At 35.2% G+C, this 384,411-nt stretch carries 284 protein-coding genes and 1 riboswitch (1 of these 285 running past the window's edge); of the genes, 106 read left to right on the top strand and 178 right to left on the bottom strand.

The features are described 5' to 3' along the window. From U6A24_RS10555 to U6A24_RS10525, 7 genes are all read right to left on the bottom strand, one after another. Nucleotides 1-5,322: beta strand repeat-containing protein (locus U6A24_RS10555; RefSeq protein WP_407654025.1), on the bottom strand; the 5,322-nt coding region annotated here is incomplete at its 3' end. Then, complete coding sequence (locus U6A24_RS10550) at nucleotides 5,319-5,813, bottom strand: hypothetical protein (protein ID WP_324179934.1); 495 nt, start codon at nucleotides 5,811-5,813, stop codon at nucleotides 5,319-5,321. The genes U6A24_RS10555 and U6A24_RS10550, both read right to left, overlap by 4 nt. A 610-nt stretch (nucleotides 5,814-6,423) precedes the next feature. After that, on the bottom strand, nucleotides 6,424-7,095 hold the full coding sequence (locus U6A24_RS10545; protein ID WP_324179933.1) for a response regulator: 672 nt from the start codon (nucleotides 7,093-7,095) through the stop codon (nucleotides 6,424-6,426). Between the two features lie 114 nt (nucleotides 7,096-7,209). After that, nucleotides 7,210-9,195 carry a tetratricopeptide repeat-containing sensor histidine kinase gene (locus U6A24_RS10540; RefSeq protein WP_324179932.1) on the bottom strand — a complete coding sequence of 662 codons (1,986 nt, stop codon included), beginning with the start codon at nucleotides 9,193-9,195 and terminating at the stop codon, nucleotides 7,210-7,212. A 148-nt stretch (nucleotides 9,196-9,343) separates the two neighbouring features. After that, the gene (locus U6A24_RS10535; protein WP_324179931.1) at nucleotides 9,344-9,466 is read right to left on the bottom strand and encodes a hypothetical protein; all 123 of its coding nucleotides are present in this window, start codon (nucleotides 9,464-9,466) and stop codon (nucleotides 9,344-9,346) included. Between the two features lie 94 nt (nucleotides 9,467-9,560). Continuing rightward, nucleotides 9,561-9,731 (bottom strand): hypothetical protein, encoded by a 171-nt coding sequence (locus U6A24_RS10530; protein ID WP_324179930.1) that lies wholly within the window; start codon nucleotides 9,729-9,731, stop codon nucleotides 9,561-9,563. Nucleotides 9,732-10,125: 394 nt separating this feature from the next. After that, a complete protein-coding gene (locus tag U6A24_RS10525) occupies nucleotides 10,126-10,863 on the bottom strand; it encodes a LytR/AlgR family response regulator transcription factor (protein WP_324179929.1) in 738 nt (245 codons plus the stop codon). Nucleotides 10,864-11,257: 394 nt separating this feature from the next. On the opposite strand from U6A24_RS10525, the gene U6A24_RS10520 reads away from it, so the two are divergent. After that, nucleotides 11,258-11,938, top strand: coding sequence for an SIR2 family NAD-dependent protein deacylase (locus tag U6A24_RS10520; RefSeq protein ID WP_324179928.1), 681 nt, complete (start codon nucleotides 11,258-11,260; stop codon nucleotides 11,936-11,938). Here the strand turns inward: U6A24_RS10520 and U6A24_RS10515 are convergent. Next, nucleotides 11,924-12,463, bottom strand: a complete 540-nt coding sequence (locus U6A24_RS10515) for a heme-binding domain-containing protein (RefSeq protein WP_324179927.1) — start codon at nucleotides 12,461-12,463, stop codon at nucleotides 11,924-11,926. The genes U6A24_RS10520 and U6A24_RS10515 overlap by 15 nt on opposite strands. A 155-nt stretch (nucleotides 12,464-12,618) precedes the next feature. Between U6A24_RS10515 and U6A24_RS10510 the strand changes: the two genes are divergently transcribed. Both U6A24_RS10510 and purB read left to right on the top strand, forming a co-directional pair. Further along, on the top strand, nucleotides 12,619-13,173 hold the full coding sequence (locus U6A24_RS10510; RefSeq protein WP_324179926.1) for an adenylosuccinate lyase: 555 nt from the start codon (nucleotides 12,619-12,621) through the stop codon (nucleotides 13,171-13,173). Between the two features lie 146 nt (nucleotides 13,174-13,319). Further along, the gene (purB, locus tag U6A24_RS10505) at nucleotides 13,320-14,663 is read left to right on the top strand and encodes an adenylosuccinate lyase (RefSeq protein ID WP_324179925.1); all 1,344 of its coding nucleotides are present in this window, start codon (nucleotides 13,320-13,322) and stop codon (nucleotides 14,661-14,663) included. Between the two features lie 101 nt (nucleotides 14,664-14,764). Here purB and U6A24_RS10500 read toward each other — a convergent pair whose 3' ends face one another. From U6A24_RS10500 to U6A24_RS10485, 4 genes are all read right to left on the bottom strand, one after another. Next, on the bottom strand, nucleotides 14,765-15,307 hold the full coding sequence (locus tag U6A24_RS10500; RefSeq protein ID WP_324179924.1) for a DUF4252 domain-containing protein: 543 nt from the start codon (nucleotides 15,305-15,307) through the stop codon (nucleotides 14,765-14,767). 162 nt (nucleotides 15,308-15,469) lie between these two features. Then, complete coding sequence (locus U6A24_RS10495) at nucleotides 15,470-16,009, bottom strand: DUF4252 domain-containing protein (protein WP_324179923.1); 540 nt, start codon at nucleotides 16,007-16,009, stop codon at nucleotides 15,470-15,472. 46 nt (nucleotides 16,010-16,055) lie between these two features. Beyond that, nucleotides 16,056-16,487, bottom strand: a complete 432-nt coding sequence (locus U6A24_RS10490) for a hypothetical protein (RefSeq protein WP_324179922.1) — start codon at nucleotides 16,485-16,487, stop codon at nucleotides 16,056-16,058. Then, nucleotides 16,474-16,983, bottom strand: coding sequence for an RNA polymerase sigma factor (locus tag U6A24_RS10485; RefSeq protein ID WP_324179921.1), 510 nt, complete (start codon nucleotides 16,981-16,983; stop codon nucleotides 16,474-16,476). The genes U6A24_RS10490 and U6A24_RS10485 overlap by 14 nt, the downstream gene beginning before the upstream one ends. Before the next feature lie 151 nt (nucleotides 16,984-17,134). Here U6A24_RS10485 and U6A24_RS10480 point away from each other — a divergent pair, with 151 nt between their 5' ends. After that, nucleotides 17,135-18,535: a S41 family peptidase gene (locus tag U6A24_RS10480; protein ID WP_324179920.1), complete on the top strand. Its 1,401-nt coding sequence runs from the start codon at nucleotides 17,135-17,137 to the stop codon at nucleotides 18,533-18,535. Between the two features lie 95 nt (nucleotides 18,536-18,630). Continuing rightward, on the top strand, nucleotides 18,631-20,157 hold the full coding sequence (locus U6A24_RS10475) for a S41 family peptidase (RefSeq protein ID WP_324179919.1): 1,527 nt from the start codon (nucleotides 18,631-18,633) through the stop codon (nucleotides 20,155-20,157). Between the two features lie 80 nt (nucleotides 20,158-20,237). Here the strand turns inward: U6A24_RS10475 and U6A24_RS10470 are convergent, their stop codons facing one another. Further along, nucleotides 20,238-21,314, bottom strand: a complete 1,077-nt coding sequence (locus U6A24_RS10470; protein ID WP_324179918.1) for a YncE family protein — start codon at nucleotides 21,312-21,314, stop codon at nucleotides 20,238-20,240. 3 nt (nucleotides 21,315-21,317) lie between these two features. Beyond that, a complete protein-coding gene (locus U6A24_RS10465) occupies nucleotides 21,318-23,180 on the bottom strand; it encodes a TonB-dependent receptor plug domain-containing protein (RefSeq protein WP_324179917.1) in 1,863 nt (620 codons plus the stop codon). A gap of 31 nt (nucleotides 23,181-23,211) precedes the next feature. Continuing rightward, nucleotides 23,212-23,532: riboswitch (cobalamin riboswitch) on the bottom strand. An 86-nt stretch (nucleotides 23,533-23,618) separates the two neighbouring features. Between U6A24_RS10465 and U6A24_RS10460 the strand changes: the two genes are divergently transcribed. The 8 genes from U6A24_RS10460 to dnaN all read left to right on the top strand — a co-directional run bounded on the left by U6A24_RS10460 (nucleotide 23,619) and on the right by dnaN (nucleotide 30,611). Beyond that, nucleotides 23,619-24,125 (top strand): bifunctional adenosylcobinamide kinase/adenosylcobinamide-phosphate guanylyltransferase, encoded by a 507-nt coding sequence (locus U6A24_RS10460; protein WP_324179916.1) that lies wholly within the window; start codon nucleotides 23,619-23,621, stop codon nucleotides 24,123-24,125. Between the two features lie 11 nt (nucleotides 24,126-24,136). After that, complete coding sequence (gene cobT / locus U6A24_RS10455; RefSeq protein WP_324179915.1) at nucleotides 24,137-25,177, top strand: nicotinate-nucleotide--dimethylbenzimidazole phosphoribosyltransferase; 1,041 nt, start codon at nucleotides 24,137-24,139, stop codon at nucleotides 25,175-25,177. Further along, nucleotides 25,174-25,938, top strand: coding sequence for an adenosylcobinamide-GDP ribazoletransferase (locus tag U6A24_RS10450; RefSeq protein WP_324179914.1), 765 nt, complete (start codon nucleotides 25,174-25,176; stop codon nucleotides 25,936-25,938). The genes cobT and U6A24_RS10450 overlap by 4 nt, the downstream gene beginning before the upstream one ends. Further along, nucleotides 25,920-26,486, top strand: a complete 567-nt coding sequence (cobC, locus tag U6A24_RS10445) for an alpha-ribazole phosphatase (RefSeq protein ID WP_324179913.1) — start codon at nucleotides 25,920-25,922, stop codon at nucleotides 26,484-26,486. The genes U6A24_RS10450 and cobC overlap by 19 nt, the downstream gene beginning before the upstream one ends. A 30-nt stretch (nucleotides 26,487-26,516) precedes the next feature. After that, complete coding sequence (locus U6A24_RS10440; protein ID WP_324179912.1) at nucleotides 26,517-27,656, top strand: ABC transporter substrate-binding protein; 1,140 nt, start codon at nucleotides 26,517-26,519, stop codon at nucleotides 27,654-27,656. Continuing rightward, nucleotides 27,657-28,688, top strand: coding sequence for a FecCD family ABC transporter permease (locus U6A24_RS10435; protein WP_324179911.1), 1,032 nt, complete (start codon nucleotides 27,657-27,659; stop codon nucleotides 28,686-28,688). A 74-nt stretch (nucleotides 28,689-28,762) separates the two neighbouring features. Continuing rightward, complete coding sequence (locus U6A24_RS10430) at nucleotides 28,763-29,341, top strand: DUF1572 domain-containing protein (protein WP_324179910.1); 579 nt, start codon at nucleotides 28,763-28,765, stop codon at nucleotides 29,339-29,341. Nucleotides 29,342-29,492: 151 nt separating this feature from the next. Beyond that, on the top strand, nucleotides 29,493-30,611 hold the full coding sequence (gene dnaN / locus U6A24_RS10425) for a DNA polymerase III subunit beta (protein WP_324179909.1): 1,119 nt from the start codon (nucleotides 29,493-29,495) through the stop codon (nucleotides 30,609-30,611). Between the two features lie 125 nt (nucleotides 30,612-30,736). Here the strand turns inward: dnaN and U6A24_RS10420 are convergent, their stop codons facing one another. Then, nucleotides 30,737-31,669: a tetratricopeptide repeat protein gene (locus tag U6A24_RS10420; protein WP_324179908.1), complete on the bottom strand. Its 933-nt coding sequence runs from the start codon at nucleotides 31,667-31,669 to the stop codon at nucleotides 30,737-30,739. A gap of 175 nt (nucleotides 31,670-31,844) precedes the next feature. Between U6A24_RS10420 and U6A24_RS10415 the strand changes: the two genes are divergently transcribed. The 9 genes from U6A24_RS10415 to U6A24_RS10375 all read left to right on the top strand — a co-directional run bounded on the left by U6A24_RS10415 (nucleotide 31,845) and on the right by U6A24_RS10375 (nucleotide 43,360). Continuing rightward, nucleotides 31,845-32,693, top strand: a complete 849-nt coding sequence (locus U6A24_RS10415) for an alpha/beta hydrolase family protein (protein WP_324179907.1) — start codon at nucleotides 31,845-31,847, stop codon at nucleotides 32,691-32,693. A 196-nt stretch (nucleotides 32,694-32,889) separates the two neighbouring features. Then, nucleotides 32,890-34,767 carry a CBS domain-containing protein gene (locus tag U6A24_RS10410; RefSeq protein WP_324179906.1) on the top strand — a complete coding sequence of 626 codons (1,878 nt, stop codon included), beginning with the start codon at nucleotides 32,890-32,892 and terminating at the stop codon, nucleotides 34,765-34,767. Continuing rightward, entirely contained in the window at nucleotides 34,751-35,956 is a 1,206-nt protein-coding gene (locus U6A24_RS10405; protein WP_324179905.1) for a succinylglutamate desuccinylase/aspartoacylase family protein, read from the top strand. Before U6A24_RS10410 ends, U6A24_RS10405 begins: the two co-directional genes overlap by 17 nt. Nucleotides 35,957-36,020: 64 nt before the next feature. After that, entirely contained in the window at nucleotides 36,021-36,662 is a 642-nt protein-coding gene (locus tag U6A24_RS10400) for a spermidine synthase (protein WP_324179904.1), read from the top strand. A 54-nt stretch (nucleotides 36,663-36,716) separates the two neighbouring features. Beyond that, nucleotides 36,717-37,661: a threonine ammonia-lyase gene (locus tag U6A24_RS10395; RefSeq protein WP_324179903.1), complete on the top strand. Its 945-nt coding sequence runs from the start codon at nucleotides 36,717-36,719 to the stop codon at nucleotides 37,659-37,661. Nucleotides 37,662-37,737: 76 nt separating this feature from the next. Beyond that, entirely contained in the window at nucleotides 37,738-38,451 is a 714-nt protein-coding gene (locus tag U6A24_RS10390; protein WP_324179902.1) for an OmpW/AlkL family protein, read from the top strand. 162 nt (nucleotides 38,452-38,613) lie between these two features. Then, the gene (locus tag U6A24_RS10385; protein WP_324179901.1) at nucleotides 38,614-38,973 is read left to right on the top strand and encodes a BlaI/MecI/CopY family transcriptional regulator; all 360 of its coding nucleotides are present in this window, start codon (nucleotides 38,614-38,616) and stop codon (nucleotides 38,971-38,973) included. Continuing rightward, the gene (locus tag U6A24_RS10380) at nucleotides 38,973-41,705 is read left to right on the top strand and encodes a M56 family metallopeptidase (protein WP_324179900.1); all 2,733 of its coding nucleotides are present in this window, start codon (nucleotides 38,973-38,975) and stop codon (nucleotides 41,703-41,705) included. The genes U6A24_RS10385 and U6A24_RS10380 overlap by 1 nt, the downstream gene beginning before the upstream one ends. Before the next feature lie 68 nt (nucleotides 41,706-41,773). Further along, nucleotides 41,774-43,360: a serine hydrolase domain-containing protein gene (locus U6A24_RS10375; protein WP_324179899.1), complete on the top strand. Its 1,587-nt coding sequence runs from the start codon at nucleotides 41,774-41,776 to the stop codon at nucleotides 43,358-43,360. Nucleotides 43,361-43,466: 106 nt separating this feature from the next. Here U6A24_RS10375 and U6A24_RS10370 read toward each other — a convergent pair whose 3' ends face one another. The 3 genes from U6A24_RS10370 to gltB all read right to left on the bottom strand — a co-directional run bounded on the left by U6A24_RS10370 (nucleotide 43,467) and on the right by gltB (nucleotide 50,579). Beyond that, a complete protein-coding gene (locus tag U6A24_RS10370; protein ID WP_324179898.1) occupies nucleotides 43,467-44,300 on the bottom strand; it encodes a M57 family metalloprotease in 834 nt (277 codons plus the stop codon). Between the two features lie 302 nt (nucleotides 44,301-44,602). Beyond that, entirely contained in the window at nucleotides 44,603-46,066 is a 1,464-nt protein-coding gene (locus U6A24_RS10365) for a glutamate synthase subunit beta (RefSeq protein WP_324179897.1), read from the bottom strand. A 13-nt stretch (nucleotides 46,067-46,079) separates the two neighbouring features. Further along, nucleotides 46,080-50,579 carry a glutamate synthase large subunit gene (gene gltB, locus U6A24_RS10360; RefSeq protein WP_324179896.1) on the bottom strand — a complete coding sequence of 1,500 codons (4,500 nt, stop codon included), beginning with the start codon at nucleotides 50,577-50,579 and terminating at the stop codon, nucleotides 46,080-46,082. Between the two features lie 448 nt (nucleotides 50,580-51,027). On the opposite strand from gltB, the gene U6A24_RS10355 reads away from it, so the two are divergent. Then, nucleotides 51,028-51,366 (top strand): P-II family nitrogen regulator, encoded by a 339-nt coding sequence (locus tag U6A24_RS10355; protein ID WP_324179895.1) that lies wholly within the window; start codon nucleotides 51,028-51,030, stop codon nucleotides 51,364-51,366. A gap of 65 nt (nucleotides 51,367-51,431) precedes the next feature. Continuing rightward, nucleotides 51,432-52,682: an ammonium transporter gene (locus U6A24_RS10350; protein ID WP_324179894.1), complete on the top strand. Its 1,251-nt coding sequence runs from the start codon at nucleotides 51,432-51,434 to the stop codon at nucleotides 52,680-52,682. A 59-nt stretch (nucleotides 52,683-52,741) separates the two neighbouring features. Here the strand turns inward: U6A24_RS10350 and U6A24_RS10345 are convergent, their stop codons facing one another. Both U6A24_RS10345 and U6A24_RS10340 read right to left on the bottom strand, forming a co-directional pair. After that, on the bottom strand, nucleotides 52,742-53,080 hold the full coding sequence (locus tag U6A24_RS10345; protein ID WP_324179893.1) for a DUF4870 domain-containing protein: 339 nt from the start codon (nucleotides 53,078-53,080) through the stop codon (nucleotides 52,742-52,744). Nucleotides 53,081-53,252: 172 nt separating this feature from the next. Further along, complete coding sequence (locus tag U6A24_RS10340) at nucleotides 53,253-55,613, bottom strand: trypsin-like peptidase domain-containing protein (protein WP_324179892.1); 2,361 nt, start codon at nucleotides 55,611-55,613, stop codon at nucleotides 53,253-53,255. A gap of 378 nt (nucleotides 55,614-55,991) precedes the next feature. On the opposite strand from U6A24_RS10340, the gene mnmE reads away from it, so the two are divergent. From mnmE to tnpA, 6 genes are all read left to right on the top strand, one after another. After that, the gene (gene mnmE, locus U6A24_RS10335) at nucleotides 55,992-57,383 is read left to right on the top strand and encodes a tRNA uridine-5-carboxymethylaminomethyl(34) synthesis GTPase MnmE (RefSeq protein WP_324179891.1); all 1,392 of its coding nucleotides are present in this window, start codon (nucleotides 55,992-55,994) and stop codon (nucleotides 57,381-57,383) included. A 144-nt stretch (nucleotides 57,384-57,527) separates the two neighbouring features. Then, entirely contained in the window at nucleotides 57,528-60,506 is a 2,979-nt protein-coding gene (locus U6A24_RS10330) for a TOTE conflict system archaeo-eukaryotic primase domain-containing protein (RefSeq protein WP_324179890.1), read from the top strand. A 46-nt stretch (nucleotides 60,507-60,552) separates the two neighbouring features. Then, complete coding sequence (locus tag U6A24_RS10325; RefSeq protein WP_324179889.1) at nucleotides 60,553-60,840, top strand: DUF6922 domain-containing protein; 288 nt, start codon at nucleotides 60,553-60,555, stop codon at nucleotides 60,838-60,840. After that, nucleotides 60,837-61,595, top strand: a complete 759-nt coding sequence (locus U6A24_RS10320; RefSeq protein ID WP_324179888.1) for a nucleotidyl transferase AbiEii/AbiGii toxin family protein — start codon at nucleotides 60,837-60,839, stop codon at nucleotides 61,593-61,595. Before U6A24_RS10325 ends, U6A24_RS10320 begins: the two co-directional genes overlap by 4 nt. After that, nucleotides 61,592-62,197 carry a hypothetical protein gene (locus U6A24_RS10315; protein WP_324179887.1) on the top strand — a complete coding sequence of 202 codons (606 nt, stop codon included), beginning with the start codon at nucleotides 61,592-61,594 and terminating at the stop codon, nucleotides 62,195-62,197. Before U6A24_RS10320 ends, U6A24_RS10315 begins: the two co-directional genes overlap by 4 nt. Before the next feature lie 328 nt (nucleotides 62,198-62,525). Further along, nucleotides 62,526-62,960 carry an IS200/IS605 family transposase gene (gene tnpA / locus U6A24_RS10310; RefSeq protein ID WP_324179886.1) on the top strand — a complete coding sequence of 145 codons (435 nt, stop codon included), beginning with the start codon at nucleotides 62,526-62,528 and terminating at the stop codon, nucleotides 62,958-62,960. Between the two features lie 108 nt (nucleotides 62,961-63,068). Here tnpA and U6A24_RS10305 read toward each other — a convergent pair whose 3' ends face one another. The 11 genes from U6A24_RS10305 to U6A24_RS10255 all read right to left on the bottom strand — a co-directional run bounded on the left by U6A24_RS10305 (nucleotide 63,069) and on the right by U6A24_RS10255 (nucleotide 90,792). After that, nucleotides 63,069-67,247: a leucine-rich repeat protein gene (locus U6A24_RS10305; RefSeq protein WP_324179885.1), complete on the bottom strand. Its 4,179-nt coding sequence runs from the start codon at nucleotides 67,245-67,247 to the stop codon at nucleotides 63,069-63,071. Between the two features lie 7 nt (nucleotides 67,248-67,254). After that, entirely contained in the window at nucleotides 67,255-72,027 is a 4,773-nt protein-coding gene (locus U6A24_RS10300) for a leucine-rich repeat protein (protein WP_324179884.1), read from the bottom strand. A 345-nt stretch (nucleotides 72,028-72,372) separates the two neighbouring features. After that, on the bottom strand, nucleotides 72,373-75,375 hold the full coding sequence (locus U6A24_RS10295; RefSeq protein ID WP_324179883.1) for a leucine-rich repeat protein: 3,003 nt from the start codon (nucleotides 75,373-75,375) through the stop codon (nucleotides 72,373-72,375). Nucleotides 75,376-76,100: 725 nt separating this feature from the next. Beyond that, nucleotides 76,101-76,493 (bottom strand): hypothetical protein, encoded by a 393-nt coding sequence (locus tag U6A24_RS10290; protein ID WP_324179882.1) that lies wholly within the window; start codon nucleotides 76,491-76,493, stop codon nucleotides 76,101-76,103. 130 nt (nucleotides 76,494-76,623) lie between these two features. Then, nucleotides 76,624-76,845, bottom strand: coding sequence for a hypothetical protein (locus U6A24_RS10285; protein WP_324179881.1), 222 nt, complete (start codon nucleotides 76,843-76,845; stop codon nucleotides 76,624-76,626). 320 nt (nucleotides 76,846-77,165) lie between these two features. After that, complete coding sequence (locus U6A24_RS10280; protein WP_324179880.1) at nucleotides 77,166-78,149, bottom strand: lipocalin-like domain-containing protein; 984 nt, start codon at nucleotides 78,147-78,149, stop codon at nucleotides 77,166-77,168. A 196-nt stretch (nucleotides 78,150-78,345) separates the two neighbouring features. Next, nucleotides 78,346-79,242, bottom strand: coding sequence for a YybH family protein (locus U6A24_RS10275; protein WP_324179879.1), 897 nt, complete (start codon nucleotides 79,240-79,242; stop codon nucleotides 78,346-78,348). 85 nt (nucleotides 79,243-79,327) lie between these two features. Then, nucleotides 79,328-79,942: a Crp/Fnr family transcriptional regulator gene (locus U6A24_RS10270; protein ID WP_324179878.1), complete on the bottom strand. Its 615-nt coding sequence runs from the start codon at nucleotides 79,940-79,942 to the stop codon at nucleotides 79,328-79,330. Between the two features lie 465 nt (nucleotides 79,943-80,407). Next, nucleotides 80,408-85,315 carry an Ig-like domain-containing protein gene (locus U6A24_RS10265; protein WP_324179877.1) on the bottom strand — a complete coding sequence of 1,636 codons (4,908 nt, stop codon included), beginning with the start codon at nucleotides 85,313-85,315 and terminating at the stop codon, nucleotides 80,408-80,410. 930 nt (nucleotides 85,316-86,245) lie between these two features. Continuing rightward, nucleotides 86,246-86,554, bottom strand: a complete 309-nt coding sequence (locus tag U6A24_RS10260; RefSeq protein WP_324179876.1) for a hypothetical protein — start codon at nucleotides 86,552-86,554, stop codon at nucleotides 86,246-86,248. A 35-nt stretch (nucleotides 86,555-86,589) separates the two neighbouring features. After that, complete coding sequence (locus U6A24_RS10255) at nucleotides 86,590-90,792, bottom strand: fibronectin type III domain-containing protein (RefSeq protein ID WP_324179875.1); 4,203 nt, start codon at nucleotides 90,790-90,792, stop codon at nucleotides 86,590-86,592. Nucleotides 90,793-91,043: 251 nt separating this feature from the next. Between U6A24_RS10255 and U6A24_RS10250 the strand changes: the two genes are divergently transcribed. Further along, nucleotides 91,044-91,388: a hypothetical protein gene (locus U6A24_RS10250; protein WP_324179874.1), complete on the top strand. Its 345-nt coding sequence runs from the start codon at nucleotides 91,044-91,046 to the stop codon at nucleotides 91,386-91,388. 223 nt (nucleotides 91,389-91,611) lie between these two features. Here the strand turns inward: U6A24_RS10250 and U6A24_RS10245 are convergent, their stop codons facing one another. Together U6A24_RS10245 and U6A24_RS10240 are read right to left on the bottom strand one after the other, a co-directional pair. After that, nucleotides 91,612-92,355, bottom strand: coding sequence for a hypothetical protein (locus U6A24_RS10245; protein ID WP_324179873.1), 744 nt, complete (start codon nucleotides 92,353-92,355; stop codon nucleotides 91,612-91,614). Nucleotides 92,356-92,511: 156 nt separating this feature from the next. Beyond that, complete coding sequence (locus tag U6A24_RS10240; RefSeq protein ID WP_324179872.1) at nucleotides 92,512-93,033, bottom strand: terpene synthase family protein; 522 nt, start codon at nucleotides 93,031-93,033, stop codon at nucleotides 92,512-92,514. Nucleotides 93,034-93,881: 848 nt separating this feature from the next. On the opposite strand from U6A24_RS10240, the gene U6A24_RS10235 reads away from it, so the two are divergent. Further along, nucleotides 93,882-94,598: a hypothetical protein gene (locus U6A24_RS10235; RefSeq protein ID WP_324179871.1), complete on the top strand. Its 717-nt coding sequence runs from the start codon at nucleotides 93,882-93,884 to the stop codon at nucleotides 94,596-94,598. A 271-nt stretch (nucleotides 94,599-94,869) separates the two neighbouring features. Here U6A24_RS10235 and U6A24_RS10230 read toward each other — a convergent pair whose 3' ends face one another. The 5 genes from U6A24_RS10230 to U6A24_RS10210 form a co-directional block, all read right to left on the bottom strand. After that, on the bottom strand, nucleotides 94,870-95,664 hold the full coding sequence (locus tag U6A24_RS10230) for an alpha/beta fold hydrolase (protein ID WP_324179870.1): 795 nt from the start codon (nucleotides 95,662-95,664) through the stop codon (nucleotides 94,870-94,872). A gap of 106 nt (nucleotides 95,665-95,770) precedes the next feature. Then, nucleotides 95,771-96,679 carry a helix-turn-helix domain-containing protein gene (locus tag U6A24_RS10225; protein WP_324179869.1) on the bottom strand — a complete coding sequence of 303 codons (909 nt, stop codon included), beginning with the start codon at nucleotides 96,677-96,679 and terminating at the stop codon, nucleotides 95,771-95,773. A 19-nt stretch (nucleotides 96,680-96,698) separates the two neighbouring features. Then, nucleotides 96,699-97,538, bottom strand: coding sequence for an SDR family oxidoreductase (locus U6A24_RS10220; RefSeq protein WP_324179868.1), 840 nt, complete (start codon nucleotides 97,536-97,538; stop codon nucleotides 96,699-96,701). Nucleotides 97,539-97,785: 247 nt separating this feature from the next. Next, on the bottom strand, nucleotides 97,786-98,763 hold the full coding sequence (locus U6A24_RS10215; RefSeq protein ID WP_324179867.1) for an NAD(P)H-dependent flavin oxidoreductase: 978 nt from the start codon (nucleotides 98,761-98,763) through the stop codon (nucleotides 97,786-97,788). Between the two features lie 199 nt (nucleotides 98,764-98,962). Further along, nucleotides 98,963-99,472, bottom strand: a complete 510-nt coding sequence (locus U6A24_RS10210) for a hypothetical protein (RefSeq protein WP_324179866.1) — start codon at nucleotides 99,470-99,472, stop codon at nucleotides 98,963-98,965. Nucleotides 99,473-99,715: 243 nt separating this feature from the next. Here U6A24_RS10210 and U6A24_RS10205 point away from each other — a divergent pair, with 243 nt between their 5' ends. After that, nucleotides 99,716-100,102 carry a Fur family transcriptional regulator gene (locus tag U6A24_RS10205; RefSeq protein ID WP_324179865.1) on the top strand — a complete coding sequence of 129 codons (387 nt, stop codon included), beginning with the start codon at nucleotides 99,716-99,718 and terminating at the stop codon, nucleotides 100,100-100,102. Between the two features lie 73 nt (nucleotides 100,103-100,175). On the opposite strand, the gene U6A24_RS10200 is transcribed toward U6A24_RS10205, so the two are convergent. The 6 genes from U6A24_RS10200 to U6A24_RS10175 form a co-directional block, all read right to left on the bottom strand. Next, nucleotides 100,176-101,444, bottom strand: coding sequence for a S8 family serine peptidase (locus tag U6A24_RS10200; RefSeq protein ID WP_324179864.1), 1,269 nt, complete (start codon nucleotides 101,442-101,444; stop codon nucleotides 100,176-100,178). A gap of 443 nt (nucleotides 101,445-101,887) precedes the next feature. Beyond that, nucleotides 101,888-102,802, bottom strand: a complete 915-nt coding sequence (locus U6A24_RS10195) for a bifunctional metallophosphatase/5'-nucleotidase (RefSeq protein WP_324179863.1) — start codon at nucleotides 102,800-102,802, stop codon at nucleotides 101,888-101,890. A gap of 12 nt (nucleotides 102,803-102,814) precedes the next feature. Continuing rightward, complete coding sequence (locus U6A24_RS10190) at nucleotides 102,815-103,579, bottom strand: 5'-nucleotidase (RefSeq protein WP_324179862.1); 765 nt, start codon at nucleotides 103,577-103,579, stop codon at nucleotides 102,815-102,817. Nucleotides 103,580-103,713: 134 nt separating this feature from the next. Continuing rightward, nucleotides 103,714-104,157, bottom strand: coding sequence for a hypothetical protein (locus tag U6A24_RS10185; RefSeq protein WP_324179861.1), 444 nt, complete (start codon nucleotides 104,155-104,157; stop codon nucleotides 103,714-103,716). Then, nucleotides 104,150-105,451, bottom strand: coding sequence for an ABC transporter permease (locus tag U6A24_RS10180; RefSeq protein ID WP_324179860.1), 1,302 nt, complete (start codon nucleotides 105,449-105,451; stop codon nucleotides 104,150-104,152). The genes U6A24_RS10185 and U6A24_RS10180 overlap by 8 nt, the downstream gene beginning before the upstream one ends. Before the next feature lie 41 nt (nucleotides 105,452-105,492). Continuing rightward, on the bottom strand, nucleotides 105,493-106,125 hold the full coding sequence (locus tag U6A24_RS10175) for an ABC transporter ATP-binding protein (protein WP_324179859.1): 633 nt from the start codon (nucleotides 106,123-106,125) through the stop codon (nucleotides 105,493-105,495). A gap of 100 nt (nucleotides 106,126-106,225) precedes the next feature. Here U6A24_RS10175 and U6A24_RS10170 point away from each other — a divergent pair, with 100 nt between their 5' ends. The 7 genes from U6A24_RS10170 (at nucleotide 106,226) to U6A24_RS10140 (ending at nucleotide 114,017) form a co-directional block, all read left to right on the top strand. Next, on the top strand, nucleotides 106,226-106,627 hold the full coding sequence (locus U6A24_RS10170; RefSeq protein WP_324179858.1) for a MerC domain-containing protein: 402 nt from the start codon (nucleotides 106,226-106,228) through the stop codon (nucleotides 106,625-106,627). Between the two features lie 14 nt (nucleotides 106,628-106,641). Continuing rightward, nucleotides 106,642-107,304, top strand: coding sequence for a GTP cyclohydrolase I FolE (folE, locus tag U6A24_RS10165; RefSeq protein ID WP_324179938.1), 663 nt, complete (start codon nucleotides 106,642-106,644; stop codon nucleotides 107,302-107,304). A 123-nt stretch (nucleotides 107,305-107,427) separates the two neighbouring features. Beyond that, nucleotides 107,428-107,733, top strand: coding sequence for a hypothetical protein (locus U6A24_RS10160; protein ID WP_324179857.1), 306 nt, complete (start codon nucleotides 107,428-107,430; stop codon nucleotides 107,731-107,733). Nucleotides 107,734-107,988: 255 nt separating this feature from the next. Next, nucleotides 107,989-108,684, top strand: a complete 696-nt coding sequence (locus tag U6A24_RS10155; RefSeq protein WP_324179856.1) for an ABC transporter ATP-binding protein — start codon at nucleotides 107,989-107,991, stop codon at nucleotides 108,682-108,684. Between the two features lie 23 nt (nucleotides 108,685-108,707). Further along, the gene (locus U6A24_RS10150) at nucleotides 108,708-111,206 is read left to right on the top strand and encodes a TonB-dependent receptor domain-containing protein (protein ID WP_324179855.1); all 2,499 of its coding nucleotides are present in this window, start codon (nucleotides 108,708-108,710) and stop codon (nucleotides 111,204-111,206) included. A gap of 16 nt (nucleotides 111,207-111,222) precedes the next feature. Further along, on the top strand, nucleotides 111,223-112,674 hold the full coding sequence (locus tag U6A24_RS10145; protein ID WP_324179854.1) for a DUF3526 domain-containing protein: 1,452 nt from the start codon (nucleotides 111,223-111,225) through the stop codon (nucleotides 112,672-112,674). Next, nucleotides 112,671-114,017: a DUF3526 domain-containing protein gene (locus tag U6A24_RS10140; protein ID WP_324179853.1), complete on the top strand. Its 1,347-nt coding sequence runs from the start codon at nucleotides 112,671-112,673 to the stop codon at nucleotides 114,015-114,017. The genes U6A24_RS10145 and U6A24_RS10140 overlap by 4 nt, the downstream gene beginning before the upstream one ends. 78 nt (nucleotides 114,018-114,095) lie before the next feature. Here the strand turns inward: U6A24_RS10140 and U6A24_RS10135 are convergent, their stop codons facing one another. Further along, nucleotides 114,096-115,070 carry a M14 family metallopeptidase gene (locus U6A24_RS10135; protein WP_324179852.1) on the bottom strand — a complete coding sequence of 325 codons (975 nt, stop codon included), beginning with the start codon at nucleotides 115,068-115,070 and terminating at the stop codon, nucleotides 114,096-114,098. 285 nt (nucleotides 115,071-115,355) lie between these two features. Between U6A24_RS10135 and U6A24_RS10130 the strand changes: the two genes are divergently transcribed. The 8 genes from U6A24_RS10130 (at nucleotide 115,356) to U6A24_RS10095 (ending at nucleotide 124,485) form a co-directional block, all read left to right on the top strand. Continuing rightward, entirely contained in the window at nucleotides 115,356-115,802 is a 447-nt protein-coding gene (locus tag U6A24_RS10130) for a hypothetical protein (protein WP_324179851.1), read from the top strand. Between the two features lie 48 nt (nucleotides 115,803-115,850). Then, nucleotides 115,851-118,196 (top strand): TolC family protein, encoded by a 2,346-nt coding sequence (locus U6A24_RS10125; protein ID WP_324179850.1) that lies wholly within the window; start codon nucleotides 115,851-115,853, stop codon nucleotides 118,194-118,196. A gap of 28 nt (nucleotides 118,197-118,224) precedes the next feature. Next, nucleotides 118,225-119,310 carry an efflux RND transporter periplasmic adaptor subunit gene (locus tag U6A24_RS10120; RefSeq protein WP_324179849.1) on the top strand — a complete coding sequence of 362 codons (1,086 nt, stop codon included), beginning with the start codon at nucleotides 118,225-118,227 and terminating at the stop codon, nucleotides 119,308-119,310. 16 nt (nucleotides 119,311-119,326) lie between these two features. Further along, complete coding sequence (locus U6A24_RS10115) at nucleotides 119,327-122,443, top strand: efflux RND transporter permease subunit (RefSeq protein WP_324179848.1); 3,117 nt, start codon at nucleotides 119,327-119,329, stop codon at nucleotides 122,441-122,443. Then, nucleotides 122,443-123,114, top strand: a complete 672-nt coding sequence (locus U6A24_RS10110; RefSeq protein ID WP_324179847.1) for an ion channel — start codon at nucleotides 122,443-122,445, stop codon at nucleotides 123,112-123,114. Before U6A24_RS10115 ends, U6A24_RS10110 begins: the two co-directional genes overlap by 1 nt. A 181-nt stretch (nucleotides 123,115-123,295) precedes the next feature. Next, complete coding sequence (locus U6A24_RS10105) at nucleotides 123,296-123,517, top strand: hypothetical protein (RefSeq protein ID WP_324179846.1); 222 nt, start codon at nucleotides 123,296-123,298, stop codon at nucleotides 123,515-123,517. A gap of 139 nt (nucleotides 123,518-123,656) precedes the next feature. Continuing rightward, entirely contained in the window at nucleotides 123,657-124,088 is a 432-nt protein-coding gene (locus U6A24_RS10100; RefSeq protein ID WP_324179845.1) for a hypothetical protein, read from the top strand. Between the two features lie 19 nt (nucleotides 124,089-124,107). Then, nucleotides 124,108-124,485 (top strand): DUF2237 family protein, encoded by a 378-nt coding sequence (locus U6A24_RS10095; protein WP_324179844.1) that lies wholly within the window; start codon nucleotides 124,108-124,110, stop codon nucleotides 124,483-124,485. 89 nt (nucleotides 124,486-124,574) lie between these two features. On the opposite strand, the gene U6A24_RS10090 is transcribed toward U6A24_RS10095, so the two are convergent. The 5 genes from U6A24_RS10090 to U6A24_RS10070 form a co-directional block, all read right to left on the bottom strand. Next, nucleotides 124,575-124,826: a hypothetical protein gene (locus U6A24_RS10090; protein ID WP_324179843.1), complete on the bottom strand. Its 252-nt coding sequence runs from the start codon at nucleotides 124,824-124,826 to the stop codon at nucleotides 124,575-124,577. 290 nt (nucleotides 124,827-125,116) lie between these two features. Continuing rightward, complete coding sequence (locus U6A24_RS10085) at nucleotides 125,117-129,316, bottom strand: G8 domain-containing protein (protein WP_324179842.1); 4,200 nt, start codon at nucleotides 129,314-129,316, stop codon at nucleotides 125,117-125,119. 147 nt (nucleotides 129,317-129,463) lie between these two features. Continuing rightward, entirely contained in the window at nucleotides 129,464-134,338 is a 4,875-nt protein-coding gene (locus U6A24_RS10080; protein ID WP_324179841.1) for an Ig-like domain-containing protein, read from the bottom strand. A gap of 68 nt (nucleotides 134,339-134,406) precedes the next feature. Continuing rightward, the gene (locus tag U6A24_RS10075; protein WP_324179840.1) at nucleotides 134,407-136,245 is read right to left on the bottom strand and encodes a T9SS type A sorting domain-containing protein; all 1,839 of its coding nucleotides are present in this window, start codon (nucleotides 136,243-136,245) and stop codon (nucleotides 134,407-134,409) included. An 83-nt stretch (nucleotides 136,246-136,328) separates the two neighbouring features. Continuing rightward, entirely contained in the window at nucleotides 136,329-139,703 is a 3,375-nt protein-coding gene (locus U6A24_RS10070; protein WP_324179839.1) for a cellulase family glycosylhydrolase, read from the bottom strand. A gap of 598 nt (nucleotides 139,704-140,301) precedes the next feature. Here U6A24_RS10070 and U6A24_RS10065 point away from each other — a divergent pair. The 3 genes from U6A24_RS10065 to U6A24_RS10055 all read left to right on the top strand — a co-directional run bounded on the left by U6A24_RS10065 (nucleotide 140,302) and on the right by U6A24_RS10055 (nucleotide 147,635). Beyond that, entirely contained in the window at nucleotides 140,302-144,348 is a 4,047-nt protein-coding gene (locus U6A24_RS10065) for a hybrid sensor histidine kinase/response regulator transcription factor (RefSeq protein WP_324179838.1), read from the top strand. Nucleotides 144,349-144,644: 296 nt separating this feature from the next. Then, nucleotides 144,645-146,783, top strand: a complete 2,139-nt coding sequence (locus U6A24_RS10060) for a hypothetical protein (RefSeq protein WP_324179837.1) — start codon at nucleotides 144,645-144,647, stop codon at nucleotides 146,781-146,783. 216 nt (nucleotides 146,784-146,999) lie between these two features. Continuing rightward, complete coding sequence (locus U6A24_RS10055) at nucleotides 147,000-147,635, top strand: acetyltransferase (protein ID WP_324179836.1); 636 nt, start codon at nucleotides 147,000-147,002, stop codon at nucleotides 147,633-147,635. A gap of 36 nt (nucleotides 147,636-147,671) precedes the next feature. Here the strand turns inward: U6A24_RS10055 and U6A24_RS10050 are convergent, their stop codons facing one another. The 9 genes from U6A24_RS10050 to U6A24_RS10010 all read right to left on the bottom strand — a co-directional run bounded on the left by U6A24_RS10050 (nucleotide 147,672) and on the right by U6A24_RS10010 (nucleotide 159,227). Next, nucleotides 147,672-148,130, bottom strand: a complete 459-nt coding sequence (locus tag U6A24_RS10050) for a COG2426 family protein (RefSeq protein ID WP_324179835.1) — start codon at nucleotides 148,128-148,130, stop codon at nucleotides 147,672-147,674. A gap of 170 nt (nucleotides 148,131-148,300) precedes the next feature. After that, nucleotides 148,301-150,052, bottom strand: a complete 1,752-nt coding sequence (locus tag U6A24_RS10045; RefSeq protein ID WP_324179834.1) for a hypothetical protein — start codon at nucleotides 150,050-150,052, stop codon at nucleotides 148,301-148,303. After that, nucleotides 150,045-152,264: a tryptophan-rich sensory protein gene (locus U6A24_RS10040; protein ID WP_324179833.1), complete on the bottom strand. Its 2,220-nt coding sequence runs from the start codon at nucleotides 152,262-152,264 to the stop codon at nucleotides 150,045-150,047. Before U6A24_RS10040 ends, U6A24_RS10045 begins: the two co-directional genes overlap by 8 nt. Further along, nucleotides 152,261-153,559, bottom strand: a complete 1,299-nt coding sequence (locus tag U6A24_RS10035; protein WP_324179832.1) for a BatA domain-containing protein — start codon at nucleotides 153,557-153,559, stop codon at nucleotides 152,261-152,263. The genes U6A24_RS10040 and U6A24_RS10035 overlap by 4 nt, the downstream gene beginning before the upstream one ends. Before the next feature lie 2 nt (nucleotides 153,560-153,561). Next, nucleotides 153,562-154,461 (bottom strand): DUF58 domain-containing protein, encoded by a 900-nt coding sequence (locus tag U6A24_RS10030; RefSeq protein WP_324179831.1) that lies wholly within the window; start codon nucleotides 154,459-154,461, stop codon nucleotides 153,562-153,564. Nucleotides 154,462-154,481: 20 nt separating this feature from the next. Beyond that, nucleotides 154,482-155,474, bottom strand: coding sequence for an AAA family ATPase (locus tag U6A24_RS10025; protein WP_324179830.1), 993 nt, complete (start codon nucleotides 155,472-155,474; stop codon nucleotides 154,482-154,484). Between the two features lie 10 nt (nucleotides 155,475-155,484). Continuing rightward, on the bottom strand, nucleotides 155,485-156,105 hold the full coding sequence (locus U6A24_RS10020; RefSeq protein WP_324179829.1) for a DUF4159 domain-containing protein: 621 nt from the start codon (nucleotides 156,103-156,105) through the stop codon (nucleotides 155,485-155,487). A gap of 131 nt (nucleotides 156,106-156,236) precedes the next feature. Continuing rightward, entirely contained in the window at nucleotides 156,237-157,553 is a 1,317-nt protein-coding gene (locus U6A24_RS10015) for a TldD/PmbA family protein (RefSeq protein ID WP_324179828.1), read from the bottom strand. A gap of 33 nt (nucleotides 157,554-157,586) precedes the next feature. Further along, entirely contained in the window at nucleotides 157,587-159,227 is a 1,641-nt protein-coding gene (locus U6A24_RS10010) for a TldD/PmbA family protein (protein ID WP_324179827.1), read from the bottom strand. A 664-nt stretch (nucleotides 159,228-159,891) separates the two neighbouring features. Between U6A24_RS10010 and U6A24_RS10005 the strand changes: the two genes are divergently transcribed. Together U6A24_RS10005 and U6A24_RS10000 are read left to right on the top strand one after the other, a co-directional pair. Further along, a complete protein-coding gene (locus U6A24_RS10005; protein ID WP_324179826.1) occupies nucleotides 159,892-160,185 on the top strand; it encodes a hypothetical protein in 294 nt (97 codons plus the stop codon). Nucleotides 160,186-160,232: 47 nt separating this feature from the next. Continuing rightward, a complete protein-coding gene (locus U6A24_RS10000; RefSeq protein WP_324179825.1) occupies nucleotides 160,233-161,195 on the top strand; it encodes a sodium-dependent bicarbonate transport family permease in 963 nt (320 codons plus the stop codon). 435 nt (nucleotides 161,196-161,630) lie between these two features. Here the strand turns inward: U6A24_RS10000 and U6A24_RS09995 are convergent, their stop codons facing one another. After that, nucleotides 161,631-162,551 (bottom strand): LysR family transcriptional regulator, encoded by a 921-nt coding sequence (locus tag U6A24_RS09995; protein WP_324179824.1) that lies wholly within the window; start codon nucleotides 162,549-162,551, stop codon nucleotides 161,631-161,633. A gap of 102 nt (nucleotides 162,552-162,653) precedes the next feature. Between U6A24_RS09995 and U6A24_RS09990 the strand changes: the two genes are divergently transcribed. The 11 genes from U6A24_RS09990 (at nucleotide 162,654) to U6A24_RS09940 (ending at nucleotide 172,554) form a co-directional block, all read left to right on the top strand. After that, nucleotides 162,654-163,433 (top strand): prohibitin family protein, encoded by a 780-nt coding sequence (locus U6A24_RS09990; protein WP_324179823.1) that lies wholly within the window; start codon nucleotides 162,654-162,656, stop codon nucleotides 163,431-163,433. 28 nt (nucleotides 163,434-163,461) lie between these two features. Next, nucleotides 163,462-163,689 carry a hypothetical protein gene (locus tag U6A24_RS09985; RefSeq protein WP_324179822.1) on the top strand — a complete coding sequence of 76 codons (228 nt, stop codon included), beginning with the start codon at nucleotides 163,462-163,464 and terminating at the stop codon, nucleotides 163,687-163,689. A gap of 93 nt (nucleotides 163,690-163,782) precedes the next feature. Continuing rightward, nucleotides 163,783-164,109: an HPF/RaiA family ribosome-associated protein gene (locus U6A24_RS09980; RefSeq protein ID WP_324179821.1), complete on the top strand. Its 327-nt coding sequence runs from the start codon at nucleotides 163,783-163,785 to the stop codon at nucleotides 164,107-164,109. A gap of 303 nt (nucleotides 164,110-164,412) precedes the next feature. Continuing rightward, on the top strand, nucleotides 164,413-164,904 hold the full coding sequence (locus tag U6A24_RS09975; RefSeq protein WP_324179820.1) for a c-type cytochrome: 492 nt from the start codon (nucleotides 164,413-164,415) through the stop codon (nucleotides 164,902-164,904). Between the two features lie 28 nt (nucleotides 164,905-164,932). Beyond that, nucleotides 164,933-166,624: a GMC family oxidoreductase gene (locus U6A24_RS09970; RefSeq protein ID WP_324179819.1), complete on the top strand. Its 1,692-nt coding sequence runs from the start codon at nucleotides 164,933-164,935 to the stop codon at nucleotides 166,622-166,624. Next, entirely contained in the window at nucleotides 166,617-167,273 is a 657-nt protein-coding gene (locus tag U6A24_RS09965) for a gluconate 2-dehydrogenase subunit 3 family protein (RefSeq protein ID WP_324179818.1), read from the top strand. The genes U6A24_RS09970 and U6A24_RS09965 overlap by 8 nt, the downstream gene beginning before the upstream one ends. Nucleotides 167,274-167,288: 15 nt before the next feature. Next, a complete protein-coding gene (locus U6A24_RS09960; protein WP_324179817.1) occupies nucleotides 167,289-168,281 on the top strand; it encodes a sugar phosphate isomerase/epimerase family protein in 993 nt (330 codons plus the stop codon). A gap of 14 nt (nucleotides 168,282-168,295) precedes the next feature. Then, nucleotides 168,296-169,525, top strand: coding sequence for a nucleoside permease (locus U6A24_RS09955; RefSeq protein ID WP_324179816.1), 1,230 nt, complete (start codon nucleotides 168,296-168,298; stop codon nucleotides 169,523-169,525). 5 nt (nucleotides 169,526-169,530) lie between these two features. Next, on the top strand, nucleotides 169,531-170,676 hold the full coding sequence (locus U6A24_RS09950; protein ID WP_324179815.1) for a Gfo/Idh/MocA family protein: 1,146 nt from the start codon (nucleotides 169,531-169,533) through the stop codon (nucleotides 170,674-170,676). Between the two features lie 4 nt (nucleotides 170,677-170,680). Beyond that, on the top strand, nucleotides 170,681-171,733 hold the full coding sequence (locus U6A24_RS09945) for a sugar phosphate isomerase/epimerase family protein (protein WP_324179814.1): 1,053 nt from the start codon (nucleotides 170,681-170,683) through the stop codon (nucleotides 171,731-171,733). Nucleotides 171,734-171,753: 20 nt separating this feature from the next. After that, a complete protein-coding gene (locus U6A24_RS09940; protein WP_324179813.1) occupies nucleotides 171,754-172,554 on the top strand; it encodes a 3-keto-disaccharide hydrolase in 801 nt (266 codons plus the stop codon). Nucleotides 172,555-172,822: 268 nt separating this feature from the next. Here the strand turns inward: U6A24_RS09940 and U6A24_RS09935 are convergent, their stop codons facing one another. The 12 genes from U6A24_RS09935 to U6A24_RS09880 all read right to left on the bottom strand — a co-directional run bounded on the left by U6A24_RS09935 (nucleotide 172,823) and on the right by U6A24_RS09880 (nucleotide 202,540). Then, nucleotides 172,823-179,494 (bottom strand): T9SS type A sorting domain-containing protein, encoded by a 6,672-nt coding sequence (locus U6A24_RS09935; RefSeq protein ID WP_324179812.1) that lies wholly within the window; start codon nucleotides 179,492-179,494, stop codon nucleotides 172,823-172,825. Between the two features lie 9 nt (nucleotides 179,495-179,503). Next, nucleotides 179,504-181,600, bottom strand: coding sequence for a fibronectin type III domain-containing protein (locus tag U6A24_RS09930; protein WP_324179811.1), 2,097 nt, complete (start codon nucleotides 181,598-181,600; stop codon nucleotides 179,504-179,506). A 4-nt stretch (nucleotides 181,601-181,604) separates the two neighbouring features. Beyond that, nucleotides 181,605-186,308 (bottom strand): hypothetical protein, encoded by a 4,704-nt coding sequence (locus tag U6A24_RS09925; RefSeq protein WP_324179810.1) that lies wholly within the window; start codon nucleotides 186,306-186,308, stop codon nucleotides 181,605-181,607. A gap of 59 nt (nucleotides 186,309-186,367) precedes the next feature. Further along, complete coding sequence (locus tag U6A24_RS09920) at nucleotides 186,368-187,123, bottom strand: hypothetical protein (protein ID WP_324179809.1); 756 nt, start codon at nucleotides 187,121-187,123, stop codon at nucleotides 186,368-186,370. 296 nt (nucleotides 187,124-187,419) lie between these two features. Then, on the bottom strand, nucleotides 187,420-188,001 hold the full coding sequence (locus U6A24_RS09915) for a hypothetical protein (protein ID WP_324179808.1): 582 nt from the start codon (nucleotides 187,999-188,001) through the stop codon (nucleotides 187,420-187,422). Nucleotides 188,002-188,157: 156 nt separating this feature from the next. Continuing rightward, nucleotides 188,158-188,823: a hypothetical protein gene (locus tag U6A24_RS09910; RefSeq protein ID WP_324179807.1), complete on the bottom strand. Its 666-nt coding sequence runs from the start codon at nucleotides 188,821-188,823 to the stop codon at nucleotides 188,158-188,160. Nucleotides 188,824-188,829: 6 nt separating this feature from the next. After that, nucleotides 188,830-194,370 (bottom strand): fibronectin type III domain-containing protein, encoded by a 5,541-nt coding sequence (locus U6A24_RS09905; protein WP_324179806.1) that lies wholly within the window; start codon nucleotides 194,368-194,370, stop codon nucleotides 188,830-188,832. 3 nt (nucleotides 194,371-194,373) lie between these two features. Beyond that, nucleotides 194,374-196,872, bottom strand: a complete 2,499-nt coding sequence (locus U6A24_RS09900; RefSeq protein WP_324179805.1) for a TonB-dependent receptor — start codon at nucleotides 196,870-196,872, stop codon at nucleotides 194,374-194,376. Between the two features lie 124 nt (nucleotides 196,873-196,996). Next, on the bottom strand, nucleotides 196,997-198,850 hold the full coding sequence (locus U6A24_RS09895; protein WP_324179804.1) for a YfiR/HmsC family protein: 1,854 nt from the start codon (nucleotides 198,848-198,850) through the stop codon (nucleotides 196,997-196,999). Beyond that, on the bottom strand, nucleotides 198,847-201,537 hold the full coding sequence (locus tag U6A24_RS09890) for a TonB-dependent receptor (RefSeq protein ID WP_407654027.1): 2,691 nt from the start codon (nucleotides 201,535-201,537) through the stop codon (nucleotides 198,847-198,849). Before U6A24_RS09890 ends, U6A24_RS09895 begins: the two co-directional genes overlap by 4 nt. A gap of 162 nt (nucleotides 201,538-201,699) precedes the next feature. Then, complete coding sequence (locus U6A24_RS09885; protein ID WP_324179803.1) at nucleotides 201,700-202,134, bottom strand: response regulator; 435 nt, start codon at nucleotides 202,132-202,134, stop codon at nucleotides 201,700-201,702. A 1-nt stretch (nucleotide 202,135) separates the two neighbouring features. After that, a complete protein-coding gene (locus tag U6A24_RS09880; protein ID WP_324179802.1) occupies nucleotides 202,136-202,540 on the bottom strand; it encodes a response regulator in 405 nt (134 codons plus the stop codon). A 278-nt stretch (nucleotides 202,541-202,818) separates the two neighbouring features. Between U6A24_RS09880 and U6A24_RS09875 the strand changes: the two genes are divergently transcribed. Both U6A24_RS09875 and U6A24_RS09870 read left to right on the top strand, forming a co-directional pair. Further along, entirely contained in the window at nucleotides 202,819-204,009 is a 1,191-nt protein-coding gene (locus tag U6A24_RS09875; protein ID WP_324179801.1) for a hypothetical protein, read from the top strand. A 9-nt stretch (nucleotides 204,010-204,018) separates the two neighbouring features. Continuing rightward, nucleotides 204,019-205,032, top strand: a complete 1,014-nt coding sequence (locus U6A24_RS09870) for a metal-dependent hydrolase (RefSeq protein ID WP_324179800.1) — start codon at nucleotides 204,019-204,021, stop codon at nucleotides 205,030-205,032. A gap of 48 nt (nucleotides 205,033-205,080) precedes the next feature. Here the strand turns inward: U6A24_RS09870 and U6A24_RS09865 are convergent, their stop codons facing one another. Together U6A24_RS09865 and U6A24_RS09860 are read right to left on the bottom strand one after the other, a co-directional pair. Next, entirely contained in the window at nucleotides 205,081-205,581 is a 501-nt protein-coding gene (locus U6A24_RS09865; RefSeq protein WP_324179799.1) for a DUF1761 domain-containing protein, read from the bottom strand. 58 nt (nucleotides 205,582-205,639) lie between these two features. Further along, the gene (locus U6A24_RS09860) at nucleotides 205,640-206,239 is read right to left on the bottom strand and encodes a LysE family translocator (protein ID WP_324179798.1); all 600 of its coding nucleotides are present in this window, start codon (nucleotides 206,237-206,239) and stop codon (nucleotides 205,640-205,642) included. Nucleotides 206,240-206,335: 96 nt separating this feature from the next. Here U6A24_RS09860 and U6A24_RS09855 point away from each other — a divergent pair, with 96 nt between their 5' ends. The 5 genes from U6A24_RS09855 to U6A24_RS09835 all read left to right on the top strand — a co-directional run bounded on the left by U6A24_RS09855 (nucleotide 206,336) and on the right by U6A24_RS09835 (nucleotide 212,567). Continuing rightward, entirely contained in the window at nucleotides 206,336-208,249 is a 1,914-nt protein-coding gene (locus U6A24_RS09855) for a DUF294 nucleotidyltransferase-like domain-containing protein (RefSeq protein ID WP_324179797.1), read from the top strand. A gap of 1 nt (nucleotide 208,250) precedes the next feature. Continuing rightward, nucleotides 208,251-208,919: a 3'-5' exonuclease gene (locus U6A24_RS09850; protein ID WP_324179796.1), complete on the top strand. Its 669-nt coding sequence runs from the start codon at nucleotides 208,251-208,253 to the stop codon at nucleotides 208,917-208,919. A gap of 90 nt (nucleotides 208,920-209,009) precedes the next feature. Continuing rightward, nucleotides 209,010-209,495 carry a biotin/lipoyl-containing protein gene (locus U6A24_RS09845; protein ID WP_324179795.1) on the top strand — a complete coding sequence of 162 codons (486 nt, stop codon included), beginning with the start codon at nucleotides 209,010-209,012 and terminating at the stop codon, nucleotides 209,493-209,495. Between the two features lie 84 nt (nucleotides 209,496-209,579). After that, nucleotides 209,580-211,022 carry an acetyl-CoA carboxylase biotin carboxylase subunit gene (gene accC / locus U6A24_RS09840; protein WP_324179794.1) on the top strand — a complete coding sequence of 481 codons (1,443 nt, stop codon included), beginning with the start codon at nucleotides 209,580-209,582 and terminating at the stop codon, nucleotides 211,020-211,022. Nucleotides 211,023-211,025: 3 nt separating this feature from the next. Then, complete coding sequence (locus U6A24_RS09835; RefSeq protein ID WP_324179793.1) at nucleotides 211,026-212,567, top strand: acyl-CoA carboxylase subunit beta; 1,542 nt, start codon at nucleotides 211,026-211,028, stop codon at nucleotides 212,565-212,567. A 71-nt stretch (nucleotides 212,568-212,638) separates the two neighbouring features. On the opposite strand, the gene U6A24_RS09830 is transcribed toward U6A24_RS09835, so the two are convergent. The 33 genes from U6A24_RS09830 to U6A24_RS09670 all read right to left on the bottom strand — a co-directional run bounded on the left by U6A24_RS09830 (nucleotide 212,639) and on the right by U6A24_RS09670 (nucleotide 245,263). Next, complete coding sequence (locus U6A24_RS09830; protein ID WP_324179792.1) at nucleotides 212,639-213,208, bottom strand: SRPBCC family protein; 570 nt, start codon at nucleotides 213,206-213,208, stop codon at nucleotides 212,639-212,641. A gap of 60 nt (nucleotides 213,209-213,268) precedes the next feature. After that, complete coding sequence (locus tag U6A24_RS09825; protein WP_324179791.1) at nucleotides 213,269-215,419, bottom strand: molybdopterin-dependent oxidoreductase; 2,151 nt, start codon at nucleotides 215,417-215,419, stop codon at nucleotides 213,269-213,271. Between the two features lie 370 nt (nucleotides 215,420-215,789). Further along, nucleotides 215,790-217,229: an MAC/perforin domain-containing protein gene (locus U6A24_RS09820; protein WP_324179790.1), complete on the bottom strand. Its 1,440-nt coding sequence runs from the start codon at nucleotides 217,227-217,229 to the stop codon at nucleotides 215,790-215,792. Between the two features lie 629 nt (nucleotides 217,230-217,858). Further along, nucleotides 217,859-218,863 carry a C45 family peptidase gene (locus U6A24_RS09815; protein WP_324179789.1) on the bottom strand — a complete coding sequence of 335 codons (1,005 nt, stop codon included), beginning with the start codon at nucleotides 218,861-218,863 and terminating at the stop codon, nucleotides 217,859-217,861. Between the two features lie 142 nt (nucleotides 218,864-219,005). After that, the gene (locus tag U6A24_RS09810; RefSeq protein ID WP_324179936.1) at nucleotides 219,006-219,344 is read right to left on the bottom strand and encodes an acyloxyacyl hydrolase; all 339 of its coding nucleotides are present in this window, start codon (nucleotides 219,342-219,344) and stop codon (nucleotides 219,006-219,008) included. A gap of 42 nt (nucleotides 219,345-219,386) precedes the next feature. Then, entirely contained in the window at nucleotides 219,387-219,740 is a 354-nt protein-coding gene (locus U6A24_RS09805) for a hypothetical protein (RefSeq protein WP_324179788.1), read from the bottom strand. A gap of 42 nt (nucleotides 219,741-219,782) precedes the next feature. Continuing rightward, a complete protein-coding gene (locus U6A24_RS09800; RefSeq protein ID WP_324179787.1) occupies nucleotides 219,783-220,583 on the bottom strand; it encodes a hypothetical protein in 801 nt (266 codons plus the stop codon). Between the two features lie 33 nt (nucleotides 220,584-220,616). Next, on the bottom strand, nucleotides 220,617-221,681 hold the full coding sequence (locus U6A24_RS09795) for a serine hydrolase domain-containing protein (protein WP_324179786.1): 1,065 nt from the start codon (nucleotides 221,679-221,681) through the stop codon (nucleotides 220,617-220,619). A gap of 148 nt (nucleotides 221,682-221,829) precedes the next feature. After that, the gene (locus tag U6A24_RS09790; protein ID WP_324179785.1) at nucleotides 221,830-222,225 is read right to left on the bottom strand and encodes an antibiotic biosynthesis monooxygenase family protein; all 396 of its coding nucleotides are present in this window, start codon (nucleotides 222,223-222,225) and stop codon (nucleotides 221,830-221,832) included. Next, complete coding sequence (locus U6A24_RS09785; RefSeq protein ID WP_324179784.1) at nucleotides 222,222-222,641, bottom strand: hypothetical protein; 420 nt, start codon at nucleotides 222,639-222,641, stop codon at nucleotides 222,222-222,224. The genes U6A24_RS09790 and U6A24_RS09785 overlap by 4 nt, the downstream gene beginning before the upstream one ends. A 110-nt stretch (nucleotides 222,642-222,751) precedes the next feature. Beyond that, nucleotides 222,752-223,222, bottom strand: a complete 471-nt coding sequence (locus U6A24_RS09780) for a hypothetical protein (RefSeq protein ID WP_324179783.1) — start codon at nucleotides 223,220-223,222, stop codon at nucleotides 222,752-222,754. Between the two features lie 75 nt (nucleotides 223,223-223,297). Next, on the bottom strand, nucleotides 223,298-223,726 hold the full coding sequence (locus U6A24_RS09775) for a hypothetical protein (protein ID WP_324179782.1): 429 nt from the start codon (nucleotides 223,724-223,726) through the stop codon (nucleotides 223,298-223,300). Nucleotides 223,727-223,953: 227 nt separating this feature from the next. Beyond that, complete coding sequence (locus U6A24_RS09770; protein ID WP_324179781.1) at nucleotides 223,954-224,661, bottom strand: hypothetical protein; 708 nt, start codon at nucleotides 224,659-224,661, stop codon at nucleotides 223,954-223,956. 237 nt (nucleotides 224,662-224,898) lie between these two features. Next, nucleotides 224,899-225,459: a dihydrofolate reductase family protein gene (locus tag U6A24_RS09765; protein ID WP_324179780.1), complete on the bottom strand. Its 561-nt coding sequence runs from the start codon at nucleotides 225,457-225,459 to the stop codon at nucleotides 224,899-224,901. A 228-nt stretch (nucleotides 225,460-225,687) separates the two neighbouring features. Next, complete coding sequence (locus U6A24_RS09760; protein WP_407654026.1) at nucleotides 225,688-226,272, bottom strand: zeta toxin family protein; 585 nt, start codon at nucleotides 226,270-226,272, stop codon at nucleotides 225,688-225,690. A 171-nt stretch (nucleotides 226,273-226,443) separates the two neighbouring features. Beyond that, nucleotides 226,444-226,911, bottom strand: a complete 468-nt coding sequence (locus tag U6A24_RS09755) for a hypothetical protein (RefSeq protein WP_324179778.1) — start codon at nucleotides 226,909-226,911, stop codon at nucleotides 226,444-226,446. 89 nt (nucleotides 226,912-227,000) lie between these two features. Then, nucleotides 227,001-228,629: a glycoside hydrolase family protein gene (locus tag U6A24_RS09750; protein WP_324179777.1), complete on the bottom strand. Its 1,629-nt coding sequence runs from the start codon at nucleotides 228,627-228,629 to the stop codon at nucleotides 227,001-227,003. A gap of 924 nt (nucleotides 228,630-229,553) precedes the next feature. After that, on the bottom strand, nucleotides 229,554-230,096 hold the full coding sequence (locus U6A24_RS09745) for a DUF4287 domain-containing protein (RefSeq protein ID WP_324179776.1): 543 nt from the start codon (nucleotides 230,094-230,096) through the stop codon (nucleotides 229,554-229,556). A gap of 2 nt (nucleotides 230,097-230,098) precedes the next feature. After that, the gene (locus tag U6A24_RS09740) at nucleotides 230,099-230,683 is read right to left on the bottom strand and encodes a hypothetical protein (RefSeq protein WP_324179775.1); all 585 of its coding nucleotides are present in this window, start codon (nucleotides 230,681-230,683) and stop codon (nucleotides 230,099-230,101) included. A 72-nt stretch (nucleotides 230,684-230,755) separates the two neighbouring features. Then, a complete protein-coding gene (locus U6A24_RS09735) occupies nucleotides 230,756-231,565 on the bottom strand; it encodes a helix-turn-helix domain-containing protein (protein WP_324179774.1) in 810 nt (269 codons plus the stop codon). Nucleotides 231,566-231,677: 112 nt separating this feature from the next. Further along, the gene (locus tag U6A24_RS09730; protein ID WP_324179773.1) at nucleotides 231,678-232,355 is read right to left on the bottom strand and encodes a hypothetical protein; all 678 of its coding nucleotides are present in this window, start codon (nucleotides 232,353-232,355) and stop codon (nucleotides 231,678-231,680) included. Between the two features lie 112 nt (nucleotides 232,356-232,467). Then, a complete protein-coding gene (locus tag U6A24_RS09725; protein WP_324179772.1) occupies nucleotides 232,468-232,884 on the bottom strand; it encodes a hypothetical protein in 417 nt (138 codons plus the stop codon). Between the two features lie 254 nt (nucleotides 232,885-233,138). Beyond that, nucleotides 233,139-234,362 carry a S8 family serine peptidase gene (locus U6A24_RS09720; protein ID WP_324179771.1) on the bottom strand — a complete coding sequence of 408 codons (1,224 nt, stop codon included), beginning with the start codon at nucleotides 234,360-234,362 and terminating at the stop codon, nucleotides 233,139-233,141. 547 nt (nucleotides 234,363-234,909) lie between these two features. After that, nucleotides 234,910-235,287: a DUF7079 family protein gene (locus U6A24_RS09715; protein ID WP_324179770.1), complete on the bottom strand. Its 378-nt coding sequence runs from the start codon at nucleotides 235,285-235,287 to the stop codon at nucleotides 234,910-234,912. A 45-nt stretch (nucleotides 235,288-235,332) separates the two neighbouring features. Further along, nucleotides 235,333-235,830, bottom strand: coding sequence for a DinB family protein (locus tag U6A24_RS09710; RefSeq protein WP_324179769.1), 498 nt, complete (start codon nucleotides 235,828-235,830; stop codon nucleotides 235,333-235,335). A gap of 9 nt (nucleotides 235,831-235,839) precedes the next feature. Continuing rightward, complete coding sequence (gene acs, locus U6A24_RS09705) at nucleotides 235,840-237,747, bottom strand: acetate--CoA ligase (RefSeq protein ID WP_324179768.1); 1,908 nt, start codon at nucleotides 237,745-237,747, stop codon at nucleotides 235,840-235,842. A 313-nt stretch (nucleotides 237,748-238,060) separates the two neighbouring features. Continuing rightward, nucleotides 238,061-238,423 (bottom strand): response regulator transcription factor, encoded by a 363-nt coding sequence (locus tag U6A24_RS09700; protein ID WP_324179767.1) that lies wholly within the window; start codon nucleotides 238,421-238,423, stop codon nucleotides 238,061-238,063. A 36-nt stretch (nucleotides 238,424-238,459) separates the two neighbouring features. Further along, the gene (locus tag U6A24_RS09695; protein WP_324179766.1) at nucleotides 238,460-241,144 is read right to left on the bottom strand and encodes an ATP-binding protein; all 2,685 of its coding nucleotides are present in this window, start codon (nucleotides 241,142-241,144) and stop codon (nucleotides 238,460-238,462) included. Continuing rightward, a complete protein-coding gene (locus U6A24_RS09690) occupies nucleotides 241,137-241,331 on the bottom strand; it encodes a hypothetical protein (RefSeq protein WP_324179765.1) in 195 nt (64 codons plus the stop codon). The genes U6A24_RS09695 and U6A24_RS09690 overlap by 8 nt, the downstream gene beginning before the upstream one ends. Nucleotides 241,332-241,411: 80 nt before the next feature. After that, nucleotides 241,412-243,184 carry a sodium:solute symporter family protein gene (locus U6A24_RS09685; protein WP_324179764.1) on the bottom strand — a complete coding sequence of 591 codons (1,773 nt, stop codon included), beginning with the start codon at nucleotides 243,182-243,184 and terminating at the stop codon, nucleotides 241,412-241,414. 30 nt (nucleotides 243,185-243,214) lie between these two features. Further along, complete coding sequence (locus U6A24_RS09680; RefSeq protein WP_324179763.1) at nucleotides 243,215-243,472, bottom strand: DUF4212 domain-containing protein; 258 nt, start codon at nucleotides 243,470-243,472, stop codon at nucleotides 243,215-243,217. Nucleotides 243,473-243,483: 11 nt separating this feature from the next. Beyond that, nucleotides 243,484-244,731: a hypothetical protein gene (locus U6A24_RS09675; protein WP_324179762.1), complete on the bottom strand. Its 1,248-nt coding sequence runs from the start codon at nucleotides 244,729-244,731 to the stop codon at nucleotides 243,484-243,486. Between the two features lie 112 nt (nucleotides 244,732-244,843). Then, on the bottom strand, nucleotides 244,844-245,263 hold the full coding sequence (locus U6A24_RS09670) for a transposase-like zinc-binding domain-containing protein (RefSeq protein WP_324179761.1): 420 nt from the start codon (nucleotides 245,261-245,263) through the stop codon (nucleotides 244,844-244,846). A gap of 215 nt (nucleotides 245,264-245,478) precedes the next feature. On the opposite strand from U6A24_RS09670, the gene U6A24_RS09665 reads away from it, so the two are divergent. After that, complete coding sequence (locus tag U6A24_RS09665; protein ID WP_324179760.1) at nucleotides 245,479-245,838, top strand: hypothetical protein; 360 nt, start codon at nucleotides 245,479-245,481, stop codon at nucleotides 245,836-245,838. A gap of 3 nt (nucleotides 245,839-245,841) precedes the next feature. On the opposite strand, the gene U6A24_RS09660 is transcribed toward U6A24_RS09665, so the two are convergent. The 13 genes from U6A24_RS09660 to U6A24_RS09600 all read right to left on the bottom strand — a co-directional run bounded on the left by U6A24_RS09660 (nucleotide 245,842) and on the right by U6A24_RS09600 (nucleotide 258,789). Beyond that, entirely contained in the window at nucleotides 245,842-246,747 is a 906-nt protein-coding gene (locus U6A24_RS09660; protein WP_324179759.1) for a hydroxypyruvate isomerase family protein, read from the bottom strand. 60 nt (nucleotides 246,748-246,807) lie between these two features. Further along, complete coding sequence (locus U6A24_RS09655) at nucleotides 246,808-247,692, bottom strand: carbohydrate kinase family protein (protein ID WP_324179758.1); 885 nt, start codon at nucleotides 247,690-247,692, stop codon at nucleotides 246,808-246,810. Between the two features lie 129 nt (nucleotides 247,693-247,821). Next, nucleotides 247,822-249,099 carry an argininosuccinate lyase gene (gene argH / locus U6A24_RS09650; protein ID WP_324179757.1) on the bottom strand — a complete coding sequence of 426 codons (1,278 nt, stop codon included), beginning with the start codon at nucleotides 249,097-249,099 and terminating at the stop codon, nucleotides 247,822-247,824. Nucleotides 249,100-249,115: 16 nt separating this feature from the next. Beyond that, nucleotides 249,116-250,180 carry a M20 family metallo-hydrolase gene (locus U6A24_RS09645; protein WP_324179756.1) on the bottom strand — a complete coding sequence of 355 codons (1,065 nt, stop codon included), beginning with the start codon at nucleotides 250,178-250,180 and terminating at the stop codon, nucleotides 249,116-249,118. 3 nt (nucleotides 250,181-250,183) lie between these two features. Then, nucleotides 250,184-250,960, bottom strand: coding sequence for an acetylglutamate kinase (gene argB, locus U6A24_RS09640; protein WP_324179755.1), 777 nt, complete (start codon nucleotides 250,958-250,960; stop codon nucleotides 250,184-250,186). A gap of 1 nt (nucleotide 250,961) precedes the next feature. Further along, entirely contained in the window at nucleotides 250,962-251,906 is a 945-nt protein-coding gene (locus U6A24_RS09635) for an N-acetylornithine carbamoyltransferase (protein ID WP_324179754.1), read from the bottom strand. Further along, nucleotides 251,903-252,712 carry a glutamate 5-kinase gene (proB, locus tag U6A24_RS09630; protein ID WP_324179753.1) on the bottom strand — a complete coding sequence of 270 codons (810 nt, stop codon included), beginning with the start codon at nucleotides 252,710-252,712 and terminating at the stop codon, nucleotides 251,903-251,905. Before proB ends, U6A24_RS09635 begins: the two co-directional genes overlap by 4 nt. After that, the gene (locus U6A24_RS09625) at nucleotides 252,690-253,886 is read right to left on the bottom strand and encodes a glutamate-5-semialdehyde dehydrogenase (RefSeq protein WP_324179752.1); all 1,197 of its coding nucleotides are present in this window, start codon (nucleotides 253,884-253,886) and stop codon (nucleotides 252,690-252,692) included. The genes proB and U6A24_RS09625 overlap by 23 nt, the downstream gene beginning before the upstream one ends. Nucleotides 253,887-253,889: 3 nt before the next feature. Then, nucleotides 253,890-255,029, bottom strand: coding sequence for an aspartate aminotransferase family protein (locus tag U6A24_RS09620; RefSeq protein ID WP_324179751.1), 1,140 nt, complete (start codon nucleotides 255,027-255,029; stop codon nucleotides 253,890-253,892). 169 nt (nucleotides 255,030-255,198) lie between these two features. Then, nucleotides 255,199-255,993 carry a pyrroline-5-carboxylate reductase gene (gene proC, locus U6A24_RS09615; protein ID WP_324179750.1) on the bottom strand — a complete coding sequence of 265 codons (795 nt, stop codon included), beginning with the start codon at nucleotides 255,991-255,993 and terminating at the stop codon, nucleotides 255,199-255,201. 2 nt (nucleotides 255,994-255,995) lie between these two features. Beyond that, nucleotides 255,996-256,973, bottom strand: a complete 978-nt coding sequence (argC, locus tag U6A24_RS09610; RefSeq protein WP_324179749.1) for an N-acetyl-gamma-glutamyl-phosphate reductase — start codon at nucleotides 256,971-256,973, stop codon at nucleotides 255,996-255,998. Further along, on the bottom strand, nucleotides 256,970-258,160 hold the full coding sequence (gene argG, locus U6A24_RS09605) for an argininosuccinate synthase (protein WP_324179748.1): 1,191 nt from the start codon (nucleotides 258,158-258,160) through the stop codon (nucleotides 256,970-256,972). The genes argC and argG overlap by 4 nt, the downstream gene beginning before the upstream one ends. Beyond that, a complete protein-coding gene (locus U6A24_RS09600; protein WP_324179747.1) occupies nucleotides 258,148-258,789 on the bottom strand; it encodes a GNAT family N-acetyltransferase in 642 nt (213 codons plus the stop codon). The genes argG and U6A24_RS09600 overlap by 13 nt, the downstream gene beginning before the upstream one ends. A gap of 706 nt (nucleotides 258,790-259,495) precedes the next feature. Here U6A24_RS09600 and U6A24_RS09595 point away from each other — a divergent pair. The 15 genes from U6A24_RS09595 (at nucleotide 259,496) to U6A24_RS09525 (ending at nucleotide 280,065) form a co-directional block, all read left to right on the top strand. Continuing rightward, nucleotides 259,496-260,476: a polysaccharide lyase family 7 protein gene (locus U6A24_RS09595; RefSeq protein WP_324179746.1), complete on the top strand. Its 981-nt coding sequence runs from the start codon at nucleotides 259,496-259,498 to the stop codon at nucleotides 260,474-260,476. Nucleotides 260,477-260,663: 187 nt separating this feature from the next. Beyond that, entirely contained in the window at nucleotides 260,664-261,938 is a 1,275-nt protein-coding gene (locus U6A24_RS09590) for a polysaccharide lyase family 7 protein (RefSeq protein WP_324179745.1), read from the top strand. Nucleotides 261,939-262,215: 277 nt separating this feature from the next. Beyond that, the gene (locus U6A24_RS09585; protein WP_324179744.1) at nucleotides 262,216-262,914 is read left to right on the top strand and encodes a FadR/GntR family transcriptional regulator; all 699 of its coding nucleotides are present in this window, start codon (nucleotides 262,216-262,218) and stop codon (nucleotides 262,912-262,914) included. Between the two features lie 172 nt (nucleotides 262,915-263,086). Continuing rightward, a complete protein-coding gene (locus U6A24_RS09580; RefSeq protein WP_324179743.1) occupies nucleotides 263,087-265,423 on the top strand; it encodes a polysaccharide lyase 6 family protein in 2,337 nt (778 codons plus the stop codon). Nucleotides 265,424-265,430: 7 nt separating this feature from the next. Continuing rightward, nucleotides 265,431-267,698: an alginate lyase family protein gene (locus U6A24_RS09575; protein ID WP_324179742.1), complete on the top strand. Its 2,268-nt coding sequence runs from the start codon at nucleotides 265,431-265,433 to the stop codon at nucleotides 267,696-267,698. A gap of 25 nt (nucleotides 267,699-267,723) precedes the next feature. Continuing rightward, complete coding sequence (locus U6A24_RS09570; RefSeq protein WP_324179741.1) at nucleotides 267,724-268,068, top strand: cupin domain-containing protein; 345 nt, start codon at nucleotides 267,724-267,726, stop codon at nucleotides 268,066-268,068. Nucleotides 268,069-268,540: 472 nt separating this feature from the next. Then, entirely contained in the window at nucleotides 268,541-271,738 is a 3,198-nt protein-coding gene (locus tag U6A24_RS09565; protein WP_324179740.1) for a carboxypeptidase-like regulatory domain-containing protein, read from the top strand. A gap of 12 nt (nucleotides 271,739-271,750) precedes the next feature. Next, nucleotides 271,751-273,193 carry a RagB/SusD family nutrient uptake outer membrane protein gene (locus U6A24_RS09560; RefSeq protein WP_324179739.1) on the top strand — a complete coding sequence of 481 codons (1,443 nt, stop codon included), beginning with the start codon at nucleotides 271,751-271,753 and terminating at the stop codon, nucleotides 273,191-273,193. 47 nt (nucleotides 273,194-273,240) lie between these two features. Then, nucleotides 273,241-274,281: a PKD domain-containing protein gene (locus U6A24_RS09555; protein WP_324179738.1), complete on the top strand. Its 1,041-nt coding sequence runs from the start codon at nucleotides 273,241-273,243 to the stop codon at nucleotides 274,279-274,281. A gap of 1 nt (nucleotide 274,282) precedes the next feature. Further along, nucleotides 274,283-275,161: a polysaccharide lyase family 7 protein gene (locus U6A24_RS09550; RefSeq protein WP_324179737.1), complete on the top strand. Its 879-nt coding sequence runs from the start codon at nucleotides 274,283-274,285 to the stop codon at nucleotides 275,159-275,161. A 150-nt stretch (nucleotides 275,162-275,311) separates the two neighbouring features. Further along, nucleotides 275,312-276,016: a FadR/GntR family transcriptional regulator gene (locus U6A24_RS09545; protein WP_324179736.1), complete on the top strand. Its 705-nt coding sequence runs from the start codon at nucleotides 275,312-275,314 to the stop codon at nucleotides 276,014-276,016. 204 nt (nucleotides 276,017-276,220) lie between these two features. After that, nucleotides 276,221-277,489: an MFS transporter gene (locus tag U6A24_RS09540; protein ID WP_324179735.1), complete on the top strand. Its 1,269-nt coding sequence runs from the start codon at nucleotides 276,221-276,223 to the stop codon at nucleotides 277,487-277,489. Nucleotides 277,490-277,518: 29 nt separating this feature from the next. Next, entirely contained in the window at nucleotides 277,519-278,280 is a 762-nt protein-coding gene (locus tag U6A24_RS09535; protein ID WP_324179734.1) for an SDR family NAD(P)-dependent oxidoreductase, read from the top strand. 99 nt (nucleotides 278,281-278,379) lie between these two features. Next, nucleotides 278,380-279,384: a sugar kinase gene (locus tag U6A24_RS09530; RefSeq protein ID WP_324179733.1), complete on the top strand. Its 1,005-nt coding sequence runs from the start codon at nucleotides 278,380-278,382 to the stop codon at nucleotides 279,382-279,384. Then, nucleotides 279,385-280,065 carry a bifunctional 4-hydroxy-2-oxoglutarate aldolase/2-dehydro-3-deoxy-phosphogluconate aldolase gene (locus U6A24_RS09525; RefSeq protein ID WP_324179732.1) on the top strand — a complete coding sequence of 227 codons (681 nt, stop codon included), beginning with the start codon at nucleotides 279,385-279,387 and terminating at the stop codon, nucleotides 280,063-280,065. A gap of 123 nt (nucleotides 280,066-280,188) precedes the next feature. On the opposite strand, the gene ilvA is transcribed toward U6A24_RS09525, so the two are convergent. From ilvA to U6A24_RS09455, 14 genes are all read right to left on the bottom strand, one after another. Continuing rightward, complete coding sequence (gene ilvA, locus U6A24_RS09520; RefSeq protein ID WP_324179731.1) at nucleotides 280,189-281,454, bottom strand: threonine ammonia-lyase IlvA; 1,266 nt, start codon at nucleotides 281,452-281,454, stop codon at nucleotides 280,189-280,191. 106 nt (nucleotides 281,455-281,560) lie between these two features. Further along, nucleotides 281,561-283,036 (bottom strand): ketol-acid reductoisomerase, encoded by a 1,476-nt coding sequence (gene ilvC, locus U6A24_RS09515; protein WP_324179730.1) that lies wholly within the window; start codon nucleotides 283,034-283,036, stop codon nucleotides 281,561-281,563. Nucleotides 283,037-283,164: 128 nt separating this feature from the next. After that, nucleotides 283,165-283,698 (bottom strand): acetolactate synthase small subunit, encoded by a 534-nt coding sequence (gene ilvN / locus U6A24_RS09510; protein WP_324179729.1) that lies wholly within the window; start codon nucleotides 283,696-283,698, stop codon nucleotides 283,165-283,167. Between the two features lie 2 nt (nucleotides 283,699-283,700). Then, nucleotides 283,701-285,431, bottom strand: coding sequence for a biosynthetic-type acetolactate synthase large subunit (gene ilvB, locus U6A24_RS09505; RefSeq protein WP_324179728.1), 1,731 nt, complete (start codon nucleotides 285,429-285,431; stop codon nucleotides 283,701-283,703). A gap of 39 nt (nucleotides 285,432-285,470) precedes the next feature. Beyond that, complete coding sequence (gene ilvD, locus U6A24_RS09500; protein ID WP_324179727.1) at nucleotides 285,471-287,147, bottom strand: dihydroxy-acid dehydratase; 1,677 nt, start codon at nucleotides 287,145-287,147, stop codon at nucleotides 285,471-285,473. A gap of 650 nt (nucleotides 287,148-287,797) precedes the next feature. Then, nucleotides 287,798-288,448 (bottom strand): response regulator transcription factor, encoded by a 651-nt coding sequence (locus U6A24_RS09495; RefSeq protein WP_324179726.1) that lies wholly within the window; start codon nucleotides 288,446-288,448, stop codon nucleotides 287,798-287,800. A 16-nt stretch (nucleotides 288,449-288,464) separates the two neighbouring features. Continuing rightward, nucleotides 288,465-289,247 carry a sensor histidine kinase gene (locus U6A24_RS09490; protein WP_324179725.1) on the bottom strand — a complete coding sequence of 261 codons (783 nt, stop codon included), beginning with the start codon at nucleotides 289,245-289,247 and terminating at the stop codon, nucleotides 288,465-288,467. Nucleotides 289,248-289,914: 667 nt separating this feature from the next. After that, complete coding sequence (locus tag U6A24_RS09485; RefSeq protein WP_324179724.1) at nucleotides 289,915-290,310, bottom strand: hypothetical protein; 396 nt, start codon at nucleotides 290,308-290,310, stop codon at nucleotides 289,915-289,917. Nucleotides 290,311-290,556: 246 nt separating this feature from the next. Continuing rightward, nucleotides 290,557-291,414, bottom strand: a complete 858-nt coding sequence (locus U6A24_RS09480) for a 5-oxoprolinase subunit C family protein (RefSeq protein ID WP_324179723.1) — start codon at nucleotides 291,412-291,414, stop codon at nucleotides 290,557-290,559. Then, nucleotides 291,411-292,136 (bottom strand): 5-oxoprolinase subunit PxpB, encoded by a 726-nt coding sequence (pxpB, locus tag U6A24_RS09475; protein WP_324179722.1) that lies wholly within the window; start codon nucleotides 292,134-292,136, stop codon nucleotides 291,411-291,413. Before pxpB ends, U6A24_RS09480 begins: the two co-directional genes overlap by 4 nt. 4 nt (nucleotides 292,137-292,140) lie before the next feature. Then, nucleotides 292,141-292,872, bottom strand: coding sequence for a 5-oxoprolinase subunit PxpA (gene pxpA, locus U6A24_RS09470; protein WP_324179721.1), 732 nt, complete (start codon nucleotides 292,870-292,872; stop codon nucleotides 292,141-292,143). Nucleotides 292,873-292,897: 25 nt separating this feature from the next. Next, complete coding sequence (locus tag U6A24_RS09465; RefSeq protein WP_324179720.1) at nucleotides 292,898-294,118, bottom strand: Nramp family divalent metal transporter; 1,221 nt, start codon at nucleotides 294,116-294,118, stop codon at nucleotides 292,898-292,900. Between the two features lie 88 nt (nucleotides 294,119-294,206). Then, complete coding sequence (locus U6A24_RS09460; RefSeq protein WP_324179719.1) at nucleotides 294,207-295,745, bottom strand: YifB family Mg chelatase-like AAA ATPase; 1,539 nt, start codon at nucleotides 295,743-295,745, stop codon at nucleotides 294,207-294,209. A gap of 218 nt (nucleotides 295,746-295,963) precedes the next feature. Next, nucleotides 295,964-297,298: an aspartate kinase gene (locus tag U6A24_RS09455; protein ID WP_324179718.1), complete on the bottom strand. Its 1,335-nt coding sequence runs from the start codon at nucleotides 297,296-297,298 to the stop codon at nucleotides 295,964-295,966. Between the two features lie 112 nt (nucleotides 297,299-297,410). Between U6A24_RS09455 and U6A24_RS09450 the strand changes: the two genes are divergently transcribed. Next, on the top strand, nucleotides 297,411-298,055 hold the full coding sequence (locus tag U6A24_RS09450) for a hypothetical protein (RefSeq protein WP_324179717.1): 645 nt from the start codon (nucleotides 297,411-297,413) through the stop codon (nucleotides 298,053-298,055). Between the two features lie 71 nt (nucleotides 298,056-298,126). Here U6A24_RS09450 and U6A24_RS09445 read toward each other — a convergent pair whose 3' ends face one another. Next, a complete protein-coding gene (locus U6A24_RS09445) occupies nucleotides 298,127-300,184 on the bottom strand; it encodes a M13 family metallopeptidase (protein ID WP_324179716.1) in 2,058 nt (685 codons plus the stop codon). Between the two features lie 601 nt (nucleotides 300,185-300,785). Between U6A24_RS09445 and U6A24_RS09440 the strand changes: the two genes are divergently transcribed. The 4 genes from U6A24_RS09440 to U6A24_RS09425 all read left to right on the top strand — a co-directional run bounded on the left by U6A24_RS09440 (nucleotide 300,786) and on the right by U6A24_RS09425 (nucleotide 305,962). Continuing rightward, the gene (locus tag U6A24_RS09440; RefSeq protein ID WP_324179715.1) at nucleotides 300,786-301,319 is read left to right on the top strand and encodes a hypothetical protein; all 534 of its coding nucleotides are present in this window, start codon (nucleotides 300,786-300,788) and stop codon (nucleotides 301,317-301,319) included. Between the two features lie 200 nt (nucleotides 301,320-301,519). Then, the gene (locus tag U6A24_RS09435) at nucleotides 301,520-302,914 is read left to right on the top strand and encodes an ATP-binding protein (RefSeq protein ID WP_324179714.1); all 1,395 of its coding nucleotides are present in this window, start codon (nucleotides 301,520-301,522) and stop codon (nucleotides 302,912-302,914) included. Between the two features lie 124 nt (nucleotides 302,915-303,038). Next, nucleotides 303,039-304,349 (top strand): carboxypeptidase-like regulatory domain-containing protein, encoded by a 1,311-nt coding sequence (locus tag U6A24_RS09430; RefSeq protein ID WP_324179713.1) that lies wholly within the window; start codon nucleotides 303,039-303,041, stop codon nucleotides 304,347-304,349. 161 nt (nucleotides 304,350-304,510) lie between these two features. Then, nucleotides 304,511-305,962, top strand: coding sequence for a S41 family peptidase (locus tag U6A24_RS09425; protein ID WP_324179712.1), 1,452 nt, complete (start codon nucleotides 304,511-304,513; stop codon nucleotides 305,960-305,962). Between the two features lie 13 nt (nucleotides 305,963-305,975). Here the strand turns inward: U6A24_RS09425 and U6A24_RS09420 are convergent, their stop codons facing one another. Next, nucleotides 305,976-306,164 carry a hypothetical protein gene (locus U6A24_RS09420; protein ID WP_324179711.1) on the bottom strand — a complete coding sequence of 63 codons (189 nt, stop codon included), beginning with the start codon at nucleotides 306,162-306,164 and terminating at the stop codon, nucleotides 305,976-305,978. A 199-nt stretch (nucleotides 306,165-306,363) separates the two neighbouring features. Here U6A24_RS09420 and U6A24_RS09415 point away from each other — a divergent pair, with 199 nt between their 5' ends. Further along, complete coding sequence (locus U6A24_RS09415; protein WP_324179710.1) at nucleotides 306,364-306,861, top strand: hypothetical protein; 498 nt, start codon at nucleotides 306,364-306,366, stop codon at nucleotides 306,859-306,861. A 140-nt stretch (nucleotides 306,862-307,001) separates the two neighbouring features. Here U6A24_RS09415 and U6A24_RS09410 read toward each other — a convergent pair whose 3' ends face one another. The 7 genes from U6A24_RS09410 to U6A24_RS09380 all read right to left on the bottom strand — a co-directional run bounded on the left by U6A24_RS09410 (nucleotide 307,002) and on the right by U6A24_RS09380 (nucleotide 317,485). After that, nucleotides 307,002-307,331, bottom strand: a complete 330-nt coding sequence (locus tag U6A24_RS09410; RefSeq protein WP_324179709.1) for a hypothetical protein — start codon at nucleotides 307,329-307,331, stop codon at nucleotides 307,002-307,004. Nucleotides 307,332-307,719: 388 nt separating this feature from the next. Continuing rightward, nucleotides 307,720-309,162 (bottom strand): rubredoxin, encoded by a 1,443-nt coding sequence (locus U6A24_RS09405; RefSeq protein WP_324179708.1) that lies wholly within the window; start codon nucleotides 309,160-309,162, stop codon nucleotides 307,720-307,722. Nucleotides 309,163-309,164: 2 nt separating this feature from the next. After that, a complete protein-coding gene (locus tag U6A24_RS09400; RefSeq protein WP_324179707.1) occupies nucleotides 309,165-312,686 on the bottom strand; it encodes a molybdopterin-dependent oxidoreductase in 3,522 nt (1,173 codons plus the stop codon). Nucleotides 312,687-313,187: 501 nt separating this feature from the next. After that, nucleotides 313,188-314,009 carry an ABC transporter ATP-binding protein gene (locus U6A24_RS09395; protein ID WP_324179706.1) on the bottom strand — a complete coding sequence of 274 codons (822 nt, stop codon included), beginning with the start codon at nucleotides 314,007-314,009 and terminating at the stop codon, nucleotides 313,188-313,190. 12 nt (nucleotides 314,010-314,021) lie between these two features. Beyond that, nucleotides 314,022-314,885, bottom strand: coding sequence for an ABC transporter ATP-binding protein (locus U6A24_RS09390; protein WP_324179705.1), 864 nt, complete (start codon nucleotides 314,883-314,885; stop codon nucleotides 314,022-314,024). 11 nt (nucleotides 314,886-314,896) lie between these two features. After that, the gene (locus tag U6A24_RS09385; RefSeq protein ID WP_324179704.1) at nucleotides 314,897-315,994 is read right to left on the bottom strand and encodes an ABC transporter permease; all 1,098 of its coding nucleotides are present in this window, start codon (nucleotides 315,992-315,994) and stop codon (nucleotides 314,897-314,899) included. A 90-nt stretch (nucleotides 315,995-316,084) separates the two neighbouring features. Beyond that, nucleotides 316,085-317,485: a CmpA/NrtA family ABC transporter substrate-binding protein gene (locus U6A24_RS09380; RefSeq protein ID WP_324179703.1), complete on the bottom strand. Its 1,401-nt coding sequence runs from the start codon at nucleotides 317,483-317,485 to the stop codon at nucleotides 316,085-316,087. Between the two features lie 383 nt (nucleotides 317,486-317,868). Here U6A24_RS09380 and U6A24_RS09375 point away from each other — a divergent pair, with 383 nt between their 5' ends. Continuing rightward, nucleotides 317,869-318,699 carry a type IV pili methyl-accepting chemotaxis transducer N-terminal domain-containing protein gene (locus U6A24_RS09375; RefSeq protein ID WP_324179702.1) on the top strand — a complete coding sequence of 277 codons (831 nt, stop codon included), beginning with the start codon at nucleotides 317,869-317,871 and terminating at the stop codon, nucleotides 318,697-318,699. 14 nt (nucleotides 318,700-318,713) lie between these two features. On the opposite strand, the gene U6A24_RS09370 is transcribed toward U6A24_RS09375, so the two are convergent. After that, complete coding sequence (locus tag U6A24_RS09370) at nucleotides 318,714-319,394, bottom strand: response regulator transcription factor (protein ID WP_324179701.1); 681 nt, start codon at nucleotides 319,392-319,394, stop codon at nucleotides 318,714-318,716. A gap of 253 nt (nucleotides 319,395-319,647) precedes the next feature. On the opposite strand from U6A24_RS09370, the gene U6A24_RS09365 reads away from it, so the two are divergent. The 5 genes from U6A24_RS09365 (at nucleotide 319,648) to U6A24_RS09345 (ending at nucleotide 326,530) form a co-directional block, all read left to right on the top strand. Then, the gene (locus tag U6A24_RS09365) at nucleotides 319,648-320,967 is read left to right on the top strand and encodes an alginate export family protein (RefSeq protein ID WP_324179700.1); all 1,320 of its coding nucleotides are present in this window, start codon (nucleotides 319,648-319,650) and stop codon (nucleotides 320,965-320,967) included. Between the two features lie 158 nt (nucleotides 320,968-321,125). Further along, a complete protein-coding gene (gene nirB, locus U6A24_RS09360; protein ID WP_324179699.1) occupies nucleotides 321,126-323,639 on the top strand; it encodes a nitrite reductase large subunit NirB in 2,514 nt (837 codons plus the stop codon). 46 nt (nucleotides 323,640-323,685) lie between these two features. Next, nucleotides 323,686-324,063 carry a nitrite reductase small subunit NirD gene (nirD, locus tag U6A24_RS09355; RefSeq protein WP_324179698.1) on the top strand — a complete coding sequence of 126 codons (378 nt, stop codon included), beginning with the start codon at nucleotides 323,686-323,688 and terminating at the stop codon, nucleotides 324,061-324,063. 63 nt (nucleotides 324,064-324,126) lie between these two features. Beyond that, entirely contained in the window at nucleotides 324,127-324,714 is a 588-nt protein-coding gene (locus U6A24_RS09350; protein ID WP_324179697.1) for a DUF4202 domain-containing protein, read from the top strand. A 7-nt stretch (nucleotides 324,715-324,721) separates the two neighbouring features. After that, the gene (locus U6A24_RS09345; RefSeq protein WP_324179696.1) at nucleotides 324,722-326,530 is read left to right on the top strand and encodes a PAS domain-containing sensor histidine kinase; all 1,809 of its coding nucleotides are present in this window, start codon (nucleotides 324,722-324,724) and stop codon (nucleotides 326,528-326,530) included. A 13-nt stretch (nucleotides 326,531-326,543) separates the two neighbouring features. Here U6A24_RS09345 and U6A24_RS09340 read toward each other — a convergent pair whose 3' ends face one another. The 9 genes from U6A24_RS09340 to U6A24_RS09300 form a co-directional block, all read right to left on the bottom strand. Further along, nucleotides 326,544-327,413: a BadF/BadG/BcrA/BcrD ATPase family protein gene (locus U6A24_RS09340; RefSeq protein WP_324179695.1), complete on the bottom strand. Its 870-nt coding sequence runs from the start codon at nucleotides 327,411-327,413 to the stop codon at nucleotides 326,544-326,546. A 67-nt stretch (nucleotides 327,414-327,480) separates the two neighbouring features. Next, entirely contained in the window at nucleotides 327,481-328,482 is a 1,002-nt protein-coding gene (gap, locus tag U6A24_RS09335; protein WP_324179694.1) for a type I glyceraldehyde-3-phosphate dehydrogenase, read from the bottom strand. 52 nt (nucleotides 328,483-328,534) lie between these two features. Further along, entirely contained in the window at nucleotides 328,535-329,521 is a 987-nt protein-coding gene (pfkA, locus tag U6A24_RS09330) for a 6-phosphofructokinase (protein WP_324179693.1), read from the bottom strand. Between the two features lie 251 nt (nucleotides 329,522-329,772). Continuing rightward, nucleotides 329,773-331,158 (bottom strand): alpha-amylase family glycosyl hydrolase, encoded by a 1,386-nt coding sequence (locus tag U6A24_RS09325; protein WP_324179692.1) that lies wholly within the window; start codon nucleotides 331,156-331,158, stop codon nucleotides 329,773-329,775. A 12-nt stretch (nucleotides 331,159-331,170) separates the two neighbouring features. Then, nucleotides 331,171-333,027: a glycoside hydrolase family 13 protein gene (locus tag U6A24_RS09320; RefSeq protein WP_324179691.1), complete on the bottom strand. Its 1,857-nt coding sequence runs from the start codon at nucleotides 333,025-333,027 to the stop codon at nucleotides 331,171-331,173. Between the two features lie 97 nt (nucleotides 333,028-333,124). Beyond that, on the bottom strand, nucleotides 333,125-335,431 hold the full coding sequence (locus tag U6A24_RS09315; RefSeq protein WP_324179690.1) for a glycoside hydrolase family 65 protein: 2,307 nt from the start codon (nucleotides 335,429-335,431) through the stop codon (nucleotides 333,125-333,127). A gap of 6 nt (nucleotides 335,432-335,437) precedes the next feature. Beyond that, nucleotides 335,438-336,103, bottom strand: coding sequence for a beta-phosphoglucomutase (gene pgmB / locus U6A24_RS09310; RefSeq protein WP_324179935.1), 666 nt, complete (start codon nucleotides 336,101-336,103; stop codon nucleotides 335,438-335,440). Then, entirely contained in the window at nucleotides 336,100-337,482 is a 1,383-nt protein-coding gene (locus U6A24_RS09305; protein ID WP_324179689.1) for an MFS transporter, read from the bottom strand. Before U6A24_RS09305 ends, pgmB begins: the two co-directional genes overlap by 4 nt. 123 nt (nucleotides 337,483-337,605) lie before the next feature. Continuing rightward, on the bottom strand, nucleotides 337,606-338,637 hold the full coding sequence (locus U6A24_RS09300) for a LacI family DNA-binding transcriptional regulator (RefSeq protein WP_324179688.1): 1,032 nt from the start codon (nucleotides 338,635-338,637) through the stop codon (nucleotides 337,606-337,608). 332 nt (nucleotides 338,638-338,969) lie between these two features. Between U6A24_RS09300 and U6A24_RS09295 the strand changes: the two genes are divergently transcribed. The 5 genes from U6A24_RS09295 to U6A24_RS09275 all read left to right on the top strand — a co-directional run bounded on the left by U6A24_RS09295 (nucleotide 338,970) and on the right by U6A24_RS09275 (nucleotide 349,297). Further along, nucleotides 338,970-341,897 (top strand): SusC/RagA family TonB-linked outer membrane protein, encoded by a 2,928-nt coding sequence (locus U6A24_RS09295; RefSeq protein ID WP_324179687.1) that lies wholly within the window; start codon nucleotides 338,970-338,972, stop codon nucleotides 341,895-341,897. A 12-nt stretch (nucleotides 341,898-341,909) separates the two neighbouring features. Then, nucleotides 341,910-343,577 (top strand): RagB/SusD family nutrient uptake outer membrane protein, encoded by a 1,668-nt coding sequence (locus U6A24_RS09290; RefSeq protein WP_324179686.1) that lies wholly within the window; start codon nucleotides 341,910-341,912, stop codon nucleotides 343,575-343,577. Nucleotides 343,578-343,602: 25 nt separating this feature from the next. Beyond that, nucleotides 343,603-344,754, top strand: coding sequence for a SusE domain-containing protein (locus U6A24_RS09285; RefSeq protein ID WP_324179685.1), 1,152 nt, complete (start codon nucleotides 343,603-343,605; stop codon nucleotides 344,752-344,754). Nucleotides 344,755-344,780: 26 nt separating this feature from the next. Next, entirely contained in the window at nucleotides 344,781-346,229 is a 1,449-nt protein-coding gene (locus tag U6A24_RS09280) for an alpha-amylase (RefSeq protein ID WP_324179684.1), read from the top strand. 302 nt (nucleotides 346,230-346,531) lie between these two features. Beyond that, nucleotides 346,532-349,297, top strand: a complete 2,766-nt coding sequence (locus U6A24_RS09275; protein WP_324179683.1) for an alpha-amylase family glycosyl hydrolase — start codon at nucleotides 346,532-346,534, stop codon at nucleotides 349,295-349,297. Nucleotides 349,298-349,389: 92 nt separating this feature from the next. Here the strand turns inward: U6A24_RS09275 and U6A24_RS09270 are convergent, their stop codons facing one another. From U6A24_RS09270 to nusG, 17 genes are all read right to left on the bottom strand, one after another. Next, nucleotides 349,390-350,538: an ABC transporter permease gene (locus U6A24_RS09270; RefSeq protein ID WP_324179682.1), complete on the bottom strand. Its 1,149-nt coding sequence runs from the start codon at nucleotides 350,536-350,538 to the stop codon at nucleotides 349,390-349,392. Nucleotides 350,539-350,550: 12 nt separating this feature from the next. After that, the gene (locus U6A24_RS09265) at nucleotides 350,551-351,795 is read right to left on the bottom strand and encodes an ABC transporter permease (RefSeq protein WP_324179681.1); all 1,245 of its coding nucleotides are present in this window, start codon (nucleotides 351,793-351,795) and stop codon (nucleotides 350,551-350,553) included. 18 nt (nucleotides 351,796-351,813) lie between these two features. Next, nucleotides 351,814-352,476 (bottom strand): ABC transporter ATP-binding protein, encoded by a 663-nt coding sequence (locus U6A24_RS09260; protein WP_324179680.1) that lies wholly within the window; start codon nucleotides 352,474-352,476, stop codon nucleotides 351,814-351,816. A gap of 15 nt (nucleotides 352,477-352,491) precedes the next feature. Beyond that, a complete protein-coding gene (locus U6A24_RS09255) occupies nucleotides 352,492-353,955 on the bottom strand; it encodes a TolC family protein (protein WP_324179679.1) in 1,464 nt (487 codons plus the stop codon). Nucleotides 353,956-353,959: 4 nt separating this feature from the next. Next, entirely contained in the window at nucleotides 353,960-355,213 is a 1,254-nt protein-coding gene (locus tag U6A24_RS09250) for an efflux RND transporter periplasmic adaptor subunit (protein WP_324179678.1), read from the bottom strand. Between the two features lie 11 nt (nucleotides 355,214-355,224). Further along, a complete protein-coding gene (locus U6A24_RS09245; RefSeq protein ID WP_324179677.1) occupies nucleotides 355,225-355,554 on the bottom strand; it encodes a hypothetical protein in 330 nt (109 codons plus the stop codon). Further along, complete coding sequence (locus U6A24_RS09240) at nucleotides 355,551-356,102, bottom strand: RNA polymerase sigma factor (RefSeq protein WP_324179676.1); 552 nt, start codon at nucleotides 356,100-356,102, stop codon at nucleotides 355,551-355,553. The genes U6A24_RS09245 and U6A24_RS09240 overlap by 4 nt, the downstream gene beginning before the upstream one ends. Nucleotides 356,103-356,111: 9 nt before the next feature. Next, complete coding sequence (locus U6A24_RS09235) at nucleotides 356,112-356,450, bottom strand: DUF6249 domain-containing protein (protein ID WP_324179675.1); 339 nt, start codon at nucleotides 356,448-356,450, stop codon at nucleotides 356,112-356,114. 74 nt (nucleotides 356,451-356,524) lie between these two features. Continuing rightward, the gene (locus U6A24_RS09230; RefSeq protein WP_324179674.1) at nucleotides 356,525-358,135 is read right to left on the bottom strand and encodes a tryptophan halogenase family protein; all 1,611 of its coding nucleotides are present in this window, start codon (nucleotides 358,133-358,135) and stop codon (nucleotides 356,525-356,527) included. A gap of 5 nt (nucleotides 358,136-358,140) precedes the next feature. Beyond that, nucleotides 358,141-359,778, bottom strand: a complete 1,638-nt coding sequence (locus U6A24_RS09225) for a DUF6734 family protein (protein ID WP_324179673.1) — start codon at nucleotides 359,776-359,778, stop codon at nucleotides 358,141-358,143. Between the two features lie 41 nt (nucleotides 359,779-359,819). Then, a complete protein-coding gene (locus tag U6A24_RS09220) occupies nucleotides 359,820-361,586 on the bottom strand; it encodes an ABC transporter ATP-binding protein (RefSeq protein WP_324179672.1) in 1,767 nt (588 codons plus the stop codon). Between the two features lie 38 nt (nucleotides 361,587-361,624). Next, nucleotides 361,625-363,406 carry a S8 family serine peptidase gene (locus U6A24_RS09215; protein WP_324179671.1) on the bottom strand — a complete coding sequence of 594 codons (1,782 nt, stop codon included), beginning with the start codon at nucleotides 363,404-363,406 and terminating at the stop codon, nucleotides 361,625-361,627. Next, nucleotides 363,400-364,854, bottom strand: coding sequence for a radical SAM/SPASM domain-containing protein (locus U6A24_RS09210; RefSeq protein ID WP_324179670.1), 1,455 nt, complete (start codon nucleotides 364,852-364,854; stop codon nucleotides 363,400-363,402). Before U6A24_RS09210 ends, U6A24_RS09215 begins: the two co-directional genes overlap by 7 nt. A gap of 189 nt (nucleotides 364,855-365,043) precedes the next feature. Further along, nucleotides 365,044-365,238: a hypothetical protein gene (locus U6A24_RS09205; protein WP_324179669.1), complete on the bottom strand. Its 195-nt coding sequence runs from the start codon at nucleotides 365,236-365,238 to the stop codon at nucleotides 365,044-365,046. A gap of 50 nt (nucleotides 365,239-365,288) precedes the next feature. Then, complete coding sequence (locus U6A24_RS09200; protein WP_324179668.1) at nucleotides 365,289-365,486, bottom strand: hypothetical protein; 198 nt, start codon at nucleotides 365,484-365,486, stop codon at nucleotides 365,289-365,291. Nucleotides 365,487-365,615: 129 nt separating this feature from the next. Further along, nucleotides 365,616-367,550 (bottom strand): S41 family peptidase, encoded by a 1,935-nt coding sequence (locus tag U6A24_RS09195; protein ID WP_324179667.1) that lies wholly within the window; start codon nucleotides 367,548-367,550, stop codon nucleotides 365,616-365,618. A gap of 44 nt (nucleotides 367,551-367,594) precedes the next feature. Further along, entirely contained in the window at nucleotides 367,595-368,113 is a 519-nt protein-coding gene (nusG, locus tag U6A24_RS09190) for a transcription termination/antitermination protein NusG (RefSeq protein WP_324179666.1), read from the bottom strand. A gap of 650 nt (nucleotides 368,114-368,763) precedes the next feature. Here nusG and U6A24_RS09185 point away from each other — a divergent pair. Further along, entirely contained in the window at nucleotides 368,764-370,968 is a 2,205-nt protein-coding gene (locus U6A24_RS09185) for a peptidase domain-containing ABC transporter (protein WP_324179665.1), read from the top strand. A 39-nt stretch (nucleotides 370,969-371,007) separates the two neighbouring features. Next, nucleotides 371,008-372,300, top strand: coding sequence for an HlyD family secretion protein (locus tag U6A24_RS09180; protein WP_324179664.1), 1,293 nt, complete (start codon nucleotides 371,008-371,010; stop codon nucleotides 372,298-372,300). 24 nt (nucleotides 372,301-372,324) lie between these two features. On the opposite strand, the gene U6A24_RS09175 is transcribed toward U6A24_RS09180, so the two are convergent. From U6A24_RS09175 to U6A24_RS09140, 8 genes are all read right to left on the bottom strand, one after another. Next, entirely contained in the window at nucleotides 372,325-374,301 is a 1,977-nt protein-coding gene (locus tag U6A24_RS09175) for a tetratricopeptide repeat-containing sensor histidine kinase (RefSeq protein ID WP_324179663.1), read from the bottom strand. A 132-nt stretch (nucleotides 374,302-374,433) separates the two neighbouring features. After that, nucleotides 374,434-376,302, bottom strand: a complete 1,869-nt coding sequence (locus U6A24_RS09170; RefSeq protein WP_324179662.1) for a DUF885 domain-containing protein — start codon at nucleotides 376,300-376,302, stop codon at nucleotides 374,434-374,436. A 19-nt stretch (nucleotides 376,303-376,321) separates the two neighbouring features. Beyond that, nucleotides 376,322-378,175 carry a CocE/NonD family hydrolase gene (locus tag U6A24_RS09165; protein ID WP_324179661.1) on the bottom strand — a complete coding sequence of 618 codons (1,854 nt, stop codon included), beginning with the start codon at nucleotides 378,173-378,175 and terminating at the stop codon, nucleotides 376,322-376,324. A 155-nt stretch (nucleotides 378,176-378,330) separates the two neighbouring features. Beyond that, complete coding sequence (locus tag U6A24_RS09160; RefSeq protein WP_324179660.1) at nucleotides 378,331-379,113, bottom strand: SDR family NAD(P)-dependent oxidoreductase; 783 nt, start codon at nucleotides 379,111-379,113, stop codon at nucleotides 378,331-378,333. A 49-nt stretch (nucleotides 379,114-379,162) separates the two neighbouring features. Then, nucleotides 379,163-379,738, bottom strand: coding sequence for a TetR/AcrR family transcriptional regulator (locus tag U6A24_RS09155; protein WP_324179659.1), 576 nt, complete (start codon nucleotides 379,736-379,738; stop codon nucleotides 379,163-379,165). Between the two features lie 204 nt (nucleotides 379,739-379,942). Then, nucleotides 379,943-382,315: a spondin domain-containing protein gene (locus tag U6A24_RS09150; protein WP_324179658.1), complete on the bottom strand. Its 2,373-nt coding sequence runs from the start codon at nucleotides 382,313-382,315 to the stop codon at nucleotides 379,943-379,945. Between the two features lie 198 nt (nucleotides 382,316-382,513). Then, complete coding sequence (locus U6A24_RS09145) at nucleotides 382,514-383,158, bottom strand: Crp/Fnr family transcriptional regulator (RefSeq protein WP_324179657.1); 645 nt, start codon at nucleotides 383,156-383,158, stop codon at nucleotides 382,514-382,516. Nucleotides 383,159-383,235: 77 nt separating this feature from the next. Next, nucleotides 383,236-384,411: the 3' portion of a protein-disulfide reductase DsbD family protein gene (locus tag U6A24_RS09140; RefSeq protein WP_324179656.1), read on the bottom strand. It continues 825 nt past the right edge of the window; only the last 1,176 of its 2,001 coding nucleotides appear in the window; its start codon lies beyond the right edge, outside the window; it ends in the stop codon at nucleotides 383,236-383,238.

The following is a 384,411-nucleotide window of genomic DNA, read 5'->3' as shown; positions in this document are numbered from 1 at the left end:
CCCTACTACCAAATCAATCGTTGGTAGTGTAGCTGTGATCGTAGCATCCATATCACTCACACTGATACCCGTTAGGTCTACATTACCCGTATTGGTCACTTCAAACACATAGTCGATTCGATCTCCAGCATTGATAATCCCATTACTATCTACATCTACATAGGTATCTGTCTTGGTGATATCCAATAACGGTTGACGTAAATCGGTCACCGTAGCATCGTCTGGATTTCCATCGTTATCATCATCTGTAGCATCTGAAGGGTCATCTGGGTCATCAGATAAACTGGAAATTGTATTTCCATTAGGATCCTCTGCGCTAACCGTAGCTGTATTACTAAAACTACCTGCCGTAATATCCCCAGCTTGTATAGTATAACTTCCTGTAAATGTTGAATTATCACTAGTGGTTGCAGCCAATGTTGCTATAGGTCCTCCTGCTACTGTAACAGTAGGATCACTTACATTTATATTTGTTAAAGTAGCTGTACCATTATTAGTTATAACAAATACATAATTGATTGTATCTCCAACATCAATAATACCATTGGTATTTGTATCTACATAGGTGTCTACTTTTGTAATTTCAAGGTCATTCACAACAGGATCCCTCCAATCGGGTTCTCCTCCTGGACTATCGGTATCCGGGAATGGATTCCCGGCAGTTTGTCCTCCATTTGTTACCCCACCAGCATCAGTTGTACTCGTTCCATCTACATCAAAATTATCATCCAATCCATCTCCATCTGAATCATTATTTGCCAGAATTGTATCTGCTACTCCATCATCATTCGTGTCATACCCTTCAATCGTATCATTCTCTCCATCATCATCTGAATCTAAGTCTATGTAATCAGCTCCATCACCTAAACCATCAGTATTTGTAGGTACAATAGGAGTCCCAGCTATGCCACAGGTGCCAAAGGAGCAATCTACATCATATCGATCATCAATACCATCATTGTCGGTATCATTACCAAAAGGAGGAAGATAAGCTGCTGTTGCCTGTGCTTCAATATTATCAACAATTCCATCATCATCTGCATCAATATCTAAAAAGTTAGCATTTCCGGTACCGTCTGTATTTGTTAAAGGAAGAGGTGCTCCGGCTATCGTATCATCGAGGCCATCATTATTTCCATCACTAAAACCATCAATTATCCCATCGAAATCTGTATCTACCCCTCCTGCTTCAATAATATCTGTAATCCCATCGTTATCGGAATCTAAATCAAAATGATTAGGAACTCCATCACCATCGAAATCAAATACAGGATCTAAGGTATCGCAAATGCCATTGGCATCCGCATCTGTACAATCCGGAGCTGTTAAGCTTCCATTATCAGTAAAATCCTGATAATTTGGAATACCATCTGCATCTGTATCTGCAGAAGGATCAACACCCAAACTATTTTCGGCCGTATCTGGGATACCATCGTTATCATCGTCAAGGTCTAAATTGTCTCCTACGGTATCACCATCGTTATTATCAAAAGTTAAGTCACAGGCATCAGAAATACCATCATTATCAGCATCGGGACCTCCTACTTGTTGGTAATCTGCAATAGTATCGGTATCTGCATCTACTGGAGTTGTATACCCATCGATACCAGAGGTTACTACACCATTACCATCAACCGTTAATCCTATGCCAAATGTTCCTGATCCCAGAAGTCCATTATCATCCCCATCTGTAAAGCCTGCTTCGATAACGTCATCACAACCATCACCATCACTATCTAATACCAAATAATCTGCATCGCCTGAACTATCAGAGTTGGTTGGGGTAGAAATTCCAGTTCCTCCATTGGCCGAATCTGGAATCCCATTATCATTGGTAGCATCTCCATCAAAATCGTCTGCTCTACCATCGTTGTCGCCATCTGTGCCTCCGGTTTCTATTACGTCATAAATACCATCATTATCACTATCTAAGTCATAATGATTAGGAACTCCATCCTGATCGTTATCAAACACAGGGTCCAATGTATCACAAATACCATTAAGATCACCATCCAGGCACACAGGTGCTGTGGCAGTACCATTATTATCAAAATCCTGATAGTTCGGAATTCCATCCATATCGGCATCTGCAGAAGGATCAACTCCTAAACTATTCTCTGCAGTATCTAAAATCCCATCATTATCATCATCAAAATCAACTGCATCTCCAACACCATCCATATCTGTATCTACAGCACTGAAAATTACTGTAATGGCAGACATTGCTGTTGTACAATTGGTTAGTGTATATTGAAATATATATGTCCCTCCTGCAAGTCCTGAGCTATCCAAGGTACCTAAACCTTGATCAAAGTTCGCTCCCGGATCATCCCCACCTGTATCTAAACTCCAGGTTCCTCCAGTCTCTGGGGTGCCTAATAATTCACTAAATAAATTTATTACCCCAGATGCACCATTGGCATTAACTGTATTATTAATTCCCGTATTTGGAGCAGCTTGTACAGAAACGGTAACCGATGTTACTGCATTAATTGTACAAGGTGCTGTAGCATTTACGGTATAATCAAAAACATATACTCCACCTGTAGTTGGATCATAGGTTCCTGCACCTGCATTAAAATCTCCTCCAGGAGCATCAGGAGAAGTAACCGAAACACTCCATATTCCACCCATATCTGCATCAGTAATCAAAGTGTTAAGGTCTACTAAAGCATCACCTGCACAGGCAAACTCATCTGTTCCTGTACCAGAATTTGGTGAATCGGTAACGGTAATTTGTACTACATCTTCACCCGAACAAGTGGATCCATTATCCGCTCGCAGTCTAAACCATGTAGTTTCGTTTACTACAACAGCAGGTGTTAGTGTAGCGTTTTCAAAAGGAGCGCTAAATGGCCCTGTTGGACCTACTGTACTATAAGACCATTCATATCCTCCTGATGAATCTGTACCTATACCATCTTGAATACCTATTTCTTCTATGGCCGAAGTAGATCCCGAAAAAGGTACTTCATAAATCGATGCAGTAAGAGGGTCACAAGAATTATCATTGATTTGAGCTTCTGCAGTTCCGTTTGGAATAGTACCACTATCAAAAATCTGTGTGGTTCCAGCACCATCGTCAAAAGTGATAATTATCTGGTCAATTTCTCCTGTATCAGCTGGCTCACAATCATATACCTGAACTTTCCAACCACCTTGTCTGGCATCATAACCTGCTAATGCAGACATATCTATTGCCGTTGGTCCTGAAGCGGGGGCAAAAAAAGTACAAGTAAAAGCATTACTATTAGACGGGTCTGTATAGTATGAATTATATGTACCTGAAAGAGAAACATTTGCACAAGCATTATTTCTATTAAATTCACAAATATCAAAATTTGGTAGTGTAGTAACGGCTGCAGGATCATTTGTAAACACAAGACCTACTGCATTTGCCGAAGCATTACAAGCAACTCCAGGTTCATTAAGTCCCAGGGGTATCGTTACTGCTCCATCTGGTGATACCAAATAATATGCTACATCTGATATATATGTATGTGTAATATTAAACTCTACGGAGATAATTGTCGAAGCCGTAATAACAAAAGGCCTTGGTACTGGATTATAATATGTATAGTCCGAATTATTTGCAGCCACACCACTCAATATAACTGTATCTCCTATACATGCGGTTGCATTTGTTCCTGCATCTGTATCTATTGTATTATTCCAAACCCAAGCACGTCCTTCTTCTATTGTACCTCCATCATTTCGTACTACCAAGTACCCACCATCATCTAACCCTGTTTGAATACGGGTAGAACCGATTGCAAAATCGTCATAAGAATTTGTAAGAGGATTAAAAATGTACCAATCATAAGTCGTTCCTGCCCCACCTGCTGGGCATTCCAGTTCTCCAGACGAAGGTCCTCCATCAAAAATGTGTATGGGATCATCAGAATTTGCAGAAAACGTGGGATCACTATAATTTGTTGTCAAAGTTCCACAATTAGAAGATGTCACCGGAGCGGTAATTGATAACTCACTTCCGTCCAAATTCAAAACCACAACAGTAGTCGTCTCATCACTACAAGGAGTTGTTCCCGTAACTGTATAATTAAATCTAGAAGGACCTAAAGGTAGAGCAGCAATAGTTACAGTATTACCTACAAGACTACCTGTAGCATCTACATCAACCCATGTCCCTCCCGTGTCTTCTGAACCATCCAATCCAGTAAACAAATCAACCGTCGAACCTGTTGTAAATACAATTAACGGTCCAGCTGTACTTCCCGAGCTTGACGCATTTGATAGTGAAACTGTTGTTGTTGCCGTAGCAGAAGTATTGCCAAAAGGGTCTGTAACCGTAACTTCTACGATCCTTGGAGTTGCTATTTCTGGTATAGCTGCAGAATTTTTATATACTAAATCATCTAATGTATTTCTTAATGTGTTTACATCTGAACTCACATTGGTAATAGTGAGTGATGTGGTTCCATTTCCTGAAACCGTAATTCCATCAAATGTACCTGCTATACTTAATTCCTCCTGACCCACATCTTGAGGGTTTACAAGAGTTACTGTCATAAAATCTAGGCCATGCGGAGCATTAAATTCTGATGTTGCTCCTGTATTAGAATTATCTAATATCTCGTAACTTTTTGCGCATCCGGTTACATTGATATCTATACCTCCCGCCCCAGTTATATTTGTATCATCCAAACGTATGTACGGTACTGGAGCCAAATCCAAAGTAAAGGGTTCGCCAGAGGCTGCTTCTGCAGGATCAGTTACATAGTATTCTACGGTTAAGGTAGTAATAGCAATATTACTTTGGACCGTCCAATAGGTTCCTGCTGCAGTAATTGAAGCATTTGAACCAATATGAATTTCTGATGTATTATTATTGTTTATAAAATGACCTGTTTGTGCTCCTGTTAAACTCCCTGTAAAAACTACTCCAGCATCGGGACTAGATACTTTAATGTTTTCAGTTCGAACCAAATCACTATGTTCCTGAGAACTCAAAATAACATGAACGGGTTCACTAAACACATAGGTATACGTATTACCTGAAACTCCAACCGTAGCCCTGGTATTGTTAAAACTATTTGCAAGTATCAAACTTGGTGGCACGGCATTTTCTACACCTCCAACTGTGGCTGATGGTGACCTGGTAATATCTACGTTTACAAAGGTTACACCATCCCCAATAGCCGATAAACTGCTTGTTGGATAATTATTCTCTGGAAGTACCCCCGAAAGACCTCCCCATGTAGTAACTACCTGAGCATGGTTTTTTGATGATATTATTATTAAAATAGATAATACTGCTAATATCTTTATATTATTCAAAGTGGAATGAGTAAAAAATTTCATAAGCTATTTATGATAATTGGGTTTTGTAAATCATTTGAGGAGAATCCGTAGGAATCGTATTCATTACTATAAAGAGTAACCTGAATCCGATTTTTCCAAAAAGTACCAGTACTATAAATTTTAGCCATCTGAGAGCATACCGCCACTATTTCTTCCTGGTAACTAGGAATTATATTTGGAAGGAAAATAATAGAAATAGAATTCAGGTTACCTATATATTTTTTATAGGAAAATGGGACGACATTGTTGTCCTTATATTTAGAATGTATACTTGTGTTTTTATAGCTATCTAGGTGTTTAAAGCTAGAAACATAAGATCCAATAAAAAATTGGAAGATGCTACTTAATATCAGTCGACAACCAACCCGAGAGGTAATTGCCATGTAAATCAAAAGCAGAGAAACACCAAGTTTAATATCGGATCGCGCAAGTGTATTTTTTGATATATCTTTTGGAATAAAAGAACATAACCGCATAATGATGATTTTCATATATATTAATCGTTATTCAAATCCAGTTTTTGCCGGCTCGCCAAAGTTTGCAATCACTAGAGTGTTTGTATAATGCAGCATCCCGAATTTAATTCAAGAAGCTCATACTTGTTTGTTTTTATTCTACGTCATAATTAATGTATTATGTATCATGTTCAACTTATGATAATAATGTATAATAAAAGATCCCAAAGTATATTTACATACTCTGGTAAGAAAACTTACATAAGGTTTTAAGAAAAAAATTAAGACACCATCAATCATAAGTGTAACTCATAAATTTAAGTTCAATCTTAATCATTAACAGTATAGGGCATATACCATAATGATACACTATGACGATAAAGTTTATTAGTATGTCCTACTTAAAACTACACCCATTTATATGGACAAAGGGGTAAGTATATAATGTATAGAAGCGTAATTTTTTATATAAGCGATACTCTTTTAACCTAATATTTACTTTTAGTTTTTTTTAACATTATAAATGTAAATATAATCTTTGGATCCTAAATACGTTCTTTTATCAAAATTTTTACGGTATAACCGTAAAAATAAATAAGGATGACAATCGCCATCCTTATTATATATCTCAATATTTGGTTCTGTACTATATAAACCCTCTTCTACGTGCTTCTTCTAGCAATTTTTGATCATCTGCTTTAGCTATAGAAAACATTTCTTTAATCTGATTCTTTCTTTTTTCTATGGCACTTAATGATAAGCTCACGTAATTAGGAAGGTTTTTGGTTTTAACACCGCGAGATAAGTGATATAGTATTTTAAGGTTTTTCTCATCTAGCGAGAATTTGTTGGTCATCATTTTTCTGAAATGATCGTTTACCGTAGCACTATAATAGGCTTTACCTTTTACTATATTGTTAAAAGCCAAAAGCAACTCGCTAGAGGTAAGATCGCTCTTTATCAAGAACCCGGCAGGGTTGATATTTTTAAGAATGTTGTGAATTCTATGATCTTCTCGATGCATTGTTAATATAATAATCTTTGCCTTAGGTAGCAGTTCTTTGGCATGCTTTGCCAAATCCTCTCCAGACGTGATCGTTCCGTCTGATGATGGCGGGAGTTTAATATCCACAAATAGCATATCATAGGGGGTAGATTCTGATGCTTTTACGATTTTTTCGTAAGCATCATCACAATTGGATGCAATGTCGATTTTGATCTGGTACTCTTTTTGGTTTTCACCTAGTAAGGTATTCTTATACCCCTCGATAATCATAGGATGATCATCAATCATAAGAACTTTTAGCTTTTTCTTCATTTTTTAATTCGTAGTTTTTAGTTCTCAAAAACAGGACTATCATTTATCTAACTTCGATCCTAGCAAAATATTATGACAAATACTGTACTTATAAAACTATTTTAAACATTTTTTTTAAACCGGCACGCTTACAGATACTTGAGTACCCGCGTCTTTATTACTTAAAAACTGTACCACACCACTCATCTGACTAACCCTTGATGTAATATTTTTTAGACCAATTCCTTTTTTAACCTTTGTGCTGTTAAACCCGATTCCATCATCCAAGATAGTAAGATTTATTTTATCTTCGATATAATCAAAATTAATTTTTATACTTTTTGCACTAGCGTGTTTAAAAATATTTTGCAGAGATTCTTGTAAAATCCTGAATAGATTTACCTTTTTCTCGTCATCGATATGCTCCCAATCGATTTCTTCGTCATTATTAAACTCAAATCTTATATTATTTATCTCACACAAATCACTAATCAGATTTTCTACCGCATCGATATAGGCCACGTCACTTGGCAGGGTTTCAGAACTTAGGTCGTGCGAGATTAATCGTATTTCTTTTTCGATATCTTTTAACTCGTCGATGTATTTGTTTCTGGCCTCGGTAAAACCATCGTTGGCTCGCTGGTTGATCCCATCGAGACTTAATCGCACTCCAAACAAACGGCCCAATACTCCATCGTGCAGCTCCTCGGACATGCGTTGCTGTTCTAATTTACGACCTTCTTCCAGCTTAATTTGTTGGTTAAGTAGTAATCGATAAATCTCCTGGTTGGCTTCTTGCTGGGTTTGTGCAAACAATAACTCTTTATTGCTTTGTTGCTGCCTAAAAATGATATAGCCCAATAAAAACAATGCAGTTAACCCCAGTATGGCGATGATCAAAATTTCATTTTCACGGCTTATTTGTAGATTTTGCTCGGCGATTTCGTCGGTTTCGAATCGTATGCGTGCGAATTTGTCGCGGTTAAGTCTTTCTTGATTCTGTAAACTATCATTTAACCTTATATAGTGATTAGCGTAAGCCAAACCTTTCTCTTCTGATGAAACTTCTTTAAGTAACAATAGGGATTTAAGAAGATCTTTTTTAGAATCTACAGATTCTGCAATCTCCTTAGCTTTTATGGCATAACCATTTGCAACGCTATCAACATTAAGAGAATTATAATATTCCGCTATATGTAAATTACATGTTATCAAACCGCTTTTATCACTTAAACTATCTCTAATTTGTAAAGATTTTTTAAAAGAATCTATTACTCCTTCCGAGTCTCCTGATAAAAATCTAGCATAAGCTATATTATCTAATAAACGCGCATAAAATTTAGGATACTTCTCAGCTATTCCTACATAATTTAAAGCGTCTTCATAATATCCTATAGCTTCTTTATATCTTCCCTGATCCTTAAAAACAACACCTATATTATTTAGTGTATTCAGTTCAATAAATTTACCATTGTCTATTTTCCTAGCATAGTCCAAAGCATTCTGATAGTTTTTAATCGCCTCATCGTATCTTCCAACGTCTGTAGAAAGTACTCCAAGATAAGTATAGCAATAATATATATAAAGATTGTTTTTTGATTCTTTAAACTTTTCAATAGCATTAATCATACTTGCTTCGCTCCCAACATAATCTTTAAAACTTCTTTGTATTACACCCTTATTAAATAAAGGAATACCATGATCTTCAGGAAATTTTTGACTAAACTTATTGAAAGCTTTTTCGGCATTAACATAGTAATAAAATGCACTATCTTTAACATTACTAACTTCATAATATGCCCCAATATTGCTGAGAGATTTAGCTATTCCAAATGAATCTCTAATTCTTCTAGAAAGGTTTAGTGCTTTTTGATTTACGTTTTTGTATTGATCATACTCCTTTAAACCATAATAAAGGTAAGCTATTTCAGATTGTTTAACTCTTCTTTCTGCATCCTCGGGTAATTTTGCAGACCAGAACAATGCATTACTCAAAGCGGAAATCTTATCTTCTTTGGAAATTGACTTATCTTTAGCTTTATCGATATAACTATCCAACATTTTTTTAACGTCAGTTCCTTCTTCCGAATCATTATTCAAATTGGTACAAGAAAGAATCATGAATAAAAAAAGTAGTAGTAGATATTTAAAAGGACAATATTTCATTAAACTAAGATAAGAATAGATTCTAAAAATTGATTACATAAAATTATAAAAAAAGCCTTATTAATTCGTAATAAGGCTTTTATATTATATCTGTTAGTTTTTATCAACCACCAGCTCCAGCGTTACCATTATTTAATGGACCATCGGGAAGCTCCTGCTCATTACCGAAGATCTCCATATCTTCTAATGCAACTTCTTCATTGACTGAATCAGCCTCACATGCCATAAAAAGAGTAGTTAAGAATAATATCGCGAATAAAGTTTTTATAGTTTTCATAATAATATATTTTACTGTTTGAATTAGTTGCTATTGACGAATTTTAAATTGTACCTGGATTTTCATTCCCTATAGGTCCCTCGGGTAATTGTTGTTCATCACTAAATGTCTCTAAATTATCTATTCCAATTTCTTCATTTACTGAATCCGCTTCACAAGCGATAAACATTGTACTTACTACTACTACTGCAAATAAAGTCTTAATCGTTTTCATAACTCTCTTAGTTTTTTTGTTAATTCAAAGACTATAAAATGTCTTTGTGGGGTAAATTAATTTATTAGTTTATACTTATTTTGGGGATCGTAGCGCTTTACGATTTTGTAGGAAAAAAAGTTAAATTTTTGTTGCTGTTTTTCCTTTTGTACACTACAAATGTAGGCCTAATCCTCGCGCGCGCCCAACATATTAAGGTGTGTTTAGTGAATTGACCTCATTTAAGGGTAAATGAACGGATTATGAGGGTAGATGAACCGATTTTAATTTTTAGATTTTTCTTGTAGGAATTTGCGCACCCAAAATACCTACATATATAGCCCCACCCTTTTAATAAAAAAAACCGATAGATGAAGTCATCTACCGGTTACTTTATACTTATTTTTATAGTATTCTAGATCTGAATCAAGCTTTTTTGGGCAAGATGATCTTTTAATTCTTCCACCTTATTCTTATATGATTTTGAAAACGGAATCATATCATTGGTGTTCTTGATGGCACATTTTGCTTTACCGAAATGAATCCTTGAGATATAATGTGTATTAATGATATAGCTGTTGTGAATTCTTACAAAATGATCTGGTAGCAGATCCTGGAAATGTTTTAATGATTTAAAAGCCTCTACTTTATTACCATTACTCATTATGAAATCGGTAGTATTATTATCTGCTTTAAGATACAGCACTTCATCTACATCTATAAAGCGATAATCTCCATACGATTTAAAGCATAATGTAGTATCTTCTACTTCATCAAAATCTTTTTCAAACCGCATTAACGTCCTCAATATCTGCCCTCTACCCAAAGGTTTTAATATGTAATCCAATATCCTATTACGTATCCCTTCGATGGCATATTCAGTAGTTTTTGTAATCACAATAAACTCGGGTAACCGGGTCATATATTTTGCCAACTCAACCATTAACGAATACTGCGTTGTGGCGCAATTTGTTCCCGGGACCTCGGGCTCTAAAAATACTAATCGGGGCTTTCTCTCTAAAATTAAATCTAATGCCGTTTGCTCGTCTTTTGCAATTCCAGTACATATATAATCAGTCTGCTCTTCTAAAGCAATCTGGATAGAATCTGCAATCTTTTGGTCATTATCAATAATTACATAGGGATATTTCATAGGGTAAGGATTAATAAATTAGTGTTGGTTGCTAAACATTATAAAATTCTATTTACAAGATAGGATTTTTACTTGTTTTTTTTAATACGGTAAAACCGTAATATAACTACGGAACACCTTTAGAATCAATTTGTTACAAAATGTTTTTCGTCGTTATTTTAGCACACTTTGTCGATAAATTGGATTAAGCATTTCAAAACGCAAAAAGATCCATTTAAGTATGCGTTTTCATAAAAAATTGAATACTAATACTATAATATGCCAAAAACGGCCGCAAAAATATAAACTGCACATAAAAAATAGCTAGTAAAATGCTAAAATCTTGACGGTCACAGCGCAAAAACTCAACAATTTTGAATAGCTTTATTAAAAATTTTGAGTTAATCGCCACCGTATGGAAAAAGTAGTAGTGCTTACAGGAGCAGGAATTAGTGCCGAAAGCGGTATCAATACCTTTAGGGATGCCAATGGTTTATGGGAAGGTCATGATATTATGGAAGTAGCTTCTCCTATAGGATGGGATAATAACCCAGAGCTTGTACTGGATTTTTATAACAAAAGACGTCAGCAGTTACTTACAGTGGCTCCCAATAAGGGACATGAAGCTCTCGTAACGTTGGAAGAACAATTCGATGTTACCATTATTACTCAAAATGTTGATGATTTGCATGAAAGAGCTGGCAGTCGCAACATTATTCATCTGCATGGTGAACTATTAAAAGTACGTAGTCAATTTGATGAAAACCTGGTGCTGGATTGGAAAAAAGATCTTAATCTGGGAGATTTATGCGAACACAAATCTCAACTTAGGCCTCATATTGTTTGGTTTGGCGAAATGGTTCCTATGATGGATACTGCGATTACAATTACCGAACAGGCCGATATTCTTATTATTGTCGGCACATCTATGCAGGTATATCCTGCGGCCGGATTGTTACAATATACCAAACCACAGATTCCGGTTTATTTTGTTGATCCGAACCCGGCAATTGCTCCATCAAGACATTTAACGATCTTATCTGAAAAAGCTACTGTTGGTGTCCCGAAAGTTGTCGAGCAATTAATAAACAGCTGATACTCGCTGTTTTTGCAAGCTATCTACCACCGTCGAATCGGGATTTTGCACGTTTATAGAGTCTACTGGCGGATTCTTTGCTTTTTCGCGAAGTTCTTTTACCCAACCAATAAGGGTTTTTGCGTCGCTCCCAGAAAGTTCACCATGAATCCAGGTATATGGTTTTAAAGGCATTTTTTTGTATTCAATTTCGCCAATAAGCTCTTCGAGCTTGTGATCTTTTTCCGTATCGGTATAAGATTCCCACGCAGATATATTAAAATGTTTTTTACCGTCTTCAATTTGATACGCCATATAATGAGTAACCGGACTTACTTCCATAAACCAAGGATAGCGTGTGGTATTACTATGACAATCATAACAGTTGTTTTGCAGGATGGTCTTCACCTCTTCGGGCATAGCCGTTGCTTCTTCAAAACTGGCAATAGTATCATAACTGCCCCGATTCTTCTCGGGCCTTAAAAACTGTGTTACTATTAACACCAAAAGTAACACTATAAAAATGTTTTTAATTTTCGTAAGCATTGTGTGAGTTATTTAGTAGGATAACATCCAAAAATGATAATTCCCTGTTACTGAAGAAATAACGTTTTTAACAAGTAATTATTATTAATTTCATTTTTTACATATATCCATACTTCTATATTCTTTACTTTTGAACGTGTTTTTATAAATATGCTATGATATCCCTGGAAGAAGTCTTGACTACCATAAATGCGACTCGCGAAAGAAGAAGTTATTTTGCGAATTTGGTTCTTGAAAACCCCGAGACAATTCCAGAACTTTTAACACTATGCAATAGAATCGATGATGACATTTCATGTAAAGCATCTTGGGGGTTAGAATTTTTATGCAAGAAAAACCTTAAGGCTATCCTACCCTATTTGGACCAAGTGATAGCTATTGCTTCAAGAACTTATAAACATTCGGCCGTACGGCCAATGGCAAAAATATTCGAAATTCTGATTCTAGGATATTACAAACAGAAATCGCAGGAGATCATAAACGCTTTAACTCAAACCCATCGTGAGAAAATTACCGAGATTTGTTTTGACTGGCTCATTACCGATCAAAAGGTGGCCCCAAAGGCATATGCTATGACCACATTATATTTATTGGGTACCGAATTTGACTGGGTTCATCCTGAGCTCAAAATTACGCTAGAAAATAATTATGCCACTGGTAGTGCTGCGTATAAGGCCCGATCAAGAATGGTGCTAAAAAAGATTAGTTGATGGATTTCCACCCGCTTTGTCTTTTGAAAATCTTTTCCTAACAAGAGAAAGAAGCACAAATTATTTTTCAAATTCAAAAATCGTAACTCGTAACTCGTAAATCAAAACATAAACTTTATCTTTGCAGCTTTCAAAAAAAGAAAATTATGTCATTATTTCCTTTGCAGGCTATCTCTCCTATCGATGGTCGTTACGCATCAAAAACACAATCGCTTAGTGCATATTTTAGTGAAGAAGCCTTAATCAAGTACCGCGTTTTGGTAGAAATTGAATATTTTATTGCATTATGCGAAATTCCATTGCCTCAATTACAGGGTTTTGACACTTCATTATTTGATGCTTTAAGAGAGATTTACACTTCTTTTTCAAGTGATGATGCGTTGGCAATAAAAGACATAGAAAAAGTTACCAATCATGATGTTAAAGCGGTTGAATACTTTATTAAAGAAAAGTTTGACGCTCTTGGACTTCAAAAATATAAGGAATTTATCCACTTTGGATTAACCTCGCAAGATATAAATAACACAGCCATTCCTTTAAGTATTAAAGAAGCTATTGGTAATGTGTATATTCCGCAATACAATGAAGTTATAGTAAAATTAAAATCACTTGTATCTGAGTGGGCCGAAGTTTCGATGCTTGCCCGCACCCATGGGCAACCTGCCTCTCCTACCCGGTTAGGAAAAGAATTTCAGGTATATGTTACTCGTTTGGAGGCACAATTTGATCTGCTTAAAGATATTCCTAGTGCAGCCAAGTTTGGCGGCGCTACAGGAAACTACAATGCACATAAGGTAGCATACCCAACTATCGATTGGAAAGAATTTGGGACACATTTTGTGCAGGAAAAGCTTGGGCTACATCATTCGTTCCCAACTACGCAAATTGAACATTATGATCATATGGCCGCTCTTTTTGACGGTTTAAAACGTATTAATACCATTTTACTAGATCTAGACAGAGATGTATGGACCTATGTATCTATGGACTATTTCAAACAAAAAATCAAAAAAGGAGAAGTAGGTTCTTCGGCAATGCCGCATAAAGTAAATCCTATAGATTTTGAAAATAGTGAAGGTAACCTTGGTATTGCCAATGCTTTATTTGAGCATCTTGCCGCCAAATTACCCATAAGCCGTTTACAAAGAGATCTTACCGATAGTACGGTGCTAAGAAACATCGGTGTGCCGTTTGGACATACACTAATTGCTTTTCAGGCAACATTAAAAGGATTAAACAAACTTTTATTGAATGAAGAAAAGTTTGCAGAAGATCTTGAAAACAATTGGGCCGTAGTTGCTGAAGCGATACAAACCATATTAAGAAGAGAAGGATATCCTAATCCCTATGAAGCGCTAAAAGTACTTACGCGAACCAACACCACTATAAACCAGGAAAGTATTACAACCTTTATAGAAACCTTAGACGTTTCTGAAGTTATCAAATCCGAATTAAAGCAGGTGACTCCTTCTAATTATACTGGGATATAAAAGTTTTTGATACTTTATCCTTTTATTTCATAAGAGAAAAAACACTCGAACTGACGGGCAAAAAAAAGCTTTGATTGAACATCAAAGCTTTTTTTGTTCGATTAATCTATATCTATGGTCTCTCCGATTTTTCTAAAAGCCTCAAAATCAAGTCTCCCTTTTTCAACAGATTGCGCCAATTTTGCCATTTTTTCGGGTCTCATATTATCTCCCAATACTCTTATCAAAGCGAGTCCCTTTTTTTGATCTGTTGCAAAAATAATGACTTCATCGATATCGTCATCGGCTCCTGTATATTTTAATACTGCATTGGTACCGTTGGATCCAAACTTCATTAAAGTCTCGTACTTTTCATTATTTAGGATTTTTGCAATATCTTCACTTTCTTTTTCAAAACGAGATTTATTTTTTTCATTTAAGGGTAACGCGAGAAAGTTTACTTTCTTAACGCTCTCCAGAGCTTCTTTTTCTTCGTTGTTAAGTTCGATACTATCTTTATTCAAAAGACTCGAAGGTATATCTACTGCAACAAAATCGACATCTCCTTGATGATCTACAAAATACTCTTGTAATGACGGACCACTATTGCAACTAGCAAAAAGCAATACCGTCACAAGGCCTAAAATTTTAAATATATTTTTCATTTTTGATTGATTTTGTATCCTATTAATAAAGGATGGGTTGATTGTTTTTGATTGATGTTTTATATAAATATTCTGTCATCTCGAGCGGAGTCGAAAGATGCTAAAGTTTACATTTCGACTCCGCTCAATGTGACGGGTTATTTTATAATATACTAAAACGTACTAGTTTCTTTTCTCTACGTTTTTAAGTTCTTTACCTCCAGGGATATTAAGATCATTGGCCAATTTTGAGACCTGCTTCAAATCTATATTTCCTGTTATTGTAAGTATAACCGTTTCAGGTTTTCCTTCTTTGGATTCGTTACCAACCAGATACATGAATAACTCTCTTACATGATCATCATCTTTACCAGGTTTCACATAAAACTTGATATTCTCACCATCATCGGTTTTAATTCGCATTAACTCATCTAGAGACGAACCTTTTAAATATTGGTTCACATCCCCACTCATTTTTTGAGCAACTTCTTTATTTTCGGTAACAAATACTTTAATATTATTAATGTTTTCTACCAGGTTTAAATATTCTTGTGTCTCGGCGTCTGTACTTTCAAGATCTATTTTGCTTAATAGTTTAAACATTTTGTTTGTTATAACCATAGAGGTTACATCATTCATGTTTTCATATTTATCAAAATAGCTTTGTGCATTAGACACGTATGGTAAAACTGCCATTATCAATACAATTGCTAACTTTTTCATAATTACATAATTTTAAATCTCGCTATACTAGAGCGTTAATTAATTTTTACTTTATAAACTTGTTTTTAGTGTTTTCAAATTCGTGCAAGTACACTAATCCTTGCTTGCCCTCGTTCATATATTGCGAAACCATATTGAGGACCTTCTTGGTTTCCTGTAAAGCTAATTCTGGATCATCAAAAGTATCAACTGGCTCTACAGGGCTGGTTCTCGTAAGAAATATTCCTGCAATCAATGCCACAGATGCTGCTATACCCACCCAAGCGTATCTAAAGGTTTTTCTTGGTGCTATAGTAAGATCCTTTGTAGCTGTTATGTTGCTCTCTTCAGAAAAGTACTGAAATAAATCTTTGTATCTCTCGAGATGTGACGGCACAGTTTCTCTGGTAAAATAAACCTTTAATTTTTTTTCTTCAGAAATGGTCGTTTCGCCTTCGAAATACTTTTCAAGTAACTTTTCAATGTTAGACAACTCCATAATTATGTTTTTTTAATAATTCTTCTCTAATTTTTTTTCTTCCTCTTGATAGTGCAACTCTTACTGCTGTTTCATTAAGCCCAAGCATTTCTGCTATTTCTGCATTATCATATTGTTCTATATCTCTAAGCTGGATGATCATTCGTTGTTGTTCTGGTAAGCTGTTCATAATTTTCCCTACCCAATCCAGACTATCCTTTGCTTCTACTTGTCTTTGTAATGACGGACGCTCATCTTTATAATTACTATGTACGATCTTTAGATTTCCTGTTTCCTTGGCTTTCAACTTATCATAACAGTAATTTTTGGTCATCGTCATTGCAAATGCCTCTACATTTTTATACTCGGCCATTTTGCTTTTATTTTTCCATAACTTTAGCAATACTTCCTGAGTAGCATCTTCTGCCTCTTCATTACTTATAAGCAAACGCTTTGCCAATCTAAACAGCTTGTCCTTAAATCCATTCGTAAGCGTGATAAATGCTCTTTCTTTCATTTTTTGATTGATTGGTTTATAAAACTATCTATAACATGTTTGTTTGTTAGCTTTATACAAGGGAGACGACTATACTTATAATTTGTTACATTCTTTTTTTAGAATTATAATAAAGTAATTACATTTAACGCTTAACTTATAAAAAGATTTTATGAGATTCTTGAAGCTTTTTTTACCATTTATGGTACTTGGAAGCCTTTTTACAGGGTGCTTTGATGATAATGATGATGTGCCACAAGTTGCAAGCACACTGGACATTAATGATTTCATTTGGAAAGGAATGAATGTTTTTTATCTATATAAAGCCGATGTACCTGATCTTGCAAACAATCGTTTTTCATCGGATCAAGAATATACAGATTATTTAAGAGGGTTTACTTCTCCCGAACAGATTTTTGGCGATTTACAATCTAATATTGACGAATTCAGCTTCTTAGTTGATGACTATATCGCTCTAGAACAAGCTTTTGATGGAGTAACGATGAATAATGGCATGGAATACGGTTTGGTTCGCTACCCTAATAATCCTTCGAATGTATTTGGATATGTGCGTTATGTTTTGCCTAATACAGATGCAGAAGCAAAGGGTATTAAAAGAGGATACGTATTTAGTACCGTCGACGGTACACAGATTACCGATCAAAATTTTAGAGAATTACTAGCGGCAGACTCTTATACTATTGGTTTAGCAACCTTTGATGGCACTAACGTTACCCCAACCAACACCGAGGTTTCTCTTACCAAAGTGCAGTATACAGAAAACCCCGTTTTTATGACTAAAACTATAGATGTTGGTGGTAATCCTGTGGGCTACATCGTGTATAATAGTTTTACAGCAGATTTTGACGCACAACTTAATGCGGCATTTGCCCAATTTACCGCTCCAAAGGTTACAGATTTGATTTTAGATTTGAGATACAACGGAGGTGGGTCTGTTACTTCTGCAATTGATCTGGCTAGCATGATCACGGGGCAATTTGACAATGAAGTATTTACTACCGAAGAGTGGAATGCCGATTTACAAGATCAATTTGGAAGTATTAATCGCTTTGATAGCCAAATACGAACAGGGGAAGCTATTAATAGTCTTAATTTATCGAGGGTATACATTCTTACAACTCGTAGTTCTGCTTCTGCCAGTGAATTAGTAATTAACGGGTTGGATCCATATATACAAACTATTAAAGTTGGAGATACTACTCGAGGAAAGTTTCAAGCATCGATAACCGTATATGATTCTGAAAATTATGGCAGACAGGGCGCAGATCCAGGTCATACATATGCTATGCAACCATTAGTACTTAAATCTATTAATTCTGTTGGTTTTACAGATTACTTTGACGGTTTTGCTCCAGATGTCCTTATAGAAGAAGATTTTTCTAACCTTGGAGAACTTGGTAATGAAGAGGAGCCTTTATTAAAAGCCGCAATTGATCATATTTCTGGCACTCGACAAGCTAAAAACTACAATGTAAAGGGGTTAGAAAACATTGGAAATAGTAAAATGTTTTCCCCGAACTATGAGAAAATGTATGTCGAAATAAAAGAATGAAATAGTATCATAAACAATCCCTTGGACTAACTTTTGTTAGTTTTTCAAAAAAAAACGTATTTTAGCGAAAAAATTAACAAATTTTAACAATCCCCATGAAAAAGGAAACAGTAAGGTTAGGAATACTATTATTTTCATTTTTATTTATTATTGCTTGTTCTAGCGAAGATGACACTCCAGAAACAGATTCTGGAACCAATGGCGATGGAACCACAGATCCTATTGAAATAGACAACCCAGATCAAGGCATTGACACCTTTATTTGGAGTGGTATGAATGCTGCATATTTATACAAATCAGACATTTCAAGTCTTGCAAATGATAGATTTAGTGATGATCAAGAATTATTCGAGTATTTAAGTAAGTTTGGTTCTCCAGAAAGTTTATTTGATGCACTTACATCATCTCAAGATAGATTTAGTTTTATCGTAGATGATTATGTTGCACTTGAACAATCTTTTAGCGGAGTATCTAAAAGTAATGGAATGAGCTTTTCTTTATTTGCAGTATCAAGCTCTTCTAATAATGTATTAGGATTTGTACGTTATGTATTACCAAGTACAGATGCAGCAACAAAAGGATTAGAAAGAGGTATGTTTTTTAATTCTGTCGATGGTGTAAAAATGACAAGAAGTAGTGATTTTAATGCAATGTTTAGTCCTGATTCTTATACTATTAATCTTGTAGATTTTGATGGAGTAAATGTTACTGCTACAGGACAAGAAGTTACCTTAACACAGGTAGAATATACAGAGAACCCCATTTTTATTGCAAAAACATTGGATCACAACGGTAAAAAGATAGGGTATCTAATGTATAATAGTTTTGTTGGAGATTTTGACGAACAGCTTAACGATGCATTCGGGAAATTTAAGACAGATGGTATCGAGGACCTTATTTTGGACTTAAGATATAATGGTGGAGGATTAGTGCGTTCTGCAATTGATTTGGCAAGTATGATCACTGGGCAATTTAATGGTGAGATTTTCTTGAAAGAGATTTGGAATGATGAATTACAAGCGCAATTTTCTTCAGGACCAGATGGTGAGGAAGCATTAATCAATAGATTTAGAAATAAAATTTACACAGATGCGCCTATAAACTCATTAAATCTTCCTAGATTATTTGTACTTACTACAAGTAGAACAGCATCGGCAAGTGAACTAATCATAAATGGTTTGGATCCTTATATAGACGTTATTCAAATTGGTGGAACAACCACGGGTAAATTTCAGGCATCTGTTACTCTTTATGATGGCGAAGGTTTTTCAAGAGATAATGCTAGCCCTGATCATACATATGCTATCCAACCTTTAGTATTCAAATCTGCAAACAGAGATAATGTTTCAGATTATGTTGATGGATTAACTCCAGAGGTATCGGTACAAGAGGATCTTCAAAACCTAGGTACTTTAGGAAAGCCAACAGAAACATTCTTAAAGGCAGCTTTAGATTATATTGATGGTCAAACTACAGCTACGGCAAGTTCAAAAAGCAGTAGTGCTGATGTAGATTTAATCAATTGGGAGTCTACGGCTTTACTTCCTAATTATCAAAAAATGTATATTGACAACATCAAGGTTCCTTTACTAAAAAGAACTCTTGAGGAAGCGAAGAAATAGAATAACAAGTATTTTAATAAATAAAAACTCCCAAGCTTCATACACTTGGGAGTTTTTGTATTCTAAAAAAACTTATTCTCTTAATTAAAATAAATCTTAGCAGGAACAATCCCTACTGTCATCGAATTGGTTTCTTGATTGTTTGAGAGATCAAAAACTTTCATAATACCACTACTTGCAAAATCCCCGGCATCTACTGCATATAGCTTATTTTCATTGACCTGCATGCCATAAAAATCAAAATCTCCTGAAATTATAGATGCGGTAGGTAAAGTGGTACTCGTCTCACTCATGCTATAAACCGCTGAGTTAAGATAAAAATAAATTGTTCCGTTACTATATGTCATCAAACTTGGCTGATTTGTTCCTTCAAAATTGATAGTAGTATCCACGACATTGGTAGTTGTATTAATTTTCACCAACGTCCCCGGAGTTTGATCTATGATATTGAAATCGGCATCAAAAGTAGTTCTTCCTTCACATAAAACCCATAAATCCCCTGCTGTATCGAAAGCTAATTCATCTGGCTTATCACCTACTATCAGTTCTTGTGTTTGGTTATTGCTGGTATTTATAACCGTTACAACATTATTAAAACCAAAACCTCCTTTATGGGACACATAGAGGTTCCCATTTCTTTCCAATATTTGTTCAGGTCCTTCAGAAACGGGTATAGTAGTACTCTCTACCGTGTAATCTGTTAGGTTAACAACAGCAATAAAATCGTCGGTAGAAGAAGCCGTATCTCCCCAATTGGTTACATATCCTTTATTATTGAAAAAAGTAATATACCTAGGTGTACTTAATCCAGTTGTAATCGTACTTACTTTTTCGAAAGTATATCTATTCACCACAGTAATCGTATTTGCATTGTCTACAACAATAAAAGCAAGATCTCCATTAAAACCGATAGATTGCTGAAATACACCAAGATCTTCACCGTTGGTTGCATTATATATATCATTCTGAATAGTACTGAAATCATTAGGAATAAAAGAAACGGATCCTGTTACTCCGCCAAAAGTCCCTTCATGCGAAATTAAAATACCGTTATCGAAATCTCCTTTTGGTAGTTCCATCCCATCATCATCACTACTACAGCTTACTAGCAATATACCTAAGGTAAAGATTGATAAAAATAATGTATTGAGTTTCATTGTTTAAAGTTTAAATATTAATTGAATTTGATAATTTCTATTTGGCATCGGTCTAAAACCGACATTTTGATAATTTCTGTTATAGATATTGTTAACACGAAAATCAACCGTAAACTCCTTATTGTCTTTTTTAAAATAGGTAAATCCTAATCCCAAATTGGATACATCATATCCATCTATTTCTCTGGTATTATCTGTAGTAATAAAAACCGCATCATTATAAAGCAATTGATAAAACATAGAAAACCTATTATAACTATAAGAAATAGAAGATGTAAGTTTATGAAAAGGAACATATATCAATTGTTTGCCCAGTTCCTTATCTTCAGAAACTGTGTAAGCGTAGTTGCTTTGCCAGAGTACTTCATGGTTATGCCACTTCTTTTGGTATGTTACGCCTATTTCAGCTCCGTAACTTTCAACCTCATCAATATTTACCGGTGACCAAACGGTTCCAGAAACAGGAATCCATCGAATTAAATCTTGTGCGTTGATGTAATATCCATTAATTGATAAAGCAATACTTTTATAACTTATCTCATGCCCTATTTCTGCCTGAAGGGACGTTTCTGGTTTAAGATCAGGATTACCCAACCCTCCTGGACCAACCCAATAGAGATCATTATATGTTGGTATGCGGTAATTGCGTGAACCATTAAATTTTATAGCATAAAATTTTGAAAACTTATATTTTGCATCTAATGCAAATAATAATGGACTATCATAGTCTCCTGTAATTTCTTGTCGAAGATTCACCCCATAATTAAGTTTTTCACTCAGTTTATGTTTAAATAGTAAAACTCCAGAGAAAATATTCCGGTCTTCAGAATTTCCAAAATTTGTACCTTCCCCCTGAATAAAAGAGTAATCAGCTATGGCATTAAGTTGTATATCGTCATTAAGGTGGTACAAGAATTCATATTTGGTGTACAGGTTATTCGATTTACCGAAATCATATTCCTCACTATCCTTATCATCAAAGAAACGATACATTTCATGTAAATGAGCAACGCTTAACTTTGAGATATAAGAATCATTAAAATGTTTCCAGGTAATTAAACTTCTAGAATTAATATCCTCATAAGCATCATTTGATGGAGAAATTGCGGTTCCCGAAAGGATTCCCGAAAAATTTCGGTCACTCAAAAATGTATTATGATATGCTTTTAATACGTTGTTATCCGACAAAAACACTCCAAAACTAGCATTAAGATTTAAGTTTTTAAAACCTCCGTTCTGATTCCTAAATTCAGTTCCCAGGTACTTGTAATCATTATCAGAATTTATGGCATCAATCCCCACATCGGCATATATCTTTTTTGTTCCGTATTTGGATTTATAATTTACTTTGGTAGTATTGAAACTTCCGTAAGAAGTTCTAAGTGTATTTGTAAAATGATTCGAAAACCTGAATTCGTTATTTAAGTGTATGCTCCCTCCTATGGCTCCACTTCCGTATTGTACGCTTCCTCCTCCGCTGCGTACATCGATATTATCATAATTATTTACACTTACCGTATTAAAATCGGTTTGACCGTTAAGCTGGGAGTTAATATTGATCCCATTCCAGATAACTGCTGTTTGTGAAGCACTTGTACCTCTAAATGAGGCAGAAGAAATCCCTCCTATTCCGTTTTCTCTGAAAAAGATAGTAGAGTTATACCTCAAAAGAGAGGTTAGAGAAATGTCATTACGCTTGATCACAGAATCTGAAAGAGTTTGCACCTTATAACCCTCAGAAAACTTCTTGAGTTTAATATCACTAACAATGACTTCTTCTAATTGTGTTATAGAGTCATTCTGAGCGAAAACGGATACTGCCGAAAAAGCAATAAAAAGTAATATGTAATGCGTTTTTTTCTTCATAATCCATTAATCTTTTACCCGAAGATTATTGATTTATTAAAGAATTAAGGCAGGTCTCCTGGCTTGCGTCTTGTTATATACCTTCCCGCATCTTTCGAAGCAGTGGTTTTTGAAGAATTTATAACAAGCACCCGATAAATTAATAATGTTTTTATCATTAATAGACGGACAAAGCTTACAGTTGCGGGAACAGCTCAGGAATATTTATTTACAATTTTAGATTTTAGATTCACGATTCAGAAAGTAACAAATCGTATTTCGTAACTCGTTATTCGTAATTTATTTCACCTGATTCCCTTTTAATCTTCAACACCATACAATGTGTTTCAGAACCAAAATTCAGCGCGAATGTATTATAATTTAATGAATTTGATATTACTTTAACGAATAAATAATGTATTAAGTTACCTTTGCCATCGTTAAAAACACATTTTTCTGATGTTATATTACATTACCGGGGGCGAACGATCAGGCAAAAGTAGCTACGCACAAAATTTGGCATTAGAGTTATCTGATGCTCCCTTTTACCTTGCAACATCACGCATTTGGGATGATGACCATCGTAAACGAGTGGATCGTCATATCGCAGATCGTGATCAACGATGGACTTCTATTGAAGAAGAAAAACAACTCTCCAAAGTTATTAAAGACCATAGTGTTGTAGTTATAGATTGTGTTACCCTTTGGCTTACCAATTATTTTGTGGATACCAAAAACAATGTCGATGAATCATTGGCTCTGGCAAAAGAAGAATTTAATAGACTTCTTCAGAAAAAGGCAACTATCATAATCATTTCAAATGAGATTGGGATGGGTGTTCATGCAAGTACAAAGGTTGGTCGTAAATTTACAGAATTGCAAGGCTGGATGAATCAACATATTGCAAAACACGCAGATAAAGCCATATTCATGGTATCTGGTATTGCAATAGAAATTAAAAGTTAAAAAAGAGAAACATGAAATTTGATATAGAATCTCTTTCAAATAGAAAAGTTAAAGATATACTTCAGTATAAAATCAACACAAAGACCAAACCTTTAGGAGCACTTGGAACCCTCGAAGAAATTGCTATGCAAATAGGTGCAATTCAAAATTCTGAAAGCCCTAAACTTAAAAACCCAACGATATTGGTCTTCGCAGGAGATCACGGAATTGCCAAAAAGGGTGAAGTGAATCCCTATCCTCAAGAAGTTACGGCACAAATGATTTACAACTTCATACAAGGAGGCGCAGCAATAAACGTATTTTGTCAACAAAATAATATCGATTTAAAAGTTATCGATGCGGGAGTGAATCATAAGTTTGACGCAATCCCAGGGTTGATAAATGCAAAAATAGCTTTTGGAACAAAAAATTATCAGGATCAACCGGCAATGACAGCACAAGAATGTGATGCCGCTATTCATAAAGGAGCAGAAATAGTTGCCAAAACTTATAATAATGGTTGTAACATAATTGGTTTCGGTGAAATGGGAATTGGAAATACTTCATCGGCATCTTTATTAATGTCTCATTATACGGGAATCGAAATTTCTGAATGTGTGGGAGCCGGAACAGGATTAAATTCTGAAGCTATTAAGCAAAAGCAGAAAGTGCTAACCGAAGTTTACAAAAAATACAAATCGGCCAAACAAGTTAATACACTTGCCTATTTTGGTGGTTTTGAAATTGCAATGATCACAGGCGCAATTCTAAAAGCTGCAGAATTAAAGATGACTATTATAATTGATGGATTTATAGTTACATCAGCATTATTGGCCGCCCATGAAAAATATCCCGAGGTACTCGAATATTGTATTTTTGCACATACTTCTGGCGAACAGGGGCATAAAAAAATGCTCGATTTCTTTAAAAAGGAACCTCTTATAAACTTGGGAATGCGCTTAGGAGAAGGAACAGGGGTTGCAGTGGCCTATCCAATTATTGTTTCTGCAGTTAACTTTTTGAATAATATGGCTAGTTTTGAAAGTGCTGGTGTATCTAATACTACAACATGAGAAAAGAAATTCATATCTTCTTTACCGCGCTTATGTTTTTTACCCGAATTCCTTGTCCAAAATGGGTAAATCATGATCCTGGCTATTTGAGATTAAGTTCCAAGTACTTTCCGCTAGTTGGTATCATTGTGGGATCGATTGGTGCACTTGTTTTTTATGGTGCTTCTTTTCTTTTTTCGATTGAAATTTCAATACTCCTATCTATGATAGTCACAATATATACAACTGGTGCTTTTCATGAAGACGGTTTTGCCGATGTTTGCGATGGTTTTGGAGGAGGGTGGACCAAAGAAAAGATTCTTTTAATCATGAAAGACTCAAGATTGGGCACGTATGGCACTATTGGTCTGGTGTCAATTCTGGCGGTAAAATTTATTGCATTGAGAGAGGTAGAGACGTATGTTATCCCTTTTGTTATCATTTCGGGACATAGTCTTAGTCGATTTATAGCTACTACATTAATTTTTACGCACCCGTATGTAAGAGATACCGAAGATAGTAAAGCAAAACCTGCGGCAAAAAGCATGAACTTTGCAATGCTTGTTATAAGTGCGTTTTTTGGAATCATTCCATTGTTGTTGTTTAAGAACCCATGGATATTCCTTACCTTAATTCCCATGTACCTCTCAAAAATATACCTAGGTCATAAATTCAGGAAATGGATTGGCGGACAAACTGGTGATTGTGCTGGGGCAGTACAACAACTAAGTGAAGTGGTGTTTTATCTTACAATTATTGCTCTATGGAAATATATTTGGTAAGACATACTACCCCGAATATTGAAAAAGGCATTTGCTATGGGCAAAGTGATCTGGGTGTTACAAGTACTTTCCCTTCAGAAGTAAAAGAAATACATCAGCAAATCCCGTTGCAAGAAGTATCCAAAGTATATTCTAGCCCTCTGCAACGATGTAAGTTATTGGCAAAGACATTTTCAGAAAAAATCACTTTTGATGACCGTCTTAAAGAGTTAAACTTTGGTGATTGGGAATTACGCCCATGGGATGAGATTCATAGTAAAGTATTAGATCCCTGGATGAATGATTTTGTAAATGTTCAGGTTCCAAATGGTGAATCTTATATCATGTTACAAAAACGAGCTTTAGAATTCTTTTTTTCTTTAGATCATGCGTCAAATGAGAAAAATATAATCGTTTCTCATGCCGGTATAATACGATCAATCGTTTCACATATTCAAAATATTGATCTTAAAAATTCGTTTACCATTAAACTCGAATATGGCCACGTAATAACTATAAAAACGACAAAAGATCAATTTACAATAACAACGGGATTAAACTTATCCTGAATTACTATTTTTACACAAACAAATGTGATTATGTATAGGAGTTTTATTATAGCATCTATTCTTTTTTTATTCTATTCCTGTAAAAAAGAAAACAAACAATCTGAGCAACTTACGGTAATGTATTTGGCCCCACAGAATATTGAGTATGCAAAGGGACTTACTATTGAAAATCGTGGCACCTACAAAGAGATTAAAGTTACTACGCCATGGCCAGATGCAAATGAAGAGCTAATCTATATTCTACATCCCAAAGGAACAGAAAAACCATTTAAATCAAATAAAGTTACGTTTATAGAAGTTCCTATCGAGCGCGTTGTGGTCACTTCGACTACCGATATTCCTATGTTGGAATACCTGAACCTTGAACAAAAACTGGTTGGATTTCCGTATACTGATTATATCTCTTCAGAGAAAACCCGGACATTAATTGACAACGGCTCTATAAAAGAACTAGGAAAAGAATATAATCTTAATACCGAAATAGTACTTGAACTTGATCCCGAATTGGTTGTTGGATTTTCTGCTAGCGGAGACACAAAATCATATGACTTGATTCAAAAAACTGGAATCCCTGTTGTAATTAACGGATCCTGGATGGAGGAGCATCCGTTGGGGAGAGCCGAGTGGATAAAGTTTATAGCTGCTTTTTTCGGTAAAGAGAGTTTGGCCGAAGAAGTTTTTCAGAATATTAAAAAGGATTATAATGAAGCTATAACACTTACCCAAAGTGTAAAAGATACCCCAACTGTATTATCGGGTAATATGTTTAAAGATGTATGGCACGTACCAGGTGGTAACAGTTATGTAGCCAAATTTTTGAAAGATGCCAATACAAAATACCTTTGGGAAGAAACCAAAAAAACTGGAAGTATCGCTTTAAGTTTTGAAAGTGTTTTGGAAAAAGCTCAAAAGGCAGATTTATGGATTGGTTCTGGGAATTCGCGATCATTATCAGAGCTTAAAGAGAAAAATCATCAATATGCCTTATTTGAAGCATTTAAAAATAAAGCCGTATATTCTTCAACGTTAAAAATGGGTACCAAGGGCGGATTAATCTATTATGAGCTAGGGCCAATGCGTCCCGACCTCGTTCTAAAAGATATTATCCAAATAGCACACCCTAACCTTTTAACCGATTACGAACCTTATTTTTTTGAAAAGCTTAATTAATTGACCCCAAATAAATCATACAAAAAGGTATTTATAGGTATAACTGTCCTTTTGATTATTTGCTTTATTGCAAATATAAGTCTGGGTTCGGTTTACATTCCTTGGTTAGATACCATAAGTAGTTTGGTTGGTGGCGCAGTAGAAAAGGATTCCTGGAGACATATCATTGTGAATTACAGGTTGCCAAAAGCGATAACCGCCATAATTGTTGGTAGTGGATTAGGTATCTCGGGATTATTAATGCAAACCTTATTTAGAAATCCTTTGGCGGGGCCTTTTGTTTTAGGGATCAGTTCTGGAGCTAGCCTGGGAGTTGCGTTGCTTATACTTGGTAGTACTTTTGCCGGGGTTGCGTTTTCAGGTTTTCTAATTTCAAAATGGGGATTAGTGATTGCGGCAAGCCTTGGTAGTATAATTGTTTTGTTTGCTGTTATGCTGGTATCCATAAGAGTACGGGATACGATGGCAATTCTAATTATTGGATTAATGTTTGGCAGTATTACTGCAGCTATAGTAAGCGTACTTTCTTACTTTGCTCCCGCAGACCAGTTACAACAATATATCTTTTGGGGGTTTGGAAGCCTGGGTAACCTTTCCTGGAATGATGTTTTAATCTTTTTTGGTGTTTGTATTTTGGGTGTACTCCTATCAGTAGCTTCTATCAAATCTCTCAATACACTACTTTTGGGAGAAAACTATGCTCGTAGCCTTGGACTTAATATCAAAACAAGTCGTTTTTTAATTATAATGGCAACTGGATTATTGGCAGGAAGCATAACTGCCTTCGCAGGACCAATCGCTTTTATTGGTTTAGCTGTTCCCCACCTAACAAGACAATTGTTTCATACATCAGATCATAAAACCTTAATACCAGCCGTAGTTTTAATTGGTAGTATTATCATGTTGGTATGCGACAGTATTGCGCAACTTCCCTCAAGTGCTTATATACTACCCATAAATGCCATAACCTCATTAATTGGTGCCCCAATGGTTATATGGTTATTAGTACGCAAACGTAAAATGCTATTCTAAGCATCCGCTTCATTAAGTTTTTATTAAGTAAAACCTGTTAAAAAAGAGGTATATTTAAAGGAAAACCTATACCTATGAATGCAACAGATTATCTAGAAGGAATAATAAAACAATTCAAATATTATAAATCTTTGGGAGAAAAAACCATAGCGCAACTTCCAGAAGAAAAGTTATTTTGGCAATATAATGATGACAGTAATAGCATCGCAATCATTATAAAGCACCTATGGGGTAACATGAAATCCAGGTGGACAGATTTTTTAACATCAGACGGAGAAAAAGAATGGAGAGAACGCGATGCAGAATTTGAAGATGACATTACCACAAAGCAAGAACTATTGTCAAAATGGAATGATGGCTGGCAATGTCTTTTCAAAGCTTTAGAAAGTATAAATGAAAGTAATTTTATGCAGCCTATATATATCAGAAACATTGAACATAGTATTGTTGAAGCAATCAATAGACAATTAGCTCATTATTCTTATCATATTGGACAAATTGTGTTTTTAGGGAAAATGATTGCTGGTTCAAATTGGAAAAGCTTATCAATTCCTAAAGGTCAATCAATAGCATACAACAAAGAACGCTTTTCTTCCCCTAAACATAAGGCACACTATACCGATAAACTAATCGATGACACTCCCGATTCTTAAACTCGAATCTGAAATCTTTGATCCTGTTTTTATTTACGATAGTCAATAACTCCTGTTGGTTTGTTAATAACTATGGTTTTTTGAATACCGAAATCCTTATAGATTACAATTATATTTGCGTAAAACTGAATATAACTAGTCACACACACATATGAAATTTATAGTATCAAGTTCATATTTATTAAAACAACTACAAGTATTAGGTGGTGTAATAAGCAACAGCAATACACTGCCTATTTTAGATAATTTTTTATTCGAATTAGATAACAACGCTCTAACCGTTTCTGCTTCAGATCTTGAAACCACAATGTCTGCAAAATTAGAAGTAGAATCTTCTGATCAGGGAACTATTGCGGTACCTGCAAAATTATTATTAGAAACGCTTAAAACTTTTCCTGAGCAACCTTTAACTTTTGTTGCTGCAGATAACAATACGGTAGAGATTAGCTCCAATCACGGTAAATATGCATTGGCTTATGCTGATGGAGAGGAATTTCCAAAAGCCGTAGAGTTAGAAGACCCGAGTGCTACCACCTTATTGGGAGATATATTGGCTACAGCCGTAAGCAAAACAATTTTTGCTACTGGTAACGATGATTTGCGACCAGTAATGAGCGGAGTGTTCTTTCAGTTCTCTACTGAAGGGTTAACTTTTGTAGCTACCGATGCTCATAAATTAGTAAAATATACCAGAGAAGACATTCAAGCTTCACAATCGGCAGAGTTCATTATGCCAAAAAAACCTCTTAATCTTCTTAAAGGTATTCTTGCAGGAAGTGATAGTGAAGTATTGATCGAGTATAATGATTCTAACGCCAAATTCACTTTTGACGAAACGCAATTGATCTGTAGATTAATCGATGGAAAATATCCAAATTATGAAGCTGTGATCCCTAAAGAGAATCCTAATAAATTGACTATTGCACGTACACAGTTTTTAAATTCGGTACGTAGGGTTTCTATTTTCTCTAATAAAACTACACATCAAATACGCTTAAAGATAGCAGGTGCCGAATTAAATATCTCTGCAGAAGATATCGACTATTCTAATAAAGCTGAAGAACGGCTTACTTGTGATTATCAAGGAGATGATATGCAAATCGGATTTAACTCTCGTTTCCTAAGCGAAATGCTAAATAACCTTAACGCAGACGATGTACAACTAGAAATGTCATTACCAAACAGAGCAGGAATTCTTACCCCGGTTGATGGGTTAGATGAAGGTGAACATGTTACTATGCTTGTAATGCCGGTGATGTTAAATAATTAATCCTAAAACATATATTCCAAAAAATCCAATCGTCTTGGGGCGATTGGATTTTTTTGTTTCTATTTTAAAGGGTATTAAACGGTTTCCTTATAACTAATTCAAAACTCTAATTAAATACTTCCCTTTTACTCTTCAAAATATCTTAGATAATCACTTTCTGCAGCTATATACCCAAAAGAGTTCCATGATTTTCTTTCAAGGATCTCGTTCATTATTCTCTTTGCTTCTTTTTTCTTTTCATTATAAAAATACCAATTCGCTAATCCATACCTAACAGCATCATTTTGAGCTGCACCTTCTACATTTTGTAAAGAATCTATGGGTAGTAAACCTTTATAAAACTTACACAGGTTATAATAGCTCGTATTTTCAATGATGTTCATGGTATCAGTAATAGGTTCTAAAACTTTTTTTGCTTCCTGTTCTTTCTCCATCCGTCTTAAAATCATATACAACCAATGCGTACTGGATACCATATTATCATCATTTGATTTAAGATTTCTACAGTTTAGATAAGCATTGTAAGCTTTTTCCATTTCTCCTTTCAAATAATAGGCAAGCCCAAGATGATACCAAATATTTCCGTGAAGTGTACTAATTGGAATATTCTGGGCATTTGGCATACCATCGGGTTCAATTTTATCTTCTCTATTTTTTATTAGAGTTGTAGCATATTCTAGATCGGTTATTGCTTTATCAAATTCTCGTATCGAGATATAACGATGTCCCCTATGCCTATATAATCTGGCGTCATTTGGCTTTTTTTTAATTCCATCGGTATAAATTTGTATGGCTTCTACATATTTTCCCAGATATGCGGTTCTTCTTCCGTACCAAATAATATGTTCTATATTATCTGGGTCTGATTCAAAATCTTGTCGCGCTTCTTCATATTGATTTATCGCCTTTTGAGAAGCTTGTACTATCACTATTTTCTTACCCAATGGTGTAGTAAATGTTTTGGACTCACTTTTTTTTTCTAAGGTCTTTTGATTTTTGCAGGAGACACAGGTAACTGCAAAACATACAAAGACGATTATAAGTAATTTAGAATACATAACTCAATAAAATAAAAACTAGAAAACATGTTAAGGGTATTGAAAATGAAAAAAATCTTTGATCTTTTATATACATTTACAATATACCTTGCTTTAAAGGTATAGAAAAGAATAATACAATTGTGAACTAATATATGGGTAAACCCATAAACCTAATTTTAATCCGAAAATAAAAATGATCTCTATTCGGGCTACCGATGGCTATATGCTTTCGGGAACGTTATACACTTCATCTGGCAACAACAATAAGCACAAAGTGCTCATTCTTAATTCTGCAACTGCTGTAGATAAAAAATTATACCATCATTATGCATTGTTTATGTCCAAAAATGGGTATCAGGTCATTACCTATGATTACCGCGGTATCGCGGCATCCCGTCCAAAAAAACTTAGAGGCTTTGAAGCTTCATTTACAGATTGGGGCAAAAAAGACTTTTCGGGTGTGATCGATTTTGCAAAAAGTAAATTCCCAAATTTTAAAATCCTAACTCTGGGACATAGCATTGGAGGTACAATTATAGGAATGACAGAGAGAAATAAAGATATATGTGGGATTATTAATATTGGCGCACAAACCGCATATTATAAAGATTGGTCAAAAAAGGAAAAAAACAAAATATATTTTCTTTGGCACATTTTTTTTCCTCTCATTACTAAATTATATGGTTACTTTCCTGGTAAAAAGCTGGGGATGCTAGAAGACATACCAAAGGGGGTTATAGACCAATGGCATCAACGTCGAAAACTAACCGATATGAAAACTCAAATGGAGTCCAGGGGAATAGCATTTTACTATGACCGTTACGACGCCAAGTTATTGACTTTGGGTATAGAAGATGATCCTATTGGTACAGAAAAAGCAATTAGAAGAATACATGATTTGTTTTCAACATCAAACAAAGAAATACAAATCGTTAAACTCGCTACAGTTCAAGCTAAAAAAATTGGCCATTTCGGTTTTTTTAGCCGAAAATTTAAAGATCCCTTATGGCAACAAACACTAACTTGGTTTGACAATATCTAATACCATTAAATTCTTGCCTATTTAATTCTCTGGCCGATTAAAAACTATAAAAAATTGAATAACTATGACAAATAGCATATTTTTTCGTGTTTTGAATATATAGTTTTAGGCCATAGTGCATAATATGGCTTTATAAGTTATAATCAAAACTTTACCTAGCCACAAGTATTCTTGCACTATTATAACACCTAAAATTATGGGAGAACATAATGTACATAGTAGTATTGATCAAAAAAATAGAGCAGAATTCTTAAGACATTTGCTTGATGATATCAAAGCACTCGAAATTATGCAAGAGCGACATTTAATCGAAGATGATATCATACGTATTGGTGCCGAACAAGAATTCTGTCTGGTTAATAGTAAATGGAGACCTGCCAATAATGCCTTAGAAATCTTAAAAACTCTTAATGATAATCATTTTACTACAGAGCTGGCAAAATACAACCTTGAAATTAACCTCGATCCCATTGAACTTAAAGGCAATTGTTTTTCTAAATTAGAGACTGAGTTAAAGCGATTATTAAACAAGGTAAAGGTCGTTGGAGGCACTTCCGATACCAAAGTTTTACTTACAGGGATATTACCAACAATAAGAAAACATCACCTGGAGTTGGAATACATGACCCCTAACCCAAGGTATTGGGCTCTTAATGAGATCCTAAGATCGCAAAGAGGTGAGGATTTCGAACTTCACATTCGTGGTGTAGATGAGTTAAACATTCATCACGAATCAGTGCTTTTTGAAGCTTGTAATACCAGTTTTCAAATGCATTTGCAAATACCTCCTCTTGATTTTGTCCCAAGCTATAATTGGGCACAAACCATATCGGGCCCCATATTAGGAATATGTACCAACTCCCCTCTATTGTTTGGAAGAGAATTATGGAATGAGACCCGAATCGCATTATTTAGACAAAGTATGGATATACGGGGAACTTCACATGTTTTAAAAGATAGACAAGCCAGAGTGAATTTTAGCAATCATTGGGCTTATGGTAACATTACCGACATATTCAAAAACGACATTGCACAACATAAAGTAGTGCTATCCAGAGATATTGTTACAAACTCACTTTCTGAACTGGAGGAAGGAAAAATACCTAAACTAAAGGCACTTAATCTACACAATGGTACTGTATATCGTTGGAACAGACCTTGCTATGGTGTAGGAGCCGGCAAACCTCACGTTAGGATAGAAAATCGTTATATCCCTGCTGGGCCAACGATAATAGATGAAGTAGCCAATTTTGCACTATGGGCCGGAGTAATGATAGGTCGCCCATCAAAATTTAACAATATGCCCAATTGCATGGATTTTAGGGATGTAAAAGCCAATTTTATTAAAGCTGCACGCACGGGACAAGATGCTATTTTAGAATGGATGGGAAACTCAATATCTGTGCGAGATTTAATAATAAAAGAACTTCTTCCTATAGCGTATAATGGATTAGAAAAAGCCAATGTGAATAAAGAAGATAGGGAACGATTATTAAAAATCATTGAAAGTCGAGCCAAAGGAATTACACCTTCAAAGTGGAATATTAAGAACTATCGATTTCTACGAAAAAACTTAAAAGAAGATGATGCATTAAGAATGCTTACCAAAACCATTTATAACAATCAACAAAACGGTTCTCCTGCTCATCAATGGAAAATGCTAAAAAAAACACCTACAACACACCAAAATGCTTCTATAGTAGATCATATTATGTCAACCCAACTTTTTACAGTCGATGAATACGACTTGGCTAATCTGGCCACCAACATTATGAAATGGAAAAACATACACCATGTTCCGGTCGAAAGTAAACCAGGTACTTTATGTGGATTATTAACCTGGACACATGTTCAAAAGGCCCAGAATGAAAGAGAATATGATGATGAAATCATAGTTTCAGACATTATGGTGAAAGATGTAATTACCGTTTCCCCAAGAACTTCTATTCATGAAGCTGTACAAATTATGAAACAAAATGAAATAGGATGTCTACCCGTGATACAAAAAGAAGAACTCGTAGGAATCATCACTATCAAAGATGTAATTGCTTTTGACAATGGTAAAAATCTATAGTAAGGCATTGGATCAATCCATCGATGTAAAACGAATAATAAAGCACATAAAGGGTTCTAAACCAGGACCAACACTTATTTTTATTGGAGGAATACATGGCAATGAGCCTTCTGGCGTATTTGCTCTACAAAAGGTTATGGAGAAACTACAGGAACAGGAAATCCCTATTTGCGGAAGTATTTATGCGCTAAGCGGAAATCTTTGGGCTTTGAAGAATAACCAACGATATCATAAACAAGACCTTAATCGATTATGGAAAGCTGAAACCATTAAAGACATATTAAAGGAAAAACATAAGGTTACAAATGAAGACGTTTCTCAACAAATAGAAATCTGTAAACTAATACATAAAATATTAAAAACTGAAAGTGGACCATTTTATTTCATGGATCTACATACAACTTCTAGTGAAACTGTTCCTTTTTTAACCGTAAATGATAGTTTGTTAAACCGAAAATTCACAAAACAGTATCCTCTTCCTATCATTTTGGGAATCGAAGAATATCTAGAAGGTCCTTTACTAAGCTATATCAATGAATTGGGATATGTAGCTTTTGGTTTTGAAGCGGGGCAACATGACGATCCTATATCCATAACCAATCATATAGCCTTTATCTATCTTAGTCTGGTTTTTGCAGGTTCTATAGAAAAAAAGCATATTGACTATCAATACTATTATCAAATGTTGTCTAATAACTCAAAGGAGTTCAAGCATTTTTATGAGATCTATTGGCGTCATGAAATTAGCAATGGAGATACTTTTAAGATGAAATCTGGATTCATTAATTTTCAGAAAATAAGAAAGGGACAAGAATTGGCGCAAAGCAATGGAAAGATAATACGATCCAAAAAAAACGGGAAGATTTTTATGCCGCTCTACCAAAGTTTGGGAGATGATGGTTTCTTTGCCATAAAACGAACTAGAAAAGTATTCCTGAAACTGTCTGCTATTTTACGAAAAATCCGTTTTGATTATGTACTCCCCATGTTGCCAGGGGTGCGATGGAGTGCCGATCAAAAAAACACACTCACGGTAAATCTAAAAGTGGCCCCCTTTTTTACCAAACAATTCTTTCATCTATTAGGATATCGAAGTAGAGAGATTGACAGCACTCATCTTAAACTAAAAAATAGAGAGCTCGTATCTAAAACAAAAGAATACAAAACCTCGAGATGGATAAATAAATGAAATCTATATGAGAATAGTGTTGTAAAACTCATATCTTTCAAAACATGAAAAGGGTTTCATCAAGATGAAAAGATTGCTAAGTTATTTATGGCCATTCACCAAGGAAGTTCAGTCTGCCATCAACGGTACTCTTGAGCTAACATTGATGAATGGAAAAAAAGTATTGGACAGTCAAAATGCAAACTATTCCTATGGTACATTGCAAAGATTACTTTGCTATGGATTATCCAAGCTGCAGATTAATGAAACAAGTGAAATTTTGGTGCTTGGCCTGGGAGGAGGAAGTATCATAAAATCCCTAAGAAATACTTTTAATCACAAAGGGAAAATTACAGCCGTCGAGATTGATCAGGTAATAATTGATATTGCAAAAAATGAATTTGGCATTTCTTCTATTCCGAATCTGGAGATCATTTGCGATGATGCTTTTTCATTCATAAATAATTGCGACAAAGAGTTTGAAATTGTAATCGTAGATATTTTTATTGATGATGAGGTCCCCGAGCAATTTTATAGCATAGCGTTTTGGAAAAAAACGAGTTCTATTATTAAATCTGGTGGATCCATGGTATTTAATGCTGGTATTAATTTAAAAAATCATGACAAAATTAATCATATCAAATCTTCGGTTGGCACAACTATGCAATTTGACCAATATGATCATGTACAAAGAGTAAATACCTTGTTAGTTGGGAATAAAATTTAAACCTTTGCAAACCCGGTAAATTATGTAATTTTGAGTTTCTCTTAAATTACACACATGACTCCTCAAGAATTAAAAGATTGCCACGCACGTATCGCTCCATATATTCATAGAACTCCGGTACTTACTTCTCGATTACTCAATAAGATTTCTGGTGCAGAATTATACTTTAAATGTGAAAACTTTCAGCGAATGGGAGCTTTTAAGATGAGAGGTGCCACAAATGCAATTTTACAGTTATCAGAAGAGCAAAAAAGTAACGGTGTAGTAACCCACTCTTCTGGCAATTTTGCTCAAGCTTTGTCGCTTGCTGCAAAAAGTCTGGGAATTAAAGCATATATCGTGATGCCATCTAATGCACCCAAAGTAAAAAAAGATGGGGTAAAAGAATACGATGGAGAAATTATAGAGTGTGAACCTACTCAACATGACAGAGAAAAAACTGCAAAAGCGATTGAAGAACAGAAAGGAGCAACTTTTTTGCATCCTTACAATATGAAAGACGTTATCCTAGGACAAGGTACTGCTGCCATAGAATTGCTAGAAGACCATCCTGATTTAGAATATCTTTTTGCTCCTGTTGGCGGTGGTGGATTAATAGCCGGTACTGCATTGGCTGCATCATTTTTTGGCACCAATTGCCAAGTGATAGGCGGGGAACCTTTTGAAGTAGATGATGCCTATCGCTCTATAAAATCTGGGAAGCTAGAAGTAAATAAAACTACCAACACTATTGCTGATGGATTAAAAATGTCGATTGGAGATCAAACATTTCCAATAATAAAAGAACACGTAAAAGAAATCATCCGAGTAACCGAAGACGAGATTATCGCTTCAATGAAATTGATCTGGGAACGAATGAAAATTATTGTTGAACCTTCCTGTTCAGTTCCGCTCGCTGCTTTATTAAAAGAGAAAAATAGCTTTAAAGGACATAAAATTGGAATCATCCTTTCGGGGGGAAATGTAGATTTAAACAATTTACCTTTTCGAACTATTTAAATTTTTTAGTTCGATTTTTATTGTTAAATCAAAATATTAGTACTAAGTTTAGCTACTGAACAAACTCACCATTCGCATGAATTTATCGCTTAGAAAGGCTCTCTTTCTTGGTTTCGTATTGGCAATCGCTACGGTTTTAGGCCAAGAAACTTCAAATAACAAAATACATAAAAATCTTATTAAACTTGGCGCAGGTAAACTTATCAATAACACCTCGACTACCGATCTAGAAGGTCCATTAACTCCAACAGGATATCGAATAGACGTAAATAATCCCACTGGATTTGTTGGTTCCTATACGCGATTCTTTGGTAAACATATGGGGATTGAAGTTTTACTGGGGCTACCACTTACCTTAAAAATAGAAGGTGCCGGAGAAGCTTCTTTTGTCGAATCTGTGGGTGATGTAAAGGTACTCCCTCCTACTGTGCTTTTCAATTATTATTTTACCCCTATAGAAAAAGACTTTCGCCCATATTTGGGAATAGCTCTAAATCACACTATTTTCTATAATGCAGAATCGAGTCAACAATTAGAAGAAACCCTTTTCGGGGAAACAGAAATAGACCTTTCGTCATCAACAAATATTGGTGGCTTCGCAGGTCTCAATTATAGAATTTACGATCAATATTTTGCATCTTTTATAGCGGGATATGTAGCCGTGTCTACCAAAGCTACTACCACTACCGATACTCGTGTTATCGGTATTCCAATAGGTATTATAGAAAGGGAAATAGAAGTAGATTTAAACCCTTTTGTATTCCTTTTTACCTTGGGTATGTCATTCTAAATCTAAACAATACGAATTTTAAAACAACTTTAACAGTGCTTTACAACCTCAATAAAATTAGGGTTTTTGCTATTGAATTACTAATTTTTTAGTTGAATTACTAATTAATTAGTTGTGAAACTAAAAAATTAGTATTACGTTTGTTTCATAAAATCAAATCCTATGCAAAAGTTAGCCAAAAGAGAAGAGCAAATAATGCACAGCTTATGGAAGCTTGAGAAAGCTTTTATAAAAGAAATCATTGAAGAACTACCAGACCCAAAACCTCATTATAACACTACAGCTACTATAGTTAAAATTCTTGAAGAAAAAGGATTTATCAGTCATGTGAAATATGGTAATACATTTCAATATTACCCATTGATTACAAAAGAGGTTTACCAGAAAGAAATTGTTGGTGAAGTAGTTAACAATTACTTTGACAGCTCTCCTTTGGCTCTTGTAAAGTTTTTTGCAAAGGAAGAAAAAATCAATACTCAAGAATTAGAAGAAATCATTCAATTAATAAAAAATAAAAAGTAATGGATTACATTATTCACAGCTCGGCATTAATAGGTCTATCATATCTTATTTATAGACTATTCCTTTCTAGAGAGACTTTTTATCATTTAAACCGATGGGTACTTTTATCATTAATTGTGATATCCTTTACTTTACCTTTTATAACGGTTCCCGAAAATCTTTCTTTCAAAAAAATAGCGGTTAAAGAAACTACCGAGGCATCATTACCTATTTCTGAAACGTATCAAGAAGATACTGCGCAAAATGTCGTAATATCAAGTGCGTCTTCGGCCGTTGATCAAACTTCAGCAATTTCCGCATCTCCAGATACCTCGATGGATTGGAAAACTATTCTTGTATACATTTATATACTCGGGATTTTGGTTTTTGCCATTCATTTCCTGATACAACTTGGGGTTTTGTTATATCGCATTATAAAGTATCCTACTGTAGAAGTAGATGATTATAAAATCATTGAAACGAATAAAAAACATGCACCCTACTCTTTTTGGAACCGCATTTTTATGAATCCCAGTCAATATAATCCAGAAACATATCTACAGATTCTTAAACACGAACAAATGCATATCAAAGGCAAGCATAGCATGGATATGCTACTTGTAGAATTGCTCGTAATGCTACAATGGTTCAATCCTTTTGCCTGGTTATATCGAAAAGCTATTGATAACAACCTTGAATATCTTACCGACGACGGAATGCTAACCATTGGTGAAGATAAAGAAGTTTATCAAATGAATCTATTAAAAGTCTCTACTCCAAATATGCCTACAGGTTTGGCAACAAGTTACAATCAATCATTTCTCAAAAAACGAATACTTATGATGAATTCTAAAAAATCGACAGCAAAATCAGGATGGAAATACCTAATCATTATTCCATTACTGACACTTACCGTATTTTCTTTCAACCCTGTAAAACCAAGCACACTAACCATTGCACATGACGAAGAAACCTCGGATATGATTTTGGAGAAGCAAAATTCAAAAACTACCTCCGAAGCTTCAAATGATTATACACGAGGCGTTTGGGACGCCGAAGTTGGTGGTGAAAAATTGTGCATCATGTTTAGAAGTGCCGAACCTTTGAAAAGAAATTATTGGTCGACGACACGATGTTATGAACCTTCCTTTTTCGCCAATTTTCCAAAAGGAAACAAACAAAAGCTAGAAATTACAAGAGACTCTGGAACGATGACTTTTGTAGGTGAATTTGACGGTAAAATTGGCGACGGTCGTTATACATTCGCCCCTAATACTACCTTTATTGGAGCTCTAAAAAGTTATGGTTTAAATGCTCAAAAAAACGACTTGGCCCATTGCTTTTTGACCGACTTTGACAAGAACTATTTGGATTACCTAAAGAAAGAAAAACTTTCTATTAATCAGGATGATTTTGAAGATATTATTCATAAATCTCTATCCCTGGACAAGTTAAAGATGTACCGTAAAGAACTTGCCAGATTAGGATATCAAAACTATACTATAGAAGAAGTCGCCAAGCTTAATTTGTTTGATGCAGATCCCAATTACATTTCTTTCATTAATAAAGTAAATGGTTCTAGAGCCACTTTAAAAGAAATTACCAAGGCAAAAATTCATAATCTCTCTCCAGAATTTATTGATTCTTACAAGAAAAATGGATACGGAAATATGTCTTTGAATGATTATGTAAAACTTAAAATTCATAATGTAACTCCAGAGTTTATTGGAACCTTTAAAAAAGAAGGATACGCAGACATCTCGGTAAAAGAAGCAAAAAACTTAAAAATTCATAATGTGACTCCTGCATATATCGATTCTTATAAAAAGATTGGATATAAAAACATCACATTAAGACAAGCAAAAGAATTAAAAATTCATAGTGTATCTCCAGAGTTTATTACCAGTTTTAAAAAGATTGGGTATCCTAACATCTCTCTGGATGAGGCTAAAAAATTAAAAATTCACAACGTGACACCAAAACTCATTCAGTCCTTTAAAAAGGCAGGACAAAAAAATCTTTCTTTGAAAGAAGCTATTAAATTAAAAATTCACAATGTTACCCCAGGACAAGTACAAATCACCAAAGGTTATTCGTCTAGCGCTACCAGTAATCCAGGAAGAGGAAACAATGATGAGCAACAAAATCCTAATGATTTTATTCAAGCTTTTGCCGATCTGGGATATACAAATGTTCCGGTTGATGATATTATTTCTTTGAAGATTCATAATGTGACTCCAGAATTTATTAAACAATATAATGCTGCAGGATACAATAACATTCCTTTAGACGACGTGATTGCTCTGAAGATTCATAACGTAACCCCCGAGTTCATTGATTCCTTTAAAAAAGCAGGATATAAAAATATCTCTTTGGACGATGCGACAAGCCTAAAAATTCACAATGTTACCCCAGATACGGCACAGGCTTATACAAAATTAGGATACAACAATATTTCAATTGATGATTTACTGTCATTAAAAATCCACAATGTCACCCCAGAGTACATTCAAGAATTTAAAAAATCTCGCTTTGGAAATCTTCCGCTGGATGAAATTGTCTCTTTTAAAATCCATAATGTTACTCCTGAATTTGTAAAACAATTTGAAGATCTTGGTTACAATAGCATTACTGCTGACCAGGCACAAAGTTTAAAAATTCATAATGTAACTCCAGAATTTGTAAAGTCGTTAAAGGAGAAGGATAAAGATATTTCTTTAAATCAAGCAATAAGAATTAAAATACATTTTTAGTTTGTAAAATTAGTCAATCAAAAAACGAAAAGGCTGCATATACATGTAGCCTTTTTAACTAAAGAATTATGAAGAAATACATCATACCCTTATTACTTGTAGTATTACTAATTTCCTGTAATTCTCAAAATCCAACTTCCGATTTCCGAGGAACTAACACTACAATTAACTCTTTTTCAAAGAATTATAAGCCTTTCCAATTTGAAAATGATCAAAGGGTTCAATTAATAGAAAAGGTAACTCTAGAAATTCAAAAATCGATAGAAAACCATGCAGATTCAAAGAAAATACCTGGGTTTGCATATGGTATTGTAGTAGATGACAATTTAATTTTGGCCAAGGCCAAAGGGCTTATTAATATCGACAACCAACTTCCGGCTACTATAAAATCTTCTTTTCGTATTGCTTCTATGACTAAAAGTTTTACTGCAATGGCGATTTTAAAGTTAAGAGATGAAGGCAAACTTAGACTTGATGATCCGGTTGCTAATTATATTCCTGAAATGGCTAATCTGGAATATTTAACAAGCGATAGCCCCAAAGTTACTATAGAAAACCTATTAACCATGACCGCCGGATTTCCAGAAGATAATCCTTGGGGAGATCGACAACTTGAAGAAACAGATAAAATGCTTATTGATTTAATAAAAGATGGGCTTTCTTTTTCTAATGTATCTTCGTTCAGATACGAATATAGCAACACAGGATACGCGCTCTTAGGAAAAATCATCTCTAGGATTACAGGAATTTCATACCAAGATTATATTCAAGAGCATATTTTATTACCGTTGGGTATGAAAAACACGTATTGGGAATACACCAACATACCCGAAAATCAATTCGTACTTGGGTATCGATGGGATGAAGAAGATAAACAATTGAAAAAAGAACCTATATTACATGATGGTTCTTATGCAGCTATGGGAGGGTTAATAACCTCGATAGATGATTTTAGTAAGTATGTAAGTTTTCATCTTTCGGCATGGCCTGCTCGTAGTGATGAAGACAATGGCCCGATTAAACGTAGCACACTTCGAGAAATGCATAATCCTCAATACCCTTTTTTAGTGGCAAAAGCAAAAGATTATAACAATGATCCTTGCGCCTATACTATAGGATATGGCTACGGATTGGGTATCTCTAAAGATTGCCACAGGATTACAAAAGTTAAACATTCTGGTGCTTTACCGGGGTATGCAAGTAATTATGTTTTTTATCCAGATTATGGAGTGGGTATTATGGCTTTTGGAAATCTTACCTATACCAGCCCTTTACCTACAAAAGAAATAGAAAAATTATTATTTGAAACTGCAAAGATTCAACCTCGCATACTTCCCGTTTCTGATATCCTCAAGAAAAGACAAAAACAAATTGTAGAACTAATTCAGCATTGGGACCAAACACTAGCGACAGATATTTTGGCTGAAAACTTTTTTTTAGATGCATCTAAAGAAAATCGCGAATCTAAAACTAAGGATATATTTAAAAAAGCAGGGGTCATAATAAAAATACATGAGATTAGGCCTAGAAATCAATTAAGAGGGAGTTTTGATATTCAAACTGAAAAAGGAATAATAAGTGTGTTTTTTACTTTAACTCCAGAGAAAAATCCAAAGGTTCAACGACTTGATTTAAAGTTTGAATCTATTGAATAATTATAACCTATTTACTTACTTTTTAGATTTAATCATCAAAAAAAAAGAAAAGGCAGTCAACTCCCATATTGACTGCCTTTTAATTTAACCTAATACAATCATCAAGCTAGTATAAATCATAAGCCCAGTCGATAGCTATTCGATCATCACTAGACCAGCCTGGTGTCGAACTTATTCTCCAATTGCAAACATAAACACTGCTTTTCATCACAGATCCACAGTTATTTGCAGCATGATATGCCGGGCCTCTTGTTCCTGGGATAAGTCCTCCTTCTGTTTGATCTGAATGTAAATACCCCAAATTATGTCCCAGTTCATGTATTAGTAAAGCCATTGTAGATTCTGAAGAAGCCCCTTCATGATCTTTAGCGGTATTAATATTTAACCAAGAACCTACATTCCCATTACCACTAGGTAGTGCAGCTCTGGCCCAAGCACCATCACTAGTGCTATACCAAGTTCCAACAAGTATATCTGCCTGCGATCTTGTATAGGTTCTTCTTATATTTATATTAGGACTTATTCGACTCCAATGATAAGCCGCCCATGAAAATTCATATTCTAAACTTCTCGGAAAATTTCTTTCAATGTAGTAAGTAATATTCCTCGAGTTCTCATAATAAACTCCATTCCCTACAAAATACCATTGATTTTTTTCAACACTACTTTCTTCTATAATTCGATTTTTTTTCAAGTTTTTAATGAGATCAAAAGAAAACTCCATATCACCGGCATAGATAAACGTTTTATTCTGAAAATTTGGAATGAGGTCATTTGAAGAATACCCTTGATCTATTAAAAAATCCATAGTAGCTCTTGCATCTTTGGTTAAGGTCTGCTCTACAGAATCTAAATCATCCTGCAAGCTCTCATTTTGACAACTAGCAAATAATAAAATCGTTATCAAAAATAAATTAAGTTTGAATTTGTGTAGTATCATAACATTAAAATTTTAGTTATCAACAAGTTAACCAATCAACTAGCATTTATATAATACTATCCTAACTAGAATTAATACGAAATAAGCTAAAACTAATGAGCTGCAGGAAAAGAATAATAAATAGACATGTTTAAAAGTTAAATACGTAAATATTAGACACTTCAACTTATATAAATCAGAAATGAATAATTACAAACTAATTACTCATTTTTTAGATTTAATCATCGAAAAAAGAAAGGCAGTCAACTCCCATATTGACTGCCTTTTTCTTAACACTAATAATTAAAATATATCGCGCACGATTAAATCCTTGGTAAATCTCCTTCTCCCTTTAGAGGAAGATTTGAACTCCCCATCAAATAGGTATCTACGTGATGTGCTGCTTGTCTTCCTTCGGCAATTGCCCAAACAATTAGCGATTGACCTCTACGCGTATCTCCCGCTGCAAAAACACCTTTTACATTGGTCGCATAGTTATCTTCGGCAGCTTTAATGTTTGTTCTTGCATCCATGTCAATTCCTAATTGTTCGGCAATGGTAGGTTCTGATCCTGTAAATCCAAGAGCCAATAATGCCAACTCACATTTCCATTCTTTTTCGGTACCAGGAACTTCCTTTAAAGTAAAACGACCGTTTTCTTTAATCCATTCTACTTGAGTTGTAACTAACCCTTTCAAATTCCCATTTTCATCTCCCAAAAATTCTTTGGTAGAAATACTCCAATGGCGATCTACTCCTTCTTGATGCGATGTACTTGTTCGCAAACGCATTGGCCAGAATGGCCAAGGCTGATGTGCAGGGCGTTCTGTGGTCGCCTTACCCATAATTTCAAAATTGGTTACAGATGTTGCTCCATGTCTAACTGATGTTCCAATACAGTCCGATCCAGTATCTCCTCCTCCAATAACAACCACATCTTTGTTTGTAGCCAAAATTTCTTCTCCCAGGTCTTTGATTCCGTCTACTCTTCTATTATTTTGTGGTAGGAAATCCATCGCTTGCACTACTCCTTTTAGATCAGCTCCTTTGATGGGTAGTTTACGTCTCACCGTAGCCCCGGTACATAGTACTACCGCATCATAATCTTCTTTGATTTGATCTGCTTTAAGGTCCTTACCTATATGGACATTGGTTTTAAAAACTATTCCTTCTTCTTCCAAAACAGCCACACGACGATCAATTACATGTTTTTCCATTTTAAAATCGGGAATACCATAACGTAGTAATCCACCAACTTTTTCATCTCTTTCAAATACCGTTACCAAATGTCCTGCACGATTCAATTGCTGTGCAGTGGCAAGGCCAGCTGGACCAGAACCGATTACAGCAACTGTTTTACCGGTTCTCTCTCTTGGTGGATTTGCTTTCACCCATCCATTTTTAAAAGCTTCTTCGACAATGTTTTTTTCAATGTTTTCGATCGTTACAGGGTCTTCATTGATTCCAAGAACACAAGCTTCTTCACAAGGTGCAGGACACAATCTACCTGTAAATTCAGGAAAATTATTGGTAGCATGCAAAATACTTGCTGCCTTTTCCCATTTACCACGATATACCGCATCGTTAAAATCAGGAATAAGATTCCCTAGTGGGCAACCACTATGGCAAAACGGAATCCCGCAATCCATACATCGTGCTCCCTGGTCTTTGAGTTTTTTCTCGGGCATCGCCACAGTAAACTCCTTATAGTCTTTTATACGATCTTTAACAGGTTGGTACTGTTCTGTTTCTCTTTCAAATTCTAAAAATCCAGTGATCTTTCCCATGTTTAATCTCGTTTTATGCTTGTGCTAGTTTTTCTTCTTCTAATCGTTTTAAGGCTTGCTTATACTCCTCTGGGAATATTTTGATGAATTTTGGAAGTTCATTTTCCCAATGTTCAAGAATTCTTTGCGCCAACGGACTTAAAGTAGCGTTGTAATGATTTTCAATTAATCCTTTTAACTCATCTATATCCTTCTGCTCTACTACCGGATCAAGGTTTAATGCTTCTTTGTTACAGTGTGCTTCAAAAGTTTTTTTATCATCGTAGATGTATGCAATACCACCAGACATTCCTGCTCCAAAGTTTCTACCCACTTCTCCAAGAATTACGGCAACACCACCAGTCATGTATTCACAACCGTGATCTCCGATTCCTTCTACTACTGCCTTGGCTCCAGAATTACGTACACAGAATCGTTCTCCGGCTTTACCATTAATGTATACATCACCTGCAGTTGCCCCATATAATGTAACATTACCGGTAATGATATTTTCTTCAGGAACTATTGTGGCTTCGTCTGGAACTTTAATAATTAATTTTGCTCCAGACAGGCCTTTTCCTAAATAATCATTGGTATTTCCATTAACTACCATAGTAAGTCCTTTGGTAGCAAAGGCACCAAAACTTTGTCCTGCTGCACCTGTAAAGTTCAATTTCAGTGTATTATCCGGCAATCCCTGAGCGCCATATATTTTAGAGATTTCATTACTAAGTATTGCTCCAACAGCTCTATCTGTATTGGTAATATCAAAGTCCAAAGTAGTTTTCTCTTTACGGAACAATGCTGGGTGCGCCTGTTCTATAATGTCAAAATCTATAGATTTACCCAGACCATGATCTTGCGTTTCGGTATTATAGATATCTACTCCTTCTGGAGCATCTACTTGATGCAGAATTGGCGTAAGATCAACTCCAGCTGCTTTATAGTGCTCTATCGCTTTTTTGTGATCTAGTTTATTTACTTGCCCAACCATTTCATCAACGGTACGGAAACCAAGCTTTGCCATAATCTCACGTAGTTCTTGAGCTACGAAATACATATAATTTACTACATGCTCTGGCTTTCCTTTGAATTTTTTACGTAATTCAGGGTTTTGCGTTGCGATTCCTACCGGACAAGTATTTAAATGACAAACTCGCATCATTATACATCCTGAAGCTACCAATGGTGCAGTGGCAAACCCAAACTCTTCAGCACCCAATAAGCACGCAATAGCAACATCACGTCCGGTTTTTAACTGTCCATCACACTCTACTACTACGCGACTTCTCAAGTTGTTTCCAACCAAAGTTTGCTGGGCTTCGGCAATACCAAGTTCCCACGGTAATCCTGCATGTTTCAGTGAGGTTAATGGTGATGCTCCTGTTCCTCCATCAAATCCAGAAATCAGAATTACATCGGCTTTTGCTTTGGCAACTCCTGCTGCTACTGTACCAACACCAACTTCAGAAACTAGTTTTACATTGATTCTTGCACTTCTGTTAGCCGATTTTAAATCATAGATCAACTGTGATAAATCTTCAATCGAGTAAATATCGTGATGTGGTGGCGGAGATATTAATCCCACGTAAGGAGTCGAATTTCTAGTTTTAGCAATTTCTGGATTTACTTTTGGTCCAGGCAACTGTCCTCCTTCTCCTGGCTTGGCTCCTTGTGCCATTTTAATCTGAATCTCTGCAGCGCTCGTAAGATAATTCGAAGACACTCCAAATCGTCCTGAAGCCACCTGTTTGATTGCACTATTTTTCCAATCTCCATTTACGTCTTTATAAAATCGTAATGGATTCTCTCCACCTTCACCAGAATTACTTTTACCTCCAATACGATTCATGGCAATAGCAAGATTCTCATGTGCTTCCTGGCTAATCGATCCATAAGACATTGCTCCTGTTTTGAAGCGCTTTACAATCTCGGTCCAAGGTTCTACCTCATCAATCGAAATTGGATCATAATTAGAAAATTCTAATAATCCGCGAATGGTCATCAAAGCTTTGGATTGCTCATTAATTAATTCGGCATATTCCTTATACGTTTTTGGATCATTGTCACGAACAGATTTCTGTAATTTGGCCACAGACAATGGGTTAAACTGATGTTTCTCTCCATTACGTCTCCATCTATATTGTCCACCAATCTCTAAATCTAAATTGGCATCAACTTCTCTTTCTACATAAGCTCTTCTATGTCTTTTCGAAATTTCTTTCTCAATTTCATATAGCCCAATTCCTTCTATACGAGTTGCAGTATTTGGAAAATACTGATCAACAACTTTGGTATTAATACCAATACACTCAAAGAGTTGCGAACTTCTATAAGAATTCAAAGTAGAGATTCCTATTTTATTCATTACTTTAAGTACCCCCTTACCAACAGCTTTATTATAGTTATAGATAGCATCTTCAAAAGTAAGATCGGTAATATTATTATCTTCAATTTGTTCGCCTATAATCTCATTAACCATATATGGATTTATGGCACTTGCTCCGTATCCAAACAATAAGGCAAAATGATGTACCTCTCTTGGTTCGGCAGATTCGATAATGATACTTACTTTAGAGCGCTTGCCTAATTTTTGTAAGCCACTATTCACATATGAACATGCTAATAGTGCCGGAATTGGAGCTCTATGTTTACTAACATTTCTATCCGATAGTATGATAATATTAGTTCCATCATCAATTGCTGCAGAAGCATTTTTTAGCAGTTTTTCTAAGGCGTCTTCTAATCCATTAAGCCCTCTGTTAACATTATATAACATAGAGACCGATGTAGCCTTAAATCCTTTATCTGAATACGTTTTGATTTTATCCAGATCTTCCTTGGAAATTACAGGATTCTGAATTTTTAATTTATTGCAATGTTTCTCTTCAACATCAAAAATATTATGATCTGCTCCCAATGTTAAACTAATATCACAAATCAATTCTTCTCGAATACCATCTAATGGTGGGTTGGTTACCTGGGCAAACAATTGCTTGAAGTAATTATAAATTAATTGCGGCCGTTCTGATAACACGGCAATTGGAGTATCTGATCCCATTGATCCGATAGGCTCTTTACCTAGTTGCCCCATTGGAGCAATAATCGTATCGATATCCTCCTGGGTGTACCCAAATACTTCTTTACGTTTGGTCATCGTTTCTTCACCCAAAAATAAAGGGCAATCGTTATAAGGAATATCTTTAAGGTGTACCAAGTTATTATCTAACCATGCTCTATATGGATGCTTGGATGCAATTTCTTCCTTAATCTCCTCGTCATTTACTATTCTTCCTTCATCCATATTCACCAAAAACATTTTTCCCGGTTCTAATCTACCGTGATATTCAATATTTTCGGGAGCTATATCTACGACCCCAGTTTCTGAAGACATAATTACATAACCGTCTTTTGTCACCGTGTATCTGGATGGACGAAGTCCATTTCTATCTAAGACTGCTCCTATATAGTTACCATCGGTAAAAGGAATTGATGCAGGACCGTCCCAGGGCTCCATTGCACAAGAATTATACTCGTAGAAGGCTTTTTTGGCTTCAGACATCTCTGGATTTTTCTCCCAGGCTTCTGGTACCATCATCATCATTACTTCGGGTAGTGATCTTCCTGTCATTAATAGCAATTCAACCACCATATCCATAGAAGCCGAGTCGGATTTACCTTTTAATACTACCGGCAATATCTTCTTGATATCTTCTCCAAACCAATTGCTTTCCAGCAGTTCCTCTCTAGAGCGCATTCTGGTTACATTCCCTCTTAAGGTATTTATCTCTCCATTATGACACATATATCGGAAAGGTTGTGCCAAATCCCATGTTGGAAATGTATTGGTAGAGAATCGTTGGTGTACCAAAGCCAATCTTGTAACAACCATGGGATCCAATAAATCCTTATAGTATAACTTAATATCCTCTGGCATTAAAAGCCCTTTGAAAATTAATGTTTTGGTAGAAAGACTGGGTAAGTAGAAAAACTTACTTTCAGAAAGTTTAGAATTATATATGGTATGCTCTGTTACTTTTCTAGCCGTGAACAATTTTAAGTTGAAATCAAAATAGCTTTGTTCCTTATCCCCTTTACCTATAAATATTTGTTTAATAAATGGTTCTGTTGTTGCCGCGATCTCTCCTATATGTATATGATCAACAGGAACATCTCTCCAGCCCAATAAAACCAGCCCTTGATCCTGAATATTCTTCTCGAATGTATCTATACAATATTGTCTTTGATTATCCTTTTTGGGTAAGAAAACATTACTTACTGCATACTCTCCCGGTTCTGGAAGCTTAAAATCGCAATGCTCTACAAAAAAATCATGGGGAATATCTATTAATATTCCGGCACCATCTCCTGTTTTGCCATCGGCACTTACCGCTCCCCGATGTTCTAACTTCTCTAGAATTTCTAGTGCCTTATGAATGATGTCATTTGACTTTTTTCCTTCTAAGCTACATATAAATCCGGCACCACAGGCGTCGTGCTCGAATTCTGGTAGATACATTCCTTGTTTCTTCATAATGTTTCCGATCTAAATAGAATTTCAAGTTCATGAAATTAACAAATCATTAAGGAACCAAAAAGAAAATGAAAGTATTCAACATCACTTTTCTGAGCTCGATAAAAAAAGACCGGAATGGATAAAATAATCACAAAATAAGGTCTTCTAATTACGAATTTGATAATGCGATTTTCTCAAAAAAACTCAATAAAAATGCCGTTTCACGTAAAATCGGATCCTATTAATAATCCATAAATTCTAATGAAAACGTTTTCGTAAAAAACTTGAATTTTGAGAGTGCGAAATTGTCATTTTTTTATCAAAAAAATATATACCCCCAATTTTTTAGGGGGTAAATATCAAAAAATGATAAAAATTACGTGTTTACCCCACAAAATTTGGATACAAAAAACAAATTCACATATTTTTGAGCTGAATTTAACATTAATTTTAACTTTTATTCTTTATGAAGAAAATAGAAGCAATTATTAGGAGATCAAAATACCGAGCTGTAAAGGAAGCTTTACATGACAAGGGAGTAATGTTTTTCTCTTATTGGGATGTAACCGGTGTCGGACACGAAAAAAAGGGAAGTGTATATAGAGGAATTTCTTATAGTACTACAGATATTCAAAGACGCTATTTATCTATCGTTGTAAACGATGAATTTGAAGAGGTTACTATATCTACCATATTAGAAGCTGCAAAAACAGGAGAAGTAGGAGATGGAAAAATATTTGTTTCTGATATTAAAGAGGCATATAGAATTCGTACTGCCGAAAAAGGAGGTGAAACATTGAATTAATGTTTCATTAATCACACAACAATTACCAACTGAAAACAAAAAATAATTTTAATAGTCATTAAACAATGGAACTTTTAACTACGAACAATGTATGGATGATGGTGTGTACAGCACTTGTATTTTTCATGCACTTAGGGTTTTCTTTTTTAGAGATTGGATTAACTCGACAAAAAAACACAATTAACATATTATTTAAAAACGTATTTATTATCTGTGTAGGCTTATTAATGTACTACATTGGTGGATTTAACCTTATGTACCCAGGATTTGAAGATGGGGATTTTGGATTCTTAAAATTTGCAGGATTCGGTATTGCGGCTCCTGAAAATGGGATGACTCCAGAATACGCAGATGGAGGATATACCTGGTGGACAGACTTCTTGTTCCAGGGAATGTTTGCTGCTACAGCCGCTACTATTGTATCTGGTGCTGTTGCCGAGCGTATTAAACTTGGAGCTTTTATGATCTTTACTCTTGTATATGTAGGTCTGGTTTATCCTATCGTAGGATCATGGCAATGGGGAGGTGGATTCTTATCTACTTTAAGCATTGGTGAAGCCGAAGGATTTTATGATTTTGCAGGTTCTACCCTGGTACACTCTGTTGGTGGATGGGCAGCATTAGTAGCCGTTGCTTTATTAGGATCCAGAATTGGAAAATTCAGTTCTGAAGGAAAACCACAAGCGATTCCTGGTCATAACATCCCACTTGCAGCAGCGGGAGTATTAATTCTTTGGTTAGGATGGTTTGGATTTAACGGTGGATCTGTACTTTCTGCAGACCCTGCAGGTACTTCACTTGTATTGGTAACTACTTGTCTTGCAGCCGCTGCTGGTGGTGTAGGAGCTTTTGTCCTTTCTACAATTCTATATAAAAATTATGATCTTACTATGTTTTTAAACGGAATCTTAGGAGGATTGGTAGGTATTACTGCCGGGGCAGATTTAATGTCTCCAAACGAAGCCGTAATTATTGGTCTTCTTGCCGGTATCATTATCGTTCTTGGAGTTGCCCTTATAGATAAATTAAAACTTGATGATCCTGTAGGTGCTATTGCGGTTCATTTAATTTGCGGTATCTGGGGAACGCTAGCCGTAGGAATCTTTGGTTCTAAGGCAGGTCTTGATCAATTTTTGGTTCAAGGAATAAGCGTATTAATCGTTGGAGGATTCTGCTTACTAACAGCATTTATAATCATCTTTACTCTTAAGAAAACTGTTGGAATCAGAGTTTCAGAAAAAGAAGAGATTGATGGACTGGATGGTCATGAACATGGAATGGATGCTTATCCGGATTTTAGACTTAACCAACACTAGAACTTAAATAGTGTTTAACTATAAAAGCGGGAGATTTGTTTAAATCTCCCGCTTTTTTATTATTTGATTATATGTAATGACAGCGGATATGAAGGTGCTTCGCCGTTACTGGCTTTAATTGCATTAAGTATAGGAAATATAAACATCAATATGGCGATTCCTATTAACCCCAAAGCTCCCAAGCCAAACAATAAGGTTAAAGGGATACAAATTATAGCATAGATAAACATACTTATCTGAAAATTCATTATAGATTTTCCGTGCTCATCCATAGCCATAACCCTTTCTCTTTGTGTTAACCAAAGAATTAGAGGCACTATAAATCCTCCAAAACCTGTGATAAGATCCAATAATTGTGATAAATGTGTAACGACTAATACCGATTTGTCTTCTCTCATGATATGTTCTTTTTTGGTTGATTGATGAAATTGCTAATATTTTTAGCAACTATACTTATATGACGAAAATAATTGCATTTTGTTACAGTATAAATTAAAGTTTCACGCAAAAAAAACATCCCGAAAAACTCGGGATGTTCTATTATAAATTTAATGTCTTTACAATGTTGTTTTAGTTTATAATTAACTTTTGAGTGCTCAAAACATTTCCTTGATGCTCAATTTTCACAAGATAGATTCCTGTTCCTAAAGCAAAATTGCGTGTTGACACTCTATTATCACCCGATGTAAGCTTAATTTGAGCTTTTCTTCGTCCCAAAATAGTGTAAACAACAGCATTTACATCTCCTTTTAAAGCATTACTAATATATATAGAAAAAGAGTCTCTTGCAGGGTTCGGAGCGATTCTAGAACTGAATGCACTAAACTCATCATCTGTACCTAATACAGGAGTAACTGCTTCACGTTCTACTATACTTTCTGCAAGAGCAGACTGTCCGCAGGATCCCTCATAAATCTTAACATTAGAAAATGTAGAGTTATTACCAGAACCGCCGTCATTATCGTTGATAAATACTAATCTATCCATAGATCCTGTATAGAAATTACCAACAGGAATTGTATAGGTTGTTGAACCTCCTGCATAATTATCATAGTTTGTAACTCCGTAATTTTGAGTACCATGTACCTTGAAGTATCTCGATGAAGTTAACGAATCATCATCTTCAAAACCAACACCGTGAATTTCACCCTGACCCGAACTACTAAAAGTAAACTCGATAACAGTATTCGCAGTTACAGTATAATTAAGTGCAATGTATTTCCATGTGTTATTAGTCAATGATAAAGCTTCTCCTCCACTTTCTACAGAGTAGTTTCCTGCTGCATCCTGGTTAGAGAACCCAATAATACTGAAGTCATTAAAGTTGATAGCATCACATGTAGGGCCAGGACCGGTAGATCCATTCTGAATACTTACATCATCTATGGCTATATCACTTTGCCAACCGCTTCCGCCAGAACCAGTCACTACATTGAATCGCAACTGCACGCTAGATTCTCCAGCATATGCAGACAAATCTACATCTGCAGCATTCCAGTTACTACCTTGTTCTCCAGATCTGCTAAAAACGCTTGTCCAGTTACCAGAATTGTTTGTTCTGGCTTCAACATTAAGGCTATTGATAGCACTACCGAGCATATGGTATTGAAAAGACAGGCTGGGTTCGGTTAATCCACTAAAATCTAAACAAGGCGAATTTAGGATCGCTCTTTTATTAGGGTACCCTGTTCCATTACCTGAAGCCTCTACATAAACATATGAACTACCATCTGCGGCACTACCTGGTCCAGTTCCGTTTGATGGCGTTCCTCCTGAATTAACTGTCCAATTTATATCATCCTCAGAGGATTGTTTCCAGGCACCCAAAGATCCTTCAAAGCTTTCGCTATAAGGAAAAGAAGCAACATCTCCTGTACACTCTTCTGGCCCTGGGCCAGGTCCTCCGCCTAATCCCATAGCATCCCAAAATGCTGGAATCGTTGCTCTTTCACCAAAATTAGAACCTCCAGATCCCGAACAACCACCATAAGCATGAACTCCTACAGCATTTCCTGTAGCCGTATCTATGATTGGACTACCAGAATTCCCTCCAGTAGTATCTGTACGATAACGCACAAAAGTATTATCCACCGATGATAAAGGCCCAGTATGTGTTTGTTGTGTTTGATTATCTATTCCTGTGTCGGTACCAAATCCAGTAATGGTAATATTGCTCCCCGGCGAACTTTGCACTACATTAAATGATTTTCCCTGCGCCTGTATAGGTGTTAATCCTGTTTGCGTATTTGCACCAGCTTCAAAAACTGCCCAGTCTGTCTCGGGCCTACCACTAACATATTGAGTTACAAAACTACCAATGGGATACTGATCTTCTGGTCCAGGATGATTAATAGTTCGATCAGGATTTGATTTTGGCACATTAAACTCTACGATTTGTGCTCTACTTCCTCCGCAGTGACCTGCTGTAACCAATTTACCATTGGTAATGATCCATCCTGTACATCCGATAGGCACAATTCTACCAATGGCATCATCTGTAGAGTCTACCCTGTCATCATTTGATCCGCACTGAGATTTTATCGTAGGATCCAACTCCCCTACACCTAATTCTCTAATATGCACTCCAATGGCACTTTCACCTGAAGCTACCGTTAATTTTACAGTTACTTTATCACCATTAAAATAAGCACTGGAATTACTCCATTTTTTAATGGTTTCTGAAGTTAGAGTTTGAGTTGCTCCATCTAGATCAGAAGTAATGGTTAATGTACTGTTTTTACCTAGATTAACATTTTCAAAGAATAGTCTCAACCAGGTAGCTCCTTTTTCCGAAACGGTTTCAGTAACCACTTGCTGGCTGCTTTTTGCCTGGTTACTTGGTGACATGATACTCTTATTATACTTGGTATAATGGCGTTTTAGTTCTTTTGTTTGTGCTTGATTTAGCAAAGGAAACAACAAAAATGCCATACAAATGAGTATGGACAACCTTCGTATCAAGTATTTCCCGTTAAAATTTGTTGAGTTTGTGTTGTGTAAATTCATACGAATAAGAATTAGTTATTATTGGTTAGACATTAAATTTAAACTACATGCTAGTTGTTACAGCCAAAGTCGTAACAATTTGTGTCCCAATCAACCAAAAATTAAGTGGTCAACTTAATCCAATAAATCTCTTATTCTTTTTGTTTTCCTTTGCGGGGTAAAAGGTAATTGTATATAAAGTAATTTTCAACTTCTTGCGATCACAAGATAACAAAAGAAAAACAACTGCTCAAAAAAAGTTTGATGGTGCGTATTTAAAGTGAGTATATTAATCTCTATTTTTGCCACTTAGTTAGAAAGATTATGATTCCACAAGATACTATAGTAGCCTTAGCAACACCATCGGGTGCTGGAGCGATTGCGGTAATTCGTGTGTCTGGAAAAGATGCTATAACCATTTGTTCTCCCCTGTTTCGATCTATCAGTGGAAAAAAACTTGAGAAGCAAAACACCCACACCATCCATTTGGGTCATATTATAGATGGAAACCGTGTTTTGGACGAAGTGTTAGTATCTATTTTTAAAGGAACAAATTCGTACACCGGTGAACCAACGATTGAAATTTCCTGTCATGGTTCTACTTATATTCAACAAGAAATCATTCAACTTTTGCTTCGTAAAGGATGTCGAATGGCAGATGCTGGAGAGTTTACATTGCGTGCTTTCTTAAATGGAAAATTGGATCTTTCTCAAGCTGAAGCAGTGGCCGATTTGATTGCTTCAGACTCTGAAGCATCGCACCAAATTGCAATGCAGCAAATGCGTGGTGGATTTTCTAACGAAATCAAAAAACTGAGAGACGAGCTGCTTAATTTTGCTTCATTAATTGAATTAGAGCTCGATTTTGCCGAAGAAGATGTAGAGTTTGCCGACCGTACACAGTTTAAGGATTTAATTGCCAGAATCACTCAAGTCCTAAAACGCTTGATCGACTCTTTTGCTGTTGGAAATGTGATCAAAAATGGAATCCCGGTTGCTATTGTAGGTGAACCCAATGTTGGTAAATCTACGTTGCTTAACGCATTGCTTAATGAAGAAAGAGCAATAGTATCAGATATAGCAGGAACCACCAGAGATACTATTGAAGATGAAATTACTATCGGGGGAATTGGTTTCAGGTTTATCGATACCGCAGGGATACGAGATACCAAAGATGTAGTCGAAAGTATTGGGATTCAAAAGACCTTTGAAAAAATCGAACAGGCACAAGTTGTAATTTATTTAGTTGATAGTTCATTGTTGACAGTTGATAGTATCGCAGAACTCAAAACCGAAATTGGAAAAATAAAAAACAAATACCCACAAAAACCTTTGATCATTGTTGCGAATAAAATTGATAAATTACAACAAGATCAAATCGATCATCTTATTTCAGAAATAGACCATATCCATTTGCTTTCTGCAAAAAGTGGTCTAGGAGTCGAAGAATTACAAAACAAGCTTTTAGAATTTGTAAATACTGGCGCTTTACGTAATAACGAGACCATTGTAACGAATACACGGCATTATGATGCTTTATTAAAAGCACTAGAAGAAATACAAAAAGTGCAATTTGGCCTGGACACTGGCTTATCGGGTGACTTAATGGCTATCGATATTCGCCAGGCATTATATCACTTTGGTGAAATTACCGGGGAGATATCTAGTGATGATCTTCTGGGGAATATCTTTGCTAATTTCTGCATCGGCAAATAGGCTTTCTTTTGGTACACTTTTGTTTTCCTTTGTTTGATCTTTGATAAAAAAACAACATTTGTTTTTGCTTTTTATGGGTCTTTTCTTTCCTTTATTACTACTAAATTTTAAGCTTTTTTACCTTAATTTCTCATTAATTAAAAAATGGGCTCAGTCACTAATACCGAAGAACACATTATTCTATTTAGATCATTGTTCAATGGTCGTAATGATGTTTTTGCCAAACGATGGGAAAAAGGAAACAAAAATGGATATATGCCTGCTTATTTTTATGACCCATATCGATACAAAGCCCATCAGATGAGAGGTGGAAGTTTTAAGGATTTTAAAGAAAAGAAATATTTGGAGTTAAACGATGAACAAATCCTAAAACATCTTAAAGGTGAACAATTAATCGGTATTTATCCATTACTTAAGGATAACACATCTTGGTTTATTGTTGCTGATTTTGACAAATCTGGTTGGAAAAAAGAGTGCACAGATTTTATTACTATATGCCATAAACAAAATATACCGGTTTATTTAGAGCGATCTCGATCAGGAAACGGAGGTCATATTTGGATTTTTTTTGAAAAACCATATCCCGCTATAAAAAGTAGAACAATTTTTAAATCCTTATTAGAAGAAAGTGGTTCTTTCTCTATTTTTGATAAAACAGCAAGTTTTGACAGATTATTTCCAAATCAAGACTATCTCTCTGGGAAAGGTTTGGGAAATCTAATCGCATTACCATTACATAAAACTAATGTAGAAAAAGGAAATAGTTGCTTCATTAATCCTGATAATTTTGAACCTTATGATGATCAATGGACTTTTTTACGCCAAATACAAAGAATAGAAACTGATCGACTAGATCACCTGTACAGTTCGATTCAACAAGAGGTGATTCCTTTAACATCTTCTGCAAATAATGGTAAATTGATCATTGTTCTTGACAGATCAATAAGAATAAACAGGATAGGTTTGACTCTATTATTAATAAACTTCCTTAAATCAACATATAACCTTCCGAATTCTGAATACTTTGTCAAAAAGAAAATGAATCGAAATACCTGGAATACTGACAAGTATTTTAATCTAATAAAGGAAACTGATACCGAAATTATACTTCCAAGAGGGGCAATAGGAAAACTAATTCGATTTTGCAGACAACAAAAAATAGAATTCGATTTTCAGGATAATCGCAAAAAAGCAGAAATTATCAATTTCGAATTTAATGCTTCTTTGCTTAAACATCAACAAGAAATCATAGCTTCGATTCAGAAAAAAGATTATGGAGTTATTGTGGCTCCTCCTGGTTCCGGCAAAACTATTATTGGTCTAAAAATCATTGCAGATAAACAACAACCTTCACTAATAATTGTTCATAGAAAACAATTGTTGGATCAATGGATCGAACGAATTGAGAATTTTTTAAAAATCCCTAAAACTGAAATTGGAAAAATAGGTAACGGAAAAGTGAAAATTGGTAAAAAGATCACCATTGCTATGATTCAAAGTTTAGCAAAAAGAATAGATGATAATGATATATCAAAAATGTTCAAAACAATAATTATTGATGAGTGTCACCATATTCCTGCAGCTTCATATATAAATACAGTCTCAAAACTCTTCCCCTATTATCAGTATGGTCTTACGGCTACTCCCTTTAGAAAATACAATGATGGAAAGCTTATTTTCGCCTATTTAGGCGATCCTATAATCGAAATCAAACCAAAAGATATCGAAACTTTCAAAAGAGCACAAGTTGTTATTAGAAATACCAGTTTAGATGTTCCTTTCAATTCAAAGACAGATGTTTTTGAAACTTTATCCAAAATATTAATCCATGATTCTATTAGAAATAAACTTATTCTAACTGATATCTGTAGAGAAACAGATAATGGAAAAAAAGTAGTAGTAATTACAGAAAGGAAGGAGCATATTATTACTTTATATCAATTTCTGAAACAAACTTATGAAGTAATCACCTTAAGTGGTGAAGATTCGGAAAGTGATAGAAATTTAAAATGGAAATCCTTAAAAGAAGGTAATTATCAGATTTTGATCACTACTGGTCAATTTTTTGGAGAAGGTACGGATCTTCAAAATGCAACTTGCCTGTTTTTGGTATATCCTTTTTCATTTAAAGGTAAGCTAATTCAATATGTAGGAAGAGTTCAACGATCAGAAATAACTCCTATTATTTATGATTATCGAGATCATAAAATTGAATATCTAGACAGATTATTTCTAAAAAGAAACACCTTTTATAGAAACCTTTATAAACAAGCTACATTATTTGATGACACTTCGGAATCCACAAAAGTATCTCAAAAAGGTTCAATCATAAATAAACAGATAAAGGTACCTATAGACCAACTTGATTTCAGATATGGAGCCATTGCTTTTAAATATAAAGACATCTCCTTTTCTGATGAATTTGAGTTTGAAATTGAGAATGATTATATAAGACCAGAATTTGATGTTTTGAAACCTTATTTTTCAAAAATATTAGGTAGTAAAAAAGTAGAAATCCATATCCATGTCGAAATTGAAAATAATGCTTTAATCTCTCAATTAGCCACTTCCAATGATTTAGAAAATATTAATAGAGAGATTATTGAAACTGTCCGATTTACATTCGTAGAAAAAACTCTTTTTGGAAATAAATCCTTTGAAAATCCAGATTTAACAGCAGAGGAAAATCAAGAAAGTAATGATAGTCTATATCAATCAACAGAAGAATTGTTAGAAGACATTCTTAAAAACAAAAATGTAAAGCACTATCGACAATTACAATATTTAGCAGCTAATCATATGAATACGATCTTAAAACTCAGATATGTTTTAAATCCATTTTCGTTTGTCTTTTTACTATCGGGAGAAAATCAATTTCATCTTATTTTGGAAACTTTGGATACAGAAGAAGCTACCTATGTATGGCATATTGAAAAAGATACCGCTACTCTAAAAAATAACCTTGAAAAGGTTAACAAAGAACTAAATATCATCAAAAATGAGGGAAGACAAATTTATCTTGAAAGCCAACCGGTTAATTTTAGTCGAATAATTCATGATTATTCAAAAGATAAGAAAGGTTTTATTCTTTGGAGAGATCAATTAGAAGAAAAACTGTTTTAATAATCCCTTATCTTGAACCCTAAAAAATATTAATTACCTTTGTACTATGGCAAAAACAAAAAGCATATCAAGTTTTTTCCCAAAACATTTATTCTGGGATATGGATATGGATAGACTTGACTTTCAAAGAGACAAGGATATTATTATCCCTAGAGCTTTATTTGCCACAACCGAACAAACCTTTCTTAAAGACATTACTACACTGGAAAAACTCTATAATAAAGAGCAGATACTTTTTCACCTTCAACATACTAAAGAAAGGATTAGTAATATGGTTTGTGATTTAATTACCAGAAGATATAACGCTAAACCATTCAAGCGTTTTAGTCTATGAATGCTGTTTCTGCTGAAATTCTAGAATCTATTTGCGAATTACAGAACCTTAATAGCCTCAACAATTTCTTATTAGGTGGAGGAACAAATATCGCTCTTAGGTATAATCATAGAAAGTCTATTGATATAGATTTATTCTGTCCGGATATCATTGGTAAAAAAGGGTTTTACGCCATAGAACAAGAACTAAGTCAATTTTATGGTGAACGAATAACCGGACTTAGTTATCCATGTAATATTGATGATCAATTTTGCTTTATGCGATTTTTTCTACAAAAGAATGATGAAATGATTAAGGTAGAATTACTTCAAAATTTTAAAAACCTAGAAACATCAGAACAATTAGACAATATTAGATTATTATCAATAAATGATATTGGTTTATATAAACTTAGTAGTGCTGCAAATAGAGCTTCAAAAAAAGATATTTATGATCTGGATTTCATTACAAATACTACTAACCTGATTAAACTATATAAGTTGCTAAAAAGCAAGATAGAGAAATTCAATTTACCCGAACATCGTACCATATTTGATTTGGATAATGAAGTAAGCCCAATAGATAAACCCGAACTATTATTGTCCTTTGATGATTCAAGATCAAACAATAGATCTCGACCTTTTCATTTGCAAGATAGGATTGATATTATTCCAAATTCTAAATCCTGGCAAGCGGCAAGGATTAGTTGGCGTTCTAAAGTAAGACAACTTTTTAATCATTTAGACATAAAATTCCCTGGAGCAGAAATAAAATGAATTCAGATAAACTAACACTACTCAAAAAAGTAATTGAACATAAACTATCTAGTTTTGATTTTGATGGAGAAATTGAAGATCATCAAAGTCGTTTAGACAAAGTACTGCAGACTCCAGCTGATGAATATTCACTTTCAGGAAATATAGAATTTGGGATTAGAAATATTCTAGATGTGGCTACCGGATTAAGCCACCCTATTGGTTATTTGGTTTCGCAAAAAGTTGCCTATAGACAAATTCTGGATTTATTAGAAAAGGAAGAAAACGAATTACAAGAAATACTTTCTCCAAAACCCGAGAGTGATAATGGCAAAAAAGAAAGTATTATTGATAAAATATTTTCTGAAGTGGAAAAAAGCACCTCTCCAAAAAAACACTTCTTTGATTGTGAACTTACAGATGAAGATTGGGGTGTTGAAGGTTGTATTTGCCCTGGAGCATATATTTACAGAAAATACTTATCTGTTGGACTAAGTAGGAAAGATGCCAAATTAGTATCAAACTATTGCGAGTTTGGAGATGTTATGGAAGAACAAGACAGAATCAAAGCAAAAGAATTATATGAAAAGCATAAGTTTCTAAATATAAATCCACTAAAATAGTAAACAACATCCCACCAAAAGCAAACAAAAGCTCCCACCTTGAGTACACCTCCTACTCTGCCACCCCTTTATTTACAAGGGCTTATTACATATTGTATCGGGAAGTAAATGCATTTTCCTTTGGTACACTTTTGTTTTCCTTTGTTTGACATTTTGCAAAAAAACAACATTTGTTTTTGCTTTTTATGGGTCTTTTCTTTCCTTTATTATTACTAAATTTCAACAAATTTCAAGCTTTTTTATCTTTATTGGTCTCAAATTAGGATGAAAACCCTGCAATTTCATTGCAGCACTTTAGTAATGCGAAAAAATCTATATTTTAGGTGTGATGGATTCGTATTTAAGAAAAGGTTCTCATACCACAAGTCGTTTGACATGTCATATAGTTTGGTGTAGCAAGTATCGTTATAAGGTTTTGAAGGGTGATATTCAGGTTCGTTGTAGGGAGTTGTTGATCCAAATTTGCGAAGCTGAGGATATTGAGATTTTGAAAGGAGTTGTGAGCTCTGACCATGTGCATATGCACATAGAATATGCTCCTACGTTGAGTGTAAGTTATATCGTAAAGCAATTGAAAGGAAGGACATCTAGGAAGTTGCAACAAGAGTTTACACAATTGAGTTATCGCTATTGGGGCAAGCATTTTTGGGCAAGTGGTTATGGAGTATGGAGTACGGGTAATATTACTGACAAGATGGTCAATGAATATTTGGAGCACCATAGAAAAGATGATAGTGATAATTCCAATTTCATATTGGAATGAGGCATAGGGACTTTAGTCCCTAGTAAAACCAACCCTCTGCACTTTCAGTGCAGAGTGGTTTAGTTATGATTATTCTAATGACAAGAAAGGGTTTGTTCGTTGGAGAGATCAATAATTGACATAGATCATCTTTGTTTCGTGGCCCAGTTCTGGTTCGTTATAGTCTATGATACATACATAGGAACCCACGGGCACCCGACTGCCTTTATGGGTGCCATCCCAGGCATCACCGGGTCCGCCATAATGGGCGCTGAACAGCAAGCGTTGGCTCAGGTTGTATATCTTGACTACGTTATTCTTATATTGTTCAAGGCCCTCTATCACCAGATTATCTGCTATGCCATCACCGTTGGGAGAAAACCCGCTATTGAAATCCGCAAGTGTCGAACCCGAATCAGACCCACAATTGCCGAACACGGTCACCATGGCAGTTGCCGTTGCGGTTTGGTCGCCTTGCGCAGCGGTAAGAGTGACCGTTACCGGGGTACCCACATCGTCACAATCAAAACTATCTATATCCAGGCTTAAATTCGGGGAACCGCCACAGCCATAAGAACCATTGTTGATATCTTCTGGAGATATGGTTGCCCCCCCGTTGGCATCCAACTGTACCATAATATTCCGGGCAATGACCACAAAATCGTTCGAATCCGTTTCCACAGCGACCCTTGCACTTGCTGGTAGATTGGTGGAATCGGGCATATTCACTGCATTCACGGGGAGATCAATGGTAATGGTACCATCACAGGATGTTGGGGTTGGGGTGATCTCTACGGTATATATGGAACCACTACCCATAAAATGGTTTGCAGTGGCATTGCCAAAATCAATGTCATCTACCGTAAAACCTGTCACATCCTGATCAAACCGAAAGGTGACCGTAAAGGCTGATAAATCAGCTGTTTCTGTAGGTGCGTCTATCGAAACGCCGATCTCTTCTTTAATGGACCTGAACCCTGTCCACCCGACATCTTCATAGTTGGCCCTAATTCTTCCGGGAGGGGTAGCCGAGGGAACCATCAAATCTATTTGGCCACGGTCTGCGTTTGTAAAGGTGCTTGCTTCGATCGATGGAGGGACGAAGGCCCTGGACACCACTGTGGTAAGGCCTGGGTTGTTGGTAAAAGCATTGGCGCCGATACCAGTAACGTTTTCGGGAATGGTTACGCTGGTCAATTGGTTGTCTTGAAAAGCACCATCCCCAATGCTGGTCACACCGTTCGGGATGTTGACCTGGGTCAAACTGTTGCCTGCAAAAGCCCGATGACCAATGGTCTCAATACTTTCAGGCATGTCTACATTGCTCAAGACGTTCTCGGAAAAAGCACCTTCCCCGATACGGGTTACGTTGTTGGGTATGGTAATACTGCTCAAGGCGTTGTTTGAAAAAGCATAAGCCTCGATGCTTTCCACACCATCGGGTAGGGTTACATTAGTCAATTGGTTGCCCGAAAAAGCGGATTCTCCGATACCGGTAACGCTTTCCGGTAGGGTCGCACTGGTCAATTGGTTGTTCTGAAAAGCACTTTCTTCGATACTTTCCACACCATCCGGTATGGTAAGAGCGCCGATTATATTTCGGTCAGCAAAAGCATGCTCGCCAATTTTGGTAACTTTAAACGCATGCCCCACATGTGCTACGGGGTCAAATATTTCCAAAAGTCTACGATCGTCATCTTCATTATTGATGACCGTAACTGTGTTAGTAGGGCCGAATGCGGTTACTTCATATTTGATAACGGCGGTGTTGGCATCACGCTCGACCGTAAAGGTATCACCTACATTTACTTTGGCTTTGATAGATCTAAACGTAAAATCGTTCCAGGCCGGTACATAATTATCGAATGCGCCATTGGGAACGATCACATCTATTTGGTCACGGTCTGCAAAGGTGCTTTCTTCGATTGATGGGGGATCTGTTCCCTCCAATTCTACTGTAGCAAGGCCTGGGTTGCCAGCAAAAGCATTGGCGCCGATACTGGCAAGGCTGTCGGGAATGATCACACGGGTCAATTGGTTGTCCTGAAAAGCACCGGCCTCAATATCGGTAATCGTATATTCAACTAGTCTTTCCTCAGAAATTGCAAAGGGTCCTTTCTCGAGTCTTTCTACCTTCATTGGTATGGTAAGGTCTCCTGTATTTTCATTGTCTATTATGGTGACCGTGTTGGGGTTGAATTCTGTTATTTTATAGGTGATACCTGCCTTTTCAAAGGTTTCTCCGATGTCACCTTCTTCCTTGATGGATTTAAAACCATGGTCCCCCCAACCTCTACTGGTTAAGTATTCGTGTTTGTTTCTACCGGGAGGGTCACTTCTGGGAACGATCACATCTATTAGGGGACGACGATCTTCAGTGGAAATGAAATCCTCACCAAATATTATAAAATCAAAGGCTTCACTACTGAGATCTATAGGACCAGGGTTCTTCATCACAAGCGTAACAAGCTCCAGGTTGTTGGAAAAAGAACCTTTAGCAATAAATTCCACATTTGCGGGAATGGTAACCTCGGTCAATAGGTTATCCTGAAAAATACCGATATCAAGCTTGGTAAAGTCGGGGTTATCAGGGATGGTCACACTGGTCAATTTGTTCCTCGAAAAAGCACCACCCCGGATCTCGGTCACACTGTTGGGAATTTCGAGATGTCCTGTTAATCCGCTGTTCCTGAAAGCACTTGCTCCAATGGTGGTCACACTATTCGGTATGACGACCTCAGTGAATTGGTTGTTATCAAAAGCAAACTTCCCAATACTGGTAACGGTTTCGGGAATCTCTACACTAGTTAATTGGTTGTTCTCAAAAGCAAAATCCCCAATAGCGGTAACAGTATAGGGAACCCCATGAAACACCTTCTCGGGTATGATCACATCGAGTGGGCCGTTGGCGACTCTTCCGGTCACCCTCACCGTTCTATCCAAATCCGAAATTACTTGATAATGCATACTTCTTTTTTTCACGAGGGGAACATCCGAATAGGTAAAGGAGCCTTCAAAGTGCAGTTCTTCTATAATGTTTAAGTCTTTCCAATGGTCTTCGGTTAGATATGCACCCCTGGCACCCCTGGGAACGATCACGGTGAATGAGCCGTTTTCTTCGCATCTATCTTTAAAGACACGATTACAATCACCGTTGGAAATATCAAGAACAGGGGGATCAGAACTGCTTAGCCCTACTATAACCATATAATTCTTACTCATAAAAGCGGTTTGCCCAATTTTGGTCACATTACTTGGTATGTGCACACGACTAAGTTTGTTGGCATTAAAAGCACTTCTCTGTATTTCGGTAACGCTTTCGGGAATGGTAACCTCGTTCAAGCTATTGTTAACAAAAACACCCATCTCAAGAACCTGTAATTTGTCCGGTAGGGTCACACTTTTTAAGCGGTTGCCTGCAAAAGCCCTCTGCCCAATACGGGTTACACTGTTCGGTATGGTCACACTGGTCAAACCGGCATCGACATCTCTTGAATTAAAAGCGTCATTCTCAATACTGGTCACGCTGTTGGGAATTTCAAGATGTCCTTGTAGTTGACTGCGATTAAAAGCACTATTCCCAATACTGGTCACACTGTTCGGTATGGTCACACTGGTCAAGGCTTTGTTATTAAAAGGAGGTAAAGGATTAAAAGCATTATCCCCAATACGGGTAACGGTATAGTCAGTGGTCCCAATAGTTACGGTTTCGGGGATGTTTACGTCGGTGGCGGTCCCCTGATAACCTATGACCTCTGCCGTGTTGGGATTAGTATTAGTTACATTATATTCGAGACCCTCGGTCACGTCGCTTACTTCTCCCGTGATAGATTTGAAACCTGTCCATCCAAAAGCAACATTTTCATAAATTGATATGCTAACATCGGGAACTATCAGGGCTATATCGCTTCTGTCACCAAATGCACTTGGATCAAGACGTGGAGGATTAGTGCTCTTTGACACCACTCTTTTAAGATCTGGGTTGTCGGTAAAAGCATTGGCAGTAATTTGGATCACACTACTCGGTATGGTCACATTGGTTAAGCCGTTGTCCCCAAAAGCACCAGCCCCGATAACGGTAACCGTAAAGTCATTACCACTATAGGTGACGTTCTCGGGGATAGTAAAGTCTTCCCTATTTTCATTGCTCGTCTCAGTTATCGTCACCATGTTGGGATTACCTAGTGACGTTACTTCGTATGTGATACCATCAACTGTAAATATGTCACCTACATTCTGCCCATAGCCGGTAAGGCCCGTTAACACCATAAAAACGGTGTATATTGTTAATTGAAATTGCTTTTTCATGTCTTTTTTATTTTATGACTATTTTTTTAACTGCTTTGGCCCCTGTTTGGGTTGTTATTTCCAGTATATACATACCGCCGGGTACATGGCTTACATCTATTTGTAAGGCGCGTGCAGAATGCACATGGGCACCCTGGGTAGTGTATAGGTTTACCTGTTGTAAGGCTTCGCCATCACCCAATGCAATGTTGATATAATCTTGTACGGGGTTGGGATACACCGTGACATCATTTATAGAGGCGGATACCGTCTTGGCACTGGTAGACTGTCCCGCGACCGCTGCTTCTGTAATGGATTTAAAGTCCGTCCACCCGGCAGCCAAATAAGCATTTGTCCTGCCTGCAGGGACTATCAGGTCTATTTGGTGGCGTATACCCAAAATAACGACCCCAACAGCTATTTCGTGGCGTTCACCAAAAGCCTCTTCATCAAGCCATGGTGGAACGGCTCCCTTTGCCTCCACTGTGGCAAGGTTTGGGTTGCCCGAAAAAGCGAATTCTCCGATACTGGTAACGCTTTCAGGAATGGTCACACTGGTCAATTGGTTGCCCTCAAAAGCATAACCCCCAATACTGGTCACACCATCCGGTATGGTCACACTGGTCAATTGGTTGTCCCGAAAAGCACTTTCCTCGATACTGGTCACACCATCCGGTATGGTCACACTGGTCAAGGCATTGCCTTCAAAAGCACTATATCCAATACTGCTAACGCCTTCGGGAATGGTCACGCTGCTCAATTGGTTATCCTTAAAAGCACCGTTACCAATACCGGTCACACTACTGGGTATGGTCACCTCGGTTAAAGAGTTATAGGCAAAAGCACTTTGTCCAACACTGGTCACACTATTCGGTATGGTTACACTGGTCAATTGGTTGCCCAAAAAAGCATAACCCCCAATACTGGTCACACTGTTCCCTATGGTTACACTGGTCAATCGGTTGGTGTCAAAAGCACCTTCTCCAATACTGGTCACACTGCTGGGTATGGTAACCTCGGTTAAAGAGTTATGATAAAAAGCCCAATTCCCAATACTGGTCACACTGTTGGGTATGGTCACACTGCCCAATGGCAATTGGGAGAAGTTTTGCTCAAAAGCCCGATCCCCGATACTGGTCACCTCAAAGTCATTGCCCCCATTATTGGTTACGGTTTTGGGGATGTTTACATCAGTGGCCGTACCTGTATAGTCTATGGCCATTACGGTGTAGGGCAGCAATGATGTGATTTCGTATTTGATGCCACCATCGGTAAAGGTATCTCCTACTTCGGCACTTGAGATGGATTTAAAGCCTGCCCACCCTGCGGCCAAATAAGTATCTTTAGCACCTACACGAACTATTAAGTCTATTTGGTCACGGTCTGCATTAAAAAAAGCATCTTCATGAAGTGATGGCGGAACGATGGCCTTTGTCGCCACTGTAACAAGGGTTTGGTTATTGGCAAAAGCAAAAACCCCGATACTGGTCACACTGTTCGGCAGGGTCACACTGGTCAAGTTGTTGTTTTTAAAAGCCCGCCCTCCGATATTGGTCACACTGTTTGGCAGGGTCACACCGGTTAAGGCATTACCTTCAAAAGCACTATTTCCAATACTGGTCACACTGTTTGGAATGGTCACGCTAATCAAGTTGTTGTCTTTAAAAGTCGAATCGTCAATACCAGTTACACTGTTCGGTAGGGTCACACTGGTCAAGGCATTGCCTTCAAAAGCACCATCGCCAATACTGCTAACGCCTTCGGGAATGGTCACGCTGCTCAATTGGTTGTTCAGAAAAGCCCGTTCCCCAATAGTGGCCACACTATTCGGTATGGTCACACTGGTCAAGTCGCTGTTTTCAAAAGCACCATCGCCAATACTGATAACCTCAAAGTCATTAGGCCCATAGGTTATGGTTTGGAGGATGTTTATACTGGTAGCCGTACCCTCGTAACCTTCAATCCTCACGGTGTTGAGACTACCAAGTGCCGTTATTTTATAGGTAATGCCTTGAACTGTAAAGCTGTCGTTAATCTCCAGTTCTTCCGTGATGGATTTAAAATCCGTGCCCCAATCGGTTTCATAAGCGGTCTTGATGCTACCGGCTGGAGTACCCCTGGGCACTACCACATCTATTTGGTTGCGGTTACCAAAGGTATTGTCCTCTATTGAAGGAGGAACTGTGCCCTCTGGGACCACTATGCCAAGGTCTGGATTGCCATTAAAAGCATTGGCACCAATACTGGCAACGCCATCGGGAATGGTCACATGGGTCAATTGATTAAAGACAAAAGCTTCATCCCCGATACCGGTAACGCTAAAGTCATTGCCCCCTCTGGTTATGGTCCCGGGTATGGTAAGATTCCCTGTATTTGTATTGTTCGTTATGGTGACCGTCTTGGTGGAACCCAGCCCCGTTACTTTATAGGTGATCCCTTCAACTGTAAAGGTATCGTTAATCTCCAGTACTTCTGTGATGGATTTAAAATCCATGCCCCAGTTGGTTTCATAAGCGGTTTTGGTACTACCGGCAGGGGTACCCTTGGGCACTACCACATCTATTAGGTTTCGGTTTCCAAAGGAGCTTGTTTGAATTGATGGGGGATCTGTGCGCTCTAGCACTACTGTGGCCAATGGGTTGTTGGCAAAAGCACTATTCCCAATACTGGTCACACTACTTGGTATGGTCACACTAGTCAATTGGTTGTTCTCAAAAATACCACCCCCAATACTGGTCACACTGTTCGGTAGGGTTACACTCGTCAATTGATTATGACTAAAAGCATTATCCCCAATATGGGTTACACTGTTAGGTAGGGTTACAATCGTTAATTGGTTATGCATAAAAGCATTATCCCCAATACGGGTTACACTGTTCGGTAGGGTCACACTACTTAATTGATTCTTAAAAAAAGCATAATCCCCAATATGGGTTACACTATTCGGCAGGATTACACTCGTCAATTGATTACTATCAAAAGCGTCATCACCAATACGGGTAACCTCAAAGCCATTAGGCCCATAGTTTACGGATCCGGGTATGGTAAGGTCCCCTGTATTTGTATTGTCTATTATGGTGACCGTGTTGGGGCCCAGCGCCGTTACTTTATAGGTAATGCCTTGAACTGTAAAGGTGTCGTTAATCTCTAGTACTTCTGTAATGGATTTGAACCCTGTCCACTCGGCATGGTTCTGATAACTGCCTAGGGCACCCCTGGGCACCACCACATCTATTTGGTTACGGTTTCCAAAGGTGTTTTCTTCTATTGATGGGGGATCTATGCTTTCTGGCACCACTATAGCAAGATCCGGATTGCCGTTAAAAGTATTGGCCCCAATACTGGTAACGCCAACGGGAATGGTGACACGGGTCAATTGATTAAAGGCAAAAGCTTCATCCTCGATACCCGTAACATTAAAGTCATTGCCCCCTCTGGTTATGGTCCCGGGTATGGTGAGGTCCCCAGTATTTGTATTGTCCGTTATGGTGACGGTGTTGGTGGAACCCAGCCCCGTTACTTTATAGGTGATGCCTTCAACCGTAAAACTGTCGTTAATCCCCAGTACTTCTGTAATGGATTTGAACGCTGTCCACTCGGCATGGTTCTGATAACTGCCTAGGGCACCCCTGGGAACAAACACATCTATTTGATTACGGTTTCCAAAGGTGTTTGTTTGAATTGATGGGGGATCTATGCGCTCCAGCACCACTGTGGTCAATGGGTTGTTGGCAAAAGCATTTTCCTCAATATTGGTAACGCCTTCGGGGATGATTACACTGGTCAAGGCATTATCCTCAAAAGCACCACTCCCAATAGTGGTCACACTGTTCGGTATGGTCACACTGGTCAAGTTGTTATACCTAAAAGCATTACTCCCAATACTGGTCACACTGTTGGGAATCTCGACACTGGTCAATTGATTGTTACTAAAAGTACTTTGCGCAATACTGGTTACACCATCGGGTATGGTCACCTCGGTCAATTGATTGTTCCTAAAAGCACTACTCCCAATACTGGTCACACTGTTGGGTAGGGTCACACTGGTCAATTGGTTGTTTTCAAAAGCACTGTTACCAATACTGGTCACAGCACAGTCCTGCCCATAAAACACCGTACCGGGTATGGTTATATCGGTATCCGTTGAGCCGCTGTTCCTTCCGGTCACCGCCACTTTTCCAGGGTTTACGGACGTTATTCGATAACCAATACCGTTGCCCGTAAAGGCTGTTCCTACCCCAAATTGCGTGATGTCCTTAAAAGCATACCTATTGCCCCAAGCAGGATTACTTTCATAAGTGGTTTTGTTACCAACGGGTACCACTACTTCTATTATACCCGGATTTGAAAAAGTATCATTTGCGGGAAGGCTTGGAGGTACATTGGCCAATACCAGTACGCTGGTCAAGGGGTTGTCCTTAAAAGCACCCGTCGCAATAAGGGTAACGTTTTCGGGAATGGTCACACTCTCCAAGGTGGTGTTCCTAAATGCATCGGTCCCAATAATTTTAATACTGTTGGGGATTCTCACACTGGTCAAGGCCTTGTCCTTAAAAGCATAGGGACCAATAACGGTAACGCTAAAATTATTACCCTGATAGGTTACGGTTTCGGGCATTGTCAGGGCTCCTCCTGTATTTGTACTGCTTTGTATGGTCACTTCTTTGTTGAGGACAAGTTTCGTTACTCGATATGTGACATTGTCATAAGTAAACACGTCACCAACTTGTTGCCCATAGCCGATAAGGCCAAATGACACCATAAGAATGGTAGATGCTATTAATTGTAGTTGTTTTTTCATGTTGGAAGGTTTTTATTGTTAGTTTTTTTAATATTAGTTCATAACAAAGAATAACAACACTAAGCAAATACCCAAAATTTGGTGTCGAACTCCGTTAAAAATGGGATGTTATATGGTTTTTTGGGGATTATATGAATCCAGCAATCTCCTTTGATAGTTTGTTCATTTTAATGTTGATAGGATACGAAGTGTGAGTTTCATTTTTTAGAACTGGCACTTCGGACAAGCTCAATGCAAAACTTACCCTTCGAGAGCACTTCGGCAAGCTCAGTATGGCACCTCAGGCTTCGATTATATCGAGGGCTGAGCGTAGCCGAAGCCCCGGTTATTTGAGAAACGAAAAGATCAATAATTGACATAGATCATTTTTGCCTTCTGGCCTAGTCCTGGGTCGTTAAAGTCTATCACACATAGATAAGAACCCACGGGTACCAGACTGCCTTTATGGGTGCAGTCCCAAGCATTGCCGAGCCCACCATAATGGGCGCTGAACAGCAAGCGTTGGCTCAAGTTGTATATCTTGACTACATTGTTCTCATATTTCTCAAGGCCTTTGATTACCAAAGTATCAGCTATACCATCACCGTTGGGTGAAATCCCTCTATTGAAATCTGCGACGGGCTTAAGTTCATCACTCCCCGCCGCTTCCACGGTCACCCGCCATACTTGTTGGGTGGTTCCATCCTCTGCGGTTACCGTGTAGTTTACCGTATTGGTGAAGTCTTGTGCCACACCACTTTCTGGATTAGCACTGGCTCCATCTGACAGGGCGATCGTTGGAGTCAACCCGCTTAAATCTGTACCCAGTTCGACCTCAATAACCACCGTATGGTTGTCATAATCAATCACAGTCTCACCGCTCTGTCCGGGTATTGTGAAGCTGAGAATATCTGTGGCGGTATTAATCACCGTTACGATCAGGTCTTTGCTGGCTGCATTGCCATAGGGATCACTCACGAACAAGGTCACGGTTTGTCCCCCCCGATCGTCAAGACCAAATTCCCTGGTCGTCACATTGCTGTTTGGGGCATCAAAACTGTAAACCAACTCACTCTCTTCGCTACAGTTGTCCTCTGCGCTATATGCTAATTGATCTAAACTAAGAGTGGCCATATCCATATCCAGGTATAGGCGCAGCTGTTGAGTGGTTAAGTTGAGCACAGGAGCTTGGTCGTCTCCTTTAGCATCTCCAGCAAACTCCCAGCCATAGGTATCCATCAGTGTTTGTCTGTGTGCTTCTTCATCACAGTCATATACCAAATCATGCGCACCCAGCGTAATCCCTGTGGGGGTATTGTCCAAGTCCGCCCAGTACTTTAATGTGGCCCCATAATAGCCCCTGGACAAACCGCTATAGCTCAACATAAAACTCATATTGGTGACATTGCTTACGTTCCAACCGCTTATGTCTTGATTAAAGTTAGTGGCTCCATTGAACATATCTCTCATATTGGTGACATTGCTTACGTTCCAATTGCCTATATCCCCGTTGAAGTTAGTGGCTCTATCGAACATAGCTGCCGTAGTAGTAACATTGCTTACGTCCCAACTGTTAAGGTCGGTGCTTTGCCCGATGACACCAGATACACTGAACATCCCTCGCATATCCGTTACGTTTTGCAGATTGGGGGCATCTGTGGCGGTGATATTATTCAGGTTGCTACATCCAAAAAAGGCATTTGCCATACTTTTCCATTGGATATCGCCCCACTGCTGTACGGCCAGGATCTTGTTCTTGTCCCCTGTATTGTTAAAATAGATCCTGGGGAAATCGCCGTAGATCTTTATGGTTTTCTCTCCCGGGACCCCATAGGTATGCTCAGCGTCTCCGGTCTGGTTATACTCGATGGTTTCATCACCCCAGTTTATGGTGTAGTTGTAACCACCGCCCGTGGTGGGAATGGTGATGGATAGGTCTGTGGCTCCTACCTTCCAGGTGGTGATGAAGGGAGCACTTGATGAATAGGCATCTTCGGTGATGGATTTAAAACCCGTCCATCCAGCAGCTAAATAAGCAGTTCTGGTATTACCGGAAGGGGTACCCTTGGGAACGATTACATCTATTTGGTTACGGTTGGCATTTGTAAAAGTGAATTCTTCAATTGATGGAGGATTGGTTCCCTTTGACACCACCGTGGCAAGCTCCGGGTTGTCGTTAAAAGCCTCATGCCCTATACTGGTCACACTTTCCGGAATGACAACACTTGTCAATTGGTTGTTTTGAAAAGCTCTCTGCCCAATATTGGTCACACCGTTCGGTATGGTCACACTGGTCAAGTTGTTGTGGGTAAAAGTCCATTGACTTATACTGGTCACACTGTTCGGTATGGTCACACTCGTCAAGTTGTTGTGGGAAAAAGCCCAGGGTCCAATATTGGTGACACTGTCGGGTATGGTCACCTGGGTCAATTGGTTGCCGGTAAAAGCACTAGCCCCAATACTGGTCACACTATTGGGTATAACAACACTGATCAATTGATCGGACCTAAAAGCATTGGATACAAGGGCGGTCACCTGGTAATCGATATCCTGGTAGTTGGCCGTTTGGGGGATGGTCACTTCGGCACCTCCGGCAGGGTCATAGTCTATTGCCGATACCTGCCTATTGGTGGGGGTTATTTCAGTGATTCGGTAAGTGATATGGCCGGCAGTGAACTCGGTATTGACCTGCGCTTCTCCGGTGATAGATGCGAAGTCCTCCCAGTCATCATGGTCCTCATAAGCGGTTTTGATACTACCGGCAGGGGTGCCCCCGGGAGCGATTACATCTATTTGGGAACGATTTGAAAAAGCAGCACCAAGATTGGGTGGGGTATTGCCCAGCATTATCATAAGGTTCAATGTTGAAGGCGAATGTGGATGCATAATAAAAGCATTATCTCCAATACTGGTCACACTTTCCGGAATGACAACACTTGTCAATTGGTTGCCATGAAAAACAGCGTTCCCGATATGGGTCACACTGTTGGGTATGGTCACACTGTTCAATTGATTCCCCGAAAAAGCATGATTCCCGATGCTGGTCACACTGTTGGGAATCTCGACACTGGTCAGGCCTTTGTTACTAAAGGCATTGTCCCCGATACGGGTTACAGCATAACCGCCGTCGACAGGGGCCGATGCAGGGATTGTCACATTTTTATTAAAACCCCCGTTATTATCCCCCACGTATTCGATGAGCGTAACGGTCCTTGGGTTTACCGAAGTAACTTGATATCGGGCCAATGAAGTGTACCCCCCACTGGTAAAGGATATGAATTTATCTTCTATAGCCCTTTGTCCATAAGTGGTGAGGCTTGTCAATATCATAAGGAGGGTAGATAGTATTACTTGGACTTGCTTTTTCATTTTATAAAGTTTTATTTATACTTTTTATATATACATTACATAAACAAAAGAAATCATCAAAAAAGATACACTCAATAATAAGTGCCTAACTCTTATAAAAATGGGATATTATACGTTGTTTAAGGGATAATAGAAATCGAGAAATCCCCTTTGATGGTTTGTTTGTCCCAGTTTTGACCGATATAGACACTTTTTATCTTGGGGTCTTGTACTAAAACCTAATCTTTGTTGACAACAAAGGGTCGACAGAAGGTATGCGCAATGCAGAGACGGCGTGGAGCCAGATCGAGCATTGGTTTTATAAGAGTAAAGTGTTTTTTGGTTTTTGAATATGTTAATAACCGCGGCGGGGATTTATAACAACGGTCCCCGTCGTTTTTTTGTAAGACAAGGCCAGAATATCAGGGATGCTTGTAATGCGTTGGGCCAAAAAGATCTTCTGTCGGGCCAAAAAGGCCTTCTATTAGGCTCAATACGATTAAATTTGGACCCCGGGCGTTAAAAATTAAGTCGTAAAGGCCCAACATTAGACCTAAGCAGTTAAAATTTAGACAAGATGGTCTCAATTTTGTGCTATCATAGCCTAACACTTCGTAAAAATGGCCCTCGAGAAGGTTAAAACGGCCCATAGCATCCTCGAGGCGTGCTAAGTTTTAACCCGGCACCGTCAATTTTTGATAAAGCCTTTCTAAATTTTAAAAAACAATCAGAAACACCTATAATCATCATATTTGAATACGTACCGGTTGCTTTGCCATAAAATCCCAAGAATTTCGATAGCCACATGCAATGAGTCCAATATTGTTGTCATAAATTCTGTTGTCTTTAAATTTGATGATTTCATTGGTAATGAAAAACGCATTGATAGCTTCATTTTTGGCCTTATAATGCTTTTCCCAATCATCGGTGATATCAATGGGATCAAAATCCAGTATGGCAAAACAATAGTTGCTGTCAAACTTGAGTTGCACGCCACTTTTTCCATAGGTATTTCGTAAAAAGCTGGCAATAGAAAAACTTTTTCCCTCCTCATAAGACCCTAAATTTGGGAAATGGTTTTTAAAAAGTTTTGTAAAGTGCTCGAAGACTTTCGGGGTGCTTATTACAGATAAACCCACTGTTCTTTTTATGGGATAGAGATAAGAAATATTCTTTTTGGCATACCAGTGCCCAGTACGCCAAATAACGCTGCCCTGGTAATATTCATTTTTTAGTGCCTGGCCAAAATGTACAACCCAAATTTTTTTGTTATAAAAAGGGGGTTTTTAACTTGTCTAGTTTGAAATAGCTGGCTCCCAGTACAATGTCATGATATTTTAATAGCACAATATCAAAACCATATGTATTAGACAATCTGGCGTTTATATATTCTTCATTAGCTGTAGGATAGTATCGTTTTAACAAGCTTTTTAATTGATTTTTTTCTTTATTGGATAGTTCATGGGGTTTTCTATAGATAACTTGTGGCATGATTGAAAGTAGGTTTAGATTTGGTCAACCTAAGTTACTCTAAATACCTATTCAAGTCCATGGACAATTTACCAAAAAGCAAAAAGGATGGGTCAACGGGTTTGTCATTTTTCCGGACTGTATAATGAATATGAATTCCCTTCTTTCGAACCTGGATACGTTATTTGGTACATCTTTTTGCTTCTGTTGTCCACTACTGCAACATCGTATTCTTCACCATCATTAAAAGGACAACCTTTTTAGAACATCAAATACTAAAAAATGGAGGTAAAAACGCTCCATTTTTTAATATTATCAATTATTTTATGAAATAAACTGTTTTATAGCTTGTTGTAAATAAATTCTCTAACCTGTTCATTGTTATCACTATCAGTAAAGGTATAGATAAGCTTAATCGTAGTATCATCTTCCAACAAAAGCTGCACCCCTGATATGTTTTTAAGTACTATGGTCTTCTCATCTTTTACAATATATTCCAAAGTACTCGTTTTGATAAATTGACATGCCGCACTGGTATCAAAAACAACCATATCATTTCCTTTGAAAATTGTTGCATTAATACTTTCTGGCAAAGGATAACTAACGCTTACGTTATAATTTAACAGATCCCTACGAGTAAAGGTTTCCTTATGTTGAATGAATTCAAAAACACTTTGAGGTTTAAATTCTATCGTGTTTTCTTGAAGGCACTCTTGGTTAGAGTCGATTTGCCACTTACCCAATATCTTTTGAATCACCGCGGTTCCATCAAAAGTATTGTCACCATTATCCTCATCGGTCTCATCTGTTTCTACATTATCCGTTTCTTCATCTGGATTTTCCTCTAATTCTGAATTGTCACTTCTAATAAAAATATCCACTTGTTCTTGTTCTTCATTATCATTAGTAACTTTGGAAGTAATCTGTAAAGTATCGTCAATCAACTCGATCTCAGAATCAAAATTGAAAAAAGTAACCCTGTTCAAACCAATGACTGTATAGGTTCCAGATTGCGTAACTGTCCTATTACAAAGCGTTGTAGAATTACTCCCTAGTTTTATAAAGGTTAATTCATAAGTGTCATCTTGATTAAACGTAGCGGTTGAATTTTTTAAGCATTCAAATTCTTCAGGTGAAGCATTTTTATTGTCAATAGTGCTGCTTACCAATTGCCATTCTCCAACTAATTTTTCTTTGGTGGCCCTTATTTCTTCACTATTTTCTGGGTTAGGATTAGGATTAGCATCGTCATCAGAATTACACGATAAAAATGCTAGAGTAAGTAGCATAAAAAGTAATGCCTTACAGGTTTTAATACGTACCATTTTTTATTGATTTTAATTATTGATTTACTTGATTTCAATAAGGTTTTGGTTGGTACGATTCAAACTGATGCCTCTTTTGAAATGTTTCAAATTCTACCTTATTTTTATTTAAGAATCATTTAACAAATATTTGCACATAGGAGACGATCTCCTATCTCTTGATTAGCGAAGTCATCTAGTTGCTTGCATACTGTTCTTAATATTGCCTCAACACTTCAAATTCATCATAGGTTAACATCCATTTACCTTCAACATTTTCCCATTTTTCCTGATAAATTTTACCTTCACCAATATTCATACTCCACATAGATGATAGTATACCGCTATTATTTGTTAAAGCCTTGAATGTAGGATTGTGATAGGTTAAATTTTTAGCCCCATCTGCTATTAATTTTTCCCAAAACCCTTCGATACCTTCTTGTCCGTTTATAGAAGCAAATGGCATGGCATTCATTGTTGCATTTTTTGAATAGCCTTGACCGCAGACCGTTCCTTTTCCCGAGTTAAAACTGTTGGTCCATGCTATAGAAGCTTTGATAATGTTTTCTAAAACAATATGACTTGCCACAGGGTTTGTTTTGTTTTCTTTTGGTGTTTTATACTGCTCTAAAACTTGAAAGTTGTCATAAGTCAATAGCCATTGCCCTTTTTTCTTCTCCCATTTCTCCTGATAAATCACTCCCTTACCCACATTCATACTCCAATTAGCAGACAAAAAAGCTGTGGTTTCATTAACAACTTCTACACTTACATTTGTGTAAATTAAGTTCGTGGCTCCAGATGCTATAAACGGTGTCCAAAATTCAGAAATTTCTTTTGTTCCTTTTTTAACTCCAAAAGGTATAGCACTCATTGTTGCATTTGCGTCATAACCTTTTACACAAGCTTCGACGTTCCCTTTATTAAATGCTTCAATCCATTTTTCACTAGCATCCAATACTTCCAGAGCCGTTTGATGATGCCTTGTTGGCGAATGTTTTTGGTAAGATTGTTGTGCTTTTTCTGATGGTTTATTGTCTTCCGCTTTTTGCGCACAAGAGATATAACCTATCACTAATGCCAATCCCGTTATTATTCCTTTCATACGTTTCATATCCTTGTATGTTATTAAGTTATTGATACAAAGATCGAAGGAATAAAAGAGAGAAAGTTGTGACTTTTGTCACAACAGCTATTTTTTATACAATTTCTATCTGTTTTTGTCCCAGATGAATTTTTTTATTCTTTTCCAATGTTTTTAAAAGCCTGGAGATAACCTCTCGTGTAGTACCTAATTCTTTGGCCAATTCTTGATGTGATTTTTTAACAACACCACCATTTGCTTTTGATACTAAATAATCAAAGAGACGATCTTTAAGTGGCTGAAATGCCAAATTTGAATACTGATCAATGAGGTGCAAATAACTCTCTCTAAATATGTTGATGGTAAAACGATTCCAAGATTTATATTTGAAATTCCAATCTCTTACGAATCGAACCGGAATATTAAGGATAATAGTACAATCATCTTCTGCAATGGCATTTACGGTGCTTTTGCAATCTTCGAAACAAGCAGATAAAGATAGTGTACAGGTTTCCATTGTATTGAGGTAGTAAATCAAAATTTCTCTGTCTTCATTTTCTTGATACACCCTTACTTTACCTTCTAAAACAATTTTTAAAACTTTTATATATTGATTGCTTTTAATTATAAAATCACCCTTTTTGTGCGTTGTGATAGTAGCATTTTTGTGCAGCTCTTCTTTAAGCGCTTCTTCAGTAATTTTAATACCCTTTATAAAAGTTTCTAACATTTTTAAATCATATTTATATGACTATGAACTCTTTGACTTTATTCATAAAACAAAAGTAAGGCAAAGCTTACTTTTGTTCAAAATTTCAATTGAACTTTGTTGATATTGGATCAACCGAATATGCTGTGCTGCCAAGGTGCGTTACTCTCTTGCTTTTTTTCCCGCCGGTCAAAATTCTGAGCCACGATTTATGAAGAAACCTCTTTACTCGATAATCCTGCCTCGGCAGGCACGGCGAGATTTAAATGCTCTAGGGATTGCCTTTATTTTTTAAGTCTTTTCCTAACGAATGCCTAGTACTACTTACCCTTTGCTTCCCGGTTCCTGAGCTGTCACACTGTGCCGAAGTACTCTCGAAACCCGGGATAATGCTTAGTACTACTTACCCTTCGAGTCACTTCAGGGTGCGAACACCATCGTGAGCCGATCGTAGTCGAAGCCCCGGCCATTACAGAAGTGTAAAAATTAATAATTGACATAGATCATTTTTGCCTCTTGATCCAGCCCCGGTTCGTTGTAGTCGATCACACATAAATAGGAACCCACAGGTACCAGTCTGCCTTTATAGGTACCGTCCCAGGCATCGCCGGGGCCCCTGTAATGAGCAGTGAACAGCAGGTGTTGGCTTAGGTTATAGATCCTCACCACGTTGTTCTTATAGTGTTCAAGACCTTCGATCACCAAGGTATCGGCAATGCCATCACCGTTGGGAGAAAACCCTATATTGAAATCCACAAGGGGTCCAAGTTCACAATTCCCGTTCGCTTCCACGGTCACTGTGGCGGTTGCCGTGGCGGTTTGGTTGCCTTGTGTTGCAGTAAGAGTCACCGTTACCGGGGTACCTACATCATCACAATCAAAACTATCTATATCCAGGCTTACGTTCGGGGTACTACCACAACCATAACTGGAACCATCGTCAACATCCTCAGGTGCGATGGTCAGCTGCCCGCTGGCATCCAACTGTACAGCTATATCTTTGGCAATGGCCACAAGATTGTCCAAATGCGCTTCCACAGTCACCACAGCGGTCGCCGTATCCCAATTGTTGCCCTGTGCAGCGGTAAGGGTTACCTTTACTGGGGTGCCTACATCATCACAATCAAAACTATCTATATCCAGGCTTACGTTCGGGGTACTACCACAGCCATAACTGGAACCATCGTCAACATCCTCAGGTGCGATGGTCACCTGCCCACTGGCATCCAGTTGCACGGTAATGTTCTGGGCAATAGCGGTTAATGGACCATCCTGAACGGCTACCGTAGCTGTTCCCGTTAGCGGCATACTACAGTTTCCATTGCTTATCCCTGTTAAGTTTATCGTGGCACTCGAGCTTACCCTGTTTACGGTTACATCTACAGTTCCACTAGCTTCTATGGTTACTGTTCCTTTTAAGGCCCCGTCAATAGTTACATTATCACCGGGGGTTCCCGCAATGGTAAACACGGCATCTTCACCAGAGCATATAGGACTGTTCGTATGTATTATCGGGGCTACTGGCAGAGCGTTGACCCTTACCACAATCACTGCACGTTCACTCTCACAACCGTTTCCGTTTGTTTGACTGACGTAATAGGAGGTTTCCCCGGCAGTTGCTGTATTGGGTGTCGGTGCCTGAGTAGTTCCTGAACCTCCTGTTGCTTTGGTATACCATAACAGGTTATCTCCTGTGGCAGTCAATACTACAGCATTATCATCTATACAGTATTCGACGAGCGAATTGACCGATGGGGCTACTGGTAGAGCTTTGACCCTTACCACAATCACTGCACGTTTACTCTCACAACCATCGATGGTTTGACTGACATAATAGGAGGTTTCCCCAGCAGTTGCTGTATTGGGTGTCGGTGCCTGAGTAGTTCCTGAACCTCCTGTTGCTTCAGTATACCATAACAGGTTATCTCCTATAGGCGTTAATGCAACAGCCGTCTCGCCCACACAGTATTCGATAAACGAATCGACCGATGGGGCTACTGGTAGAGCGTTGACCCTTACCACAATCACTGCTCGTTCACTCTCACAACCGTTGATGGTTTGACTGACGTAATAGGAGGTTTCCCCGGCAGTTGCTGTATTGGGTGTCGGTGCCTGAGTAGTTCCTGAACCTCCTGTTGCTTCAGTATACCATAACAGGTTATCTCCTGTGGCAGTCAATGCTACAGCATTATCATCTATACAGTATTCGATGAGCGAATTTACCGATGGCGCTGACAGGGCATTGACCCTTACCACAATCACTGCACGTTCACTCTCACAACCATCGATGGTTTGACTGACATAATAGGAGGTTTCCCCGGCAGTTGCTGTATTGGGTGTCGGTGCCTGAGTAGTTCCTGAACCTCCTGTTGCTTTGGTATACCATAACAGGTTATCTCCTGTGGCAGTCAATGCTACAGCATTATCATCTATACAGTATTCGATGAGCGAATTGACCGATGGCGCTGACAGGGCATTGACCCTTACCACAATCACTGCTCGTTCACTCTCACAACCATCGATGGTTTGACTGACATAATAGGAGGTTTCCCCGGCAGTTGCTGTATTGGGTGTCGGTGCCTGAGTAGTTCCTGAACCTCCTGTTGCTTCGGTATACCATAACAAGTTATCTCCTGTGGCAGTCAATGCTACAGCATTATCATCTATACAGTATTCGACGAACGAATTGACCGATGGTGCTGACAGGGCATTGACCCTTACCTCGATCACTTCGCGTTTACTCTCACAACCGTTGATGGTTTGACTGACGTAATAGGAGGTTTCCCCGGCAGTTGCTGTATTGGGTGTCGGTGCCTGAGTAGTTCCTGAACCTCCTGTTGCTTCGGTATACCATAACAAGTTATCTCCTGTGGCAGTCAATGCTACAGCATTATCATCTATACAGTATTCGACGAGCGAATTGACCGATGGCGCGGATGGGATGGCGTTGACCGTGACCGTTGTGCTTGATGCCAAATTGGGAAAACTGGGCGCATGTTCCGCTACATTTTCAGGGACATTAATGGTAATGGTACCCTCACAAGATGTTGGTGTCATTTCAATGGTATATATGGAACCGTCGACCTTGGAAAAACTGCCATCGACCACAGTGGCATTGACTACTTTAATATCTTCCTGCGTAAAACCGGTTACGTTTTGATTAAAGGAGATGGTAACCAAAAATGGTGTTAAATTATCTATCTGTGCCGGTGCGTTTATTGAAACCTGAATCCCTTCCGTGATGGATTTAAAGCCTGTCCATCCAGCATCTTTATAAGCGGTTTTGATACTACCGACAGAACTACCTTTGGGAACGATCACATCTATTTCGTTATTGTTTGAAAAGGTATTACGGATCACAATGGTGGGCACGGGAGCAACACCCTGTGCCACTACTGTTTTGATTGGATTGCTGGCAAAGGCATTGCTCCAAATATCAGTAACACCATCGGGTATGGTAACTTCGGTCAATTGATTATGGGAAAAAACCGCAGCTTCAATACGGGTCAAACTGTTGGGTATGACCACACTCTCCAATTTGTTGACAACAAAAGCACCCATCCCAATATTGGTGACACTGCCCGGAATGTCCACACGGGTCAATTCGTTGCCTTGGAAAGCATTGTTCCCAATACTGATCACGTTGCTTGGCGTGATGAAAGTAACCTCGACCAATTGCTTTTCCTTAAAAGCTTTATTGCCAATAGCGGTCACTGTATAGGTGTTTGGACCATAATCTACTGTTTGGGGAATGGTCACTATGCTACCTCCCGAAGTATTATAACCTGTTGCCTTTACCGTATTGGGATTGGGGGCCAGAGATGTAATTCTATATGTTATATTATCGGCAATGAACGTGCGTCCAACTTCTGCTGGTTCTGTGATGGATTTGAAGTCTGTCCAGCCATTATCTAAATAAGTTTGTACTTTGCCTGGAGGCACTACCAGGTCTATTTGGTGACGATTTGAAAAGGTATGAGCGGTAACAATAGTGGGCACGGTAGCAACACCCCGTGCGGTTACTTTTGTGATTGGATTGTTGGCAAAGGCTTCTCCGCCAATACTGGCAACACCATTGGGAATAACAACATTGGTCAATTGGTTAAACTTAAAAGCGCCATAGCCAATAGCGGTAACATTGGTTCCCAACGTTATACTGCTCAATTGATTTTTCCTAAAGGCAAAGGTACCTATCGTTGTAACATTATTGGGTATAACAACACTCTCCAATCGGTTGGCCCTGAAAGCATCTTGACCTATACTGATCACACCATCAGGGATGGTCACACGGGTCAATCCATTTCCCTTAAAAGCACTGTTTCCAATAGCGTTTACCGTATAGTCTCCCACCTTTTCGGGGATGGTCACAACGCTATTTTTACCGATATATTCCACTGCCATTACTGTTTTAGGGTTTGAGGACGTAATTTGAAACCTAATGCCGTTAGCGGAAAAGGATCCGTTCTCATAGATGGTCCATCCCAAATCGGCAAAAAGTCCCAGGGTGATAGTACCCGGCTTATGTATTGCCTCATTTAGTCCGGTTTGGGGCGTCATCAAAGAATTTGAATTTCCTGAAGGAAAACTCCTTTCGTCCCAATGCGCGATACTGGAACCACCCCCATAAGGAGATGGGGAATAGATACGTGGACGCCTTCCACCAAAACGGTATACAGTGTTGGGGCCATCTATAAAAAGGTTGTTACTCGTGTAAAAATCGGCCAGATTATTTGACGGGGTCGAAATATCCGTTACGTTGGTGCCCGAGCCATTTTCTAAAAAATCATCATATCTAAATGGTGTGTTCGAACGGCTTCCCAGACCAGAATTTTGATCAACGTTTTGGGATGTTGTGAATCCCAGTCCATGACCGATTTCATGTAACATAATGGTAACAAGATCATATTGCAATGGCCAGGGATCGCCATCCGTGCCATAATATAAAAAATAAAAAATACTCCAATGAGAATTGACCGTTACACGTATATCCGGTTGATTTGGTGCTAAATCCCTTTCGAGTAGTGCATTGGCTAAAGCAACCGGGAAAATTCTCCCATCTGGGTATGCGTCATCGGTTAATCTGAAATTTCTTGTTGGTCCGGCTCTTGCCAATGTATTACGACCCAAATTCTCAAATCTTATTTCTATAACGATCGGCACCGGGCTTACAATATAGCGTTCCCAAATATTGGCAGCATACCTACAGGCATTTCTAAAACCCTGATCTCTTGCCTCATCACCACCAAAGATAAGCCGAATCTCCGAAGTGGATGGTGTGGTTGATGTAGCCCTTTTTTGGGCCATAAGTCCATTCTTCCCAGATGTGCCCACACGCGAATGCACATGCTCATGTCCGGCAGGGCATGTTATTGTTGTACCGGGAGAGCTGCCCATCACCCTATACTTTTGCCCAAAAGAAGCGATAACGCCCAGAAAAAATATTGCGAAAAATATAAGTAGTATGTTTTTTCTAATTAACATTATCAATTACAACATTACACTAATCAATCGGTTATTTGCAAAAACGTTTCTACCAATAGTGGTCATACTGTTTGTTATAGTTACAAAGGTAAAACGGTGGCAGTATCCTATTCGGTTAATTCATTTGGGAGGTATTTTTTATAAGTTTTTAAACCTTAAATCAAACAAAGAATGAGCATATTGAGGAAATATCCAAAAATTGGTGCCAAACCCTTTTAAACATGGGATATTATGCGATGTTTTGGGGATAATAGGAATCCAGTAATCCCCTTTGATGGTTTGTTTGTCCCGGTTCTGGCTGATATGGGCACTTTTTATCTTGGGGTCTTGTACTAAAACCTCATATTTGTTGACAACAAAGGGTCGACAGAAGGTATGCGCAATGCAGAGACGACGTGGAGCCAGATCGAGCATTGGTTTTATAAGAGTAAAGTGATTTTTGGTTTATTGAGTTAATAGCTACGGCGGGGATTTGAAACAATGGTTCCCGTCGTTTTTTTGTAAGACAAGGCCAGAATATCAGGGATGCTTGTAATGCGTTGGGCCAAAAAGATCTTCTGTCGGGCCAAAAAGGCCTTCTATTAGGCTTAATACGATTAAATTTGGACCCCGGGCGTTAAAAATTAAGTCGTAAAGGCCCAACATTAGACCTAAGCAGTTAAAATTTAGACAAGATGGTCTCAATTTTGTGCTATCATAGCCTAACACTTCGTAAAAATGGCCCTCGAGAAGGTTAAAACGGCCCATAGCATCCTCGCGACGTGCTAAGTTTTAACCCGGCAGCGTCAATTTTTGATAAAGCCTTTCTAAATTTTAAAAAACAATCAGAAACACCTATAATCATCATATTTGAATACGTACCGGTTGCTTTGCCATAAAATCCCAAGAATTTCGATAGCCACATGCAACAAGTGCAATATTGTTGTCATAAATTCTGTTGTCTTTAAATTTGATGATTTCATTGGTAATGAAAAACTCATTGATAGCTTTATTTTTGGCCTTATAATGCCTTTCCCAATCATCGGTGATATCAATGGGATCAAAATCCAGTATGGCAAAACAATAGTTGCTGTCAAACTTGAGTTGCACGCCTCTTTTTCCATAGGTATTTCGTAAAAAGGTGGTAATAGAAAAACTTTTTTTCCACCTCATAAGATCCTAAATTTGGGAAATGGTTTTTAAAAAGTTTATTCCTGTATAAATCGAATAGTGGTTGTTTTTCCACCGTCAGTAATGTTTAAAATATACATACCTGAAGATAATTGACTTGTGTTGATCGATTTCTGGACTAATTTACCCTTCATAAGAATGTTTCCTAGTAAATTAACAATTTCGTATTGTGTGTCTTTTTTAGAAAAAACTACATTTAATATTCTATCTTTCTTCACCGGATTAGGGAATACCCTAATCGAGAATTGTTCTGTAGTCACTATATCTTCGATAGTGAAAGATCCTGATGCGTTACTAATAGTAAATATGGTAGATTCAGAGCTTCCGAAAGATCCGCCAGAAGCAATTGTGCTTCCTTGTGATGTAAGTGAATATGAACCGTTTCCGTATCTACAACACATGCCATCGCCGTAACTATCAAGAAGGGTAAGCGTATATGTTCCAGGCTCTAAACATTCTGTTAGAGTTAATGTAGATCCATCTGGTTGTAAGGCATAAGTACCCCCAGAAGCAATAACCTGGTTATTAGTATCCGTAATTTGCCAACTGGTTTCTTGGGGGGAGTCGTCAAAAGTAAGTATCAAAGCAACATCGGTACAAGTTGAAGGTCCTCCTGCCTGAGATAGATTAATATCGTCGATTGCCATGTCTCCTTGCCAGGTGTCTCCAGTAACACCATTAAACCTTAGTAGTAGTAAGTCTCCGACATAAGTAATTAAATCTACACTGGTAGATTGCCATGCGTTTCCTTGATTTCCAGATCTTGACCAAATAGTGTTCCACGTTGCTCCACTGTCATTACTAGCCTCAAGAGCCAGACTTCCCATACGCGATGCGCCATACATATGGTATTGAAATGAAAAGGTTGCAGCGGTAGAACCACTTAAGTCAAAACATGGTGAGTTTAGAATTGCTCGTTTGGTAGGGTTATTGGGCCTTGATGACTCCATATACATATAATATGCTCCTTTTGCCGCATTAGAAGGTCCTGTATTTCTCGATAGTGTTCCATTGGTATTAACTGACCATTCAAAATCGTCTCCAGCACCTTGTGTCCAATCCCCAAACGTATTTTCAAAGCTCTCATTATAAGGGAAAGTGACTATTCTTTCTGTACACGCCGATCCTCCAGACAACGTTGTCACATTTACGATGTTACTGGCATTAGACGTATTGCCCACAGCATCTCTTGCCTTAATACTAAAGCCATATGAAGTATTAGCCGATAATCCGGTTACTTGATATGATGTTGTAGTAGCATTTGCTATCACTGTGTTTCCCTCGTGCACATCATATCCTGCTACACCTATATTATCTGTTGATGCATTCCAAGAAAGATCTACAGTGGTTTGTGTACTATTTGAAGTGATTAGGTTGGTTGGTGCCGTAGGTGCTTCGGTGTCTACCGGCAAGGTTGTAGCATTTGCAGTGTTGCTAAAACCAGATACGTTATCCATTGCGTCCTTTGCTTTTACTCTAAAGGAATATGTTGTATTTTCGGTTAACCCTGTTACCTGGTAAGAGGTCGTAGTTACAGAAGCAATAATGGTATTGCCTTGATAGACGTGGTATGCTGTTACACCGATATTATCTGTTGACGCATTCCAAGAAAGATCTACAGTGGTTTGTGTACTATTTGAAGCGATTAGGTTGGTTGGTGCCGTAGGTGCTTCGGTGTCTACCGGCAAGGTTGTGGCATTTGCAGTGTTGCTAAAACCAGATACATTATCCATTGCGTCCTTTGCTTTTACTCTAAAGGAATATGTTGTATTTTCGGTTAACCCTGTTACCTGGTAAGAGGTCGCAGTTACAGAAGCAATAATGGTATTGCCTCGATAAACGTCGTATGCCGTTACACCGATATTATCTGTTGACGCATTCCATGAAAGATCTACAGTGGTTTGTGTACTATTTGAAGCGGTTAGGTTGGTTGGTGCTGTAGGTGCTTCGGTGTCTACTGGCAAGGTTGTGGCATTTGCAGTATTACTAAAACCAGATACATTACTAAGTGCATCTTTTGCTCTTACTCTAAAAGAATATGCGGTATTTCCGGTTAACCCTGTTACCTGGTAAGAGGTCGTAGTTATAGAAGCAATAATGGTATTGCCTCGATAAACGTCGTATGCCGTTACACCGATATTATCTGTTGACGCATTCCAAGAAAGATCTACAGTGGTTTGTGTACTATTTGAAGCGGTTAGGTTGGTTGGTACCGTGGGTGCTTCGGTGTCTACTCCGTTACCGGGAGTGATTTCAAAATTTGCATTAGAAATATCGTAGAAAATATGTCCAGACCCCCTAACCATAATTCGGTTTTGTGTTCCTACAGCATTTGGTACCGTGATATTTTGAGAACCATCATTTGCCGCTGCAGTGCCTATCATAATGGGGTATGTGTTACCTCCATCGGTAGATAATAGAATGTCTACATTAGCAGCATTAATTCCATTTCCTGTAGTCCCTGCTACATCCCAAGTAACAGTTTGTATTGATCCTGCAGACCAACTTACATTGGTATTGGGTGCACTTACTACAAAAGGCCCAGCGGCTCCGGCAACAGTAATTCTTGTGTTGTCGCTAGCTAAACCCCCACCGCCTGGTGCATTATCTCTAACGGTAAGTCTAAAATTCATAGTTCTGGTTATGGCAGGAAGTATTTCTCCCATGGTTGCGGTATTATTTAAAATATCTGAAAGTTGTGGGAATGTTCTGGATGGAGACATCACAGGAGGGAAAGATCGAAACAGGGGACCAGAACTGTTTGGATCGTTAGGTGGGGATGCCGGACCCAGATCAAATTGTTCCCAACAATAGGTGAGTGCGTCACCATCATCATCGGTAGCGGAGCCTGTCAGCACAAAAGGAGTGCTAACGGGTATAAAGTAATCGCCACCGGCATCAACCGAAGGTGAGGTATTGCCGGTAACTGTAACATTGGCACAACTTCCACCACCATTGGTAACAAATTCAATGATCTGGTCATAGCTGGCAGTATGAAAATAATCACTGCTATTATTTTGAATATTTTGCGGTGAGCAAATCCCGGCATAAGCCATGATGGTAGTGCCGCTCCCCGGTTCGTAGGAAGTGATGTCTGACCTATTTAGATTATCACAATTGCCGGTGGTGCCATTAAAAGTGTGGGTAGCTCCAAACTGATGGCCGATTTCGTGCGCTACAAAATCAACATCAAAAGGATCACCGATCGGTGTGGCAATGCCGGTAGTGCCCCTGGCCTTAACATCGTAGTCACACACACTCTCCAGTCTCGCCAACCCCCCTGAGGCCGTGCTGAAAACGTGACCAATATCATAATTACTGTCTCCAATAAACTGATCACAAACTGTTTGACTCTCATTAAGTAGGGCGTCGGTGTTATTGTTACTAAAGTTGTCTGTATTAGGATCCAAGAAGATGATATCTGTATTGTTGTTAACAATTACCATAGTAATGGCCAGGTCTCTTTCAAAAATACCATTGACTCTGGTCATTGTAGTATTTACTGCAGCAAGGACAGTTTCTTTTTTTAGTTGATCTGAAGCGCCAGAAGGTATTCCTTGATTATTAAGATGAAATTGTGAGTATTCTCCGGTACATGCCACTGCAAGTCTAAATGTTCTTAACCTTCCATCATTTGCATTTTTAGTGATTGGAATTTGTTGTTCAGAAAAATTTGTTTTGAAATTGTCTTCAACCAAACATTCAAAAGTGTCTGGATTAGCAGGTAGATCTTTTTTAGAATAGGTGATATAACTTCTCTTATCCTTGGTATACGGATCAATGTAGATGGTTTTATGATTTCCTGAAGTAATCATGGCGTGTAGCCCGATTTTTGAATAACTGAATCTTGCAATCGATGTAGGGTCATCAATCCCATAGCCTACAAACGACTTGATGCTCGGAAATTTCTTTTGAAGTCCATTATCCAGTATAGAAGCTTCAAGAATTCTAAATTTTTTCATCATCCCATTGACCGGAAGTTCTAAAATGGCGTTAGCGCTTTTTTGTTGTGTTCTTGATGGAGCTTTTTTTAATGTAGAAGTTAACACCTTGGTATTGAGGTCGAATAATTGGAACGTAGTTGGAGTAGTTTTTCTAAGTTCTTTGGCTTTTGAACTTGTTTTGCTTGCCGATGTGGGAGTCCACAATTGTGCATGTATACTTGTGTTTACCCATACAAAAGAGATTACAAGTATCGTCTTAAAAATACTTGTTTCCATAGTCATTTTTCCCATTATGTTTTTACCTTTTATTATTGTAACCCGTAGCGCATTAAAAAAAGAATACTCATATTAACTGTAACCACACTTGTTTTTTCATGTTGGAAGATTTTACTTATTTTACATTAATTGATAAACAAAGTATTACTATACAAGGGAAGTATTCAACAATTAGTGCCCATCTTCTTTAAAAATGGGATGTTATATGATGTTTTTGGGATAATAGAAATCCAGAAATCCCTTTTGATGGTTTGTTCGTGCTCGTTCTGGCAGATATGGGCACTTTTTATCTTGAGCCTTGTAGTAACATCCCATCTTTGTTTCCAACAAAGGACTATACAACAGAAAGTATGCGCATTGGAGTGATGGCACGTGGCCAGATCGACCCTTGGTTTTATAGGAGTACCATTTTTTCATTTACGGTTAAGTTTTATAGCAGCGGTGGGGATCGGAAACAACGGTCCCCGTCGTTTTTTGTGGAGCAAAGCCAGAATATCAAGGATGCCTGTAATGCGTTGGGCCAAAAAGATCTTCTGTCGGGCCAAAAAGGCCTTCTATTAGGCTTAATACGATTAAATTTGGACCCCGGGCGTTAAAAATTAAGTCGTAAAGGCCCAACATTAGACCTAAGCAGTTAAAATTTAGACAAGATGGTCTCAATTTTGTACTATCATAGCCTAACACTTCGTAAAAATGGCCCTCGAGAAGGTTAAAACGGCCCATAGCATCCTCGCGACGTGCTAAGTTTTAACCCGGCAGCGTCAATTTTTGATAAAGCCTTTCTAAATTTTAAAAAACAATCAGAAACACCTATAATCATCATATTTGAATACGTACCGGTTGCTTTGCCATAAAATCCCAAGAATTTCGATAGCCACATGCAACAAGTGCAATATTGTTGTCATAAATTCTGTTGTCTTTAAATTTGATGATTTCATTGGTAATGAAAAACTCATTGATAGCTTTATTTTTGGCCTTATAATGCCTTTCCCAATCATCGGTGATATCAATGGGGTCAAAATCCAGTATGGCAAAACAATAGTTGCTGTCAAACTTGAGTTGCACGCCTCTTTTTCCATAGGTATTTCGTAAAAAGGCGGTAATAGAAAAACTTTTTTCCACCTCATAAGATCCTAAATTTGGGAAATGGTTTTTAAAAAGTTTTGTAAAGTGCTCGAAGACTTTTGGGGTGCTTATTACAGATAAACCCACTGTTCTTTTTATGGGATAGAGATAAGAAATATTCTTTTTGGCATACCAGTGCCCAGTACGCCAAATAATGCTGCCCTGGTAATATTCATTTTTTAGTGCCTGGCCAAAATGTACAACCCAAATTTTTTTGTTATAAAAAGGGGTTTTTAACTTGTCTGTTTTGAAATAGCTGGCTCCCAGCACAATGTCATGATATTTTAACAGCACAATATCAAAACCATATTCATTTGACAATCTGGCGTTTATATATTCTTCATTAGCTGTAGGATAATATCGTTTTAGTAAGCTTTTTAATTGATTTTTTTCTTTATTGGAAAGCGCATGGGGTTTTCTTTGAATAACTTGTGACATGATTTATAGTGATTTATAGGGTTATATTGTTTTATAATAAAATCCAATAGCAGAAACTTTAGGTGTAACAAAAGAGAGTAAATGACGCCGTAGAAAAATCACAAAGAAAAAGTAAGTGAAGTGTTCTCTTCTGGACTTGCCAAAAAAGCTCTAGGTCTAATCCTTGACAATGTAACGCTCGGTATCGGAATACCAATCTATATGACCTTGTACCAAAGGTTCTAAACCAGCCGTGTATTGTTGCAACGACTTTTGCTCTTCAAACTTTGGCAACCGTTTTTTAAACTCAAAAAAATCTTCCATTTCTATATCGCACATCTTTTGTGCTTTTTTAATAGCTTCTTCAATTGAAATATTATATTCATGCTGCAAACAAGTAATAAGATTTATTGTCCCCTCTTTCAATTCTTTGGCCACACCACAAATATCATCATGACAAAATAACCAGGTAAACCATTGAGTTGCAAAACAAAGCTCTTCTTTTGTTGCACATGGGTAGGCTCGCGCAGTCAACATCCAAATCTTGGAAATTTCCAAGCGTTGGTAATTTCTATCATTTTTTTTAACAAATTTAAACTTTAAAGCCCGGTCAAGACAATGTTGGCGAGCATACTGAAAATTTGGATTTATAGAAGACTTTATAAACCAGGTTTGGGGTTTTGGTTCTGAATAAGGCATGGGTTGTGGGGATTAGGGACATGGATACAAATTGACAATACAACTTAAAAAACCATGATGATTTTTTTACGGTTTCCCGTAAAGTTACATGTCCTTGATATTCTAAACCATGGACAATTTCCCATTTAACAAAACAATGGGATTTTTTAAAGAAATAAAATTTATGACCATACAATAATTTTGTATTGATACTACATTTGCTTATGGAAATAATTTTTCCCGATGGTTAAAATTCTGCGTCCCCGGACTAAAAAAGTCAGTTGTTTTTTTTTTGGAATTTATATTCTGCCCTATAAATGATTATACCCAAATACTCTTTATGCCGGTTGTATTGTTCCTGTCACCCAACTTCAAGAAGGTATTTAAGAGTTCCATTATAAGGTACAAACCAAAATATAATTAAATGCAAACTTGTTTAAGGGGGAGTTCTGCCCAATAAATTAATTGATTTCCAATTGTTTATAAAAGAATGATACTTATTAATTATAAAATAAATAAAAAGTGATAACAAAACCCTACCAAAAGCAAACAAAAGCTCCCACCATAAGTACACCTTCTACTCTCCTGCCCCTTTATTTACAAGAGTTTGTTACATATTGTATCGGGAAATAGATCTATCCTTTGGTATACTCTTGTTTTCCCGTGTTTGACCGATAGCAGCTACTCAATATTAAAAAGCCTATAATTTTATTACCATGTTATTGTCAATTGAAAGAATTCCTAAATTCTGAGGGTGTAAAACTGGTTTTGGACTTAAAAAACTTACTAAATGTCCTGTTTAGGAATTAGGTAAAATTCTCCTGGGGTTTTTGTTAAATTAGATCCTACGAATTAAAAGTCTAATTTTTATGAAAACAAACTTTGAAATCATTTTGAATAGGCATAGAGGAAAATTCAGTTTTATGAACCTTAATTTCCCTAAAAGCAAGGTAAGACAAATTAACAAGTTATTGGGTCGTGGAACGCTTATTATAGCCTTAGCATTAATTCTACCTTCATTGTTTATTGCAGTATATACCAATAATCCATTTTGGATTTTTTCAGTAGGATTCTGGTATTTATTTTTCTTTTATGTAGTATGGTTTCACGAAAACCCTTATGGAATCAATAAGTATTCTAACTCAAAAGTCAAGTTTTCGATAAAGTCTTGGATAGATGAAGCCAGGATTAAACATCGTGTAAAAAAAATGAATGAATACTATAATGTAGCTGAAGTAACAGCACTTAGAAATGTTTCGATAAGTAGGTTAGAACAAATGAAAGGGGTGAATTTTAAAAAGTTTGAAGTTATTTTGTTGGCGATTATCGGTTTATTCATTACAAGGTACTTAAAAATCGATATACTTTATAGATATGCCGAGCGTAATTTTAATAATTGCATTCCCTATACTATTGAAGAAAAAGATATTTTTCTATTTCAACTTCTTCTTTTATTAGTCGTAGTAATTATATTATACCAACTAACAAAGTTTATTGTTAACCAGAAATGGATTGATAAAAAAAAACAAATTGAAATTTTTATAAAAGATTTAGATGACATACTCATAGAAAAATCGAAAAAGTAGTTTGAACTACATAACATTATACTGTGTAAACAGAATTTAGTCGGATTTTAAAGTTTAACTATTTTTTAAATCAACAATCCGAGAATCCAATCTTTCTTGTCTTTTAGCAATTGTATGTAACTAAAGATAGGTGGCAAAGCATTATTTATTAATAAAGCAACCGCAGTTTTCGGTATGGCAGCTGGTATTTTATTTATTTTTTTAACGTTCTACAAAGTTCAATAAAGACAAAAAGCTTTATGTGTTGAAATCTATTTTTATTGTTCAAATGCTAGTTTTGCCCAATTTCAGCAATTATTTTTTCAAGAATTTTATTAAATATCTTAGGATGTTCCAACATTGGATAATGGCAAGTTCCTTCTATTTTGTGCAACTTATAATTATCACCTAGAGACTTCTTGAGGCTATTTTCATTGGTAGGGGTGTAATCCACATGTATAAGATTTAACTTAAGCTTTAGCTTTGTTAAAAGCTGTTTTTCCCGGCTGGGATAGCCGAAACTGTTTTCAAGCAAAGGGACACCCACCTCTGGGGACATTTCTTTATAATTCTTCAATAATCTAGAAACAATTTTTGGATTAGTTGCATCTGTTAACAAAGCTTGTTTTGCATATTGCTCACAAGTAGTCGCAAAATCGGTGTTTAAACTTTTAACCAATTGTTCAACTGTTTTTTTCGGCAGTTCCATTCCAACATTTTTCATATGATCTACCTCAATCAATCCAATGATGGCGGCTTCATCAAGGGTTACAGCCTCAAGCATCACATCCGAACCGAAAGAGTGACCAATTAATATGACACTTTTAAGCGAAAGCTTCTTTATGAATGCAGCAACATCTTTCCCAAAACTCTGGACGGTCCATTCTATACGATTTTGTGAAGAACTACCATGTCCGGCCAAATCGAGTGCAATAACCCTATAGATCGGTGAAAAATAGGATAACTCCTCTTTCCAGTATTCTTTGTTGATGAATGCACCGTGAATAAATAAAAGTGTAGTTTCTCCCTTTTTACTATCAAAATAGGTCAGGCTTTCACCATTGATGTTACTATTGTATGTTTTCATAGATTGCGAATTTGCTTGTACAATTCAAAATGAGTGTCTTTCATGAAAATTGTAAACTCTGGGATTGTGTAAGTTGTATTGGCTAATTATGGAATGAATTTTCATCTCAGTTAAACGACTGCCTAAATGCCAAAGGCGAGATATTTGTCTTACTCTTGAACAATTTGGAAAATGATGTAGGGTGTTCGAAACCCAACTCAAATGCAATTTCGCTTATACTAAGTTCTGTAGTAGATAGTTTTTCTTTGGCAATTTCAATCACTTTATTGTGTATATGTTGTTGGGTAGTTTGCCCGCTAACGGCTTTTAACATACTGCTCAAATAGTTTGGAGAAAGGTTCAGGTCTTCTGCAACCCTTGAAACGGTTGGAATTCCTTTAAAAAGTGTGTTTTCCTTATTAAAATAGTGATTCAGGTTTTCCTCAAGCTTTTCAAGCACTTTGTGATTTGATTTTTTTCGGGTAATGAACTGACGCTCATAATACCTTTCTGCATAATTAAGAAGGAGTTCTATTTGGGCGGTGATGATGTTTTCGCTGAATTTGTCGATATTAGATTTGTACTCTCGTTGCACGTTCTTTACTATATCCTCTATTATGTTCTCTTCTTTTTCAGACAGAAAAAGAGCTTCATTCACGGCATAACCAAAAAAATCGTACTTCTTTATAGAATTGGCCAACGATGTATTCCAGATAAAATCTGGATGAATAAGCAATAGCCATCCCGAGGCATCAGATGCATCTGCATTCTGATTTATTTCAATGGAAAGTATTTGTTGTGGTGCAACGAATGATAACACACCTTCGTCAAAATCATATTTTTGCTGTCCGTAATTAAACTTTCTACTAACATTTTTCTTCAAACCGATTGAATAAAAATCCTGTACCCACTTTATTTCCCCAGAGTCTAATGGATAGCTTACCTTACTATAATCAATCAAACTGATTAATGGGTGTTCTGGTTTGGGAAGATTACTATACTTATGAAATTCACTTATAGTTTTAAAACGATACATGTTAATTTCTTTAAAATTATTAAAATCCCGTTGATACACCCAAAGTTGAATATTCTTTCATTGCCTTTTGAATAGTTCTTATTTTAAGATTGGCATAATGATGAGCATCTTCCCCCATAAAGAAATGTACCGGTGGATTGTCTTGCTCACTTAGAGCAATAAGAACCTCGGCAGCTTTTTCAGGATCATTGGGTTGATTTCCGTCGATTTCATTCAAATGATCACGTTCCATTTTACGTGCAGTCTCGTATTCGATTAATGGTTTTTTCGGTGTCTTCACAGAGCCTTTGGATAAAAAATTAGTCCTAAAATAGCCGGGATAAACTAAGGTTGTATGTACATTGAATGGCTTCATTTCTTCAGCAAGTGCTTCAGTAAATCCAGCTACAGCAAACTTTGTAGAACAATAAACTCCAAACCCCGCAAAATTACCAACATAACCCCCTATGGAAGATATGTTAAAGATATGTCCAGAGTTTTGTTGGCGAAGGTATTGTGCTGCGTTTCGAATTACATTTAATGAACCAAATACATTTACATCAAAGTTGCCTTTTACTTCTTCTTCTGTTAGCTCTTCTAACGTTCCTATTTGACTATATCCTGCATTATTAACTATAACATCAATATTTCCAAAATGAATGATTGTTGCTTCTATAGCCTTTTTAACACTTTGGTTTTGGGTCAAATCCATTGTAATTGGAAGGAAATCTTTATTTCTCTTGCCAATACTATCAATTAAGATTTGTTTATTTCTTGAAGTAGCTGCAACCTTATGTCCATTCGCTAACAATCTTCTTACTAATATTAATCCAAGGCCTTTGGATGTTCCGGTGACAAACCATACTTTACTTTTTTTCATTTTTTTGGTGTTTAAAGTTTACACCACAAAGTTGCTTATAACCATTCATCAAAACATTTCCAAATCAATGTAATGGATAGCCAAATCAACTTTATTAGTTTTTGGTCCCTCCTCAAAAACTGTTTTAAGACTGAAAGGGTTCGATACACACGCCTCGAAAAATAGCTTTTCTTTACCTCTAAAAAAATAATATCGTATTAGTAATACAAAATTGTGTATTGACTATAATTTAATACCGCATTACGTATTATTTATACATTTCTAATAGTTTATACTGCTCTTGAATCGCTATTTTAAATTCGGTTTTTAAATCTGAAACCAAATCTTTTACGGGAAGTGAATTGTGAATTGTTGCTACACCTTGACCGGCAGACCAAATAGTGGCCCAGGCTTTTGCTTCATTTTCATCGACCGTTAATTCTTCTCCAAAATCAACTTTTTTCTTCCTGGCGAGCATTTCTTCGGTGATGCCCATCGCGTTCAAACTGGGTCCTAAAAAATTGGCAGAAACACCAGAAATAGCTGCCGTATATACAATATCGCTAGCTCCACAATCTATTATCATATCTCTATAGGCTTTTGGCGCCTTACTTTCTTCGGTATTGATAAAACGGGTTCCCATATAGGCTAAATCTGCACCCATTTGCATGGCAGAAGCAATATCTTTTCCTGTACTAATACAACCGGAAAGCAGTATGGTTTTCTTAAAGAATTTTCGAATTTCTGAAACGAATGGCATAGGATTTAAGGTGCCTGCATGACCACCGGCTCCAGCTGCAACAAGAATTAATCCATCTACTCCTGCCTCATTAGCTTTTTCGGCGTGACGTTTTTTGATGACATCATGAAACACTAATCCACCATAATTATGAACGGTATCCACCAATTCTGAAACGGCACCCAGTGATGTGATAATTAATGGAACTTCATGTTTAACGCACAAGGCTAAATCGGCTTTTAATCTCGGATTTGAATGATGAACAATAAGATTGACACCAAATGGTGCTGCTTTTTTACCTGTTTCTTTTTCAAAATCTGCAAGCGCGGTTTTTATTTCGATAAGCCACTCTTCAAAGCCTTCAGAAGTTCGTTGATTTAATGCCGGAAATGTTCCCACAATTCCATTCTTACAACATTCAATAACTAATTGAGGTCCTGATATCAAAAACATTGGTGCAGCTACAGCAGGTAAGGTTAATTCTTTAATAAAGGGTGCTTTACTCATTCTATGATTTATATTTTAAAAGATGGTTGCTAATTTCTTTGTGTAATATAACACTATAATTTGTATCTCATAAAAATCTTATTAATTCAAACAAGCAAATAATTTTTGCAGGTAGTTGCCCTATAGCGCATAAAAAAACAGTAGATAGAAAAGAGATCTTTCTATCTACTGTTTTCGAAATAACTATATCAATTATTGTTTACTTTTGATCAGATTCAGCTTCTTTAGCTTTCTCTTGATGTTCTTTCATCATTTTTTGATCTTCTTCAGTAATACGTTGATGTTCTGCTGCAATTTGTTGATGCTCTTTTTCCATGTTTTCATGCTCCTCTTTCATCGTTTCATGTTCTGAAGTCATTTGCTCAAGCGTAATCTCTCCAGAAGCATGTTTTATTTCTAATTCGGCATGCTTTTCTATTAATGCTTTGTGAGCCGATATCAGTTCACCATGTTTTGCCAATAAAGCAGTGTGATTTTTTTCAGTAACTAAATGAATAGAGTCATTCTCTACAGCTTTATGTGCTCCTACCATTTGCTGATGATCATCTTTCATATCATTATGTTCTTTTGCCATTGCTTCATGAGAAGATTCCATTTCTTTATGTTTTTCTACCATGGCTTTATGCTCTGGCGCTTCAGCAGGATTTTGTTTACAAGAGACAAAGAAAAAAGCTGCTGTAATCAATGTTAATTTACAAAGTGTTTTCATGATTTTTGGTTAATATGTTTAATACGATTAATATAAAACTATTTTTTTAATAAATTATTTCCTAGACTGTTTTAAGAATTCTCATAAATATTGAATAATTTCTATCAATTCAATTTAATAGTGTTTGATGAGTTTAAGAACTTTTACCACTAAAACCAGAAAATGATTTTGTTGGAAAAATATGCTTAATGATAAAAAAATTACTATTTTCAATTGGATTATTAGATTTTAGTTGATTGCACCATGGAAACCAAAAAAACAAGAAATACCGAAAAACAAAATCTTGTCAAGGAAATTTTATCTAAAACAGAACGTACCCTGTCTGCCGAAGATATTATGGATGCCATGCCTATAAAAGTAAACAAAACGACTATTTATAGGATATTGGATCGGTTTGCAGAAAAAGGAGAGGTTCATTTTGTAACAGGTAAAAATGGAAAAGCGTACTATGCGCTTTGTGATAGTTGTGGTGTATCCCATAACATTCATAATCATATCCATTTTGAGTGTCAGGTATGCCAAGAAGTGACTTGTCAACCAAATACTTTACACATTCCAAACCTGGAAGGGTTTACCGTTCAAGAGACTCAATTTTTGGTTATTGGGATCTGCAACAAGTGTAAAAAATAAGTGAAACCACCTGTTCTCCAACAAGTGGTTTCGTAACTACACGTTCCCAACGTAAGTAAAATGATATATCTTTTTATCTTACAGCTATGGGATAATTTTCTCCTCGATTGCTTACTGAACCTGAAGTTCTTGGGCCACTTTGTCTCGCATGCATAATACCCGCAACATGTGGAGAGGCCATAGAAGTACCACTTAATGTGGCATATCCACCATTCAAATAGGTACTGGTTACACTGCTACCCGTTGCAATAACATCAATTGGATTCATGTTGTAATTTGAAAAAGACGAAAATCCACGGTTACAAGTCATAGAAGCTACTGTATATATGTTATTACCATTAACACACGCGGGTTGATAACTAGCAGCATTAGCACTACTGTTACCAGCAGCAATTGCGATGCGTGTTCCTCCATTTGCTAAGTTTAATAATGCAGTACGGTAAGACGAATTACTAGAACAACCAGACCCAAAGAATCCTCCTAAACTCAAATTAGCTACGTCACCTGCAATATCATTGGCGGCTACGTGATTAATTCCATTTAGTATCGTAGAAGTACTACTACCTCCACTACATCCAAAAACTCTTACGGGCACAACACTTGCTCCAGCTGAAACACCCACAACACCGATACTGTTATTAATAGCACCAGCGGTACCTGCAACGTGAGTACCGTGTCCGTTACAGTCATTAGCCGAACCGCCTACGAAAGACCTTGCATACCTAGAATCTGTAACTACATCTAGATCTGGATGATCTAAATCTATTCCACTATCGATTACCCAAATCCATTGATTTCTTCCTGATCCATTTGCTGCTCCACCAGCTCTTGAAATCCCACAAGGTGTTTGTTGTGACATTTTTGAAGAAGCGTCGCCTGGGATTATTTCTTCAATCTCAAACTTTGGCAAATTTACAACTCTATCATATTCAATAGCTGCAACGTTAGGATCTTTTGACAACTTTTGAAGTTCGTCATCACCCAACTTTAATGCCATCCCAGAAATAGCAGTCGTATAATAGCTTAAGACTTTAGATTGATCCACGTCATAATCCAATAAAATTCTATTCATTTTTTGGATTGAAACTTCAGAAATTTCTCTAACCGATTTGGCCTTTGCATCTCTGCTGGTAAAGGAAGATTTGTCAAGAATTTTTGAAGTTGGTTGTATCTTTGAATCTTTGAAGACCACAATGTATTGTCCTGGAATTATTTTTCCTTCCATACTTGTTGGTTCGGCAAACGATTCTACTACCTCATCAGAAACTTTTTCATTCTGACATGACGTAATTACCAGTGCCGTGAGTAAAGTACCCAAGGCGAGTTTACTAAAATTTTTCATATGAGTTAAAAGTTTGTGTTAGTCCTCAAAAGTATAAATTCAAAGAAAAAATACATTGTGGTAAAACCGTAAGCTAAGTTCTTGATTGACAAAAATTAAGAAGAAATAAGAGCGTAAAAAAATAAATTATTGCAACATTGTTGCTTTAGTAAATACAGTACATTAAAAAGTATTTAACAAGAAAAATCTGTCAAATAAGACTTGTAAGAAAACCGCAATTTATGCCATAAAATAATTAACAAATTTTAACTTTAATTAACTTATTTTTAACTTAAATGTTTTATTTATTCATCTCGTAATGTTTAACGACTTGATATCTGCTTTAAACAAAAAAAAGAATTCTTATAAAATTGAAAAAATTGTATTGCTAAATGATAATCCGGTTGGTCTGTAAACTAACCGGATTTATTTATTCTGAAATTACAGTACTGCAAATACTATTCTTAAACAATAATGGTGTGACCCTCTGAGGTTTTATTTTTTTGACTGTCAAAATAAAAATCTATTCTTCCTAAGTATAAACCATAGCATCCAACCTGGTTCACAAGTACATTTTTGTCATCCCTATTCTTTACAATAGTTGGTTTTTTAAGAAAAGTATGCGTGTGGCCACCAATGATAAGATCGATGTCTTCTGTAGCTTTGGCAAGGCTAAGATCATTAACTTTATTGGGTTCGTTTTTGTAGTTATATCCTAAATGCGACAAACAGATAACAAGATCACACTTTTCTTCTTTTTTTAATATTCGGCTCATATCTTGAGCAATTTCTATTGGATTGAGATATTTAGTTTCCTTGAATAAATCTTTATTCACAAGTCCTTCCAGTTCTATTCCTAAACCAAATATTCCAATCTTAATACCATCCTTAATTAAGATCTCATAAGGCTTTACAAAGGTATCCATTACCGTATTGATAAAATCATAATTGGCAGAAACAAATTTAAATTTGGCGTGCGGAAGCTGCGCATATAACCCTTCAATACCATTGTCAAAATCATGATTTCCAATTGTTACTACATCATACTTCAGCATACTCATAAGCTTAAATTCCAATTCTCCTCCATAAAAATTAAAATATGGAGTACCCTGAAAAATATCCCCTGCATCCAGCAATAGAGTGTTTGGATTCTCTTGCCTTATTTTTTCAATAATTGTTGCTCTTCTTGCAACACCTCCTTTGTTTGCATTTCTACCATCTTCTGGGCCAAAAGGATCTATATGACTATGTACGTCGTTGGTATGTAAAATTGTTATTTTTTTTGGTTTGCCTGCCGAAAAGGATGATAATCCTACCCCTCCAAAAGTGGCCAATGCTGTCGATATTGCGGTTTGTTTTATAAATACTCTTCTTTTCATTTCAATATTTGATTAGTTAATTTGCACAAATCGATCGTCTACTATTGGCGCAATAGTATCAACCTTTTTAAAATAATCAATCATCGCATTTCGGATTTTGTAATTTAATGTATATAATTTACCACTTTGCTTAAAAAAATACATTTCACTACCACCATTATATAAATAATCATTGGTCGCCACAAAATAGGTCTCTTCATCTTCAATCTCTTTGTCATTGATTAAAGCTTTTACTACCTCAAAATTAGTATCGACAGTAAGTTTTAATCCTGAGATGGGATGTGCTTGTTGAGCTTTCTGCAAATACTCAATCAGTTTCTTGATATGGTTGCCTTTCATTTCAATCACTACGATACTGTTTTCAAAAGGCATAACCTGATAGGCGGTACGTGAAGTAACATTCCCTTTTGGGATGGGTGCACGTATTCCCCCATAGTTCAATAAAACCATACTAATAGTTTTTCCCGTTCTTGATTTAAAAACAGGATTGGCTTGTTCTAAAACAATATCGGCCATTAAATTACCAATAGCTGTATTTAATTTCCCATCCCCTTTGGAATACGTTTTTGGAGCATAGGCCAAAACACTGTCTAAATTCTTCTTTACATTTTCTCTATACGGTTTGATAAAATTTTCAATATCAGGATTATCAGAAATACTATCGTTTATTTCGATTCTCGCCCCTTCAATTTTTATAAGGTGATTCTCTTTCTTGCAGGATGAAAGAAGTATTAGAAATATAAGTGAATAGAAAACTCTACAAATTATGTTTTTCATTAAGTGCTGATTTAATAAGCTATTTGTTTGGTACAAACATGCATTATAAAAAATGATTATCAAATATTTAATACCAATTTAAGAATTTAATTAATTTCCTTTCGAGAAGCTTGATAACAATTTTAATAAGAAGCTTACTTAACCAGTCTGCCTGTAGCCTCTTTTAGTATATAATTACAATGGTCTACATCATCTGCATTAAGTTGAAGAATACCGGTAACCTCTACAATCTGGTCCATTTTAAAATTTGGTCTTTGTTTAAAAATGACCTCTACAACACTTTCTGGACCGGCCCCACCACAAAAAAAACAAGAAGCTCTTGGATTTTGAGAAAGTAAATAAAATTGATCCTCTTCGATAGAAAAATCCAAAAAATAACCTTTAATACGAATTTTGGCACCTTCGTAGGTCTGTATCATAGGGCCAAATTTAGGTTTTAGAAAGAAATCATCATACGCCGCACTGTAAACACGAGAAAATTTCACATCGGCAAAATCATCCCAATTTAATTTTTCTTGAGAAAGCAGATTGAATTTGGTCAATATTAAAAATAGGGCTAGGAAGACTATCTTATGCATCGGATATTGTTTTTGAAACGTTTAATTTAAATAAAGACAATGAGGCCAAAATTACTGCCGGCAGGGTCGTTAGAATCACTAGCGCTACGATAAGCAACTCTTTGTTTGTAGGAAAACTAAATACCAAACTGTGTCCATACATGTTTTCTGTAAAAACTGAGAACAACCAGATACTTATTCTTCCTAAAAACCATCCCAAAACAGAACCTAATAGCGATAGAAAAAGTGCCTCAAGAAAAACCAATTTTATCAACTGAAATGTATTGGCTCCATAGGTGCGCAATAGGGCCAACTCCTGTTTTCTTTCTCTTACCGTTTTGATTAAGTTTATAAATATGCTTAGTCCTGCCACTAGCAGTATTGTAATGGCGATACCATGAATTGCTCGAAAACCAATTCCTAAAAATCCCATTAATCGCTCAATTTCAAATTTGGGAATCGCTGCTTGCATAGTAGTATTTTCATTAATAAATCTGGACAATTGCAAAGCTCCCAAAGGATTTCTAAATTTAACTAACAAAGAAGTAATTTCTCTTTCTTCTTCGTGTTCTTTATGATGTCTCTCTTCATGCTCTCCGTGATCTTCTTCATAATGTTCCACTGCATGCTCTTCTTCGTGTTCTTTGTGATGTTTTTCTTCGTGCCCTCTGGGATGCCCATCTTTATTCTCTACTTCATGTTCTCTGTAATGTTTCCCTTCATATTGACCGTGTTCATCTTCATGTTTATGTACTTCCCAAATACTTTCCAGATTCGTGATGATAAGTTGATCAATAACCGTTCCTGTTGGTTTTAATATTCCGGTAACTACAAAAGGTTTCTCATCGTGGGTTTCTAATCCGTTTTCGGCTAAGCCGTGGGAGCTTACAAAGGTATCCCCTATTTGTAGGTTGTCTTTTTTTGCTACACCACTTCCAATAACTACTTCGAATGGTTTTTCATATAACCTTCCTTCTTGTAAACTTGCTTGGTATTTAGTCAAATACTCATGGGGTGTACCCAAAATCCTAATGCCTTTATAATTATCTCCATAAGAAACAGGGATCATATCTTTAACCATAGGGTTTCTACCAATTTTTAAGGCCTCTTCTAATAGTATATTACCCGTAGGATTATCAATATGTAAAACAGAAGATAATACAAGCTGTAATGGGCTTCCTTTGGCACCGATAACCATATCAAATGGTTTGATATTTTTTTCTAAATGTTGACTAAGTTGATTTCTTATTTGCAAGACAAAAGTTGCTAATGAAATACTGAGCAATAATAGTAAAACACTTAAAACAGTATTCAAGGGCTTAGATATCAAATTTTTGTAAGCGAGGTATAACAATTTTATAAAATTAAATGATTATCAAAATGTGCTTTAACTCTTTGATCATGGGTGATAATCACCAAATTACTTTTGCAGATCTGAGCCTCTTTTTTCAGTAGGAAAATGACCTTTTCGCAATTGGTATCATCCAAATTTGATGTGGGTTCATCTGCTAATATAACTTTAGGTCTATGTATAACTCCCAAGGCGATAGAAAGCCGCTGTTGTTGTCCTTCGCTTAATTGATATACTCTTTTGTTTTGAAAATCTGAGAGCCCTAACTGCATAATTAATTCTTCTCTTCGATAACGATCACTTTTCTTTTTAGAAAGTCGCTCGCGTAGGGTCAGATTTTCAAGTAAGGATAAAGATCGGATAAAGTAAGCCCGTTGAAAGATGAGTCCAATATTTTGACCTCTAAAATTGTCTAATTGCTTCCGCGTAAGTTTATTCAAATACGTATTTGCTATAAAAACATCTCCTTCATTTGGAGGTAAAAGCCCTGCCAAAAGATGTAACAACGTTGTTTTACCCACGCCCGAAGGTCCCAAAATTAAAAGATCTTCATTAGGAGGCAGATCAATGTCTGGAAAACAAAAAACATGATTTTTTGAGTTCTGATAGGTAAACCGTAGCGATGTCGTTTGGATCATAAAAATTATTTTGTCAAAAATAAATAAATATTATTAACGCAACAAAGTTGCATTTATAAAATAATAGTATATTTGCAGACTTAAATAAATACATTTTATTGTGAATATATTACACGTACGTAATAACTCGGATACTTTAGGAATTGTAGCAAGTGGTTTATGTTTAGTGCATTGCTTGGCTACTCCTTTTCTTTTTATGGCTCATACTGGATCTATACTCTTTCAAGATGAACATCCTGTTTGGTGGAAATCTTTAGACATTATTTTTTTAGGACTTTCTTTTATAGCGATTAAAAGATCTTCTAAAATCTCCTCAAAACCAAAAATGAAATACGCTTTTGGTATAAGTTGGTTATTATTATTTGTTATTGTAATCAATGAAAAGTTGTCTATGTTTCCTTTAGCTGAAGAAGCCATATATTTTGCATCTTCATTACTGGTGGTTTTACATGTTTACAATTTAAAGTATTGCCGATGTGAACAAAAATGTTGTAAAAAATAAATTGGATGATGAAAATGACAAAAGAAGAAATAGAATCAATAGGAGATGCTCATATTTCTAGTACAGTAGAAACTCCTTTACGTAGTGATGCTTTTAAAAAATCGGATGATGATAAAATCGAAAGTATAAAGTATCACTTTTCAGAGATCATGAAAGAACTAGGGCTTGATTTGACAGATGATAGTCTGTCGGGAACACCCCACAGAGTGGCCAAGATGTATGTAAAAGAGTTATTTTACGGTTTAAACCCAAAAAATCGTCCCAAAATTTCAACTTTCGATAATAAGTATGGGTATCAAAAAATGTTGATAGAACAAAATATAAATATTGACTCTGCCTGTGAACATCATTTTTTACCCATTGTCGGCACTGCCCATGTTGGGTATATCCCTAAGGATAAAGTGGTAGGTCTGTCAAAGATTAATAGATTGGTAGACTATTATTCGCATCGCCCTCAGGTACAAGAAAGACTTTGTTTACAAATACTAAAAGACCTGCAACAGACTCTGGAAACAGAAGACGTCATTGTAGTAGTAAATGCAAAACATTTATGTGTTTCTTCTCGGGGAATTAAAGATAAAAGTAGCTTTACCACAACAGTTGAATATGGAGGTAAATTTAATGAGTCCGCTTTTCGTAATGAGTTTTTGAGAATTATTGAAAAAAACGCAGGGTAATCCTTTCTTCATGCACGAAACACCGATACAATATTGACAATCAAAATCTTAAAATTCAGCATAAAAGATCTAAACTTCTGTTAAATTAAGAAATTACTAATCATTATTTGCGAAATTCGTTTAATGTACCAACGTGTACTCCCACATATCATCACTGTATTGTTTGCAACTTTTTTCCTTGTTCCTAGGATTGTAAACTTACATGTATTGGACCATCTTACAGATGATAAGACTTCTGTTTCTTGCGAACTTTGTGATATTCTTGTTTATTCTTATCAACTTGATTTAATTACAGAAGACAATTCTTATTTGGAAAATGAACTACAACATACACCTAGTTCATATGTTGTATTGGCTCAATATAATATTCCGCAGGAAAAAATTGTTTCTCCTACATGCTTTTACAACAAACCTCCTCCTCTTTCATAAAGGAAATACCTCTTATTAAAGAATGTAATGTCTAACAAAGACTCATATTCCTATAGCCGTTTTGCCTATTCTAATTTGTGAAGGCCACTTACATCTTTTAAATTCTCAAAAAAGAAAAACCCTGGCAATGAGGTGTTTGTAATTCATTGCAAAGCACTACATAGTTAAATTAAGGTATTCCTTCAATTCTATTTAATCATGGATTCTTAATCGAATCTAGAACACTAATCGTCAAATCAATTTTAAAGTACATCTATGCTTAAAGCAATAAATCTTACCAAAACATATGGGAAGCACCAGGCTCTTAGCCAATTAAATTTATCGGTTGACAAGGGAGAAATTTTTTGTTTACTCGGTCAAAATGGTGCCGGTAAAACAACCACTATCAATCTTTTTTTAGGTCTTATTGAACCTACAAGCGGAGAAGCTTTGGTAAATGGAGTTACCGTAAGACCAAATAGAAATAAAACTACCAAAATGATTGCATATATCCCCGAGGTTGTTCAACTATACGGTAATCTTTCGGGTATTGAGAACCTTAATTTCTTTAGTAGACTGGCCGGTTTTAAATACTCCCCTACCCAATTGTCAAATTTTTTATCGAAAGCAGGGCTTCAAGAGGCAGCGCATCAAAACAAATTATCGTCATATTCGAAAGGGATGCGGCAAAAAGTAGGCATCGCCATTGCACTCTCAAAAAATGCCGATTACATTTTCATGGACGAGCCTATCTCAGGCCTAGATCCTAAAGCAACACTAGAATTCACAAAAATCTGTAAGGAATTAAGTAGCGAAGGCAAAGCTATTTTTATGGCTACCCATGACATTTTTAATGCAGTTAATGTGGGAACCAAAATCGGTATTATGAAGGAAGGGAAATTGGTACACACTTCAGATACCAATACCATTAACGCAACCGAACTACAAAATCTCTATTTAAAAACCATATAGACTTAAAATAAACAATTCACACAATGAACATTTTTAAATCATTAATCATTATTGCATTAGTATTCATTGGCAATATTTCTTTTGCACAGGTGCAAATAACCGGTACCATCGTTGATCATAAAAATATTCCGATAACGGGTGCTACGGTTTCAATAAAGAATGCAGAAAACACCTTCGGCAAACTCACCGATGGTTATGGAAAATTCGAAATAAATGCCCCTTCAGGAAGCTATAACATAGAAGTACGATATTTGGGATTTCAGGCATACAAAAACACTATAGAAATTAGTGAAGGTACTCCATTTGATACAGGTACTATCCAATTAGAAGAAGGCACTGAGCAATTACAGACTGTCGAAATTGTAGGCCGTGTAAGGAAAGATTATAATAGTGATTATTCGTTTTCTGCAACCAAAGTAGCTATAAAAAATAAAGAGTTACCGCAAGTAGTAGCAGCAGTAACCAAAGAGCTTATTGCAGACCGATTAGCATTTCAGTTACCAGATGCCGTAAAAACAGTAAGTAATGTTGCCATTACAGGTTTGTATAACCATTACAATATACGTGGTATTACGCAAGCAGATGATGGACAAGTACTTAATGGTATGCGTACACGACAGTACTATTTTTTACAACCCATTACCTCACACCTTGAGCGTGTAGAAGTCATTAAAGGCCCTTCATCGGTAACATTTTCTAGTGCTGATCCCGGTGGAACCGTAAATATGGTCACTAAAAAACCATTAACCGAAAAGCGCAATGAAATTTCAGTCGCTGCAGGTAGTTTCGGAACATTAAGAGCAACAGCAGATTTTACAGGCCCTTTAAACGATTCTAAAACTTTGTTATATCGTTTTAATGCGGCAATTCAAGAAGCAGATTCTTTTAGGGATGTCGTAAATAACAATGCTATTTTGGTTTCGCCGTCTTTAAGTTATATCCCTAACGAAAATACATCATTAAATGTAGAAATGATTTACAATAATGCTGACGGCAATATAGATAGAGGTCAGCCAATTTTTGATGCTGTTGATGATAATTATGATCCCAACAGCACACCAATTACTCTGAATCCAGGTGCAATAAACGACTTTTACAAAACTAAAGAATTCATATTTATGGCAAGCTTTAGTAAAAAGTTTACCGAAAACTTTGGTTTCAATGCCCAGTATATGAAACAAACTTGGGATGAAGATCTACAAGAGCATAGAGCCGACGCATTCCGTCAAGCTTATGATGCCGATGGTAATATCGTTCCTAATCTCGTAGCCATGAGATATGCCCAAAGACAACAAAATTGGAATACAGACAATGTAAGCGCATTTTTTAATTACGACATAAAAAAAGAGAATTTTACCAATAAAACATTAGTCGGATATGATGCAACACGTTGGGAAAGAAATATAGGTGGCGCAAATAGCTCAAGAGATTATCTGTTAAATGATGGCTCTACTGCAAGATTTAGACCCGGAACGAGTGATCCAAATGACTTTCGGCAAACAGCCGATGGATTATTAGTTCCTGCTGTACCACATTTAGATTTAACCGATCCTTTTAACGGCATTAGAAATACCAACGATTATGTCTTTTCAAGACTTGAAATTCCCGCAAATTTAACAACCTCTAGTGGTGTCTATCTTCAAAATCAATTTAAGATTGGAAAATTTTCGGCTTTAGTAAACTTAAGATATGAGTGGTTTACAGATATTTTTGATTATGAAGGAGATGAAGAAGAGTTTGAAACTAATGCTTTTGTACCTAGAGTAGGTGTAACTTATGAAGTTACGAAGGATATTAGTGCATATGCAACCTATCTAGAAGGTTTTCAGCCACATACAAATACGCTTTCATTGTCACCATCTGCTGAAGGTTTCTTTTGGGAGGCTTCACCAGGTAGATTTGATCCATTAGAAAGTAGCTTAATAGAAATAGGTGCCAAAGGAGAATTTTTAAATGGAAAAATATTTGCCAACATAGCAGTTTTTAACATTACTCAAAAAAACATCTTACTTGGTGATACTTTTGACTTGGATAACTTAACAACGATAGGTGAACAACGTAGTAGAGGTTTTGAAATGGATATTTCTGGTTATGTATTACCTAACTTACAAATAATAGCTTCTTATGGTTATACAGATGCTACTATTGAAGAAGATGCTATTGAAGAGTTTGTAGGAGAACGAATAGGAGGAGCTCCAGAGCATAATGCAAATATTTGGGGGAGATACGACTTTAGTTCGAACTCCTTATTAAAAGGAATTGGAATTGGTTTAGGCGCTCAGTATGTGGATGAGAGATATACTTGGTACAACCCTACATACCTTCCTGACAGAGTACTATTACCAGACTACACAGTATTTGATGGGGCAGTTTACTATAAGCCAAATTCTGTAAATATGCAGTTGACACTAAAAATAAATAACATATTTGATGATACATATTGGTTGGGAGGTCTTAATCCTAATAGGTTAGGACCAGGAGCTCCAAGAAACTTTTTGTTGAATGCTACTTATACATTTTAACACTAAATAGTAACAAATGAAATGGACTAACATTAGGGTATTCGCAATTCACTTTTGGCGTAATGCGACTACTCCCAAAACTTTTTATCTCTTATACTTGGTTTTTATACTACTAACAGCTTATTCGGCTGTTAGTGGTATAAAAAATCATAGTACTCAAAATGATATTCGAAGAGAACACCAAACTAAAGCCAGACAAAGCTGGGAAGCAAATCCTGATAAGCATCCACACCGTATGGCACATTTTGGGACATTTGCATTTCGAATACATCCAACTTTAGGAATATTTGACTACGGATTAGAAAGTTTTACAGGCAACACCGTTTTTTTGGAAGCTCACCGTCAAAACAGTGTTAACTTTTCTGAAGCTACATTTTCTACAGGAATGTTGAGATTTGGAGAATTGAGTTTAGCATTATTGCTACAGCTAGTATTACCACTAATCCTAATTTTCGTAGGCTTTTCTAGTGTTGCGGCAGATCGACAAAATGGAACGTTAAAAATGCTTTTATCCCAAGGTGCCACCTGGAAGGAAATGTTATTTGGAAAATCAATAGGTCTTTTTGCCATTTCTATGCTATTTTTTATTCCTGTTTACTTAGTAGTAATTATCGCGATTTTGGTATTTGGAGATTATGCAGAAAACGATCTTAGGTGGTTTCGTTTATTAGTATTAGGGTTCAGTTATTTGGCATTCTTGTTTATTGTTTCTTCTGGTACTATTGTAGTATCGACAAGTAGTAGCACTTCAAAAAATGCTTTGTTACGATTATTAGGAATTTGGTTACTCCTAGTAGTACTATTGCCCAAATCTGCTCAAGCTATGGGAAATTATTGGTTCCCTACACCCAGTAAATTAGCTTTTCAATCTGCCATTGAAAAAGAAGTGATTCAAAAAGGTGACAGTCATAACCCTAATGATCCGCACTACAATAATTTAAGAGACTCTGTTTTAACCGTTCATAGCGTAAGTAAGGTTACCGATTTACCTTTTAACTATTCTGGTTTCGTGATGCGTGAAGGTGAAAAAATCACGTCTGTTTTATATAGAAAACACCATACAAAATTGCTAAACATATATAAAAGTCAAAATGATGTGACCCGGTTTTCATCCTTTATCAACCCGTTTACTGCCATCAAACTAGTATCGATGACGATGTCGGGAACAGATTTTTCATCCTATATCGATTTTCAATACCAGGCAGATAACTATCGTTATCAACTAGCGCAGACCATGAACGAATTGCAAATGGAATATATCAGTCCGAAAAAAGAAAGCGGTTCTGAAGGAAAAACCCATGTGGTAGGCCACGAACACTGGGAGGAATTCGAAGATTTCAAGCACGAACCTATGGCATTTAACAATTCTCTTAAAGAAGCCTTTCCTGCATTACTATCCATACTATTATGGATTATTGCAGCTTTAGGCTTATTGATATTCACTTCAAAAAGAGCAAAAGCGATATGATACTATATAAGTTATTTTTGAAACAATGCATTAGATCCAAAGAAGTTTGGATAAGCTTATTATTAATTACATTGTTAGGTATTGTTGGAATTATTATTGGAAGTAAACACCTGAAAAGACAACAAAATGCTATTACCGAAGTAAACACTTATCAAGAACAGCATTTTGATCGACAAATATCACTTCATAATGAAGATTTAGGTTTGTTATTGTATTATGTAAAATTTGCTTACATCAATACCTTAAATCCGCTAGCAGGATTATCAATAGGCCAAGCAGATGTTAACCCAACGGTAAAACGGATTACGATAAAAACCTTTGAAGCACAAAAGTACGATACCGATTTGGTGAATCCAATGAATTTACAATCCGGCAACCTTGATCTTTCTTTTGTGATTATTTATTTATTCCCTTTATTGGTTATTGTTTTGACGTTTAACGTGGTTTCAGAAGAGACTGAAGCAGGAACTTGGCGTTTAGTAGCTATTCAGGCAAGATCTAAACTACGATTTATTATTTCCAAACTTTTGATACGTTTGGTGTTGTTGTATATCATATTGATCATTCTTTTTTTTATTGCAAAGCTAGTACTCAATTTATCTTTGGATTCTAACTTTTTTTGGATGTTAGGATTGTCTATGTTTTATACGCTATTTTGGTTTACACTCACTTTTTTTATCATTAGCTTTAAAAAATCTTCGGGTTTTAATGCGTTATTGCTTCTATCAGTTTGGCTAGTATTAATCGTCCTTTTACCTGCTGGGATCAATGCTTACGTTTCATCAAAATATCCCGTTCCTGAGGCTTTAAGTACAGCAATTGCTCAACGGGATGGATATCATGTAAAATGGGACACTGATAAATTGGCTACTATAGAGAAGTTTTATAAGCATTATCCGCAATTCAAAAAATATGGCTATCCCACAGATGGATTCAACTGGTTATGGTATTATGCTATGCAACAGATGGGAGACGATGACTCAAAAAAACAACAGGAAGCTCTAAATGACAAAATCAAGTTACGCGAACAGACGAGCAGACAAATCGCAACTGTAATTCCTAATATGCATTTACAACTTGTTTTTAATCAATTGGCCGGAACCAGTATGAATCAACAAATGGAGTATTTGGAAGCTACTGATGCTTTTCACGAAAAATTAAGGTTATTTTTCTACCCAAAAATATTCGAAGGTCAACATGCCGATACTATTGATTGGAATCAATTCAAACCTGAATATTATGAAACAGAGCATAATCTAAAACCAATATGGAGCATAATGCCAATTGTAATGGCCTCTATAGGCATGTTATTAATTTCTATACCAATGATAAGACGTTTATGATATGAATTTAAGGCACGATGCCGACATTCATAATAGTTTCACCCTTATTAATAGGGGGAGTACCAATCATATATAGGATCATTCCATTTTGTGATGCTTTAATCTCTTGTAATGTATTGCCAAAAAAATCGGTAATATAGCCAACAAACTCCCCCTTTTTAATAAAGTCACCCGCTTTTTTTCAGTATAAAAAAGTCCGGTTGATTTACTTTTTATGGTAAATCGTTGAGCAATTATTGTTGGTTTTGTTAGAACAGATTGTTTATTTAAATCTATCATTTTCAAATGTGCCAATAATAAGAACATGCCCTTTACAATTCGATCCGTTTCTGTTTTGCCAGGAACACCAAGTCGTCCACATTCTATATCCACTGATGGGATTTTACGATGAAAAGCCTCTTGAGAACAATACAAACTAGGTTTTTTAAGTCTTTCTTCAGGAATATTGAAAATAATAGAATAATCAAACTCCATAGCCAATGCCATTTCTCTTCCTTTTTTTGAAACTTCGGGGAGTGCTTTGCTTTGATACCAAGCGTTATACGATCGCAGATCTTCTGGTGCATCTCCTGCATGCATATCAACAAAATAATCAGATTTAGCAATCACCTCTGAGGTGATAATATATGCCATACGTTGGGTTATCGAACCTTTGCTATTACCAGGGAATGAGCGATTTAAATTTTTACCATCTAATGGGTTTATAAATGGACTCCTACTTAAAAAAGCAGGTACATTGGCTATTTGAACAAGAATAATTGTACCCGATAGTTGTTTTGGGTCAATTTTTTGATTCAATTGTTGCGCGGCCAAAATGGGAGGATATTCATAACCATGAATTCCGGCAGTGATCCCCAAAACAGGTCCCGGTTTTGTACCACGAAATATAGTAACAGGAATAAAAGTACTGTCTGTTTTACTAATTACGGGTATTTCAAATTGACTTTTAGTTCCTGGTTCGATAAATTGATTTTGGAAAGTAAAAGATTTTTGAGCTAGCGTATAGGTAGAAGTTAATGTAAAAATGTATAAAAAGATTCTTTTCTCGAGCATATAATATAAAAGTAATTATACTTAAAGAAATAATACTTTCTTTTTTGGTAAAGCGTATTAAAAAGGCACATACCCATAAGCTAATTGATAATGTTTGTTCCCAAAAGTGAACAAAAGCTTTTTCTTGATATGCTTATCAAAAAATAATCTCTGAATAAACCTCAAAACCGCCAATTAAATTTTAACTTTATCTTATTGAAAATGTGAAAGTTATCATAAAAACTATATTTTAGTTTCCATTAATGGAAACTAAAATATACATTTGCTTCAAAATTCTGATGAAGCATGGAAAATATGATCGAGCGCTATGCTATTGCATTCAAAGAAGAGAATTATCCCCCAATTGCCGGTAAAATATTAGGATTGTTTTTGATTTCTAATCAGGAACATTTCACTTTTGAAGAATTAATGGAAGGGGTCTCAGCCAGTAAAAGTGCTACTAGTAAAGCGTTAAAATTCTTAATTGAAAAAGGTGAAGTTAATTATAACGTCTTTAAAGGAAGTAAAAGAAAAAGACACTTTCATTTAGATATTCAGGGAGGTATTGATCGCATAAAAAGGTTAATTGATGGATATAAAATGCAAAACCAACTGTGGAAAGAAACCCTGGCTTTACGTAATCAAGATAATATACAACTAAATAATTTTTTGATTGACAATATTAATTTTAGTGACGAACATATACAGTATATAGATAAAACCATTAAAAAATACTTCGACAAATCAATCTAAAATTGTGGCAATTCTTTAAGAGTCATAATTTAAAACTACAAACAAATAATGAAAAGATCTTTAGTATTACTATTCCTTTTCTCCATCTTTAGCGGTGTTTCTCAAGTAAAGCAAAACTATACCATCGGTATCTTGGTAGATTACACAACTTCAGAAGTAGAACCTTTACTTACAAAACTTCAATCAGAAATAAGAGCCGTTGTAGGGGAAGACGCCGTGATTCATATTCCGGAGTCCAATATTCTGGCAAATAACTACAATCTTGAAAAGGCACAACAAAATTATGATCAACTTTTAAACAATAAAACCGACATCATACTGGCATTTGGAGTCATCAATAACCAGATCATAAGTACTCAAAAAGTACATAAGAAACCAACGATCCTCTTTGGGGCTATTAATCGAGACCTCAACAGTGATATTGATCTTACCAAAGAAACATCGGGGGTCGAAAATTTCACATACCTCATAGAATCAGAATCTTTTAAAGTTGATTTTAAAATTTTTAAAGAGTTAACCGGTTTTAAGAACCTGGGAATTGCCATTGATGCTCCTTTTGTAGATATTTTGCCGTTAAAGGAAACCTTTGACAGAGAAATAGGGGCTTTAGAAGCAAACTACAAGCTTATTCCTTTCAATAATCCCAATGATATCATTAATAACCTAGAAGGTATTGATGCTATCTATATTGCAGGTGGCTTCTTTCTAACGACAGAAGAAAACAGAAAACTTGCAAAAGCATTTATTGATAAGAAATTACCATCATTTACGACCAACGGGCCCAATGATGTATCTGCCGGAATTATGGCTACCAATCAATCTGATGATAATCTTGAGCAATTTTTTAGGAGAATTGCACTAAGTGTTGAAGCTTATATTAACGGCGAATCCCTTTCAGAGTTACCAGTATTTATTGAGTACACACCTCGTCTTACCATTAATTTCAACACAGCCGAACGCATAGGATTTCCTTTGAAGTATAGCCTTATCGCACAAACTGATTTTGTCGGTGAATTCAGAAATATACTCTCTGAAAAAAAGTATTCTTTATTAACCGCTATAGACGAAGGGCTCAAAAACAACTTATCGCTACAAGCCAGTCAAAAAAATGTTGAACTTAGCCAGCAAGATGTAAAAACGGCAAAAAGCAACTATCTTCCCTTACTCACCGCAGCCGGAACTGCGACCTACGTCGATCCAGATGCTGCCGAAATTAGTAATGGTCAAAGTCCTGAATTTTCAACATCAGGAAACCTCACGGTTCAGCAAACATTATTTTCTGAAGCGGTAAATGCAAATATTACAATTCAAAAAAAATTACAAAAAGCACAAGAAGCATCATTCAATGCAGATCAACTAGATCTTATTTTTAATGTATCCAATGCATATTTTAATACACTAATACTCAAAACCAATGTTCAGATTCAAGTGCAAAACCTAGAACTCACCAAAAGAAACTTACAGATAGCCGAACAGAATTTTGAAGCCGGACAATCAGGAAAATCCGACCTGCTACGTTTTAGGAGTCAAATGGCACAAAACACGCAAGCTATGGTAGAAGCCATTAATCAACTGGAACAAGGTTTTATAACTCTTAATCAGACATTAAATAATCCAATTAATCTAGAGATAGATATTGACGATGCCGCACTTAGTGAAGGAGTTTTTAAAGAATATAACTATGAAGAAATTGCCAATTTATTAGATGATCCTACATTAAGGGAGCCTTTTATAGATTTCCTGGTAGACGAAGCTAAAACCAATGCTCCTGAGCTTAAATCCTTGCAATATAATCTCGAGGCCACCACACGTAACCTTAAACTAAATAGTTCTGGTAGATTTTTACCTACAATTGCACTTCAAGGGCAATATAACCGGACCTTTGATAGAAGTGGAAAAGGAAGCACAGCTCCTCCTGGTTTTGGATTGATTGATGATAATTATAATGTTGGCCTTAATGTTTCGATCCCAATTTTTAATCAAAACGTAACTAATATTAATCGACAAACGGCTATCATTCAAAAAGATCAATTAGAAATCAATAAGCAAAGTACAGAATTAGGAATAGCCGCCAATATAAGAACTGGTGTATTGAACCTGGTAAACCAAATATCGAATATTGAACTTTCCAAAATATCTGAAGAAACGGCTATAGAATCTTTGGAACTCACCCAGGTATCCTATTCATCTGGTTCTGTAAACATTGTGCAACTTTTAGACGCCCAGAATAACTTATTAAGCGCCCGTGTGGCCAGAGCCAATGCTACTTACAATTATTTAATCAACTCTTTGCAATTAGAACGTTTTCTGGGTTATTATTTTCTGCTAAACTCTGATCAAGAAAATGAAGCTTTCAGACAGCGTTTTTTTGAGTTTCTAAGTACACGAAATTAACCTTCCACAACTATAAAACACCAACAACATGAAATATCTCAACACATATTTTATCATACTTGTACTATCATCTTTGATATGGTCTTGTGGTAAAGAAGAAAAGAAAGAAGAAAAAATATTACGTCCGGTTAAGTACCAACAAGTTGGTTTCTTAGGAGGACAAAAAGTGAGAACTTTCAGTGGTACGGCACAAACTGATAAGATTATCAATCTAAGTTTTAGAAATTCTGGAATTATAACAGAGTTTAACATTAAACTAGGCCAAAAGGTAAAAAAAGGAGATTTGCTAGCGAAGTTAGACAATGTACAATCCAGATTGGCATACGAGCAATCGATAACTCAATTAAATAGTGCTGCATCTCAAATGAATACTACTAAATTAAGTTTAAACAGGGTTCGTTCTTTGTATGAAAAAGGGAGTTCACCTTTAAGTGACTTTGAAGCTGCCAAAAACTCTTACAAAACAGCTCAAGAAAGCCATGAGTCTGCAAAACGTGGTGTCGAGATCCAACAGGAACAAATACAATATGGATACATTTATGCTCCAGAAGATGGAATTATTGCTGCAGTTACGTCAGAAATTGATGAAAATGTAAGTCCCGGGCAAACTGTAGCCACGCTCAATGCTGGTACCGATATGGAAATTGATTTGGGAATTCCAGAAAGTGTTATTAACGGAGTCAAAGAAAACATGGAAGTTCAGGTTGGTTTTACTTCATTACAAAACAAAACATTCAAAGGAAAAGTTACAGAAGTGTCCCCGGCGGTTGATGCAAATACCTCAACATATCCAATAAGAGTGACTGTCACCAGCCCAAGTAATGATATAAAAAGCGGTATGGCCGCCAATGTTACATTTGATTTTGGAAATGGAAAATCTAGTACTGAAACTATTGTAATTCCTGCACACGCAGTAGGAGAAGATAGCAATGGAAGATTCGTGTTTTTAATAGAAGAAGAAGGAGATTTTATTAAGGTTAAAAAACAACAAGTTTCTATTGGCAATTTGACTACTGAAGGATTTGAAATCATAAAAGGGCTTTCTGCAGGTCAAAAAATTGCAACAGCCGGATTACAAACTCTTTTAGACGGTCAGGAAGTAAGGTTACAGTAATTCTAAAATATCACGCATGAATTTAGCACAGTTTTCTATAGATAAAAACAGAATCACTTTTATGGTGTTAATCACCATTATTTTAATGGGTGTTGTTATGTATTTTAGTTTGTCTAGAGACAGTATGCCTCCTTATACGGTAAGAGTAGCTTCTGTTGTTTCCCAATTTCCAGGTGCAGGTCCAGAGCGTGTTGAACAATTGGTAACCGATAAAATTGAAAAAGTAGCACAGGAATTGCCCGAGTTAAAAGAGATATCCAGTACTTCAAGATCAGGATTATCGGTAGTACAAGTAACTCTTAAAGATGAAGTAACGCCCGAAAAAATGCAATCGGTTTGGGACAGACTTCGTAGAAAACTAAATGCCTTACAAGGTTTACCTCAAGGTGTTCAACCTTTTTTAAGAGACGACGGTATTGGTGATGTATATGGTATTGTGGTTGGACTTACATCAGATGGTTTTTCTTATACTGAAATGAAAGAATATGCAGATGATATCAAAGATGCACTTATCAAACTACCTGACGCTGCCAAAGTTGAAATGGGAGGAGAACAAGAAGAACGTATTTTTGTTGAGTTTGACAATACGCGATTAAAAGAATATGGCTTATCAGCTTCAAAGTTGCAACAAACAATATCTGTAACCAATATTCTTAACTCAGGAGGACAAATCAATTTAGGAGACGAACGTATTATATTAGAGCCTACCGGAAACTTTAACTCTGTCGAAGATATTGAAAACATGCTTATTTCTGTTGGTAACAACAGCTCACAATTAGTAAAATTAGGGGATATCACCACGGTATCAAAAGGATATATAGATCCACCTACACAAAAAATACGGATCAGTGGTAAAAACGCCATTTCGTTGCACGTAAATTTAAAAGAGAATGCTAATATTATAGCCTTAGGTGAAGAAGTAGATCAAACCGTAGCAGCGTGGCAGAAACGATTACCCATAGGACTAGAGTTGACTCGTGTATCTTCTTTAGATACATATATAGATTTTAAGGTAGGTGATTTTATCGTTAATCTCATGCAGTCTATTGGGATTGTACTTGCCGTAATGCTTATTTTCTTAGGCATCAGAACAGGTTTTGTCATTGCTAGCCTGATTCCGATTGTAACGATTATGACCTTGATGATTATGGGTGTGATCAGTATGGGACTCAATCAGGTAACATTAGCCGCACTAATTATGGCATTAGGGATGCTGGTCGATAATGCTATCGTAGTGGCCGAAACAATTATGGTCAAAATGGAGCAAGGTATCGAAAAAAAACAATCCGCTGTCGAAGCTTTTTCAGAGCTATGGATGCCTTTGTTAATTTCAACATTAACTACATCTGCAGCATTTTTGGCCTTTTACCTCTCTCCTACTACTATGGGAGATATTGTAGGCCCTATTTTCGTGGTTATTACTATTGCACTACTCTCTTCATGGATTATAGCATTGACGGTGATCACTATGTTCTGTTACTTGTTTTTGAAGATTACCCCAAAAGGGGAAAAGAAACCAAGTTTTATTGATCGAATTATAAATTCATTAAAAAAATATTACAAGAATTTAATTCTTTGGGCATTAGGTAATAAATGGAAAGTGATCATCGGTATTTTTATCGCCTTCTTTATTTCCATCTATGGATTTACTAAAATACCTTTTATCTTTTTTCCTGATAGTGACCGAAATATGATCACTATCGACATTAATCTTCCCGAAGGCAACAAGATTGAACGCACCTCTGAAGTTGTAAAGCAAATCGAAGATTATATGGCTTCATCTCTGCTGGTAAATGAATCAAGATCTACCGGTATATCTGATTGGTCGTCCTATATTGGAGAAGGACCAGAGTCATATGATTTAGGATATTCGCCAGACGAAGCTAATTCGAATTATGCTCATATTCTTGTAAATACCTCATCGTTTAATGAGAATACCAAGATGATAAAAAAGATTGATGAATTTACTTTCAACAACTTCCCAAATGCTGATATCAAGGTAGGTGCATTGGGTTCTGGTGGTAGTGGTACTCCTATTGAAATAAAAATATCCGGTCAAAATCCTGATAAGTTATCCTCAATCGCCGAGGTGATCAAACTAAGGCTCTCTGGCATATCTGGTACCAAAAACGTAAAAGATGATTGGGGTCCTAAAAGCAAGAAGTTCCTGGTAGAGATTGATCAAAACAGAGCTCAGTCTGCCGGAGTGACAAGTCAGGATATTGCTACTTCCTTGCAAACCGTCCTCGATGGTTTCCAAACAGGAGAATATCGGGAAGAAGATAAGTCCATCCCGATTATGATGCGCAGTGATAACAATCAACAGCAATCATTGGCTTCGCTTGAGACGTTGAATATATACTCACAAAATAGTGGAAGAAGTGTACCTTTATTGCAAGTGGCTACCATTATACCGCAATGGCAATATTCCAAAATCAGGCGATTTGATCTTAAACGAACAGTAAATATTAGTTCAGAATTGAGAGAAGGAGGTAATGCTTCTGCTATCACTGCAGAAATTACTCCTTGGTTAGACGAGCAGAAAAAAAGTTGGCCCATTGGATATGATTATGAATTTGGTGGGGATGCTAAGCAAACTGCAGAAAGTATGGGGTCAGTAATAGGCTATTTGCCCATATCTGCATTTATTATTGTATTACTTCTAATTATTCAATTTAATTCATTCAGAAAAATGGGAATGGTAGTACTAACAATTCCTTTGGGGATCATTGGCGTAGTGATTGGATTATTAGTTTTTAGAGAAGCTTTTGGGTTTATGCCATTTTTGGGGGTCATCTCTCTTGCAGGTATCGTTATTAATAATGCAATTGTACTCATAGACAGAATGGAAATCGAACAAAAAGATCTTGGTCGCTCTGAGCAAGATGCTGTCATTGCAGCTTGTTTACAACGATTTAGACCTATACTTTTGGCTACATTTACAACAGTCCTGGGATTGATTCCGCTATACATTTCAGGTGGAGAAATGTGGGAGGGTATGGCCGTAAGTATTATGATCGGGCTTTTGTTTGGTACCGTTATTACATTATTATTCGTCCCATCATTATACAGTGCTTTATTTAAGGTGAGTTATAAAGATTATGAGTTTAATGATAAATTATTAGATGAATAATGATAGTAGATAGACTATACAAACACAGATTCGAAATATTTCTAGGCACACAGATTACAATTTTGTTTGGATCTTTATTTTTTCCTTTAGATTTTTACGAATTTGTGTTACTGCCTATTTTGTACCTTTTAAGTATTGCCGCTGGAATTTTGATGATTTCAAAGCGTAAAAAACTCACTTGGTTCTTTATTGGATTATTCGTCATTGCAGCTTTTATGTTTGGATCTAGCATGATTTCTCGAAATGAGAATATGGATAATATCTTTATACGATTAACCATCTATTTTGTCTTTCACATAATCGTTACCTGGAATATCATTCAACAGGTGTGGGGTGCCAGTTTTGTAAACAAAAATGTAATTATGGGACTCATGAGTGGATATATCTCATTAGGTTTTTTGGCTTTCTTTCTTTTTATGACTATCGAGTTACTCAACCCAGGATCATTTACTTGTACATTATTACAATCAGAAGATCCCCTAGTACGCTTTGATAGCATTTTGTATTATGCCTACATTACTTTATTAACAATAGGTTATGGTGAAATTGTACCCACTACCGCGGTTGCTCAAAAAGCTGCAATATTAGTGGGTCTAGTAGGTCAATTTTATATGGTAATCATCACAGCGGTTATTGTGGAAAAATACATAGTACATTCAAAAAAATTATGATTACGTTATATAATTTTTAATTAAAAGCCTGAAAATAAGTTAATTTTTGTTTAATTATTTTTATAAACATTTAAACAACTCTTATCTTTACAGATAAATAAGTACAATACAGATTTTAAACTTTCAATTTTTTCAGAAACATTGATATTTTTACAATCTGCACCCCAAAAAAAGAGAAGTTATGAAACTGATAAAAGAAGCATTAGAATTTGAAAGTCGTAAGATGAGTAATATGTCTACTAGTGACAGAGTAGCTGCTTCGCGCGAAGCAAAAGCTCTTATATTAAACATTAATGAAATCTATAAAGAATCTAAAGACGCTGCACTTATGGATTTAATGAAACGACTTACCGAAAAAAAGAAAAAAATAGAAAAACGACTTAAAGGTACGCCTACAATTTGATTTAAAACATTTATAAATCGCTTTTTGGACTAATGAAACTTGTGAAGTAAGGCAATGTTGATGGATTGGTTTCAGGTAAAGAATACCTTGTGTTTTATAATTTCATGCAGGGTATTCTTTTTATTATACGAATATAGAAATGATTCTAGAGACAACATACAGTAGTAAGGAAAACAAAAAAATTATCAATGATTTGGTTGGAAAGCCGTTTTCATTTGTTAAGGCTTTTAAAATGAATGGTATTGGTTCCAAAAGAATGATTATTGACGATGTAAGTCCAAATTTAAGGAAATATTTAAATACCGTCTCAGATTTAAGTTATGGGAGTATTGAACTTAGACCAAAAGGAATTTTGTTGGCAATTAATAAAGGATTAAGGAACTTTACATGGATTATCCCCTACTACCAATTCTATATGTACAAAACTAATGGGGTAAGTATACATGCCCAAGGGAAGTTTGTTCATTTTAAGAATAATCGAACACACAAGGAAAACAAATCATTCTTTCTAAAACTCTCTAAATTGAAAGTAGAATATGATGAGAGATTTCCACATATAGATACACTTTAGTTATTATACTATTTATAGAATGAACTCAGAACTAAATGTTTTAGGCACTCCTTTGAAATCGTGTTGTCAAAATCCATTAACAGGATATTTCAGAGATGGTTTTTGCAGAACTATACAACAAGATACGGGTACCCACGTAATATGCGCGATAGTCAAAGAAGAATTTTTATCCTATACTAAATCTAAAGGGAATGATCTCTCTACTCCTATACCCTATTACAATTTTCCTGGACTCAAACCAGGTGATAAATGGTGTTTGTGTGTATCGAGATGGTTAGAATCAGAAAGAGAAGGAAAAGCACCGTATGTGGTATTAGAGTCAACACATCAAAAAGTCTTGAGATATACTTCTCTAGAAGTTCTTAAAAAATATGAGTACCATAATCAGGTAGATTAGAAAATCTTAAAAGGATCAAAATAGGCTAGCTCAACTGGCTTGTATATTGATAACCACTGTGGGACTAAATTTGCAGCGGTTTTCTCTTGCTAATTCATTCTTGAATTAAAATCAAGTACTTCGCGTAAACGTTTTTTATATTTATTTGGGCATTCTTTTATTAACTTGGACTTGATACTATTACTTATAGTTTGTGATGTTGTCCATTCTTCTTTGTTATAACTCAAAATACTCTCGTCATACAAATGTTTAATCACTCCACTTTGATAAAAGGTATAAGCATTTTGTCTATAATCCTGTCCGATATCAATCGTGCAAATTTCTTTAATTTCTCCTCTCATGATAAAATTGTTTAACATTTTATTTGTTTTGTTAAACAAAAATACTAATTCTATAACAAACCTAAAAGTAATGATACTAAAAGTAATTACTACTTTACACAAAGACGGTCTAAATCTTTTTAGACTCGTATTTTAATATTATTTGATTTCGTTGTTTAGTAAATTAAAGGTTTTTAATATTACCACTACAATTTATAAGCATATGAAATTAAAAAAATATTGGCTAGGAGCTTTGTATAAACTTCCCATCTTCAAATAAAAAAGATAGGAAGTTTAATTATTCAAACTATCTACTCTTTCAGTAATCGAGTTGTGATGATAGCCTCCTCTTCAGAGTACACCTTGACAAAATATATTCCTGTAGGTAGTCCATTAAGGTTAATTTCTGTTGTAGAACCTTTCTTATTGACAAGTTGAGTGACCACTTCGTAACCATTAAAACTATAAACGCTAACACGATATGCTGAAGAAGGTAAATTTCTTAAGAATACTACATCTCTGGCAGGATTTGGGTGCATAGAAATTTTTGTTTTTTCCTCTTCTTTAGCGGTTAAGGTTTCAGCCTTACTACTGCCACCGGTTGTAATAACAAGTTCAGGTTTTTTGCTTCCTTCTTTTGACCAGAAACTCACATCATTTCCTGAGGTGTGCTCTACTATTAGACTCACTTTATCTCCAACAGTAATACCGTTAAGATTCCAAATGTAAGTTCCATTGGTGCTGTATGATGTATTTTTGGAAGCCAATAAGTTTCCTTTACTTGCTTTATTAGTGTTAGAAAGATTGGTTTCTGTCCAACTAGTACCATTACCAAGATATACGTTAATATTACCATTACCAGGATCAGAACCTACCGAAAGCTTAAGTTCTGCACTGTTTACAGTTCCTGTAATTGCGCTTAGGTCAAACATGAAATAGCTCATCCTATTTCCTGATTCTACTCTGAGATCTGAATTATTGAATCTTGTGCTGCCTTGTAGATAGGCATCATGAATAGGAGTAAAAGTCGTCGTAATAGATTGATTGCTTTGAACGGTTATAGTGATAGAAACCTCTCCGGTATTACCGTCATTATCTGTTGCCACTGCCTTTAAAGTATAGGTTCCGGCTGCAAGGTCTAACAATGCAGCATCATTTTGACCCGGGTTTGCTGTGCCCCATTCATATGGCGCTATACCTTCTTGACGCACTAATACATTATTCAAATATAGTTTAATGTTGGATATACTTCCGTTATTGACAGCAATAACAACTCCTAGATCGTCACCTTCTTGTAATTGCCTATTCGCTGGACTGGTGAACACAATTTCAGGTGTATTGTCACAAGGATCGTCTGATGCAGCAGAACCGTGAATATAATCAATCCAAGTATGTCGCGGTGCCGATGTATCTGGTGGGAAGTCCAGTCGAATTTTAGTAATTGTTTTTCCCATCCAGGTATTAAGGTTACTCATATCGAACACAAGTTCTTCAAAGACATTGGTAGTTTGCGGAGCAACTGTTACAGATCGATCTGCTGCAAAACCAGGTTGATCAGTGGTCGTCCAGAATAACTGGAAAGTTCCTGCAGCTTCAGATTTAGCTCTTATCTTTAATTGTGGAACTTGGTTACCTTGAAATTTCAGCCCGCTTCTAACAATATAAGGATCATTAGAGTTATCTGCTCTTATTAACCAGTGCTGATCGCTACTCGTATTTGCCGCAGCGGTATTAAATCGCTGAAAATTTTCTGAAGTTCTATTGAATCCGAAATTCAAATCAGAAGCATTGTTAGGGTTTCCGCAAGTTTCTGTTTCGACGGTATCTGGTCTTCCATCGCCGTCACTATCAAGGGCTGTAACGCCATCAAGATCATTTGAAGTACAAGGTAATGCCGCCGGTTGAAAACTTCCATTATTATCCCAGTTAAAAAAAATGTTTACTCTGGTATCTCCTCCAATGGCTCTAAACTTAACGTAAACATCTCCATTTCCTGCAATAAAATAGGCATTATCTGTAGCATTTCGGATCGCCGTTATCGAATTTAGGCGAGGAAGATTAAAATTATGTCCTCGTACCCTAAAATTACCTAGTTTTCCTAAGCCTTTAAAACTAGCAAATCCTAAATCTCCTGCATCTCCTCTGTTCCAGATAAGATGTATACTTTTATTTGATGGGGCTCTATTGAAGTAATAGGTGTACATAAATCCTTCATTCACAATTGTGGGGAATTTATAGGTTCCTGATGCTTTGTTTCCTGACTCGTAAAAACAAACATCATCAGTACCTGGTTTAGATCGAACTACTGATATGTGAGTCCCACTTGCATTGATTCCAGCAAACCATAGCCCTGCAAAGTAATAATCAGATCTAGCGGCATTTCTCCAAGAAGGGTGTCTATATTCGTGCCCATCTCTAAGAAATGCAATATCTCTTATCAATGTAGTATGTGCCTTACCTGTTAATCCTCCATCGTAATCTTTGAAAAACTGACCAATCTTTCTGGCACGTGTATCATCAGTGTTAGGTAAAGGGAAAAATCTAAATGGAAACGGCTCAGAAAAACCTTTGGTAGTCCCTCTAAAGGTTGGATTGAAATTTTCCGTAGCTCCTCCTCCGGTAATCTGCTTGATCATTTCTGAATTTGATCGATCCCATCCTTCAAAATGACAGTCGTGGTGTCGACCGGGTCCATCATAAAATCTAAAAAATTCTCTCACTCCGTTAAAAACCCCTAAATCGGAATCTGCATTAAAGAGACTATTTTCTATGGTTAAGTCACCAGCCAACATAGAACCTGTTTTGTTATCACTGAAAACACAATTATAAAAAACAGTATTCTTATTAGTCCCCCCTACACCTAATCCACAATATAAAGCTTGATCATTCCCATAAAACAATCCATCTTTAATTAGTTGTCTAGTGCCAATATTCCATCCAAAATTCTTTTTTAAGGAATGGTCAGGGTTTAATCGATCAAAAACATCCCAACCTGTCATACAAGTATGTGCTACAAAACCTTCAAAACTTCCTAAGGGTTCTTTTGACGGGTTTAGTCCTTGATAGTAAGGTAAATTTCCAGAGTCAAACATTGGTTTTTCAGGAAAAGCAAACCAAAATCCTGTTCCTTCAGTTCCTGCGGCTACATTGTTTTCAAAATAATTGTTTGGATTAGTGATCCAGTAAGAAGCAGGCGTTCTATTTTGAGGTTCATTAGCTTCATTATCGGAAGGCGTAAGTTGTTCTCCGGGTTTTGGTCTTCTTGTTACAAATACAACATTATTCTTAATGGTATTAAAACGTTCTGCTCCGTCTTCTAAAAAAATACCATGACCTATATGATCATATGCAAATACACCATCTACTGTAACATAATCGGTGCCATGAATCGTTACCGCTCTATTAAATGATTTGTGCACACTACTGTTTCTTAAATAACTGCCTTGCGCTTTATCTTCATTTAAATGCCAATGAAACGGATAACGTCCTAAAATTCCTTTTTGTCCCATTTTGTATAATTCTACTTGTTCTACATGAGAAGTAGAATTCTTCATAAGCATGATATGGCCTCCAAAACCTGTTTGTTCGTTATTTCCATCCATTTTACCTTGAATCTTGATATAATGGGATAATAGGCCTACCTCTCCTTGGATATTCACATTCCAGGTTTTTCCATCTCTGGCTCTTGTGTAAGACTTTGATCCTCCTATATGTTTATACTTTAGAGGATCTTTTAATGTAAGTGTTTTTTTATCACCACTAATGGCCGTGATTTCCGCTTCATCAACATTGTTCCAGGCTTTGGACTGACCACTAGCTAATCCCGTGGCGGTTAAGGCAATTTTATCTCCAACTTCCCAATCAACAGCTTTTTTTAAGGTAATTTGTGTAGCTCCGGCATTGGCAGTTGTAGCTAGGTTTGTCCAACTCAATCTTTTTTTCCCGTGTAACTCTAAAGTACCTCCGCCCATCACCATAATCGCTTTATAGGAAGCTGGGGCATTATTCTGTTTACCACCTGTTAACGTTATTGAGCATTTTTCTATGGCTGCATACGGCTGTGATGCTGTCCCAATTTCCATAAGACCACCATTGGCTACCATAATGCTTTGAGTTTCTAAATTAATCCAAGCACCAGTATTCTGCCAATTTACAGCATTTAAGGTACCATCGACCCTAATTGTTTTTGCGCGACAGGTTCCAACAAGGGTAACTGTTCTACCCGCAGGTATCGTTACATCATCATTTGCTGTAGGTAATTTATTTCCTGGCCAAATACTAGGTTGAGACCATAACCCATTAGCAATAGGCTGTATAGCTGCCAAATTAGCCGGTGGTGCGCAGTCAATAGATGATGTGACTTTGGATGGAGGATTGGTATATGGCCCATCCATAGCAATGGATGAAACTATCCAAAAGAATAAAAAGGGGAAAAGTAACGTAATTAAAATTTGCAATCCTTTTTGGATGTTTATAGTAAAATAAATTTGGTTTTTTAAGAGTTGTTCCATGATTTCTGTGTGTTTACGTCTTGATCTTCTAACATGAATTCTTTGTGCAGTAAAACTGATCCACGTATTTGTTAAATCATTAAAAAAATTAGACAACTCCATCAGGGAACTTTATTATTCCCTGATAGAATTTATCTAAAGTCATTTTTATTCTTTGATGAAGTGAAAGGATTTATTAATCCCATTGGCTTGTATATTCAAAATATAACTCCCTGTTTCTAAAGATTCTAATGGTATTTTATACACATTTACTCCTTTAGATTTTTTGAATAGAACTCTACGCCCAATTAAGCTGAATACTTGTATCGATACATCTTGATTTTCTAATCCATTTATAGACAACTCATTACTCTTAACTGGATTAGGATAGATCGTTATGTTTCTTAAATTATCCTTTGTAATAGCAATTTTACTCTGTCTATTCGCACAAGAAGGCGCTTGAGTAGAATTACTAAAGTAAATTGTAAAGTCTTTATCTTTAGAAACCAAAGCAATGTTGTTGGCATCCAAAGCAACCCAATAACTACCATCAAGTCCATCAAATCCAGTATTTGATAAGGTAACTTCGGGATTAGTCTTTTGTAACTGATACGTCATGGTATCAGAAAAATCTACATACCAACTTGGAGCCCCATTATTTGTATTCATTGCGAACTGATAAAGTCCATTATATGCTGGATCCCAGTTGATAGAAAACTCTCTGAAGTTATCTAAGTTTGGTCCGCCTGTTCCTAAAACGTAGACATGATTATAAGACACTTTATCCATTGCAGGAATTCCGTTTGCAATTGGCGTTCCAAAGGAACAATTGTTGGTATCGCCTCCGCCGGTACCTTCTTGTACAGTCAAAATAAAGGTGTCCTCGGCAGTATTACCATCATTATCGGTTGCTACTGCTTTAAAAGTGTGTGTCCCCGCAGTCAAACCATTTACTTCCAAAGGATTGGGTGAACCATCATGCCCCCACTCATACGGCGCTATATTTTCCTGGCGCACTAAAGCATTATTGATATATAATTTCACATTATCAATACTCCCATCGGGATCCGCTGCATCAACAATTACGGTAAGATCATACCCCTGATCTACTGTTAGATTACCAGGAGGGTTGGCAAATGAGACTTGTGGTGCTTGAGTAATGGTTTCTTCCTTAATAATAACTGTTCTGGATACTTCTGTGGAAAGCCCTTCCTGTCCATCTTCAAAAGCTCTAGCTCCAATGGTATACGTTCCTGCAGCCGTTGGTGTCCAGGTTACACTATACGGAGCAGATCGATCCTGTTTAAAATAGGAACCATTAACTTTAAAGTTTACTTTTTCAATACTCCCCTCGGCATCCGATGCATTGGCGCTTAAGGAAATAGTTTCTCCAAGCAGATATTCCTGATTGTTTTGGGAAGGATTAGTCAATGACACCGTTGGAGGTGTATTTTCTGTTGGATCCGTACCATTTTTAGTAATTAAAATCACCCAATCCTGATTACCATTATTTGGAGCATTTCCTAAAGATCTATTTCCACCTCCATTAACACTAGTTACAGAACCATTCTTTAAATTTCCTCCGTTACGCGGGTCGTACCACTTGACTGTAAATTGACCACTTTGTCCATTCAAGTTAAGATTAGTAGAACCTCCATTTTTTAGGTATACTACATAGGCTTCTCCTTGTTTTGCGTAGCAATAATCATTATTATTTGAAGATAATGAATTGTTATTTCGCATTTGTGTTAAGGGAAGATCCGTAATATCAAAGAACCGAATAGCATGACGCGCGTAGTCCCACCATTTATCTCTACTTCTGAAATCTTGAAGTGAAAGGTCTGAATGGGCATTCTGATATCCGAAATACCATTCATTACCCCATCCCCCTGCAAGTAAGGTTCCCCACATAGCATTTTTTCTCCCATCTCTATGAGAATTTGCCGCATTATTATCCGGTCGAATAGCATGTTGCGCATCCCCGGGTTCATCACAAGCTACAGCCCATTTTTTTCCTGCATTTCTGGACTTATCAATTCCTTCTTTTACTTTGCCAAAAACATTCGTAAAATCGGATTTATTAGTTTGTAAAGAAAATCCTGTAAGTCTTGACTGATTGCCTGTTAAATAATCCGGAAAATCATTTGGATGTTTATGGATAACAACATGATGACGGTATGGATCATTTTTATAGAAATACTCTGCCATAGCTCTTTCTTGAGCAGGCGATTGATCAACCGCTTGAGGTCCACCGCCATTCTCCTCACCAAGGTTCCAATTTAATGCTAAATTATGACCAAATCGGGCAATTAATTCTCGATAATATAATTTACGCTGGTTACCTGTATTCCCGTTATCCAGAAGGGTTTCATTTTCGGTCTCTTGTGTTTTGAAATGAGCAAAAATTCCATTTTTCTGCATATGTTCAATAACTATAGCCCATTGTGCCAGTTTAGAAACGTCCATTCGAGTACGTTGATTACTTCCTGTATACGGATACACATTTTCATCATCACCATTAATATTCATTGTAAGGAAAGACATAGAGTTTAACCCTTCACTAGCTATGTAATTTACAGCGCCAATCAACCCTTTTCCTTTGCCACTTTTCCATGTAGGGTCTCCAGAATTCCAGTCTCCAACATGTGGAGCATAATTTTTTCTTCGGTTACCTGCATTGGGTGTATTGTCAAAATCGGTATACGCCAATAAATTTTCAGGAGAATCTGGACCTTGTTTGATCATATACTCTCCAGTCTCGGCAAACTTCAAATAATGTTCACCCACATACTGTAAACGTCCTTTTGCTCTAAAATCTCTACCCGTTTTATCTGAAGCACTGATATTAAATGAGCCTGTTAGACCGTTCATAAATCCAGCTGCGGTTCCTGCTGTATTACTTTCATTTACTGCCACATTACTTCCTTTTCTAAAAGAGACACTATAATTCCACTGCCCTATTTTATCGGGAGCAAAATGTACTCTCCATTTATTACCACTACTAGCCGAAGTTTGCGCTGCATTACCATCTGCAGCAAAATATCCGGGTACTACGTATGAAGGACTTCCACTTTGATGCGTAAATGTTACATTTAATCGGTAATTCAAAAATGGATTATCCGATGCACCTTCTGAAGTATTTGGTCCATTAAATGTTAAGGTTACTTTATGCCATTTTTTTCGTTCACCTGTAATTGTAGCGGTACTATCTCCTCCACCATTACCAGGATCATCACAAGTTGTTTCTTCTAGAGATAAATCTGTAGCATTAGCACTTGTACGATTTAATGTTACACGATCTATAAGGTGATGTTTTGAACGCCCGGATAATAACATGGTATAGGTTCCTGGGCTGTCAAACTCTACAAATATATCACTTGAGTTTTCGGCTCCATCTGAAGTTTTTGTAGACCAGGTCCAATTTGTTGTTCCTGCAGAATATACCTTAAGATATCCTTCTCCACTTGCTCCTTCTGGATGTGGTGTCTTTCCTGATCCTTTAGGATACACTCTTAAGCTACCTCTTTGACCATAAAAATCATCGGCATCTGGGAATTTTAGCCACACATCATTTGCCTCAGTAGTATTAGTACCTTCACCAACCTTGGTTCGTGATAAAAATTTATAACGCCCTGCAGTATTTATTTTAATTTTGGTTGTTATAACACCATTTCCGGGATCATTAAAAAAGTCAGCTCCAATCCATTCTATATATCCGTTTCCTGTAAAACCAGAAACATTAGATTTTTTAGGCCAATTACCCGGGGTATTCAGATTTTCGGCTTCTATAACCACCAAGCCGTTTTGCTCTTCATATGCATCGCAATTATCACCATCTCCGCCATTTCCACCTCCATTGTTACCAGACACAGTAAAAGATGTTGTATCTTCTGCAGTTGCTCCATCATTATCGGTAACGACAACTTTGATGGTATAATTTCCAGCTCGAATATTGGGTAAAGGATGCGGAGTATAATCGGCTCCATCGGTATCTACAAGATTTCCGTTTACAAAGACCTCGTGCTTAGTAATACTGCCATCGGGATCATTAGCATTTACATTTACAGAAAGATCTGTCCCCGCAGTATAATTGTTAGAATTTGGACTGGTAATCGAAACTGTAGGATTTTGGTTAGTACCTCCGCCATTTCCAGAACAATTGGTCCAAACTTTAAAGTCATCAAAAAATGTATAATCATTTTGAGGAGAATGCCACACTGGATCAGTACGATTACCTCCTCTATAGGTATGCATTACAATAGAATTAATTTTAACGCTTCCTTTTCCTGATAATCGAAACATGACATCATTTTGATCAACTAATTTTTGACCATCGATATACATTTTTAAAACACCATTTTTTTGACCCGGTGTGTTTAGCTTTAAATATTGTTTTACGGTATACCATCTGTTTCTTTGAAGTTTCAAATTACCTAGTCTGGTATTACCCCCACATCTTGTTTCTCTATTCGGTAAGTAATCATAAACAATAAGATATGGTTGTTGTGTGTGTTCTCTATTAGATCTCCACATCAAACGGCAAGAGAATGCGTTATTTATGGTACTCTGATTTTGGGTACAGCCAGCAGGTTGAGCGCCATTTGGTGTTGAAGCTCCTCCCAATCCAGGGAGTTTTCCTCCCGTAGCCCAAACAAAGTCATTGGCAAATCTTACACGGTATTCGAGAGTAGCTTCTTCGACACCATCAAAACTACTGTCAAATACAAAACCACCACTTCTTCCACTCGCATCGTTTTTGGTATATTCTGCACGTAGTTCACCATTAATTACACGTGTTCTTTGTGGAAAATCATTACTTAACCCGCGAACATTACCGCCAGAGGTTCGGCCTGCGACTCTTGGAAAATCATTGTTGGCCATACTTCGAGTGTACAGCTTATTTTGTCCATTGTATTGACTAAAATTTTGATCAAAAATCAATCTATTATTGCCACAATTCTGGGCTTGAGCTCCTGAAATTATGAATAGCATAAATACTATCATAATTTGCCATTTATCTATTATGAGGCTTGTTGTTTTCATTAGGTTTAATTATGAGTTAGACATTAAGTGTTTCTTGTGTGTTTTTAGTTTGTGTTACATTGTTTTTATCATTGTTTAATAAATCTGGATTTAAGTGTTTTTTGAGTAGAAGATTTAACTTCTACGAAATACAATCCGGCTGGCAACTTTTCTACAGAAAGCTTAATTGTAGATTGCTTTGAATACACCGGTAGAGATAATATTATACCTCCGTTAAGATCAAGTATATTTATATGATTAGAAGTTGATGGTAGATCTTCAATATAGATCGACTCGTTTGCAGGATTAGGGTAAGGTCTAATTTTTTGTGAATTCTGAATAGAAACCACATTTTGACTTTTTCCTTGCATACAGGCAGGAGGCTGTACAGAGTTACTGAAGCAAATTAATGTTGATGAGTTTTTTGATTTCAAAATCAATTCGCCGTTCTGTAGCGTAACCCAATAACTGTTATCTAAACCAGCAACTCCTGTATTTCTTAAGGTGATCTCTGGATTTGGATTTTTAAGTTGAAATTGGGCCTCATCACTAAAGTCAACATACCAATTTGGAAATCCATCATTGGTAATTAATGCGAACTTTGATAATTGATCATAAACAGGATTCCACTTTACTGAAAAGTTTACAAAATTGTTTAGAAATCCCGGGGCTCTATCTCCCATAATATGCACATTATCATAATATACATTATCAAGCCCGGGAACACCTTTGTTATCTGGTAAAGTGAAGTTACAAGCGCTGTTGTTTTCTACAGTTAGTGTAATAGAAGTTTCTTTCGTTTCACCTTCAGCATTTGTCGCGATTGCTTTTAACAGATAAACACCTTCAGCCAAACCATTAACTTCTTCGGGATTTGGAGAACGATCATGACCCCAGGTGTATGGAAAAAAGCGTTCTCTGCGTATGAAGTTATTATCAATGAATAGCTGGACTTCTCTTATACTATTTTCTTCGTCGGTAGCATTAACCTCAACTTCGAGATCATATCCTTCTTGCACTGTGATATCTGAAGAAGGAGTTTTGAATGAAACTGATAATGATTCATCAGTTTCATTACCCGAACCATCATATCCTATTCTGGATTTAGAAACTATAAAATCATCAAAATAGGCGTATTGATCTTTTGTAGGTTTAAAAGCATCACTACTTCCACCAAAGAATGTAGAAAGGTAGATGCTATTGAGTTTGATATCTTCTTGTCCATTTTGTCGATAGTCTCCATTATCAATAATGTCAATAGCCAATTCTCCATTTAACCACCCACGCATGATTCCATTATTTTGACCAGGTGTATTAAGTTTGTGATATACTTCAATATGGTTCCAGGCTCCTTTTTTTAATTTTACCTGATCCGGTTGTGGTCCTCCGGGTTCATCATAAGGATCCAACAAACTCCAGTTGACCGAAGCCGTCCAATCGTCCCATGTTGGTCGGGTTTCAAAATGGTTATAAAACTCTAACAAACCATCATATCGCCACATTAATCGAAGCGACATATTCCTTTCACTGGTTTGGTAAGAAAGTCCAGGTAACTTAGCGCCGGCCCTGAATTCGAAATCTGCAGGGATATATACTTTGTAACTAAAATACAATTCTTCAAAAGCGTCATAGTGATTCCAAAACAACTTGGTATGCATCCCACTATCATTGGTCTTCACTTTACCTTTTGGGTATTTTACTTTTAAAACATTCCCACTGCCTTGAAATTCTGAGATAAATACTCGGCCCTCATCAGCGCCTTTACAAAAACTAACTCCCAAAGCCGATTCAATTTCTTCTTCATTATATTGTCCCGTTGAAAGTTGATCAAAATTGTTGTGATAAATGATGTTTTGCTGAGAAAACATGCAGCTCGCAAATAGAAATAGCGATCCACTCAACCATTTTTTTAGTGTTGAATATTCCATGATTTTTAAAGTTTAAGATTAAAATAGTCCCCCGGGTGACCCCTAAAGCACCCGGTGTGGCCTATTTATTGACATTGCATCTACTAATGCTTCGTAAATAACGTTGAGTTTCTATATCTTATTCCTTTGACCAGAAGGATATACATTCCTGATTCTAATTCGGATACATCTACCTGAGATTGATTATCGTCTATTTTTTGAGTAAGTAGAATTTTACCCTGTAAATCGATCACTTGCAGCATTGACGCTTTTTCAGAAATATTGTCAAGATAAATTCTTGTATCCTTTACGGGGTTTGGAAATACCTTAATTGGTACTTCTTCTGAAGTAATACTATTAGGAGATTTATTACTACAAGATGGTGCAGTCCCTGAGTTGCTAAAATAGATTGAGAAATCTTTGTCTTTTGAAACCATGACGAAGTTATCTCCATCTTTGGTTACCCAATAAGATCCATCCCATCCTGGTAATCCCGAATTTGATAACGTTAATTCTGGGCTAGCTCCATTAAAACTATAATCCATATAATTTCTAAGGTCTACATACCAATTTGGCACTCCGTTATTTGTATTTACTGCAAATTGGTACAATCCATTATATTGAGGGTTCCAGTTAATTCTGAAACGCCTGATATTAGCTACATCTGGTCCCCCTGTACCGAGAACATGAACATTGGAAAATGATGCCTGGTCAAAGGCTGGTAGAGCACTTGAAAGTGGAGCACCAAACGCGCAATTATCTCCCCCTCCTGTATCTTCATTTTGTACCGTTAGTGTAAAGGTAGTTTCTGAGGTAGCTCCATCATTATCTGTTGCTACCGCTTTAAATGTATAGGTTCCTGCAGCTAAATTATTAACCTCTTCAGGGTTTGGTGATGTTGCATGCCCCCATTCGTAAGGATCGAAATTCTCTTGTCGTATAAAATTATTATCGATAAAAAGTTTTACGTTACTAATACTACCATCATCGTCTGAAGCATTTACTTTTACATAAAGACTATATCCTTGATCTACAGTAAGGTCACTTGACGGAGATGAAAAAGATACGTTTGGAGATTGATTAACCGGGCTACTTCCTATTACTGTAACCAAAATCGTTGCACTGTTCACCGCATTATCATTATCTGTAGCTTCTGCTTTGATGGTATGTTGACCAACAGACAACCCTAAAAGCTCGTTGGCATTATCTCCTTGTCCCCAGGTATATGGCGCAACACCTTCCTCACGAACCAAATTACCATCAACATATAGCTTTACACCACTAATAGATCCGTCGGCATCACTGGCATTTACTGTTACTTCAAAATTAGTGTATCCTTCGTTTAAAGAGGTATTTCCAGAAGGCGAAGCAAATGATACTGAAGGAACTTGATTTTCTCCGCCGCCATCACAAGGAACAATATTCCAACTTGGACAGGTTTCTGTAACAAAATTTGTGGTTCCATCGCTAATAGGGAAATCAGGAGAATTAGGGTTACGAGCATTATTCCATACATGAATTTCTGATGGATTTCCTTGTTTTTTACGAGCGGTTGGAATTTCACTGGCTCTACTTCCCAAATTGAACGTATTACCAAAAATAGCATTTCTAAATCCTGTGTTAAATCCAGTTCCTCGATCCAAGAAATCTACTCCGGCGTTAAGAATAGTTGATCCGTCTCGGTTAAACGTATTGTTGTATACGAATGCGTAGGCACCTTTAAGGTCTATAAACGCGTCTGCGCTGTTTTCTCCAGATAAACCTTCTGCAGAAAAAGTACAATTTCTTATGATTGTATTTTTTGTCCCTTCCTTGATATCAGCCCCCTCGGCAGTAACGTTAGGACCAATAATACAACCTTCTATGGTATTATTATCACATCTTGGATTGTATTTGTTATCAAAAATATCCCCTGCCTGGCCAGCACTTTCATGCTGTCCTTTATCTGATCCTACATACAAACCTTCGCCAATACCTGGTTTCTTTATTCCTACGTTATATACGCGGCAGTTTTTTACCAAATTATTACTAGATCCATCTCTAAGGTGAATTCCTTCTTCACCCAGTTCTCGAACCACAACATTTTCAATTAGACCGTGGTTGGCGTTGTCAAAAACAATTCCTTTGGATCCCTCTTCTAGTACTAAATCTTTCAGAATCCAATAATCTCCAAGAATGAACATCACATATCCATCGTATGTTCCATTAACCCCTTTAAGAATTGGTGGATTTGATGGATTTTTGGCTCGCAATGTTATAGGCTTTGATGCTGTACCATTTTTATCTGAACCAAATCTTGTGGCTTTATTACCGAAATTAAATTTATCTGGTGCTGTATACGTTCCTGAGGTTATTATAATTTCGTCTCCAGGTTGTGCGTTTTTCATAGCTTCTATAATACAGTCTACATCACTACATTCAATAGTACCTGAAGGTGGATTTGGATTACCACTGTCTTCTGACCAGTTTTTGATAATATCTTTTATAAATACTCCGTATTCTGTAAGTTGATTGTTTTGCAATCCTGTTACCCCTTTAAGAAGCTGTACTACTGAAGACCCTTCTGTTCTGGTTGGATCATTATTACTAGGTTTATCACTTATCGACCAATTAACGTGGCTGATATCATTATCTTTAAAAAACTGCATCCATTTCTCAGTTTCTGCTTCATCGATAGCTCCATCTCCACTTGCATCTACAGCTCCCCATTCGGTAGCGAAAAGAGCTATTCCATTATTCATGGCAGTCTGAGCTTTATCTCTTAAAAACTGGGTATGTGTTCCTGAATAGAAATGCAATGTATACGCTGTATTAACGTCATTAATAGGATCATTTGAAGCGACATCTACATCCTGTGACCATGTTGGAGAACCAACGATAATAAGATTATCTGGATCTTCAGATCGTATTGCTGCTATAACCGTATTGGCATAGCTTTTCACTTGTGACCATGATTGGTTTATTGGCTCATTATAGATTTCATAAATAACATTGGGTTTGTCGCCATATAGCTGAGCCATTTCTTTAAAGAAATCTGCTGCTTCTTGAGTGTACTTTTCAGCTTCATGTGTGTGCCAGTCTATAATAACATAAATGCCTTTATCAATAGCCGCATCAATTACTTTTCTAATTTTTGCTTTTTGAGCAGTAGGGCTATCGATATATCCATTTCCTGCATCCCAGGTTTCTTTGATTCCCATGGCTGCTCTAATAATAGAACTATTCCAATCACTAGCTAAATGATTTACTGTTTCGGCATTATAAAAATCTGAAGTGTCTCCTGCATTACTCCAAAATAAGCTATTCCCTGCCAGACTGGTAGGAACATTGTCTTTATTTACTATTTTATTTCCATTTACTCTAAGTCTTCCGTATTTTTCTACCGGTGTTTGAGCGAACATAGTAAAAGCAACAAGTAAAAATAGAAGAACTAAATTTTGTGAATTTGGTTTGAAACCATAACGGTAATTTACTCTCATTTTCATGATGTTTTGAGTTTGTGATTTGTGATAAATTATTATTCAAGACTACATCGATTCTAATACACCGATTTTTGCAGAACTTAAATATCCAGATAACAACAAGCAATACAAAAACAAAGATTGCTAGACGTATCCATACGTAAAAAAATTAAAGTGATTGTCCTAGATCATGAAAGAGGAAACTGGATCTCCTGGACAAGCAGCAAATTACATTTGTGCTATAAATACAATATTACAGACTTTGGGATTCTAATAGTTTTCATAGTTTAGATTTTGGTTTGTGTTTTACGTTACTACTTATTATTTCCCAACTGTTCTGTTTAGTACTATCAATATAATCTCAAATTACAAGGGGTAGTTGCAATTAATATTACGTTACAATGTTACCCAATTACAACATTTTAAAAGTTCGATTATAGGGGTAAAATAGTACAAACCATTGTTTTACAATTCGTTAAAAACAAAAAAAACATTAAAAATGTCTAATCGTTTTCATCTTTTCATAAACACTTTTCTTTAATAACTACATCGTTTGAGGTTATAATAATCTAAGAAATAAACGTTATATTTATAAATGAACTAACCTGCCCGACCTATGAAAAAAGTAAATTTCTTGTTAACACTAGTTATACATTTTTTTGCTTTTTCACAAGAATCCAACTTCAATAACTTTATTCATTTTTCGGTATCCGAGGGATTATCTCAAAGTACCGTTGTTGCCATAGAACAGGACCAATTTAAACAAATGTGGATTGGAACTCGTGATGGAATTAATAAATATGATGGTGAAGAAATCACTATTTATAGAAATATTGCTTCAGATTCTATTTCTTTAAGCAATAATGATATCCTATCAATAAAGGAAGACAACAAAGGGTTTATTTGGATAGGAACTCATAACGGATTAAATCGTTTTGACCCAAGAACCGAAACATTTACCAGGTTTTTGTACTCTTCGGATAAAAATACCATATCTCACTGCTCGATTAGAACTATAAAACAAATTAATGATCAATCATTATGGTTTGCTTCTTCAGATGGGTTATATATCTATGATCAAAAGAAAGAGAAATTAATTGGATACAGGAAAAACGATATTAACCCTTCTGGTTTGGTAAATAATTTTATTATTGAAATTTTTCAAGATAAAAATGACGACATCTGGATAGGAACTTCTACTGGTATACATAAAGTAATAGGAAAAGATATCTACAACTTAAAGTTTGAAAATTATACAGCCTCCTCTCCACTATTTATTCAAGCGATCAATGAGAATAAAGAGGGTGATCTATGGATAGGCACAAAACATAATGGGCTGTTCGCGTTTGATAAAAGTAAAAAAACCTTTAGGCCACTTAATAAAGTAGGTAAGGATAAGTTACAAAGTACAGATATACGAAGGCTTGAATATGATAATAACCATAACTTATGGATAGGAACCTATAACGGGTTGTATATTAAGAAGAAGGATCAAGCCATAATTAAGATCGCTCATCAACCAGGTAATCCAAAAAGTCTAAGTAAAAATAGCATCAAAGAAATCTTTGTTGACAAGAATGGATCTGTATGGATTGGCACCTATTATGGTGGTGTAAATCTATGGGATCTTTATAATAACAATTTCCATATACTATACAAAACAAAAGGAGATCAAGCTTATCAACTTGGTGTGGTAAGCTCGTTGGTTGAAGATAAAAATGGGATGCTTTTTATTGGAACCGAAGGAAATGGAGTCACCGTTATTCATAATAATGGTAAAACTTGTCATGAATTAACAGAAGCGTTAAACTCAAAATTATCAGACACCAATATAAAATCATTGCTATTGGATGGATCAAACCTATGGATTGGAACGTTAAAAAATGGAGTAGAATATTTCAATATTGAGACCAAATCATTTGATTCAAAACTTCATAAAAAATTAAATACTTCATTATCGGATCTTGGTGTTTATTCTATGACTAAAATCAATGATTACCTTGTTATGGGTACATTTGGAAAGGGGGTAATTATATATGACACCACATCGCAAAAAATTAAGCAAATTACTCACCAATCATCGGGTGACAAATCTTTAACTAATGATAGAGTGCGTTGTGTATTTTCAGATAATAAAAAAAACTTATGGATAGGCACAGATAAAGGTTTAAATAAAATTGAGAGTAATCATATTCCCTTGGATACACCACACATAAAACGTTTTCTATTTAATAACTATAAGGCTTATGGGCAAAATATAATATGCATTTATCAAGATAGTAAAAATCAGATTTTTGTGGGTACCAAAGAAAAAGGTGTTCTAAAATTAAACGGTGATACTTTTGAAGAAGTTGATTTAAATCTTTTGAACGCAAGTGTTATAACGGCTTATAGTATAGTAGAGGATAACCAAGATAATTTATGGATAAGTAGTAATCTAGGAATGGTAAAGTATAATCCCATTGCCAAAACATCAATAATCTACAATCAAACAGAAGGTTTCCTGGGAAATGAATTTATCAATAATTCTTATCTAAAAGGAAATAATGGAAATTTATACTTTGGCGGTGTCAAAGGAGTTTCCTTTTTCAATCCTGTCGAACTTCAAAAGAAAAACTATGCATCAAATGTTATTTTAACCGGGTTAAAAATCAATGGAGAAAATATTGATAAAAGCATCTCTTTTATGGATAACATTGTATTAGAACATGATGAATCCTCTTTTTCTTTAAATTTTGCTATTCCCAATTATATAAACACAGCCAATAATAGATACGCCTACCGTCTTGTTGGATTAAATAATGACTGGAAATTCACCAAAAATCATGAAGCAAGTTATACGCTTCAAAAACCAGGTTCTTATACGTTCGAGGTTAAAGATGCCAATGATACTGAAGCTTGGGGTGAAAAACCAACTACATTAACTATAACCGTAAAAGCTGCCTTGTGGAAAACACCATTGGCCTATCTTATTTACTTTTTGATAGTCTCTGCAATACTATACCAAATATTTACAAATATCAAAGCAAAAATAGTGCTCGCCGGTAAGCTTAAATCCGAACGTATTGCAAAAAGCAAACAAGAGGAAATAAATAGATCTAAATTAGATTTTTTTACTAATATATCTCATGATTTCCGAACCCCTCTTACATTAATTTTAGCACCTCTACAGCAACTCATCGAAAATTATACGGGTACTAAAGAAACTTATAAGAAATTGTTAGTTATAGAACGAAATGCTAGCCAGTTATTGAAGCTTACAAATCAATTACTAGATTTCAGGACATTCGAGAACAAACATTCTAAATTACAGGCGAAAAAGGAAAATTTAATTCCTTTTTTGAAAGGAGTACATGATTCTTTTGATGAATTTGCTTCGATCGGAAATTATACCTATACCTTTAGACCCCACGTCAATGAAATCCAGGTATTTTATGACCGTAATAAACTTGAAAAAGTTTTCTATAATATTTTGTCCAATGCCTTTAAATACACTCCAAAAGGAGGTAAAATAAACACAAAAGTTTATACAAAAGATAAAAATGTAATCATCGATATCTCTGATAATGGCAAAGGAATCGATCCAGAATTCATGGATAAAATATTTGATCGCTACTATGAAACTGCTAGTAAGATTGAATACCAAAAACACTTTAATCAAGGAAGCGGCATTGGATTATTCATTGCAAAAAAAGCAATAGAGTTACATAAGGGAGAAATTTCGGTATCCAGTACAAAGGGCGGAGGAACGAAATTTACCATTATTTTAAGGCTTGGGAAAAATCATTTGGCAGATCATGAAATCGTTCAAGAAAAATTTAATCATAATGAACGCTTAACTTATAAAGATCAATCTAATCGACTCAAATATTTTGAAAGAGGTGAAATTAACAGTATAACAAAAAAAGAAGGCAAACCCACAATACTTATAGTAGAAGACAACGATGAGTTTAGGGATTTCGTAGTAGAGTTTCTTAAAGAAAATTATTCAATCATACAGGCCAATAATGGAAAAGTTGGACTACAAAAGGCACTTAGAATCCAACCAGATCTAATTGTAAGCGATGTCATAATGCCCATTATGGAAGGTACAATTCTTTGTTCTAAACTTAAAAGTGACGAACGTACAAGCCATATACCTATAATTTTACTTACCTCTAAGTCATCATTGCCACATAAGTTCGAAGGACTTGAATCGGGTGCAGATGCTTATATCGAAAAACCATTCAACATAAAAGAGTTTCTTCTGCTTATAAACAACTTAATAAGTACTACCGCTAGATTAAAACAAAAAGTAAGAAATGCTGATCTTGAATCTAGCGACAATCTATCTGTAGAGGAAAAATTATTAGAAAAAGCCATCAAAATTGTTGAAAGCAACATTGATAATATCGATTTTGACATTCCATATTTTTGTTCAGAATTAGGATTGAGCAGGACCATGCTTTTTCTGAAAATAAAAGAATGGACCAATCTTACTCCAAAAGAGTTCATAAACTCTATAAGAATGAAAAAAGCTACACAATTTCTGGAACTTGGTGAGTTAAGTGTATCTGAAGTTGGCTACAAAGTTGGTTTTAAGGACCCCAAATATTTTTCGAAGTCTTTCAAAAAGTATTATAACAAAACACCATCCCAATACGCCGAACAGTTTTATTCCTGAGCAATCTTAACAATTTGTTGCTTTTAATCAAATCTATTTTTTGTAAATTAAAGAACTTAGATACAAGTAAGTTACTTAAGCGTATGAGAGTAAAATTGATATTCTTCATTCTTTTTTTTATAGCATTTTCAACTTACCCGCAGAATTTTTCTTCTCAATTAACAAACACATATAAAGAGTACTTTAAGTTACCTAGAGAAAGTGTTTTCTTGCATCTTAATAAAAAAGTTTATTTAAAAGGAGAAAATATTTGGTTTTCTGGATATATAGTTAATAGAAAAACAGGACTGCCATTTATGGAAACTACCAATCTTTATTGTGGAATATATGATGCCAAAGGAAAGCTTTTAACTAAAAAATTATTTCATGTCGAAAATGGCATTACTAGTGGAACACTAATATTGAATCCGAGTTTTGGTTCTGGGGAATTTATTATAAAAGCACATACCAATTGGATGAATAATTTTAAAGAAGATGATGCTTTTGTAGAAAGGATTTATGTTTTAAATAAGCATATTACATCTGTAGATCACACTCAAAACCAATATTCAATTCATATCTCCCCCGAAGGAGGTCAATTGATTACTAATGTAATTAACACAATCGGATTCAAAATAGAAAGTACTATTCTGACAACTAAGAAAGTAAAACAAGGAACTTTAATAAATGATAAAGGCGAGATTATTCTTAAAAATATTAAAAGTAATAATGACGGGATTGGTAAGTTTGTAATGACACCCAAGCCAAATCATAGCTATTTTTTGAAAATTGAATTAGATAATGGTGAGGTTTTAAAAAAAAATCTTCCAAAACCAAAAGAAATTGGGATCAACATCTCTGTAAATAACCTGTTCAACGACAAAGTTTTTATTACTTTACGAACCAATGCCAACACTTTTGAAAAAATAAAATATGAAACATTATACCTTGCAAATCATCGAGATGGAATGATTGGGGTTCAACGTCTTTTGTTTGATAAACCTGAAAAGACGATTTTTATTCCAAAAGAAACATTACTCCCAGGCATTAATATTATTACACTTTTTGACGAAAAATCAAATCCTATATTAGAAAGACTAATTTTTAATCAATATCAATTTGATTCTATACGAATAGATCCTAAAATTCAGGTTATCAATAAAACAAAAGATTCGGTAGAAATTGAAATTGGACTTAAATCTAAAAATGCAGAGTTGGGTTCCTTAAGTATTTCTATATTACCCGAAGATTCAAAGGCATATACAGACGACAAATCAATAATTTCAAATTTTCTTTTACTTCCCTATTTAAAAACACCAACGAACAATCTTTCTACGTTTTTAAAGAATATTGGTCATTATAAGCTAAATGAATTGGATGTAATATTACTTGCTCACGGTTGGAGTAGATATAAATGGGAACACATTTTTAAAGAACCGCCAATGAAAAAATTTGATTTCGAAAGAGGTATTGATATTAAAGGAACAGTTTTAAACGATATAGACCCATTAAACGATCAGATAGTTATATACCAACCAAGTTCAGGAAATTTTATAACAACGAATATAACAGCCGATAAAAAATTTGAATTAAAAAACCAGTATCTATTAAAAAAAGAAGTATTAAACATTGGGATTATTGATGGAAAATCTTTAAAAAACAAACCTAGCATACAATTAGACTTTTTCCCAAAGGTTCAGAAAGACTCTATAATATTAGCCGCTTTTAACCCCAATCATTTTCATTTCAGAAACACATCACCAGAAGATAGTTCTGCTTTTGAAATAATAGACAATGAAAACATAATAAATCTGGAAAGTGTAATAATCAGTCAACGAAAAAAAGTTGCAAAACTCACAAGAAACCCGAAATTAATATCTAGTATTTTTGAGGGCAAAAAAATTGATACCACCGATATAAAAAAGTATGTTAGATTGTCAAACTTAATAAGACGATTGGGATTTAGAATTAGTTCGAATGCAGTAAATGGTACTTTTTCTATTTTACCTAAAACTACTGGCCATTATCCTCCAATTGTAATTATCGATGATTTTAGGGTAGAAAGCTACAATGTAAATGATATGCTCCTCAATAGTTTAGATGAAATATATTATGAAAACTTTGGTATGTACGGAAGTAATGGAGGAACTATTTATATCTACCAAAAACATGGTAGGAGTATGACTCGAGATCAAAAAAAAATGGTCAAAAAGATTTCACTTGAAGGATATGAAAAACCTGAAATCTATTTCAATCCAAAATTAAATTCCAATATAGATAAAACCTTCACAAACTTTGGCCATATTCACTGGGTGCCAAACATCACACTCGGCAATGGAAAAAACAAATACATTACTTTCCCTCATTATAATTTGAAAAGTGCAAAAATATTGATTGAAGGGTTTACACAAGATGGGAAACTTATCTCTACAACTAAACTCATAGAATTCAATTAAAAATATACTTCATTTCCAAGATGTGTATCTTTAAAACCTGCAAATTGTTATCAAATTATGTATTTCTCAACGAATTGTTCCTGTAATCCCCTCAATGTGATAATTATCATTCTTTTAAAATGACTCATGAAATACTTTTGAGTTTTTGTCTAAATGGGTAATAGTTAATGAAGCATATTATTCATATTATTATTGAAATTAAAAAAAAGCGCCTAGATGAAGGGATTTGATAAAATACGATTATACGGTGCCGGCGGACATTCACAAATTATCCAAGCAGTTTCTAATCAAAATGGAGTCACTGTCACTGCGGTATTTGACGATAACACTTCGGGAAGCCATCCCGCCTTTAAAAATATCATTTCGGGAGCTCGAAAAAACCCAGATAAGTTCCCACATACTGGAGATCCATTTATCATTGCCGTGGGTGATAACTCGCATCGGGTAGAAATTTCAAAATTCTTAAAAAGTGAATTTGCAACCGTAATACATAAATCGGCCATTATCGATCCTAATGTCAGCATAGGAAAAGGTACGGTCATATACGCCGGAGCCGCTGTACAACCTAACACAATAATAGGAGAGCATGTTATTATCAATACATTGGCAAGTGTTGATCATGATAATATTATAGAAGATTTTGTACATGTATCCCCTAATGCTACTCTTTGCGGGCTTGTACATGTTGGAGAAGGCACTCATATTGGAGCAGGTGCCGTTATCATACCAAAAATCAAAATAGGTAAATGGTGTACTATAGGAGCAGGTGCTGTAATAATAAGAGATGTCCCAGATTATTCGGTAGTTGTTGGTAATCCAGGGAAAGTAATTAAGACAAAATCCTTACTATAAAAATAAATATTCTATGTTTTGGTGAAATAACTGTTATTATGAAACTCCTTGCATAGTAAGCAAAGTCGTAGACCAAACGATTACAGAGGACAAAAATATTCCTACTGTATTAGCCACAAAAGCCTTTCTTTTTTTAATTTTAAACAGGTAAGTAGCAATACTTCCCGCATATACTCCGGTCCCCGGGAGAGGAATCATAACAAAAAACAAAAGTCCCCAAAAACCATATTTTTTTATTTTGTCACCAGAACCTGTTTTTGCTCTTCTGGCTACAAAAATAGCAGCTTTTTTATACCAGTTCCAGCGGAGTAAATAACTATTGATTTTTTCCAAAAAGAAAATCATGATGGGAAACACAAGCAAATTGGCAAAAAAACAGACCACAAATACCAAATAGATGTTTAGTCCATTAAATAAACCATACGGTATTCCAACTTTGGCTTCACCAAAAGGGGATAGACTCCATAAAATGGCAATTACAATTTCCTTAATCACTAACTTACTTTTTTTTGAGCTGCAAAGATAATGTTCTGAGTGATTTAGACCGCATTTTAAATCATAAAAAACAATTAAAACGAATTTTAGAATTTGAAAATCAGATTACTACTACTTCCTAAAGCTATGAGTATATCCAAATCTTTTAGGAAATAAAATCATACTTCATTTTAATCCTTTATCATTTTCGGTTCTAGCCAAAGAAAACCAGAGCACATTAAAAATAAAAGATAGAACCATAATGTATTTATGGGTTGTAAAGGCTGGTTAACTTGCGCTTTGATAGAAGACGTGTTGAAGTATCTAATATTCTCTTCAATATTTTTGTAATGCTTTTGAGATTTCCAGTACAAAGAATCCGTCACCAAATAATTAAAAGTGGCTGTAGAATCTTGTTCTACCCAAAGCTTATGCCATCCCTGTTCTATTGGGTATGTTGTCCCATACCATACATTCTTTAGATTGATATCTTGACGTAATGAAATTGAATATTCATTCGATGTTTTCACAATAGGCTTTTCTATAGAGGTTCTTAGGCTAAAATCAAATGGTCGATCTACCTGAACCACTGCGCCATTAGATTGCCACTGTGAAGTTTTAATTTCTCTATTACCTAATTTCTCTATTACCCCAGACCAAAGTTGTTTATACATAACAGAATCTCCTTGTAACAAAAGTTCATAGGTATTTTCCAAAATGGTTGCACCTACCCTACCATTTCCAACGCGTCTATAAGCAGATATGATTTCTTTATCTATATTTTTGTGAATTGGTAAAATCTCAAATTCATTTTTAAATAAGAATGTGTTTTTAGTTACTTTTTTCTTAGGGAGGTCTTTTAAGGTGACTTCATTATTTTTATCTCTTACAAAAACAAAATCACCTATATTATTTGAGGTGCTGAAAAAATTATTATCAGGTTGAATCAAAACACCCAACCCATTTACTTTAACTGAATTTTCAAGAGCTAAAAAAGATTTTCTACCTAAATTTCTTAACGAAAAAGCATCAATAACTACAAGATCAAAATCCTTAAGTTTCTTTTCTGTAAGCGCTCCTATTCTACTTTTTTCAGTATTAAAATATTCGAATTTGTATCTGCCTTTGGTTAATTTGCTCTTAACAATAATTTCATGCCCCAGCGAAGTTAAATAGTTTTTTAAATACTTGGTTTCAAATGTGGGGAAGTTATTTAACATCAATATTTTCAGAAATTTGGCCTCTTCTACCACAACGGGAACGGGATCCTTGGATAAAACCTCACCCAAAGAATCTTTCTCTATGATATAAAAAGTGTGATTTCCTTTGATGTTAAGTTTAGCCTTCAACAAAAACTCCCGTCTTACTTCCGAAGTTAAAACCAAAGAATCTACTGTTACCCCTCCGGGATCCTCTAATAGCAACCTATTCCCCTTCTTTGGATTGCTGTAAACTCCATGAAACATTATGCTTTTTCCCACGAAGTTCTGATGATTATAGTCAAACTGAACAATCCCCGATGGTAGATTTTCTGGAATATAATACCCAGATTGGTTCTTAAAATGTTCAAAATCGAATGGTTCTACACCATAACCCAATAAAAATATTGAATCGACTTCATTTTCAAAACTTAGATTGTTTACTTCGTAGGTAAGTACCTTTATTTTTTTATGAACTTTTTTTAAGCTATCCAATTGACTTTTGTTGTAACCATTGGTAAGTAAAATTGCTTTGGTGGACTTTCTCGAAGAAGAAATTGCAGGTTGCAATACAATCGCCATTAAAGAGACTATTGCAAGCAATGATACAATTACCTTAATCCAAAACCTATAACTCCCATATTCAGAGCTTTCTTTCCATATAAAAACTCCCCATAATAGCAATCCTATACTACCAACCTTCCATATTAACTCATCATTCAAAAAAGTAAAGGTATCAGTCATTAATCTCTAATTCTTTTAATAACAATTGGTTAATATCACTATTTACTTTTTCTATCTTAACTGGGTTGGGATATGCTTGGGGTAATACAGGATATAAACCTTTTTGTACATCTATCAAAATTGACTCTGGTGTTTCTTTAATTTCGGTAATTTGCTTTAATTTCTGAAGAGTTTCCAGATATTTTCCTGGGTTTTCTATTGCTATTTCTGCTAGTTCATTCCCTGCTTGTTTAAAAAGCACTTTGTCTATATCTGTAATTGAGTCTTCACGTTGAATTAGGGTTTCAAGCCTTAAAATTGTTTTACGAATATTTGGGTGCAATACAGGTACCGATACTTCTTCTCTTTTTTGATATCCCTTGACCTCATTAATTTTACCTGTCAATCTTTTATCTGCTTTAATTGGTGGAGGGTCAAAGCCTATTCGATGCACATAAATACGGGCACTGTTTTTAATTTTTTGAATGAGTTTCAAGGCTCTGTATTGATACGGCAAGGATTTTTCGGGTTGGTACAGACGCAAATGCAATTCTGCATCCCACATTTCGTTTAATGCTTGCCTGAGCATACTTTTAAGGGATTTAGTGAAAAGAGTTGATTCTTCAGGATCATCATGATTATGAAGGTATTCCTCCAAGGGGTCTTCTTTTTTACCATCCTCCTCTACAAGATTATGCTCATTTTCACTGTCGTGTTTATGGGTATAAGCTGCCAATGGATCTTCTTCCTCATGATCATGGTCATGATCTTCTTCATGATCATGTGTTTCTTCACTTTCTCCAGGAGTATGGGTAAACTCAGATTCATCTCCCATAAACTCGGCATACTTAAGGCGTAACACTTTTTGATCAAAACCAAGTTCGTTACTCTTAAATTTGAACTCTTGTGAAAGTAGTTTGGGTTTATCCTTTAATAATTTTTCGGTATCAATAATTAACTGACGTTGACTTCTAAAATAGTCTGGCATAAGATCAACTCCCATAGTTCCTTCTACTGCAAAACGATCTGTAATTGTATCTTTTATTACCGCAAAAAATGTCTCACTTCTTGATATATTTGGTTTGGGGTGTTTTTGATCCAAGGCTTCTACATAAAAGTAAAGTTCGTCACCTGGTTCCATTTTTAGAAGGTTAAGATTTATATTTTTGAAAAGGTTTTGCTTCTTTCCTCCAATAACAACTCCAGTATCAAAACCTAGTCTTTCTTCTCTAAATTTTACTGATTCCCCAGAACCTTTACTTACCGTTGCTATGATATATGCATTGGCCACGCCAAAATCATCTTTGATCAATGTATTAAATGCAAGATTTTTGTTCGCATCAAAAGAAAATGAAGTAAACTGTTTTAATCCTTTAATTTCTAATACAGGTTTTTGATCTTTTTGGACCTCGATAGCATACAATTTTGAGACATAAGCCACCCCATACTCATCAATAAATCTAAAACTATAAAATCCTGAAGAAGTTGCTGTAGAGGTTCGAGTATACTTCCCTTTTATAAATTTCATGGGATAACTATTACCCATACTTTCCATGGTAACACTTTCAATCTCTCTATCAAATTTAATTTGCCAGGTCAATTTGGACCCTTCGAGGGCTTTAACTTCCATATCAGAGGTTTGAAAAGAGGCTGTTCTAGTATACTTTGGATATTCAATAGTTAAAAGTTGACTTTTTAATATAGGCGGCGGTGTTTTAATTGCAGATGAATCTGTTGGAGTAAAAATAATCCGTTCTTCAGGTACTTTGATCTGCCTAGATGGGTTTAAATCATCAACCAAATTAAACTGATGTACCACAAATCCGATAAAAGTCAACACCCCTAATACAATAGCACCTCTAATTAAACGATCCGGCGGTTTTATTGTTTTGAGATTTTGGTTTAACTCGTTTTCTACTTTATATCGTTGTAATCTTGCTATACTTGATAAATGTTCTTGAGGCATCAATAGGAGACCCGTACTGTTTTCTGCAGAAACAAGTTGTTTATCAATATACCTAATTACAATTTGTAAATTAATGTTTTGTGGTTTAAAAAAAATAAAAACTAGAATACATACAACAGAAAACACACCTATGCAATAAATCAGGTTTTGAGACAAAAAATATGCAAGAATTGAAGCCCCTAATGCATAAAGAATAATTTCTATCCATACTTTTAGTTGCCAGTGCCTCTTAAATCGACGTAATATTTTGCTTCCTGATTCTGTCATTGTTTCCTCAATTTTGCCAGAAAACGTTCTGCTAGGGTTCCTATTACAAATAATAGCCAAAACCACTGTGAAATATCAAAAAAAGAAGAGGTTTGAGCTTTGACTTTTTGCTTTCCTGTTTTAGGCAATAATTCTTTCAGAGCAACAGTTCTGATATCACTTTTTTCAATTTCTTTTTCTAAACCACTATAAAGGTCAAATAATCCTAAAAGTTGTTCTGAAAAATGTTGTTCGATTATACTTTCTGAAGTCAACCACTTTGTAAGGTAAAAAAGACTTCTATTAGGCCCTGGTACTATGATATCATTAGACAAGTAATCTGTTTTAGGCACCAATAATCTTGCTGAAGTATTCGGAATAGAATCGTTATGCAACCAAATCACTAAATCGAAACGGTCAATATTCGAAGTATCAAGGGGTTTTCTTTTCTCGATTACAATAGGCTTTTGTGTATATCTTGATATTGCCTTAAGAGATGCATCTATATATTTAGCTTGATTAGATAAGCTGTCCTCAAAACTCAAAAGAACTTCGATATCTTCCTCTGTATTCAACTCCAATGTTTTTTGTTGATTATTCAACAAAAAAGACACGCTGTCTTTTGTCTTATTATATGTCAAAAAATCATTATCCGAAGCATATAACTCTTTTTCAAAAAATGTATGTTCATGTGTATTTGACATTGAAAGCAATTCTATTTCTTTTTCTTTTTTTACTGCCTGGAGTACCTTGCCTTTTTCTTCTTCAGAATTGAGAATTATCCAGGAATTTTTTTTATTCATTTTGGGTCTTATTCCCTTTAATCCCGTGGCATGGGCTTTTGTAAAAACGACAATACTATCGGTCTTCAAGGTTTCCATATTTCTGGCCAATTGCCAATAGTTTGGCGTTTCTATATTCCCAAAATCCAACTCTTGTTCTTGAAACTCCGGAAAGTTGGGTTTTAAGAGCCTCAAAGAAGTCCCTATTTCTAAGGTATCGAGTATCGACCGTATCTTATCTTCTTTTAGTAAACTTGGTTCTACGATGTAGGTAACCGGTACAATATCTATCTTTTTTATTATTCGAGGTCCAGCTAGTATACTAACCAATAAAGTGATCAACAACATTCTTAAAAGCAATAAAACCCACTCATTAAGTTGAATGCTACTGGATTTTTTGGAATCTGTTTCATTAAAAAGTTTAGTACTTCCTACCTTTATTGTTTTTCCTTCTTTTTCACTCCAAAGATGTATGGCAACAGGAATTAGCAACCCAAATAACGCCCATAGATATGCTGGATTAAGAAAAGACATACTTAAATAAGTTTATTTCGTTTTTTAAGGAAAAATTGAATTGCCTCACCAATATGCTCATCCAACCTGAACAAATGATATCCGATATCATTTGCCAATAATGAGTTTTTTACCCTTTTCATCATTTCATCAAGAGCCAAAAAGTATTCTTTTTTTGCAGCTTTTGCATCTACCTGAAGTCTGGAACCTGTTTCTAAATCCTCAAAAGTCAAAGTTCCCTTGTAGTCAAATTCTAATTCTTTCTTTCCCATTATGTGAAGCACTACAACTTCATTTCTTGGCGTCTTCAATCTCTTTACAAAAGAGGTAATCTCTTCTTCCTGTTCATAAAAATCGGTGATAAAGAAAATCAACTCTTTATGGCTTCGGTCGTGTAATTGTCTTGTTGCATTCAAGTCTTTGGGCCATTTCCCCTTATTTTCAATATCTATCAATCCTTGTAATAAACGATTAAAATACTGTTTTTGTACTTTGGGATACATGCTAAACAGCTGTTGATCGTTAAGTGCAAAAAGTCCAACTGCATCACCTTGGTTTTTGGATAAATACCCTAAGGAAGCAATTAAAACTCGGGCGAAATCCATTTTGGATAAATCATCTTCTTTATGAAGCATTGATTTACTAGAATCTAAAATAAATTTTACCGCTATATTGGTTTCAATTTCAGATTGTTTAACATAATACCTCCCTGATCGTGCCAACATTTTCCAATCCAACAATCTAAGGTCGTCTCCCGGTTCATAGGTTCTATATTGATTAAACTCCATTCCTGCTCCAACACTATTGCTGTGCTGAACTCCAGATAAATACCCATCAACAATTACTCGGGCGATAAACGATAGTCCCGATACTGTTTTAATTAGTTCTGGTTTTATTAATTGATGATATTCTTCTCGTTTCACTTGTATTGTATGAGATGTAACTAAAGAATTGTCTTTAAGAGCTGATGCGTAACGTCATCAGCAGTAATACCTTCAGATTCTGCCCTGAAGTTAACGATAATACGATGTCTTAATACAGGTAGGGCCACATGTTTTATATCCTCGGGAGTTACAGATAGACGACCCTTTATTAATGCTCTTGCCTTGGCGGTCAAAATCATTGCCTGCCCTGCCCTTGGACCGGCTCCCCAGTTTACCCATTCTTTCACATAAGAATCTGTTGTTGATTCTGGCCTGGTTGCACGAATCAGTTTACTTACCTGCGCAATGAGCTCATCACTAATTGGCACTTCGCGTACTAATCCTTGTAATCGCAAAACATCTGACCCTGAAATAACCTTCTCTAATCGAACATTTCTTGTTCCTGTTGTGCTTTTTAGTACTGCATTTTCTTCAGATTCATTGGGATATCCAATTTTTATATATAACAAAAAACGATCTTGCTGTGCTTCAGGTAAAACAAAGGTACCAGACTGCTCAATAGGATTTTGGGTAGCCAAAATAAAAAAAGGTCTATCCAACTCATATGTTTTTCCCGAATAGGTAACTTCAAACTCCTGCATGGCTTCTAGTAACGCTGCCTGTGTTTTGGGAGGTGTTCTATTTATTTCATCAGCCAAAACAATATTGGCGAAAATGGGTCCCTTATTAAATTTAAAAAATTTTTTCCCTGTACTATGATCTTCTTCTAATACTTCAGTACCAATAATATCTGAAGGCATCAGATCTGGTGTAAATTGTATTCTTTTAAATTTCAAATCAATAGCTTCGGCCAATGTTCTGATCATCAATGTTTTTGCCAAACCCGGAACTCCTTCCAATAACGCATGCCCTCCTGCAAGAAATGTGATCAACAACTGTTCGATTGTTTCTTCCTGCCCAATAATTACTTTACCTATTTCTTTTTTTAGCCCGGTAAGTTTCTCGGTAAGTGTATGTATCTCTTGTTCTATATCTGCTAAATCTTTATTCATATTCTTCAATTTATGATGTCAATGCATACATCACTATATTTACTCCAAAGCGTGTATTATCAATTTTGTACCATCGCTTATTTCTGAAATCATAATCCCACTCGCACCCATAATCTTTATTACTGAATAAAACTCCAATCCTACCCTTTATTTCGATAGCTTTCAAATAATCATGTACAATATCATCTCCCCATCCATTAAGTTCTTGTGAGGTGGTGGGCGGACCATCTTCGAACTCAAAGAAAACATTATAAATCTCGTGGTTGTTTGGTATTTTTTTTAATTCTCCTGTTCCAAAAATTTCTTCCATTTGGCGCACAAAAGACTTCGAAAATAACCCATCTATATCGTGATTACAGTCATCTGCGAAGACAAAACCTCCATTTTTTACATATTTTTCAAAGTTTTCTCTTTCCTTTTTGGTGAATTGTACCAATTTATGACCCGATATATAACAAAAAGGGCTTTTGAAAATCTCATCACTACTCAAAGGGATTATTTTCTCTCGAGTATCCACTTGCAATGTGGTATATTCTACTAGAGAGTTTAGAAGATTAGATGGCATTCTTTGATCTACATCCCAATCACCAGATTCATATTGTAATCTTGTAAAGAAAAACTTATTCGCCAATGCATTTTATTATTTTGTCCCGCAACAATTAGACATATAATCTAATTTTAAAATCACTCATATAGATAAAGAAAAACTGGTCAAAATGAACAAACCAAAATAACCAGTTTTTCGAATATCATCTAAAATATTTAAACGGCATCTGATAAACTGGTAAAGGTGAAGTCCCTTACTTTCATATAAGGTACCAAATTACCATTTATGCGCACTTGTTTACCGAGTGTCTCAAGATTATTAAGCATAATAATTGGACTCTCGTTAAATCTGAAGTTTTTAACCGGGTGTTTTATTTTTCCGTTTTCGATATAAAAAGTTCCATCCCGGGTTAGACCTGTATAAAGTAATGTCTGTGGATCAACAGTTCTAATGTACCATAGTCTAGTAACCAAGATTCCTTTTTTAGTATCCTTGATTAAATCGTCTAGTGAAGCATCTCCTCCTTGCATAATAAATCCGTTTGGGAAAGGCACTGGATCTTTGCCTTTTTGCTCTGCCCAATAGCGACTATACGCTAGGTTTTTTACCACTCCATTTTCTATCCATGTCGTCTTTTTCAAAGGTTGCCCCTGACCATTCCAGGTACTTGTTGGAACATCTTGATTTAATGGATCAGACCAGATGTTTACGCGTTCATCTACTATCTTTTCTCCAAGTTTAGTTCCCCCGCCTTCTTTAGACATAAAACTTCGACCTTCGTCGGCCGTTCTTGCATTAAAAGCAAAAGCCATGTTGCCCAATAATCCAACGGAAGCGGCAGGTTCTAAAATAACAGTATACTTTCCTGGTTCGATTGCTTTGGCCTCTTTAGACATAATAGCTTTATCTATAGCTATTTTTGAAGCTTCGGCCGCATCAAATTTGCTTATATCATTAAAATCTCTAGATACCCAACCAGAACCTGTACCATCATTGCTTCGCATGGTAACTGTAAAGTTTATATCTGTAGATCTATTATACGCAAATAGGCCGTTAGAGTTGAGCATTGCGCTGAACCCTGATGAATCATCAAAAAACCCTGCCGCTGTTACATCTTTAGCTACTGCAGGTTCTATACTACTGCTAGCTACAGTAGCTCGATATTCTGGATTAATTTCTGCAGTTGCTTTATTAAAAGTAATTGATTCATCATACTCCTGTGGTCCCAATGGTGGCATAAACTCTGGGTTCTCTGGAGATAGTTTTGCCAATTCTTCGGCCCTTTTAACTACTTTTTTTAACGATTCATCATCAAACTCATCTATAGTAGCCGTACCTGATTTTTTTCCAAAATTAGATTGAACTACCAAGGTTTGATTAGATCTGTGTCCGGCAGTAGACACCGTATTTCTAGCATAGCGGATGTTACCACTTTCGCTTCCACTCAAATTTATCTCGCAAGCATCGGCCGTAGAAAAGCTAAGCGCTTTTTCCATGATTTGCCTTGCTTCTTCTTTTGAATATATTGCCATGATATTTTTTATATTTTCTAGTGAAACAGTATTTTAAATGGTTCTACCTGTGTTAATAACATTTACATTGTTAAATCTGGTTGTAGAACTTCCGTGAGACACAGCACTTATTTGAGAAGGCTGTCCTTTTCCGTCAAAGAATGATCCGAACATTCGATAATCGCTCTCGTCACATATCTTTGTACAAGAATTCCAAAATTCTTGTGTGTTAGATTGGTAAGCAACATCATCCAACATTCCTACTATCTTACCATTCTTAATCTCATAAAATACAGTTCCTCCGAACTGGAAATTGTATCGTTGCTGATCAATAGAATACGAACCTCTACCGGCTATATAAATTCCTTTTTCAACATCTTTAATCATATCATCAATAGAGTACTTTTCCTTACCTGGTTCAAGAGAAACATTAGGCATACGCTGAAACTGTACATCATTCCAACTTTGAGAATAGCAACATCCATGCGATTCATTTTGATCGATCATATGTACTTGATCTCTTATTGCCTGATAGTTCGTCAAAATTCCATTTCGAACAAGGTCCCACTTTTTCGTTTTTACTCCTTCATCATCATATCCTACCGCTCCCAGGGACCCTACCTGAGTTTTATCGGCTACAAGATTTACTATATCACTTCCGTACTTGAAGTTTTTGGACTTCCATTTATCTAAGGTCGCAAAACTAGTCCCTGCATAATTGGCTTCGTATCCTAATACCCTATCTAATTCTAATGGGTGTCCTACAGATTCATGAATAGTTAATCCTAAATGATTTGGTTCTAGGACCAGGTCATATTTACCTGCCTCTACTGATTTGGCGGTAAGACGTTCTTTAGCTTGTTTTGCAGCCATAGTGGCATCCTCAACCATATCATAGCTATTTCTGTATAGCTTTAATCCCTCTGGACCTTGTAACTTTTCTGAAGCCAAACCATCCATATATTCATACCCCATACCCATTGGAGCACTCATGGCTTGTCTCGATTTAAATTTATTAGATGCTCTGTCAATTGCAGTTACATTAAAAGTAGGCCAAATACGATGAACATCCTGATCGATATACGAACCGTCTGTAGATGCAAAATACTTTTGTTCATTTACCATAAATAGAGCAGAATTCACAAAATTCGCTCCATTCTTTAAAGCAGCAGCATTTGCTGAAAGTAATAGATCAACTTTTTCAGAAACAGGTACTTCTTTAAAATCCTTTTTTATTGGAGTTTTCCAAGTAACTTCTCCATGCGACTGCACCGGGGCCAATTTCACAGGAACTTTCTGAATTTTTGAATTAGCCTTGGCTATAGCAACAGCTTGATCGGTTGCTTTTTTTATACCTTTTTCGGTAACATCATTGGTAGAAGCGAATCCCCAAGTACCATTAGCAACCACTCTTATCCCAATACCAAAAGACTCGGTATTAACTACATTTTGAACTTTATCTTCTCTGGTAAATACATACTGATTTAAATACCTACCAATTCGTGCATCGGCATAGGATGCACCCAAAGATTTTGCGGTATTAAGTGCAATATCCGCCAGTTTCTTTTTGATTGCTATATCCATACCAGGATTTAGCAAAGCTTCTGCAGAAATGTCATTTCCCACTAATAGGGAAGGCATCATTAATGCTCCAGACCCAAGTCCTGCATATTTAACAAAATCTCTTCGTTTCATATAAGCCTCCTTTTTGATTGAATGAATATTAATTTGTTTGTGTTATACTTTAATCCCTTATAACCAGTACGGTCAAAATAGTGCCAACTGTAATTGATTATAATTTTGACTAGCTCTAAAAATAGAAAATTTATAGCAATTGACAATAAATTGCCGATGGGTACAAAAAGTAAAATATTAAACAAGATACAAGTAGTTTAAGTAGTTAAAAAATAATAATAAATAGCTGATTATAAACATATTACAACCTCTTAAGAAAATGAATTCAGTCAAAAAAATCACGATATTACATGTTTAAACGAACCTAATACATTCACCATCAATAGCACTAAAGTTTTGTTAAACTTTCAGGGTATCGACCCATAAATCAAAGCGTAGAGTAAGACAAAAACACAAAACCTTTATTGTTTGTTTCGTTTCCTTTTTATGATTGATTCTTTAAGCTGATCGTCTCGAAATCCTATGCTACAATACATTTTTCGAATATTCTTACCGGTTTAACAAAGCCGATTTTCAGACAAAGAGAAACAATTTGGAGATGTCATCTTCTTTTTAAAATAAAAAAAATTTATGCTTTACATAATTTATATAAATAAAAATAAATTGAAAAGTCTTCTCAATTTTGTATCGATTAAATACAAATCATAATTAAACAAATAAGAAAATGGAAACAATGACAAAAAAAGAACAAAACGTTAAACTTATCGAAGGTACCTTTACTCCTTCTGAAGCAGCTGATATACTAATCTCTATGATTAGTAAGAAAATTAACTTTCACAAACTACAACGCCTTAGCGCCCTAGAGCAATATTGTGATGACAACACATTACATCTAGACGATCGTATAGAGCAACTCAAAAAGGCAGAAGAAGATGTTAAATCTCTTATTGTGTTGGCAAGAAATCAAGGAAATAAATTTAAGATTAAAGGAACCGTGGAAATTGAATTAATCAAGTAATAACCATTACTTATTTTTCCCTACAATTACATTCCTTCTAATCATATATGGATTTACATTTACTGATTGACAATCTTACTAATCCTGCTCTTCTTTTCTTCTTTCTCGGAATTATTTCGGTTAGATTAAAAAGTGATTTAGAAATTCCTCCTAATTCCTCTAAATTTATATCACTTTATCTTCTACTCTCGATAGGTTTTAAAGGAGGGCAGGAATTAGCCCATAGCAACCTTGACTTTGAAATTATTTGGTCACTCCTATTCGGTATTATATTGGCCTTGGTAGTACCCATATATTCTTATTACATCTTAAGAAGAAAATTTAGTGTTCATAACGCTGGAGCAATAGCTGCGGCTTATGGATCTGTAAGTGCTGTAACATTTGTTACTGCAATCTCTTTTCTTGAACTTGAGCAAATACCCTTTGGCGGACATATGGTTGCCGTTATGGCTCTAATGGAAGCACCATCCATTATTGTAGGAGTGCTCTTGATGTCTATATACAACAAAGATAAAAACGATCAAATTCCTATTAATAAAGTCATAAAACATTCTTTTACCAATGGGAGTGTACTTTTAATTTTAGGAAGTTTATTAGTAGGGTTTTGGGCAAATGAAGAACAAGCCCAAGGAATAAAACCGTTTACCACCGATATCTTTAAAGGTTTTCTTGCTGTTTTTCTTTTAGATATGGGTATTACTAGCGGAAGAAAATTATCGGCCTTTCTTAAAAAAGGATGGTTTGCATTTTTGTTTGCTATTATAATGCCAATTGTAAACGGTTCTTTAGTTGCAGTTATTAGCGCTACATTTACAAGTAGTGAGGGTAACCGGTTTTTGTTTGCAATTTTGGCCGCAAGTGCATCATATATAGCAGTTCCCGCAGCAATGCGAATGGCTGTTCCAAAAGCAAATCCCGGTTTGTATATACCTATGGCATTAGCCATAACATTCCCTTTCAATATTACTCTGGGTATGCCGCTTTACTTATGTCTTATAAGAATCTTTTAAAAAATAAATAGTATAAAAAGGAAGCAAAAAATACCCATCTATAAATCAAAAGAAATTCTGTTACCAATAATAAGATAGGTTTTATATGAATTTTAATATATAGAAGAACGTTTAGGAATGATATTTGAAGATATAAAAGATATGAAAATGAATATAATGTAGCATGAAACACCTACTCAAATCTAAATCAAAAATGTACCTTTTTAGAAAACATCCCTCAAGGCTCCTAATAAAAATTGATGCCTTATATAGAAGTGTGATCTCAAAACTTCCTTTGTCTAATCGTATAAACTATTGCGAATCTTTAATATACCGAACCAACAAAGACCTTTTACAAACGAATTGTCGCCTGAAAAAGCGAAGATTAAAAAGATTATTAAAAGCAGCACAAATAGAAATAAAAGAACTTAGATGATGATGGCGTTAACATATTTATTAACTGTTAAACTCCTCAAAGTTATTCTTTATAATTGCATCTTTTTCAACCTTAACATGTTCTAGAAATGCATTGGCCACAAGAGAAAATTTCTTATTCTTTAACCAAATCATATTCCAATTTGATTTAATCGGAAAGCCTTTTACAGGTATAATTTGTAATCGACCAGCACTTAATTCGTTGCGTATACCTATCAAAGGCATTATTGAATAACCCAACCCAGCCAGGACTGCTTGTTTTACAGCTTCGTTTGAGGTTAGTTCCATTTTCTTTCTTACTGGTAGGTTATTTTTTTCAATAAACTTTTCCATAGTATGTCTGGTTCCCGAACCAGGTTCCCTATAAATCAAAGGTAACTTGGTGAAAATTGATTTATCATATATCTTATTTTCGAACTTTTGCTCAGTGTTACCTACCAGGTACAATTGATTTTCCATTAATTCAGTCTTTTCGATCTGTAAATTTGTAGGTAGTACAGAAACCAAAGAGAAATCAACAGTATTCAACTCTAAGCTTTCCAAAACTTGCGCCTTATTAGTAACATCTAGTACGAGATCTATTCCTTCATGTTTTTTTATAAAATCAGACAAAAAATAGGGCATTACATACTTTCCTGTAGAAACTACCGAAATCTTTAACACACCCGATAACTGGCCCTGATATGCCATTGTTTTATAACTAATCTCCCTTACCTCTTCCAGAATTCGTTCGGCGGCAACTGCTATTTCTTTTCCAAAATCTGTAATGTATAATTTTCGGCCAATTACCTCGGTGAGCGGTAATGGAAATTGATCTTGGAAATTCCTCAATTGTATCGAAACCGCAGGCTGGGTAAGATGTAACTCTTCAGAAGCTTTAGTTATACTCTGTTTCTCTGCTATTTTCAAAAATATTTGTAATTGGTGGAGTGTATAATTCATAATATATTTTAATATAAATCATAATAAATATAAATAAAAATATATGAATATTGTTTAATAACTTTATGAAAATTCATTTTGTTCAACTTAAATAACATATGTATGAAAACAAAGATTTTTTTGCTGATTGGAACTCTATTGTTATTTACAAATTGTGCAGTCATTAGGCCTGGTGAAGCAGGGGTAAAACAAACTTTAGGTAAGTTTTCTAACAAAGTTTCTACCCAAGGCACCATCTTTTACAACCCCTTTATAAGTAAAGTTATTAAAGAATCTACACAAACTAACAACATTAAACTTATTCTTAGTTTACCAAGTAAAGAGGGGCTTAGTGTTAATTCTGAAATTTCAATTCTTTATCGTCTGGAACTAGATAAAATACCTTCGGTTTTAGAAAACCTAGGACAAGATTATGAATCTATAATTACTAGTGTCTTTAGGTCAGCTTCATCAGATGTATGTGCAAAGTTTTTTGCCAAAGACATGCATTCTGGAATGAGAGCAAAAATTGAAGAAGAAATAAAAACGAAAATGAAAGGGAATCTTGAAAAACAAGCCGACGGTATAGATCTTATCGCGGTATTAATGAAAAGTATACAACTACCTCGAGGGCTTGCAAATTCTATAGAACGAAAATTACAAGCCGAACAAGATGCCATGCGCATGGAATTTGTAATACAACAAGCCAAACTTGAAGCAGACAGGAAGATAATTGATGCTGAAGGGGCACGAGATGCCCAAAAAATATTATCTGAAGGTTTGACCGAAGAAATTATAAAAATAAGAAGTATCGAGGCTTTTAATGAATTATCAAGATCTACAAACAGCAAAGTAATTATTACCGATGGAAAAACTCCATTCCTTATAGAAACCAAAGACTAATATTTATCAATCTTAAATTTTTAAAATTATGGAATTACTACTTGAACAAGCACTAGAATTCGAAAGAAAAAAAATAACACATATGACTACCAGCGATAGAGTATCTGCATCTCGAGAAGCTAAGAATCTTGTGCTAAATATTAATAAAATTTATAAAAAAACCAGAGATCCTAGGCTCATGGAGATCATGAAAAAAATAACAGTTAAGAAAAGAAAAATTGAAAAACGACTGAGAGGTTTAGTCGATACAATTTGATTTCCAATCTTCATTTCTGCGTAATATAGTCCGGGCAACCCCTATGAAGAGACCCGGACTATATTTAATATGTATAATACACTAATAAAAAAAATGAAAACCATATTTGAATATACCAATGTTAGCGCCAGCACTCGACTAGAATCCTTTACTATCAAAAAACTTGAAAAAATTTTTAAACAATATCCATTTGTAATACGGAGTGATATATTTTTCAGAAAGGAAAACAAAAGTGATCAAAAAGGTCATATCTGTGGGATACAATTAAGTGCGCCCGGACCTCGAATTTATGCTTCATCAGATGAAAAAACTTTTGAAGGCGCCATAAGTAATACCATCGACGATTTAATTGATCAACTACAAAAAAGAAAGATGAAGCTTTATAAATCTTCACAAATCAAAGCCTTCAATAAAGATTAAGTTCCTAGTTATCAAAAACTTCTCAAGCACAAGAAGTACTTCTTGCTCATTTAACAATTATCATCATAAAAATATTTTGTCTAAGGAATAGTTAAATCTTTTGTTAAAACATAAATAAACTTCTTATATTTAGCCCTAACTATTCAAAAACTAACATTTCACATAATTAAAGTCATGTGTAAAATATGACTTTACGGTTGAGCCACACAACCGAAGAGTACCGAAATGACTCATAGCACCACACTATGGGGATTTTCAAAGGATTAGTAGTACGGTAAAATGTTAAAAACAAACCAATTTTAGATGAAAACAAACGCTATTTATTTAGGCGTAATGTCCCTTTTGCTATGCTTCAGTTGCGCCGATGAAAAAAAATCGAAAAAGGAGTCCATTACTATTGGAACAAAAAAAGAAAAAACAACCGAAGTAAAAAAGAAATCTTCTGCTCCAGTTATTTTGGACAACAAAGGTGTAGGACCAATTACATCGATCACGTTTGACAATGAAATTGATCAGAAACTAGCAAATCAGGGTGAACAATTGTTCAAATCCAAATGTCTTGCTTGCCATAAAGCAAAACAAAAGTTTATTGGCCCTGCTATGGCGGGTATATACAAAATACGTAGTCCAGAATGGGTAATGAATATGATTATGAATCCCACAGAAATGTTAGAAAAGGACCCTGTGGCAAAAGCGTTATTAAAAGAATACAATAACACTATAATGATCAATCAAAATATACCAGAGACCGAAGCCAGAGCAATGGCAGAATGGTTTAGAACTTTAGAAGAATAAAATCACTCAAATAATTTAAAAAAGATATATGAAAAATGAACCTCAATACGATGCTATAGTCGTAGGAACCGGGATAAGCGGTGGCTGGGCTGCCAAGGAGCTTTGTGAGAAAGGATTAAAGACTTTGGTGTTAGAACGTGGTCGCATGGTTCGACATATCGAAGATTATACAACCATGAACGATGACCCTTGGGACTCCGAATTTAAAGGTGAGCCAACCAGAGCCCAAATTGCAGAACAAGAAAAACAACATCGAACAGGATATGTTACCGACCAGGAACATCGGCACTTCTTTGTAAATGACCTTAAACACCCGTATAATGAAACAAAAAGGTTCGACTGGATTCGAGGATACCACGTTGGTGGAAGATCACTCATGTGGGGCCGTCAAAGTTATAGATTAAGCGATATCGATTTTGAAGCCAACAAGAAAGAAGGAATTGCCATAGATTGGCCAGTACGTTATGATGATATTGCACCTTGGTATGATAAAGTCGAGGAGTTTATCGGCGTAAGTGGAGAGAAATTAGGATTGGAGCAATTACCAGATGGACAATTTCTGCCCCCTATGGAATTAAATTGTGTTGAGGATCACTTAAAATCGAACATTGCTCAAAATTATAATGATAGATTACTTACCATTGGTAGAACAGCACATATCACCGGTACAAAAACTTTTGAGGGGCGTATGAACTGCCAATATCGCAATCGCTGTATGCGAGGGTGTCCTTTTGGAGCATATTTCAGCAGTAATTCCTCTACGCTTCCTGCAGCAGAACGGACGGGTAACATGACACTGCGTCCTAACTCTATTGTTCATCAAGTAATATATGATGACAAAACAGGAAAAGCCACGGGCGTTAAGGTTATAGATGCAGAAACTAAAGAGACTTTTGAATATACTGCCAAAGTAATTTTCTTGTGCGCTTCTGCCATTGCTTCTGCAAGTATTCTTATGCAATCCAAATCAGAACGATTTCCAAATGGTATGGGGAACGATTCTGGAGAATTAGGTCATAACATCATGGATCATCATTTTAAAGCCGGTGCTATCGCTTCTTTTGATGGTTTTGAAGATAAATATTATAAAGGCCGAAGACCTAATGGAATTTATATCCCCAGGTTTAGAAATATTGGTGGAGAAACCGATCAAAAAACATTCAAACGTGGATATGGATATCAAGGAGGAGCAAGTCGTGAAGATTGGCGCGAAACCATCTCAGAACTTGGATATGGCGCCGAACTTAAAGAAAATATTCTTAAGCCCGGTAAATGGAGAATCGGATTGATGGGCTTTGGTGAATGTTTACCCTATCACGAAAATAAAATGACAATGGATTATGAAAAGCTCGATGAATGGGGGCTTCCTACGGTTACTTTTGACGCCGAATTCAAAGAGAACGAATTAGAAATGCGTAAAGATATGGTTAGCCAAGCTATGACAATGCTCAAAAAAGCTGGTTTCAAAGATATTGAACCCTGGGATGACATAGGAGCTCCCGGATTAGGAATCCATGAAATGGGAACTGCAAGAATGGGTAATGATCCTAAGACTTCGGTTCTTAATAAGCACAACCAAATTCATGCCGTACCCAATGTATATGTTACCGACGGTTCTTTCATGACCTCTGCCAGTTGCGTAAATCCATCTCTTTCATATATGGCATTTACCGCCCGAGCGGCAGAACATGCCGCAAAACAAATTCAAAAAAATGCTTAATTCTATACTTATGATGAACAGAAGACAAGCCATAAAAAACATAGGATTATCAGCTGGATATATAGCTGCTACTCCTGCAATTCTAAGTGTTCTGCAAAGTTGTACTGCAGAGATTCAGTTAAATTGGATTCCCGAATTGCTATCCCAAGACGAAGCAAAGGTTCTAGATCAACTCGTAGATCTAATTATTCCTGAAACCGATATTCCTGGAGCAAAATCTTTAAACGTAGGTATGTTTGTAGATAGATATATGAATCAGGTGGCCCAAGAAGAGGAAGCGGGTATGTTCAAACAAACTGCAGGCATCGTTCTTTCCGAACTTGGAATCAGCGAAGAAAAACCAGTCAAAAAAGTGAAGATTGAAGAATATGACGCTCTTTTAAGCAAGTATCTCAGATCTTCTAAAGAGCAACAAGAAACATATGAAGAAGAAATGGAACAAATAAAAAGTCCGGCAGATTTTGAAAAAATATCAAAAGACGCAAAGGTATTCTTATTCCTATCTGCAGTTCGTGGGCTTTCCATATGGGGTTTTAAAACCAGTGAAGAAATTGGTGAAAATGTACTGGCATATGCGCCTGTTCCAGGAGAACAAATTGGATGTGATTCTGTAGAAAAATTAACTGGCGGAAAAGCCTGGTCACTATAAACTTTATTTTAAATCATGCAAAAAACCATCATCACAGGGCTTATTCTAATTGTATTTTTAGGGTCCTGTAAAAAAAATACTTCCCAAAGTTCTGAAAATCAAAACGAAGAATCTACCGGAGAAATCGTTCAAGAAGAAACCGAGCCATTTTTTAAACTTTCATTGGCACAATGGTCACTTCATAAAGCCATTCAATCGGGAGAAATGAATCCCATGGATTTTGCTCAAAAAGCTAAAGAATTAGGTTTTGATGGCCTCGAATATGTAAGTCAATTATATACAGAAGAACTAAAAAAAGATCCAGATCCAGAGAAGGCCCTGCAAATGCTTTTGGAATCTTTGAAAGCCAAAAGCAAGGAATATAATGTTCAGAATCTTATCATTATGGTTGATGGCGAAGGAGATCTTGCTGTTGTTGATGAAAAAGAACGAAATGATGCTGTAGAAAAACATAAGAAATGGGTTGATGCCGCACAATTTTTAGGTTGCCATTCTATAAGAGTAAATCTTTTTGGAACCAACGACCCCAAAAAATGGGTTGAAGCTTCTATTGATGGACTAAGAAAACTATCAGACTATGCCGCTACCAAAAATGTTAACGTAATTGTCGAAAATCATGGGTATCTTTCATCAAATGCTTCGCTATTGATAGAAGTTATGCAAAAAGTAAACAAACCAAACTGCGGCACCTTACCCGATTTTGGCAATTTTTGCCTGGAACGCGAAGGTGGCGCCCGATGGGGAGCAAAATGTGTCAAAGAATACCCAAAGTATCAAGGTGTTCAGGAAATGATGCCTTATGCCAAAGCAGTAAGTGCAAAATCGTATGATTTTGATGCCGCAGGAAACGAAACCACAATTGACTATAAAAAAATGCTTGAAATTATTAAAAAATCAGGCTACAACGGTTTTATCGGTGTAGAATTTGAAGGTGAAAGACTTAGCGAAATAAAAGGAATTACCGCCACCCGAGATTTATTAATAAATGCCGCAAAACAGCTTAACTAACCAAACAACTTTATATGAAGACAACAACTCAGATCCAACTTTCCCTGATGATGTTTTTAGAATTCTTTATCTGGGGAGGCTGGTTTGTAACCATGGGTATATATTTACCCAATACATTAAAAACTAGTGGTGGTGAAATCGCCATGGCCTACTCTACACAATCGTGGGGTGCTATCATTGCCCCTTTTATTATTGGTTTGATAGCCGATCGTTTTTTTAATGCCGAAAGAATCTTGGGAATCCTACATCTCATAGGAGCTTTTTTAATGTATCAAATGGCCAATACAACCGACTTTGGTGCGTTCTACCCTTATGTTTTGGGATACATGATCGCTTATATGCCTACTTTGGCATTGGTAAATTCAGTTTCATTCAACCAAATGAATGATCCAGCTAAGCAATTTTCATTTGTTAGGGTATTTGGAACTATAGGATGGATTGTTGCCGGTTTAGTAATTAGTTATATATTTCATTGGGATTCAGAAGAAGGAGTTGCCAACGGATTGCTTAAAAACACGTTCTTGATGACAGCGATTGCTTCTGCAGTTTTGGGCGTTTTTAGTTTCACACTTCCAAAAACACCCCCTAAAGTAAGTAAAGATCAAAAAATAAGCGTTTCAGATATCTTGGGACTAGATGCTTTGAAACTTCTAAAAGATAGAAATTTCCTGTTCTTTTTTCTGGCTTCTATTCTTATTTGTATTCCTTTGGCATTTTATTACCAACATGCCGGGCAGTTTTTAGGTGAAATCGGAGTTGCAAACCCAGCGGCAAAAATGACAATTGGTCAAGCATCAGAAGTAATTTTTATGTTACTTCTCCCCTTCTTCTTTAAGAAATTTGGTTTCAAAAAGACGCTTTTGGTAGGAATGCTTGCTTGGACCTTAAGATATTTGTTATTTGCCTATGGAAATGCAGGTGAATTAGCTTTTATGCTCATTACAGGAATTGCATTGCACGGAATCTGTTATGACTTTTTCTTTGTATCTGGTCAAATATACACCGATAGCAAAGCCGGAGAAAAATTTAAAAGTGCCGCGCAAGGGTTGATTACTTTGGCAACCTATGGCCTTGGAATGTTAATTGGGTTTTATGTGGCAGGAAAAATAACCGATAGCAATATTATTTCTGAAGGACAGCACGACTGGAACAGCATATGGGTATTCCCAGCCATATTTGCAGCTGTTGTAATGCTATTATTTGCCGTATTTTTCAAAAATGAAAATGTAGAATATAAAGAATAACTCTTATGACCAGACTAAAAATGGGAATGGTTGGTGGTGGTATTGGCTCATTTATTGGAGATGTACACCGAAAAGCAGCCAGTATTGATGGATTGATCGATTTGGTGTGTGGAGCCTTTTCTAGTAACGAAGAAAAAAGCATTGCTTCTGCAGAAGCATTGGGGATTCCTCAAAAAAGAGCGTATGGTAGTTTTGAACAAATGATCCTTGAAGAAGCTAAACTTCCTGAAGACGAACGCATGGATTTTGTGGCTATTGTGACCCCAAATCACGTGCACTTTCCTCCTGCAAAAATGGCCCTTGAACATGGTTTCCATGTAATCTGTGATAAGCCTTTAACCTTGACTTTGGATGAAGCCATCGAGTTGGAAAAAATTGTAAATTCCTCTGGAAAAGTTTTTGCACTTACGCATAATTATACAGGATATCCAATGGTCAAACAGGCTAGAGCAATGATTGCCAAGGGAGATCTTGGAGTTATTAGAAAAATCAATGTACAATATTTACAAGGATGGTTGGCAACTGCAGTAGAAAAAACAGGTCAAAAACAAGCGGCTTGGCGAGTTGATCCAAAAAAATCTGGGATTGGTGGCGCTCTTGGAGATATCGGTACTCATGCCGAAAATTTGGCAGAATATATTACTGGTATTCAAATTGAAGAACTCGCCGCAGATGTTACTGCATTTGGAGAAGGAAGAGTTCTTGATGATGATGGCAACATTTTGCTACGTTTTGAAAATGGTGCAAAAGGAACAATGACCTTTTCTCAAATAGCAACAGGAGAAGAAAACAATTTGGGTATTGCGGTTTATGGAACAAAAGGAAGTATTGAATGGTACCAGGAAAATCCAAACGAATTGATAGCTCGTTGGCTCGACAAACCTAAACAAATATTTACACCTGGAGGAAATGGTAGTTACCCCGAGGCATCCGATTATGTTCGTATCCCAGCAGGTCATCCCGAAGGGTATCTGGAAGGGTTTGCAACCATTTATAGAAGTTTTGCAAAAGAGTTACAACAGATTAACTCGGGAGATACAGCTTCTACTCTACCCGATTTTCCTACTGTAAAAGACGGAGTAAGAGGGATGAAATTTATTTATGCAGCTGTTGAGAGCAGCAATAACAACGCTACTTGGACAAAAATTTAATCGCATGAAAACAATTAAAGGACCCGCAGTATTCTTGGCCCAATTTATGGATGATAAAGAACCGTTTAATTCTTTGGACGGATTATGCAAGTGGGCTTCAGATCTTGGATATAAAGGTATACAAATCCCCACTTGGGAAACACGCTTAATAGACTTGGACAAGGCCGCAGAAAGTCAAACATATTGTGACGAACTTAAAGGTAAAATAGCAGATTATGGCTTAAAAATTACAGAATTGTCTACTCATTTGCAGGGGCAATTAGTTGCCGTACATCCGGCTTATGATATTATGTTTGACAATTTTGCGCCTGATAATCTAAAAAATAATCCTGGTGATCGAACAAAATGGGCGATACAACAAGTAAAAAATGCTGCTACTGCAAGTCGTAGACTTGGAATAAAAGCACATGCTACATTTTCTGGAGCGCTACTTTGGCATACTATGCACCCATGGCCCCAACGACCGGCAGGTCTTGTCGAAATGGGCTTTGAAGAATTGGCCAAACGATGGTTACCCATTCTTAATCATTTTGACAAAGAAGATGTAGATGTTTGTTATGAAATTCATCCTGGCGAGGATCTTCATGATGGAGTAACTTTCGAGCGGTTTCTGGAAGCCACGGGAAATCACAAGCGCGTGAACATCTTATATGATCCTAGTCATTTTGTTCTTCAACAATTGGATTATCTCGAGTATATTGATCATTATCATGAATTTATTAAAGCCTTTCATGTTAAAGATTCAGAATTTAATCCTACAGGAAAAAAAGGAGCTTTTGGAGGATATAGTGATTGGATCGATAGAGCCGGCAGGTATCGTTCTCCCGGTGACGGGCAGGTAGACTTTAAAACCATCTTTTCAAAACTTACACAGTACGGTTGCGATGTTTGGGCAGTGATGGAATGGGAATGTTGCATAAAATCACCTGAGCAAGGAGCCAGAGAAGGAGCACCATTTATTAAAAATCATATAATCGAAGCTACACAAAAAGCTTTTGATGATTTTGCTGGTGCCACTATTGATAAAGAACAGTTAAAAAAGATCTTAGGCTTATAACCAACTAAAAAACCAATGAAATGAAAAGAATTATTTATTCTATATCAATACTTACAATTTTTATCTCATGCAATGAAAAAACCACAACTACAGTAGTTGAGGAAGAAAAAGAAGAGATTAAAACTACTACTCCATCAAAAAAAGAAATTACCGATCCAAAAGAAACTGAAGTTTGGGAGCCCGAACCAAAGGCAATATCTTTTAATGAAAATAATGTTCCATCAGACGCAGTGGTTCTGTTCGATGGATCCAATTTGGAAGCATGGGTTTCTGCAAAAGATTCAGTATCTGCGGCAGGATGGATCATAAACCCCGATAAAACCATGACGGTCAAACCGGGTACCGGAGATATTCAGACCAAGCAAAATTTTGGAAGTATTCAATTACATTTAGAGTGGAGTGCACCAGATGTGATTGAAGGTAATGGACAAGGTCGTGGTAACAGCGGTGTGTTTTTTCAGAATAAATACGAAGTACAGATTTTAGATAGCTATCAAAATAAAACATACGCCAATGGTCAAGCAACTTCGGTATACAAACAACATATACCATTGGTAAATGCAACAAAGGCGCCCGATCAATGGCAGGCGTATGATATTATTTTTCACGCTCCTGAGTTTGATAATGACGGAAACAAAACAAAATCGGGAACTTTTACTGTGATTCACAATGGAGTTTTGGTACAAGATCATGTTGAGATTCTTGGAACTACAGAATATATTGGCCCGCCAAAAAATCCTGTACATGGCAAAGGTCCAATAAAATTGCAAGATCATAGCAACCCTGTACAATATAGAAATATTTGGGTAAGAGCATTGTGATGAAGAAATCAAATACTACAATGATATGGGTTATGGTGATTGCCGCGGCAATCACCATAATTGGTTTAATAACCGGATGGTATTTATTTATCTTGATTGTATTTCCTTTGGGATTTCTTTTTAAGAAAAGGAATTAGTGATCATTTCGTCAAACTGCCTACCCGCTATAAAAGTAAAAACCTATTGAAGTTCGTATAGGTTTTATATAAAACAAGGAAAGAAAAATGATTTTCTTTCCTTGTTTTATTTATATATTATTTCTGATGATTTATTCTATAATTAACTTTCTAACTTGGCTTCCAGAAGAAGTTTCTAAAAGAATAAAATAGATACCTGAACTTAAATAGGTCATCTCATATTCAAACAGATAAGTATCTTTTCCGTTATCCTCGCGTTCATCAACCAAAGTGTTGTTGACCATATTGAACACTTTAACGTTTATTGGTAGCGCTTTTGATAAAATGACATCCACTGTAAATTTACCGTTAGTTGGGTTCGGATAAACTTTATATTCAATAGAAGAACTTATCGTAGCAGGTTTATCTTCTTCTCTAACCTGATCTTCGTTGAATTCTTTATCAATTACAATAACTTTTTTTGTTTGGACTGCTTTACACAAACCTCTAAACGTAGTTACTGTTATCTCATATTCACCAGGAGTATCAAAGATTAATTCTGCATAGTTATCGTCTGCCAAAACCACTTCGGCTTCCTCTGGGAATTCCCACTCTAATAGATCTGGTATTGGATTACTTACATTTACCATCACAAAACTCTCTCCAACAAATACTTGAGTTGAAGCGATAAACTCTGCAGATACGGTATCTGTGGTTCTATCTACAAAGATTTCATCTGTTGCTACACATCCTTTCGAATCTGTAATCTCGACAGTATAAATTCCTACTTCATCAACTTCAATAATCGGCTCTTTGCTAGAAAAGTCATTTTCAGATGTCCATGAATATACAGCTCCTGCATCAGATATAGTTGCATCAATAGTTGCTGTTTGGTCTTTACACAAAGTAATATCTTCTCCTAAATTCACTATAAATTCTTCAGGATTATCCACTACAATATTCTTTATTATCTGACATCCTTTCGAATCTGTTATGGTAACCGTGTAATTACCGGCACAAATATCTATCTGATCTTCTTGGTTACTTCGATTATTCCAGGAATAGGAATATGGTGGAGTCCCTCCTGTAGTTTCCAAGAATATGCTTCCGTCACACCCTTTATAACACGTTGGTATATTTACAGAATATTTGGATTCTAATACTGCCGGAGCTGTTACAGTTATACTTCCTGAAGTAGTACATCCCCTAGAATCGGTAATCTGAACTTGATATGTACCCTGGACAACATTTGTTAATTGATTAGTATTGGCACCAGTATTCCAATCATATTGGAATGGAGGTGTTCCGCCGGTAATCTTAGGAGTAATTACCCAATCATTTTGATCTCCACAATTTTTGTAATCGGATCTCATTTCAACAGCCAATAATCCGGGTTCTTTTAGTTCAAAAATATCACTTGTTTTTGATTGTGAAATCGCATCGGTAACTATAATATAATAATTACCAGCTCCTATATTTTCTAATAAATAATTATCGGTTCCGACTTTTGTGTTTGTATCTGCATTGAACCATTCATACACATATTGTTTTGAAGAACTAAATGGAACTCCTCCTTCTACAATAGCACTTATACTTCCTGATACCATGTCTCCAAAACATGAAATTACGTTAATCGGAGCAATATTGACCGCTAACACCGGAGGCTCAAACAGATCCACGTCCTCAATTTCCAAAACACAATTGTTTGCATCAGTCACTTTGAAACTATATTTTTCTGCTCCAATATTACTAAGGAAATTGTTTGTAGAAGCTTGTTTAACTCCATTGATATCGAACCATTCATATGTATACGGTAATGTTCCTCCATCGATATTAATAGTAATGCCTCCATTTCTCAGACCTGGAGCGGTAGGGTATACTCTTTCAATGACTCCATCTACAACAAATAAGGCACCTGGTTGTTCGACCTCAATTTCTTTCTGGATAACACACTTATTTTTATCCGTGATTGTAACAGTGTATTTACCGGCAATAAGTTCTGAAAGGTCTTCTGTGGCTTTTCCATTACTCCAGCTATAGGTATATGGTTCAACTCCCCCCGTAACAGTAATATCAATAACACCATTAGTATCTCCATTACATTGTAGATGTGTAACAGCTTCTACTATTTTGAGTTCTCCTGGCTGTTCTACTAAGTATACATCTGTATCCCGATTTCCATTTTCATCTACTACTAAAACCGTATATTCGCCAGCTGGTAAACGCGCTATCGTACTAGGTGTTGTGAATAGGACTTCAGCACCCTGAGACTTTTCGAACCAACTATACGTATATTCTCCAAAACCTCCTGTTGTAATCGTTGTTAAAGGCACCGCCGTTTTTTCACCAAAGCACTGTATTTCTTCAGACGTTAATAATGGCTGTATGGTTACTATCAGTTCTTCTGGTTCGGTAACTTCTCTAGTAATCTTTGCCGTACAATCATTACGGTCTGTAACAATCAGCTCATAGTTTCCTTTACTAAGGTTTTTTATATCTTCTGTGGAAGCTGTAAATGATGGATCATCAAGATTTTTCCATGAAAATGTATATGGCCGTGTTCCCCCAGAAACTTGAAGCGATATGTTACCATTATCTGTTTGAAAACCAGTTAAATTTGTAACATTCACATTTGAAATCTGTAATGCCTCTGCCGGTTCTAAGATGGTTACACTACCTGGTAAGGATGTTGTACATAAGTTATCGTCAATAACAACTACTTCATAGACCCCTGCTTTTATTCCAACCAAGTCTTCAGTTGTGGCTTCAAAATCAGGGTCTCCTACCTTACTCCATCTAAATGAATAAGGGAGGTATTCTCCGGTTGTTTCATCTTTTGGACCTCCAGTTACAGTGATATCAATTGCTCCTGTTGCTTCTCCGTTACATTTTACATGGGTTGGACTACTTGCCAGAGAAACGATAAGATCATCAGGCTGTTTTAACTCGAAAATATCAAAGTTGTTTGCTCCTTTTGCATCTTTCACTACCACTTTATAAGTTCCTGTGCCAAGATCTGTTATTTTATCTAAAGAAAAATCTGTGTTAATGGCATTTTCGTTTCCTCCAACAATTCTATACCATCTATACTCAAAATCGGCCGGAGTAGATTCTATAGGGAATCCACCTGTTACTGTAGCCAACAGCTCTCCAAATTGGTCATCATGACACAATATTGGGTTTTCTGAGGTTATTTCCACCTTTATTGGAAGTGGTTCCTTAATTTCAAAAACTTTTTCTACAAGACACATGTTTCCATCGGTAACCGAAGCCTTATAAAATCCAAAAGATAAATTGTTTATTGTATTAGTATTCGCACTGAAGGTTGGGTCTCCTTCTTTACTCCAACTTAACTGAAGCGCTCCTGTACCCCCTTCAATACTCACTGTTAGGTTTCCATCTGTACCCCCGACTGTTGTTGCGTTTTCAAACGAAGTACGTGTTATAAGTATTTCATTTGCTTGACCAACTGTTATAACCTCAGGTGTATCTATTTCACATCCATTAGCATCTTTAAGCCAAACTTCATATCTCCCCTCACGTAACCCTTCATAAGTTAAACTAGTCAGATCATTCTCTGAGACATAGGTCATTCTATTATCTATTGAGAAATAATAGGGTCTGGTTCCGCCTTGAGGATCAAATATAATTTTACCTGTAGCTTCTCCAAAACAAGGAGCATCTCTTTTATCCAAACCTAAAGAAAGAGGTTCTGGATCTTCAAATAAAACTGTAGCTTCTGTAGATGTATAGTTATCTCTAAGTACTACTTTATAAGTTCCTCTTGGACGATCGACTAACTTTATCTGTTCTTCGCCGTTTATTTTTATCGTACTCGCTCCTTCTATTCTAAACCATTCGTAGCGATATGTACCTAGACCTCCTTCAGGTTTGGCAATAAGGGTTCCTACTCCTCCATCACATGGTATAGAAATATCTTCATCTATAGAAACCAATAACTCATCTGGTTCGGTTACTTCAATTACTTCTGATCGTACTGTACAATGTTGATCTTCTACTATAGCCACATATTCACCCGCTTCTAGATTTTCTATGGTTAGGCCCTTATCGGGTATCCCTGATCCATCTTTTTCCCAAGAAACCTCATAAGGATCACCAGTTGTTCTAGGTGTTCCACCAATAACACTTATGGTAATTTCACCTTTATTATCACCAAAAATATTATTATTTATTGGTTCGTCTGGTGTAATTTCGATTTCATCTGGTTCATCGATCCTCTTATATTCTGACGGGTCTGAGGCACAAGAATTCACCCCACTTGCTCTTACGACAAAACGATATCCAGGTGCTGTATTAGAAAGCACATTGAATACATTTTCGGATTGCCAGGCCGTGTTGGCTCCTGCAAAAATTGCGTATTCATAATCTCCCTTTCCTCCTGCAGCTGTAATAGTAACTTTTGCTCTATCTCTGGTACATTTAATTTCTTCTATCTCAATATTAGATATTGTAACAGGTTGTGGGATATTTTCAAACTCTATATTTTCTTGTTCTTTTGAAACATTTCGGTCATCGGTTACTACAACTTTATATGTCCCAACACCAACAGTTATGCTTGACGTAGTTTCTGTAAGCTTATCTGCGCCTTTATACCACTCAAATGTATAATCGGGATATCCTCCTTTTAGATCGATTACTTCAATTTTACCATCGTCTCCATCGGGGCAGCTTGGATCTATTTTATTAATCTTGAAAGTTATTGGTTCGGGATCCTTTATTTCGGGTAGTGTAATGATTTTTTCACATGTATTTTTATCGACATATTTAATTTCATGAATTCCTCTAGGAAGTCCCAGAATAGTAAAACCTGTGATATCTGCACGTCCACCAAAATTGTCTGAATCCATCGGGTCTCCATTAAGATGAATTGTATAATCCATATACTTAAATCCTGAACCTTCTAATGGAACACCTCCTTGTATCCAATTGACCTCAATCTCACCATCTTTTGCATTTGGTTGGCTAGGATTAGTAACATTTTCCGTGAGAATATTATGAACAATATCTTCTGCTTTCTCTATGACAACAGGTGCATGTGTACTTACTCGATCTTCGCAATCTTGAAAGTCTGTAACTTTAATGGTATACCTACCATCCGGCAAGTTTTCTATTTTATGAGGCGATGCAGTAAATGTACCTTCAGTATAAAACGCTCCATCTTTATTAATCGTATATTTATATTTGGCTCTTCTAGAAGGTGGATTAGTACCTCCTGAAGCTGTAATTTCTATTTGACCATCCTTTCTGTTAAAACAAGTTTCATCTTGAAGATGCTTATACGAATACACCACAGGGTCTGGAGCTTTAATCTCAAAAAAGTAAAAGAATTCTTCACATAATGGGGTTACGTTATTATATGAAGTCCCAGAATCCAGTTTATATCCCGATACAATTAAAACGTATTCTCCTTCAGCAACACCCCCGCTCCATCGATAACTTCTTTCAGTTGTATTGAATCTTGGGTGGTTATTAGTAATATCAGTATTGTTCCCCGCTGGAATTCCGTAGCGTGAATTCACTAAATTAAGATATTGAGCCCTGGTCATAGCTAATTGATCAGGGGTCCTAATATTAGGCAAAGCATTTTTACCTTCTTCTAATTTTTTAAGCCGAATATTAAGTTCTTCATTGTCATATAACAAACGGTCAAAAAACACTTTAAAACTACCATCGGAATCATAGGAGCAAGTTGGTTGTTCTATACTAGGATCTCTGGATATACCAGGAGGTTCTGGCAAAAATTGAACAAGAACAGTATTAGATTCCTTATCACTACTACCGCAGTTGGGTTTGACACGTATTCTAATAGGTTTATTTACCCTACTATTAAAACCAGCAGTTCCTTCGGCATATAAATCTGTTAATTTTAGATTGATTTGAGGATCTCCATTAAATTTGGGAATCGATCTCCAGGTGTATACCGGGGTATATTGGCCTCCTCTATCAATTATTCGTTGCACATCTTCTTGTGCTCGTTGCCAGATTTCACAATAAATATCGCAAGGTCCAGGAGGGCAATTCGGAACAAGGATAGGCGACATCCTTATACCGATTGGTGGGTCTTCTTCTACCTTCGCAACTGGTGTAACGGAGGCACTTTTGATAGCCAATGGTGCTGGCCCAATAGGACCGCCACCACCACCGCTACTACTTTGGCATCGTCTATAATCATCATAAGCCCTATTAGCTCTATCTACAGCTCTAAGATATTCTTGAGATAGTGTCTGTGTAGTTCGCTCTACAAATTCCCACCTGTATATATTGTTCCATTGGGGAAAATCTGTAGAGGCTTGAATTCCTATACCTTCAGAAACACATGCAATGGGAGTTCGACTAGTTGGTGTCCCATCAGAAAACCTAAGCTTAACAATTGGTTCTACAAATAGTTTTATACTGGCTCCCCCGATTGCTTCTCCATAACCGCTTAAGTCATAACTAAATGTTCTACAATATGAATGTGTTGCATTAGCCTCACCTCGTCTACGTTGTCTTCTTCCACATCTTCTTCCAATACTTCGTTGAGCAAGGAAATAGAATTTTTCAATTCTTCTACCCGGATCAATATTATTTAACTCTCCCCTTAATGTCCCGTTTCGATTCCCGGACCACGCCCCACTACCAATAGTTGTAAAATCCGGTTCTCCAACAAACTTTACTTTTACTTCATAATATGTACAATGATATTGTCTTCCAAAATCAGAATATTTCCATTCGTACCTAATTTTATACTTTCCATCTTGCGCATGGAGTTCTTGCCCGTAAAACGACAAAAAGATACTAAGTAATACAATTAATCTTTTCATATTTCCCCTTTAGTATTCCACTACTATTTTTTTGATGGGAGACTTAGCTCCCGAACTAAATACTGCCTGTAACAAATAGGTATATTTAGAGTTAATTCTTAGGTTTTTATCTGTAAAGCTTTCCTGTTTTACTTCAAAAACTTTATACAGTGTAGGTTTACCTTCTTCTTCTGCCTTATATAAGGAGTACTCTACCACTCCTTCAGCTTTGTAGCGCCAGCTTAAATCAATCTTTTTCTCTTCTCGATTTACCAGAGCACTAAATTTATCTATTTCTGGTTTTGGTTGATTATCCGGTAAGGTTATTGTTAAAGGAGTAACAGGCTCTGACTCAAGACCAGACTCATCCATGGTGACCATGGTATACAAATATTTAACCGTTGGTTTTGCAGAAAAATCCTTAAAACTATTCTCTGGCAAGTTTACATCTGCTATAAGCTCCCACGGTAGTTCTCCTCCTTTTTCTTTACGATATATCAATGTTTTTACGGCATCCTCACTACTACTGGTAATCCATTCCAGAGCAACAACCCCTTTATCCGCTTTAAATGACTTAAATACGGGCTGTGTAGGCGGTATGATATCCGGTTTTTTCAGCACCAAAACTTCAGAAAAATCAGAAGGGTTGAAACGCTTATCAAATGATTGTACCTTATAATATACTTTACTATTCAAGGTCTTGATTTTGACCGTGTCTACAATTTTACTTTGGGGAATCGTTCGAAACGTAATCTGTGTAAACTCTTCGTTTTCGAGATTAGCCCTAAATACGCGATATCCCAAGAAGTCAGCTTCGGTATTCATTTGCCAGTTTAACTGTACGACTCCTGTAGAATCAATTGTTCCAGTTAACCCAATGGGAACAGCCGGAGGAATGTCATCTTCGGGTTGTACCATTTGTGGAAAAGAAGCTCTTTTTGCTCCATTAACTCCAACAGCTGTAATAGTAAAATAGTTAATTGGCTCCAGGTCTGAGTATTGAATACTGCGCGTATTCTTTGAAATATTGGGAATAACTACCTGGTAATTGTTTTTAACCTGATTAGATCTATTTAACTGAAAGTATGCTATAGACTCTAAACCTTCTTCTGGAAATTCCCAAGTAATCATTGCACTTGAGTTATCGGACATTAACTTGGCTTCAGTAATAGCAGGATTGTATATCAAGGCCTTGGTACCAGAACCTGAAATTGTTTTTGAAGCAGGTCCGACTTCTCCAAAAGGAGAAATTCCCTTAATTCTATAAAAGTATTCTTTATTGTTACTAGGTAAACTGTCTACATAAAACATTCGATCCGAAGGGTTCTTTTCGCGCTCACCCATATTAGCAATGGGAATATCTTCAAGAGCTTTAAATGTTTTCCCACTATCATCGGATCTTTCTATGATATAATTATTATACTGTTTTCTAAGTAAGGCAAAATTCCAACTTAGCATTACATTTTTGTCATTAAAAATACCTACAAAATCTTTTGGTTCTGGAAGGGGTTGAAAATCATCCAACCCTAAATACACTCCTCCAAATTTTACTTGAATTTTTTCTGGTGGTATTGCAGTATATACCCTGTACAAGTACTTTTCACCGGCTTTAACATCTTTATCTATAAAGGCCAATCCAGAGAATTTTGCTACTTCAAAATTTTGATCGGCGGCAAACAATGCAAAAGAAAATCGCTGTTCGAGTGCTTCTGCTTTATTGATAATACTAACAATATCATCACCACCTTGTTCTAAATCTACATTAAAACTTTCTCCGTAAATAGCTTGTGCTGCTATGGCTGCATTATTATCTTGATTAGTAAAAGACTCCCATTCCATCATTGGTTTAGGCAATATTGGGCTAGTAGTCATTTTTTTTACTTCGGGAGTTGTAAGCAAAGCGCCATCTCGTACAATTGTTTTTCGTTCAATTGTAAAACCATATTGATTGGCATACTTCCAAGCCAACGGAGTAGTAACACCCCAGCGTAACATAATAGCGTCTTTGGTTACCTTACCAATTACTTTTACTTCGGGTTTTTCATTTCCAATAGGTTTTTGAGCCATTACCCCAGGAGAGCAAAATAGCACCATTAGAATGATTACTACACCTTTTATATTTTGCATGACCTTAATCATATAAAGGATTTGTATATTTTACAGTATGCATTTTACCAGATTTTACCTGACCTGGTAATACATATTTTAATTCGGTTTTATATTTACCTTTTCGCATCACAGGGAAAGGTTCTGTAACAAGTTTAAGATACTTATTTGACGCCCCTTGAGACTCTGAGTTTACCAACTGATAGCGTAAATCTTCGAAATCCTGATGATAATAATGTGTTAGGTTATATCTAAATGGATTATGTACGTTGATATCACTAGTATATCCATTCTCTAAATATGTTAAGTACCAAGATTGTGGCTCTACACCTTCTAGTGGAGGAACACCAACTTTATCGGTATCTCGACTAACCGTAATTGTACCTTCAAATGGATAATGTTGATACAAGAGTGGGTATATTTCATTTTTGTAATAATTATCTTCAGGTACTGCCTTTATAATTACAAGAGGCACATTTGCGGTATAATCATTACCTACCAATTCTGGAAGATCGAAAGGTTCGATCGGATCAATTCCTAAAGACAATGTAAGTCCATATGGATATGTGAAATAATCATAGTAGGTTTCACTTTCTCTCATCGCTCGCATTTTACGATCAAATGTAGTATACTGACTTGTTCTGAATTCAAAAGCAAGCAATTCTCGCTCTTCACCTTGTACAAGTACTCCTTCTACTTTTCTGTTTTTCACTTCTACATCAGATCCAGTAACGTCTTGTCCTGATTGTCCTTCAAAAGATCCTGTTTTATCATCTTCGGAATCCGTATCACCTCCTAATTTTTTATTAGAATACGTATCTGTAACATTTGCTCCAATTTCTCCATCAGAAGGAGGTATCAATAAAACTTGAACTGCATAATCTGTTTGTGTGCTTATTTCTTGTGGCATACTGAATGTTAGCTGTTTTTTTCCAGAATTATATCCAAAATTCTTGGTAATCGTATTACCCGAAGAAGAAGTCATAGCCATTGACTTTCTCCAGCCAGGTACCGCATCAAACAAGTATGATTGTCCTCTTTTTAAATTAATATATCCAGTATTATATTCTTTGGTAAAGAAATTCTTTTGCCCAATTATTGGATACATATAAGCAATGTTATGCTCGGGTATTGTTTTGGGTGCCTCTCCTGTCGTGAAATTAACTTCTTTACTTTCAATAGCAACCTTACCCTCATCCAAAATCTTTTGCCAATTTCCATTTACAAATTCTTCAAAATGAACTTGGATATAGCCTTTTAAACTTGAATTTGGAGGTAAAATTTCATGCGAATAGAAGGCAGCAACGTCATTTTTGTCGCCCCACTTAATTTCACCTTTAATGGGGTTACCATCTTTGGTAACCTCAAATTTGTCTAATAGTATTTTGTACTTTCTATCTCCAGATTCATCTGGAATCTCAAACACCTTGTTTATTTGAAGATTAAATGCAACTTGTGGCGCTGCAAATACATCTACATCAGCAGATCCTTCTTTTGGAGTCATATCGCCAATAACCACGATACCATCTAATACACTTCCTCCAACAATTTCACATTTTTCTCCTAATTCAATTTTGAACCTGAAACGTCCTTTAATAAGTCCTCCCAAAAGATTGTAATGCCCTCCTAAGTACCCTTGGAACCAAGCAGGGTTTGGCAGTCTAGCTTGTAAGATTACTGCTCCTCCTCCTTTAATTATTGGTATTTTCTTTTTAGCTCCAAACAACTTGAAGTTTAATCCCAACTCTCCTTGTAAATAAGCATATGATTGCCCATTGGCATACCAACCATTAAGCCCTATTTGTTCTGTACTTCCTTTACAACGGGCGTCTCCATAATCTTTAATCATGATATCAAAACCGATACCTGCATCAAAACGTGCATAGAAAATTAAGAACCTTAAATCCCCGGTAGTCACACTTAAATGCGCCCCAAAAGCCAATCCTTTACCCGCTTCTAATGCATTTAAATCCCTAGTATAATCTAATTCTGAAGCATCTATTCCTAAAATTTCTGCAACTATAGCTGGAGGTGGTGGGCTACCGGGCAAGCCATCTCCCGCCATAAAATAACTCTTGGTTTCAAGCTTTAGAATACCCAAATTAAGGGCAATACCGATAGGATCATCAGGTGTCCCTATTAAAATATGCCATTCGTCGGGTGCAACATATAGATCCATCCATCCGGCTCTTCCCGAAGGGCCAACTCCTTTTAGAATTCCAAAATTGATATAGATCTCTGAAGTTGAGTGTAAAATATCATTAACAAAATCGTATCCAATAAATACATCAACACTCATTGCTCCACTTGGTGGGGATGCAGGTAATGCTATTGTTCCTCCTACACTTGCTATATCACCAAGATTATCTTTGAGTGTTTCGAAAAAGCCGCTTGGTAAAGCAGCGACTAATTCACCATGTCCTTTAAAATAAATATCTCGTAGTCCTCCGGATTTTCTAAATGTCATCCCAAATTCTACTGTGGCATGAAATAATTCTTCAGAGTTTTGTGTAATGATACCTACAGAAGCTTTTAAACCAAGTCCACTATTTTGATCGGGTTCATAGATCACCCCAGAAGTAGATGCACCTATTTGAGTAAATGCAGCATTGGGGTTATTGTTCACCCCTGCCATTTTCATTCTGTTAGAGGCACCTCCTCCAAAAGAATTGAGGGCAAACCCAGTAAATATAGGTATCCCCGATGGTATGGTCACACTAGCATCGGCAAACCAATATCTAAATTCTGATGTTCGGCCAAATAAAGCTTTGGCTTCAACATCTAATTGAACCCCTTTTGTGAATTTTGCTGCAACAGATCCCGCAAAACCTTTCCCATAAGTGGGGTCATCATCAAAAATAAAAATAGCACCTTTAAGTTCCATCCCTGCTACTTCCATCTGGATGAATACTCGCTCAAGCTTCACGCCATCGAATTTCCATTTATCTCGACCTCCAGTATCATCCAACTTGGCTTGAATTAGTAAGGTAGAGCCTCCTCCATTACCTCCATCTTGCGTGGAAGTAAGGTTAATGTTAAAATTAAAAAGTAATTCTGCCGTTTTCCCTCCAGGTGGGGTTCTTAGTCCAATTTCATTTACCGTAAGTGGAAAATTGGCGATTTTCATTTCTCCTCTATATCCAAAATAGGTTACCGAAAACTTTGGTGACTCTGTCTGTAGCAGTAAGTTTTCGAAAACTATCCCTTTAAAATCAACTGTTTTATCTTTTGACTGTGCTGCACCACCAGAATCATTTTTCCCAAGTCCCGAAGCTATATTTACAGTTCCGTGAAGGTTGGCTTTGGGTCTAAATTTACCTTCTTTGACCTTCATTTCGATGTAGGACTCTTTGGTAAGGACTACCTGTGCGTTCCAAACATCAAACTCGATGTCCTTTGTACTCGATACTTGAAGGGTATATTCGTCTGGTTGAATAATAGCAGCATATTCTAAGCGGTCTATTTTGGAGACTGGTAATATAATTTCACCATTAAACTCACCAGCTTTTATAGAGTTCGTTTCTATTTCGATCAAAAACCTGTCTAGCGAAAATTGCCATTTTGAAGCAGATCCTTCATCAATATTAATTATATTTTCTGCATAAAACCTACCTGTTATTCCTTGCGAGTCAATTATTAAATTAGTCGCACCAAAAGCCGTACGTTTGTTACTATTCTTTTTACTAAATTCTTTAGGTAATACGACCTCTAGTGTATTAATATATACGCCACGCCACAAATCGGGATTCTCATTATAGTACTTGCTCAAGTAGTTGGACGGCATGGCAGGGTCATTACGCAAGTCACTAAAATCAAATACTGCAGTATTTAATCTAAACGTGGTTCCTTTAAGCCCTCGTATTCCAAATTCTGGTAAAGAAATATTAACTACAATATCATTCCAGTCTCCCACTACTGTCCTGAAGCCTGACTCTACATAGCCTAATCGTTCCTTTCCTTCTTTATCAACGGGGTACAAGAAAGAGTTTGCAAACTTGATATTCGCATCTATACCCAGTTCTTTAAAACCAGAACAATCGATTAATGCGTATGTTGCAGGATCTTCAAAACTACCTTTTAATGTTACCAAGACTTTTCCGCTATCAAAATTAAAGGTGAATTGTGAAATCAAAGCTAATTTGGCGTCCCCTACTATCCCGCCTTCGTGCGAAAGTTTGATATCATTTCCTCCAAGTATTAAGGTACCTTTGGGAGTATCAATTTTAAGGAATACTGTAAGTTCGGTATAAGCGGGTTTAAAAACAGCTTTAGCAACTCCAACCGTATAGGTAATATTGCTTATGGTTTGTGGTCTTATGGCCACCGGTAATTCTCCCAAACCGTCCTCGTCAAGAAGATCTACATAATTTCCGGTCTCATCGATAGTGGCAAAGGTATTGTTTGCCATATCTAACCACTTTTTGTTTTTTAGAGAATCCTGAGTATTAAAAGCATATCCTTCTTCTTCAAATTTCCTGGTTACTGCTTTTGAAACCACTTCAGGAACATCAAACTTGTCCAGAGATTTAAAACTTCGAAAAGCCCTTACGGGTAGGGCTGTTTTTTTTATTGCAGTTATAGAAGGATCTTCTTCTATGCTTTTTTCAACTTCTTTGGTACTTTCTGAGTTTGAGTCTATGGTATTTTTTTCAATAGTGCCTTTGGCTGTAACTGTTAACACCAATAGAAAAAAACATAATAATGTAAAAAAATGTAATTGTTTTGCCATAGGCTAAAGGGCCGGTTAATTTGTATTCTAATTTAGTATTCTTTTTTTGTCTTATTTTTTTATTCTCCCAAAACATATTCAATGGGTCTGAATCCTCTTGTGAAATCTGGACCACCAAAACTAAACCCACTATCGGTTGATCCAAACCAATCCTGATCTTTAAAAATAAAATCTCCATTTGAAAGCACCAATAAAGAGCTTTCTACCAAACGCTCTACTTCTTCTTTTTTATAAAGTCTAGTGGTAATTGTTTTATCAACTCCATTTTCATTATCGGTAATTATCACTGTAAAATCTCTTTTTACTTCTATGGTAACCGGTAAAATCCCTTCCCATAAAGCTAGAATATTATCTTCTGGTAAAGGCTCATAAAAACTCTTAAATTTATAGAGTCCAGGAAATGGTTTTGCTACTTTCTTAAACAATTGTATGCTATGATATTGAGAAGGTTTGGACTCTGTAAAAGCACTTTCATAAATAAATTCTATTTGATCGGGGTTCCAATTTGAGTATTCTCCATTATTACTTTCTACTTCCATGTAATACGTTTGATCGCTTCTTATGATTCCTGCTGGAAACTCAACAGTCTCATCATTCGAAATTGTTGAAGTATATACAGCATCTTTTTGAGCTAACCAATCTTCTTGTGATTCGTAGATATCTAATTTATAAGTCAAGGTTGACGCTTGCACATCTGGTGTAAATATTGCAAATTGGATATCGATTCCATTATCAAAAGAGTTTTGAAAATCGGGGTCGTCTCCTCCACATGAGAATAGAGTAACGGATAATAAAATTAATAATGATTTTTTCATGATAAGGTTTTTAAGAGAATGTACCCCACACGTTACAGGAATGATCAATACCAATAAGAAGGAAAGTATACGTATATTCATAGTTTTCTGGGGCGAAAATTAGAACGGCGAATATACAAAAATTAACGAGATATTAACAGAATTTTTCGCTTTTTTCGATGTAAGTCATAGTTACTCAATTTTTTACAAAAAAACAGATTAAGAAATCTGATTTCTACTGTTTAAAAAATAAAAACACCTTAGCTTCCCGAATACTATCCTCTAACTCCTTTTCCAAAGGCCCAAAGTTTGTGTCTTTATTTCAAAAACCTTAAAAACACAAATAAAAACAAACAACCTGTGGATAATGATAAAACACCCCACCATAAAGAACTTTGATAAGAAACTATTTTTTGATTATTTATATAAAGTTCTTTTACTGTATTGTTACTATACTTCAATCGAACACTATTTATATGGTTTTGCACTCTATATAAACGATTATATTTTTCTTCCTTAATAGCCATTTCTCTTAATAGCATATTATGATCTGAAGGTTTTGCAGATAAACTGTCCAATTTTTTATTCAATTCTTCATCAGAAAATGAAATTAATCCTAAATAACTTTCAACTTCTTTATCTGATAATAGTGCCCTAATAGTATCGTTGTTAATCAAAACTTGTAAACAGTTGTTGTACTTAATAACGTCTCCACATTCTTTTTGATATCCTACATACTTAGGTAAACCAGAATAAGAATCTATTTTTTTTGTAAAATGTGTATACAATCCTAAAATTCCTAAAAGTATAGGAATTCCAACGAAGATAAACATTACTAGAAATAAAGAAAATACATTTCTTTCTGTAAGATTAGATAAGTCTTTTTGTTTATTTGACAATTGAAAAATTAATTTAAATTACACTTAGTAACACCAAAATACAAATAACTTCCTTTGTTTGATAAGACCTTTTAAGACCATTTTTGATATGCTGTACTAGTTTTTGTTACCAAAAGTACTTTACTTTTTTCTCACACTACTTTTGGTATCAATAATTTATACAAGATCTTCTTCGGTTATCCCTGCAATCTCTATCAGATCATCTCGAGTATGTGTTTTTAGAAATTCAACTACTTTATAAAAGTCTTCTTTGTATTGTTCTACTTCCCAAGTATCAACTATTTCACAATACTTATATAGCAATTCATGATAATAATCCTTATCTAAAAGTTTTGCTAGCACCAAACCGTTTGATTTGTTGTTCTGATTATGAGGTAATTCTAAATTGATATGTTCCTCAAGAAGACTTAAAGTACTTTTTTCTTCCAATATGGTAAAGCCTCGTTTTTCCATAAATCCCATCACTACATGCACCATATTTTCAATATGACTTTCATTATAGATTGTAAAATCTGGTCTGTCAAAAATTTTATTGTCATATAGACCCTCTTGAGATATATTAAAATGAGAAGGTTTAAAAACATTTGGATTATCTATCTGTCCATTTATTTCCATCATTACTCGAGATAGTGGAATCAATCCAATACTAAAAATAAAAGACGCTTGTTGATAATCCCGATAATCAAAAACGGATATACCGCATCTATAATATTTATTATTTACGGTTCTCTCAAAACCATATTTAAACTTTTTATAACCGTATTTGGCTAACTCTCCTTTAAAGGCATTATTTAATAGCCTCTTCGTTTCACTATATTTCATAGTAACTTAATGAATAATCTTATATATATCATACGTATCATTTATTACCTTAGTATTAACAAAAAAGTCAATATTTTTTTCAAATGGAATAGAATTTGGTAATGCATTGTTCTCCAGTCTGTCAATTCTTCCAAAGAAATCCTTTGCCCTTTGTCCTCTTGGTGAAATCTCAATAGTATTACTACTTTCTTTTAAAGCTTTATAAAACCACTCTTGATTTGGGGTACTAGTTTTTGTTGCCAGATCGTTGGATGTAAAAGTACTTAATTCTTTCCTTACACTACTTTTGGCATCTATAATTTTAAAAGGCTTACCTTCTCCAACATTTACCAAATTATCGAAACGTAATTGTTTCGTAATTTTTGTACCATTTGCCTGGGTAATTGTAATATCTACCGTAATCTGTCTACCTACATTTTTGGCACCATTGTATTTATTGACAAGATGATTAAAAACATTTTCCTCGTGATTTTGCCAAAACTTTCTGGTAGCATCCATTATCGTTTGATCAGTTTCGACAATTTCGTCTACTACCTTAAACTCATCTATTTGCTTGGTACTATTGGAAGCTGCTTTTAGTGCCTCGTCGATCTCATTATCTAAGGCTTTTTGTGATTGCGCAATAAGCTCTCCTAAATGATCTTTCCTTTTTACCAAAGCAGCCATTCTTTTTTCAGCCGCCTCAACAGCCTCATCAAGTTGTTTCCTTGTTACTTTACCGGCTTTGATCAATTCTTGTTCAGCTTTTTTGAAACCTTCTATAGTTTCTTCTGCCAGTTTTTTCTCCTTGGCCAGAAATCTGGCTGCATCTATCTCATTTCCAATTTTTTTAACCAAAGCTTTATATGTTGCTATGGCCTCTATATGTTTTGACGGTGTAGCTACATCTTTTGCTGTTGCCAATGTAAATCCAGTGGAGGTGACCGTCCAGACAATCTGCATTCCTTTTGCAAGTTCGTCTGCTGTTTTTTGATCTACATCAAATGTAGCCTGCAAAGCTGTAGAGGCATGTCGAGCAAAATCTGGTCCTGAAAAATAAGGATTGAACATTGTCACAAAAAGATCTGCATATGCAGGAAGAGTCTTCAGAGTAAGTGCTCCTCTTGCCGAAATTATGGTCCCACCGGAAAAATAAAAGGAAGCAATAGTTAACGTATTTGTTATCACATTAGTTGTAATCGCGTTGCTTCTTTTTGTAGCCAAATATTCCATAAAAATAGCTGGAACCAATGTTCCCTGACCTTGAGGCACTACAGATGCATCATCGGGGTTAAACGCTAAATCCTTAATAATATTCAAAGAAACAAAATCAAAAGGTTTGAAATCATCATCTACTTCATATTTATTACAGTATCTTCTATTTCTCCCTTTACCGCGATCAATACAGTTATATTTTATATGAATAGATTTTTGATCATCATTAACCTCAACATCAACATTGGTTTTGTCCTCTACCACATTGAAAATCCACAAAAATTGTTTATTTTCTACATCCCAAAGAATTTTTGCTTTCGAGTTTGTTTCTATTTGTTCAGCCGTGAGATCTCCATTAGTACTTAACCCTTTGTTCTGCAAACTCAATTCAGTAAGCTTAATTATCAAAGCTGTAAAATTACTCTTGCCAAAAAAGTCATCTATACGATCAAATAATGCCACATATAAGAGATCCTCATCATTAACCTTATAGGTATCAGAAGATAGGCCTTCAAGAAATTTATTTACTTGGTCTTTTTCATCTTTTTCGTCATTTATTGAATTGATTATTTTCAATGCCAAATATTCTTCATTGTAGTTTATCCCTGTAAGAAAACCTCCCATTGATTCACTTGCGATAATCTGAAGCATCTTAAGTTTTTCTGCCGATGAAAGGGTCTTCAATTGATTTAAGGAAAGATTATAAGCAATACGTAAAAGGGCTTCTCTATCTTTGCTTGTCTTAATTATAGATTTCACCTTGAGATAATATTTTACGTATTTTTCATAAGAATCATAGAATTTTTTATACGCCTCATAATCATTAGGCCAATTACCTTGATTATAGAAATTTTTCTGCCACTCTAGTAAATTGTTATATCCTTTTTCGCTAAACTCGTCAAAAAAAGATGTTTCAATTTTCGGATCACAAATTAAGGTCGATATTTTAAATACTATATCTCGAACTTTCGCATCTGCAATATTCTCCCCATGAACTTCATAGAATTCCTTACCTTTATCACAAGATAAAGTACAAGCTTCAGGTGAATCAACAGTACGATTAAATTCTAACTTATTGCCATAAACGGTCTCCGAATCAGTATTGAAACTACTCTTAAGCTTAGAAAGTATAGTACTAACACTCACCATTGGTAGCTTCTCTCCACCAGAATTCCAAGGTGGAGTAATATCACTTTTATCATAGCTTGCGTTAAATACTTTTATACCACATTCTGATCCATTTCTTGACAAGAATCCTAAGTATACTGATGCAGAATTTCCATTAATACCCTTGGTCGAGTAATCTTTATGCATTCTATTTTGTCTGGTACTAGTTGTACCAGATTCTTTGAGATAACCTGCAAATCTTTTCTCCGAAGTTGCTTTATCAGTGTATTGCAAAGCAATATACCTTTCTAAACCTCCATTTTCTGGTATTGTAAATGCATATAACACTCCATTTTCTCCAAATGTTACATCGGTAGCCGTAGAAGGAATTGAAAAGATTTTACCTGCATACGAAACAAAGGATAAAAAATCAGAGCCTTGATGCCCTATCTTTTCTGAAAATAACCCAGGAACCACAGTATATCCGATAATATGCTGATAACTTGCATATTCCCCATCCTCATCATCTTGGAACATATACAATTGAATCCCTGGAGCATGCATTTTTTTCCAATCCATGTGGTTTAACACAGTACCATTATCCTTGTTATCCATTAACCAATTGGTACTCTCTGGAGTAAATCCGTAGGTATCCCAAGGGTGTTCTAAACCAAATATACCATGACCAAGTTCGTGAGCAATCGTTTTGGCAAGGTTATTAGGATCAAAAACAAAGCCATATTGGCGGTTCAGTGGCATAAACCCTTGCACATTAGTTTTAGAAGGAGGAATACCGTTTCCTAATACAAAAACATAGTAGCGTTTTTTGTCGTATGACCTTTTGGATTTATAGTATTTGTAAATGGCACGTTCTTCTTCGGTATATTGCGCTAATAGACTACTATCTCCAATATCTAACTGATTGTTGCCATCCAAGTCCCAATCACCTTTATTAATGTCTAGAGGTTCTTCGATAGTAATATTAAAATTAACGCCTGCTTTGTTATAGATTTCGTTGATCTGCGCTTTTAAACTCTCATCTAAGCCCACCCTTTGTATAGGAACCAGCGTGATATTGATATCAGTTACTTCTTGGGAAGCAAGATGTACCATATTAAATACCCCTGCCACAGAATATTGATCACTCGTATCTTTTGGTTTTACAGTCGCCAAGACTTCTTCTATAGCATAATCAAATTTTCTTACCAAGGTAAGTGTTGCCACATCACCACTCCAACTTGCATCAACTTTTACCCCATCTTTGGTTTTAAAAATAATATCATCTTTGGTAATTTCGCTATCGGTAAATGTAGCTCGTGCGGTAAGAATATCCTGAGCATGTCCTGCAATATTAGAAACTGCTTTATGCGGTACAGTATACTCACCACCATCGGATATAGTAATCGTTTTATATTCTTCAGTTAATTTACTAGCAACACTACTGGGGACCTCATCAAAGTAATAGTATCCAGAGTTTTCAAAATCTACGCGAACTCCTTTGGCCGATATTTGAGAGGCTCCATTTTCATCAATACCTGTAGTATTGCCCGCCGTAGCGGCACCTCCTTCGGCTCCTTCTCCTTTGGTGATGGTTCCATCTTCTCCTACGGTCCAAGGAGTCCCTTCGCTATCGGTAATGGTAATATCTCTTCCTCCAGGAATAATTGCCTCTTCTCCATTTTCACCTTTGATCACAATGGCACCGTTACTATCAATCTCTACACTAGAAATTACAAAGTCTACTTTCTGATCATCAGTTCCTCCTTGATCACCTGTAACAGCTTCTCCGATATTGGTATCTATATCCACAGTCATTTGGGCATCCGCTCCAAACTTAGGATCATAAAGCGTTACGATTTCACCTTCGGCCAATTGATAGTCGGTATTGATTAAAATACCATTAAATCTTACTGCAAATCGTGCCAATTCGAAATATGGCACTCGAACATACCCTACACCTGTAATTCTTCCATTAGATTCACTCTCGATATCGGTTATGGTAATTACAAAGTCTCCCGCGGTAATACGGTCTCCTACTAATATATTTGCAACTGGCTCTCTATTGGTAATCGCAATCTCGTCGGGTACAATTCCACAATTATAATTTGCGGTTTCGTCCTGTGCGGTTTCTGTAGTTATTGTTTGTGGTTGTGTGTATTCGCTATATTGGTATTTACATTTTCCCTTTACCTTATATTCATAGGTAGTTCCAGGTTTTAAATCCCAAACAGTGGCCCAACCACTATTGGTACGCATGGTAAACCATCTTGCATTTTCTCTATCCGCTTCACGATAGGCAATAGTATATTCGGTATAAATTGTTGGATCTTCGTCCCAGTACACGTTCATTTTAGAAATCCCTTTTGGCTCTGCCGAAACATTAAATGGTGTTTCGCAGGGTTCTACTTTAGAGAACCAAAAGATTTCACTTTTACCTTCATTTTTAAAGAGCCCTATTTCTTCTGCACCCTGGAGTGCTTTTGCCTGGACCTGCCATGCATAACGTTTATCATTAAGCAACTGCGGTTGTGCTGGTCCATATACAAATGAATTGGCTCTTGTAGTAGTTTGAAATATAGGTGGAGAAGATAAAAAAGCCGTTTGTGGATCCACACCATCATCCCAAATCTCTACAATGCTTAGTTCATACTCTACATTGCTTACATTGATATGCCTCGGAGTCCACTGAAATACAATATTATCGACCGCCTGTGGTTCCATATTGATACCATCAAGAGGTAAATTAAGTATTGGAGGTTCATTTTTAAAGATATACGTTGTAGCACAAGTTTTTGAAGAAAGGCGATTACCCGTAACAAACTCAAATACTTCAAAACAGAATTGGTAACTTCCTTCGGGTATTGTTTGACCATATAAATTGGCATTAATCCCTTGAAGATTTTGAAACTCGAAGTACGGCCCCAAGTCTGTGTTTCTTAATGTCAATGGTGACCCTCCATCGATAAATAAAGGTTGCGCACCAACAACAAGATCACGACTTTCAAAAGAAATACCGTTTCCTTCAAAAGAGACCTTTAATCGTACCTGAAGATTACTTACCGAAATATCACTAAGCAACAGTTGTACCTGCAACGGACTGTTAATTGTAGTAGCATCAGCGTAGTTATGAAAATTTACCGGTGCCGGTGGATTTACCTGTGGCACAACAGTTACTGGAAATCTTTGCGCCAGGGATAGTTGTACACTACAAACAACAAGAACAAGGGTAAGTAAAAATTTCTTCATAGGTTAGTTCTTTTCTATATACTTTAATACAAACTTGTCGGGATCTGTATGTTTAACAGATTCCTTCATATAAAAATCGATGATCTGGGAAATCAAATATAATTCAATTTCCTGATCTGTCTCTCCTTTATCTTTTAATCGGAATATATTCTCCTTCTCCTGCTCCATCAACTTGCTCAAATATTCGTCTGGTTTTTCAATTTTTTCAATAGTTTTATATTTAGAGATAATAGGTAACATCCAACGATGACCAATTAATCTTGCTAGCGCTATTTCGCTATTCTTTTCTAAACGGGCATATGTCTCCTGAAGTTCCTTATGCGCTTGTAATCGCTCTTCTGGAGTCCTTTTGTGTAATTGGTGATTATCTACAGCTACTTTTGCTTTAACAAAGGCTTTTTCGAAAGCATAATCTAATCGCATCATATCGCGTCGTAGTTCTACAATAATATCAAATACCATGTTATGATACCCTTCAAGATAGTCTTCATAACTATAGAGTTCTTTTAAGAAATCTATTGCCTTTACTTTATAATCACTTATATTTTTTTGATCGGCCACGATTTGGCGCAGCATAGTAAGTTCGCCCTTCTTATATTCAGGAATATGATCAAAATGTGGATCATCTTGCAATGCTGTCAATTTATAGTTGATTTCAGACATTGTGCCATTATACACAGAATCTCTGTACCTAAAATTAAGCAGCTCATCTTTTTTGGACCTCTTTTTCTTCTTTTTGTCTTTGTCCTTATCCTTGTTTTTATCTTTTTCTTTTTTCTTGGGCCATTTAAACTTAGGTGCCTTAAACTTATCAAACGTATAATTATAAGCAAAAGTGGCCGTAAAATTCTGATTGGATGCAGTAGTTGTACTTCGTAACTGTGATAATAGATTAAGACTAAAATTATGTTTCTTTTTAAAGGTATAATTACCGCTTAACCTAATATTGGTGACATCACTTTGTTTTTCTCCGTTACTGCTGCTTTGATTATAGCTTACAGAACCCGTGGTACGCAACTTCTTTTCAAAAAACTGTTTATTAACTGATACAGTAGGGCCAAAAGTGAGGCTGTTATCTACCCCAATAGTACTATAACTTACATTTACTGCCGTAGCAATATTTAAACTTCTTTCAGGATATCCCATTGTATAGGCCGCAGTACCGTTATAAAATTTGGAGTCTCCATTTTCTGCTACCTCTCCTCCTTGTTTATTCACCGCATTCTGAAAAGATAGCGCCACGTTTAGGTTTCGCTTTTTATCTTCGGAATCTTTAAGAATATAATTAGCATTTAGGTTTGCGTTTTGGGATATCTGCTGAAAATCTAAGGTATCTAAATTATCTGTTTGTGAAACTTCATTGATGAAATCAAATTGATCCTTAATATTGGTGAAAGATTGAAAGTTTGAATACCCACCTGACAAGTTAAATTTTTCTGAAGCGGTATATGTTACATTTACTGCACTTACTACGCGTTGTAGTTGAGAGCTTTTGGTGTTATCCAAATCATCTTTTTGAAGTCCCCCATTGAAAGAGATATTTACTTTATCTGCAAATACACTTTGGGTAGCGTTTAGAGTAATATTTTCTAGATCGTTATTAAAAAAATACGCCCCAAATGTGCGATACTCGGGATCAATATACTCATAACCAACTCCAATTGAACCCTTTGCCACCTGATAGCTAAGGTTTGCATTATAAGCCTTATAATGTTGTGTAGTAACGTTGTTGTTGAGAAAAGATGATAGAATAAAAGGATCTGCTTCTTCTCCTGCAGCATTTATATCCTCGGTAATGGCAGAAGACGCTGCCTCAATACGTAATTCTCCTCTATCAAAAAATTTAAGCCCCCCTTCTAAACTGGCTACTATGTTTTCTTTGGGCTGTAATTCTAATTCTAATGGAACTGGAGTTTCTAGTGAATTTTCATCATCAGAAGCTTTAAAAAAAGTTAACCCTATAGAAAATTTATCTTCAGTATATAATGTTTTTAATCCGTAACCTATTCGTTTATAAGCTGGTTCGGATTGCGGATCGTCTTCTACATATTCCGATTCCTTAAGCAGCCGCCCATACATAGCACTAATTTTAAACTTGCTACCAGGGGTTAAATCTACTCCCAGGCCCGTAAATTGATGCCCACTCAAAGTATAAGGAGAAAAGGTCATGCTCACGTCTCCAACATGTGCCGTTGCCCATTTGTAAGAAGGGTGAATACTTAATCTATTAAATGAAAACGGATTGCTATTCTGGAATTTTTGATTAGTATATGAAAATGAAAAAGGAATGTTATATACTCCGCTAATATTTAAGTTTACATTACCCGTTATAAAATAAGTAAATGGATCTCTATTAGCCTCTCCTTCATAAAAAACGGTATTAGCCGCTACACCCCCGGTTAATTTAAACAGTTTTGCTTTACCAATTTGCCCCAGGTTTTGACAAAAGGCAAAAACGGAAAAGAATAAGAAAAAAATGTAACAGAGTAATTTTGGGACCAAATGTTAATGTTTTCTTAATAATGAAGCGCGAAAATATTCTTTTTTAATGAGGTTACCAAAAAACCTAAGTCCTTTTTAATGAAAACTTTGCATTACAAAAAGGGCAAGAAGTTTTTTGTTTGTGTTATCCCGGAATTGTAAAATAAAAAGTACTTCCTTTACCTTTTTCTGAAGATAACCAAATTTTGCCTCCATGTGATTCGACTATTTTTTTGCAATGTGCCAAACCGATACCAGTTCCCTTGTATTCTTCTCGTGTATGTAATCTTTGAAAAATAGCAAATATTCGATCTTTATGCTCTTCGGGAATACCTATGCCGTTATCTTTTACCGAAAATTTCCAGAAATCAGAACCATCATCACTCAAGTCTGTTACTTTTACGCTAGAAATTTCAATTTCTGGAACCTTATTTGGTTCCCTAAATTTAATCGCGTTGCTAATTAGGTTTTGAAGAACCAAACGAAGTTCAATTTCAGATCCTTTTACTCTTGGTAATTTACCTACGTCGATCCTTGCCCCGGTTTTTTCGATAATTGTTCCTAAGTCTTTTTTCAATTCCCCAAAAACCTTATTAAGATCGACTTCGACATACTCCTTATTTCTTCCTAACCTCGAGTACTCAAGTAATGAATCTATTAGCTTTTTCATTCGCACACTGGCATCTTTAATAAATGCAAGGCTTTCCTTTCCTACATCGTCAAAACTGTCACCATAATCCTCAGAAATTAAACCTATAAAACTAGAAATTGTGTTTAAAGGTTCTTGCAGGTCGTGACTTGCGATATAGGCAAATTGCTCTAACTCTTTATTCTTGGCTTCCAACTGCACAGATTGTTCATGAATGGCAAGATTTTTTTCTTGTAATTCTTTATTGAACTTTTTCTTATTCAGATAACCTCGATAAACAAAAAATGCAACCCCAAGAAAAAGCATAACCAAACAAATCAAAAGAAAATTCACCTTTTTTTGAGCACTAATCTCTGAGGCCTGTTGATCCAAAACTTCTTCTTGCTTGATAATTTTCTCTCTTTGTTCCTCTAGATACTTGTTCTGTTCGTCTATTTCAAAATTACTATTTTCTATCTTCTCTCCCTGAGATTTTATATACCCTACCTGTTCTTGAATTTTTTTCTCGAGTTCCTGTTCTATCAATATTTTTTCTTCAAATTTTTTCTGTTGTAATTGACTTTTTGTGTACAGACTTTCAATTCTTCTGTTTTTAGCACTAATTTCTTCCTCTCTATGATCAATCTCTTTTTGTTGATGCCCTATTTTTTCGAGTTGATTAGTAATCTTGTCTTTTTGATTTTGAAGTTCCTTATCTCTATCTTTTATAATAGAATCTTGTTCCTGGTTTGTTTCTTGAACAAGGTTTAATGATCTCTCTGTTTTACGGTATAATCTTTTCCATTTTTCTGCAGAGCTTATTGCATGTCTTGGCAAGGTGGGCGCAATAACAAAGCCCTCATTTTTTAATCGGTCTGAATTAATTTCATATACAAAGGAATCCTCTACATTGACCATATTAATCATCGAGGAATTAAAATTGTAATCTTCACTAACCAAGAGGATATTTTTTCCAGAAATTTTACCAAGGATATAGTGAATCCCATAGTTAAACTTATGATTTACATAAAGTAGCTGAACATCTTTTACTTCTTTTACCCTATGAAAACGCACTATCTCTACAGGTTTATTGTAAATTTTACGTTTAAGTGCCATTGCTTGCAGATCCAACACCGTTCTATCTGGCCCCAAAACACCAATTTTGAAGCTTTCCTGAGTTTCAAAATCTGGCCACCCTCCAACCTGTTGAGCAAAATTAAAAACAAAAATTGCCCGTTGAAGTCTTTTTACCTGTTCATTACTGGTGTCCTGACCATAGCATTTTAAAGAAAAAAGAGAAGCTATTACAAGGCTAATAATTAGTATTAGATTATTTTTTATAGCGAATATTTTTCTGTAAGTATTCATCATAATCTAAGTAATACCCTTACATAATAATTAGATCCATTAAGCCCAAATTGCTGAACTCTTCTACTGTAGATGAAGTTTCCATCTTCAGTATTTGCCGAATGTTTATGTTTGTCTGGAAATACATTAAAAATGTTATTTCCTCCTATTGTACATTTTAGATAATCATTAAACTGATATGAGATGGCCGTATCTGTTACTAACCTTGGAGAAAATGTCTGGTCTCTTGTTTCCACGTTTCCAGTAAATTCATTTAGTACCCAGTTTGTTTGGTCTCCATCCATGGGATGAATGAACTTAACTTCTCCAAAAAGGGTATTTACCATTTGAAATCTAAATTTGTTAATGTCATAGGACAATAAAGAATTTAACTTGTAATTGGGTTGCCCATTTTCTACACGAGCAATTTCCTCTCTATTAAAAAGCACTTCTTCCTGTCCTTCTAGGGCAGCAGAAACTTTTATAGGTCCTTTTACTTCGGTATTTGTAATGTTGGCCCCAAGAGACGCATTAAACTCTCCTCTATTAATTGGCGCTTTAAAAAACATCACCAAATCTGCTCCAGTTGTTTTAGAATCTATAGCGTTCGTAAAAAATTGTGCAGCACCTACATTAAAGGGTTCCAGTATAGTTTCATATCCTTCTGCAAATCTTCCTGAAAGTACTATTCTATCTTCAATATCGATTTGATAATAATCAAAGGTAAAAGTAAAATTATCATTAAACTTACCGCTAAACCCAGCACTAAAATGGGTAGATAACTCTGGTTTTAATTTTCCTATTTGAAAAGCCTCGGTTACTATTGCGCTTTCATTATTAAAGGTTCCGACTTGCAAACTTTCTCCGTTAACAAATTGTGTGCTTATATTTTGAAAAAACACCTGATGTAGTGATGGTGCTCTAAATCCGGTCGAGAACCCTGCTCTTAAACTTAAATCGTCATTGATTCTATACCTCCCTGATAACTTTCCTATGGTTTGCCCTCCAAAATCGTTATAATCTTCATATCTAATTGCTCCTCTAATCAATAACTGATCTGAAAGATTTGCCTCTATATCAAGATATCCTGAACTATTGGTTCTAAAACGATTTAATTCACTTTCTGGTTGGAAACCAGGGAATACCTGTGCACCCGGTGTGCGAGGTAATTCTACCCCTTGATCGTTGGTAAATGTACTTCCCCCATCAATGTAAGATGCCTCCTCGCCTGCAATAATTTGATAGTTTTCAACCCGAAGTTCGGCTCCAAAAGCAATGTTTACCCCATTGAGCCAATCAAACGTTCTTGAAAGATCCAGGTTGGTCGTATTTTGTTTATAAATAAACCCTCCGGCATAGAATGTTCTTGGAGAAGCACTACCCAGAGAAGCATTATTTGAGTTATTTACTGTATAATCCAGCCTATTAATACCAATCGAGTGACTAAAATCAACATCCCAATTATTTTTAATCCCTTTTACCCCGATTGCTATTGCATCATCCTGAATATCGGTTAATATCTCTGGTGAAAAACCATTAGGAAAAAGCTCTTGCACCACGCGATCCTCGTCTTTAGGAAAACGATAAAACCCTTTTGAATTACCTTCTCTATAATTACGCCCTCCTTGCATATAGAATGTTGCATATTCTGACATTTTCATTTCACCATTAAAAGTAAGTGCCAGATTTTGAGTCTTTGCACTTCCTATTTCCATCACTCTTCTATCGGAGTATCCCGTTTGTGCAAAAAAATTATTCTGTTGTATTAAGGTCTGATCCAGAGCTTGATCATCGGTATATACGCTACCTGTATAATCTCCGGCTCTATTAATCTCTTCTCTATCTCTGTATTCGGCGGTAACATTAATATATCCTTCTCTTCCAATTTTTAGTCCAAAATTTGCCGAAGAGTATAAACTAAATCCATCACCTTCGGTTGTAATTCCGGCTCGATTATCTACCTGAATTACTTCGGTCTGTTTTTTCAGAATTATATTAATAACTCCTGCAATAGCATCAGAACCATACTGAGAAGTAGCCCCGTCACGTAACACCTCTATTCTTTCAATAGCCGCAATTGGAATTGCATTAAAATCTGTACCCACAGATCCTCTGCCTATTGTCCCGTTTACATTTAATAAAGAACTGCTGTGTCTTCTTTTACCATTTACCAGTACCAAAACCTGATCAGGCCCTAATCCTCGAAGTGTGGCAGGATCGATATGATCTGTTCCATCTGCAATAGTTTGATTTGTCGAATGAAATGAAGGTATTAGATAATGTAATATATGACTTAATTCAATTTGAGAAGAATTGGTCAATTGCTGGGGAGAAACAATATCTACAGCCGACGTATTTTTGAGCAATGATGTGGGTTTTGCTCTAGATCCCAAAGAAACAGGTTGATCCATAGAAAAACCGGTTTCCAAAACAAAATCCAATTGTATTGTATCTCCTACCTTAACAATCGCAGTTTTTGAAACTGGCGTGTACATTATAAATGCCGCCTGTAGAACGTATTCTCCTTCATCAACGTCAAAAGAGTAATTACCGTTCACATCTGTTGTTGCACTTAGATCAGTTCCTTCAATACTGATTCGTGCTCCAGGTAAATTACCAAATTGATCGGAGACATTCCCGGATATAGTAGCTCGGGATTGAGAAAAGGTGTTGAAACCAAAGCAAAATATAAAGATTAAGGTATAATAAATTTTATACCTTTTATGAACAAGACGAAGTGTGTGTGTAATAGATGTTTTGATTTGTTTACTTTTTTTAATGGAAAATCTCCATATAGGGGTAAAACTAAAACATTAAGATACGTTAATGCAAATGTAATTTACAAATATTTTTGTAGAGAATTATCAAAGTGATTAAGACACAAGTTTATTTTCTTGTACACATGCTTCCGGATTTATTCCGTCAAAATGTTTATCAATAATATCGCATACCATTCGTTTGGTTAGCATTTTGTCACTATACGCTTTAATTTCGGGAATGCTTTTTGCCAGACGTTGTTCTTCATCATTAAGTTGCGCTCCCAACATCAAAACAATTATTGAATTGTGATATGCATTGTCAAATTTTTGAAATTCAGAAAGAAACTCCCACCCATTCATTACCGGCATGTTAATATCCAAAAAAATAATTTCGGGTACAATTCCGGATTGTAAACGATCCAATGCTTCTTTACCGTTTTCTGCTACACTAACTTCTTCTACACAATCCACTTTTTGAATAATGGTTTTGTTGAAAAAGTTGGTCGCCTTACTATCATCTATTAAAAGAAAATGTTTTAATTTCCCCATATCAGAAATGATTTTTTAATACACTATCCAATAAATCTAGCGACAAAGGTTTATTTATAAAATCGTCGACAGAATGATTTTTTGCTGATTCTCTTACATCATCTGGATTGGATGAAGTAGAGAGAAGAATCACTTTAATTCCAGTAGTTAATTTCTGGTCGAGTTTAGAAAATTCAATCAAAAACTCCCATCCATTCATTGCCGGCATATTAATATCCAAAAAAATTAGGTCTGGCTTTATGGCTTGATTATTTTCTACTGCATTCAGATATTCCAAAGCAGCAATGCCACTTTGTACAGTATTTACCTTATGAAAGTTTTCGTGTTTGGTAACAACCCGTTCGTTAAAAAAATTTGTAGCCTTATCATCATCGATTAATAAGACACAATTCACAGATTTTCCCATAAATTTTTCCAATTACACTCTAAAGAAAATAAACTTATTTCAATTTTCCATAACAAAACTAAACTTTATTAAATAGTTTTCGTTTAAAAATTTAATTTTAACGATTAAATGACACTTAATTCACTTATTTACCGGTGCAATGAGTACGTTTTGATCTAAAATCAAAAAATTGAAAAGCTAATATTTTTAAAAGTTGTTAAGAGATTAGAGTCAAAATAAATGTAACTTTGAAAAAAAACAGGCGACACATATACTACGTAAACGTCTGAAAGGGATACATGTTAGAAAAAATAAAAAATAGATGTAAAGCCAAAGCGCTTCGATATGATTATTATTCTCATATCAAAGATATACCCATCAAGGATTGGAATTCAGTAAATTCTGATAACAATGTTTTTTTGTCACTGAAATATTTAAAAACTCTTGAGAATACACTTTTTGAAAGTATTAAGTTTAGATACATTATATTTTATGACAAAAATATACCCGTGGCCCTTGCTGCTGCACAATTAATAAAATTTAATCCTGAACAATTGAAACTTCAGGAATTTCCCTGTAAAATAAACGAAACCATACGAAATACGTTGTTTAAAAATATTGAGATACGTGTTTTGGTATGCGGTAATTTATTTTCGTGCGGAGAGCATGGTTTTATTTACGACTCGACCAAAATAGCTGCCAAGGAAGCTTTTGAGAGTTTATCGAATGCCTTAAAAGAAATAAGAAAATCTGAAAACCCAGAAAAACCTTCGTTTATTTTGTTAAAAGAGTTTTGGCCAGAATCTTTTAACAGTAGTGACTATATTAAAGATCACGATTTTAGAGAATTCAGGATCGATGTAAACATGGTACTTCAGATACATCAAAGCTGGACCAGTTTTGATGATTACTTGGCCAGCATGCGAACAAAGTTTAGAACAAGAGCAAAAAAAGTCTTTAAAAAATCTGAAAAAATCATCGTGAAATACTTTGAAGCTTCCGATATTACTAATTTTAAAGATGATATTGACAGATTATATCTTTCTGTAATTGATAAAGCTGATTTCAAAATTGGCAAACTTAATTCGTATACTTTTACACACTTAAAACAAACTCTTGGAGATTCTTTTGTTTTCAAAGGGTATTTTCTTGATGAAAAATTGGTTGGATTCACGACTTCATTTATACTTGGCAATGCTGTAGACGCAAATCATATTGGAATCGATTATGCCTACAACAAAGAATATGATGTTTATCAGAGAATGTTATACGATTATGTAGATCTGGCTATTGAAAAAAGAGCAAAAGAACTTAGACTTGGAAGGACAGCGGAAATCATAAAAAGTTGTGTTGGGGCCAAACCAGTCGAAATGAAATTATATGCAAGACATGGAAACTCTATTTCGAATGCGCTCTTAAAACCTTTGGTTGAATTAATTTCGCCCAACGAATATGAGATTAGAAACCCCTTTAAGCTTCAGTTTGATTAGAATAATTTTATGGATTCGTTAACCCAAATCGTACTAGGCGCGGCCGTAGGAGAAGCAACTTTAGGAAAAAAAGTTGGCAACAAAGCTATGCTTTGGGGTGCAATTGCAGGAACGATTCCGGATCTGGATGTATTATCAAAGCTTTTTGTTGATAATGTAACGGCCAATGAGCTACATCGCGGTTTTTCGCATTCTATTTTGTTTAGCATTTTGGCTGCTCCCATATTTGGATGGCTGATAGCAAAAATTTATAAAAACAAAGAAGCCGATTGGAAAGATTGGACAAGACTCATGTTTTTAGGGTTATTTACTCATCCTATTTTGGACGCTTTTACTACTTGGGGAACCCAATTGTTCTGGCCTTTGGATTATAAAGTGGCTATTAACAATATTTTTGTTGCCGACCCCTTGTATACAGTTCCGTTTTTAATTTTTGTAATTCTGGCCATGTTTTACAAAAGAACTCATCCAAAAAGGCGAAAATACAATACCCTCGGCTTATGTATAAGTAGTTCGTATTTACTTATCACATTAGTATTACAACAAAGTGCTCTAGCAAATTTCTCTAATAACCTGGAAAACCAACACATTCAATACAATGAGATTCAAACTCGTCCGACTCCATTAAACAGTATTTTATGGACAGCCAATATTGAGACTAATGATTCATTTCTTATTGGATATTATTCGCTGCTGGATAATGATGATTGTATTGATTTCTCTGAATTTCCTAAAAATCATCACTTATTAGGAAATATGAAAAAAGACCCTCTAATTTCAAGACTAATTAAACTTACTGAAGGTTGGTATACGATAGAAAGATCAGGAAATAAAGTTTTCCTTAATGATTTAAGGTTTGGAACCTTGGGTATTGGAAATGATGCTAAGCGTTTTGTTTTTAGCTACGAACTATATTATAATAAAAATGGATACTTAATGGCAAAAGAGAGAGAACGTGAAATGAATGAAGCATCTCCCCTTCTCAAAAAACTTTTTAATAGAGCATTGGGGAACAAATCATAACAAAAAAGGGGCGAATAAATTCGTCCCTTTTTTGTTTTTTCAATATAATTATGCAAAGTGGCAAATCACTCCGCCCATTAATGCAAGACAAACGGTCCAGTATCCAACATTAACAGCGATATATTTAAATCCCTTTCTCTCGAACATTGCATTGGTACCTAATACTGGTAATACAAAAAACAATCCTACGATAGCTCCATGCAATACGCCGTGTCCAAAACTTCTATGGTTTTGCCCATAAATTTCCATGTATTTTTGAGAGAACTGGTATGTTTCAGAACCAGCTTCATTCCACGCTGGATCTGCCATAATACTAGAGAAAAATCCATACTGATGAATTACCATTCCGGTAAGCATAGCGGCCATAAAAAAGCTAAAAATATAGCTTAAAATAAAAATCAATGCCATATTACCTCCTTTAAGATCTTCTTCAGTAAATCCACACGCATTCATCCATGCGGTCCCAAAAACCCTGGGTTTGTACCAAATAAATCCTAAAATCATAGGGATTAATGCGGCAAGTGCTGTAATCAAAAAATTGAATTCCATATTGATTAGTATTAAAAGTTGTTATACTCAAATATATGGAAAACATAATTGGTCAATTCTACCACACCAAATACACCAATCTGAAAGAAAACAAAATCAATATAATCCCGGCTATCCTAAAAAAGATAGTAAGTCGTTTTAAGGATATAAATTTCTTTAGTTTTTTAGACAAAAAAACCTTGAACAAATCGGTTGTGAAAATACCCGATAATACAGCAGTCAAAAAGACCAAAAGCAATTCCTGATCATAATATTTTGATTTCCCATATTGAACAATACTTATCCAAACTGCAAAGACAAACGGATTAAAAAAATTAACACTAAACCCCTTGATAAAAAATGTTTGTATCCCCTTGATATTTAAAGAAGTATCGGTTTCGATGCTAGCCTTCTTAAGAAGATAATTCATTCCCAAAATAAATAATATTAATCCACCAACAATCCCAATCCAAAACCTATTGCCTTCAACATTTATAAAAGAGGAAAGTCCATAGTAACACAAAGCTACACAAACTATATCGCTAACAATAATTCCTAATGCCACAGCTACGCCGGCTTTAGCTCCCCATTGAAAACTACTATTAAGTAACAAGAAAAATACTGGGCCAATAAAGATGATCATGCCCAATCCAATTACAAAACCTTCCAAAAATGACATTATAAACTACTATTTATAGTAGTAAATATATGTGAATAAAATACAAACCTGATAATTCTCATACAAAAACACATCATATTTATATAAATTCATATCATGAAAAATACCATTGCCGAAAGAATTTTTGATTTTCTAAAAAACTTCCCTCCTTTTCATGTACTTTCAGAAGAAGAACTCTACACGATATCAAGAAATGTAAAGGTAATTTATCTTCAGAAAGATCAACATGTATTTAAAACCAAAGAGAAAATCCATGATCATTTTTATGTAGTAAAAGATGGGGCTGTTGGTATTTTCAGAGAAGAAGATCAAACTTTGGTCGATGAATGTGATGAAGGGGATCTTTTTGGTTTGCGAGCCTTGATAAGAAAAGGTCATTACATTTTAAGTGCCAAAGCAATTGAAGAAAGTATCTTGTATAGTATTTCTTCAGAATTATTAGAAAAAATAATTAACACCAATGCTCGAGCCAACAAATATTTATTGGCAAGTTTTGTTACCAATATTCGAAACCCTTATTCAAATGAAAATAAGGATTCACTGTTCGCACAGGTAGAAAGTCTGCAAAAAAGAGAATCTAACTTTACCGAGGTTCAATCTGCACAATATTCTAAAAATCCAATTACTTGTTTACCAAATACTACTATAAAACTAGCCGCAAAAATTATGAGTTCAGAACGTGTTGGATCAATAATTATAACCGAAAACGAAAAACCTTTGGGTATCATAACCGATAAAGACTTACGTACCAAAATAGCAACGGGCCAGTTTTCTATTGGAGATACAGTAAAAAAGATTATGTCCTCTCCTGTAATTACTTACCCTAGGAATATTACAGTAGCCGAAGCACAAATTGCTATGCTACAACACAAAATATCTCATTTGTGTATTACCAAAGACGGCACCTCAAATTCCAAACTTATTGGGATATTATCAGAACATGATATTCTGGTAATACATGGCAACAACCCTTCTGTTCTTATAAAAGAAATTAAGCGAGCCAAAAATTCTAAAGATTTAAAATATATACGAACAAAGGCGCAGCAATTGTTAAAAGGATATATAGAACAAAATATACCTGTTTTTTTTATATCGAAGATTATATCTTCAATCAACAGTAGTATTACCCAAAAAGTAATAACCTTGTCTATAAATGAAATGACTACTCCTCCTCCAACATCATTTGGTTGGTTATCCTTAGGTAGTCAAGGTAGAAAAGAGCAATTATTACTTACCGATCAAGACAATGCATTAGTATTTGAGGATGTCCCAAAAGAAGCTCATGTACAAACCAAAAATTACTTTCTTTCCCTTTCAGACAAAATTACCCAGAAACTTAACACTATAGGTTTCGAATATTGCCCTGCAAAGATGATGGCCAGCAATCCTAAATGGTGTTTATCTTTAAAAGAATGGAAACAACAGTTTAACGATTGGATAACTAAGCCTGACCAAGATAAAATTATGTTGTGTACCATTTTCTTTGATTATGATTTGGAATATGGTAACAAAAGCCTTATCAATGATATGTCTAACAGCATTTTTGATGCTATTGATTCTTATGAGATTTTTCTCAATTTTTTAGGGTTAAATGCCTTAAAGAACCCTCCTCCACTTAGTTTTTTTCGTCAATTTTTGGTTGAACACAGCGGCGAACACAAGGATCAGTTTGATATAAAAGCCCGGGCAATTATGCCCTTGGTTGATGCTGCTCGTTTGCTAGTACTATCTCATAACCTAAAAGATTATAACAATACTGTTCTGCGATATGAAAAATTGGCAGAGATAGAACCTCAAAACAAAGATTTGTTTTTATCATGTAGCAATGCCTTCAAAATATTACTTCGTTTCAGGACCTTACAAGGTATGCTTCATAACAACTCAGGTAGGTTTATAGAACTAAAATCACTTTCAAAAGCAGATCGACTAAAGCTTAAAGGATGTTTTAAACCTATAAAAGACGTACAAGAGTTAATTCGTGTACGTTTTAATCTTTCTCAAATGTTGTAGCATGTTTGTATGGCAAGGAAATAAGAATTATCCCAATTTTTGGAAAGACTATCAAAATCATTTTAAGGATAAAAAGAAATATGATTTAACCAACGCCCGTTTTGTGATTTTGGATACCGAAACTACGGGGCTTAATATAAAAAATGATCGAATTTTATCGATAGGCACGATTTCGGTTACAGGAAATACTATGGATGTGGCCGATAGTCTTGAATTATATTTAAAACAAGACACATTTAATTGGGAAACGGTTAAAATACATGGAATCCTAAATGAAGGGAACATCTTGAAATTTCAAGAACACGAAGCTTTAACGCTGTTCCTGGATCATATCAAAGATGCTATTCTTGTGGCTCATCATGCTGCTTTTGATATACAAATGATCAACGCATGTTTAGCCAGACAAAAGTTACCCAAGCTAAAAAACAAAGTATTGGATACAGGAATATTATTCAAAAAAACCGATCTATGTGTGAATAAGGACAAACTCTATTCATTAGATGAGCTATGTACTATATTCAACATCAAAAAACATGATCGACATACAGCATCAGGAGATGCTTACATTACCGGGATAATATTTTTAAAAATTATAGGGCAATTATCCAAAACAAGAAAAACCACACTTAAAAGCTTATTTTTCAATCCAAACCGAAGAGGATTATTGTAAAATTGTCAATGAACTCATAATTAATTTGCATTTACCGCAAGAAATTATTCTCTTTAACCCACATTTTTATAAAGTAAATAAATTGCTATTATGAGTGACACATATAAGGTTAAAGTAAACAAAGCCTTTGAGTTTGATCTTGCTTCTGAAGGTGTTTCCAAAGTTGATACATTATCTACATCAAAAACAGAATATCACGTTATCAATGATCACACATCTTACCACGCCGAGGTTTTAGAATCTGATTTTAATAACAAGCAATATACCGTCAAGGTTAACAACACACAGTATACGGTTACTATTGCCGATGCTCTGGACAAGCAAATTGCCGAAATGGGATTTTCACTTGGATCTTCAAAACAGGTTAATGCTATCAAAGCTCCCATGCCAGGGTTACTTTTGGACATTCATGTCGAATCTGGACAAGAAGTAAAAGAAGACGATCCGTTGCTGATTCTTGAAGCCATGAAAATGGAAAATGTTATCCTATCACCTAGAGATGGTGTCATCAAAACTGTTTCTGTAACCAAAGGAAATGCAGTTGATAAAGGTCAATTATTAGTAGAATTTGAATAGTTAAAAGATATAAAAGACCCCAAGGGTTTTCAAAACCCTTAAGGTTTACAATCAATAGAAATATCTATCCTGATATCATTTAATATGAAAAAAATATTAGTTGCCAATCGCGGAGAAATTGCCATACGAGTGATGAAAACCGCAAAAAAAATGGGGATTAAAACCGTAGCGGTGTATTCTACAATAGATCGAAATGCACCCCATGTAAAATTTGCAGATGAAGCAGTTTGCATTGGTGAAGCTCCCTCGAACCAATCCTATTTATTAGGTTCAAAAATCATAGAAGTTGCTAAAGACTTAAATGTAGATGCCATTCATCCTGGATATGGTTTTTTAAGTGAAAATGCAGATTTTGCTGAAGAAGTAGAAAAGAATAACCTCATCTTTATAGGTCCAAAATCAAAGGCGATACAGGTAATGGGTAGTAAACTAGCTGCCAAAGATGCTGTAAAAGCTTATGATATACCAATGGTACCCGGTATAGATGAGGCAATCACCAACACCGATAAAGCCAAAGCTATTGCAAAAGATATTGGCTTTCCGATTTTAATCAAAGCCTCTGCTGGTGGGGGTGGAAAAGGAATGCGTGTCGTAGAAAAAGAAGAAGATCTAGAGTCTCAAATGCAACGTGCGATTAGCGAAGCCACATCTGCCTTTGGAGATGGATCTGTATTTATCGAAAAATATGTGGCCTCTCCTCGTCACATAGAGATTCAGGTAATGGCAGATAGTCATGGTAATGTAATTCACCTCTTTGAGCGTGAGTGTAGTGTACAGCGACGACACCAAAAGGTAGTTGAAGAAGCGCCTTCGGCAGTACTTACTCCAGAGCTACGCGCTAAAATGGGGGAAGCAGCCGTAAAAGTGGCAAAAGCTTGTGATTATTTGGGTGCAGGAACCGTAGAATTTCTTCTTGACGAGAACCACAACTTCTACTTTCTCGAAATGAACACTCGATTGCAAGTAGAGCACCCAGTAACCGAACTAATTACTGGGATCGATTTGGTAGAACTACAAATTAAAGTTGCCCGAGGTGAAAAATTGCCTGTTTCGCAAGAGGATTTAACTATTAACGGGCATGCTTTGGAGTTACGTGTTTATGCCGAAGACCCTTTAAATGATTTTTTACCCAGCGTAGGTCATTTGGATGTATATAAAATCCCAGAAGGTGATGGAATTCGTGTAGACAATGGCTTTGAAGAAGGTATGGATATTCCTATCTATTATGATCCCATGCTTGCCAAGTTGATCACCTATGGCAATACAAGAGAAGAGGCTATTCAACTTATGATTAAAGCAATTAGTGAATATAAAGTTGAAGGCGTGCAAACTACACTTCCATTTGGTAAGTTTGTATGTGAGCATGAAGCCTTTACTTCTGGTAATTTTGACACACATTTTGTAAAGAAATACTATTCTGCAGAAAAAATACACGCAAATACTGCTAAAGAAGCCAAAATTGCGGCTATTGTCGCTATGAAACAATATTTAAAAGATCAACAAACGTTACGTATATCAACACATTAGATTATGGATGCCAAGATTAAAACACTACAAGAAAAAGTTGCCCAGGCCAAATTAGGTGGTGGTGAACAACGTATCGAAAAACAACATGCAAAGAAAAAACTAACCGCTCGTGAACGTGTAGAATATCTACTTGATGAAGGTTCTTTTGAAGAAATCGGAATTTTGGTTACACATCGTACCACCGATTTTGGAATGGAAAAAGAAATCTATCATGGTGATGGTGTCGTTACTGGGTATGGGACCGTAAATGGTCGATTGGTGTATGTTTTTGCCCAGGATTTTACTGTTTTTGGAGGAGCACTATCAGAAACGCATGCCGAAAAAATCTGTAAAGTCATGGATATGGCTGTAAAAATGGGAGCTCCTATTATTGGTCTCAACGACTCTGGTGGTGCACGTATACAAGAAGGAGTGCGATCTCTTGGTGGATATGCCGATATTTTTCACAGAAACGTTCAGGCATCTGGAGTAATTCCACAAATTTCGGCAATAATGGGCCCTTGTGCCGGGGGTGCGGTATATTCTCCTGCTATGACCGATTTTACCTTGATGGTTGAGGATACCAGTTATATGTTTGTAACTGGCCCCAATGTTGTAAAAACAGTAACCAATGAAGAGGTAACTTCTGAAGAGCTTGGAGGAGCCAGTACGCACTCCACAAAATCGGGTGTTGCTCATGTCACTGCAGGGAACGATATCGAGTGCCTCGAAGATGTAAAAAAATTACTTAGTTATCTTCCACAAAGCAATAAAGAAACCACAAAAAAAATACCATTCACTTTGGAAGATGAAGTGCGCGATACGCTTTCAGATATTGTTCCGGATAATCCAAATAAACCTTACGACATGCATGAGGTAATTAGCGGAATTATTGATGAAGACTCTTTTTATGAAATTCATAAGGACTATGCCGAGAATATCATTGTTGGTTTTGCCCGTCTAGGCGGAAGAAGTATTGGAATTGTAGCCAATCAACCTATGTTTTTAGCTGGAGTACTGGATGTGAATAGTTCGAAAAAAGCAGCTCGCTTTACTCGTTTTTGTGACTGCTTCAACATTCCTCTTTTGGTATTAGTAGATGTTCCCGGATTCTTACCAGGTACAGATCAGGAATGGAACGGAATTATTATTCACGGGGCCAAATTACTATATGCACTTAGCGAAGCTACAGTCCCAAAAGTAACGGTTATCACTAGAAAAGCATATGGAGGCGCTTATGATGTAATGAATTCCAAACATATTGGTGCCGATCTTAATTATGCCTGGCCAACCGCAGAAATTGCTGTGATGGGAGCCAAAGGAGCTAGTGAAATTATCTTTAGACGAGAGATACAAGCTGCAGATGATCCTGCGGCCAAACTCGCCGAAAAAGAAGCAGAATATGCAGATAAATTTGCAAACCCCTACAGAGCCGCGCAACGTGGATTTATAGACGAAGTAATTCTACCAAAAAACACAAGGCGCAAACTCATCAAAGGATTCAGCATGCTTGAAAACAAAAAGGCCGAACACCCAGATCGTAAACATGGTAATATTCCATTGTAAATATTAGAAACAAAAAAACCCTAAAGATTTGAAATCTTTGGGGTTTTATTTGCTTTACTCTGATATTATTTTTAGTTTTTTTCCTCTTCGGTTCCAACCGTTTTTGGATTTTGGAAATAATCGGTTGTATTTTCTTCAATTACTTTCTTTAAACTTTGTAAATTTTCATCCTCTTGAGATTTCATAGAACCCCGCATAAATGATACTATTGATTTTGCAAACAATCCGTTTCCCACTGTCGTTGATTTAGAATTGATCGTTGTTTTTCCATTGTTTTCTTTCATATGCATTTCATAATCCATATCCATAAAATCCATTGTAAACTTCATTGACATAAGGGCATTAGGTTTAATTTCTTTTATCGTTTCTTGCATGGTCATTTCCTGACCATTATCATCAATATAAATTTTAGAAACCGCTCCTACAGAATTTTTGGTTCCACTAATTAGTTCTGTTTTCTTAAACCCTTTTATCCATTGTGGTAATTTAGACTCATCAGACATAACCGCCCATGATTCTTTAGCAGATTTATTTACAATTATTTCACTTTCATAATAAACAGACGGAGTTAACAATCCACTTCCAAAAAAAATTAGAATTAACAATACAATAAAACCTAACAGGTATTTTACATATTTCATGACTTATATTTATTGGTTATTAAAATTTACGATTTCCAATTAAAAAAAAATGCGCTATTATTAAGAGATTCCAACTTTTCTGATCGCCACCGGATGACCATTAAATGCCATATTATAAGACAATGGATCTAATCGGTCATGGTTCATTAACTGATTAATATTTGCTCCCGCATTGCTTTGTGCCCTTTCCATTTCGAGCCCCTCACCGTAATGCCCCCACCCATGTGGAATGCTAATCGTACCTGGAATAATATCTTTAGTGATCTCGGCTTCAATAAGAATTGAGCCAAACTCTGAGTATACCTCGACCGTTTCTTTGGATTGAATATCACAAGCTAAAGCATCCTCTTGATGAATCATCATAGTACATCTTCGAGAACCTCCTTCTAAAACAGGTAAATTATGCATCCAAGAGTTATTACTGCGTAAGTGTCTTCTTCCTATTAATTTTAGAGGATAAACGTTATCCGTTTGAGGTGCTAATAATTCTTGAACCTTTTGCATTTCTCTTACAAAAAGTTTGGGCATAAGTTCTATCCGTTTATTTTTTGTAAACAGGCGCCTGGGTAACACTGGAGTTAAAGGAGATAACTCTACGCCTTCCTTGTTTTTTTCTAAACGTTTTAAGCTCAACCCATTTTTCCGTAAAAAACGACCTCCCCAGATACCGTAAGGCCCTGTTTTCAATGCGAGGTCCAATTTTGTCTTAGGATGTATGCGGGACATTAAGCTACTTTTTATACGTTGTAAAAAGTTTCCATTAAATAAACGCCGCTGCAGCTCCCCCATAATTTGCCAGTCATATCGTTGCTCCTTGGATATAGGCAAAGGTGCCGGACTAAACTTGGCCGTATTACGTGTAGCGATCATGTGAAGTACAAATGAGTAATGCATCGTTTCAAGGCCCACAGCTGGTGGCATTATAATATCGGCATATTGAGTTGTTTCATTAATATACATATCGATAGCCAGCATAAACTCAAGATCTGCCAATGCCTCTTCCATAAGTTTAGAATTGGGGGCAGATCGAGCCGGGTTTCCAGCAATTGTAATAAAACCTCGTATTTGATCTTTTCCTTTGGTTAGTATCTCATCGGGTATGGTAGCCGTAGGGAACTCCCCAACAATTTCTTTGTATGACTTGACTCTACTGCTATATCGAAACATTTTGGATTCATGGGCCATTAAGGTTACATAATCTATTGCCGGCAAGGTAAACATCAGTCCTCCTTTTTCATCCAATTGCCCAAGCAAAATATTGATACTCGTAATAAGCCATTGGCATAAGGTACCATATGACTGAGTATTTACCCCAAGTCTTCCATATACTATACTATGCGGGTGCTTTGTTAGATCATCTACAATGTGAGCTATTTGTTTTTCGCTCATTCCGGTAATCGGTGCCACTTTTCTTATGGTATAAGGTCTTACCATTACCTTTAGTTCCTCAAAATGGTCTGAAAGAGAAAGTGCTTTGGATGTAGCAACGGCATTACGTTTAACTAGTTCATTTATAATTGACAACAGTAACAACACATCTTTTTCGGGATGAATAAAGTAGTGTTCACTTGCTTTATCCGCTGTTTCGGTTTTACGTGGGTCAATCACCACTACTTTTCCTCCTTTTTGTTGAATATTTTTGATTTTTCCTTTAATATCTGGAGTAGACATGAAGCTTCCATTTGATGCGAGCGGATTTGCACCTATGATAAGCATATAATCCAGACGATCAATATCGGGGATTGGAGCCATCATGGCGTGGCCAAACATCATTTGATTGACCAAAAATACAGGCACAGAGTCTAAACTATGCGATGCATAACGATTTTTGGTGTTTAATGCATTTATTGTATCATACAACGTTATGGCAGTCCCCGTGTTATGTACAGTAGGGTTGCCTGTATACGTTCCTATGGCATTGTTACCGTACTTTTTACGAATTTTTTTAAACTCCCGTTCTACCGTATCAAAAGCTTCTTCCCAAGATATGGTTTGCCAGCCATCAGGAGTTTTTTTTACTGGTTGTTTTAATCGATTAGGATCATTGTGTAAGTCTTTGAGTGCGACCCCTTTCGGACATATATGCCCCTTGCTATAAATATCTTCTTTATGCCCTTCTATAGAAATTACTTGATTGTCTTTAATCTTGATCTCCAAACCGCACATCGCTTCACAAAGGTGACAGGTACGGTATTTTATAGTACTCGACATAATTACTCGATTTGTGTAAATACTTGAAAATGTTTTGGGTAGTGCCACAAACAAGATACAAAAAATAATACCTGTATTGCAAATTTCAATATAAGCGCTAATCAAATTGACTGTAAACCGAGCTTCAACAAATCGATATGAAACAGCTATCTTTTCTACTCTATGTTAACTTTATAAATGAATCAGCCCAAGCAGTTCATATAAAAACAAGCCATACCATAATCTCATGGCTTCCAAAAACTGTACTTACTTGAGATGATTTTCAAGAAAAAATTGACCCCTATATTTTTGTCAACGCTTTTGGTTCAAGTTTTAGTTTTTTTATTCAGGCAAATTATGCCTTAGTTATACATATCTCCTTCTTATCAATTTATGATATATAACGTTTGTTTATTGGAAATAGAACAAATTGATTATTGCTATTAAGGCCTAATCTAGCCTCCAGAACAAGGATTCTTTTATGTTTTCCGTCTTTTGTGAAACGATCTTGACCCAATTTACCTTCTTTTCCCGCCATAACATATCTGAAATAGGAGCCTTTGCTTCTTGACCAAGAATCTATGTATGCTGTACTTTCAAGCAAACCTCCCATCCAGGTAAGGTCGGGCCTCATCTCTTTATCAGACCATTGAGAAGTGGCAAAGAAAAAGAATCCCGAAGAAGTAGCATTTTGTGCCGCTATTGCCTTGCTCCAATAATCATTTTCTCTTGAATGGCTATGGTTTACTATCAATTTAAGTCCATCTTGAACCGCTGTTAGATAAACATACCCTTTTTGCTTCAATTGATGAGATTTTTGCTCACCCTCTGGTCCATGTAACATAATTTTGGCATTTACAGCGCCTGTAGTTGGACCACTTGTGATTTCTACAAGGCGCCATTGCATACTTAGGTAGTAATTGTAAATGCGCTGTAAATGTTCTCTTTGAGCTTTGTCGAAATGTGGGAGATCATATAAAGGCATGAAATCATAATAATTCTCAACTGCATGATCGCGTAGTTCATGTAACCATTGATCAAACTGTTTTTGTTTTGCTTCTCCATAAGAACCTTCTTCCCCAAGAAGCTTAAGCATGTCATTATAATTTATAGGGCATTCTTTGTTGCAATGAGTTTCTATAGTGAATTGAATTTCTACCTCATTTAACATTGTTCTAATTTTGGCTGCCACCGATCCCGAAGTCATGGAAGTAAAAACCCCATTTTCTATTCCTTTTTTTATCTCTGCTTTCAAACTTGCGGACATTTCAGAATTCTGTGAGGAAAATTTACTCCAAAGAAAAAATGAAGCCTCTTTATAGATCACCTTTGTATAATGAGTGCCCCATCTATGAAAAAAGTAATGCGCCGTGTCTTTTGTTAAGTTATTACAATCCTCTATAAATTGTGGTTCTAAATCATCTATAGAATATGAATCCAGGGCCACATAAGGAGTCTTATGAATGATTTGATACCTATGCATCAAATACTTATTAGACTTATGTATGTCTAAACCAATTTGAGCACTTATATAATCCCGAAAAGCACCGCCATTTTTCCCAATGCTTTTATCAACCTCGTAAAAAGCTGACAATTCTGCTGTCATATCACTAATGCTACAAATGTTTGTACCATGTTGATTCTCTCTCCAGCTTATGGGTAATTCATATGACGGAGCTTGTTGTTTGAATATTGAATTGTAATCTCCTTCCTTAAAAGGGTTACTAATTAGTAAGTTAATTCCATTACCTAATCTATTTCTTGTATAAAAGATAGCTTGGTTAAATTTGGTTGTCTCATTGGTACTCTGTGCATATGAATTATCTTCCATGACGTGTGTAATTTGATTTTCCTACTCTATTTAAAAATGGGTTTTTCGGATTCCACCTTTATTACACCAATTAGCACCAGGAATTGCTCTAGTACTTTTTAAAACATTATAAAGTTAAGTACTCAAATTATTTTAGGAAAGACTGAAAATACCTGTTTAACAATACAGGTAGAACTACCTAGATATCTGGAAAGAAATGGAGTAATATGGGATCCCGTAACATAGATAAAAAATATTGCTTTAGTTTAGCCCCCAGAATACTAACACTAACTCAATTTATTGTTACTTAATGCCTCATTTCTCCTCTCTGTTTTTAGAGAGGAGTTGAATGAGGAAAACTATTTTTGCGTACTTTCATTAAAACCTACCATCTAATTGATACCAAATTTACCAGTAAACATTCCAAAATAGGCGCTCCAAAAAGTGGTTTCAATAGGCATTGTGATTTTTCCTACTTCAGACAATCAAAAAACAATTTATAAAAATCGAAAGCTGCTTTACAGTTACCATTAAAAGTAAGGTATATGTTTACAGTTGGCATGATGCTGTTGTTTAATTCTATTACAATTTAATTAAAAAGAAGGAATGAAACATTTAGCCATGGTAGATCTTCACTTTATGTTGTAACGCTATTTCTTCTTCTTTTTTAACCACCAATCAAGTCTTGTTTCAGGTTTATAATTGGTGATTTTTGGCTTTGTTTCTGCTCTTTCGATTCTCAGTTCATTCAAATTCGCAACAACCGACCAAATGGTTCCGAACTTTTCTTTCTTCAAATTCAAACATACGCACCTATCAGACAGTATCTCTTTGGCTTTTTGTAAATCCATACGTTCAATAGATTCCAGATGGTCTTTTAACCCGTTGTATCGCTCAGCACTTTTACTCCACTCGACACCTCCACGATCAAAAGGTTTCATCTCTTTTGTTACAAACTGATTTGTAATGTATATAAAGTTTTCATTTTTTTCTGGTCGTCTAATGACGCATTTTTGGGGAGCAGATTCGACCACTGCAATGTTGCCCGATTTGTCCGCGATAAGAAAATTATTTGCCGATGCTACTTTTGTTTCTTGCACTAACTTTATTGCTTGTTCGGTATTACTGCAATTTTCCAGCACTTTTCTTATGATAAAATGAAAGCCTATTCCGGGTTGAACCTGGGTACCATTCACAAAAGACATTGCTATCGACAACCCTTGCTCATTAATTCCATCAGAGCGTCCTATAAAAACATCTGATTGACTTATGTATGAATATTTTTCTTTGGGAGCGATCAAGCTGCTTTCTGTAAATTTTTTAAAGTCGAATAGCATATCGTAATTCCTACCAACAATTACAGAATCGTTATTCCTAAAAGCAAATACACTACATTGTCCTATGGTATCATAAATCCCAAGACTTAGTAGAAATGCCCCCAGGTTTTCAGGTTTATCTTTAATTCCTTTAGAAAAACCTTTAATTTCTTCTACAACTTCAGGATAAAATCTCTGCAATTCTTTATAAGATTCTAATCCAAATTCAGTTTTTTGATCGCTTATTTTTGGGAGCACAAAATTTGCTTTTTCGTAAAGTAATTTTCCATACTTCAATCCCATGTCATAAAATTCTCCGTATAGTCTTGGATGATACATTTCTTATTATAATCCTTTATTATATTATACAATGTTTATTATAAGTATCGTAGCAGCGTGAAATGTTACTTCGCTTTGTGACTTTTTCTTTCATAATAGTTATCGTAATAGACACGCATCAAGAGGTTCTAAATAATAAAACTTATAATTCCTGTGTTCCTTCCCTTCCTCCTATCACAAATCCAAAGGAAAGCCCTAAATAGCTATTATCCACTGTTCCGATTATCTCACCGTTTGGTATTTCAATATCTGCTTTTGTAATAAAATTGTATTCCAATCCAAGTCTTGTATTACCCAATTCAAGCCCTCCTCTTACTAGAAAACCCAATTGATTATTGACACTTCCTTCTAATCCATTTGAAGAACCATTTTGATCGGAAACATCTATATTATTGAATATATAGTATCCTAAACCTATCCCTGCATAGGGTCGATAATAACTTTCGTTGAAATAATAATCAAAGGTAGGTACAAATGAAATGATACCATTATCATCTAAATCGTCTATAAAAAACTGAGAATCCTAGTCAATTTCAAATTTTTGAGGGTTTATGGCAATCCCCAATCTCAATCCAATAACCACATTTTCTGAAGCCTTAACTTTAGGCTCAATATTGAGCAATAACCCTAAATTTTCGGAATCGGTATCCAGGAGAACTCCAGGCTCTATTCTTAGTTTAACTTGCGCATTTAGGCTTAATAGGCAAAATGATATTATTAATAGAAGTAATAACTTTTCCTTTACTAAAATTTCTATGTGATCGGAAAAGTTAGGTTGAAAAACCTTCATGGACATTTGTCGTTTACGTGCTGCTTCAAGAACGTTGGTTTTTCTTTTTAATTGTTGTTGATGCCCCTTGTATAATACGTTCGACATTTGAAAACAGCATATGTAATACCCAAATTTCGGTGCCTTGGTTTATTTTAATTGTACATGAATATGATCATCGTGCCTTACCGCTTTACAACCGTGATACCGTATTTTGTTATGTTCTAAATTCATTCTTGTCTTCAAGTGCGGTTCAATAAACAGTTTTCCCAGATTTCTATTTCTTAAAATGCTATGTATAAGTTTTTTGGTTCCTTTTCTTGAGAAAACTAATTCTTTATTAATCTTCCCAAACGTTACATATTTTGGGTAATCATATTGAAAATAACCATTTTTTAAGCATGTATTTATTTGATTGTATTCATTCGATTTGGGGTCTTCAAATACACCGTATCCACTTATAGATTTTTGCTTATTTGTTATTGCTCCGTTTCTCGTTTCATAAATCAAGCTAATATCAATTTTTTTTCCATCATTATGACTCAAATGCGGAAGAAGAGGAAATTTATTGATAAAAGGAAAGTTGGCGTCCAAATAATGAATTCGAACACCAGACCCCGCCAATTCTTTTGCAGTTTGCAATAATAAATCGTTTAGCTCTGGTCTAACATAATTTCTATTCAGGAGCGTAGTCATGTAGTTCGCCGGCTTTATTCGGTCGGTATGTTTTACTTTTTCTCGTCCGAAAGTGGGAGCAATTATCGGTACAATAAGTAATGTCGAAATGAGATAAAATCCAATAAAAACTAAAAGAGGTTTATATTGTGAACTCCATTGTATTCTTTTTGTAATTACACGACTTAGCAAATAAACTATTCCCCCGATCTGACTAACTATAGTCAGAAAAACAAACAGGATTGTGTGTACTACTATTTTCAGTATGGTTTTCAAATATAATTCTGATTTTAAGCACCTTGTTATCTACTATTCTTTAGGAGATTCTAATATTGGGATGATGTACTTTAACATTATATCAAAAGGTAGTTTTCCTTTCCAGTTTCCATAATTACTTCCAGTAAAGGCAATTGCCGTGTCATAATCCTCGAGTACAATCATATACTGTCCGCCATTTCCAGAAGCGAATAGCGCTTCAGTCCTAATATTGTTGTATTGGAGCAATTCGCGATACCATAAATAACCATACTTGGCTGTTGTATATTTTGCATTATTTGTTCTAGCAAAACGAACAAAGGACATCTCTACATCGGTTCCACAATTTGTTGATTCGTTTATCCATTTTTCACTCACAATTTGTTGGTTTTTCCAATTTCCTTTCTTCAAAACCAATTGAGCAATTTTCAACATATCGATTGGTTTCATATAAAAAGACCCTGCCGCATATCCTCTACCATTTGGGGTTATGTACCATTGGTATTTTTTTATATTTAATGGATCGAACAAATATTTTTTGGCGAACTCCATCAAGTTCATACCACTGGTGCGTGCAATAATTATACCTACAAGTTCAGGTTCTATCGAAGTATAGGCCCAATTCAATCCCGGATCATGTCGCAATGGAATGTTGAAAATATATTTCTGCCAATCTTTGGTTTCCCACATTTCCGATTCACAATCGGGTCCGATCCCGAAAAAGCCTTCACATGCTAAACCAGATCTCATCTCTAATACGTTTTTGATGGTAATTTTCCCTCTGGGATCATCTTTCCATTCGGGTAAGAAGTTTTGTACCTCATCCTCTACTTCAAATAGACCTTGGTCGATTGCTATTCCGGCTAGTAAACTTGTTACCGATTTAAATGAGGAACGCATATCGTGCAAACTGTCCTTTGCAAAACCATTAAAATATTCTTCAACAATTATTTTTTCATTTTTTGAAACAACGATAGCATCAATATTCGGATACTTCTTTGAAGTAATGGTATTTTTTAATTCTATTATTTTTTTGTTAGTCGACTGTTGCCCTTTACAACTTATACTTAATAGCAGTAAAACGATAAGAGGATACGGTATTTTTATAGCTCTTTTCATAATGACAGATAACGACATGTTTATGATTTGGTTGCAGAATGCTCCTGCTGATTATTGCGCTAACGAAATATACGAAGATTCTTAAGAGGTACAGGTCATTTAAAAAAACAACACTAAACTATACACTTCTTAAGTTTAATATCATTTCTTATTTTAAATCTATCTGTTGATAATGATCTACAGAACAACTATAAATGTATTTTTCCATCCCTTTGGGAATATGGACTTCATTCCATTTTTTTTCCGCAAAATTTATTAAATCATCTTCCTTATTCCAACAGGAGATCATAATAAACTCATTAGGATTCCACTTTGTGGGTTTGGCGATTTCTAAAGATATTAAGCCCTTGTAATTTTTAACAATTGGAACTGAAATTCCTTTAAATTTTAATTCAAATTCTTCATGAAGTTCTTCTGGAATTATTGCTTTAAATATTCTAATTATCATTTTTTTGAATATTAAATCTAACGGTAAGTGTTGAATTGTTGTGGCAAAGCCACTATGTTTTATATTATGTGAGCTACTGGTCTCATTAGTATTCATTTTAGTTTACTTTCTATTTGCTTTTTTGCAACACGTAATTCAATAATAGCAAGTATACCTATTAACACAATTTCACTTACAATATAAATCCACCCTAAATTTGTAATCACTTCCTTATGATAAATAGCTAAACCAATTGATAGAGAACAGTATATTAGATTCGAAAAGGCAATTCCTTTTAAAAATATGCCTAAATTCTTATCAATTTGGAAGTAACAATAAAAATCGTAAATAGCGAAAAGGCAGGGTAATGAGGCAAGGAAATATAGAGTAGACTTTGGAATTCCAAAAAGCCCTTGCAATTTAACCAAAACGATCCCCAACAGCATTGCAGAAAAGATTGCCCCAACCCCATCAATTTGAAACAGCCTTTTTGGATTATCTTTCCCCCATTCTATAATTTGTTCAATTATCATATTAAGTATTTGGAGTTCTTTCTTACTTCGCTCGTGGTTAACCCCCCTTATATATTGCGTTTACCAGTCGAAGGCAGCATATACAAAATACAAACTGTTGCGTATTGGCTTTATTCAGTTTCATGCATTATTTCTTCCTCAACATCCTCAACTATTTCTTTAGGTTGTTTTTCATCCCAATATTTATTTTCCTCAAATAAGTCAATTACACGAATTGCTTTTGGTTTTTTATTATAATCTTTAACTACAAAATCAAAATACATAAAACAATCACAAAGTGTCATTGGATATTCTCCATTATCAGAACGAGGTCTATCCAATTTGACAATCAATGTATCATTCTGTTCAGTAATATTTTTTAAATACCCTTTTTTCCAAGAACAGTTTACGATATAACCTAACTTTACTTTTAAACCATCATTTTTAGTCTGGCTCATCCGAACTCCAATAGAATCAATTCCACAATCTGTTCTACATTCAGAAACTTGAAATTTCTCAACCTTTTGATGTAAAAGCAATTCCTTTTGTTTACCACATCCAGATATTAGAAATATAAGTGATATTGTTAACAGGTTTTTCATTCAGATATTTGTCATTTACTTGAATTACACACAACGTTACGTGTAAACTGCGTTTTAATGCATTTTTATACAGTGTTAGCGATTCATTTTGTTCTTATTCCGTAGATCCTTAGGATGTTGGGAGCGATGTTTTGCACGCCTAAAAGCCTCAGAAGTAAATATGTCTGACATAATTGCTCCATCAGATGCAGGCATGACCACTCCGGTACGTAAGTTTTGAATTTCAGAATTATACGTTTTGCAAAATCTTATAAACCAATTTTTTCCTTCGAAACTCATAGTTTTTTGGGAGGCATCAATAAGAAAATTCAAATGAAACTTAACAAATACTTTTCCTTTGATAGCACTTTGCTGTAAAATGAGGAATGAGTAGTCCTTACAAAGATAAGATTCATTTTTTGAATCCTCCATTTGATTATTTATGTAAACACTAAAATAATCCAACACTTCTCGTTTGTCGATTGCTATTGTAGTGCCTAGTTTATGTTTTAGAGCAGTATCCATATTAAATTCCCAAAATTACAGGTTTCCATGATCGTTAATGTTTTTATATATGCACCATAGCAGGTAGAAATATTACCTTGCTTTTCGGTTTTCCTGCAGGTAGGCAGGTCTGCGCATTGGTTGCTAACTTTTCCTTTCAGCAAGCAATGCCGCCTTTATAAATATACAAGAACCTTTCGATTGAGTACGAAGTTGCTATGATTACATAGGTGTTGTTGCAGGTAGTTTTATTTCAAATTTTCTTTAATATATTTTCTTATTTCTCCGATCTTAGATTTATTCCCTTTTATGGCACTTTCACGGTCAAGTCTATTAATTTGTAATTTCCACAAATAACTCTTTATCAGGTTTTTTTCTTTTTTATTTAAGTTTAATGGTTGCTCTATTCCAATTATATTACCGCGATTATCGTAAATAAAGTTAGGTGAAATCGAGTTGTTAATTTTCTCAAAATAATTCCTCATGTATTTGTTTTCATCATATTCTTCGGTAAATTTTTTATGTAATTTGTACCTCACCTCATATAAATCAATTATTGTTCTTCTCAATGAGTCATTTTTTATTATTTCTAAACCTATAGATTTTAAAGTTTCATAGCCTGAGGTATTTTGTATAGTTACAAAATCTCTAGTCAAATAAAAATAATATGTTGCCAAAGAATCATTATCAACCTCCACATTGTTAACAATTTTTCTAAAATAATCTACAGCTTTGATATTATATTTTATTGATTTTTCATCATTGTCTAAATCAATACTATCTCTAGCTAAACCATTATAAATTTCGGTCAGAATTGTTTTTTCAGTAAATCTTTCCTTTCTATTTTCATTCCATCTGTCTAGCAAAAAAGCAAAAGTAACAGCGAAAAAAACTGATAGAAATTCAAACAAATATTTTCTCCAATTTTTAAATCGTAATCTGTTTTTTAGTTTCAAGTTTAGTGTCTTTTAATTACCTACAACATTTGGGCTATGGCAAATAGGGCAGCAAGGAAACCTTTTCGTATCCGTCTGCACTCGTAGTCAAAGCGTTGTATTTTGTTTTTATCTTATTCATTTTAAAAGCCAAATCAACGATCTGGCGGTATTGGGAAATAGCATTGAACTTTCGTAAATCACCGAATGCCTTATTTGCTATATACCGTGTTGTATGCCGTTTTACTTTTCAATTCCTCATTCGTAGTTTAATGAATATTTTACTTGAACAAAATCATTGGGAAAAGCACCTGCCTCGGCTTTTTCAAGTTTGATATTCTTAAACGTTTTTCCAAATAAAGGAATACCCTCTCCTAACAATATAGGTATTCTAGTAAGGATTATTTCATCTATCAATTGAAGATTGATGAACGACTGAATAGTTTTTCCTCCGTCTATGTAAGCATGTTTAAAACCTTCTTTTTCTAATGTATCAACTAAGTTACTTACATCTCCAGAATACATTTCAACTTTTCCTTTAAGATTATCGGGGGCTTCTGATAGGGTATTGCTTAAAACAACAATGCGCATATCACCATAAAACCACTGGTCTGGAGTCAGGTTCATACTGGAAATCATTTCCATACACTTCCGCCCCATAACCATACAGTCTACAGAATCCATGAACGCTTTAAATCCCATATCCTCTGTACCCATATCAGCTTCCAAATTACCAGCTGTATGCAACCAGTCAACATTTCCGTCTGGTTTTGCAATAAAGCCATCCACACTTGTGGCTATATAAACTGAACATTTCATATTTCGGATTTCATTTTGTCTAATGGATCACAACGGTTTGTGTATGAGTAGTACGAAGTGAAACGTAGTATTACTTATACACCTTGTTGTTTGTAGTTATTTTTTCCGGAGATATTTCTAAAATTTCGCCGTTCTTCACTACAATCAATGGAGTCTTTTTATATTTTTTAAACTCAATTAGTTTTAGGTACGCACGCTCTAAACCTTCTTTTATTTTATCGCTATTTTTCATCCTTTATATTTTTCAAGTAATTCATCCCATTTAGATGAATTATGTATTATTTCGTTATTTGGTAAATCTTTTTGAGCAATTATTTCATAGGGTTCTCCTGAATTGTCAATAAAAATCCATTCATCTACAATTGATTTAAATATGTTAAAGAAATTTTTAAGTTCATTGTCATACCTTCTTCTAATTACTGGTTCGGGAATATTATGACCTCCTTCTTGAATTCGGGTTTCCACTCTTTTAACCGCTAATTCAGGTGTTCTTAACCAAAAAAACAAAAGAGTTATTTGATAATTTTCGTGCTTTGCTTTAAGAACTAAGTTTTTATAACTTCTTGTAGATAAAGTTGTTTCAAAAGCAAAATCCTCTTCTTTTTTGATCAAATCATTTATTCGATTCAACATTAATCTGCCAGATTGAATAGCTGCAGAGTCAGGGTTGAATGGAGAAATTCCTTTGGCTATTTCATCAGCATTTACAAATTCATCACAGTCAAGTAATTCTGGAAGTATTGTATAAGAAGCAGTAGTTTTTCCTGCTCCATTATAACCTGAAATAATAAATAATCTTTTCAACTTACTTATATTTTATACAAATGTACTTTAATATTCTTCTTTAATTATACACAACGGTTAATGTATAGTTTCGTAGCGGGTAAATTCGCATGTAATACTTCGCACTGACTCGAAGATAGCAAAAGCACGTGAAATTCCGATAGGAATTTCCGCCGCTATGAATTATACATGTTGTTGACATTAGTTTTTTTTCAGTCGTTTCAACTTTTTTATTAAAATAACTAATCCGTTCCAATTATTTTCTTTAGTTAGTTTATAGGTAAACTCCGTTTTGATTCCATTTATCGTGAGCTCTATAATATAACAATGGTCTCCTTCTCTTCCATAACATATGGGTTTTTCTTTTTTTGATTTAGTTTCAAAATCAATAAAATAGTCGATAATATTATCGTTAATTCCAATAAAATATTCCGATTTTAAAATCTCACTGTTTGTTACATTTCTATATGTGAAATAACCATCTTTAACTTTCGTATCAATTCTGCCAACAAAATGACCAAAAAAGTAACGTTCTTTATAAATCAATTTAATATATAATGAGTCAGCATTTTTAAATTTTGAGCTTATAATTTCATTATCCATATTTTGAGAAAATAACCAAAACGGAAACAATAAAAGAAGTAATGTTTTTAAAATATTATAGTTCATTTCAAATTAATGTCAACGTCTATTGTATGGTGCGTTTGCTTTCCAGAGGAAGTAAATGCAACATACAAGTTGTTATCTGTTTTTTTTCCTTATTTTATTTTTAAATCGTCCCCGTCTCTCCAGACCTCTCCACTTTGTAGACCGTCAGGATTTGTGGGTATACCCGATAAGTCTAGTGAACTAATTTCTACTTTTCCGGCATGTGGATTTAATCTTAATCTATGTGATGTTCCTGAACCAAAAGATTGTAACATAGGTACTCCAGAAATAGTGCCTATTGCTAAATAACCTGCTCCTTGTTTGCCAACCACCAAAGGACTTTGTGATAAACCATTGTTAGCACCTGTCAAATCTTTACCTGTAAAAACTGTTGGTCTACTGGGGTAAGAGAAATGTATAAATCCTGAAGAATCGTTCGTTATCACGTTTGTATTACCATGTGCATTATTAGCAGAGCAACCAGATTCGACATCTGAACCAATCCAAACACCATTTGTTTGTGATTGAGTTGCATTCCCAATAAATGAAAAGTTCTTTACATTATTTATATAAAACGCAGCTTTGCCATCCAATCCACTACTACCTTTATTTATATAGTTTCCAGTTATATGAAAATTACTTTTGTTATCTCCTTCTATATGAAGATAAGCATAATCCGTATTTCCATCCTGACATAGTGCTTCAATGAAATTATTAACTATGTTAGCGTTTTTTATGTTTTTCATAACAATACCACCCTGTTGGGATGCTTGAAAAGCTCCCTCACAGATAGTTAAGTTTTCTGTTTGCATTGTTGTAATACTGGCTGGATCAGTATCATAATGAACATACAAGGCGTGTCTTCCAGCTAAATCAAATCGTCCTCCTTGAATTTTGCCATTTGTTGCACCGTCCCAATTTATGTTATCACGCCTTGCGTTTTGACCTTGACATTGTAAAATTTCAAAAGTCCAACATCGTTCTAAATGAAAATTATCTTCGAATCCATCAATAAGAACATTTTTTATATGACATAATCTTATAAGATGATAACCATAGAAACCGTAATTGGAATTAACGCCATCACCTATGATTGTCAGATCTTCTACTTTCGTTCCAGTATAAAAAAGTGTATCATTTGGAGCCCCCGCTTTTATAGCATTTCCTGATCCAGAGTGTTGAATAATAGTGTTATGCATTCCTGAGCCTTTTAATATTACACCTGATTTTAAATCTATCTCAGAGGTGATATTATATTGACCAGATGCCAAACTTACTTTTGAAAGAACAATATCTACAGTTGTAATTGTTGTTGATTTTTTTATTAAAGCACAAAGATCAATTGCTTTTTGAATTTCTTGCCTGTCGTCGACACCGTTTCTGGCACCAAACCATTCGGGATAAACACTATCTATAATGAATGTTCCATTAAAAAAAATGTTTGTATTGAATATTCTTTCCCTTCCAGCTTCTATTGCAGTATTATTACCATTAATAGTTCCATTTTCAATTTTACCGCCATTAAAGAACAATTTTACACCCAAAGGTAAATTCACGGTACCACCTTGTAAGTCATGCACATTTCTTATTTCCAAAATATCTCCTTGATAGCTAGAGTCTATAGATGTAAAGTCAAAGTTGGATTTTATAAATTTGTAATTAGATCTATCTTTTAGTTGTAATTTATTATTTACACTTTCTAAATCTACATTGTCTGGATTGTTTATTATTGTCGTCATAATATTATTTTATTAAGTTATAGCTGTACTCCTTTTAATATTTTATAGATTCATTTAACTTTCTTAATACTACTTTTTTCAAAAACCTTTATCCTTATAAGATGACACATATCACTTTTAGTTTTTGTACGATCAATATAATATTTATTGGTAAGCAAGCTTGTTATTACAGATAACAATTGTATATATGTAAAAGTACATATATATTCTTTATATATTTCCGTTTGTAAATGATTGTAAACATTTATACTCATTTGCAAACGTTTATGATGTCTTAGAACAATACTAAAAATTACGTTTTAGTTCCCTATTTCTAATATTCTGATATATTTTCATCTCTTCCCAACACTTTTTATTACCTCCTGGATGTGAACTTGATCTTCCCGGTACATGTAGCGTGCTTCCCAGAGGTTACAATAAGGGGTCATGTATACCAAACACTTGTCCCTGTGCGTTGCAAAGCTTCTCCCGCAGCGTTTTATAGTCTTCACAGATATAAAAATCATGCTTCCGTCTACCGGGAAGAACTTGTATATTGCCGGGACAGCTTTTACATCTTACAGGAAAAAGAAATATACTCCCGGGGAGGATATGTATATCCACAGGAAACAGTTGTAACCCTACAGGAACACTAAAATACCAAACGGGGATTGCTTTTTAATCAACAGGGAGGCTTTATATATTGCCGGGACAGCTTTTACATCTTACAGGAAAAAGAAATATACTCCCGGGGAGGATATGTATATCCACAGGGAACAGTTGTAACCCTACGGGAACACTAAAATACCAAACGGGGATTGCTTTTTAATCAACAGGGAGGGTTTGTATATTGCCAGGAAGGGTAATGTATCTTACGGGAGCACATAAAAACGTAACGGGGCCAGTAATTACATTACATTGAACAGATATTATTTCTCTTTAAACTCAATTCGCTTTACTATAGGCTTCTTGTAACCATGCTATAAGCTCATTATCAATATCGCTGATTGAAGTAATTTGTACACGATGTGTACACATGGTACCAAACGGGCCAGAATTACCCAAACGATCTGTTACAGGTTTATCTTTAAGTTTTAGTCCAAGATCTATTCGGGTTTTGGTAGCCGGTTTGATCAATGCAAACTGTTTCTTTCTAATAATACTTACACTTGTCTTTTTGGGTGTCTTTACCACATCGGTACCAAATGTATCCACTATTTCAAGAAGTTTTTTATAGATGGGCAACAATGCTTCTTTTCCTTTGTATTGATTGGTGACCAAATCTTCGGGGGTATCGTTGTTTTCTTTGGATAGGGCTACAATGGTATTGGCAAATCCATGAGTAACCCCATGTTCTTCTTTCAAAAATTTCACTGCTTCTCCATGTTTTGCAAAAGCTTTAGTGATCAAAATTTGTTTCCATTCCTGCAATGATTTGCCTGTTTTTTCGGGCATATTGTCGATCATTGTTTGTAATGCTTTATCCATAACTAAAATTTTGTTGATTGCCCTGTCTCCAAATAAGAAATAAGTTGCATATACCCTTTTTCATTGGCAGAGATAAAATATTTCATAAGTTGCAGGTACTTTGGATTATTTTTATAACCTATCCCATATGAAGTAATCCTGGTTAAACCTTTATCCAATTCTTCAAAATGAACAATATTAAACAGATCCTTGGCATCTTTCTTCATAAATTCTGGGAAATTATTGCTTAATTCCGCCTGAAGTGTAATCATCTTCTTTGGAATATAATTAATGACATGAAGACGTATGGTTGAAGGGTCTTCTATAGAACCATTTTTACTGTAGTTGGTTTTTATAAGTCCATTAATTTTAAAATTCACTTCTGCCAAAGGTGCAACCCAACTTTGCCAGCCTTTTTTTGTTGAATAGGCATCCCAACATTTATCCAAACTTGCGTTAACTTCAAAAGATTGAATCAAAACAAGATTTTGAGATTGGGTAGAATCTATTTTTGAATGCACTCTTTTTTCCATTTCATCATTCGCACCTTGAGAATAGACAGACAATTGAAAGAGTGATGCCACCAAGAAAAATACTATTTTTTTCATACGGCCAAATACTTAGTTAAATTTTAATTTTTACAAATTAAAGAAATGAGTATTAGTCAAGATAGTAAAAAATTAACCTTGTCTATCTAGTGGAAAAAAATTAGGTTCACTATTATGATGATCTGCTTCAATAAATTCCTGTGGATTGAACCCCGAAAATTCATTAAACTCCTTAATGAAATGAGATTGATCGGTATATCCAAATTGATATGCTATTTGCGACCATGTTATTTTCTGTTGTGCCTGTATTTGCTGTAACATTTGATTAAATCTAAAAATACGATGTAGTACTTTTGGTGTTAATCCACAATATTTTTTAAACTGACTGATTAAATGCTTTTGAGTTTTTGAATACGTCTTCACTATAGTAGTATGTGTAGATAAAGAGTTCTCCTGCAGTTGTTTTAGTATTAAAATAAGAGCCGCTTCAGGTATTTTAGTAGTATCAAACCTGTCTAAAAGCCATTGTGTAGCAATATCGAACTTGGTGACAACTGTTTCAGATTTCAGAATCTGTTTTCGTAGTGTTACTATCTCATCTCCAAAAATCTCTTGTGCCAAAATTACTGTGTTATTGAGCCGATGAATCGGAATATGAAAAAATGGAAATGCTCCTGCAGGTTTAAACTGTATAACAAACATCTCAGAATCCTGATGAGCAGAGATAGAGAGATAATTTTTATGCATTCCAGAAACCCAAACATTCCTGAAGGTTTCATTAACTGCTAAAGTTTGGTTATCAAACGTATTTCTCTCTATACCGTCCAATTCAAAAATAATAAAAAGGTGTCCCGTAGGAACAACACGCTCTATAGAGTGATCGGGTTGAAAGCCTTTAAAATAGAAAATGGATTCTACATAATCTTCTAGTGAAGTTGGCAATGTATGCGTTTCAAATATCAATACTAAATGTTTGTTGGGTTATATAAGAACCTTTAAGATAATTATTAATTTGATATTTAATGAATTAAATTGAATAACATATTATCTGGTTTTAATTCTTTGACAATAATAACATTCTAATACTTGCCAATTGCGATAACAAAACAATGGGTACAATAACGGTAGGCAACCAAACAAATGGGAAATAAGTGACTCCCACATTAGGTTGTTCAAAAGCCAATTGCTGAAAGGGAGTTTGAGCGCTTAAAACGGCAATAGTAAGTATGTTAAGTAGCAGCGCCAGGCATACAAAGTTCCAAAATAACAAGAAACGATTACCCAATACATTTTTAACAAAAACCAGATAGTATACAAGCGGAGCGGTTATCCCTGAAATAATATCAAAGTTATACCCCTCGTATGTCATATATACGGGAATCAAACCACTTAAAAAGATAGCATGTAATACGACCTCGACGGGAAGTCTCACCACATGAAGTAATGTTAACCATTTTAAATCCAATGAATCTATAAATCGTCTTCCTTTTTTGGTCATAAACAGCAACAAAACAAACAATGTAACCGGTCCCAATAAAAAGACAAACCGTGGTGGTATTGCATCTACTACCTTATAAAACCCTAAAACGCCCAAAACACCTACAAAGGCCGCCCATATTAAAATTGAAAGTACTACTTTTTTGTTTTCATGACTAGCCACATAAAACAACCAAAGTGTAGCTATTGTCGTTAATATAAACATGATCATAATAAACATAGAAACACTCTCCATAGATATGAATTTTGGACTAACATTAATAAAGGATATGTGGTATGAAGATACCTATTTTGAATAAAGAGGGAATATAACGTAATGTTAAAGAAATTACAGATGCCTAAAAACATCATTCAGTATTCCTAAAGCGAGGTTTTATCTTAATTAATAGAATGTATCCTATTATCAACCCAATAATCGAGAATACTACATCATATGGATCAAACACATTATTACCTCCTAAATTATGAATCCTAAATTCTTGTAAAAGGACATATACTGCAGATAGTAGGGTTGCTATTATATAAATATAGTTTTCTGATATAGATATTTTTGAAGAGCCCAACTTATGATGTATGACCAAACTTATCATGGTTACTGTCATAACACCTATAATCCCTTCGCAAAAGTTGGGGAATGATAATACAAAGATGTTAGCAAATTCGGGATAATCATTTTTTAAAACATATGGTCTAACGGCTTTAAAAAAAATGAAAGGGACCAGTGTAATTAATTGTACTCTTGCCAATTTAATTAAATCCCTCATACTACTTTTGTTCTTCTTTTAAAACAGTTTGGTACTGCTCTCCTAGTTACTTTAAGATCACCTCTTTTGAAGTTAAATCAAAAATGGGTGGTGTTTTAACATCCAGCATGCCCAAATACATATACAATTGCCCTTTATGATGTGGTTCATTCCTAATTATATATGTAAAGATATGTTTTCTCTAATTTCTAGTGACAATACAAAAAGAGGCTGGGATGAATCCAGCCTCTAGCAATAAATATAAGATTATTTGTTTAATTTAAGGTAGCTATAGGAGCGGTATATCCACCTTTACTTACCGATCCATCTGTTCCTGTACTGTTACCTCTTAACAATAATATTCCCGCTACATGCGGTGATGCCATAGAAGTACCAGAAATCCTATTAAATTGGCCATTTAACCAAGTGGACCATACTGCGGTACCCGGAGCCCAACGATCTACACTTCTTCCAAAGTTTGAACCGCTTGCAGGAGCATCGCCACGTACCATATTACCAACACACCAAGAGTTACCTGTACGTAATCTTTGGGGTGAATAAAATTGTGTGTCGTCATTACTATTCCCCGCTGCCATAGCGCCAATTGCTCTACTTTCCAGGTTTCTAAATGCATCATCAATGGCCTGAGAAGTAAATCGGTTACGGAATCCTACACTATAGTTCCAGGTATCTCCGTTTCCTGCATTACTTGCTACATAGTCTACACCAGAAAGAATACCTGACGTAGCACCACTTCCTTGAGCATTTAATACCCTAACAGAAATTACGGTCGCCCCATAAGCCACGCCAATAACTCCCGAGCCATTATTTCTTGCAGCAACGGTTCCTGCTACGTGAGTTCCATGTCCGTTTTGATCTTGCCAGGATCCGCCTACAAAGCTTCTGCTTCGATTACTATCTATACTTAGATCACTATGTGGCGCTATACCACTATCAATAATCCAGCAGGTTCTACCGCTACCGTTAGCTCTTCCTACTCGTTCTATACCCCAAGGTAAAAATTCTCCATTAGGAAGCTGAGAGTCCTTGGTAGCGTCTTTATTTTGTACCGTCGCAGGAAGCGCACTTACCGGTTTACCCATCTCTATATCCAACTTGTGGATATAGTTTGGTTCTATAAATGCTACTTCGGGATCGTTTCCAAGCAGTTCTGCTTGTTTTTCAGTCAGGTTCGAAACTGCAAAACCTTGAATAGCATTACTATAAATTTGTTTTATATTACTTTTTGCGATTGAATATTTTGATAATGTTTGTTGGGATTTCGCCTGCATTTTGGCACTTTCCCCGGACATAGATCTATTTTCGTTATAAATTACTATATACTCTCCAGGTATAGCCTGATCTGCACCTATATTTCCTGAAGCCTCTATTTCAAGTCCGGTTTCTACATCTGTGAATTCATCAGTATCTTTTTCACAACTATAAAAGAGAAAAGAAAAGACTGTGATTGTACTTAAAATCCTAAGTTGAGTTTTCATTGTTTTTGATTTTTGTGTTAAACAATTAATTTAAGTTGGAATTACTATTATTGAGATCTCATAAAACTAATTCCTCAAAAGTATAGATTAATTCTAACAAAGAAATACGGTAAAAACATAGTTTACAGAGGGTTACACTTATATTACTCACCCCTAAACTAGATAAAACACGCTCTGATATTCAATAATGCAATGGTGTTGCATTATTGAATATCAGAGCGTTAAACAAATAATGAAGGTATTAGGGTACGGGGAAATTATAGTTGATTAATCAAAATTAAAGATTAACTTTTTATTAACTGTTAATTAACTTAAATCAAGTTTGAATTTTAGAGAGCCTATGAGAAAATCTTTAATTTTTATTCTACAAAATCATTTTATCAGGCCTATTTTGCACTTATAAAAAAGGTAAAAGCTATGCAAACTATCTAACAAAAATATCATTTAGAGTGCATTTATGATACTGTATGATTTGGTTTAAGATTTTGCCCGTCTGTTGGCGTATTATAACTTCCCGTTAATTTTAGTACGATACGTTTGGAAACCTCTAGTTTTTTGTTTGATCATAAACCGCTTTCAAAATCTCCCAATCCTTTTTATACATTTTATGATATAAAAAATAGGCGGCCTTATCATTAAGCGTAGTCCATAGATTTTTTTTGTTAAATCTATTTGTTATAGTCCTGATCAACCATTGTTCTTCGAAGCCTGCCCACTCCCCGGCTACACTTAACAGGTTACGATACAACACCGGAAATACTTCATATCTATTGATGTATTTAATTTCGTTGAAATCGTATGGACTCTTCACAAACTTAGCCACCATATAGCTATACGTAGAATCCTGGAGTTCATTATCCAGGTACAACTCAGATAATGCCTTCCATACTGGTTTTCTCTCAGAAATATTAATGTTCGATTTCATGAAATAAATTAAAACCTTTGTTATATAATTAGAAATAGCCTTAAATCATTTACTATTTGAAGCTACTTCTTCTGAAGTTAACCCAAAAATAGGTGGTGTCTTAACATCCAGCATCCCTAAATACATATACAATTGCCCTCGATGATGTACCTCGTGCTCTACCATAGCGCGTAACCATTTCCAAATCGTAATTTCTATTCCGGCCGGTGTATTGCACTTTTTTTGAAGGTCCTTTGTAGAAAGCCGAGCGAATATCTGCATAGATTCTTCATGCATTCGATTGTAATAAGCCTTTACTTCTTCAAATCCTTTTGCAAATTCGATTCCGCAACCCTTGTATTTACTTGGTTTAAACTGAACAGTCTCTGCATACATATATCGCTCTATATTTGCCAAATGCCTTATGATATCACCAATAGTGAACTTTCCTTGAAGATAGGTCCATTCTAGTTTATCGGGCGGAATGTAATCAAAAAGCCTTTGGGTTCTATTCTTAATTTTAGAATAGTACCCAAGAAAGCTTTCTATGTTATTAATTTGCATAGTAAAGAATTATAAAGCTTCATCCATTATCTTCTCTACTACTTCGGGGTTGAGAAGTGTACTTGTATCTCCTAAATTGCTCGTATCTTTTGAAGCAATTTTACGTAAAATTCTTCGCATGATCTTACCGCTACGAGTTTTAGGCAACCCTGGTACAAATTGAATCTTATCCAGTTTGGCAATTGGCCCTATACGTTCTGTGATTTGTTGATTTACTTCTTTACTTAAGTTATTTCGATCACGATACTCTCCGGTCTCTTTCAAAATAACATAACCATAGAGTGCATTTCCTTTAATATCATGCGGAAAACCTACTATAGCAGATTCTGCAACGGCCGGGTGCTCATTAATAGCATCTTCGATGGGTGCTGTACCCAGGTTATGGCCAGAAACGATGATCACATCATCTACTCTACCTGTAATTCGATAATACCCTACCTCATCACGCAAAGCACCATCGCCGGTAAAATATTTATTTTCGAAGGCCGAGAAATATGTGTCTTTGTAACGTTGATGATTTCCCCAAATGGTCCTCGCCATTGATGGCCAGGGGAATTTCACACATAATCGTCCATCGACCTGATTCCCCTTAATTTCTAAACCATTTTCATCCATTAAAGCGGGTTGTATTCCTGGCATTGGCAAAGTGGCATAGGTTGGTTTGGTTGGTGTAGAATATGGTATAGGCGAGATCATGACTCCTCCTGTTTCGGTTTGCCACCAGGTATCTACAATAGGCGATTTTTTACGTCCAACATGATCGTTATACCAGTGCCAGGCTTCTTCATTAATAGGTTCTCCTACAGTTCCTAATACCTTAAGGCTTGATAAATCGTGGTTGGTAACATAATCCAGGTTTTCTTTGGCCAAAGCTCTAATGGCTGTAGGTGCCGTATAAAATTGTGTTACCTTATGTTTCTGTACGATATCCCAGAAACGTCCAAAATCTGGGTATGAAGGTACTCCCTCGAACATTACGGTGGTTGCTCCATTGGCCAGCGGGCCATAAACAATATATGAATGTCCGGTAATCCATCCAATATCGGCCGTGCACCAATAAATATCATCCTCGCGGTATTGAAAAACGTTTTTAAACGTATAAGCCGTATATACCATATATCCCGCTGTAGTATGAAGCATTCCTTTTGGCATTCCGGTAGAACCCGATGTATATAAGATGAATAGAGGATCCTCGGCATCCATTACTTCGGGCACGCAATCTTTATAAGCTTCATCGAGTAAAGGTTGTAACCAATGATCTCTACCACTTTTCATATTAATATCCGATCCAATGCGCTTTGCAACCAATACTGTTTTCACTCCGTTACAGTCTTCCAACGCTTCATCTACAATACCTTTGAGATCTATCGTTTTTGCGCCACGATAAGATCCATCTGATGTGATTACCATTTTGGCATCACAGTCATTGATTCGTGTCGAAAGTGCCGTTGCAGAAAAACCTGCAAAAACGACCGAGTGTATCGCCCCTATTCGTGCACAAGCCAATACCGAAATTGCCAATTCGGGAATCATTGGCAGGTATATGCATACTCTATCTCCTTTTTTGATTCCTTGTTCCTTCAATACATTGGCAAATTTACACACACGTTCATGCAATTGTTTATAGGTTATATGCTGCGCATCTTCAGCAGGGTCATTGGGTTCAAAAAGAATTGCAGTTTTATGTCCTCGATTACGCAAATGGCGATCGATGCAGTTTTCGGTAATGTTTAATTGTGCCCCTTCAAACCATTTAATTTCTGGTTTGGTAAAATCCCAGCTCAATACATTATCCCACTTTTTGCGCCACATGAAGTGTTCTTCGGCTACTTCTGCCCAAAAGGTCTCTGGGTCCCGAACCGATTTTCGATATACTTGATAATATTCTTCAAGATGTTTTATGTGATAGTTGCTCATTTTTGTTGGTTTTAATTTATTTTTATTCTGTATTCAAATTATCTATATTCTATTTCTTTTTAAAAAGACCAAACCAATTGGGGTTTAGAAATTTTAATTTGATCAATACCCATAAAATCACCACAAAACAAAATCCAATAACAATAGAGTTTATAGGACTTATATGGGTCTGATTCTCTAGCGTAAACCTAAGGTATAAAGAGATTATCGCATACACACTTATAAAGATGTCTGATGCCAAGGGTTTTAATCGTAGTTTCATTTTTATATACTTAAATTAAACATGGGTTGTTTGCGCACAACTTCAAAAAAGTTAATTCAACAATTCGTTTATTTCTGCCACCAATTTCTTTACCGAAAAAGGTTTGGTCAAATACTTATCGGCACCCATTTGTAAGCCTTTTTCTATATCTGCTGCTTTATTCTTTGCAGAAAGAAATACAACTTTGGTGTCTTTGAGATCTTTATTGTTTTTTATTTGCCTCAGCGTTTCATATCCATCCACATTGGGCATCATAATATCCAGCAGCACCACATCGGGTATCATATCTTTTGCAATTTGTAATGCTTCTCCTCCATCGCGAGCTATAAATACTTCGTAATTCTTTTTCTTGAAAGTATATTCCAAGGACATTACAATATTTGGCTCATCATCTACAATTAATATCTTCTTCATATAATAATTTCTTTGTTCATTGGTATTTGAGGCTATTTATTTTGGTATTGTAAAGAGGAAACGTGCTCCTTTATTGTATTTTTTATCGACCCATATTTTACCATTATGGCTCTCTATGATTTTTTTACTAATGGCCAATCCCAAACCGCTGCCTACCGGTTTTTTTACATTTTGATGTTTTGATTGGTAAAATTTATCAAAAATATAGTTAATATCTTCCTTAGGTATTCCTTTTCCATTATCCTCTACGGCTATTTCTATTTTATTCTTTTTTTGATGAGCAAGAACCTTAATTTTTCCCTTTTCGGGCTCAGAAAACTTAAGTGCATTGGACAATAAATTGGTTAATACCTGAAGCATGCGATCTTCATCATAACTAGCAATCAAATCTTTACCATTTTTATGAATAATTTCAACCTTTTTATTGCTTGCAATTTGCGACACCCCGTTAATAGCTTTATCAATGGTTTTATCGATTTGATTTGTTTGAATTTCTAATTGATCCCGACCATTGGAAAGCTTCTCGAGATCGAGAATATTGTGAATTAATCTTGCCAAGCGATCAGAATCTGTTACAATATTTTCTAAGAATTTATTTTGCAATTCTTGAGGCATTTCGTCTCCGTCGGTTAATACTTCTGATGCCGCCTTTATTGATGTAATGGGCGTCTTTAATTCATGAGCTATCGTGTCCAAAAACTCATCTTTTATGCGATCTTGTTCCAAGAGTTCTGTGTTGGCCATTTTCAACTGTTCGGTAAGTTTCGTGAGTTCGTCTGATTTTTCCTTTAAAGCTTTATTGATGGCTATAGTCTCTTTGGATTCTTCCAGTATTTTTAATACTTCAAGAAGGCTTACGGGTTCTTCTTTGGCAACACTACCTATCAAAATTCTGGCAGATGCACTACCAATGCTTCCCGTAAGAAGCTTTTCAGAAAAATTAATCAACCTTGCATCGGCCATTTCTTCTTCTTTAGAAATCCCGTATTTTACATTAAACAGGTGCAATGCTCTTTCTGTGCGCTCTTCTCCTAGAAACCGGTTTAACATATTTCTTATATCAGAAACATAAGCTTCTCCCTTCCAAACAAATGCTCCATCTTGTAAATTGGTATAATTACTACTGTTTACAAACATTTCGGCATAATTGCGCTCTCTATAATTTCCTTTTGAAAGTAATGAAATTGTGAGAAAGCTAAACGTATTTAAAAACATGCTCCAGAAAAAAGAATGTGCCTCGGGACCAAGAAAATCTATTCCTAACAGTGCATACGGTTTTAATAGCTCTATACCCAATGGGCCTTTTTCTACAAACAAGTTATTTCCTGTAAGTACATTAACAATAAAAGGAAGAATTAAGGTATATCCCACAGTTAAAACACCGATAACCATCCCTATTTTTGCTGCTTTGGCAGAACCCCGATTCCAGAATAACCCTATAAAAAACGAAGGAGCCAGTTGTGCAATAATAGCAAAAGAGATAAGCCCAATTGAAAACAATGACAATTCATAAGAGAAATTAATGTAAAAGAAGTAAGCAATGATAATTAATGAAAATATCGAAATCCGTCTAATACTCTTGATATAACTAGCATTCTTTTCTGGGTTTCCCTGTATGAACTTATCTAAAAATCCATAAGGAATAATCAGATTATTGCTCACCATTGTTGATAGTGCTAATGTAGAAACCACAACCATTGAGATGACCGCAGAAAACCCTCCTAAAAACACCAGCATTGCCAGTACTATGTTATTATTCTGCAACGGTAAAAGAAGGGTATAATAATCTTGATTTACGTTACCGGTAATGGTAAGGTTTCCTCCCCATGCAATAAAAATAACGAATATATTGAACAGAAGTAAGTACAACGGAAACATCCATATTGCTTTTTTTAAATACCGTTCTCTATCATTTTCTACAATAGCAACATGAAACTGTCTTGGTAATAAAAAAATCGCAAAGAACGAAAGCATGATGGTAAACATCCAATTAAAACCAGATTCGAGTCCATTGAATGAGGTTATTTTTTCAAAGTTTTCTAATTGTGATGCTTGTTGGTAGATATCTGATGTTCCGTCAAACAAATAAAATGTAACATATACACCGGCGACCAGGAAAAAAACGAGTTTCAAGATTGATTCTACAGCTACAGTCGTCATTATACCTTTTCTACGCTGAGATGCATCGGTCGCCTGGGTCCCAAAAAAAGCTACAAAAATGGCTAACATTACAGCAATGTAAAACGTAGAATCGTCTAATACTGTGGTAGAAATATAACTAGTTTCGTCTGTAATGATTTCAAAGGTCTCAGAAATTGCTTTCAACTGTAAAGAAATATAAGGTACAATAGCAAATACACAAATTACAGTCACCAAAGCACCAAGAAAGCGATTGTTACCATAGCGTAAGGATATAAAATCTGCGATACTCGAAATTTTATGTTGTTTGGATATACGTATTATTTTACGCATTACAAGTATCCATAATGGCAATGAAATTACGGGTCCCAGATAAATTGTCAAAAAACTAATTCCAGATTGTGAAGCAATACCTACACTTCCATAATAAGTCCAGGCAGAACAATAAACCGCCAAAGACAGCACATAAATATATGGGTTATTTACCCATTTGCTTTTTGAGTTTTTTTCTGCCCAGAAGGCAATTAAAAATAAAAAAACCAAATAGACAATAATGATTGATATCAATAGATAATTATTCATAATGCCTATATAAAATGAAGAATGAAATGATAATAGCCAATATCCAAATTAGAAAAATAAAGAAATAGATCATCGGAAATCCAAAAATTTCGCCGGACTGATCAAAAATCAATACCAACGGTACATTCCATAGTAAAAACAACACTACAGAAATTAGAATAAGCTTTTGTTGATGTCTTTTCTTCATTGTACCTTATTACCTTATAAATTTAGGAAAAAAACGGTGCTATACCGATCGTATAACACCGTATTCTTCTAAATTAAAAATTAATGTGAAGCTGCTTCTCCTGCTCCACTTGGGATCCTTATGTTTTCTACAATATCCTGAACTTCTTCTGGCGGTTCTGAAGTCATTCTAGATATCACCACCGATACGACTACATTTACAATCATAGCAATAGTTCCGAAACCTTCGGGTGATGTACCAAACCACCATTCTTCTTTGGGCCTTGGTTCCATAACTCCGATTAATCCGGTTTTATAAACGATCATATAAATTAACATCAATGTAATTCCAACGATCATTCCAGAGACGGCACCCTGTCTATTCATTCGTTTATCAAAAATACCAAGGATAATAGCCGGAAAGAAGGATGCTGCAGCCAACCCAAAGGCCAATGCAACTACAGCAGCTACAAAACCTGGCGGATAGATGCCAAACAATCCTGCTACGATAATAGCAAACAAGATGCTGATGCGTGCTGCCCATAACTCTCCTTTTTCTGAGATATTAGGCTTGATTTGTTTTTTGATCAAATCATGAGAAATTGATGTAGAGATCACTAACAATAAACCTGCTGCTGTAGATAAAGCAGCTGCAAGACCTCCCGCTGCCACAAGTGCCACTACCCAGTTAGGTAATTTGGCGATTTCTGGATTGGCGAGTACCATTATATCTCTGTCTACATACAATTCGTTGGCAGTACCATTGGCATTAGAGACTAACCTTTCTCCAAACTGTCCCCGCTCTCCTGTATATTTTGGTTTTCCATCTGTAGCAGCGCCATTTACATATTGGATTTTACCATCTCCATTTTTATCAGACCAGGCAATCAAACCCGTATTTTCCCAATTCTTGAACCACTCTGGAACTTGTTCATATTCATTATTACTCACAGTTTCAATCAAATTGGTTCGCGCAAAAACTGCAATAGCCGGAGCTGTTGTATATAATATAGCAATAAATAATAAGGCCAATCCTGCAGATTTACGCGCATCTTTTACTTTGGGAACTGTAAAGAAACGTACAATTACGTGTGGTAAACCTGCGGTACCCACCATAAGAGCCAAAGTGATTGCAAAAACGTCCCAGGTGGATTTTGAACCATTGGTATATTCATTAAATCCTAATTGTGTGTGAAGTGTATCTAATTTTTCTAAAAGATAGGTTCCATCTTCAACGGTTCCTCCCATTCCTATTTGCGGAATGATGTTTCCGGTCATCTGCATTGAGATAAAAAAAGCAGGAACCATAAATGCAAATATCAATACACAATATTGTGCTACCTGCGTATATGTAATTCCTTTCATTCCTCCTAAAAAGGCAAACACCAATACGACAGCCATCCCAATGATAACACCAAGGTTGATGTCTACTTGAAGGAACTGTGAAAATACAATCCCTACCCCTCGCATTTGACCTGCAACATAGGTAAAGGATACAATCAAAGCACATATCACAGCTACCGTTCTCGCCGTATTTGAATAGTATCGATCTCCAATAAAATCGGGAACCGTGAACTTACCAAACTTTCTAAGGTATGGTGCCAATAAGAGGGCCAGTAGCACATATCCGCCTGTCCAACCCATCAAAAACACCGAACCGTCATATCCCATAAAAGAAATCAAACCTGCCATTGAGATAAAGGAAGCGGCACTCATCCAATCTGCCGCAGTAGCCATACCATTTGCCAAAGGAGAAACTCCTCCTCCGGCAACATAAAATTCTTTTGTAGAACCTGCCCTAGCCCATATGGCTATCCCAAAATAAAGGGTAAAAGTAATCCCTACTAAAATCCATGTCCATACTTGAACGCTCATAATATTGTATTTTTTTGGTTAGTACTAAGATTACTCATCGTAACCATATTTTTTATCTAGTTTATTCATCAATCGTACGTACACAAAAATGAGTATAACGAAAGTGTAAATAGAACCTTGCTGCGCAAACCAGAACCCCAGTTTGAAGCCACCAAGTCTAATATTGTTTAATGCATCTTTGAAAAGTATTCCTGCACAGTAGGAAACCAAAAACCAAATTGTCAATAAAATGACCAAATATCTAAGGTTTTCTTTCCAATACGCGACTGCTTTTTGTTTATCTGTCATAAGTTTAAATTTTATAAATAAATCATTGCCTGAAGTGTAACAAAGCTTTGTGCATCGTTATCCCCATATTTTGTATTAAGATACTCTAAAGTAATCTTTGAGTGATGACCACTAAAATAGGCATTAGCTCCAACCCCAAACGTCGTAGCATTATCATCAATGGCATCTATAGATCTGGTATTGAAAGAAGCATACGGTTGAAACTTGGTTTTCTTATTATCGTTAGGTATTACATATCCCACATGACCATAAACCATAGAACCGGTTTCATAAGTCTGTCCCAAAGTAAAGTTTTCTCCATAATCATTGTTTTGATAGGTTGCATAGGCCGTTATTGCCGACCCATTTTCTCCTATGGGAGCGTCATAAAATGCATCAACCGCAAAAATAGCTACATCTTGTCCTTCTAATGTAAGGTCATTGTTTACTATTACACTACCATCAGGATGATAAAAGAATCCTGCTCCGACGTTGAATACTTTTTTACCTCCTAGATAAGAACCTACTTTGTATGGTAAAAAATTTGATTCTTGATCAAGGAAATTATAGTCAAAATACCCTGCAAAGTTTTTTCCTGCATCTTTAGAACCAAGAAGATCTCTCCCGGCATAGTAGGTATCTCCGGCTACAAAGGTGTCTGGATCTCCCAAATCAATGGCAGAATCCAAAGTATTTCTTCCAGATTCATTAACCGAGATACGATACTGTAATTTTCCAAAAGATCCTTTTAGATACACTCCTATATGTCGAGCAAACTGATCTGAAAGTCCTATGGTTGCCCAAGACTGACGATTGTTATCAAGAGTCATAATATTAAGAGTACTTTGATTATTCAGTCTAGAGATACCGTTCCAATAGTGTAATCCCCCACCAATAGCATGTTTCTCGCCAAGGTTATATTGCATCCAAAAATCATGAAAAAATAATTGTGATCTTTCTCCTGTTCCAACCGGACTTTGATTATCTCCATTTAGGCTATTTAAACCAAAATGTGTAAGTATTAAAAAATCCTTATTGATTTGCGAATAGGTTAGTATACGTGCTCTACGAATACTAAAATTAGTATTACTAACATCATCGGGAGCATCGTCTTGATATTGAGCCCAAAATTGCCCCCAGGAAATTATTCTAAAATATTTGGATCCATCTTCGTTAAGTTTCACTTTGATTCCTCCGTTATAATCTGGAGACCCCTGTGAATACATAAACTGGAAGGTAAAAAAACTAACACCTAACAGTATTAATAGTCGTTTTCTCATAGAGTTTAAAAGATTAGATTAGTACTTAAATTTGATTTTGTGCGCAGTACTAATCTCCAAAAAAGTATGAGTTAACAAAAAATTAATATAGTTATCTGTTAATTACATATAGCTAATCCCTAAAACGTTCCCATTTTATAAGCATAAACTTATCTCCAAGCTCTGTCACCACTACCCCTGCTCCAGATAAATTATTAACATTTTGAAAGTAAGATGATAACTCTGAAGCGTTCAGTATTTTGTATGTTGGATGATAATTAGAATTATACGGCCGTTTAATGTTGTATTTTTTAACCCAATTCATAATGCTTACATGAGAAATCCCAAGAATGCGTTCAATTTCTCGATAGGTTAACCCTTCTAAATATAGTTGCAATGCTTTATTTACATAATAATCATCAATCTTCTTCCCTATCTTATTTACTGAAAAAAAATAATTACATGATTTACATTTAAAACGTTGTCTATTGTTAACAACACCACTTTTTATATATTCCCCAGAACCACAATTTGGACATGTTTCAATTCTCATATATATTTATTTAGCATAAATATATCAATTTAGCGTTAAAATCATCAAACATTAATGTGTTTTTATTAAAAAACCGCAGTAATATTCTTAAAAAACAACTCTTTTATTACTACAAGTCCATACTAAAACAAAAGTAAAAACGTTTAATTTCCATCAATTTTTGATTTAATCTGATAGATTTATTAGATTTTCCATCTAAAAAATAATCCGGCCCCATGAACAATAAAAAACTTACTCAATACGCTATTTATGCTGTTGCAGTTCTTTGTGCAGCTTTAATCAATGAACATATCATAAAGTATGTCAAAAAGCATATTGAACAAGACGGATACTTATTAGTAATCATTGACATGGCTATTGTAGTGCTTATTTTTGCCCCTGCATTTGCATTGGTAACCAAATACACCAAAAAACTTTCTCAAGCTTACCTTAAAACGTCTAAAAAGTTCTCTACAAGTAATAAAAACGGAACCCTTTTTGGTTTTACGATTGCTATTTTTATCCTTTTTATTCTTTATGCCAGCTTACGACATAATATCAATGTAATTGATGATTTGAAAAGATTAGTTCCCTAGAAATTAAACATCACAAATAGTAATTCCTTCTTTCAGTGCTTCTAATTTATTTTCATATGTGGGAATGAATTCTTGCGCTACATATCCTTTAAAACCAGTAGCAAGAACAGCTTTCATAATGGCCGGATAATAAAGCTCTTGATTGTTATTAATTTCATTTCTTCCGGGCACACCTCCTGTATGATAATGATTAATGTAATCTTTATACTTTGTAATTGTAGCGATGATATCTCCCTCCATAATCTGCATATGGTAGATATCGTATAAAAGCTTAAAGCTTGAAGACCCTATTTTATCAACCAAGTTTACTCCCCATGGTGTACGGTCACATTGATAATCTTTATGATCTACTTTGCTATTAAGCAATTCTATTATTAAAGTTACCTTATTTCTTTCTGCGTGTTTTACCAAGGGATCAAGTCCTACAGCACAATTTTCGATCCCAACCTCATCAGAGATCCCATTTCTATTTCCCGAAAAAACAATCACCTGTTTTATTCCGGCATGCGAAGCTTTAGAAATAAGTTCGACATATTGTTTTTGTAGTTTTTGATGATTAGCAGGATCATTAAACCCGTGTGTTATACTTGCAAAAGTATCAGTAGCCAGAGAACACTTCAATCCTGCATCCTGAACAATTTTCCATTCTTCCGGTTTTAGCAAATCGATTGCTTTAAGGCCAATATCTTTTCCTTTTTGTGCAAATTCTTGTAACGGAATTTTTTGATAACACCACCTACATACAGAGTGGTTAATATTTCCTTCTAAGGAAACAGGGAGATTATTAACACTTTTCTTTGTGGCGCCTTTTGATTTACTTGCAAAAATAGATTCTCCAATGCCAATAGCACCAACCCCAAGCGATATATTTTTTATGGCTTTTCTACGACTAATTTTTATTTTAGACATGTCAAGAAGATTGTGTGATTACTTATTAAAGATACTATTTTGGTAGCATACTGTCATTGACTAGCCCTGGCTTCTTATGAAATTTTCTATTTCTATTTCTGAAAATATTTCATTTGCTCCTTTACTTCCTGCTACCATTGCTCCTACAGCACAAGCACGATCAATAGCCTTTTGGGGGTGATGTTCTTTAAGAATTTCTGAAATCAACGTTGCTAAAAACGAATCTCCGGCCCCTACTGTGTCTACTACTTTTACTTTATATCCCGAATTATGATAGAAAACATTATCATAAAACAGTGTAGCTCCCTTTCCCCCTTTAGTCATACAAATTTGATCTGTATTTGTATATTCTGCAATCGCTTTTACTTGATCCTCAAGAGTATTTTCCGGTATTTTAAAATAAGTACAGATTTCTTCTAGTTCTTCATCATTTAGTTTTATAAAATCGGCTTTTTGCATTAATTCTAAAAGTAATTCGGTATTATAATGCGGGGGTCTGAGGTTAACATCCAGAATCTTAAATTTCGCATGATCCAATAATTGAAGTAATGTATCTCTCGAAATCCTATTTCTGCTAGCCAGGCTACCAAATATTACAGCATCAGATGTTTTTATTTTTTCGGCAGCATTTTTAGAATATTCTATAAAATCCCAAGCAACGGGTCTACTTATTTCGTATGAAGCTGTATTTTCATGATCCAGAGTCACCAAAACTTCACCAGTTCTATGCTGTTCATCGATTTGAAATGTGTTTACAGGCAGCCCTCGTTCTAATGCATACCTTATAATTTCTTTCCCCAGCGCATCATTCCCTACCTTGGTAATAATTGAAGAATTTACTCCCATACTTTTAAGACGTAAAGCCACATTAAGCGGAGCTCCTCCAATTTTTTTATGTTCTGGAAATATATCCCAAAGTACTTCTCCGAAACAAGTGATCTTCATAGTTTAAATTTTAATTCTAAGATACTATTCCATAAACAATTCTGCAAAAACAACCCCCAGTGGTTAACTACTCCTCTGGGGGTCTAGACTGAAGCTAAAAAAAATTAAACTAACTCAACTTACACTCAATTAAACTTGCTTCAGTTTCTCTTCAATATTTTTAAGACACAGATTATTTATACTACCTATATGAGTATGTTTTGTGTTTTTTTCAGGTTTATACATATCGCTTTCAATATCTTTTCCGATTTTGACATAAGCATCTCTAAACGACATTCCGTTCATAACTAATGCATTTAAGGTATCTACACTAAAGAGATAGTCGTATTTGGTATCTTCTAATATGCTCTTATTAACTTTTATATTTTTTAAAGCATACATTGCCATTTCCAACGAAGCTTTCAAGTCCTGAATAGCCGGTACTATTCCTTCTTTAAGTAACTGAAATTCTCTATGATAGCCACTAGGTAAATTATTGGTCAATACTGTTAATTCATATGGTACTGCCTGAACCTTATTACATTTTCCTCTTATCAACTCGAAAACGTCGGGGTTTTTCTTGTGAGGCATTATACTTGACCCTGTTGTAAACTCTGATGGAATACTCATAAAGTCGAAATTTTGACTCATGTACAAGCACACATCCATTGCTAGTTTTGAAAGTGTCCCCGCTATACTACTCAAAGCAAATGCGGCTGTCTTTTCAGATTTTCCTCTACTCATTTGAGCAGCCACAACATTATACTTTAGCGTTTCAAACCCAAGTTCTTTAGTTGTAAATTCTCTATCTATCGGAAATGAACTACCATAACCCGCTGCACTACCTAATGGATTTTGATCAACCACTTTTAATGCTGCATTAACGAGATATAGATCATCTACAAAACTTTCTGCATATCCCGAAAACCAAAGACCAAAAGATGACGGCATGGCTATTTGTAAATGGGTATATCCTGGCAGTAGAACTTCTTTGTACTTTTTTGCAGCTACCAATAAATCTTGTGATAATTCTTTAACCAAAGATTTGATCTGTAACAACTCATCTTTAAGATATAAATGCATTGCTACCAAAACCTGATCGTTTCTAGATCTTGCTGTATGGATTCTCTTGCCTGCATCTCCTATCCTTTGAGTTAATTCGAATTCAATTTTTGAATGTACATCTTCAAATTGATCTTCAATTATAAAAGTTCCCTTTTCAATCTCTATTTGCAGCTTGTTAAGTTCTCTTTCTATTTCAGAAATATCCTTATCAGACAACAAATCAATCTTATGTAACATTTTGGCATGTGCCAAAGTCGCCTTCACATCATATGTAGCAATTACCAAATCCAACTGTCGGTCGTTACCTACGGTAAATCTATCTATTTTTTGATCTGTTGGTAATCCTTTGTCCCAGAGTTTCATATCTCACTATTCTTTTTTATACAATTCCCTCTAATATTTTTATATATAACTCTACACCTTCTTTGATTTCATCTATATAAATAAACTCATCTGCAGAATGAGATCTGGTAGAGTCTCCTGGTCCTAATTTCAAAGAAGGACAACTCAATACCGATTGATCGGATAAAGTAGGTGAACCATAGGTAGTTCTCCCAAGTCTGATACCTGATTTTACAATAGGGTGATCCATTGGAATTGAAGAAGATCCTAAATGTAACGATCTTGGTCTCACCCCAACATTTTCAGGCAATGCCTTCCTTACAATTCCCAATACCTCTTCATTTTTATATTTATCATTTACTCTTACATCTACCACCAAATCACAATGCGAAGGCACTACATTATGCTGTTTTCCAGCATTAACCTGAGTAACTGTCATTTTTACTTTGCCAAGAGTTTTAGATTCCTTTTCAAATTCATAATCTTTGAACCATTGAATCACTTCTAAAGCGTTATAGATGGAATTATCATTATTAGGATGTGCCGCATGGCTTGCTGTTCCATTAACCGAAACATCTAAAACCAATAATCCTTTTTCGGCTACGGCCAATTGCATTAATGTGGGTTCTCCAACAATTCCAAACACTACATTTTTTAGATATTTCAAGACACTTTTTAATCCAAGAGGACCACTGCTCTCTTCTTCTGCTGAAGCCACAATTACAAAATTGTAACTCAGGTCTTTTTGCTTATAAAAATGTGTAAATGTTGCTAGTAATGAAACCAAACATCCTCCGGCATCATTACTTCCTAGACCATATAATTTTCCATTTTCAACAAAAGCGTTGAATGGATCATTGGTATAGTTTCCATTTGGTTTTACTGTATCATGATGAGAATTTAACAAAATGGTGGGTTTTGCCTCATCAAAATACTTGTTGTACGCCCAAATGTTGTTGTTTTCTCTTTCAAAAGGAATATTGTTTTGCCTGAACCAATCTTCAACAAGCAAAGCCGTTTTATCCTCTTCTGAAGAAAAAGAAGGTGTTTCTATTAATCGATGTAATAGTTGTATCGCGTTATTTGTTAATTGCTCTATCATTATTTATAGACTCAATGTGGTGTGTTTCGTTTGATTATTCTTTATAAAATCGGCATTAGCTATATGGACCTTGCTTACATTTTTTTGCAATGCATCAAAGCAATTCTGAAGTTTGGGCAACATCCCATCGGCTATTACTTCTGCATCCCTAAGTTGTGAATACTTTTCCAAATCGATATGCTCAATTACAGAGTCTTTATCATTTATATCTTCAAGAACGCCTTTAAGCTCAAAACAATAGAATAATGACACTTCGTAGTTCTTACTCATTGCTGAAGCTATTTCAGAAGCAATTGTATCTGCATTGGTATTAAACAATTGCCCATTTGCATCGTGTGTTACTGCGCAAAAAACAGGCACAATCCCCATATTTAAAAAACCTTGAATTGCATCTGCATTAACCATGATTACATCTCCTACATATCCATAATCTACAAACTGTACAGGTCTTTTTTCAGCCAAAATAACATTGGCATCTGCCCCTGTTAGCCCTAATGCGTTACTACCACATTTTTGCAGACCAGAAACTATTTTCTTATTCAACAACCCTGCATAGGTCATTACAACAATATCCAGATTTTCTGCCGAGGTAATTCTTCTTCCATCGATCATTTCGGTTTTAACTCCTAATTTTGAAGCCAATTGGGTCGCCGATTTCCCCCCGCCATGAATTAATATTTTTGGTTCTTTTATTCTAGAAAACCCTTCTAAAAAAGAATCCAAGGAATCTTGGTCTTCAATAATGTTACCTCCTATTTTGGCGACTAATAACTTTTCCATCTTATCTGTTTTCAAGAATTTTCTTCAGTACCAATTGCGCAGCATACGTTCTGTTATTGGCCTGTTCTATAACTACAGAGTTTTTACTATCGATTACAGCATCATCTATAACAACATTTCTTCTAACCGGTAAACAATGCATAAACTTTGCATTGTTGGTGAGGTTCATTTTTTCTTTGGTAATCTGCCAACTTTTATCACTTCCAACTTTACCATAATCATGATACGAACTCCAATTTTTGACGTAGATAAAATCGGCATCCTTAAAAGCATTCTCTTGGTTGTAATCAATGGGCACCTCTTTGGTAATTTCACTGGCTAACTCAAATCCCACGGGGTGGGTAATTACAAAATTGGCATCCATTTTTTGCATCATTTCTACGAAAGAATTTGCAACAGCTTGTGGTAAGGCTTTTGGATGTGGCGCCCATGATAATACAACCTTTGGCTTGTCTATTTTTTTATGTTCGGTGATTGTTATGGCATCAGTTAATGCTTGTAAAGGATGCCCCGTAGCACTTTCCATATTAACAACAGGTATTGTAGCATATTTTATAAAGCTTTTTAGCACTTTTTCGCTATAGTCCTCATCCTTGCTTTCTAGCTTTGCAAACGCTCGTATTGCCAATACGTCACAGTATTGTGATACTACTTGTGCCGCTTCTTTAACATGCTCTGAATTTCCTTGATCCATTACAGTTCCGTCTCCATATTCTAACGACCACCCTTCGCCTGTAAAATTCATTACCATAACATTCATACCAAGGTTAATAGCTGCTTTTTGAGTACTTAAACGTGTACGAAGACTTGGGTTAAAGAATAACATCCCGATAGTCTTATTTTTTCCTAACTCATTATGAGATAAAGGAGCTGTCTTTAGCGCTATCGCTTCATTTACCCATGTATCCAGGGAATCAATATCATGTATGGAAAAGTAGTTTTTCATCTTACTTCAATTTTCGCTTCTTTATTTTCTTTATTAATTTGCGTAAACGGAACTTTATTCTGGATTGCGTCTATTATAAAGTTGTCTTTCAACCCATTAACTATCCAGGTTTCTATATTTGAATTCTGTGCTATTCTGGCTGCTTGGATCTTCGATTTCATCCCTCCTGTTCCGTGTGAAGAAATCGAAGAAACCACTTCACTTTCTAAAACCTTAATATCACTTACTTTTTCTATTGTCTGGTATGTCTTGTTTTCAACAGATTCTTTGGTACATATTCCATCAGTATTGGTCGCTATAACCAACAAATCGGCCTCTAGCAGCGCTGCAGTTAGACCTGCTAACTTGTCGTTATCCCCAAATTGGATCTCATCGGTGGCTACGGTATCATTTTCATTAATAATTGGTATATATTGATTTGCGACCAATACATTAACAGTATTAACAATATTCTTTTTTGACTGCTCTCGTTCAAAATCTGAATATGATAAAAGACATTGAGAGGTTAACAAACCAAGATCCCTAAAGCTTTCTTGAAATATGCGCATCAGATGCGGTTGTCCGATTGATGCTAAGGCTTGTTTTACATTGATTTCTTTCCCATTACTTTCAAGGTTTACAAACTGTTTTGCAACAGCAATGGCCCCTGAGCTAACGATCACAAACTCATAACTGTCTTGTAAAGCCACAATCTGCCTACCAATATCTTCGATCTTACCTCTGGAGATCTGATCGGTTTCTTTGGTTAGTGTATTGGATCCTATTTTTAATACAACTCTCTTTTTATCTGATTTGCCCATCACCATGTATATACCATTTATTAGTCACCAAATGTTGTAATCCAATAGGACCTCTTTGGTGTAATTTATCTGTACTTATCGCCAATTCTCCTCCTAAACCCAATTGAAAACCATCGGTAAATCGTGTAGATGCATTATGATAAACGGCGGCACAATCTACAGAGGACATAAAAACCTCAGCTTCCTTTTTATTGCGAGTGATTATAGCCGCCGAGTGCCCGCCGCTATATTCGTTAATTTTTGAAATAGCATCTATTGCATTATCAGTTTCACCAATGACAATTTTATAATCCAAAAACTCTTCATGCCATACAGATTTGTTTCGTATGGGTTGGACTTCTTCATATTTTGAAAGTGAAATATCACCTAGTATTTCGACATCATAATTCTTAAGACTTGTAATTAGGTTTCTCACAAAATCCTCTTTGTTCGGAAGATTTTTATCAATTAAAACTTTATCAATCGCGTTGCATGCCGAAATTTTATTCGTTTTTCCATTGATGATATTATCCAAAGCCAAAGCTCTATCTGCTTCTCTATGTACATACACAAAGTTGTTGCCTCTTCCGCTTACAATTACAGGACACGTAGCATGTGTTTTCACAAAATCAATCAACTTTTCTCCGCCTCTAGGGACAATGAGATCTATATTTTGTGTAGGTCTTTCAAGAAAAGCTTGAGTTTCGGTTCGGTTATAATTAAGATATTCTACCCAATCGGTTGTGACACCAGTTTCTAAAAGCGCTTGATGCCAGAGTTTCACTATTTCCAGGTTCGAATGAAGGGATTCCTTTCCTCCTTTGAGTAAAATCTTATTACCCGATTTAAAGGCTATTCCTGCTGCTTCAACGGTAACATCTGGTCTTGATTCATAAATGATCAACACCGTTCCAAAAGGAGCCGTTTTGTTGAACACTTGCATTCCGTTATCATGATTAAATCTAAAACGTTCGATTCCAATGGGGTCTTCCTGTTGCGCAAGTTGTTCCAGAGAAGAAATCATACCATCAATCTTGGCTTGATTTACTTTCAATCGATCATACATAGCCCTGTCACCACCAGAGTAATTTTTCAAATCCTTTTGATTCACCTCGAGTATTGCTGTACTGTTTTGACCTATCAAAGTGGCCATTTTCTTTAATACAGAATTTCTTTGTGATATATTTAAAACTAAACTCATTATTTATACCTTTTCTACAATCAATACGTTTTGCAATGCCTTTATAAATTGATCAATTTCTTTCTTACCAACGGTTAATGGAGGAAGTATGCGCAGCAATTTTTTGTTCATCGCTCCTCCTGTAAAAATATGCTGATCATAAATAAGCTTCTTTCTTAAGTCACCTACTTCAAAATCAAATTCTAATCCCAACATTAATCCTTTTCCTTTTACCAGCTGAACCCCAGGCACCTTATTGGCTATAGATATAAAATACTCTCCTGATAATTTTGCATTATCTATTAGGTTTTCGGTTTCAATCACGTCTAAAACTGCTAATGCAGCAGCACATGCCAAATGATTTCCACCAAAGGTTGTTCCTAGCAATCCGTAACTTGGTTGTATATGTGGTGCAATCATAATTCCACCTATCGGAAAACCATTTCCCATTCCTTTAGCAATCGAAATGATATCTGGAGTAATCCCATGATATTGATGTGCAAAAAACTTTCCTGTTCTACCATATCCAGATTGTACTTCGTCCAAAATTAAGACCGCTCCAAATTCGTGACATAATGTTTCTAATTGTTGAAAAAAATCGGTGGTTCCTTCATCCAATCCTCCTACTCCCTGGATAGGTTCAATAATTACGGAACACACATCTCCTTTTTGCAATTCTTCTTTTACCAAATCAATTTCGTTAAGTGGTAAAAAAGTAACTTCTTGCTGTTTATTAAGCGGAGCATTGATTTTTAGATTATCGGTTGCAGCCACGGCAGCCGAAGTTCGTCCGTGAAATCCATTATTAAAAGCTATTACTCTTGATTTATTGGTATAAAAAGATGCAAGTTTCAAAGCATTTTCATTGGCTTCGGCTCCCGAATTACACAAAAACAATTGGTAGTCATTATATCCCGATAGTTTCCCAAGCTTTTCTGCCAATTGCAATTGCATGCTGTTCTGAACCGCATTAGAATAAAATCCGATTTTTTCTATTTGGCATTTTAGTTTTTTTGCATAATGTGGATGCGAATGCCCGATAGAAATCACGGCATGCCCACCGTATAGATCCAAATACTCTATTCCATTTTTATCGACCACAATGCAATCATATGCATTTACAGGTTCTACATCATACAAAGGGTATACATCAAATAGTTTCATTTTTTTAGTTTTTAGTCTTTAGTGGTTAGTTATTAGTTCATTTTATTCTCAATTTCACATCTCAGTTTAATTCCAATGTTTGACGAATGGTTTACTGTTTATTTCACTTTTCATTAATCCTTCTTGAAAATGTAATTAGCAACTCTATCTACTAACTACTACCAACTAGTTACTTAATCGTATTTATCTTTTCATAAGAAGCCATTACTCCTTTTATTACCGAGGAACTAAGTCCCTGATGCTCCATCTCATTTAATCCTTCAATAGTACATCCTTGAGGTGTAGTTACTTTATCGATTTCTCGCTCTGGATGTGTGCCATTTTTGGCAACCAACGTAGCGGCTCCAATAGCGGTTTGAACTGCAATTATTTGAGCTTCATGAGGATGAAATCCCATCTGGATTCCCCCTTGAATCATTGCCCTAAGAAATCTTAGAAAAAATGCAATACCACTAGCTCCTAAAACTGTTGCTGCTTGCATCAATCGTTCTTCAATGATCAATGTTCTACCAATGGTATCAAACATCTTTTCTACAAATCCTAGTTCTTCTTTTACATCTTCATTTGCCGATATACAAGTCATTGATAGTTTTTTTGCTGCCCCTGTATTTGGCATTACTCGAACTACTTTATTATTAGGCGTTACTTCATTAATTTCCTTTATAGAAGTTCCTGTTACCGTAGAAATTAATATTTGACCAGGTGTTAACACCTCTTTAATTTCTTGTAATACAATGTCAAGCTGTCTAGGCTGTACACATAGGATTATCCATTTAACACCTTTTATTGATTCAATTATATTCTGCGATGTCGAGACATTTAGTTTTTCTTCAACTTCTTTGAGATTGTATTTTGACTTATCGACTGCTGTAATATCCTTTGCATTTAGTAAATCGCTACTCGCCAAACCAGAAAGAATTGATTTTCCTAAATTGCCTACTCCTATGATCGTTATCTTGTTCATATTTAAAATGCACTTGCTTTTAACTTTAATCCTGTGTTTTCTTCAAATCCAAACATGAGATTCATATTATGAATTGCTTGTCCTGATGCTCCTTTAATCAAATTATCAATAACTGAAGTAACTAGCAACATTCCATTTTTCTTACTTATATGAAGAATACATTTATTCGTATTCACTACTTGCTTCAGACTAATTTCCTGATCAGAAATGGTTGTGAATTGGGCATCTTTATAGAACGTTTTATACAACGCTTTTGCTTCTTCTTCGCTTCCTTCAAATTTGGTATACAGGGTTGCATAAATCCCTTTGCTAAAATTTCCTCTATTCGGAATAAAAAACAATGGAGCTACAAAATGATTTTGTAGCTGTTGTAAACTTTGTTCGACCTCACCTAAATGCTGATGAGTAAATACCTTGTAACTCGAAAAGTTATTATCCCTCCAACTAAAATGCGTTGTACTTCCAGGAACGACTCCGGCACCCGTACTTCCTGTGGTTGCATTAATATGCACTGCATCGCTAATTTTTCCAGTAGAAGCCAAGGGTAACAATGCCAACTGTATCGCCGTTGCAAAACATCCGGGATTTGCAATATTTTTTGCCTTTTTGATGTTCTCTTTTTGTAATTCTGGCAAACCATAAACAAAATCTCTGTTTACGTAGTGATTATCTTTCTTTAACCTGAAGTCATTCCCTAAATCAATTACTTTGGTCTTCTCTGAAAAACTATGGTTTTTCAAAAACTCTCGGGATCTTCCGTGGCCCAGACATAAAAACAACACATCAACATTTGGGTTTATGGTATCTGTAAACTCTAGATCTATTTCTCCTATCATATCGGGGTGCTGTTTATCTATACCCACCCCTGCATTGGTTGTACTATATACAAAATCCAATTCAACTTTTGAATGATGTACCAGTAGCCTTAATAGCTCTCCGGCTGTATATCCCGATCCTCCTATAATTCCGGCTTTAATCATGATTCGTTTGAATTTACATTATGATATATTTTATTAGCATTACCATAAATTTTGATAAATCCTTTAGCGTCCTCAGACGTCCATGAGTTATTCATCTCTCCATATTGTCCAAAATCAGATTTCATCATATCAAAATCAGATTCGATACCTTCAAAAGTGAAATGATAAGGCCTCAATTTTACAGTAACATTTCCTGTTACCGATTTTTGCGAATCTTCAAGGAATGCTTCTATATTTCGCATTACCGGGTCCAGATAATTTCCTTCGTGCAATAACATTCCGTACCAATTGGCCAATTGCTCTTTCCAATACTGCTGCCATTTGGTTAGTACATGTTTTTCCAACAAATGATGTGCTTTGATTATCACCATTGGCGCTGCTGCTTCAAAACCTACTCTTCCTTTTATGCCAATAATTGTATCCCCAACATGAATATCTCTTCCTACCGCAAAAGCGCTTGCTAACTCTTCTAACTTTTGAATATTATTAACCGGAGAATCTTTAACTCCATCAAGACCAATTAATTCTCCTTTTTCAAAATTGAGTGTAATCGTTTCTTCCTTTTCTTTTTGAAGTTGACTAGGATATGCTTCTTCTGGCAATGCACTATGTGAAGTAAGTGTCTCTTTTCCACCGACACTGGTTCCCCAAATACCTTTATTTATAGAATATTGGGCTTTTTCCCAGCTATAGCTTACTCCGTATTTCTCTAAATAAGCTACTTCTTCTTGTCTGGAAAGTTTAAGATCCCTTATGGGCGTTATTATTTCAATTTCGGGAGCTAATGTTTGAAAAATCACATCAAATCTGATTTGATCATTTCCTGCACCCGTGCTACCATGAGCAATGTATTTCGCCCCTACTTTTTTGGCATGATTGATTACTTCAATAGCTTGAAAAATTCGTTCTGCACTTACCGAAAGTGGATATGTGTTATTTTTGAGAACATTTCCAAAAATTAAATATTTGATTGCCTTTTGGTAGAATTCGTTTAAGATTGTTTTGTTTACGTGATTGGAACTTCCCAATTCATAAGCTCTGCTCTTCGTTTCTTCTAATTCTTTTTCTGAAAACCCTCCTGTATTCACCAAAATCGTATGTACTTCAAGGTTTTTTTCATGAATAAGGTATTTCACGCAATACGAGGTGTCGAGACCTCCACTATATGCCAATACTACTTTTTCCATAATAACAATTGTTTATTACCAGCAAGCATGGTTTGCTTGATATGTTTTAATCTCTTTAATACTTTTTTGTTAAACCATTTTTCTTTTTTCTTTACTTTTTTTACGGGATCATATAACATACCGGTACATAAACACATTTTATGTTCTTTGGAGGTAAGGATATCATAATTTGTACACGTTTTACAACCTGCCCAAAACTTAGGATCATCGGTAAGTTCTGAAAATGTTACCGGACGATACCCTAAATCAGAATTGATCTTCATTACAGCCAATCCAGTGGTAATACCAAACACTTTTGATGAAGGATATTTTTTTAAGGAGTAATTAAATGTAAATTCTTTAATTTTTTTTGCAAGCCCTTGGTTCCTGTACTCGGGGTGTACAATTAATCCAGAATGAGCTACATATTGTGTATCTCCCCAAACCTCGATATAACAAAAACCTGCAAATTGATCACCAGACAAGGCTATTATAGCATTATGATTAATCATTTTGGCTTGTATATATTCTGGGGTACGCCTAGCAATACCAGTCCCTCTTACTTTGGCAGAATCAGATATTACATCACAGATTTCTTGTGCGTATTTCAAATGACTTTCGTCGGCAATTATGATATTGACCTGTTTCATAAACGTAACGACCGTTTATCAAAAAGTTTTGATTGTTAAAAACTTAGGATTGAGTTCCGAAAAAAGTTTCGAGTAGATAAAATGAAAGGAAAACACCTATTAGGTTACCTTTTAATCATTTAATACATCGAAAAAATGGAATTTGTCTCTCGGGGAAGTAGGACGCACCTACTTCAAATGAATATTAGACCCCCAAGGGGCGACGAAAGCGACGCGAAGGTATTCTTGTAATTACACCTAATTTGTTCAAAGATTGAACACTAATTTCTGAATAAATAAAATTTGCCGTTTTCATAATAGTAACTCTAAATCGTCGGCCGAAGCCCCTTTCGTTAACTAGATGGTACAATATTACATAAAAACTGTTTACCTGAAGCAAAAAAAGTTGTAATTCTTGATATTAATATGTTTTTAGCAAAAATATTACTTTTGATTTATCATTTTTACAAATAAAATGGTAAGCAGCTTCAAATACATCAAAATACAAAAAAGGATTTTGATTGTTTAAGTTGTTATATAATAAGAAAACGAACCAAAAAACGATCCTAAAGGATTTTGAAATACTAAAATCCAATATTATCGTTATTGTAATTGGAAAACAAAAGTTCGATCAATTTTACGCAACTATTTAATCAAATAGAGGCTTTTTGTTTCTTAACACTAAATTGGTTGACCAATTAATAAAAAACACTTATACATTACTACTATGAAAATTATTAGATTATATAGCCTTATTCTCTTTACAATTTCTACTACTTTATTTTACAGTTGCTCATCTGATTCTAATGATGAAACCCCAGCCGAAACTGGTGGAGAAGTAACAGATGGCTCTGGAGGTGATAACTCAGGTGGTGACGGTTCTGGTGGCGATGGCTCTGGAGGTGATGGAGGTGTTACTAGCTCTAATATTCCTTTTGAAGTTCTCAACCTTACAAATTGGAAGATTACTTTGCCGAGAGACTTTAATAATGACGGTAAGGCCGATGAAGTATACTTAGACAAAAGTAGAAACGACTATAGTGAAGATCCAAGTTTTAAAGAATATAAAGATGAGTTCTTTTTTGTTGAAAATAATAATGTGCGATTTTCATGCCCGGCAACAACAGATACCCCAACCACTGGAAACTCTTCAAATACACGAAGTGAATTAAGAGAAATGCCTTCAAATGGTGATGGCGAAGCTGGTTGGGATGCCAATGGTAACAGAATAAAGACACTAACTTTTAAAGTGCGCATAATACAAACCTCTAGCACCAGTAAATTCGCTTTTGCTCAAATTCATGATTTCAAGCAAGATATTTGGGATGATTTGTTAAGAGTTCAGATTCAAAGTGACCAACCTAATGCCAAAGAAGGTGAGACCGGTAGAATATATCTATTAGGGGATGTTATTGAAGGCGAAATTGGTGATGGATTTCCCATTAATTTTAGAAACAACAATTATGACGATCGTTACATTAAAGACGATTACATATTAGGTGATTGGTTAGCGTTTAAAATTACAGTACAGAATAGCGTATTAAAAATCTATCTTGAAGATATGAATACACCAATACGTACATATGATAACATAACTTGTAAAAGTAATTACTATAAGGCTGGCGTATATAATCAATCTGTAAAAGCCGATAGCAATGGTGATGGTATTGCCGAGTTTAGTGAAATAGTAGTTTCAGAGAATTTTTAAATATCCATAAAAGACTCTCTTTAAACTTAAATATTAATTAAGGACAACAACTTGAAATTGTTAAAATGCTGTTTTTTTAACATAAAAAATAGAAGGTATTCATATTTAGCTTGCAAAAATCAATTATTTGTCATATTTTGGTTGACCAAATTGGTCGACCAATTTTATTTAACACAAACCTAAGTAAATGAAAACTTTCAATCTATTAACTCGATTACTGTGTATAGCAAGTATCGGATTGCTGTACAATTGCACTTCAGACATTGAATCTGTAGAGGATTTAAGCCTCTTAACACAGAATGAACAGAAACAATCCCGCGCAAAACTTAACGTAGTATCCGTTTCGGCAAATGGTGACGATGGTAATGTTCCATCCAACACCCTTGACGGAAACCTGAATACTCGTTGGTCTTCAAAGGGAAGATCTGGAAAGTACATCACCTATGATCTTGGCTCTCCACAAAAAGTATCCAGAGTTAAAATAGCTTGGTACAAAGGAGATCAACGAAAGGCCTATTTTAAAATAAGAGTCGGAAACTCTACTTCCTCATTAACTACGGTACTCGACAAAAAAAGCGAAGGTAGTAGTGGAAACACCCGACAACTTGAAACCTATGACTTTGATGAAGTCACTGTAAGATATGTGCGCATTTCTTGTTTTGCAAATTCTAGCAATGACTGGAATAGTATTACCGAAACTGAAATACATGGTGGTGGTGGAACCACCCCTCCACCACCACCAACAGGTAGCACTCCTTATGATCTTTTAGGGCTTCAAAATTGGAAGCTCAACGGCCTGGAAGGAACAAAATCAAACAATACCTATGTAGATCAAATTCCTAATTTATCTTCATACACAAACCCGGACTGGTTTTTTGTAAATAACGGATGGGCAATTTTTCAAGTGTGGGCCGGTAGCGATACATCTTCTGGGTCTGGAAACCCTAGAATGGAGCTTAGAGAGTTAACCGCAAATGGCAATAACAATATATTTTGGGATGGAACCACCAGTAAAGAACACAGCATGAAATGGAAAGTGAGAGTAGATCGCTTACCTAGTTCTGGTAAAGTATGTTTTGGACAGATTCATGACAAAACCGATACATTTGATGATGTAATCAGAGTTCAGTGTCAAGGATCAGCCAACCAGACAAGCGGTTCGGTAAAAATGAGAATTAATGGTTATGTAACCGAAGTGCTCGAAGGCGGCGGTAAGACTGTAGGCAACTTCAATTTAGGAGAAGAATTGTACTTAGAGTTAACATATAAGAATAGTATTGTGAGACTTTATGAGCTTGATAACAATGGTAATAGATCCCGAACAATATACACATCAAAATCTGTGTCTGCCAAAGAAAACTACTTTAAGGCAGGTAGTTATTTACAATCAATGAAAGGTAAGAGCTATAAAAGTTCAGATTATGGTAGTGTAGGTATTCAAAAACTAGAAGTATTCCATTAATCATAAGGTATAACGATTATCAAATTGGATAAAGTAAATACATTTAGTTTGAGTACAATGCTAAAAGATTGCCCTCAATCAACACTTAATTATTACGTAAAACAAGAAAAGGCCCAATTATAAATTGCGGCCTTTTCTTAATATTATTTAAAAAAATGTTTTTTGAACAAATCCTTAGATAGTTATTTTTGAAATAAATATTATATTTCTAAACGGTACCCTTTAGAGAAATTGAAGAAATAGAATATAAAACATCAATAACAAAAGCCTAATCATAATGGAGGAAGTCAAAAAAACTGTTAAAAACAAGAAGAATGTTGAAGAAGTTATCATTTCTAAAATAAGAGAATTGATAGTTTCAAAACATTTAGAACCTGGGGATCGACTTCCGGCAGAAAGAGAACTTGCCCAAAAATTTGGAGTTACACGAAACCAACTTAGACAGGCTATACAGAAATTAGAATTTTATGGACTCGTTAAAAAATACCCGCAAAGTGGAACACGAATCTCCAACATTGGGGTTACAGCACTAAATAATATGATGTCCGATATTCTACAACTTCAAAAACCCGATTTTAAATCGTTAGTAGAAACTAGAATTATTCTTGAAACGAATGCAGTACGATTAGCGGCAACACGCAGGACCGAGGAACAAATTGAAGAAATTCAAAAAGCACACAAAGCCTATAGTGAAAAGGCAATTAAGGGACTAGATGCTGTAGAAGAAGATCTTATGTTTCATATCAAATTGGCCGAAGCCAGCAACAATAGTGTCATCAATTCTTTGATGTTAATTATTACACCCGAGATTATTAGTCATTTCATAAAAAATAAAGTCTGCAATAAGGAGGAAAATTATCTTCTAATCCAGGAACATCAAGAGATTGTTAATGCTATTAGGGACAAAAACCCAGAAAAAGCGGTTGCACACTTACAAGATCATTTCAAAGAGCTACATAAGTATTGTGAAGATTAGTTTTACGCACTTTTTTAATGGAAAAACCAAAAAATCGCACAATTTGATATCATTTTTATCAAATATTTGTCATTTTTTTTAACAATTGAATAAAAAAAAGTAACAACTTTCTTTGATTGTAATTTTATATTTATATTTTTGGTTAACCAAATTGGTCAACCAGATTATTCTTATGAAAAACATCATCTTACATTACGCTTTCGTCCTAGTATTGTTCTATTCATGTAGTAGTTCAGTAAAAAAAGTGAAGTCTAGTAATCTTGTCGATTCTATTGAAGCTTTGCATACTGCCATAAAAACAGCTAAGCCAGGGGACTCAATTATATTGGCCAAGGGTACTTGGAAAAATGTAGAATTAGTTTTTGAAGGGAAGGGTACAAAAGACAAGCCCATAACTCTTACTGTTGAAGAAAAGGGGCAAACTTCATTAGAAGGCGCTTCTTATCTGCAAATGGCAGGCGAATATCTCGTGGTTAGTGGATTAGTATTCAAAAATGGCTTTACTCCTACTTCTGAAGTAATCTCCTTCAAAAAGGACAAGAAAAACTTTGCTTCACATTCTCGTCTTACTGAATGTGTAATTGATAATTATTCGAACCCCGAACGCCGTGAGCAGGACTATTGGGTAGGTGTTTATGGAAAAAACAACCGCATTGACCACAACCATTTTGAAGGAAAAGGAAACCTGGGGGTAACCATGGCTGTACGATTAAACTCTAAGAAGTTTATAGAAAATAACCACCAAATAGACCATAATTATTTTGGCCCCAGACAAACCTTAGGGTCCAATGGTGGAGAAACGTTGAGAATAGGAACAAGTCACCACTCTATGAGTAATTCAAACACCCTTGTAGAATACAATTACTTTGACCGTTGCGGTGGAGAACTAGAAATTATTTCAAACAAATCGTGTCAAAATACATTTAAAAACAATGTGTTTTATGAATGCAGAGGTACATTAACCATGCGTCATGGTAATGAAACCTTGGTAAAAAACAATGTGTTTATTGGTAATGGTATTCCCAGTACTGGGGGTATTCGAGTAATCAATGGTCAACAAACTGTTGAAAACAACTATGCCATTGGACTCACCGGATATCGTTTTGGAGGTGCCCTGGTAGTAATGAATGGAGTGCCTAACTCTCCCTTAAACCGCTATTTTCAAGTTGCCGATGCAAAAATAAAAAACAACACTTTTATAAACTGTGATTACATCCAACTTTGTGCAGGTAGCGATCAAGAACGTAGCGCCATCCCGATAAATTCTGTTATGGAAAATAACATCTTCTATAATGAAAATAAGAATGATATATTTACAGTTTATGATGACATAAGCGGTATTCAATTTTCCAATAACCTTATAAGTCCAAATACCAAGCCTATTTCTGAAAAAGGCTTCTTCCCCAAAAAGATTACATTAACCAAAAATTCAAATGGATTTTTATCCCCTTCAGATAAAGGTTTAAATACAGGAGCAATTCTTAAAGAAGAAATCTTATCCAAACAAAACACCGGGGTTTCCTGGTATCCCAAAAAGAATAAAGTACTAACATTTAACTCAGGAAAAACAATCCAGGTTGCTCCAGGTATCAATACATTGTTTGATGCCGTTAAAAATTCTAAACCCGGAGACATCATAGAACTCACCTCGGTTCATGGGTATTTAGAAACAAAAACTATCAATATAACCCACCCTCTTACTATTACATCTTTTCTAGAAAAATCAACAGTCTTATTTGAAAAAAAATCTCTTTTCGACATTCAAAATGGAGGTAGCCTGCAATTAAACCGACTTATTTTTGACGGAAAAGAAGCTCCTGATTATTCAGGAAATGCAGTTATCAGGACCAGTAAATATTCAATGAATAAAAATTACAAATTGATAATAAATGATTGCCAATTTAAAAACCTTACCGTTAATCACTCCTATGATGTATTCAAAATTTTCAAAAATACTGTAGCAGATACAATCAAGATCACAAATTCTACATTTTCCAATATTAGCGGAAACGTACTTTCTCTAGATAAAGAAATTGGGGAAAACGGAATTTTCAATGCCGAATTTGTCATTCTAAAAAACAACGTTTTCAAAAATATTGATGGTGCCGTTTTAAACCTAGTTCGAGACGGTAAAGATGAAAGTACATTTGGACCTTTTCTAACCTTTGATCATAATGTTGTTATCAATGTAGGGAACGGTAAAAGGAACAAAAATAAAAAAGCAATCACTTTGGTTGGTGTTCAAAATACAGCTATTAAAAACAGTATTTTTCAAGACAGCAAAGGCATTCAAATGCACTTGGTCGTGGGCGGACCGATAGCCAAAGTAAGCAACACCAATTTCTTTAATTCTGAAAAGGTAGTGGTTACAGGCAATCAACCTTATCAAATTGACAAATTGTGGTCTGTTAATCCGAAATTCAAGAATACAACCAACTATCAACTACAAGACACTTCTCCTTTACGTTTTAAAGCAGACGATAGTCTGGATATAGGAATCGCTAATTAATAATCCAATGAAAACGGGCTTACATACTTTACTGAAGCATAAGATATATCTATTACTTCTCTGGGTTTTACAGATATATTTTAGCTCTCCTGCTCAAGAACACCCTAATCTTATCCTTACCAAAACAGGAGTTAAAAACATAAGAAAGCAATTAGGTTCCATACCAATGTTTGATAATACCCTTGTCAAGGTTAAAGCTGAAGTGGATAAAGAGATCCAAAGTGGTATTCATGTCCCAATTCCAAAAGATATGGCCGGAGGTTATACACATGACAGGCACAAAAAAAATTGGATAATATTGCAGAAAGCAGGGCTTTTGTATCAATTACTTGAAGATGAAAAATATGCCATGTATACACATAACGTTCTTAAGGAATATGCCAAAATGTATCCCTCGCTACCTTTACACCCAAAAAAAAGGTCATATGCGCGAGGTAAAATTTTTTGGCAATGCCTTAATGATGCGAATTGGCTTGTATATGTGAGTCAAGCATATGATTGCATTTATGATTATTTGGATAAAGACCAGCGTAACTACCTAGAAAAAAATCTATTTGTACCGTATGCCAATTTCTTATCGAAAGAGAACCCTCAGTTTTTTAATCGAATTCACAATCATAGCACTTGGGGAAATGTGGCTGTAGGCATGATTGGTTTGGTGATGAACAATCAAGAACTCATCAATAGAGCCCTATATGGAATGAAGATCGAAAATTTTGATCATGAATTAAAGGATAATGATGGTGGCTTTATCTTGAAAAAAGATGAAAAAGCAGGTTTTTTTGCTAATCTTGACAGTCCTTTTTCTCCAGATGGGTATTATACTGAAGGTCCATATTATCAAAGATACGCCATGTATCCATTTATGATATTTGCCCAAGCTCTTCAAAACAAAAAGCCCGAATTAAAGATTTTTGAATACAAAGATGGTGTTTTAATAAACTCTGTTAATACATTGCTTAATCTTACCAATATAAATGGCGATTTCTTTCCGATTAATGACGCTCAAAAAGGAATGTCATATTATTCAAAAGAACTGGTGTCTGCTGTTAATATAGCCTATTATTATGGAAACAACTCTCCTTCTCTTCTTGACATAGCTCAAAAACAAAACAGCGTTCGGCTCGATCAAACGGGGCTTAGCGTATCCCAAGGTATTAAAGAAAATAAGCGTATTCCCTTTTCAAAAAACTCAATAGAATTTACTGATGGCTCCAATGGTAATGAAGGAGGAATTGGAATCTTAAGATCCAAAGACAAACAACACGAATTAGTCATGAAATACAGTGCTCATGGACTTAGCCATGGACATTATGATAAACTTTCCTTTTCTTATTATCACAAAGGAAATGAAGTAATGCAAGATTATGGACTAGCACGGTTTGTTAACATAGAACAAAAAAATGGCGGTGGATATCTTAAAGAAAACAAAACATGGGCAAAACAAACAATAGCCCATAATACTATAATTCAAGATGAAAACTCTCATTTTAATGGCGAGTATGAAAAAGGAAGCCTACATCATTCTGAAAAATACATTTTTGATACTTCCCATCCAAAACTGCAAATCGTAAGCGCCAAAGAAAGTAATGCATACCAAAACACCAGACTTCATCGAACAATGCTACTCCTAGAAGATCTAGGATTTCAAAAACCTCTTCTTATCGATATTATGCAATTTGTTTCGAACGGTGCGCACCAATTTGATCTCCCCTACTACTATCATGGACAAATTATCGATACTAATTTTGATTTTGAAACTTTTGACACTCTTTCTCCTCTCGGCTTAAAAAGCGGTTACCAACATCTGTGGTTAGAAAACAAAACAGTTATAGACGACACAAAGACTGCACAGATTACCTGGCTACACAATGATGCTTTCTACACACTCTCAACCTTTACCAAAGCGAAAAATGAAATTTTATTTACTCGAATAGGCGCCAACGACCCTAGACATAACCTAAGAAGAGATCCTTCATTCATAATAAGAAAACCACAGTCAAAAAACGATACTTTCATAACCGTTATAGAGACTCATGGAACATACAATCCTGTGACCGAAATAGCAAAGAACTCAAGCAGTAGCATTAAAGAAATAAAGGAAGTAAAAACCGATAACGAAAACTATTTAGGATGGAAAATTATCACCAAAGATGATAATGAACATACATTCGTTTTATGTGTAACAAACAATCAAAAAGAAACCCAACATTCAATATACCTGAATAACAGCCCTATACAATGGATAGGCCCTTATTACTATAGCAAAAACTAATATACAAACTATAAATATCTAACAAATGAAAAGTTTTGGATCAAGCAACGTATTTATTAAAGGAAATGAAGCGACTTGGGAAACCGTAGGCGAAGGTGTGCGGCGCCAAATCATGGGATACGATGACAAAATCATGTTGGTTCATGTAAAATTCGAAAAAGGATCAGAAGGCCCCATACACGATCATTACCATTCACAAGTCACATATGTGCAAAGCGGTCAATTTGAAGTAAGCATCAACGGCGAAAAACAAATTCTTAAAGGAGGAGATTGTTTTTATATTCCTCCACACGCACCCCATGGAGCAATCTGCTTAGAAGATGGAGTATTAATAGATGTTTTTAGCCCAATACGAGAAGATTTTATGTGAACTCTTTTTTTGCGCTAATCGCCTATGTTAACTACCGACAATAAAAAATAACCAATAACAAATTACCAATTCCTAAAAATTTTAACATTAAAAATAACAATTATTTTTTGTTTAACATTAAAATAACATATATTTGGTAAACCAATTTGGTTATCCAGTTTGGTTTACCAATAAACAACAAATCATTAAACAATCAAATTATAAACATCATGGGGATCCACTAATTATTAGAAAACAAAAAAAGGACAGGTGCACGCCTATCCTTTTTATATTACTTCTTTTCGGAGGGAAGTAATACTTAAAACACATGAGCTTTGTTAATCACATGCCCTACAAAAGTACAAAATTTAAACAAATACTATATAGGTTATGTGATTTGTAAAAAGGGAAATAAAGGAATACATCTTTATTTATTCTTTGTTAGGATATCCTTTTGGATATCATCAGATTTTTGAAACATAACACAATTAAAATGAACTTTAAAATCAAACTACTTTTTATTACTCTGATTTTATCCCAGATATCATTGATAGCTCAAGAGAGTTATTCGCTATCTGGAAAAATTACTGAAGAAAATGGAGTACCAATTCCTGGAGTAAACGTTATTGTCACTGGTACAAATAATGGAACTTCTTCTGATTTCGATGGAGAATTTCAAATTCAAGTTAAGAACGATGAAGTTTTACAGATATCTTATATAGGATATACTACGCAAACTATTATCGTTTCGGGGCAAAAAAGGCTAGAAATCACTTTAAAAGAAGATGCTGCAACCTTGGAACAAGTTGTCGTTATCGGATACGGTACACAATCCAGAAAAAACTTAACAGGTTCTGTTGCCAAGGTCTCTGGAGAATTAATTCAAAATAGAGCCGTGCCTCGTCTTGATGATGCCATCGTAGGGAAAGTGGCAGGTATACGAGTACAGGCCGTTAATCCAGAAGCCGGAGGTGCTCCCAAAATTACAGTTAGGGGTCCTGGATCCATTTCAGGTGATTCTAGTCCACTTATTGTTGTAGACGGGATAGCACTGGGTACCGACCCAGATTTATTAGGAAGCTTAGACTCCAATAACATTCAGTCTATAGAGGTATTAAAAGATGCTTCCTCGGTTGCTATTTTTGGATCTCGAGGGGCAAATGGAGTAATTATTGTAACCCTAAAAGAAGGAAAAAGTGGTGATACCCAATTTGCCTATAACACCTATACAGGGTTCAAATTTGTACCAAAAAATGATCAATATAACTCATCTGTAGCCCGTTGGCGAAGATATATCAATGGGGTTCAATCTGGTTTGGATCCAAATTCTACAGAAGGACAACGGTTTCAGGAAAACCTGGATAGAGGTAATGCCTTACTTACGGTTGCAAGTATAATTACTGAGGCTAATGGTGGGGAAACCGACTGGCAAGATGTTATGATAGATGGTGGAATTATTCAAAGTCACTCTTTCTCTGCCACAGGAGGAACTCCTAAAACAAAATTTAATGCTTCACTGGGTTATGTTCATGATGAAGGTGTCTTATTAACAGACGACTTCAAAAGATATAATGCCAGAGTAAAAATAAATTCAAAATCGAAAAATAATAGGATTAGATTTGGATTAAACCTAAATGGACAAAATACTTTGCAAAGAAGGTTCCCTGTTGGTATTGAAACCGCTCTTAGACAATCCCCATGGGTACCCACCAGGTTGAATGATGCCACTTTGGGATTAGTTAATGTTGCAGATAGCCGGGGGTCTGTTATTTTTTCTGAAGCCATAGCTGGGGATTATTCCCTGGAAAGAATGTTTGATCATGTTTTTACTCAAGATGGAGCAGGAATTCTTAGAGACGATTTGGGTAATCCTGTTTTAGATTTTACAAGAACCAGTGGCGGAATAAGTCTAAGCACAACAGGTGATGCGAACGCCCTGGCAAAAGTATTAGAAAGAAAAAGAACCAAGGAAGAAACCAAAATTTTGGGAAGCTCTTTCTTAGAATTTAAACTAGCTGAAGGACTTAAGCTCAAACAAACAATTTATGGTGATTTCAGGTTCACAAGAGATTATGATAAAAGAGGGATTCTTCATCACCAAAATAGATCTGGTCGTACACAAAGAGACGAAAGAGTTAGAACTGTAACTCACTACGGAGTTGAATCGTTATTAACCTATAAAAACAATTTAGGAGCACATACCATAGATGCCATAGGAGGTTTTTCTTTTGATGATTTCGATTATACAGAACAGTCAACAACAGGACTAGGATTTACAAATGATATTACCGATAATATCCCAGCTGCAAACGTAGGTGAACAAGGAAGCTTCACGAGACTGGGTAACGAAAAACTAATATCCTATTTTGGGCGTCTTAATTACGATTTTGATGATAAATACTTACTCTCAATTAGCGCCAGAACCGATGGAAGCTCAAGATTTGGAGAAAATACAAAGTTTGGTTTTTTTCCCGCGGCTTCCGTAGGATGGAGAATATCTGGAGAGCGTTTTCTTCAAGACAGCAATGTGATTACAGATCTTAAAATAAGAGCTAGTTACGGGGTTTCGGGATCCAATGCCATAGATCGTAATATCTTTAGCTCTCTATATAGATCATTAAGCACTCTATCTCCTGTTGTTTTTGACGGACAACCTGGATTAAAACCTACTGTTATTGCCAATCCAGACCTAGGTTGGGAACGATTAATCGAGTTTAACCCAGGAATTGATTTAGAAATCGCAAATGGAGCATTTGGTCTATCTGCCGACTATTATACGAGATCTAGTGATGACCTTATTCTATTTTTACCTGTGCCTTCAGTTACGGGAGCAAGAGGTTTTTTACAAAATTCTGGAGAAGTTAAAAACGAAGGAATTGAAATTGAAGCACGTTCTAATATTGTTTCCAGACCAAATTTCAAATGGAATGTTTCTGCTCAATTTACCAAAAACACCAATGAACTAGTAGATTTTGGTAAAAATGATGGGTTAATTTCATCTATAGAAGATGATAAAAGAGCAACTCAGTTTATTGCAAATGAAGGGCAGCCAATCACCTCCTTTTATGGTTTTGTGGTAGACAGAGAAGTTCCTTTTCAATATCTTAATAATCCATTTTATCCTATTAATGCCCAATCACAAGATGTATATGTAAAAGATTTAAATGGTGACGGTATCATCGATGATGAGGATAGAACCGAGTTAGGAAATCCTTACCCAGACTTTGAATGGGGATTCTCAAGTAATTTCAATTTTTATGGTGTAGACTTGAGTTTTTCATTGCAAGGTTCTCATGGAGCAGAAGTTCGAGTTTCAGATCTGGAATATCAAAGAAATGAATTTAGCTCAAATCAAGATGTTACTAGTGATGTACCTAATAGAGAATTTTTAAGAAAAAGAATATTTACAAACGATCATATTCAAGATGCTTCTTTTGTAGCATTACGAAATATCGGAGTAGGCTATACGCTACCAAAAGATATCACTGAAAAGATGAATATTGATAAGTTAAGAATATACCTAAATGGTGAAAACTTAATTTACATAACAGCCGATGATTATTTTGGATTTAATCCAGAAGGTGCCAATTACAATACAAGGGGAGCAAACTTAGCAACCACTTTTGGGTACCAAAGAGGAGCGCCACCAATTCCTAGAGTAGTTTCTATGGGTCTTAATCTTCAATTTTAAACACACAAAGGCATGAAAACTAATTTTTTAAAGATATTGTATACAACAGCTGTTGTTTCTTTGATGTTAACAAGCTGTTCAGTGGATGAGTTAACTATAAGTAATCCAAACGAACCCGATAAGGATCCAACTCTTAATGATCCTTCTGGTTTTGTCTCTATTCTAAATGGAATGTATGATGCTTACCAAAAAATTCCAGCGGGTGAGTTTCTCATTACCGAACTTAGATCAGACAATGGGGTCTCTGCCAATGGAGATGGAGATTTCGGAGATCTCGAATCTTTCAGTATAACTGCCGATCTTGGAGAAGCTGCCAACTACTGGACCAATAATTACAAAGTCATATTATCGGCAAACATTATTCTTGACAACCAAGATAGAATCCAAAATGATAATAGAAACCAAATTATCGGAGAAGCGTATTTTATGAGAGCTTTATCCCACTTCAACCTTGCCAGAGCCTTTGGTGATGTACCCTTTGTGGATAGAGAAATTTCTCCAGAGGATTTCGAAGAATACCCAAGATTACCTTTAACCGAGGTATATCAAAAAATAGCGAGTGATTTCAATAATGCAATTTCTAATTTAGAAGGCTTTAGTTCAAAAGTAAATAGAGGAACCGCAGGAGCGGCAAAAGCATTGCTCGCCAAAGTATATTTAAGCGCTCCTACTCCAGACTATGCACGGGCAACAACATTATTAAATGAACTGGTAGACGAAAATAACCCCTACGAATACAGGCTTTTAGATTCGTTTGAAAGCGTTTTTGCCTTTGATAATGAGTTGAATGAAGAGATCATATTTGCTGTTTCTTATGAATCGTTAAGTACTCCAACTATAACTTCAGATGCAAGAGATGATAATAACGTACAAGTACAGGGAGATTCGCAAAGATTTAGTATCGATATGACAGCAGCTGGTCGTGCTCAAGGAGTTAATTTGGCTACTCCAGAACTTCAAGCATTGATTACAGCTGCAAGCGAGCCCATAAGATTTCCTGTAAGTTTCTTAGAATCTACCGTAGGTAGTAATAGGGTTGAAAATAACAAGTTTCAACCTGATGCCGATCAAAACTCTGGTAGAGATTGGATAGTAATTCGATATTCTGATGTTTTATTAATGCATGCTGAAGCCATCATGGGAGAGTTTATAGAAACCTCGGATGCAGATGCAATAGCTTCTTATAACAAAGTGCGAGAAAGAGCTGGGGTCGATCCTATTGCCAATGGTGATATTCTTACAAAAGAAGCTTTACTAAACGAAAGAAGAATCGAACTAGCTTTTGAGAATCATAGGTTATATGATTTAATAAGATTTAATCAGGCAGTACCAATACTTACACAGTTTTCAAATGATAATGGATATAGTTTTTCTGCAAATGACCTCTTGTTACCTATTCCGCAAAGAGAACGAGATGTAACAGATAACTTCTATCCGCAAAACCCAGGTTATTAATGTATTCTTTTCCGAATTTGGAAATAGAATAATTAAAATATTCAAAAATGAAAATAAAGTTGAAACATCTAAAAGTATATACTTGGTTGTTTATAACAAGTATAATGATCTTGATTTCATGTCAAGACGATGACCTTCCAGAAGTTGGAGATTTACCCGATTTAACTCCTCCTTCTGCAAACTTTGTAGCAATTCAAAAAGAAGGAACAAATCCAGAAGAAGATTTTAAGATTTACTTTCTTACAAATCAATCTGTAAGTTCGACCGATTACCAGTGGGAAATTCCTGATGGAGTTATATTATTAGATTTAGATGCAGATGATGACATTACTCCTACCCTTGCTTCAGAAAACATCAATTTAGAATTTCCTGGAGAAGGCACATTTGAGGTAACGCTAACCTCATCAGACAAATTAGGAAAGACTAGCACAATTACCAAAAGCATTGAGGTCATTGAGCCTGAAAAACCTGATGTTCCTGATCCAATTTTAGTGAACTCTGATTTTGATAAACTTCCTAAGTCTTCAGGTTCAGATTGTACATGTTCTGCTTGGATTAACAAGAGTATTGGTGACCAGGGAGAATCTAGCTCAGGTAATGGAGGTTCTGATAACGTTGTTAAATTTGATAATAATGAGCCAGATCATCTTTATCAAGAGTTTGCAGTCGTACCAAATGCCGATTATACGGTAGAAATAGTTACATCTTTTAAAAGCCCAACAGGAGGTTCATTTCCAAGTATGCTTGAGTTAAGAGTTTTAGCCGGATCGGGCTATACAAGTGGTTATACCCCAACATATTATACAGACACTGTAGAATTTCCACAAGATGATTTTGGTTATTCCTCAATTTCACAAGTTGAAGATACGGCTAATAATCTTTTGGTCGAGATACAAGAGAACCCAAACAATGATGATTATATCACCTATAGCTATACTTTTAATTCAGGAGATAATGATAGTGTCGCTCTATTCATAAGGGGTATAGGAGGCCCTGCAACCGGTGGCGGTGGCGGTGACTTCGGATATAACAGCGGAGATGAGGAAATACGAGCCGACTCTATAACTATTACAGCTATTAATTTGTAAAATGAAAAACATTCAAAAAAATATATTACCATTTTTAGTAATAGTATTTCTATCTGTAAACACTACTTCTCAAACCAAGAAAAGTAGTGTTGCAGATACGATTGTTAAAACTGAATGGAAATTACCAAAAATAGATTTAAGCCATTGGAAGGTAACATTACCTATTGGTAGCCCCAAGCCAATAAATGTAAAACCTCCCGAAATTTTGGATTATGCAAACAATACAACATTACAAAAGTATATGTATAATGATCCAAAAGATGGTGCTCTTGTTTTTTATGCCACACCAGGAGCGACGACCACAAATACCAAATACTCTAGGTGCGAACTTAGAGAGCAAATGGTACCCGGTAAAAATGATGTAAACTGGCGTTTTAAAGATGGAGGTAGAATGAAAGCCACAATTGCAATTGATGATATTTCAAAAAATAAAAAAGGGAAATATGATAAAGTAATTGTATTACAAATACACGGCAGGCTATCAAATGATCAAAAAAAGATAATTGGTAAAAAGGATAATGATGCACCTCCAATCATGAAAGTATATTGGAACAATGGCCGAATACGACTTAAATCCAAATACCTAAAAGATCAAAATGCAACCGATACTGAAATATTACAGAAAGATGCATGGGGAGATGATGAAGGATATAACTTTCCTAAAAAAGTAGGTTTCGAAAAATTTACTATAGAAATTATAGCTTCTGAAGGAAAAATGAAAGTTATCCTTAATGACAAATATGCAAAAGTATATAAAGGTATCGACATGAAACGATGGGGAATATTTGAAAACTATTTTAAAGCAGGAAACTATTTGGCTTCCAAGAATCCAAAAGCTTTTGCCAAAGTTAAGTTTTATGAACTTGAAGTATCACATTAGCTACACCTATTGCCCACTTTTGAATAAAGATAATATGAACCAAAAAAGTTTTCAAACATTGATATAAATAAGCTTTCGTAATAATGAATAATTTTATAAATTTGGAAAACCAATCTGGTTAACCAATTTTAAACAATACTGTTATTGACCATGAAATTAGAGATTTTAACCAAAAATGAGAATCGAGATATTCAAAAGAAGATTATTGAAAAAATCAGAGATCTGATAAACTATAAAAATCTGGAACCAGGTGATAAACTCCCTTCAGAAAGAACTTTATCAGAAAAATTTGAAGTCAGCAGAGGCAATATACGTGAAGCGATTCAAAAACTAGAGTTTTATGGTTTGTTAGAGTCTATACCTCAAAGCGGAACTTTTGTAGCAAACATTGGAGTAATTGCTATGAATGGCATGATCGATGATATCTTAAGGTTGGAAGATCCCGATTTTAAATCATTGGTAGAAACTCGTATTCTTTTAGAACTAAAAACAGCCCGCTTGGCTGCTTTGAGACGAACCAACGAGGATCTAGAAGCCATGAAAGAAGCTTTGGATGCTTATGCAACCAAAGTAGTAAAAGGAGAAGATGCTGTTCAAGAGGATTTGTTATTTCATTTGGCTATAGCAAAAGCAAGCGGTAATAGTACTATGAATACATTCATGCTTATCATTACTCCCGGTATTATTACCAATTTCGAAAAATATCATGTTTGTGATAGTAATCAAGCATTTTCAGGCATTCAGGAACATAAAGACATATATGAGGCGATAAAAAATCAAGATCCGAAATTGGCCAAGCAAATGATGAAAGCTCATTTTAAAATTTTGTATCAATATTGCTACAATCAAAAATAAATTAATAATACTATAAGAAGAGAAAATTGCACGGCTTTATCTTCTTAGTAAAAAATATCACGGAGGGATTTATACTTAACTATTCGGCCACCATGTGTCTCAAACAAAACATTTGAAGTCATTGGTAAACTTTACTGAATAGTATTCATAGAAAGTGATCATTTGTACACTTAACAAATAAATCCCTTTAACTAAACCAAAAATATGAAAGTTAAAGGATTAAGATGGTGGATCATAGGGCTTGTTTGCCTTGCAACAATTATCAATTATATTGATAGATCTGCTTTGGGCATTATGTGGCCCGAAATGAAAAAAGATCTTGGATTGACCGAAGAAGACTATGCCTGGATCATCAATATTTTCACCATCACCTATGCCGCAGGTAAATTTATCTCGGGTTGGGTTTATGACAAGGTGGGTACCAAAATTGGATTTGTACTTTCTATATTTTTCTGGTCACTAGCTTCTTTATTACACTTTTTTGCACGTGGATTAGCCTCATTAGGACTTTATAGAGGTATTCTAGGTGTTTCAGAAGCAGGAAATTGGCCTGGGGCAGTAAAAAATAATGCCGAATGGTTCCCCATAAAAGAAAGGGCTGTGGCTCAAGGTATTTTTAATGCGGGGGCTGCTATTGGTTCAATCGTTGCTGCTCCTGCAATAGCAGAACTTTTTAGCGCCTATGGTTGGAGATGGACTTTTATTATTATTGGTGTCATTGGTTTTATCTGGATAATACCCTGGCTAATCTTTAACAAAAAACAACCAAAACTACATCCATGGATAACAAAAAAGGAAAAAGATTACATCTTATCCGGACAAGAGCAAATTAGTGAAGAAAAAAGCCAGGAAAAGGGGCTTCCTCTTTCCAAAATATTAAGATTTAAGGAAGCCTGGGGTATATTGGCAGCCCGATTTTTTATTGAGCCTATCTGGTGGTTGTTCGTGTTTTGGATGCCGATTTATCTCAATAAAGTATATGGTTTCAATGTAAAAGAAATTGGCCTTTATGCATGGTTTCCATATGTGGGAGCCGCCATTGGAAGTATCGCTGGTGGTTGGTATGTTCAGAAATTAATGAGATCACTTAGTCTCGACAAAGCAAGAAAAAGAGTCATAACCTTGGGGGGAGCTATTATTTTTACAGCAATTATAGGTGCAATCCTATTTGCCGATACACCAATAAAGTTTGTCTCTTTCGTATTTATAGTACTTTTTGGATTCCAGTTCTCAATCAGTAACATCCAAACCTTATCCAGTGATTTATTAAAAAGTAAATCTGTTGGAGCACTAGCCGGACTGGCCGGTACGATAGGAGCTATTTCGGTAGCCATTATGAATTTTATCATTCCAAAAATAACAACGGTGTCTTATACTCCGGCCTTTATTATCCTGGCTGTATTAGCACCATTATCAGTACTATCCATATTCGTATTGATTAAAGAAATAAAACCTCTAAAAGAAAAAAATTAGAACGACTAACTTAATTTAATTATTAAAAAATGAATTTAAAAGAAAAAATAGCTGTCATAACCGGAGCTACTGGTGGTATAGGTTTCGCAGTTGCACAAAGACTAGGTAGCGATGGGTATACTGTAATTCTAAATGGTATAGAAGATAGCAAAGGAGTCCAACGAATAGAAGAACTTACAGCCCAAGGAATAACTGCAGCGTATTACGGATTTGATGTCACAAATGAAGACGCCGTAAATTCTAGCATAAATACAATTGGAGAAAAATACGGTAAAATCGATTTGATAGTAAACAATGCAGGTGGATTGGGTGGAAGATCCAGATTCGAAAAAATGACTACAGAATTTTACCGATCGGTTATGGCATTAAACCTTGACTCTACATTTTTCGTTTCAAGAGCCGCAATACCATTCCTTAAAAAGGGAGAAAACGCTTCTATCATTAACTACACGTCAAATGCCGGATGGACCGCAGGAGGACCTGGAGCGGGTATTTATGGCACATCCAAGGCAGCAGTCAATGCCATAACCAGGGCTCTAGCAAAAGATTTGGCAGAGTATGGTATAAGAGTAAATGCTGTATCCCCTGGTACTATTGATACTCCATTTCATGAACAAATTAAATCAACCAAGCCAGAAGTTTTTGCTTCATGGAAAAATAATATTTTGCTTGGAAGATTAGGACAACCTGAAGATGTGGCTTCTGTTGTTTCCTTCTTAGCAAGCGAAGATGCCGCTTTTATAACAGCCGAAACTATTCAAATTGGAGGAGGACAGGCCTTGGGAATTTAAATAGAATAAAGCGTATTAACTAGTGATTAATTCTTTAATAAATAGAAGGTTAACGCATGGTTAATTCTATTTTACCAACTATAACAAACTTAAATCAAAATGAGTAAAGTAGTAACTTTTGGAGAGGTTTTAATGCGTATAGCCCCAAAAGGAAACAAAAAATTAAATCAATCCAATGAACTCGAGTACTACTTTGGCGGAACTGAGGCGAATGTTGCGATATCCCTTGCACAACTTGGAAACCAAACCCAACATGTTGGCGTAGTATCTAATGATTTTGTAGGTGAAGCAGCAAAAAAATACCTTCAGCAATTTGGAGTAAACACCAGTTCAATCAGTCATTCTGATCACCCACTCGGATTATATTTTCTTGAAGTAGGTGCAGTTATGAGATCCAGCACAATTTCGTATAACAGATCTAATTCTGCATTTAGCCATATAGATCCCAATAAAATAGATTGGGATACGATTTTCGAAGATTGTTCTTGGTTTCATTGGACTGGTATAACTCCTGCTCTTTCGTACAATGCATATCAAGCTTTAAAAAAGGCTTTGACGATTGCAAATTCAAAAGGAATTACAATTTCAACAGATCCTGCATATAGAAGTAACCTTTGGAATTACGGAAGAGATGCCAAAGAAATTTTAAACGAATTAGTAGAATTATCAACTATTTTTATTGGAGGTCCAAACGAAATCAATGAACTCTTGGATACTTCTTTTTCAAATCATATCGATCAGTTCATTGAAAGCGCTTCTCGATTAATGAATACATATAAAAACATAAAAAAAGTATTTGATAAAACAAGAGTCTCCTTTAATGCTAATTGGCACAAAATAAAGGCCCGTATGTATAATGGAAATGAATTTGCCGAAACCAATGAAATAGAAATTACTCCCGTAATAGACAGAATTGGGACTGGCGATGCTTATGCCGCTGGATTAATTCATGGACTAATGAGATTTAATGACTATAAAGCCCTCGAATTTGCTAATGCTGCATGTGCAGTCAAGCACACGATTGAGGGTGATGCCAACTTGGCAACAGAAAAAGAAATATTAAGTATAGCTCGTGGTAAACTGAGCGGAAGAATAATAAGATAAATGGCAAGATATACAAGAATAGAAGTGGCTACAGTTATGAAGAATACAGGAATTGTTCCTCTTTTCTTCCATTCGGACTACGATATTGTAAAAAGAGTTATTAAAGCTTGCTATGATGGAGGAGCCAGAGTATTCGAATTTACAAACAGGGGAGATTATGCTATTGAAGTATTTTCTGAAGTTTCTAAGTGGCTAGTTGCAGAACTTCCAGATATGATCATAGGTGTAGGATCTATTGTAGACGCTGCAACAGCTTCATTGTATATTCAAAATGGAGCAAACTTTATCGTTTCTCCGATATTAAACCCTGAAATCGGGAAGACTTGTAATCGAAGAAAAATTGCTTGGTTACCCGGTTGTGGGACATTAACAGAAATCAATTCTGCTGAAGAATTAGGAGCGGAAATTGTAAAAATTTTCCCTGCGAGTGAATTAGGTGGTGCCGATTTTATAAAAAACATAAAAGCTCCTTGTCCCTGGACGAGTATTATGGCAAGCGGTGGTGTGGTTCCTGAAAAGGATAACTTAATAAAATGGTTTCAAGCTGGTGCATATTGTGTTGGAATGGGCTCGAAGCTTATCGTAAAAAATGGCAATAGAGATTATGACTACAATAAAATAACTGATCTTACCAGAAAATCAATTCAAATAATAAGCGATTATAAAAAAAACCTAATTTGATGTATTGTGTTTGTTATGTGTTTAATTACAATCTAAATTAGATTACTTTTGACTGTTTTAAAATTTTCACTAATGTCAAAAAAGAACCCTTGCAGCACTTGCAAGGGTTTATTAATTTTGATATTATACTAAAAACTGAAATAAGTCCGGCTTGTCATTAAGATAGTCCCCAAAGAAATTAAGATCTTTCATCCTGGAAATAAGAGGCTCTAAATCTTTCTTATCCTTTAACTCTATCCCCACTACAGCGGGTCCGTTCTCTCTACTAGATTTTTTAGAATATTCGAAATGAGTAATGTCATCGTTTGGTCCCAATACTTCACCAACAAATTGTTTCAAAGCACCCGCTCTTTGAGGGAACCGAACTATAAAATAATGTTTCAGATCCGCATAGAGCAAAGCTCTTTCTTTAATTTCTGCAGTACGTGTTATATCATTATTGCTCCCGCTTACAATACAAACCACATTTTTACCCTTAATTTTATCTTTATAAAACTCCAGGGCAGCCAATGTTAAAGCTCCCGCAGGTTCAACAACTATTGCATCTCTATTGTACAAATCAAGAATAGTTTGGCATACCAATCCTTCTGGTACTGTAAACATATCGGATAAATGTTCTTTGCATATCTCAAAATTGAGATCCCCTACCTTTTGTACTGCTGCACCATCAATAAACTTGTCTATTTCAAAAATCTCTGTATTCTTATTGTTTTGGATTGAAGTGAGCATAGAGGGCGCACCTTCGGGCTCTATACCAATGATTTTGGTTTTGGGCGATAATGCTTTCAGAGCACCACACAATCCCGAAGCCAATCCTCCTCCTCCTATTGCCACAAAAACATAATCAATTGGGATATCGGCCTGTTTAAAAATTTCAAGTCCAATGGTTCCTTGTCCTTCAATGGTTTTTGGATCTTCAAAAGGGTGAACAAATGTTTTCCCCTCTGTTTCGCAAACCTTCATAGCCGCCTTCGACGAATCATCAAACGTATCTCCTTCTAATACAATCTTCACATGATCACCACCAAACATTTGAGTCTGTGCTACCTTTTGTTTTGGGGTTACAGAAGGCATATAAATTGTTCCTTGTATCCCCAAGTGATTACATGCAAAGGCTACACCTTGGGCATGGTTACCAGCACTGGCACAAACCACTCCCCTTTCAAGTTGTTCTTTGGTTAAAGAACTTATCTTATTATAAGCTCCCCTAATTTTATAAGAGCGTACCCGCTGCAAATCTTCTCTTTTGAGTAGAATGTTTGCCTCATATCTTCTTGAATATCGAATGCTATTCATCAAAGGAGTTACCATAGCTACTTCTTTGATTGTAGAAGCGGCCTTTTGAATATCCTCTAGCGCTGGAAAATATGTTGTGGTGGCGGTACTCATAATTTTGTTTTAGCTTTTGTCAGCCAGGATCTATCGAAGGTCACACAATACACATCTCAAAACTTCAACAGACCCGGCCGTACAAAAAATGGTTGGTTATTTTACTTTACACAATAGGTTTCATTGCCGTCATAGAAGCTCTTAATCTTGCTCCCACTTCCTCTATTGGGTGATTTCTTAATGTAGCATTTACTTCAATTAATTTTGCATTATCTACACCACTATATTTTCCATTATCATATGATTTCCCTATAACATTTGTATCAATATTCTTCATAAAATCTGTCAATAATGGTTTACAAGCATGATCAAAAAGATAACATCCATACTCTGCAGTATCAGAAATCACACGATTCATTTCGAATAGTTTTTTACGGGCAATTGTATTAGCAATAAGTGGTGTTTCATGCAATGATTCGTAGTATGCCGATTCCTCAATAATCCCAGATTCTGTCATAGCTTCAAAAGCCAATTCTACTCCTGCTCTTACAAAAGCAACCATAAGCACTCCATGATCATAAAATTCCTGTTCTGAAATTTCTACATCACTTGCAGGAGTTTTTTCGAACGCTGTTTCTCCAGTAGCAGCTCTCCATGATAATAGGTTTTTATCATCATTTGCCCAATCTTCCATCATTGTTTTTGAAAAATGACCAGTCATGATATCATCCATATGTTTTTGAAACAATGGACGCATAATTTCTTTTAACTCTTCAGATAATTCGAAAGCTTTTATTTTTGAAGGGTTTGAGAGTCTATCCATCATATTTGTAATTCCTCCATACTTCATTCCTTCTGTAATAGTTTCCCAACCGTATTGAATTAATTTTGAGGCATATCCCGCATCGATACCTTTCTCAATCATTTTATCGAAGCATAAAATAGATCCTGTTTGTAATAATCCACAAAGTATAGTTTGTTCTCCCATAAGATCAGACTTGACTTCGGCTACAAATGAAGATTCAAGTACTCCGGCTCTATGTCCTCCGGTAGCTACTGCATATGCTTTGGCTTGATCCAATCCGCGTCCCTGAGGATCATTTTCTGGGTGCACAGCAATTAATGTAGGTACTCCAAATCCTCTTTTATATTCTTCTCTAACCTCAGAACCAGGACATTTTGGGGCAACCATAATTACCGTTAGATCTTCTCGAACTTGCATCCCCTCTTCAACAATGTTAAAACCATGAGAATAGGACAATGTTGCGCCTTTTTTCATTAATGGCATTACGGTATTTACTACTTGTGTATGTTGTTTATCTGGTGTTAAATTAATTACTACGTCTGCTTTAGGAATTAATTCCTCATAAGTTCCCACATTAAAACCGTTATCTGTAGCATTTTTAAAAGATTGTCGTTTTTCTTTAATCGCAGCTTCGCGAAGTGCATAAGAAATATCCAAACCTGAATCTCTCATATTCAATCCTTGATTAAGGCCTTGCGCGCCACATCCTACAATAACAATTTTTTTCTCTTTTAAGGCATCAACACCTGCCGAAAATTCTTCGGCATTCATAAATCTACATTTTCCTAGCTGCGTTAGTTGATCTCTTAATGATAGCGTATTAAAATAATTTGCCATTTCTTTTTTTTAATTTGTTGTTGTTGTTTCCTGTTCGGAAACCTGATTTAATTTTGATTTTTAGTTGTTTCTCATTTATACATTCCGAAATAATCTCGGAAGCCTATGCTTTGTAATACCAGGAGAATTTACACAATCTCTGTTGCAAATTTTTCTAAGATGGTAGAGATATGCATTTTCTCTTTGGTAACTGCAATCCTACCAGAGCGTGTAAACTGCATAAGTCCATATGGCTCTAATTTGCGATAAAGAGCATCGACTTCTCTACGCCTTCCCGTTTTTTCTAAAACAAAAAATTCTGGTGTTACTGTTACTATATTAGAATTACTATTTTTAATGACATTCTGGATCTGACGTTCTTCAAATAAGAGTTTTGAAGCAATTTTGAACAACGCTGTTTCCTGATAAATGATATCTTCTTCTTTATGATAAAAAGCTTTGATAACTTCTATTTGTTTTTCTATTTGTCCAACTATTTTCTTCACTTGTTCTTCAGTTACTTTAACTGCTATAGTAAATCGAAATACATCTTTGATCTCGGACTGTGATGCCGTCATACTATCAAGATTAATATGACGTTTCAGAAAGATTGCCGATATCCTGTTTAACAATCCAATATTGTTTTCGGTATAGACCGAAATTGTAAAATTTTCTTTTTCCATAACTACTCTAATCTTACATCTGAAACTGATGCCCCTGTTGGGATCATTGGGAATACATTATTTTCTTTTTCTACACAAACCTCAAGGAAATAAGGTTCCTTTGAAGCAATCATTTCTTTTATCGCATCCTGTAAATTCTCTCTCTTAGTAATTCTCTTGGATTTGATATGATATCCTTCAGCTATTTTGACAAAATCTGGGTTCACCATTTCGGTAGACGCATATCTCTTATCAAAAAATAATTGTTGCCATTGTCTCACCATCCCAAGGAAATCATTGTTAAGTACTACAATCTTAACGGGTACTCTGGTTTGAAAAATTGTACCCAATTCTTGTATGGTCATCTGGTAACCACCATCACCAATTATAGCAACTACTTCGCGTTCTGGCGCTCCCATTTTTGCACCTATTGCGGCAGGTAAAGCAAAGCCCATAGTACCCAAACCACCAGAAGTTACGTTACTTTTGGATTTTGTAAACTCGGCATAACGGCAAGCAATCATTTGGTGTTGTCCAACATCGGATACAATTACTGCATCGCCGTGCGTTTCTTCATTAATTCCTCTAAGCACTTCTCCCATAGAAAGACCTTCTTTTTCGGGATACAATTCTTCTTTGATAACTTTATCAAATTCTATTTTATCGTGATCCTTAAATTCTTGCAACCAAGAATCATGTGAATTCGGTTGTATCATTGGAAGTATTTGTGCTAAAGTATTCTTAACATTTCCCATCACTGCAACATCTACCTTTACATTTTTGTTCACTTCGGCAGGATCAATTTCAAAATGAATTATTTTGGCTTGCTTGGCATACGTTTGCAGATTACCTGTAACTCGATCATCAAAACGCATTCCGATAGCAAGCAATAGGTCACATTCATTTGTTAACTTATTAGGGCCATAGTTTCCATGCATCCCTACCATTCCAACATTTAATGGATGTGCAGTTGGTAATGCCGATAATCCCAAGATAGTCCAAGCTGATGGAATTCCGGATTTCTCAACAAAACCTTTTAATTCTTCTTCGGCTTCTCCCAAGATCACGCCTTGTCCAAAAACAATCATTGGTTTTTTAGCCTCATTGATCAATTTGGCAGCTTGTTTCAAACTATCAGGGTCTGTTGATGGTGTAGGAACATAACTTCGTATTCCTTTGCACTTTTCATAGGCAAAATCCAACTCCCCAAATTGTGCATCCTTTGTGATATCTATCAATACTGGCCCTGGTCTACCAGAACGAGCAATATAGAATGCTTTTGCAAGAACTTCTGGTATATCTTCTGCTTTTGTAACCTGATGATTCCATTTGGTAATCGGAGTAGAAATACCAATAATGTCGGTTTCTTGAAATGCATCTGACCCTAAAAGGTGGGATCCAACTTGTCCGGTAATGCATACCATTGGTGTTGAATCTATCTGAGCATCTGCGATACCAGTAACAAAATTTGTAGCTCCCGGTCCTGATGTAGCAATAGCCACACCTACTTTACCACTTGTTCTTGCGTATCCCTGAGCTGCATGTGTTGCTCCTTGTTCATGTCTTGTTAAGACATGGTGCAGTTTATCCTGAAATTTGTATAACTCGTCATATACAGGCATTATTGCTCCTCCCGGATAGCCATAAATTAAATCAACACCTTCTGCCAAAAGACAGTGAATTACTGCTTCTGCTCCCGTCATCCTTTCTGTTACTTTTGTTTTCTTTTTTATTGTCTGCGTTTGTGTTTCCATACGCTGTTATTTGGTTTCCGAATTTCCTCAGAATCTATTTTAAAATTCATCGGTAACACACCCTTGGGATGCCGATGATACTGTTTTTGCATATTTGTAAAGTACCCCTCTACTAAACTTAAGTTCGGGTTGTATCCAAGATGCTTTCCTTTTTTCAATTTCAGCTTCATCAATTGCTACTGTAATTGAATTGGTTTCAGCATCTATTGTAATAATATCACCATCCTGAACAATACCAATTAATCCACCTTCTTGTGCTTCAGGGGTGATGTGTCCGACGACAAAACCATGGGTTCCCCCAGAGAATCTTCCATCGGTAATCAAGGCTACATCTTTACCTAAACCGGCTCCCATAATAGCAGCAGTAGGTTTTAGCATTTCTGGCATTCCTGGTCCTCCCTTAGGTCCTTCGTACCTAATGACGACTACATCTCCTTTTTCTACTTTCCCTTCTTTAATACCATCATTTGCGGCATATTCACCATTGAAAACTTTTGCTTTTCCTTGAAAACGCAGTCCTTCTTTACCAGTGATTTTTGCTACACATCCATCTTCGGCCAGATTACCAAACATAATTCTAAGATGTCCAGTTGGTTTTATAGGGTTTTCGAGAGGCTTTATCACATCTTGCCCTTCGCTTAAATCTGGTACATCCAATAGATTTTCTGCCAGTGTTTTACCCGTTACTGTCAAGCAATCACCGTGAAGTAATCCTTGTTTCAATAAATACTTCAGAACTGCAGGTATTCCACCAACATTATGCACGTCTTCCATCAGGTACTTTCCACTAGGTTTTAGATCTGCCAAGAAAGGTGTTTCATCACTTATTCTTTGAAAATCAGCTAGTGTAAATTCTACATCTGCAGCACGTGCAATGGCTAAAAAGTGTAATACCGCATTGGTAGACCCTCCAAGGATTGTAACAAGACGTATTGCATTTTCGAGCGACTTTTTGGTAACAATATCCTTTGGTTTAATATCTTTTTCCAATAGCACTCTCATAGCTCTACCTGCTGCTATACTTTCTTCCTCTTTGTTTTTACTAATTGCCGGATTAGAAGAGTTGTAAGGCAATGACATCCCTAAAGCTTCAATAGCCGAAGCCATAGTATTTGCCGTATACATTCCACCACATGCGCCCGCACCGGGGCATGCTTTTTCTATTACGTTTTTATATTCTTTTTGGGTAATGGTCCCTGCCACTTTTTCTCCCCACGCTTCAAACGCAGAAACTACATCTAATTTTTTACCTTCATGACAACCAGAAGCGATTGTACCACCATACACCAAGATCGCAGGACGATTTAATCGAAGCATTGCCATTAATGCTCCAGGCATATTTTTATCACATCCTACTACGGTCACCATTCCATCATATGACATAGCTTGCACTACCGTTTCCATAGAATCTGCAATCACATCGCGAGAAGGAAGTGAAAAACGCATTCCCGGGGTCCCCATAGAAATACCATCACTAACTCCTATTGTATTAAATATTAATCCAACTACATCTTCTTCAAGCGTTCCTTTCTTCACTAATTTTGCCAAATCATTTAGGTGCATGTTACATGGATTTCCTTCGTATCCTGTACTTGCAATACCAACCAAAGGTTTACTAAAATCTTCATCGGTAAGACCGATAGCATGTAACATAGCTTGTGCAGCGGGCTGCGTATCATCTTGTGTGACCTGTTTACTATACTTATTTAAGCTCATTCCTTTTGAATGTATATTATTTTGTTAATTTTTCAATATTTTAACCTATTTATTGATATATTCTCATCAATACAAATAATCCTCAGTATAAAATTATTTCGTTACGTCTAAACCATTGCATATAATTAAACATCCTTACAATATCCAATACCACCTTTAACACTTTTAACTACTGATTTACAAATACTTACAATCATATTATTTACAATCACTATTTGTTAATTTTTATTAAACATTCACCTTAATTCAAAAAAAACTCCCTTCAAGTTTTTGAAGGGAGTTTTTTGTTTAAAGTATACCAATGCCCTTCCTTATGGTGAACAAATCACCACAATGATAATGACATTACTAATTATGTTTTTATACATCTTTATACTTTCTTAAAAAGAAAAATCCCTTTGTAATCACAAAGGGATTTTTTATTTCGGTTATATCAAAAATATCCCTTTACCGAGATAAAGTAATCACCTCGATAATGACATTATTGATATTTAAGTTTTTTATTTTCATTCTTGATTCAAATATAGAAAAATATTTCATTTCCTTCAGTTATTATTACAAACTTTTTGAATAGCAGTAGATTCTACCCTGCAGCAAGATGATTTCAGCCAGCTATTTTAAATACACTACTAGTTTTTCAAAATAGGGTTTCAATCAATTTTGATTAGTTTATTTTTCATGCAATAAATGACTAGTCCTACTCTTGTTTTTACCTCTAGTTTTTTAAATACTGCTTCCCGGTAGTTCTCTATGGTTTTTGGACTTAACCCCATCTCTTCTGCAATATCTCTATAGGTAAGTTCTGAGCAAGCATGTTTTAGAAAGCCACGTTCTTTCTCTGTTAATCTTTCATGAAAGTCCCCACTATCATCTACATTTTCAGAATTGCGCAAAGCATTTTCAATCTTGCCAGAATAGTAAAATCCTTGTTCGATTACCATTTTCATAGCAAATTCGAAGTTTTCCGGGTGGATATCCTTTAGCAAATACCCTTTTGCACCATTCCTAAGCATTTTGATAATGGTATCCTCGTCATCTTCCATAGTAAGCGCCAACACCTTTTGCTCTGGACGGTTTTCTTTTAACCATTGCATAGTTTGTATACCATCCATTACTGGCATTTTTACATCCAAAAGGATCAGGTCAGGCACCTTACGTTTATGCATATAATACTGAGTGAGCTCTTTTCCATTTTTTAGAATAGCCAACACCTCATACTCTTCTAACTTTGTTATTAAACTTTCTAATGATTGTGCGAACAATAAATGATCATCAACAATAACAATGCTCTTTTTCTTCATTTATTTAAGTTTTTAATCAAGCCTTATCCTTTACAGGGTAAGACAACGCAATTGAAACACCTTTGCCTGGAGAAGATGTATAATCATATTTAGCCTTTAATAAGGCTGCACGGCTTTTCATATTTAACAACCCAGAATTTGCCTGTACCGATTTCATATCAAAACCTACGCCGTCATCCTGTATTTTAATATTCAACTCTTCGGACGCATACTCTAGCTCAACATATAGATGAGAAGCTTCGGCATATTTAATGGTATTTGAGAAAAACTCCTGAATTATTCGATACAAAATGATCTCATCTTTAGGATTTATATGATATTCATCTCCTTTAATCACCAGTTTTGTTTTAAGAAACCGAAGTTTTTCAAATCTCTCTAACTCTACTCGTATTGATTTCTCTAACCCAATATTATGAATAACTTCATTATTCAAAGTTTTGGATAAATTACGAATTTCCTGCAAACTATCTCCAACCAATTTACGAACATCCTGTAAAGAGTTGGTTGCCTCTTTATCCAAAGAAGTACCCAGAATATTAATTTGCATTACTGCTGTAGATAATAATTGCCCTATGTTATCGTGAAGTTCCCAACTTACATTTTTAAGGGCCTGTTCCTGAATCTCGATACGAGATTTAAAGATCTCGTCTTCAAATCGTTGTTCGGCTTTTAATTTTTCAAGAAGTAGTTTATTCTTACGACGTTGAAAGGCAATAAAAAATATAATACCGAAAACTATAAAAAAAAGAATAATTATGGTAAAATAAATTAAGAGTAAGATTTGTTCTTTTTCAAGCATACAATAAAACCAATAGTATAACAAGTATACAGAAAAATGATAGCACTATTCAAAATTATTTTTCTAACATCAACAAAGTAAGGACTTCTATCAACGTCATAGTACTGACTATAAATAAACAACGGAGTTACTGCGAGATGAAAAATAATCGCCCCAACAGCAACATAAAATGGTATAGTTTTATAGAATGTCAAAATTTTATCACTTTGTAACATTTCATACAAATACAAAATTCCTCCAATAAAGAGTACAATTGTCCCAACAATGTAAGTATAAGCGGAAACACCTACAAAATAAATGTCAGTGAAAATTAAATTAATAATTGATGTTATAACATAAAGAATAGTTAATATTTTCATAAACAACTTAAAATCCTTCACCTTATAGTTTAAATAAAAGTAGTAAACATAAAATGAGAAGTTAAAAATAAAAAATATGTTATAAAGCCAATGATTTTCTTCCAAAAAGGTTCCTTTTAAAAACGGAAAGAAACCACCATAGTACATTAATGCAGGTAAAACTCCAAATAATTCAATAAAAAAAGTAAGCCACAGAAAATAAACAAAATATCGAGAAGGTTTATCTTCTCGATATTTCTTTATATAAAAACTGCCCACAATAGCAGCCATTAATTCAAAAATTAAATAAGAGAAAAGGAAGCCCATCCTTAGTAATCAGTTGGTGGGATTCCACTTGATCCTCCATTAAATGGAGGAACATTATAATTGTTAGGAGCACTGTCTCCATCCTTACCAAGCTCACCTGCAGGTGCTCCTGTAGGAGCCAAAAAAGCCGTGGCATATCCTCTTTTCATTTTACACTTTTCCGAAGGGTATGCTCCAAAATACAATCTAATCCCCGGATCATCAATCCCCATTTTTCTAGATTTTCTCTTCACGTACTTCAAATAATCCATTAACTCCTCTACACTCCACCAGAATTCTCTAGTATCTTCAAATCCAATGCAACGATCTATTTCAGGTGTTCTGGTATTACACCAATTCTTTTGAAGATCTTTAGCTTCTTCTATACTTATGCACTTTTCGGGTCGTTTTTTTCCCATAACATTTTACTTTTTAGGTTAACTTGTGCTAATATTACCAAAAAAGAGGCTTTTACGCAAATAGCGCTACCCTTTTTGAGGTTTTTATGGTGAAAAAATATGGTAAAACGCTAATGCTATTCAGCTACTTAAGATCATCTCAAAAAATACAAAAAAATTAACCCCAGGGGATTTTCCCCCTATAGGCCCTAGGGGATTTTTCCCCCTATAGAAATTTATAGTTAAACACCAAGACTATTAGAACTTCTAACTAATAAGTTTAAATGTACATTTTTCACTTGCCCTTTTTTGAACTATTGCGCTAATCGCGTCCTGACTTAATTGAAGTATTCTCGGGTAACCACCTGTTGTTTGACAATCTCTCATCAAGACAATCATTTTTCCAGATGGAGTTAATTGTATAGTGCCGGGTAAAACTGGTGAGGTTAATATCGAAGGAAGATTATTGGGCAATTGTTCAGTAAGTTGAAGAGCCATTCTATTTGCAACAGATGAAATAGTGAATTCTGTATTAAGCAAGTCGTGTTTTTGATCATTGGATAAAAGTACAAATTCAGGTCCCCGGTATACCAACAATTCATTCGAATTTTGTAATAATGTATTGGACGAAATACTTGAGAATTTTTCAGTGAAGTTAATGCACTCTTGATAGTCAATTTCATCATCTTTTTTTAATACTCCATTTTGAGTAACACCATGATAAAACGACCTACTATTTAATCGCATATCTGACATAAATCCTTTTACAATTCCTACATAACCGTATTTATAATTCTTACAAAAACTTGCAGAAAAAATATCATTCTTATTTACCTTTACTTGACAATTCAAGTTAATCTTATTACCATTCAGAAAACAACTTGCCATTGCACCGGTAACACTTATTACCGTCTCCTTAGAAAATTGTAATATCGGCGGTCGGTATACCCATTCTATACACGCATCATTTTCTTCATTATTTAGAAGTGCATTTGCCAAACGAAAAGAGTTTTGATCCATTGCTCCACTAAAAGGAACACCATAAGTTGCAAAGCCAAATCTTCCCATATCTTGAATAGAAGAATAGAATCCGGGATCAATTACTTTTACAATGCCAGCTATCATAAACTTACAGATTCTGGTGTATAAATACTTAAATTAACCAAAGAACTTATATCGTTATATCCATTTTCCGATATCGATATAAATTGAATTTTATCCTTAGGCAAAATATAGCATGGAGGGCTCACTTCGGGATCAAAAAAATTGAGAGGACAACGACCGATAACATGCCACCCTCCCGGACTATCCTGAGGATACACTCCTGTTTGATTTCCACCTATGGCAACCGAACCTTTTTTTACATCTAAAGAAGGTGAATTCTTTCTAACAAAATTCAATTTTTTATCCAGCCCTCCCAAATAAAAAAAACCAGGCAAAAACCCTAAAAAATACACTTGATATATTGGAGCTGTATGTAAATCGATAACATCACCTATAGTAAACCCTTTTGCTTTACAAAATGATTCTAAATCTGGAGCCAAAGCAGGGGAATAACAAACAGGTATCTTCCACAACTTGTTTTCCGCACCTTTGAATGATTTTTTTTGAGAATACAGTAATTTTAACGTTGAAACTTCATTATAGATATCCTCTATAGTAGACTTATAAAAAATTAATAACGAGTTATATGATATGATTACCTCAACAATTTCTTTAAACTTTTCTTTTTCAAGAGTATTTTTATAAAATATAATATCCTGATGTATATTCTTATCTATTTTTGCCGGCCATTCAATCAAAATTGCATTTTCTGAGTATCGTTTATAGTGTAATTCGTAACTCATAAATCTATCTAAAAATGAAATCTGTATTAGTAAGTTTATTTTTCAAAAATTCTAAAATTTTAACCGAATTTGGATTATCACCATGAACACAAATTGTATCAAAATTAACTACTCGTTCCTCTCCCCCTATTGTCCTAATTTCGTTTTTGGACAGCATTCTAAAAACGTGATCAAAAACCTCCATCGGATCCTTTATCACAGCCCTCTTTTCTGACCTGGAAACTAAGGTTAAATCACTATTATAATTTCTATCCGCAAACACTTCATATTTAACAGTCAAAACATCGTTACTAAGATAAGATAATTTTGAATCCTTTGGAGTAATTATATATAAATTTTTATCGATATTTTTTACTGATTCAAGAATTGATTTTGCTACTTCACTATTTTTTACGGCATCATTATATAATGCTCCATGAGGTTTTACGTGATGCAATTTTTCACCTGCTTTTTCAGTAAAATACTTTACCAATAATATTTGATCTGTAATTGTATTCACCAAATCACCATAAGGTAACATAAGACTTTTTCTTCCGAAGTTCTCTCTATCTGGATACGATGGATGAGCTCCAATTTTCACATTGTTTTCAATAGCCAACTCTATCGTTTTCTGAATCACTTTTTCATTACCTGCATGACTTCCGCAAGCTATATTACACCAACTGATATAAGGCATAATTTGAGCATCAAATCCTGCCTCCTCTCCAACATCTGCATTAAAAACAATTTGATTCATTTCCTACATTTATTAGTAAAAGTTCTTACAAATTAATTACCACTTTCCACACACTTCTTAATCCAAGAAATATAGTTACAAGTACTATTAAAACACCCACTAGATTCTGAAGTCTTGAATTGGTATATGAACCCAAGATTTTTTTACTATTCATAACCCATAAAAGGAAACCAGCGATGATTGGTAGCAAGAGTCCATTGGCTACTTGTGCAAACTGAATAATCTCGATTGATTTTATACCCAATGAAGAGAAAACAACTCCCAATAAAAGGATAAACATCCAAACCGATCTAAACTTGTTACTTCGAAGTCCTCCCTCCCATCCTAAACAACCTTGTACAACATAGGCCGCCGCCAACGGAGCAGTTATAGCAGAAGTAATTCCAGCAGCAAAAAGCCCCAAAGAAAGCACATATTTGGCCCCAGATCCAAAAATTGGTTCCAGGCTTTTTGCCAAATCTGCGGCACTGTTAACTTCTAAATTCTGAATCGAAGCTCCAGCAATAATAATAGACATTGACATTATACCTCCTACAATTATTGCTATAAGTGTATCTTTTCGTGCCAGCGGTAATTGATCTGGCTTGTTCCATTTTTCTTTTACTAAGGATGCATGAAGAAAAAGGTTATAAGGCACTACGGTTGTTCCTATTAATCCGACAACAGTAAAAAGCTTTTCCGATTCCAACGAAGGAACGAATCCATGGAGTATTAAAGATAAATTTGGCTTTGTAATGATGGCTGTTATCACAAATGCTATACTCATACAAAGAACCAATACAATTAAACTACGTTCTAATACTTTATAATTACCTATATACAATAGAGCAAAGGCCACCCCCCCTATGATTAGACTAAGGTAATTTATGGTAACATTTCCAAAAACGAGATATGGAGATCCTACTATAGTTGACAACCCCAGCACTCCTCCACTAATATTTCCAGCTTCGTAAGCCGCATTTCCAACAAAAATTGCCGATATAACAATTGCAACAAGAATCGATCTTAGAATTTTATTCTCAAATTGAGATTTTAACACCTCACTTAATCCGTTTTGAGTAATAATTCCTAATCGTGCCGACATTTCTTGTAAAATTATACAAGCGACTACAGATAAAGTCAATGCCCATAACAATGTATAACCAAATTTGACTCCTGCCAGGGTACAAACTGTAACCGTTCCCGGACCAATAAAAGCAGCTGTTACCAAAGTACCAGGACCTATACTAGAAAACCATTTCTTCATAAAAATACATGTGTATTCTTAAAAATATTGATTTCCCTTAGGACCTTGATCGAATTGTTAATAAGAAGCTAGAATAGTTTATAAATTTTTACCCTAACCAACCATCACGATCAAGGCTTCTGTATTGTATTGCTTCTGAAATATGATCTCCTTTTATATTTTTGGACCTTTCAAGGTCTGCAATAGTTCGTGAAACTTTTAGGATTCGATCATAAGCCCTGGCAGAAAGGTTAAGACGTTCCATAGCTGTTTTCAACAAGACTTTTGAATCTTTATCCAATTCACAAAATTCACGTAATTGTTTTACTCCCATTTGAGCATTATAATGGATGTTTTGTAAGGCAAAAAACCTCTTCGTTTGTATTTCTCTAGCAGCGATAACTCGTTTTCTAATTTCGTTGCTTGACTCGCCCCTTCGTTCTTCGCTTAACTTATCAAAAGGCACTGGTGTAACTTCTACATGAATATCAATTCTATCAAGAAGCGGACCAGAGATTTTACTGAGATAACGTTGCATTTCTGCTGGAGATGAAGTCACGGGGGCATCGGGATCATTAAAATACCCTCCTGGACTAGGGTTCATACTTGCTACAAGCATAAAACTAGAAGGATAAGTAACCGTAAACTTTGCTCTTGAAATAGTCACCTCTCTATCTTCTAAAGGTTGCCTCATCACTTCGAGCACCTCTCTTTTAAATTCAGGCAATTCATCCAGAAACAAAACCCCATTATGAGACAAAGAGATTTCGCCGGGCTGGGGATAACTACCTCCTCCTACAAGAGCTACATTTGAGATCGTGTGATGTGGACTTCTAAAAGGTCGTTGTGCCATAAGTCCTGAATTTTCTTTTACCCGCCCCACCACACTATGGATTTTGGTAGTCTCTAGCGCTTCTTGCAAAGACATAGGTGGTAAAATACTTGGCAATCTTTTGCTAAGCATTGTTTTTCCGCTACCCGGAGGTCCAACTAAAATTATGTTATGTCCCCCGGCAGCAGCTATCTCCATACATCGTTTAATACTTTCTTGTCCTTTGACATCTGCAAAGTCGAATTCGGGATTATTTAGTGCTAAAAAAAACTCTTCTCTGGTATCTACAATGGTCTTTTCTAAGCCCCCTACTCCTTCAAAATAATCTATAACTTCTTTAATGTTCTCAACACCATATACCTCAAGATTATCCACTATTGCAGCTTCTTTTGCATTTTGCTTTGGTAAGATAAATCCCTTAAATCCTTCTTCTCGAGCTTTAATTGCTATGGGCAATGCACCTTTTATTGGTTGAAGACCTCCATCTAAAGACAACTCGCCCATGATAAGGTAATCTGAAATATTGATTGCCTTAATCTGCGAACTTGCAGCAAGAATCCCAAGAGCCAAAGTAAGATCATAAGCTGATCCTTCTTTTCTCAAATCGGCAGGCGCCATATTGATTGTAATTTTTTTTCCTGGTAATTTATAACCATTATTTTGTAGAGCCGCAGCAATTCTATAACTGCTTTCTTTTATTGCATTATCAGGCAAACCAACAAGGTGATATCCTATTCCTTTATCAATATTAACCTCTACTGTTATGGTAGTTGCCTGGACACCAAAAACCGCACTCCCGAATACTTTTATTAGCATGTTCAATTCTTTAATTTTAAAACAAAAGTAAAAGGAGCTAGTTTCATTTTTTGAAACTGAGGATTTCTTGGGACTTTAAACTTTTTATAAAAGCAAAAACCTAAAAACTCATCTAAGTTTTTAGGTTTTAAAAAAGCAGGTTTTCACTCTGTATTACGCATGAATTGTTACATCAAAGCTTCAACCTACTTTTTCATACGAATTGCATAACAAACAATTTATACTACTACTTCTTTATGCACTTGAAATAGTTTTTCATTCAAAAATTTAAGAGTTGGTATCTTATCTTTGGTATCTACTAGAATTGAAATATTATTATTACTACCTCCATACGAAACCATTCTTACAGGGATATAGTTTAGAATCTCGAAAAGTCTATGAGAGTTTTTATCATTTATTACCGACTCCCCCACAATACAAATAATACTATGGTCTTGTTCTACCGTTACCTCGGCATAACTCTCTATTTCTTTAACAATTTTATCAAGGTTGGTCGTATTGTCGATAGTAAGAGATATTGCAATTTCTGAGGTGGTAATCATATCTATCGAAGTATGAAAGTTATCAAAAACCTCAAAGATCCTCCTCAAATATCCATGAGCCATTAACATTCTATTAGATTTGATTTTAATAGCCGTAATTCCATCTTTTGCAGAAATTGCCTTAAGCCCTTTCTTGTGTATGCGATTTGAAATGATGGTACCTTGGGCTGCAGGATCGAAAGTGTTTTTCAGAAGCACTGGAATATCCTTTCCTACTACGGGAGAAACGGTTTGAGGATGAAGAATTTTCGCTCCAAAGTAAGCAAGTTCGGCCGCTTCATTATAGGTAAGGTGTGCAATTGGATGAGTACCTTCAACATATCTTGGATCATTATTGTGCAATCCATCAATATCTGTCCAAATCTGAACTTCTGAAGCCTCTAATGCTGAACCTATAATGGTGGCGGTATAATCACTTCCTCCGCGTTTTAAATGACTAATTTGCCCTTCTCTATTTTGGCAAACAAAACCTTGGGTAATAAAAAGTGAAGATTGAAGATTACTGTCTAAAACTTTTTGCAATCTTCTCTGAACCTTTTCTATATTTGGGTTTTCTACAGCATCCACATGCATAAACTCCTTTGCGTCCAACAATACATTGGAAACTCCTTCAGAATTTAAAAAACCAGAAAAAATAGCAGTAAGAAGCGTTTCGCCATAGGTTATTATTCTAGAATTAACCTCTTCAGAATACTCCTGATTTGACACTTCAAACATTTCGGTTATTATTGCAGAAATTTCTTCTTTAAGAGTATTCCTAATCTCTTGATCGGCTATTAAAGTATCAATAACATCGATATGTTTGCTTTCGAGCCTATGAAGACTTCTAGTAATCGCCTCACTATCTTTTAGCTTTATGCTTTCTACCAAACGAACTAAGTGGTCTGTAACCCCAGACATAGCAGAGCACACAACAATCTTGTCATCTTGATCAGATATAAGAATTTCTCTTACTCTTTTTAAGTTTTCAACCGACCCTACAGATGTTCCTCCAAACTTTAATACTTTCATCAATCTATTTTTTCTTTATTTTTTAACACTGCATAAATAATTAATTACACACTAACTATAAATATTTTAAAAGAAAAAATATAAATTTGCACAAGATGTTAAATATATAACAATGAAAACTATAACAGATTGCGTGCACAATATTTTAAGGCATCAGCCTTTTCTTGAAGATGCTTTGTCCAGAAATATTATAAATTTTAGTTCTTTGGCGGTAGATTTATTGCCACAGGTTGAAAAAGTAATGAGAAAACCTGTTAAACCAGGATCTATTGTAATGGCATTAAGGCGATACCATCCAAGAAAAATTAAACATATCGATAATTTAAGAAATCTTGGTGATATTGTAGTACGGTCAGGAATAACAGAATATACCTTTCTTAATTCTAATACAATATTAACCAGTCAATCTAACTTATTAAATAGTGTCAAGAACGAGGCTAAGGCGTACTTTACTTATTCCAGTAATTTTCAGGAAAGCAATATTTTGGTAACATCTTCCCTTAAAGAAATTGTCGAAAAGCATTTTAAAGATGAAACTTGTATCTCTGTAATGGATAATTTGTCTTCTATGTCTATAGCACTTCCAGAAGACAACTCTAAGGTAATTGGTTTATATTTTTACATCTTCAAATTACTTGCTTATGAAGGGATCCCTGTTTTCGAAGTTATATCAACCTCTAACTACTTTACCCTATTTTTAGAGAAAGAGCATGTTAATAAAGCATTCTTACTAATGAATGAAATTAAAGAGAGTTAAGACAATAAAATAGTGTAATACATAAAAACCCACATAAATGCGGGTTTTTATGTATTAAAATCCTGATATCATTACCAGATTTGAACTCTTTTTTCTGGAGCCAAATACATTTGATCACCTTCTTTAATATCAAACGCATCATAAAATGCCTGAACATTTAATAAAGGTTGTATCGCTCTTGTTGTACCGGGTGAATGTGGATCTGTCTTAATCTGCGTTCTTAATGCATCTTCCCTAATTTTGGTTCTCCACACCGTAGCCCAAGACATAAAGAAACGTTGTTCTGCAGTAAATCCATCAATCTTTTCTGGCTTTCCATTTTCTGCAAAATGCAATTGTAACCCGTCATACGCTCCTAGTACACCACCAAGGTCACCTATATTTTCACCTAAAGTAAACTTACCATTAATGAATACACTATCAAGAACTTCAATAGCGCTATACTGCTCTGCTAATGCATCTCCTCTTTCAGTAAATGCTTTAAGATCATCTTCAGACCACCAGTTTTTAAGGTTTCCATCTGAATCAAAACGTGCACCAGAATCGTCAAATGCATGTGATATTTCATGACCAATAACAGCACCTATACCACCATAATTTACAGCCTCATCAGCAGTATAATTATAGAAAGGAGGTTGTAAAATAGCAGCAGGAAAAACAATTTCATTATTAAGAGGGTTGAAATAAGCATTTACCGTTTGTGGAGACATCCCCCATTTGGTTTTATCAACTGGCTCTCCAATATCTTCATAATTCTTATCCTGTGCCCACTTATCAACAGCAGCCATATTTTCATAATATGTTTTATCTGCCGAAACATCCATTTTTGAATAATCCTCCCATTTATCTGGATATCCAATCTTCACGGTAAACTTATCAAGTTTTTCGATTGCTTTTTGTTTTGTTTCTTCTCCCATCCAATCTAATTTCTGGATACGTCCCTTGTAGGCTCTGATTACATTTGCAATCATTTTTTCAGCCTTTGCCTTTGCCTCTGGCGGGAATTTTTCGTCTACATACAATTGTCCAAGTGCCTCTCCAACTGTCGCATTTACCGTGGCAAGAGCACGCTCATTTGCAGGACGTTGCTCTTTTTGGCCTCTCAAATATTTGCTATAAAACTCCCAATTAGCCAATTCAACATCTGTTGTTAGTCTTCCGGCTGCGCTATTAAATGTATCCCAACGAAGTAAAGTTTTTACATCTTCTATTGGAGTTTCTTTTAGGAAACCATCTAACGCTTTTGTATATCGTAATTGCGTAACAATTAAAGTATCAAACTTTTTTGTAATTCCAAGATCACTAACTAACTTATTAATATCTATAGAAGACAGAATTGCATCGGCTTCTGAAATTGATCTTGGATTATTATAGTTACGGGCATCTCTGCGTTCTACTTTATCTAATCGTGGTTCTGCTAATTTTGTTTCAAGCTCCAAAATTTTATCTGCTGCTTTTTTTGCATCAGCTTCAGAATCACCCAACATCTTAAGCATTCTAACAATATGCTTTTTATATTCATCGCGAATTTCTTTAGACTTATCATCTTGGTCAAGATAATAGTCTCTATCTGGCAACCCTAAACCACTGGCTCCAAGGTAAACAGCATTCATTGAACTATTATTTAAATCAGCCGATGCTCCGATCCCTAAAAACGGAGAAGAAACCGATGGGTTTTTGGCTAACACCGTTTGCAAGTCAGTTAAATTTTTAATAGACGCAATGTCATCAAGTGCGCCTTGTAACGGCTTCAGACCTGCTTTATTTCTAGCAACAGTATCTAATTTTGTATCAAAAATAGCAAGAGCCTTAGCTTGATCTGTTTCGGCTCCATATTTTCCACTTTCTTTGGCTTTTGCTAAAATTTCAAGCACATCATTATCGGTTGATTTACGCAGCACTCCAAATCCACCCCAGCGGGTACGATCTGCAGGAATTTCAGTATTTTTCATCCAATTACCGTTAACGTAATTGTAAAAATCATCTTTAGGATTAATACTAGTATCCATATTTTCCAGGACTATTCCAGGGATTTTTTCCACTTCGGCAACATCTTTGTTGTCTTTTGCATCATTCTTACAACTGACAAAAGCAACAACACATGCAGCTAAAAAATACACTTTTTTCATTTTTATATTCATTGTGTTATTAAATTGAGATTAGTTATTTGTAATTTGACGTAAGAATTAACGATTTGTTACGTCAACAAGGGCGTAATTTATGTAAAATGAAGGATGTTTTCTGGATTATTACTTTTTTTAACGAAAAAACAAGAGCGCTTCATAAACTAATTCTTTGAAAATAAACATAATATATTTAATAGTTTTTCCTTTTTATACACATCACTTACAAGGGCAAAATGAATTAGGCTGCTAATCCACTTATTCTTGATTTGCTATTATGATTATGCGAGAAAGAAACCTACTTTAATTTTCATTTTTTTGCTCTAAGCTCTAAAAACCAAACAAATAGCCACTAAAAAACCTACTTCTGTTAAAAAAAACAAAAAAATTAACATTTATAGAATTACTTGTGTTTATAGGGTGTACCAGAGTTTTTTGAGAAACACTTAGCCATAAAATCAATATTTAGGGAATAAAAAAGTACATTTTTAACATAAAATATTGTATATTGTCGTTGATTTTATGTTTTACAACGAAAATAAATCATCTGTTGTAAGTTTTTACTTACATTTTTAAATTTAAGGTTTAACCCCGAAAACCAAACTTTATGAAAACATTTTTACCCATTTTAGCCTTGTTTTTAACAAGTATTTCTTTTGCAAATACAAAAATCGACATTTCCTACAAACTTATGTATGTTACAGAAAATACTGTAATCGACGGTTTGGATGAAAACACAGAAGAAGGAGTTATCTTCATTACCGAAAGCTTACATCTTGAAGCTGGAGCCAGAATAAAAGTAAGAAACGCTTGTCTTATTATTCTTGGTGACGTTTCGGGAACCGGAATTATCGACATCGATAATACTGCAACTGTTACTCTTGAAGGAGAGAAACAAGGGCGAGTAACATTTATAAATAGATTCTTGGCAGACGACACTTGTCAACAAAGCACTGATCAAAAAACTTTTAGACATATTATTGAAGTCCCTCAAGGATTAAAGTATAGTTTATATTCTATGGACGGAAGACTATTGGATAAAGGGAAAATCGATGATTATATCCATTATCTTAATGACCCTAAGACGTATTTAATTAAAGTAGAGGGTTACAAATTAAAAAAGTATGTCTTCAAAGGATAAAGTATCCGATCATAGAAAGTAAGGTTTAGATCCACGGCTATATATGTCGTGGATTTTTTTTGTTTTCACTTAATCTTTATAACCTCAACTTTTCATATTTTAAAAAAAACTTATATTTAACATCAAAAACTCCCCTTTTTTACAACCAAGTACCTCCAATTTTAAGCGCTATTACGTCAAGAAACCTATTTAAAATGCAAATGTCATGGTTTAAATCTGAAGCAGCAAAATATACATTCTACGGAGTGATATTTGGCTTTATGTTTCCCATATTGGCTACAAGTATGGATATGGTTAAGCTTGGTCTTGAATTTACTTGGGAGTCTGCAGTATTTGTACAACGTAATTATCCTGTTCATTATATCATAGATACGGCGCCCATTTTTCTAGGGCTATTTGCCATGTTTGGGGGTCGAAATCTCGATAAATTAAAAGAAAAGAATCAACAAATATTGAAGGCTTCAAAATTCAAAAATGATTTTCTAGCCAATATGAGTCATGAAATTAGGACACCCATGGTAGGTGTGATAGGTATGATCGATTTACTTTTTAAAAACACAAAACTAGATGCAGTACAAAAAGAATATGTAAGTACCATTCACAGATCATCTCTTAATTTGCTTGATATCTTAAATCAAATTTTGGACCTTTCCAAGATGGAAGCCGGAAAATTTAGGTTATCCCCTACCACCACTAACTTAAAAACCCTTATATCTCAAAATGCAGACCTTTTTTTAGCCACAGCAAAAGCTAAAGAAATAGAAATCTTATCCAATTATTCGAAAGAGTTGCCTCAATACATAATTGCCGATAATAACCGTTTAGCACAGGTCATTTCAAATCTAATTGGTAATGCCATAAAATTTACCAACCAAGGTTCAATCAATATCAATACATCTTTGGTTTCGAAAAAAAATGATGAACTTGTCATTAAAATAGAAGTAATAGACACCGGAATTGGCATAAGTAAGAATGATCAGGAAAAATTATTTAATCGCTACAGTCAACTGCATGACGCCTCGATTAGTATAGGAGAAGGAAGTGGTTTGGGACTAGCAATTTGTAAAAAGATTGTCCCTCTTATGCAGGGAACATTGGGCGTTACTAGTGAGCCAGATAAAGGTAGTAATTTTTGGTTTACTTTTAAAGCAAAGATATCTAATACCCGTGTTGTTGATGAAAACAAAACCCATTCAAACCTCAAAAAAAACGACTACAACCTTCATGTTTTATTAGTTGAAGACTCTGATACCAATATCTTGGTTTCAAGACAAATTCTTAAATATCTGGGGTGTACAGTCGATGTTGCCAAGGATGGTAAAAAAGCCCTGGATTCTTTTAAAGAAGATAAGTATGACCTGATACTTATGGACATTAATTTACCCGAATTGGATGGTGTTGAAACTTGCAATCTAATACGAAAAAAATTTACTAAAGTCCCTCCAATTATTGCTCTTACATCGAATGCATTACCAGGAGATTCCGAACGTTATATTTCAAAAGGCCTTGATGATTATATCACAAAGCCATTCACAACAGAAATATTAAATATCAAACTTAAGAATTGGTTTGGTGATCATTACGAGTATCACTAATCACTCAATCATCCAAAAAACTTATTGTTTTACTCTCATTAACAAAATACTTCTATTAATTTTATTATCTTGTATGTAAAGATTACAGGTTTGTTAATGGAATTTTAAACTAAACACTAAAGCCATGAACCAAAAAAACAATTTTTCTTATAAAATATATTTGACCTCAATATTAATATTTGTATTTACAATTACCTTTTCTACCCAGTTACAGGCGATGTCTTATTTTCAAGAAAGCAACGTAGAAGATGACATTACTAGTTATAATGAGTACAAAGGATCTGTTTATGACAACGAAAGCAACAGACCTATCGTATCTGCGACAATATCTGTTAATAATACTAATATCTCTACAGTCACCAATGACGAAGGGAAGTTCTCTTTAAAAGTACCAAAAGACCTTTCTGAAAATAAAATTACTATTTCTCATTTAGGGTATAATGACAAGGTAATCGAATTATCTCAATTTGGTAAAAAAGCAATGAAAATAAGACTTGATTTATCAATAACAGAGTTATCTGAAGTAAATATTGACCCAAGGGATCCCGAAGCACTTATTCGAGCGGTAATGAAGAAAAAAGGCACTAATTACCTTAGTGATAATACTATTATGACTGCCTTTTATCGAGAAACAATAAAAAAACGTAGAAGTTATGTATCCTTGTCTGAAGCGGTTCTGGACGTATATAAAAATCCTTACCTTTCAAAGAAAACAGATATCATAAAACTATATAAAGCACGCAAAAGTGCTGATTACAAAAAACTAGATACTTTGACAGTAAAACTTCAAGGAGGGCCCACTAGCACACTATACATAGATGTGATGAAGAATCCCGAAATTCTTTTTACAGAGGATATGATAAAAACCTACGAGTTTAGTTTTGATAAATCTACCAAAATTAACGATCGCCATATTTATGTATTGAAGTTCAAACAGCGTCCCTATATAGAAGAACCTATGTATTATGGAAAACTCTACATTGATTCTGAAACACTTGCTATGACAAAAGCAATTTATAGCCTTAATACTGAAGATAAAGAGGAAGTGAGCAAAATGTTTGTTAGAAAAAAGCCAAGAAATGCAAAAGTATACCCCACTGAGGCTAGTTACAATATCGATTACCGTGAGAAAGATGGAAAGTGGTATTATGGGTATGGTCGAATTGATCTAACTATAAAGATAAACTGGAAAAGAAAATTGTTTAATTCTGTATATAAGCTGAATGTAGAAATGGCCGTTACAGATTGGAAGAAAAATTTAGATAAAGAAACGCTTAAACCTAAAGACAGATTAAAATCCACTGTAGTCCTTGCCGATGAAGCAGCTGGATTTTCTGACCCAAAATTTTGGGGAGAGTATAATGTTATAGAACCAGAAAAATCTATAGAATCTGCCATCAAAAAAATTCAAAAGCAACTTAGAAAATTGAACTAAAACTAGAGTTCAAAACATGTATACTAAAGAACATGCCCGAGCATGTTCTTTTTTTTATTACTCAAATTAAATCTGCTGAATAATTTTAGTACTTTTAAAGCAGGGAAACGAGTTTTGCAACAACAAAGACTCTCAAAAGTCATTTATACAAAAAACTCCTATTGAAAAGAACCATATTTATTCTATGTTTTTTAATAATTTCTAATGCTTTAAACGGGCAAAAGCAATTAGACTCGTTGGCTGCACTAAAAGATTTCGAGATATTCGAGAATATTTTAAAAAAAGGACACCCTAGTCTTTATGAATATACAAACGAGGATTCTTTACATTATTCATTTGAGAGTACTAAAGAAAAAATAGTTAAAAACACTACAGATATTGATCTTTATAAGAAGATGTTAGAAATAACTGATAAAGTAAAAGATGGTCATCTTCTACTCTTTGCTCCGAATACTGTGAAGACAAATCAATATTACTTCCCTCTAATATTAAAAATCATAAATACCCATTTCTATACAGATACAGATGACTTTGGAATACCTATAGGCTCAAAAATCAACGCGATTAATGAACGGAAAGCTTCAAAAATCTTGGCAGATTTAAAGAAATACACACCCTCAGACGGCCATAACCTTACTAAAAAGTATAGAGATATTGAATTAAAATTTGGAGCATTTTATGCCTATGAATATGGTATTACCAAAGAATTTATTGTTGATTATACCTCTCCAGAAGGAATTACAAAATCTGTTACGTTAGATGCTGAGTCTTTTGTAACCGTAAAACTTAGAAACACCAAGCGCAACTCGTATTTTGCCAAATTCCATAAACAAGAAAATGGATTCGATTTCTTTAAATCATATATAAACAACAAAGAACCATTTATCTACTATAAAGACAATTTAAGTACAGCTATTTTGGTAGTCAATTCATTTGGAATAGATATTCGAGCTTTCAAATCAAAACTGATTACCGTCTTTAAGGAATTAAAAGAAAAAGAAACTAAACATTTAATCATCGATTTAAGGAATAATGATGGTGGTTTCAGACCTAATGGGGTTCATCTTTATTCATTCATTGCCAAAAAGCCTTTTAAGCAAATTTCCAGCCAATATGTAAGTGCTATCGAGGTCCCAGAAAAAGAATACGTTACCCGAACATTCCTCAACGAAAAAGACTTCTTAACCGATAAATTTAAAAATCATCCTGTTTATGACGGTTGGAAGTTGATTTTTGATGATCTCGAAGCTTTAATGGTCCCAGAAAAAAGAAGATTCAAAGGAAAAGTATATGTACTCACAAGCGGGACTACTTTTTCGGCAGCATCGAGCTTTTGTCAAAGTGCCAAAAATGAAAACATTACCCTTATGGGCGAAGAAACGGGAGGCGGATATTATATTTCTACCGGACAATTCCCCGTATATTATGAATTACCCAACTCAAAAATTGTAATGGTGATGTCTATGGTGAGGGTTGAAAATTATGTTAAAGATAAAACCGTCAAAAAAGGATCAGGAACTCCTCCTGATAAATATATTAACCTTTCTGTAGACAATTTAGTTGAAGGAAAAGATCCTCTACTCGATTATCTTTTTAGATTAATTAAAGGATAAATAATGAATTGATTTATTGGATATAAGTATTTACACTTGTAATTAACTTACACGAATTATGTAGCATTTGTTTGAACCTTAACGCCAAGTTTTCATCATTAAATTTCATAGCTTCGGTAATACTATCTGATAAAACAAGCTCTCCAATTAAGTATTCAACAAAATAATTTTGATCTTCGGTTAAAAGCACGTATTCTGTCATATTATAAAATTACAAAAGGCGCACATAATTCTTCAATCATAGATCCGTTCTATCCTTTCTAAATTCGAGAATAAAAATAGATTTTAATTGAATACACAAAAAAAATGCTTCAAATACTTTTACACAGAACTATTAACAATCTTGATTTAATTTTAGGAATAATTATTGAGCAAAAAAGAAAAAACACTAATACTTTATTATGAAAGCATATATCTATTCGTTTCTGATCATTAGCCTTATCGCTTGCAAAAAAGAAGAGTATCCATTTAATCTCCCAAAAAATGCAAAAGAAATACTGGCTGGTAAATCGGGTAAGACATGGAAAATTGCATGGAGATATAATGATGGCGTTAGAATGAACATGACCGGTTGCTTTTTAACATATAAAATCAAGTACTTTCCTGAAGGAGTTATGGAAGATAATAATGGAGAGCAAGAAAACTGTGGTCCATCATTGAAAGGCAATTGGGAAATTATTACTAACAATAACAAAAAATCTTATATAAAATGGACTAGTGATTCGTTACAAGAAATTATGAACACCAGGAAAAATCGGAAATATTTTAAAATTCTTCAACTAGAAAAGGATACTTTAAAATTACAATATAGACACAAACAATTCTCTTCAGAAAGCACATTTATTGACACATTTGTACCAGAGCATATGAATGTAAAAGACAGAAACTATCATTGGTAACGTTTAGAAAAAAACCGGCCATGAATCTAATCGTGACCGGCAAACCTAAACTAATTAATAATAACAACTTGTAATTATAGAATACAAATACTATAAAAGGTACCTTTGACTTGAAGTGAGATCTTCATAACTAATGTTTGTTAGCTATGACTAACACCTATTTTTCGCAACAAGCCAATTTCGATATATTCGGGGATTTTGTCATATTTATCTATCTTATCTGTCTGTATAGGAATCCAACCATCAATTTTGATCATATCGTTTGGATTACTGCTAAAAAACATTTCATATTCATAACTCATAGACCCATTTCGGGTAAAAGTTCTACCTGCTGTATTTTTTAACTTATCTCCTAGTCTTTTTCTTACTATTTCAATTTTGGATGACAAATCCAGGGTTTCAGTATCCCTATGTACTTCTACATCCAAAAACTCTGCGATTGACGCCATTATTACTTCATCTAAATTCATAAGCATAAATTTTGGTTACAATTAAAATATCTAAAACATTACATAAATTTAATTTACCCTATAAAAAATAGGGTTTAAATTAAATATTTTTACTTTTTAAAGAATAATACCCTATAAAAAACAGGGTAAATCTATATAATACTTATTAAATAAAGAAAAAGACCTTATTAAAAATAGAGTTATGAGTCAAATTTTATATTTTATAAAAAAAATGATTATTGAAATTGTTTATTTAATAATTCAAAAGGCAAAAAAAAAGGTTTTTTGCAGAGCTACTTTCTACAAAAAACCATAATAATTTCTTAAAAAATTCCCAACATTTGTTGGGGATGCTATTATATCTAATTCTTAAAAGAATACAAATTCAATACATAAAACCATGCATTTATCAAGCCATTTCAATTTTAATTTCTATAAAATTCTTTTTTGAACCCGCACATAACGGGCATTCATATTCATCCGGAAGATCATTGAAATCAACTCCTTTTGGAATTCCATTAACCACATCACCTACAGATGGGTCGTAAATAGTTTGACAATCAGAACATTGATATACTTCTATTTCTTGTATTTCTTTTTTACCTATTTTTTTACCTTCAAAGTCCTCTTGTTCTGATCCAAGGTTAATAAAATATGTTTTGGTCAACTCTAACAGTAACCCTGGCAAATCCATTTGATCTACATCCTGTGCATAAACTAGATAATTTCTAGTATTAGGATCAAATTGCTTAGCATACAACACATTATAAGTCGGCCTTACCTCAAACCCTTTAACAGCGTCTGCTGTAAGGTTTTCTTCTATCACTATAGAAGTAAAATATCTTTTTTGGTTTTTACGAGAAGTGACAGCAAAGGTTAAACCGTAAGTACTAATATCATTTTGATCAAAATTCATGACCAAAAACTTCTTGAGGTACAATGCTTTTTGATTACCTACCGGTAGGTGCCAATTAAGCTCCAATGAAGAATGCCGGACATTAATTCCAAATTGCCCAAGCAACTTTTCTAAAGCTAATTTCCCTTCTTTAGGTATTCCCTTAATAATAAAAGACTTCCACGGAGTTAGACATATTTTTCCGATCTTATTATCAATACAAAATTCGCAAAGTGCCTTTAAGAAAGTAAGATCATACTTATTGTTTCTCCAGTATAAACCCAACCAATATTGGTTAATCCCCATTTTGTTCATCCCTTCATAATAAGGAAATGGTGTGAAATCAACTCGAAGTGGTTTCTCAATTATTCTATTATTGGTATCAAGGTTCTCGTTAAGGTATCCAAATAATTCTTCAATATCGGCAACTTTAGAATATATTTCTTCTATAGTCTTGGCCACTTTTGCAATATCCCAGGTATAGATAAGCGCAGGGTAATAGGTTTCTTCCCAATTTGGTAATTTTAGGTAAAGATACCAGTAATCCTCATGAGAAGAAGCTATAAAGTTTAGATCTCCAGAGAACAATGGTGCAATCTGTTGTTTTGGGTCGGTAATATTGATTTTTAACTTTGGATTATATCTGAAATCTTCAAGAATATATAAATACGTTGTTCCTCTTAACCAAACTGTCGAAGCAAAAATATCAATCGAAACATAAGAGCTACTTATATTTTGCTGTTCTATTGAAGAAAAAAAAGAGGGATCAAAAGCCGCGTGCCTGTCAATAAAATCACCTTCTTCATCTTTAACAGGAAAAATAATATCCTGTCTAGAACCAAAGTGAAAAGTTTTTAATCCAAGACTCTGCGCATATTCAATAATTCGTTGTAACTCTATTGGAGACAAAACTCCTCCTTTAATATCTACTCTATGTAACGACTCTTCATTTTTCATAATCAAGCTAATTGCAAAACATTACTAAGCACTTCTTTTACTTCGGGCTTGCAACTTCCACAACCTAGCCCAGCTCCAGTTTTTATACACAACTCTGAAAAATCCTCACAACCAGACTTAATAGTCTCTTCGAGATTACCTTCTCCGACTTGACTACAAGAACAAATTAACTTACCCAATACAGGCTCACCAGGCTGGGAAGATCTTAGCAACTCTTCTCTCTTTTCTGAAAGCTCTATTTTTTCTTCTATCAATCTTTTAAAATCTGCAAACTCATTTTTATCACCCATTAAGATCGCTCCAACAAGTCTATCGTCTTTCACAATGCATTTTTTATAAAAACGTTTTCTTACATCCATAAATATCACCTCTTCAAAAGATGTATCATTTATAGGCATATCTATATCACCAATGCTACAAAGATCCAAATCTTCAAACTTGAGAATATTCATAAAAACCGAACCTTTATATATTGCACTATAATCACCTAGTAAATACTTGGCCACAATATCGGCCTGTTGTTCCGCTGCGGCAGTAATACCATACAAACTACCTTCAAACTCTGCAATTTCTCCAATCGCAAAAATTGCCCGATCACTAGATTGCAAATATTGATTTACCAGAATCCCTCTTCTACAATCAATACCATTTTTTTTGGCCAGATCTATGTTCGGAATTGTTCCTATAGAATAAACCACAGCATTACAATTAAATGATTTTCCAGATTTAAGGTTAACCTGCAAGTTTCCGGAGTCTTTATTAAAAACAGTATCCACTTCGTTATCGAAATGAATTCGTATCCCTTTTTCCATTACATCTTCAGCCAATAATCGGCTAGCTATAATATCTAACTGGCGTTCCATTAATCGATTACCACGTTGCACAATAGTTATATTAACATTTTTCTTTCGAAGTGCCGCTGCCAACTCAAGCCCCAATAACCCTCCACCAACAATAGTTACATGCTGTTCATTTTCGGGTAATCCTGTTTGATCCAGGTAAGTTTTCAACTTATCTGCATCTCCCCGATCGCGCATAGTAAATCTACCTGGAAGATGTATCGGCACTTCTTTAGGCACAAAAGCACGACTTCCTGTTGCCATCAAAATAACGTCATAACTGTGTTTTTGCCCTTTACTATCAATAATAAACTTTTCTTCCCTATTAATTTCATTAATAGGGTTATTTGTATGAAGAGTTACATTAAGAGACTCCATGCTTCCTTCTCTCATTTTCTGAAGCTGTTCCCATTTTAGCTCTTCACTTACATATTCTGGTAGCAATACCCTATTATAGAATGGATATGGTTCTTTGGAAAATACAACAATTTCGTCTTCAATATTAAATTCTCTATACGTTTGGATAAAGCGATATGCAGCAGTACCTGCCCCAATAATACAAATCTTCTGCTTTGGTTTTACAAACTTTGTAACTCGAACCGCAGAAAATTTGAAATCTGGTTCTTTTGAAATAGGATCAACGATATTTGTGGTAAGATTATTAGCTCTTCCAAAATCATTGCCAAGTACTTTTCCCCAGTGCATAGGAAGAAACACCACTCCTTTGTTGATTGCATCACTCACCTTTATCTTAACTTGAACCTTACCTCGTTTGCTTTCGACCAAAGCGATATCTCCATCCTTTACTTTATGCAAGTAAGCATCCACTCTGTTAATTTCTAAGTACGGACTAGGAATATGCGTTAACAACCTGTTCACTTTTCCTGTTTTTGTCCTTGTGTGCCATTGATCTCTTACTCTTCCCGTGGTTAAGATCAAAGGATACTTTTCTGTTATCATCTCGGATGTAGGCTTAGTGAACCTAGGAACTACAAATTTTGCATTTCCAGTATCGGTATAAAACCTCTTGTTTTCAAAAAGTCTTGAGGTTCCCGAATGAGTATTCTCGGGAACAGGCCATTGAAAACTTCCTTCAACTTTTAATCTATTATAGTTTAAACCTGAAATGTCAATATTTGTCCCTTTGGTAAGAATGCAGTGCTCTTTATAAACTTCTTCAACAGAACTATAATCAAATCCTTTATATCCCATTCTTCTTGCGAAATTCCACAATATTTCAGAATCTGAAATTGCTTCTCCTGGAGGATCCACAACCTTGTTTAAATAAGTAACCCTACGTTCACTATTGGTCATCGTCCCTTCTTTTTCTGCCCAACCGGCAGCAGGAAGAAGTAAATCTGCATATTCTACAGTCTCAGATCGATGAGAAATATCCTGAACCACTACAAACTTTGCGTTCTTAAGCGCTTTTTCTACCTTATTAGCATTAGGAAGACTTACTAAAGGATTTGTACATATGATCCAGATAGCTTTTAATTTTCCACTCTCTAGCGCATCAAACATTTCGGTAGCCGTAAGACCAGGTTTAGCCGAAATCTCTTTTCCTCCCCAAAAATTAGAAACTTCTCTGCGATGATGATCGTTGCTCAAATCTTTATGCGCCGCTAACAAGTTAGCCATACCTCCAACTTCTCTTCCTCCCATAGCATTTGGCTGACCAGTAAGCGAAAAAGGCCCTGACCCTGGCTTTCCAATATGGCCAGTAAGTAACGACAGATTCAATAAGGCATTATTTTTATTAACCCCTATCGAACTCTGATTCAATCCCATGGCCCAAAGGGTTATAAAACCCTTGGCATCACCTATATAAGATGCCGCCTTTTTTATTTCGGCAATAGTAATCCCGCAGGTTTTGGCAGCTTCAGTTAATGAAACCGATTGTAACGAAGCTTTAAGAGCTTCAAAATTATCAGTGTGGTTGGCAATAAAGCTTTTGTCTATCCTTTTTCTATCAATTAACCTCTTTGCAATGGCGTTATACAAAATCACATCGGTTCCTGGCAAAATTTGCAGATGTAAATCTGCAATATCACAAGATTGTGTTTTACGAGGATCGACCACAATAATCTTTGTATTGGGATTCTTTTCTTTATGCGCTTCAATTCTTCGGAATAAAATTGGATGACACCATGCAGGGTTTGCACCAGCAATCATAAAACAATCTGCAAGTTCGATATCCTCATAAGCTACAGGCACACTATCTTCTCCCAACGCCTGTTTATAACCAACCACCGCAGAACTCATACAAAGTCTTGAATTAGTATCGATATTGTTAGTCCCTATAAAACCCTTGGTTAACTTATTAACCAAATAGTATTCTTCGGTAAGACATTGACCCGACACGTAAAAGCCAATACTATCAGAGCCATATTTATCGATCATTGTACTAAAGACAGATACCGCTCTATCTAGTGCCTGATCCCAGGAAACCCGCTGACGATCATGACCTTTACTCCATCGCATTTCTGGATATAGAATTCGATCGCTTTTATCCTGAACTACATGATGAAGATTCATTCCTTTGGAACATAACATCCCCTTATTTACAGGATGATCTGGATCCCCCTCTACTGTAATTACACCCTTAGGATCTTTTTTTGCAATAATCCCACAACCTACACCGCAATATGAACATGTTGTTTTATATGATTTGAATGCCGACATATTATATCTCTCTATACCATTTTTTGACACTCAAAACTAAGTATTAATACGTATGAATCATAGTTTCAATGTCAAATTCTATTTTGGAACTGAAAGAATTATGAATTCAATAAAATATGGGTATTTAAAAAACAGTATTAAGATTTATACGAAGGCTATTTTATCATATTTATGATAAAAAAACCGGTTACAACAATGTTGTAACCGGCAACACAAGAAACACTTAAAGCTACTATATCTTTAAGGTTTCAACACTAAGTCGTAAACACCTTATATATTTTAGAAACCGAAAAAAATCAGTTTAAGAACCTAATATTAATTCTATGAAACGTTCGGAACAAAATTTTATTCTGTAAAAAGGTAGAAAGGGTGATTTTCGCAGCACCCAAATATTAAGCCCCAAAGTTGTTTAGATTAAATATACCAATAATCCTTGAATCGAAAACAAAAATTATCTGTTAAAATTATTTTTAGAACATCAAAAAGTCGTGCAACCTATTATTAATGCTCAAGAAAATTTATTAAGTGTTCCCTGTATTTGTAGTAATCAGGATGTTCCAGAACCTCTTTTCTAAGGCGAGGTCTTTCAAAATCTATTTGTAAAATATCGCCTACTTTTGCTCTCGGGCCACTAGTCATCATAATTACCCTATCTGCTAAAAATATAGATTCATCTACATCATGAGTAATCATAATTGCCGTAATTTTTTCTTGGTTCCATACCTCGATAAGTACATCTTGCAATTCCCCACGAGTAAGTGAATCTAACATCCCAAAAGGTTCGTCGAGCAGTAACACTTTAGGTTTAAGCGCAAAAGCTCTTGCAATGCCAACACGTTGTTGCATTCCTTGCGATAATTCTTTGGCTTTTTTGTACATGGCATCTTCCAGACCTACTTTGGAAAGATAATATTTCACAATATCATCACGATCCTTTTTGGTCCCATGAGCAAAAACCTGCTTTACACCAAGCATTACATTTTCGTAAGCAGTCATCCAAGGTAAAAGGCTTGGAGACTGAAAAATAACTCCGCGATCAGGCCCTGGCCCCTTTATGGTTTGATTATTCACCACAATTGCACCCTTGGAAATAGGGTTAAGACCTGCTATCATGGTAAGTAAAGTTGATTTCCCGCAACCTGAATGCCCAATAATAGAGATAAATTCTTCATGTTTTATTTTTAAGTCAAGGTCATCCAAAACTACATATTCTCCCTTGGGGGTTGGATATATTTTAGTAAGACCAGAAATATCCAGCATGTATTTGTCCTCAAATAATCCATTATCTGTTCTGCGTGTTACTTTTTTTTCAAGTGTTTCCATATTGAATTGGTTTTATCCAAAGTTTAATCTACCAAAAGGAGTCGGTTTAATTACTGGCTTAATATCTGGTAATGTATATATATTTTCTTTTTTAGAAGCGCGTTGCTCCCCTATCTGAATCAAGTATTCGATGATACTGTTTCGTAGTTTTTTATACTCTTCATTGTGATTAAGAGCAGTTTTATCTCTGGGTCTTTCAAGGTTTATTTTGTATTCTGGCCCCAGTGTAGCTTTAGGCCCAGGCTTAAGAGGAATAATTCTATCAGCCATTAAAATACCTTCATCCACATCATTGGTAATCAACAATGCCGTCTTCTTATCCTTGTTCCAAATCTTTAGTATCTCTTGTTGAAGGTTACCTCTTGTCAAGGCGTCAAGCGCACTAAGTGGTTCATCCATAAGAATTACATCAGGACTCATGGATAATGCTCTGGTTACAGAAACTCTTTGCCTCATACCTCCCGAAAGTTCTTTTGGCAATTTGTTTATAGCCGGTGATAGATTCACCATCTCTACATACTCTTCGACTCTTTTCTTTCTACCGCTACGAGTCATTTTTTTGAAGGCTTCTTTTACTGCCATCCCCACATTATTTCGAACGTTTAACCATGGTAACAAAGAATAGTTCTGAAAAATAACTCCACGCTCATGACTTGGCCCGGTAACTGGCTCTCCTTTAAACAACACTTCTCCTTCATCTGGCATAAGCAAGCCAGAAATAAGGTTAATCAGTGTAGTTTTCCCGCTACCTGTAAATCCAACAATTGCAACAAATTCTCCTTCTTCAATTTCAAGATTAATATTTGATAATACTTGTGTTCGGTCTTTTCCTACTCCAAAAGACTTAGATACATTTCTTAATTCTATATATGCCATATCCTTATCTTTTAAGCGGTTTCTTCTGTAAATGTTACAAACTTTTGAATGGTAAGCATGATACGATCTAATAAGAATCCGATGATTCCGATAACAAACATTGCTACAATGATTTTCGAATTAGAATCATTTGCGCCATTTTGAAATTCTTCCCAAACAAATGACCCCAAACCTGGACTCTGGGCTAATAATTCAATAGCAATTAATACCATCCATGCTACCGACAACGTAATTCGAAGTCCAGTAAAAATAAGCGGAAATGAAGATGGCAAAATAATTTTAAATACTTTTTGCCCCACATTAAGTTGTAATACTTTTGCTACATTAATATAATCCTTATCAACCGAAGACACTCCCATACTTGTATTTACCAAGGTTGCCCACATCGAGCATAATCCAACACTTATAAATGAAATAATAAAAGAACTATCGGAATCTGAATTTCTGGTTAATGTTTTCACAATCATAAACACTAACAATAACCAAACTACTGGAGAAACAGGTTTAAAAATTTGTATCAACCAATTTACAGATGATCTAAGTGTAGTACTAAGACCTAACATGACACCGATAGGAACAGCAATAAGAAATGCTAACAAAAATCCTGCGAAAACAGTTTTTAAACTTGTTAAGATCTGATCTACGAAGGATGGACGACCCGTATATTTTATAGGTACCAAACCTTGTGCTTCTCGTTGCGCATTGGTAACCGCCACTTTTTCTGCAAATGCTACTTTCTTTTGCGTAATTACCCTATGATCTGCCAATAATGATTTATAAGCCTCCCAAACTTGAGATGGTGAAGGCAAAGTATTGGGCTGACAGCTTATATCACCCGATTCAATACAGGTTTTCATTTCTAATGCAGCAGCTTCTCCTCTATCATTTAGAGCTTTTTCAATACGTGCATCTTTTTCAATATTGTATAAGTATGTTGCACCAGAATGCCATAATATCAAAAACAATCCTACAGAAAGAATCGGCAGAAATACTTTTTTAAATAAAGCGATCAGGTTTTTCTTTACTTCTTCTCCTGAAGCCAACCTAATAGCGGGTTCAAAAAAACTTAACCCTACAAAATTCAGGATATGGATTGATCTATCTTTCATCTTACTCTAAATTAATATGTTGTTGTTATTTTAGTTCTGTCATGAACAGTATACCAAGCACTTTTATGCTTGGTATACTCTTATTTATTATTACTGAATACTTGAAACTTCTGCTTTTGCTTCTTTGTTACCTATATTAAAGCTATTTATATACCCCAAAGGATCCTTTGCATCATACACTTTGCCATCAATAAAATCTTTGGTAGCAGGTTTATATCCATCGGTTTTAGGTAATTCTGAAGCTTCTAAGTGACCTTCTTCTACCAATAAATTGGCAGCTTTGGTCCATATATCAGGTCTATAAATTTCTTTGATTTTGCTGTGGTACCAGTCAGCTGGCTTGCTATCAGGTATTTGTCCCCATCTTCTCATCTGGGTTAAGAACCAAATTCCGTCAGAATAGAATGGATACGTTGCGTGATAACGATAAAATACATTAAAGTCTGGCATTTCTCTCTTATCCCCTTTTTCAAATTCAAAAGTACCTGTCATCGAGTTTGCCAGCACCACTTCATCGGCTCCAACATATTCTGGCATAGATAATATTTTTACCGCTTCTTTACGATTTCCAGGAGCATCCAACCATTTACCTGCTCTTATTAAAGCTTTGGTTACTGCCGTAGCTGTATTTGGATATTGTTCTACAAATTTTTTGGTCATTACAAAAACCTTCTCAGGATTGTTCTTCCAGATATCATAATTCGTGGTTACCGGTACACCTATACCTTTAAAAACTGCTTGTTGATTCCACGGCTCACCCACACAATATCCATAAATAGTTCCTGCTTCAAGAGTTGCAGGCATTTGTGGTGGCGGAGTTACAGATAATAATACATCGGCATCAATTTGACCTTGTATATTATCTTTTGAATACATCCCGGGATTTATTCCAGCGGCGGCTAACCAATATCTAATCTCATAATTATGAGTAGACACAGGAAAAACCATCCCCATTTTAAAAGGTTTTCCATCATTCTTATAAGAATCTATAACAGACTTAAGAGCTTTTGCCGAAATAGGATGAATAGGCTTACCATCTTCTCCAACAGGTACATTAGGTTTCATTTTTGACCAAACATCATTAGATACGGTTATTCCATTGCCATTTAAATCCATAGAGAATGCGGTTATCAACTCTGCTTGTCTACCAAATCCTGCACCTGCAGCAATAGGTTGCCCGGCAAGCATATGAGAACCATCTAACTGCCCATCAATAACCCTATCTAGTACATTTTTCCAATTAGATTGCGCTTCTACAGACACAAAAAGACCTTCGTCTTCAAAAAAACCTTTTTCTTTGGCAATGGCCAAAGGAGCCATATCTGTTAACTTTATAAATCCAAAAGTTAATTGTGGCTTTTCTATGAGCAACTTTGAAGAAGTGTTATCTGCAGAATCACTTGCTGCTATCTGTTTTTTCTTTTCTCCTCCACAAGACATTATCGTCATTGCGGTCATAATAATTACAATTTTAAGATGTATTGTTTTCATAACTCTGTGTTTTGAGAATTTCACTAATAGAATCGACTCAAAACTAAGTATTATTACTTATTTGTAAATCATTTAGAGAAGAAAAAATACGTATTTATATAATTATTATGTATAACAAAATAAGTAGTTTAATAAATTATCTATTTAATAATTTACACGTATTAAAATTTAGGATAATGTAAATTCAAAAATAAGAGTTTTAAAAAACTCAATAAAAACAATGCTTAACCTCTTTTTATTGATGGTTTACACGTAATTAACACAAGGGCTTTTAACGTGTCGCCATTTAGAACTTAATGAAAAAGCTGGATGTTTTGGTAGTAGAAAAAAAATAAGTATTTTTACTTAAATTTTTTATTAACCCCTAGATACATAACTATCCTATGAAGACCAAGATCACATGTATTCTTTTTGTATGCACCTTATTATATACTGCAAACATATTTTCTCAATCTCAAAATTATGGAAGCATAAGCTATAATAAAGCTGTTAATATTTCTGGAAAGCAAAGAATGCTATCACAGAAGATGTCTAAAGCCTACCTATTAATGGCCAAAGGAATAAGTAACCAAGAAATTACCAAAGAATTAAACTCGAGCAAATTTATTTTTGAAAAACAGCTAGAAATTTTAACCAAAAACGCTTCAAGTACTGCTGTTAAATTATCTATAAAGAATGTAAAAAAGCTTTGGTCCAAGTTTAAGGAGTTGATTTCTACCTCTCCGAGCTATACAAGTTCTTTAGAGATAATGGAATTAAACACACAATTACTAAGCGCATGCCATGAATTAGTATTGAGTATTGAGACCAGTTCAAAATACAATAACCAGTTCTTTAAAAGTGAAAATCAAGACCTGGTAAGTATTATAAATGTATCTGGAAAACAACGTATGTTATCACAAAGACTTTGTCTGTATTATACTGCTTCTACTATGTTTCCTGACAAAAAAACAGAATACAAAAGAGTTTTAAACCAAGTTTTTGAAGAATTTGATGGAGTTATAGGTGATCTCTTAATAAGCAGCTACAACACCACAGAAATTGAAGAAGAATTAGGAAGCGTCATGTCAACGTGGGAGAAATTTCAAACAAACAAAAGAAAGTTTAGTAATGGTGAATTTCCACTTGAAGAGGTTTTTTACACAACCAATAATTTAACCAAGAGCTTTAATAAGATTACCGGTATTTATGAAGTAATCGCAAAAAGCACCTAATAAAAACTATTGAGCTAGGGAATCATACCATATTCCCTGGCTTTATTACTAAGTTCTAGCACATTTTTTACACCCATCTTTTTCATTAAGTTAAATCGATGAACCTCGGTGGTTCGTTTACTTATATTCAGCTCTGCTGCAATATCTTTATTAGTTTTTCCAGAAATAGCAAGACGTAAAATTTGGTTTTCTCTTTTGGTCAAATCAAAAGGATTAGATAATTCTTCTTCTTTAGAATTAGCTTCAGATTTCATATTGAAAGAACCAACACTATCTCCTGACTTTATCTTTTTTACCAAAATAGAAGAAACATCACCACTAAAGTATTTTTCACCTCTACCAACTATAGAAAGTGCTTTCATAAATTCTTCTTTGCTTGCACCTTTAAGAAGATATCCATCTGCGCCAGCATTAATAGATTGTAAAATATACTCATCAGAATCATGCATGGATAGCATAACGAATTTGGTTAGCAATTTCATTTCCATCATTTTCTGCACCATTTCGATACCCGACATTTCTGGCATACGTATATCACATATAACAATATCCGGTTTAATAGACTTCACCAGGTTTATAGCGTCATTTCCATTTGATGCTTCACCTACAACCTCATAATCATCCTCTTCTTCCAAGATTGCACGAATACCATCCCTAACCATAAAGTGATCATCAACCAATACTATTTTTATCATGTATTTATTCTAACTCGTTACTTAACAACCATATTTACTTTCAAATAAACAAAATATATGAATTATTCAAAAGCAGCTGGGTAAATTTAAATAAATGTGAACAAAACCTACGTATTTTTACATAAAAAAAAGTTAAAAAATAAGTATTAATACTTAGATTTGAATCATAATTAATGACTAATAGAATTATCAAAAAAGACGAATCAAAACTTGTTCGGTAATCACATTCCCGAACAACAAAAACTATTTTTAAATGAAAAACAAGTTATACTTTGCCTTACTTCTATTAGTAATGGCAATAAAGGGAAAAGCACAAGAGGTTAGTATTGATGCAGATATAAGACCTCGAGCAGAATACTTAAATGGTTTTGGGACTCTTATTTCTGATGGGGTTGACGCTGGCCTATTCGTTCAACAACGCTCTCGTTTAAAATTCGGATACAAACAGGAAAAATTTTCTGCCTTTGTAAGTGTACAAGACGTAAGTATTTGGGGAGACACTCCACAAATAGCAAATGCAGACAACAATAATAGCTTCTCTCTGGCCCAAGCATGGATCGATTTCAAATTTGGAAATGGGTGGTCCACCAAACTAGGTAGACAAGCCTTATCCTATGACGATCAACGAATATTTGGTGGTTTAGACTGGGCAATGCAAGGACGCTTTCATGATGCCGCTTTATTAAAATACAGCAAAGAAAGCTTTAAACTAGATATAGGTGTGGCATTTAATCAAAACGGTGTACGTACACAAACAACTTTGTTCGACCCAAATAACGGAGGAAATGCAAGAGCCGTATTCGATTACAAAGGAATGATATATGCCTGGTTACATAAAGACTGGGAAAAATTCTCGGCCAGTATACTTGTTGCCAACAACTCTTATCAAAACTTAGACCCAACAGATGGTCAAACCCCAGTAGACGGTACTGTAAATCGTCAAACTTTTGGAACACATTTAGTCGCAAAACCAACTAAAGGACTCTCGATAGCAGCCAATCTTTACGGACAAACAGGAGAATTTACCGAAGATATCGATTTATCCGCCTACAACGCCCTGTTAGAAATAAATTACAAACCAGGAAAAACCCTATTCGGTCTTGGTTTTGAAACGCTTAGTGGTGACGATAATGGTGGAAGTGATGGTGAGATTAAATCCTTTTTCCCAATTTTTGGTACCAACCACAAGTTTAATGGGTATATGGATTATTTCTATGTAGGTAATCATGCCAATAATGTTGGGTTAAATGACATTTATGCAAAAACTGTTATCAAAACTGGGGAGAAATCTAGCCTACTTATAAAAGCACATTATTTTGCTGGAGCCGAAAGTTTGGGAGATGACGTAGACGATTATTTAGGAACAGAATTGGATATCGTTTTTACACAAAAATTACTATCCTTCGCTACTTTAAAACTCGGGTATTCTCATATGTTCGCTTCCGACTCAATGGAAGTCCTAAAAGGAGTAGCAGATCCAGCAGATGCCCAATATTGGGGGTGGGCAATGCTAGTTGTAAAACCAAATTTCCTGAAATGGAGTGCTAAACCTGCTCCTGCTGAAGGTCAATAAATATTTGAACTCTTAGCCTGTAAACCCTGCAAAAGTGATTTTTGCAGGGTTATCTATATATTATTTTGATATTCTCAATTTCACCCTATCATAATTACGTATTATTTACAACTTAATTACGTATTAATACTTAATTTTGAAATGTTAATACGTAATTTATGAAGAAAGTAGTAGTTATTGGTAACGGAATGGTAGGTTATAAGTTTTGTGAGAAATTTGTAGCCTCTGAAAAATTCAATGAATACAAGCTAACAGTTTTTGGAGAAGAGCCTAGACGAGCTTATGACCGTGTGCATCTTAGTGAGTACTATGCAGGAAAAACTGCAGAAGATCTCAGTTTATCGAGTGCATCTTGGTATGAAGAAAACAATATCGATCTTCATACCTCTGAAATGATTACCGAAATTAACAGAGAAGAAAAAACGGTTGCTAACCACAGAGGGACCAAGTATTCTTATGACTATTTGGTATTGGCTACCGGATCTTCGGCTTTTGTCCCTCCTATTCCCGGAGTAGAAAAAGAAGGAGTATTTGTATACAGAACCATAGAAGATCTTGAAGCTATAGAGGCGTATGCTAAAAAACTGAAATCTGAAGGAAAAATACAAGCTGCTGTACTTGGCGGTGGATTGCTAGGCCTTGAAGCCGCAAATGCCGTAAAAGAATTAGGACTAGAAGCTCATGTGGTAGAGTTTGCCCCTAGACTAATGCCCAGACAGCTTGATCAAGGAGGTAGTGATATGCTTCAGGCAAAAATTGAAGAGCTGGGCCTCCATGTTCACGTAAGCAAACAGACCGAATTTATTCAAGGAGATAAAGCTATTGAGGGATTACAATATATAGATGGTACTGAATTAAAAGTTGATATGCTTGTAATCTCTGCGGGAATTCGACCCCGAGACGAGGTTGCAAAAGAGTGCGGATTGGATACAGGTCTAAGAGGCGGTGTTATTGTAAATAACACCATGCAAACTTCAGACGATAATATTTATGCAATTGGTGAAGTTGCTCTATACAACAATATGATCTATGGTCTTGTAGCACCAGGATATGATATGGCCGATATCGCCGTATCTCAAATCACAGGATACATCGATAAAACAATGGTAGATCATATTGATATGTCTACACAACTAAAACTCATAGGAACCGAGGTAGCAAGTTTTGGAGATGCATTATCAGAAAGTAGCACTATAGATACCATTGTTTATGAAAACAAAAGAAAAGGTGTTTATAAACGTATTAATGTTTCTGAAGATGGCACCAAACTTCTTGGAGGAATTCTAGTTGGCGATTCATCGGATTACAATGCCCTATTCCAGATATACAATACAGCTATGGCACTCCCAGAAGATCCCGAGGATTTGATTCTAGGTAGTCGTGGGGGTGATAATTCTTTACTAGGAGACGTGATGGATCTACCCGACGACGCTCAAATCTGTTCATGTGAAAGTGTTAGCAAAGGAGCTATTTGCAATTCCATTCAAGATGGAAGTTGTAATGATCTTGGTGAAGTTATTAGCCGTACCAAAGCAGGAACGGGATGTGGCGGATGTAAACCCATGGTAAAGGATTTGGTAGATGCCACTTTAAAATCTTTAGGAAAAGAAGTAAAAGATACTATTTGCGAGCATTTTGAATACAACCGACAAGAACTTTTTGACATTATAAAGTTAAAAGGATATAGAAAATTTGATGAAGTACTGGATCATTATGGAAAAGGAGACGGATGTGAAATCTGTAAACCTGTAGTCGCATCGATCATGGCCAGTATTTATGCAGATACGGCCAATGAAGAAGAAGTAATACAAGATTCGAATGATAAATTTTTGGCCAATATCCAGCGTAATGGGACTTACTCTGTAGTACCAAGAATACCAGGTGGAGAAATTACTCCCGATAAACTAATTGCCTTGGGCGAAGTAGGTAAAAAATATGATTTATACACCAAGATAACAGGAGGGCAACGTGTTGACTTCTTTGGAGCTCGCCTGGATCAACTACCAAAAATATGGAAAGATCTTATTGATAATGGCTTTGAAAGTGGACATGCCTACGGTAAATCACTGCGTACTGTTAAAAGTTGCGTAGGATCCACATGGTGCCGATACGGCATGGATGAAAGTGTAAGTTTTGCTATTGAACTAGAAGAACGTTATAAAGGGTTAAGATCTCCTCATAAAATAAAAGGAGGAGTTTCTGGATGTATTAGAGAATGCGCCGAAGCGCGTTGCAAAGATTTTGGTGTTATTGCAGTAGAAGGCGGATGGAATCTTTACGTATGTGGTAATGGTGGAGCGAACCCAAAACATGCCGAATTACTAGCAGAACAGATTGATAATGAAACTGTCATTAAGTACCTTGATCGATTTTTAATGTTTTACATAAGAACTGCGGCTCCTTTAGAAAGAACTGCCAAATGGCTGGATAAACTTGAGGGAGGTATCGGATATCTAAAAGAAGTTGTAATTAAAGATTCTCTTGGGTTGGTTGAAGAACTCGAAGTCGAAATGGCAACATTGGTGCACAACTTTCAATGTGAGTGGACCCAAGCCATACAAGATGAAGAAATTATGAAACGTTTTAACCATTTTCTCAACAGTGATGAACCCGATGACAATCTTGTTTTTGTTCCTCTAAGGGACCAAAAAATGCCAAAACTTTGGAAGTAAATACATCATTTTTCAAAACAAGAGATAATTTAAAACAACAGACAAAATGGAAGAGATTTTGGATATATATAAAGCCACCACCATAGAAACCGTAAAAATTTGGTATCAAGCTGCCAAAGTGAGTGATTTTCCAAAGAATGGGGGTGCATGCATCAAGTATAAAGAAAAACAAATTGCCATTTTTAATTTCGAAAGAAAAAACAAATGGTATGCATGTCAAAATGTTTGCCCCCACAAGATGGAAATGGTTCTTAGCAGAGGAATGATTGGTGATCAAAATGGTATTCCTAAAGTAGCGTGTCCGATGCACAAAAAGACTTTTTCTCTCGAGAATGGAGAAAATTTAAATGGTGACCTCAACCCTATTGCAACTTACCCTGTAAAAATTGAAAAAGACATTGTATATATAGGTTTTTCAGAATAAAGGATTGTTTGATTAGGGCACAAAAAGTACTAACTTTGTTAGCTTACCAATTATAAACTATTTATGTCGTCTGAGAAATTATTGCTCGAAGCTTACAAATTATTTGATGAAGCTAACGCTAAAGATCCTAATTCTGAAAAAGTAAATGGTGATTTGATTCCTAAAGAATTAATTTATGGACAACGAATGACCAAGACTCTAGGGGATTTTGAACCGAATGCATCTGCAGCCTTAAAACTCGCTGCAAGATCACAGCATATCTGTCGTTGGGAAATCTCGAGAGATAGATATCCCATGGATCGAGTTGGTTATCTGAAATGGAGAGAGGAACTTAAGAAATTTCATGCTTCAAAAGCTTCAACAATTCTTCAAGAAGTTGGATATGACGATGATATTATCGAAAGAGTATCATTTTTACTTCAAAAAAAGAAACTAAAAAAAGATGAGGGAACTCAAACCCTGGAAGATGTAATCTGTCTTGTCTTTCTAGAATATTACTATGAAGAGTTTTTGGTAAAGCATAGCGATGAAAAAGTTATCGATATATTACAAAAAACCTGGAGAAAAATGTCTGAAAAAGGACATAAAGCAGCTCTTGCATTATCATATTCTGAAAAAGCACTAGCTTTGATTCAACAAGCACTAGCATAATATTACCTTGACAAAAAGAGAATCATTAGATCACCAAACTTTTGGGCGCCTAAGTAAAATTTATATCATTGCTCTAGGGGCCATTGGGTTATTTACTATTGGTGCGCAGTTTTTCATACAGAAATATCTCAATTCTCAGATAGATGATTCTCGAATTATAAATATTTCTGGTAGGCAAAGGATGCTTAGTCAAAAAATTTCTAAAGAAGTTCTTTTATTGTCCGATTTCGAATTTCGAAAATCTAAAAGCGAATATATTCCAGAGCTTGAAGCTACCATCGAATTATGGAGAGAATCTCATGAAGTTTTGATTGAGTATAACGAATCTCAGAGAAGTACAGAAGACAGTACAGAAATACAAAAAATGTTTACTGTTTTGGATCCTTATTTTCAAACGATTTACCAAAACAGTTTGACTATTTTGAATTTGGCCAAAACAGATACTGTCAACCAGAATAGATTAAAATCTCATATCCATGCAATAATAGCAAAAGAACCACTTTTTTTACAGCAAATGGATGCTATTGTATTTCAGTATGACAAAGAAGCCAAACAAAAAGTTGCGAGTTTAAAACGAATCGAATACATTCTATTTGGTCTCATCATTCTTATTCTCGTTTTTGAATTTTTCTTGCTATTCAGACCTGTTGCCTTAAGCATAAAAAAGACAATTTCTAATTTATTATACTCTCAGCAAAAAGCTCAAGATATGGCCGCTCGCGCCGGAGAGTTAAGAAAAGTACAAGAGCAAAATGTTCAAGAATTATTGGCCTTAACAAGAGCAATAGATCAAACACTACTTTATGCCAGAGTTGATGAAGATGGCATGATTAAAAGTTTGGGAGAACGCTTCGCTAAACTTTTGGACAAAAAACAAGAATACGAAAACCAAAATCTAGCAGAACTAATGGATTTAGGCGAAGTAGAAAAAAATAGATTGTTAACCTTGATCTCTCAAAACAAAGGAGGAGTTTTTAATGAAGAGTTTGAGTTTAAAACCAAATCAAGAAAACATATTTGGTTAGATATATCTATCCATACTATATATAAAGAGTCTGGCATGTCTGAACGACTCGTACTTTGTTCTGATATTTCTAAACGAAAAGAAGCACAAAATGAAGTTGAACGATTGAACGCCTCTAGATATAAGGAAAAAGAAGAATTACAAAAGTCAAATGCAAGTCAGATTGTTGAAGCTCAAGAAGAAGAAAGAAAAAGAATTGCCAAGGAGATACATGATAGCATCGGGCAAATGTTAACTGCTTTAAAATTTAACATCGAGTCTATTAACCTAAAAAACATAGAAAAAACCACCCAAAAAATTGAGGGCCTCAAGCAACTATCAAACGACCTTATTCAAGGTACCCGAATGGCTACTTTTAATCTTACTCCACCAGAACTGAAAGATTACGGGATAAGCACTGCCCTGCAGAAAATGGTTAAAGAGCTATCAAAATTAACAGGAAAAAATATTCTTTTCGAAAACAAATCAGATTTTGATCAACGTTTTGATACGCTGGTAGAAACAAATTTGTACAGAGTTACCCAAGAAGCCGTAAACAATGCTATCAAATATGCGAATTCTGATTTTATTATAGTCACCATTAATCACTCAAATACTGTATTAAGTATTACTATTGATGATAATGGGAAAGGCTTCAATATTAAAGATGTTCCCTCAAAACCTAGCAATAACGCAGAAGGCGGAATGGGATTATTCTTTATGAAAGAACGAATGAATTATATTAACGGAAGATTGTTTATTAATTCTACCCCAGAAAAAGGAACACGAATAACATTAAATTACAACCTGTAGAGTTCCGTTTTATTTACACCTTATTTGGCTTTTTTTTTATCACCTCATTACGGTAATAATCAATAATACCGTCAATAGGTCTTCTTACTATATTACCTACCGTTAAATGATATGGCCAAACCGCTGCTCTAATAATATCTTCGCTGAAATGAGCTATAGAACCAATAAAATGAATTGGCACATTTTGAGCTTCAGGAAAACATAATACTCTATTTTCAACAAATTCCTGAATACCTTCAGTAATGATTTTATAAAAATACCCATTACGCTCACTAGTAAAGATAAACTCTGCAAAAGATGCCAAATACGTATTAGGATTATCTTTTTTATACAGGTTCTCTTTAATAGCATCTGAAGAAAGATCAAAACGCTTCTCAAATTCTGATGCCACTTCGGGCGGCATTCTTTTGTAGTAATAGTCCCGTATTAATCTTTTTCCGAAGTAATTCCCGCTGGCTTCATCCATCAAGATATATCCTAAAGAATCTACTGCCATATGGATATTGTCTCCATCATAATAACAGCTATTTGAGCCTGTACCCAAAATACATACAATACCAGGTTCTGTGGTTGCTGCATAAACTGCAGCTACCATATCTTCTTTAACAACAATTTCTGCACTTGTAAAGAAATCTTCAAAGACTTTTTTTAACATCGCTGCAGGTTTTTTTGTACCACAGCCAGCCCCGTAGAAATGTACGGCATCAATTTTCTCACGATACGAAGAAAGCTCTTCGTTGGCTCTAATTCTTTCTTCAAGCAAGGATTTTTCGAACACAGCAGGGTTTAATCCCTCTGTACGGGTTTTAAAAACGATTTCTCCGGACTCATCAAGAAGAATCCAATCGCATTTTGTAGAACCACCGTCAGCTAATAAAATCATTTGAAAACTTATTTGTTGTTAGCAAAGAAAATAAGCCCCAAATCCGAAATTCGGGGCTAAAATAATATTATAAATTACCTACGTGAGTTGACAGATCAACTAACTTAGTAGAATATCCATATTCATTATCGTACCAAGATACTAATTTGAAGAAATTATCATTAAGTGCAATACCTGCATTAGCATCAAAAACAGAAGTTTGTGACTCTCCAACAAAATCTTGAGATACTACGTCTTCTTCTGTATACCCTAATATACCTTTTAATTCATTTTCTGAAGCTTTTTTAACAACTGCTTTAAGTTCATCATAAGATACAGATTTCTTGGTTTTTACAGTAAGATCAACTACAGAAACATCTGCAGTAGGTACTCTAAATGCCATTCCTGTTAACTTTCCTTTTAATGCAGGGATTACTTTAGTAACAGCTACTGCAGCTCCAGTAGTTGAAGGAATGATGTTATTCAAAGCACTACGCCCTAATCTATAGTTCTTTTTTGATGGCGTATCTACAGTAGCTTGTGTAGCTGTAGCAGCATGAACTGTAGTCATTAACCCTTCTTCAATACCAAAGTTATCATCGATTACCTTGGCCAAAGGAGCCAAACAGTTTGTAGTACAAGACGCATTAGAAACTATAGTATCAGAAGCTTTAACATCGTTATGGTTTACTCCCATTACAAACATTGGAGCATCTTTTGAAGGTGCCGAAATAACTACTTTCTTTGCTCCTGCTTTAAGGTGAGCATCGGCGGTACCTAACGTAGTAAATATTCCTGTACAATCCATCACAACATCTACTCCTACAGCATCCCATTTAAGATCTTCGGGGTTGCGCTCTGCAGTAACACGAATTTCATTACCGTTTACAACAAGATTTCCGTTTTTAACCTCGATCGTTCCATCAAATCTACCGTGTACAGAGTCATATTCTAATAGATAAGCTAAATGTTCAACATCTAATAAATCATTAATTGCTACAATCTCTATGTTATCTCTTTTAGAAGCAATTCTAAAGGCAATTCTTCCAATTCTTCCGAAACCGTTAATTCCAATTTTTAACGTACTCATATCTAAAAATTTAGTTGTTTAATTTTAAAATGTGGTTATAATATAGGTGAAACTAAACCGAAGTTATATCGGCTACTTTTATTAATCCATCATGTTTATGTAATCTTTTGTCCAAGGCAGTAGTAAGAGGTACGATAGTTACTGCTTTATGCACAATACCTATCATCACTTCGCTTTTACCTTCTAATAACGCTTCTACTGCTCCAACACCCAATTTACTTGCCAGTACACGATCATAGCAACTAGGTGCTCCGCCACGCTGAATATGCCCTAATACAGAAACTCTAACTTCATAATCATCCAGGTTTTCTTCAACATACTCGCCTAATTCAAAAATATTTTTTCCAGATTTATCTCCTTCTGCAACTACAATTATACTTGAAGTTTTTCCGGTCTTTTTACTCTTTCGTAATGATTCGATGAGTCTATCAACTCCCATATTTTCTTCGGGAATTAAAATTTCTTCAGCACCTGCTCCAATTCCGGCATTCAAGGCAATATCACCAGCATCACGCCCCATAACCTCGATAAGAAAAAGTCGATTATGAGAACTTGCTGTATCTCGAATTTTATCAATGGCTTCTACCACAGTGTTAAGTGCAGTATCATATCCAATAGTATAATCAGTACCATTAATATCATTATCAATTGTACCTGGTATTCCTACAACCGGAAAATTATACTCTTCCGATAATTTTAAAGCTCCAGTAAAACTTCCATCTCCACCAATTACAACTAGTGCATCTATGTTGTTTTTGATAAGATTTTCATGGGCCTTTTGTCTTCCTTCTACCGTTCTAAATTCTTTTGAACGAGCAGATTTAAGAAATGTCCCTCCTTTGTTAATTATATTTCTTACAGAACGGGCATTAAGTTCCTCAATTTCGTTATTAATAAGGCCTTCATAACCTTTATAAATACCGAAACACTTTACATTATAATAACTGCATGATCGCACTACTGCGCGTATGGCAGCATTCATTCCAGGAGCGTCACCCCCTGAGGTTAAAACGGCTATATTTTCAACTTTCTTTGTCATTGAAGCCAAAACTATCGTTATTGAAACTAATAACCTAATTTGCTAAAAAACTAAAACGTTTTCGGTTGATAAATTCAGTAATTACTGACAAAAAAGGGGATATTTTAACACATTTTCATAGATTACGTTAAGATTAAAGCAATATTTTAAAATAAGAATTTAGAAAGTGTATTACTCCCAAAAATTGTATAAAAAATAAAAACGATCCATAGTTATGGATCGTTTTTTCAAAAATGATATTTCTTTTTTTATTATTCCTGAATAAGTATCTTATATTCCCAAGCTCCAAGACTATGAACCTCACCTACTTTTAGTTCTACTTCAGTTTCAGACAAATAATCTTTGAATTTCCCTTGGTACTCGATACTAGCTTTCACTGCCTCCTTTGTCATATTAGCAATAAAAACCACTTTATTCCCTTCTTTTTCCCTCTTAAATGCTAAGATTTTAGCATCATCGGAAGTTTTAATACGAGTATAAGATGCTGCATTTTTACCGCCATTAAGGGCTGGATTAGTATTCTTTAACTTCCCAAGTTTTTCATATAATGGGAAGAATTTTCCTTTCTTCTTAATAATTGTGTCTTTTTCGAAGAATAATAAACGTTTATCCATATCATATTCTTGACCAGAATAAATCAATGGCATTCCTGGCGCTACATATGAAAGCGCTGAAAACATTGCTGCAGCATCTCCCATTCTTTCCTGCACCGTTCCGTTCCAGGAATTCTCATCATGATTAGAAGTGAAATTCATAAGAATATCATCCTTGGCATACATTGTATCGATTTGGATCATTCTTTTGTCCCACTCCTTTGCATTGGCTTTGCCTTGAGCAATATCATTCATTTTGTGATGCGTATCCCAGCCATATCCCATGTCGAATGCATGTACCATAAGTTCTGGCTCCCAGCCCTCGGCAAGCATAAACAAAAGTTTAATTTTTTTAAGCTCGGCAACGGTCTTATCCCAAAAATCTACTGGTACCATTCCGGCTACATCACAACGAAAACCATCTATACCTTCTTCTTTAACCCAATACATCATATCTTTTCTCATCTGTTCGCGCATCTCTGTGTTATCATAGTTAAGATCTGCGACATCTGTCCAATCGGTATCTACTGTATGTGTGATATTCCCTTCTTTATCTTTTGTATAATACTCTGGGTGTTCTTTTAACCAAACATGATCCCAACCGGTATGATTGGCTACCCAATCAAGAATCACATAAATCCCATTATCATGTGCTGTTTTCACCAATTCTCTAAAATCTTCAAGAGTACCAAACTCTGGATTCACTTTGGTATAATCTGAAACCGCATAATAACTTCCAAGAGACCCTTTACTTTTGGTTGTAGAGATTGGGTAAATAGGCATTAACCAAAGGACCTTAACTCCTAATTGTTTTAAAACCGGGATATCTTTGGTAAATGCCTTAAAAGAACCTTCTTCGGAATACTGACGGATATTAGCTTCGTAAATAACTGCATTTTCCATCATGGCATCATTTACAGGCTGCAGTGTGTTTTTAACTTCCTCGGTGCTTTCAGTTTCTGTTGTAGTCGCTTCTTCTTTTTGCGCTTTTCCGCAAGAAGCTAGGATTCCTATAGCCAATAGGCTTACATATATTTTTTTCATTGGTATGTTTTATTATTTTAATTCGAGTATCATCGAAGTTTTTGATTTTATTGTAAAGTCTTCTGTAACATCGATATTAGAGTCTGTGATAATATCGGTTCCTATTTTAAAGTCTTTTAAACCTTCTTTGAAACGTGCTATATCAATTTTCTGCTCTTTAGTATTGTTATTGATAACGATCATTACACTTTTTTCCTGATTATATCTAAAGTATACGTACACGTTATCAAAAGGTATAAACTGTAATAATTTTCCTGAATGGATTACTGGGGTATTTTTTCTCCAATTCAGTACTTTTTTAGTAAATGAATGAAATGCTTCTTGATCGTTTGTTCTTCCTCCTTTTGTTTTTGAAGATAGAAAAGCATTCTGTTTATCACCTTTCCAACCACCCGGAAAGTCTCGACGAATATCTCCATCTCCTTTTTTATCTCGATTACCTAACATTCCCAATTCATCGCCATAATAAATTTGCGGAATACCACGAGTTGTAAATATCAAAGTCATCGCCATTTTGTATTTATCAATATCCCCTTGGTATATTTCATTAATGCGGTTGGTATCGTGATTACCCGGAAATACTAATATGTTATGGATATCGGGGTATAGAAAATCGTTTGTGAAATTTTCGTATACTTTAATCATGCCTTTATCCCAGGCACCTTCATCCTCATTAAACACTACCATTAGCGCATCGTGCAATGTAAAATCCATTACCGATGGTAAGTTTGAATTAAAATTGTCTATTGCCCCAATCTTACTATCCTTTTGCCAATACGACATTTGTGCCTGATCATGCATCCACACTTCACCAACAATATTAAAGTTTGGATATTCATCCATAATAGCCTTGGTCCATTGGGCAATTCCTTGTTTATCATTATAAGAATAGGTATCCACCCTGAAACCGTCTAAGTCTGCATATTCTATCCACCAAATGGCATTCTGAATAATATAATTAAGAAGTAATGGATTGCTTTGATTCATATCTGGCATTGTAGTATCAAACCATCCATCCATACAACCCTTTGCATCTACTTTTGAAGCATTAGTATCAAACTGTGTCGTCATGCGATAGTTACTACGCCTAAAACCTTCTGGCCATTGGTGAATCCAATCTTTGGCAGGTAAATCCCTGATCATCCAATGTTTTGATCCCCAATGATTGGTCACATAATCCATGATAAGCTTCATATCTAACTTATGCATTTCTGTAGCCAGACGTTTATAATCTTCATTGGTACCGTATCTCGGATCTATTTTATACAAATCACTTTGTGCATAGGTATGATAAGAATAAACGGGTTCATTATCTTCTAATAACGGAGTACTCCATAGAGCAGTTGCTCCTAAATTTTTAAGGTAATCCAAATGATCAATCACACCTTGGATATCGCCTCCATGACGACCCCCTGGATTTGATCGATCAGCTTTTTCTACAGTTTCTGGATGGGAATCATTGTTAGGATCACCATTGGCAAATCGATCGGGCATAATGAGATATATAACATCGCTACTATCAAAGCCTTTTCGTTGTGAAGAATTTTCTCTTCTTGATCTAAACTCATAAGGTTGAGAGAATATCACCTTATCATTTTCTTTAAAATTTATAGAAATATTGCCTGGTTTTATTCCTTTAGTATCCATAGTTACAAAAAGGTAATTAGGATTTTCAGTCTTTGTAACGTCACTAATGGTCACCCCTTCAATCTGCACATTATATTTAGAAATCTCTTTCCCATAACATAATAATTGAAGTTGATTGTGATTCATATCACTCCACCAAAAGGGAGGTTCTATTTTTTCAATTTGACCATAAGATAGCCCTATGAAAAAGCAAGACAACAGTATGATTAGTTTACTTTTCATTTTTATTTATATTATTTTCGTGTGATCTGATTTTGTATAGAAACAAACACCCCAAAAACAAAAGTTTTCGGGGTGTTTACATTGTCTCATAATTTGGTTACACAGTAATTAAACTATCGGGAGAGATTTTGAATTCTTTCCCATCTACATAAATCATCAATTCCTGATCTCCTTCTAGATTAAAAGAAGTTCCTTGTTGAGAAACATTAACCTTAAGTATCTGATTTCTGAAATTGACATTAAAAGTATAACCTTTCCATTCTTTTGGAATTTTAGGCGTAAAAGATAGTCTGTCGTTCTTGATTCTTAGTCCTCCAAACCCTTCAACAATACTCATCCAAGTTCCAGCCATACTAGTGATATGCAGTCCTTCTTCTACCTCTTTGTTGTAGTCATCTAGATCTAACCTTGAAGTTCTTAGGTAGAACGTGTATGCCTGATCCATTCTATCTAAAGCTGCTGCCTGAATACTATGCACACAAGGAGATAAGGAAGATTCATGTACCGTAAATGGCTCATAGAAATCAAAATGTTTGGCTAATTCTTCTTTCGTAAAATGATCTTCGAACATATAAAAGCCCTGTAAAGTATCAGCTTGTTTGATATATGGTGAACGTAAAATGCGATCCCAGCTCCATTTTTGATTGATTGGTCTTTGAGATTTATCAAGATCTGCTACAGTAATAAGCTCTTTATCCAAGAATCCATCCTGCTGCAAATACACTTGATGTTTTTCAGAATATGGGAAATACATCTTGTTTGCTACTTCAAGCATCGAATCGATTTCTTCTTGAGTAAGTTTAGTCTTTTCAATGATTCTTTTATAGTCACTACTGTATTCGTCCTTTACTTTTTTGATATTCTCGACGCAATAATCAATACACCATTTAGCCAGGTAATTTGTATACCAATTGTTATTTATGTTGTTTTCATATTCGTTTGGACCGGTAACTCCAAGAATTACATATTTATTTTTATCGGTAGAGAATGTAGCTCTTTGATGCCAGAAACGCGCTACACCAATCATTACTTCTAACCCTTTTTCTGGTATATAACTATAATCTCCCGTATAGCGATGATAATTATAGATCGCAAAGGTCATGGCTCCATTACGATGAATTTCTTCGAAAGTAATTTCCCATTCGTTATGACACTCCTCTCCATTCATAGTTACCATTGGGTACAATGCAGCTCCATTGGTAAAGCCAAGTTTTTCTGCATTTTCAATGGCTTTGTCAAGATGTTGATAACGATATGTCAAAAGATTACGTGCTACTACTTGATCTTTGGTAGCCATATAGAATGGAATACAATATGCTTCGGTATCCCAATAGGTACTACCTCCATATTTCTCACCTGTAAATCCTTTGGGGCCAATATTTAATCTTGGATCCTTACCCAGATATGTCTGATTTAACTGAAAAATATTAAATCGAATACCTTGTTGAGCCTTTACATCACCTTCTATAGCGATATCAGCCATTTCCCAAATTTTTGACCACGCTTGTTTTTGAAGATCTAACAATGCGTCAAATCCTGAATCTGACGCTTGTTTGAGCACTGTAGTACTTGCAGTAACCAAATCTTCTTGTTTATGATTAAGGGAAACAGTATATCCTCCAAACTTAACTATTGAAGCCGTTTTTCCTTTGGCAACCTCTAACTCATAACTAAGATTTACATAAGTACCATTGGTTTCAACTTTTGGGTAAACATCTTTTTTAGTATGATCTACAAAAACCTGATTTAACATTCCTGTACAAACGTGGAATTCGGTTTTCATAGTTTTTGATAGGATGTAGGCAGAATCTCCACTATGAGAAAGATCATAAGTATCCCAGAATTTATCATCCCAATTGGTATCTTCATTGGTAATACCAGAATCAAGATAGGGAGTAAATACGATCTCGACGTCTTGATTAATTGGCGTCACTTCATATCTAATAGCCCCAACTTCATCAAGATCCAAGCTAAGAAAACGAGTAGACTCGATAGCAATCTCGACACCATTCATGAGAACGGCATTAAAAGAACGTTTATACCAACCTTCTTTCATATTAAGTTCTCTTCTGAAATTGGTCACAGATTTACTTCTATAAAGATCAAGTTTTTCTCCATTAATAGTAACATTAATACCAATCCAATTGGGTGCATTAAGTACCTTAGCAAAATATTCTGGGTATCCATTTTTCCACCAACCCACTTTTGTTTTATCCGGATAATAAACTCCGGCAATATAACTTCCTTGAAAAGTCGGACCAGAATAGGCTTCTTCAAAATTAGCTCGTTGTCCCATTGCTCCATTACCTATACTAAAAAGGCTTTCCGAGGATTTAACTCGTTCTACATCAAATCCCTCTTCGATAATCGACCAGTTATCTGGTTTTATATAATCCTGATTCATCTTCTTCTAAACTTTTTTGGCCGAAACCAAATTATTTATAAACTCTTCTTTTATTTCTGTAAAATCTTTAAAAACATAGTCTGCCTCTCCCAATACACTAGGGTCACCTATACCTATACTTATCATATTAGCTACATTGGCGGCTTGAATTCCTGCAACAGAATCTTCAAATACCACACAATCTCCTGGTGAAATACCAAGTTCCTGAGCTCCAATAAGAAATACTTCTGGATCTGGTTTTGCTTTAGAAACATTGGTCCCATCGACTATTGCATGAAACTTATTTTTAAGTTCTACCTTTTCAAGAATAATTCTGGCATTTTTACTAGCAGAACCCAATGCTATTGCTTGTTGTTCTTTCATTAAATAATCCAATACTCTGGGAACATCCGGTAAAATCTCTGAAGTATCCATTTTCGAAATGTAATTTAGATACTCTTCATTTTTTTCATGCATTAATCTCGTAAATTCTTCTTCTGAAATGGTTTTGTTACCCCATTCTAAAATTTTTTCTAAAGATCGTACTCGGCTAACTCCTTTTAGTTGTTCATTTTGTTCTTCAGAAAAAGAAATCCCTAAACTATTGGCAAGATTCTGCCAAGCCAAAAAATGATATTTTGCGGTGTCTACAATAACACCATCGAGATCAAATATAAATCCTTTCTTCATTATTCTATTGCTTCTTTTGGATTATACGTTATAGCATCCTTATTAGTAATCAACAAGTTACAAAAACCTGCAATTATTAAACTTATTCCTGCAACAATCATTGCGTTAATCGTTTCGCTTCCGATAAGCTTATAGGCAAAATTTACGCCACCAATGGCAGCAATAATCTGAGGTATCACAATAAACATATTGAAAATCCCCATAATAACCCCCATCTTTTTTGGATCAACAGAGCTTGATAACATTGCATATGGCATCGATAAAATACTTCCCCAAGCAAAACCTACTAAAGTAAATGATAGGCTTAACCATTCTGGAGAAGGGATAAAATACATAGATATAAAACCTATACCTCCTAATACTAAAGATGCCAGATGAACCAACTTTCTGTTAATTCTTCTTTTAGAGGTATAAAACGTTAGAATCAAAGCAAATGCCATTGACGATAATCCATAAATTCCCATGTATCGTCCTACATCATTTGATGCTTTTTGGAAAGCCGTATTTGCAACCTCATATGCCTTGGCCGATTCTGGAACATTCATATCGAATGCCGTCTCAACAGGCACAGGTGCCTGAAACACATGCTCTGTCAATGCAGGATTAGCAAGACTCCACATGGTAAAAAAGGCAAACCAACTAAAAAACTGAATCAATCCCAATTTTTTCATTGTTAACGGCATACTACCGATATTATTAATAATATCTGGTATAAACTGATTCTTTTTCTTTTTCTCCCGCTCGAATTCTTCCATATCTTCTGGAGGATATTCTGTTGTTGTAAAAACCGTATAAAGAATACTGGCAAGAAAAACAAAACCCCCAATAGCAAATGCTACTTTTACAGACATAGGAACTACACCATTTGGAGCAGCATCGCTAACCCCCATTTGTGACACCATCCAAGGTAAATTACTAGCTACCCATGTACCTATACCAATGATAAGCGTTTGCGTAACGAAACCGTAAGAGCGTTGAGATTCTGGTAATTTATCTGCCACCAATGCTCTAAAAGGCTCCATCGAAATATTAATTGAAGCATCTAAAATCCATAGAAATCCAGCGGCAACCCATAGCACAGGAGAATGCGGTACTAAAAACAGAGCTATAGAACTTAAAATCGCCCCGATTAAAAAATAAGGTCTACGGCGACCCCATCTAGGGCTCCAAGTTCTATCGCTTAGGTATCCTATTATAGGCTGTACCAACAAACCAGTTAAAGGGGCTGCAATCCATAACAAAGGTATTGCATCCTTTTCTGCTCCTAAGGTTTGGAAAATTCTAGACATAAATCCGCCTTGCAATGCAAAACCGAATTGAATTCCCAAGAAACCGAAACTCATGTTCCAAATCTCCCAGAAACTTAACTTACGCTTGTTCATTAAGTGAAATTTAATTATTACACTGATAAGCGCATGACTTATCAAAACTTATTAAAAAATGTAGAAAGTGAAAATATAAGTTTTGACTGGGGTCAAAGATATTATAATTTTTCAATTAAAGAGTTACTCTTTAATTTTTTTTGTAGATTGTCGTTGCACCAAACTAGTATCTATAATAACTGTTCTATATTCTTCGGTCACTTCATCATCTCCTTCAAGTTTATCAATTAGTAGTTTTGCCGCCCTTATCCCCATATCCTCTCCATGTTGACTAATGGTGGTCAAACTAGGTATAAAATGTTTGGACAAAATTCCATCGGTAAATCCTATTACAGCAATATCATCTGGTACTTTTTTTCCTTGTTGATTAAGAACTTTAATAGCTGTAACTGCAAATAATTCATTTACAGCAAAAACCGCATCAATATCCTTATCCTTTAGAAATTCAGAGATTTCGGTCTCACAATTATCAATATCTTCTATTTTTAACACATATTCCTCTTTTTCTGGAATATCGTAAGCTCTTAGTGCCCTTAAATAACCATTGGTTCTTAATTTTCCAACGCTGATATAATCAACTGTTGTAAGGATTGCTATTTTCTTACACCCTATGGTAAGCAAATGATTTGTAGCCGTTTGAGCCCCTTTAGCATCATCTATAATTACTTTATCACACACCACTTCATCTATGATACGATCAAAGAGTACCACTGGCATTCCCTGACTCATAGTTTCTTCAATGTGGTGATAATCTTTTTTTAGTTGAGTCTCCTTTGCCACCGATAATATAAATCCGTCAGCACTACCGCTCGCAAGCATTTCCATATTAATTACCTCTTTATCGAAAGAATTATTTGACGAACATATAATTACATTGTACCCCTTTTCATTGGCTACTTTCTCGACACCTCCAATAACTGTTGTAAAGAAATGGTGTACTATCTCTGGAATAATCACCCCAATAGTCTTAGTCTTCCTATTCTTTAGACTTAATGCAATGTTATTAGGTTTATAATTATACAGTTTAGCGAAGGCTTTAACCTTTTGACGAGTATCTAAGCTTATCTCTACACTGTCTTTAAGCGCCTTAGACACGGTAGAAATAGAAACATCTAGTTCTTTTGCTATTTGTTTTAACGTAACTTTTTGTTTCATTTGTTTTGTCTGTTAGTTTCTAATTGTTTAAAGATCTGAAGAAATATTAAAACACTTTATCCTCTCAATTTCCGGACATACAAAACATAATTGTAATAATGCATTTTCTCCCCTCTTTTTTTATTTATACATCAAATTTTGGCGCGAAAATATGTTAAATGAACATAACCGTACTTAAAATTTTAACGAAATTTTAAAAGTTTTCCACACGCAAACGTTTTCGTAAGGTTTCGACTACATACTCATTGAAGATTTAACGTAAAATTTACATACTTTGGATGCAGAAAGTGAAAATATAAGACTTAAAACAATCAAAAACTAATTTAATTTGTATGAAAACATTTACTAAAAGCGCATTGTTTTTATTGTGGTTGATACCGATGAGCTTTTTTGCTCAGTCGACTGTAACGGGAACGGTGACTGATGCTGGAAATGGCCAACCCATTCCAGGTGTAAATATCATTGTTAAAGAGTCCACAAACGGAACTTCTTCCGATTTTGATGGAAATTATACTTTAAACAATGTAAACGATGGGGATATCATTACGTTCTCATATGTTGGTTTTACACCTCAGGAAGTTGTTTATTCCGGTCAGGGAACAATTGACATTGTATTACAAGAAGATGCAGCAGAACTGGAACAAGTAGTTCTTATTGGTTATGGTGCTTCGAGAAAAAAAGATTTAACAGGTTCTGTAGCCTTGGTAACATCTGAAGACTTTAACGCTGGTAATAACGTTACCGCCGAAAATTTATTCACAGGTCGCGTTGCAGGTGTAAATATCAATACTAACGGTGGACCTGCAGGAAACTCGCAAATCAGAATTAGAGGAGGTGCTTCTTTGAATGCATCAAATGATCCTCTTATTGTGATTGATGGTTTACCAGTTAATGATCCAAGTGACGATGATAATGGATCAAGATCAATTCTTTCTGCAATTAACCCTAATGATATTGAATCATTTTCTGTTTTGAAGGATGCTTCTTCGGCCGCAATTTATGGTAACCGAGGTGCAAACGGGGTTATAATAATTACCACAAAAAAAGGAAAGAAAAACTTACAAGTAAGTCTGGATACCCAAACGAGTGTTACTACTGTAGATAACAAAGTTGATGTGTTTTCTGGTGATGAGTATAGAGCTTTAATTGCTGAAAATTTTCCTAACCGAGTATCTGAACTTGGAACAGCAAATACAGACTGGCAAGACGAAATTTATCGCGATGCTTTTTCTTCTCAACACAATCTTTCTGTAAGTGGATCAATCTTACAGATACTACCTACAAGAGTTTCTGTAAACCGTTCGGATCAAGAAGGTTTAAGAAAAACATCCAAGTTTGAAAGAACAACTACTTCACTTTCTTTAAACCCTCGTCTTTTTAACAATCACTTAAAAATAGATGTAAATGCGAATCTGAATTTCGAAAAGAATAGATTTGCAGAAGGTGTAGAAAGAGATGCGATTACTTTTGATCCGACTCAACCAGTTTTAGATCCAACTTCTCAATATGGAGGATTTTTTGAATATACCGATGCTACCACAGGAATAGCAATACCAAATGTTCAAAGAAACCCTGTTGCCAATTTATTACAAACTCGTAATATCGCTAACGTAAGAAGATATTATGGTAATGCAAAGTTTGATTATCAGTTACACTTTCTACCAGATGTTAGAGCTGTATTGAATCTTGGTATTGATGTTAGCGAAACAAGTAGGTTCCAGGAAAAACCTGAAAATGCTGCTACCGGTTTTAACGCAACCAATGGTGACTTCTTAGGTTCAAAAACAGACACAGAATTTGATACTGAAAACAGGTTATTGGATGCATACTTTATATATAATAAAACATTTGGAAGTGTAAATTTAGAAACTACTGCCGGATATTCTTATCAAAAATTTGAAGCTGAAGAGTTTAAAACTGAGGAACAAAGAGATCCAACAAGAGTCCCTGAAGTATTTATTCCAGCAGATGAAGTTTTAATTGCTTATTTCGCCAGAGCAAATTTAAAAATCAATGATAAGTATTTCTTAACCGGATCGATCCGTAGAGATGGTTCATCAAAATTTGGCGAAGACAATCGTTGGGGATATTTTCCTGCCGCCTCATTTGGATGGCAAATTAGTGAAGAGAACTTCTTGAAAAACTCTTCTACGTTAAGCAACCTTAGATTAAGATTAGGATATGGTGTTACCGGACAACAAGGTGGTATTGCTGCTGACAGATATCTGGAGAGATATTCTGGAAGTAACCAGAATACACAATATATCCTTAACGGCCAAGTTGTAAATATTGTTCAAGCTCAATTTAGAAATGAAGATATTGAGTGGGAGAAGATTACAGAATATAATGTTGGTTTGGATTACGGTTTCTTTAATGACAGAATATCTGGTTCTGTTGATGTATTTAGAAAAGAATCCAACGACTTGTTATCTGAAGCTCCCGTACCAGATGGAGTTAACTTCTCTAACCAAGGATTACAAAATATCGGAAAATTAACTACTGAAGGTATCGAATTCTCGATAGGTGCCGACATAGTTAGAAATGAAAATGTAAACTGGAATGTTAGCTATAATGTTTCTTATCTAAATCAAGAAATCAATGAGTTAGCATTTGGACAAGATATTCTTCTAGGAGGAATCGATGGAGGAACAGGAAATAATATTCAAATTCGCAGACAAGGTGAAGCCCCCCTTTCATTCTTTACATTTGCTCAAGTATATGACTCAAATGGAAGACCAATTGAAGGGGCATATGCTGATCTTACCGGTGACGGTGTGGTAGATAATAACGATAGGTATGTATCTGGAAAAACAAACCCCGATTTTTTAATGGGGCTTCAATCGAGAGTAGATTTTTACAATTTCGATTTTAGTTTCAACCTAAGGGCTGTTATTGGTAATGAAGTCTATAATAATGTGGCATCAGCAAATGCTCAAACAGGAAATTTATTTAGAAATGTATTCAGTAATGCTCCAACGAGCCTATTAGAAACAAATTTCCGTAGCACTCCAGATGTAATCCAATCAGATTACTATGTAGAAGATGCTTCCTTTGTAAGAATGGATAATATTACTCTGGGATATACCCTAAGAGATGTAATGAAAGGAGTTTCTAGTCTTCGTTTATGGGCGGGAGTGCAAAATGCATTCATTATCACAGATTATTCTGGTTTAGACCCTGAGATCCAAAATGATGGTAGAGATCAATCTATCTTTCCAAGAGGACGTACTTTCTTGTTAGGATTAAACTACAAATACTAAAAAATTATAGAAATGAAATTATATAGAAGTTTTTTATACGCATTTCTTTTCATTGGGCTATTCGCTTCTTGTGAAGGAGACCTGGATATCGAATTAAGAGATGATGATGATTTACTAGCCGATGACGTCTTTAATGAACCGGGAGGATATCTTAGAGCTATTGGTGGAGTTTATGGAAACTTATCTGTCGTAGGTTTAGCCGATCCGGGTACTTCCAACCTATCAGGAATCGATGCCGGTACCGGAAACTACATAAGGGGGTTATTTAATCTACAGAGTTTATCGACAGATGAAGTAATCTGGAATTTTGAAAATGACCCTGGTATTCGCCAAATACAACGAAATAGTTGGGACGCAAATAATGTAATTGTTCTTGGTTTTTGGGCAAGAGCTACTTTTGAAATCTCTTTGGCAAATGAGTTTTTAAGACAAACTACAGACGCCAAACTCGATGAAAGAGGTGAAGATGCAGCTACAAGAGCCGAAGTTAGAACTTTTAGAGCTGAAGCAAGGGTGTTAAGAGCATTAGCCAATTATCACTTGTTAGATCTATTCAGTAGAGCTCCATTTGCTACAGAAAATGACCCAGTAGGATTTACAAGAGTTCCTGAAATCGCAGGACAAGAGCTTTTTGAATATATCGAGTCTGAACTACTTGCAGCAGATGCAGATTTATTAGATGTGGCTCCAGGAAATGCTTCTCAATACGGAAGAGCAAATAAAGGAGTAGCAAAAATGATTCTTGCAAAACTTTATCTGAATGCAGAAGTTTACCTTGGAGAAGGTAATGATCGTTTTGCAGATTGTTTAAGAGTTTGTGAAGAGATTATCAATAGTGGATATTCTTTAACGCCGAATTACCTCAACAATTTTAATGCCGATAATAATACTAATGGTGCTCAAAATGAAATTATTTTCCCAGTAATTGCCGATGGTGTTTCGGTAAGAAATTTTGGAGGAGCTGCTATTATAATTCAAGGACAGCAAAATGCTAATGGCGCATTTCAACCAACGCCGCAATCTTTTGGAGTTGGAGGATTTGGTAACCTATTTAGAGTAAGAAGAGAATTATCTGAAGTATTTGCAAATGACGCAATTTTTGCAAATGATCAAAGAAACACTCTGGTTACCGAGGATGTACCTTCAGATCCAGAAAGTACAGATGCACCTGTTCCTAGAGATATTAATATAGGAGCTGATCTTTTAGACACTTCTTCAGGGTTTTTGATGGCAAAGTACTCAAACATTACATCTGCTGGACAACCAGGTCAGGACCCTACTTTTGTTGACACCGATTTCCCTCTATTCAGACTTGCAGATGTATACCTAATGTATGCAGAAGCGCACTTAGAAGGTGGTGGTGGTAGCCGTACAACTGCCTTAGGTTATATAAACGACTTAAGAGAAAGAGCATTTGGTGATGCTTCAGGAAATATTGCTGATGCAGACCTTACTCTAGATTTCATTTTGGATGAGCGTGCCAGAGAATTACACTGGGAAGCACACAGAAGACAGGATCTTATAAGATTTAATCGTTATACTGGAGGATCATATATATGGTCATTCAAAGGCGGACCGCAAAACGGTTCCTCAATTTCTGAAAACTTTAAACTTTTCCCTGTACCTGCATCAAGTAGATCAGCAAACCCTGCGTTAGGACAAAACACAGGATTCGAATAAACAATAAAACTTAATTTATACAGTCATGAAAAAGATATCAATTTTAATGTTTGCATTTGTAGCGATGCTTTGCTTCAATGCATGTGTAGAAGACGAAGACCCTACATTTGTTGTTCAAGAAGATCAAATTGAAGGGCCACTAATTGTTACAGCAAATTCAACGGTAACTTTAGATAAAGATCGAGAAGGAGAAACAGTATTTACACTTGTTTGGGCCAATGCATCTTATAATGTAAATACACCTGTTACTTATAATATTGAAGCAGGTCTAGGGGGAACAAACTTTGAAGTCACGCTTGAAGAACCAATAGTTGCTGAGACTTCCGACCCTTTTTATAGCTGGACTATCAAAGAAATTAATGATCTTGCTATTGCTTTGGGCGTTCCGGCTGACACAGAAGGCTCTATTGACTTCCGTATTATTTCTACTTTAGGAACAAATGGTGGCGCAGCAATTACATCTAATTCAATTTCCGTGACAGCTACGCCTTATTCTGTTTTGGTAGTTGAACCTGGAATCAAAAACCTTTTCTTAGTTGGAAATGGAACTGCTGCTAACTGGGAAAATAACAACAATAATCAACCTGTATTCAGGGATGCTGAAAATACTGATATTTTCTCTTTTACAGGAAAATTTGGTGGTTCTGGAGATTTGTTTAAGTTTCTAGAGCAAAAAGGAGCATGGGCTCCTCAATTTGGTGGAGAAGCAGGTAGTCTCATTGCAAGACCGACAGAAGATGACCCCGACCCTTCACCAATAGAACTTCCAAATGGTACCACAGAGTCTTATTACAAAATTGACGTTAACTTAGCTGATTTAACGTATACGATAACAGATTTTGATGCTTCTTCTCAACCCACTTATACTACTATTGGAATTATAGGAGATTCTACAAATCCAAGTGATGAAGACAATGATGGAACTCCAGATGGGTGGCAAACCGATATGGATATGACTCAGTCAACTTATGATCCACATGTTTGGTATATAGAAGATCTTGTTCTAGTTAATGGTGGAGCCAAATTTAGAGCTGAAAATGATTGGAGTGTTAATTGGGGTGGAGACTTCTTCCCTTCTACTATCAATGGATCAGGAAATGATATCCCAATAACTGGTGGAACTTATGACGTTTGGTTCAATGACCTTACAGGAAGTTTTATTTTCTTACCTAAATAATTCAGTTTGAACAAATAAAAATTGAAATGAAAAACTTAAGAAATATATCAACCAAAACCATCCTCCTTCTTGGAGGAATGGTTTTTGGACTGATTGGCTGTTCTGAGGATGATGAAACTCCGGATCAAGGAGAAGTAATAGTCCCTAGTCAATCCTTAAAGATGGACCTTACTCAGTTTAAAAGAGAAGACGGTGGTGTATTCATGCAAGCCTTTTATTGGGACGTAGAACCCATTGGTGGATGGTATGATCAAGTTGCTTCTGAAGTTGAAGAGTGGGCTAATGCTGGCGTAAATAGAATTTGGCTACCTTCTCCAAGTAAAGGTGCTTCAGGATCATTTTCTATGGGGTACGACCCGATGGACTATTTTGACGTAGGAGAATTTAGTCAAAGAGGTGATGAAAACGTAGAAACTCGTTTCGGATCAAGACAAGAACTTGAAAGTCTAATCCAAAAATCCCATGCAAATAATATCGAAGTTATTGCAGACGTTGTTATGGGACATAACTCTGGTGGTGGGTTGCAATATAATCCATACAGAGATGCAGAGGTATTTAGTCTATTTAATGAAGAAAATGGAAATGCTTCTGGTAAATTCAATAGAAATTTTGAACATTTTCACCCTAATGCAATTGTTGATGCTGATGAAGAAGCACTGTTTTTTGCCGAAACAGATCTTAGCCACGCGGTACCTTATGTACAAGAATGGTTATGGGGCAGGGATGATTCAGTGGCAGAATTCTACAAATCACTTGGTTTTGACGGATGGCGTTTTGATTACGTAAAGAGTTTTGCCCCAAAATGGGTAAAAGCATGGAACGATAAAGTTGGTGGATTCTCTGTAGGAGAAAATTTTGATGGAAACCAACAAGTCTTAAAAGACTGGGTTGATGCTTCTGGTTCTCCTGCATTCGATTTTGCTTGTTTCTATAGACTTGATGAAACTTTGGATAGAGCACAAGATCTTACTGCTTTAGGCGACGCTGGTAACATGTTAAGAAAACTAGATCCTAGCAATGCTGTCACCTTTGCGGCCAATCATGACACTGAAAAAGATGAAAATCCGGATAATAGAATTAGCTACGGTAAAAAATTGTTAGCGTATTCTTATATTCTTACGCATGATGGTTATCCTACGGTTTTCTATCTTGATTATCACGCATTTAAAGGTCAATTAAACACCTTAATTGAAATTTATAATACATTGGCTGTAGGTGATGTTGAGGTTCTAGTAGCTAATAAAGACGAATATATCATGAAAAGAGGCGGAAGCGGAGATAATCCTGGTCTTATTCTTTATATGAATATAAGCCAACAAACCAAACAGTATACTGTTAAAACAAACTGGGCAAATAAAACGTTGGTTGATTATACCGACAATTCTAGAGCAACACCTACTACCAATTCAGAAGGTACTGCTACTATTTATGCACCCGCAGGAAGTTATTCTATTTGGTCTATAACCAAAGAATAGCATTTAAATTCCGTTTGTAACTTTTATTGAGTTAGCCAATAAAATGATTAAAAAGACTGTTTAAATATTTAAACAGTCTTTTTTCTCTTTAGAGACTTTCTTAAAACTTGATATCAAAATCTATTTCTAAAGATTTTCACTTGATATAAAAAACAACAACCTAACTTTTTACAATTAAAACCATTTTTTCAACACTATAACGTTTGAGCTGTAAAATGTTCTTTTGTAGATACTTATAATTACAAAACATCAATTATTTTTGATTATAACAACAGTTTTATCTTCACCTAAAAACACAAATCATGAAAAAAACTATTCTATTACTCTTTCTATTCTTGGGCGTAATTTGCATTTATGCTCAACAACAGAATGCAACTTTTACTATTACTCCTGCCGCTTTTAACGAAACCGATCAAATTACAATCACCGTATCAGAAATTGATCCAAGTATCTGGGGAGTGGATGATATTTATCTTTGGGCATGGTATTTCGATTCTGCAACAGGCAACGGTTTTGGTGCCGCTACCAATGGAGAATGGACCAACTCTAACGAAGCACATAGGTTCACCAACAATGGTGATGGCACCTACTCCTTTACAATGATACCCGCAGATTTTTATAATGCCACAGGAATAGGTCGAATTGGTATGCTTGCCAAGGCAAAAGATGGTTCAGGGGATAAGAAAACACAAGATAATGTAGTTGATGTTGGTGTCTTCGAATTCTCTCTGGTTAGCCCAACCAAAAGTATTACACCAATCCAATCGGGAAACCCTTTGGATATAATTGCAAATACCTCAGTTTCTTCTGACTTTACATTAACTGCAAATGGAGTCGTAGTAGATACAAAAGCTGGAATTACCAATTATTCTAATTCATATATCATTACAGAAAATATAGATTTTAGTTTACAAGCTGTAGAATCAGGTACGTCAAACTCTGCAATTACCCAATTTAGAGCAGTTGTTGCACCAAATGTTAATGAAGCTCCTGTTCCCGAAGGAATGCAAGATGGTATAAATATTGACCCTTCTGATGAATCAATTACTTTGGTATTATACGCCCCCGGAAAAGAATTTGTTCATGTAAAAGGTAATTTTGGTGATAATGATTGGAAAATAGATGACACCTACTTAATGAATAAAGATAGTGCAAGTGATCGTTTTTGGATTACCCTAGATGAGCTATCCGAGGATGAAGATATCCTTTATCAATATGTCGTTGAGGGGTCCATCTCGATTGCCGACCCCTACTCTACTCTTATTTTATCAGAGTTTAACGACATTTACATCGATGATGCTACTTTTGAAAATCTACCAGGGTATCCAACAGGAAAAACAAATCATGCTGTAACCTGGATACAAGTTGATAAAGACCAATACGACTGGGAAATAGAGAATTTTAAAAGACCTGCTGCAGAAGATTTGGTGATTTATGAATTGCTCATCAGGGACTTTGACGAATTACACACCTATGATGCAGTAATTGATCGATTAGATTACCTGCAAAACTTAGGTATCAATGCTATAGAACTAATGCCAGTTTCAGAGTTTGATGGAAACATTAGTTGGGGTTATAACCCGTCTTTCCACATGGCTCTCGATAAATATTATGGTTCTCCTGAAGATTTCAAGAAATTTGTAGATGAATGTCATGCTAGAGGTATTGCCGTTATTCTTGACGTTGTATATAACCATGCTACTGGTCAAAATCCATATTATAGAATGTGGAATGATTGTAATGGTTGCTACACAGGCAAAGTAACATCAGAAAATCCATTTTTCAATATTGAAGACTCCAATACTTCGTTTTCGTTTTTTAATGATATGGATCATGAATCCAATGCAACCGAAGCATATGTTGATCGCCTTAATGAGTTTTGGTTAAAAGAATATAATATAGATGGATACCGCTTTGATTTCACCAAAGGTTTTACAAATACTGTAGGTGATGGTGGGTCATTCGATCAAAGTCGAATCAATATCCTAACCAGAATGAATAACAAGATAAAAGACATTGATCCAAATGCCTATGTTATTTTAGAACATTTCGCTCCCAACGAAGAAGAAACTATACTAATAAATGAGGGAATGATGGTTTGGGGTAACCACAACTTTAACTACAACCAAGCGACTATGGGTTACGACAACTCAGACTTTAGTTGGGCTTCTTACCTTAACCGCGGTTGGGACACTCCCTCAAACGTAAGTTTTATGGAAAGTCACGATGAAGAGCGGTTAATGTATAAAAACTTACAATTTGGTAATGGTAATTCTGAATACTCGGTTAAAGACTTATCGACCGCATTGGATCGAATAGCGCTTGCCGGAGTTTTTTATTTTACCATTCCAGGTCCAAAAATGATATGGCAGTTTGGTGAATTGGGATACGATTTTAGCATTAATACTTGTGAAGATGGTAATGTAGATGAAGGATGTAGAACAAACCCAAAACCAATTCGATGGGATTACTTTGATGATCCAGATAGAAAAGCAGTATATGACATATACACCAAGCTTATTTCGTTAAGGCAAAATGAACCTGTTTTTAAAACGAATAATTTTACAATTGACGCCTCTTCTGATTTTTCAAAATCAATTCATCTAACAAGAGAATCTACAGGGAGAGGAATTAAAAATGTAACCATCATAGGTAATTTTGGTATTGAACCCATTGAAATTGATCCTAAATTTCAGAAAAGAGGTATATGGTTTAATTTATTAGATTCAAGATCTCGACCATTATTTGTAAGAAATGTGAACGCAAAGATTACTTTACAACCAGGAGAATTTAGAATATATGGAGATCGTCCATATTTCCCACGTATAACAATACCATCTAGGCCCGGTCTTGCGATTTACCCGAATCCGGCAAGAACATCATTCTCAATCAAAGAAAAAGCCCAAAAGGTTGGTATATACTCTATAACGGGAGATGTTATAAAGCAATTTGAAGGTGATTTTAGATCCGGGCATAGATTCTCTGTGCGGGATCTTCGAAAAGGGCTTTATATTGTTAAGATCATTAGTAACATGGGTACTGTAACCACAAAATTAAGTGTTAAATAGTGATAACACTCCTATAAGAGCTGTTATTAAATAAAAAGACCGTCTAGAAAAAATCCAGACGGTCTTTTAGATTTATGGTTTAATCTTTATATCTAACCCAAAATCTCCTTAGGTTCAAGATAAGAAGCTTTTTTACTAGGTATAAAAGAACAAATTAAACCAATGATATAAATTGACAAGGTAGAAACGATAATCGAATTTATATATACTTCACTTGCAATATCAAAAACCTTTAATATTGGGAATTGAATTGCTATAATAATACTTATTAAAATTGCTATAGATGAAACAACCATCATTTCGGTCATGAATTGACCACTTATTTTGTTTCGATTTGCACCGATTGCTCTTCGTATTCCTACCTCTTTTTCTCGCTTGCTTATGTTCATAAACAAAATACCAGAAATACCAAAAATGATATTAAGAATCAAAAAGCCTCCTATCAAAGAGAAAACCAAAAGCGGAATTGTAACACTTGAATTTTGTGTCTCGGCCAGTTTATCCAGTTTCTCAATTTCTATTTGCCAATCCTTATCGATTTTAACCAGATCAGCATATAACTTTTTCTCTAAAGCATAATCTGACACAAATTCTTTTTTCTTTACGACCAGCTTATTAATATAATCATCGGCCTTTATAGGCACAATGATACCATAACCCATGCTGTTATAATCATTAAAATGTTTGTAATCGTCTACAACGCCTACAACCTTTATTTTTGTATTACTTTCTGCATTTTTCAAAGTAATATGCTTTCCGATAGCATTTTGTTCTCCAAACCAATTGTACTTTAAAGATCTTGTTATTATAGCCAAGTCCTGTCCATCTGTTGAAGAAAACCATTTACCTTCTAACATATCTAAATCCAAAACCTCACCAAATTCTTTTGACGTAGATATTACCTCTACCGTTTGTCCTAACTCCTTATAGCTAGCATACTTTTTTACCATGTATTTGCTAAAAGGAGCATTCTGAGAACTCAAGGCAAAATCTTCAATCAATTCGTTTTGTTCAAGCTTTTGTAATAATAAATCTCTCTTGGCCGTATGGTCACCTTGAAAGTTAATTGTCGCAACAACGACATCATCCTTCTTTACAGTAGTGGCGCTATCATATCCCTTCCTCAGATTAAATATCCAGCTAAAAATTATAAAGAGTATGATAAATGAAACAAACAGTTGAATAATTAATAAAGCGTTTTGTTTCTTTTTTCTTAATATTAATTTGATAACATGATTCATAACAACAAATTATTAACTATTACTTTTTAAAATACCTATTGGTTCCATTTTTGATAATCTGTAGGCGGGATATGCTCCAGAAATCAAACTAAAAACAAGTGACAGAATTAGTGTAACCAATAACACAAACCAATTAAGCGTAAGGTTAATTTTTTCAAAGAAATAGGCATCTATTACTTTAATGAGAACAAATGAAAGCAGCAAAGCAAAGATTGCTCCCAAAAGGTTGATCATTATATTCTCTACGATAAATTGAAAGAAAATCTGAAGTGACGATGCCCCTACCGATTTACGTATGGCAATTTCATCTGCTCTTTCGCTCATTTTGGTTAAAATTAAATTTATAAGTGTAAGTGCCGGTAAAAACAAAAAGATGAGTATTAAAATCCCAAGTATTGTATAAAACTTTGAAGTACCACTATCATTAAATATATTTCCAAAAGTGTTTCTTGTATAAACTTCTAAAAAGGTATCTGCATGAGAAATCAACTCCTTATTAGCCGCACCCGCATTAGCAGCTGCATTTTTTAAAATTTGAGAATACTCTTTCTTAATTAATGAAGTTGAAGATTTGTCGCTTGCCATAAAAATCGCCCGATAGTTTCCAACAATATCAGTATTCGATTGACTATTCTTGTTCAAATCATGAGGAAGATAAACATTTGCATATACCACTTCCCGCAGGTTCGAACTTTCTTTTACAACCCCGGCAACTTCATAGCTTAAATCATTAATGATTACCTTTTTGCCAACTACTTTTTCAACGTTACCAAAATACTCTTCTTTAAATTCATCAGATATCACAATTAAGTTACGATTATCTGCTATATCCTTTACACCAAAAGGGCGACCTTCAATAAAATCAAAGGAATTTATATCCCAAAATTCGGCATCAGTATATTTATAGGTATACTTAATCTTCTTGTTGTTCAAATAAGTATTAGAAACGTTACCCCCAGATACAATAGATACCTTATCCGGAGTTTTCATTTCCTTCAAAAAATTGTTTGCAAAATAAGGACTAAATCCACCTGTCCTTGATAGATTTGTTTCTTTATCAATTTCTAGAATAGTAAGCACATATAGCTTTTTATTAATATCACCTTCTGGATAACCTGCTCCAAAAAGCTGACTAAAAATTGATGAAAGAAGTACAATAATGGTAAGTGTAAAACAAATACCAAAAAACACAATAAACGAATAGAATCTATTTCGTTTAAGAACCGAAAAAGTTATCTTTAAATAATTGAATATCATAACTACAACAATTATTGATTAACGAATTTGTCCGTCAAAAAGATTAATATTAGTCTTGGCTCTTGAGGCCATTCTTTCATCATGCGTAACCATGATTAATGTGGTGTCGTCTTCAACATTTAGTTTCTCTAACACATCCATAATTTCTGTGGCCATATTAGAATCTAAGTTTCCTGTAGGTTCATCGGCAAGAATTAAAGCTGGTTTTCCCACAATTGCTCTAGCGATTGCTGCTCTTTGTTTCTGTCCTCCTGAAAGCTGGCTAGGAAAATGCTTCATTCTATGTTCCAGACCAACACGAATCAAAGCTTCTTTTGCCATTTCTTTTCTTTTTTTGGAAGAAACCTTACCATACATCAGAGGCAATTCTACGTTTTCAAGAATGGTTAGGTCTTTAATCAAATGGTAATTCTGAAATATGAACCCAATATTTTCATTCCTAAATTTTGAAAGTTTTTTATCTGAAAAAGAATCTATTCTATTTCCATCTATGATTATTTCGCCATCTGTGGGTTGATCCAAAAGCCCCATAATATGTAACAATGTACTTTTTCCACACCCCGAAGGCCCCATAATAGATGCAAAATCGCCTTTTTTTATTTCTAGGTTAACATTATTTAAAGCAGCTGTTTCTACTGTTTCTGTTTTATAAATTTTTTCAATATTTTTTAACTGAATCATCACTAAAATGTTTGGTTAATAAATTTTTTCTTGCTTTTCAAAATCATAAAGTGTTAGCATCCTGATGGTATAGTAAGATGTCCAATAGCTTCTGAAAATCTCTATAAAATCCTGTCTTGCCTCGTCTCTTTCAGAAAAAGCTATACTAAGATCGGTAACACTAAGATTCCCTAATTTGTATGTGTTTTTTGCTATTTCATATTTCTGAGAAGCGATTTTATCTGCTTCTTTTGTAATCTCTATTTGTTCCATTAGGAGATTAAACAATGTGATTTCTGTAAAAATTTCCTGTTGAAAATTTTGTTCTTCTTGTTTAATGGTATCTTCTTCTAATCTTTCATTTGCCCTTGCTGTAGCAATTCTTGACTTGGAACGCCCCCAATCCAAAATTGGCAAATTAAATGTTAAAGCTACATATTGATTTTCCTGAAGATCATCTGCTAGCGTTTCAAATCTATCGGATCTGTTTGAAAATCCAATTCGTGCACTAAGATCAAAACTTAAGCCATTGGCAGACTTTGCCTCAGAAATTTTTTGTTTGGCTTCCAATAACCTACGTTTAAAAGAAATTATATCAGATCTATTTTCCATGGCTTGTTCTAACATCTTTTCTTCTGATAGGACATTGAGAAAACTCGGGTTGGGAAGGATCAAATCAAAATCTACTTCTTTATCGTTAAGTCCAGTAAATGATCGTAACCTAAACTTACTTAACTCAAGGTCTTTATTGGCCTTGATTAGATTTTTTTTACTTTTAAGAAGTTCTAGTTCTAACTGTAGTATTTCATTCTTGCTTACCTCTCCTAATTGAAATTTGGTATTCGCAATATTTAAAATATCTTGAGTGTTGCTAAGACTTGATTTCGTAATTTTTAATCTTTCCTGTGATAATAGGACATCAAAAAACAATTCTGTGGCTGTGAGTGAAATTAACTCTATACTTTCTAAATATTCTTTTTGACTCTCCTCATATTTAAGAGGTTCTATTTTTTTATCCCATTTTAGTTTATTGAACTGAAAAAGAGGTTGTTCTAGTCCAATAGAAAGTAAACTACTATTATATAGTCTTGAATTGTTTTCTAGATCATCAAACCTTTGCAATTCTGAACTTACATATAATGTACTTCCAGTTGCTGCTATACTTTGTTCAAGATTTAAACTTAGAGAAGAATTATTAAAGTTAACGGGCTCGAAAGTGATATTTCCGTCGGGTTGTACCACTTCATTAAATGATCTTGTAAATGAAGGGATGGTTCCGTTTAAAATAAGTTGGGGTTTATAATTCGATAAATAGTTTTTATACTCCCAATATTTGGTCTCTTTTTTGGTAGTCGATTGCTGTTTAGTAATAGATTTATCTTGAGACATTTCTATTACTTCAATTAGGGTTAGATTTTTAATTTCCTGCCCATAAATTAAACTATATAAAAAAAGGACGCATAACAACATCACATGTTTGTGCTTGGTATAAGGTTGCATTGATTTAATCTATGATTTTAATCTTCTTAATATTTTCAAACTTTTCCAGCCCTGCGGTTATAACAGATTCTCCAGGTTTTACGCCAGAAATAATTTGTACATAATCTTTGTTTGCCATTCCGATTTTTACAGAACGTTTAACCGCATAATTATCATCTTGCAGAACGAATACCTCTAATTCTTTTGGCCCTATAAATGACGTCCCATTTGCTACTCGGATTGCCTTTTTTTCTTCTTTGGCAATCAGATGAATTTCTACTTTCATTTTGGGTTTGAAAATCTTATCAAAAGAGTTATCCAATCTTACTCTAAAAGATATTTGATTATCTTTTATTTCGGGATTGATACTTGAGATTTTACCAGGAAATTTTTGATCATTAACTTCGATGTAAGCTGGCATATCAAGATAAAGCATGTCAGAATAGCTGTCAGAAATACTTCCTGTAACTACATAACTTCCCAGATCTGCCAGTTTTACTAGAATTTCGCCTTCTGAAATATTACCTCCAATTTCGGTATTTAAATAGGTGATTACTCCTTTGCGAGGAGCCCTTACATCAGCTTTTTCAAGGTTTTCTTCAATGGTTTTAATCGCTTGCTCCTGAATTGTTAAAGAAACATTTGTTTCATTCTTATTGATCGCCATTGATGATCTTAAGCTTTTCAAATCAAACTCAGATTTTTTCTTTTCTAAATTTAAAATTTCAAGCTGCTTTCTTATTTTTTCGACATCATTTCCTGTTCCACCACCGATTTCCAAAAGTTTTTCGGCCGTTTTCCTATCATCTTGTAATTTTGAAATTTCGAGCGCCTTTACCTTATCACTAATTACCAAATCATGTTGGTTTTTTCTAAGATCTAACTGTATTTTAGCCAGTTTAGACTTCTCGACTTCAAAAAGGTTTCGTTGTTCCAAAAGCTTATTTCGTAAAATATCTTTATTCAAACTCATTATAGTATCTCCTATATCGACCTGTACCCCTTCGCTTAAATACACTTTCTCAATTATAGAAGATACAGGGCTAATAATTACCTCTTCATATTCTGGTTCCAACTTTCCAACGGTAGATATAGCATCTTCGATTTCACCTATTTCTGCGGTATTAATTGTTATCTCTTCTCTATGTATTGATTTTTCAAAAAAACTAACAGTAAGAATCCATAAGGCCATTAATAAAAACAGGCTTATCAATGAAACTTTATAAATCGTGCGTCGTTTTTTCTTTTTCACGATTGATTGATCAATAACTCTATCCATGTCTATAAATATTATTGTGCACGTTTACGGTCTATTAAGTCTGAAGCCAGAATCATCATTGAAAACACAAAAAGGAATATTGTAAAGATTGAAACCGATTCTGATATTTTCACAGAGTCATTATTCATCATCTTAAAGTCAAAATTCACAAAAAACAACATTGACACAAGAATTAATCCGGCTATAACAAGACCTACTACTAGGCTCTCATTTTTTGATTGCCTTACTTTCTTTGCCTCTAGTATTTTCTTATACTTTTTTATAGTATCGGCATTAAAGTTTTGGTTGGGAATTTTTTCAATCCCCTGTTCTAAGATTTTTTTTATTACATCGTCTTTCATAATATCTCCTGAATTTCTTCTTTAAGGTATTTTTCTAGAATCTGTTTCATAGATTTTCTTCCTCTATGTAAAAGAACTTTGATATTTGATTTGCTCAATTTGGTGATATCAACAATTTCAAGAATTTCTTTCTCATTTAAATAAAAGAGATCCATCACTAATCGCTCTTTGGCATTCAGTTTATCCAAGGCAAATCGAATAATGTTTTTTCTTTCATTTTTGATGGTATTGCTATTGGCATCCTTATTACCCAAATAAACATCGTTAAGCTCATCTAAATCTGTAGTCGTCATTGTAGCTTTTTTGAGTTTAAGGGATTCTCTATAGACTATTTTGTAGAGCCAAGTAGAAAACTTTGATTCACTCCTGAACTTGTGAATAGAAAGAAATACATTTATAAAAGCATTTTGAACTATATCTTGAGCCAACTCTTGGTCATTACACACTTTTAAAGCAATCGAGTATGCAAAATCCTTATACTTATCCATTAAAAAATTTAATGCAACCTCGTCGCCTTCTTTAGCCCGCTCTAGATATGCCCCTTCCATATAATCGATCTACTTTTTTTGCGACACGAAATAATATACCAAAAGACCTATACCACCACTCACTAATAAAATAGAAAGGTAGCTTGCAAAATTGTCAAAAGTCTCAAAGTTCTCTCCTAAAACCCTGGCTATCAAAACCCCTAATCCAATAGAAATCAGAAATATGGCTTTACTTAAAACTGATTCTCTTAAATATGTTAATGATTCAGGGTTTGCAAGTCCAACACCTTTTTTAATCATTGTCATTCTTTCTTTATTTTTTGTTTTTAAATAAAAGAAAACCAAGAAGGCAGAAAGGCTTGACAACACTAATAACGGGAATCCATAGTATGTTTGATAATTTTCCATAAGTCAAAAAATTTAATTGTTTATTACTAAGAGATTTTTTCTAGTAAAAAGGTTACAAAATTTTGTAAAAAAGTTTACATGACTAATGTTGGGTGTTTAACCAATAGGTCCACATTTTCTTGTAAGGGTATAGAATACTTAAGGATATTCTCCCAATTCTCTACAATCCCCTGCCATTCCTTTTTATTGTTTAATTTTATTTTTGAAAGGTTTTTGGGTCTAAGTCCAAGTCCAAGTAATAAATGATCGACACCATAAACATCAAAAATGGTGTCTTTAATCCTAGATCGTATAAGCTGTGTTGTAGGGATATCTTGTCTTGACAAAAAACCTATCTCCTGATACAATTCGACCAATGGATCAAAACCAGACGAATTGATTTTTTCTCTCGACGCTTTCCAATATTTGGTATCCAATTTTTTATTGAATTTAAAATGAATAGATAAAAACCATCTTAAATAATCCCAATGGGCGTTCATATTACTATTTAATTCTTTGCGAAATCTTTTATTCGATTTAAGATTAAAAAAACTATTTGTAAGAACTATTATCTGATCTATTATCATATGCAAACCTGTAGATTCAAGAGGTTCGATAAATGCGTAAGAATTACCAATAGCAACAACATTTCCTTTAATAAACTCTTCATGTCTCCCTGTTCTGAACTTAACTTGTTTTACATCTTTATTCATAGTAGGAAACTTCTTCTTCATCTCGTCGTGGGCTTCATCCAAAGAGCAAAACTCACTACAATGCACATACCCTATATGATCTTCATGTCTCAGCGGTATATTCCAACACCAACCATTATTCATGGTTATAGCTCCAGTGTATGGCTTTATTTTTCCATTATGAGGAACGGTGGAAACTACTGCAGTATCGTTGAACAAACTACTTGAATAGCTAACATATTTTGATTTCAGTTTTTTATCCAGTAATAATGATTTGAATCCTGTGCAATCAACAAAAAAATCAAACTCATATTTTTTATAATCCTTATTCACCAAATATGATATCTCTTCTCCATCATTAGTGGTAACAGCATCAATGATTTCATCATCTATATAATTTACACCAAATTCTATTGCCTTTTCTTTTAAATATCTTATCAAGCTTTTATTATCTAGGTGATACGCATATTTAAGTGATTTTGATAAAGAATGATGTTTAGTTTCTTCTCCATTGGGGACTCTAGAAATGAACCCCACATCTTTGGACATCATCAAAGAGTTTAAAGAACAGTAGTTAATGTCATTATTGTGAATAATAGCAGACAATACGTCTTTTCCATCAAATGGATAATTAAAAAAATATTCACCTGGTAGTCCCCACTCAAATTTAATACCTAGTTTCCAGGTCGGTTTTACTTTTTCGTAAAACTCTGCTACATTCAAACCTAAAACATCAAAAAGGTACCCTTTAATAATTGGGGTTGTTGCTTCACCTACTCCTATAGGAGGAATTTTACTTGATTCTATTAATGTTACAGGGATGTTAAATAGTTTTTTTAATGCAAGCGCTGTTAAATACCCTGCTGTTCCACCTCCCAAAATACAAATATCCTTATAGATATCTCCTGTATCATATTCTTTGTTTTGGTAAAATGGTGCACCTTGACTTAAGTGTGGTTTTGATTGTTTAAAGTCATTTATCAATTTTCTATATTGCTCTTCGGATCTTTCCATATCCTTCACTTTTTTGGGTTAACAACTAATATATTATTGGTAATTAAGTATGCGATACACTCAAACACTTGCTTTTTGAAAATCTTAAGATCGTTAGTATTTACAAACTCCAAAATTTGCTCAAAACCTTCGTTGTATGTTTTTGGCGAATCAAAGACGTATACAATTATTTGATTTAAATTGGTGAGGCTTTCTTGGTAAATTCTTTTCGTAATAAAATCGGGTGTTAGTATTGTCAATGCTCCTTTTGGATCAATTGACATATTCGACATTGGGTCTACTTGATTATTTGCCCATTCCCATTTGGTTCTTACAATACCCAGATAACCGTTAAAACCAATTTCATAGTTATCAATATCAGGTTGGTCATAAGCATATATTTTATCGATGAATGCAGAGGTCTGTTGCTCTCTTTCAATATACACCTCATCTTCATAAAGTTGGGTAACGTATTCAAAAACCTGTTTCTCATAATGAAAAACATCATTTACCAATTCCCCATTAATTTGATGTTGTTTGCTTTCAAAAAAATCTATAAAATCATTTGGAGAAATATTCAATGCAAAGCTCGAATCAATTATACGCTTATACATATAAATAGTCTTTGAAAAAGTATATTTACAACTAACTTTTACAATTGCATTTTTAATACTGGATTTACTAATTGTTGTTGTATTAGCCGCCTCCAAATCATCTTGATATGCATCATTAAAAGAGTATTTTTCTTCAACTTTTTTGGAGTTAAGATTCATAATTCTTCCATAATATTCTGGATAATCGATATATAATCTTCTGGTTAGAGCCCTTACTTCTCTTATACTTTGTTTAGTTTTACCGATATAATGAATGTATTTTTTTCCATAAGGAGAAACACCAAAGTGATCTGTAGTATAATAACCAATAGGATCTTTGTCCTTCGTTTTACTTTTCTTAATAGAGTCTTCGTCCATAAAAAATCGTGCATCAAAAAAGCCTTTATGAATTGTGTCATGCTTTTTTGTCAAGTAATTTGAAAGCACCTGTTCTGCTATGTGATTTGCATATGCGGGAGTTTTCATTCTTTTGATTACATCTTTATATTCTGAAAAGAATTTGAACGCTAGTTCTGAGTGTTCTTTAAAAAAACTAACATCAGTTCCGCCAAATACTCCCGCATTGAAAGCTACTACATTATTCATATTGACATTAGATATCCAATCGGGCAATGAACTTTTATCGTCCACTAGTTGCTGTATTTCTTCAAATATTAAGCTATAGAATGCTTTTTTCTGGAATTCGATTTCCTTATTTTGATAAACCAAGGGATGTTCCAGTATTTTTTCGTCCATAGGTTCTGTGATGTAAACATCACCATCAACATGTAAAAAAGGTTCATCTTGCAATCCGTAAGAGAGTATTTTGGGCGCAGCCCATAAATACGTTGGGTAATCAAAATCATCCAAATTTGTGTGAACTTTGGTATAAGGTAAATTCAATAAATCTTTCAAGATATATTTACCATAGCTATCCGTATAAAGTTCAACCTGATCATAGTGTTTCTTTAATTGTAAACAGCTATATGCCCAGCTTATAAAATGATATTTTTCATGTATCCATCCTCCTTCAATTCCGGGTTTGGTCCATAATGTTTGTATAATTTTCATTTCACTTGTGTTATATTTAGACGATCTATCTTTAAGAAAGGTCACTTGTTTTGATGTGCCACAATCTCTTTTTTCTTTGTAAACAATTGATTTTGGAACAATTTGAAATATGATTTCTCCTTTGCTAGTAATGAAAAATGAGTCCCTTCTTCTTTAACCTTACCTTCTTCGAGGTAAAAAATATGGTCTACATCAATTACAGAGCTCAACTTGTGACTAATTAGAATTATGATTTTATTTTGGGAATTGTCGAAAATACTTGAGAGTACGGTCTTTTCTTTCACAGAATCTAATGCCGAGGTGGCTTCATCCAAAATGAGAACACTAGAATTCTTAAGTAGGGCCCTAGCTATTGATAATTGTTGTTGCTGCCCTCCTGAAAGAAGAATACTATCCTGCCCATCACCTATACGTGTGTCCAATTTATTAGGAGTACTAAGAATATAGTCTGAAAGTTGAGCAACCGAAAGCGCTTCCCATAAATCTTCATCAGATGCGTTGAAATCTCCATACAACAAGTTATCCCGTATACTCTTTTCAAAAATTAGAGGCTCTTGTTGCACAAGTGTTACTTTCTCTATCCAGGAAATAGGATTTACTTTAGATAAACAAAGATTTTTATTAAGTATTATCTTTCCTTTTTTAGGCTCGTAAAACTTACACAAAAGATTAATTAACGTACTTTTTCCTGAACCACTGGGCCCAACAATTGCATATTTTTTGCCTCTACTAAAATCTAGTTTTACGCGCTTTAAAACAAGAGTCTCATTATGATTAAAATCTACTTCATCAATACTAATAGATTCAATTGTATTAATTTTGGTATAATTATTCTCCTTAAATGATTCAGATGTGTCTTTAGAAAGAAGAGGAAAAATTCTTTCCATAGAAACTTGAGCTTTAATACAATCGACATATAAAAAGATTAAATCATTTGCAGGGCTATATATACGATTAAGATATTGTATAAAAGCCACCAATGCTCCAACAGTCATTAATTCTGAAATTACCTGATACCCGCCATAACTTAAAACAATTAAAGATCCCATGGCTACGAAAAAAGTAGCTCCATTTCTGCTTATTGAAGAATACACAGTAGATTTTATATATAACCGCAGTAGTTCTTTAAGTTCGATGTCTGCATTATTTAATTCCTTTTTTTGAGCATTGAATACTTTTATCAATTTAATATTCTTGATCACACCAATAAAAAAAGTATATAAATCTCCTTCTTTTGCGCTAGCTTTTTTGATCGTTTTTTGAAGCTTCTTACTATAAAATCTATTAATTAAAATAGAGAAGGGAATCACTAATATGGAGATTAGAAACAACTTAAAATTCAACACCCAAAGCATTGCAATTAAACATGTTATTGTAATGATATTACTAATAAACCTAATGATGCTATGTGTTATAAACGATTGAACCTTGTGGGTCTCCATGTTTATTTTTTGGATAATATCTCCAGACTTGTTTTTTTCGAAATAATTAATATCCCTATTAATCAGATTTTGAAATATGTCTAATTTGATATCATTAACGATCTTATTTCCCAGAAAAGTGCTTAAATAGTCTGAAACAAAACCTACAATGACCCTTAAAAGATATACGATCAACATTAACCCAATTATATAAAACAAGCTTTTTACATCTTTTGAAGGTATTATATCATCGATTATGATTTTTAAAAAGTAAGGAGAAGCCAAATTGGCAATAGTACCCAGCACCATGCAACCAAAAAGCAATACCTCTTGGAAACGATATGGGTAAAGAAACTTTAAAAATCTTTTTACTATGTTAATATTCATAATCGATAGATTAAACAAAACCACACAAGTGTTTCAGGTTATGCAAAAAATTGAAAAACTTTATCCATAATTTCAGTTTCATATTTAGAATTACAGAAAATTACAGGTGCTATTTCTTCCAGTTTTTTGCATAGTTCTAAATGCTCAATATTTTTTGATTTTCCTTCTACTATAAATAGCATCACTGGGCAGCCAGAAGCAGATTTATACACATTCAGGTATTCATATACCTCTTGATAAGAGTTATCTTCATTAATAACGGCAATAAGTGCATCTGGCTTAAGGGACTCTAAAAAATTAAAAGCTTCACTTGAAATGTTTTTCTTACTATTATCAGACATTTTATCCGGAAGTCCGGAAACAATAATATCAGGGTCGTGATAATATTGAATCCCTCTTAAAGCATTGGAAATAAATTCGCGCCGTTCATTACTGTTTAAGGTATTCGTTGAAAAATCGAATAATGGAAAAGAAAAAGCAGCCCCTACCAAATTCCCTTGTGCTACAGAACTCACATACTGCGTATTATAATTTAGTTTTCTAAGTATCTGACAAAATTCTATCTGTTTAGAAATTATCTTAGACGCTCCAAAACCAACAAAGGCTATTACCGGTATTTTTATAGATGGTAAGTGTTTGAATAATGTAAATTCCTTTAAAAGCTCTTTATCTAGTTTTAAGTACTTGATGTTACTATCCGAATTAAATTTGGATTTTAGGTATTCTAACTTTTTCTTGGTCGCTAGATCATAAACTAAAAAAGTTTTATTTTTCTTGATTAATTCTTGAATATTTGCCGACATATAATTATCTGGATTGAAAGTCAAATAATTTGTCATTCTTCCTATTGCCAAAGTATCAAATGTTTTATGCTTATCATCATTCAAAAATGATGAAGGAGCATTATACATCTCAAAAGAGGCTTCTTCCTTCTGTATTTTAAAAGAGTTTAGCTCTTCAAGATTGATATCGATCATAAATTCAAAACTCTTCTCATTCAAGGGAAGCACAATGATATTCTGAGTTTTTTTAGTATTACTTTGACAATCAAAATATTTTGCTGCAGTTTTTTTTATTATAGTAGTCTCTGGAAAATAAGATTCTTCATAGGTATATTCTTCATTTTCAATCAATGCCCCTATACCATGAAAAGCATGACTTTTACTTCTCAACATATCTATTACATCAGTAAAACCTAATGTTTTATTGGCATTAAGAAATTGAGCTATCATACCTGATACTTTAGGGGCAGAAAAGCTACTTCCTACATAATTTTCTCCTAAAAACTTATAATCTCCATTAATTAAGATCTGAATAGGAGAATTTGGTACAAATACAAATCGATTAGCGTTTTCGAATCCCAAATCCCCCACCCCAATTACTTTTGGATAGTACGCAGGAAATGACACCTTATTATGATTACTTGAAGCAGCTACCAATATCACACCTTTATCATATGCCTCACTACATGCTTGTTGTAATTTATCTCCCATGTATTGAGACTCTATTCCCAAGCTAACATTAATAAGATCAACATCATTCTTGAGACACCATCGAATTGCTTCTACCAAAACATCCTCATCGCTTTTTGGATGCTCATCAAATATTTTGGCATTATATATTTCGATGTTTTTATCATATGATGCAATGATATCTGCACAAACTGTCCCATGACCTAAATAATCATTAACATCTTCCTCAACAGAGTGTACCACCACATTATCTTGAGCCTTAAACATTCTAATGCTCCTGGCGACTTTGTCTTTGGCATTAAATATCGAAAAATCAATCCCGCTATCTATTATTCCAACTTTTAGCATACTTCTACACTACCCGATCTTGCAACGATTTGACTTGGTGCTGGTTTCTCATCTTGAGAAGAAAAGTTTTGTTCAAAAATTGAGATCATTCTCTCATCCATGAAGTATTTCCAGGCACTGCATAACTTACTTTCAGCTTTTGATACAAACCTCATATTACAGCTTTCTTCGCAAATGGGTAATACCTTACATGTTCTGCAATCTGCTTCTTTAGTCTTGTCAAACTTTCTATAATGCTCCATCCCCTCTTTTTTGACATCAAATTCACTAATATGCTGAACTCGCATATCGGTATCGTTAATCGTATTATAGCATTTATGCACATATCCACCATCATCGATCGAAACAGAATTTGGGCTTTCAACAGTCCCGCAATAAAACTCGGCAAAGCTTGGGTAGGCCACTCTTAATTTTCTGGTTCTCTTATCATTTTTTTCTGCCCAATTGTTATAGTGCTTAAGCTTTAACAAAGAAAAATCTTCTCTAGATTTCTGATAGTCATAACTAGTATAGTAGATATCTTTATCTTGATTATAGCCCAAGTAGTTATAAAACTTTGGTGCCCATTCAAAATCGATTAAGTTACTTTTCTGGGGCCAAAGTCCGCGTTCTTCCAGATCATCAAACATATAACTTAAACCGTCAAAAACTTTTCTATCACCATTAATTCTAATCGTAATATGAAACTTATTATCAGGCATTATTGCCAGGTTATCCATGATCTTGTTATATGTTCCTTTCCCATTCAGGTATACACGCATCGTATCATGCATTTCCTTATTACCATCGATGGTAATTTGAAGATCTGTGATTCTACATCTTTCAAGCATCTCCCATGTTTCGGCATCCAGAAGTGAACCATTTGTTATGATATTTGCTTTAAAGTCAATATCATTTTCATCTGCCAGTTTTATAATAAATTCTGAAAATTCTTCTACTGTTTTTTTCCGCACCAATGGTTCTCCACCAAACCATTCGATTCTTATCTTTTTGATGGGTTCTGCATGAGGTTTGTAAACCGTATCTTCTACAAACTTTTTAAGAGCGTCCATATTTTCTTTTCCAAGATACTTTGTGTCCTTATTGGTAGCACTTTTATCCCCTTGATAGCAATATGGACAATTCATGTTACACATGTTTGTTGGTGCAATTACCATGAATAATGTATCAGATCTATCGCACTTTTCTCTATTTGCATTGGCTCTATCTGCAACCACATCAAATTCATCAATATCTGAAGATATCACCATGCCATATTTCATAAGCATTTCAATAACCTCACCATCCAGATAATGAATCTCCATACTATTTAATTTGGAAACTCTTTTTCCTGTTTCCCAATCTAACTGAATCATAGAATTGGAAAGAGAATTATAAATAATATACAATTGCTCCTTTTCATAAGGAACAAAGAAATTGTAATAACTAAGTTTTAATTTTGGTAACATAATTGTATTTGTTGATTCAAAACAGCAGGAATACTCTTGACTGTAAATTATTAGTAAATAGAATATTAAAAGATGATTGTCTAAGGGAAAAAAACTCTATTATTAAGACAATAAGTGTGCTCTTTGTGTATAAATTTTGGAAAAGATCAATTGGATATTTGATATCCAATTGATCTAAGCCACTATGGATTATAGAAGAATATCATCCTCTTCAGTTGGGCTAGAAACACACCATAAATTGGTTGAGTAACCAGAACACTGAACTGTTGAACCTTGACTACTATATCCTGAACTACAGAAAGGAGTTACAAGATTGTCATTGATTTCACTTTGATCAAACATTTGTGGTTTAATCAACTCACGGATTTTTTGATTTTCTTTCATAATTGAAAAATTTTTAAGTTAAATGATTTGTTTAAATAATTAGAAGACTGTTATAACAAAATATCATCTTCTTCTGTAGGACTAGATACACACCATGCACTTGATGAATAGCCATTACAACTACAAACATCAGAACCACTATGTGAATAATTAGAACTACAGTAAGGGACAACTAATTTGTCATCCAGTTCATTTTGATCAAACATTTGTGGTTTGATCAACTCACGGATTTTTTGTTTTTCTTTCATAAAAAAAACGGTTTAATGATTAATAATTAATTTAACAATGTATCTGTACAAATTACATTCTGGACATAGTGACAAATAGCAATCACTTGCATCTTCAAACTAGTTATTTGTCTTTTTGGTAATTAAGAACTATAAGTGCTTTTGAAACTTTAAAGCCGTGTTAAGCACTTTATCCTCATATGGAAATAAGTCTTTGTAAGTAAATATAGGGACATAGATATCGGGCTCTATACCATTATATTCTATAGCGCTATCACTTCCGGGGGCATAAAACTTATTCAAAATATTGTTTTTCAACACTAAGTTAAAAGGAAGGTGAAAGTAATCACCGCTTGCATAAGCTCCTGAGGTTTTTTCTGCGCCAATTATAGTTGTATTGGAATATTGTTTTAATAGTGAGGTAAATATCTCTGAAGCACAAGCCGTTTTTTTATCTACCAATATCACTATTTTTAAGTTTGACAAATCCAAGTACTTATTGGGTAGTATAACATTTGATGCCGAAATAGTTTTAGAACTATTAAACTCATAAGTGTTATGAGTAGCAGCAATAGGTTTCTTAAGAAAACATGATAGAATTCTAAAAGCCTCAACTTCTGCACCACCGGGATTACCTCTTAGATCAAAAATAATCCCATCTGATTTCTCTAGTTTTGGCTTATTATTAAAAAACCGAATCCAATCCCCCACCCTAAAACTATTAAGACGAAAATAACTCCAATCATCATATTCTCTAAACTGTGCATGAATTGGTCTGAAGTTTTTAGATACACGTAATTTTTTATCGTACCTATAAGTTATACTTTTTTCTTTTCCTGCATTTTTAAAGGTTAAGGTTGTTGAATCCTGAGAAGTTTTATAAAGCATTTTAGAGACTAGTTGCATCCTTTTATCTTCTTCTTTACCATAAAGTCTTATGTTTAAGTTTTTCAAATAGGAATCGACATTAACCCCATCTACCTTTGTAATTATAGAACCCAGAGGGATTTTATCGTGTAACTCATTGTTAAAAACACTTACAACTTGAATTTGCCCCCCTATCTCTTTTGCAAATACGGGCCCGGACTTTCTTTTTGTTTTATGCTGTTGTAAATAAAAATGACCATCAGAAAGTAAGTTAACAAGCTCTGATATGCTATTTAATTTTGAGTCAAAAGATCTTTTGGATTTTAATATTTCATTTAATTCATTGTGGATAAATTCTTTATCTATGTTATGTTCTTGATAAAAAGGATACTTATTAATGATAGTTGACAAGAGACTCAACACCTGACCTTTAAGCGCCTTATCATCTGAATAATTATTGGGTTTAAACCAAAAACTATTTGACGAAAAATTGCGAAAAATTGTAAAGTCCAATAACGGATAACTATTCCCAAAATCCTCGACCGAGTAAGAGATTTGATGATTCACACTATCCTTTGTAAGTTCATGAAAAAAAAAGCCTTTTGCAGGAATTTCAGAAATCTCATGGTCATAAAAACTTAATTGAGCAACTACAAATTTAAAAGGGTCTTCTTTTTTTATTTGCTCTTTTGCAATTACAATTCGAGATATATCCAAAGAGTCTTCTTGTTCTTGTTCTTGATCTTCGATACCCTCGATATTTCTAAATTTAGAAATAGAAATTTCTAAAGGCACCTGGTACTTTTGATGTTTGACTTTGACTATGTGATTGTACCAATTGCCATCGGTATCTTGTAGGTGCAAAGAATAACTCTTGATATTCGACACAAAAAGATTAGTATATACAAATGAACTATGTTTTGATAAACGGACAGGAGTTTCAAAATCTCTTACCCAACCTTTAATCTCTCTCCCAGAAATATTAAAAACCTGAGGCGTATCATTTAATATAGAAATCCCCCTATCAATCACATCCTCTTTAGGGCTCTGTGTAGGTCCAAAAAAAACATAACCTTTCCTATAATCTTCTTCTGAAAAGCCTTCTAACAAGTTGTGTTTATTTATTAACTTCCTCTCCCTGGTCGTAATACTCCATTGACCAAATATATCTATGGTTACTAGGCAGAAAATCAATACCAGAAAAACAAGTTGGTTCAAAAAAGTGTGAGTTTTTATTTGAATAGTCATATTGATTGAACAGATTAATTGATTTTTAAATCCTTTTCTTTTAATTGCACAATAACATCTTGCCGAAGAGACTCTATTCGCACCCTTATTTTATTGTTGTTGTTGTTACAATCAATGACCTCACAGTTCATTCCTTTTAAAGGTCCAGTTTTAATAGACATTTTCGTTCCATAAGTTACCGTTTGATTGTCGATATAGACATCATCAATATTAGGTGTGCTTATAATACTTTTAATATCCTTAACTTCTTCTTCGGTAACCCTGGCATATTGATTGCCAAATTTGATAAATGCACAGACCTCATTTAAAGATAATGCTTGATAGAAATTCTTATCAGAAGATATATAGACAAATAGGTAAGAAGGAAATAAAGGTGTTTCAATTGTAGCCTTACGATCACTCCAATTTCTTATTTTTTTCACCAAAGGTAAAAAAGTATCAAAACCCTTTTCTTTCAATAATCTTTGAGCCTTTTTTTCCTGACGGGATTGGACATACAAGACATACCAACCACTGACAAGTGATTTAGTCATAAATTTCCTAAATTAATTACTTAATAATTAGATCTGTGTTGAATAGATTATATAGCTTCGCTTCCCTGACTCCCATAGATTAGATATCGAATAAAAATCTATGTAAAATCTGGCTATATAATTTTTATGTGAGGTAGGCAATAAAAATTAGCGTTTCTGTTTAAAAATTTACCTTGTTTCCCTAAAAGATACACATATAAAAATGTGAGGAATTCTAAACAGCATTAACAAATATAGAAGAATATCGATACCATAACACGAGGTAAAACCATAAAAATTATACGGTTAATTCATGTATGGATGCATTACAAAAAATATAACCCAATGAATATCAGTAACTACCACTAAAAAGTAAGCTAAAGAAAAAAAAACAGCTAGTCAAAAAAGATATCAACACGAAAACGTTGTAGTTAATTTTGATATAAAGGTCCGCAATAAAAAAAGGATCTTTTTCACATGTTTAACCAAAGATTTTCTAGTAGTCCTAATACTTCTTTTAGATCATTATACATACTTCAAGATATTATTGAATGTTCTATTCTAGGTTTACATAGAGTATAATATAAAAGAATTACTTTTCTTTGTAGAAGATCTTACAAATTAGAAGTAGGTTCATTTTACACAAAAAACAACTTAATTTAGAATATTTAATGCCAAAGTTTCCGTTTTACAAACAAGCTGAATCTAAAGATTGCGGACCAACTTGTATAAAAATTATTGCCAAACATTACGGAAGAGTCCTAAACGTTCAAAAACTTAGAACGCTCAGTGAAACTACAAGAGAAGGTAGTTCTCTTTTGGGGCTAAGTGATGCGGTTGAAGAAATTGGTTTCAGATCGCTCGGAGTAAAGCTTTCATTAAATAAGTTAGACGAAGTTCCGCTGCCTTGTATCGTTCACTGGAACAAAGTACATTATGTAGTTGTTTATAAAATCAAAACTACTCGAAAAGGAGGGAAGACCATTTATGTTTCAGACCCTGCTCATGGCCTCATTACATATACCAAAGAAGAGTTTATAAAAGCCTGGATAGGAAATAATGCCGACGAAAATACCGAAGAAGGAGTCGCACTATTAGTAGAACCTACTCCAAACTTTTATAGTGATAATTTTGACGAGGAAGAAGAAAAATTTGGATTCAAATTTATATCAAAGTACGTTCTAAAGTATAAAGCGTTTCTATTTCAACTTATATTAGGTCTCGCCGCAGGAAGCTTGCTTCAGCTTATCACTCCTTTCTTAACACAAAGTATTGTCGATGTTGGTATTAAAAACCAAGATATAGATTTTATTTATCTTGTTTTAATAGCTATGCTATCCTTATTTATTGGAAGAACACTTATTGAAGTACTTAGAAGTTGGATTTTACTTCATTTAAGTACACGAATAAATATTTCATTAATTTCAGATTTCTTCATAAAATTAATGAACCTACCTATCTCCTATTTTGACGTAAAAATGACAGGAGATTTATTACAACGAATCAATGACCATAAAAGAATAGAACAAATCTTAACCATGTCCTCGTTAAATGTTCTTTTCTCTATGGTAAATCTTATTGTATTCAGTATCGTCTTAATTTACTATAGCATCCCCATATTTGGAATCTTTGCTGTAGGAAGCACCATTTATTTTGCCTGGATACTTATCTTCTTCAAAAAGAGGAAAAAACTTGACTACAAACGTTTTTCGCAAATAAGTGAAGAACAAAGTAAAGTAATCGAACTTGTAAATGGTATGCAGGAAATCAAACTTCATAATGCCGAAAAAAGGAAGCGTTGGAACTGGGAGTTTGTCCAAGCAAAATTGTTTAAAATATCCATAGAAAATCTTGCCCTAGAACAATACCAAAGTGTAGGATCTTCTTTTATTAATGAACTTAAAAATATCATAATTACTGTTTTTTCTGCAAAGCTTGTTATTGATGGAGACATCACTTTAGGTATGATGCTTGCCATTACAGCAATCGTGGGGCAACTTAATGCACCTATTTCTCAATTGATTAATTTCTTAAGAGAACTACAAGATGCACAAATCTCATTAGAACGTTTAGGCGAAATACACAATAAAGAAGACGAAGAACTTGCCGGAGATGAAAAAATAAAGGAAATCCCAGAAGATTCTGGTTTTTCTATCAAGGATTTAGCATTTAGGTATGTAGGATCAGACAAGCATGTTTTAGAAGACTTAAATTTGACCATCCCGGCCAACAAAATTACAGCAGTTGTTGGGGTAAGCGGGAGTGGAAAAACGACACTAATGAAACTACTCCTAAAGTTTTACGAACCTGGCGAAGGTCAAATATTTATTGGTTCCCATGATTTACAAAATGTTTCGCAACGAGCTTGGAGGGACCATTTTGGTGTTGTGATGCAAGAAGGCTATATTTTTAATGATACTATTGCCAATAATATTGCAGTTGGAGAGGATTATGTTGATAAAAAGAAATTGGCACACGCAGTAGATGTGGCAAATATAAAAGAGTTTATTGAATCTCTTCCACTATCCTATAACACCAAAATAGGAATGGAAGGCGTGGGATTAAGTACCGGTCAAAAACAACGTTTATTTATTGCAAGATCCGTATATAAAAATCCAAAGTTTTTATTCTTTGACGAAGCTACTTCGGCTCTAGATGCAAATAACGAAAAGGTTATTATGGAAAAATTAGATACCTTTTTCAAAAATAAAACGGTAATGGTAATTGCACATCGATTAAGTACTGTAAAAAATGCGCATCAAATTGTGGTTTTGGACAAAGGTAAAATTATTGAAGTGGGTAATCACGCAGAATTAATCAAAAAGAAAGGTAGCTACTACAACCTTGTAAAAAATCAACTAGAACTTGGGAAGTAATACCATCCAAGATTGAGAATTTATAACTATTTTTAGACTATGCCAGATACTTTAGACGATATACAATTACGAAGTGAAGAAGTTCAGGAAATTCTTACCCGGGTCCCGCATTGGATGATAAGATGGGGCAATCTGTTTATTCTCTTTTTGGTGATACTTTTATTGTTTTTATCATGGCTTATAAAATATCCCGATGTTATCCCTGCAGAAGCTATTATCACCACACAAATCCCCCCTCAAAAGGAATATGCCAAAGTAAGTGGCAAGATTGAATCAATACTAGTTGAAGATGGGCAAATTGTTCCCGAAGGCACCCCTTTGGCCATCTTAAGAAGTACCGCAAATTATCAAGATGTATTTGCGCTTAAATCCATTATTGATACTATATCCATAAATAGCCGATCATTTAATTTCCCGATTAATGATCTTCCTGTATTATTTTTGGGAGATATCGAAACGAGTTTTGCAATTTTTGAGAACAGTTATTCTGAATATTTACTAAATAAAGAACTTCGCCCTTTCTCTAATGAGGCCATGGCAAACCAGATCTCATTATCTGAATTATATAGGAGATATGAAAGCCTAAAGGGACAAAAAAGAATAGCACAAACCGAGTTAAATTTCAAAAGGAAAGATTTTGAGCGGCAACAAAACCTTTTCGAAAAAGGAGTAATTTCTGCTCAAGAATTTGAAAATAAAAAAATAGACCTTTTACAGGCAGAGCGCAATTATGAAAGTAATAATGTTCAATTGTCTCAAATTAATGAAAGTATAAGTGCCGCAACAAAGACCTCTAGGGGAACCGAAATAAACCAACAAAAAGAAGAAGTTAATCTTCGTAAAAAGGTACTTCAATCTTTTGATCAATTAAAAAAGAGTATTAAAGACTGGGAACTTCAGTACGTATTAAAATCTGATATAGAAGGTCGTGTATCGTTCCTTAATTTTTGGACTCAAAACCAAACCGTAACTGCAGGAGATCTTGTTTTTATCATTATACCTTCTGAAGCCTCTTCGTATTTGGCGAAAATCAAAGCCCCATCACAAAATTCTGGAAAGATCAAAATTGGTCAAACCGCCAATATTAGGCTAGAAAATTTTCCTGATAATGAATTTGGAACGCTAAAAGGAAAAGTAAAGCATATTTCTCTTTTACCAGATAAAAACGGGCTATATCTGATTGATGTTTCTTTACCCGAAAAACTAATAACAACGTATAACAAAGAAATACCTTTCAAACAAGAAATGAGAGGTGTGGTAGAAATTGTTACCGAAGATTTGAGGTTAATAGAGCGTTTCTTCTATCAATTTAGAAATTTAATGGATAAATAGTATACTTTTTCTCTATTGACTTTATTATGCCGCTTTTGGTAAATAAATGCAGAAAGTACTTCCACCACCAGGAGAACTTTCTACTTTAATTTCTCCTTTATTAAGTTCTATTAACTCTTTGCAGATTCTAAGCCCAAGACCCGTTCCTGTCTCATTTTGTGTTCCCGGCGTAGTAAAGGTATCTTCTGCAAATAGTTTATGAATATGGTCCGGATTGATGCCGATACCTGTATCTTTAAAACTTATTTCGAACTTATCTTCTTTTTCTTCTGAAAGAAGTGCGATCGAATCTCCTGGGTTACAAAATTTGATAGCATTAGCGATCAAGTTTTGTGCAACTATGGCAAACATATCTCTATCGGCAAAGATAACTGTTGGATTGAGCTCATTGATTAGTTTAACTCCTTTTTGATCTGCCTTATTTTGAAAAAAAGTAAATTTACTATGGATTACTTCAGAAATATCAAATGAAGTTGGATTCGCATTTAATTCCTTAAGCTGTGACTTCGACCAATTTAACAAATTGTGTAAAAGAATCGATGTTTGGTGTGTACCATTTGCCAGTAGTGGAACAATTTCTCTAAATTCTTTTTCAGAAATAGAGTTTTCTTTCAAAAGATTAAGCGTTCCTTCCAGACCATTGATTTCATTTTTCAAGTCGTGTGAAATTATAGAAAACAACTTATTTTTTACCTCGTTAGAATTATCAAGTTTTGCTATAAGCCTTTTTCTTTCATTACGTGTTCTAATGATAAGCACCAAAAATGTTAGAATAATCAAAACAGCAGCTATTGAAATGTAAGAGATTAAGCGATATCTAAATAATTCGGCAGCCGTTTCTCTTTCTCTTTCTTCTTGCTCTTCAATTAATTTTAATTGTTTTAATTCTGCTTCATACCTCGATTTAGTTCTCTCAACTTCTAAAGCCGCTTTATTATACTTTCTTTTATCTGAAAGTTCCTGATACTTTTTTTGCCACCCTAAAGCACTCAAGAGATCTCCTCGAGTTGAATCTAATTTGAAAGAATATTTATAATTCTTTAGTATTAAAGAAGTTACATTGGACTTAATTAAATCCTCTCTGGCAGTATTAAACAACTTTTGGGCTTTATTATAGTCTCCCTCTTTCAGAGCTATGATTCCTAATTGTTGTTTTGCATTAGTTACCAAAAGCTTAAAATTAGTCTGACTTCCAACACATTGTGTGGTATCATAATATTTTTTAGCCTTATCAAACTCATTCCCATACATGGCCGCTTTGGCCATAATACTATACGATTGTGCTATATGTCGTAAATCATCCTCATTCTTGTTAATTATCAAAGCTTTTTTCAATAAATCTTGTGCCTTTGATAAATCTCGATTTTCAGTATACAACAACGCCAAATTGTTCATTATCATACCCACACCAGCCATTTTGAGATGCTTTCTTAGGGTAATGGCTTTCAGATAATATTCTTCAGAATTCTTTATATCCTTTAAGTCTTTATAAATAATTGCCAGATTGTTGTAAACTCCAGATAACCCCACACTATCCTTTAGTTTTTCTCTATTTAATTTTGCTTCCAATAGATAGTTAGCAGCTTTTTCAATATTTCCTTTATTCTTTTCAATAATGTATTTATCATTATATACTCTTGCCAATCCATCTAAATCATTGATTTTTTTAAAATATTCAATGGATTTTTGAAAACTCCTATCGGCCTCAATATTTCTTAAAAGTGCGTCATTTATAAGTCCTTGTTGTTCAAACACAAGGCCTAATCCCCTTGTGTACTTGATTTTTTTGCCTATTCTAATAAGCTGATCGGTCAACTCTTGACCTCGATCAAATTGCTGTTCGGTAACGAATCCTTGTAAATCACTAACTGCTGTATTAAACAATACAGAATCTTTTGGTTTTTTTATTTTCGAAAGGTCTACACCCGATACCTGATTTTGCGCAAAAATCGGGATGCCTACCAAAAAGATTAGTAAGTAGGTTAAGCTGTACTTATTCATTTTGTTTATTTTGGGGTTAAATATGACAAAAAGCATATTTATTCCACAAAATACACAAAAAAATCAATTAAATATTATTTTGAAGCTATTTTCTTACAATTATTTATGGTTTTAACGCAAAAAATATTTATTTCACGAATCCTTTTTATCATTAGAATTTTCCTTTTTTGAAGTTACCCAATCTGCTATCAAATCTTCTAATACATTTAAGGGTACCGGTCCATTGGTAAGCACTACATCATGAAATTCTCTAATATCAAATTGATCGCCAAGTTCTTTTTTTGCATTTTCACGTAATTCAAGAATCTTGATCATCCCAATTTTATAGGCGGTAGCTTGACTTGGCATTACGATATGGCGTTCTACCATTTTGATAGCATCACTTTCGGCATTCGGTGTATTATCTGTATAATATTTTATGCCTTGTTCTCTTGTCCATTTTTTTGCATGAATACCTGTATCTACAACCAACCTACAGGCTCTCCAGAGTTCCATTGCTAATCTACCAAAATCTGAATAGGGATCATTGTAGAATCCAATATCTTTTGGTAATAATTCTGTATAGAGTCCCCATCCTTCGGTATAGGCAGTATAGCGACCAAATTTCCTGAATTTTGGGATATTTTTTAACTCCAATGCTATAGACCTTTGCATATGATGTCCTGGGATTCCTTCATGATAAGCTAAAGCTTCCATTTGATATTTTGGCATTGCTTTCATGTCATACAAATTGGCATAATACCTACCGGGTCTAGAGCCATCTGGGGTGCCTTGTTGGTAAAAGGCTTTCCCCGCACTTTTCTCTCTAAAAGGTTCTACTGCTTTTACAATAATATCAGCTTTTGGCTTAGTAATAAACAACTCGTCTAGTCTTGATTTCATACTATCAATCAATCCTACAGCTTGTTTCAAATATTCTGCTTTTCCTTTTTCATCATTCGGAAAATAAAATTGCTCGTCTTCTTTCATATACTTAAAAAAGTCTTGCAATGTTCCTTTATACTCAACCTTTTTCATAATCTCCCCCATTTCCCCATGAATACGTTCAACTTCTTTTAGACCAAGTTCATGAATTTGGTCTGCAGTCATATTGGTTGTAGTGGTTCTTTTTAAGGCATTATTGAAAAATGCATCTCCCTTGGGAAATTTCCAGCAACCATCATCGGTTGTAGCTCTTTGTTGCTGACCTTCGAGCAGCGTTATAAGATTTTCGTATGCTGGTTTTACACTTTCCAGCAATGCTTTATTAGCATCCTCAATAAGTTGATTAGTTTCTTCTTCAGAAAGTTTTAATGCCAAAACCTTTTCCTTGAAATCGGCTAATAAAGTACTTTCTTCATTAGAGTTATCAAATGGTTTTCCGGTAATAATATTTCGGCTATCGTCTAAAACCTTTGCAAACACAAACTTGGGAGGAAGAATACTATTTTTTTCTCTTATTTTAATATTATCTATTAATTGAGCAAATAAATCATCAATCCCATTTAATCTTGAAACATAAGCCTTTGCATCACTTTTATCTGAAACTCTATGCATATTAATCATAAAGGCTGGTATTTGTGCCTGTAAGCCTCCCATTTGGTTCACTGGGTAATTATAAAAACGATATTGAAAATCTTCAATCTCATTTTCAAGATCTTGTTTCATCAATGTATAACTTAAAGCCGTAGCCTTATCTAATTTTGATACATCTACTGAATCCTTTAAATAAGTAAGGCGTTCTTTTGTTCTTTCCAGATCCTTTACTTCTCTTTTGGAAGAGATATCATCCCACTTGCCATAATCCTTGGTTTTGATCCCCAAATAGGTTTGCATCATGGGAGATTTTTTCGTTTCTTCTTGAAATTGGGCTTCAAACCATCTATTTAATTTTTCAGAATTTTCCTCAATAGCCTTTGCTACATCAGCAGTATTTTCTACCGTACCTTCTTTTTGCTTACAGCCAAGTACTGCAAAGACCAGGGTCACTAGTAGAATATTTACTTTTACTTTATATATCATAATTAATTAGCGTTAAGAATTATTTGTTTAAAATATTGACTTCGATTGCAGAGTCATAATACACTTTATGTGTTTCTTTTGTAAAATGAGATTCTTCTGCTTTAAAAATATTCGGAACGTAGGTCTGAGGATTTAAATCTATAAGTGGAAACCATGTACTTTGTACCTGAATCTGGATTTTATGTCCTTTCTTAAACGTATGGTGAATATCTTGTAATTTAATATTTACAGCTGTTTTTTTGTTTGGTATAAAAGGTTCTGGTTTTGAAAAATCATTTCTAAAACGCCCTCGCATCACTTCACTTCGTACCATCATATGGTAATTACTCATTTTCAGATACTCTTGAGTTTCCTTGGTGTCTTCGGTATCTCCTGGAAATACATCGATCAATTTTACAATCCAATCTGCATCGGTACCAGACGTTGCTACTTTTAGCTTTGCTAATATTTCTCCCGACAATGTAACATCCTCATCCAGAATAGACGTTTCGAAAACCAAAACATCTGGTCGCCTGGCAGCGAACCTTTGATCATCTGTCATGTACTTTCTTGGAGTAAATACAACTTTGATATCTTCAGAATAGGGAACAGGTTTTTTGGGGTCACTTACAAATTCAGAAAATCCATCCTCTGCTTTTTCTGATAAATTCTCTGCCCCAGATAGATAAAACACTTTCTTTTCGGTATTTTCTGGAGGCCAATTTTCGAAAGAATCCCATTTCTTTTCACCTGTATCGAATATTTGAATTTCAGGCAACCCTGTATTTCCGTCCCCTTCTTTTTTAAGAAAATGATTAAAAAACTTAGTTTCTATATTTTTTTGATATTTTTCAGAAATATCGTCTCCAAAATATACATTACCTATCGCTTGGCGCCCTTTATTACGCGCCCAATCTCCATGACTCCATGGGCCAAAAACCATAATATTATAGTTTTTGCTTCGGTTCTCTATTTTTTCATACGTTTCAAAGGGCCCGTATAAATCCTCTGCATCAAATAGACCTCCTACAACCATTACTGCCGGTTTAATATCTTTAAGGTGCTGAATTATACCTCTTTTCTGCCAAAAATCGTCATAGTTAGGGTGTTCTTTCAACTGAGTCCAGAATACATTATCTTCTTTATAATACTTATCTAAGTTTTTTAGTGGTCCAACATCTAAAAAGAATTGATATTGATCCTCTGTAGGCAAATCTGTAAACGTATACCATGCTTCATTTGTTGGTTCCGTTTTTTCATGACCAAACAAAGCAGTAACTCGCCAATAGCTCAACAAATATGCCCCATTGTGATGGAAATCATCAAAGAAAAAATCTCCAATACATGCCTGAGGAGAAACAGCTTTTAATGCTGGATGCGAATCCAATAAAGAATAGGTAGCGTAAAACCCTGGATAAGAGATTCCCCAAATCCCAACTTTTCCATTGTTATTTGAGACATTTTTAACCAACCAATCTATGGTGTCATAAGTATCACTGGCTTCATCAAATTGTTTTCCTTTTTTATTGGGGATATAGGCTCGCATATTATCATAAACTCCTTCACTCATCCATCGTCCGCGAACATCCTGATAAACAATAATATTTCCTTCTTTCATCAAAAATTCGTTAGGACTTATTTTAGATGGAAACTGATCTTCTCCATATGGTATAGAACTATAAGGCGTACGTTTCATTAAAATGGGATATTGTCTTGAAGTATCTTTTGGAGAATATATTGTTGTGTGCAGTTTTATTCCATCTCGCATTACAATATCAACCTCTTTTTTTGTATAGTGATCTTTTACATTATACGGAATACTATCTTGAGCTATTCCAGATACAATAAATAGCAGAAATACACTTTTAAAAAGTGCTAATTTAATTAATCGCATTGGTGTTTAGTTAGTTTATCGCGGAAGATAAAAAAATGCAATTGTGAGCATGATAGTTTTAAGGAGACTTTAACAACAACAAAGTACCTTTATAAAAAAGCCTGACAAGTAAAGTTTCCTTATCAGGCTATTCTATCAATCAAAAATCTAAAAAATTATTTTGCTCTATCTTGAACACTTCTGGTTATAGCAGTAACCATTTTTCTTGGCATAAAACGTACAGAATTAGCAAGAACGGCATTCATAAACCCATGAATTGCTACCGTTTTTCCCTTCATCATGGCTTTATATCCGTATTCTGCCACTACTTTTGATGATGGAAGCTTTTTCCCTTTTACCAATTTACTTTCTTCCATTTCTGCCACAGCTTGAAAACCGCTCTCGGTGGCTCCGGGACATAGCGCAGTAACTGTAATATTTTTGTCTTTAAGTTCATTGGCAATAGCTTCTGAAAAATGTAAAACATATGATTTGGTTGCATAATAAATTGCCATTGTTGGCCCAGGTTGGAAAGCCGCGGTTGATGCAACATTCATGATTTTACCACTATTACGCTTTACCATATCCTGTAGGTATAGCTTTGTAAATTGTGTGAGTGCTGTAATATTAAGTTCGATCATTTTATGCTCTTTCTCCCAATCGGTTTCATAGAACATTCCAAAATCACCAAAACCTGCATTATTTATTAAAAAATCAACCTGAATTCCTTTTTGAGTGGTTTCATTATAGACATCTTGTGCAGCATTGGGAATTGAAAGATCTTTTGCAATAACAAATACTTCTATATCATAATCCTTTTCCAACTCGGATTTAAGCTCTTTTAATTTGGCCTCATTTCTTGCTATTAAAACAAGATTATCTCCTTTTGAAGCATGTACTTTTGCAAGTTCCAGTCCTATTCCCCCAGAAGCACCCGTAATTAAAGCAGTCTTTTTCATTTCAAAAATTGTTTTAGTGAATATTTATTCATTTAAATGTTAAAAAAAATTATGTTTTTATACTATCCCATGCCATATTAAAGCATATATGCATTCCGTCCTCTTCTAATTGGATATCTCCTCTTACATGCATCTTTACAATTTCATGAACTGAACCTTGTAAATGTGCCTTTAGAATCTCTACACTTATATCCTTTATATGATTATTTTGTTGCCCTTGAATCAAAAATTGATCAAGTGGTTCAAAATGTGCATCGGCCTTTGCAATATTAACCTCAGAAATGTAACCACTATAGATAAATTGTTCCACAAAAAGCATCTTTTCGGGGTACTGCATGCAGTAACCAAAGTATCCATGCCACATGGCTTTGAAGGTTTCGTAAAATGTGTCTTTTAAGTATTCTGGATTTATAATTGCACCTGCTATTTCTTCCTTAGTAACCAAATACACATCATTAATGAGTTCCTCTTTGCTCTTATAATATACATATAACGTACCCGTTGCAATACCCGATTTTTTGGCTACTTCTGCCATCTTTAATCCAGAAAAACCAGTCTTGGTAACAAGTTCTATCGTTGCTTTGTGAATGGCATTTACTTTATTTTGATCCTTCAGTTTTGGCATTATCTTTATTAAAACAATGCAAATATAAATGAATTTTTATTCACTTAAAATAATAAATGAACATTTATTCGCTATAAGACAATAAGCTATTCTTATAGTTGTTAAAACAAGAAGCCTTTGACATGAAATCAAAGGCTTCGATAAAAAGCAAACTAATGTAATAATCACTAAAACTAGATTAATTAGTTATTTATTTTGATATAATTACTGTGCTTGAATATCAATTTCTATAAGATTATACCCTCCTCTTGGATCTCCTGACCAAGTAACGCCGGGTGAGCTGCTTATCCCTCCTTTTCCAAATTGCACATCGTCTAATTCTGAAACTCTTCTTATGGTTGTATTGGCGTCTGCCGCTCCCGTATTATCCGCTCCTTGATTCATAACTTGATTAGCTCCAAATCCTACAGGTTCCTCTGCTTCTGTTCCTGCATCATACAAATATGTATTAGAACTAACTTCGGTACCAGAGAACGGGCTTCCATCATCATTAAATAGAGTTAACCCTACATTATTAGTACTTACAAACCAGTCATTAGATTTTACAAACATGGTTCCAAAACCTAGTTTATAGTCTTGTCCTTCTGGCACTTGTATTGTAAACGTGAATGATTGACCGGGTTGAATAGGCCCGTCTTCTGCAGGTAGTGCTACAGGGATTCCAAAGTCTTTCAAATAATTATACGCAACCATTCTGTTACCATCTTCTGCGATCTCTTCTAATCCACTTGCAGCCTTGGCAGCATCTCCTTGTGTAAACCATGGGTCCGTTTCAGTATTAAAGGCATATATAAAGGCTGGTGAAAATGGAGTTAGTGATGAAGATAACCTAAGCGGAGTTCCTTGTGATCCAGTCTCTGTAAACCAATCGTACAATGCTCCGGGCATACCATCTTCGGCGATTCCTTCTAGTCCTACACCCCTATCTTCTTGACCAATAGTAAATAATGGCTCTGGTTGTGCATGAAGCACTACAATACCGGGGGTTACTACAAATCCATTATCTTGACTTGCAGGCATCGCTGCATCTGGAACGTTGATAGCAGTTATTGTAAGCGTGAAAGTACCGGCAGAGTTACCATCGCCATTAGTATAATCCAATACCGCAGTTACATAAATATCTCCTGTATCTCTCCCCGGTACCAAACGCACCAAAGGGTCCGGATCTGCAGGGCCTACATTTGCACCTGCCGGCGGGAAAGTACTAGGATCTCCATCGGCTTCGGTTCCTAAATCATACAAAGAAAGTTGATCTGCAATGTCTACTCTATTAAGTGCTTGCCCATTTGGAAATAAATCGATCCCATTTAAATCTGTTGGTGCTAAAAACCAATCATTACTATTCCCCATCATAGTTACAGGAGTAAATTTGGTTCCTGGAACCGCTTTAAATGATACTTTATATTGTGATCCATTTGTAGTTAAAGGCCCTGGACTAGCTGCTCCCTCGGGAGTAGTAAAAGTGTGCACATTTAAGAAGTTAATTGTATTCTTAATTGTAATAGAAAAAGCTCTTAGGTTTGCAGTCGTAGCATTACCTTGACCAAATGTAGGGTTAACAACTTCACCCCAATCGGTAGACCTATCTCCTTCTCCATCATATGAAATGCTATAGCTTGGTAGTCTAACTTCTGGAACAAATTCTCCTGCTGTCCAGATCCCGGCCTCTACCGCCACATTTTCTCTTGCACTACCTGCGGCACCCCATTGAACGAAATCGACAATTGCCTCGGCACTAGTAAATGTATTTGTAGAATATAGTCCCAGGCCTTCACTATTACTTAGTTCGTCCCAATTAATGACTAAAAACTCACCAACTCCCAAGTTCACAGAACCACTAGTTACATTAGCATTTTGAATCTGTACATATTGCCCAGGCCCTAAACACAGCCAATATGATGATAAATCGACAGCTACTGTACCATTATTCCATAACTCGATCAACTTATCTTCGCCATAATTGACTTCATTTATAACCACAGAACGTACATCATTGTTAGGCATGGTTAGCATGTTTTCTTCTCCAAAAGTAACGGTTGTGGTTTCGGCCCAGTCTGCCGCTGTATTGCCCTCTCCATCAAATATGATACTATTATTTGCATCGCTAACCACGGGTACAAATTCTCCTGCCGTCCAAATTCCTGCGGCAACAGCAACATTTTCTCTTGTACTATCCCCAGCACCATATTGAACGAAATCAACAATTGCCTCGGCGTTTGTAAATTCATTTGATGAGTATAATCCAAGCCCTCCTTCACTATCGGACAAATTATAAGATAGTACCAAATATTCCCCCGCTGGAACTACTGTACTTCCGCTTTCGGGAGTTAAATCTCCAATTCTTTCATAAGTTCCAGGCCCAAGACACAACCAATAATCGCTTAAATCGGCTTCTTGATTACCTAGATTCAGAATTTCAATAAGATCTGTCCCTTGATAACGTATTTCATTAAAGACAACATTATTTTCTACTCCATCTGATCCACCATCAGGAGGGGTTACTATATCATTATCATCATCGCTACAAGAAGCAAATGCTAATAGTCCCATTAATAAATAAAGATTAATTTTTTTCATGATACATATGTTTAATTGTTCATTTTATTTGAAACAAAACTATGGTGTATCACGGTGAGAAAACGGTGACTAAAGTCACTATAACATGTTAAAAAAATGTTATTTAAATATTTGATTTACAGATATTTAACACAAAAAAGCAACACCAAAACCAGATACTAAAAGTATCTGGTTTCCTTAAATCTATTTTTTTCTTGATTATGCCAACAATGGCTTCTTAAGCTCTATATATCTTTTATGCTGAATCAGCAATTCTGTTGCTTGTAATTTTTTGGTTATCCTGGAAACTACCTCTCTAGATGTACCAAGATCTGCAGCAATTTGTTGATGCGACATTTGAATCATGTTGCAATTCTGTAATTTTGCTTTTTTGGTTAAATAATTAACCAACCTATCTTCTACCTTATAACAGACCATTTGCTTGGTAGTATTTAAAAGATCTTCATAATTGCGTTGAAAATCCTTTAGAATAATTTGAGTAAATGATGGGTACTTACCAAACCATTCTTGAACTTTGGATATTGGTAAGCATAATACCTTGGTTTCTTTTTCAGTTTTAGCCGAAAAACGAACCGCTTCTTGTTTAAATAAATGATTAAAACTAAGTATACAACAATGGCCAGGATGTATATAATACAGAAGAAATTCTACTTCATCTTCTTCTGCATACATTTTAATTAAACCATCAAGAATAATTGGTAAAAAACTAATATAGCTTCCTTGTTTTACTACATATTGCCCTTTAGGAATACTTTTAAGTTCGCCAAACAATAAGAACTCTTCTTTAAGTTCTTTTTCAATAAAGGGGAAACATTCTGAAAGCTCTATTTTTTCACTTACCATTTTTTCGAATTATTTCAGTTCGCACTAATAAAGTCGAAAAATAAGCGCTGACTTAACATATAAGCTATAACAAAAATCTATTTAGCAATAAGTACTTGTTTTTTATTGAAGTTTTTTAGACCAGTTTTTAACCACTTCAAATACTCATTGGTATCTGGTGTATAGGCAGTAGTTGTATTAAGCAGATTCATTTCTGTATCGATCAATACATAATACGGTTGCGAGTTATTTTCAAAATTCAGGGTTTGAAATGTAGCCCATTTATCCCCTATAGTTCTAATTTTCTTAACTCTCCCATCGGGTTTTAAAAATTTAAATCGCTCTTCTTCAGGAAGTTCTTTACGATCATCTACATACAAGGAGATTAAAACATATTTGTTCTTAAGGATATCTATGATTTCGGGGTAGCTCCATACCTGCTCTTCCATTTTGCGACAATTAACACATGCCCAGCCTGTAAAATCAATCATTATCGGTTTATTTTGCAATTTGGCTGCTTTCACTCCTTCTTCGAAATCGGTATAAGCATTAAGTCCCAGAGGACCATGGGCCTCTTTTTCATAAACACTATAAAATAACGGCGGAGGGAAACCACTTAACAATTTTAAGTTCGCATAGGCCGTATTTGTGAGCCCAGGTAGTAAATAGATGACAAAGACCAATGTAAGTGCTCCTAATGTTTTTCTAGCGGCACTTAACTTTTGTAAAGGACCATCATGAGGGAAACGTATTTTACCAAACAAATAGAGCGTCATTGCTATACCGATAACTATCCAGATACCAATAAATATTTCACGCTTCAAAATACCCCAATGTTCTACCAAATCTGCATTTGATAAGAACTTAAATGCTAGTGCCAATTCTATGAATCCCAAAACTACCTTTACCGTATTTAACCAACCTCCACTTTTGGGTAATGAGTTTAACCAATTAGGAAATAACGCAAACAAACCAAATGGTAGGGCCAACGCTAGTCCAAATCCTCCCATCCCAAAACTTAATTGCATTGCTCCACCATCACTACTTAACGAACCTCCTAATAAAGACCCAAGAATTGGTCCAGTACAAGAAAAAGATACCAAAGCAAGTGTAAGTGCCATAAAAAACACGCCTACTACTCCTCCTATGCTATTTGCTTTGCTATCAAGGCTGTTACTCCAAGATGCGGGTAAAGTGATCTCAAAATATCCAAAAAATGAAATGGCAAAAACAATAAAAATCACAAAGAAGAGAATATTCAAAGTAACATTGGT

The sequence above is a fragment of the Aquimarina gracilis genome (assembly GCF_035285365.1).
GTDB classification, from domain to species: domain Bacteria; phylum Bacteroidota; class Bacteroidia; order Flavobacteriales; family Flavobacteriaceae; genus Aquimarina; species Aquimarina gracilis.
Note: the sequence above shows the minus strand (reverse complement) of the source record. Positions and strands in the feature narration are given on the sequence as shown.

Coding starts and splice junctions, on each gene's coding strand:
- U6A24_RS10550 (WP_324179934.1), bottom strand. CDS start 5,813: ATGAAAATCATCATTATGCGGTTATGTTCTTTTATTCCAAAAGATATA.
- U6A24_RS10545 (WP_324179933.1), bottom strand. CDS start 7,095: ATGAAGAAAAAGCTAAAAGTTCTTATGATTGATGATCATCCTATGATT.
- U6A24_RS10540 (WP_324179932.1), bottom strand. CDS start 9,195: ATGATTCTTTCTTGTACCAATTTGAATAATGATTCGGAAGAAGGAACT.
- U6A24_RS10535 (WP_324179931.1), bottom strand. CDS start 9,466: ATGGCATGTGAGGCTGATTCAGTCAATGAAGAAGTTGCATTAGAAGAT.
- U6A24_RS10530 (WP_324179930.1), bottom strand. CDS start 9,731: ATGAAAACGATTAAGACTTTATTTGCAGTAGTAGTAGTAAGTACAATG.
- U6A24_RS10525 (WP_324179929.1), bottom strand. CDS start 10,863: ATGAAATATCCCTATGTAATTATTGATAATGACCAAAAGATTGCAGAT.
- U6A24_RS10520 (WP_324179928.1), top strand. CDS start 11,258: ATGGAAAAAGTAGTAGTGCTTACAGGAGCAGGAATTAGTGCCGAAAGC.
- U6A24_RS10515 (WP_324179927.1), bottom strand. CDS start 12,463: ATGCTTACGAAAATTAAAAACATTTTTATAGTGTTACTTTTGGTGTTA.
- U6A24_RS10510 (WP_324179926.1), top strand. CDS start 12,619: ATGATATCCCTGGAAGAAGTCTTGACTACCATAAATGCGACTCGCGAA.
- purB (WP_324179925.1), top strand. CDS start 13,320: ATGTCATTATTTCCTTTGCAGGCTATCTCTCCTATCGATGGTCGTTAC.
- U6A24_RS10500 (WP_324179924.1), bottom strand. CDS start 15,307: ATGAAAAATATATTTAAAATTTTAGGCCTTGTGACGGTATTGCTTTTT.
- U6A24_RS10495 (WP_324179923.1), bottom strand. CDS start 16,009: ATGAAAAAGTTAGCAATTGTATTGATAATGGCAGTTTTACCATACGTG.
- U6A24_RS10490 (WP_324179922.1), bottom strand. CDS start 16,487: ATGGAGTTGTCTAACATTGAAAAGTTACTTGAAAAGTATTTCGAAGGC.
- U6A24_RS10485 (WP_324179921.1), bottom strand. CDS start 16,983: ATGAAAGAAAGAGCATTTATCACGCTTACGAATGGATTTAAGGACAAG.
- U6A24_RS10480 (WP_324179920.1), top strand. CDS start 17,135: ATGAGATTCTTGAAGCTTTTTTTACCATTTATGGTACTTGGAAGCCTT.
- U6A24_RS10475 (WP_324179919.1), top strand. CDS start 18,631: ATGAAAAAGGAAACAGTAAGGTTAGGAATACTATTATTTTCATTTTTA.
- U6A24_RS10470 (WP_324179918.1), bottom strand. CDS start 21,314: ATGAAACTCAATACATTATTTTTATCAATCTTTACCTTAGGTATATTG.
- U6A24_RS10465 (WP_324179917.1), bottom strand. CDS start 23,180: ATGAAGAAAAAAACGCATTACATATTACTTTTTATTGCTTTTTCGGCA.
- U6A24_RS10460 (WP_324179916.1), top strand. CDS start 23,619: ATGTTATATTACATTACCGGGGGCGAACGATCAGGCAAAAGTAGCTAC.
- cobT (WP_324179915.1), top strand. CDS start 24,137: ATGAAATTTGATATAGAATCTCTTTCAAATAGAAAAGTTAAAGATATA.
- U6A24_RS10450 (WP_324179914.1), top strand. CDS start 25,174: ATGAGAAAAGAAATTCATATCTTCTTTACCGCGCTTATGTTTTTTACC.
- cobC (WP_324179913.1), top strand. CDS start 25,920: ATGGAAATATATTTGGTAAGACATACTACCCCGAATATTGAAAAAGGC.
- U6A24_RS10440 (WP_324179912.1), top strand. CDS start 26,517: ATGTATAGGAGTTTTATTATAGCATCTATTCTTTTTTTATTCTATTCC.
- U6A24_RS10430 (WP_324179910.1), top strand. CDS start 28,763: ATGAATGCAACAGATTATCTAGAAGGAATAATAAAACAATTCAAATAT.
- dnaN (WP_324179909.1), top strand. CDS start 29,493: ATGAAATTTATAGTATCAAGTTCATATTTATTAAAACAACTACAAGTA.
- U6A24_RS10420 (WP_324179908.1), bottom strand. CDS start 31,669: ATGTATTCTAAATTACTTATAATCGTCTTTGTATGTTTTGCAGTTACC.
- U6A24_RS10415 (WP_324179907.1), top strand. CDS start 31,845: ATGATCTCTATTCGGGCTACCGATGGCTATATGCTTTCGGGAACGTTA.
- U6A24_RS10410 (WP_324179906.1), top strand. CDS start 32,890: ATGGGAGAACATAATGTACATAGTAGTATTGATCAAAAAAATAGAGCA.
- U6A24_RS10405 (WP_324179905.1), top strand. CDS start 34,751: ATGGTAAAAATCTATAGTAAGGCATTGGATCAATCCATCGATGTAAAA.
- U6A24_RS10400 (WP_324179904.1), top strand. CDS start 36,021: ATGAAAAGATTGCTAAGTTATTTATGGCCATTCACCAAGGAAGTTCAG.
- U6A24_RS10395 (WP_324179903.1), top strand. CDS start 36,717: ATGACTCCTCAAGAATTAAAAGATTGCCACGCACGTATCGCTCCATAT.
- U6A24_RS10390 (WP_324179902.1), top strand. CDS start 37,738: ATGAATTTATCGCTTAGAAAGGCTCTCTTTCTTGGTTTCGTATTGGCA.
- U6A24_RS10385 (WP_324179901.1), top strand. CDS start 38,614: ATGCAAAAGTTAGCCAAAAGAGAAGAGCAAATAATGCACAGCTTATGG.
- U6A24_RS10380 (WP_324179900.1), top strand. CDS start 38,973: ATGGATTACATTATTCACAGCTCGGCATTAATAGGTCTATCATATCTT.
- U6A24_RS10375 (WP_324179899.1), top strand. CDS start 41,774: ATGAAGAAATACATCATACCCTTATTACTTGTAGTATTACTAATTTCC.
- U6A24_RS10370 (WP_324179898.1), bottom strand. CDS start 44,300: ATGATACTACACAAATTCAAACTTAATTTATTTTTGATAACGATTTTA.
- U6A24_RS10365 (WP_324179897.1), bottom strand. CDS start 46,066: ATGGGAAAGATCACTGGATTTTTAGAATTTGAAAGAGAAACAGAACAG.
- gltB (WP_324179896.1), bottom strand. CDS start 50,579: ATGAAGAAACAAGGAATGTATCTACCAGAATTCGAGCACGACGCCTGT.
- U6A24_RS10355 (WP_324179895.1), top strand. CDS start 51,028: ATGAAGAAAATAGAAGCAATTATTAGGAGATCAAAATACCGAGCTGTA.
- U6A24_RS10350 (WP_324179894.1), top strand. CDS start 51,432: ATGGAACTTTTAACTACGAACAATGTATGGATGATGGTGTGTACAGCA.
- U6A24_RS10345 (WP_324179893.1), bottom strand. CDS start 53,080: ATGAGAGAAGACAAATCGGTATTAGTCGTTACACATTTATCACAATTA.
- U6A24_RS10340 (WP_324179892.1), bottom strand. CDS start 55,613: ATGGCATTTTTGTTGTTTCCTTTGCTAAATCAAGCACAAACAAAAGAA.
- mnmE (WP_324179891.1), top strand. CDS start 55,992: ATGATTCCACAAGATACTATAGTAGCCTTAGCAACACCATCGGGTGCT.
- U6A24_RS10330 (WP_324179890.1), top strand. CDS start 57,528: ATGGGCTCAGTCACTAATACCGAAGAACACATTATTCTATTTAGATCA.
- U6A24_RS10325 (WP_324179889.1), top strand. CDS start 60,553: ATGGCAAAAACAAAAAGCATATCAAGTTTTTTCCCAAAACATTTATTC.
- U6A24_RS10320 (WP_324179888.1), top strand. CDS start 60,837: ATGAATGCTGTTTCTGCTGAAATTCTAGAATCTATTTGCGAATTACAG.
- U6A24_RS10315 (WP_324179887.1), top strand. CDS start 61,592: ATGAATTCAGATAAACTAACACTACTCAAAAAAGTAATTGAACATAAA.
- tnpA (WP_324179886.1), top strand. CDS start 62,526: ATGGATTCGTATTTAAGAAAAGGTTCTCATACCACAAGTCGTTTGACA.
- U6A24_RS10305 (WP_324179885.1), bottom strand. CDS start 67,247: ATGAAAAAGCAATTTCAATTAACAATATACACCGTTTTTATGGTGTTA.
- U6A24_RS10300 (WP_324179884.1), bottom strand. CDS start 72,027: ATGAAAAAACAACTACAATTAATAGCATCTACCATTCTTATGGTGTCA.
- U6A24_RS10295 (WP_324179883.1), bottom strand. CDS start 75,375: ATGAAAAAGCAAGTCCAAGTAATACTATCTACCCTCCTTATGATATTG.
- U6A24_RS10285 (WP_324179881.1), bottom strand. CDS start 76,845: ATGCCACAAGTTATCTATAGAAAACCCCATGAACTATCCAATAAAGAA.
- U6A24_RS10280 (WP_324179880.1), bottom strand. CDS start 78,149: ATGGTACGTATTAAAACCTGTAAGGCATTACTTTTTATGCTACTTACT.
- U6A24_RS10275 (WP_324179879.1), bottom strand. CDS start 79,242: ATGAAACGTATGAAAGGAATAATAACGGGATTGGCATTAGTGATAGGT.
- U6A24_RS10270 (WP_324179878.1), bottom strand. CDS start 79,942: ATGTTAGAAACTTTTATAAAGGGTATTAAAATTACTGAAGAAGCGCTT.
- U6A24_RS10265 (WP_324179877.1), bottom strand. CDS start 85,315: ATGGGCAGCTCTCCCGGTACAACAATAACATGCCCTGCCGGACATGAG.
- U6A24_RS10260 (WP_324179876.1), bottom strand. CDS start 86,554: ATGAGGTGGAAAAAAAGTTTTTCTATTACCACCTTTTTACGAAATACC.
- U6A24_RS10255 (WP_324179875.1), bottom strand. CDS start 90,792: ATGGAAACAAGTATTTTTAAGACGATACTTGTAATCTCTTTTGTATGG.
- U6A24_RS10245 (WP_324179873.1), bottom strand. CDS start 92,355: ATGTCACAAGTTATTCAAAGAAAACCCCATGCGCTTTCCAATAAAGAA.
- U6A24_RS10240 (WP_324179872.1), bottom strand. CDS start 93,033: ATGCCTTATTCAGAACCAAAACCCCAAACCTGGTTTATAAAGTCTTCT.
- U6A24_RS10235 (WP_324179871.1), top strand. CDS start 93,882: ATGAAAACAAACTTTGAAATCATTTTGAATAGGCATAGAGGAAAATTC.
- U6A24_RS10230 (WP_324179870.1), bottom strand. CDS start 95,664: ATGAAAACATACAATAGTAACATCAATGGTGAAAGCCTGACCTATTTT.
- U6A24_RS10225 (WP_324179869.1), bottom strand. CDS start 96,679: ATGTATCGTTTTAAAACTATAAGTGAATTTCATAAGTATAGTAATCTT.
- U6A24_RS10220 (WP_324179868.1), bottom strand. CDS start 97,538: ATGAAAAAAAGTAAAGTATGGTTTGTCACCGGAACATCCAAAGGCCTT.
- U6A24_RS10215 (WP_324179867.1), bottom strand. CDS start 98,763: ATGAGTAAAGCACCCTTTATTAAAGAATTAACCTTACCTGCTGTAGCT.
- U6A24_RS10210 (WP_324179866.1), bottom strand. CDS start 99,472: ATGAAAACACTTTGTAAATTAACATTGATTACAGCAGCTTTTTTCTTT.
- U6A24_RS10205 (WP_324179865.1), top strand. CDS start 99,716: ATGGAAACCAAAAAAACAAGAAATACCGAAAAACAAAATCTTGTCAAG.
- U6A24_RS10200 (WP_324179864.1), bottom strand. CDS start 101,444: ATGAAAAATTTTAGTAAACTCGCCTTGGGTACTTTACTCACGGCACTG.
- U6A24_RS10195 (WP_324179863.1), bottom strand. CDS start 102,802: ATGAAAAGAAGAGTATTTATAAAACAAACCGCAATATCGACAGCATTG.
- U6A24_RS10190 (WP_324179862.1), bottom strand. CDS start 103,579: ATGAAAAACATAATTTGTAGAGTTTTCTATTCACTTATATTTCTAATA.
- U6A24_RS10185 (WP_324179861.1), bottom strand. CDS start 104,157: ATGCATAAGATAGTCTTCCTAGCCCTATTTTTAATATTGACCAAATTC.
- U6A24_RS10175 (WP_324179859.1), bottom strand. CDS start 106,125: ATGATCCAAACGACATCGCTACGGTTTACCTATCAGAACTCAAAAAAT.
- folE (WP_324179938.1), top strand. CDS start 106,642: ATGACAAAAGAAGAAATAGAATCAATAGGAGATGCTCATATTTCTAGT.
- U6A24_RS10160 (WP_324179857.1), top strand. CDS start 107,428: ATGTACCAACGTGTACTCCCACATATCATCACTGTATTGTTTGCAACT.
- U6A24_RS10155 (WP_324179856.1), top strand. CDS start 107,989: ATGCTTAAAGCAATAAATCTTACCAAAACATATGGGAAGCACCAGGCT.
- U6A24_RS10150 (WP_324179855.1), top strand. CDS start 108,708: ATGAACATTTTTAAATCATTAATCATTATTGCATTAGTATTCATTGGC.
- U6A24_RS10145 (WP_324179854.1), top strand. CDS start 111,223: ATGAAATGGACTAACATTAGGGTATTCGCAATTCACTTTTGGCGTAAT.
- U6A24_RS10140 (WP_324179853.1), top strand. CDS start 112,671: ATGATACTATATAAGTTATTTTTGAAACAATGCATTAGATCCAAAGAA.
- U6A24_RS10135 (WP_324179852.1), bottom strand. CDS start 115,070: ATGCTCGAGAAAAGAATCTTTTTATACATTTTTACATTAACTTCTACC.
- U6A24_RS10130 (WP_324179851.1), top strand. CDS start 115,356: ATGGAAAATATGATCGAGCGCTATGCTATTGCATTCAAAGAAGAGAAT.
- U6A24_RS10125 (WP_324179850.1), top strand. CDS start 115,851: ATGAAAAGATCTTTAGTATTACTATTCCTTTTCTCCATCTTTAGCGGT.
- U6A24_RS10120 (WP_324179849.1), top strand. CDS start 118,225: ATGAAATATCTCAACACATATTTTATCATACTTGTACTATCATCTTTG.
- U6A24_RS10115 (WP_324179848.1), top strand. CDS start 119,327: ATGAATTTAGCACAGTTTTCTATAGATAAAAACAGAATCACTTTTATG.
- U6A24_RS10110 (WP_324179847.1), top strand. CDS start 122,443: ATGATAGTAGATAGACTATACAAACACAGATTCGAAATATTTCTAGGC.
- U6A24_RS10105 (WP_324179846.1), top strand. CDS start 123,296: ATGAAACTGATAAAAGAAGCATTAGAATTTGAAAGTCGTAAGATGAGT.
- U6A24_RS10100 (WP_324179845.1), top strand. CDS start 123,657: ATGATTCTAGAGACAACATACAGTAGTAAGGAAAACAAAAAAATTATC.
- U6A24_RS10095 (WP_324179844.1), top strand. CDS start 124,108: ATGAACTCAGAACTAAATGTTTTAGGCACTCCTTTGAAATCGTGTTGT.
- U6A24_RS10090 (WP_324179843.1), bottom strand. CDS start 124,826: ATGAGAGGAGAAATTAAAGAAATTTGCACGATTGATATCGGACAGGAT.
- U6A24_RS10085 (WP_324179842.1), bottom strand. CDS start 129,316: ATGGAACAACTCTTAAAAAACCAAATTTATTTTACTATAAACATCCAA.
- U6A24_RS10080 (WP_324179841.1), bottom strand. CDS start 134,338: ATGAAAACAACAAGCCTCATAATAGATAAATGGCAAATTATGATAGTA.
- U6A24_RS10075 (WP_324179840.1), bottom strand. CDS start 136,245: ATGGAATATTCAACACTAAAAAAATGGTTGAGTGGATCGCTATTTCTA.
- U6A24_RS10070 (WP_324179839.1), bottom strand. CDS start 139,703: ATGAGAGTAAATTACCGTTATGGTTTCAAACCAAATTCACAAAATTTA.
- U6A24_RS10065 (WP_324179838.1), top strand. CDS start 140,302: ATGAAAAAAGTAAATTTCTTGTTAACACTAGTTATACATTTTTTTGCT.
- U6A24_RS10060 (WP_324179837.1), top strand. CDS start 144,645: ATGGAAACTACCAATCTTTATTGTGGAATATATGATGCCAAAGGAAAG.
- U6A24_RS10055 (WP_324179836.1), top strand. CDS start 147,000: ATGAAGGGATTTGATAAAATACGATTATACGGTGCCGGCGGACATTCA.
- U6A24_RS10045 (WP_324179834.1), bottom strand. CDS start 150,052: ATGACTGATACCTTTACTTTTTTGAATGATGAGTTAATATGGAAGGTT.
- U6A24_RS10040 (WP_324179833.1), bottom strand. CDS start 152,264: ATGACAGAATCAGGAAGCAAAATATTACGTCGATTTAAGAGGCACTGG.
- U6A24_RS10035 (WP_324179832.1), bottom strand. CDS start 153,559: ATGTCTTTTCTTAATCCAGCATATCTATGGGCGTTATTTGGGTTGCTA.
- U6A24_RS10025 (WP_324179830.1), bottom strand. CDS start 155,474: ATGAATAAAGATTTAGCAGATATAGAACAAGAGATACATACACTTACC.
- U6A24_RS10015 (WP_324179828.1), bottom strand. CDS start 157,553: ATGGCAATATATTCAAAAGAAGAAGCAAGGCAAATCATGGAAAAAGCG.
- U6A24_RS10010 (WP_324179827.1), bottom strand. CDS start 159,227: ATGAAACGAAGAGATTTTGTTAAATATGCAGGACTTGGGTCTGGAGCA.
- U6A24_RS10005 (WP_324179826.1), top strand. CDS start 159,892: ATGGAAACAATGACAAAAAAAGAACAAAACGTTAAACTTATCGAAGGT.
- U6A24_RS10000 (WP_324179825.1), top strand. CDS start 160,233: ATGGATTTACATTTACTGATTGACAATCTTACTAATCCTGCTCTTCTT.
- U6A24_RS09995 (WP_324179824.1), bottom strand. CDS start 162,551: ATGAATTATACACTCCACCAATTACAAATATTTTTGAAAATAGCAGAG.
- U6A24_RS09990 (WP_324179823.1), top strand. CDS start 162,654: ATGAAAACAAAGATTTTTTTGCTGATTGGAACTCTATTGTTATTTACA.
- U6A24_RS09985 (WP_324179822.1), top strand. CDS start 163,462: ATGGAATTACTACTTGAACAAGCACTAGAATTCGAAAGAAAAAAAATA.
- U6A24_RS09980 (WP_324179821.1), top strand. CDS start 163,783: ATGAAAACCATATTTGAATATACCAATGTTAGCGCCAGCACTCGACTA.
- U6A24_RS09975 (WP_324179820.1), top strand. CDS start 164,413: ATGAAAACAAACGCTATTTATTTAGGCGTAATGTCCCTTTTGCTATGC.
- U6A24_RS09970 (WP_324179819.1), top strand. CDS start 164,933: ATGAAAAATGAACCTCAATACGATGCTATAGTCGTAGGAACCGGGATA.
- U6A24_RS09965 (WP_324179818.1), top strand. CDS start 166,617: ATGCTTAATTCTATACTTATGATGAACAGAAGACAAGCCATAAAAAAC.
- U6A24_RS09960 (WP_324179817.1), top strand. CDS start 167,289: ATGCAAAAAACCATCATCACAGGGCTTATTCTAATTGTATTTTTAGGG.
- U6A24_RS09955 (WP_324179816.1), top strand. CDS start 168,296: ATGAAGACAACAACTCAGATCCAACTTTCCCTGATGATGTTTTTAGAA.
- U6A24_RS09950 (WP_324179815.1), top strand. CDS start 169,531: ATGACCAGACTAAAAATGGGAATGGTTGGTGGTGGTATTGGCTCATTT.
- U6A24_RS09945 (WP_324179814.1), top strand. CDS start 170,681: ATGAAAACAATTAAAGGACCCGCAGTATTCTTGGCCCAATTTATGGAT.
- U6A24_RS09940 (WP_324179813.1), top strand. CDS start 171,754: ATGAAAAGAATTATTTATTCTATATCAATACTTACAATTTTTATCTCA.
- U6A24_RS09935 (WP_324179812.1), bottom strand. CDS start 179,494: ATGAAAAGATTAATTGTATTACTTAGTATCTTTTTGTCGTTTTACGGG.
- U6A24_RS09930 (WP_324179811.1), bottom strand. CDS start 181,600: ATGCAAAATATAAAAGGTGTAGTAATCATTCTAATGGTGCTATTTTGC.
- U6A24_RS09925 (WP_324179810.1), bottom strand. CDS start 186,308: ATGGCAAAACAATTACATTTTTTTACATTATTATGTTTTTTTCTATTG.
- U6A24_RS09920 (WP_324179809.1), bottom strand. CDS start 187,123: ATGAAAAAATCATTATTAATTTTATTATCCGTTACTCTATTCTCATGT.
- U6A24_RS09910 (WP_324179807.1), bottom strand. CDS start 188,823: ATGAAATATAGTGAAACGAAGAGGCTATTAAATAATGCCTTTAAAGGA.
- U6A24_RS09905 (WP_324179806.1), bottom strand. CDS start 194,370: ATGAAGAAATTTTTACTTACCCTTGTTCTTGTTGTTTGTAGTGTACAA.
- U6A24_RS09895 (WP_324179804.1), bottom strand. CDS start 198,850: ATGATGAATACTTACAGAAAAATATTCGCTATAAAAAATAATCTAATA.
- U6A24_RS09885 (WP_324179803.1), bottom strand. CDS start 202,134: ATGGGGAAATTAAAACATTTTCTTTTAATAGATGATAGTAAGGCGACC.
- U6A24_RS09880 (WP_324179802.1), bottom strand. CDS start 202,540: ATGGGAAAATCTGTGAATTGTGTCTTATTAATCGATGATGATAAGGCT.
- U6A24_RS09875 (WP_324179801.1), top strand. CDS start 202,819: ATGTTAGAAAAAATAAAAAATAGATGTAAAGCCAAAGCGCTTCGATAT.
- U6A24_RS09870 (WP_324179800.1), top strand. CDS start 204,019: ATGGATTCGTTAACCCAAATCGTACTAGGCGCGGCCGTAGGAGAAGCA.
- U6A24_RS09865 (WP_324179799.1), bottom strand. CDS start 205,581: ATGGAATTCAATTTTTTGATTACAGCACTTGCCGCATTAATCCCTATG.
- U6A24_RS09860 (WP_324179798.1), bottom strand. CDS start 206,239: ATGTCATTTTTGGAAGGTTTTGTAATTGGATTGGGCATGATCATCTTT.
- U6A24_RS09855 (WP_324179797.1), top strand. CDS start 206,336: ATGAAAAATACCATTGCCGAAAGAATTTTTGATTTTCTAAAAAACTTC.
- U6A24_RS09850 (WP_324179796.1), top strand. CDS start 208,251: ATGTTTGTATGGCAAGGAAATAAGAATTATCCCAATTTTTGGAAAGAC.
- U6A24_RS09845 (WP_324179795.1), top strand. CDS start 209,010: ATGAGTGACACATATAAGGTTAAAGTAAACAAAGCCTTTGAGTTTGAT.
- accC (WP_324179794.1), top strand. CDS start 209,580: ATGAAAAAAATATTAGTTGCCAATCGCGGAGAAATTGCCATACGAGTG.
- U6A24_RS09835 (WP_324179793.1), top strand. CDS start 211,026: ATGGATGCCAAGATTAAAACACTACAAGAAAAAGTTGCCCAGGCCAAA.
- U6A24_RS09830 (WP_324179792.1), bottom strand. CDS start 213,208: ATGAAATATGTAAAATACCTGTTAGGTTTTATTGTATTGTTAATTCTA.
- U6A24_RS09825 (WP_324179791.1), bottom strand. CDS start 215,419: ATGTCGAGTACTATAAAATACCGTACCTGTCACCTTTGTGAAGCGATG.
- U6A24_RS09820 (WP_324179790.1), bottom strand. CDS start 217,229: ATGGAAGATAATTCATATGCACAGAGTACCAATGAGACAACCAAATTT.
- U6A24_RS09815 (WP_324179789.1), bottom strand. CDS start 218,863: ATGTATCATCCAAGACTATACGGAGAATTTTATGACATGGGATTGAAG.
- U6A24_RS09805 (WP_324179788.1), bottom strand. CDS start 219,740: ATGTCGAACGTATTATACAAGGGGCATCAACAACAATTAAAAAGAAAA.
- U6A24_RS09795 (WP_324179786.1), bottom strand. CDS start 221,681: ATGAAAAGAGCTATAAAAATACCGTATCCTCTTATCGTTTTACTGCTA.
- U6A24_RS09790 (WP_324179785.1), bottom strand. CDS start 222,225: ATGAATACTAATGAGACCAGTAGCTCACATAATATAAAACATAGTGGC.
- U6A24_RS09785 (WP_324179784.1), bottom strand. CDS start 222,641: ATGATAATTGAACAAATTATAGAATGGGGGAAAGATAATCCAAAAAGG.
- U6A24_RS09780 (WP_324179783.1), bottom strand. CDS start 223,222: ATGAAAAACCTGTTAACAATATCACTTATATTTCTAATATCTGGATGT.
- U6A24_RS09775 (WP_324179782.1), bottom strand. CDS start 223,726: ATGGATACTGCTCTAAAACATAAACTAGGCACTACAATAGCAATCGAC.
- U6A24_RS09765 (WP_324179780.1), bottom strand. CDS start 225,459: ATGAAATGTTCAGTTTATATAGCCACAAGTGTGGATGGCTTTATTGCA.
- U6A24_RS09755 (WP_324179778.1), bottom strand. CDS start 226,911: ATGAACTATAATATTTTAAAAACATTACTTCTTTTATTGTTTCCGTTT.
- U6A24_RS09750 (WP_324179777.1), bottom strand. CDS start 228,629: ATGACGACAATAATAAACAATCCAGACAATGTAGATTTAGAAAGTGTA.
- U6A24_RS09745 (WP_324179776.1), bottom strand. CDS start 230,096: ATGGATAAAGCATTACAAACAATGATCGACAATATGCCCGAAAAAACA.
- U6A24_RS09740 (WP_324179775.1), bottom strand. CDS start 230,683: ATGAAAAAAATAGTATTTTTCTTGGTGGCATCACTCTTTCAATTGTCT.
- U6A24_RS09730 (WP_324179773.1), bottom strand. CDS start 232,355: ATGGAGAGTGTTTCTATGTTTATTATGATCATGTTTATATTAACGACA.
- U6A24_RS09725 (WP_324179772.1), bottom strand. CDS start 232,884: ATGAGGGATTTAATTAAATTGGCAAGAGTACAATTAATTACACTGGTC.
- U6A24_RS09720 (WP_324179771.1), bottom strand. CDS start 234,362: ATGAAAACTCAACTTAGGATTTTAAGTACAATCACAGTCTTTTCTTTT.
- U6A24_RS09715 (WP_324179770.1), bottom strand. CDS start 235,287: ATGAAATCGAACATTAATATTTCTGAGAGAAAACCAGTATGGAAGGCA.
- U6A24_RS09710 (WP_324179769.1), bottom strand. CDS start 235,830: ATGCAAATTAATAACATAGAAAGCTTTCTTGGGTACTATTCTAAAATT.
- acs (WP_324179768.1), bottom strand. CDS start 237,747: ATGAGCAACTATCACATAAAACATCTTGAAGAATATTATCAAGTATAT.
- U6A24_RS09700 (WP_324179767.1), bottom strand. CDS start 238,423: ATGAAGAAGATATTAATTGTAGATGATGAGCCAAATATTGTAATGTCC.
- U6A24_RS09695 (WP_324179766.1), bottom strand. CDS start 241,144: ATGAATAATTATCTATTGATATCAATCATTATTGTCTATTTGGTTTTT.
- U6A24_RS09690 (WP_324179765.1), bottom strand. CDS start 241,331: ATGAAGAAAAGACATCAACAAAAGCTTATTCTAATTTCTGTAGTGTTG.
- U6A24_RS09685 (WP_324179764.1), bottom strand. CDS start 243,184: ATGAGCGTTCAAGTATGGACATGGATTTTAGTAGGGATTACTTTTACC.
- U6A24_RS09680 (WP_324179763.1), bottom strand. CDS start 243,472: ATGACAGATAAACAAAAAGCAGTCGCGTATTGGAAAGAAAACCTTAGA.
- U6A24_RS09675 (WP_324179762.1), bottom strand. CDS start 244,731: ATGAGAAAACGACTATTAATACTGTTAGGTGTTAGTTTTTTTACCTTC.
- U6A24_RS09670 (WP_324179761.1), bottom strand. CDS start 245,263: ATGAGAATTGAAACATGTCCAAATTGTGGTTCTGGGGAATATATAAAA.
- U6A24_RS09665 (WP_324179760.1), top strand. CDS start 245,479: ATGAACAATAAAAAACTTACTCAATACGCTATTTATGCTGTTGCAGTT.
- U6A24_RS09660 (WP_324179759.1), bottom strand. CDS start 246,747: ATGTCTAAAATAAAAATTAGTCGTAGAAAAGCCATAAAAAATATATCG.
- U6A24_RS09655 (WP_324179758.1), bottom strand. CDS start 247,692: ATGAAGATCACTTGTTTCGGAGAAGTACTTTGGGATATATTTCCAGAA.
- argH (WP_324179757.1), bottom strand. CDS start 249,099: ATGAAACTCTGGGACAAAGGATTACCAACAGATCAAAAAATAGATAGA.
- U6A24_RS09645 (WP_324179756.1), bottom strand. CDS start 250,180: ATGATAGAGCAATTAACAAATAACGCGATACAACTATTACATCGATTA.
- argB (WP_324179755.1), bottom strand. CDS start 250,960: ATGGAAAAGTTATTAGTCGCCAAAATAGGAGGTAACATTATTGAAGAC.
- U6A24_RS09635 (WP_324179754.1), bottom strand. CDS start 251,906: ATGAAAAACTACTTTTCCATACATGATATTGATTCCCTGGATACATGG.
- proB (WP_324179753.1), bottom strand. CDS start 252,712: ATGGTGATGGGCAAATCAGATAAAAAGAGAGTTGTATTAAAAATAGGA.
- U6A24_RS09625 (WP_324179752.1), bottom strand. CDS start 253,886: ATGAGTTTAGTTTTAAATATATCACAAAGAAATTCTGTATTAAAGAAA.
- U6A24_RS09620 (WP_324179751.1), bottom strand. CDS start 255,029: ATGAAACTATTTGATGTATACCCTTTGTATGATGTAGAACCTGTAAAT.
- proC (WP_324179750.1), bottom strand. CDS start 255,993: ATGAACAAGATAACGATCATAGGAGTAGGCAATTTAGGAAAATCAATT.
- argC (WP_324179749.1), bottom strand. CDS start 256,973: ATGATTAAAGCCGGAATTATAGGAGGATCGGGATATACAGCCGGAGAG.
- argG (WP_324179748.1), bottom strand. CDS start 258,160: ATGGAAAAAGTAGTATTGGCATATAGTGGAGGTCTCGACACCTCGTAT.
- U6A24_RS09600 (WP_324179747.1), bottom strand. CDS start 258,789: ATGAAACAGGTCAATATCATAATTGCCGACGAAAGTCATTTGAAATAC.
- U6A24_RS09595 (WP_324179746.1), top strand. CDS start 259,496: ATGAAAATTATTAGATTATATAGCCTTATTCTCTTTACAATTTCTACT.
- U6A24_RS09590 (WP_324179745.1), top strand. CDS start 260,664: ATGAAAACTTTCAATCTATTAACTCGATTACTGTGTATAGCAAGTATC.
- U6A24_RS09585 (WP_324179744.1), top strand. CDS start 262,216: ATGGAGGAAGTCAAAAAAACTGTTAAAAACAAGAAGAATGTTGAAGAA.
- U6A24_RS09580 (WP_324179743.1), top strand. CDS start 263,087: ATGAAAAACATCATCTTACATTACGCTTTCGTCCTAGTATTGTTCTAT.
- U6A24_RS09575 (WP_324179742.1), top strand. CDS start 265,431: ATGAAAACGGGCTTACATACTTTACTGAAGCATAAGATATATCTATTA.
- U6A24_RS09570 (WP_324179741.1), top strand. CDS start 267,724: ATGAAAAGTTTTGGATCAAGCAACGTATTTATTAAAGGAAATGAAGCG.
- U6A24_RS09565 (WP_324179740.1), top strand. CDS start 268,541: ATGAACTTTAAAATCAAACTACTTTTTATTACTCTGATTTTATCCCAG.
- U6A24_RS09560 (WP_324179739.1), top strand. CDS start 271,751: ATGAAAACTAATTTTTTAAAGATATTGTATACAACAGCTGTTGTTTCT.
- U6A24_RS09555 (WP_324179738.1), top strand. CDS start 273,241: ATGAAAATAAAGTTGAAACATCTAAAAGTATATACTTGGTTGTTTATA.
- U6A24_RS09550 (WP_324179737.1), top strand. CDS start 274,283: ATGAAAAACATTCAAAAAAATATATTACCATTTTTAGTAATAGTATTT.
- U6A24_RS09545 (WP_324179736.1), top strand. CDS start 275,312: ATGAAATTAGAGATTTTAACCAAAAATGAGAATCGAGATATTCAAAAG.
- U6A24_RS09540 (WP_324179735.1), top strand. CDS start 276,221: ATGAAAGTTAAAGGATTAAGATGGTGGATCATAGGGCTTGTTTGCCTT.
- U6A24_RS09535 (WP_324179734.1), top strand. CDS start 277,519: ATGAATTTAAAAGAAAAAATAGCTGTCATAACCGGAGCTACTGGTGGT.
- U6A24_RS09530 (WP_324179733.1), top strand. CDS start 278,380: ATGAGTAAAGTAGTAACTTTTGGAGAGGTTTTAATGCGTATAGCCCCA.
- U6A24_RS09525 (WP_324179732.1), top strand. CDS start 279,385: ATGGCAAGATATACAAGAATAGAAGTGGCTACAGTTATGAAGAATACA.
- ilvA (WP_324179731.1), bottom strand. CDS start 281,454: ATGAGTACCGCCACCACAACATATTTTCCAGCGCTAGAGGATATTCAA.
- ilvC (WP_324179730.1), bottom strand. CDS start 283,036: ATGGCAAATTATTTTAATACGCTATCATTAAGAGATCAACTAACGCAG.
- ilvN (WP_324179729.1), bottom strand. CDS start 283,698: ATGGAAAAAGAAAATTTTACAATTTCGGTCTATACCGAAAACAATATT.
- ilvB (WP_324179728.1), bottom strand. CDS start 285,431: ATGGAAACACAAACGCAGACAATAAAAAAGAAAACAAAAGTAACAGAA.
- ilvD (WP_324179727.1), bottom strand. CDS start 287,147: ATGAGCTTAAATAAGTATAGTAAACAGGTCACACAAGATGATACGCAG.
- U6A24_RS09495 (WP_324179726.1), bottom strand. CDS start 288,448: ATGAAGAAAAAGAGCATTGTTATTGTTGATGATCATTTATTGTTCGCA.
- U6A24_RS09490 (WP_324179725.1), bottom strand. CDS start 289,247: ATGCTTGAAAAAGAACAAATCTTACTCTTAATTTATTTTACCATAATT.
- U6A24_RS09485 (WP_324179724.1), bottom strand. CDS start 290,310: ATGGGAAAAAAACGACCCGAAAAGTGCATAAGTATAGAAGAAGCTAAA.
- U6A24_RS09480 (WP_324179723.1), bottom strand. CDS start 291,414: ATGATAGCTGGCATTGTAAAAGTAATTGATCCCGGATTCTATTCTTCT.
- pxpB (WP_324179722.1), bottom strand. CDS start 292,136: ATGAGTTACGAATTACACTATAAACGATACTCAGAAAATGCAATTTTG.
- pxpA (WP_324179721.1), bottom strand. CDS start 292,872: ATGAATCAAATTGTTTTTAATGCAGATGTTGGAGAGGAGGCAGGATTT.
- U6A24_RS09465 (WP_324179720.1), bottom strand. CDS start 294,118: ATGAAGAAATGGTTTTCTAGTATAGGTCCTGGTACTTTGGTAACAGCT.
- U6A24_RS09460 (WP_324179719.1), bottom strand. CDS start 295,745: ATGCTAATAAAAGTATTCGGGAGTGCGGTTTTTGGTGTCCAGGCAACT.
- U6A24_RS09455 (WP_324179718.1), bottom strand. CDS start 297,298: ATGAAAGTATTAAAGTTTGGAGGAACATCTGTAGGGTCGGTTGAAAAC.
- U6A24_RS09450 (WP_324179717.1), top strand. CDS start 297,411: ATGAAAACTATAACAGATTGCGTGCACAATATTTTAAGGCATCAGCCT.
- U6A24_RS09445 (WP_324179716.1), bottom strand. CDS start 300,184: ATGAAAAAAGTGTATTTTTTAGCTGCATGTGTTGTTGCTTTTGTCAGT.
- U6A24_RS09440 (WP_324179715.1), top strand. CDS start 300,786: ATGAAAACATTTTTACCCATTTTAGCCTTGTTTTTAACAAGTATTTCT.
- U6A24_RS09435 (WP_324179714.1), top strand. CDS start 301,520: ATGTCATGGTTTAAATCTGAAGCAGCAAAATATACATTCTACGGAGTG.
- U6A24_RS09430 (WP_324179713.1), top strand. CDS start 303,039: ATGAACCAAAAAAACAATTTTTCTTATAAAATATATTTGACCTCAATA.
- U6A24_RS09420 (WP_324179711.1), bottom strand. CDS start 306,164: ATGACAGAATACGTGCTTTTAACCGAAGATCAAAATTATTTTGTTGAA.
- U6A24_RS09415 (WP_324179710.1), top strand. CDS start 306,364: ATGAAAGCATATATCTATTCGTTTCTGATCATTAGCCTTATCGCTTGC.
- U6A24_RS09410 (WP_324179709.1), bottom strand. CDS start 307,331: ATGAATTTAGATGAAGTAATAATGGCGTCAATCGCAGAGTTTTTGGAT.
- U6A24_RS09405 (WP_324179708.1), bottom strand. CDS start 309,162: ATGAAAAATGAAGAGTCGTTACATAGAGTAGATATTAAAGGAGGAGTT.
- U6A24_RS09400 (WP_324179707.1), bottom strand. CDS start 312,686: ATGTCGGCATTCAAATCATATAAAACAACATGTTCATATTGCGGTGTA.
- U6A24_RS09395 (WP_324179706.1), bottom strand. CDS start 314,009: ATGGAAACACTTGAAAAAAAAGTAACACGCAGAACAGATAATGGATTA.
- U6A24_RS09390 (WP_324179705.1), bottom strand. CDS start 314,885: ATGGCATATATAGAATTAAGAAATGTATCTAAGTCTTTTGGAGTAGGA.
- U6A24_RS09385 (WP_324179704.1), bottom strand. CDS start 315,994: ATGAAAGATAGATCAATCCATATCCTGAATTTTGTAGGGTTAAGTTTT.
- U6A24_RS09380 (WP_324179703.1), bottom strand. CDS start 317,485: ATGAAAACAATACATCTTAAAATTGTAATTATTATGACCGCAATGACG.
- U6A24_RS09375 (WP_324179702.1), top strand. CDS start 317,869: ATGAAGACCAAGATCACATGTATTCTTTTTGTATGCACCTTATTATAT.
- U6A24_RS09370 (WP_324179701.1), bottom strand. CDS start 319,394: ATGATAAAAATAGTATTGGTTGATGATCACTTTATGGTTAGGGATGGT.
- U6A24_RS09365 (WP_324179700.1), top strand. CDS start 319,648: ATGAAAAACAAGTTATACTTTGCCTTACTTCTATTAGTAATGGCAATA.
- nirB (WP_324179699.1), top strand. CDS start 321,126: ATGAAGAAAGTAGTAGTTATTGGTAACGGAATGGTAGGTTATAAGTTT.
- nirD (WP_324179698.1), top strand. CDS start 323,686: ATGGAAGAGATTTTGGATATATATAAAGCCACCACCATAGAAACCGTA.
- U6A24_RS09350 (WP_324179697.1), top strand. CDS start 324,127: ATGTCGTCTGAGAAATTATTGCTCGAAGCTTACAAATTATTTGATGAA.
- U6A24_RS09340 (WP_324179695.1), bottom strand. CDS start 327,413: ATGATTTTATTAGCTGACGGTGGTTCTACAAAATGCGATTGGATTCTT.
- gap (WP_324179694.1), bottom strand. CDS start 328,482: ATGAGTACGTTAAAAATTGGAATTAACGGTTTCGGAAGAATTGGAAGA.
- pfkA (WP_324179693.1), bottom strand. CDS start 329,521: ATGACAAAGAAAGTTGAAAATATAGCCGTTTTAACCTCAGGGGGTGAC.
- U6A24_RS09325 (WP_324179692.1), bottom strand. CDS start 331,158: ATGAAAAAAATATATGTAAGCCTATTGGCTATAGGAATCCTAGCTTCT.
- U6A24_RS09320 (WP_324179691.1), bottom strand. CDS start 333,027: ATGAAAAGTAAACTAATCATACTGTTGTCTTGCTTTTTCATAGGGCTA.
- U6A24_RS09315 (WP_324179690.1), bottom strand. CDS start 335,431: ATGAATCAGGATTATATAAAACCAGATAACTGGTCGATTATCGAAGAG.
- U6A24_RS09305 (WP_324179689.1), bottom strand. CDS start 337,482: ATGAACAAGCGTAAGTTAAGTTTCTGGGAGATTTGGAACATGAGTTTC.
- U6A24_RS09300 (WP_324179688.1), bottom strand. CDS start 338,637: ATGAAACAAAAAGTTACGTTAAAACAAATAGCAAAAGAACTAGATGTT.
- U6A24_RS09295 (WP_324179687.1), top strand. CDS start 338,970: ATGAAAACATTTACTAAAAGCGCATTGTTTTTATTGTGGTTGATACCG.
- U6A24_RS09290 (WP_324179686.1), top strand. CDS start 341,910: ATGAAATTATATAGAAGTTTTTTATACGCATTTCTTTTCATTGGGCTA.
- U6A24_RS09285 (WP_324179685.1), top strand. CDS start 343,603: ATGAAAAAGATATCAATTTTAATGTTTGCATTTGTAGCGATGCTTTGC.
- U6A24_RS09280 (WP_324179684.1), top strand. CDS start 344,781: ATGAAAAACTTAAGAAATATATCAACCAAAACCATCCTCCTTCTTGGA.
- U6A24_RS09275 (WP_324179683.1), top strand. CDS start 346,532: ATGAAAAAAACTATTCTATTACTCTTTCTATTCTTGGGCGTAATTTGC.
- U6A24_RS09270 (WP_324179682.1), bottom strand. CDS start 350,538: ATGAATCATGTTATCAAATTAATATTAAGAAAAAAGAAACAAAACGCT.
- U6A24_RS09265 (WP_324179681.1), bottom strand. CDS start 351,795: ATGATATTCAATTATTTAAAGATAACTTTTTCGGTTCTTAAACGAAAT.
- U6A24_RS09260 (WP_324179680.1), bottom strand. CDS start 352,476: ATGATTCAGTTAAAAAATATTGAAAAAATTTATAAAACAGAAACAGTA.
- U6A24_RS09255 (WP_324179679.1), bottom strand. CDS start 353,955: ATGCAACCTTATACCAAGCACAAACATGTGATGTTGTTATGCGTCCTT.
- U6A24_RS09250 (WP_324179678.1), bottom strand. CDS start 355,213: ATGGATAGAGTTATTGATCAATCAATCGTGAAAAAGAAAAAACGACGC.
- U6A24_RS09245 (WP_324179677.1), bottom strand. CDS start 355,554: ATGAAAGACGATGTAATAAAAAAAATCTTAGAACAGGGGATTGAAAAA.
- U6A24_RS09240 (WP_324179676.1), bottom strand. CDS start 356,102: ATGGAAGGGGCATATCTAGAGCGGGCTAAAGAAGGCGACGAGGTTGCA.
- U6A24_RS09235 (WP_324179675.1), bottom strand. CDS start 356,450: ATGGAAAATTATCAAACATACTATGGATTCCCGTTATTAGTGTTGTCA.
- U6A24_RS09230 (WP_324179674.1), bottom strand. CDS start 358,135: ATGGAAAGATCCGAAGAGCAATATAGAAAATTGATAAATGACTTTAAA.
- U6A24_RS09225 (WP_324179673.1), bottom strand. CDS start 359,778: ATGAAAATTATACAAACATTATGGACCAAACCCGGAATTGAAGGAGGA.
- U6A24_RS09220 (WP_324179672.1), bottom strand. CDS start 361,586: ATGAATATTAACATAGTAAAAAGATTTTTAAAGTTTCTTTACCCATAT.
- U6A24_RS09215 (WP_324179671.1), bottom strand. CDS start 363,406: ATGCTAAAAGTTGGAATAATAGATAGCGGGATTGATTTTTCGATATTT.
- U6A24_RS09210 (WP_324179670.1), bottom strand. CDS start 364,854: ATGTTACCAAAATTAAAACTTAGTTATTACAATTTCTTTGTTCCTTAT.
- U6A24_RS09205 (WP_324179669.1), bottom strand. CDS start 365,238: ATGAAAGAAAATCAAAAAATCCGTGAGTTGATTAAACCACAAATGTTT.
- U6A24_RS09200 (WP_324179668.1), bottom strand. CDS start 365,486: ATGAAAGAAAAACAAAAAATCCGTGAGTTGATCAAACCACAAATGTTT.
- nusG (WP_324179666.1), bottom strand. CDS start 368,113: ATGACTAAATCACTTGTCAGTGGTTGGTATGTCTTGTATGTCCAATCC.
- U6A24_RS09185 (WP_324179665.1), top strand. CDS start 368,764: ATGCCAAAGTTTCCGTTTTACAAACAAGCTGAATCTAAAGATTGCGGA.
- U6A24_RS09180 (WP_324179664.1), top strand. CDS start 371,008: ATGCCAGATACTTTAGACGATATACAATTACGAAGTGAAGAAGTTCAG.
- U6A24_RS09175 (WP_324179663.1), bottom strand. CDS start 374,301: ATGAATAAGTACAGCTTAACCTACTTACTAATCTTTTTGGTAGGCATC.
- U6A24_RS09170 (WP_324179662.1), bottom strand. CDS start 376,302: ATGATATATAAAGTAAAAGTAAATATTCTACTAGTGACCCTGGTCTTT.
- U6A24_RS09165 (WP_324179661.1), bottom strand. CDS start 378,175: ATGCGATTAATTAAATTAGCACTTTTTAAAAGTGTATTTCTGCTATTT.
- U6A24_RS09160 (WP_324179660.1), bottom strand. CDS start 379,113: ATGAAAAAGACTGCTTTAATTACGGGTGCTTCTGGGGGAATAGGACTG.
- U6A24_RS09155 (WP_324179659.1), bottom strand. CDS start 379,738: ATGCCAAAACTGAAGGATCAAAATAAAGTAAATGCCATTCACAAAGCA.
- U6A24_RS09150 (WP_324179658.1), bottom strand. CDS start 382,315: ATGAAAAAAATTAATCTTTATTTATTAATGGGACTATTAGCATTTGCT.
- U6A24_RS09145 (WP_324179657.1), bottom strand. CDS start 383,158: ATGGTAAGTGAAAAAATAGAGCTTTCAGAATGTTTCCCCTTTATTGAA.